This window comes from Citrobacter sp. 172116965 (assembly GCF_013458095.1).
Taxonomy (GTDB): domain Bacteria; phylum Pseudomonadota; class Gammaproteobacteria; order Enterobacterales; family Enterobacteriaceae; genus Citrobacter; species Citrobacter braakii.
On sequence record NZ_CP046673.1, the window covers coordinates 4,535,608 to 4,996,980 of the forward strand.

Annotated in this window: 402 protein-coding genes, 10 tRNA genes, 10 rRNA genes, 7 pseudogenes and 2 riboswitches (2 of these 431 cut by a window edge); of the genes and pseudogenes, 201 read left to right on the top strand and 228 right to left on the bottom strand. The window is 52.6% G+C overall.

Features of this window, described 5'->3' with window-relative positions:
• Positions 1 to 149, top strand: the end of a protein-coding gene (gene garD / locus GPJ68_RS22015) for a galactarate dehydratase (protein ID WP_049042721.1). 1,423 nt of this gene lie to the left of the window's left edge; only the last 149 of its 1,572 coding nucleotides appear in the window; its start codon lies beyond the left edge, outside the window; the stop codon is at positions 147 to 149.
• 59 nt (positions 150 to 208) lie between these two features.
• Here the strand turns inward: garD and GPJ68_RS22020 are convergent, their stop codons facing one another.
• Entirely contained in the window at positions 209 to 1,018 is an 810-nt protein-coding gene (locus GPJ68_RS22020; RefSeq protein WP_016157548.1) for a DeoR family transcriptional regulator, read from the bottom strand.
• A gap of 219 nt (positions 1,019 to 1,237) precedes the next feature.
• On the opposite strand from GPJ68_RS22020, the gene kbaZ reads away from it, so the two are divergent.
• The 13 genes from kbaZ (at position 1,238) to agaD (ending at position 13,828) form a co-directional block, all read left to right on the top strand.
• Entirely contained in the window at positions 1,238 to 2,563 is a 1,326-nt protein-coding gene (gene kbaZ / locus GPJ68_RS22025) for a tagatose-bisphosphate aldolase subunit KbaZ (RefSeq protein WP_180837430.1), read from the top strand.
• Positions 2,564 to 2,582: 19 nt separating this feature from the next.
• A complete protein-coding gene (gene agaV, locus GPJ68_RS22030; protein WP_016157550.1) occupies positions 2,583 to 3,056 on the top strand; it encodes a PTS N-acetylgalactosamine transporter subunit IIB in 474 nt (157 codons plus the stop codon).
• Between the two features lie 10 nt (positions 3,057 to 3,066).
• Positions 3,067 to 3,846, top strand: a complete 780-nt coding sequence (gene agaW / locus GPJ68_RS22035; RefSeq protein ID WP_003839998.1) for a PTS N-acetylgalactosamine transporter subunit IIC — start codon at positions 3,067 to 3,069, stop codon at positions 3,844 to 3,846.
• A complete protein-coding gene (gene agaE / locus GPJ68_RS22040; protein WP_003024929.1) occupies positions 3,836 to 4,714 on the top strand; it encodes a PTS N-acetylgalactosamine transporter subunit IID in 879 nt (292 codons plus the stop codon). Before agaW ends, agaE begins: the two co-directional genes overlap by 11 nt.
• 16 nt (positions 4,715 to 4,730) lie before the next feature.
• Positions 4,731 to 5,165 (top strand): PTS galactosamine/N-acetylgalactosamine transporter subunit IIA, encoded by a 435-nt coding sequence (gene agaF / locus GPJ68_RS22045; protein WP_065554769.1) that lies wholly within the window; start codon positions 4,731 to 4,733, stop codon positions 5,163 to 5,165.
• On the top strand, positions 5,162 to 6,295 hold the full coding sequence (gene nagA, locus GPJ68_RS22050) for an N-acetylglucosamine-6-phosphate deacetylase (protein ID WP_104651713.1): 1,134 nt from the start codon (positions 5,162 to 5,164) through the stop codon (positions 6,293 to 6,295). Before agaF ends, nagA begins: the two co-directional genes overlap by 4 nt.
• Positions 6,296 to 6,596: 301 nt before the next feature.
• Positions 6,597 to 7,751: an AgaS family sugar isomerase gene (locus GPJ68_RS22055; protein WP_180837001.1), complete on the top strand. Its 1,155-nt coding sequence runs from the start codon at positions 6,597 to 6,599 to the stop codon at positions 7,749 to 7,751.
• Positions 7,752 to 7,763: 12 nt separating this feature from the next.
• A complete protein-coding gene (gene kbaY, locus GPJ68_RS22060; protein WP_104651715.1) occupies positions 7,764 to 8,636 on the top strand; it encodes a tagatose-bisphosphate aldolase subunit KbaY in 873 nt (290 codons plus the stop codon).
• A gap of 123 nt (positions 8,637 to 8,759) precedes the next feature.
• Entirely contained in the window at positions 8,760 to 10,331 is a 1,572-nt protein-coding gene (gene malX, locus GPJ68_RS22065; protein WP_047499682.1) for a maltose/glucose-specific PTS transporter subunit IIBC, read from the top strand.
• A gap of 12 nt (positions 10,332 to 10,343) precedes the next feature.
• Complete coding sequence (locus GPJ68_RS22070; RefSeq protein ID WP_104651716.1) at positions 10,344 to 11,516, top strand: MalY/PatB family protein; 1,173 nt, start codon at positions 10,344 to 10,346, stop codon at positions 11,514 to 11,516.
• Between the two features lie 216 nt (positions 11,517 to 11,732).
• Positions 11,733 to 12,209 carry a PTS galactosamine transporter subunit IIB gene (agaB, locus tag GPJ68_RS22075; protein ID WP_075848838.1) on the top strand — a complete coding sequence of 159 codons (477 nt, stop codon included), beginning with the start codon at positions 11,733 to 11,735 and terminating at the stop codon, positions 12,207 to 12,209.
• 52 nt (positions 12,210 to 12,261) lie between these two features.
• Positions 12,262 to 13,062 carry a PTS galactosamine transporter subunit IIC gene (gene agaC, locus GPJ68_RS22080; protein WP_104651717.1) on the top strand — a complete coding sequence of 267 codons (801 nt, stop codon included), beginning with the start codon at positions 12,262 to 12,264 and terminating at the stop codon, positions 13,060 to 13,062.
• Positions 13,052 to 13,828: a PTS galactosamine transporter subunit IID gene (gene agaD, locus GPJ68_RS22085; RefSeq protein WP_180837004.1), complete on the top strand. Its 777-nt coding sequence runs from the start codon at positions 13,052 to 13,054 to the stop codon at positions 13,826 to 13,828. The genes agaC and agaD overlap by 11 nt, the downstream gene beginning before the upstream one ends.
• Here the strand turns inward: agaD and GPJ68_RS22090 are convergent.
• On the bottom strand, positions 13,797 to 15,005 hold the full coding sequence (locus GPJ68_RS22090) for an IS4-like element ISVsa5 family transposase (RefSeq protein ID WP_001339197.1): 1,209 nt from the start codon (positions 15,003 to 15,005) through the stop codon (positions 13,797 to 13,799). The two genes, agaD and GPJ68_RS22090, sit on opposite strands and share 32 nt — an antisense overlap.
• Positions 15,006 to 15,234: 229 nt before the next feature.
• Here GPJ68_RS22090 and GPJ68_RS22095 point away from each other — a divergent pair, with 229 nt between their 5' ends.
• On the top strand, positions 15,235 to 15,954 hold the full coding sequence (locus GPJ68_RS22095; RefSeq protein WP_016157559.1) for a galactosamine-6-phosphate isomerase: 720 nt from the start codon (positions 15,235 to 15,237) through the stop codon (positions 15,952 to 15,954).
• A 149-nt stretch (positions 15,955 to 16,103) separates the two neighbouring features.
• Here the strand turns inward: GPJ68_RS22095 and rsmI are convergent, their stop codons facing one another.
• Positions 16,104 to 16,967, bottom strand: a complete 864-nt coding sequence (gene rsmI, locus GPJ68_RS22100; protein WP_016154652.1) for a 16S rRNA (cytidine(1402)-2'-O)-methyltransferase — start codon at positions 16,965 to 16,967, stop codon at positions 16,104 to 16,106.
• 63 nt (positions 16,968 to 17,030) lie between these two features.
• On the opposite strand from rsmI, the gene GPJ68_RS22105 reads away from it, so the two are divergent.
• The 4 genes from GPJ68_RS22105 to dolP are packed head-to-tail and all read left to right on the top strand — an operon-like array spanning position 17,031 to position 20,645.
• The gene (locus GPJ68_RS22105) at positions 17,031 to 19,082 is read left to right on the top strand and encodes a penicillin-binding protein activator (RefSeq protein WP_104651718.1); all 2,052 of its coding nucleotides are present in this window, start codon (positions 17,031 to 17,033) and stop codon (positions 19,080 to 19,082) included.
• The gene (locus GPJ68_RS22110; protein WP_019077774.1) at positions 19,040 to 19,435 is read left to right on the top strand and encodes a YraN family protein; all 396 of its coding nucleotides are present in this window, start codon (positions 19,040 to 19,042) and stop codon (positions 19,433 to 19,435) included. Before GPJ68_RS22105 ends, GPJ68_RS22110 begins: the two co-directional genes overlap by 43 nt.
• 34 nt (positions 19,436 to 19,469) lie before the next feature.
• Entirely contained in the window at positions 19,470 to 20,060 is a 591-nt protein-coding gene (gene diaA / locus GPJ68_RS22115) for a DnaA initiator-associating protein DiaA (RefSeq protein ID WP_003024948.1), read from the top strand.
• 9 nt (positions 20,061 to 20,069) lie between these two features.
• Positions 20,070 to 20,645 carry a division/outer membrane stress-associated lipid-binding lipoprotein gene (gene dolP, locus GPJ68_RS22120; RefSeq protein ID WP_003024954.1) on the top strand — a complete coding sequence of 192 codons (576 nt, stop codon included), beginning with the start codon at positions 20,070 to 20,072 and terminating at the stop codon, positions 20,643 to 20,645.
• A gap of 49 nt (positions 20,646 to 20,694) precedes the next feature.
• Here the strand turns inward: dolP and GPJ68_RS22125 are convergent, their stop codons facing one another.
• Together GPJ68_RS22125 and GPJ68_RS22130 are read right to left on the bottom strand one after the other, a co-directional pair.
• On the bottom strand, positions 20,695 to 21,330 hold the full coding sequence (locus GPJ68_RS22125) for an NAD(P)H-binding protein (protein WP_104651719.1): 636 nt from the start codon (positions 21,328 to 21,330) through the stop codon (positions 20,695 to 20,697).
• Between the two features lie 37 nt (positions 21,331 to 21,367).
• The gene (locus GPJ68_RS22130) at positions 21,368 to 21,796 is read right to left on the bottom strand and encodes a YhbP family protein (RefSeq protein WP_016157562.1); all 429 of its coding nucleotides are present in this window, start codon (positions 21,794 to 21,796) and stop codon (positions 21,368 to 21,370) included.
• 43 nt (positions 21,797 to 21,839) lie between these two features.
• Between GPJ68_RS22130 and GPJ68_RS22135 the strand changes: the two are divergent.
• Positions 21,840 to 22,149: pseudogene (locus GPJ68_RS22135) on the top strand (GIY-YIG nuclease family protein).
• Here the strand turns inward: GPJ68_RS22135 and GPJ68_RS22140 are convergent.
• Both GPJ68_RS22140 and GPJ68_RS22145 read right to left on the bottom strand, forming a co-directional pair.
• Positions 22,136 to 22,639 (bottom strand): GNAT family N-acetyltransferase, encoded by a 504-nt coding sequence (locus GPJ68_RS22140; RefSeq protein ID WP_016157563.1) that lies wholly within the window; start codon positions 22,637 to 22,639, stop codon positions 22,136 to 22,138. The pseudogene GPJ68_RS22135 and the gene GPJ68_RS22140 overlap by 14 nt on opposite strands.
• On the bottom strand, positions 22,633 to 23,157 hold the full coding sequence (locus GPJ68_RS22145; protein WP_016154660.1) for an SCP2 domain-containing protein: 525 nt from the start codon (positions 23,155 to 23,157) through the stop codon (positions 22,633 to 22,635). The genes GPJ68_RS22140 and GPJ68_RS22145 overlap by 7 nt, the downstream gene beginning before the upstream one ends.
• Before the next feature lie 219 nt (positions 23,158 to 23,376).
• Here GPJ68_RS22145 and GPJ68_RS22150 point away from each other — a divergent pair, with 219 nt between their 5' ends.
• The 3 genes from GPJ68_RS22150 (at position 23,377) to GPJ68_RS22160 (ending at position 26,347) form a co-directional block, all read left to right on the top strand.
• Positions 23,377 to 24,372, top strand: coding sequence for a peptidase U32 family protein (locus GPJ68_RS22150; protein WP_016154661.1), 996 nt, complete (start codon positions 23,377 to 23,379; stop codon positions 24,370 to 24,372).
• An 8-nt stretch (positions 24,373 to 24,380) separates the two neighbouring features.
• A complete protein-coding gene (locus GPJ68_RS22155) occupies positions 24,381 to 25,259 on the top strand; it encodes a U32 family peptidase (RefSeq protein ID WP_049270845.1) in 879 nt (292 codons plus the stop codon).
• Between the two features lie 80 nt (positions 25,260 to 25,339).
• Positions 25,340 to 26,347, top strand: coding sequence for an LLM class flavin-dependent oxidoreductase (locus tag GPJ68_RS22160; protein ID WP_016154663.1), 1,008 nt, complete (start codon positions 25,340 to 25,342; stop codon positions 26,345 to 26,347).
• Between the two features lie 89 nt (positions 26,348 to 26,436).
• On the opposite strand, the gene mtr is transcribed toward GPJ68_RS22160, so the two are convergent.
• The 12 genes from mtr to GPJ68_RS22220 form a co-directional block, all read right to left on the bottom strand.
• Entirely contained in the window at positions 26,437 to 27,681 is a 1,245-nt protein-coding gene (mtr, locus tag GPJ68_RS22165; protein ID WP_016154664.1) for a tryptophan permease, read from the bottom strand.
• Positions 27,682 to 27,834: 153 nt separating this feature from the next.
• Complete coding sequence (locus GPJ68_RS22170; protein ID WP_047413955.1) at positions 27,835 to 29,766, bottom strand: DEAD/DEAH family ATP-dependent RNA helicase; 1,932 nt, start codon at positions 29,764 to 29,766, stop codon at positions 27,835 to 27,837.
• Positions 29,759 to 29,839 (bottom strand): protein YrbN, encoded by an 81-nt coding sequence (gene yrbN / locus GPJ68_RS22175; protein ID WP_010723222.1) that lies wholly within the window; start codon positions 29,837 to 29,839, stop codon positions 29,759 to 29,761. Before yrbN ends, GPJ68_RS22170 begins: the two co-directional genes overlap by 8 nt.
• A 106-nt stretch (positions 29,840 to 29,945) precedes the next feature.
• Positions 29,946 to 30,830, bottom strand: coding sequence for a lipoprotein NlpI (gene nlpI, locus GPJ68_RS22180; RefSeq protein ID WP_003024982.1), 885 nt, complete (start codon positions 30,828 to 30,830; stop codon positions 29,946 to 29,948).
• Positions 30,831 to 30,939: 109 nt separating this feature from the next.
• On the bottom strand, positions 30,940 to 33,072 hold the full coding sequence (gene pnp, locus GPJ68_RS22185; protein WP_008785911.1) for a polyribonucleotide nucleotidyltransferase: 2,133 nt from the start codon (positions 33,070 to 33,072) through the stop codon (positions 30,940 to 30,942).
• A gap of 246 nt (positions 33,073 to 33,318) precedes the next feature.
• Complete coding sequence (gene rpsO / locus GPJ68_RS22190) at positions 33,319 to 33,588, bottom strand: 30S ribosomal protein S15 (RefSeq protein ID WP_000059465.1); 270 nt, start codon at positions 33,586 to 33,588, stop codon at positions 33,319 to 33,321.
• Positions 33,589 to 33,860: 272 nt separating this feature from the next.
• Positions 33,861 to 34,805, bottom strand: a complete 945-nt coding sequence (gene truB, locus GPJ68_RS22195; RefSeq protein ID WP_047358518.1) for a tRNA pseudouridine(55) synthase TruB — start codon at positions 34,803 to 34,805, stop codon at positions 33,861 to 33,863.
• Complete coding sequence (rbfA, locus tag GPJ68_RS22200; RefSeq protein WP_003024988.1) at positions 34,805 to 35,209, bottom strand: 30S ribosome-binding factor RbfA; 405 nt, start codon at positions 35,207 to 35,209, stop codon at positions 34,805 to 34,807. The genes truB and rbfA overlap by 1 nt, the downstream gene beginning before the upstream one ends.
• Positions 35,210 to 35,429: 220 nt before the next feature.
• Entirely contained in the window at positions 35,430 to 38,120 is a 2,691-nt protein-coding gene (infB, locus tag GPJ68_RS22205; protein ID WP_016154667.1) for a translation initiation factor IF-2, read from the bottom strand.
• 24 nt (positions 38,121 to 38,144) lie between these two features.
• Positions 38,145 to 39,632, bottom strand: a complete 1,488-nt coding sequence (gene nusA / locus GPJ68_RS22210; protein WP_003024992.1) for a transcription termination factor NusA — start codon at positions 39,630 to 39,632, stop codon at positions 38,145 to 38,147.
• A 28-nt stretch (positions 39,633 to 39,660) separates the two neighbouring features.
• A complete protein-coding gene (rimP, locus tag GPJ68_RS22215) occupies positions 39,661 to 40,113 on the bottom strand; it encodes a ribosome maturation factor RimP (RefSeq protein ID WP_003024996.1) in 453 nt (150 codons plus the stop codon).
• A 207-nt stretch (positions 40,114 to 40,320) separates the two neighbouring features.
• Positions 40,321 to 40,397 (bottom strand) — tRNA-Met (locus tag GPJ68_RS22220).
• 334 nt (positions 40,398 to 40,731) lie between these two features.
• Between GPJ68_RS22220 and argG the strand changes: the two genes are divergently transcribed.
• Positions 40,732 to 42,075, top strand: a complete 1,344-nt coding sequence (gene argG / locus GPJ68_RS22225; protein WP_003024998.1) for an argininosuccinate synthase — start codon at positions 40,732 to 40,734, stop codon at positions 42,073 to 42,075.
• 204 nt (positions 42,076 to 42,279) lie between these two features.
• Here the strand turns inward: argG and GPJ68_RS22230 are convergent.
• The 3 genes from GPJ68_RS22230 to GPJ68_RS22240 all read right to left on the bottom strand — a co-directional run bounded on the left by GPJ68_RS22230 (position 42,280) and on the right by GPJ68_RS22240 (position 43,769).
• Positions 42,280 to 42,366, bottom strand: a tRNA-Leu gene (locus GPJ68_RS22230).
• A gap of 9 nt (positions 42,367 to 42,375) precedes the next feature.
• Positions 42,376 to 42,708: a preprotein translocase subunit SecG gene (gene secG / locus GPJ68_RS22235; protein ID WP_003025000.1), complete on the bottom strand. Its 333-nt coding sequence runs from the start codon at positions 42,706 to 42,708 to the stop codon at positions 42,376 to 42,378.
• A gap of 167 nt (positions 42,709 to 42,875) precedes the next feature.
• The gene (locus GPJ68_RS22240; protein ID WP_046275528.1) at positions 42,876 to 43,769 is read right to left on the bottom strand and encodes a LysR family transcriptional regulator; all 894 of its coding nucleotides are present in this window, start codon (positions 43,767 to 43,769) and stop codon (positions 42,876 to 42,878) included.
• A gap of 148 nt (positions 43,770 to 43,917) precedes the next feature.
• Between GPJ68_RS22240 and iadA the strand changes: the two genes are divergently transcribed.
• Positions 43,918 to 45,051, top strand: a complete 1,134-nt coding sequence (iadA, locus tag GPJ68_RS22245) for a beta-aspartyl-peptidase (protein ID WP_016154669.1) — start codon at positions 43,918 to 43,920, stop codon at positions 45,049 to 45,051.
• Positions 45,052 to 45,061: 10 nt separating this feature from the next.
• Entirely contained in the window at positions 45,062 to 46,528 is a 1,467-nt protein-coding gene (dcuC, locus tag GPJ68_RS22250; protein ID WP_104651720.1) for a C4-dicarboxylate transporter DcuC, read from the top strand.
• 45 nt (positions 46,529 to 46,573) lie between these two features.
• Here the strand turns inward: dcuC (GPJ68_RS22250) and glmM are convergent, their stop codons facing one another.
• From glmM to rlmE, 4 genes are all read right to left on the bottom strand, one after another.
• Entirely contained in the window at positions 46,574 to 47,911 is a 1,338-nt protein-coding gene (gene glmM, locus GPJ68_RS22255; RefSeq protein ID WP_104651721.1) for a phosphoglucosamine mutase, read from the bottom strand.
• Positions 47,904 to 48,752 carry a dihydropteroate synthase gene (gene folP / locus GPJ68_RS22260; RefSeq protein WP_016157570.1) on the bottom strand — a complete coding sequence of 283 codons (849 nt, stop codon included), beginning with the start codon at positions 48,750 to 48,752 and terminating at the stop codon, positions 47,904 to 47,906. Before folP ends, glmM begins: the two co-directional genes overlap by 8 nt.
• A 98-nt stretch (positions 48,753 to 48,850) precedes the next feature.
• Entirely contained in the window at positions 48,851 to 50,785 is a 1,935-nt protein-coding gene (gene ftsH / locus GPJ68_RS22265; protein WP_019077783.1) for an ATP-dependent zinc metalloprotease FtsH, read from the bottom strand.
• 99 nt (positions 50,786 to 50,884) lie between these two features.
• A complete protein-coding gene (gene rlmE / locus GPJ68_RS22270; RefSeq protein WP_003025015.1) occupies positions 50,885 to 51,514 on the bottom strand; it encodes a 23S rRNA (uridine(2552)-2'-O)-methyltransferase RlmE in 630 nt (209 codons plus the stop codon).
• A 125-nt stretch (positions 51,515 to 51,639) separates the two neighbouring features.
• Between rlmE and yhbY the strand changes: the two genes are divergently transcribed.
• Positions 51,640 to 51,933, top strand: a complete 294-nt coding sequence (gene yhbY, locus GPJ68_RS22275; RefSeq protein WP_003025016.1) for a ribosome assembly RNA-binding protein YhbY — start codon at positions 51,640 to 51,642, stop codon at positions 51,931 to 51,933.
• Positions 51,934 to 52,086: 153 nt separating this feature from the next.
• On the opposite strand, the gene greA is transcribed toward yhbY, so the two are convergent.
• Entirely contained in the window at positions 52,087 to 52,563 is a 477-nt protein-coding gene (greA, locus tag GPJ68_RS22280) for a transcription elongation factor GreA (RefSeq protein ID WP_016154674.1), read from the bottom strand.
• A gap of 248 nt (positions 52,564 to 52,811) precedes the next feature.
• Here greA and dacB point away from each other — a divergent pair, with 248 nt between their 5' ends.
• A complete protein-coding gene (dacB, locus tag GPJ68_RS22285) occupies positions 52,812 to 54,245 on the top strand; it encodes a serine-type D-Ala-D-Ala carboxypeptidase (RefSeq protein WP_046276011.1) in 1,434 nt (477 codons plus the stop codon).
• A gap of 95 nt (positions 54,246 to 54,340) precedes the next feature.
• Here dacB and cgtA read toward each other — a convergent pair whose 3' ends face one another.
• The 4 genes from cgtA to rplU all read right to left on the bottom strand — a co-directional run bounded on the left by cgtA (position 54,341) and on the right by rplU (position 57,210).
• Positions 54,341 to 55,513: an Obg family GTPase CgtA gene (gene cgtA, locus GPJ68_RS22290; RefSeq protein ID WP_016154676.1), complete on the bottom strand. Its 1,173-nt coding sequence runs from the start codon at positions 55,511 to 55,513 to the stop codon at positions 54,341 to 54,343.
• A 15-nt stretch (positions 55,514 to 55,528) separates the two neighbouring features.
• A complete protein-coding gene (locus GPJ68_RS22295) occupies positions 55,529 to 56,494 on the bottom strand; it encodes a DMT family transporter (RefSeq protein ID WP_016154677.1) in 966 nt (321 codons plus the stop codon).
• A gap of 127 nt (positions 56,495 to 56,621) precedes the next feature.
• A complete protein-coding gene (gene rpmA / locus GPJ68_RS22300; RefSeq protein WP_003025030.1) occupies positions 56,622 to 56,879 on the bottom strand; it encodes a 50S ribosomal protein L27 in 258 nt (85 codons plus the stop codon).
• A 19-nt stretch (positions 56,880 to 56,898) separates the two neighbouring features.
• Positions 56,899 to 57,210 carry a 50S ribosomal protein L21 gene (gene rplU / locus GPJ68_RS22305; protein WP_003025032.1) on the bottom strand — a complete coding sequence of 104 codons (312 nt, stop codon included), beginning with the start codon at positions 57,208 to 57,210 and terminating at the stop codon, positions 56,899 to 56,901.
• Between the two features lie 257 nt (positions 57,211 to 57,467).
• Between rplU and ispB the strand changes: the two genes are divergently transcribed.
• The gene (gene ispB / locus GPJ68_RS22310) at positions 57,468 to 58,439 is read left to right on the top strand and encodes an octaprenyl diphosphate synthase (RefSeq protein WP_019077785.1); all 972 of its coding nucleotides are present in this window, start codon (positions 57,468 to 57,470) and stop codon (positions 58,437 to 58,439) included.
• Between the two features lie 222 nt (positions 58,440 to 58,661).
• Entirely contained in the window at positions 58,662 to 58,946 is a 285-nt protein-coding gene (gene sfsB, locus GPJ68_RS22315; RefSeq protein ID WP_016154679.1) for a DNA-binding transcriptional regulator SfsB, read from the top strand.
• A gap of 59 nt (positions 58,947 to 59,005) precedes the next feature.
• Here sfsB and murA read toward each other — a convergent pair whose 3' ends face one another.
• The 7 genes from murA to mlaF form a co-directional block, all read right to left on the bottom strand.
• Positions 59,006 to 60,265, bottom strand: a complete 1,260-nt coding sequence (murA, locus tag GPJ68_RS22320) for a UDP-N-acetylglucosamine 1-carboxyvinyltransferase (RefSeq protein WP_003839949.1) — start codon at positions 60,263 to 60,265, stop codon at positions 59,006 to 59,008.
• Between the two features lie 53 nt (positions 60,266 to 60,318).
• Complete coding sequence (ibaG, locus tag GPJ68_RS22325) at positions 60,319 to 60,573, bottom strand: BolA family iron metabolism protein IbaG (RefSeq protein WP_003025040.1); 255 nt, start codon at positions 60,571 to 60,573, stop codon at positions 60,319 to 60,321.
• Between the two features lie 169 nt (positions 60,574 to 60,742).
• Positions 60,743 to 61,036, bottom strand: a complete 294-nt coding sequence (gene mlaB, locus GPJ68_RS22330; protein ID WP_016154680.1) for a lipid asymmetry maintenance protein MlaB — start codon at positions 61,034 to 61,036, stop codon at positions 60,743 to 60,745.
• The gene (gene mlaC / locus GPJ68_RS22335) at positions 61,036 to 61,671 is read right to left on the bottom strand and encodes a phospholipid-binding protein MlaC (RefSeq protein WP_016154681.1); all 636 of its coding nucleotides are present in this window, start codon (positions 61,669 to 61,671) and stop codon (positions 61,036 to 61,038) included. Before mlaC ends, mlaB begins: the two co-directional genes overlap by 1 nt.
• Positions 61,672 to 61,689: 18 nt before the next feature.
• Positions 61,690 to 62,247 (bottom strand): outer membrane lipid asymmetry maintenance protein MlaD, encoded by a 558-nt coding sequence (gene mlaD / locus GPJ68_RS22340; protein WP_016154682.1) that lies wholly within the window; start codon positions 62,245 to 62,247, stop codon positions 61,690 to 61,692.
• A gap of 4 nt (positions 62,248 to 62,251) precedes the next feature.
• Complete coding sequence (gene mlaE, locus GPJ68_RS22345; protein WP_003025053.1) at positions 62,252 to 63,034, bottom strand: lipid asymmetry maintenance ABC transporter permease subunit MlaE; 783 nt, start codon at positions 63,032 to 63,034, stop codon at positions 62,252 to 62,254.
• A gap of 7 nt (positions 63,035 to 63,041) precedes the next feature.
• Positions 63,042 to 63,854: a phospholipid ABC transporter ATP-binding protein MlaF gene (gene mlaF / locus GPJ68_RS22350; RefSeq protein WP_016154683.1), complete on the bottom strand. Its 813-nt coding sequence runs from the start codon at positions 63,852 to 63,854 to the stop codon at positions 63,042 to 63,044.
• 214 nt (positions 63,855 to 64,068) lie between these two features.
• Here mlaF and GPJ68_RS22355 point away from each other — a divergent pair, with 214 nt between their 5' ends.
• The 11 genes from GPJ68_RS22355 to npr all read left to right on the top strand — a co-directional run bounded on the left by GPJ68_RS22355 (position 64,069) and on the right by npr (position 71,988).
• The gene (locus GPJ68_RS22355) at positions 64,069 to 65,046 is read left to right on the top strand and encodes a calcium/sodium antiporter (protein WP_016154684.1); all 978 of its coding nucleotides are present in this window, start codon (positions 64,069 to 64,071) and stop codon (positions 65,044 to 65,046) included.
• A 13-nt stretch (positions 65,047 to 65,059) separates the two neighbouring features.
• Positions 65,060 to 66,046: an arabinose-5-phosphate isomerase KdsD gene (gene kdsD, locus GPJ68_RS22360; protein ID WP_016154685.1), complete on the top strand. Its 987-nt coding sequence runs from the start codon at positions 65,060 to 65,062 to the stop codon at positions 66,044 to 66,046.
• 20 nt (positions 66,047 to 66,066) lie between these two features.
• Positions 66,067 to 66,633, top strand: a complete 567-nt coding sequence (kdsC, locus tag GPJ68_RS22365) for a 3-deoxy-manno-octulosonate-8-phosphatase KdsC (protein ID WP_046276014.1) — start codon at positions 66,067 to 66,069, stop codon at positions 66,631 to 66,633.
• Positions 66,630 to 67,205 carry an LPS export ABC transporter periplasmic protein LptC gene (gene lptC, locus GPJ68_RS22370; protein ID WP_016154687.1) on the top strand — a complete coding sequence of 192 codons (576 nt, stop codon included), beginning with the start codon at positions 66,630 to 66,632 and terminating at the stop codon, positions 67,203 to 67,205. The genes kdsC and lptC overlap by 4 nt, the downstream gene beginning before the upstream one ends.
• The gene (gene lptA / locus GPJ68_RS22375; protein WP_016154688.1) at positions 67,174 to 67,722 is read left to right on the top strand and encodes a lipopolysaccharide ABC transporter substrate-binding protein LptA; all 549 of its coding nucleotides are present in this window, start codon (positions 67,174 to 67,176) and stop codon (positions 67,720 to 67,722) included. The genes lptC and lptA overlap by 32 nt, the downstream gene beginning before the upstream one ends.
• A 6-nt stretch (positions 67,723 to 67,728) precedes the next feature.
• Positions 67,729 to 68,454 (top strand): LPS export ABC transporter ATP-binding protein, encoded by a 726-nt coding sequence (gene lptB / locus GPJ68_RS22380; RefSeq protein ID WP_003025073.1) that lies wholly within the window; start codon positions 67,729 to 67,731, stop codon positions 68,452 to 68,454.
• 46 nt (positions 68,455 to 68,500) lie between these two features.
• A complete protein-coding gene (rpoN, locus tag GPJ68_RS22385) occupies positions 68,501 to 69,934 on the top strand; it encodes an RNA polymerase factor sigma-54 (RefSeq protein ID WP_016154689.1) in 1,434 nt (477 codons plus the stop codon).
• A gap of 22 nt (positions 69,935 to 69,956) precedes the next feature.
• Complete coding sequence (gene hpf / locus GPJ68_RS22390; protein WP_003025078.1) at positions 69,957 to 70,244, top strand: ribosome hibernation promoting factor; 288 nt, start codon at positions 69,957 to 69,959, stop codon at positions 70,242 to 70,244.
• Between the two features lie 83 nt (positions 70,245 to 70,327).
• Positions 70,328 to 70,819, top strand: a complete 492-nt coding sequence (ptsN, locus tag GPJ68_RS22395) for a PTS IIA-like nitrogen regulatory protein PtsN (RefSeq protein ID WP_016154690.1) — start codon at positions 70,328 to 70,330, stop codon at positions 70,817 to 70,819.
• Positions 70,820 to 70,864: 45 nt separating this feature from the next.
• Positions 70,865 to 71,719: an RNase adapter RapZ gene (gene rapZ, locus GPJ68_RS22400; RefSeq protein WP_003025085.1), complete on the top strand. Its 855-nt coding sequence runs from the start codon at positions 70,865 to 70,867 to the stop codon at positions 71,717 to 71,719.
• On the top strand, positions 71,716 to 71,988 hold the full coding sequence (gene npr / locus GPJ68_RS22405) for a PTS phosphocarrier protein NPr (protein ID WP_003828770.1): 273 nt from the start codon (positions 71,716 to 71,718) through the stop codon (positions 71,986 to 71,988). Before rapZ ends, npr begins: the two co-directional genes overlap by 4 nt.
• A gap of 86 nt (positions 71,989 to 72,074) precedes the next feature.
• Here the strand turns inward: npr and mtgA are convergent, their stop codons facing one another.
• The 4 genes from mtgA to GPJ68_RS22425 form a co-directional block, all read right to left on the bottom strand.
• Positions 72,075 to 72,794 (bottom strand): monofunctional biosynthetic peptidoglycan transglycosylase, encoded by a 720-nt coding sequence (mtgA, locus tag GPJ68_RS22410; protein ID WP_016157575.1) that lies wholly within the window; start codon positions 72,792 to 72,794, stop codon positions 72,075 to 72,077.
• Positions 72,791 to 73,444 carry an isoprenoid biosynthesis glyoxalase ElbB gene (elbB, locus tag GPJ68_RS22415; protein WP_103284283.1) on the bottom strand — a complete coding sequence of 218 codons (654 nt, stop codon included), beginning with the start codon at positions 73,442 to 73,444 and terminating at the stop codon, positions 72,791 to 72,793. Before elbB ends, mtgA begins: the two co-directional genes overlap by 4 nt.
• A 229-nt stretch (positions 73,445 to 73,673) precedes the next feature.
• Positions 73,674 to 76,010, bottom strand: coding sequence for an aerobic respiration two-component sensor histidine kinase ArcB (arcB, locus tag GPJ68_RS22420; protein WP_180837006.1), 2,337 nt, complete (start codon positions 76,008 to 76,010; stop codon positions 73,674 to 73,676).
• Positions 76,011 to 76,177: 167 nt separating this feature from the next.
• On the bottom strand, positions 76,178 to 77,107 hold the full coding sequence (locus tag GPJ68_RS22425; protein ID WP_049040958.1) for a TIGR01212 family radical SAM protein: 930 nt from the start codon (positions 77,105 to 77,107) through the stop codon (positions 76,178 to 76,180).
• A 684-nt stretch (positions 77,108 to 77,791) separates the two neighbouring features.
• Here GPJ68_RS22425 and gltB point away from each other — a divergent pair.
• The 4 genes from gltB (at position 77,792) to GPJ68_RS22445 (ending at position 86,387) form a co-directional block, all read left to right on the top strand.
• Positions 77,792 to 82,252, top strand: a complete 4,461-nt coding sequence (gene gltB / locus GPJ68_RS22430) for a glutamate synthase large subunit (protein WP_049040924.1) — start codon at positions 77,792 to 77,794, stop codon at positions 82,250 to 82,252.
• Between the two features lie 12 nt (positions 82,253 to 82,264).
• Positions 82,265 to 83,683, top strand: a complete 1,419-nt coding sequence (locus GPJ68_RS22435) for a glutamate synthase small subunit (RefSeq protein ID WP_016154696.1) — start codon at positions 82,265 to 82,267, stop codon at positions 83,681 to 83,683.
• Positions 83,684 to 83,866: 183 nt separating this feature from the next.
• On the top strand, positions 83,867 to 85,117 hold the full coding sequence (gene codB, locus GPJ68_RS22440) for a cytosine permease (RefSeq protein ID WP_104651722.1): 1,251 nt from the start codon (positions 83,867 to 83,869) through the stop codon (positions 85,115 to 85,117).
• On the top strand, positions 85,107 to 86,387 hold the full coding sequence (locus tag GPJ68_RS22445; protein ID WP_053389266.1) for a cytosine deaminase: 1,281 nt from the start codon (positions 85,107 to 85,109) through the stop codon (positions 86,385 to 86,387). Before codB ends, GPJ68_RS22445 begins: the two co-directional genes overlap by 11 nt.
• Positions 86,388 to 86,447: 60 nt before the next feature.
• On the opposite strand, the gene nanQ is transcribed toward GPJ68_RS22445, so the two are convergent.
• From nanQ to nanR, 6 genes are all read right to left on the bottom strand, one after another.
• A complete protein-coding gene (nanQ, locus tag GPJ68_RS22450) occupies positions 86,448 to 86,915 on the bottom strand; it encodes an N-acetylneuraminate anomerase (RefSeq protein WP_016157578.1) in 468 nt (155 codons plus the stop codon).
• A 2-nt stretch (positions 86,916 to 86,917) separates the two neighbouring features.
• Entirely contained in the window at positions 86,918 to 87,787 is an 870-nt protein-coding gene (gene nanK / locus GPJ68_RS22455) for an N-acetylmannosamine kinase (RefSeq protein ID WP_104651723.1), read from the bottom strand.
• Positions 87,784 to 88,473: an N-acetylmannosamine-6-phosphate 2-epimerase gene (locus GPJ68_RS22460; protein WP_104651724.1), complete on the bottom strand. Its 690-nt coding sequence runs from the start codon at positions 88,471 to 88,473 to the stop codon at positions 87,784 to 87,786. Before GPJ68_RS22460 ends, nanK begins: the two co-directional genes overlap by 4 nt.
• Positions 88,474 to 88,520: 47 nt before the next feature.
• Entirely contained in the window at positions 88,521 to 90,011 is a 1,491-nt protein-coding gene (gene nanT / locus GPJ68_RS22465) for a sialic acid transporter NanT (protein WP_016154702.1), read from the bottom strand.
• A gap of 116 nt (positions 90,012 to 90,127) precedes the next feature.
• Positions 90,128 to 91,021, bottom strand: coding sequence for an N-acetylneuraminate lyase (gene nanA / locus GPJ68_RS22470; RefSeq protein ID WP_104651725.1), 894 nt, complete (start codon positions 91,019 to 91,021; stop codon positions 90,128 to 90,130).
• A gap of 134 nt (positions 91,022 to 91,155) precedes the next feature.
• A complete protein-coding gene (gene nanR, locus GPJ68_RS22475; protein WP_016154704.1) occupies positions 91,156 to 91,947 on the bottom strand; it encodes a transcriptional regulator NanR in 792 nt (263 codons plus the stop codon).
• Between the two features lie 359 nt (positions 91,948 to 92,306).
• Here nanR and dcuC (GPJ68_RS22480) point away from each other — a divergent pair, with 359 nt between their 5' ends.
• Positions 92,307 to 93,674, top strand: a complete 1,368-nt coding sequence (dcuC, locus tag GPJ68_RS22480) for an anaerobic C4-dicarboxylate transporter DcuC (RefSeq protein ID WP_047413944.1) — start codon at positions 92,307 to 92,309, stop codon at positions 93,672 to 93,674.
• A 44-nt stretch (positions 93,675 to 93,718) separates the two neighbouring features.
• Here the strand turns inward: dcuC (GPJ68_RS22480) and sspB are convergent, their stop codons facing one another.
• From sspB to zapE, 5 genes are all read right to left on the bottom strand, one after another.
• Positions 93,719 to 94,222 (bottom strand): ClpXP protease specificity-enhancing factor, encoded by a 504-nt coding sequence (sspB, locus tag GPJ68_RS22485; protein WP_016154706.1) that lies wholly within the window; start codon positions 94,220 to 94,222, stop codon positions 93,719 to 93,721.
• A gap of 5 nt (positions 94,223 to 94,227) precedes the next feature.
• The gene (sspA, locus tag GPJ68_RS22490) at positions 94,228 to 94,866 is read right to left on the bottom strand and encodes a stringent starvation protein SspA (RefSeq protein WP_003025132.1); all 639 of its coding nucleotides are present in this window, start codon (positions 94,864 to 94,866) and stop codon (positions 94,228 to 94,230) included.
• A gap of 316 nt (positions 94,867 to 95,182) precedes the next feature.
• The gene (rpsI, locus tag GPJ68_RS22495; RefSeq protein WP_003025138.1) at positions 95,183 to 95,575 is read right to left on the bottom strand and encodes a 30S ribosomal protein S9; all 393 of its coding nucleotides are present in this window, start codon (positions 95,573 to 95,575) and stop codon (positions 95,183 to 95,185) included.
• Positions 95,576 to 95,590: 15 nt separating this feature from the next.
• Positions 95,591 to 96,019 (bottom strand): 50S ribosomal protein L13, encoded by a 429-nt coding sequence (gene rplM / locus GPJ68_RS22500; RefSeq protein ID WP_003025141.1) that lies wholly within the window; start codon positions 96,017 to 96,019, stop codon positions 95,591 to 95,593.
• 218 nt (positions 96,020 to 96,237) lie between these two features.
• Complete coding sequence (gene zapE, locus GPJ68_RS22505; RefSeq protein ID WP_104651726.1) at positions 96,238 to 97,365, bottom strand: cell division protein ZapE; 1,128 nt, start codon at positions 97,363 to 97,365, stop codon at positions 96,238 to 96,240.
• A gap of 192 nt (positions 97,366 to 97,557) precedes the next feature.
• On the opposite strand from zapE, the gene zapG reads away from it, so the two are divergent.
• From zapG to degS, 3 genes are all read left to right on the top strand, one after another.
• On the top strand, positions 97,558 to 97,956 hold the full coding sequence (gene zapG / locus GPJ68_RS22510; RefSeq protein WP_003025147.1) for a Z-ring associated protein ZapG: 399 nt from the start codon (positions 97,558 to 97,560) through the stop codon (positions 97,954 to 97,956).
• Positions 97,957 to 98,124: 168 nt separating this feature from the next.
• Positions 98,125 to 99,492, top strand: coding sequence for a serine endoprotease DegQ (gene degQ, locus GPJ68_RS22515; RefSeq protein WP_047413942.1), 1,368 nt, complete (start codon positions 98,125 to 98,127; stop codon positions 99,490 to 99,492).
• Between the two features lie 89 nt (positions 99,493 to 99,581).
• Positions 99,582 to 100,649: an outer membrane-stress sensor serine endopeptidase DegS gene (degS, locus tag GPJ68_RS22520; RefSeq protein WP_003025154.1), complete on the top strand. Its 1,068-nt coding sequence runs from the start codon at positions 99,582 to 99,584 to the stop codon at positions 100,647 to 100,649.
• Positions 100,650 to 100,769: 120 nt separating this feature from the next.
• Here degS and mdh read toward each other — a convergent pair whose 3' ends face one another.
• Positions 100,770 to 101,705, bottom strand: coding sequence for a malate dehydrogenase (gene mdh, locus GPJ68_RS22525; protein WP_104651728.1), 936 nt, complete (start codon positions 101,703 to 101,705; stop codon positions 100,770 to 100,772).
• 436 nt (positions 101,706 to 102,141) lie between these two features.
• Here mdh and argR point away from each other — a divergent pair, with 436 nt between their 5' ends.
• Positions 102,142 to 102,612 carry a transcriptional regulator ArgR gene (gene argR, locus GPJ68_RS22530; RefSeq protein ID WP_003025162.1) on the top strand — a complete coding sequence of 157 codons (471 nt, stop codon included), beginning with the start codon at positions 102,142 to 102,144 and terminating at the stop codon, positions 102,610 to 102,612.
• Between the two features lie 375 nt (positions 102,613 to 102,987).
• On the top strand, positions 102,988 to 103,254 hold the full coding sequence (gene yhcN / locus GPJ68_RS22535) for a peroxide/acid stress response protein YhcN (protein WP_003025165.1): 267 nt from the start codon (positions 102,988 to 102,990) through the stop codon (positions 103,252 to 103,254).
• Positions 103,255 to 103,310: 56 nt separating this feature from the next.
• Here the strand turns inward: yhcN and GPJ68_RS22540 are convergent, their stop codons facing one another.
• The 4 genes from GPJ68_RS22540 to aaeX all read right to left on the bottom strand — a co-directional run bounded on the left by GPJ68_RS22540 (position 103,311) and on the right by aaeX (position 106,825).
• Positions 103,311 to 103,589 (bottom strand): barnase inhibitor, encoded by a 279-nt coding sequence (locus GPJ68_RS22540; RefSeq protein ID WP_016154709.1) that lies wholly within the window; start codon positions 103,587 to 103,589, stop codon positions 103,311 to 103,313.
• A gap of 119 nt (positions 103,590 to 103,708) precedes the next feature.
• On the bottom strand, positions 103,709 to 105,676 hold the full coding sequence (aaeB, locus tag GPJ68_RS22545) for a p-hydroxybenzoic acid efflux pump subunit AaeB (protein WP_016154710.1): 1,968 nt from the start codon (positions 105,674 to 105,676) through the stop codon (positions 103,709 to 103,711).
• Positions 105,677 to 105,681: 5 nt separating this feature from the next.
• On the bottom strand, positions 105,682 to 106,614 hold the full coding sequence (aaeA, locus tag GPJ68_RS22550) for a p-hydroxybenzoic acid efflux pump subunit AaeA (protein ID WP_016154711.1): 933 nt from the start codon (positions 106,612 to 106,614) through the stop codon (positions 105,682 to 105,684).
• A gap of 7 nt (positions 106,615 to 106,621) precedes the next feature.
• On the bottom strand, positions 106,622 to 106,825 hold the full coding sequence (gene aaeX / locus GPJ68_RS22555; RefSeq protein ID WP_003025177.1) for a p-hydroxybenzoic acid efflux pump operon protein AaeX: 204 nt from the start codon (positions 106,823 to 106,825) through the stop codon (positions 106,622 to 106,624).
• Between the two features lie 184 nt (positions 106,826 to 107,009).
• Between aaeX and aaeR the strand changes: the two genes are divergently transcribed.
• Positions 107,010 to 107,939, top strand: coding sequence for an HTH-type transcriptional activator AaeR (gene aaeR, locus GPJ68_RS22560; protein WP_016157586.1), 930 nt, complete (start codon positions 107,010 to 107,012; stop codon positions 107,937 to 107,939).
• A gap of 94 nt (positions 107,940 to 108,033) precedes the next feature.
• Here the strand turns inward: aaeR and tldD are convergent, their stop codons facing one another.
• The 8 genes from tldD to csrD form a co-directional block, all read right to left on the bottom strand.
• Complete coding sequence (gene tldD, locus GPJ68_RS22565; protein WP_019077799.1) at positions 108,034 to 109,479, bottom strand: metalloprotease TldD; 1,446 nt, start codon at positions 109,477 to 109,479, stop codon at positions 108,034 to 108,036.
• Positions 109,480 to 109,627: 148 nt separating this feature from the next.
• Positions 109,628 to 113,428: an AsmA2 domain-containing protein YhdP gene (gene yhdP, locus GPJ68_RS22570; RefSeq protein WP_172860571.1), complete on the bottom strand. Its 3,801-nt coding sequence runs from the start codon at positions 113,426 to 113,428 to the stop codon at positions 109,628 to 109,630.
• Positions 113,429 to 113,542: 114 nt separating this feature from the next.
• On the bottom strand, positions 113,543 to 115,012 hold the full coding sequence (gene rng, locus GPJ68_RS22575) for a ribonuclease G (protein WP_003828822.1): 1,470 nt from the start codon (positions 115,010 to 115,012) through the stop codon (positions 113,543 to 113,545).
• Positions 115,002 to 115,595: a nucleoside triphosphate pyrophosphatase gene (locus GPJ68_RS22580; RefSeq protein WP_016157589.1), complete on the bottom strand. Its 594-nt coding sequence runs from the start codon at positions 115,593 to 115,595 to the stop codon at positions 115,002 to 115,004. Before GPJ68_RS22580 ends, rng begins: the two co-directional genes overlap by 11 nt.
• A 7-nt stretch (positions 115,596 to 115,602) precedes the next feature.
• Positions 115,603 to 116,091, bottom strand: a complete 489-nt coding sequence (mreD, locus tag GPJ68_RS22585; RefSeq protein WP_003025196.1) for a rod shape-determining protein MreD — start codon at positions 116,089 to 116,091, stop codon at positions 115,603 to 115,605.
• Entirely contained in the window at positions 116,092 to 117,114 is a 1,023-nt protein-coding gene (mreC, locus tag GPJ68_RS22590; protein WP_049283194.1) for a rod shape-determining protein MreC, read from the bottom strand. It abuts the gene before it with no gap.
• A gap of 64 nt (positions 117,115 to 117,178) precedes the next feature.
• Positions 117,179 to 118,222, bottom strand: coding sequence for a rod shape-determining protein MreB (gene mreB, locus GPJ68_RS22595; protein WP_000913396.1), 1,044 nt, complete (start codon positions 118,220 to 118,222; stop codon positions 117,179 to 117,181).
• A gap of 306 nt (positions 118,223 to 118,528) precedes the next feature.
• Entirely contained in the window at positions 118,529 to 120,469 is a 1,941-nt protein-coding gene (csrD, locus tag GPJ68_RS22600; RefSeq protein ID WP_016154717.1) for an RNase E specificity factor CsrD, read from the bottom strand.
• A 225-nt stretch (positions 120,470 to 120,694) separates the two neighbouring features.
• Here csrD and GPJ68_RS22605 point away from each other — a divergent pair, with 225 nt between their 5' ends.
• From GPJ68_RS22605 to GPJ68_RS22660, 12 genes are all read left to right on the top strand, one after another.
• The gene (locus tag GPJ68_RS22605; protein WP_075848818.1) at positions 120,695 to 121,669 is read left to right on the top strand and encodes an MDR family oxidoreductase; all 975 of its coding nucleotides are present in this window, start codon (positions 120,695 to 120,697) and stop codon (positions 121,667 to 121,669) included.
• Between the two features lie 119 nt (positions 121,670 to 121,788).
• On the top strand, positions 121,789 to 122,793 hold the full coding sequence (gene msrP / locus GPJ68_RS22610; RefSeq protein WP_046275076.1) for a protein-methionine-sulfoxide reductase catalytic subunit MsrP: 1,005 nt from the start codon (positions 121,789 to 121,791) through the stop codon (positions 122,791 to 122,793).
• Positions 122,794 to 123,393, top strand: coding sequence for a protein-methionine-sulfoxide reductase heme-binding subunit MsrQ (gene msrQ, locus GPJ68_RS22615; RefSeq protein WP_103284294.1), 600 nt, complete (start codon positions 122,794 to 122,796; stop codon positions 123,391 to 123,393). It begins immediately after the preceding gene.
• 392 nt (positions 123,394 to 123,785) lie between these two features.
• Positions 123,786 to 124,256, top strand: coding sequence for an acetyl-CoA carboxylase biotin carboxyl carrier protein (gene accB, locus GPJ68_RS22620; RefSeq protein ID WP_003025210.1), 471 nt, complete (start codon positions 123,786 to 123,788; stop codon positions 124,254 to 124,256).
• Positions 124,257 to 124,266: 10 nt separating this feature from the next.
• Positions 124,267 to 125,616: an acetyl-CoA carboxylase biotin carboxylase subunit gene (gene accC, locus GPJ68_RS22625; RefSeq protein WP_003828838.1), complete on the top strand. Its 1,350-nt coding sequence runs from the start codon at positions 124,267 to 124,269 to the stop codon at positions 125,614 to 125,616.
• 107 nt (positions 125,617 to 125,723) lie between these two features.
• Positions 125,724 to 125,966, top strand: a complete 243-nt coding sequence (locus tag GPJ68_RS22630) for a YhdT family protein (protein ID WP_016154721.1) — start codon at positions 125,724 to 125,726, stop codon at positions 125,964 to 125,966.
• Positions 125,956 to 127,407 (top strand): sodium/pantothenate symporter, encoded by a 1,452-nt coding sequence (gene panF, locus GPJ68_RS22635; protein WP_180837008.1) that lies wholly within the window; start codon positions 125,956 to 125,958, stop codon positions 127,405 to 127,407. The genes GPJ68_RS22630 and panF overlap by 11 nt, the downstream gene beginning before the upstream one ends.
• A gap of 12 nt (positions 127,408 to 127,419) precedes the next feature.
• Entirely contained in the window at positions 127,420 to 128,301 is an 882-nt protein-coding gene (gene prmA, locus GPJ68_RS22640; protein WP_016154723.1) for a 50S ribosomal protein L11 methyltransferase, read from the top strand.
• Between the two features lie 359 nt (positions 128,302 to 128,660).
• On the top strand, positions 128,661 to 129,626 hold the full coding sequence (dusB, locus tag GPJ68_RS22645; RefSeq protein ID WP_003025224.1) for a tRNA dihydrouridine synthase DusB: 966 nt from the start codon (positions 128,661 to 128,663) through the stop codon (positions 129,624 to 129,626).
• 25 nt (positions 129,627 to 129,651) lie between these two features.
• Positions 129,652 to 129,948: a DNA-binding transcriptional regulator Fis gene (fis, locus tag GPJ68_RS22650; protein WP_000462905.1), complete on the top strand. Its 297-nt coding sequence runs from the start codon at positions 129,652 to 129,654 to the stop codon at positions 129,946 to 129,948.
• Positions 129,949 to 130,036: 88 nt separating this feature from the next.
• Positions 130,037 to 130,921: an adenine-specific DNA-methyltransferase gene (gene yhdJ / locus GPJ68_RS22655; protein WP_047499792.1), complete on the top strand. Its 885-nt coding sequence runs from the start codon at positions 130,037 to 130,039 to the stop codon at positions 130,919 to 130,921.
• An 82-nt stretch (positions 130,922 to 131,003) separates the two neighbouring features.
• On the top strand, positions 131,004 to 131,168 hold the full coding sequence (locus GPJ68_RS22660; protein WP_003025279.1) for a DUF2556 family protein: 165 nt from the start codon (positions 131,004 to 131,006) through the stop codon (positions 131,166 to 131,168).
• 46 nt (positions 131,169 to 131,214) lie between these two features.
• On the opposite strand, the gene envR is transcribed toward GPJ68_RS22660, so the two are convergent.
• Positions 131,215 to 131,871 carry an acrEF/envCD operon transcriptional regulator gene (gene envR, locus GPJ68_RS22665; protein WP_047359095.1) on the bottom strand — a complete coding sequence of 219 codons (657 nt, stop codon included), beginning with the start codon at positions 131,869 to 131,871 and terminating at the stop codon, positions 131,215 to 131,217.
• Between the two features lie 413 nt (positions 131,872 to 132,284).
• Between envR and GPJ68_RS22670 the strand changes: the two genes are divergently transcribed.
• The 7 genes from GPJ68_RS22670 (at position 132,285) to GPJ68_RS22700 (ending at position 141,683) form a co-directional block, all read left to right on the top strand.
• Complete coding sequence (locus GPJ68_RS22670; RefSeq protein WP_049041246.1) at positions 132,285 to 133,448, top strand: efflux RND transporter periplasmic adaptor subunit; 1,164 nt, start codon at positions 132,285 to 132,287, stop codon at positions 133,446 to 133,448.
• An 11-nt stretch (positions 133,449 to 133,459) separates the two neighbouring features.
• The gene (locus GPJ68_RS22675) at positions 133,460 to 136,573 is read left to right on the top strand and encodes an efflux RND transporter permease subunit (protein WP_016157598.1); all 3,114 of its coding nucleotides are present in this window, start codon (positions 133,460 to 133,462) and stop codon (positions 136,571 to 136,573) included.
• A gap of 272 nt (positions 136,574 to 136,845) precedes the next feature.
• On the top strand, positions 136,846 to 137,067 hold the full coding sequence (locus tag GPJ68_RS22680; RefSeq protein ID WP_003025292.1) for a lipoprotein: 222 nt from the start codon (positions 136,846 to 136,848) through the stop codon (positions 137,065 to 137,067).
• A 460-nt stretch (positions 137,068 to 137,527) separates the two neighbouring features.
• On the top strand, positions 137,528 to 138,553 hold the full coding sequence (locus GPJ68_RS22685) for an amino acid ABC transporter substrate-binding protein (protein WP_003025295.1): 1,026 nt from the start codon (positions 137,528 to 137,530) through the stop codon (positions 138,551 to 138,553).
• 69 nt (positions 138,554 to 138,622) lie between these two features.
• Positions 138,623 to 139,804 (top strand): amino acid ABC transporter permease, encoded by a 1,182-nt coding sequence (locus GPJ68_RS22690; RefSeq protein WP_049040272.1) that lies wholly within the window; start codon positions 138,623 to 138,625, stop codon positions 139,802 to 139,804.
• Between the two features lie 9 nt (positions 139,805 to 139,813).
• Positions 139,814 to 140,917: an amino acid ABC transporter permease gene (locus GPJ68_RS22695; protein WP_103284305.1), complete on the top strand. Its 1,104-nt coding sequence runs from the start codon at positions 139,814 to 139,816 to the stop codon at positions 140,915 to 140,917.
• A 7-nt stretch (positions 140,918 to 140,924) separates the two neighbouring features.
• Positions 140,925 to 141,683, top strand: a complete 759-nt coding sequence (locus GPJ68_RS22700) for an amino acid ABC transporter ATP-binding protein (protein ID WP_016154732.1) — start codon at positions 140,925 to 140,927, stop codon at positions 141,681 to 141,683.
• Between the two features lie 85 nt (positions 141,684 to 141,768).
• Here the strand turns inward: GPJ68_RS22700 and rrf (GPJ68_RS22705) are convergent.
• The 6 genes from rrf (GPJ68_RS22705) to GPJ68_RS22730 form a co-directional block, all read right to left on the bottom strand.
• A 5S ribosomal RNA gene (rrf, locus tag GPJ68_RS22705) occupies positions 141,769 to 141,884 on the bottom strand.
• 38 nt (positions 141,885 to 141,922) lie between these two features.
• A tRNA-Thr gene (locus GPJ68_RS22710) sits at positions 141,923 to 141,998 on the bottom strand.
• A gap of 14 nt (positions 141,999 to 142,012) precedes the next feature.
• A 5S ribosomal RNA gene (rrf, locus tag GPJ68_RS22715) occupies positions 142,013 to 142,128 on the bottom strand.
• 98 nt (positions 142,129 to 142,226) lie between these two features.
• Positions 142,227 to 145,134: ribosomal RNA gene (locus GPJ68_RS22720) — 23S ribosomal RNA — on the bottom strand.
• Positions 145,135 to 145,354: 220 nt separating this feature from the next.
• Positions 145,355 to 145,430, bottom strand: a tRNA-Glu gene (locus GPJ68_RS22725).
• A gap of 85 nt (positions 145,431 to 145,515) precedes the next feature.
• Positions 145,516 to 147,057: ribosomal RNA gene (locus tag GPJ68_RS22730) — 16S ribosomal RNA — on the bottom strand.
• Together the 16S, 23S and 5S rRNA genes with 2 tRNA genes alongside form the textbook arrangement of a ribosomal RNA operon.
• Positions 147,058 to 147,654: 597 nt before the next feature.
• Between GPJ68_RS22730 and GPJ68_RS22735 the strand changes: the two genes are divergently transcribed.
• From GPJ68_RS22735 to GPJ68_RS22760, 6 genes are all read left to right on the top strand, one after another.
• Positions 147,655 to 149,286 (top strand): sensor histidine kinase, encoded by a 1,632-nt coding sequence (locus tag GPJ68_RS22735; protein ID WP_103284306.1) that lies wholly within the window; start codon positions 147,655 to 147,657, stop codon positions 149,284 to 149,286.
• Positions 149,283 to 150,002 carry a two-component system response regulator DcuR gene (dcuR, locus tag GPJ68_RS22740; protein ID WP_016155419.1) on the top strand — a complete coding sequence of 240 codons (720 nt, stop codon included), beginning with the start codon at positions 149,283 to 149,285 and terminating at the stop codon, positions 150,000 to 150,002. The genes GPJ68_RS22735 and dcuR overlap by 4 nt, the downstream gene beginning before the upstream one ends.
• Before the next feature lie 297 nt (positions 150,003 to 150,299).
• The gene (locus GPJ68_RS22745) at positions 150,300 to 150,602 is read left to right on the top strand and encodes a hypothetical protein (protein ID WP_131341598.1); all 303 of its coding nucleotides are present in this window, start codon (positions 150,300 to 150,302) and stop codon (positions 150,600 to 150,602) included.
• A 118-nt stretch (positions 150,603 to 150,720) separates the two neighbouring features.
• Positions 150,721 to 152,061, top strand: coding sequence for an anaerobic C4-dicarboxylate transporter DcuB (dcuB, locus tag GPJ68_RS22750; protein ID WP_003031873.1), 1,341 nt, complete (start codon positions 150,721 to 150,723; stop codon positions 152,059 to 152,061).
• Positions 152,062 to 152,157: 96 nt separating this feature from the next.
• Positions 152,158 to 153,804, top strand: a complete 1,647-nt coding sequence (gene fumA / locus GPJ68_RS22755) for a class I fumarate hydratase FumA (protein WP_016155418.1) — start codon at positions 152,158 to 152,160, stop codon at positions 153,802 to 153,804.
• 147 nt (positions 153,805 to 153,951) lie between these two features.
• Positions 153,952 to 154,569, top strand: a complete 618-nt coding sequence (locus GPJ68_RS22760) for a DUF2238 domain-containing protein (protein ID WP_016155491.1) — start codon at positions 153,952 to 153,954, stop codon at positions 154,567 to 154,569.
• A gap of 26 nt (positions 154,570 to 154,595) precedes the next feature.
• Here the strand turns inward: GPJ68_RS22760 and GPJ68_RS22765 are convergent, their stop codons facing one another.
• The 3 genes from GPJ68_RS22765 to melA all read right to left on the bottom strand — a co-directional run bounded on the left by GPJ68_RS22765 (position 154,596) and on the right by melA (position 157,731).
• Positions 154,596 to 154,850 (bottom strand): SemiSWEET transporter, encoded by a 255-nt coding sequence (locus GPJ68_RS22765; RefSeq protein WP_016155416.1) that lies wholly within the window; start codon positions 154,848 to 154,850, stop codon positions 154,596 to 154,598.
• A 2-nt stretch (positions 154,851 to 154,852) separates the two neighbouring features.
• Entirely contained in the window at positions 154,853 to 156,283 is a 1,431-nt protein-coding gene (gene melB / locus GPJ68_RS22770; RefSeq protein WP_104652206.1) for a melibiose:sodium transporter MelB, read from the bottom strand.
• A gap of 92 nt (positions 156,284 to 156,375) precedes the next feature.
• On the bottom strand, positions 156,376 to 157,731 hold the full coding sequence (gene melA / locus GPJ68_RS22775) for an alpha-galactosidase (RefSeq protein WP_049259806.1): 1,356 nt from the start codon (positions 157,729 to 157,731) through the stop codon (positions 156,376 to 156,378).
• Positions 157,732 to 158,000: 269 nt separating this feature from the next.
• Here melA and melR point away from each other — a divergent pair, with 269 nt between their 5' ends.
• From melR to pmrB, 7 genes are all read left to right on the top strand, one after another.
• On the top strand, positions 158,001 to 158,933 hold the full coding sequence (gene melR / locus GPJ68_RS22780) for a transcriptional regulator MelR (protein WP_016155413.1): 933 nt from the start codon (positions 158,001 to 158,003) through the stop codon (positions 158,931 to 158,933).
• Positions 158,934 to 159,210: 277 nt separating this feature from the next.
• Entirely contained in the window at positions 159,211 to 161,478 is a 2,268-nt protein-coding gene (adiA, locus tag GPJ68_RS22785) for an arginine decarboxylase (protein WP_016155488.1), read from the top strand.
• A gap of 315 nt (positions 161,479 to 161,793) precedes the next feature.
• Complete coding sequence (locus tag GPJ68_RS22790; protein ID WP_180837010.1) at positions 161,794 to 162,555, top strand: AraC family transcriptional regulator; 762 nt, start codon at positions 161,794 to 161,796, stop codon at positions 162,553 to 162,555.
• A gap of 127 nt (positions 162,556 to 162,682) precedes the next feature.
• Positions 162,683 to 164,020, top strand: a complete 1,338-nt coding sequence (gene adiC / locus GPJ68_RS22795; protein ID WP_016155410.1) for an arginine/agmatine antiporter — start codon at positions 162,683 to 162,685, stop codon at positions 164,018 to 164,020.
• A 145-nt stretch (positions 164,021 to 164,165) separates the two neighbouring features.
• On the top strand, positions 164,166 to 165,803 hold the full coding sequence (gene eptA / locus GPJ68_RS22800) for a phosphoethanolamine transferase EptA (protein ID WP_104652208.1): 1,638 nt from the start codon (positions 164,166 to 164,168) through the stop codon (positions 165,801 to 165,803).
• Between the two features lie 4 nt (positions 165,804 to 165,807).
• Positions 165,808 to 166,476: a two-component system response regulator PmrA gene (pmrA, locus tag GPJ68_RS22805; RefSeq protein WP_047499584.1), complete on the top strand. Its 669-nt coding sequence runs from the start codon at positions 165,808 to 165,810 to the stop codon at positions 166,474 to 166,476.
• Entirely contained in the window at positions 166,477 to 167,559 is a 1,083-nt protein-coding gene (pmrB, locus tag GPJ68_RS22810) for a two-component system sensor histidine kinase PmrB (RefSeq protein ID WP_016155407.1), read from the top strand.
• Here the strand turns inward: pmrB and pmrR are convergent.
• Positions 167,553 to 167,642, bottom strand: coding sequence for an LpxT activity modulator PmrR (pmrR, locus tag GPJ68_RS22815; protein WP_016155406.1), 90 nt, complete (start codon positions 167,640 to 167,642; stop codon positions 167,553 to 167,555). The genes pmrB and pmrR overlap by 7 nt on opposite strands.
• 82 nt (positions 167,643 to 167,724) lie before the next feature.
• Positions 167,725 to 169,227, bottom strand: a complete 1,503-nt coding sequence (proP, locus tag GPJ68_RS22820) for a glycine betaine/L-proline transporter ProP (protein ID WP_016155405.1) — start codon at positions 169,225 to 169,227, stop codon at positions 167,725 to 167,727.
• 699 nt (positions 169,228 to 169,926) lie between these two features.
• Here proP and kdgT (GPJ68_RS22825) point away from each other — a divergent pair.
• Positions 169,927 to 170,925 (top strand): 2-keto-3-deoxygluconate transporter, encoded by a 999-nt coding sequence (kdgT, locus tag GPJ68_RS22825; RefSeq protein ID WP_016155482.1) that lies wholly within the window; start codon positions 169,927 to 169,929, stop codon positions 170,923 to 170,925.
• Positions 170,926 to 170,955: 30 nt separating this feature from the next.
• On the opposite strand, the gene GPJ68_RS22830 is transcribed toward kdgT (GPJ68_RS22825), so the two are convergent.
• Together GPJ68_RS22830 and crfC are read right to left on the bottom strand one after the other, a co-directional pair.
• Positions 170,956 to 171,849 (bottom strand): diguanylate cyclase regulator RdcB family protein, encoded by an 894-nt coding sequence (locus GPJ68_RS22830; RefSeq protein ID WP_104652209.1) that lies wholly within the window; start codon positions 171,847 to 171,849, stop codon positions 170,956 to 170,958.
• A complete protein-coding gene (crfC, locus tag GPJ68_RS22835) occupies positions 171,846 to 174,203 on the bottom strand; it encodes a clamp-binding protein CrfC (protein WP_104652210.1) in 2,358 nt (785 codons plus the stop codon). The genes GPJ68_RS22830 and crfC overlap by 4 nt, the downstream gene beginning before the upstream one ends.
• Positions 174,204 to 174,742: 539 nt before the next feature.
• Here crfC and GPJ68_RS22840 point away from each other — a divergent pair.
• The 16 genes from GPJ68_RS22840 to phnP all read left to right on the top strand — a co-directional run bounded on the left by GPJ68_RS22840 (position 174,743) and on the right by phnP (position 186,687).
• Positions 174,743 to 175,078, top strand: a complete 336-nt coding sequence (locus GPJ68_RS22840; protein ID WP_003031835.1) for a zinc ribbon domain-containing protein YjdM — start codon at positions 174,743 to 174,745, stop codon at positions 175,076 to 175,078.
• A 139-nt stretch (positions 175,079 to 175,217) separates the two neighbouring features.
• A complete protein-coding gene (gene yjdN / locus GPJ68_RS22845) occupies positions 175,218 to 175,664 on the top strand; it encodes a VOC family metalloprotein YjdN (RefSeq protein ID WP_016155401.1) in 447 nt (148 codons plus the stop codon).
• Between the two features lie 132 nt (positions 175,665 to 175,796).
• Entirely contained in the window at positions 175,797 to 176,585 is a 789-nt protein-coding gene (gene phnC, locus GPJ68_RS22850; RefSeq protein WP_016155400.1) for a phosphonate ABC transporter ATP-binding protein, read from the top strand.
• An 80-nt stretch (positions 176,586 to 176,665) separates the two neighbouring features.
• A complete protein-coding gene (gene phnD, locus GPJ68_RS22855; protein WP_016155478.1) occupies positions 176,666 to 177,682 on the top strand; it encodes a phosphonate ABC transporter substrate-binding protein in 1,017 nt (338 codons plus the stop codon).
• A gap of 104 nt (positions 177,683 to 177,786) precedes the next feature.
• Complete coding sequence (gene phnE, locus GPJ68_RS22860; RefSeq protein WP_016155398.1) at positions 177,787 to 178,566, top strand: phosphonate ABC transporter, permease protein PhnE; 780 nt, start codon at positions 177,787 to 177,789, stop codon at positions 178,564 to 178,566.
• Between the two features lie 20 nt (positions 178,567 to 178,586).
• Positions 178,587 to 179,312 (top strand): phosphonate metabolism transcriptional regulator PhnF, encoded by a 726-nt coding sequence (phnF, locus tag GPJ68_RS22865; RefSeq protein ID WP_047499588.1) that lies wholly within the window; start codon positions 178,587 to 178,589, stop codon positions 179,310 to 179,312.
• Positions 179,313 to 179,765 carry a phosphonate C-P lyase system protein PhnG gene (phnG, locus tag GPJ68_RS22870; protein WP_047499589.1) on the top strand — a complete coding sequence of 151 codons (453 nt, stop codon included), beginning with the start codon at positions 179,313 to 179,315 and terminating at the stop codon, positions 179,763 to 179,765.
• Positions 179,762 to 180,346 (top strand): phosphonate C-P lyase system protein PhnH, encoded by a 585-nt coding sequence (gene phnH / locus GPJ68_RS22875; RefSeq protein WP_003031824.1) that lies wholly within the window; start codon positions 179,762 to 179,764, stop codon positions 180,344 to 180,346. Before phnG ends, phnH begins: the two co-directional genes overlap by 4 nt.
• Positions 180,346 to 181,413 carry a carbon-phosphorus lyase complex subunit PhnI gene (locus GPJ68_RS22880; RefSeq protein ID WP_104652211.1) on the top strand — a complete coding sequence of 356 codons (1,068 nt, stop codon included), beginning with the start codon at positions 180,346 to 180,348 and terminating at the stop codon, positions 181,411 to 181,413. The genes phnH and GPJ68_RS22880 overlap by 1 nt, the downstream gene beginning before the upstream one ends.
• 46 nt (positions 181,414 to 181,459) lie before the next feature.
• Entirely contained in the window at positions 181,460 to 182,251 is a 792-nt protein-coding gene (gene phnJ / locus GPJ68_RS22885; protein ID WP_230330250.1) for an alpha-D-ribose 1-methylphosphonate 5-phosphate C-P-lyase PhnJ, read from the top strand.
• The gene (gene phnK / locus GPJ68_RS22890; RefSeq protein WP_003844769.1) at positions 182,248 to 183,006 is read left to right on the top strand and encodes a phosphonate C-P lyase system protein PhnK; all 759 of its coding nucleotides are present in this window, start codon (positions 182,248 to 182,250) and stop codon (positions 183,004 to 183,006) included. Before phnJ ends, phnK begins: the two co-directional genes overlap by 4 nt.
• A 116-nt stretch (positions 183,007 to 183,122) precedes the next feature.
• Complete coding sequence (phnL, locus tag GPJ68_RS22895) at positions 183,123 to 183,809, top strand: phosphonate C-P lyase system protein PhnL (RefSeq protein ID WP_047499592.1); 687 nt, start codon at positions 183,123 to 183,125, stop codon at positions 183,807 to 183,809.
• The gene (phnM, locus tag GPJ68_RS22900) at positions 183,806 to 184,942 is read left to right on the top strand and encodes an alpha-D-ribose 1-methylphosphonate 5-triphosphate diphosphatase (RefSeq protein ID WP_104652213.1); all 1,137 of its coding nucleotides are present in this window, start codon (positions 183,806 to 183,808) and stop codon (positions 184,940 to 184,942) included. The genes phnL and phnM overlap by 4 nt, the downstream gene beginning before the upstream one ends.
• 2 nt (positions 184,943 to 184,944) lie before the next feature.
• On the top strand, positions 184,945 to 185,499 hold the full coding sequence (gene phnN, locus GPJ68_RS22905) for a ribose 1,5-bisphosphokinase (protein ID WP_016155392.1): 555 nt from the start codon (positions 184,945 to 184,947) through the stop codon (positions 185,497 to 185,499).
• A complete protein-coding gene (gene phnO / locus GPJ68_RS22910) occupies positions 185,486 to 185,920 on the top strand; it encodes an aminoalkylphosphonate N-acetyltransferase (protein ID WP_075848886.1) in 435 nt (144 codons plus the stop codon). The genes phnN and phnO overlap by 14 nt, the downstream gene beginning before the upstream one ends.
• A gap of 8 nt (positions 185,921 to 185,928) precedes the next feature.
• A complete protein-coding gene (gene phnP, locus GPJ68_RS22915; protein ID WP_075848884.1) occupies positions 185,929 to 186,687 on the top strand; it encodes a phosphonate metabolism protein PhnP in 759 nt (252 codons plus the stop codon).
• A 69-nt stretch (positions 186,688 to 186,756) separates the two neighbouring features.
• Here phnP and yjdP read toward each other — a convergent pair whose 3' ends face one another.
• Both yjdP and GPJ68_RS22925 read right to left on the bottom strand, forming a co-directional pair.
• Positions 186,757 to 187,086, bottom strand: coding sequence for a DDRRRQL repeat protein YjdP (yjdP, locus tag GPJ68_RS22920; protein ID WP_016155470.1), 330 nt, complete (start codon positions 187,084 to 187,086; stop codon positions 186,757 to 186,759).
• 69 nt (positions 187,087 to 187,155) lie between these two features.
• Positions 187,156 to 189,420 (bottom strand): hybrid sensor histidine kinase/response regulator, encoded by a 2,265-nt coding sequence (locus GPJ68_RS22925; RefSeq protein ID WP_104652214.1) that lies wholly within the window; start codon positions 189,418 to 189,420, stop codon positions 187,156 to 187,158.
• Between the two features lie 114 nt (positions 189,421 to 189,534).
• On the opposite strand from GPJ68_RS22925, the gene GPJ68_RS22930 reads away from it, so the two are divergent.
• From GPJ68_RS22930 to GPJ68_RS22940, 3 genes are read left to right on the top strand one after another with little or no spacing between them, the layout of a single operon-like run.
• A complete protein-coding gene (locus GPJ68_RS22930; protein WP_016155468.1) occupies positions 189,535 to 191,058 on the top strand; it encodes a sugar ABC transporter ATP-binding protein in 1,524 nt (507 codons plus the stop codon).
• Positions 191,051 to 192,046 (top strand): hypothetical protein, encoded by a 996-nt coding sequence (locus GPJ68_RS22935; RefSeq protein ID WP_016155386.1) that lies wholly within the window; start codon positions 191,051 to 191,053, stop codon positions 192,044 to 192,046. The genes GPJ68_RS22930 and GPJ68_RS22935 overlap by 8 nt, the downstream gene beginning before the upstream one ends.
• Positions 192,047 to 192,075: 29 nt before the next feature.
• Complete coding sequence (locus GPJ68_RS22940) at positions 192,076 to 193,017, top strand: ABC transporter substrate-binding protein (RefSeq protein WP_019077849.1); 942 nt, start codon at positions 192,076 to 192,078, stop codon at positions 193,015 to 193,017.
• 73 nt (positions 193,018 to 193,090) lie between these two features.
• On the opposite strand, the gene GPJ68_RS22945 is transcribed toward GPJ68_RS22940, so the two are convergent.
• The 7 genes and pseudogenes from GPJ68_RS22945 to GPJ68_RS22975 form a co-directional block, all read right to left on the bottom strand.
• Positions 193,091 to 194,497 carry a hypothetical protein gene (locus GPJ68_RS22945; RefSeq protein WP_149382595.1) on the bottom strand — a complete coding sequence of 469 codons (1,407 nt, stop codon included), beginning with the start codon at positions 194,495 to 194,497 and terminating at the stop codon, positions 193,091 to 193,093.
• Positions 194,494 to 194,754: a PAAR domain-containing protein gene (locus GPJ68_RS22950; protein WP_016155465.1), complete on the bottom strand. Its 261-nt coding sequence runs from the start codon at positions 194,752 to 194,754 to the stop codon at positions 194,494 to 194,496. Before GPJ68_RS22950 ends, GPJ68_RS22945 begins: the two co-directional genes overlap by 4 nt.
• Position 194,755: 1 nt before the next feature.
• On the bottom strand, positions 194,756 to 195,532 hold the full coding sequence (locus tag GPJ68_RS22955) for a hypothetical protein (protein WP_180837431.1): 777 nt from the start codon (positions 195,530 to 195,532) through the stop codon (positions 194,756 to 194,758).
• Positions 195,533 to 195,578: 46 nt separating this feature from the next.
• The gene (locus tag GPJ68_RS22960; protein WP_180837012.1) at positions 195,579 to 196,349 is read right to left on the bottom strand and encodes a hypothetical protein; all 771 of its coding nucleotides are present in this window, start codon (positions 196,347 to 196,349) and stop codon (positions 195,579 to 195,581) included.
• A gap of 46 nt (positions 196,350 to 196,395) precedes the next feature.
• A complete protein-coding gene (locus GPJ68_RS22965) occupies positions 196,396 to 197,172 on the bottom strand; it encodes a hypothetical protein (protein WP_180837014.1) in 777 nt (258 codons plus the stop codon).
• Between the two features lie 9 nt (positions 197,173 to 197,181).
• Positions 197,182 to 199,278, bottom strand: a pseudogene (locus GPJ68_RS22970) (alpha/beta hydrolase).
• A complete protein-coding gene (locus tag GPJ68_RS22975; protein ID WP_104652426.1) occupies positions 199,271 to 201,811 on the bottom strand; it encodes a type VI secretion system Vgr family protein in 2,541 nt (846 codons plus the stop codon). Before GPJ68_RS22975 ends, GPJ68_RS22970 begins: the two are co-directional and overlap by 8 nt.
• Before the next feature lie 550 nt (positions 201,812 to 202,361).
• On the opposite strand from GPJ68_RS22975, the gene GPJ68_RS22980 reads away from it, so the two are divergent.
• The 3 genes from GPJ68_RS22980 to GPJ68_RS22990 are packed head-to-tail and all read left to right on the top strand — an operon-like array spanning position 202,362 to position 204,921.
• Positions 202,362 to 203,045, top strand: a complete 684-nt coding sequence (locus tag GPJ68_RS22980) for a D-lyxose/D-mannose family sugar isomerase (protein WP_104651966.1) — start codon at positions 202,362 to 202,364, stop codon at positions 203,043 to 203,045.
• A gap of 14 nt (positions 203,046 to 203,059) precedes the next feature.
• Positions 203,060 to 203,920, top strand: a complete 861-nt coding sequence (locus tag GPJ68_RS22985) for a ketose 1,6-bisphosphate aldolase (protein ID WP_016155383.1) — start codon at positions 203,060 to 203,062, stop codon at positions 203,918 to 203,920.
• Positions 203,917 to 204,921 (top strand): carbohydrate kinase family protein, encoded by a 1,005-nt coding sequence (locus tag GPJ68_RS22990; RefSeq protein ID WP_104651965.1) that lies wholly within the window; start codon positions 203,917 to 203,919, stop codon positions 204,919 to 204,921. Before GPJ68_RS22985 ends, GPJ68_RS22990 begins: the two co-directional genes overlap by 4 nt.
• A gap of 14 nt (positions 204,922 to 204,935) precedes the next feature.
• Here the strand turns inward: GPJ68_RS22990 and GPJ68_RS22995 are convergent, their stop codons facing one another.
• Positions 204,936 to 205,667 carry a response regulator gene (locus GPJ68_RS22995; RefSeq protein WP_019077857.1) on the bottom strand — a complete coding sequence of 244 codons (732 nt, stop codon included), beginning with the start codon at positions 205,665 to 205,667 and terminating at the stop codon, positions 204,936 to 204,938.
• Between the two features lie 288 nt (positions 205,668 to 205,955).
• Between GPJ68_RS22995 and fdhF the strand changes: the two genes are divergently transcribed.
• Entirely contained in the window at positions 205,956 to 208,103 is a 2,148-nt protein-coding gene (fdhF, locus tag GPJ68_RS23000) for a formate dehydrogenase subunit alpha (protein WP_082201324.1), read from the top strand.
• 103 nt (positions 208,104 to 208,206) lie between these two features.
• Positions 208,207 to 208,896: a Sel1 family TPR-like repeat protein YjcO gene (gene yjcO / locus GPJ68_RS23005; protein WP_016155379.1), complete on the top strand. Its 690-nt coding sequence runs from the start codon at positions 208,207 to 208,209 to the stop codon at positions 208,894 to 208,896.
• Positions 208,897 to 208,946: 50 nt separating this feature from the next.
• On the opposite strand, the gene gltP is transcribed toward yjcO, so the two are convergent.
• The 9 genes and pseudogenes from gltP to nrfA form a co-directional block, all read right to left on the bottom strand.
• A complete protein-coding gene (gltP, locus tag GPJ68_RS23010; protein ID WP_016155378.1) occupies positions 208,947 to 210,260 on the bottom strand; it encodes a glutamate/aspartate:proton symporter GltP in 1,314 nt (437 codons plus the stop codon).
• Positions 210,261 to 210,603: 343 nt separating this feature from the next.
• On the bottom strand, positions 210,604 to 211,224 hold the full coding sequence (gene nrfG / locus GPJ68_RS23015; RefSeq protein WP_047357723.1) for a heme lyase NrfEFG subunit NrfG: 621 nt from the start codon (positions 211,222 to 211,224) through the stop codon (positions 210,604 to 210,606).
• A pseudogene (gene nrfF / locus GPJ68_RS25295) lies at positions 211,221 to 212,040 on the bottom strand (heme lyase NrfEFG subunit NrfF); the annotation flags it as partial. The pseudogene nrfF and the gene nrfG, both read right to left, overlap by 4 nt.
• A 249-nt stretch (positions 212,041 to 212,289) precedes the next feature.
• Positions 212,290 to 213,294: an IS110-like element IS5075 family transposase gene (locus tag GPJ68_RS23030; protein ID WP_000427614.1), complete on the bottom strand. Its 1,005-nt coding sequence runs from the start codon at positions 213,292 to 213,294 to the stop codon at positions 212,290 to 212,292.
• A 70-nt stretch (positions 213,295 to 213,364) separates the two neighbouring features.
• Positions 213,365 to 214,759 (bottom strand): annotated as a pseudogene (locus GPJ68_RS23035) (heme lyase CcmF/NrfE family subunit); the annotation flags it as partial.
• A gap of 8 nt (positions 214,760 to 214,767) precedes the next feature.
• Positions 214,768 to 215,724, bottom strand: a complete 957-nt coding sequence (nrfD, locus tag GPJ68_RS23040; RefSeq protein ID WP_016155452.1) for a cytochrome c nitrite reductase subunit NrfD — start codon at positions 215,722 to 215,724, stop codon at positions 214,768 to 214,770.
• The gene (gene nrfC / locus GPJ68_RS23045; RefSeq protein WP_016155373.1) at positions 215,721 to 216,392 is read right to left on the bottom strand and encodes a cytochrome c nitrite reductase Fe-S protein; all 672 of its coding nucleotides are present in this window, start codon (positions 216,390 to 216,392) and stop codon (positions 215,721 to 215,723) included. The genes nrfD and nrfC overlap by 4 nt, the downstream gene beginning before the upstream one ends.
• Positions 216,389 to 216,955, bottom strand: a complete 567-nt coding sequence (gene nrfB / locus GPJ68_RS23050; protein WP_005132587.1) for a cytochrome c nitrite reductase pentaheme subunit — start codon at positions 216,953 to 216,955, stop codon at positions 216,389 to 216,391. The genes nrfC and nrfB overlap by 4 nt, the downstream gene beginning before the upstream one ends.
• 44 nt (positions 216,956 to 216,999) lie before the next feature.
• Positions 217,000 to 218,436: an ammonia-forming nitrite reductase cytochrome c552 subunit gene (nrfA, locus tag GPJ68_RS23055; protein ID WP_016155372.1), complete on the bottom strand. Its 1,437-nt coding sequence runs from the start codon at positions 218,434 to 218,436 to the stop codon at positions 217,000 to 217,002.
• Positions 218,437 to 218,870: 434 nt separating this feature from the next.
• On the opposite strand from nrfA, the gene acs reads away from it, so the two are divergent.
• The 3 genes from acs to actP all read left to right on the top strand — a co-directional run bounded on the left by acs (position 218,871) and on the right by actP (position 223,026).
• Entirely contained in the window at positions 218,871 to 220,829 is a 1,959-nt protein-coding gene (gene acs, locus GPJ68_RS23060) for an acetate--CoA ligase (protein ID WP_016155371.1), read from the top strand.
• A 236-nt stretch (positions 220,830 to 221,065) separates the two neighbouring features.
• A complete protein-coding gene (locus GPJ68_RS23065; protein WP_016155370.1) occupies positions 221,066 to 221,380 on the top strand; it encodes a DUF485 domain-containing protein in 315 nt (104 codons plus the stop codon).
• Positions 221,377 to 223,026 carry a cation/acetate symporter ActP gene (actP, locus tag GPJ68_RS23070; RefSeq protein WP_016155369.1) on the top strand — a complete coding sequence of 550 codons (1,650 nt, stop codon included), beginning with the start codon at positions 221,377 to 221,379 and terminating at the stop codon, positions 223,024 to 223,026. The genes GPJ68_RS23065 and actP overlap by 4 nt, the downstream gene beginning before the upstream one ends.
• A 42-nt stretch (positions 223,027 to 223,068) precedes the next feature.
• Here actP and GPJ68_RS23075 read toward each other — a convergent pair whose 3' ends face one another.
• A complete protein-coding gene (locus GPJ68_RS23075) occupies positions 223,069 to 223,758 on the bottom strand; it encodes an LrgB family protein (protein ID WP_016155368.1) in 690 nt (229 codons plus the stop codon).
• The gene (locus GPJ68_RS23080; protein WP_016155367.1) at positions 223,751 to 224,161 is read right to left on the bottom strand and encodes a CidA/LrgA family protein; all 411 of its coding nucleotides are present in this window, start codon (positions 224,159 to 224,161) and stop codon (positions 223,751 to 223,753) included. The genes GPJ68_RS23075 and GPJ68_RS23080 overlap by 8 nt, the downstream gene beginning before the upstream one ends.
• 101 nt (positions 224,162 to 224,262) lie before the next feature.
• On the opposite strand from GPJ68_RS23080, the gene GPJ68_RS23085 reads away from it, so the two are divergent.
• The gene (locus GPJ68_RS23085) at positions 224,263 to 225,153 is read left to right on the top strand and encodes a LysR family transcriptional regulator (protein ID WP_016155366.1); all 891 of its coding nucleotides are present in this window, start codon (positions 224,263 to 224,265) and stop codon (positions 225,151 to 225,153) included.
• 84 nt (positions 225,154 to 225,237) lie between these two features.
• Here GPJ68_RS23085 and GPJ68_RS23090 read toward each other — a convergent pair whose 3' ends face one another.
• The 3 genes from GPJ68_RS23090 to soxR all read right to left on the bottom strand — a co-directional run bounded on the left by GPJ68_RS23090 (position 225,238) and on the right by soxR (position 229,454).
• Positions 225,238 to 226,884, bottom strand: coding sequence for a Na+/H+ antiporter (locus GPJ68_RS23090; RefSeq protein ID WP_016155450.1), 1,647 nt, complete (start codon positions 226,882 to 226,884; stop codon positions 225,238 to 225,240).
• Between the two features lie 157 nt (positions 226,885 to 227,041).
• Positions 227,042 to 228,391: a guanine/hypoxanthine transporter GhxP gene (gene ghxP, locus GPJ68_RS23095; RefSeq protein WP_016155449.1), complete on the bottom strand. Its 1,350-nt coding sequence runs from the start codon at positions 228,389 to 228,391 to the stop codon at positions 227,042 to 227,044.
• A 604-nt stretch (positions 228,392 to 228,995) separates the two neighbouring features.
• Positions 228,996 to 229,454, bottom strand: coding sequence for a redox-sensitive transcriptional activator SoxR (gene soxR / locus GPJ68_RS23100; protein WP_016155363.1), 459 nt, complete (start codon positions 229,452 to 229,454; stop codon positions 228,996 to 228,998).
• 86 nt (positions 229,455 to 229,540) lie between these two features.
• Here soxR and soxS point away from each other — a divergent pair, with 86 nt between their 5' ends.
• Complete coding sequence (gene soxS / locus GPJ68_RS23105; protein ID WP_016155362.1) at positions 229,541 to 229,864, top strand: superoxide response transcriptional regulator SoxS; 324 nt, start codon at positions 229,541 to 229,543, stop codon at positions 229,862 to 229,864.
• A 2-nt stretch (positions 229,865 to 229,866) separates the two neighbouring features.
• Here soxS and GPJ68_RS23110 read toward each other — a convergent pair whose 3' ends face one another.
• Positions 229,867 to 231,453: an EAL domain-containing protein gene (locus tag GPJ68_RS23110; protein ID WP_047415511.1), complete on the bottom strand. Its 1,587-nt coding sequence runs from the start codon at positions 231,451 to 231,453 to the stop codon at positions 229,867 to 229,869.
• 551 nt (positions 231,454 to 232,004) lie between these two features.
• Between GPJ68_RS23110 and GPJ68_RS23115 the strand changes: the two genes are divergently transcribed.
• The gene (locus GPJ68_RS23115; RefSeq protein ID WP_016155360.1) at positions 232,005 to 232,286 is read left to right on the top strand and encodes a YjcB family protein; all 282 of its coding nucleotides are present in this window, start codon (positions 232,005 to 232,007) and stop codon (positions 232,284 to 232,286) included.
• A gap of 66 nt (positions 232,287 to 232,352) precedes the next feature.
• On the opposite strand, the gene ssb1 is transcribed toward GPJ68_RS23115, so the two are convergent.
• Complete coding sequence (gene ssb1 / locus GPJ68_RS23120; RefSeq protein ID WP_016155359.1) at positions 232,353 to 232,880, bottom strand: single-stranded DNA-binding protein SSB1; 528 nt, start codon at positions 232,878 to 232,880, stop codon at positions 232,353 to 232,355.
• A 251-nt stretch (positions 232,881 to 233,131) separates the two neighbouring features.
• Here ssb1 and uvrA point away from each other — a divergent pair, with 251 nt between their 5' ends.
• Complete coding sequence (uvrA, locus tag GPJ68_RS23125; protein ID WP_180837016.1) at positions 233,132 to 235,954, top strand: excinuclease ABC subunit UvrA; 2,823 nt, start codon at positions 233,132 to 233,134, stop codon at positions 235,952 to 235,954.
• Between the two features lie 94 nt (positions 235,955 to 236,048).
• Here the strand turns inward: uvrA and GPJ68_RS23130 are convergent, their stop codons facing one another.
• The 5 genes from GPJ68_RS23130 to dnaB all read right to left on the bottom strand — a co-directional run bounded on the left by GPJ68_RS23130 (position 236,049) and on the right by dnaB (position 241,360).
• The gene (locus GPJ68_RS23130; RefSeq protein WP_016155357.1) at positions 236,049 to 236,405 is read right to left on the bottom strand and encodes an MmcQ/YjbR family DNA-binding protein; all 357 of its coding nucleotides are present in this window, start codon (positions 236,403 to 236,405) and stop codon (positions 236,049 to 236,051) included.
• A gap of 126 nt (positions 236,406 to 236,531) precedes the next feature.
• Positions 236,532 to 237,245, bottom strand: a complete 714-nt coding sequence (aphA, locus tag GPJ68_RS23135; protein WP_003826615.1) for an acid phosphatase AphA — start codon at positions 237,243 to 237,245, stop codon at positions 236,532 to 236,534.
• Positions 237,246 to 237,494: 249 nt separating this feature from the next.
• Entirely contained in the window at positions 237,495 to 238,688 is a 1,194-nt protein-coding gene (tyrB, locus tag GPJ68_RS23140; RefSeq protein ID WP_049268853.1) for an aromatic amino acid transaminase, read from the bottom strand.
• A gap of 129 nt (positions 238,689 to 238,817) precedes the next feature.
• Positions 238,818 to 239,897, bottom strand: coding sequence for an alanine racemase (alr, locus tag GPJ68_RS23145; protein ID WP_049268851.1), 1,080 nt, complete (start codon positions 239,895 to 239,897; stop codon positions 238,818 to 238,820).
• Between the two features lie 47 nt (positions 239,898 to 239,944).
• A complete protein-coding gene (dnaB, locus tag GPJ68_RS23150; protein WP_003826610.1) occupies positions 239,945 to 241,360 on the bottom strand; it encodes a replicative DNA helicase in 1,416 nt (471 codons plus the stop codon).
• Positions 241,361 to 241,424: 64 nt separating this feature from the next.
• On the opposite strand from dnaB, the gene GPJ68_RS23155 reads away from it, so the two are divergent.
• Positions 241,425 to 242,408, top strand: a complete 984-nt coding sequence (locus tag GPJ68_RS23155) for a quinone oxidoreductase (protein ID WP_016155445.1) — start codon at positions 241,425 to 241,427, stop codon at positions 242,406 to 242,408.
• Between the two features lie 232 nt (positions 242,409 to 242,640).
• Here GPJ68_RS23155 and pspG read toward each other — a convergent pair whose 3' ends face one another.
• The 3 genes from pspG to GPJ68_RS23170 all read right to left on the bottom strand — a co-directional run bounded on the left by pspG (position 242,641) and on the right by GPJ68_RS23170 (position 244,611).
• Entirely contained in the window at positions 242,641 to 242,883 is a 243-nt protein-coding gene (gene pspG, locus GPJ68_RS23160; protein WP_016155352.1) for an envelope stress response protein PspG, read from the bottom strand.
• Between the two features lie 133 nt (positions 242,884 to 243,016).
• The gene (dusA, locus tag GPJ68_RS23165; protein ID WP_016155444.1) at positions 243,017 to 244,015 is read right to left on the bottom strand and encodes a tRNA dihydrouridine(20/20a) synthase DusA; all 999 of its coding nucleotides are present in this window, start codon (positions 244,013 to 244,015) and stop codon (positions 243,017 to 243,019) included.
• A 107-nt stretch (positions 244,016 to 244,122) separates the two neighbouring features.
• Positions 244,123 to 244,611, bottom strand: coding sequence for a cupin domain-containing protein (locus tag GPJ68_RS23170; protein WP_104651961.1), 489 nt, complete (start codon positions 244,609 to 244,611; stop codon positions 244,123 to 244,125).
• 115 nt (positions 244,612 to 244,726) lie between these two features.
• Here GPJ68_RS23170 and zur point away from each other — a divergent pair, with 115 nt between their 5' ends.
• On the top strand, positions 244,727 to 245,245 hold the full coding sequence (gene zur / locus GPJ68_RS23175) for a zinc uptake transcriptional repressor Zur (protein WP_046275041.1): 519 nt from the start codon (positions 244,727 to 244,729) through the stop codon (positions 245,243 to 245,245).
• A 48-nt stretch (positions 245,246 to 245,293) separates the two neighbouring features.
• On the opposite strand, the gene GPJ68_RS23180 is transcribed toward zur, so the two are convergent.
• From GPJ68_RS23180 to GPJ68_RS23195, 4 genes are all read right to left on the bottom strand, one after another.
• Positions 245,294 to 245,503 carry a CsbD family protein gene (locus GPJ68_RS23180; RefSeq protein ID WP_019077869.1) on the bottom strand — a complete coding sequence of 70 codons (210 nt, stop codon included), beginning with the start codon at positions 245,501 to 245,503 and terminating at the stop codon, positions 245,294 to 245,296.
• A gap of 135 nt (positions 245,504 to 245,638) precedes the next feature.
• Positions 245,639 to 246,958 carry an MATE family efflux transporter DinF gene (gene dinF / locus GPJ68_RS23185; protein WP_103767231.1) on the bottom strand — a complete coding sequence of 440 codons (1,320 nt, stop codon included), beginning with the start codon at positions 246,956 to 246,958 and terminating at the stop codon, positions 245,639 to 245,641.
• 134 nt (positions 246,959 to 247,092) lie between these two features.
• Positions 247,093 to 247,701, bottom strand: coding sequence for a transcriptional repressor LexA (gene lexA / locus GPJ68_RS23190; protein WP_003826596.1), 609 nt, complete (start codon positions 247,699 to 247,701; stop codon positions 247,093 to 247,095).
• Between the two features lie 109 nt (positions 247,702 to 247,810).
• On the bottom strand, positions 247,811 to 248,179 hold the full coding sequence (locus tag GPJ68_RS23195) for a diacylglycerol kinase (protein ID WP_003826594.1): 369 nt from the start codon (positions 248,177 to 248,179) through the stop codon (positions 247,811 to 247,813).
• A gap of 171 nt (positions 248,180 to 248,350) precedes the next feature.
• On the opposite strand from GPJ68_RS23195, the gene plsB reads away from it, so the two are divergent.
• Positions 248,351 to 250,771, top strand: coding sequence for a glycerol-3-phosphate 1-O-acyltransferase PlsB (gene plsB / locus GPJ68_RS23200; RefSeq protein ID WP_047415519.1), 2,421 nt, complete (start codon positions 248,351 to 248,353; stop codon positions 250,769 to 250,771).
• 60 nt (positions 250,772 to 250,831) lie between these two features.
• On the opposite strand, the gene ubiA is transcribed toward plsB, so the two are convergent.
• From ubiA to malK, 5 genes are all read right to left on the bottom strand, one after another.
• Positions 250,832 to 251,704 (bottom strand): 4-hydroxybenzoate octaprenyltransferase, encoded by an 873-nt coding sequence (gene ubiA / locus GPJ68_RS23205; RefSeq protein WP_016155441.1) that lies wholly within the window; start codon positions 251,702 to 251,704, stop codon positions 250,832 to 250,834.
• 13 nt (positions 251,705 to 251,717) lie between these two features.
• Entirely contained in the window at positions 251,718 to 252,215 is a 498-nt protein-coding gene (gene ubiC, locus GPJ68_RS23210) for a chorismate lyase (RefSeq protein WP_016155346.1), read from the bottom strand.
• Between the two features lie 180 nt (positions 252,216 to 252,395).
• Positions 252,396 to 253,343 carry a maltose operon protein MalM gene (malM, locus tag GPJ68_RS23215; RefSeq protein ID WP_016155345.1) on the bottom strand — a complete coding sequence of 316 codons (948 nt, stop codon included), beginning with the start codon at positions 253,341 to 253,343 and terminating at the stop codon, positions 252,396 to 252,398.
• A gap of 113 nt (positions 253,344 to 253,456) precedes the next feature.
• Positions 253,457 to 254,815, bottom strand: a complete 1,359-nt coding sequence (locus GPJ68_RS23220) for a maltoporin (RefSeq protein WP_016155344.1) — start codon at positions 254,813 to 254,815, stop codon at positions 253,457 to 253,459.
• Positions 254,816 to 254,991: 176 nt separating this feature from the next.
• Positions 254,992 to 256,101 (bottom strand): maltose/maltodextrin ABC transporter ATP-binding protein MalK, encoded by a 1,110-nt coding sequence (gene malK / locus GPJ68_RS23225; RefSeq protein ID WP_016155343.1) that lies wholly within the window; start codon positions 256,099 to 256,101, stop codon positions 254,992 to 254,994.
• Between the two features lie 359 nt (positions 256,102 to 256,460).
• Between malK and malE the strand changes: the two genes are divergently transcribed.
• From malE to GPJ68_RS23245, 4 genes are all read left to right on the top strand, one after another.
• Positions 256,461 to 257,651: a maltose/maltodextrin ABC transporter substrate-binding protein MalE gene (gene malE / locus GPJ68_RS23230; RefSeq protein WP_016155342.1), complete on the top strand. Its 1,191-nt coding sequence runs from the start codon at positions 256,461 to 256,463 to the stop codon at positions 257,649 to 257,651.
• A 187-nt stretch (positions 257,652 to 257,838) separates the two neighbouring features.
• A complete protein-coding gene (gene malF / locus GPJ68_RS23235; protein ID WP_016155440.1) occupies positions 257,839 to 259,383 on the top strand; it encodes a maltose ABC transporter permease MalF in 1,545 nt (514 codons plus the stop codon).
• A gap of 14 nt (positions 259,384 to 259,397) precedes the next feature.
• Positions 259,398 to 260,288, top strand: a complete 891-nt coding sequence (gene malG / locus GPJ68_RS23240) for a maltose ABC transporter permease MalG (RefSeq protein WP_016155340.1) — start codon at positions 259,398 to 259,400, stop codon at positions 260,286 to 260,288.
• A gap of 145 nt (positions 260,289 to 260,433) precedes the next feature.
• Positions 260,434 to 260,625, top strand: a complete 192-nt coding sequence (locus GPJ68_RS23245; protein ID WP_175392775.1) for a hypothetical protein — start codon at positions 260,434 to 260,436, stop codon at positions 260,623 to 260,625.
• A 45-nt stretch (positions 260,626 to 260,670) separates the two neighbouring features.
• On the opposite strand, the gene psiE is transcribed toward GPJ68_RS23245, so the two are convergent.
• Complete coding sequence (gene psiE / locus GPJ68_RS23250; protein ID WP_003031674.1) at positions 260,671 to 261,081, bottom strand: phosphate-starvation-inducible protein PsiE; 411 nt, start codon at positions 261,079 to 261,081, stop codon at positions 260,671 to 260,673.
• 138 nt (positions 261,082 to 261,219) lie between these two features.
• On the opposite strand from psiE, the gene GPJ68_RS23255 reads away from it, so the two are divergent.
• Positions 261,220 to 261,672, top strand: coding sequence for an acyltransferase (locus GPJ68_RS23255; protein WP_104651960.1), 453 nt, complete (start codon positions 261,220 to 261,222; stop codon positions 261,670 to 261,672).
• A 34-nt stretch (positions 261,673 to 261,706) separates the two neighbouring features.
• Here the strand turns inward: GPJ68_RS23255 and GPJ68_RS23260 are convergent, their stop codons facing one another.
• The 5 genes from GPJ68_RS23260 to pgi form a co-directional block, all read right to left on the bottom strand.
• Positions 261,707 to 263,803, bottom strand: coding sequence for a YjbH domain-containing protein (locus GPJ68_RS23260; RefSeq protein WP_019077875.1), 2,097 nt, complete (start codon positions 263,801 to 263,803; stop codon positions 261,707 to 261,709).
• Positions 263,803 to 264,540: a capsule biosynthesis GfcC family protein gene (locus tag GPJ68_RS23265; protein ID WP_104651958.1), complete on the bottom strand. Its 738-nt coding sequence runs from the start codon at positions 264,538 to 264,540 to the stop codon at positions 263,803 to 263,805. The genes GPJ68_RS23260 and GPJ68_RS23265 overlap by 1 nt, the downstream gene beginning before the upstream one ends.
• Positions 264,537 to 265,175, bottom strand: a complete 639-nt coding sequence (locus GPJ68_RS23270; RefSeq protein WP_016155436.1) for a YjbF family lipoprotein — start codon at positions 265,173 to 265,175, stop codon at positions 264,537 to 264,539. The genes GPJ68_RS23265 and GPJ68_RS23270 overlap by 4 nt, the downstream gene beginning before the upstream one ends.
• Before the next feature lie 63 nt (positions 265,176 to 265,238).
• Entirely contained in the window at positions 265,239 to 265,481 is a 243-nt protein-coding gene (yjbE, locus tag GPJ68_RS23275) for an exopolysaccharide production protein YjbE (protein ID WP_003826562.1), read from the bottom strand.
• 470 nt (positions 265,482 to 265,951) lie between these two features.
• On the bottom strand, positions 265,952 to 267,598 hold the full coding sequence (gene pgi / locus GPJ68_RS23280) for a glucose-6-phosphate isomerase (protein WP_016155434.1): 1,647 nt from the start codon (positions 267,596 to 267,598) through the stop codon (positions 265,952 to 265,954).
• Between the two features lie 302 nt (positions 267,599 to 267,900).
• On the opposite strand from pgi, the gene lysC reads away from it, so the two are divergent.
• The 3 genes from lysC (at position 267,901) to GPJ68_RS23295 (ending at position 270,643) form a co-directional block, all read left to right on the top strand.
• Complete coding sequence (gene lysC / locus GPJ68_RS23285) at positions 267,901 to 269,250, top strand: lysine-sensitive aspartokinase 3 (RefSeq protein ID WP_080860367.1); 1,350 nt, start codon at positions 267,901 to 267,903, stop codon at positions 269,248 to 269,250.
• A 92-nt stretch (positions 269,251 to 269,342) separates the two neighbouring features.
• Positions 269,343 to 270,269 (top strand): ketopantoate/pantoate/pantothenate transporter PanS, encoded by a 927-nt coding sequence (gene panS, locus GPJ68_RS23290; protein ID WP_019077880.1) that lies wholly within the window; start codon positions 269,343 to 269,345, stop codon positions 270,267 to 270,269.
• A gap of 101 nt (positions 270,270 to 270,370) precedes the next feature.
• Positions 270,371 to 270,643: a DUF3811 domain-containing protein gene (locus GPJ68_RS23295; protein ID WP_003826541.1), complete on the top strand. Its 273-nt coding sequence runs from the start codon at positions 270,371 to 270,373 to the stop codon at positions 270,641 to 270,643.
• On the opposite strand, the gene rluF is transcribed toward GPJ68_RS23295, so the two are convergent.
• Both rluF and ftrA read right to left on the bottom strand, forming a co-directional pair.
• Positions 270,640 to 271,515 carry a 23S rRNA pseudouridine(2604) synthase RluF gene (gene rluF / locus GPJ68_RS23300; protein ID WP_016155331.1) on the bottom strand — a complete coding sequence of 292 codons (876 nt, stop codon included), beginning with the start codon at positions 271,513 to 271,515 and terminating at the stop codon, positions 270,640 to 270,642. The two genes, GPJ68_RS23295 and rluF, sit on opposite strands and share 4 nt — an antisense overlap.
• 68 nt (positions 271,516 to 271,583) lie before the next feature.
• Positions 271,584 to 272,564 carry a transcriptional regulator FtrA gene (ftrA, locus tag GPJ68_RS23305; RefSeq protein WP_104651957.1) on the bottom strand — a complete coding sequence of 327 codons (981 nt, stop codon included), beginning with the start codon at positions 272,562 to 272,564 and terminating at the stop codon, positions 271,584 to 271,586.
• Between the two features lie 84 nt (positions 272,565 to 272,648).
• Between ftrA and GPJ68_RS23310 the strand changes: the two genes are divergently transcribed.
• Together GPJ68_RS23310 and pepE are read left to right on the top strand one after the other, a co-directional pair.
• Positions 272,649 to 273,068, top strand: coding sequence for a rhodanese-like domain-containing protein (locus GPJ68_RS23310; RefSeq protein ID WP_016155329.1), 420 nt, complete (start codon positions 272,649 to 272,651; stop codon positions 273,066 to 273,068).
• A gap of 157 nt (positions 273,069 to 273,225) precedes the next feature.
• Entirely contained in the window at positions 273,226 to 273,915 is a 690-nt protein-coding gene (pepE, locus tag GPJ68_RS23315) for a dipeptidase PepE (protein WP_016155430.1), read from the top strand.
• A gap of 56 nt (positions 273,916 to 273,971) precedes the next feature.
• On the opposite strand, the gene GPJ68_RS23320 is transcribed toward pepE, so the two are convergent.
• Together GPJ68_RS23320 and metH are read right to left on the bottom strand one after the other, a co-directional pair.
• Complete coding sequence (locus GPJ68_RS23320; RefSeq protein ID WP_016155327.1) at positions 273,972 to 275,603, bottom strand: Na/Pi cotransporter family protein; 1,632 nt, start codon at positions 275,601 to 275,603, stop codon at positions 273,972 to 273,974.
• 213 nt (positions 275,604 to 275,816) lie between these two features.
• Complete coding sequence (gene metH, locus GPJ68_RS23325; protein WP_104651956.1) at positions 275,817 to 279,500, bottom strand: methionine synthase; 3,684 nt, start codon at positions 279,498 to 279,500, stop codon at positions 275,817 to 275,819.
• Positions 279,501 to 279,695: 195 nt separating this feature from the next.
• Between metH and iclR the strand changes: the two genes are divergently transcribed.
• Positions 279,696 to 280,520, top strand: a complete 825-nt coding sequence (gene iclR / locus GPJ68_RS23330; RefSeq protein WP_180837018.1) for a glyoxylate bypass operon transcriptional repressor IclR — start codon at positions 279,696 to 279,698, stop codon at positions 280,518 to 280,520.
• A 17-nt stretch (positions 280,521 to 280,537) separates the two neighbouring features.
• Here the strand turns inward: iclR and aceK are convergent, their stop codons facing one another.
• The 7 genes from aceK to GPJ68_RS23365 all read right to left on the bottom strand — a co-directional run bounded on the left by aceK (position 280,538) and on the right by GPJ68_RS23365 (position 291,742).
• Positions 280,538 to 282,265, bottom strand: coding sequence for a bifunctional isocitrate dehydrogenase kinase/phosphatase (aceK, locus tag GPJ68_RS23335; RefSeq protein ID WP_104651955.1), 1,728 nt, complete (start codon positions 282,263 to 282,265; stop codon positions 280,538 to 280,540).
• Positions 282,266 to 282,367: 102 nt separating this feature from the next.
• Positions 282,368 to 283,672: an isocitrate lyase gene (aceA, locus tag GPJ68_RS23340; protein ID WP_049268477.1), complete on the bottom strand. Its 1,305-nt coding sequence runs from the start codon at positions 283,670 to 283,672 to the stop codon at positions 282,368 to 282,370.
• Between the two features lie 35 nt (positions 283,673 to 283,707).
• Positions 283,708 to 285,309 (bottom strand): malate synthase A, encoded by a 1,602-nt coding sequence (gene aceB / locus GPJ68_RS23345; protein ID WP_053389653.1) that lies wholly within the window; start codon positions 285,307 to 285,309, stop codon positions 283,708 to 283,710.
• 268 nt (positions 285,310 to 285,577) lie between these two features.
• The gene (gene metA / locus GPJ68_RS23350) at positions 285,578 to 286,507 is read right to left on the bottom strand and encodes a homoserine O-succinyltransferase (RefSeq protein ID WP_016155321.1); all 930 of its coding nucleotides are present in this window, start codon (positions 286,505 to 286,507) and stop codon (positions 285,578 to 285,580) included.
• Positions 286,508 to 286,847: 340 nt separating this feature from the next.
• Positions 286,848 to 286,963, bottom strand: a 5S ribosomal RNA gene (gene rrf, locus GPJ68_RS23355).
• A 98-nt stretch (positions 286,964 to 287,061) separates the two neighbouring features.
• Positions 287,062 to 289,966, bottom strand: a 23S ribosomal RNA gene (locus tag GPJ68_RS23360).
• 234 nt (positions 289,967 to 290,200) lie between these two features.
• A 16S ribosomal RNA gene (locus GPJ68_RS23365) occupies positions 290,201 to 291,742 on the bottom strand.
• A gap of 619 nt (positions 291,743 to 292,361) precedes the next feature.
• Here GPJ68_RS23365 and purH point away from each other — a divergent pair.
• Positions 292,362 to 293,951 carry a bifunctional phosphoribosylaminoimidazolecarboxamide formyltransferase/IMP cyclohydrolase gene (gene purH / locus GPJ68_RS23370; RefSeq protein WP_104652259.1) on the top strand — a complete coding sequence of 530 codons (1,590 nt, stop codon included), beginning with the start codon at positions 292,362 to 292,364 and terminating at the stop codon, positions 293,949 to 293,951.
• 15 nt (positions 293,952 to 293,966) lie between these two features.
• A complete protein-coding gene (gene purD, locus GPJ68_RS23375) occupies positions 293,967 to 295,256 on the top strand; it encodes a phosphoribosylamine--glycine ligase (RefSeq protein ID WP_016157951.1) in 1,290 nt (429 codons plus the stop codon).
• On the opposite strand, the gene zraR is transcribed toward purD, so the two are convergent.
• Complete coding sequence (gene zraR, locus GPJ68_RS23380) at positions 295,253 to 296,578, bottom strand: sigma-54-dependent response regulator transcription factor ZraR (RefSeq protein ID WP_049282587.1); 1,326 nt, start codon at positions 296,576 to 296,578, stop codon at positions 295,253 to 295,255. The two genes, purD and zraR, sit on opposite strands and share 4 nt — an antisense overlap.
• Before the next feature lie 5 nt (positions 296,579 to 296,583).
• Positions 296,584 to 297,969: a two-component system sensor histidine kinase ZraS gene (zraS, locus tag GPJ68_RS23385; RefSeq protein ID WP_104652258.1), complete on the bottom strand. Its 1,386-nt coding sequence runs from the start codon at positions 297,967 to 297,969 to the stop codon at positions 296,584 to 296,586.
• Between the two features lie 264 nt (positions 297,970 to 298,233).
• On the opposite strand from zraS, the gene zraP reads away from it, so the two are divergent.
• A complete protein-coding gene (zraP, locus tag GPJ68_RS23390) occupies positions 298,234 to 298,674 on the top strand; it encodes a zinc resistance sensor/chaperone ZraP (protein WP_101701278.1) in 441 nt (146 codons plus the stop codon).
• A 59-nt stretch (positions 298,675 to 298,733) separates the two neighbouring features.
• On the opposite strand, the gene GPJ68_RS23395 is transcribed toward zraP, so the two are convergent.
• The 6 genes from GPJ68_RS23395 to nudC all read right to left on the bottom strand — a co-directional run bounded on the left by GPJ68_RS23395 (position 298,734) and on the right by nudC (position 303,092).
• Positions 298,734 to 299,426 (bottom strand): DUF1481 domain-containing protein, encoded by a 693-nt coding sequence (locus GPJ68_RS23395; RefSeq protein WP_047359007.1) that lies wholly within the window; start codon positions 299,424 to 299,426, stop codon positions 298,734 to 298,736.
• An 11-nt stretch (positions 299,427 to 299,437) separates the two neighbouring features.
• Positions 299,438 to 299,710, bottom strand: coding sequence for a nucleoid-associated protein HU-alpha (hupA, locus tag GPJ68_RS23400; RefSeq protein WP_001044509.1), 273 nt, complete (start codon positions 299,708 to 299,710; stop codon positions 299,438 to 299,440).
• Between the two features lie 186 nt (positions 299,711 to 299,896).
• Positions 299,897 to 300,487 carry a YjaG family protein gene (locus tag GPJ68_RS23405; protein WP_008787112.1) on the bottom strand — a complete coding sequence of 197 codons (591 nt, stop codon included), beginning with the start codon at positions 300,485 to 300,487 and terminating at the stop codon, positions 299,897 to 299,899.
• A 33-nt stretch (positions 300,488 to 300,520) separates the two neighbouring features.
• Positions 300,521 to 301,201: a deoxyribonuclease V gene (gene nfi, locus GPJ68_RS23410; protein ID WP_047359002.1), complete on the bottom strand. Its 681-nt coding sequence runs from the start codon at positions 301,199 to 301,201 to the stop codon at positions 300,521 to 300,523.
• 9 nt (positions 301,202 to 301,210) lie between these two features.
• On the bottom strand, positions 301,211 to 302,275 hold the full coding sequence (gene hemE / locus GPJ68_RS23415; protein ID WP_046276272.1) for a uroporphyrinogen decarboxylase: 1,065 nt from the start codon (positions 302,273 to 302,275) through the stop codon (positions 301,211 to 301,213).
• A gap of 43 nt (positions 302,276 to 302,318) precedes the next feature.
• Entirely contained in the window at positions 302,319 to 303,092 is a 774-nt protein-coding gene (gene nudC, locus GPJ68_RS23420; protein ID WP_016155312.1) for an NAD(+) diphosphatase, read from the bottom strand.
• Between the two features lie 96 nt (positions 303,093 to 303,188).
• Here nudC and GPJ68_RS23425 point away from each other — a divergent pair, with 96 nt between their 5' ends.
• From GPJ68_RS23425 to thiH, 7 genes are all read left to right on the top strand, one after another.
• Positions 303,189 to 303,677 carry an Rsd/AlgQ family anti-sigma factor gene (locus GPJ68_RS23425; protein ID WP_016155311.1) on the top strand — a complete coding sequence of 163 codons (489 nt, stop codon included), beginning with the start codon at positions 303,189 to 303,191 and terminating at the stop codon, positions 303,675 to 303,677.
• Between the two features lie 49 nt (positions 303,678 to 303,726).
• A riboswitch (TPP riboswitch) is annotated at positions 303,727 to 303,849 on the top strand.
• 83 nt (positions 303,850 to 303,932) lie between these two features.
• Positions 303,933 to 305,831, top strand: a complete 1,899-nt coding sequence (thiC, locus tag GPJ68_RS23430) for a phosphomethylpyrimidine synthase ThiC (RefSeq protein WP_104652257.1) — start codon at positions 303,933 to 303,935, stop codon at positions 305,829 to 305,831.
• Positions 305,831 to 306,466, top strand: coding sequence for a thiamine phosphate synthase (gene thiE, locus GPJ68_RS23435; RefSeq protein ID WP_016157945.1), 636 nt, complete (start codon positions 305,831 to 305,833; stop codon positions 306,464 to 306,466). Before thiC ends, thiE begins: the two co-directional genes overlap by 1 nt.
• Positions 306,459 to 307,217, top strand: coding sequence for a HesA/MoeB/ThiF family protein (locus GPJ68_RS23440; RefSeq protein ID WP_180837020.1), 759 nt, complete (start codon positions 306,459 to 306,461; stop codon positions 307,215 to 307,217). The genes thiE and GPJ68_RS23440 overlap by 8 nt, the downstream gene beginning before the upstream one ends.
• Entirely contained in the window at positions 307,198 to 307,398 is a 201-nt protein-coding gene (thiS, locus tag GPJ68_RS23445) for a sulfur carrier protein ThiS (RefSeq protein WP_016155307.1), read from the top strand. The genes GPJ68_RS23440 and thiS overlap by 20 nt, the downstream gene beginning before the upstream one ends.
• Position 307,399: 1 nt before the next feature.
• Positions 307,400 to 308,170 (top strand): thiazole synthase, encoded by a 771-nt coding sequence (thiG, locus tag GPJ68_RS23450; RefSeq protein WP_016157944.1) that lies wholly within the window; start codon positions 307,400 to 307,402, stop codon positions 308,168 to 308,170.
• On the top strand, positions 308,167 to 309,300 hold the full coding sequence (gene thiH, locus GPJ68_RS23455) for a 2-iminoacetate synthase ThiH (protein ID WP_016157943.1): 1,134 nt from the start codon (positions 308,167 to 308,169) through the stop codon (positions 309,298 to 309,300). The genes thiG and thiH overlap by 4 nt, the downstream gene beginning before the upstream one ends.
• 120 nt (positions 309,301 to 309,420) lie before the next feature.
• On the opposite strand, the gene cspA is transcribed toward thiH, so the two are convergent.
• Positions 309,421 to 309,633 carry an RNA chaperone/antiterminator CspA gene (gene cspA / locus GPJ68_RS23460; RefSeq protein WP_016155304.1) on the bottom strand — a complete coding sequence of 71 codons (213 nt, stop codon included), beginning with the start codon at positions 309,631 to 309,633 and terminating at the stop codon, positions 309,421 to 309,423.
• 1,090 nt (positions 309,634 to 310,723) lie between these two features.
• Between cspA and GPJ68_RS23465 the strand changes: the two genes are divergently transcribed.
• Positions 310,724 to 311,029 carry a PTS sugar transporter subunit IIB gene (locus GPJ68_RS23465; protein ID WP_180837022.1) on the top strand — a complete coding sequence of 102 codons (306 nt, stop codon included), beginning with the start codon at positions 310,724 to 310,726 and terminating at the stop codon, positions 311,027 to 311,029.
• Between the two features lie 4 nt (positions 311,030 to 311,033).
• Positions 311,034 to 311,351: a PTS lactose/cellobiose transporter subunit IIA gene (locus GPJ68_RS23470; protein ID WP_016155302.1), complete on the top strand. Its 318-nt coding sequence runs from the start codon at positions 311,034 to 311,036 to the stop codon at positions 311,349 to 311,351.
• 147 nt (positions 311,352 to 311,498) lie between these two features.
• On the opposite strand, the gene rpoC is transcribed toward GPJ68_RS23470, so the two are convergent.
• From rpoC to GPJ68_RS23535, 13 genes are all read right to left on the bottom strand, one after another.
• Positions 311,499 to 315,722, bottom strand: a complete 4,224-nt coding sequence (gene rpoC / locus GPJ68_RS23475) for a DNA-directed RNA polymerase subunit beta' (RefSeq protein ID WP_016155301.1) — start codon at positions 315,720 to 315,722, stop codon at positions 311,499 to 311,501.
• A gap of 76 nt (positions 315,723 to 315,798) precedes the next feature.
• A complete protein-coding gene (gene rpoB, locus GPJ68_RS23480) occupies positions 315,799 to 319,827 on the bottom strand; it encodes a DNA-directed RNA polymerase subunit beta (RefSeq protein WP_003033111.1) in 4,029 nt (1,342 codons plus the stop codon).
• 320 nt (positions 319,828 to 320,147) lie between these two features.
• The gene (gene rplL, locus GPJ68_RS23485; RefSeq protein ID WP_000028882.1) at positions 320,148 to 320,513 is read right to left on the bottom strand and encodes a 50S ribosomal protein L7/L12; all 366 of its coding nucleotides are present in this window, start codon (positions 320,511 to 320,513) and stop codon (positions 320,148 to 320,150) included.
• Positions 320,514 to 320,579: 66 nt separating this feature from the next.
• Positions 320,580 to 321,077, bottom strand: coding sequence for a 50S ribosomal protein L10 (gene rplJ / locus GPJ68_RS23490; RefSeq protein WP_005132895.1), 498 nt, complete (start codon positions 321,075 to 321,077; stop codon positions 320,580 to 320,582).
• A 358-nt stretch (positions 321,078 to 321,435) separates the two neighbouring features.
• Positions 321,436 to 322,143 carry a 50S ribosomal protein L1 gene (gene rplA / locus GPJ68_RS23495; RefSeq protein ID WP_016155300.1) on the bottom strand — a complete coding sequence of 236 codons (708 nt, stop codon included), beginning with the start codon at positions 322,141 to 322,143 and terminating at the stop codon, positions 321,436 to 321,438.
• Between the two features lie 3 nt (positions 322,144 to 322,146).
• Positions 322,147 to 322,575, bottom strand: a complete 429-nt coding sequence (gene rplK, locus GPJ68_RS23500; protein WP_003033122.1) for a 50S ribosomal protein L11 — start codon at positions 322,573 to 322,575, stop codon at positions 322,147 to 322,149.
• 155 nt (positions 322,576 to 322,730) lie between these two features.
• Positions 322,731 to 323,276, bottom strand: coding sequence for a transcription termination/antitermination protein NusG (nusG, locus tag GPJ68_RS23505; protein WP_003033125.1), 546 nt, complete (start codon positions 323,274 to 323,276; stop codon positions 322,731 to 322,733).
• Position 323,277: 1 nt separating this feature from the next.
• Positions 323,278 to 323,661, bottom strand: coding sequence for a preprotein translocase subunit SecE (gene secE, locus GPJ68_RS23510; RefSeq protein WP_003033128.1), 384 nt, complete (start codon positions 323,659 to 323,661; stop codon positions 323,278 to 323,280).
• Positions 323,662 to 323,891: 230 nt separating this feature from the next.
• A complete protein-coding gene (tuf, locus tag GPJ68_RS23515) occupies positions 323,892 to 325,076 on the bottom strand; it encodes an elongation factor Tu (RefSeq protein ID WP_016157942.1) in 1,185 nt (394 codons plus the stop codon).
• A 118-nt stretch (positions 325,077 to 325,194) separates the two neighbouring features.
• A tRNA-Thr gene (locus GPJ68_RS23520) sits at positions 325,195 to 325,270 on the bottom strand.
• 5 nt (positions 325,271 to 325,275) lie between these two features.
• Positions 325,276 to 325,350, bottom strand: a tRNA-Gly gene (locus GPJ68_RS23525).
• Between the two features lie 114 nt (positions 325,351 to 325,464).
• Positions 325,465 to 325,549: transfer RNA gene (locus GPJ68_RS23530), tRNA-Tyr, on the bottom strand.
• Positions 325,550 to 325,557: 8 nt separating this feature from the next.
• Positions 325,558 to 325,633: transfer RNA gene (locus GPJ68_RS23535), tRNA-Thr, on the bottom strand.
• Positions 325,634 to 325,652: 19 nt separating this feature from the next.
• On the opposite strand from GPJ68_RS23535, the pseudogene GPJ68_RS25300 reads away from it, so the two are divergent.
• Positions 325,653 to 325,733 (top strand): annotated as a pseudogene (locus GPJ68_RS25300) (hypothetical protein); the annotation flags it as partial.
• 289 nt (positions 325,734 to 326,022) lie between these two features.
• Positions 326,023 to 326,973, top strand: a complete 951-nt coding sequence (coaA, locus tag GPJ68_RS23540) for a type I pantothenate kinase (protein WP_003031107.1) — start codon at positions 326,023 to 326,025, stop codon at positions 326,971 to 326,973.
• Positions 326,974 to 327,006: 33 nt separating this feature from the next.
• Here coaA and birA read toward each other — a convergent pair whose 3' ends face one another.
• From birA to btuB, 9 genes are all read right to left on the bottom strand, one after another.
• Positions 327,007 to 327,969, bottom strand: a complete 963-nt coding sequence (gene birA / locus GPJ68_RS23545) for a bifunctional biotin--[acetyl-CoA-carboxylase] ligase/biotin operon repressor BirA (RefSeq protein ID WP_047498825.1) — start codon at positions 327,967 to 327,969, stop codon at positions 327,007 to 327,009.
• Positions 327,966 to 328,994: a UDP-N-acetylmuramate dehydrogenase gene (gene murB / locus GPJ68_RS23550; RefSeq protein ID WP_049271936.1), complete on the bottom strand. Its 1,029-nt coding sequence runs from the start codon at positions 328,992 to 328,994 to the stop codon at positions 327,966 to 327,968. Before murB ends, birA begins: the two co-directional genes overlap by 4 nt.
• A 250-nt stretch (positions 328,995 to 329,244) precedes the next feature.
• Positions 329,245 to 329,360 (bottom strand): 5S ribosomal RNA (rrf, locus tag GPJ68_RS23555).
• Between the two features lie 94 nt (positions 329,361 to 329,454).
• Positions 329,455 to 332,359, bottom strand: a 23S ribosomal RNA gene (locus GPJ68_RS23560).
• Between the two features lie 207 nt (positions 332,360 to 332,566).
• Positions 332,567 to 332,642, bottom strand: a tRNA-Ala gene (locus GPJ68_RS23565).
• Between the two features lie 108 nt (positions 332,643 to 332,750).
• Positions 332,751 to 332,827: transfer RNA gene (locus tag GPJ68_RS23570), tRNA-Ile, on the bottom strand.
• Positions 332,828 to 332,898: 71 nt separating this feature from the next.
• Positions 332,899 to 334,440, bottom strand: a 16S ribosomal RNA gene (locus GPJ68_RS23575).
• Between the two features lie 376 nt (positions 334,441 to 334,816).
• On the bottom strand, positions 334,817 to 335,668 hold the full coding sequence (murI, locus tag GPJ68_RS23580) for a glutamate racemase (protein ID WP_016157938.1): 852 nt from the start codon (positions 335,666 to 335,668) through the stop codon (positions 334,817 to 334,819).
• Positions 335,613 to 337,451 (bottom strand): TonB-dependent vitamin B12 receptor BtuB, encoded by a 1,839-nt coding sequence (gene btuB / locus GPJ68_RS23585; RefSeq protein ID WP_180837024.1) that lies wholly within the window; start codon positions 337,449 to 337,451, stop codon positions 335,613 to 335,615. Before btuB ends, murI begins: the two co-directional genes overlap by 56 nt.
• A 64-nt stretch (positions 337,452 to 337,515) precedes the next feature.
• A riboswitch (cobalamin riboswitch) is annotated at positions 337,516 to 337,703 on the bottom strand.
• 115 nt (positions 337,704 to 337,818) lie between these two features.
• Between btuB and trmA the strand changes: the two genes are divergently transcribed.
• On the top strand, positions 337,819 to 338,919 hold the full coding sequence (gene trmA / locus GPJ68_RS23590; RefSeq protein ID WP_180837026.1) for a tRNA (uridine(54)-C5)-methyltransferase TrmA: 1,101 nt from the start codon (positions 337,819 to 337,821) through the stop codon (positions 338,917 to 338,919).
• Positions 338,920 to 338,964: 45 nt separating this feature from the next.
• Here the strand turns inward: trmA and GPJ68_RS23595 are convergent, their stop codons facing one another.
• Both GPJ68_RS23595 and fabR read right to left on the bottom strand, forming a co-directional pair.
• Positions 338,965 to 339,324 (bottom strand): YijD family membrane protein, encoded by a 360-nt coding sequence (locus GPJ68_RS23595; protein ID WP_016155292.1) that lies wholly within the window; start codon positions 339,322 to 339,324, stop codon positions 338,965 to 338,967.
• Between the two features lie 15 nt (positions 339,325 to 339,339).
• Positions 339,340 to 339,975, bottom strand: a complete 636-nt coding sequence (gene fabR / locus GPJ68_RS23600) for an HTH-type transcriptional repressor FabR (protein ID WP_003028862.1) — start codon at positions 339,973 to 339,975, stop codon at positions 339,340 to 339,342.
• 191 nt (positions 339,976 to 340,166) lie between these two features.
• On the opposite strand from fabR, the gene sthA reads away from it, so the two are divergent.
• Positions 340,167 to 341,567: a Si-specific NAD(P)(+) transhydrogenase gene (sthA, locus tag GPJ68_RS23605; RefSeq protein WP_016155291.1), complete on the top strand. Its 1,401-nt coding sequence runs from the start codon at positions 340,167 to 340,169 to the stop codon at positions 341,565 to 341,567.
• On the opposite strand, the gene oxyR is transcribed toward sthA, so the two are convergent.
• The gene (gene oxyR / locus GPJ68_RS23610; protein WP_003028858.1) at positions 341,550 to 342,467 is read right to left on the bottom strand and encodes a DNA-binding transcriptional regulator OxyR; all 918 of its coding nucleotides are present in this window, start codon (positions 342,465 to 342,467) and stop codon (positions 341,550 to 341,552) included. The genes sthA and oxyR overlap by 18 nt on opposite strands.
• A 482-nt stretch (positions 342,468 to 342,949) precedes the next feature.
• Here oxyR and GPJ68_RS23615 point away from each other — a divergent pair, with 482 nt between their 5' ends.
• Positions 342,950 to 345,394 carry a glycosyl hydrolase family 18 protein gene (locus GPJ68_RS23615; RefSeq protein WP_180837028.1) on the top strand — a complete coding sequence of 815 codons (2,445 nt, stop codon included), beginning with the start codon at positions 342,950 to 342,952 and terminating at the stop codon, positions 345,392 to 345,394.
• Positions 345,395 to 345,448: 54 nt separating this feature from the next.
• Here the strand turns inward: GPJ68_RS23615 and argH are convergent, their stop codons facing one another.
• The 3 genes from argH to argC form a co-directional block, all read right to left on the bottom strand.
• Complete coding sequence (gene argH, locus GPJ68_RS23620) at positions 345,449 to 346,822, bottom strand: argininosuccinate lyase (RefSeq protein WP_049040576.1); 1,374 nt, start codon at positions 346,820 to 346,822, stop codon at positions 345,449 to 345,451.
• 116 nt (positions 346,823 to 346,938) lie between these two features.
• The gene (gene argB, locus GPJ68_RS23625; RefSeq protein ID WP_047415553.1) at positions 346,939 to 347,712 is read right to left on the bottom strand and encodes an acetylglutamate kinase; all 774 of its coding nucleotides are present in this window, start codon (positions 347,710 to 347,712) and stop codon (positions 346,939 to 346,941) included.
• A gap of 10 nt (positions 347,713 to 347,722) precedes the next feature.
• On the bottom strand, positions 347,723 to 348,727 hold the full coding sequence (gene argC / locus GPJ68_RS23630) for an N-acetyl-gamma-glutamyl-phosphate reductase (RefSeq protein ID WP_019077896.1): 1,005 nt from the start codon (positions 348,725 to 348,727) through the stop codon (positions 347,723 to 347,725).
• Positions 348,728 to 348,882: 155 nt separating this feature from the next.
• On the opposite strand from argC, the gene argE reads away from it, so the two are divergent.
• The 4 genes from argE to GPJ68_RS23650 all read left to right on the top strand — a co-directional run bounded on the left by argE (position 348,883) and on the right by GPJ68_RS23650 (position 355,919).
• Positions 348,883 to 350,034 (top strand): acetylornithine deacetylase, encoded by a 1,152-nt coding sequence (gene argE, locus GPJ68_RS23635; RefSeq protein ID WP_016155286.1) that lies wholly within the window; start codon positions 348,883 to 348,885, stop codon positions 350,032 to 350,034.
• 343 nt (positions 350,035 to 350,377) lie between these two features.
• Positions 350,378 to 353,029, top strand: coding sequence for a phosphoenolpyruvate carboxylase (gene ppc / locus GPJ68_RS23640; protein WP_101700762.1), 2,652 nt, complete (start codon positions 350,378 to 350,380; stop codon positions 353,027 to 353,029).
• Positions 353,030 to 353,238: 209 nt separating this feature from the next.
• Entirely contained in the window at positions 353,239 to 354,972 is a 1,734-nt protein-coding gene (locus tag GPJ68_RS23645; protein WP_104651878.1) for a phosphoethanolamine transferase CptA, read from the top strand.
• Positions 354,973 to 355,058: 86 nt separating this feature from the next.
• Entirely contained in the window at positions 355,059 to 355,919 is an 861-nt protein-coding gene (locus GPJ68_RS23650; RefSeq protein WP_104651879.1) for a helix-turn-helix transcriptional regulator, read from the top strand.
• Here GPJ68_RS23650 and GPJ68_RS23655 read toward each other — a convergent pair.
• From GPJ68_RS23655 to GPJ68_RS23675, 5 genes are all read right to left on the bottom strand, one after another.
• A complete protein-coding gene (locus GPJ68_RS23655) occupies positions 355,906 to 356,262 on the bottom strand; it encodes a PTS fructose-like transporter subunit IIB (protein WP_104651880.1) in 357 nt (118 codons plus the stop codon). The genes GPJ68_RS23650 and GPJ68_RS23655 overlap by 14 nt on opposite strands.
• A gap of 1 nt (position 356,263) precedes the next feature.
• Positions 356,264 to 357,142 carry a [formate-C-acetyltransferase]-activating enzyme gene (locus GPJ68_RS23660; protein WP_101700765.1) on the bottom strand — a complete coding sequence of 293 codons (879 nt, stop codon included), beginning with the start codon at positions 357,140 to 357,142 and terminating at the stop codon, positions 356,264 to 356,266.
• Positions 357,108 to 359,405 carry a formate C-acetyltransferase gene (locus tag GPJ68_RS23665; RefSeq protein ID WP_075848797.1) on the bottom strand — a complete coding sequence of 766 codons (2,298 nt, stop codon included), beginning with the start codon at positions 359,403 to 359,405 and terminating at the stop codon, positions 357,108 to 357,110. The genes GPJ68_RS23660 and GPJ68_RS23665 overlap by 35 nt, the downstream gene beginning before the upstream one ends.
• A 102-nt stretch (positions 359,406 to 359,507) precedes the next feature.
• Positions 359,508 to 359,828 carry a PTS fructose-like transporter subunit IIB gene (locus GPJ68_RS23670; protein ID WP_016155279.1) on the bottom strand — a complete coding sequence of 107 codons (321 nt, stop codon included), beginning with the start codon at positions 359,826 to 359,828 and terminating at the stop codon, positions 359,508 to 359,510.
• A 14-nt stretch (positions 359,829 to 359,842) separates the two neighbouring features.
• Positions 359,843 to 360,922, bottom strand: coding sequence for a PTS fructose transporter subunit EIIC (locus GPJ68_RS23675; protein WP_180837030.1), 1,080 nt, complete (start codon positions 360,920 to 360,922; stop codon positions 359,843 to 359,845).
• Between the two features lie 308 nt (positions 360,923 to 361,230).
• On the opposite strand from GPJ68_RS23675, the gene ptsP (GPJ68_RS23680) reads away from it, so the two are divergent.
• The 3 genes from ptsP (GPJ68_RS23680) to GPJ68_RS23690 are packed head-to-tail and all read left to right on the top strand — an operon-like array spanning position 361,231 to position 365,526.
• The gene (ptsP, locus tag GPJ68_RS23680) at positions 361,231 to 363,732 is read left to right on the top strand and encodes a phosphoenolpyruvate--protein phosphotransferase (protein ID WP_029139689.1); all 2,502 of its coding nucleotides are present in this window, start codon (positions 361,231 to 361,233) and stop codon (positions 363,730 to 363,732) included.
• Between the two features lie 15 nt (positions 363,733 to 363,747).
• Positions 363,748 to 364,410, top strand: a complete 663-nt coding sequence (fsa, locus tag GPJ68_RS23685; protein ID WP_104651881.1) for a fructose-6-phosphate aldolase — start codon at positions 363,748 to 363,750, stop codon at positions 364,408 to 364,410.
• 12 nt (positions 364,411 to 364,422) lie between these two features.
• Positions 364,423 to 365,526 carry a glycerol dehydrogenase gene (locus tag GPJ68_RS23690; protein ID WP_016155275.1) on the top strand — a complete coding sequence of 368 codons (1,104 nt, stop codon included), beginning with the start codon at positions 364,423 to 364,425 and terminating at the stop codon, positions 365,524 to 365,526.
• 85 nt (positions 365,527 to 365,611) lie between these two features.
• Here the strand turns inward: GPJ68_RS23690 and katG are convergent, their stop codons facing one another.
• From katG to GPJ68_RS23705, 3 genes are all read right to left on the bottom strand, one after another.
• Positions 365,612 to 367,792, bottom strand: coding sequence for a catalase/peroxidase HPI (gene katG, locus GPJ68_RS23695; protein WP_016155274.1), 2,181 nt, complete (start codon positions 367,790 to 367,792; stop codon positions 365,612 to 365,614).
• A 168-nt stretch (positions 367,793 to 367,960) separates the two neighbouring features.
• On the bottom strand, positions 367,961 to 368,848 hold the full coding sequence (metF, locus tag GPJ68_RS23700; protein WP_016155273.1) for a methylenetetrahydrofolate reductase: 888 nt from the start codon (positions 368,846 to 368,848) through the stop codon (positions 367,961 to 367,963).
• Positions 368,849 to 369,005: 157 nt separating this feature from the next.
• Positions 369,006 to 369,914: a LysR family transcriptional regulator gene (locus GPJ68_RS23705; RefSeq protein WP_104651882.1), complete on the bottom strand. Its 909-nt coding sequence runs from the start codon at positions 369,912 to 369,914 to the stop codon at positions 369,006 to 369,008.
• A gap of 88 nt (positions 369,915 to 370,002) precedes the next feature.
• Here GPJ68_RS23705 and GPJ68_RS23710 point away from each other — a divergent pair, with 88 nt between their 5' ends.
• Positions 370,003 to 370,380 (top strand): carboxymuconolactone decarboxylase family protein, encoded by a 378-nt coding sequence (locus tag GPJ68_RS23710; protein WP_016157923.1) that lies wholly within the window; start codon positions 370,003 to 370,005, stop codon positions 370,378 to 370,380.
• Between the two features lie 37 nt (positions 370,381 to 370,417).
• On the opposite strand, the gene GPJ68_RS23715 is transcribed toward GPJ68_RS23710, so the two are convergent.
• Positions 370,418 to 371,974, bottom strand: a complete 1,557-nt coding sequence (locus tag GPJ68_RS23715) for a bifunctional UDP-sugar hydrolase/5'-nucleotidase (protein WP_104651883.1) — start codon at positions 371,972 to 371,974, stop codon at positions 370,418 to 370,420.
• A gap of 133 nt (positions 371,975 to 372,107) precedes the next feature.
• On the opposite strand from GPJ68_RS23715, the gene GPJ68_RS23720 reads away from it, so the two are divergent.
• Positions 372,108 to 373,283 (top strand): cytoplasmic protein, encoded by a 1,176-nt coding sequence (locus tag GPJ68_RS23720; RefSeq protein ID WP_075848792.1) that lies wholly within the window; start codon positions 372,108 to 372,110, stop codon positions 373,281 to 373,283.
• On the opposite strand, the gene metL is transcribed toward GPJ68_RS23720, so the two are convergent.
• Together metL and metB are read right to left on the bottom strand one after the other, a co-directional pair.
• On the bottom strand, positions 373,258 to 375,690 hold the full coding sequence (metL, locus tag GPJ68_RS23725; RefSeq protein ID WP_019077906.1) for a bifunctional aspartate kinase/homoserine dehydrogenase II: 2,433 nt from the start codon (positions 375,688 to 375,690) through the stop codon (positions 373,258 to 373,260). The genes GPJ68_RS23720 and metL overlap by 26 nt on opposite strands.
• Positions 375,691 to 375,692: 2 nt before the next feature.
• The gene (metB, locus tag GPJ68_RS23730; protein WP_003028818.1) at positions 375,693 to 376,853 is read right to left on the bottom strand and encodes a cystathionine gamma-synthase; all 1,161 of its coding nucleotides are present in this window, start codon (positions 376,851 to 376,853) and stop codon (positions 375,693 to 375,695) included.
• Positions 376,854 to 377,118: 265 nt separating this feature from the next.
• On the opposite strand from metB, the gene metJ reads away from it, so the two are divergent.
• Positions 377,119 to 377,436, top strand: coding sequence for a met regulon transcriptional regulator MetJ (metJ, locus tag GPJ68_RS23735; RefSeq protein ID WP_003825168.1), 318 nt, complete (start codon positions 377,119 to 377,121; stop codon positions 377,434 to 377,436).
• 53 nt (positions 377,437 to 377,489) lie between these two features.
• Here metJ and GPJ68_RS23740 read toward each other — a convergent pair whose 3' ends face one another.
• From GPJ68_RS23740 to rpmE, 3 genes are all read right to left on the bottom strand, one after another.
• Positions 377,490 to 378,914: an MFS transporter gene (locus GPJ68_RS23740; RefSeq protein WP_016155266.1), complete on the bottom strand. Its 1,425-nt coding sequence runs from the start codon at positions 378,912 to 378,914 to the stop codon at positions 377,490 to 377,492.
• A gap of 87 nt (positions 378,915 to 379,001) precedes the next feature.
• Entirely contained in the window at positions 379,002 to 379,682 is a 681-nt protein-coding gene (locus GPJ68_RS23745; protein ID WP_016157918.1) for an oligogalacturonate-specific porin KdgM family protein, read from the bottom strand.
• 339 nt (positions 379,683 to 380,021) lie between these two features.
• Positions 380,022 to 380,234: a 50S ribosomal protein L31 gene (gene rpmE / locus GPJ68_RS23750; protein WP_008787040.1), complete on the bottom strand. Its 213-nt coding sequence runs from the start codon at positions 380,232 to 380,234 to the stop codon at positions 380,022 to 380,024.
• 257 nt (positions 380,235 to 380,491) lie between these two features.
• On the opposite strand from rpmE, the gene priA reads away from it, so the two are divergent.
• The 9 genes from priA to GPJ68_RS23790 all read left to right on the top strand — a co-directional run bounded on the left by priA (position 380,492) and on the right by GPJ68_RS23790 (position 389,879).
• Positions 380,492 to 382,690 carry a primosomal protein N' gene (priA, locus tag GPJ68_RS23755; RefSeq protein WP_016155264.1) on the top strand — a complete coding sequence of 733 codons (2,199 nt, stop codon included), beginning with the start codon at positions 380,492 to 380,494 and terminating at the stop codon, positions 382,688 to 382,690.
• Positions 382,691 to 382,846: 156 nt separating this feature from the next.
• On the top strand, positions 382,847 to 383,872 hold the full coding sequence (gene cytR, locus GPJ68_RS23760) for a DNA-binding transcriptional regulator CytR (RefSeq protein WP_016157916.1): 1,026 nt from the start codon (positions 382,847 to 382,849) through the stop codon (positions 383,870 to 383,872).
• A gap of 93 nt (positions 383,873 to 383,965) precedes the next feature.
• On the top strand, positions 383,966 to 384,940 hold the full coding sequence (gene ftsN / locus GPJ68_RS23765; protein ID WP_071600361.1) for a cell division protein FtsN: 975 nt from the start codon (positions 383,966 to 383,968) through the stop codon (positions 384,938 to 384,940).
• Positions 384,941 to 385,031: 91 nt separating this feature from the next.
• Positions 385,032 to 385,562 carry an ATP-dependent protease subunit HslV gene (gene hslV / locus GPJ68_RS23770; RefSeq protein ID WP_003028805.1) on the top strand — a complete coding sequence of 177 codons (531 nt, stop codon included), beginning with the start codon at positions 385,032 to 385,034 and terminating at the stop codon, positions 385,560 to 385,562.
• Positions 385,563 to 385,571: 9 nt separating this feature from the next.
• The gene (gene hslU, locus GPJ68_RS23775; RefSeq protein WP_003028803.1) at positions 385,572 to 386,903 is read left to right on the top strand and encodes an HslU--HslV peptidase ATPase subunit; all 1,332 of its coding nucleotides are present in this window, start codon (positions 385,572 to 385,574) and stop codon (positions 386,901 to 386,903) included.
• 67 nt (positions 386,904 to 386,970) lie between these two features.
• A complete protein-coding gene (gene menA / locus GPJ68_RS23780; RefSeq protein WP_016157915.1) occupies positions 386,971 to 387,900 on the top strand; it encodes a 1,4-dihydroxy-2-naphthoate polyprenyltransferase in 930 nt (309 codons plus the stop codon).
• Between the two features lie 576 nt (positions 387,901 to 388,476).
• On the top strand, positions 388,477 to 389,028 hold the full coding sequence (locus GPJ68_RS23785; protein ID WP_180837434.1) for a type IV secretion protein Rhs: 552 nt from the start codon (positions 388,477 to 388,479) through the stop codon (positions 389,026 to 389,028).
• Positions 389,025 to 389,366: a putative T6SS immunity periplasmic lipoprotein gene (locus GPJ68_RS25430; RefSeq protein WP_336298143.1), complete on the top strand. Its 342-nt coding sequence runs from the start codon at positions 389,025 to 389,027 to the stop codon at positions 389,364 to 389,366. Before GPJ68_RS23785 ends, GPJ68_RS25430 begins: the two co-directional genes overlap by 4 nt.
• A gap of 12 nt (positions 389,367 to 389,378) precedes the next feature.
• The gene (locus GPJ68_RS23790) at positions 389,379 to 389,879 is read left to right on the top strand and encodes a type VI secretion system tube protein TssD (RefSeq protein WP_075848790.1); all 501 of its coding nucleotides are present in this window, start codon (positions 389,379 to 389,381) and stop codon (positions 389,877 to 389,879) included.
• Positions 389,880 to 390,144: 265 nt separating this feature from the next.
• Here the strand turns inward: GPJ68_RS23790 and GPJ68_RS23795 are convergent, their stop codons facing one another.
• The gene (locus GPJ68_RS23795) at positions 390,145 to 390,792 is read right to left on the bottom strand and encodes an Arm DNA-binding domain-containing protein (protein ID WP_016157910.1); all 648 of its coding nucleotides are present in this window, start codon (positions 390,790 to 390,792) and stop codon (positions 390,145 to 390,147) included.
• A gap of 237 nt (positions 390,793 to 391,029) precedes the next feature.
• Here GPJ68_RS23795 and rraA point away from each other — a divergent pair, with 237 nt between their 5' ends.
• A complete protein-coding gene (gene rraA, locus GPJ68_RS23800) occupies positions 391,030 to 391,515 on the top strand; it encodes a ribonuclease E activity regulator RraA (RefSeq protein ID WP_008787034.1) in 486 nt (161 codons plus the stop codon).
• 42 nt (positions 391,516 to 391,557) lie between these two features.
• On the opposite strand, the gene GPJ68_RS23805 is transcribed toward rraA, so the two are convergent.
• From GPJ68_RS23805 to zapB, 3 genes are all read right to left on the bottom strand, one after another.
• Positions 391,558 to 391,947: a hypothetical protein gene (locus GPJ68_RS23805; RefSeq protein WP_104651884.1), complete on the bottom strand. Its 390-nt coding sequence runs from the start codon at positions 391,945 to 391,947 to the stop codon at positions 391,558 to 391,560.
• 43 nt (positions 391,948 to 391,990) lie between these two features.
• Complete coding sequence (locus GPJ68_RS23810) at positions 391,991 to 392,368, bottom strand: hypothetical protein (RefSeq protein ID WP_223307973.1); 378 nt, start codon at positions 392,366 to 392,368, stop codon at positions 391,991 to 391,993.
• Between the two features lie 92 nt (positions 392,369 to 392,460).
• On the bottom strand, positions 392,461 to 392,706 hold the full coding sequence (gene zapB / locus GPJ68_RS23815; RefSeq protein ID WP_019077914.1) for a septal ring assembly protein ZapB: 246 nt from the start codon (positions 392,704 to 392,706) through the stop codon (positions 392,461 to 392,463).
• Between the two features lie 428 nt (positions 392,707 to 393,134).
• Between zapB and GPJ68_RS23820 the strand changes: the two genes are divergently transcribed.
• The 4 genes from GPJ68_RS23820 (at position 393,135) to fpr (ending at position 397,499) form a co-directional block, all read left to right on the top strand.
• On the top strand, positions 393,135 to 393,980 hold the full coding sequence (locus GPJ68_RS23820; protein ID WP_016155255.1) for an MIP/aquaporin family protein: 846 nt from the start codon (positions 393,135 to 393,137) through the stop codon (positions 393,978 to 393,980).
• A gap of 22 nt (positions 393,981 to 394,002) precedes the next feature.
• Entirely contained in the window at positions 394,003 to 395,511 is a 1,509-nt protein-coding gene (glpK, locus tag GPJ68_RS23825; RefSeq protein WP_016155254.1) for a glycerol kinase GlpK, read from the top strand.
• A gap of 135 nt (positions 395,512 to 395,646) precedes the next feature.
• Positions 395,647 to 396,657 (top strand): class II fructose-bisphosphatase, encoded by a 1,011-nt coding sequence (gene glpX, locus GPJ68_RS23830; RefSeq protein WP_016155253.1) that lies wholly within the window; start codon positions 395,647 to 395,649, stop codon positions 396,655 to 396,657.
• Positions 396,658 to 396,752: 95 nt separating this feature from the next.
• Entirely contained in the window at positions 396,753 to 397,499 is a 747-nt protein-coding gene (gene fpr, locus GPJ68_RS23835) for a ferredoxin--NADP(+) reductase (protein WP_049269706.1), read from the top strand.
• A 38-nt stretch (positions 397,500 to 397,537) separates the two neighbouring features.
• On the opposite strand, the gene GPJ68_RS23840 is transcribed toward fpr, so the two are convergent.
• Positions 397,538 to 397,969, bottom strand: a complete 432-nt coding sequence (locus GPJ68_RS23840; RefSeq protein WP_047497573.1) for a DUF805 domain-containing protein — start codon at positions 397,967 to 397,969, stop codon at positions 397,538 to 397,540.
• Between the two features lie 100 nt (positions 397,970 to 398,069).
• Between GPJ68_RS23840 and GPJ68_RS23845 the strand changes: the two genes are divergently transcribed.
• On the top strand, positions 398,070 to 398,666 hold the full coding sequence (locus GPJ68_RS23845) for a YiiQ family protein (protein ID WP_016155250.1): 597 nt from the start codon (positions 398,070 to 398,072) through the stop codon (positions 398,664 to 398,666).
• A gap of 111 nt (positions 398,667 to 398,777) precedes the next feature.
• Positions 398,778 to 399,545, top strand: a complete 768-nt coding sequence (gene tpiA / locus GPJ68_RS23850) for a triose-phosphate isomerase (protein ID WP_003028783.1) — start codon at positions 398,778 to 398,780, stop codon at positions 399,543 to 399,545.
• A gap of 82 nt (positions 399,546 to 399,627) precedes the next feature.
• Here the strand turns inward: tpiA and GPJ68_RS23855 are convergent, their stop codons facing one another.
• The 6 genes from GPJ68_RS23855 to cpxP all read right to left on the bottom strand — a co-directional run bounded on the left by GPJ68_RS23855 (position 399,628) and on the right by cpxP (position 405,755).
• The gene (locus GPJ68_RS23855; RefSeq protein ID WP_049269701.1) at positions 399,628 to 400,932 is read right to left on the bottom strand and encodes an SLC13 family permease; all 1,305 of its coding nucleotides are present in this window, start codon (positions 400,930 to 400,932) and stop codon (positions 399,628 to 399,630) included.
• 73 nt (positions 400,933 to 401,005) lie between these two features.
• Positions 401,006 to 401,755 carry a CDP-diacylglycerol diphosphatase gene (locus GPJ68_RS23860; RefSeq protein ID WP_019077918.1) on the bottom strand — a complete coding sequence of 250 codons (750 nt, stop codon included), beginning with the start codon at positions 401,753 to 401,755 and terminating at the stop codon, positions 401,006 to 401,008.
• A gap of 104 nt (positions 401,756 to 401,859) precedes the next feature.
• Positions 401,860 to 402,849, bottom strand: a complete 990-nt coding sequence (sbp, locus tag GPJ68_RS23865) for a sulfate/thiosulfate ABC transporter substrate-binding protein Sbp (protein WP_016155247.1) — start codon at positions 402,847 to 402,849, stop codon at positions 401,860 to 401,862.
• Positions 402,850 to 403,056: 207 nt separating this feature from the next.
• Positions 403,057 to 404,019 carry a 6-phosphofructokinase gene (gene pfkA / locus GPJ68_RS23870; protein WP_003028778.1) on the bottom strand — a complete coding sequence of 321 codons (963 nt, stop codon included), beginning with the start codon at positions 404,017 to 404,019 and terminating at the stop codon, positions 403,057 to 403,059.
• A gap of 185 nt (positions 404,020 to 404,204) precedes the next feature.
• A complete protein-coding gene (gene fieF, locus GPJ68_RS23875; protein WP_180837032.1) occupies positions 404,205 to 405,107 on the bottom strand; it encodes a CDF family cation-efflux transporter FieF in 903 nt (300 codons plus the stop codon).
• Between the two features lie 147 nt (positions 405,108 to 405,254).
• Positions 405,255 to 405,755: a cell-envelope stress modulator CpxP gene (gene cpxP, locus GPJ68_RS23880; protein ID WP_016155211.1), complete on the bottom strand. Its 501-nt coding sequence runs from the start codon at positions 405,753 to 405,755 to the stop codon at positions 405,255 to 405,257.
• Positions 405,756 to 405,905: 150 nt separating this feature from the next.
• On the opposite strand from cpxP, the gene cpxR reads away from it, so the two are divergent.
• On the top strand, positions 405,906 to 406,604 hold the full coding sequence (gene cpxR, locus GPJ68_RS23885) for an envelope stress response regulator transcription factor CpxR (protein ID WP_006686193.1): 699 nt from the start codon (positions 405,906 to 405,908) through the stop codon (positions 406,602 to 406,604).
• Positions 406,601 to 407,974, top strand: a complete 1,374-nt coding sequence (gene cpxA, locus GPJ68_RS23890) for an envelope stress sensor histidine kinase CpxA (RefSeq protein ID WP_016155210.1) — start codon at positions 406,601 to 406,603, stop codon at positions 407,972 to 407,974. The genes cpxR and cpxA overlap by 4 nt, the downstream gene beginning before the upstream one ends.
• Before the next feature lie 40 nt (positions 407,975 to 408,014).
• Here the strand turns inward: cpxA and GPJ68_RS23895 are convergent, their stop codons facing one another.
• The 4 genes from GPJ68_RS23895 to yiiM all read right to left on the bottom strand — a co-directional run bounded on the left by GPJ68_RS23895 (position 408,015) and on the right by yiiM (position 411,955).
• Complete coding sequence (locus GPJ68_RS23895) at positions 408,015 to 409,265, bottom strand: MFS transporter (protein ID WP_029139693.1); 1,251 nt, start codon at positions 409,263 to 409,265, stop codon at positions 408,015 to 408,017.
• A gap of 118 nt (positions 409,266 to 409,383) precedes the next feature.
• Complete coding sequence (locus GPJ68_RS23900; RefSeq protein ID WP_047497555.1) at positions 409,384 to 410,340, bottom strand: sugar phosphate isomerase/epimerase; 957 nt, start codon at positions 410,338 to 410,340, stop codon at positions 409,384 to 409,386.
• Positions 410,341 to 410,348: 8 nt separating this feature from the next.
• Positions 410,349 to 411,053, bottom strand: a complete 705-nt coding sequence (locus tag GPJ68_RS23905) for a GntR family transcriptional regulator (RefSeq protein WP_019077919.1) — start codon at positions 411,051 to 411,053, stop codon at positions 410,349 to 410,351.
• 227 nt (positions 411,054 to 411,280) lie between these two features.
• The gene (yiiM, locus tag GPJ68_RS23910; protein ID WP_047415589.1) at positions 411,281 to 411,955 is read right to left on the bottom strand and encodes a 6-hydroxyaminopurine reductase; all 675 of its coding nucleotides are present in this window, start codon (positions 411,953 to 411,955) and stop codon (positions 411,281 to 411,283) included.
• A 152-nt stretch (positions 411,956 to 412,107) separates the two neighbouring features.
• Here yiiM and GPJ68_RS23915 point away from each other — a divergent pair, with 152 nt between their 5' ends.
• Positions 412,108 to 413,004 (top strand): dihydrodipicolinate synthase family protein, encoded by an 897-nt coding sequence (locus GPJ68_RS23915; protein WP_016155205.1) that lies wholly within the window; start codon positions 412,108 to 412,110, stop codon positions 413,002 to 413,004.
• A gap of 41 nt (positions 413,005 to 413,045) precedes the next feature.
• Here the strand turns inward: GPJ68_RS23915 and kdgT (GPJ68_RS23920) are convergent, their stop codons facing one another.
• Together kdgT (GPJ68_RS23920) and sodA are read right to left on the bottom strand one after the other, a co-directional pair.
• Complete coding sequence (gene kdgT, locus GPJ68_RS23920) at positions 413,046 to 414,029, bottom strand: 2-keto-3-deoxygluconate transporter (protein ID WP_180837034.1); 984 nt, start codon at positions 414,027 to 414,029, stop codon at positions 413,046 to 413,048.
• A gap of 235 nt (positions 414,030 to 414,264) precedes the next feature.
• A complete protein-coding gene (gene sodA, locus GPJ68_RS23925; RefSeq protein WP_016155203.1) occupies positions 414,265 to 414,885 on the bottom strand; it encodes a superoxide dismutase [Mn] in 621 nt (206 codons plus the stop codon).
• A 255-nt stretch (positions 414,886 to 415,140) separates the two neighbouring features.
• On the opposite strand from sodA, the gene GPJ68_RS23930 reads away from it, so the two are divergent.
• Complete coding sequence (locus GPJ68_RS23930) at positions 415,141 to 416,562, top strand: L-fucose/L-arabinose isomerase family protein (RefSeq protein ID WP_032932209.1); 1,422 nt, start codon at positions 415,141 to 415,143, stop codon at positions 416,560 to 416,562.
• A 201-nt stretch (positions 416,563 to 416,763) separates the two neighbouring features.
• Positions 416,764 to 417,798, top strand: coding sequence for an L-rhamnose/proton symporter RhaT (gene rhaT / locus GPJ68_RS23935; RefSeq protein WP_016157897.1), 1,035 nt, complete (start codon positions 416,764 to 416,766; stop codon positions 417,796 to 417,798).
• 119 nt (positions 417,799 to 417,917) lie between these two features.
• Here rhaT and GPJ68_RS23940 read toward each other — a convergent pair whose 3' ends face one another.
• The 8 genes from GPJ68_RS23940 to rhaS all read right to left on the bottom strand — a co-directional run bounded on the left by GPJ68_RS23940 (position 417,918) and on the right by rhaS (position 428,111).
• Positions 417,918 to 419,096 carry an MFS transporter gene (locus tag GPJ68_RS23940; protein ID WP_180837036.1) on the bottom strand — a complete coding sequence of 393 codons (1,179 nt, stop codon included), beginning with the start codon at positions 419,094 to 419,096 and terminating at the stop codon, positions 417,918 to 417,920.
• A 3-nt stretch (positions 419,097 to 419,099) separates the two neighbouring features.
• Positions 419,100 to 421,589: a phosphoenolpyruvate--protein phosphotransferase gene (gene ptsP / locus GPJ68_RS23945; RefSeq protein WP_104651890.1), complete on the bottom strand. Its 2,490-nt coding sequence runs from the start codon at positions 421,587 to 421,589 to the stop codon at positions 419,100 to 419,102.
• 4 nt (positions 421,590 to 421,593) lie between these two features.
• Positions 421,594 to 424,185 carry a glycoside hydrolase family 38 C-terminal domain-containing protein gene (locus GPJ68_RS23950; protein ID WP_104651891.1) on the bottom strand — a complete coding sequence of 864 codons (2,592 nt, stop codon included), beginning with the start codon at positions 424,183 to 424,185 and terminating at the stop codon, positions 421,594 to 421,596.
• 87 nt (positions 424,186 to 424,272) lie between these two features.
• On the bottom strand, positions 424,273 to 425,388 hold the full coding sequence (locus GPJ68_RS23955; protein WP_104651892.1) for a PTS fructose transporter subunit IIC: 1,116 nt from the start codon (positions 425,386 to 425,388) through the stop codon (positions 424,273 to 424,275).
• Positions 425,381 to 425,695 carry a PTS fructose transporter subunit IIB gene (locus GPJ68_RS23960; RefSeq protein WP_049269670.1) on the bottom strand — a complete coding sequence of 105 codons (315 nt, stop codon included), beginning with the start codon at positions 425,693 to 425,695 and terminating at the stop codon, positions 425,381 to 425,383. Before GPJ68_RS23960 ends, GPJ68_RS23955 begins: the two co-directional genes overlap by 8 nt.
• Positions 425,625 to 426,086, bottom strand: a complete 462-nt coding sequence (locus tag GPJ68_RS23965) for a hypothetical protein (RefSeq protein WP_146086839.1) — start codon at positions 426,084 to 426,086, stop codon at positions 425,625 to 425,627. The genes GPJ68_RS23960 and GPJ68_RS23965 overlap by 71 nt, the downstream gene beginning before the upstream one ends.
• Positions 426,087 to 426,308: 222 nt before the next feature.
• Entirely contained in the window at positions 426,309 to 427,157 is an 849-nt protein-coding gene (rhaR, locus tag GPJ68_RS23970; protein WP_049040553.1) for an HTH-type transcriptional activator RhaR, read from the bottom strand.
• Between the two features lie 105 nt (positions 427,158 to 427,262).
• Complete coding sequence (rhaS, locus tag GPJ68_RS23975) at positions 427,263 to 428,111, bottom strand: HTH-type transcriptional activator RhaS (protein WP_016157890.1); 849 nt, start codon at positions 428,109 to 428,111, stop codon at positions 427,263 to 427,265.
• 300 nt (positions 428,112 to 428,411) lie between these two features.
• Here rhaS and rhaB point away from each other — a divergent pair, with 300 nt between their 5' ends.
• The 5 genes from rhaB to rhaM all read left to right on the top strand — a co-directional run bounded on the left by rhaB (position 428,412) and on the right by rhaM (position 433,693).
• Positions 428,412 to 429,881 (top strand): rhamnulokinase, encoded by a 1,470-nt coding sequence (gene rhaB, locus GPJ68_RS23980; protein WP_016155199.1) that lies wholly within the window; start codon positions 428,412 to 428,414, stop codon positions 429,879 to 429,881.
• On the top strand, positions 429,878 to 431,137 hold the full coding sequence (gene rhaA, locus GPJ68_RS23985) for an L-rhamnose isomerase (RefSeq protein WP_104651894.1): 1,260 nt from the start codon (positions 429,878 to 429,880) through the stop codon (positions 431,135 to 431,137). Before rhaB ends, rhaA begins: the two co-directional genes overlap by 4 nt.
• Before the next feature lie 143 nt (positions 431,138 to 431,280).
• On the top strand, positions 431,281 to 432,108 hold the full coding sequence (rhaD, locus tag GPJ68_RS23990) for a rhamnulose-1-phosphate aldolase (protein WP_016155197.1): 828 nt from the start codon (positions 431,281 to 431,283) through the stop codon (positions 432,106 to 432,108).
• A 125-nt stretch (positions 432,109 to 432,233) separates the two neighbouring features.
• Entirely contained in the window at positions 432,234 to 433,382 is a 1,149-nt protein-coding gene (gene fucO, locus GPJ68_RS23995) for a lactaldehyde reductase (protein ID WP_016157887.1), read from the top strand.
• Positions 433,379 to 433,693 carry an L-rhamnose mutarotase gene (rhaM, locus tag GPJ68_RS24000; protein WP_103767188.1) on the top strand — a complete coding sequence of 105 codons (315 nt, stop codon included), beginning with the start codon at positions 433,379 to 433,381 and terminating at the stop codon, positions 433,691 to 433,693. The genes fucO and rhaM overlap by 4 nt, the downstream gene beginning before the upstream one ends.
• Before the next feature lie 290 nt (positions 433,694 to 433,983).
• Here rhaM and GPJ68_RS24005 read toward each other — a convergent pair whose 3' ends face one another.
• The gene (locus tag GPJ68_RS24005) at positions 433,984 to 435,381 is read right to left on the bottom strand and encodes a carbohydrate porin (RefSeq protein ID WP_016157885.1); all 1,398 of its coding nucleotides are present in this window, start codon (positions 435,379 to 435,381) and stop codon (positions 433,984 to 433,986) included.
• Between the two features lie 166 nt (positions 435,382 to 435,547).
• Between GPJ68_RS24005 and GPJ68_RS24010 the strand changes: the two genes are divergently transcribed.
• The gene (locus GPJ68_RS24010; RefSeq protein ID WP_001339197.1) at positions 435,548 to 436,756 is read left to right on the top strand and encodes an IS4-like element ISVsa5 family transposase; all 1,209 of its coding nucleotides are present in this window, start codon (positions 435,548 to 435,550) and stop codon (positions 436,754 to 436,756) included.
• 299 nt (positions 436,757 to 437,055) lie between these two features.
• On the opposite strand, the gene GPJ68_RS24015 is transcribed toward GPJ68_RS24010, so the two are convergent.
• A complete protein-coding gene (locus tag GPJ68_RS24015) occupies positions 437,056 to 437,604 on the bottom strand; it encodes a helix-turn-helix domain-containing protein (protein WP_016155192.1) in 549 nt (182 codons plus the stop codon).
• Positions 437,605 to 437,705: 101 nt separating this feature from the next.
• Here GPJ68_RS24015 and GPJ68_RS24020 point away from each other — a divergent pair, with 101 nt between their 5' ends.
• The 6 genes from GPJ68_RS24020 (at position 437,706) to GPJ68_RS24045 (ending at position 443,578) form a co-directional block, all read left to right on the top strand.
• Complete coding sequence (locus GPJ68_RS24020) at positions 437,706 to 438,365, top strand: AzlC family ABC transporter permease (protein WP_016155191.1); 660 nt, start codon at positions 437,706 to 437,708, stop codon at positions 438,363 to 438,365.
• Positions 438,365 to 438,688 carry an AzlD domain-containing protein gene (locus tag GPJ68_RS24025; protein ID WP_104651895.1) on the top strand — a complete coding sequence of 108 codons (324 nt, stop codon included), beginning with the start codon at positions 438,365 to 438,367 and terminating at the stop codon, positions 438,686 to 438,688. Before GPJ68_RS24020 ends, GPJ68_RS24025 begins: the two co-directional genes overlap by 1 nt.
• 182 nt (positions 438,689 to 438,870) lie before the next feature.
• Positions 438,871 to 439,317: a PTS fructose transporter subunit IIA gene (locus GPJ68_RS24030; RefSeq protein ID WP_049282350.1), complete on the top strand. Its 447-nt coding sequence runs from the start codon at positions 438,871 to 438,873 to the stop codon at positions 439,315 to 439,317.
• Between the two features lie 10 nt (positions 439,318 to 439,327).
• On the top strand, positions 439,328 to 440,773 hold the full coding sequence (locus GPJ68_RS24035; protein ID WP_094169172.1) for a PTS fructose-like transporter subunit IIBC: 1,446 nt from the start codon (positions 439,328 to 439,330) through the stop codon (positions 440,771 to 440,773).
• Positions 440,763 to 441,833 (top strand): aminopeptidase, encoded by a 1,071-nt coding sequence (locus tag GPJ68_RS24040; protein ID WP_180837038.1) that lies wholly within the window; start codon positions 440,763 to 440,765, stop codon positions 441,831 to 441,833. Before GPJ68_RS24035 ends, GPJ68_RS24040 begins: the two co-directional genes overlap by 11 nt.
• Complete coding sequence (locus GPJ68_RS24045; RefSeq protein ID WP_104651897.1) at positions 441,833 to 443,578, top strand: putative frv operon regulatory protein; 1,746 nt, start codon at positions 441,833 to 441,835, stop codon at positions 443,576 to 443,578. The genes GPJ68_RS24040 and GPJ68_RS24045 overlap by 1 nt, the downstream gene beginning before the upstream one ends.
• 56 nt (positions 443,579 to 443,634) lie before the next feature.
• Here GPJ68_RS24045 and GPJ68_RS24050 read toward each other — a convergent pair whose 3' ends face one another.
• A complete protein-coding gene (locus GPJ68_RS24050; protein WP_003825262.1) occupies positions 443,635 to 443,847 on the bottom strand; it encodes a DUF1471 domain-containing protein in 213 nt (70 codons plus the stop codon).
• 128 nt (positions 443,848 to 443,975) lie between these two features.
• Positions 443,976 to 444,812 carry a formate dehydrogenase accessory sulfurtransferase FdhD gene (gene fdhD, locus GPJ68_RS24055; protein ID WP_071600360.1) on the bottom strand — a complete coding sequence of 279 codons (837 nt, stop codon included), beginning with the start codon at positions 444,810 to 444,812 and terminating at the stop codon, positions 443,976 to 443,978.
• Positions 444,813 to 445,006: 194 nt separating this feature from the next.
• On the opposite strand from fdhD, the gene fdnG reads away from it, so the two are divergent.
• From fdnG to fdhE, 4 genes are read left to right on the top strand one after another with little or no spacing between them, the layout of a single operon-like run.
• Positions 445,007 to 448,057, top strand: coding sequence for a formate dehydrogenase-N subunit alpha (fdnG, locus tag GPJ68_RS24060; RefSeq protein WP_146086840.1), 3,051 nt, complete (start codon positions 445,007 to 445,009; stop codon positions 448,055 to 448,057).
• 12 nt (positions 448,058 to 448,069) lie between these two features.
• Positions 448,070 to 448,972: a formate dehydrogenase O subunit beta gene (fdoH, locus tag GPJ68_RS24065; protein WP_003028691.1), complete on the top strand. Its 903-nt coding sequence runs from the start codon at positions 448,070 to 448,072 to the stop codon at positions 448,970 to 448,972.
• Positions 448,969 to 449,604, top strand: a complete 636-nt coding sequence (gene fdoI, locus GPJ68_RS24070; RefSeq protein WP_003028686.1) for a formate dehydrogenase cytochrome b556 subunit — start codon at positions 448,969 to 448,971, stop codon at positions 449,602 to 449,604. Before fdoH ends, fdoI begins: the two co-directional genes overlap by 4 nt.
• Positions 449,601 to 450,530 (top strand): formate dehydrogenase accessory protein FdhE, encoded by a 930-nt coding sequence (fdhE, locus tag GPJ68_RS24075; protein WP_003028685.1) that lies wholly within the window; start codon positions 449,601 to 449,603, stop codon positions 450,528 to 450,530. Before fdoI ends, fdhE begins: the two co-directional genes overlap by 4 nt.
• Before the next feature lie 36 nt (positions 450,531 to 450,566).
• Here fdhE and GPJ68_RS24080 read toward each other — a convergent pair.
• A pseudogene (locus GPJ68_RS24080) lies at positions 450,567 to 450,941 on the bottom strand (type II toxin-antitoxin system VapC family toxin).
• Entirely contained in the window at positions 450,941 to 451,183 is a 243-nt protein-coding gene (locus tag GPJ68_RS24085; RefSeq protein ID WP_016155181.1) for a CopG family transcriptional regulator, read from the bottom strand. The pseudogene GPJ68_RS24080 and the gene GPJ68_RS24085 overlap by 1 nt, the downstream one beginning before the upstream one ends.
• Positions 451,184 to 451,388: 205 nt before the next feature.
• Here GPJ68_RS24085 and GPJ68_RS24090 point away from each other — a divergent pair, with 205 nt between their 5' ends.
• The 3 genes and pseudogenes from GPJ68_RS24090 (at position 451,389) to GPJ68_RS24100 (ending at position 453,162) form a co-directional block, all read left to right on the top strand.
• Positions 451,389 to 452,318 carry an alpha/beta hydrolase gene (locus GPJ68_RS24090; protein ID WP_104651899.1) on the top strand — a complete coding sequence of 310 codons (930 nt, stop codon included), beginning with the start codon at positions 451,389 to 451,391 and terminating at the stop codon, positions 452,316 to 452,318.
• 84 nt (positions 452,319 to 452,402) lie between these two features.
• Positions 452,403 to 452,713 (top strand): annotated as a pseudogene (locus GPJ68_RS24095) (type II toxin-antitoxin system HigB family toxin).
• Entirely contained in the window at positions 452,710 to 453,162 is a 453-nt protein-coding gene (locus GPJ68_RS24100) for a type II toxin-antitoxin system HigA family antitoxin (RefSeq protein ID WP_104651900.1), read from the top strand. Before GPJ68_RS24095 ends, GPJ68_RS24100 begins: the two are co-directional and overlap by 4 nt.
• 17 nt (positions 453,163 to 453,179) lie before the next feature.
• On the opposite strand, the gene fabY is transcribed toward GPJ68_RS24100, so the two are convergent.
• The 6 genes from fabY to GPJ68_RS24130 form a co-directional block, all read right to left on the bottom strand.
• A complete protein-coding gene (fabY, locus tag GPJ68_RS24105) occupies positions 453,180 to 454,121 on the bottom strand; it encodes a fatty acid biosynthesis protein FabY (RefSeq protein WP_003825286.1) in 942 nt (313 codons plus the stop codon).
• Between the two features lie 44 nt (positions 454,122 to 454,165).
• Positions 454,166 to 454,603, bottom strand: coding sequence for a D-aminoacyl-tRNA deacylase (gene dtd / locus GPJ68_RS24110; protein ID WP_016157874.1), 438 nt, complete (start codon positions 454,601 to 454,603; stop codon positions 454,166 to 454,168).
• Positions 454,600 to 455,472: a virulence factor BrkB family protein gene (locus tag GPJ68_RS24115; RefSeq protein WP_019077938.1), complete on the bottom strand. Its 873-nt coding sequence runs from the start codon at positions 455,470 to 455,472 to the stop codon at positions 454,600 to 454,602. The genes dtd and GPJ68_RS24115 overlap by 4 nt, the downstream gene beginning before the upstream one ends.
• The gene (gene yihX / locus GPJ68_RS24120) at positions 455,466 to 456,065 is read right to left on the bottom strand and encodes a glucose-1-phosphatase (RefSeq protein WP_049282314.1); all 600 of its coding nucleotides are present in this window, start codon (positions 456,063 to 456,065) and stop codon (positions 455,466 to 455,468) included. Before yihX ends, GPJ68_RS24115 begins: the two co-directional genes overlap by 7 nt.
• Positions 456,066 to 456,169: 104 nt before the next feature.
• A complete protein-coding gene (locus GPJ68_RS24125; RefSeq protein ID WP_016155173.1) occupies positions 456,170 to 456,973 on the bottom strand; it encodes a DeoR/GlpR family DNA-binding transcription regulator in 804 nt (267 codons plus the stop codon).
• 33 nt (positions 456,974 to 457,006) lie between these two features.
• Positions 457,007 to 457,903, bottom strand: coding sequence for a sugar kinase (locus GPJ68_RS24130; protein WP_104651901.1), 897 nt, complete (start codon positions 457,901 to 457,903; stop codon positions 457,007 to 457,009).
• 166 nt (positions 457,904 to 458,069) lie between these two features.
• Here GPJ68_RS24130 and yihU point away from each other — a divergent pair, with 166 nt between their 5' ends.
• The 4 genes in view from yihU to GPJ68_RS24150 are tightly spaced (at most 19 nt apart) and all read left to right on the top strand, a layout consistent with a single transcriptional unit that may run on beyond the window.
• Positions 458,070 to 458,960, top strand: a complete 891-nt coding sequence (yihU, locus tag GPJ68_RS24135; RefSeq protein ID WP_019077940.1) for a sulfolactaldehyde 3-reductase — start codon at positions 458,070 to 458,072, stop codon at positions 458,958 to 458,960.
• 19 nt (positions 458,961 to 458,979) lie between these two features.
• On the top strand, positions 458,980 to 459,855 hold the full coding sequence (gene yihT / locus GPJ68_RS24140) for a sulfofructosephosphate aldolase (protein ID WP_104651902.1): 876 nt from the start codon (positions 458,980 to 458,982) through the stop codon (positions 459,853 to 459,855).
• 12 nt (positions 459,856 to 459,867) lie between these two features.
• On the top strand, positions 459,868 to 461,109 hold the full coding sequence (gene yihS / locus GPJ68_RS24145; RefSeq protein ID WP_016155169.1) for a sulfoquinovose isomerase: 1,242 nt from the start codon (positions 459,868 to 459,870) through the stop codon (positions 461,107 to 461,109).
• 18 nt (positions 461,110 to 461,127) lie between these two features.
• Positions 461,128 to 461,373: the 5' end (the start) of an aldose-1-epimerase gene (locus GPJ68_RS24150; protein ID WP_104651903.1), read on the top strand. It continues 630 nt past the right edge of the window; the window shows 246 of its 876 coding nt (coding positions 1-246); the start codon lies at positions 461,128 to 461,130; its stop codon lies beyond the right edge, outside the window.

A 461,373-nucleotide genomic window follows, 5' to 3' on the forward strand; every position in this document is an offset into this window, starting at 1 on the left:
TCGCCACCGGCGAAGAAACCATTGAAGACGTGGGTCTGAAACTGTTCGAGTTTATTCTCGACGTCGCCAGCGGGCGTAAGAAAACCTTCTCGGATCAATGGGGACTGCATAACCAACTGGCGGTGTTTAACCCGGCGCCAGTGACCTGATTCCTGAAAGCTAAATTCGATTACAGGTCGGGGAGTTCGCAAACTTCCCGACTTTTTTATCAGATACTCACCAGAACAACCTCAATCCCATGTTTACGTAAACCTTCCAGACTATCCTCTGGAATACCTTCATCAACAATAATCATATCAATCCGCTGGGTATCAATGATCTTATGCAGGCTGGAGCGGTTAAACTTCGTCGAGTCAGTAACGACAATGATACGCTCAGCCACTTCACACATCCGACGGTTGAGACGCGCTTCATCTTCGTTGTGTGTGCTAACACCACGCTCTAAATCGATGGCATCAACGCCAAGAAACAGCATGTCGAAGTGATAATTTTGTAGCGATTGCTCTGCCTGATCGCCATAAAATGATTGCGACTGACGACGCAAATGGCCGCCGGTCATCAGCAGCTCAACCCCTTCGGCTTCCAGTAACGCATTGGCGACATTCATACCGTTAGTCATAGCAATGACGTTGGTTTGCTGGCGCATCAGGCGGGCAATTTCATACGTCGTGGTACCGGAGTCGAGAATCACGCGGTGCCCCGGTTTGATCAACTCCGCGGCGGCTCTGGCAATACTGCGTTTTACCGCCGTATTGAGTGAGCTCTTATCTTCAACAGAAGGCTCCACAACAAGCGCATTGCTTTCGCAAATCAGTGCTCCACCATAGGCGCGTACCGCAATCCCCTGTTTTTCCAGAAAGGCGAGGTCGTTACGAATAGTGACCGTGGAGACGCCAAAAAATAAAGAAAGATCGTTAACCTGAACGCTTCCCTGCTGCCGTAATCGCTGGATGATCTGCTCACGTCTTTCGCTAGTGCCGATAACGCGCTTGTCTGCAGAGGACTCGGTGTTACTCATATGAAATCCTTTAGTTGAATCTTTCGTTTTATTTCGTTTTGTCTATTAACGCCTTTCTTTTACGTGAATGCAAGCCCCGTAAACGGGTAAGAGCCAGACAGACTTACGCTGAAACCTTTCATTGCGTTTCTTTTGTGAAACAGATCGGAAAACCATTATCTTTCGTTTTATTTTTATACCACCATGATGCAGTATTAAATGAAACAAAACGAAAGAATGATGTCGCAGTTATCTGACCTGGAGAGGAAAGTGAAACATCTAACTAAAATGGTCGAGCAGCATAAATGGGGGAAGGCAAACGGGATTTATGCCGTTTGTTCCGCACATCCAATCGTACTGGAAGCCGCAATACGCTACGCCCATGCCAATCATACACCGCTGTTGATCGAAGCAACCTCTAATCAGGTTGACCAGTTTGGCGGCTATACGGGGATGACTCCAGCCGATTTTCGCAGTTTTGTCTGCCGTTTAGCCGACTCGCTTAATTTTTCTCAGGATATGCTGATTTTCGGCGGGGACCATCTTGGGCCAAACCGTTGGCAAAATCTGCCAGCAGAAGAGGCAATGGCCAACGCTGACGATCTGATCAAGAGTTATGTCGCCGCAGGCTTTAAAAAGATCCACCTCGATTGCAGCATGTCGTGTACTAACGACCCGGTTCCCCTGACTGATGAAATCGTCGCCGAGCGCGCCGCACGCCTGGCAAAAGTAGCCGAAGAAACCTGTATGGCACATTTTGGTGAGTCTGACCTGGTCTATGTGATCGGCACAGAAGTTCCGGTTCCTGGTGGCGCTCACGAAGCGTTAACCGAACTGGCGGTAACAACGCCGGATGCCGCACGTGCAACGTTACAGGCCCATTATCACGCCTTTGAAAAGCGCGGGCTGGAAGGTATCTGGCCGTGTATTATCGCCCTGGTGGTACAACCTGGCGTTGAATTCGACCACACACACATCATTGATTATCAACCGCAGAAAGCCGTGGCACTCAGCAAAATGGTGGAAGACTACGACACGCTGGTTTTTGAAGCGCATTCTACCGATTACCAAACGCCACAGTCCTTGCGCCAACTGGTGATAGATCACTTCGCCATTCTGAAAGTGGGACCCGCGCTGACATTCGCCCTGCGCGAAGCACTGTTTTCGTTAGCCGCTATTGAAGAAGAATTGCTGCCAGCAAAAGCCAGTTCAGGCCTGCGACATGTGCTGGAAAGCGTGATGCTTGATCGACCAGAATACTGGCAGAGCCACTATCACGGCGATGGCAACGCGCGCCGTTTGGCCCGCGGTTATAGCTACTCCGATCGGGTTCGTTACTACTGGCCGGACAACCAGATTGATGAAGCATTCGAACGTCTGGTGCGTAATCTGGCGGATGACCCCATTCCACTGCCGCTAATTAGCCAGTATTTACCCTTGCAGTACGTAAAAGTGCGCGGGGGAAATCTCAGCGCCACACCGCGAGAACTCATCATTAACCATATTCAGGACATACTGCAGCAATATCACTGCGCCTGCCTGGGTGCTCCAGATCGTAACGAATAACAAAAAAGAGAAAAATACCATGCCAAACATTGTATTAAGTCGCATTGATGAACGTCTGATTCACGGTCAGGTTGGTGTGCAATGGGTCGGATTTGCGGGGGCAAATCTGGTGCTGGTCGCTAACGATGAAGTGGCTGAAGACCCAGTACAGCAAAACCTGATGGAAATGGTACTGGCAGAAGGGATCGCCGTACGCTTCTGGTCACTACAAAAAGTGATCGACAATATTCACCGTGCCGCCGATCGCCAGAAAATTCTGCTGGTTTGCAAATCGCCTGCGGATTTCTTCCGTCTGGTTGAAGGCGGTGTTCCTGTTAACCGTATCAACGTTGGCAATATGCACTATGCCAACGGCAAGCAACAAATCGCCAAAACGGTTTCTGTAGACGCTGCCGATATTACGGCGTTCAACGGGCTAAAAGCCGCTGGGGTGGAGTGCTTCGTTCAGGGCGTTCCAACAGAAGCCGCCCAGGACCTCTATAAACTTCTCTGAGGTATTCACAATGGAAATTAGTCTGTTGCAGGCTTTTGCGTTGGGTATTCTCGCCTTTATTGCAGGCCTGGATATGTTCAACGGGTTAACGCACATGCACCGCCCGGTTGTTCTCGGGCCGCTGGTCGGCCTGATTCTGGGCGATCTGCATACCGGTATTTTGACAGGTGGTACGCTGGAACTGGTGTGGATGGGCCTGGCCCCGCTGGCTGGAGCTCAGCCACCAAACGTGATTATCGGCACTATCGTGGGAACCACGTTTGCCATAACGACAGGAGTAAAACCCGAAGTTGCCGTAGGAGTGGCGGTACCGTTCGCCGTAGCGGTACAGATGGGGATTACCTTCCTGTTCTCTGTGATGTCAGGGGTGATGGCTCGGTGCGATCGCATGGCAGCAAATGCCGATACCGCAGGAATTGAGCGGGTCAACTATTTGGCGTTGCTGGCGCTGGGGACCTTCTATTTTTTATGCGCGTTCCTGCCGATTTACTTTGGTGCGGAACATGCCAAAACCGCTATAGATGTTCTGCCGACTCGTCTGATTGACGGCCTCGGCGTGGCAGGCGGCATCATGCCAGCTATCGGCTTCGCCGTACTGCTGAAAATCATGATGAAAAACGTCTATATCCCCTACTTCATCCTGGGTTTTGTAGCCGCAGCCTGGCTCAAACTCCCTGTGCTGGCGATCGCAGCAGCAGCACTGGCAATGGCGCTGATCGATTTTCTGCGTAAATCACCTGAACCTACAGCTCCCGCAGCACAAAAAGAGGAATTCGAAGATGGCATCTAATCAAACGGCTCTGCCGAACGTTTCCGAAACCGAAGAAACGCTGCTGTCCGGCACCAATGAAAACGTCTACGAAGACCAGAATATCGGTGCCGAGCTGACGAAAAAAGATATCAACCGTGTTGCCTGGCGTTCAATGTTATTACAAGCCTCTTTTAACTACGAACGTATGCAGGCATCAGGATGGTTGTACGGCCTGTTACCTGCACTGAAAAAGATCCATACCAACAAGCGCGATCTGGCGCGTTCGATGAAAGGCCATATGGGCTTCTTCAACACGCACCCGTTCCTGGTCACGTTTGTTATCGGGATTATCCTTGCGATGGAACGCTCCAAGCAGGATGTAAACAGTATTCAAAGCACCAAGATTGCCGTAGGCGCTCCACTTGGCGGTATCGGTGATGCCATGTTCTGGTTAACGTTATTGCCTATTTGCGGTGGTATCGGGGCCAGTCTGGCGCTGCAAGGTTCTATTCTTGGCGCAGTTGTCTTTATTGTTATGTTTAACGTGGTTCATCTTGGTCTGCGCTTTGGGCTAGCACACTATGCTTATCGAATGGGCGTTGCTGCCATCCCGCTAATAAAAGCTAACACCAAAAAGGTTGGACATGCTGCATCCATCGTTGGGATGACGGTGATCGGCGCGCTGGTAGCGACCTATGTTCGCCTGAGCACTACGCTGGAAATTACTGCTGGCGACGCGGTTGTGAAACTGCAAACAGACGTTATAGACAAATTGATGCCAGCATTTTTACCGCTGGTCTACACATTGACTATGTTCTGGCTGGTCCGTCGTGGCTGGAGTCCTCTTCGTCTTATCGCCATTACCGTGGTGCTTGGCGTCGTAGGTAAGTTCTGTCACTTCCTGTAAATATAAGGGGTTGTAGATGTTAGGTATTATTTTGACGGGCCATGGCGGGTTTGCCAGCGGAATGGAAAAAGCGATGAAACAGATTTTGGGTGAACAGACTCAGTTCATCGCCATCGACTTTCCGGAAACCTCAACCACAGCCTTACTCACCTCGCAACTTGAACAGGCAGTGAGTGAACTGGATGCTCAGCAAGACATCGTGTTTCTAACAGACCTGTTGGGCGGGACGCCATTTCGCGTAGCTTCTACGCTGGCCATGCAAAGGCAAGGTACTGAAGTGATCACCGGTACCAATCTACAACTGCTACTGGAGATGGTGCTGGAGCGCGACGGCCTGAGCAGCGAAGCGTTTCGTGTGCAGGCGTTGGAGTGCGGACACAGGGGTTTAACCAGTCTGGTGGACGAGCTGGGACGCTGTCGCGAGGAAAAACCCGTTGAGGAAGGGATATGACAAAGCGATTGCGCGCCAGGCGTCTACTAACCGAACAAGGATGGCTGGATGATCATCAGTTATATATTGAAGACGGTATCATTGCAGCAATAGAGCCAATCCCATCCGGAGTTATGAAGCGCGACGCTGAACTGCTTTGTCCAGCTTACATTGATACCCACGTACACGGTGGTGCAGGCGTCGATGTGATGGATGAGGCACCGGATACGCTCGACAAACTGGCGATGCACAAAGCGCGTGAAGGGGTAGCCAACTGGCTACCCACTACCGTCACCGCTCCACTACCGAATATTCACAGTGCGCTGGAGCGTATTGCCCGTCGCTACCATTCCGGCGGGCCTGGCGCACAGGTGCTGGGCAGTTATCTTGAAGGCCCATATTTTACGCCGCAGAACAAAGGGGCGCACCCGCCTGAGCTTTTCAGGGAACTGGAGCTCAGTGAACTGGATGAACTGATTACGGTTTCCCAGCACACATTGCGCGTCGTTGCGCTGGCACCAGAAAAAACTGACGCATTGCAGGCTATCGAATATCTGAAGCGGCGCAACGTCCGAGTGATGCTGGGCCACAGCGCAGCCAACTGGGAACAAACCCGCGCGGCCTTTGATGCAGGTGCTGATGGATTGGTTCACTGCTATAACGGTATGACTGGCTTACATCACCGGGAGCCCGGTATGGTTGGCGCAGGGTTAACCGACCCTCGCGCCTGGCTGGAGCTTATCGCTGACGGACACCATGTCCACCCGGCGGCCATGAAGCTGTGCTGCTGTTGCGCGAAAGAGAGACTGGTGCTGATCACAGATGCCATGCAGGCAGCAGGAATGCCTGACGGGCGCTATTCGCTCTGCGGTGAGCAAGTGGAAATGCGCAGCGGAATTGTGCGTACCACGTCCGGTGGCCTGGCTGGCAGCACGCTCTCGGTTGATGCAGCCGTACGAAATATGATCGAGTTCACAGGAATAACGGCAGAAGAGGCAATACATATGGCCTCTCTCCACCCTGCGCGTCTGTTGGGAATCGATCACCTACTGGGATCGTTAGCGGTGGGTAAACGTGCCGACGCGATCGCGCTTAATAGCGGGCTGCATTTACAACAGATCTGGATTCAGGGTCAGGCTCTCCCCCTTTGACCTTTCATTTTGTCTTGTGTTGGCCTGCGATCCTTGATCGCAAGGCCTTTCTTTTCCTTTCGCTTAAGGAAATACTCAACCACCTTACAACAACTCTTATCTTTATAGATCAATAAGATAATTACATCCCTCGCTCTCACGATCACAATTTTCGTTTTATTTCATTTCATCTTATTGACCTTTCGATTTCTTTTCTATAGATTTTAATTAATAGATTATATGAGCAAGTGAAACGAAACGAAAGATAGCGATATTTTCGCCAGCGTCTTATGTGGATTTTACAAGACTAAGGACTTAAGTTATGCCAGAAACCTATACCCTCGTTACTGCGGTAACGGGCACCTGGACCGAAGAAGAGATCCGTCAACAACCTGCCAGTTGGATCCGTTCTCTCACCAATATCGACAATATTCGATCCGCCATTGATAGCTTTCTTGCGCCATTGTTGCGCAAAAACGATCTGCGGATCGTACTAACCGGGGCCGGGACCTCAGCATTCATTGGCGACATCATCGCCCCGTGGCTGGCAAGCTACACCGGAAAAAACATCACTGCCGTTCCGACCACTGACCTGGTCACCAATCCGATGGATTATCTGAATCCCGCACATCCACTGCTGCTAGTCTCTTTCGCTCGCTCAGGTAACAGCCCAGAAAGCGTTGCTGCAGTAGAACTGGCTAATCAGTTTGTATCTGAGTGTTATCACCTGCCAATCACCTGTAACGAAGCTGGTTGCCTGTATCAAAACGCAGTCGCAAGCGACAATGCCTTTGCTCTGTTAATGCCCGCAGAGACACATGACCGTGGTTTTGCCATGACCAGCAGCATTACCACCATGATGGCCAGTTGCCTGGCAGTATTCGCCCCAGAGAAAATCAATAGTCAGACCTTCCGCGACGTAGCCGATCGGTGCCAGGCGATCCTGACTTCACTGGGCGATTTCAGCGACGGTGTGTTCGGCAATGATCCGTGGAAACGGATCGTCTACCTTGGTAGCGGTGGATTACAGGGAGCTGCGCGTGAATCAGCACTGAAAGTTCTGGAACTGACTGCGGGTAAACTGGCTGCATTTTATGACTCCCCGACCGGCTTTCGTCACGGTCCAAAGTCGCTGGTTGATAACGAAACGCTGGTAGTGGTTTTTGTTTCCAGCCACCCCTATACACGTCAGTACGATCTCGATCTATTGGCAGAGTTACGCCGCGATCGTCAGGCGCTACGAGTTGTCGCAATTGCCGCACAAACCCATGAAGTGATTGAAGCTGGCCCACATATTCTGCTGCCGCCAGCACGCTCTTTCATTGATATGGAATTAGCGTTCTGCTTCCTGATTTACGCCCAGGTCTTTGCTTTGACGCAATCCATTAACATCGGCAATACACCGGATACGCCTTCTGCCAGCGGCACTGTGAACCGCGTTGTACAGGGCGTTATTATTCATCCCTGGAACGCCTAAAAGGATCGTTATATGAGCATTATTTCCACAAAATATCTCCTGCTGGATGCACAAAAAAAAGGCTACGCCGTACCCGCCTTCAACATTCACAACGCCGAGACGATCCAGGCGATCCTTGAAGTATGCAATGAAATGCGATCGCCCGTGATCCTCGCCGGAACCCCAGGTACCTTTAAGCATATTGCACTGGAAGAGATCTATGCACTGTGCAGCGCTTATTCCACCAGCTACGACATGCCGCTGGCGTTACATCTCGATCATCATGAGTCTCTGGACGATATTCGCCGCAAAGTAAATGCAGGAGTACGCAGCGCAATGATCGACGGCAGCCATTTCCCGTTTGAAGAAAACGTGAAGCTGGTGAAATCCGTTGTAGATTTTTGCCATGCCAAAGATTGCAGCGTCGAAGCAGAGTTAGGTCGCCTCGGCGGTGTTGAAGATGACATGAGCGTGGATGCCGAAAGCGCCTTCCTCACCGATCCACAAGAAGCCAAACAGTTTGTTGAGCGTACCGGCGTAGACAGCCTTGCAGTCGCCATTGGTACGGCTCACGGCCTCTACACCAAAACGCCTAAAATCGATTTCCAACGGCTGGGTGAAATTCGTGAAGTAGTCGACGTTCCACTGGTACTACATGGCGCAAGCGATGTCCCTGACGAATACGTCCGCCGCACGATCGAACTTGGTGTGTGCAAAGTTAACGTTGCTACCGAGCTGAAGATTGCTTTTGCCGATGCAGTCAAAGCGTGGTTTGCGGAAAATCCACAAGGTAATGATCCCCGTTATTATATGCGGGTCGGTATGGATGCGATGAAAGAAGTAGTGCGTAGCAAAATTAATGTATGCGGCTCATACGAAAAGTTGCTAACCGTATTGCATTATTAATATATGTTTCTGGGCCATATAAAATAATAAATTAATTACTACTTACCTCTCAATTTATAAAGGTCATGATGAGATATTCATGACCTTCATGACTATACTGATAAAAATTATGGAGTACTCTACATGACACAGGAAAAGTCTTTTAAGTCACGAATATGGGAATTCTTTCAAAGTCTTGGCAAAACATTTATGTTTCCCGTATCACTGTTAGCATTTATGGGATTGTTATTAGGCGTGGGGAGTTCAATTACCAGCCCCTCTACAATTAAAAGCTTTCCATTTCTTGGTGGTGAATTAACGCAATTAACTTTTGGTTTTATTGCCATGGTAGGTGGTTTCGCATTTACCTATTTACCTGTAATGTTTGCCATAGCGATTCCATTAGGTATGGCGAAAAGAAATAAGGCTGTAGGTGCTTATTCTGGCTTCATCGGCTATATGCTGATGAACATGAGTATCAATTATTATCTGACAGTGACCCATCAACTCGCGGATACTGCAACCATGAAGCAGGTTGGGCAATCCGTAGTTTTGGGTATACAGACGCTGGAGATGGGGGTATTGGGCGGCATCGTTGCTGGCGTAATTACTTACTTCCTACATGAACGATTTCAGGATACGGTGTTACATGATGCCTTTGCATTTTTTAGTGGCATCCGCTTTGTGCCTATTATCACCTCCCTAACCCTGTCGCTTGTCGGCCTTGCTATCCCGTTGCTCTGGACCTACGTGGCGATGGGTATCGCCGGTATCGGCCATATCATTCAAAGCACCAGCGTCTTTGGTCCCTTCCTCTACGGCGTCGGTGTACTGCTGCTCAAACCTTTCGGCCTGCACCATATCTTGTTGGCGATGGTTCGCTTCACGCCCGCTGGTGGTACAGAAATCGTGAATGGTCATGAGATTGCAGGCGCACTCAACATCTTTTATGCCGAATTGAAAGCTGGCTTACCATTTAGCCCACACGTTACCGCATTTTTATCTCAAGGCTTCATGCCAACCTTTATTTTTGGTTTACCCGCCGTCGCATTTGCTATTTACCGGACAGCGAAACCAGAAAATCGGCCGATCATTAAAGGGTTGTTGCTTTCTGGAGTATTAGTTTCAGTTATCACAGGGATCTCTGAGCCTATTGAATTTTTATTCCTCTTTATCGCTCCAGCTTTATATGCCTTCCATATTGTGATGTCTGGTTTAGCACTCATGGTGATGGCAATTTTGGGGGTAACAATAGGTAATACTGACGGCGGGATTCTTGATCTTCTTATTTTTGGCGTGATGCAAGGTACATCGACGAAATGGTATCTGCTATTCCCGGTTGGTATCGTTTGGTTTACTATTTATTTCCTGGTTTTCCGTTGGTACATACTCAAACACGATATTAAAACGCCGGGACGTGAAGATTCTACCGACGGCGCAGCGCAATCCGTTGCCTCTAATACTAAAGCACGCGGGAAATCGAAATACGATCATGGCGTAATATTGAATGCGCTTGGCGGTAAGGAAAATATTGAATCGCTGGATAACTGTATTACCCGCCTTCGCCTGGTTGTGAAAGATATGTCAAAAATAGATCAACAGACATTAAAGAGTGCGGGTGCGCTTTCGGTTGTCGTACTGGATGCTCATAGCGTACAGGTGATTATCGGCCCACAGGTACAAAGCGTGAAAACTGGTATTGAAGCCTTAATTTAACAGGGGTCAGACATGTTCGATTTCGACAGTATCATCGAGCGTAAAAGCGATAAGTGCCGTAAGTGGGATCACTCCTTCGTCAGCTCGCGCTTTGGCGCGGTGCCAGAAGATTTTATCCCTTTGTGGATCGCCGATATGGATTTTACCTCACCGCCGGCGGTAATTGACGGATTTCAGCGGATCGTGAGCCACGGAACGTTCGGCTACACCTACTGTTTCGACCAGTTTTACGATGCTGTTGTGGGCTTTCAGCGTGAACGCCACCATGTCAACGTTGAACACGACTGGATAACGCTCACCTACGGCACCGTTTCTACGCTACATTATCTAGTGCAAGCCTTTTGCCAGCCGGGCGACAGCGTCATGATGAATACGCCAGTCTATGATCCTTTCGCCATGGCAACGCAGCGACAGGGGGTTACGGTACTGGCGAATCCGCTCCAGATCACGGATAACCGCTATCAGCTGGATTTTTCGCTGGTTGAATCACAGTTGAAAACTCACAGGCCTAAGCTGTGGTTATTTTGCTCGCCACATAACCCATCGGGAAGAATCTGGACACTGGCTGAAATACGTCAGGTGTCCGAGCTCTGTCAGCGCTACGGCGTTATTCTGGTGGTCGATGAAGTGCACGCCGAGCATCTGCTGGAAGGCAAATTTACCAGTTGCCTGGCTTCGGGTGCAGCGACGCAGGATAACCTGATCCTACTCACCTCACCCAATAAAGCGTTTAACCTCGGCGGACTGAAAACCTCGTATGCCATCATTCCAAACGACACTTTGCGACAACGATTCCGCCAACAATTGGAAAGGAACTCGATCACATCCCCTAATATGTTTGGAGTATGGGGGATTATTCTGGCTTACCAGCATGGGCTACCGTGGCTGGATGCGCTGAATGGCTATTTGCGGAGCAACTCCCACTACCTCGCCGACGCAATTCAAACTCATTTCCCAGACTGGAAAATGATGATGCCCGAATCATCCTATCTGGCATGGATTGACGTTAGCGGCGGTGGCAGCATGGCAACCGAGGTCGTCAACCATTTTGCTCATCACGCGGGCGTGATTATTGAAGATGGAAGCCACTACGTACAGGACGGTGAGCGCTTTATCCGTATCAACTTCGGCACACAGCGATATTGGCTGGAGCAGGCAATCGAAAGGATGCGAAAAGCGCCTTAACTTTCCCGGCAGGTCGATTGCTGACCTGCCGGACAAAACTATGGACTTACGTTATGTCAGAAACATATATGCGCTGATAAAATCAGCCGCACCTGATATTCCTGAGCATATAAAAATTAAGTAAGTCGCCATTAATAAATACACGAATACATTAATTCACAAATAATATATCCAAATTATTTATCTAATTCAAATTATTTATGGTGAGGTTTTTAAATGAGTAGCCCTAATATTTTACTAACACGCATTGATAACCGATTAGTGCATGGCCAGGTTGGCGTAACCTGGACGTCAACAATTGGTGCAAACCTGCTGGTCGTGGTGGATGACGAAGTCGCCAGGGATGATATTCAGCAAAAACTGATGGGGATTACCGCCGAAACCTATGGTTTTGGTATCCGTTTCTTCTCGATAGAAAAAACCATCAACGTTATCAGTAAGGCGGCGCCGCATCAGAAAATTTTTCTGATCTGCCGGACGCCTCATACGGTCAGAAAGCTGCTTGAAGGAGGCGTCACGCTCAACGATGTCAATGTCGGAAATATGCATTTTTCTGAAGGGAAAAAACAGATTAGTAGCAAAGTCTATGTTAATGACCAGGACTTGGCCGACCTGCGATTTATTAAGCAGCAAGGCGTAAATATATTTATTCAGGATGTACCGGGAGATCAAAAAGAACAAATTGCTGACTAAATAGAAAGATCCGTTTTCATACTAAAAGGATTTATATTTTTCGAGGTATAAAATGCATGAGATAACACTTGTACAAGGTATATCCCTGGCTGCATTAGTCTTCGTATTGGGGATCGACTTTTGGCTGGAAGCCCTATTTTTGTTCAGGCCCATTATCGTATGTACGCTAACCGGTGCAATTCTCGGTGATATTCATATTGGCCTCATCACCGGTGGTTTGACCGAGCTGGCATTTGCTGGCCTAACGCCAGCGGGCGGCGTACAGCCACCCAATCCAATAATGGCCGGTTTAATGACCACTGTTATCGCATGGTCTACCGGCGTGGATGCCAAAACAGCCATCGGTCTTGGTTTGCCCTTCAGCCTTCTAATGCAATACGTAATATTGTTCTTTTACTCAGCATTCTCTCTGTTTATGGCAAAAGCCGATAACTGTGCGAGAGAAGCAAACACAAGCGCATTTACGCGTCTGAACTGGCTGACAACACTGATTGTTGCTTCTTCATACGCCATCATCGCCTTCCTGTGTACGTATCTGGCACAGGGCGCTATGCAGTCACTGGTAAAAGCCATGCCCGCCTGGTTAACACATGGATTTGAAGTGGCGGGGGGCATTTTGCCTGCTGTTGGTTTTGGTTTGTTGCTCCGCGTGATGTTTAAAGCACAGTACATACCTTACCTGATTGCTGGCTTCCTCTTCGTCTGCTACATCCAGGTTAACAACCTACTGCCCGTCGCCGTATTGGGCGCAGGCTTCGCCGTATATGAATTTTTCAATGCGAAAGCCAAACAGCAGGCTCAACTTGCCACTAATAAAAACAATGAAGAAGAGGACTATAGCAATGGGATCTGAAATCAGTAAAAAAGACATTACTCGCCTTGGCTTTCGCTCGTCATTTCTTCAGGCCAGCTTTAACTATGAAAGGATGCAGGCAGGTGGTTTTACCTGGGCTATGCTCCCGGTACTAAAAAAAATTTATAAGGATGATAAAGCCGGTCTAAGCGCGGCGATGAAAGACCATTTAGAATTTATCAATACCCATCCTAATCTGGTCGGTTTTCTAATGGGATTATTGATCTCAATGGAAGAAAAGAGGGAAAACCGCGACACAATTAAAGGCTTGAAAGTGGCGCTATTTGGACCTATCGCCGGGATCGGCGATGCCATTTTCTGGTTCACCTTACTGCCTATTATGGCGGGGATCTGTTCATCTTTCGCCAGCCAGGGAAACATACTGGGACCAATTTTGTTTTTCGCCGTTTATTTGATGATCTTTTTCTTGCGCGTCGGCTGGACGCATGTCGGTTACTCGGTAGGTGTTAAAGCTATCGACAAAGTACGAGAAAATTCGCAGATGATCGCCCGCTCAGCAACGATCCTCGGGATCACAGTTATTGGCGGGCTTATCGCATCCTATGTGCACATTAACGTTGTAACTTCTTTTGCAATCGACAGTACCCACAGCGTGGCATTACAGCAGGATTTTTTCGACAAAGTATTCCCGAATATTTTACCGATGGGCTACACGTTACTGATGTACTACCTGTTGCGGGTGAAAAAAGCACATCCAGTACTGAGAGATCCCCTCATAATTTCCCCAAAGCGTAACCATGTGTGAATAAATTTTGAGCTAGTAGGGTTGCAGCCACGAGTAAGTCTTCCCTTGTTATTGTGTAGCCAGAATGCCGCAAAACTTCCATGCCTAAGCGAACTGTTGAGAGTACGTTTCGATTTCTGACTGTGTTAGCCTGGAAGTGCTTGTCCCAACCTTGTTTCTGAGCATGAACGCCCGCAAGCCAACATGTTAGTTGAAGCATCAGGGCGATTAGCAGCATGATATCAAAACGCTCTGAGCTGCTCGTTCGGCTATGGCGTAGGCCTAGTCCGTAGGCAGGACTTTTCAAGTCTCGGAAGGTTTCTTCAATCTGCATTCGCTTCGAATAGATATTAACAAGTTGTTTGGGTGTTCGAATTTCAACAGGTAAGTTAGTTGCTAGAACCCATGGCTCCTTTGCCGACGCTGAGTAGATTTTAGGTGACGGGTGGTGACAATGAGTCCGTGTCGAGCGCTGATTTTTTCGGCCTTTAGAGCGAGATTTATACAATAGAATTTGGCATGAGATTGGATTGCTTTTAGTCAGCCTCTTATAGCCTAAAGTCTTTGAGTGACTAGATGACATATCATGTAAGTTGCTGATAGGTTTCCAGTTTTCCGCTCCTAGGTCTGCATATTGTACTTTTCCTCTTACTCGACTTAACCAGTACCAACCCAGCTTCTCAACGGATTTATACCATGGCACTTTAAAGCCAGCATCACTGACAATGAGCGGTGTGGTGTTACTCGGTAGAATGCTCGCAAGGTCGGCTAGAAATTGGTCATGAGCTTTCTTTGAACATTGCTCTGAAAGCGGGAACGCTTTCTCATAAAGAGTAACAGAACGACCGTGTAGTGCGACTGAAGCTCGCAATACCATAAGTCGTTTTTGCTCACGAATATCAGACCAGTCAACAAGTACAATGGGCATCGTATTGCCCGAACAGATAAAGCTAGCATGCCAACGGTATACAGCGAGTCGCTCTTTGTGGAGGTGACGATTACCTAACAATCGGTCGATTCGTTTGATGTTATGTTTTGTTCTCGCTTTGGTTGGCAGGTTACGGCCAAGTTCGGTAAGAGTGAGAGTTTTACAGTCAAGTAATGCGTGGCAAGCCAACGTTAAGCTGTTGAGTCGTTTTAAGTGTAATTCGGGGCAGAATTGGTAAAGAGAGTCGTGTAAAATATCGAGTTCGCACATCTTGTTGTCTGATTATTGATTTTTCGCGAAACCATTTGATCATATGACAAGATGTGTATCCACCTTAACTTAATGATTTTTACCAAAATCATTAGGGGATTCATCAGCATCCAGTACTGTTAATCGGCGTGACGTTTGTACTGTCAATTATCTCTTCAGCACTCGGCATACTTTAAACGAAATAAGGGTGAAGCAGCCTGCAACACCCTACTTCAAAAGGACTCGAAAAATGCAATATATTCAGTATTGCGACAATTATGACGTATTGAGCGATCGCGCCAGCGAACAGTTAATTACGCTGATACAGAATAAACCTGATGCAACCATCTGTCTGGCAACAGGAGGCACCCCCCTTCTCACATATCGCTACTTTGTCGAGAAAATTAACCAACGTAATATCGATTTTAATCGAGTGGTTTTCGTGAAATTGGATGAGTGGGTCGGTATTCCGTTGAACTCTCCTGCAACGTGTGAATCTTTCCTGCAACAACACATCGCTCAACCGCTGGGTTTACGAGCTGAACAGTTGGTTGGTTTTCAATCTGAAAATGTTAACGAGCAGGAATGCGAGCGCATCACAGAGATTATTGCCAGCCGAGGCGGCCTCGATTTATGTCTGCTCGGAATAGGCAAAAATGGCCATTTGGGATTGAATGAACCCACAGAGCTCCTGGAGCCGTTTTGCCATATCAGCGTACTTGAGGAGAAAACGCGCCATCATGACATGTTAAAAACAGCTGGTAGTCGTGTGACTCACGGCATTACGCTGGGATTGAAAGACATCCTGAATGCAAAAGAGATTTTGTTGCTGATAGCAGGTGAAGGGAAGCACGATGCGGTAGAAAAATACCTAGCCGCCTCCGTTACTACTACTATTCCTGCTTCATTTTTATGGTTGCACCGCAATGTCAGTTGCCTGATTGACGGCTCACAATATCCTGATAAATAAAATTTACAGCAACCGCCACATCCCCCTGACGCAGCAACGCGTTGCAGTTTGCCTTTTAACTGCAACGCTTTCAGCGATTTCTTCCGACATTTCTTCCGACATTTCTTCCGACATTTCTTCCGACAAGCCGGTGATTAATCCAGGCCTTCTTACTCCCCCTGCTGTTCCAGCGCGTACTTATACAGCGCATTCTTCTTCACGCCGTGGATCTCAGCGGCCAGTGCGGCGGCCTTTTTCAGCGGCAGCTCTGCCTGCAATAAGGCCAACGTACGCAGCGCATCAGCCGGAAGGTCGTCTTCTTGCGCTTTGTGTCCTTCGACAATCAGCACCATTTCGCCTTTACGACGGTTTTCATCTTCCTTGACCCACGCCAGCAGTTCGCCGACCGGCGCACCGTGAATGGTTTCCCAGGTTTTGGTCAACTCACGCGCCAACACCACGTAGCGGGATTCGCCCCAGACGGCAACCATGTCTTCCAGGCTATCCAGCAAACGGTGGGTGGATTCATAAAAAATAAGCGTACGCGGTTCAGCCTCAATGGCTTTCATCGCATCACGACGCCCTTTCGATTTGGCAGGCAGAAAACCTTCATAGCAAAAGCGGTCTGAAGGCAGACCTGCAGCGCTCAGGGCAGCAATCGCCGCGCAAGGGCCTGGCAGGGGAACAACGCGGATCCCTGCTTCGCGACAGGTCCGTACCAGATGGTAGCCAGGATCGTTAATCAGCGGCGTTCCGGCATCGGAAACCAGCGCAATGTTTTGCCCTTCTTTAAGCTTCGCCACCAGCGTTTCGGCCTTTTGTTGCTCGTTGTGATCATGTAAAGCGAACAAACGCGCGTTAATCGCGAAGTGTTGTAACAAGAGTCCTGTATGACGAGTGTCTTCAGCGGCAATCAAATCAACGGCTTGTAAAACTTCGAGCGCTCGTTGGGTAATATCAGCCAAATTTCCTATAGGAGTAGGTACAATAAAGAGTTGGCCTTGAGAATTATCCGCCGATTCGTGTTGTTTCATTGTGTCGTCCGTATTGCCGATTTAATATTGAGCATTGAGTAAAAAAATATCACTGGATACAGTATGGTACCCTCAACATTTTCTCGTTTGAAAGCCGCACGCGCGCTACCAGTCATTCTGGCTGCACTGATTTTCGCAGGCTGTGGCACCCAGGCGCCAGACCAGAGTGCAGCCCATATGCAGGGCACTGCGCAGGCTGATTCCGGCTTTTATCTGCAACAAATGCAGCAAAGCTCAGATGATAGCAAGACCAACTGGCAATTACTCGCCATTCGTGCACTGCTGAAAGAAGGCAAGAGCCAGCAGGCTTTCGAGCTGTTCAACCAGCTACCACAGAAGCTAAGCGATACCCAGCGTCGTGAGCAGTCACTGCTGGCCGTCGAAATTAAGCTCGCGCAGAAAGATGTCGCTGGCGCACAGGCCCTGCTGGATAAGCTAACCCCCGCCGATTTTGATCAAAACCAGCAGGCGAGATACTGGCAGGCGCAAATCGACGTCAACCAGGGTCGTCCATCGCTGACGCTACTGCGCGCCCTGATCGCCCAGGAACCGCTGCTGGCCGCGAACGCTAAGCAGAAAAACATGGATGCCACCTGGCAGGCTCTGTCATCCATGACCCAGGAGCAAGCGCAGGCGTTGGTCATCAATGCGGATGAAAACGTGCTGCAAGGCTGGTTAGATCTCCAGCGCGTCTGGTTCGATAACCGTAACGATCCAGACATGATGAAAGCCGGTATTGCTGACTGGCAGAAACGTTATCCACAAAACCCGGGGGCAAAACTGTTGCCAACGCAGTTGGTTAACGTGCAGAGCTTTAAACCCGCTTCCACCAGCAAAATTGCTCTGCTGCTGCCGCTGAACGGTCAGGCCGCTGTATTTGGCCGTACTATTCAGCAAGGCTTTGAAGCTGCGAAAAATATGGGTACTCAACCCGTAGCGGCCCCTGCTGTTGCCGCGCCTGCTGCGGATACAGCGGCTGCGACGACCACGGAACAGCCGCAAACGACTGACGGTGTTGCCAGCCCGGCTCAGGCGTCAGTAAGCGATCTGACCAACGAGACGCCAGCACAGCCAGAAGCTACAGCTCCACAACCAACAGCGCCTGCACAGCCAACAACCGCCAGCGCACCAGCGAATCCGTCCGCGGAGCTGAAAATCTACGACACGTCATCACAGCCGCTGAATCAGATCCTGACTCAGGTTCAGCAGGATGGCGCCAGCATAGTGGTTGGCCCACTGTTGAAGAACAATGTTGAAGAGCTGATGAAAAGCAACACGCCATTAAACGTCCTGGCGCTTAATCAGCCGGAGTCGGTGAAAAACCTGCCGAACGTCTGCTACTTCGCTCTGTCGCCAGAAGATGAAGCGCGCGACGCAGCACGCCACATTCGCGATCAAGGAAAACAGACGCCGCTGTTGTTGATCCCGCGGAGTTCGTTAGGCGATCGCGTTGCCAACGCCTTTGCACAGGAGTGGCAAAAACTGGGTGGCGGCGTGGTGCTGCAGCAGAAGTTCGGCTCCACCGCTGAGCTGAAAATGGGCGTCAACGGCGGCTCGGGGATTTCCCTGACGGGCAGCCCGGTGGCCTCTTCTGTACCCGCGCAGCCTGGCGTGACGATTGGCGGTCTGACCATTCCGGCAGCACCTACCGATGCGCAAATCACCGGCGGCAGCGGTCGTGTTGATGCCGTATATATTCTGGCAACGCCGGAAGAAATTGCATTTATAAAGCCGATGATCGCCATGCGCAACGGTAGCCAGAGCGGTGCCACGCTGTACGCCAGCTCCCGTAGCGCGCAGGGAACTGCCGGCCCGGATTTCCGTCTGGAGATGGAAGGCTTGCAGTACAGCGAAATTCCGATGCTGGCAGGCGCTAACGCCCCTCTCATGCAGCAGGCGCTGGGCGCGGTTCGTAACGACTACTCGCTGGCACGTATGTACGCGATGGGCGTCGATGCCTGGTCGCTTGCCAACCACTTCTCGCAAATGCGTCAGGTGCAGGGTTTCGAAATTAACGGCAACACCGGAGCCTTAACCGCAACGCAGGATTGTGTGATTAACAGGAAGTTATCATGGCTCAAATACCAGCAAGGACAAGTCGTCCCCGCCAGTTAACGAGTAAACAGACCGGTGACGCGTGGGAATCCACCGCGCGTGACTGGCTGCAGAGCAAGGGACTGCATTTTATCGCCGCCAACGTGCATGAGCGTGGCGGCGAAATCGACCTGATAATGCGTGAAGGCAACACCACCGTATTTGTTGAGGTTCGCTATCGGCGCTCAGCCCAGTTTGGCGGTGCAGCGGCGAGTGTGACCCGGAGCAAACAACACAAATTATTACAGACTGCCCGCTTGTGGCTTGCGCGCCACAATGGAAGTTTTGATACTGTGGATTGCCGGTTCGATGTGTTAGCCTTCACCGGAAATGATGTTGAGTGGTTTAAGGACGCGTTCAACGACCGCTCATAGTTGAAGATTCAGAGCCTGGTTCTTAAGGATTAGCGTGTTAGATAGAATTAAAGTCTGCTTTACAGAAAGCATTCAAACTCAGATAGCTGCGGCTGAAGCACTTCCGGATGCGATCTCCCGTGCAGCCATGACGCTGGTTCAGTCCCTGCTCAATGGCAACAAAATTCTCTGTTGTGGTAATGGGACGTCCGCTGCCAACGCACAGCATTTTGCTGCCAGCATGATCAATCGTTTTGAAACAGAGCGCCCAAGTTTACCTGCGATTGCACTAAATACTGATAATGTGGTCTTAACTGCGATTGCCAACGATCGCCTGCACGACGAAGTTTATGCAAAACAAGTCCGTGCGCTGGGACATGCAGGTGATGTTCTACTGGCAATCTCTACGCGTGGTAATAGCCGCGATATCGTAAAAGCCGTTGAAGCCGCCGTGACACGCGACATGACAATTGTCGCACTGACCGGGTATGACGGAGGGGAGCTGGCCGGGTTACTGGGGCCGCAGGATGTTGAAATCCGTATCCCTTCACACCACAGCGCCCGCGTTCAGGAAATGCATATGCTGACGGTCAACTGCCTTTGCGATCTCATCGATAACACGCTTTTCCCTCACCAGGATGATTAAGGAGTACACATGAAGGCATTTTCGCCGCTTGCTGTGATTATCGCTGCCCTGCTACTGCAAGGCTGTGTCGCTGCCGCCGTTGTCGGAACTGCTGCTGTCGGCACCAAAGCCGCGACGGATCCTCGCAGTGTAGGCACCCAGGTAGATGACGGAACCCTGGAATTACGCGTCAATACCGCGTTGTCGAAAGATGCCCAGATCAAGAAAGAGGCGCGTATCAACGTGAGCGCGTATCAGGGTAAAGTGCTGCTGGTCGGTCAGTCGCCAAATAGCGAACTGTCTGCGCGGGCAAAACAGATTGCGATGGGCGTAGAAGGTACTACTGAGGTCTTTAACGAGATCCGTCAGGGTCAGCCAATCGGCCTGGGCGATGCGTCTAACGATACCTGGATAACCACTAAAGTACGTTCCCAGTTGCTGACCAGCGATCAGGTGAAATCCTCTAACGTGAAAGTCACCACCGAAAACGGGGAAGTGTTTCTGTTGGGTCTGGTAACTGAACGTGAAGCGAAGGCTGCGGCAGACATCGCCAGCCGGGTAAGCGGCGTGAAACGCGTCACGACGGCTTTTACGTTTATTAAGTAAGACTGCTACAAATGCCGGATGGCGACGCCAGAGCGTCCTCTCCGGCATTTTATTTGGCTCTTTCGCGCAGTTCGGAAGAGGTCAGGATCGAAACGCCTTCATGTCCAGGCGCCAGTGCCTCCGCCAGCATAGCCCGGGCTACATCACGCGCCTCAATAGACTTCCAGTTCCCCGGCAGCAGCTGAAATAACGGCGCTAAAAACCTCTCATTCGCCCGCTGTTTATCCCGTTCTCCGAGTAACATTGAAGGCCGAACAATCGTCAGCCGCGGCCAATTTTGCGCGATCAGCGCCTGCTCCATTTCCCCTTTCACCCGGTTATAAAAAAACGGTGAATTGGCATTGGCACCCATCGAACTGACCACCAGCATATGCTGAGCGCCCAACCGACGCCCCGTCAGGGCCGTGTCCACCACCAGCGTATAGTCAGCATGGATAAACGCTTCTTTGCTACCCGCTTCACGCCGGGTGGTTCCCAGACAACAAAAGACAATATCTACCGGATCGGTGACCTGCGCCAGCGCATCAGTTAGCTGCGGATCATAGGGATTATAGACGCCAGCCGTATCAGCCAGCGGTCGACGCGTCGGCGCCGTGATGGCATTGACCCGGGGTTCATTGAGCAGCATACGCAGCAAATTTCCGCCTACCAGCCCCGTTGCGCCTGTTATTAACACCTGACTCATCGCTAATCTTCCCCTGACTCTTTAATCACTCTATTAACTATAGATCACGTTGCCAGTGCATTTTTTTGCCAAAGCCCAGCGTGTTGTCCGTGAATTTGACTTCATCCAGTCGAATCTCCCACACGGGCGCAGGCAGCATTCTGGCGACCGGGAAACGGCGGTTGTAGGCGTTACGCGCGGCTTCACTCTCCTGCCCTTCAAGACGCCGGATTTCCCCTTTAAACTGTACGCCACGAATCAGGGCGACCGTTTTGGGCTGACCATTTACCGTGCCGGCAATCGGCGCGCGCGGCCCGGACATCTGCGCATGGCGCGTTTTTTCTTCGGTCAGCACATAGAACACCATCTTCTGCGCATCAAACAGGTAAAACGCATTGGCGCACCATAATTCACCGTCATGATGTACACACCAGGTCACGACGTGCTGCTTTGCCAGCCAGCGGGTCACCGCAGTCAGTGTTTCCATTTCTGTTCTCTTTTATACTGTAGGCCTGAAAATTATCACGTCGATGGTGACAATGACACCCTGGTATCTGTACCTGATCCGTACTGCGGACAACGCCTTATACACCGGAATAACCACCGATGTGCAGCGCCGCTATAAGCAGCATCAAAGTGGGAAAGGCGCGAAGGCGCTGCGCGGAAAGGGGGAACTCACGTTGGCATTTGCGGCTCAGGTCGGCGACCGTTCGCTGGCCCTGCGCTTAGAATATCGCGTCAAACAGCTTACAAAGCGGCAGAAAGAGCGCCTTGTTGAAGGCGAAGGGCTTGAGGCACTACTGAGCAGCCTGCAAACCCCCGGCGCTTAAAAACGATTGAAGTAGTCGTGGTATTCCACAAGGCCCGTCACACCCTCCAGCGCATCGTCCGCCAGGCGATGAACCTGGAACGCGCTTTCGGTACCCGGCCAGCGGCAACGCAGGTCATGATGGGCAGCCAGCTCAAAACCAAAGCGGCTGTACAGCGCCGGATCGCCCAGCGTAACCACCGCGGCGTAACCAAACTCGTTCAGGGAATCGAGTCCTTCATAGACCAGCTGACGCGCCAGGCCCTGCCCACGGTAGTTTTCATCCACCGCGAGCGGTGCCATGCCTACCCATTGCAGGTCTTCGCCCTGGACATCGACAGGGCTGAACGCGACGTAACCCACTACCTGACCTTCGTCATCGGTAGCAACCAGACCCAGCGTTATGAAACCGTCTTCACGCAGGTCGTGCACTAATTTCGCTTCCGCATCGCTCTCAAATGAACGACGCAGCAATGCATCAATACCTGGGGCATCAATGGGAATTTCAACTCGAATCAGCATGGCTCACCTACCGAAGTCTGTTTGGTTTCTGGCGACGTTTTCATTCCCGCCTCAACAAAATCCGCCAACTGCATCAGCATGACGCGCAACGCTTTAGGCATCTGATCCAGTTCGATGGCGTCCATCAGATTTTTAACATACAGCCCTAATTCTGTATCACCTTCAATCACCAGGCGACGCTGGAAGAACAGCGTATCCGGATCCTGCTTACGCGCCGCGATCATCAGGAGATCGCTGGCATCCGCGCTAAAACTCACATCCGCCTCTGCATTCTGGCTGACGATAAGTTTATCGTTCTCAACAGAGGTATACCATTTAAGGCCAATGTCACGCACATGAATGCTCAGCCAGCGACCGTCGAGAAACTCCAGCTCCCCATCGGCCAGCGCCTGACTAAACTGCCAGCTCAGGACCTGCTCCAGAACCTGGCGCTTCAGCGCAAAGGGCGTCAGTTTAACCGGTACACTCATCAGAGAAGGACCAAAATGTACTAAGCGTGAACGCAGTTTATCCAACACGAGCTTTACTCCCTGTTTCAATTATCCTGCTATTTTGCCATATCAAATAAACGACATAGCGGCATAAATCAACAATTCGCTACGAAATTGTTACCTCTTATTGGTATCACCAATACGACTTTAACTGCCTCAAATCAAAAATTGTCTCAGCAAGGTTAACTAAAATCCCTCTTCGTTAACATTTCTGCGCCCTTTACGGCGCAACGTTCAGGATAAATTATGGAGCTGCTCTGCCCTGCCGGAAACCTCCCGGCGCTTAAGGCGGCCATCGAGAACGGCGCTGATGCGGTCTACATCGGGCTGAAAGATGATACCAACGCCCGTCATTTCGCCGGCCTTAATTTTACCGAGAAAAAATTGCAGGAAGCGGTGAGTTTTGTCCATCAGCACCGCCGTAAGCTGCACATCGCGATTAACACCTTTGCGCATCCGGATGGTTACGCGCGCTGGCAACGTGCCGTAGATATGGCGGCGCAACTGGGTGCGGATGCGCTGATCCTCGCCGACCTCGCCATGCTTGAGTATGCCGCAGAGCGCTACCCGCATATTGAGCGTCATGTCTCTGTTCAGGCATCCGCAACCAATGAAGAGGCGATTAATTTCTATCATCGCAACTTTGATGTCGCCCGCGTGGTACTGCCGCGCGTACTGTCTATTCACCAGGTGAAGCAGCTCGCTCGCGTCACGCCAGTTCCCCTGGAAGTGTTCGCCTTTGGCAGTCTGTGCATTATGGCGGAAGGCCGCTGCTATCTTTCATCCTATCTGACGGGCGAGTCTCCTAATACGGTTGGCGCCTGCTCTCCTGCCCGTTTTGTTCGCTGGCAGCAGACCCAACAAGGGCTGGAATCCCGTCTTAATGAAGTGCTGATCGACCGCTATCAGGACGGAGAAAACGCCGGTTATCCGACGCTGTGTAAAGGCCGCTATCTGGTTGATGGCGAGCGCTATCATGCGCTGGAAGAACCCACCAGCCTGAATACGCTGGAGCTGCTGCCAGAACTGCTGGCGGCCAATATTGCCTCGGTGAAAATCGAAGGGCGTCAGCGTAGCCCGGCCTACGTCAGCCAGGTGGCGAAAGTGTGGCGCCAGGCGATCGACCGCTGTATGGCCGACCCGCAAAACTACGCCCCACAGGCCGCGTGGATGGAAACGCTCGGTTCAATGTCCGAAGGCACGCAGACCACGCTTGGCGCGTATCACCGTAAATGGCAGTGAGAGAAGCAATGAAATATTCCTTAGGGCCGGTGCTGTGGTACTGGCCGAAAGAAACGCTGGAAGATTTTTATCAGCAGGCCGCCACCAGCCAGGCCGACGTTATCTATCTTGGCGAAGCGGTGTGCAGTAAACGCCGCGCTACCAAAGTAGGCGACTGGATCGATATGGCGAAATCGCTCGCTGGCAGCGGTAAACAGGTGGTGCTGTCAACGCTGGCGCTGGTGCAGGCCTCCTCTGAGCTGGGAGAACTGAAGCGCTATGTCGAAAACGGCGACTTCCTGCTGGAAGCCAGCGATCTCGGCGTGGTAAACATGTGTGCCGAGCGTAAGCTGCCGTTTGTCGCCGGGCATGCGCTCAACTGCTACAACGCGGTAACCCTGCGTTTGCTGCTCAGGCAGGGCATGGTGCGCTGGTGTATGCCGGTAGAACTGTCCCGTGACTGGCTGGTCAATCTGCTTAACCAGTGTGAAGAGCTGGGTATTCGCAATCAGTTTGAAGTAGAGGTACTGAGCTACGGGCATCTGCCGCTGGCGTACTCTGCCCGCTGCTTTACCGCACGCTCTGAAGACCGTCCAAAAGACGAGTGTGAAACCTGCTGCATCAAATACCCGAATGGGCGCGATGTGCTGTCGCAGGAGAATCAGCAGGTCTTTGTCCTCAACGGCATCCAGACTATGAGCGGCTATGTTTACAACCTCGGCAACGAGTTGACATCGATGCAGGGTCTGGTTGATATTGTGCGTCTGTCCCCTTCAGGCAACGACACGTTCGCCATGCTTGATGCCTTCCGCGCCAATGAAAATGGCACTGCCCCATTGCCGCTTGCTGCCCACAGCGACTGCAACGGCTACTGGAAACGGCTGGCAGGTCTTGAACTACAGCCGTGATTAATAGCTCACTTTGTTAACAACATTCGCTAATCTTTAATGCAGTATTAAAAGATTAACCGGTAACAAAGTGAGCCGTTATGACTGACAAAACTATTCCGTTCTCGGTGCTGGATCTGGCGCCGATCCCTGAAGGATCTTCGGCAAAAGAGGCCTTCACACACTCGCTTGATCTCGCTCGACTGGCCGAAAAGCGCGGCTACCACCGCTACTGGCTGGCAGAACATCACAACATGACCGGCATCGCCAGCGCGGCGACCTCTGTGCTGATTGGCTATCTGGCTGCCAATACCACCACGCTGCATCTTGGTTCTGGCGGCGTTATGCTGCCCAACCATTCGCCGCTGGTGATCGCCGAGCAGTTCGGTACCCTGAATACGCTGTATCCGGGGCGAATCGATCTCGGGCTTGGCCGCGCGCCGGGTAGCGACCAGCCGACCATGCGCGCGTTGCGCCGCCATATGAGTGGTGATATCGATAACTTCCCGCGCGACGTAGCTGAACTGGTGGACTGGTTCGACGCCCGCGATCCAAATCCTCATGTACGCCCGGTTCCCGGCTACGGCGAGCAGATCCCGGTCTGGTTATTAGGCTCCAGCCTGTACAGCGCACAGCTGGCAGCCCAGCTCGGCCTGCCATTTGCCTTCGCCTCGCACTTTGCTCCGGATATGTTGCATCAGGCGCTGCATCTGTATCGCACCCAGTTCAAGCCCTCAGCGCGTCTGGCAAAGCCGTATGCGATGGTGTGCATCAACATCATTGCCGCCGACAGCAACCGCGATGCCGAATTTCTTTTCACCTCAATGCAGCAGGCGTTTGTGAAACTGCGTCGTGGCGAAACCGGCCAGCTACCGCCACCGGTAGAGAATATGCATCAGCTGTGGTCCGCTTCCGAGCAGTACGGCGTACAACAGGCTCTGAGCATGTCGCTGGTTGGTGATAAGGCGAAAGTGCGACACGGTCTCGACGCCATTTTGCGTGAAACCCAGGCCGATGAAATTATGGTTAACGGCCAGATTTTTGATCATCAGGCACGGCTACATTCGTTTGACCTGGCGATGCAGGTGAAAGAAGAGTTGGTGGGGTAATCGTTGTTTTGCCCGGTGGCGCTTCGCTTACCGGGCTTACGAGATCGTATAGGCCGGATAAGGCGCAACCGCCATCCGGCACTAAAAGGTTACTGGTACACAGGCAACAAATTCACGCTCGACAGAATATGGATAACCGCGTTGCCGATGCCGAATACCAGGATCAGCGCAATCATCGGCTTGCCGCCCCAGACACGGAATTTCGGGCTGCCGAAACGCTCGCGGGATTTACGGGCCAGCAGCGCCGGAACAATGGCGGCCCAGATGGTCGCGGCAAGCCCTGCATAGCCAATGGCGTACAGGAAACCGTTCGGCCACAGCAGGCCACCGACAATCGGCGGGACAAACGTCAGCAATGCCGTTTTAAAACGTCCCATTGCCGAGTCATCAAAGCCAAACAGATCCGCCAAATAGTCAAACAGACCGAGCGTGACCCCGAGGAATGAACTCGCCACCGCAAAGTTGGAGAACACCACCAGCAGCAGATCCAGACTGCGGCTGTTCAGCACGCCGCTCAGCGCCTGTACCAGCACATCAATGTTACCGCCCTGCTGCGCAATACCGATAAATTCCGGACGCGGGATGTTACCCATCGTCCCCAGCAACCATACGGTATACAGCACCAGCGCCAGCAGCGTGCCGTACACCAGGCACTTAACGATGGTCTTCGGATCTTTGCCGTAATACTTCATCAGGCTCGGGACGTTGCCGTGATAGCCGAATGAGGCCAGGCAGAACGGTAACGTCATCAGCAGGTACGGCGTATACGAAGCGTTGCTCTGCGCCACGTTAAACAGCGTCGTGGGCGTAACATGCCCCAGCAGACTGCCGAAGGTCAGGAAAAAAGTAATCACCTTCGCGCCCAGCACAATCGCCGTCATGCGGCTAACCGCTTTGGTGCTTAACCACACCACGAACGCCACCAGCAGCGCAAAACCAAGACCCGCCGCACGCGCCGGAACGTTCAGCGACATCTCCGAGAAGGTGTGATGCAGGATCGAACCACTCGCCGAGATATACGCATAGGTAAGGATATAGAGAACGAAAGCAATCGAGATGCCGTTCACAACGTTCCAGCCTTTGCCCAGCAGATCTTTCGTGATGGTGTCAAAGCTGGAACCAATGCGGTAATTGAGGTTAGCTTCAAGGATCATCAGCCCGGAGTGCAGCATGCAAAACCAGGTGAAGATCAGCGCCGCCATTGACCAGAAGAACCACGCCCCGGACATGACCACTGGCAGAGAAAACATCCCCGCGCCAATAATGGTGCCGCCGATGATCACCACGCCGCCAAGCAGCGAAGGTGACGTTTGGGTGGTGGTTAGTGTTGCCATTTAGCCATCTCTCCAGTCATTTATATTGTGACTACATTTCAATGTGCTGCACTGTACCAGTACACGAGTACAAATGAAATAAAAAAAGCCCCGATTATTGAGATCGGGGCTGTATATTTTACTTTACGGTATTAAACCGTAATTTCGCATGGATTACGCATCACCACCGAAACGACGACGACCAGCGGAATCATCACGACGCGGAGCAGAAGAATCGTCACGACGCGGACCGCGGTTGCCTTCACGACGTTCGCCGCTGAAACGACGACCTTCGCTACGACCGCCTTCACGACGCTCGCCGCTGAAACCACGACCTTCGCCACGACCACCTTCACGACGCTCACCGCTGAAACGGCCACCGCCACGACGCTCACCACCGGTGTGCGGAACTGCATCGCCAACCAGCTGCATGTTCATCGGCTTGTTCAGGATGCGAGTACGGGTAAAGTGCTGCAGCACGTCGCCCGGCATACCTTTCGGCAGCTCGATGGTTGAGTGGGAAGCAAACAGCTTGATGTTACCGATGTAACGGCTGCTGATATCGCCTTCGTTAGCAATCGCACCAACGATATGACGGACTTCAACACCGTCATCACGGCCCACTTCAATGCGGTACAGCTGCATATCGCCAACGTCACGACGTTCACGACGCGGACGGTCTTCACCACCACGCTCATTACGGTCACCACGCGGGCCACGATCGTTGCGGTCACGCGGACCACGATCGTCACGGTCGCGGAATTCGCGTTTCGGACGCATCGGCGCATCTGGCGGCAGGATCAGCGGACGTTCGCCCTGAGCCATTTTCAACAGTGCGGCTGCCAGCGTTTCGATATCCAGTTCTTCTTCCGGCTGCATTTTCGCCAGCAGAGCACGGTACTGATCCAGATCGCTGCTTTCCAGCTGCTGCTGTACTTTAGCGGCGAATTTTTCCAGACGGCGTTTGCCCAGCAGGTCTGCGTTCGGCAGTTCTACTTCCGGAATAGTCAGCTTCATGGTGCGTTCGATGTTACGCAGCAGACGACGCTCACGGTTCTCAACGAACAGCAGCGCACGACCCGCACGGCCCGCACGACCGGTACGGCCGATACGGTGAACGTAAGATTCGGAATCCATCGGGATGTCGTAGTTAACAACCAAGCTGATACGCTCAACGTCCAGGCCACGGGCCGCAACGTCGGTAGCAATCAGAATATCCAGACGGCCATCTTTCAGACGCTCCAGAGTCTGCTCACGCAGGGACTGGTTCATGTCGCCGTTCAGTGCAGCGCTGCTATAACCGCTACGCTCCAGCGCTTCTGCCACTTCCAGGGTCGCATTTTTGGTACGAACGAAGATAATCGCCGCATCAAAGTCTTCTGCTTCCAGGAAACGCACCAGCGCTTCATTTTTACGCATGCCCCAGACGGTCCAGTAGCTCTGGCTGATGTCAGGACGGGTAGTTACGCTGGACTGAATGCGTACTTCCTGCGGCTCTTTCATAAAGCGGCGGGTAATACGACGAATCGCTTCCGGCATAGTCGCGGAGAACAGAGCGGTCTGATGACCTTCCGGGATCTGCGCCATGATGGTTTCAACGTCTTCGATGAAGCCCATACGCAGCATTTCATCAGCTTCGTCCAGTACCAGACCGCTCAGTTTGGAGAGGTCCAGAGTACCGCGCTTCAGGTGGTCCAGCAGACGGCCCGGCGTACCGACAACGATCTGTGGTCCCTGACGCAGGGCACGTAATTGCACGTCATAACGTTGGCCACCGTACAGGGCAACCACGTTCACGCCGCGCATGTGTTTAGAAAAATCCGTCATGGCTTCTGCAACCTGAACCGCCAGTTCGCGGGTCGGTGCCAGCACCAGAATCTGAGGTGCCTTCAGCTCAGGATCAAGATTGTTGAGCAGCGGTAAAGAGAACGCTGCAGTTTTGCCGCTACCCGTCTGGGCCATACCCAGAACATCGCGGCCGCCCAGCAGATGCGGAATGCACTCTGCCTGGATTGGAGATGGTTTTTCGTAACCCAGATCGGTAAGGGCTTCAAGGATAGGAGCCTTCAGGCCCAGATCTGCAAAAGTGGTTTCGAATTCAGCCATGTAGTACGTGTGCCTCAAAATTAATGGCGGCCAGTCTACATAACTCATCATGAAATTGATCTGCAATTTTCATTGAAAAGTGTGAACCGGCTCAAAGTAGGTGTATTAACGAACAACAACGCCCTCACCCGTGAAGGTGATGGCAATCAAAAAAGATTACGGGCTGATGTGTACGTCAGCTATTGCTGGTCCGATTCTGCCAGGTCATCTTGGTCCTGGCCCAGGAGCGATAATTCCAACAATGCGTATCGGTGCTCAACAAAGTTATGAACGTTGTTAGCCACCGCCAGTTTGAACAATGCCGTAGCGTTATCCAAATCCCCCAGACTTAGGTAGTACTTACCTAAATAGAAGTTGGTTTCACTGAGATGCTCAGCGAGCGAGGTGTTATCCGTTGCGTCCGCCTTTAGGCGTTCCATCAGCGTTGCTTCGCTAATGTTGCCCAGGTAGAACTCGACAATGTTCCATCCCCATTGCTCTTTATCCGATTTCTCAAAGCGTTGCTTTAACGCTTCTTTAGCCTGCTTCTCATCGAGCTTCTGCTCGGCGAGATAAAGCCACAGACTACGGAAAGGATCATTGGGATCGTCTTGATAAAACGCTAGCAGATCATCTTGCGCTAACTTGTCGCGACCGCCGTAATACAATGCGATACCGCGATTTAAGTGCGCGTAGTTGTAAGTTGGATCAAGCTCAAGTACAGAATCAAACGCTTCATAGGCAGCATCAAAATTGCCTGCCTGCGTTAAATATATACCTAAGTAATTGAATACTTCAGGCATATCTGGTCGGATTGCCAGCGCTTGTGAAAAATCATTTCGCGCCAGTGCCCTCAGACCGAGACTATCATACAACACTCCGCGCTCATATAAAAGCTGTGCGCGTTCGTCATCGGTTAAAGCCCGACTGGCAAGAATTTGTTCCATACGTGCCAGAATCACTTCCTGCTGCAAAGTCGGTTGCAATGGTACTGCGAGGACTTCACTCTTACGCCAGGCGGAATTACTGCATCCAGCCAGCGTGAGTGCTGTCGCAACGAAACACCAGCGCAAAAAAGGCTTCATTTCCCACTCCCGAAGACAACGATTGAATGAACGTCCAGGTTCCCCGGTTGCTAACAAGGCGTCCTGCCGGGTTAAAAGCCCTCCGCTTTCACGGAGGGCAATGGCAACCTTACTCGCCCTGGCTTGCCGGAGCTTCCGGTTCGCCTGCAGGCTGAGACTGCTCAGTTGCTTCTTTAATGCTCAGACGTACACGGCCCTGGCGATCTACTTCCAGAACTTTGACCGGTACTTCCTGGCCCATCTGCAGGTAATCGGTCACTTTCTCAACGCGTTTGTCAGCGATCTGAGAGATGTGTACCAGACCTTCTTTACCGCCACCAATGGCAACGAATGCGCCAAAGTCAACGATACGGGTCACTTTACCATTGTAGATACGGCCTACTTCGATCTCTGCGGTGATCTCTTCGATACGACGGATAGCATATTTCGCTTTCTCGCCGTCGGTCGCAGCAATCTTCACAGTACCATCATCTTCAATTTCAATGGTGGTGCCGGTTTCTTCGGTCAGAGCACGGATAACAGAACCGCCTTTACCGATAACGTCTTTGATCTTGTCCGGGCTGATCTTGATGGTGTGGATACGCGGAGCGAACTGAGAAATGTCACCACGCGGTGCGTTGATCGCTTGTTCCATCACACCCAGGATGTGCAGACGCGCACCTTTAGCCTGGTTCAGAGCAACCTGCATGATCTCTTTGGTGATACCTTCAATTTTGATATCCATCTGCAGTGCAGAGATACCGTCGCGGGAACCCGCCACTTTGAAGTCCATATCGCCCAGGTGGTCTTCGTCGCCCAGGATGTCAGACAGAACAACAAAGTTGTCGCCTTCTTTCACCAGACCCATCGCGATACCCGCAACGGCAGCTTTGATCGGCACGCCTGCGTCCATCAGCGCCAGAGAAGCACCACATACGGAAGCCATGGAAGAAGAACCGTTAGATTCGGTGATTTCAGAAACCACACGTACGGTGTACGGGAATTTATCCAGTTCCGGCATCACTGCCAGTACGCCACGCTTCGCCAGACGACCGTGACCAATCTCACGACGCTTCGGAGAACCGACCATACCGGTTTCACCTACGCAGTACGGAGGGAAGTTGTAGTGGAACAGGAAGTTGTCAGTACGCTCGCCCATCAGCTCGTCAAGGTTCTGCGCATCACGAGTGGTGCCCAGGGTCGCAGTAACCAGCGCCTGAGTTTCGCCACGGGTGAACAGTGCGGAACCGTGGGTACGCGGCAGAACACCAGTACGCACGTCCAGACCACGGATCATGTCTTTTTCACGACCATCGATACGCGGCTCGCCTGCCAGTACGCGGCTGCGAACAACATTTTTCTCGATAGCGTGCAGGATTTCACCCAGTTCGTTAGCGTCCAGGGTTTCGTCTTCAGCCACCAGAGTTGCGATGGTTTCAGATTTGATCACGTCAACCTGAGCGTAACGCTCTTGTTTGTCGGTGATACGGTAAGCATCGCTCAGACGAGCTTCTGCCAGTGCGGCAACGCGTGCGTTCAGCGCTTCGTTGACGGCTTCTGGCTGCCAGTCCCAACGCGGTTTGCCAGCTTCTTTCGCCAGCTCGTTGATAGCCTGAATAACAACCTGCTGCTGTTCGTGGCCGAATACTACAGCGCCCAGCATCTGGTCTTCGCTCAGCAGTTCAGCTTCGGATTCAACCATCAGTACGGCAGCTTCAGTACCAGCAACAACCAGGTCCAGCTTGCTTTCTTTCAGTTCATCCTGAGTCGGGTTCAGTACGTACTGGTCATTGATGTAACCAACACGTGCAGCACCGATCGGGCCGTTGAATGGGATGCCAGACAGAGTCAGCGCAGCAGATGCACCAATCATTGCCACGATATCCGGGTTAACCTGCGGGTTAACGGAAACAACGGTCGCGATAACCTGAACTTCGTTAACGAAGCCTTCCGGGAACAGCGGGCGAACCGGGCGGTCAATCAGACGCGCGATCAGAGTTTCGCCTTCACTCGGACGGCCTTCACGACGGAAGAAGCTCCCCGGGATACGGCCAGCAGCGTAGGTACGCTCCTGATAGTTAACGGTCAGTGGGAAAAAGTCCTGGCCTGGTTTCGCTTTTTTCTGGCCAACAACGGTAACGAATACCGCAGTGTCATCCATGCTAACCATAACAGCGGCAGTCGCCTGACGCGCCATCATGCCGGTTTCCAGCGTAACGGTATGCTGACCGTACTGGAATTTACGAACGATCGGATTAAGCAAATTAATATCCTTTCTCTATTTTTTGACGGCACATTTTTGCGCCATCGTTAATACCCGATCTTCTGCGCATCCTCGCGACTAATGACAACCCTAACCCATAAGCATGAGTAAAGCCTCTCATTAGCCGCGCGAACCTCTGCAACGGAAGATCATTCATAGCAACAATACATTAGTTTCCAGCGAATTGCTGCCATCTGCTGGAAAAAAGGGGCCATGAAGGCCCCCTCTTTCTGAAACTCGAAAGAATTAGCGACGCAGACCCAGACGCTCGATCAGCGCGGTGTAACGTGCAACATCTTTACGTTTCAGGTAGTCGAGCAGTTTACGACGCTGAGAAACCATGCGCAGCAGACCACGACGGCTGTGGTGATCTTTTTTGTGCTCTGCAAAGTGGCCCTGCAGGTGGTTAATCTGTGCAGTCAACAGAGCAACCTGAACATCGGTAGAACCGGTGTCGTTTGCATCACGACCAAACTCAGAAACGATTTTAGCGGTAGCTTCAGTACTTAGAGACATTTTAAAACTCCAAAGTGTTAAGAATGAAAGGATGCCGATCTCTAATTCAGCTATCCCAGTGTATACACGCCTTCTTCAAACTGACCCTGCGCTGGCTGTGTCCGCTCACCTCGGTCACTTACCTGAGTAAGCTCCTGAGGATCCTCAGACCTGCCGCCTTGATGCAGCTCGAATGATTTTGTGTACACGCCACGCAGATTGTTAAACAATTTACGCGACGTTAAGCGGCAGTATTCTACTCGCAGCGCCCTTTTATCGCAAGACAGAGAGCGCTATGCAGGATACTCAACCACCAGGCGACGAGGGGCGACACGACCTTCATCGTCCATCTCCCCCATGCCGATAAACTTGCCGTCATCGCCTTCCGTGACGCGCACCAGCCCTTCCAGCGGCGCACCTGACGTCCGTACCGGGTTACCATTTTTAAAGTAAACCGAGGATGTTAAAGGCAAATTAACAACAGGGTAGTCCGATGCAGGACTGTCCATTGGCATCAGCAAAGGATCAAGCAGCTGCGCCGCCGGAATGTTCTGCTGTTCGGCCTGTTCAACCAGCTCATGCAGATGTTCCAGCGTAACCATACGATCCACCGGATACTTGCTGACCGTCAGACGACGCAGATACGTTACGTGCGCGCCGCAGCCCAGCTTCTCACCGAGATCGTCAACGATGGTGCGAATATAAGTGCCTTTGGAGCAGTGAACTTCCAGCTCCAGCTCGTTACCTTCGTGGCGAATAAACAGCAGCTCATAGACGGTAATCGGGCGCGCTTCACGCGGCACTTCAATGCCCTGACGCGCATATTCGTACAGCTTTTTACCCTGGTACTTCAGCGCCGAATACATTGACGGAATCTGCTCGATATCGCCGCGGAAAGTCTCCAGCGCGCTGGCAAGCTGCTCTGCGCTGAAGGTTACAGGACGCTCCTGCACGATTTGCCCATCGGCATCGGAGGTGTCGGTACGCTGGCCCAGACGGGCAACCACACGATAGCGTTTGTCAGAATCCAGCAAATACTGGGAAAACTTAGTCGCTTCACCGAGGCAGATAGGCAGCATGCCTGTTGCCAGCGGATCCAGCGCGCCGGTATGTCCCGCGCGGTTGGCATTGTAGATGCGCTTTACTTTTTGCAGTACGTCATTGCTGGACATGCCCTGCGGCTTATCCAGCAGTAGAACACCGTGAATGTCGCGACCACGACGACGAGGACGACTCATCAGTCCTCCTTGCTGTCGTCCGCTGGGTTCACACGACGCTCATCGTCATGTTTCACCACGCTGGTCACCAGGTTGGACATGCGCATCCCTTCAACTAACGAATTGTCGTAGAAGAAGGTCAGCTCAGGCACGATACGCAGACGCATTGCTTTACCCAGCAAAGAGCGGATAAAACCAGAGGCTTCCTGCAGTGCCTTAATGCCGTTTTTCACGGCAGCTTCGTCCTGATCGTTGAGGAAAGTCACGAACACTTTAGCGTATGCCAGGTCTCGGGACATCTCAACACCCGATACGGTGGTCATCATACCAACACGCGGGTCTTTGATTTCGCGTTGCAGGATGAGTGCGATTTCTTTCTGCATCTCCTGCGCGACACGCTGTGGGCGACCAAATTCTTTCGCCATAATAAATTCTCCAGAATAAAGACAAAAAAGGGGCCATAAGCCCCTTTTTAAATTTCTTGCCGGGTGGCGCTTCGCTTCCCCAGCCTACACTTAATCATCTTCTAAGGATTTTGGGTTGCAGTAAGGCGGCAAACTCGTAAATCCCCGGGAGCATAGATAACTATGTGACCGGGGTGATCGAGCGCAGCCAACGCAGTTGCGGCCCAAAAGACGACGAAGATTATGCGATGGTACGTTTGATCTCGATAATCTCGAACACTTCGATCATATCGCCAACGCGAACGTCGTTGTAGTTCTTAACGCCGATACCACATTCCATGCCGTTACGGACTTCGTTGACGTCATCTTTGAAGCGGCGCAGGGATTCCAGCTCGCCTTCATAGATAACCACGTTGTCGCGCAGTACGCGGATTGGGTTGTGACGTTTAATCGTGCCTTCGGTAACCATACAGCCTGCGATAGCGCCGAATTTCGGTGATTTGAACACATCACGAACTTCAGCCAGACCAATGATCTGCTGTTTCAGTTCCGGAGACAGCATGCCGCTCATCGCTGCTTTCACTTCGTCGATCAGATGATAGATGACGGAGTAGTAACGCAGATCCAGGCTTTCTGATTCGATAACTTTACGTGCAGAGGCATCAGCACGGACGTTGAAGCCAACCAGAATCGCGTTGGATGCCGCAGCCAGGGTCGCGTCGGTTTCGGTGATACCACCTACGCCAGAACCGATAATCTTCACTTTTACTTCGTCGGTAGACAGTTTCAGTAAAGAGTCGGAAATCGCTTCTACAGAACCCTGAACATCGGCCTTCAGAACGATGTTCACTTCGTGAACTTCGCCTTCGGTCATGTTGGCGAACATGTTCTCCAGTTTAGATTTCTGCTGACGAGCCAGTTTAACTTCACGGAATTTGCCCTGACGGTACAGTGCAACTTCACGGGCTTTCTTCTCGTCACGAACAACGGTAACTTCGTCACCCGCAGCCGGAACACCGGACAGACCCAGGATTTCCACCGGAATGGACGGACCCGCTTCCAGTACTTCCTGACCCAGTTCGTTACGCATCGCGCGAACGCGGCCGTATTCGAAACCACACAGTACGATGTCGCCTTTGTTCAGCGTACCTTCACGTACCAGCACGGTAGCAACCGGACCACGACCTTTATCCAGGAAGGATTCGATAACCGCACCGCTCGCCATACCTTTACGCACAGCTTTCAGTTCCAGTACTTCGGCCTGCAGCAGGATAGCATCCAGCAGTTCGTCGATACCGGTACCCGCTTTCGCAGAAACGTGGACGAACTGGCTCTCGCCGCCCCAATCTTCCGGCATGATGCCGTACTGGGACAGTTCGTTTTTAACGCGATCTGGATCCGCTTCTGGTTTATCGATTTTGTTGACTGCAACCACTACCGGCACACCTGCCGCTTTCGCGTGCTGGATAGCTTCAATAGTCTGCGGCATCACGCCGTCATCTGCTGCAACAACCAGAACAACGATATCCGTTGCCTGAGCACCACGAGCACGCATGGAGGTAAACGCGGCGTGACCCGGGGTATCCAGGAAAGTGATCATACCGTTGTCAGTTTCAACATGGTACGCACCGATGTGCTGAGTAATGCCACCCGCTTCGCCAGAGGCAACTTTCGTGGAGCGAATGTAGTCCAGCAGAGATGTTTTACCGTGGTCAACGTGACCCATGATGGTCACTACCGGTGCGCGCGGTTCTGCCGCAGCGCCGGTGTCACGGTCGCTCATTACTGCTTCTTCCAGCTCGTTTTCACGACGCAGGATAACTTTGTGGCCCATCTCTTCGGCAACCAGCTGTGCGGTTTCCTGGTCGATGACCTGGTTAATGGTCGCCATTGCGCCCAGCTTCATCATCGCTTTGATGACCTGAGAACCTTTGACTGCCATCTTGTTCGCCAGATCGCCAACGGTGATGGTTTCGCCGATCACAACGTCACGGTTAACGGCCTGAGCCGGCTTCTGGAAGCCCTGCTGCAGAGCGGAACCTTTACGCTGCTTACCGCCTTTACCGCCGCGAACCGCTGCACGCGCTTCTTCACGGTCAGCTTTAGATTCAGCGTGTTTGTTACCTTTCTTCGCCGGACGCGCTGCTTTCGTGCTGCGAGTACGACCACGGCCGCCTTCTACTTCACGATCGTTCTCGTCTTCTGCCTGGCGAGCATGCTGAGAGGTGGTGACGTGATAATCGCTGGTATCTTCAACAGGTTCAGCGTTATTCACACCATTCTTCTCGTTTTCTTCCGCCATACGGCGAGCTTCTTCCGCTACGCGGCGCGCTTCTTCTTCAAGCTTGCGACGTGCTTCTTCTTCCGCTTTACGCTTCAGTTCTGCGGCTTCATTTTCACGGCGGGCTTTTTCGGCCTGGGCGGTTTTAGTCATATCGTCGGTCTGTTGATTGCTCACTTTGTCTTTTTCCGCAGCTTCACGTTTCGCTTTATCAGCGGCTTCACGCTTAGCTTGTTCTGCGGCCTCACGTTCGGCTTTTTGTTGCGCCTCGCGTTTGGCAGCTTCTTCTGCCTCACGACGGGCTTGCTCTTCCGCTTCACGCTGCGCCTGCTCTTCCGCGGCAAGGCGTTCAGCCTCTTGCGGATCGCGTTTCACAAAGGTGCGTGTCTTGCGGACTTCGATTTGTACCGATTTGCTTTTTCCACCGGTACCTGGAATATTGAGAGTACTGCGCGTTTTACGCTGCAATGTCAACTTATCGGGCGCTGAGCCGTTTTCACGGTTCAGATGCGCCAGTAAGGTTTGTTTCTCTTGTGCGGACACAGAGTCGTCAGCAGACTTCGGGATACCTGCATCAGCAAATTGCTGTACCAGGCGATCCACGGAGGTCTGTATCTCTGCAGCCAGCGTTTTTACGGTTACATCTGTCATACTGTTCCTTCCTGCTACAGTTTATTACGCTTCGTCGCCGAACCAGCAAATATTACGGGCAGCCATAATCAGCTCACCGGCTTTTTCGTCGGTCAACCCTTCGATATCAGCCAGATCATCAATGCCCTGTTCAGCGAGATCTTCCAGCGTACAAACACCACGGGCAGCCAGTTTGAAAGCCATCTCACGATCCAATCCTTCCAGATTCAGCAGATCGTCAGCCGGTTTGTTATCACCGAGACTTTCTTCCTGGGCCAGTGCCAGAGTGGTCAGTGCGTTTTTAGCACGCTCTCGCAGCGCTTCAACGGTCTGTTCATCCAGGCCGTCAATTTCCAGCAGCTCTTTCATTGGCACGTAGGCCAGTTCTTCCAGCGTCGCAAAACCTTCTTCTACCAGAACCGTCGCGAAATCTTCATCGATATCGAGATATTTGGTGAAGGTATCAATGGCTGCATGTGCTTCAGCCTGATGCTTCGCCTGCAGGTCATCAACGGTCATCACGTTGAGTTCCCAACCGCTCAGTTGTGAAGCCAGGCGGACGTTCTGACCATTACGTCCAATCGCCTGAGCCAGGTTACCGGCTTCAACCGCGATATCCATGGTGTGTTTGTCTTCATCCACCACGATAGAAGCGACGTCTGCTGGCGCCATTGCGTTAATCACGAACTGCGCCGGGTTATCATCCCACAGGACGATATCGATACGCTCGCCGCCCAGTTCAGTAGAAACCGCCTGAACGCGCGCACCGCGCATACCCACACAGGCGCCGACCGGATCAATACGCTTGTCGTTGGTCTTAACGGCGATTTTCGCACGTGAACCCGGATCGCGAGCAGCCGCTTTAATTTCGATCACTTCTTCGCCAATTTCCGGCACTTCAATGCGGAACAGCTCTATCAGCATTTCCGGTTTGGAACGGGTTACGAACAGCTGCGCACCGCGCGCTTCCGGGCGTACAGAGTAAAGAACGCCACGAATACGGTCACCTGGGCGGAAGTTTTCACGCGGCAGCATGTCTTCACGCAGGATCACGGCTTCAGCATTGCTGCCCAGATCCAGAGAAATGTTGTCGCGGTTAACTTTCTTCACCACACCGGTGACGATTTCGCCTTCGTGTTCGCGGAACTGATCGACAACCATTGCGCGTTCGGCTTCACGTACTTTCTGTACGATAACCTGTTTCGCGGTCTGGGTGGTGATACGGTCAAAGGTGACAGATTCAATCTGATCTTCAACATATTCGCCCACGTTCAGGCTTTCGTCTTCGAAGCGTGCCGCTTCCAGCGTAATTTCTTTGGTCGGCTGAGTAACTTCTTCTACGATTACCCAACGACGGAAGGTATCGAAATCACCGCTTTTACGATCGATTTCTACGCGAACGTCGATCTCTTGCTCATATTTTTTCTTTGTTGCTGTAGCCAGCGCACTTTCCAGCGCTTCAAAAATTTTCTCGCGTGGCAGCGCTTTTTCGTTGGATACGGCTTCAACAACAGCCAAAATTTCTTTGTTCATCGCGGGCTTTTCACCTCAATCCAGACTGTTAAAAGTGGGGAACCAGGTTCGCCTTCTGGATATTACTCAGCGCGAACACTTCATCTTTACCTTCGACTGTGACCGTGATCATCTCACCATCCACCGCTTTGATAACGCCCTGCCATTTACGACGGTTTTGTACCGCCATACGAAGAACCAGCGTCACTTCTTCACCCAGGAAACGCACGTAGTGTTCAGCTGTGAACAGAGGACGGTCGAGACCCGGAGAGGAGACTTCCAGGTTGTAGGCAACGGTGATTGGGTCTTCGACATCCATCACGGCGCTTACCTGATGGCTCACATCAGCACAATCATCAACATTGATGCCATCTTCACTATCAATATAGATGCGCAGTGTGGATGTGCGACCACGAATAAATTCGATGCCGACCAACTCGTAGCCCAGGGCTTCAACTGGCGCTGTAATCATCTCTGTTAATTTTTGCTCTAATGTGGACAAGCCCACCCCCAAGACATAAAAAAAGGGCCTAAAGCCCAGTTATTCTGTAGTCAGATAACAAAAAACCCCGATAAATCGGGGCTTTATATAACTGAACCCTATAACCGCACCTGCGGTTCGGAAAACCTTCCGAAAGAATTTTTTTCAAATCCAGCTACGAAGGCCTAAGTCTTCACAGTATATTTGAAAAAGAACTCTAAGGGAAAGTGGTTGCGGGGGCCGGATTTGAACCGACGACCTTCGGGTTATGAGCCCGACGAGCTACCAGGCTGCTCCACCCCGCGCCTGAAACGTGGCAAATTTTACTCGTTTTGGGTAAAAAATGCAAATACTGCTGGGATTTGGTACCGAGGACGGGACGTAAAATCTGCGCACAGTATATTGATTCACTATGCGGTATGTCAACCTTGTTACGACTATGCAAATCAATGAATGCTGCCCAGCGAATATTCGACCAGATAAATGTGTCACCCGCACCGATATTTAACGAAATTATCACTAAACTCTTCCTGTCATCCAGAAAAGATGATTAAATGAAAACTCACTTATTTTGCATAAAAATGCAATTAGTATAATAAGCCGACCTCTTCACCAGTCTATCAAGCAGGGTTTTATTTTATGACGACGATTCTCAAGCATCTCCCGGTAGGTCAACGTATTGGTATCGCTTTTTCCGGCGGCCTGGACACCAGTGCAGCACTGCTGTGGATGCGACAAAAAGGGGCTGTCCCATATGCATATACTGCGAATTTGGGCCAGCCGGATGAGGATGACTATGACGCCATTCCTCGCCGTGCAATGGAATATGGTGCTGAGAATGCTCGCCTGGTAGATTGCCGTAAGCAGCTGGTTGCCGAAGGGATCGCTGCGATTCAGTGCGGTGCATTCCACAACACCACCGGCGGACTGACCTATTTCAATACCACTCCGCTGGGCCGTGCTGTCACTGGCACCATGCTGGTTGCGGCCATGAAAGAAGATGGCGTTAATATCTGGGGTGACGGTAGCACCTATAAAGGTAACGATATTGAACGTTTCTATCGTTACGGTCTGCTGACCAACGCCGAACTGCAGATTTACAAACCATGGCTGGATACCGATTTTATCGATGAACTCGGTGGTCGCCATGAGATGTCCGAATTTATGATTGCCTGTGGTTTCGACTACAAGATGTCCGTTGAGAAAGCGTACTCCACGGACTCCAATATGCTCGGGGCGACCCACGAAGCAAAAGACCTCGAATTTCTGAACTCCAGCGTCAAAATCGTCAACCCGATTATGGGCGTGAAATTCTGGGATGAGAGCGTGAAGATCCCGGCAGAAGAAGTCACCGTGCGTTTTGAGCAGGGTCATCCGGTTGCGCTGAACGGTAAAACCTTCAGCGACGACGTTGAGATGATGCTGGAAGCCAACCGCATCGGCGGTCGTCACGGTCTGGGTATGAGCGATCAGATTGAAAACCGTATCATTGAAGCGAAAAGCCGGGGCATCTACGAAGCTCCGGGGATGGCATTGCTGCACATCGCCTATGAGCGTTTGCTGACCGGGATTCACAACGAAGACACCATCGAGCAGTATCACGCGCACGGTCGCCAGCTTGGTCGTCTGTTGTATCAGGGCCGCTGGTTTGACTCTCAGGCGCTGATGCTGCGTGACGGTCTGCAGCGTTGGGTTGCCAGCCAGATTACGGGTGAAGTGACGCTGGAACTGCGTCGCGGTAATGATTACTCAATCCTCAACACCGTGTCTGACAATCTGACTTACAAACCAGAACGTCTGACGATGGAAAAAGGCGACTCAGTATTCTCTCCGGATGATCGTATCGGTCAGTTGACCATGCGTAATCTGGATATCACTGATACCCGCGAGAAGCTGTTCGGTTATGCGCAGTCTGGCCTGCTGACCGCCTCTTCCACAACCGGCCTGCCGCAGGTTGAGAATCTGGAAAACAAGGCGAAGTAAATATTCATCATCTTCAGGCCGCGAAAGCGGCCTTTTTTATGCGCAGAAAATAGGGATGTTCTGTTACCCTGAGGCCTGATAAGCTTGGCATCATCAGGTATTGTAATAGTCGGATGGCGTCCTAAATGTCTTATCCGACCTACAGAACTACCACAAATAACAGACGAAAAAAAAGACGCTTTGCAGCGTCTTTTTTTTGGAATTTGGTACCGAGGATGGGACTCGAACCCACAAGCCCGTTAGGGCACTACCACCTCAAGGTAGCGTGTCTACCAATTCCACCACCTCGGTACAGAATACTTAGCGTGGGATATCGCTGGTCGGCTGAGCCGGAGCAGCTGGCTGAGTTTGCTCGGTTTTCGCCGGTGCACTCAGATTTTCCCACTCACTTCCTTTATTGGTCTTATTGCTGTTCATGTTACCCAGCACCAGACTGATGATGAAGAACAAGGTTCCCAATACAGCTGTCATGCGGGTCATGAAGTTACCAGAACCACTTGAACCAAACAGAGTACCAGAAGCGCCTGCGCCAAAAGAGGCTCCCATATCAGCGCCTTTGCCTTGCTGCAGCATGATCAAGCCTACCAGGCCAATTGCCACAATAAGGAAAACTACTAAAAGAGCTTCGTGCATAATCAACCTGTTCCTTGCGGAGTTGCCGCGTACAATGCTTCGACCATTAAAGCGGGAATGTTTACTGTTTCCCACTGAAGCGGGTGTGAATACTAACCAAAGCGAATAACCTTCGCAAGGGCAATTTGTTGGCATTGTATCAACTGCGGAAAAAATCGCCATATCAATCAAAAACGCAGCAACTTCTCCCAGCATCTCTGCATGACGGCGCGTTGATCGTCAAGATTCGCCCATACCACAACGGGGATTTCACAAATCAGGTCAGCGTTTTCTGGCCAGCAGTGAATAATTTGCTGGTTCACCAACTCTTCCGCCACCATCGATTCGGGTAACCATGCCATCCCCATATGCCGCAGCACCATTTCTCGTATCGTTTCGCTTAAACCACTCTCAAACACTTTTTTCAGACGTGGGCGGACGCGTTGTTCAGCTGGCTCAATAATGCGTCTGACAAAGGTGTAGTCGCTATAGCATAGCCATGGGATCGGCGCATGCGGATCGTGAAGCGCATTAGCCAACTGCGCAGAAATAACCGGTATAAATCGCTCATACCGCCATAGTGAACGTTTTAACCCTCCGGCAATCTCCAGCCCCGGCTGCGAAGACGGTAAATCGTAGGTCACCAGCAGATCGATTTGCCGATCTATCAAGGCGTTAAAGTGGTTGTCTATCCCCTGAATACTGGCATTAACCGTAAAATTTAACTGCGGTTCGCTCTGTCGCAGATAGTTGATCATATCCGGCAGGATATTCACCGACAGCGTATGCAGGCTAACCATCACCAGCGTATTGTCCGTTGCTGGCGTCATCGCCGATAGCTCGTGGCGCGCCTCTGTTAGTGTACTGAGGACGTGCCGGGCATAGGGTTCAAAGCGTTCACCATAGCGTGTCAGCGTAACGGGGGTCGTGGTCCGGTCAAACAACGGCACCCCTAACACCTCTTCCAGCGCCTTTATACGCCGACTGAGTGCGGGTTGAGTAATATGCCGCTGCGCCGCGGCCTGAGAGTAGTTTCCATGCTGACTCAATGCCAGAAAATCTTCCAGCCACTTACAATCCACGTTGAACTCTCCACCATGCCATAACCGCATCCTCCAATACCAAATCGGTAATAGTCATAGTTATAGTAATGGCTTTATGGTGGGCATCATAACAACAATATTCCTTTTCACCTGCCGACTCTCACCCACGACGTTTGACAGGACCGATATGTTTACTTTATTGACCAATGCCCGTGTTTTTTCTCCCGAGGATTTAGGCCTCTGTTCCCTGCTCATTCATGCCGACCGAATTGTGGCGGTAGAAAAAGATATTTCCCTGTTTGATGGTGTCGACGAGGTCATCGATTGTCATGGCAAATGGGTTATCCCAGGCATAATCGATCAGCATGTCCATCTTACCGGTGGCGGTGGCGAGGCTGGATTTGCCAGCCGAACGCCAGCCGTCAAGCTACGCGATCTGATTCAGGCAGGTATTACCACGGTTGTCGGCGTGTTAGGTACCGATGCCATTTCTCGTTCGCCCAAAGACCTCTACGCCAAAATGCAGTCTCTCAACCTTGAGGGATTACGCGCATTTATGCATACCGGAGCCTACGCGGTACCCAGCCCAACCATTACGCGATCCATCCGCGATGACATGACCTTTATTCCAGCGATTCTTGGCGTCAAAATCGCCCTCGCCGATCACCGTGGTTCTTACCCCTCTTTCCAGGAATTGCTGAGAATAGTAAGCGATATCCGCGTGGCTTCCCTGCTGGCAGGCAAAAAAGGGTTACTGCATGTACATCTGGGGAATCTGCCGGAAGGGATGTCGCAGCTTATTGAGCTGTGTGATGCAGGCATTCCGATTCACCACATTTCACCGACCCATGTTGCGAGAACAGCGCCCTTGTTCGAACAGGCGATTGCGTTCGCTCATCGTGGCGGCCATATCGACGTTACGTCTGGCGGTAGTCGCTTTATGCCTCAGGAGCAGGCAATCCTCCACGCTCTGGAAGCCCAGGTTCCAGCCGATCGCATCACGATCAGCTCTGATGGTAATGGCAGCGTTCCGCGCTTTAACGCCCAGGGTATTGTGGAAGGCTTAAGCGCGGCACCGGTCGCAGGTAACCTTAATCTTCTTCCTCGTCTGATTGATGTGGGGATCCCAGTGCCACAAGCGATCGCGATGTTGACGGCAAACGTTGCGCGCTCGCTGGGTATTTCCGGCGGCGTGCTCTGCGCCGGGGAACGTGCCGATATCTGTGTACTCAATGATGACCTCTCGCTGGCCCATCTGTTCGCTGCGGGTAAGCCGTTGCTGCGGGATGGCGAGTGCCTGGTTACTGGCAACTTCGAGTAAGGGGGCAAGAATGTCATTATTACTGGCGCTAATTGCCATCATTTTTGCTGGACGTCTGATCCTCAAAAAATATCACCCCCAGTCAGTGTTGCTGTTGACCGGGATTGTGCTGCTGCTTATCGCGCATTTTAGCGGGATGACCACGCTCAGTGAGCTGGTGAAAAAAAGCACCGGATTCGGCCCCTTTGATGCCTTCGAGTTTATTCGCGATACCCTGAGCGTGCGCCTCGGCGGCCTTGGGCTGCAAATTATGCTGATTGGTGGTTTCGCTACATATATGTCGGCCATTGGCGCAAGCCAGGTGCTGGTTCGGGTGACATCTCGCCCTTTGCAACGCCTGAACTCACCGTATCTGCTGTTGGGGCTGGCGCTGTTGCTGGGTCAATTCCTGTCGCTGTTTATCAGCAGCGCCACCGGGCTGGGTCTGCTGTTGATGGCGACGCTCTACCCGCTGCTGACCCGTCTTGGCTGTAGCCGCGCTGCCGTTGCCGCCGTTATCGCCAGTACCTGTGCGGTTGAATTTGGTCCAGGTTCCGGCAACTCGGTTCTCGCCGCCAAAACCGCAGGCATCGAGGTGGTGAACTATTTCGTGCAGGATCAGTTGCCGATCGTCGTCCCCGTTATTCTGTTCATCGCCCTGTTACATATTGTTGTGCAACGCTTTTTCGACCATCGGGAAAGCAGTGACGGTGTGGCTCAGCAGATGCAGACATTAACGTCGACCGATGAAACTGAAGCACCGATCGCCTGGCTTTTTCTGCCCATGCTACCTCTGGTGTTGATGCTGGTGTGCAGTGATTTAGTATTCAGTTCGCTCAAAATTACGCTGGATACCGCCGTACTGATAAGCCTCGCCATTACCCTGGTTTGTGAGTATTGCCGTCATCGTAAGGCGCGCGAGGTGATGGCAGGCGTACAAAAAGTCTTCGACAGCATGGGCAGCGTTTTTGCTACCGTCGTCACGCTGATTATCGCCGGTGAAGTCTTTTCAGCCGGACTGAAAGCCATTGGCGCCGTCGATGCGCTGCTGTCGCTTTCCGGTGAATTTGGCCTCAGCGCCGCCTCTATTATCCTGCTGATGACCCTGATCACCTTTGCAATTTCAGCGCTAATGGGCTCAGGAAATGCCGCGTTTTTCTCCTTCGCCCCGATGGTACCGGACATCAGCCGTCATATCGGTAGCGACATCGCAGTCATGATGTTGCCTATCCAGATATCGGCGGGTATTGGTCGTACGTTATCCCCCATTGCCGGCGTCATCATTGCTATCGCGGGAATTGCAGGCGTCTCGCCTGTGGATATTGTTAAACGCACCGCGATTCCGATGCTGGGCGGTTGGTTACTGATGATTGTGCTGACCTTTGCCCGGTCAGGACATTTGCTGGCGGTTCTGCCGTGGCTGGCAGTCCTTGTAATATTAATGATCGGTGGTTACTTCTGGCAGCGCCGACATAAACAGTCGCTTCCCGTACAGTAATAAAAAACCGGAGTCCCAGACTCCGGTTTTCACTGTCTTTAGTGATTACACCGCTTTGACGGCATCGGCAATACGGTGAGCGAATTCAGTCACCTGAGCTTCATCTTCACCTTCAACCATCACGCGAATTAACGGTTCTGTACCTGACTTACGCAGCAGAACACGTCCGCGATTGCCCAGTGCAGCTTCAACTTCAGCCATCACCGCTTTCACGTTTTCATGTTCCAGCGGATCGCCGCTACCTGCGGTGTAACGCACGTTAACCAGCAGTTGCGGGAACATTTTCATGCCGCTGCACAGGTCGTGCAAACTCATATGGTTGCGCACCATCGCCGCCAGTACCTGCAGGCCCGCCACGATACCGTCACCGGTGGTGGTTTTGTCCAGCAAGATCACATGGCCTGAGTTTTCAGCACCGATACGCCAGCCTTTTTCCTGCATTTTTTCCAGTACGTAGCGGTCGCCGACTTTCGCACGGGCAAACGGAATACCCAGCTGTTTCAGCGCCAGCTCGAGGCCCATATTGCTCATCAGCGTACCTACCGCACCACCGCGCAGTTGCCCCTGACGCAGGGCTTCACGGGCAATGATGTACATGATCTGATCGCCATCGACCTTATTGCCTTCGTGGTCAACCATAATGACGCGGTCGCCGTCACCATCCAGCGCAATACCCAGATCGGCTTTTTCCGCCATCACGCGCGCCTGCAGGGCACGGACGTCGGTAGCGCCGACTTCTTCATTGATGTTAACGCCGTTTGGCTCACAGCCAATAGCAATCACGTTTGCGCCCAGCTCACGCAGTACATTTGGCGCAATGTGGTACGTCGCACCATTAGCGCAATCCACCACGATTTTAAGCTCACTCAGGCTCAATTCATTCGGGAAGGTGCCTTTGCAAAACTCGATATAACGACCGGCAGCATCAACGATACGGGTAGCTTTACCCAGTTCAGCCGAGTCCACGCAGGTGATCGCTTTTTCCATTTCGGCTTCGATAGCTTCTTCAACCGCATCCGGCAGTTTAGTCCCATCGATGGAGAAGAATTTAATCCCGTTGTCATAGTACGGGTTGTGCGAAGCAGAGATAACAATCCCGGCTTCAGCACGGAAGGTGCGCGTCAGATATGCAACAGCAGGTGTTGGCATTGGGCCTGTGAAAGAAGCCGACAGTCCGGCGGCAGCCAGACCCGCTTCCAGTGCGGACTCCAGCATATAGCCAGAAATACGCGTATCTTTGCCAATAATAATTTTACGTGAACCATGACGTGCCAGCACTTTTCCTGCAGCCCAACCCAGTTTGAGCACAAAGTCAGGGGTAATTGGGGCGTCGCCTACGCGACCACGGATCCCATCGGTGCCAAAATATTTACGATTACTCATAGCGTTTATTTTCCTTTGCAGACAATGTGGCTTCCACCACACGCATCGCTTCTACGGTTTCTTTGACGTCATGGACACGAACGATATGCGCCCCTTGCATTGCGGCAATGACCGCACACGCAAGGCTACCGCTCAGGCGTTCGGATGGCCCCACATTCAGCAACTGGCCAACCATTGATTTTCGTGACATCCCAGCCAGCAATGGCAGATTAAAATGATGAAACTCAGCCAAACGTGCCAGTAATGTGTAGTTGTGAGTGAGATTTTTACCGAATCCGAACCCGGGGTCGAGCAACAATTTATCTTTTGTGATTCCAGCCCGCTCGCAGCGTGCTATTTGTTCAACAAAGTAACGATTTACATCAGCAAAAACATCCTCGTACTTTGGTGCTTCCTGCATGGTTTTCGGCTGACCCTGCATATGCATCAGACAAACCGGTAATCCGGTTTCTGCTGCGGCTTCCAGCGCCCCAGGCTCCGAGAGTGAGCGAATGTCATTAATGATATGTGCGCCGACTCTGGCGCACTCGCGAATCACTTCTGCTTTTGAAGTATCGACCGAAATCCACACTTCAAAACGCTGAGCAATCGCCTCCACCACCGGGATCACTCGCTGCAACTCTTCTTCCACGCTCACATCGGCCGCGCCTGGACGCGTGGATTCACCACCCACATCAATGATAGTCGCCCCAGCGTTAATCATCAGGTTTGCGTGTTTTACCGCCTCAACCAGAGAGTTGTGCGCACCACCATCGGAAAAGGAATCTGGCGTGACGTTCAATATCCCCATGACGTGTGGATGGCTGAGATCCAGTGAAGACCCCTGAGCAAAGAGTTTCATAGTTTTATCCCTGATAACATCTTGAATATACAAATAAGAAAAACCCCGGGGCAAGCCCCAGGGTTTTAAATTAAAACACGGTCATCATCAACGATAACTTATTTGTCGCCCAGTTGCTCTGACATGGTGCCAGAGTCCGGCGCACGCGGTTCATCAACCGGACGCGGCGCACTTGGCTTGCCGGTGCTGCCAGAGTTGTTGTTAGAAGAACCCGGTTCTTCCCAACCCGCTGGCGGACGTACCTCGCGGCGAGCCATCAGATCATCAATCTGCGGCGCATCGATGGTCTCATATTTCATGAGCGCATCTTTCATCGAGTGCAGAATGTCCATGTTTTCGTTCAGCAGACGACGCGCACGGTCATAGTTACGCTCAATCAGAAGTTTAACTTCCTGATCGATAATACGAGCCGTTTCATCGGACATATGTTTAGCTTTCGCCACAGAACGTCCCAGGAACACTTCGCCTTCTTCTTCAGCGTACAGCAACGGACCGAGTTTCTCGGAGAAGCCCCACTGAGTAACCATGTTACGCGCCAGGTTAGTCGCGACTTTAATGTCGTTCGACGCACCGGTAGAAACATGTTCAACACCGTAGATGATCTCTTCCGCCAGACGACCGCCGTACAGCGTGGAGATCTGACTTTCCAGTTTCTGGCGGCTGGCGCTGATTGCGTCGCCTTCAGGCAGGAAGAAAGTCACACCCAGCGCACGACCGCGCGGGATAATCGTCACTTTGTGCACCGGATCGTGTTCCGGTACCAGGCGACCGATAATCGCGTGGCCTGCTTCGTGATACGCGGTAGATTCTTTCTGCGCTTCCGTCATCACCATGGAGCGACGTTCCGCACCCATCATGATTTTGTCTTTCGCTTTCTCGAATTCAACCATCGATACAACACGCTTGTTGCCACGAGCTGCAAACAGCGCCGCTTCGTTGACCAGGTTCGCGAGATCTGCACCGGAGAAGCCAGGCGTACCACGTGCAATGATTGCCGCATCGATATCCGGAGACAGCGGTACGCGACGCATATGCACTTTCAGGATCTGTTCACGACCGCGGACATCCGGCAGACCAACCACAACCTGACGGTCGAAACGGCCTGGACGCAGCAGCGCAGGGTCAAGAACGTCCGGACGGTTAGTTGCCGCGATAACGATAATGCCTTCGTTACCTTCGAAGCCGTCCATCTCAACCAGCATCTGGTTCAGCGTCTGCTCACGTTCATCGTGACCACCGCCCAGACCTGCACCACGCTGGCGGCCTACGGCGTCGATTTCATCGATGAAGATGATGCACGGTGCCGCTTTCTTGGCTTGTTCGAACATGTCACGCACACGAGATGCACCGACACCCACGAACATTTCCACGAAATCAGAACCGGAAATGGTGAAGAAAGGAACCTTCGCTTCACCTGCGATAGCTTTCGCCAGCAAGGTTTTACCTGTACCCGGAGGACCGACCATCAGGACGCCTTTCGGGATTTTACCACCCAGCTTCTGGAAACGGCTCGGTTCGCGCAGATACTCAACCAGCTCAGCAACTTCTTCTTTTGCTTCGTCGCAACCAGCAACGTCAGCAAAAGTCGTTTTGATCTGATCTTCCGTCAGCATGCGCGCTTTGCTCTTACCGAACGACATGGCACCTTTGCCACCACCGCCCTGCATTTGACGCATGAAGAAGATCCAGACACCAATCAGCAGCAGCATTGGGAACCAGGAAATGAAGATAGAAGCCAGCAGGCTCGGCTCTTCAGGCGGTTCACCAACAACCTTGACGTTTTTGGTCAGCAGGTTATCAAGCAGCTTCGGATCGTTAACCGGAATGTAGGTCGTGTAACGGTTACTATCTTTCTTGGTAACGTTAATCTCACGTCCGTTGATCTTCGCTTCACGAACCTGGTCCTGATTGACCTCTTGCAGGAAGGTAGAGTAATCAACCTTACGGCCATTAGACTCGCTGGGCCCAAAGCTCTGGAATACTGACATCAGCACAACGGCAATGACCAGCCAGAGAATTAGGTTTTTCGCCATGTCACTCAAGGGATTAACCTCATATTACAACTGTGTTAAAAACAGCGTCAGGATACTCTATATCCAGTTTCTTTCAAACTTTCGTTTGAAATCTACCGGTTATGGTTTACGCCCGGTCGCTACAATATACACTTCACGCGAACGGGCGCGAGAAGAGTCCGGCTTACGAACTTTGACCTTCGTAAACAGGGAGCGAATCTCTCTTAGATACTCATCGAAGCCTTCGCCCTGGAACACCTTCACTACAAAACTACCACCTGGCGCTAATACATCACGAGCCATTCCAAGCGCCAGCTCTACCAGATACATGGCCCGGGGAATATCCACCGCCGGTGTTCCACACATATTTGGCGCCATATCAGACATGACAACTTGTACTTTACTGTCACCTACGCGCTCAAGTAACGCTTTCAGGACTAATTCATCACGAAAGTCGCCCTGAAGGAAGTCCACACCAACGATTGGATCCATAGGTAAAAGATCGCAAGCGATAATGCGGCCAGTGTTGCCGATCTGCGTAACCGCATATTGCGACCAGCCACCGGGTGCAGCACCGAGATCAACAATCGTCATCCCCGGTTTAAAAATTTTGTCACTTTGCTGTATTTCATCAAGTTTAAACCAGGCACGGGAACGTAACCCCTTTTTCTGCGCCTGCTGAACATATTTATCGCTAAAGTGTTCCTGAAGCCAGCGACTCGAGCTGGCAGAACGCTTTTTACCTGTCATTTCACATTCCCAAAGGGCAGTTCATCGTAACCAATGGTGTAAATTTCTACACAGCTATTTGGCGATATATGGGAGATGGCGGTAGAATGACCCGTTTTCAATCCCAACGTAAGCAAAAATATACGATGAATCTGAGTACTAAACAAAAACAGCACCTGAAAGGTCTGGCACATCCGCTCAAGCCTGTAGTTATGCTTGGCAACAATGGTTTGACCGAAGGGGTACTGGCCGAGATTGAACAAGCGTTAGAGCACCATGAACTTATCAAGGTGAAAATCGCCTCGGAAGATCGCGATACTAAAACCTTGATCGTGGAAGCTATCGTACGCGAAACCGGCGCCTGCAATGTACAGGTCATCGGTAAAACGCTGGTACTGTATCGCCCGACTAAAGAACGTAAAATCTCGCTGCCACGCTAAGAATATCCCAAAGTTGCACACGAAGTTTGTGTAAAACGCGGGATTTTCCGCTAGCAGGAGAGCAAAATGCCACGCTCTCTTCGTTGATAAAAGGCCGCTATGCGGCCTTTTTCCTTTCTTTACAATGTATCAACATCTTAACCAAGATGCGAATTACAGGTATTCTACCTTCGTTACTTCATATTCAACTTCACCGCCCGGCGTTTTAATAACCACCACGTCATCCTGCTCTTTACCGATCAGGCCACGAGCAATAGGCGAGTTCACCGAAATCAGGTTCTGTTTAAAATCGGCTTCATCATCGCCAACAATACGCCAGGTCTGCTCTTCGTCGTTATCGAGATTCAGCACGGTAACCGTCGCACCGAAAACTACGCGACCATTGTTCGGCATTTTTGTGACGTCGATAACCTGCGCGTTGGACAGTTTAGCTTCGATATCTTTAATGCGCCCTTCGCAGAAACCCTGCTGTTCGCGCGCCGCGTGATACTCTGCATTTTCTTTCAGGTCGCCATGCTCGCGCGCATCTGCGATAGCGGCAATGATTTCAGGACGGCGCACCGATTTCAGAAAATCCAGCTCTTCGCGCAGTTTTTCAGCACCACGTAAGGTCATTGGGATAGCTTGCATTTGTTATACCTCTTGAACATTCCTGTAGGGGGCGGCTGCTCTCACCCCGGCTGCTAAGCCCACTCTGGCATACGCCATGCCAGAGTCAGAAGCAAAAAAATACCGACCCGGGGCTCAGGGTCCCAGGTCAGCTACAATTCTCTATTTGATGATCATTTTACCCTGGAGTTCCCTATGGGTCATCGTTTACTTTTTGGGGCGTTGCGCCGTAGTATGACGGCCTGTTTCCAGGTTGTTAGCGCGAGATTATGCGATTTTCCAGATTTACCATTGGATTGACTGCCAGTATAGCGTTCAGCGTTCAGGCTGCGAACGTCGACGAGTATATCAATCAGCTCCCTGCCGGGGCCAACCTCGCCCTTATGGTACAGAAGGTTGGCGCACCTGCTCCTGCTATTGATTACCATAGCCAGCAGATGGCGCTGCCGGCCAGTACCCAGAAAGTGATCACCGCGCTGGCGGCATTGATTCAGCTCGGGCCTGACTTTCGTTTTACCACCACGCTTGAGACTAAAGGCAACGTGGAAGGCGGCGTTTTGAAAGGTGACTTAGTGGCGCGATTTGGTGCCGATCCGACGCTAAAACGTCAGGATATTCGCAATATGGTGGCAACCCTGAAAAAATCAGGCGTGACGCAAATTGCCGGAAATGTCATGATCGACACCTCCATTTTCGCCAGCCATGATAAGGCTCCTGGTTGGCCCTGGAACGACATGACGCAGTGTTTTAGCGCACCGCCCGCGGCGGCTATTGTCGATCGTAACTGTTTCTCGGTTTCACTCTATAGCGCGCAAAAACCTAACGATCTCGCCTTTATCCGCGTGGCATCTTACTACCCGGTCACCATGTTCAGTCAGGTGCGTACTCTCGCTCGTGGCTCTGCCGAAGCGCAATATTGTGAACTGGACGTGGTTCCAGGCGATCTCAACCGCTTTACGTTGACCGGATGCCTGCCCCAACGAGCCGATCCGCTGCCGCTGGCATTCGCTATTCAGGACGGTGCCAGCTATGCTGGGGCGATTATCAAAGATGAGCTAAAACAAGCCGGTATCACTTACAGCGGGACTCTGTTGCGCCAGACGCTGGTCAACGAGCCGGGGACCGTGGTAGCCAGCAAGCAGTCGGCGCCGCTGCACGACCTGCTTAAGATTATGCTGAAAAAATCGGACAACATGATTGCCGATACCGTTTTCCGTATGATTGGCCATGCACGATTTAACGTGCCAGGTACCTGGCGAGCAGGTTCTGATGCCGTACGCCAGATTCTGCGTCAGCAAGCGGGTATTGATATCGGCAACACCATTATTGCCGACGGTTCTGGTCTCTCGCGCCATAACCTGATTGCCCCAGCGACCATGATGCAGGTGCTGCAATATATCGCTCAGCACGATAACGAGCTGAACTTTATCACCATGCTGCCGCTGGCAGGCCATGACGGCTCTTTGCAATACCGTGCGGGTCTGCATCAGGCTGGCGTAGATGGCAAAGTATCGGCGAAGACAGGCTCACTGCAGGGGGTCTATAACCTGGCAGGCTTCATCACCACGGCAAGCGGTCAGCGCATGGCATTTGTGCAGTATCTGTCTGGTTATGCTGTAGAGCCAGCTGATCAGCGTAATCGCCGTATTCCACTGGTCCGCTTCGAAAGCCGGTTATACAAGGATATTTATCAGAATAACTGAGTATGTTTGCCGGATGGCAGCGCTAACGCACCTAATCCGGCCTTCTGAAACCTGGAAACAAAACCCCGGCAACATGGCCGGGGTTTTTAATGTGATTAACGCTTGTAGATGAACTCAACGCCTTCTTCGTCGTCTTCGTCCCAATCGTCATCCCAGTCATCTTCTGCTTCGTCTTCGACTTCAGCGAGTTGCTGGCGGTGATAATCATCCCACATGAACTCGACTTTCTCTGGCTGTTTCGCTTCTTCAGCCTGAACAATCGGGTTCTCGATGATAAAGGTCATCACATCCCAGCAGAGATCCTTCACGCCCAACTGGCTGGCGGCGGAGATCAGGTAATATTTACCTTCCCAGCCTAACGCTTCGGCGATCGCTTTCGCTTTCTCTTCCGCTTCAGCCTTGTCCAGCAAATCAATTTTGTTGAACACTAACCAACGCGGTTTAGACGCCAGATCCTGGCTGTATTTTTCAAGCTCGCCAATTATGATACGGGCATTTTCAACCGGATCGGAACCGTCAATCGGATCGATATCAATGAGGTGTAGCAGTACGCGGCAGCGTTCCAGGTGTTTCAGGAAGCGGATACCCAAGCCTGCGCCTTCAGCCGCGCCTTCAATCAGACCCGGAATGTCGGCAACCACGAAGCTCTTTTCGTTGTCCATACGTACCACACCCAGGCTCGGAACCAGAGTGGTGAACGGATAGTCAGCGACTTTCGGCTTCGCCGCGGACACCGCACGGATAAACGTCGATTTACCGGCGTTTGGCATGCCCAGCATCCCGACGTCCGCCAGCAGCATCAGCTCCAGCATCAGATCGCGTTTATCGCCCGGTGTACCCATCGTTTTCTGACGCGGAGTACGGTTGACTGAGGATTTGAAACGGGTGTTGCCCAGACCGTGCCAGCCGCCTTTAGCGACCATCAGACGCTGACCGTGTTTGGTCATGTCGCCCATGGTTTCGCCCGTGCCCTGATCGATTACACGCGTACCTACAGGCACTTTAATCGTGACATCTTTACCACGCTTGCCGGTGCAATCACGGCTCGCGCCATTCTGTCCACGTTCCGCGCGGAATGATTTTTCAAAACGGTAATCGATCAGCGTGTTCAGGTTTTCGTCGGCTTCCAGCCAAACGTCACCACCATCACCACCGTCTCCACCGTCCGGACCGCCTTTTGGGATGTACTTTTCGCGGCGGAAGCTGACGCAACCATTACCGCCATCACCTGCAACGACCAGAATCGATGCTTCATCAACAAACTTCATTTTACTCTCCGTAAATCATTCGCCTGAGCGGGGCTGCGAAACCACCGTTTCATGCTTACGTAAACCGCCCCAAATTCGATGACCAATGGCGGAATACATCGCGCCCGCAACCACGATAAACGCACCGAGATAACCTAATAGGTTTAGCATCGGTCTGGCGAAGAAATCGGGCCAGGCCAGTGATAATAAATCTGAAAATAACAACGTAAACAGCGGAGTGAGCGTAATAATGGCGCTCACCTGTGCCGCCTGCCAACGCGCCATCGCTTCCGCGAGAGCACCGTATCCTACCAGCGTATTCAGGCCGCAGAATACAAGGCATGCCAGCTGCCAGTCACTGAGCTGCGTGATGACACCGGGTTTAGCCAACGGCAACAACGCAATCGTACATAAAGTGTACAGTAAAAACAGGATCTGCGGTGATGCCAGGCGGCGCAATAACACCTTTTGCGCGACCCCATAGCTCACCCAGACCATCGCCGCACCAACACCAAAGATAACGCCCCAGGTGTAATCGGTGAGTCGGGTAAAAATTTCGATCAGACTGGTATTAAAAAACAGAACCAGGCCGCTCAGAAGCATAATGGCGCCAATCACCTGCGTACCGCGCATCTTTTCTTTCAGGATAAAGACGCTGGCAATCATCATACCAACCGGTGACAGCTGACCGATAACCTGCGAAGCCGTTGGGCTCAAATATTGCAAGGATGAACTAAACAGAATGAAGTTACCGAACAACCCACCGGTAGCGATAGCCAACAGGATCAGCCAACGCGCTTTGCGAAAAATACGCAACGGAGGGAGCTTTTTTTTAACCGCAAGAATAGCGCCAAGGCCAATGCTTGCCATTAAAAAACGGTAGAACACCACGGTAGGAGGCTCCATCACCTCCAGCACTTGCTTCATCGCTATTGGCAAAGCGCCCCAACATACTGCCGTTGTGAGTGCTAACAGAATACCAATACCTGCCTGCTGCTTCATGCCGTATTCCCTGCAAGGGCTCGTTTCCGGGTTATCACGGCGCGACGAGCGTATTTACCGGCCGTCGAATGTAAAAAGCCCCGCAACGTGTTGCGGGGCTTTTATCCGTTACCGGGACGCGAAAAACTTATTCAGCAACGATGCTGATGAATTTACGGTTTTTCGGGCCTTTCACTTCAAATTTCACTTTACCGTCTGCTTTAGCAAACAGAGTGTGGTCTTTGCCGCAACCAACGTTGGAACCAGCGTGGAATTTAGTACCACGTTGACGAACGATGATGCTACCAGCCAGAACTGTTTCACCGCCGAAGCGTTTTACGCCCAGACGTTTAGCTTCTGAATCGCGACCGTTACGAGTCGAGCCGCCAGCCTTTTTATGTGCCATTTAATCTGCTCCCCTTAACTTAAGCGCTGATGCCAGTGATTTTTACATCAGTGAACCACTGACGATGGCCCTGCTGCTTACGGTAGTGTTTACGACGACGAAACTTAACAATTTTAACTTTCTCGCCACGACCGTGAGCAACAACTTCAGCTTTGATAACGCCGCCATCAACGAAAGGAACGCCGATTTTGACTTCTTCACCGTTTGCGATCATCAGAACTTCTGCGAATTCAACAGATTCGCCAGTTGCGATGTCCAGCTTTTCCAGGCGAACGGTCTGACCTTCGCTTACTCGGTGTTGTTTACCACCACTTTGGAAAACCGCGTACATAAAAAACTCCGCTTCCGCGCACACCTTTTTGATGATTCAGAGTGCGCTATAAATATTCACAATAGGGCGCGAATATTACGCAAAACGCGAGCCTTTGACAAGTGCTACGTCAATACATGAAGAAAAAAAACACAACATGTACGGTAACGTTTATCTATGGCGTTTTTTCAGTACAATCAGCATATATTTATAACCCTAAACCCGACGTTACCTTCCGATACAGTGAGGTAATCGGGGCGAGAAGCCCGGCTTTTGCGATGAATTTAGAAAAAATCAATGAGTTAACCGCGCAAGATATGGCGGGGGTCAATGCGACAATCCTTGAACAGCTCAATTCCGACGTGCAGCTGATCAATCAACTGGGGTACTACATCGTTAGCGGCGGCGGAAAACGCATTCGCCCAATGATCGCCGTACTCGCCGCGCGTGCAGTTGGCTACCAGGAAAATGCGCACGTTACGATTGCAGCCCTCATCGAGTTTATCCACACCGCGACCCTGTTGCACGACGATGTTGTGGATGAGTCCGACATGCGCCGCGGAAAAGCCACGGCGAATGCGGCGTTTGGCAATGCGGCCAGCGTGCTGGTCGGCGATTTTATCTATACCCGCGCTTTTCAGATGATGACCAGCCTCGGTTCGCTGAAAGTGCTGGAAGTCATGTCGAAAGCGGTCAACGTCATCGCCGAAGGTGAAGTCTTGCAGTTGATGAACGTCAACGACCCGGACATCACTGAAGAAAACTATATGCGCGTTATCTACAGTAAGACCGCGCGTTTGTTTGAAGCGGCTGCCCAATGCTCTGGCATTCTGGCTGGTTGCAGCGAAGAACAAGAGAAAGGGTTGCAGGATTATGGCCGTTATCTCGGTACTGCTTTCCAGTTAATTGACGATTTGCTGGATTACAACGCGGATGGTGAGCAACTGGGTAAAAACGTCGGTGATGACCTCAACGAGGGTAAACCAACGCTGCCGCTGCTGCATGCCATGCGCCACGGCACCCCTGAACAAGCACAAATGATCCGCCAGGCTATTGAGCAGGGTAATGGCCGTCACCTTCTGGAGCCTGTTCTGGAAGCGATGAACGCCTGTGGTTCCCTGGAGTGGACTCGCCAACGTGCAGAAGAAGAGGCTGATAAGGCCATCGCTGCGCTGCAGGTACTGCCTGATACGCCGTGGAGAGAAGCGCTGATTGGTCTGGCGCATATCGCCGTACAGCGCGACCGTTAATACCCTGCGGCATCTTTCATCATCCCGTGCCCTGCGCGGGATGCTTTTATAAATTCCAATAAACACTTCCCCCCTCTCCAGCAACCTTCGCATAAATTTGGCATATTCTGAATATACTCACACTTTACATGAACATTTTAGAACATTCGTTCTCCGGGCGTTATAGTGTCTCCACAACCGATCGTGGAACCATAAGTCGATAACCAAAGGAGAGATGAGTTTATGGAAAACAAGCTGATTGACTGGCATCCGGCCGATATCATCGCCGGACTGCGCAAGAAAGGGACCTCAATGGCCGCTGAATCACGTAAAAATGGATTAAGCTCATCAACGCTGGCCAATGCGTTAACACGCCCATGGCCAAAAGGTGAGTTGATTATCGCCCGATCGTTGGGAACCGACCCGTGGGTGATTTGGCCGTCACGCTATCACGATGCAAAAACACATGAATTTATCGACAGAACGCGGATGATGAGGGGACGCAAAGAGAAACAGAATCCTGAATGAACACTGATGAGTAGTAACCCCCGGTTCACAGAACTGGGGGTTACAAGAGACGTAGACGATTACTCGCCTTTCACGCGCTCAATGTTTGCGCCCAGCGCGCGCAGTTTATCTTCGATGCGCTCATAGCCGCGATCGATGTGATAAATACGATCGACTACCGTCGTACCTTCAGCAATACACCCTGCCAGCACGAGGCTTGCAGATGCGCGCAGATCGGTCGCCATAACCTGTGCGCCGGAGAGCGTTTCCACGCCGTGGCAAATCACGGTATTGCTTTCGATTTCTGCGTGAGCGCCCATACGGCTCAGCTCAGGCACGTGCATAAAGCGGTTCTCAAACACGGTTTCCGTGATGAAACCCGTACCTTCTGCCACCAGGTTCAGCAACGTGAACTGGGCCTGCATATCGGTAGGGAACGCCGGGTGCGGCGCTGTGCGCACATTGACCGCTTTCGGACGTTTACCGTGCATGTCCAGGCTGATCCAGTCGTCACCGACTTCGATATCCGCTCCCGCATCACGCAGCTTCGCCAGAACGGCATCCAGCGTGTCAGGTTGTGCATTACGGCAGATAATTTTGCCGCGAGAAATTGCCGCTGCCACCAGGAAAGTACCGGTTTCGATGCGGTCAGGCAGAACGCGATACACACCGCCGCCGAGGCGCTCAACGCCTTCGATGGTAATACGATCGGTACCCTGGCCTGTTATTTTTGCGCCCAGCGCAATCAGGAAGTTCGCGGTATCCACGATCTCCGGTTCACGCGCGGCGTTTTCGATGATGGTAGTGCCTTCGGCAAGCGTTGCTGCGCACATGATAGTGACCGTCGCGCCGACGCTCACTTTGTCCATGACGATATGCGCGCCTTTCAGGCGGCCATCAACGGACGCTTTCACATAGCCTTCTTCAAGCTTAATAGTCGCGCCTAACTGCTCCAGACCAGTAATGTGCAGGTCAACCGGACGCGCGCCGATGGTGCAGCCGCCCGGCAGTGAAACCTGGCCCTGGCCAAAGCGGGCAACCAGTGGCCCAAGCGCCCAGATGGATGCACGCATGGTTTTGACCAAATCGTACGGCGCACAGAAGACGTTCACGTCACGCGCATCAATGTGCACAGAACCATTACGCTCAACTTTCGCCCCCAACTGGCTCAGCAGCTTCATTGAGGTGTCAACATCCTTCAGTTTCGGGACGTTCTGGATCTCTACAGGTTCTTCAGCCAGCAGCGCCGCAAACAGGATCGGCAGCGCGGCGTTTTTAGCGCCTGAAATTGTGACTTCGCCCTGGAGCTTGGTTGGCCCCTGAACACGAAATTTATCCATTATTCTGTTCTCTGTTAAGAATTTATCTTCGCTACCGGCATATCACCCGTAGCTCAAAAACCGTTAAGTTTGCGATCGCGCGCCCATTCCGCTGGAGTAAACGCCTTAATCGACACGGCATGAATGCGGTTGTCCGCAATGTACTCCATCAACGGGCCATAGACCGATTGCTGTTTCTTGACCCGGCTCATGCCTTCAAACATCTCACCCACGGCAATAACCTGAAAGTGACTGCCGTCGCCAGAAACGTGGACTTCCTGGAGGGAGAGTGCATTCATCAGCACGCTCTGAATTTCATTATTTTCCATGGGCTCTTCATTCGTCAGATAGTGAAAACAGCCCAACATCTTAGAGCAAAGTGGCGCTGTCATAAATAAGCAAAAAGCCCCGCTGATAAATCAGACAAGGCTTTAGTGGCAGATCCCCCGCAGAGGAGTTGCCGGATGGCGGCACAAGACCTTATCCGGCTTACAAAAATTAACGCGGAAGAACGTCGTCAGGCAAATTGTAAAGCTGCGCCAGCGTGTACACTTTATCGTTAACGCCAGCGAGCGAAACGCTGTTCCCCTGCTGCTTGCCCTCATTAATCAGGTGCAGCAGTAATGCCAGACCACCGGTATCCACCCGGGAAATCTGGTTCAGGTCGATACAGGATACCCCTTTCATCGCCTCAACTCGCGCATCCCATAATGGGTTTAACACGTCCTGATCCAGCTCTCCCACCAGCACCAGCTTGTCGCCTTCACGCATCCAGGTGAGTGACTGCGTCATTATTTTTTCTCTTCCAGCGTGATTTTCTGCTGAGAAATAGATTTCAGCTGTGCCGTCAGGCCATCAATACCTTTCGTACGCAGCAGGTCGCTCCACTCATTCTGTTTGGTGGTGATCATACTTACGCCTTCAGCAATCATGTCATACGCCTGCCAGTTACCCGTCTGGGAATTTTTACGCCACTGGAAATCCAGACGTACCGGAGGACGACCGTTTGGATCGATGATGGTTACGCGGATAGGCACGATGGTCGCATCACCCAGCGGCTGCTCAGGGGCAATCTGATAGGTCTGGCCGTGGTACATCGCCAGCGCCTGACCGTAAGCCTGCTTCAGATATTCACGGAATGCGGCGAAATAGGCGTCACGCTGAGCCGGGGTCGCATCTTTGTAGTAGCGGCCCAGTACCAGTGCGCCTGCATACTTAACTTGCACGTAAGGCAGCAGTTCCTGATCGACCACCTGACGCAGGTAATCCGGGTTGGAACGGATTTTAGGTTGCTCGTTCTTCAGACGGTCAAACGTCTTCTGCGCCGCCTCATCCATCAGTTTGTACGGGTTCGTCTGGTCCGCTGCGGTTGCCGCGCTAAGTGGAGCAATCACCAGCATAGCCACCATCATCAATCGTTTAAACATACGTCGATTCTCCTGAGATTATTTCGTTGCGCCCGCAGGCGTAGTGGCTTCATTATTGCCTTCAGTTGCGGCTGGCGCATCGCCAGAATTCTTATTGTCATCACCTTTACTGTTGCTGTTGTAAAGGAACTGACCAATCATATCTTCCAGCACCATCGCAGATTTCGTGTCCTGAATCGTACCGCCATCTTTGAGGATAGACGTTCCCAGCTCAGGATCTTCAAAACCTACGTTCAATGCCAGATACTGCTCGCCCAACAGACCGGAAGTACGGATGCTCAGAGAACTGGTGTCAGGAATATGGTTAAAACGCGATTCAATTTCCAGCGTCACGCGCGGCAGGTACGTTTTCTGATCTAACGAGATGTCCGATACGCGTCCTACCACGACCCCGCCAATCCGCACCGGAGAGCGCTCTCTCAGACCGCCGATATTATCAAAGGTCGCATAAATCGTATAAGTCGGTTCAGTACGCATTGAGGTGACGTTCGCCGCCTTCAGGCAGACAAACAGCGCGGCCAGCAGCGCAACCAGCAGGAATAACCCGACCCAAATTTCATTTTTTTTCGTTTGCATGAACTCAATTCCCAAACATCAGTGCGGTCAGCACAAAATCCAGCCCCAGAACGGCAAGAGAGGCGTGCACTACGGTGCGTGTCGTTGCCCGGCTAATCCCGGCAGAGGTCGGGATAGCATCATAACCATTGAACAATGCAATCCAGGTGACCGTAATGGCAAACACCACGCTCTTAATCAGACAGTTGACCAGATCCAGACGCCAGTCGACGGCATTTTGCATAGCCGACCAGAAAAAGCCTGCATCAATACCTTTCCAGCTTACGCCAACCAACGACCCACCCCAGATCCCTACCGCGACAAATATAATCGTCAGCAGCGGCAATGAAATGACACCGGCCCAAAAACGCGGGGAGATCACTCGGCGCAGTGGATCGACGGCCATCATTTCCAGGCTGGAAAGCTGCTCGGTCGCCCGCATCAGGCCAATCTCTGCGGTTAAGGCCGATCCGGCCCGCCCGGCAAACAACAGCGCCGCAACCACCGGCCCCAGCTCACGTAGCAATGACAGCGCCACCAGCATACCGAGGCTGGTTTCCGCACTGTAGGTCGTCAGCACCAGGTATCCCTGCAACCCCAGCACCATGCCGATGAACACGCCAGAAACAATAATGATCAGCATCGATAAGACACCGACATTATAGAGCTGGCGTATCAGCAGCGGCGCATGTTTGCGAAACTCCGGCTTGCCGACAACTGCATTGAACAACATTAATCCGGCTCGCCCGAACGTCCTGAGGGTTTTTATTCCCCGATGTCCGAGTGATGCCAGCGCATTTAACAACATGGGTGGCTTAACTCCCTGTTTTGAGTAAATCGATGTGGTAGTCGCCCGCCGGGTAACGGAACGGAACCGGTCCATCGGCAATGCCATCGAGGAACTGACGCACACGCGGATCGGCATTTTCTTGCAGCGCCTGAGCACTACCGTAGGCCACTATTTTTTTATCCGCCATAATATAGGCGTAATCCGCAATACTCAGCACTTCTGGCACATCATGGGAAACCACCACGCAGGTGACGCCCAGCGCGCTGTTCAGTTCAGAAATCAGCTTCACCAGCACGCCCATGGTGATGGGATCCTGGCCGACGAACGGCTCATCAAACATAATAAGGTCTGGCTCCAGCGCGATAGCACGTGCTAACGCGGCACGACGCGCCATCCCACCGGATAATTCAGAAGGCATTAATTTTGCCGCGCCCCGCAGGCCAACGGCCTCGAGCTTCATCATTACCGTGCTTTTCAGCAGCGGCGCAGGCAGTGTTGTATGCTCGCGCAACGGGTATGCAACGTTGTCAAACACATTCATATCAGTAAACAGCGCACCAGACTGGAATAGCATGCTCATGCGCTTACGCACGGTAAATAAACGCGAACGGGACATGGCCGGGACATTTTCGCCGTCAAACAGGATCTCGCCCTTATCAGGGGAGATTTGTCCGCCGATCAGACGCAACAGCGTCGTTTTGCCGATGCCTGATGGCCCCATGATCGCCGTCACCTTACCACGCGGCACCGTCAGGGAAATATTATCAAAGATGCAGCGGTCGCCTCGGGAAAAGCTGACATCGCGCATATCGATTAGATTCGCCACAGACTGACCCATTGATTCATCCTTTACTATTGCCTCGTTGATCGAAGAGCTTGGCGCTCAATTTAGCCCTGAACCCAGCATATTTACAGATTATTACCTGTCCTGGTTAGCGAAAGCTGGCATTTGTTTTACTTTTTAGCCGCATAAAGTCAAAATTAAGAATTCGTGACGGCTTCCAGAAATCCTTCAAGTGGACCGGCGAGTATACCTGAAGAAAGGACTTTAGATGCTTTTAGCGACGGCGCTGTTAATAATTGGTTTACTTCTGGTGGTCTACGGTGCCGACCGACTGGTATTTGCCGCATCCATTTTATGTCGAAACTTCGGTATTCCCCCCATTATCATCGGGATGACCGTGGTCAGCATTGGTACATCGTTACCCGAGATAATTGTCTCCGTTGCCGCATCGATGAACGGGCAGCTTGATTTAGCCGTCGGTACCGCCATCGGCTCTAACATTACCAACATTCTGCTTATTTTAGGCCTGTCGGCGCTGATTCATCCTTTTACCGTGCATTCTGATGTTCTGCGTCGTGAATTACCGCTAATGTTGCTGGTAAGCATCTTAGCCGCATCGGTCCTGTATGACGGGCAATTGAGTCGCAGCGATGGTTTCTTTCTTCTGCTTCTGGCCGTGCTATGGCTGTTATTCATTGTTAAAATCGCCCGTCTGGCTGAGCGACAAGGTAACGACAGCCTGACCCGCGAGCAGATCGCGGAACTGCCGCGCGAAGGTGGATTACCGGTCGCCTTTTTGTGGTTGGGTATTGCGCTAATTATTATGCCAATGGCAACGCGTATGGTGGTAGATAACGCAACCGTACTGGCGAACTACTTCGCCATGAGCGAACTCACCATCGGGCTGACTGTGGTCGCCATTGGTACCAGCCTGCCGGAGCTGGCAACGGCAATTGCGGGTCTGCGTAAAGGTGAAAACGATATTGCCGTCGGCAACATCATCGGCGCGAACATTTTTAATATTGTTATCGTCCTCGGACTGCCGGCGCTGATTACGCCGGGTGAGGTCAATCCGATGGCCTTCACCCGTGACTATAGCGTCATGCTGCTGGTGAGCGTAATTTTTGCACTACTCTGCTGGCGACGTCCGCGCCAGATTGGTCGCGGCGCGGGTGCGCTGCTGACCGGCGGTTTTATCATATGGCTGGCGATGCTGTATTGGTTATCGCCACTTCTCGTTGGATAACTGGAAACGCATTATGTCGCACTTAGAGTTGCAACCGGGTTTTGACTTTCAGCAAGCAGGCAAGGAAGTCCTGGCAATTGAACGTGAAGGCCTGGCGGAGCTTGATCAGTACATCAACCAAAATTTTACTCTCGCCTGCGAGAAAATATTCAGTTGCCCGGGCAAAGTTGTGGTGATGGGGATGGGGAAATCTGGACATATCGGGCGGAAAATGGCGGCCACATTTGCCAGCACCGGCACCCCCTCATTTTTCGTGCATCCAGGCGAAGCCGCACATGGCGATCTGGGCATGGTCTCGCCGCAGGATGTAGTCATCGCCATCTCTAACTCCGGTGAATCCAATGAGATAGCGGCGTTAATCCCGGTGTTAAAACGTCTTCATGTACCGCTTATCTGCATGACCGGTCGTCCGGAAAGCAGCATGGCGCGTGCGGCAGATGTGCATCTGTGTGTTAAAGTGCCCAAGGAAGCTTGCCCGTTAGGCCTGGCGCCGACCAGCAGCACGACCGCAACGCTGGTGATGGGCGATGCGCTAGCCGTGGCATTATTAAAAGCGCGTGGCTTTACCGCGGAAGATTTTGCGTTATCTCATCCCGGTGGCGCACTAGGCCGTAAGCTTTTACTGCGCGTTAACGATATTATGCATACGGGCGATGAGATCCCGCATGTGACTAAAAGCGCCAGCCTGCGTGACGCCTTACTTGAGATCACGCGTAAAAATCTCGGCATGACCGTCATTTGCGATGATGACATGAAGATTGACGGTATTTTCACCGATGGCGATTTACGTCGCGTCTTCGATATGGGCGTTGATGTTCGCCAGTTAGGCATTGCCGATGTGATGACCCCTGGCGGCATTCGCGTGCGTCCGGGCATTCTTGCCGTCGATGCCCTGAACTTAATGCAGTCCCGCCATATCACCTCGGTTATGGTTGCTGATGGCGACCGGTTACTTGGTGTGTTACATATGCATGATCTGCTGCGTGCAGGTGTAGTGTAAGAAACTCAAGGATAAAGAAAATGAGTAAAGCAGGTGCGTCGCTTGCGACCTGTTATGGACCCGTCAGCACAGACGTTATCACCCGGGCAGAGAACATCCGTTTGCTGATCCTGGATGTGGATGGCGTACTGTCTGATGGTCTGATTTATATGGGCAACAACGGTGAAGAGCTGAAGGCTTTTAACGTCCGCGATGGTTACGGAATTCGCTGTGCGCTCACTTCCGGTATCGAGGTTGCCATTATTACCGGACGAAAGGCTAAACTTGTAGAAGATCGCTGTGCCACATTGGGGATCACGCATTTGTATCAGGGGCAGTCAGACAAACTGGTCGCCTTTAACGATCTCCTTAGCAAACTGGCGATCGCTCCTGAAAATGTTGCGTACGTTGGCGATGATCTGATCGACTGGCCGGTGATGGCACAAGTGGGATTAAGCGTGGCGGTGGCGGATGCTCATCCTTTGCTGATCCCGCGGGCCGATTATGTCACCCGCATCGATGGGGGACGCGGCGCGGTACGCGAAGTCTGCGATTTATTACTCCTGGCGCAGGGCAAACTGGACGAGGCCAAAGGGCAATCGATATGAGCAAAACCAGACGTTGGGTTATCATTCTACTGTCGCTGGCTGTCCTTGTGATGATTGGTATTAATCTGGCAGACAAAGACGACACCGCTGAGGTCGTCGTAAATAACAACGAGCCAACCTATAAGAGCGAACATACTGATACCGTTGTGTATAGTCCCGAAGGCGCACTGAGCTATCACTTGATCGCGCAAAACGTTGAATATTATTCGGAACAAGCGGTTTCGTGGTTTACTCAACCGGTATTAACCACATTTGATAAGGATAAAGTACCGACCTGGACGATCAAGGCTGATAAAGCCAAATTGACCAACGATCGGATGCTATATCTGTACGGCCATGTTGAGGTCAACGCCCTGGTGCCCGACTCTCAACTACGCAGAATTACGACCGATAACGCACAGATTAACCTGGTGACACAAGACGTCACTTCCGATGATCTCGTCACGTTATATGGCACAACATTTAACTCCAGCGGACTGAAGATGCGCGGCAACTTACGCAGCAAGAACGCCGAGCTGATTGAAAAGGTTAGAACCTCATATGAAATCCAAAACAAACAAACTCAGCCTTAATCTTGTGCTTGCCAGCGCACTTCTGGCCGCCAGCATCCCGGCATTCGCCGTCACCGGCGATACCGAGCAGCCGATTCACATTGAGTCGGACCAGCAGTCTCTTGATATGCAAGGCAACGTGGTGACCTTTACTGGCAACGTGATTGTGACTCAGGGCACCATCAAAATTAACGCCGATAAAGTCGTCGTAACCCGCCCTGGCGGTGAAGACGGTAAAGAAGTCATTGATGGCTACGGTAATCCTGCAACCTTTTACCAGATGCAGGACAACGGTAAACCGGTTAAAGGCCACGCCTCACACATGCATTATGAACTGGCGAAAGACTTCGTCGTTCTCACCGGTAAGGCTTACCTGGAACAGCTCGATAGCAACATCACGGGCGATAAGATCACCTATCTGGTGAAAGAGCAGAAAATGCAGGCCTTCAGCGATAAAGGCAAACGCGTCACCACCGTTCTGGTACCGTCGCAGTTGCAGGACAAAAACAAGGCTCCGGCAGAGAAAAAAGGTAACTGATTCGTTATGGCAACATTAACTGCAAAGAACCTTGCAAAAGCCTATAAGGGCCGCCGTGTGGTGGAAGATGTCAGTCTGACCGTCAACTCCGGGGAGATCGTCGGTCTGCTCGGTCCTAACGGTGCGGGCAAGACAACGACCTTTTACATGGTGGTCGGCATTGTTCCGCGTGATGCGGGCAACATTATCATTGATGACGAAGACATCAGCCTGCTGCCTCTGCATGCGCGCGCGCGTCGCGGCATCGGCTACTTGCCGCAGGAAGCGTCTATTTTCCGTCGCCTGAGCGTGTTTGATAACCTGATGGCGGTGCTGCAAATTCGTGACGATCTTACCAGCGAGCAGCGGGAAGATCGCGCCAACGAGCTGATGGAAGAGTTCCACATCGAACACCTGCGTGACAGCATGGGACAGTCGCTCTCCGGTGGTGAACGACGCCGCGTGGAGATCGCCCGCGCACTGGCCGCGAATCCGAAATTTATCCTGCTGGATGAACCGTTTGCCGGTGTTGACCCGATTTCCGTTATTGATATCAAACGGATCATCGAACACCTGCGCGACAGCGGGCTTGGGGTGCTGATTACCGACCATAACGTTCGCGAAACGCTGGCAGTGTGTGAGCGCGCCTACATCGTGAGTCAGGGCCACCTGATCGCGCATGGCACGCCAACAGAAATACTGCAGGATGAGCACGTTAAACGCGTATACCTTGGGGAAGACTTCAGACTCTGATAGGGTAGAAGACTTCACGTCACCGCAGGAGAGAACAACTCTGAACATGAAGCAAGGTTTGCAACTCAGGCTTAGCCAACAACTGGCGATGACGCCTCAGCTACAACAGGCTATCCGTCTGTTGCAGCTGTCCACGCTGGAACTTCAGCAAGAACTTCAGCAAGCGCTGGAAAGTAATCCACTGCTCGAGCAAACCGATCTTCACGACGAAATTGATACCCAGGAAAAACAGGACAGCGAATCCCTCGACACCGCAGATGCTCTCGAACAAAAAGAGATGCCAGAGGAGCTGCCGCTTGACGCCAGTTGGGATGAAATTTACACCGCCGGTACGCCTTCTGGCACCAGCGGGGATTACATCGACGACGAACTGCCTGTGTATCAGGGTGAGACCACGCAATCGCTGCAGGATTACCTGATGTGGCAAGTGGAGCTGACCCCGTTCTCGGATACCGATCGCGCAATTGCGACATCCATTGTTGATGCGGTAGACGAAACCGGTTATCTCACCGTAACCCTGGACGATATTCTCGAAAGCATGGGCGATGACGACGTCGGCATGGACGAAATCGAAGCCGTGCTTAAACGCATTCAGCGTTTTGATCCCGTGGGCGTGGCGGCCAAAGATCTCCGCGACTGCTTATTGATCCAACTTTCCCAGTTTGATAAAGCCACGCCGTGGCTGGAAGAAGCGCGCCTGATCATCAGCGATCACCTCGATCTGTTAGCCAACCATGACTTCCGCACGCTGATGCGCGTAACCCGGCTGAAAGAAGATGTGCTGAAAGAAGCCGTCAATCTTATTCAGTCCCTGGACCCCAGACCTGGGCAGTCTATCCAGACCGGGGAGCCAGAATACGTTATTCCGGATGTACTGGTGCGTAAGCATAACGATCGCTGGGTGGTCGAACTCAACGGCGACAGCATTCCACGGTTGCAGATTAACCAGCACTACGCCGCCATGTGCAACAGCGCGCGCAACGACGCTGACAGCCAGTTTATTCGTAGCAATCTGCAGGATGCAAAGTGGCTGATTAAAAGCCTGGAAAGTCGCAATGATACGCTGCTGCGCGTCAGTCGCTGTATCGTTGAACAGCAGCAAGCCTTCTTTGATCAAGGCGAAGAGTTTATGAAACCGATGGTGCTGGCGGATATCGCCCAGGCCGTCGAGATGCACGAATCGACCATTTCCCGAGTGACCACGCAAAAGTATCTGCACAGTCCGCGCGGCATTTTTGAATTGAAGTATTTCTTTTCCAGTCACGTTAACACTGAAGGCGGAGGCGAAGCCTCATCCACAGCTATCCGTGCACTGGTGAAGAAATTAATTGCTGCGGAAAACCCCGCGAAACCGCTGAGTGACAGCAAGTTAACCTCTATGCTGTCAGAACAGGGTATCATGGTGGCACGCCGCACTGTTGCGAAGTACCGAGAGTCTTTATCCATTCCGCCGTCGAACCAGCGCAAACAGCTGGTCTGACCCAACCGATAAGGAAGACACTATGCAGCTCAACATCACTGGAAACAACGTCGAAATCACTGAAGCCTTACGCGATTTTGTTAATACAAAATTCGCCAAGCTAGAACAATATTTCGACCGGATTAATCAGGTCTATATTGTGTTGAAAGTGGAGAAGGTGACACATATCTCGGATGCAACACTGCATGTGAACGGTGGCGAAATTCATGCCAGCGCGGAAGGTCAGGATATGTACGCCGCCATTGACGGTTTAATTGATAAACTGGCTCGGCAGTTAACAAAACATAAAGATAAACTGAAACAGCACTAACTTGTCCGGGCAGTTAGCGGGTGCAGGACGGCCTGTTGTGTAGCACAACGGGCCATTTGTACAGTTAGCGCTTAGGTGAAATTATGACAAATAACGATACGACTCTACAACTGAGCAATGTTCTTAACCAGGAATGTACACGCGCTGGCGTTCACTGCCAAAGCAAGAAACGCGCGCTGGAAATCATCAGCGAACTGGCGGCAAAACAGCTCAGCTTGCCCTCTCAGGTGGTATTTGAAGCCATTCTGACGCGTGAAAAAATGGGCAGTACCGGCATCGGTAATGGAATTGCTATCCCGCACGGAAAGCTGGAAGAAGACACGATGCGCGCAGTTGGCGTGTTTGTGCAACTTGAAACGCCAATTGCTTTCGACGCCATTGATAATCAACCCGTCGATCTGCTTTTCGCCCTGCTGGTTCCGGCAGACCAAACCAAGACGCATTTGCATACGTTGTCGCTGGTCGCCAAACGTCTGGCCGATAAAACCATCTGCCGCCGCCTGCGCGCAGCACAGAGTGACCAGGAGTTGTATCAAATCATCACGGACACCGAAGGTGGACTGGATGAAGCATAACAACCCAATGGCATCCTTTTTTGTCGTTGTGAGGAGAAACAGTACATGGTACTGATGATCGTCAGCGGTCGTTCGGGGTCAGGAAAATCTGTCGCCCTGCGAGCGCTGGAAGATATGGGTTTTTACTGCGTGGATAACCTTCCCGTAGTGCTGTTGCCCGATCTGGCTCGTACTCTGGCCGATCGCCAGATTTCTGCGGCCGTCAGCATTGATGTGCGCAACATGCCTGAGTCCCCAGAGATTTTCGAGCAGGCAATGAACAATCTGCCTGAAGGCTTCTCACCACAGTTGCTGTTCCTTGACGCCGATCGTAACACCCTGATTCGCCGCTACAGCGACACGCGTCGCCTGCATCCTCTTTCCAGCAAGAACTTATCTCTGGAGAGCGCTATCGATAAGGAAAGCGATTTGCTGGAGCCGCTGCGCTCTCGTGCTGACCTGATCGTGGATACCTCCGAAATGTCCGTGCACGAACTGGCGGAAATGTTGCGTACCCGCCTGCTGGGCAAGCGTGAACGCGAGTTGACGATGGTATTCGAATCCTTTGGTTTCAAACACGGTATCCCAATTGACGCGGATTACGTCTTTGACGTGCGTTTCCTGCCTAACCCGCACTGGGATCCGAAGCTGCGCCCGATGACCGGTCTTGACCGCCCCGTCGCCGCCTTTCTTGACAGGCACACAGAAGTACACAATTTTATCTACCAGACTCGCAGCTATCTTGAGCTATGGTTACCCATGCTGGAGACCAACAACCGCAGCTACCTCACCGTAGCTATTGGCTGTACCGGCGGGAAACACCGTTCGGTGTATATTGCAGAGCAGCTGGCAGACTACTTCCGCTCACGCGGTAAAAACGTACAGTCACGCCATCGTACGCTGGAAAAACGTAAATCATGACCGTGAAGCAAACTGTTGAAATCACGAATAAGCTGGGTATGCATGCTCGCCCAGCCATGAAACTGTTTGAATTGATGCAGGGTTTTGAAGCAGAAGTTTTGCTGCGTAATGATGAAGGAACGGAAGCCGAGGCAAACAGTGTTATCGCTCTGCTGATGCTGGATTCCGCCAAAGGGCGTCAGATAGAAGTTGAAGCCACGGGTCCACAGGAAGTGGAAGCCCTGGCAGCGGTGATTGCCCTGTTTAATTCAGGGTTTGATGAAGATTAGTCGAGTACCTGAAGCGCTGCGCTCATCAGGCCTACACGGCAACGTCACACTCCCGTAGGCCGGATCCGTATCCGGCAATAAACCCGTTAATACAGCTTATTTTCCCGCATAAACGACTCACCGCCTAGCTGGCGCATTTGGCGCATAATCCACGCCTGACGGCTACGTACATAACCAGAAGGCGCATTCGCTTTAAAACGCAAAGGATTGGGTAATACCGCCGCCAGCAAGGCCGCTTCAGACAGACTCAGCCGACTGGCTGGCTTATGGAAATAGCGCTGCGCCGCTGCCTCCACGCCGAAAACCCCATCACCAAACTCAGCAATATTCAGGTAAACGGTCAGAATACGCTTCTTGCTCCAGACGGTTTCCATACCCAGCGTTAGCCCGGCTTCGAGACCTTTACGCACCCAGCTACGTCCATCCCACAGAAAGAGGTTTTTTGCCGTCTGTTGCGATAACGTCGACGCCCCGCGAATACGGTTTTCATTACGTTCGTTGTGCGCCAGCGCTTTCTCTATGGCGGAAACATCGAATCCCCAGTGCTCGGGAAACTTCTGGTCCTCCGCGGCGATCACCGCCAGTCCCATCCACGGTGAGATCTCATCCATGCTCACCCAGTCCGAGTGCGCCACATAACCGAAATCACCGGACAGCCATGCGCTCAGTTGCCGCTCGACCATCACGGCAGAGAAAGGGACTGGCATCACACTGAAAAGGGCGATGCCCCCGCCCCAGAATACGGCGAGGACAACGACCGCCCGCAGAAAGATACGTCGCAGAAAGGCGGTAACTCCTTTTCTCATTCAGCCAGCACCAGCACACGTGATACCAGTTTATCGATACCACTCGCGGCCTGAGCGATGTCCTGCGCCAGCATATAGGCGGGAGTAGTGACGATTTTGTTGTCTTCATCAACGACAATGTCATCAACCGGACAAGGCACATGCTCAGCGCCCATCTCTTCCAGCACCTCTGCCGTATCAATATCAGTACCAATGGTCAGACGCAGCGGAAAGTCAAAAATTTTAGGTAACATGGCAGGCGCAATGCACATAAATCCCAGCGGCTTACCCGCCTGATTCATAGCCACCGCCAGCGCAGCTAAGTCGCTATCAACCCGGCACTCACTGCCCTGGCTGGCAAAATTGCTCAGATTTTTGGCCGCGCCAAACCCGCCTGGCACGATCAACGCATCCAGTTCCGTTGAGACTGCCTGAGCAAGTGGGCGAATATCACCGCGTGTTATACGGGCGGCTTCAATCAGCACATTACGCGTTTCCTGCATCGGCTCGCCGGTCAGATGATTAATCACATCCGCTTGTTGTTTATCCGGTGCGAAACAGACGGCCTGAGCGCCGTTGCGGGCAATCGCCAGAAGCGTGAGAACAGTTTCATGGATCTCTGCGCCGTCATACACGCCGCATCCGCTGAGCACTACACCCACTTTTTTCATCGTGATACTCCTTTCTCAACTGGCTGAAACATATTAGTTATTATGATTTAAATGCTACGCTTCACACATTTAACTGATTCATGTAACAAATTATTTAAGATTTGCTATCTTAACTGCGTGCGGCCTGAAAATTAGGGCTGCGCCCTTGTAAACAATGATAATAATTTACGGCGCAGCCACGATTTCCCTGGTGTTGGCGCAGTATTCGCGCACCCCGGTCAAGCCGGGGTCATTTTTTTTCCACGCTCGCCACCCAGGCCTTCAATACCGCCACGTCGTGCTGCCACTCCTGCTTCATCTCTTCAATCCATTCAGCAACATTATCTTCCCAGGCTGGAAGATCTGGCGACTGGATTTGCTGACCTAACTGTTGCAGATGGCGCAGCCCCACGGAACCTGCCGCGCCTTTAATTTTATGTCCTTCCTCAACAACGCCTTTTTTATCCCGTGCGGTCAGATTAGACTCCAGCACGCTCAAATATCCCGGCATCATCTTCTCAAATACCGCCAGCCCGTCGGTTATTAACTTCGGTCCCACCAGCTCGAGGTATTGTTCCAACATAGGAATATCTAACAGCGCTTGCGATTTACTGCTCTCTTCAGATGTCACAGTGCTCTCCTCTTTGTTTCGGGTATCCCAGTATTTTTTGATCATGGCGGTTAACGCCGGAACCGACAGCGGCTTACTCAGCACGTCGTCCATTCCCGCGTCCAGATACTCTTTTTTATCTTTCAGAACGTTGGCGGTAAGCGCAACCAGCGGCGGCAGGTCCTCACGGGCGTATTTTTGCGTCAGCTCGCGCGAGATATCCAGACCGGTCATATCCGGTAGCTGAATATCCAGCAGCACCAGGTCATACTCGCCCGGCGTGAACATTTCCAGCGCGGCTTTCCCGGTCATGGCGACATCCACGCTGTTGCCCAGTTTTTCCAGCACTGAACGCGCGACAATAACGTTCAGTTCGATATCTTCCACCAGCAGCACATTCAGGGCTGGCAGCGGCATGTCGTCGTCTTCAAAGGCGTCTTCAATCTCTTCCGCTACCGCAGGCGCATGCACGGTCAGCGTAAAGATGGAGCCTTTGCCAGCCTGGCTGGAGACCGTAATATCACCGCCCATGTTTTTCGCCAGACGCTTCGATACGGCCAGTCCAATCCCGGTTCCCGTTGCCGGTTTGCCGCCATTGCTGTCCTTCACCTGATAATACATGGCGAAGATTTTATCTTGCTCATCCTGCGGAATACCGATCCCGGAATCTTCAACTTCGAAATGCAGTATATTCCCCTGGTCATAGCGCGTCCGCACGGTTACCTGCCCCTGCTGGGTAAACTTCACGGCGTTGCTGATCAGATTCCACAGAATCTGGCGCAAACGCGTGCCGTCGGTAATGACCTTATGCGGCAGTGGTAACGTCGGCTCAAGTACAAAACGCAGCCCTTTTTGCTGCGCCTGCAGGCCAGAGAGGTTTTCCAGATCCGCCATAAAGCTGGTGAAATCGATCGGCTGGTTATCGAGCTGAACTTTACGTCGCTCCATTTTATCCATGTCGATAATATCGTTGAAAATATTCCCCAGCGTCACGGCAGAGACGTGGATTGTTTTCAGGTATTTTTCCTGCTCAGCGGTCAGATCCGTATCCAGCAGGATCCGGCTTAAGCCGACAATGCCGTTAAGCGGGGTGCGCAGTTCGTGGCTGATGGTAGAAATGAAGGTGGTCTTATCGCGGCTGGCGCGCTCTAACGCATCCTGATAACGCTTACGCTCGGTAATATCGCGCCCAAAACCCATCAGACCATGCCGCTTACCTACGCGGTCATAGTAAGGTACTTTGCGAATTTCAAAGCAGGCTTTGCGCCCGTCAGGATAGTCCAGCCACTGTTCGTAGGTGAGCGAGACGTTATGACGGAACACCTTCTCGTCGGTTTCAATGACCTTTTCTGCCGCCTCAGGGGAGTAAACATCAGCCGGTTTTAAATTCACCAACTGCTTTTCGCTCTTGCCGGTCAGCAGTTCCATGGCACGGTTACAGCCGGAAAATTCTTTATCTTCATTACGATAAAAAACCAGATCCGGCGAGGCATCAAGGAAAGAGCGTAAAAAGGAAGACTGCTGCTCAAGCTGAATCTGCGCTTCTTCGCGCTCTTTGATTTCAACCTTCAACTGCTCGAACGTATCCTGGCGCTCCGCTTCGGCTTTTTCGCGCTCAACAATTTCCTGATTAAGCTGGGCAATATTATCTTTTAACTGCACATTGAGCTTGAGATCGCGCTCGCGCATCTCTTCCAGCTTTTGTACCAGTCGTGACAAGCGTTGCCGGGACTCTTCCAGTTGCTCCACCACCACTGACAGAAAATAGACGGCCCAGGGGGTAATCAACAGACCAAAAAAGATAGAGCGGATAACATCAATGCTTTCTACCTGGCCATGCAGCACCATGGTGACAGCCATCTGCACCACAATCGCCAACACGACCAGCGCCAGCGCCAATAACAGCGAAAAGCGCACCAGACCCAATTTCATCATCAGGTCGACGTAATATTGCGCCAGCATACGGATTTGCTTCATAGAGGGTTCCTTCACGACAACTTGGCACAATAATACTCAATTCTCAGCGTGACGTTGAAGATTGTGCAAGAAATGCGGAGGTTATCGGTGAAATGACCGAGGAGAGATTCAACGTGGGCCTGATAAGCGTAGCGTCATCAGGCAAGCAGGCGCAGATTGCCGGATGGTTAGCTCCCAGGCTGAATCCACGGAGTGCCAAGCGCAGAGCCTTGAACACCATGAGCATTGAGATAGCGATCCAGTTCGACCATCCCGGTCCAGCGGTTTTCACACCATAGCGGAGCCAACAGCATTGGGCGACGCGCGCTGGCAGAGATTCGATGATAAATCACCTCTGGCGGCGTATGGCGGATCATCTCCCCGGCGGTAACCGTGTAGTCGTCCAGTTCAATTCCGTTCAGCCGTCCGGCTTCCCAGGCCTTTGCCATCGTACTGCCTTTCACAATATGCAGCGGATGCAGCTTAATACCGTCAACGCCCGTCTCCACCACACGTTCCATGGTTTGCAGACAGTCTGCCTGTCCTTCGCCCGGCAGGCCAACAATCAGGTGTGAGCACACTTTCAGCCCGCGCTCGCGCGCCAGCCGCGTAGTGTTCTGATAGCAGGCAAAATCATGGCCGCGGTTAATCCGGTGCAGAGTTTTGTCATGCGCGGTTTGCAGACCGAGCTCCAGCCATACCTCATAGCCGAGGTCTTTATACTCACAAAGCAGATCGAGTACCGCATCCGGCACGCAGTCGGGGCGCGTCCCAACGCATAACCCGACGATGTTGGCCTGGCTGACCGCCTGTTGATACATCGAGCGCAGCACCTGTACTTCCGCAAAGGTGCTGGTATAAGCCTGGAAATAGGCCAGATAGCGTCTGGCGCGATTGACCAACTGCGCCTGATGCTCAAGCTGCTCGGCAATTGAATGGTGCTGCTGTGCTTCATCGGCAAACGAGGCGACATTACAGAAAGTACATCCGCCGCGTCCGATGGTGCCATCACGGTTTGGACAGCTAAATCCGCCGTGCAGCGTGAGTTTATGAACCTTTTGCCCATAACGGCGAGAAAGATCCCCACCAAACATATTGACTAATTTCTGTAACTGCATAATCTGGTAGACCGCGCCTTGAAAAGAGGCCAAAGCCTGCCATTTTTTGCCCCAGTCGGCGATGACCTGGATCAATCGCCCTGGCGAGCCTTTATTTATTGCATAACAAATCAAAATAATCGAAATTCCATTCACTCAAAATATAATTACTTTTCCTTATATCCAGCTGTTTTTTTTATCTTCTTATACTCTCAGCGTAAAAACAGTATCTTTAAGACGCCAAAACTCTAAAAACCAGCATAAAATGCCAAGTATATCGATAAACAAAGGGAGGACGAGAGATATCCGGCCTCTCTTACAGTGAGACAGATCACACTTCCCAGGGCATCCTACTCAGGTTATATCAATGTATAAAACCCTTTTATTTCAATATTTTCATAAAGTTAATTACCCAATAGCACATTTTTGCATAAATAAGATTGCCATTTGACCTGTGTGTGGATTCCCGATAACTTGGAAATCCGCTGGAAGCTTTCTGGATGAGCAGTCTGCTCATCATATTTATGCAGTAATTGAGATTCCCTCTGAAGCAAGTCCTCAAACTTGTTTGACCTGTGCGAAAAGGATAAAGAGGGCGAATGCGAGGTAAGCGTATGACACGCAAACCCCGTCGCCATGCTCTTGGTGTGCCCGTGCGCAACGGTCCAGATGGGAATCCCGCAGAGCCTGGGGAGGTTCACTGATATGTTGTACGATAAATCCCTTGAGAGGGATAACTGTGGTTTCGGCCTGATCGCCCACATAGAAGGCGAACCTAGCCACAAGGTAGTGCGTACCGCCATACACGCACTGGCCCGCATGCAGCACCGTGGCGCAATTCTTGCCGATGGAAAAACCGGCGATGGTTGCGGCCTGCTGTTACAAAAACCTGACCGCTTTTTCCGCATCGTAGCGCAAGAGCGCGGCTGGCGTTTAGCCAAAAACTACGCCGTCGGCATGATCTTTTTAAATAAAGACGCTGAGCTGGCAGCGGCTTCCCGTCGCATTGTAGAAGAAGAATTACAGCAGGAGACCCTGTCGATTGTCGGCTGGCGCGACGTGCCGACTAACGAAGGTGTTCTCGGTGAAATTGCGCTCTCCTCCCTGCCTCGTATCGAGCAAATTTTTGTTAATGCCCCTGCGGGCTGGCGTCCGCGTGATATGGAGCGTCGCCTGTTCATCGCGCGCCGTCGTATCGAAAAACGCCTCCAGGAAGATAAAGACTTCTACGTCTGTAGCTTGTCGAACCTGGTCAATATCTATAAAGGTCTGTGTATGCCGGCGGATCTGCCGCGCTTTTACCTGGACCTGGCGGACCTGCGTCTGGAATCGGCCATCTGCCTGTTCCACCAGCGCTTCTCCACCAACACCGTACCACGCTGGCCGCTGGCGCAACCGTTTCGCTACCTGGCGCACAATGGTGAAATCAACACCATCACCGGCAACCGCCAGTGGGCGCGCGCCCGTACCTATAAATTCCAGACGCCGCTGATCCCTGATCTGCACGACGCCGCACCGTTCGTTAACGAAACCGGCTCCGACTCCAGCTCGATGGATAACATGCTGGAACTGCTGCTGGCTGGCGGGATGGATATCATCCGCGCCATGCGTTTACTGGTGCCGCCGGCCTGGCAGAACAACCCGGATATGGACCCGGAGCTGCGCGCGTTCTTCGACTTTAACTCCATGCACATGGAGCCGTGGGATGGTCCGGCGGGTATCGTTATGTCCGACGGTCGCTTTGCCGCCTGTAACCTTGACCGCAACGGCCTGCGTCCGGCGCGCTACGTCATCACCAAAGACAAGCTGATTACCTGCGCTTCTGAAGTCGGGATCTGGGATTATCAGCCGGATGAAGTGGTTGAGAAAGGTCGCGTCGGCCCTGGGGAGTTGATGGTTATCGATACCCGCAGCGGGCGCATTCTGCATTCGGCTGAAACCGATGACGATCTGAAAAGCCGCCACCCCTACAAAGAGTGGATGGAGAAGAACGTCCGCCGTCTGGTGCCTTTCGAAGACCTGGCTGACGATCAGGTCGGCAGCCGTGAACTGGACGATGACACCCTCGCCAGCTACCAGAAACAGTTTAACTACAGCGCTGAAGAGCTGGATTCCGTTATCCGCGTGCTCGGTGAAAATGGTCAGGAAGCGGTCGGTTCAATGGGTGATGATACCCCGTTTGCCGTGCTCTCCAGCCAGCCGCGCATCATTTATGACTACTTCCGCCAGCAGTTTGCCCAGGTCACCAACCCGCCGATCGACCCGCTGCGTGAAGCGCACGTCATGTCGCTGGCCACCAGCATCGGTCGTGAGATGAACGTCTTCTGCGAAGCCGAAGGTCAGGCGCACCGTCTGAGCTTTAAGTCGCCGATCCTGCTGTACTCCGATTTCACCCAGCTTACCACCATGAAAGAGGAGCATTATCGCGCTGACCGACTGGATATCACCTTCGACGTGACCGAAACCACGCTCGAAGAGACCGTCAAAGCATTGTGCGATAAGGCTGAACAGATGGTGCGTAACGGCACGGTGCTGCTGGTGCTCTCTGACCGTAATATCGCAAAAAACCGCTTGCCGGTTCCGGCACCGATGGCCGTTGGCGCAGTACAAACACGTCTGGTAGAACAAAGCCTGCGTTGCGATGCCAACATCATCGTTGAAACCGCCAGCGCCCGTGACCCGCACCATTTTGCCGTTCTGCTCGGTTTTGGCGCGACGGCCATTTATCCGTATCTGGCGTATGAAACGCTGGGACGTCTGATCGACACTCAGGCGATTGCCAAAGATTACCGGACAGTGATGCTGAACTACCGTAACGGCATCAACAAGGGTCTGTACAAAATCATGTCCAAAATGGGCATCTCGACCATCGCCTCTTACCGCTGCTCGAAGTTGTTTGAAGCCGTTGGTCTGCACGATGATGTTGTGGCTTTATGCTTCCAGGGCGTGGTCAGTCGCATCAGCGGCGCGGGTTTTACCGACTTCCAGCAGGATCTGCTGAACCTCTCCAAACATGCCTGGCTGGCGCGTAAGCCTATCAGCCAGGGCGGTTTGCTGAAGTACGTCCACGGCGGCGAATACCACGCCTACAACCCGGACGTGGTGCGCACGCTGCAACAGGCAGTACAAAGCGGCGAGTACAGCGACTATCAGGAATATGCAAAGCTGGTCAATGAGCGTCCGGCGGCCACGCTGCGCGATCTGCTGGCGATTACACCTGGCGATGAAGCCGTAAGCATTAGCGAAGTAGAACCCGCAACCGAACTGTTTAAACGCTTTGATACCGCAGCGATGTCTATCGGGGCATTAAGCCCGGAAGCACACGAGGCGCTGGCCGAAGCCATGAACAGCATCGGCGGTAACTCGAACTCCGGTGAAGGCGGCGAAGATCCGGCACGCTACGGCACTAACAAGGTGTCGCGCATTAAGCAGGTGGCTTCCGGTCGCTTTGGCGTAACCCCAGCGTACCTGGTCAATGCTGATGTCATTCAGATTAAAGTCGCTCAAGGCGCGAAGCCGGGCGAAGGCGGTCAGTTACCGGGTGATAAAGTCACCCCGTACATCGCCAAACTGCGTTATTCGGTGCCGGGCGTGACGCTGATCTCCCCACCGCCGCACCACGATATCTACTCTATCGAGGACTTAGCGCAGCTGATTTTCGACCTGAAACAGGTCAACCCGAAAGCGATGATCTCGGTGAAGCTGGTTTCCGAACCAGGCGTCGGCACTATTGCGACCGGCGTGGCGAAAGCCTATGCGGATCTGATTACTATTGCCGGCTACGATGGCGGTACCGGTGCAAGTCCGCTCTCATCCGTGAAGTATGCGGGCTGCCCGTGGGAACTCGGTCTGGTGGAAACCCAGCAGGCGCTGGTGGCTAACGGTCTGCGTCACAAGATCCGTCTGCAGGTCGATGGCGGTCTGAAAACCGGCGTCGATATCATTAAAGCGGCAATTTTGGGTGCAGAAAGCTTCGGTTTCGGCACCGGCCCCATGGTCGCGCTGGGCTGTAAATACCTGCGTATTTGCCATCTGAACAACTGCGCAACCGGCGTGGCAACTCAGGATGACAAACTGCGTAAGAACCACTATCACGGCCTGCCGTTCAAAGTGACTAACTACTTTGAATTTATCGCCCGCGAAACCCGCGAGCTGATGGCGCAACTGGGCGTGAAACGTCTGGTGGATCTGATTGGTCGTACCGACCTGCTCAAAGAGCTGGAAGGGTTTACCGCCAAGCAGCAGAAACTGGAGCTGTCTCGTCTGCTGGAAACCGCTGAACCGCATCCAGGTAAAGCGCTGCATTGCACTGAAAACAATCCGCCGTTTGATAACGGCGTGCTGAACGCCCAGCTGTTACAGCAGGCGAAACCGTTTGTCGACGAGCGCCAGAGCAAAACCTTCTGGTTCGATATCCGCAACACCGACCGTTCCGTCGGCGCATCGCTGTCGGGCTATATCGCTCAGACGCATGGCGATCAGGGGCTGGCATCTGACCCGATTAAAGCGCACTTCAGCGGTACCGCAGGCCAGAGCTTCGGCGTGTGGAACGCGGGCGGCGTGGAGCTGTATCTGACCGGCGATGCCAACGACTATGTCGGTAAAGGCATGGCGGGCGGCCTGCTGGCAGTGCGTCCTCCGGTTGGCTCTGCTTTCCGTAGCCATGAGGCGAGCATCATTGGTAACACCTGCCTGTATGGTGCTACCGGTGGCCGCCTGTTTGCTGCGGGTCGTGCGGGTGAGCGTTTTGCGGTGCGTAACTCCGGCGCTATTACCGTGGTTGAAGGTATTGGCGACAACGGCTGTGAATATATGACCGGCGGCATCGTGTGTATTCTCGGCAAAACCGGCGTCAACTTCGGTGCAGGCATGACCGGCGGATTCGCCTACGTGCTCGACGAAGACGGTGAATTCCGCAAACGCGTGAACCCGGAACTGGTAGAAGTACTGAGCGTGGACTCGCTGGCTATTCATGAGGAACACCTGCGCGGTCTGATTACCGAGCATGTACAACATACCGGTTCTTCACACGGCGAAGAGATCCTGGCGAACTGGCCAGCATTCTCGGCGAAATTCGCGCTGGTAAAACCGAAATCCAGTGATGTGAAAGCACTGTTGGGTCACCGTAGTCGTAGCGCAGCAGAGCTGCGTGTGCAGGCGCAGTAAGGGGTAGCAGCAATGAGTCAGAACGTATACCAATTTATCGACCTGCAGCGCGTTGATCCACCGAAGAAACCGCTGAAGATCCGTAAGATCGAATTTATCGAGATCTACGAGCCGTTTTCCGAAGGCCAGGCCAAAGCACAGGCTGATCGCTGTCTTTCCTGCGGCAACCCGTACTGCGAGTGGAAGTGCCCGGTACATAACTACATTCCGAACTGGCTTAAGCTGGCGAATGAGGGACGTATTTTTGAAGCGGCAGAACTGTCGCACCAGACTAACACTCTGCCGGAAGTCTGTGGCCGAGTGTGCCCGCAGGATCGTCTTTGTGAAGGATCCTGCACGCTAAACGATGAGTTCGGTGCGGTAACTATCGGCAACATCGAGCGCTATATCAACGATAAAGCGTTCGAGATGGGCTGGCGTCCGGATATGACTGGCGTTCGCCAGACGGACAAGCGCGTGGCGATCATCGGTGCAGGTCCGGCGGGCCTGGCCTGTGCTGATGTGCTGACCCGCAACGGCGTGAAGGCGGTGGTATTTGACCGCCACCCGGAAATCGGCGGTCTGCTGACCTTCGGGATCCCGGCATTCAAGCTGGAGAAAGAGGTCATGACCCGTCGCCGTGAAATCTTCACTGGTATGGGCATTGAGTTCAAACTAAACGTGGAAGTGGGCCGCGACGTGCAGCTTAACGATCTGCTGAAGGATTACGATGCCGTGTTCCTTGGTGTAGGTACCTATCAGTCGATGCGCGGTGGGCTGGAAAACGAAGACGCTTCCGGCGTATTTGATGCCCTGCCGTTCCTGATCGCCAATACCAAACAGTTGATGGGATTTGGCGAAAGCAGTGACGAGCCGTACATCAGCATGGAAGGCAAACGCGTCGTTGTTCTCGGCGGTGGCGATACCGCGATGGACTGCGTGCGGACCTCGGTTCGCCAGAACGCGGCACACGTAATCTGCGCCTATCGCCGCGACGAAGAGAACATGCCGGGTTCCAAACGCGAGGTGAAAAACGCGCGTGAAGAAGGCGTCGAGTTCCAGTTCAACGTCCAGCCTTTAGGCGTGGAAGTGAATGCCAACGGTAAAGTGTGCGGCGTGAAAATGGCGCGCACCGAAATGGGCGAACCGGATGCGAAGGGTCGTCGCCGCGCGGAGATCGTCGCTGGTTCCGAGCACGTTGTTCCAGCTGATGCGGTGGTACTGGCGTTTGGATTCCGCCCGCACAGTATGGAGTGGCTGAAAGAGCACAGCGTCGAGCTGGATTCTCAGGGCCGTATTATTGCTCCGGAACGCAGCGATAACGCCTTCCAGACCAGCAACCCAAAAATCTTCGCAGGTGGCGATATCGTGCGTGGTTCGGATCTTGTAGTCACCGCGATTGCCGAAGGTCGTAAAGCGGCAGACGGTATCCTGAACTACCTGGAAGTGTAAGTAAGCATCTTCTGGCATCTCATCTTCAAACGCTGATGAGATGCCAGATTCCTCGCAACCCCCCTGCCCCTCCCCTCTATCAACACCGTGAAAGAGAACTAAAAAACATACGGAAACGTTTGCTTTATTCTGAGAACTGTATATTATGCGGCGGATTTTTTGGGCAAAATTCATGGAGGCGTTGTGTCGCAGGACAACAATTATAGCCAGGGCCCCGTCCCTCTGGCGGCGCGGAAGGGCGTGATTCCACTAACGTTTGTCATGTTGGGACTCACATTTTTTTCCGCCAGTATGTGGACCGGTGGCACACTCGGTACCGGTCTTTCCTATAATGATTTCTTCCTGGCAGTTCTCTTCGGTAATCTTCTCCTCGGTATTTACACTGCATTTCTCGGTTTTATCGGCGCAAAAACAGGGCTCTCAACCCACCTTCTGGCACGTTACTCATTTGGTTTGAAAGGTTCATGGCTTCCCTCACTGCTCTTAGGCGGTACACAGGTAGGCTGGTTTGGCGTTGGTGTGGCCATGTTTGCTATCCCGGTTGGCAAAGCGACGGGGATTGACGTCAATATTCTGATTGCGGTTTCCGGTCTGTTGATGACCCTGACTATCTTTTTTGGCATCTCGGCGCTGACCGTTTTATCTATCATCGCCGTACCAGCCATCGTCGTTCTTGGCAGCTACTCCGTCTGGCTGGCGGTGAGCGATGTTGGCGGTTTAGACCATTTAAAAGCGATAGTGCCGCAGACACCGCTGAATTTCTCCACCGCACTGGCGCTGGTGGTCGGCTCATTTATCAGCGCAGGCACGTTAACCGCCGACTTTGTCCGCTTTGGCCGCAACGCCAAAGGTGCGGTACTGATTGCCATGGTGGCATTTTTCCTTGGCAACTCGTTGATGTTTATCTTCGGCGCTGCGGGTGCCGCCGCTGTTGGACAGGCGGACATCTCTGACGTGATGATTGCTCAGGGCCTGCTGCTGCCCGCGATTGTGGTGCTCGGCCTGAATATCTGGACCACCAACGACAATGCGCTCTACGCTTCAGGTTTGGGATTTGCCAATATTACCGGCCTTTCCAGCCGTTCGCTGTCGGTGGCTAACGGTATTATCGGCACACTTTGCGCGCTGTGGCTTTACAATAACTTTGTCGGTTGGCTGACATTTTTGTCGGCAGCGATTCCTCCAATTGGTGGAGTGATTATCGCCGACTATCTGCTGAACCATCGCCGATATGCCGACTTCAGCAAAACACAATTTATTTCCGTAAACTGGATAGCTATCCTGTCCGTTGCACTGGGCATTGCCGCCGGTCACTATATTCCCGGTATCGTGCCCGTCAACGCCGTACTCGGCGGCGTATTCAGCTATATCCTGCTGAATCCACTTTTCAATCGCAGCCTTGCTAAATCACCAGAGGTCAGCCATGCAGAATAATAACATCATCATTCGTCAGGCGCGTTTACAGGGACGCGAAGGATTGTGGCAGCTCACGGTTGAAAACGGGCGCTTCAGCCGAATTGAGGCTCAGGACGCCGCTACGTTGCCGCAGGGGGAAGTGCTTGATGCCGAAGGTGGCCTGGCAATCCCACCGTTCGTAGAGCCACATATCCACCTGGATACCACGCAAACCGCTGGGGAGCCGAGCTGGAACCAGTCTGGTACGTTATTTGAAGGCATTGAGCGCTGGGCCGAACGTAAGGCAATGCTCACTCACGATGACGTGAAAGCGCGCGCCATGCAGACTCTTAAGTGGCAGATGGCCAACGGCATCCAGTATGTCCGCACTCACGTTGACGTTTCCGACCCAACGCTGACCGCGCTGAAAGCCATGCTGGAGGTGAAGCAAGAAGTCGCTCCGTGGGTAGAGCTACAGATTGTCGCGTTCCCGCAAGAGGGCATTCTTTCTTATCCCAACGGTGAAGCGTTATTAGAGGAAGCCGTGCGTTTGGGGGCCGACGTCATTGGCGCTATCCCCCACTTTGAATTTACGCGTGAATATGGCGTGGAGTCGTTGCACAAAATTTTCGCCCTCGCGCAAAAATACGACAGACTTATCGACGTGCACTGTGACGAAATTGACGATGAGCAATCACGCTTTGTTGAAACCGTCGCGGCGCTGGCCCATCGCGACAATATGGGCGAGCGCGTGACCGCCAGCCATACTACGGCAATGCACTCCTATAACGGCGCGTATGCTTCCCGTCTTTTCCGCCTGTTGAAAATGTCCGGCATTAACTTTGTCGCGAATCCACTGGTGAATATTCACCTGCAAGGGCGCTTTGACACGTATCCTAAACGCCGCGGCGTTACACGCGTCAAAGAGATGCTGGAGGCAGAGATCAACGTCTGCTTCGGCCATGATGACGTCTTCGATCCGTGGTATCCGCTGGGCACCGCGAATATGCTGCAGGTACTGCATATGGGGTTACATGTGTGCCAGCTGATGGGATACGGACAAATTAACGATGGCCTGAATCTGATCACCACCCACAGCGCGAAAACCCTGCACCTGCAGGACTACGGTCTGAGCGTGGGGAATTCCGCGAACCTGGTGATTTTACCGGCAGAGAATGGGTTTGACGCGGTTCGTCGCCAGACGCCTGCACGTTATTCCATTCGTCACGGGCGAATCATTGCCGAGACTGTGCCGAGCCAAACGACGCTGCATCTGACGCAGCCGGAAGCGGTGACGTTTAAGCGCTAGGTTGTAATATCCGGTGTCGGATGGCGCAAGCCTTGCCATCCGACACCGTCACTCTCATCGTCAGGTGTGTAATAAACTGGCGCGCACCTTGATCACCACCTTTTTGATGTCCATCGGAGCCTGTACCACGCAGCCCGGCTTATGCGGCTCGCCCGGCATAAAAATCACAAATCTTCCCGGCTTCAGTACCATCGCCTGCTCATCGGCAATCTGGCTACACAGCTGATAATCATCCTCCACGTGCATCTCTTCGCACTGACGAGCAGAATCAGTCATCCCGAACAGAATGCGTTCTTCACCAGATAACAGCACCTGAATATCAATGTACTCCCTGTGCAGTTCCGCTTTCTTTTGCTCCGGGCTCTGCGTTGCAAATTGCATGACATTCATAAAAATATTATCGCCCTGCAACTCGTAGCGCCCTGGCGTTTTCTCCTGCAGATTCGCCGCAACAGCCAGCGTTAACGCCTGCTGCAAAACCGGATGTAATCCGGCAGAAGGCAATGAACGCAACTCAGCTGACATCATAATCAATCTCCCTGGGCCAACAGCGCGGCCCCCAGTAATCCAGCGTCATGACGGTAATGCGCCGCCCGTAATTCTACGTGGTAAGCCGAAGGCTCTTGTGCCAGATAGTTTTCCACCAGCGCCAGATACCCTTCTGCCAGCCCCACGCTGCCGCCAATCACCACAATCTGGCAATCGATCGTGGCCTTCACATCGGCGACAAGCCTTGCCAAAGTACGTGCCGAACGATGGATCAACCGACTGGCCTGCTCATCACCCTGCCCGGCGCGGCTAAAAATGGTTTTGGCGTCGCATCCAGCAAGCGTGCCTTCGGCAGCCGACGCGATCCCACGACCGGAAGCGATCGCCTCGACACAACCCACACGCCCGCAACCGCACACCGGCCCATGCGGATCAGCCAGCGTATGTCCCAGATGCCCGGCCAGACCGCCAATCCCGGTCAGCAGCTTCCCATCACTTACCACCCCGCCGCCTACACCGGTGGAGACGGTGATAAACACCATATCGCGGTACTCGCCGCCAAGCGCATGATACTCAGCCCACGCCGCTGCCTGCGCGTCATTGACTGCCAGCGTCGGCAAAGCGGTGAGATCTTTTAGCGTTTGCACCAGAGGAAAATGCAGCAGCCCGCCGAGGTTGTGCGGGTTCAGCGCCAGTAGAGAACCGTCGCGGATAATCCCCGTTGAGGCGATCGCCACCCGCGTTGCCTGCCCCTGTAGCGGCGCAACCAGTGCTTGTAACGCGGCACGCAGAGCATCCGGTGTTTTGCTGGCGGGCGTCGGCAATTCATGACGCTCTTGAATTTGCAGGCTGCTGTCTACCAGTGCGACAGCCAGTTTGGTGCCGCCAATATCAATCGACAGCGTGGTCATAGCACCGCCTTTTTAAGCGCTGTGTTGTACCACTGGCAAATGTGCTCCAGCCGGGTAATGGCTGAGCCGACTGTCACCGCCCAAGCGCCATGACGCATCGCCTCAGCGGCCTGCGCTGGCGTGTTGTAACGTCCTTCAGCAATCACCCGACAACCCGCGTCGCTTAAAGACTTCACCAGAGCCAGATCCGGTTCTTCGGGCGTTTCTGGCGTGGTATAACCAGAAAGGGTAGTGCCAATGATTTCGGCACCGAGTTTCTGGCAGGCCATGCCATCCGCCATGGACGAACAGTCAGCCATCGCAAGGCGTTGGTGATGATGAATACGTGCCAGTAAGGTTTCTACAGGTACCGGACGTACGCGATCGGTACCGTCGATGGCGATGATGTCAGCGCCTGCCTGCGCTAACGCATCAACATCCTCCAGATATGCGGTGATGCGGACCGGAAAGTCATCAAGGTCACGTTTGAGAATGCCGATAATCGGCACCGAAACTACCGCCCTGGTCGCTTTCAGGTTTTCCACCCCTTCAATGCGTAACGCCACCGCGCCAGCCTGTTCTGCGGCCAGCGCCATCGCCGCAACAATTTCCGGTTTATCTAACGGGCTGTCAGGAACAGGCTGGCAGGAGACAATCAGCCCGCCGTTCGCGGCAATCTTGATATCCAGTTGTTCAAGTAACGACATGCTTATTCCCTTATGACTATTGCCCGGCGCAGGACCGGGCAAACGGATTAACTTTTGGATTTCACCATGGTGCTTTTGTCGCCGCCGAACGGCACGGCCCCGCTAAACGGTTTGCCATCAATGGCATCATGCGTACGCAATGCTTCAGGCCGCAGCCAGCGCTGTACGCGAGACGGCATATCGAGACCAATCAGCAGGATCACCACAAATGTCAGGCCGAAAGAGAGCGATCCCAACGCGGTGCCCAGATCCAGTCGTTGGGCAATCAGCGCACCGATGATCGGTGCCAGCGCCCCGCCCAGTGCACCCACGTTGTAGGTGAAGCCCAGACCCGCCGCACGCTGGTCGGTATCGAAATAGCCGCCAATCAGTTTGGGTAAGATCCCGGAGATCCCCTGACCGAGCATTTGCTGGAAAAACAGCAGTAAACCCAGTACCCAGACGTTTGAGCCGCCAATCGCAAACACTGGAATAATCAGCAACTGCGAAGCCAGCAGACTGCAGACATAGGCCTTACGCGTGCCCAGCCAGTCGCCAAGAAAACCACCGACGCAACAACCGACCGCCGCGCCAAAGCCGCTAAAGAAGAGCACCCTGGCGACAGTGGAAGGGTCATACAGCAATTCGGTTTTCAGATAGGTTGGCAGCAGCGCCTGAATCGGCCACGAGTAAAGGAAGGCAAACAGCACAACCACCATCAGCATGACGCCCGTCGGCCAGCGTTTCCCGCTGCTTTGCACCATAAAACTAATGAAGATAAACGCGCATATCAGGCCAAGGACCGCCACGATAGCCGCATTTTGCAGGTTGCCTGCAAAGCAGAACCACAGCGCGGTTGCGGCGGCGAGAGTCATCACAATATTGATAACCCGATGTTCGCCCCGGTAGAGAATGTCCACCATCGTGCGTACCGGCGCTTTGCCTTCGTGTTTCTCTTTCCAGTCTTCCGCTTCCGGAATATTTTTACGCAGCCAGAGGGCGAAGATAATCGGCAAAATGCCGATGAAGAACAGCGCGCGCCATCCCCAGACCGGGACCACCAGGCTGTAGACCTGGGCGGCGATCACTGCGCCTACAGAGAAGCCGGAAATCAGGAAGCCGCTGGCTTTGTTTCGCAGGTGCCTGGGCCAGCTTTCAATAACATAAGTTGCGCTGGAGCCGTACTCACCAGCCATCCCCATACCGATAACCAGGCGGGCGATAAACATGGTGGTGTAGCCCGGCGCGAAGCCGCAGGCCAGCGTCCCCACAGAGAACAGAATGATACTGGTGACCATCGCCAGGCGGCGTCCATAACGGTCGCCCATCGCTCCCAGCATTAACCCACCAAACCAGCGGGAGATAAAAGCAGCCGAAATCAGACTGGCCGCTTGTACCGTCGTCAGTCCGAATTCGCCTTGTACTTCCGTCAGCACAAGGGCGATTAATACAAAATCAAAACCATCAAGCAAATATCCCAGCCAGGCGGCAGAAAATGCCCGCCATTGTGCCCGATTGAGATGGCGATACCACGGGATGCTCTGGGTAGAAGTACTCATTTTACTCTCCCGACGATCTTTATTTTCGTTGTGGTGCCGGATGGCGGATTCGCCTTATCCGGCCTACGAGTCTTGTTTTTGCAGGCCGGATAAGCATTGTGCTATCCGGCGTCCGATCAGTCGCGTTCCAGCATTAATTGCTGGGCCAGCGCTTTCAGTTCCGGCAGATATTGTTCATCTACCGGGGCAAATGGTTTACGGCACAGCGGAACAGAAACCACGTCCATATAGTGCAATACCGTCTTCAGGCCGCGGAACACGCCAACCTTAATGAGCAGATCGATAACCTTATTGCACTCGGTTTGCAGCTTTTGCGCCGTCCGGATGTCGCCTTCTTTGAGCGCTTTCACAATTCCCAGATAACGCCATCCCATAATGTTGTAAGTGCTACCGATACCGCCATCAGCGCCCGCCAGCAGACCAGAAGCGAAGATCTCGTCATAACCGTTATAAAGCACCAGATCGGGGTGAGCGCGGCGGATCTGTTCCATCTGATAGAGATCGCCTGAGGTTTGCTTCAGCGCGCCAACGCCCGGCAACGTCACCAGCGTGTTGATTTGATCCAGCGTCAGTTTTACGCCGCTCAGCGCCGGGATGTTATAGACCACCATCGGCAAGCCATCAGCGGAATCAATAATTGCGCGGTAGTGATCGCAGTGCTCTTCAAAGCTGAACGGATAGTAAAACGGTGTGACGGCTGAAACCGCATCAAAGCCGTAGCGATGCGCGGCACTCGCCAGCTGTTGGCTCTCTTCGGTACTCACTGTGCCAACGTGAGCGATCAGCGTCACCTTGCCTTTCGCTTCTTCGGCAACAATTTCCAGTACCTGCTCTCTCTCAACGCGGTTTTGGACAAATGCCTCCCCCGTAGACCCACCGACATAGAGCCCGTCGATCCCTTGCCCAATGTTGAAACGCACCAGGCGGCGCAGGCTCTCAATGTCCAGTCGCTGTTGGCTATCGAATGGGGTTAACAACGCTGGCATTACGCCTTTTAAATCTCTTGCCATAGCTACCTCTGATGATGATTAGTGTTGTCTGACTGCATACCTTTATACCTGTTATACCAGATCAAATAAGCAGCAATACAATACAGAACGCTTATAGTGCGATCTGCCTCACTAAACGATCGTCAGGATCGCGATTACTTACGCAATTTTTTACTTTTGCTGAAGGCGTGCCAGGTAGCGGAAACGCTGTTGAGATGTTCTTGCAGTGCGCGGTCAGCTTCCTCAGGGTCGCGCTGACGAATCGCGTCGACAATAGCGATATGCTGCTGATAACTCACGTTATTGTGCTCATATAACTCTTGGTCGGCCACGGTCGGACGGGCGGCAATCAGCCAGTCTAACAGCGCAACATGGATAGCCATAAAGATGGGATTGCCCGGGATCTCCGCCAGTATGCGGTGAAAATCAACGTCCGAGCGAATGAACAGCGTATTGTCATCGAGTGACTGGCTGTTGATCTCCAGTGCTTTCGCCAGTCTGTCGATTTGCTCATCCGTCGCATGTTCTGCGGCGTATCGTACCAGGCTGGATTCAAAGAACAGTCGCAGCTGTTCGAAGTGGGCAATGCCGCCGGGATGCGCGAGGAAATCTTTCGCCATACCGGACAGCTCGCTGATAATGGTATCAGCTGAAGGACGCGAAACGCGGGCGCGCTCGCCATTGTTGATTTGCACCAGACCTTTGCGTTTTAACGCTGCCAGCGCTTCTCGTACAGAAGGACGGCCCACGTTAAAGAAGGCCATCAGCTCCCGCTCAGACGGCAACTGTTCGCCCTCGCCAAATTCCCGACGACGAATCATCTGCTCCAGTTCTTCTTCAACCATTTCAGACAGCTTTTTACGCGCCAGCGGGCGATTGCGTAAGCTACGGCCAATGGTGGATGGAGAGTCTTCAGCTTGCGAATCAAATGCGTTCATAGGGCCCATTCAGCTAAGTCGTGGTGACAAATAACAGCGGGTTTATCCTAACACAGGATCGAAAGCAGGGTGAAATGATGGTCAATCAGACTGTCGGGCTTATTGGCGGTCTAACCCATCCGGATATTTTGTTACGCTAAAACATTCAGCTTATCTTTAATTGAAAACAATCATATTCGCTTCGTGAAATTTATGAATATGAACGTGATAAATTATCATAACCATCTATTTTATAACGATAAATAATTTAAATATCGGATTAAAAATAAGATATTCACTCCATAAAAATCGCCCGAAAAAATATAACATCCGTTTGGACAACAGCGTTATTACCGGATTTATCTTCTTCTCTGGCATGGAGTGAAACAATGTTCGGCATCATTATCTCTGTCATCGTTTTATTAACGATGGGTTACCTGATCCTCAAAAACTACAAACCGCAGGTAGTGCTGGCAGCCGCGGGGATCTTCCTGATGCTCTGCGGCGTCTGGCTAGGCTACGGCGCGCTGGTCGCTGACGACAAGAGCAGCGGATATTTACTGGTCGATATTTACAACGAAATTCTGCGTATGCTTTCCAATCGGGCGGCCGGACTAGGGTTATCAATCATGGCGGTAGGTGGTTATGCCCGTTATATGGACAGGATGGGGGCCAGCAGAGCGATGGTTAGCCTGTTAAGCCGCCCGCTTAAGCTAATCCGCTCACCCTATGTTGTTCTTGCCGCCACCTATGTGATTGGTCAGATCATGGCGCAGTTCATCACCAGCGCTTCCGGGTTAGGCATGCTGCTGATGGTGACGCTGTTCCCGACGCTGGTCAGTCTTGGCGTGAGCCGTTTATCCGCGGTGGCGGTCATTGCCACTTCAATGTCAATTGAATGGGGCATTCTGGAAACCAACTCTATTTTTGCCGCGCAGGTGGCGGGCATGAAAATCGCTACCTACTTCTTTCACTATCAGTTACCCGTCGCATCGTGTGTTATCGTCGCCGTCGCTATTGCACATTTTTTCGTTCAGCGGCAGTTTGATAAAAAAGCATTCCCGGAAAGCAACGGATTCGCTGAACAAAAGACGCTGGAAAACGTGCCACCTCTCTATTACGCCATTCTACCCGTCATGCCGCTGCTTCTGATGTTGGGCTCGCTTGCCCTGGCACATATGGGGTTAATGAAAACAGAGCTGAATCTGGTGGTGGTCATGCTGATGAGCATGACGCTGACGATGTTTGTCGAGTTCCTGCATAAACATAATCTGCGCGAAACGATGGATGACGTGCAGGCCTTCTTTGACGGCATGGGAACCCAGTTTGCCAACGTTGTCACGCTGGTGGTCGCCGGTGAGATCTTTGCGAAAGGGTTGACGACTATCGGGACTGTCGACGCTGTAATAAAAGGTGCAGAGCATTCCGGCCTTGGCGGTATCGGCGTGATGATCATCATGGCCGTGGTCATTGCCGCCTGTGCGATTGTCATGGGGTCAGGTAACGCGCCGTTTATGTCTTTTGCCAGCCTGATTCCAGATATTGCCGCCGGACTACATATTCCTGCGGTAGTGATGATTATGCCGATGCATTTTGCTACTACGCTGGCCCGGGCGGTATCCCCCATTACAGCGGTCATTGTGGTGACATCAGGTATTGCGGGCGTATCGCCCTTTGAGGTGGTAAAACGTACGGCCATTCCGATGGCGGTGGGATTTGTGGTCAATATGATAGCCACCATCACGCTGTTTTACTGATCCCGAAGGCAGAAAACAGAACAGGCCCCAAAGGGCCTGTTTTTTTATTTCACTACGCGTAGCGCTGGACGCCCACCGCGAGGCGGCGGCGGAGTGTCATCCGGATCGTTGTCGTCGCCATTGTCAGGCTTATCGCCATCAATGACCGACATGACCGTTTCACTCTCAAAACCAGGTGCGTCGTTGTCGTCATCATTTAAGCTGGCGACATCTTCGTCGTAGGCGGCTTCCGGCTCAAACATAGTACCGGCGCCATTTTCACGAGCATAAATTGCCAGAACTGCCGCCAGCGGTACAGAAACCTGACGCGGCACACCACCGAAGCGCGCGTTAAAGCGCACTTCATCGTTAGCCAGTTCCAGGTTACCCACCGCACGCGGTGCGATATTCAGAACAATTTGCCCATCACGCGCATATTCCATAGGAACCTGCACGTCCTGAAGCGTCACATCCACCACCAGGTGCGGCGTAAGCTGGTTGTCTAACAACCACTCATAGAATGCGCGCAGCAGATACGGACGGCGTGGTGTTAGCTGTGGCAAATCCATACAGGTTAACCCCGGCCCAGACGCATTTCACGTTCAGGCTCAGTCAGAGAAGCCAGGAAAGAATCACGTTCAAAGACGCGAGTCATGTACCCTTTCAGTTCTTTCGAACCTGCACCGTTGAATTCAATGCCCAGCTGCGGTAAACGCCACAGCAGCGGCGCCAGGTAGCAGTCTACCAGGCTGAACTCATCGCTCAGGAAGTAAGGTTTCTGGCCAAATACTGGTGCAATTGCCAGCAGTTCTTCGCGCAGACGCTTACGCGCGACTTCGGCTTCAGAAGCAGAACCGTTCACGATGACGTTCATCAGCGTGTACCAGTCTTTTTCAATACGCTGCATGTACAGGCGGCTTTCACCACGCGCAACCGGGTAAACCGGCATCAGCGGCGGATGCGGGAAGCGCTCATCCAGGTATTCCATAATGATGCGAGATTCCCACAGGGTCAGCTCACGATCCACCAGTGTCGGTACGCTCTGATTCGGGTTGAGGTCGATCAGATCCTGCGGTGGATTGTCCTTCTCCACATGCTCAATCTCGAAACTAACACCTTTCTCAGCCAGCACAATGCGGACCTGATGGCTATAGATGTCAGTAGGACCAGAAAACAGCGTCATTACCGAACGTTTGTTGGCAGCGACAGCCATGAAAACCTCCAGGTATATTCAGAATTTTTACTGCTACCAGCCACTAAGTGGCCAGCCAGAAGTGATGTCACCCATATTCGGGAAAGCCATTACTGTTCAAAATACAAACAAAAAATGAACGATACCGGACATTTGGGCAGAAAATTGGATGATAGTTTACCAGATTTTGTGACCTTTGTGGTGAGTCGATTCTTGAAATGGGGAAAAAGAGGTGGCAATCAGCGGATTACCGTGGTTATACGGAGAGCAGTAACGATAAAAAAACCCGCCGAAGCGGGTTTTTTCGCAAATTGTTGTCTGCCGAAGCAAAGTACAATTAACGTTTGGAGAACTGAGGACGACGACGTGCTTTACGCAGACCGACTTTCTTACGTTCAACCTGACGAGCATCACGGGTAACGAAGCCAGCTTTACGCAGTTCGCCACGCAGGGATTCGTCGTACTCCATCAGAGCGCGGGTGATACCGTGACGGATCGCACCAGCCTGACCAGAGATACCACCACCTTTAACAGTGATGTACAGATCCAGTTTCTCAACCATGTCGACCAGTTCCAGCGGCTGACGAACTACCATGCGGGCAGTTTCACGACCGAAGTACTGTTCCAGAGAACGTTGGTTGATTACGATTTTACCACTGCCCGGTTTGATGAAAACGCGAGCTGCGGAACTTTTGCGGCGACCAGTGCCGTAGTATTGATTTTCAGCCATTGCCTATAATCCCGATTAGATGTCAAGAACTTGCGGTTGCTGTGCCGCGTGGTTGTGCTCGTTGCCAGCGTAAACTTTCAGTTTACGGAACATAGCACGACCCAGCGGGCCTTTTGGCAGCATGCCTTTAACCGCGATTTCAAGCACACGCTCAGGACGGCGAGCAATCATCTCTTCAAAGGTCGCTTGTTTGATACCGCCGATGTGACCGGTGTGGTGATAGTACACTTTGTCAGTACGCTTGTTGCCAGTTACAGCAACTTTGTCAGCGTTCAGAACGATGATGTAATCACCGGTATCTACGTGCGGAGTATATTCCGCTTTGTGCTTACCGCGCAGGCGCAGAGCCAGTTCGGAAGCCAGACGGCCCAGAGTTTTACCGGTCGCGTCAACAACATACCAGTCGCGTTTTACGGTTTCTGGTTTAGCTGTAAAAGTTTTCATTAAAAGCTTACCCAAATAAATAAGTTACACGTTGGTGAACACCCAAACGTTTTGTCAGTTGAGGTTCACACGACATTGTCCAGCAAACCTACCCCTTCGAATAGCCTATGCCGGCGCATAGAAAGTTTTGGGAAAAAAACTCTCTCGTAACGTGGGGTCGCAAGATTATAGAGAAGTCAGGGTCAAAGATCGACCCCTTTATGTGATTTGCGGCAGGTTTAACCGGCTAAATGTTCCCGCTTCAGATACTCTTCGCTTTGCATCTCCTGCAAACGCGACAAACAACGCTGAAATTCAAACTTCAGACGATCGCCCTGATAAATTTCGTAAAGTGGTGAGGCCGCACTGACCACCAGCTTAACGTGGCGTTCATAGAACTCATCCACCAGTGCGATAAAACGCCGCGCTTCGCTCTCCATCAGCGTCGTCATGACCGGCACATCAGACAACAGCACCGTATGAAAAAGACGCGATAGCGCAATGTAGTCATGCTGACTACGCGCATCGACACAGAGCGTAGTGAACGACACCGCCAGCGTTTGGTTTTCGACGGCCAGCGTCTGCATCGGACGATGATTGATCTCCAACGTCGGCGCATGTTCACTTTTCGTTCCCGCTAATGCCAGCCAGAGCTTGTCCATCTGCTGGCGGGTTTCCTCATTCAGTGGCGACAACCACAAATGCGCCTGCGTTAAGGTGCGCAGACGATAATCGACGCCAGCATCGACATTCATGATGTCACAATGCTGTTTGATGGCATCAATGGCAGGAAGAAAACGCGTACGTTGCAAACCGTTGCGATACAGCTCATCAGGCGGAATATTGGAGGTTGCCACCAGCGTAATACCACGGGCAAACAGCGCCTTCATCAGACCGCCGAGCAGCATGGCATCGGTGATGTCAGAAACAAAAAATTCGTCAAAGCACAGCACGTCCGTTTCGGCCTTAAAGCGGTCGGCAATGATTTCCAGCGGATCGCTCTGCCCCTGCAGGGCCGTAAGCTCTTCATGGACGCGCAGCATAAAACGGTGAAAGTGCAAACGCTGTTTACGCCCGCCCGGCAGGCTATGGAAGAACAGATCCATCAGCCACGTTTTTCCGCGCCCGACTCCGCCCCACATATACAGACCACGCACCGGCGCATTGGTCGATGACTCACGTTTTCCCAGCAATTTGCCAAAACGCGCCATCAGTCCGCTCTCCTGCGGCGCAGGACGTGCTGGCGTCGAAAGCGCCTGGAAAATTGTTTCCAGTCGATTCACTGCTTCTTGTTGTACGTTGTCGGGCTGATGACTGCCGTCTTTGAGGGCTTGCTGGTAACGCGATGTCGGGGAAAGGCTTTGCATGATGTTATTGTTATTCCTTGAGAATCGATGTGCCGTCGCTCACGGTTGACGAAAAAAAGGCCGTTCTACATTACGTGATATAAACACGGGATTCCACTTCTACGGGATTAGCGGTTATAGTGGCATAATCAGGCGCAGGCATGGAGCCTAAAGCCAACACCCTACGGAAACACAAGACAACGGGAGATGTTCATGACCTGGGAATATGCGCTAATTGGGTTAGTCGTCGGTATCATTATTGGTGCTGTAGCCATGCGTTTTGGTAATCGTAAATTACGCCAACAGCAGGCATTGCAGTACGAACTGGAAAAAAATAAAGCTGAGCTGGAAGAGTACCGCGAAGAGCTGGTGAGCCACTTTGCCCGCAGCGCTGAACTGCTGGATAACATGGCGGACGATTATCGTCAGATCTATCAGCATATGGCGAAAAGCTCCAGCAACCTGCTGCCGGGTATGTCACCGGAAAATAATCCGTTCCGTAATCGTCTGGCAGAGTCCGAAGCGGGTAACGATCAGGCGCCGGTTCAGATGCCGCGAGACTATTCTGAAGGCGCATCTGGCCTGCTGCGTAGTGGCGCAAAGCGCGACTAACTGCACATCGTTAAGAAATTTATTGGGCGCAGCAATTGCGCCCTCCGCTTCTCTTCCTGTCCCAGCTATTATTTAGTCGTTAGCCTCATTGTGACCAAACCGAAAATTCAATAACATCAAACTGTTTTGAATCATCTTCCGTTTACTCAAGGTACGAGAGCAGGATCCATGAAAAAACAAACCCAGCTGTTGAGTGCATTAGCGTTAAGTGTCGGGTTAACTCTCTCGGCGCCATTCCCAGCCGTAGCGTCGATTCCCGGCCAGGTTCCCGGTCAGGCTGCGCTCCCCAGCCTCGCACCGATGCTGGAGAAAGTGTTACCTGCCGTGGTGAGCGTAAGGGTCGAAGGCACCGCCGCTCAGGGGCAGAAAGTCCCGGAAGAGTTCAAAAAGTTTTTTGGTGATGAACTTCCCGATCAACCTGCACAACCTTTTGAAGGGCTGGGTTCCGGGGTCATCATTGATGCCGCCAAAGGCTACGTCCTGACCAATAATCACGTCATCAATCAGGCGCAAAAAATCAGCGTTCAGCTTAATGATGGCCGTGAGTTCGACGCTAAGCTTATCGGCAGCGACGACCAGAGCGATATCGCTCTGCTGCAAATTCAACACCCCAGCAACCTGACGCAAATTGCCATTGCCGACTCCGACAAACTCCGCGTCGGTGATTTCGCGGTGGCCGTGGGTAACCCGTTTGGTTTGGGGCAAACGGCCACCTCCGGCATCGTATCGGCTTTGGGTCGCAGCGGGTTGAACCTGGAAGGTCTGGAAAACTTTATTCAGACCGATGCCTCCATCAACCGGGGTAACTCCGGCGGCGCGTTGCTAAACCTCAATGGTGAGCTGATTGGCATTAACACCGCGATTCTGGCCCCCGGCGGCGGTAGCATCGGTATTGGTTTTGCGATCCCGAGCAATATGGCACGCACGCTGGCGCAGCAACTGATGCAGTTTGGTGAAATCAAACGTGGTCTGCTGGGAATTAAAGGCACCGAAATGACCGCCGATATCGCCAAAGCGTTCAAACTGGACGTGCAGCGCGGCGCGTTTGTCAGCGAGGTTCTGCCTAACTCTGGCTCCGCAAAAGCAGGTGTGAAGTCTGGTGACGTCATTACCAGCCTCAACGGCAAACCGCTCAACAGCTTCGCCGAACTGCGTTCACGCATAGCGACAACCGAACCAGGGACTAAAGTCAAACTGGGCCTGCTGCGTAACGGTAAACCGCTGGAGGTTGAAGTAACCCTGGATACCAGTACATCATCGTCCGCCAGCGCGGAGATGATTGCTCCTGCGTTGCAAGGGGCTACGCTCAGTGACGGTCAGCTTAAAGACGGCACCAAAGGCATCAAAATTGATAACGTTGAAAAAAGTAGCCCAGCCGCGCAGGCCGGTCTGCATAAAGATGACGTTATCATTGGCGTTAACCGCGATCGTGTAAATTCGATCGCCGAAATGCGTAAAGTGCTGGAAACGAAACCGTCGATCATTGCTCTGCAGGTAGTGCGCGGTAACGAGAGTATTTACCTGCTCCTGCGTTAACGCATGCAACCGGACATCAGCCCCCCGTGTGATGTCCGGTAAACTCGTGATATGCTGCTGCCGTTCCCTTTATTAATGACGCCGCCATCATGTTTGTGAAGCTTTTACGTTCGGTCGCGATTGGTTTAATCGTCGGCGCTATTCTGCTGGCCGCGATGCCCTCTCTGCGAAAAATAAATACGCTTACCGCGCCACAGTTCGACAGTGCAGATGAAACGCCCGCCAGCTATAACCCGGCGGTTCGCCGTGCAGCGCCTGCCGTCGTTAACGTTTATAACCGTAGTATGAACAGCACAGCACATAACCAGCTTGAGATCCGCACACTCGGCTCAGGCGTTATCATGGATCAGCGCGGCTATATCATTACCAATAAGCACGTCATTAATGATGCCGACCAAATCATCGTCGCGTTGCAGGATGGGCGTGTATTCGAAGCGCTGCTAGTGGGTTCTGATACGTTAACCGATCTTGCGGTGCTGAAAATCAACGCGACTGGCGGACTGCCGACAATCCCAATTAATAACAAACGCGTGCCGCACATCGGCGATGTCGTCCTCGCCATTGGTAACCCGTACAACCTTGGGCAAACCATCACTCAGGGGATTATCAGCGCCACCGGTCGTATTGGCCTGAACCCGACTGGACGGCAAAACTTCCTGCAAACGGATGCCTCCATCAACCACGGCAACTCCGGCGGCGCGTTGGTCAACTCGCTGGGCGAGTTAATGGGTATTAACACGCTGTCATTTGATAAGAGCAACGATGGCGAAACCCCGGAAGGGATCGGCTTTGCTATTCCGTTTCAGTTGGCAACCAAAATCATGGATAAGCTGATTCGTGACGGGCGCGTGATTCGTGGCTACATCGGCATCAGCGGTCGCGAAATTGCGCCACTGCACGCCCAGGGCGGCGGGATGGATCAAATTCAGGGGATAGTGGTTAACGAAGTGGCCCCAGATGGTCCGGCTGCGCAGGCAGGAATTCAGGTTAACGATCTGATTATTTCGGTCAATAACAAACCGGCAGTATCTGCGCTGGAAACCATGGACCAGGTGGCAGAGATTCGCCCAGGTTCGGTTATCTCTGTTGTCGTGATGCGTGATGACAAGCAGTTGACGCTGCAGGTAACGATTCAGGAATACCCGGCTACAAACTAAATCACAAGCGAAATGATGTAAAAAAACCGGAGATAGCTCCGGTTTTTTTATGCGTCAAATTCGCGATATTTGTAGGACGGATAAAGTGCTAAACACCGCCATCCGGCCTACATAAAGGCGTTATTTAACGAACTCTTCACCCAGGGTGATATCTTTCTTCAGCGTATCCAGCATACCTTCCAGCGAGCTCTGCTCAAATGCGCTCAGCTTGCCGATAGACTGGCGTTCTTCTACGCCGTTTTTACCCAACAGCAGCGGCTGAGAGAAGAAGCGAGCATACTGGCCGTCGCCTTCAACGTAAGCACATTCAACCACGTCTTTTTCGCCGCTCAGCGCGCGAACCAGTGACAGGCCGAAACGTGCTGCAGCCTGACCCATAGACAGGGTTGCAGATCCGCCACCGGCTTTAGCTTCCACAACTTCTGTACCCGCATTCTGGATACGTTTGGTCAGGTCAGCCGCTTCTTGCTCAGTGAAGCTCACGCCAGGGATTTGTGACAGCAGCGGGAGAATGGTCACGCCAGAGTGGCCGCCAATAACCGGGACTTCAACGTCACCAGGCTGCTTGCCTTTCAGTTCCGCAACAAAGGTGTTGGAGCGGATGATGTCCAGCGTGGTCACGCCAAACAGTTTGTTCTTATCGTATACGCCTGCTTTTTTCAGCACTTCTGCAGCGATAGCAACGGTCGTGTTCACTGGGTTGGTGATGATACCGATACATGCTTTCGGGCAGGTTTTAGCAACCTGCTGCACCAGGTTCTTCACGATACCGGCGTTAACGTTGAATAGGTCGGAACGATCCATACCCGGTTTACGTGCGACACCCGCAGAGATCAGTACCACATCAGCACCTTCCAGTGCAGGGGTAGCGTCTTCGCCGCTGAAGCCTTTGATTTTCACAGCAGTAGGGATATGGCTCAAATCAACGGCCACGCCAGGCGTTACTGGAGCGATGTCGTACAGGGAGAGTTCTGAACCTGAAGGCAGTTGGGTTTTTAACAGTAATGCTAGCGCCTGACCGATACCACCAGCAGCGCCGAGGACTGCAACTTTCATCCTAAACTCCTTATTATATTGATAAGCAAAGTGTCTATTGCTCCGCGGCGGCGACCTTAATTCACAAATCCAACGAATACAACAACCACGCGTCAAGAATGCGTAGTCACGCAAATTTGGCTTTTATGCATTTAACTTACGTAAAATAAAACCTAAGTTACGTAATTCAAAACCACCCGCACAGTAGAGCAACTTTCCAACAGGTGCTGACAATATACCCTACCCACCTCTCAAAACAACATCAATTTGATAACATTTAATTTACTTTTAACCTTATTTGCGAGCCGTGACACAGGCATGTTTCTTGATAACGAAATTTGATAAAATTCCGCTCTTTCATAACATTATTTCAGCCTTGAACAAGGCAGACTGTTTGCATAAAAATTCATCTGTATGCACAATAATGTTGTTTCTACCGCCATATTACGGGTGACTTATGCGAAGCTCGGCAAAACAAGAAGAATTAGTAAAGGCGTTTAAAGCGCTGCTTAAAGAAGAAAAGTTCAGCTCTCAGGGCGAAATCGTCCTCGCGTTGCAGGATCAGGGCTTTGATAATATCAATCAGTCCAAGGTTTCTCGCATGCTGACCAAGTTCGGCGCCGTGCGTACCCGCAATGCGAAAATGGAAATGGTGTACTGCCTGCCGGCAGAGTTAGGGGTACCTACAACATCCAGTCCACTGAAAAATCTGGTATTGGATATCGATTACAACGATGCAGTTGTGGTTATTCATACCAGCCCTGGCGCTGCTCAGTTGATTGCACGTCTGCTGGACTCATTAGGTAAAGCGGAAGGTATTCTGGGTACAATTGCCGGTGACGATACCATCTTCACCACCCCAGCTAAGGGTTTTACGGTAAAAGATTTGTACGAAGCCATTCTGGAACTGTTTGAACAAGAGCTGTAATACTTCCTCCCCGTCGCCTCGCGGCGGGGAAAAACCTCTGTATCCACCCTCCTCCCTCTATTATCCACTGCCATTGATTTAACAAATGGTGCGTTTAACCGTCAAAAGTCATTCACATAGCGAATATGAAGAGTTAAAAACGCACATTTTGCAAAAATTCATATCTCAATGATTTAATTGAATTTATTATAAAATTGATGCTTAAAACCCTATTTTTAATTCCGTTTTGTTATAAAAAATATTTTTCTTAATACTTAACCCGCATGGAAACAATTAGCGTGGTATTAATTTATCGAGTGATTAGTGTATACTTGATTTTGTGATGAGGGTCACGAAACGCAGACCCCAATAAAAGAATTCGACGAGGTAAATATCATGAAAATCAAAACAACTATTGCAACCTTAAGCCTTCTTTCTGTTCTCTCTTTCGGTGCAAGCGCCGCAGTGACTCAGGTGAACTCACAAGAAGCACAGAACCTGCAATCCATGGGCAGCATCTCCGTATCTCAGATCGGTAGCTCACCAATGGACATGCGTCAGGCTATCGCCGCTAAAGCTGAAAAAGCGGGTGCCAGCAGCTATCGCGTCACCGAACTCCGTGAAGGCGCTCACTGGCACGCGACTGCAGAACTCTACAAATAAACCCTCGTCGTCTAGTCCGACGACTTGCCCCCGCCTGCCGGGGGCTTTTTTATGCCTTACATTGAGTGACGAACGTTAAAGCGCAGCTGTCCTTCCAGCTCTTCTTCCGCTTCATCGAACAGTAAAATCAGCGCGCCGTATCGCCTGCGTAACTTGTCCGGCAAATGAACAAATTCAATCTCCAGCGGCAGCGGTAAAACGTCCCCGATAACCACCTCCCACAGAGAATCTAAATCAACCACCTTTTCCCGGGCGAGACCGAACGCGCGCGTAAACTCACGGTAGAAATCCCCCTGGTCTTCTATCTCGTCAAAATCAAATGTATAGATGTTCATCTATAGCCACCATCCCGACGCCAGTCACTCTACAGACCATCAATATGCAGGAACCTCCTGCATTTTCAGGTAAGTATAGCCATAAAAAAACCGACGCCTTTAGCGTCGGTTTCCAACTCTTAATTACTTGTTAGCGCATGCTGGTATTTGTGCAGCATCCCGCTAAGTCGTTTTACCGGCTCGGTCACCTGCGGCGGCGCTTGCCAGATGATTAATTTCTCCTGATAGATCTCAAGCTCTTCCAGCAGCTGGCTAAAGTAGCGTCGGCGCTTGTCGTCGTTTCCTGCGGAAATCACGTGATCCGCAGTGCGACGAAGCTGGCGATGGAACGCGGATAGATCCTCGTTTACCGGTATCGGCGCATCGCGCAGGCGCTGATGCGCAATGATCATCGTCAGAGCCAGGCGAAACTTCGCCAGGTCGCCGGGAAATTTGTTCATCAGCAAAAATAGCTGCTGATAAAGCGCCGGGAGATGGTTTTCTTTACGACGTACCACGTTGGTGGTCATCGCTGAAACCGCCGCCGAGACAAACTGGTTGAGCAACACGCGACCCGTTCTGTCACGAGAGTTATCGCGCACCAACAGAATGACGATAAATGCCAGCACGCAGCCAACAATTTGCCCCAGCGCACTATCAAGGAACTGGCTAAAGTGGAAGGTCATCGGGTTATCCAGCACGATGATATTAATAGTGCTGGCCAGAGCCCCCATTGATCCCAGTCGTCGTTTCTGTACCTCTATACCCAGAAAGAACCCCAGCACCGCCAGGCTCAGGCACAGTAACAACATGCTTTGTTGCGTATTGGGGATAATCACCAGGAAATAGAGCGCCCCGAGCGGTAACGCCGCCAACGTACCGTAAATAAAGTCTATCGCCACCATGCGCGGGTTGGGCAAACGCATTGCCAGCGAAGTGACAACCGCAATCATCACCATTGCGCCGCTGCCGGAGGTCCATCCGGTCCACAGCCAGAATAAAGTTCCCAGCACACAAGAAAGCGTGGTGCGCCAGAAGTTGACCATCGCATGATGGCGCTCGGCAGACTCCACCTTCACTACTGGCTCACCTTGCAGGATCTCTTCTTCCGTGGCGCTAATTTTGGTATTACTCAGTACACCGCGTTTGAGCAACAGGTAGCGCGTCGCGGCGCCTGCCCAACTATATATCGTGATCGGCGTTTCGCGTTCGCCGGTCCAGGCAATCACCCGCCGCATCCGCTTCAACTGTTTATGAACATCCTGCACCGTTTCAACCGGCATATTGAACAACTCGCGGAAGGTATCAGTGATCAGTTCGGGTCGAGTGTTCTGAATAAGATAGGTTTCGCAGGACTGCGTGATGAGCGTGAGTGACAGCGTGTTCAATGCTTTGAGTCTGCGGTTAGCCCGCCCCCAGCGTGAGGACTCCATATTCAGGTTACTTCGCATGCCTTCCAGTGCCGCCGTACGCCGGACTAAATCGCCCCAGGCTTTGTCCACTTCTTCACTGTCACCATGCTTAATGCACAACTGCATAAGCTGATACTGCGCCACCAGCAGGCTGTCCAGTTCGACATCAATCTCCTGTTTCACCGAACGGGGCGAAAAGAGCAGATCGGCCACAATAGCACAGACAATCCCCATCACTATTTCACTACAACGTTCGAGCGCAAATTGCGGCGTCAGCAGCGGTTCAGCCTGGATGGTAATGACGATGATCAGCGCCGTATAGCCCGAAAGTCCCCAGGCATAGGAGTTTTCGATCTTCACAAGCGACGAGATCCAGGTACAAAAACCGGCCCAGATACAACACACCAGGATCATCAATAACGGGGCGCGGATCATGCTGATGATAATGATCAGTGCAGCAATACAGCCGATAAATGTCCCGACAATACGCAGCATGCCGCGATAGCGTATAGCACCAGAATAGGGCTCTCCGCCAGCGGCAAAGGCCGGGCCAGCCGCCACAATGGCTGCGGTCAGCACCGCCCAGCGCGGGGTCTCAAGTTGGAAGTGAAAGCCAACGAACAGCGCCAGTACAATCGCGCACGCCAGTTTTACCGCAAAGCGGATATGCTGGTTGGCAATAGAGAAAATGCCCATCACGATTAGCCAAACTCGCGCAGGCGGTGCGCCATTTTACGGAAGAAGGATTCCCGGCTTGCATCGCGATCCTGCTTGCCGGTAATGACGACGGTAGCCGTAGTCCCCGCAGGCCACAGGGTTCCCTGCTGCTCATCAAGACGAATTCGCACCGGTACACGCTGCGCCAGACGCACCCATTCAAGATTGGAATCAATGGTCGCCATACCCTTTGCGTCCCGCGTGCTGCTGGCATTCGTTACACCAGCCGCCACGCTATCAACGGTGCCCTTCAGCACATGATTACTGCCCAGCGGGGTGATCTCTGCGCGATACCCAGGGCGGACGCCTTCCAGCTTGGTTTCTTCCATATAGGCCAGCACATAAAAAGAATGCTGTTTGACCAACGCCACCGCCGTAGAGCCGCGAGTAATAAATTCGCCGCTGTAGACGTTCAGGTTAGTCACCCAGCCATCTGCTGGAGCGCGAATGACGGTACGTTCCAGATCTAATTTCGCCAGGTCGCGGGTCGCCTGCGCCTTCGCAAGCTGGTGTAATACGGTTTGCAGGACATTGTTTGACTGGTCAATCTCTTCACGAGACATAGCCTGCACGCCCAGCCGATTACGACGGCTGGCCTCCTGGCGTTTTTCCTGCGATAACACCTGATAGTAGGCGACGTCTGCTTCCGCTTCTTCGAGCGCTTTTTTATAGCGCGGCTGATCGATGGTAAACAGGACCTGGTCTTTCTTCACCAGTTGATTATCATGAACGTTAACGTTAGTGATAAGCCCGGCGACATCCGGGGCTATTGCCACAACGTCGGCGCTGAAGCGCGCATCACGCGTCCACGGCGACTCGGTGTAGAACACCCATGCGCGGAAAATGGCGATGAAGGCCAGAATGACCAGTACGAGAGTCGTGGCCGTACGGGAGAGTTTTCTTGTTAGTGTTTTCACTTCAACCTCAAACGAACAGGCGCGTTATTAAATAGAACAGGCAGCAATACAGCGCGGTGTTAAACAGAGCCGGGTGCCAGACAAAATCATAGATGCCAGTTGGAACCAGTACCCGGCGCACCAGCCAGAAAATCGCCAGTGACAAAAGTAATTCGAAAAAAATCGGTGGGAAGGACAGACCAAACACCACGATAACGGGAAACAGACTCATGTTGACCTTGGTAGCTTAAGAGAGTGCAGGTGATAGATTTTCTAGCGTATGTCACCGCAGAGAAGGGCAAGGATGAGCCAGGCGAGAGCGACATAGCTGTTATTTGAATAATAATATATTAACGTAACTGTTATGCTGTTATCTATATTATGTGATCTAAATCACTTTTAAGTCAGAGTGAACAATGGAACGATTAAAACGTATGTCGGTGTTTGCCAAAGTTGTCGAACTGGGCTCCTTCACCGCCGCCGCAAGACAGTTACAAATGAGCGTTTCATCGATAAGCCAGACGGTCTCTAAACTGGAAGATGAGCTACAGGTCAAGCTGCTAAACCGCAGCACACGCAGCATTGGGCTAACTGAAGCCGGTAAAATTTATTATCAGGGCTGCCGCCGGATGCTGCACGAAGCACAGGATGTTCACGAACAGCTTTATGCCTTTAACAACACGCCCATCGGCACCTTGCGCATTGGTTGTTCTTCAACCATGGCACAAAATGTCCTCGCTGGGTTGACCGCAACGATGCTGAAAGAGTATCCAGGATTGACGGTAAATCTGGTAACAGGCATCCCGGCACCGGATTTAATCGCCGACGGTCTGGACGTGGTTATTCGCGTCGGCGCGTTGCAGGACTCCAGCCTGTTTTCACGTCGCCTGGGAACCATGCCGATGGTGGTCTGCGCCGCTAAAAGCTATCTCGCTCAGTTTGGCGTGCCGGAAAAACCCGCCGATCTCAGCAACCACTCGTGGCTGGAATACAGCGTGCGCCCGGATAATGAATTCGAACTTATCGCTCCGGAGGGGATCTCTACCCGCCTGATCCCAGAAGGGCGCTTCGTGACTAACGATCCGATGACGCTGGTGCGCTGGCTGGCAGCAGGCGCGGGTATTGCCTATGTGCCGCTGATGTGGGTGATCAATGAGATCAATCGTGGCGAAGTGGAGATCCTGCTGCCCCGCTACCAGTCGGATCCACGTCCGGTCTATGCACTGTATACCGAAAAAGACAAACTACCGCTCAAGGTCCAGGTGGTGATTAACTATCTGACGGATTATTTTGTCGATGTGGCGCAGCTGTTTCAGGGGATGTACGGCCGGGGCAAAGAGAAATAAAAAAGCCCGGTAGCGCTTTGCTTACCGGGCCTACATTCAGTGCCAACGCACATTCCAGGCCGGATACGCTGAGCGTTATCCGGCGACCGGGTCGTTACGCGGTGCCACCTACGGTCAAGTTATCCACCTTCAGCGTCGGCTGGCCCACGCCCACCGGCAAGCTCTGTCCTTCTTTACCGCAAACGCCAACCCCGTTATCCAGTTTCAGGTCGTTACCCACCATCGAAATCTGCTGCATCGCTTCGATACCGGAACCAATCAGCGTTGCGCCTTTCACCGGTTTGGTCACTTTACCGTTTTCAATCAGGTACGCTTCGGACGTCGAGAATACAAATTTCCCGGAGGTGATATCCACCTGACCGCCGCCAAAGTTAGGCGCATAAATACCGTATTCAACGGATTCGATGATTTCCTGCGGCGTGGATTTCCCCGGCAGCATATAGGTGTTGGTCATACGCGGCATCGGCAAGTGCGCGTAAGATTCACGGCGACCGTTACCCGTTGGCGCTACGCCCATCAGGCGCGCATTCAGTTTGTCCTGCATGTAGCCTTTCAGAATGCCGTTTTCGATCAGCACGTTGTACTGACCCGGTGTCCCTTCGTCATCGATAGCCACAGAACCACGACGGTCCGCCATTGTGCCATCATCCACAACGGTACACAGTTCTGACGCCACCAGTTCACCCATGTGACCGCTGAATACCGAGGTGCCACGGCGGTTAAAATCACCTTCCAGACCATGACCGACCGCTTCATGCAGCAGAACGCCAGGCCAGCCAGCGCCGAGTACTACCGGCAGCGTACCAGCAGGCGCTGCTACCGCGGACAGATTGACTAACGCCATCCGTACGGCCTCTTTCGCCCACGCGTCGGCACGGACTTCACCATCAAGGTCGCCAAGGAAATAGTCATAGCCAAAACGACCGCCGCCACCGCTGGCGCCGCGCTCACGCTTACCGTCCTCTTCGACCTGTACGCTTACGGACAAACGTACCAGCGGGCGGACGTCAGCGGCCAGCGTACCATCAGTCGCGGCCACCAGGATCAGTTCATAAACACCGGTCAGGCTGGCGGTCACTTCCTGGACGCGTTTGTCGGTGGCACGGGCCACGTTGTCTACGCGGCGCAGGATATCCAGTTTTTCTTCGCGGCTCATGCTCTGCAACGGATCAACCGAGGTGTAAAGCGCCTGATGCTCCACGGCCCCCAGCGTTTTTACTTTGCCGTCACCGTTGTCACGCACGATAGTACGCGCGGCATGAGCGCTTTGTTCCAGCGCCAACAGGCTAATCTGGTCTGCATAGGCAAACCCTGTTTTCTCGCCGCTGATGGCGCGTACGCCAACGCCCTGATCGATATTGTAAGAACCATCTTTAATGATGCGGTCTTCTAAAACCCAGGATTCGTGATAGCTCGACTGAAAATAGAGATCGCCGTAATCAAGACGGCGTTCGGCCAGTTGGCCCAGGATGGCAAACAGATCCTGATGTTTCAGGCCATTTGCCGCTAGCAATTGTTCACTTACCAGGTTCAGACTCATCGTTTTGATTACTCATTTAATTCTGCCGGATAGCGGAAAAAAACGCCTTATCCGGCCTACGTTGTTAGGCTGCTGTAGGCCGGATAAGCGCTGCGCCATCCGGCAATACTATGTACTGAGATTGGGGCAATTACTCGCCCCCGTCAAATCATTGCTGGCTTTCTTTGCGCGGCTGACGCAGAACTTCGTTAATTTGCGGCTTATCGACCGGACCAGTGATGCGATAGCGCAGAATCGAGACTTTGCTCCACAGCGGCCCCAGCACCTTACTGGCGGCAAACACCGCCGCACCAACAATCGGGTTGACGGCAAACGCGGCGGCAACGCCTACGGTGGCAGATATTTCTGGTGCAACAATGGCTTCCATGTCCAGATCCCGGCGTACCAGGTTCACTGAACCTTTCATCGCAATATCGGCTTCCAGACCGTCCACCAGCGTGTCGTCGGTATGCATCACGCCATCTTTGATCCACGCCGTGCTGCGAATCGAGTCGAAATAGAAGCCTTCGCTGAAGGTGTCGCTAAAATCAAAGCGCAGTTTACGCAGTAACGCATCGAAGCTTAGCAGACGTAACAGTTGCCCAGCATGTCCGGTACTGAGTTCGGTAAGTTCGCCTTTGCCCAGCCGGGTACGCAAAATACCATTCAGCGAGGCTACATCAGGATCCCACGGCGGATTACGCCAATGCAGATCATACTCCACGTTGAATGAAGAATTGCGAATCGGCGTTGATACGCCAAAGAAACCGGCTGCGGAGTCAATTTTGTTGCCGCTCAGTTTACCCTTCAGCGACGTTCGCTCCTTGCCCGGCGCATTCACCCACACGCCGTCGGTGGTCAGTCTGGCAAAACCCGTATCCAACAGACCGTTACTCAAGGTCAGCGTGTCGCCTTTAATCGCTACATCGGCGTCAATGCGCCCGTATTTCTGTCCCCACATCCAGCACTCGGCACAGCGCAGCTGAAGGTCCGGCCAGCCACGGAAGCTGACGTTGTCGATGGCTGAGAACGGCGAGGCTGGCGTACTATTTTGTGACGGTTTTGCCGCGCTTGGGTTGTAATAAAGATACTTAATATTGGCCAGCCACGGCGCATTATTGCGCATAGCCAGCGTGGCGTTAATTTCACGGCCCTGCGCCTGCACGGTGGAGCCATTGCTCGCAGGCTCAGAAACGATACTCAAATTATTCCACTGTTGACCGCCCAGGGATAACGATGGCGTACGCATCGTGATGCGCTGCGGGAAGTTAGCGTTGCTGCCCACGTTATCCACAGCACCTTTCTGGAATAACGCCAGCCATTGCGCGCCATCCATAGGGGGAAGATTAAGCTCTATGCCTTGTTGATCGGGTAACGCTGGCACGGTGCGGCTTTCCGACGCCCAGATTGCGCGGTCAAGCGTCAGTTTCTGATTCAGCAGCCAGCGGCTGTTAAAATGATTTTTACTGCCAGCGTTGCCGGTCAGATCAAAGCTGCGCAGATTGCCGTTGGCCTTAACGTTCACCGGCAACGCCTCACCGGCCGCCTTATTCAGCGGAGAAGGTAAGTGACTACTTACATTCTTGAGGTCGCCCTTTAACTCAACGTTGTAGGTCGGCCCGGCATGATACGGAAGATCGATTCCTACCTTGCCATTCCACGCTATGCTGCCATTCAACGCGTCGTTGACCTGCGTCGGTAAAATCCCCATGCGGCTTGGCTGCCAGTCACCTTGCAGATTCACGGCTACCTGATAGGCTTTCGCCCCTTCGGTCGTGGAAAAGTCGACGTTCAGAGGCTGATTAAACCAGTTCGCGGTCATCGGCTCGCTCTTCAGATCGCCGTTGATAAAGCTGAATTTACCATTCAAATTCTTCAGCGTGCTGTCGAGCGGTTTAATAAACAGGCTGTTATTACGCAGGTTGACGTCACCTTTGGCGGTAACCAGCGAGCCGTCTAGCGGAATATCAAGATGTAAGCGAGCATTCACATCGCCGTCAATCTGCAACTGCTCAAGCGTAGCGCCGAGTGAATCCTTCAATGGCGTCTCATCAAAATAAGGTCCAACCGCCTTGCCCGGCCCGTTGATGTCGGCATCAATCAGCAGTTTTTCTTTGGCATAGTCGGGGATGTTAGCCGTCAGATTACTGGCCTTCACACCGCCCAGATTAACGCTATCGGTCTTCATCCACAGACCGTCGTTAATGAAGTTCAGTTCAATATTAAGGTCAGTCAGCGCGGGCCAGTCGGGCTGGAAAGCAAACTTCGCATTGCGAAGCGGCACCAGTACCTGGAACTGCCCTTCATTGTGTAGATACGGGAACAGATGCGGGTCGCCGCCATACACCAACGTGGCGTTATCCGCTTCGCCGCCCTGAATAGCGCCGCTGAGGTAATCAACCAGCTCTTTGCCCATCAGGTTTTCCGGGAAGTAACGCCAGGCCTGAGAGCCATCGTCGGTGCTGATACCTGCCAGAATGCCCAACCATGGCTCATCATTGGCGGGCTGCAGATAGCGAAAACCACCGCGTGCGTGTACCGCTTTCGCTTTAACATCAATGTTGCGCCCATCTAACTGGAAACCTTTATCATTCTTCAGCCAGCTTAGCGTCGCTACGCCATCCTCTATTTCCAGCGGTGCGCGAAAGACGGTTTCATACGGCATTTTAGCTTGCTTCATGGAAGCAGTGAGCGCCCCGTTTTCAACGCTGCCCGCGAGCGTACCGGAGAAATGTTCTGCCCCTGGCAGCAGCTTCCACTGTTTCCAGGCCAGATTGGTCCACGAGGACTGGAAGCGAGTTTTTTCTGTTGCCTGTAACGGGATATCCAGCGCCAGCACATCTATTTTGCCGCTCGGCTGCGTGGCCCGCCAGATATCACCCAGCACAGGCGATAACTTGGCCGCCATCGGACGCAGCCCTTCTAACCCGGCCAGCTCCAGATTGCTGGCGCGGATGCGTAGCTCGTCGCTGCGTTTGTTATTCTCGCCGCCGACTTCCTGTTCAGGGATCCAGGCCAGCGTTAACGCCCCGCTTGGCCAGGGTTTATCATCCATCGTGATACGGGTATCGGGAATGGAGAATTGCCAGCCCGACTGCTCGCGGCTGATGTGCGCCGTCAGGTTATCGACGGAGAGCGTATGCGTACGACTCTCTCCCAGCCAACTTGCCCCACCTTTTTTCAGCCAGACATCGCCGCCGGAAACGACACCTTTTCTGATCGTCATCCATGCTTCCAGGCTAAAACGCGCGGTTTGCAACGCGACATTATCCTGCATCCATTTACCCAGCCACGGCTTGACGTCGATATCGTCGGCCTGCAACCAGACCCGACCGTTATTCAACAGCCCGTTGTCATCACGCAGATCCATTCGCACCTGCATAACACCGTGCTGCCCGGTCAGACTGGAGAGACTGACCTGCCCTTCAGCGCGATGTCGGTTTTTACCGTTAAGCCAGGTAAGCTGCGGGATCGCCAGTTCTGCACGCTGGCCTGAGAGGGTTAAAAAGCTAATCTGGCTGTCGCGTAGATCGAAATGATCAAACTGACGCAGGAAGAGATCGCTCAGGTGGCCGGCTTCAATTCCATCACCGCTTTCGCTGCGCTGGATGGGGGTATTGGTACGCAGTTGCAACTGCCAGAAGGTGAGATCGCGAAACTGCCAGCGCATGTGCAGCAAGCTTTGCCAGACATCCAGCGCTAATGTGACCCGCTTTACCGAAAATTCACCGCCATCTTTAAGCTGCGCATGGATATCGCGCGCTTCAAGAGTAGGACCGAAATTTTGCCAGCTAGCGGAAAGTTGGCTGGCGGAGACGGGCAGACCGGTAGCGGATTCAATCTTGTCAAGGATGGCCGGACGCCAGCTATCAAGATGAGGCAGCGCAAGGCGCAGCCCACTGACCAGCAGCGCTGCGATGACAACGAATGCGGCTCCAGTGAGCAGTAATATCCCCGGCAATCGCCTCACGCGCCTCTCCTTGTCTACCAAAAAATGTGACTCACAAAACCGTCTTGCCGGATGGCGGCGTGAACGCCTTCTCCGGCCTGCAAGGTATCGCCATTGGGCGTTTACCAGGCCAGATTACATCATGACAACGTCGAACTGCTCCTGGTTATACAGCGGTTCGACTTGTACTTTAACCTGTTTGCCGACAAAGATTTCCACTTCCGCCAACGCATGTGACTCTTCCCCCTTCAGGGTTTCAGCCACTGCCGGAGATGCATAAACCAGGAAACGATCGGAGTCATATGCATGGTGTACCCGCACGATTTCGCGCATGATTTCATAGCATACAGTTTCCACGGTTTTCACCGTACCGCGCCCATGACAGGTCGGACACTCGTTGCACAGCACATGTTCCACGCTTTCACGCGTGCGTTTGCGCGTCATCTCCACCAGGCCCAGCTGTGAAAAACCGTTGATGCTGGTTTTTACGCGATCCTTGCTCAGCGCCTGTTCCAGAGAGTGCAGCACCCGTCGACGGTGATCTTCATTATTCATGTCGATAAAATCGATAATGATAATGCCGCCGAGGTTACGCAGACGCAGCTGACGAGCAATGGCCTGCGTTGCTTCAATATTAGTATTAAAGATAGTGTCGTCGAGATTACGATGCCCAACAAACGCTCCGGTATTGATATCGACGGTGGTCATTGCTTCAGTTTGATCGATGATCAGATAGCCGCCGGATTTCAGTTCAACCTTGCGTTCCAGCGCGCGTTGGATTTCATTCTCAACGTCAAAGAGATCAAAAATGGGCTGGCGCCCGCTGTAATGTTCCAGCTTGCTGGTCATCTCGGGGATATATTCCGCTGTGAACTCCAGCAACGCTTCATAAGTAAGACGAGAGTCAACGCGGATCCGGTCAAGCTGGGCATCCGCAAAATCACGCAACACGCGCTGCGCCAGCGCCAGTTCGCCGTACATCTGGTAGCGCGTTTGCGGGCGCTTTTTACGCTCCATGACTTTAGTCCAGACGCGCTTCAGGTAGGCAGCATCCGAGGCTAGATCCTCCTCGCAGACGCCTTCCGCCGCTGTGCGAATGATGAATCCGCCCTGTTCATCGCAGTAATCCGCCACCACTTTTTTCAGGCGTTCGCGTTCGGTTTCGCTTTCGATACGTTGGGAAACGCCAACGTGCGAAGCACCCGGCATAAAGACGAGGTAACGGGAAGGAAGCGTGATGTCCGTCGTCAGGCGTGCGCCCTTAGTTCCCAACGGATCTTTTACTACCTGCACCATCAGATCCTGGCCCTGGCGCACCAGTTCAGAAATGTCGCGCACGGTGAACTGTTTTTGTTCTTCACCCGCCACGCATTCGGTGTGCGGCATGATGTCTGAAGCGTGAAGAAATGCGGCTTTATCCAGTCCAATATCTACAAAAGCCGCCTGCATACCCGGAAGTACACGACTTACACGACCTTTGTAGATATTGCCTACGATTCCGCGTCGCGCCTCACGTTCAATATGAATTTCCTGCAGAATACCGCCATCAATGTAAGCCACCCGAGTTTCCGATGGCGTTACGTTTACCAACAATTCAGCCGTCATGTTTATCCCTTTTCTCACGCAGTGCGTTAAAATTGGTCAGCAACTCATACGTTTCTACCAGCGGTAAGCCGACTACGGCGTGATAGCTGCCATTGATCTTCCTGACAAAACAGCCACCCAACCCTTGAATACCGTATGCACCTGCTTTATCCATTGGTTCACCGCTGGCAACATAGCCCGCGATGTCCTCATCGGTTAGTGCTCTGAACGTCACTTCCGTCACCACCAGACAGTCCAGACTGTGCCGGCGGTCGGCCAATGCCACGGCGGTCATGACCTGATGCGTTTTGCCCGACAGTTTGCGCAGCATTACTGCGGCATGGGCGGCGTCGTGTGGTTTTTCCAGCACTTCGCCATTAAGGATAACAATGGTATCTGCACCCAATACCGGCAAATCACGCTGCGCCAGCGCCACGCCAGCCTGCGCTTTTTCGCGTGCCAGACGCGAAACATACTGCTGCGCGCTCTCCTGCGGGTGTCGCTGTTCTTCAATCCCAGGCACCAGCCGTTCAAAGGTAACACCAAGCTGAGCGAGCAGTTCCTGACGACGTGGAGAACCAGAAGCAAGATACAGAGTATTCATATCAACCTTATTGCACCGCAAACTGCTGACGGACCTTACGCATCAGTAAGAATAGCCATGGCCAAAGCACACCATTCACTACACTACTCCAGAACACTTCGGGTCTGAAAGAGACATTGATCACTAAAAACTCGGCCCAGAAAACAATAATATCCACGACCAGTGATAACAACATGACCACCAGCGCCTGTTGCCAGAGCGCGAGGTTACGGAATAGTTGGAATTTCAGCGCGACCAGATAAGCAATGATACTCATCGACAATGCGCGCACGCCAAGCGTGGAGCCGCTGATGAGATCCAGTATGGCACCCACCACAAACCCCGTGCCCACATTTACGCGATGCGGCAGCGCCAGGATCCAGTACAACAAGATGAGCAGTACCCAGTTTGGCCGGAAAACCAGAATATCGTCCGGCCAGGGCATGACTTGCAGCAACAGTGCAATAAGGAACGAGAGCCAAATCACCCAACGTCCCTGGCTACGATAGCTTGCCACTTACTGTCCTCCCGGCTTACGCGGAGCAGGTTGTGGCGGCGTGGTATCCGCAGACGCTGGAGTCACGCCTGTGGCGGGAGCTGGCACTGGCGCAGGCGGCCCCATGGCATCTGGTGCAGGCAGAACTTGCGGCATCATTTGCATCAGGCGTTCATTGGCAACGCGGTGCACTTCTTCTGGCGTCATCGGATTTGCGCCGTTACGATCGGCGCCCCACAACAGCAGCAGATAACGCAGACGCTGCAGACCCGCGGTCGGGCGTGCCTGAATCACGGTATAAGCGCGCTGAGTGTCCAGCTTAACGGAAGAAACAACACCAACCGGATAGCCTTCAGGGAAACGCCCCCCCAGACCCGAGGTAACCAGCACATCGCCAACGCGAATGTCGGTGTTGGCCGGCAGGTGTTCGAGCTGAAGATCGTCGGTGCAGCCGTTACCGGCAGCGATCACGCGGATATCGTTACGCAGTACCTGAATGGGCAGAGCATGCGTCGCATCGCAAATCAGCAGCACGCGGCTGGTCAGTTTAGCCACCGCTACGACCTGACCCACAACGCCTTTGTCGCTAATAACCGGCTGACCTTCGTAGACACCGTTAACGCTCCCTTTGTCGATCACCACCTGATCGCTGTAAGGGTCATTAACCGTTGAGATGACCTGCGTCACCATCTTTTGTTCGTCCTGACGCAGCGGCGATCCCAGCAGCTCACGCAAACGCGCGTTCTCCTGTTTATATTGCCCCAGCATCAGCAGTTCGCTGTTTTTCAGCAGCAGTTCCTGACGCAACGCCCGATTTTCAAGTTCGAGTTGGTCACGCGAAGCCAGCGTTTGCGAAACGCCGTCGAGTAATTCACGAGGACCATTTGAGATAAAGTAGAAAGGACTGACGGCGGTATCCATGTACGTTCGGATTTGACTAAACGTACCCAGGCGGCTGTCGGCAATAATAACGCCGAGCGCCACCAGCACCGCCAGAATAAGGCGAATCTGTAGCGACGGGCCACGGCTAAAAATTGGCTTCATAGTCTATGCGTATTCTCGTATCAGAGCGGAAGGGCAACCCGCGGGCTACCCTACCTGCATCCGATTACTCTTCGCTGAACAGGTCGCCGCCGTGCATATCGATCATTTCCAGCGCCTTGCCGCCACCGCGCGCCACGCAGGTCAGCGGATCTTCAGCAACAACAACTGGAATACCGGTTTCTTCCATTAACAGACGGTCAAGGTTACGCAGCAGAGCACCGCCACCGGTCAGTACCATGCCGCGTTCGGAGATGTCAGACGCCAGTTCTGGCGGACACTGTTCCAGTGCAACCATCACCGCGCTCACGATACCGGTCAGCGGTTCCTGCAGGGCTTCCAGAATCTCGTTGGAGTTCAGGGTAAAGCCGCGTGGAACACCTTCTGCCAGGTTACGGCCGCGAACTTCGATCTCGCGCACTTCGTCGCCCGGATAAGCGGAACCGATTTCGTGTTTAATACGTTCTGCGGTGGCTTCACCGATCAGAGAACCGTAGTTACGACGAACATAATTAATGATGGCTTCGTCGAAGCGGTCGCCGCCAATACGTACAGAAGAGGAGTAAACCACGCCGTTCAGGGAGATAACGGCAACTTCAGTTGTACCACCACCGATATCCACAACCATAGAACCGGTTGCTTCAGAAACTGGCAGACCCGCCCCGATCGCAGCCGCCATCGGCTCTTCGATCAGGAATACTTCACGGGCACCTGCGCCCTGGGCGGATTCACGGATCGCACGGCGTTCAACCTGAGTTGCTCCAACCGGTACACATACCAGTACGCGCGGGCTTGGGCGCATGAAGCTGTTGCTGTGCACTTGTTTGATAAAGTGCTGGAGCATTTTTTCAGTCACGAAGAAGTCAGCGATAACGCCGTCTTTCATTGGCCGAATGGCAGCGATATTGCCCGGTGTACGACCCAGCATCTGCTTCGCGTCATGGCCCACTGCGGCTACGCTTTTTGGCGAGCCGGCACGATCCTGACGAATGGCCACAACAGAAGGCTCATTCAATACGATGCCTTGTCCTTTTACATAAATAAGGGTATTCGCGGTACCCAGGTCAATGGACAGGTCATTGGAAAACATGCCACGAAATTTTTTCAACATACTAAGGGATAATCCTGAAAGCTGGGGCGGAAAACAAAATCCGCTTACTTTACCAACCACACGCAGCAGCGACAAGGCGCAAAAATCATCTGCTACGGTGAAAATTAGTGCAGTTCGTTTCCTTTGTTACAAAATCGGCCTGAGTCCATCAGGGCTGAATAAATCAGCAGCACTCCTCGCTTTTGTTTGCAACCTGTCAAAGGTCATTCACCTGCATGTTTGCTGTTACAACCTGGCGAGCAGACAAGCACACCCCCAGAAGGCACAGCGCGCATTATTCTACGTGAAAACGAATTAAACGGCAGGTTAAACCGAGTATCTTTGCGAATATTTTTTCACGTTAGTGTCAAGTGGCTGTGATGCGGCAAAAAAATCCCCTTGCCCACCCGCAACTCCGCGTTCCGTCAGCGTATGCCACTCGCTACGCGAACGAACGCCCGTGGCGTAAACCTGCGTTGGTGTTCCAGAACAAGCCTCCACCAGGCTTTGCACCAGGAGCTGGTTTTCGGTTCGCTTATCAATATTCCTCACCAGGCTTGGATGCAGCTTCAATAACTCAACGTTAAGCTCTTTGATCCAACTGGTGCTCACCAGCGTTAAACCCGCCTGCGTAACGGCAATTCGCACACCCAGCGCATTCATCAATCTGATGACGGGCTGTAACCGGCTGATATGTTGACAGACATCTGCCTCAGCAAGTTCAATAATTATGCGTTTGCGTAATGATTTTTCGCACTGCATCAGCGTATCACGTAGCCAGCGCTGAAAACGTGGGCGAATTAGCGATTCAACCGTTGTCTGCATCGCCAGGTTTTCCTGCGGCCAATAGCCCAACAGTAAGATCAGACGGCTGATTTGCAGACGGTCATATTCTTCAGCCAGGCCAAACTGCAGGACCATCGGCATATATTCCGCCGAAATAACCTCTTCGCTGCCATCAAAAATACGGCACATCAGCTCCCGGTGGTGCACCCGTCCTTCACGGGTTACCGCAGGCTTTTGATAAATTCTGGGTCCACCCCGGCTGAGCATCTGTTCGATCAGCGTTCGCCAGCGTACGTTACCCCGACCTTTTTCCGGTAGTGAGTCATCATAGACCGACCAACTGTTCCCACCCTGCAATACCGAGTTCCGCGTGGCGGCTTCGGCGTGATCCATCACTTGTTCCGTCGACTGACCGCTGCGGCAAACACAAATGCCAATATGAACCATATCGGCACGGTCGATCATTTTATTAGCCGGAAGCGCATCTACCGCTTTTAATAATTGCCCGGCAATACTTTCCGCCTCTTTCAGCGTGCGGTGTGGCAACAGGATGGCAAAATCGCTACGGTGGTAGCGCGCCAGCAACGCGCCCGGATAGCGCGTCATAAAAGTCGACAACAAATTGATTAGCGTTGAAATTTGTTCTTCCGCAAGGGTAATTCCCCAGCTATCGCGCAGCAGCGTAAAGTCCGGCAGGCGTACCATCATCACGACGCCATGCGATCCCACTTTTTCCTGATCTTCCAGCAGCGTTGCCAGTTGGTTATCAAAGAACAGGCGGTTGCTTAGCCCGGTTTTTGTATCCTGCGCCACATAGGAACGAATCAGCGTATCCAGTCGGCTACGTTGCTCGCGGGCACTTTGAATTTCGGTCAGCAGCATATCGAGCGCGCTACTGGTACGCGCAGGCCATTCATAGACCGTCCCCCGCACGTTCGGTCCACGTTCGCCGTTAAGAATGCGCGTTGAACGAATCTCCAGCAACTCTTGACCTGAAAGCTGACGCTGAAGCCAGCGCACAGACAAAAAGAGCATCAGTATAATGAAAGCAATCGCCAACGTGAGCGGCGCGGTAGTCATCAGCGAATGGAAATAGTTGCCCATTGGATCCTGATAAACCAGACGCAGCGACATGCCCGGGTGTTTGACCAACGGGACGGTGACATCACGATACAGATTGTTCGTCCCCGCCGGGCGGTAGCTGCTGGTTCTGGAGTGGTCATACACCACGTGTTCGCCCTGAAGCAGTTCGACGCGCACGATATCAACCGAAACCATCAGTTCATCGATTTGCGGGGTTAGCGCAACGACATCGCGGGAGACAAGGTGCGTATCAATCGCCGTCGCCACCGCCTGAACACGGGTGGTGAACTTATATTGAATCGCGTTATAGAAACTCAGCGAGCAGCCGATCAGAGTTACGAAGATCGTTAACCCTGTAAGCAGCGTCACAAAAGCTGAAAATTTCGTCGTTAATCGCATCCTTGTGTTAACTCCGACAGTTATGAAACAGGCATGAAAGTGATAAAGCGGCGCGAAAATGCAAAACTGAACGCAAAATCTGTCCATTTATACAAACAGTGTGGGCATACTACCAAATTAGGTATATCTGGCAATTTATTGCGCGGAATCGGCATCATGTTTTGATTAGCGAGTATAGTCTTCATTAATAATTTTCCAATCCACTATACGAATTGAGGACAGGTTATGCAGGCTTTGATCTTAGAACAGCAGGACGGAAAAACCCTCGCATCCGTTCAACCCCTCGACGAAAATCAGCTACCGGAAGGCGATGTGACGGTGGATGTCCACTGGTCAAGCCTGAACTATAAAGACGCCCTGGCTATCACCGGCAAGGGTAAAATCATTCGCAATTTTCCGATGATTCCTGGTATCGATTTCGCCGGTACCGTGCGCACAAGCGAAGATCCCCGTTTTCATGCCGGTCAGGAAGTTTTACTGACCGGCTGGGGCGTGGGTGAAAATCATTGGGGTGGACTGGCCGAACGCGCACGCGTGAGAGGCGACTGGCTGGTTGCGCTGCCACAAGGGCTGGACGGACGTAAAGCCATGGTCATCGGGACCGCTGGCTTTACCGCCATGCTGTGCGTCATGGCGCTTGAAGATGCAGGTATTCGCCCGCAAGACGGTGAGATTGTCGTCACCGGCGCCAGCGGCGGCGTGGGCAGCACGGCCGTGGCGTTACTGCATAAGCTGGGTTATCAGGTTGCGGCGGTTTCGGGTCGCGAAAGTACTCACGACTACCTGAAGAGCCTGGGCGCTAACCGTATCCTTAGCCGTGATGAATTTGCTGAATCTCGTCCGTTGGAAAAACAGCTGTGGGCTGGTGCGGTTGATACCGTTGGCGACAAAGTTCTGGCAAAAGTCCTGGCACAGATGAACTACGGTGGCTGCGTTGCCGCCTGCGGCCTGGCTGGCGGTTTCGCTCTGCCGACGACGGTGATGCCATTTATTCTGCGTAACGTTCGTTTGCAAGGGGTGGACTCGGTGATGACCCCGCCGGCACGCCGGGCAGAAGCCTGGGCGCGTCTGGTTAAGGAGCTGCCGGACTCTTTCTATGCTCAGGCCGCCACGGAGATTACGCTGGCGGATGCGCCGAAGTTTGCCGATGCCATCATCAATAACCAGGTGCAAGGTCGTACGCTGGTGAAGGTGAAGTAACAAGCTCTGGCGCAAAAATTTACACTTAATTAACGAAATTTCGCGGCATATCTACAGACTCCCTGCCATATTAACTACGCGTCCCCTGTCAGTTATGACGCGTAAGCCGGGAGTCTGTTATGAAGAAATTACGTCCATTTACAGAAGCCGACGTCACTGACGAGTCGGCTTTTTTTATGCAACGCCGCCAGGTACTGAAAGCATTAGGAATCAGCGCCGCCGCGTTGTCTTTCCCCCTCTCTGCGCAGGCTGACCTTCTTAGCTGGTTTAAGGGGAATGACCGCCCGCCCGCGCCCGCGGGTAAGCCGCTTGATTTCAGTAAACCCGCCGCCTGGCAAAATTCGCTTCCTTTAACGCCGGCGGATAAAGTTTCTGGCTACAACAACTTCTATGAGTTCGGTCTCGATAAAGCGGATCCGGCAGCCAATGCTGGCAGTCTGAAAACCGATCCGTGGACGTTAAAAATCAGTGGTGAGGTGGCAAAACCACTCACCCTCGATCACGATGCGCTGACCGCCCGTTTCCCACTGGAAGAACGGATTTACCGGATGCGCTGTGTGGAAGCCTGGTCAATGGTCGTGCCATGGATTGGTTTTCCGTTACATAAACTGCTGGCGCAGGTTGAACCCACCAGCAACGCAAAATATGTCGCCTTCGAAACGATCTACGCACCGGATGAGATGCCTGGACAAAAAGATCGCTTTATTGGCGGCGGGCTGAAGTATCCCTATATTGAAGGACTGCGTCTGGATGAAGCTATGCATCCACTCACTCTGCTTACCGTGGGGGTTTATGGAAAAGCTCTTCCCCCACAAAATGGCGCGCCCATTCGCTTAATTGTGCCGTGGAAATACGGATTTAAAGGCATTAAGTCGATCGTGAGTATTAAACTAACCCGCGAACGCCCCCCGACAACCTGGAACCTGGCCGCCCCCAATGAATATGGATTTTATGCCAACGTGAATCCACATGTCGATCACCCGCGCTGGTCCCAGGCTACTGAACGTTTTATTGGCGCAGGCGGTATTCTGGACGTTCAGCGCCAACCCACGCTGCTGTTTAACGGTTACGCCGACGAGGTCGCTTCGCTGTACCGTGGTCTTAATCTGCAGGAGAATTTTTAAGTGCGCCTGACTGCAAAGCACATTACCGGACTGAAAGTTTGCCTGCATCTTGCCGGCTTTTTACCGTTTGTCTGGCTATTTTGGGCGGTGAATCACGGTGGTCTGAGCGCAGACCCGGTCAAAGATATCCAGCACTTTACCGGTAGGACAGCTCTGAAATTCTTGCTGGCGACCTTGCTGGTCTCTCCCCTCGCGCGCTACGCTAAACAGCCATTATTGATACGCACACGGCGCCTGTTAGGGCTATGGTGTTTCGCCTGGGCAACGTTGCATTTAACCAGCTACGCACTCCTGGAACTGGGCATTCATAATCTGGCGCTGTTAGGACGGGAATTAATCACGCGACCTTATTTGATGCTGGGCATTACCAGTTGGGGCATATTATTCGCCCTCACGTTAACCTCCACCCAGTCGGCTCAGCGAAAACTGGGCAAAAATTGGCAGTATTTGCACAACTTCGTCTATCTTGTGGCGATCCTGGCACCCATACATTATCTGTGGTCGGTAAAAATTATCTCCCCTCAACCGATTATTTATGCAGCACTCGCTGTGGTGTTGTTAGCCTGCCGTTACAAGAAGTTTCGCCAGTGGTGGCGGTAGTTTCACGTTATGTGCAGTGCGTTACAAAATGTGGACGATCCGATTTTCTTTACATGTTAACGGTTGATTATCTTCCCTGATAAGACCAGTATTTAGCTGCCAATTGCTACGAAATAGTTATAATGTGCGACTTTGCTATCCCCGGTAGCGTTTTTAGAGCGCTGAAAGGGTGACATTCGCATGTTGAAGGTATATTTTGTCTTTTACCCGAAAATGGCAGAAGATAGCCGCACAATGACTAACAAGTCTGGCAATCTCACTTAATGGCAACCGCACCCAGTGCAATGCCTGAGATGCGTGGCATCTTGTCACTCACTGTTATAAAAATGCTATACAGACGGCGGTAAAACGCTTGTCACAATCTCACTAAACAAAGAGTACGGAACCCACTCATGGATATTCGTAAGATTAAAAAACTGATCGAGCTGGTTGAAGAATCAGGCATCTCCGAACTGGAAATTTCTGAAGGCGAAGAGTCTGTACGCATCAGCCGTGCGGCGCCAGCTGCAAGTTTTCCAATGATGCAACAGGCTTATGCTGCACCAGTGATGCAGCAGCCAGCTCTGTCTAACGCTGTCGCACAAACTGCCTCTCCAAGTATGGAAGCTCCGGCAGCAGCGGAAATCAGTGGTCACATCGTACGCTCCCCAATGGTTGGTACGTTCTACCGCACCCCGAGCCCAGATGCGAAAGCGTTCATCGAAATCGGCCAGAAAGTGAATGCGGGCGATACCCTGTGCATCGTTGAAGCCATGAAAATGATGAACCAGATCGAAGCCGACAAATCCGGCGTAGTGAAAGCGATTCTGGTAGAAAGCGGTCAACCGGTAGAATTTGACGAGCCGCTGGTCGTCATCGAATAACGAGGCGAACATGTTGGATAAAATTGTTATCGCCAACCGCGGTGAGATCGCCCTGCGTATTCTGCGTGCCTGTAAAGAGCTGGGCATCAAGACTGTCGCTGTGCATTCAAGCGCGGATCGCGATTTAAAACACGTATTGCTGGCGGATGAGACGGTCTGTATTGGCCCGGCTCCGTCCGTAAAAAGCTATCTGAACATCCCGGCTATCATTAGCGCTGCTGAAATCACCGGCGCAGTGGCAATTCACCCGGGCTATGGCTTCCTCTCTGAGAATGCCAACTTTGCTGAACAGGTAGAACGTTCCGGCTTTATCTTCATCGGCCCGAAAGCCGACACCATCCGCCTGATGGGCGACAAAGTGTCCGCAATTACCGCGATGAAGAAAGCTGGCGTACCAACAGTCCCAGGCTCTGACGGCCCGCTGGGCGACGACATGGACGCTAACCGCGCTCATGCGAAGCGCATCGGTTATCCAGTTATTATCAAAGCCTCCGGCGGCGGCGGCGGTCGCGGTATGCGCGTCGTGCGCAGCGATGCCGAACTGGCACAATCCATCTCCATGACCAAAGCGGAAGCGAAAGCGGCTTTCAACAACGACATGGTTTACATGGAGAAGTACCTGGAAAACCCACGCCACATCGAAATTCAGGTGCTGGCGGACGGTCAAGGTAACGCGATTTATCTGGCAGAACGTGACTGCTCCATGCAGCGTCGTCACCAGAAAGTCGTCGAAGAAGCACCAGCACCGGGCATTACTCCGGAACTGCGTCGCTACATCGGCGAGCGTTGCGCCAAAGCGTGCGTTGATATCGGCTATCGCGGGGCAGGTACTTTCGAGTTCCTGTTCGAAAACGGCGAGTTCTACTTCATTGAAATGAACACCCGTATTCAGGTTGAACACCCGGTAACCGAAATGATCACCGGCGTTGACCTGATCAAAGAGCAGCTGCGCATCGCTGCGGGACAACCGCTGTCCATCAAGCAGGATGAAGTTGTGGTTAAAGGCCATGCGGTAGAATGCCGTATCAACGCCGAAGACCCGAACACCTTCCTGCCAAGCCCGGGTAAAATCACACGTTTCCACGCACCGGGTGGCTTTGGTGTGCGCTGGGAGTCTCATATTTACGCAGGCTACACCGTACCTCCGTACTATGACTCAATGATCGGTAAGCTGATCTGCTATGGCGAAAATCGCGACGTAGCAATCGCCCGTATGAAAAACGCGTTGCAGGAACTGATCATCGACGGTATCAAAACCAACGTTGATCTGCAGATCCGCATCATGAATGACGAGCATTTCCAGCACGGTGGAACCAATATCCACTATCTGGAGAAAAAACTCGGACTTCAGGAAAAGTAAGCGTGCGTTAACTGAAAAGGCCGGAAATTCCGGCCTTTTGTTTTTCTCCCCTCCCGCACGTGCCATAAGGTACAATCCCCGCTTTCTTTATCCACAAGGGACAAAAAATGGACGCTCGTTTTGTTCAGGCCCATAAAGAGGCGCGCTGGGCGCTGTGGCTGACCCTTTTATATCTTGCCACATGGTTAGTGGCCGCTTACTTACCAGATTCCACGCTCGGTTTTACCGGCTTACCACACTGGTTCGAAATGGCCTGCCTGCTAACGCCGCTGGTTTTCATCGTGCTGTGCTGGGCGATGGTGAAGTTTATCTATCGCGACATTCCGTTGGAGGATGACGATGCAGCTTGAAGTTATTTTGCCGCTGGTCGCCTATCTGTTGGTGGTCTTCGGTCTTTCCGTTTACGCCATGCGTAAGAGATCGACCGGCACTTTCCTGAATGAATATTTCCTCGGCAGCCGCTCGATGGGCGGGGTCGTATTAGCCATGACGCTAACGGCAACCTACATTAGCGCCAGCTCGTTTATTGGCGGTCCTGGCGCCGCTTACAAATACGGGCTGGGATGGGTGCTGCTGGCGATGATCCAGTTGCCCGCCGTTTGGCTTTCTCTGGGGATTCTTGGTAAGAAATTCGCGATTCTGGCGCGCCGTTATAATGCCGTTACCCTCAACGATATGCTGTTTGCCCGCTACCAGAGTCGCCTGCTTGTGTGGCTGGCAAGCCTTAGCCTGCTGGTCGCGTTTGTCGGAGCAATGACCGTACAGTTTATTGGCGGCGCACGTTTGCTTGAAACCGCTGCAGGTATACCTTACGAAACCGGTTTGCTTATTTTTGGCGTCAGTATCGCATTGTATACGGCGTTCGGCGGTTTTCGCGCCAGCGTACTGAACGACACCATGCAGGGTATGGTGATGCTGATTGGTACTATTGTTCTGCTGGTCGGCGTCGTTCATGCTGCCGGTGGCCTCAGCAATGCGGTGGTAACCCTGCAAACTATCGACCCTAAACTGGTCTCGCCGCAAGGCGCGGATGACATTCTGTCACCCACGTTCATGACCTCATTCTGGGTACTGGTGTGCTTTGGCGTAATTGGGCTGCCGCATACAGCAGTACGCTGCATCTCTTATAAAGACAGCAAAGCTGTACACCGCGGCATTATCATCGGCACCATCGTAGTGGCAATCCTGATGTTTGGTATGCATCTGGCGGGTGCGTTGGGGCGTGCGGTGATCCCTGATCTGACAGTGCCGGATCTGGTTATCCCTACGCTGATGGTCAAAGTGTTGCCGCCGGTAGCTGCTGGGATCTTCCTCGCGGCCCCCATGGCCGCGATCATGTCGACGATCAATGCCCAATTGCTGCAAAGTTCCGCTACGATCATTAAGGATCTTTACCTGAACCTGCGTCCGGAACAGCTGAAAAACGAAACCCGGCTGAAGCTCATGTCGGCAGTAATTACCCTATTGCTCGGCGCGTTACTGCTACTGGCCGCCTGGAAACCGCCAGAGATGATTATCTGGCTTAACCTGCTGGCGTTTGGCGGGCTGGAAGCTGTCTTCCTGTGGCCGCTGGTACTGGGCCTGTACTGGGAGCGGGCAAACGCCGCGGGCGCTTTGAGCGCGATGATTATCGGCGGCGTTCTTTATGCCGTACTCGCTACATTTAACATTCAGTACCTGGGTTTCCACCCGATTGTGCCCTCGTTACTGATAAGCTTGCTGGCTTTCCTGATCGGCAACCGTTTCGGTTCTGCCGTCCCGCAAGCCGCCATATTGACTACTGATAAATAAAAGAGTTTTGCCATGCCATGGATCCAACTGAAACTGAACACGACCGGTGCCAACGCTGAAGAGTTGAGCGATGCGCTGATGGAAGCGGGCTCCGTTTCCATTACTTTCCAGGACACGCATGATACGCCGGTATTTGAGCCTCTGCCGGGCGAGACTCGCCTGTGGGGAGATACCGACGTTATCGGCTTGTTCGATGCAGAAACCGACATGAAAGAAGTGGTTGCCATCCTGGAGCAGCATCCGCTGCTGGGTGCAGGCTTCGCGCATAAAATCGAACAGCTCGAAGACAAAGACTGGGAACGCGAATGGATGGATAACTTCCACCCGATGCGCTTTGGTGAACGTTTGTGGATTTGCCCAAGCTGGCGCGATGTCCCGGATGAGAATGCCGTCAACGTGATGCTGGACCCGGGTCTGGCGTTTGGTACCGGCACTCACCCCACCACCTCCCTATGCCTGCAATGGCTGGACGGTCTCGATCTAAACGGCAAAACCGTCATCGACTTCGGCTGCGGCTCCGGCATTCTTGCCATTGCGGCACTGAAGCTGGGTGCGGCAAAAGCCATCGGCGTAGACATCGATCCGCAAGCAATTCAGGCCAGCCGTGATAACGCCCAGCGTAATGGCGTTTCTGAGCGTCTGGAGCTCTATCTGCCGAAAGACCAGCCAGAGGCGATGAAAGCCGACGTGGTGGTCGCAAACATCCTCGCAGGCCCATTACGTGAACTGGCACCGTTAATCAGCGTACTGCCCGTTGAGGGCGGTTTACTGGGGCTTTCTGGCATTCTTGCCAGCCAGGCGGAAAGCGTCTGTGAGGCCTATGCCGAACTCTTTACGCTCGATCCGGTTATCGAGAAAGAAGAGTGGTGCCGCATTACCGGTCAGAAAAAATAATCCCCTCTCGTTACCGTTGGTAACGCAATAATCGCTCTTTTTTTCGCAAAAGGATTTGCGGAAATGAGAGCGAGATCGCATTACAAAGCCACTATTTGCTCACAAAACAGCTTTTTATCCTGATAACCTGAGGCTGACCGTAATAAAAAAAGAGAAGTTTTCGGAATTTATAAACGGATGAAAAATTAGCACAACCACGTATCAAACTGATTATTAAAGATTTTAATTTGAAACTGTGTACTTAACCAGCAATTCATTGATCCACCTCAGTGGATTGGTCAAAGTTTGGCCTTTCATCTCGTGCGAAAAATGCGTAATATACGCCGCCTTGCAGTCACAGTATGGTCATTTCTTAACTCATGCGCATCGGACAATACCAGCTCAGAAATCGCCTGATCGCAGCACCTATGGCTGGCATCACTGACAGACCATTCAGGACGCTGTGCTATGAGATGGGAGCAGGATTGACGGTATCCGAGATGATGTCTTCTAACCCGCAGGTTTGGGAAAGTGACAAGTCTCGTTTACGGATGGTGCACGTTGATGAGCCAGGAATTCGCACGGTGCAAATTGCCGGTAGCGACCCTGTTGAGATGGCCGATGCCGCACGTATTAACGTGGAAAGCGGCGCCCAGATTATTGATATCAATATGGGGTGTCCGGCTAAAAAAGTGAATCGCAAGCTCGCAGGTTCAGCCCTCTTGCAGTACCCGGATCTAGTGAAATCAATACTAACCGAGGTCGTCAATGCAGTGGACGTTCCTGTCACACTCAAGATTCGCACCGGCTGGGCTCCGGAACACCGTAACTGCGTAGAGATTGCCCAACTGGCTGAAGACTGTGGCATTCAGGCTCTGACCATTCATGGACGCACCCGCGCCTGTTTGTTCAATGGAGATGCTGAGTACGACAGTATTCGGGCAGTTAAGCAGAAAGTTTCCATTCCGATTATCGCGAATGGCGACATTACTGACCCGCATAAAGCCAGAGCTGTACTCGACTATACGGGGGCGGATGCCCTGATGATAGGACGTGCAGCTCAGGGAAGACCCTGGATCTTTCGGGAAATCCAGCATTATCTGGACACTGGGGAGCTGCTGCCCCCGCTGCCTCTGGCAGAGGTGAAGCGCTTGCTTTGTGCGCACGTTCGGGAACTGCACGACTTTTATGGTCAGGCAAAAGGGTACCGAATTGCGCGTAAACACGTATCCTGGTATCTCCAGGAACACGCTCCGGATGACCAGTTTCGGCGCACATTCAACGCCATTGAAGATTCCAGCGAACAGCTGGCGGCGTTGGAGGCATACTTCGAAAATTTTGCGTAAACAGAAATAAAGAGCTGACAGAACTATGTTCGAACAACGCGTAAATTCTGACGTACTGACCGTTTCTACCGTTAACTCTCAGGATCAGGTAACTCAAAAGCCCCTGCGTGACTCGGTTAAACAGGCACTGAAGAACTATTTTGCTCAATTGAATGGTCAGGATGTTAACGATCTCTATGAGCTGGTACTGGCTGAAGTAGAACAGCCCCTGTTGGACATGGTGATGCAATACACCCGCGGTAACCAGACCCGTGCTGCCCTGATGATGGGCATCAACCGTGGTACGCTGCGTAAAAAACTGAAAAAATACGGCATGAACTGATACTAATCAGCGAAATGTTTGTTTTAAAAGGCGCTACTCGGCATGGGGAAGCGCCTTTTTTATTAACGTCACACGGGAGGCTTTGGCGATGAACGCGAGATGTGAACCTGTCTATTTTGGCGATGAATCTAAAAAGATAATCCTGGGTGATGCACTTACCGAACTGAAAAAGCTGCCGTCAGAAAGCGTCGATCTCATTTTCGCCGACCCACCTTATAACATCGGTAAAGACTTTGACGGGATGGTGGAATCCTGGGACGAAGAGGCCTTTTTGGCATGGCTGTTTGAGTGCATTGACGAGTGCCATCGCATTCTCAAATCACACGGCACCATGTACATCATGAACAGTACGGAGAACATGCCGTATATCGATCTCAAATGCCGCCAGCTCTTTACCATCAAGAGCCGTATCGTGTGGTCATACGATAGCTCCGGGGTGCAGGCCAAAAATTACTTTGGTTCGATGTATGAACCGCTTCTGATGATGGTAAAAGATCAGAAAAACTACACGTTTAATCGTGATGATATTTTGGTTGAAGCCAAAACGGGCGCTAAACGTGCACTGATAGACTACAGAAAGAACCCGCCCCAACCTTACAACCAGAAAAAAGTACCAGGCAATGTCTGGGAGTTTCCACGCGTTCGTTATCTGATGGACGAATACGAAAATCACCCGACTCAAAAACCCAAAGCCCTCCTTGAACGCATCATTCTGGCTTCCTCCAGTCCAGATGACAGCGTGCTGGATCCGTTTGCCGGTAGCTTCACTACCGGTGCCACTGCCGTGGAATTAGGTCGCAAGTTTGTCGGGATTGAAATCAATGCCGAGTACGTAAAAATGGGGCTCAGAAGAATGAGCATTGGTTCGCATTTTTCAGAGAATGAACTTGCAAAGGTGAAAAAGCGGAAGACAAAAAATCTGTCTAAAAAGAGTCGATTAACAGCAAAGAGCGGCGATCTTTCAGCAAAGTAAAGGCATTGTAAGTCTGCTTTTCAGCTTGCAGATTTCGTGTATATTCCCTGCACGCTTGGGCATGAATACACAGGGTTTGGTAATGATTCGCAAGTATTGGTGGCTGGTTGTTTTTGCGGTCTTCGTTTTTCTCTTTGATGCGCTGCTCATTCAGTGGATAGAGCTGATGACAACGGAGCACGATAAGTGCCGGAATATGAATTCTGTAAACCCCCTCAAGCTGGTCAACTGCGTCGACCTCGAATAGCACGACGAAAAATACGTCGACAGCCGTCAGGCCCTGGCGGCTAAAACTACCCTGGCTGATTTTCACTCTGCATTAATTGCATTACACAGCCGTCTGGGCTTAACATTTTTAATACGTTATCAACTAATACTGGTGCTTGCCCATACAAATCATAACTCACTGGATTCATTAACCAGTTTTTTATTATTCCGCTAAAGCTACCGTGCAGAATAATGATGATGACATCTAAATCCAGACTGGTAGCAATCAGATTTTCATCCACGCATTTTTGCAGTGAATCACGAATGCTTTGATGACTGAGACCTATTTTATCGCGAATGGTCTGTTCTGATATCATATCGTTATGAAATTCACATTTATGATATAAAATTTGCATTAATGCCTGCTGGCGAGGATTCTGTGCAATATATTGCAATCCCACCACAAACTTTTCACGCAGCCGCTGTAAAGGATTATCCCCCCAACGACCAATAAGCTTATCCTGAATAAGATCGCGTAATGAAGGTTGTTGTAACCATAGCGCATTGAACAATTGCGTCTTATTTTCAAAATGCCAATAGAGCGCCCCCCGGGTCACGCTGGCGGCATCCGCAATGTCGTTTAACGTCGTATTGCTAACACCACGCACGGCAAACTGCATAATCGCTGTTTCTATCAGGTGCTGTCGTGTTTTGAGGGCATCAGCTTTCGTTTTTCTGGCCATGGTTTCGACTGTCTGAGGTAAGGTAGAGAATGATTAACTTTCTTATGTAATATTTGCTAAACGGAACAAATGTATCACTTAGCGTTTATTTAGACGAGTTCTAAAACAGTTAATTATGGATATTGCACACGAATAAACAAAACAAATAACAACCACCAATATATTCACCAACCAAATACTTATTTCAATATGTGTTTATGCGCATCATTGCATTACTATTAAAACCATAATGAAACAACCGAAGATAAATCCTTTTTTGTTTTTACGTGCCGTGTATCGCGCCCATAAATAAGTATTGCTTACATCGCAAGCTAATAATTTGTAGGATAGCCAACCATTATTTTCACTTGTGCGCGTTATCGCCTCTGCGTTACCCGGTTAATAACGAGCGTTCGGTTTTTTAAGGAATAGAAATGACGAAAAATGCCAGGTTTTCACTCCTGCCCTCATTCATCATCATGTCCGCTGTATTACTCGCCGGTTGTAACGATCAGGGAGAAACACAAGCTCACCCCGCAGAGCCGCAGGTGACTGTCCATGTCGTCGAAAAGGCGCCTTTAGCCGTGACGACCGAATTACCTGGGCGCACAACAGCATTTCGTATTGCTGAAGTCCGTCCTCAGGTCAGCGGGATTGTACTTAAACGGAATTTCACCGAGGGAAGCGATGTTGAAGCCGGTCAGTCGCTTTATCAGATCGATCCTGCGACTTACCAGGCCGACTACGACAGCGCCAAAGGCGAACTGGCAAAGAGTGAAGCGGCAGCAGCTATCGCACATTTAACGGTAAAACGTTATGTCCCGCTGGTTGGCACTAAGTACATCAGCCAGCAAGAGTACGATCAGGCCATTGCTGATGCTCGCCAGGCCGATGCCTCCGTTATCGCGGCAAAAGCGGCGGTCGAAAGCGCTCGTATCAACCTGACCTACACCAAAGTGACATCGCCCATTAGCGGACGTATCGGTAAATCTAACGTCACCGAAGGCGCATTAGTCACGAATGGCCAGGCAACTGAACTTGCTACCGTGCAACAACTTGATCCTATTTACGTCGACGTAACACAGTCCAGTAATGACTTTATGCGCCTTAAACAGTCCGTTGAGCAAGGGAGCCTGCATAAAGACAGCGCCAGCAGTACCGTCGAACTGGTGATGGAAAATGGTCAGTCGTACCCGCTGAAAGGTGCGTTGCAGTTCTCTGATGTCACCGTTGATGAAAGTACCGGATCCATCACCCTCAGGGCCGTATTCCCTAACCCACAGCACACGCTGCTGCCGGGCATGTTTGTGCGTGCTCGTATTGATGAAGGCGTCCAGCCGAATGCCATTCTCGTTCCCCAACAAGGGGTAACACGTACGCCACGCGGCGATGCAACGGTGATGGTTGTCAATGACAAGAGTCAGGTCGAGGCTCGCACCGTCGTTGCTACACAGGCGATAGGTGATAAGTGGTTAATCAGCGAGGGCTTACAGCCTGGCGATAAGGTTATCGTCAGCGGATTGCAGAAAGCGCGTCCCGGCGTAAAGGTTAAAGCAACCACCGATACCGAAACTCCAGCCGCAAAAACTGCGCAATAAGGTAACCGGACATGGCTAACTTTTTTATCAATCGCCCTATTTTTGCCTGGGTTCTGGCCATCATTCTGATGATGGCAGGGGCTCTGGCAATCATGCAACTGCCCGTTGCACAGTATCCGACCATTGCACCTCCTGCGGTCGCTATTTCTGCCACCTACCCAGGTGCGGATGCGCAGACAGTACAAGACACGGTTACGCAGGTTATCGAACAGAATATGAACGGTATCGATAACCTGATGTATATGTCCTCCACCAGCGATTCCTCCGGGAGCGTCACCATTACTCTGACTTTCGAGTCGGGTACTGACCCGGATATCGCACAGGTCCAGGTGCAAAACAAATTACAGTTAGCGATGCCCTTACTGCCACAGGAAGTACAGCAGCAGGGGATCAGCGTCGAGAAATCCAGTAGCGGTTTCCTGATGGTGGCGGGTTTTGTCTCCGATAATAACAATCTGACGCAGGATGATATTTCCGACTATGTGGCGTCTAACGTTAAAGACGCAATAAGCCGAACAGCAGGTGTCGGCGATGTCCAGATGTTTGGTGCACAGTACGCAATGCGCATCTGGCTCGACAGCAACGCAATGAACAAATATCAGTTGACTCCGCTGGACGTTATCAATCAACTGAGAACGCAAAATAATCAGATTGCCGCAGGCCAACTGGGAGGCGCGCCATCCGTCCAGGGTCAACAACTTAATGCCTCCATTATCGCTCAGACACGCCTGAAAACGCCGGAAGAGTTTGGTCGCATAACGCTGAAGGTGGGCCAGGATGGCTCAATGGTTCACCTCAGAGATGTAGCCCGCATCGAACTCGGCGGCGAAAACTATAACATGGTGACGAAAATTAATGGTCAGCCTGCAACAGGCCTGGGCATTAAGCTGGCGACCGGTGCAAACGCGCTGGATACTGCCGCAGGCGTCAAAGCAAAGCTGGCTGAGTTACAACCTTTCTTCCCGCAAGGTTTGCAAGTGGTTTACCCCTATGACACTACACCATTTGTAAAAATCTCGATTAACGAGGTGGTGAAAACGCTGTTTGAAGCCATCATCCTCGTCTTCCTGGTGATGTACCTGTTCCTGCAAAATCTGCGCGCCACGCTGATTCCAACTATCGCAGTGCCTGTCGTGCTGTTGGGAACATTCGCGATCCTCGCCGCATTCGGATTCTCCATCAACACGCTAACGATGTTCGGAATGGTGCTGGCCATCGGCCTGCTGGTCGATGACGCCATCGTGGTAGTAGAAAACGTCGAACGCGTCATGGCGGAAGAGAAACTGCCGCCCAAAGAGGCGACGCAGAAATCCATGGTCCAGATCCAGGGCGCACTGGTCGGGATCGCGATGGTGCTCTCGGCGGTATTTATCCCCATGGCGTTCTTTGGCGGCTCGACCGGCGCCATTTACCGCCAGTTCTCTCTGACCATTGTTTCAGCGATGGCGCTTTCTGTTCTGGTCGCCCTCATTCTTACGCCAGCGCTTTGTGCAACGCTGCTAAAACCCGTTTCCGCCGGACATGTTGAAAAGAAAGGCGGTTTTTTCGGATGGTTTAACGCCCTGTTCGATAAAAGCGTCGGGCATTACAGCAATAGTATCAGCGGTATTCTGCGCAAAACCGGACGCTACTTGTTGCTATATGTTCTTATCGTCGGCGGAATGGCTGTTCTGTTTTTACGCCTCCCTACCTCCTTCTTGCCCGAAGAGGATCAGGGGGTCTTTATGACAATGGTGCAACTTCCTGCCGGTGCGACACAGACGCGCACACAGCAGGTGCTGGATCAGATTCAGAATTACTACCTGAACCAGGAAAAAGCGAACGTAAAATCGGTGTTCACCGTTAATGGCTTCAGCTTTAGCGGCCAGGGACAGAACTCCGGTATCGTCTTTATTAGCCTCAAACCATGGGAAGAGCGTTCGGGCGATGAAAACGGCGTGACGGCTATCGTCGAACGTGCGACCAGGGCGTTCAGCCAGATTAAAGATGGACTGGTGTTCCCGTTCAACATGCCTGCCATTCTTGAACTGGGTACCGCGACCGGCTTTGATTTTCAGTTAATTGATCAGGCTAACCTCGGTCATACAGAACTGACGAAAGCCCGGAACCAGTTGCTGGGTATGGTGAGAGAACATCCGGATTTGCTGGTGCGCGTGCGCCCTAACGGTCTGGAAGATACCCCGCAATTTAAGCTGGATATTGATCAGGAAAAAGCCCAGGCGTTAGGCGTAAGTCTGTCGGATATAAACCAAACGATTTCCACGGCCCTTGGCGGCACCTATGTGAACGATTTTATCGATCATGGCCGAGTGAAAAAGGTATACGTTCAGGCTGACGCGCCGTTCCGTATGTTACCCAACGACATCAACAATCTCTACGTACGTAGTGGGAATGGTGAAATGGTGCCATTCTCTGCGTTCAGTTCGTCGCATTGGATTTATGGTTCACCTCGCCTGGAGCGTTACAACGGTATGCCATCAATGGAAATACTGGGAGAGGCCGCGCCGGGTCGAAGCACCGGTGAAGCCATGGCGCTCATGGAAAACCTGGCAGCACAGCTGCCAACCGGTATCGGCTATGACTGGACGGGGATGTCATATCAGGAACGGCTCTCCGGCAATCAGGCACCTGCGTTATACGCTATTTCGTTAATCGTCGTCTTCCTGTGTCTCGCCGCATTGTATGAGAGCTGGTCTATTCCATTTTCAGTCATGTTGGTTGTACCGCTCGGCGTGGTCGGTGCGCTTCTGGCGGCGTCCATACGCGGTCTGAATAACGACGTTTACTTCCAGGTAGGTCTGCTGACTACCATCGGTCTTTCCGCCAAAAACGCTATCCTTATCGTGGAGTTTGCCAAAGACCTGATGGATAAAGAAGGTAAAGGGTTGATTGAAGCCACACTGGAGGCGTCACGCATGCGTCTTCGTCCAATCCTGATGACATCCCTGGCGTTTATTCTGGGGGTTATGCCTCTGGTTATCAGCCACGGAGCAGGTAGCGGGGCGCAGAATGCGGTCGGTACAGGCGTAATGGGAGGCATGCTGACCGCGACATTGTTAGCAATCTTCTTCGTCCCCGTCTTCTTCGTTGTCGTCAGACGGCGTTTTAGTCGGCGCAACGTTTAATTTGTAAAATAAAGGCGTCTTCGGACGCCTTTTTCACCCAAGATGCCCCTCTTTATTTATTAATAAGATAGCCATTTATTTCTAATAAACCCTTCCTGAAAAACTCGCCAGTCACCTTTCTTTTTATCCATTATTTTTACAATCCACATGAATTGAGATTATTCCTCATGTCAGTATTTTTTTAAGAAGTGGTAAAATAATCGCCGAGTTCGCAGATGGCTTAGCGTTTGTCTTTGCTCAATTAGCGAAACGCTTATTTTTGAGGTAACACCATGAAAAGATTAATATCCGTTGCATTGCTTACCGCATTCCTGGCCGGCTGTGCACACGATTCTCCTTGCGTACCTGTATACGACGATCAGGGGCGCCTGGTTCATACCAATACCTGTATGAAAGGCACCACGCAGGATAACTGGGAAACAGCCGGTGCCATCGCCGGTGGCGCAGCAGCCGTTGCCGGGCTGACGCTTGGGATAGTCGCCCTGACCAAATAAATCTTCTTAAAAGCGCGGTGGGTACCGCGCTTTTTGCAATAAGAATTAAATCTTTATATAAGACAAAACGTTGGTATATAGCACTCAACGTATAATAAAATTATTATAGATTTGCCTCACATATCCACGATTTGAAATTAGCATTTTTTCAGTTCTTCGTAACAGCGCGCTTTCTTTTCATTATTCTCACGTCATCAATATTAACGTACGAAATCGTTATCACGCGTCCGGTTTGATTTTTAAATTTTTTGCGCCGAAATGTGGCTTACGTTTCAATTTTGCACCACTTCAGGGCGCTGCATTTATTTTTTCCTGTCTACACTCTGGATATTGCGTCGAATAATCGTGCGCAAAAACCTGGCACTACCTTTGCTTAAAAGAGTATGGCCATAGCCACAGACAGGTAAAAGACGTTTTCAGAACGTTTCCATAACAATAATTCCTCCACACAGGATGCTCTATGAAAAAGATGATAATAGCCAGCCTGGCTGCGGCCGGCGTGCTGCTTGCGGTTGCAAATCAGGCACATGCCGGCGCAACACTTGATGCCGTAAAGAAAAAAGGTTTTGTGCAGTGTGGGATCAGTGACGGATTGCCTGGCTTTTCTTATGCCGATGCAAGCGGTAAGTTCTCAGGTATTGATGTCGACGTATGTCGTGGCGTTGCCTCCGCCGTATTTGGCGATGATAGCAAAGTAAAATATACCCCGCTCACCGCCAAGGAACGCTTTACCGCACTACAATCAGGTGAAGTCGACATGCTCTCTCGTAATACCACCTGGACCTCCTCTCGTGACGCAGGAATGGGAATGTCTTTCACTGGCGTAACGTATTACGACGGCATTGGTTTTCTTACCCACAATAAAGCGGGTCTCAAGAGTGCTAAAGAGCTGGATGGCGCAACGGTTTGTATCCAGGCAGGAACAGATACCGAACTGAACGTGGCTGACTACTTTAAAGCCAACAACATGAAGTACACCCCTGTCACTTTTGACCGCTCGGATGAATCAGCTAAAGCTCTGGAATCTGGACGCTGCGACACGCTGGCTTCCGACCAGTCTCAATTGTACGCCCTGCGAATCAAGCTGAGTAATCCTGCGGAATGGATTGTCCTGCCAGAAGTTATTTCTAAAGAACCGTTGGGACCTGTTGTACGTCGTGGAGACGATGAGTGGTTCTCCATTGTTCGCTGGACGCTGTTCGCCATGCTGAATGCGGAAGAAATGGGCGTTAACTCGAAAAACGTCGATGAAAAAGCGGCTAATCCTGCAACGCCGGATATGGCACACCTGTTAGGCAAAGAAGGGGATTATGGTAAGGATCTGAAGCTTGATAACAAATGGGCTTACAACATTATCAAGCAGGTAGGTAACTACTCGGAGATCTTTGAGCGTAACGTGGGATCGGAAAGCCCACTGAAGATCAAACGTGGACAGAACAACCTCTGGAATAACGGTGGCATTCAATATGCGCCACCGGTGCGCTAATACGTAGTGATGTAACGGGCGCCGCGACTGCGGCGCTCAGTCCAGAGTCATAGTTACCGAGGTTTTCTTATGTTCCATCGCCGCTCAATCGTAAAAGGATCGTTATCCTTTTCTAACCCTGCGGTCCGCGCCTGGTTATTTCAAATACTTGCCGTCATTGCAGTCATCAGCATTGCGGTCTATCTCATCCATAACACGATAAATAACCTGAATAATAGCGGTATTACCTCGGGATTCTCTTTTCTCGATCGCAGCGCCGGATTTGGTATTGTCCAGCATCTGATCGATTACGAGCAAGGCGATACGTATGGCCGTGTTTTTATCGTTGGCCTGCTCAATACGCTATTGGTTTCTGCACTGTGCATTGTTTTTGCATCAATTCTCGGTTTCTTTCTCGGACTGGCACGCCTGTCAGATAACTGGTTATTACGAAAGCTCTCGACGATCTACATCGAAACGTTCCGCAATATACCGCCGCTGCTGCAGATCTTCTTTTGGTATTTCGCCGTATTACGTAACCTGCCCGGCCCACGTCAGGCCGTTAACGCGCTGGACTTGATGTTTCTGAGTAACCGTGGACTCTATATTCCGGCACCGCAAATGGGAGAAGGATTTTTTGCCTTTTGCGGCGCTGTAATTATCACTATCGTCGTCACTATCGGGCTATTTCGCTACAACAGAATGCACCAGACTAAAACCGGTCAGCTACGCCGGACCTGGCCCACAGCTCTGGCGCTGATCGTGCTTTTACCGATGATCTCACAGTGGCTGTTTGGCGCAGCGCTTCACTGGGATATCCCCGCCCTTCGCGGTTTTAACTTCCGTGGCGGTATGGTGCTTATTCCCGAACTGGCTGCCCTGACGCTGGCGCTTTCAGTGTATACCTCGGCGTTTATTGCAGAAATTATTCGAGCGGGAATCCAGGCCGTTCCTTATGGCCAACATGAAGCAGCACGCTCGCTGGGCCTCCCAAATCCGGTGACACTGCGCCAGGTGATCATCCCACAGGCGCTGCGCGTCATCATTCCCCCATTAACCAGCCAGTATCTGAATATCGTCAAAAACTCCTCTCTTGCGGCCGCCATTGGCTACCCGGATATGGTTTCACTGTTTGCCGGCACGGTACTCAATCAAACAGGGCAAGCCATTGAAACCATTGCTATCACGATGTCGGTGTACCTGATCATCAGCCTGAGCATTTCTCTGCTGATGAATATTTATAACCGCCGTATTGCACTGATTGAGCGCTAAGGAGCCATGATGACAAAAGCACTGCTGTCTCACCCCTCGCGTCAGAACAGTAAACCGGCAAGCCGCAGTCTACTCTGGGTGCGTAAAAACCTGTTCTCCAGTTGGTCAAATAGCCTGCTCACGCTGCTGTGCGTTTGGCTGATTTGGTCATTTCTTCCGCCACTGATGAACTGGGTATTCTTTCAGGCCAATTGGGTCGGTTCAACCCGCGCAGACTGCACCAAAGCAGGGGCTTGCTGGGTGTTCATTCATGAACGATTTGGGCAATTCATGTATGGACTTTATCCCCACGATCAGCGCTGGCGCGTAAATCTGGCCCTGATCATTGGCCTGGCCTCTATCGTCCCTATGTTCTGGAAATCTATTCCTCACCGTGGCCGCTATATCGCCGTCTGGGCCGTCGTTTATCCAGTGGTGGTCTGGTGGTTGATGTACGGTGGTTTTTTCGGACTTGAGCGCGTAGAAACCCGACAATGGGGCGGATTAACACTGACGCTTATCATTGCATCCGTGGGGATTGCGGGCGCGCTTCCGTGGGGTATTTTACTGGCGCTTGGACGTCGGTCTCATATGCCAGTCGTGCGGATTTTATCCGTCATTTTCATTGAGTTCTGGCGCGGTGTGCCGTTGATTACCGTCCTTTTTATGTCCTCGGTCATGCTTCCTCTGTTTATGTCCGAAGGGACCAGTATCGACAAACTTATCCGGGCGCTGGTCGGCGTGATTCTTTTCCAGTCGGCCTATGTCGCAGAAGTGGTTCGCGGAGGGTTACAGGCCCTACCAAAAGGTCAGTATGAAGCCGCTGAATCACTGGCGTTAGGGTACTGGAAAACGCAAGGGCTGGTCATTCTTCCGCAAGCCCTCAAGCTGGTTATTCCGGGTCTGGTTAACACGATTATCGCCCTGTTTAAGGATACCAGTCTGGTCATCATCATCGGCCTGTTTGATCTCTTCAGTAGCGTGCAGCAGGCAACTGTGGACCCTGCATGGTTGGGTATGTCGACGGAAGGATATGTTTTCGCTGCACTGATTTACTGGATCTTCTGTTTTAGCATGTCGCGTTACAGCCAACATCTGGAAAAACGTTTTAACACCGGGCGTACACCGCACTGAGGAATTTATGAGCCAATTATTAATGCCGTCTACCGACGCGATGATTACGCTGGAAAACGTCAACAAATGGTACGGACAGTTTCACGTCCTGAAAAACATCAACCTGAAGGTAAAGCAGGGAGAACGCATCGTATTATGCGGACCTTCCGGTTCGGGTAAATCGACAACTATCCGCTGTATCAACCATCTGGAAGAGCATCAGCAAGGACGTATTGTAGTGGATGGGATCGAACTCAATGAAGATATCCGCAATATTGAGCGTGTCAGACAAGAAGTTGGCATGGTTTTTCAGCACTTTAATCTCTTTCCTCATTTGACGGTCCTGCAAAACTGCACGCTGGCACCAATCTGGGTACAAAAGATGCCGAAAAAAGAGGCTGAAGCTCTGGCAATGCACTACCTTGAGCGAGTTCGCATTGCTGAACATGCGCATAAATATCCTGGGCAAATCTCTGGTGGGCAGCAACAGCGCGTGGCCATTGCACGCTCGCTGTGCATGAAACCTAAAATTATGTTATTCGATGAACCCACATCAGCGTTGGATCCTGAAATGGTAAAAGAAGTGCTTGATACCATGATAGGTCTGGCACAATCAGGCATGACCATGCTGTGTGTTACCCATGAAATGGGCTTTGCCCGCACAGTGGCCGACCGGGTGATCTTTATGGATCTTGGCGAGATTGTTGAACAGGCAGCACCGGATGAGTTTTTTGCTCACCCCAAATCTGAACGCACGCGTGCGTTTTTGTCGCAGGTTATCCATTAAAGCCATGCGCCGGATACAGCACTGCCGTTTAACAGATAAAACAAAAGGCCCGGTCTTTCGACTGGGCCTTTTGTTTTTATTTGATGTCTGGCAGTTCCCTACTCTCGCATGGGGAGACCCCACACTACCATCGGCGCTACGGCGTTTCACTTCTGAGTTCGGCATGGGGTCAGGTGGGACCACCGCGCTACAGCCGCCAGACAAATTCTTTTCTAAGTGCCAAACTTTAACCGAAAAACTGGTGCTGATACCCAGAGTCGAACTGGGGACCTCACCCTTACCAAGGGTGCGCTCTACCAACTGAGCCATATCAGCACACTAAATTTGATGCCTGGCAGTTCCCTACTCTCGCATGGGGAGACCCCACACTACCATCGGCGCTACGGCGTTTCACTTCTGAGTTCGGCATGGGGTCAGGTGGGACCACCGCGCTACAGCCGCCAAGCAAATTCTGTTTATCAACACACCTCTCGGGTCTGTCGATGTAATCTGTAATCAAGCTGAATTTCGATGTCTCATCCGCCAAAACATCTTCGGCGTTGTAAGGTTAAGCCTCACGGTTCATTAGTATCGGTTAGCTCAACGTATCGCTACGCTTACACACCCGACCTATCAACGTCGTCGTCTTCAACGTTCCTTCAGGACCCTTAAAGGGTCAGGGAGAACTCATCTCGGGGCAAGTTTCGTGCTTAGATGCTTTCAGCACTTATCTCTTCCGCATTTAGCTACCGGGCAATGCCATTGGCATGACAACCCGAACACACAGTGATGCGTCCACTCCGGTCCTCTCGTACTAGGAGCAGCCCCCCTCAATTCTCCAGCGCCCACGGCAGATAGGGACCGAACTGTCTCACGACGTTCTAAACCCAGCTCGCGTACCACTTTAAATGGCGAACAGCCATACCCTTGGGACCTACTTCAGCCCCAGGATGTGATGAGCCGACATCGAGGTGCCAAACACCGCCGTCGATATGAACTCTTGGGCGGTATCAGCCTGTTATCCCCGGAGTACCTTTTATCCGTTGAGCGATGGCCCTTCCATTCAGAACCACCGGATCACTAAGACCTGCTTTCGCACCTGCTCGAGCCGTCACTCTCGCAGTCAAGCTAGCTTATGCCTTTGCACTAACCTCCTGATGTCCGACCAGGATTAGCTAACCTTCGTGCTCCTCCGTTACTCTTTAGGAGGAGACCGCCCCAGTCAAACTACCCACCAGACACTGTCCGCAACCCGGATCACGGGTCTACGTTAGAACACCAGCCATTAAAGGGTGGTATTTCAAGGTTGGCTCCATGCAGACTGGCGTCCACACTTCAAAGCCTCCCACCTATCCTACACATCAAGGACCAGTGTTCAGTGTCAAGCTATAGTAAAGGTTCACGGGGTCTTTCCGTCTTGCCGCGGGTACACTGCATCTTCACAGCGAGTTCAATTTCACTGAGTCTCGGGTGGAGACAGCCTGGCCATCATTACGCCATTCGTGCAGGTCGGAACTTACCCGACAAGGAATTTCGCTACCTTAGGACCGTTATAGTTACGGCCGCCGTTTACCGGGGCTTCGATCAAGAGCTTCTCCTTACGGATAACCCCATCAATTAACCTTCCGGCACCGGGCAGGCGTCACACCGTATACGTCCACTTTCGTGTTTGCACAGTGCTGTGTTTTTAATAAACAGTTGCAGCCAGCTGGTATCTTCGACTGATTTCAGCTCCATGAGTAAATCACTTCACCTACATATCAGCGTGCCTTCTCCCGAAGTTACGGCACCATTTTGCCTAGTTCCTTCACCCGAGTTCTCTCAAGCGCCTTGGTATTCTCTACCTGACCACCTGTGTCGGTTTGGGGTACGATTTTGTGTTACCTGATGCTTAGAGGCTTTTCCTGGAAGCAGGGCATTTGTTACTTCAGCACCGTAGTGCCTCGTCATCACACCTCAGCGTTAGCAAGACTCCGGATTTACCTGGAATCTCCGCCTACATGCTTAAACCGGGACAACCGTCGCCCGGCTAACATAGCCTTCTCCGTCCCCCCTTCGCAGTAACACCAAGTACAGGAATATTAACCTGTTTCCCATCGACTACGCCTTTCGGCCTCGCCTTAGGGGTCGACTCACCCTGCCCCGATTAACGTTGGACAGGAACCCTTGGTCTTCCGGCGTGCGGGTTTTTCACCCGCATTATCGTTACTTATGTCAGCATTCGCACTTCTGATACCTCCAGCATGCCTCACAGCACACCTTCAACGGCTTACAGAACGCTCCCCTACCCAACAACACATAGTGTCGCTGCCGCAGCTTCGGTGCATGGTTTAGCCCCGTTACATCTTCCGCGCAGGCCGACTCGACCAGTGAGCTATTACGCTTTCTTTAAATGATGGCTGCTTCTAAGCCAACATCCTGGCTGTCTGTGCCTTCCCACATCGTTTCCCACTTAACCATGACTTTGGGACCTTAGCTGGCGGTCTGGGTTGTTTCCCTCTTCACGACGGACGTTAGCACCCGCCGTGTGTCTCCCGTGATAACATTCTTCGGTATTCGCAGTTTGCATCGGGTTGGTAAGTCGGGATGACCCCCTAGCCGAAACAGTGCTCTACCCCCGAAGATGAGTTCACGAGGCGCTACCTAAATAGCTTTCGGGGAGAACCAGCTATCTCCCGGTTTGATTGGCCTTTCACCCCCAGCCACAAGTCATCCGCTAATTTTTCAACATTAGTCGGTTCGGTCCTCCAGTTAGTGTTACCCAACCTTCAACCTGCCCATGGCTAGATCACCGGGTTTCGGGTCTATACCCTGCAACTTAACGCCCAGTTAAGACTCGGTTTCCCTTCGGCTCCCCTATTCGGTTAACCTTGCTACAGAATATAAGTCGCTGACCCATTATACAAAAGGTACGCAGTCACCCCATAAAGAGGCTCCCACTGCTTGTACGTACACGGTTTCAGGTTCTTTTTCACTCCCCTCGCCGGGGTTCTTTTCGCCTTTCCCTCACGGTACTGGTTCACTATCGGTCAGTCAGGAGTATTTAGCCTTGGAGGATGGTCCCCCCATATTCAGACAGGATACCACGTGTCCCGCCCTACTCTTCGAGTTCACAACACATGCACTTTTGTGTACGGGACTATCACCCTGTACCGTCGGACTTTCCAGACCGTTCCACTACCACACATGCTGATTCAGACTCTGGGCTGCTCCCCGTTCGCTCGCCGCTACTGGGGGAATCTCGGTTGATTTCTTTTCCTCGGGGTACTTAGATGTTTCAGTTCCCCCGGTTCGCTTCATTACGCTATGTATTCACGCAATGATAGTGTGACGAATCACACTGGGTTTCCCCATTCGGAAATCGCCGGTTATAACGGTTCATATCACCTTACCGACGCTTATCGCAGATTAGCACGTCCTTCATCGCCTCTGACTGCCAGGGCATCCACCGTGTACGCTTAGTCGCTTAACCTCACAACCCGAAGATGTTTCGTAAAACACTTCAGTGTTGCGAAAATTTGAGAGACTCGAACACACCGCTTTTCATTTCTTGTTTACGGAGAAATGAAACAGTGTGTCGTTTCAATTTTCAGCTTGATCCAGATTTTTAAAGAGCAAATATCTCAAACGAGACTCGAAAGTCTGTTTTGAGATACTTCGGTCGGCGACTTTCACTCACACATACCAGCAAGTGGCGTCCCCTAGGGGATTCGAACCCCTGTTACCGCCGTGAAAGGGCGGTGTCCTGGGCCTCTAGACGAAGGGGACACTGAAGTCTCAATCGCAAGACGCCTTGCTATTTACTTTTCATCAGACAATCTGTGTGAGCACTACAAAGAACGTTTCTTTAAGGTAAGGAGGTGATCCAACCGCAGGTTCCCCTACGGTTACCTTGTTACGACTTCACCCCAGTCATGAATCACAAAGTGGTAAGCGCCCTCCCGAAGGTTAAGCTACCTACTTCTTTTGCAACCCACTCCCATGGTGTGACGGGCGGTGTGTACAAGGCCCGGGAACGTATTCACCGTGGCATTCTGATCCACGATTACTAGCGATTCCGACTTCATGGAGTCGAGTTGCAGACTCCAATCCGGACTACGACATACTTTATGAGGTCCGCTTGCTCTCGCGAGGTCGCTTCTCTTTGTATATGCCATTGTAGCACGTGTGTAGCCCTACTCGTAAGGGCCATGATGACTTGACGTCATCCCCACCTTCCTCCAGTTTATCACTGGCAGTCTCCTTTGAGTTCCCGGCCGAACCGCTGGCAACAAAGGATAAGGGTTGCGCTCGTTGCGGGACTTAACCCAACATTTCACAACACGAGCTGACGACAGCCATGCAGCACCTGTCTCAGAGTTCCCGAAGGCACCAAAGCATCTCTGCTAAGTTCTCTGGATGTCAAGAGTAGGTAAGGTTCTTCGCGTTGCATCGAATTAAACCACATGCTCCACCGCTTGTGCGGGCCCCCGTCAATTCATTTGAGTTTTAACCTTGCGGCCGTACTCCCCAGGCGGTCGACTTAACGCGTTAGCTCCGGAAGCCACGCCTCAAGGGCACAACCTCCAAGTCGACATCGTTTACGGCGTGGACTACCAGGGTATCTAATCCTGTTTGCTCCCCACGCTTTCGCACCTGAGCGTCAGTCTTTGTCCAGGGGGCCGCCTTCGCCACCGGTATTCCTCCAGATCTCTACGCATTTCACCGCTACACCTGGAATTCTACCCCCCTCTACAAGACTCTAGCCTGCCAGTTTCGGATGCAGTTCCCAGGTTGAGCCCGGGGATTTCACATCCGACTTGACAGACCGCCTGCGTGCGCTTTACGCCCAGTAATTCCGATTAACGCTTGCACCCTCCGTATTACCGCGGCTGCTGGCACGGAGTTAGCCGGTGCTTCTTCTGCGAGTAACGTCAATTGCTGCGGTTATTAACCACAACACCTTCCTCCTCGCTGAAAGTACTTTACAACCCGAAGGCCTTCTTCATACACGCGGCATGGCTGCATCAGGCTTGCGCCCATTGTGCAATATTCCCCACTGCTGCCTCCCGTAGGAGTCTGGACCGTGTCTCAGTTCCAGTGTGGCTGGTCATCCTCTCAGACCAGCTAGGGATCGTCGCCTAGGTGAGCCGTTACCCCACCTACTAGCTAATCCCATCTGGGCACATCCGATGGCAAGAGGCCCGAAGGTCCCCCTCTTTGGTCTTGCGACGTTATGCGGTATTAGCTACCGTTTCCAGTAGTTATCCCCCTCCATCGGGCAGTTTCCCAGACATTACTCACCCGTCCGCCACTCGTCACCCAAGGAGCAAGCTCCTCTGTGCTACCGTTCGACTTGCATGTGTTAGGCCTGCCGCCAGCGTTCAATCTGAGCCATGATCAAACTCTTCAATTTAAGTTTGATGCTCGTGAATTAAACTTCGTAATGAATTACGTGTTCACTCAGAGACTTGGTATTCATTTTTCGTCTTGCGACGTTAAGAATCCGTATCTTCGAGTGCCCACACAGATTGTCTGATAAATTGTTAAAGAGCAGTTGCGACGCGCTTTAGCGCTCTGTCGCGAGGTGGCGTATATTACGCTTTCCTCTTTCAGAGTCAACCCTCATTTTCAGGTTTTTCTCTTCAACCGAACCGGCTGTTTGTGTGAAGTGATTCACATCCGCCGTGTCGATGGAGGCGCATTATAGGGAGTTTCCCGCGGCCCGCAACCCTTAAATTGCAGAAAAATGACTGACCGCTGCATTCCACAGCAAAACCCCGCCTTATACCCATTTACACACAGAGTTATCCACAATCGTAAGCAAAATAGTGGTCAGCCTCCCTGAAAGAAGTGAAAGCAGATAAGGAAATCTCTATATAAAAAGAGACTCGCTCCACGTTATATATAGAAGAAAAGCCCAGGCAGCCCATGCCCCATCATCCCTACCACCTTTGAATTACGCATCCCATCAGGCGATAATACCCATACAAACCGTGATTCCAGGACCGTGATGAGACACTCTCTGCAACGTACTGCTATACGCAAACGCCCAATGAAGCTCGGCACTACCGTGATCCTCATGGTCAGTGCGGTACTCTTCTCCGTACTGCTTGTCGTTCATCTGATTTATTTCTCGCAAATCAGCAACATGACGCGCGATGCATTAGCAGGTAAAGCGCTTGCGGTCGCACGAACGCTGGCAAACTCCCCGGAGATCCGCCAGGGGCTAATGAAAAAGCCCGAGGAAAGCGGTATTCAGGCGATTGCCCAGGCGGTGAATAAGAGCAACGATTTTTTGTTCATCGTCGTCACCGATATGCAAAGCATTCGTTACTCCCATCCCGAAGCGCAGCGAATCGGTCAGCCGTTTAAAGGCGATGACATTTTGCTGGCCCTGCAAGGGAAAGAGAATGTCGCCATTAATCGCGGATTTCTGGCGCAAGCCCTGCGCGTATTTACCCCTATTTATGACAAGCATCACCGGCAGATAGGCGTCGTGTCGATCGGCCTTGAGCTAAGCAGGGTGACTGAGCAGATCAATAACAGCCGTGGCAGCATCTTTTGGTCCATCTTATTTGGCGTGCTGGTTGGGTTGCTTGGCACATGGGTATTTGTCAAAGTCCTCAAGCGTATTCTGTTTGGTCTGGAGCCTTATGAAATCTCCAATCTGTTCGAACAACGCCAGGCGATGCTGCACTCTATAAAGGAAGGCGTCATTGCCGTTGACGAGTGCGGTGAAGTGACGCTGATAAACCAGGCGGCACAAGAGCTGCTGGATTACCACAAATCGCAAGACGATGCCCAGCTCTCCACGCTCAGCCACGCATGGTCAAAAGTGGTCGATTTTTCACAGGTACTGCATGACGGAACGCCGCGTCGCGATGAAGAGATCATGGTGAAGGATCGGCTACTCTTAATTAACACGGTTCCGGTACTCAGCAACGGTAAAATCATCGGGGCCATTTCAACATTCAGAGATAAGACTGAAGTCCGAAAATTAATGCAACGACTGGACGGCATGGTCAACTATGCCGACGCACTTCGTGAACGATCCCACGAATTCATGAATAAATTGCACGTGATTCTGGGATTATTGCATCTGAAAAGTTATAAGCAGCTTGAAAATTACATCCTGAAGACCGCAAACAGTTATCAGGAAGAGATTGGCTCACTGTTAGGAAAAATAAAATCCCCGGTGATCGCAGGATTTTTACTCAGTAAGATTAATCGCACATCTGATTTAGGCCATAGCCTGGTGATCAGCAATGAAAGCCAGTTGCCGGAAAACAGCAACGAAGATCAGGTGGCTGTGCTGATTACCGTTCTGGGGAATTTAATTGAAAACGCCCTGGAGGCGCTAGGTCAAGAACCTGGTGGCGAGATCAGCGTATCCTTGCATTATCGACACGGCTGGTTGCATTGCGAAGTGAATGACGATGGTCCGGGGATTGCTCCCGAACACATTGAGCACATCTTTGAGAAAGGCGTTTCGTCAAAAGGAACCGAACGGGGCGTTGGTTTAGCGCTTGTTAAACAACAGGTTGAAAACGTTGGCGGCAATATTTCCGTCGAGTCAGAACCTGGGATCTTCACCCAATTTTTTGTACAGTTACCGTGGAATGGTGAGAGGGCCAGCAGATGATCAATGTCTTAATTGTCGATGACGATGCAATGGTAGCGGAATTAAACCGCCGTTATGTCGCGCAACTCTCCGGTTTTCATTGCTGCGGCACAGCCTCCACGCTGGAGAAAGCAAAAGAGATAATCTTTCATAGCGGAAATCATATCGATTTGATTTTGCTTGATATTTATATGCAAAAAGAAAACGGTCTGGATCTGTTGCCTGTATTGCACAGCGAAGGTTGCAAGTGTGATGTTATTGTCATCTCTTCCGCCGCTGACGCGACCACCATCAAAGACTCTCTCCACTATGGTGTCGTTGACTACCTGATCAAACCGTTCCAGGCGTCCCGTTTTGAAGAGGCGCTGACCGGCTGGCTACAGAAGAAAACCGAGATGGAAAAGCATCAGTACTATGAACAGTCTGAGCTTGACCAGTTGATTCACGGCAGCTCCTCCAATGAACAGGAAGCGCGGCGCTTACCTAAAGGATTAACGCCACAAACGTTACGCACGCTGTGCCAGTGGATTGATGAGCATCAGGATCAGGAATTCTCCACCGATGAACTGGCCAACGAGGTCAATATCTCGCGAGTTTCTTGCCGTAAATATCTTATCTGGCTCGTCAATTGTCACATCCTATTTACCAGCATCCATTATGGCGTAACCGGTAGACCGGTTTATCGTTACCGCGTTCAGGCTGAACATTACTCATTACTAAAACAATATTGCCAATAAAAACAATTTGGGATTATTTGTTATTTGAAAGTAACAATTATTAAAATAATGAAAAATCCCTACTTTTCTGAATCATGCTGCAGAATTATAAATTTGCGTTAGATCAAATATATTTGTATCCAGCATGTTAAATGTATTATTTTAATATTGATTAACGTCACACTGTTTTTAATTTCAAAATCGCTAACAAAAGTTAATTAAGTATTATCTAGCTCGCAGAGTGTGTATTTTTACCCATAAAGGATTAGTCTGAAATTAACCAGACATACAAAATCTAGACTGGTAGCAATGGAGACCATGCTACGTACCATGGACACCGTACATTTTTGTGAGCAAATAAAAGTATCCGCACGCCAACCTCATCACATTATGAAATGGCGTGAGCGTGATCACACAAATAACCTACTCACCCATTCTGTCGGTGGTTCACGAAATAGCGGAAAACGCAAAACAGATAAATTACAGCGTCAACCGCAGCTCTCCATGTCCAGCTCTGCTTCCCATCGCCTGAGGATTCTCTCCTCTGATCAAAGCCACAGAAAAAAGCTAAATATCGCCATAACGTTAAAAAAACATTCTAGCAAGACATTTGAACATTAATCGCAAATACGGACATATCGAATACTGACCATTTTTTGATGCCTATTCCGGCAAAAAAGAATGTGGCACAGATCCATTTTTCAAAAAATTGACTGGTTTTTTCGCGAGGGTAAATAAAATGTTATTTAGTATACAACTTCTTATAATATTAATATGTTTGTTTTATGGTGCCAGAAAGGGCGGTATCGCGCTGGGTTTATTAGGCGGTATCGGCCTGGTCATTCTGGTTTTCGTTTTCCATCTCCAGCCGGGTAAACCACCTGTAGATGTAATGCTGGTTATTATTGCCGTGGTGGCCGCATCGGCAACCTTGCAAGCCTCCGGCGGCCTTGACGTTATGCTGCAAATCGCTGAAAAGCTGCTGCGCCGTAACCCAAAATACGTTTCCATCGTCGCCCCGTTCGTTACCTGCACCCTGACGATTCTCTGCGGTACAGGCCACGTGGTATACACCATCCTGCCAATCATTTATGACGTTGCCATTAAGAACAATATTCGCCCGGAACGTCCGATGGCGGCGAGTTCAATCGGTGCGCAGATGGGGATTATCGCCAGCCCGGTGTCCGTGGCCGTTGTATCACTGGTCGCAATGCTGGGTAACGTAACGTTTGAAGGCAAGCATCTTGAATTCCTCGACCTGCTCAGCATCACTATCCCGTCTACCCTGTTGGGTATCCTGGCGATCGGTATCTTCAGTTGGTTCCGCGGTAAAGATCTGGATAAAGATGAAGAATTCCAGAAGTTTATTTCCGTCCCTGAAAACCACAACTACGTTTATGGCGATACCGCCACACTGTTAGACAAAAAGCTGCCGAAAAGCAACTGGCTGGCCATGTGGATCTTCCTTGCCGCTATCGCCGTTGTTGCCGTGCTCGGCGCGTTCTCTGAGCTGCGCCCTACCTTCAGCGGCAAACCGCTGTCAATGGTACTGGTTATCCAGATGTTCATGCTGCTGACCGGTGCGCTGATTATTATCCTGACGAAGACCAATCCCGCTTCAATATCTAAAAACGAAGTCTTCCGTTCCGGTATGATCGCGATTGTGGCGGTGTACGGTATTGCCTGGATGGCCGAAACAATGTTCGGCGCGCACATGACGGAAATCGAAGGTGTGCTGGGCAATATGGTGAAAGAGTATCCGTGGGCCTATGCAATTGTTCTGCTGTTGGTTTCCAAATTTGTAAACTCCCAGGCTGCGGCGCTGGCGGCGATTGTTCCGGTCGCACTGGCAATTGGGGTTGATCCAGCGTACATCGTTGCTTCCGCTCCGGCATGTTACGGTTACTACATTCTGCCGACTTACCCGAGCGATCTGGCGGCTATTCAGTTTGACCGTTCCGGCACCACCCACATTGGCCGTTTCGTTATCAACCACAGCTTCATTCTACCTGGGTTGATCGGCGTGAGCGTATCCTGTGTCTTTGGTTGGATCTTCGCCGCAATGTACGGTTTCCTGTAATTACAGTGCGCGTGCTGTCCGCTTTGGTACGGCACGCCACCGTCAAGACACAGAGAATTTTAAAATTCCTGAGAAAAATGAAAAGGCTGGAAGCAAATGTCAAAAGTTGAATTCACTTATCAGGCGGCTTTCCCACTGGGGGAAGACAAAACTGAGTACTACCTGCTGACCTCCGATCACGTCAGCGTCGGCGAGTTTGAAGGCGAAACAATCCTGAAAGTAGCCCCTGAAGCACTTACGCTACTGGCCCAACAAGCCTTCCACGATGCCTCCTTCATGCTCCGCCCTGAACACCAACAGCAAGTCGCCTCAATTCTCCATGATCCCGAAGCCAGCGAAAACGATAAATACGTAGCGCTGCAGTTCCTGAGAAACTCCGAAATCGCGGCTAAAGGCGTATTGCCAACCTGCCAGGACACCGGTACGGCAATTATCATGGGTAAAAAAGGTCAGCGCGTCTGGACCGGTGGCGGCGACGAAGCGGCACTCTCCAAGGGCGTATTTAATACCTATATTGAAGATAACCTGCGCTACTCGCAAAACGCGGCGCTGGATATGTACAAAGAAGTGAATACCGGCACCAACCTGCCCGCACAAATCGACCTGTACAGCGTGGACGGTGACGAATACAAATTCCTGTGCGTGGCCAAAGGCGGCGGTTCAGCGAACAAAACCTATCTGTATCAGGAAACCAAAGCGCTGCTGACGCCCGGCAAACTGAAAAACTTCCTGGTAGAGAAAATGCGCACGCTGGGTACCGCAGCATGCCCGCCGTACCACATTGCATTCGTCATTGGCGGCACGTCAGCGGAAAGCACCCTGAAAACGGTGAAGCTGGCCAGCACACACTACTATGACGCACTGCCGACTGAAGGTAATGCGCACGGCCAGGCGTTCCGCGATCTGCAACTGGAACAGGAACTACTGGAAGAAGCGCAGAAACTCGGCCTCGGCGCCCAGTTTGGCGGAAAATACTTCGCGCACGATATCCGCGTGATCCGCCTGCCTCGCCACGGCGCATCCTGCCCGGTTGGTATGGGTGTGTCTTGCTCCGCAGACCGTAACATCAAGGCCAAGATTAACCGCGAAGGGATCTGGATCGAAAAACTGGAACATAACCCAGCCCAGTACATTCCGGAGTCGCTTCGCCAGGCAGGCGAGGGTGAAGTGGTTAAAGTTGACCTTAACCGCCCAATGAAAGAGATCCTCGCTCAGCTTTCTCAGTATCCGGTTTCTACCCGTCTGTCGCTGAGCGGCACCATCATTGTCGGCCGCGATATTGCCCACGCGAAGCTAAAAGAACGTATTGAGTCCGGCGAAGGTCTGCCGCAGTACGTGAAAGATCACCCTATCTACTACGCGGGCCCGGCCAAAACACCTGCGGGTTATCCGTCCGGCTCTTTAGGACCAACCACTGCGGGTCGTATGGACTCCTATGTTGACCTGCTACAGTCTCACGGCGGCAGCATGATCATGCTGGCAAAAGGTAACCGTAGCCAGCAGGTGACAGATGCCTGCCATAAACATGGCGGCTTCTATTTAGGTAGCATTGGTGGCCCGGCTGCGGTACTTGCGCAGCAGAGTATTAAACATCTGGAATGCGTGGAATACCCGGAGCTGGGTATGGAAGCTATCTGGAAAATCGAAGTCGAAGATTTCCCGGCTTTCATTCTGGTCGATGACAAAGGCAACGATTTCTTCCAGCAAATCGTCAGCAAACAATGCGCTAACTGCGCGAAGTAACCCATTCGGCCCGGCACTGGACTGACAACAGATTTTTGGCGTCAGTCCAGTGATCCCCCCGGGCCAACTTTATCCCCCCATTTACTGGCGTTGAATTTTTGCCGCTCACAGGGAATAGTAACCTTTTCCATTACTTGTGAATTCGCCATGCTCCGCACACTGAACTCCACAATCTTGCACTCTGGCGCGCTGCTCCTGGCGCTAATACTTATCTACACCGGTGTCTCTGCCACGGAGAAAATCACCTGGCTGATGGAAGTTACTCCGGTCATTATTGTCGTCCCACTGTTGCTGGCGACCGTGAAGCGCTACCCGCTGACGCCATTGCTCTACACGCTCATTTTCTTGCACGCCATCATTCTGATGGTCGGCGGTATGTATACCTACGCTAAAGTCCCTGTCGGTTTTCAGGTTCAGGAGTGGCTGGATCTCAGTCGTAACCCCTATGACAAGCTGGGTCACTTCTTCCAGGGTCTGGTGCCCGCCCTGACGGCAAGAGAGATTTTAGTGCGCGGTAATATAGTTCGTGGCCGCAAAATGCTGGCATTTTTGGTCTGCTGCGTGGCGCTGGCGATTAGCGCGATGTATGAGCTGATCGAATGGTGGGCGGCGCTGGCGATGGGTCAGGGAGCGGATGATTTTCTCGGGACGCAGGGCGACCCGTGGGATACCCAGTCGGATATGTTCTGCGCCCTGCTCGGTGCGCTAACCACGGTGCTCGTGTTGGCGGGCTGGCATAACAGACAGTTAAAAACTGCCGGATAGCGCTGACGCTTATCCGGCAATCTGCCCTACCCATTGCGAGACTTGATAACCAGAATCGGCAAGGCGAACAGGAGTGTCAGAAAGTTCGCCATGCTGACAGCAGTATCTTCAATCAATAATCCATAAATCAGCCACAACACCAGCCCACACACAAACATTACATACATTAAACCGGAGATACCCTGCGTGTTGCGGGTGGTAATGACCTTAATCGCTTGCGGTAAGAATGAGAGCGTCGTCAGGCTAGCCGCCAAATACCCAATCCACGAATGCCATTCCATAGCTACGCCTTCACATCACCTGGGGTGACTATCGCAATAGCCGGGATATCCGGTTGTTCATGCTGCTGCGGCATCTTACGGTACTTATCCAACAAATGAATCTGGACCCTGCGCAGCGTGTCGCCGTTCAGTCGGTAAAAGCGGAAGTAAAGGACTAAGGTCACCACAAAAAAGAGTGCAGGTAGCGCGATCATAATGAATTGCATACCAACAATGGTTTCTGCAGACTGCGCGACATTCGGCGCGTAATTAATCACCCCAAGTATCACTGCGATAAAGAAAGCGGCAAATGCAGACCCTCCTTTTACCACCATCGTCTGCACTGAATAAGCGATACTTTCACAACGTACATTCAGTTTGTATTCGCCGTAATCAACGGTATCCGCCACCATAATGACCTGCAACACCCAGAAAAGCGCTGAACCAATATTCAGTAAAATACCAGCAATAACAATGAGTAAGATGTTATGAAAACCGGCTAACGCCATCACCAGCAGCACGATACAGCTGAGCACCGGCAGCACGGATGCCCCAGCCCACAAGATTCGTCGTGACAACGCTTTTACCAATCGAGGAAAGAAAATCAGCGTCAGCAGGTTTGCCGCTCCTGCGTAAGACATGTAGTACGGGAAGAGGCTTGCATCGCCAATCACATAAGTAAAATAGTAAATGGCAAAGCCAGCAATGATATTGGCGGCAATATTGTAAGCCAGCGCCATGCCTAGCAGGCATGATAACTGGTCGTTTTTATAGATGAGCCCAACGATCGCTTTCAGCCCAAGACGACTGCTGTCCGCCGTTGCCTCACTATCTGACGAATAAACCTCATGCACATTACGCAGCGTAACAACGGTAGAAACGATAAAGAATGCAATCAGCACCAGCGTAAACATCTGGAAACCAAAGCCGCGATCGGCCCCGCCAACATAGCTCACAAAGGGCAGCGTTACCCCCGCGGTGACAAACCCAGCCAGGCTTGCGAAGAAACGAGGGAACGGCACCAGTTGTTCACGCTCGCGTTTATCCAGCGTAATAGTTGGCACCAGCGACCAGAATGGAATATCCATAATGGTGTAGGTCATTCCCCATAATATATACGTCACGCAGACAAATACGACTTGCGCAGTACCCTCAAACAGATGTGCGCTAAAAAGCAAAAACAGCACCAATGAGTTCGCCAGCGTACCGAGTAAGATCCAGGGTTTAAATTTTCCCCACCGCGACCGGGTGGCGTTCACAATCCAGCCCATGATGGGATCGTTTACCGCATCCCAGACCCTTGCCGCCAGGAACAACGTTCCGACCAGCCCCACCGATAATCCCACCACGTCGGTGTAGTAATACATCAGGTACATGTACACAATACCGATGGCGAAATCCTTACCAAACGCTCCAAATCCGTAACTGAGTTTTGTTTTCAGAGAGATGCTCATAGGGTATCGGGTCGCCGTTACCAGCGCCCGCCTTCTGTTAGAGGAAACGTCAGAGGTTAAACGCCGGATGCTCTGCCCGGCGTAATGGTGTGTTAACGGTGTAACCAGGCCGGCAGCCAGTCGCCATGAGACGCGATCAGGTCGTCCACCAGCGCATAAATCTCCTCAATCCCCAATACCGCGGCGGTATGCGGATCCATCATCGCCGCGTGATAAACGCGATCGCGATTTTCCGTCAGTATGGCTTCCGTTAGCAGGGTCTGAACATTGATATTGGTTTGCATCATGGCCGCCAAATGTGACGGGAGAGTACCCACCTTCGTTGGCTGGATACCATTCGCATCGACCAGGCAAGCCACCTCCACGCAACAGCCTTGCGGCAGGTTATCGATCAGATGGTCATTGCGAACGTTGCCATACACCACGCTCGGTTCACCGGTCCAGATAGCGTTCATGATAGTGCTGGCATATTCACGTGACGGTTTAATCTCGATCCGCGCCGCCGTTTTGTACTCTTCCAGCTCTTTGTTCCAGTTCGCCAGCTGTTCCACACAGCGTTTTGGATACTCATCCAGTGGAACCTTATAGCGCTCAATCAGATCCTCACGCCCTGGTTTGATAAACCACGGCGTATATTCCGCGAAATGCTCCGACGACTCAGTGACGAAATAGCCCAGCTTTTTGAACATTTCATAGCGCACAATGTTCTGACAACGGGTATTACCGTGAAGATTCGGTTTCGGCGCCTGACCAGATTCATAGGCCGCCAGCAGCTCCGGATAGAGATTCACATAAGCACCGTCAGCCGTTTTACGCTCAAGTTCCAGATAAAACGCCATATGGTTGATCCCGGCGCAGCGATAGCGCAAAGAGGCCGGGTCGATGTTCAAATCGCGGGCCAGCTCCTCCGCTGTCCCTTGCACCGAGTGACACAATCCAACCTGCTTAATATGCGGATAGCGCGCATACATTGCCCAGGTGTTCATCGCCATCGGGTTAACGTAGTTAAGCATGGTGGCCTGCGGGCAGACTTCGGTCATATCCTCACAAATCTGCCATAAATGCGGGATAGTGCGCAGCGCGCGCATAATGCCGCCTGGCCCCAGCGTATCGGCAATCGTCTGCTCCAGACCATGACGTTTACACACCGCAAAATCGGTGACGGTACAGGGTTCATAACCACCAATCTGGAAAGCGACCACCACAAAATCAGCATCCTGTAATGCCGCTTTTTGATCGGTATAGCAGGTGATACGCCCGGACGCGCCCGCTGAGTCCATCAACTTACGCACCACAATGTGTGACTCTTCCAGCCGAGTAGGATTGACGTCCATCAAGGCGATATGCGCAGATTTCAGCGCATCACGATGAAAGACGTCCCCGAGGATATTTTTGACGAAAATCGTGGAACCGGCGCCGATAAAGGTAATTTTGGGTGCAGACATCATGACTCTCCAGAACATTAGTGAACACAGTCATGGTGGCACAGCGCATAGATGAAAACTTCCGACTTCCCTGGCGAGCATTCCCATAAACTCAGATCGCCTCTTTGCCCCATACTGGATCTGAGTTTATGGGACAAAATTGCACAAAAAGCAGAGTATGCGGCCCCAAAATCTCGCTATGCTCAATGATATCGGTCCGATTTGTGTCCTGATTCTCAGCCTTAATGCGCAGCAAATGACATGATTCTGATAATTCAGGAAATGGAGCAACCATGAGTACATTACCGACATCGCCTCTTCCCCCCGATCCGCACATGTGCAGCAGCGATGAAGAGCAAACCCGCAGCCCATTGTCGCTGTACTCAGAATATCAACGGATGGATATTGAGCTGCGCTCACCGCATGCTATGCCTGCCAGCCACTGGCATGGGCAGGTGGAGATTAATGTGCCGTTTGATGGCGACGTTGAGTACCTTATCAACAACGAAGTGGTGCAGATAAAACAGGGACACATTACGCTTTTCTGGGCCTGTACGCCGCATCAGCTCACGCGTCCGGGCAGTTGCCAAAGCATGGCTATCTTCAATTTACCGATGCACCTTTTCCTTTCCTGGCCGCTGGATCGCGAACTGATCAACCACGTTACCCATGGCATGGTCATCAAATCGCTGGCGTCGCAGCAGCTAAGCACCTTTGAAGTTCAACGCTGGCAACAGGAGCTGAGCAACCCGAACGAGCAAATTCGCCAGCTCGCCATTGATGAAATTGGTCTGATGCTCAAGCGGTTTAGCCTTTCCGGCTGGCAGCCAATCCTGGTCAATAAAACTTCGCGGACGCACAAAAACAGCGTTTCGCGGCACGCCCAGTTTTACGTAAGCCAGATGCTGAGTTTTATTGCCGATAACTACGATCAGGTGCTCACTATCAACGACGTCGCGGAACACGTGAAGCTCAACGCCAACTACGCGATGGGGATTTTCCAGCGCGTGATGCAACTCACCATGAAGCAGTACATCACCGCAATGCGGATCAATCACGTCCGCGCATTGCTTAGCGATACCGATAAAACCATTCTTGACGTCGCGTTGACCGCCGGATTCCGATCCAGCAGCCGTTTTTATGACACCTTCAGCAAGTTTGTCGGCATGTCGCCGCAGCAGTACCGCAAACTGAGCCAGCAGCGCCGGCAAACAATGGCTGGCTGAGCAGCCAGAAACCACCGGCGTTACTCCAGCCTACGATCCCTATCGTTCGCCGATATCAGTATCAGCCAAAAAAATATTCCCCCTGTCGATAAACAGCGGTGAAAAATCGCCAATAAGCAAACATAACTATTTGTTTAAAAACAAATTAAACACAAATCAGACTATTTATCACCCGCTTTACAGCCCATTTTGTCAGGATAATACTTGCCTGCGTCACATTCATACGGTGTGTCTGCAATCCATAAATTGCAACCTTTCCACAACCGGGTAAAAGATGATGAAAGTATTAATTGTTGAAAGTGAGTTTCTGCATCAGGACACCTGGGTCGGTAGCGCTGTCGAACGTCTGGCTGACGCGTTAAACCGCCAAAATGTTACCGTCATTAAGTCCACCTCATTCGACGATGGTTACGCAATCCTCGCCGCTAATGAAGCCATTGATTGCCTGATGTTCAGCTATCAAATGGAACAACAAGACGAGCACCTGAACGTCAGGCAATTGATCGGCAAGCTCCACGAGCGCCAGCAAAACGTTCCCGTTTTCCTGCTGGGCGATCGCGAAAAAGCCACCGCATCGCTGGATCGCGACCTGCTGGAGCTTGTCGATGAATTCGCCTGGATTATGGAAGATACCGCAGACTTTATCGCCGGACGTGCCGTTGCGGCGATGACCCGTTACCGCCAGCAGCTTCTGCCGCCACTGTTCAGCGCGCTGATGAAGTACGGCGACATCCATGAATACTCCTGGGCGGCGCCTGGTCACCAGGGCGGTGTCGGATTTACCAAAACGCCGGCGGGTCGTTTTTACCATGATTACTACGGTGAAAACTTATTCCGTAGCGACATGGGTATTGAACGCGCATCGCTCGGCTCACTGCTGGATCATACCGGCGCATTTGGCGAGAGCGAAAAATATGCCGCCCGCGTGTTTGGCGCTGACCGCTCCTGGTCCGTAGTGGTCGGGACTTCCGGCTCTAACCGCACCATCATGCAGGCTTGTATGACCGACAACGACGTCGTGGTGCTGGATCGTAACTGCCACAAATCTATCGAGCAGGGGTTGATCCTCACCGGCGCAAAACCGGTGTACATGGTGCCAAGTCGCAACCGGTACGGCATTATCGGCCCTATCTACCCGCAAGAAATGCAACCTGAAACATTGCAGAAAAAAATCAGCGAAAGCCCGCTGACCAAGGGCAAGGCCGGGCAAAAACCGTCTTACAGCGTTGTGACCAACTGTACTTATGACGGTGTTTGCTACAACGCCAAAGAGGCCCAGGACCTGCTCGCGCAAACCAGCGATCGCATCCACTTCGATGAGGCCTGGTACGGCTATGCCCGCTTTAACCCAATTTATGCCGATCACTACGCTATGCGTGGCGCGCCGGGCGATCATAACGGTCCTACCGTTTTTGCGACCCACTCGACCCACAAACTGCTGAACGCGCTCTCTCAGGCGTCTTACATTCACGTCCGTGAAGGTCGTGGGGCCGTGAACTTCTCCCGCTTTAACCAGGCGTACATGATGCACGCCACCACCTCCCCGCTGTATGCCATCTGCGCATCAAACGACGTGGCGGTCTCCATGATGGACGGCAACAGCGGTCTGTCGCTCACTCAGGAAGTGATCGACGAAGCGGTCGATTTCCGTCAGGCCATGGCGCGTTTGTACAAAGAATTTTCCGCCGAAGGCGACTGGTTCTTCAAACCGTGGAACAAAGAAGTGGTAACTGACCCGCAAACCGGCAAAACCTATGACTTTGCCGATGCGCCAACCCAACTCCTGACCACTGACCAGAACTGCTGGGTGATGCGTCCGGGTGAATCCTGGCACGGGTTTAAAGACCTGCCGGATAACTGGAGCATGCTGGACCCAATCAAAGTCAGTATTCTGGCGCCGGGGATGGGCGATGATGGCGAACTGGAAGAGAGCGGCGTACCGGCAGCGCTGGTCACCGCCTGGCTTGGCCGCCACGGTATCGTACCGACCCGTACCACCGATTTCCAGATTATGTTCCTGTTCTCAATGGGGATTACCCGTGGGAAATGGGGCACGCTGATCAATACCCTGTGCTCATTCAAACACCATTACGATGCCAATACACCGCTGGCGCAGGTGATGCCAGAACTGGTTGAGGAACATCCTGACACTTACGCCAACATGGGCATTCACGATCTGGGCGACACCATGTTTGCCTGGCTGAAAGAGAACAACCCTGGCAGCCGACTCAACGCGGCCTACTCCGGCCTGCCTGTTGCTGAAATCACCCCGCGTGAAGCCTATAACGCGATAGTCAGCGATAACGTTGAGATGGTGGCCATTGAAAATCTGCCGGGTCGTATAGCTGCGAATTCCGTAATTCCTTACCCACCGGGAATTCCAATGCTGCTGTCCGGGGAAAACTTTGGCGACGCCAATAGCCCGCAGATTAGTTATCTACGTTCGTTGCAGTCCTGGGACCACCACTTCCCTGGATTTGAACATGAAACCGAAGGAACGGAAATTATTGACGGTGTATATCACGTCATGTGCGTGAAAGCATAATGTCACTTTATAGATAGTCCGATTTTTAAGGTAGACATGTCATGCTTGAGTAATTCCTGAGTATTGCTGCAAAACAATAACATTGTCATACCTTTTTGCGCGGGACCACCCCGCGCTTTTTTTATACGCAATTATCACGTTTCCACTTGCGTAAAAAAAAGTGTACATAAGAAAAATCCCACCAAACATTGTAATTAATTTCAGACACGTTATTTTAATGCGGTCCTGGATTCATCATACAATTTCAATTTAGCCGATACGGTTCATCTGATGGTGAGCTACGGTGTTTTATGTTCATATTCCTGGAGTTTGGGTATGAGGGTTTGCAGCAGAGCAGCTTGTGTTGTTGTATTAACGGAGAAGGATGTTTGGTTAAGGATTAACGGTAAAGAAGCCATCAGCTTAAAAGCTAATCATATGGCGCTGGTAGCATGCGATAATAATATTATCGATTTCTCATCACTTAATAACGCACTGGTCGTACATATCAGCCGTGATATCATTAAAGACTATCTACGTTTTTTAAATAAAGACCTTTCACAGATCCCACTCTGGCAACGCAGTGCCAACCCAGTAATGACCGCCGTCTGTCTGACGCCGGATGTCTTCCGGGTGGCTGCCCAATATAGCGTAATGGACACAATGGACGAAGGTGAAAGTGTGCGCACGCGCTCGCTACTGTTCACGGTGTTATCACGCTTTCTCGGCAGCAAAAAGTTTATTTCTCTGCTCATGCATATACTACGCAGTCGTATCAGCGACAGCGTTAATCACATTATTGAGAGCGATATACATAAAGACTGGAATTTAAGCATGGTTGCCAGTTGCTTATGCCTGAGCCCCAGTTTGTTAAAGAAAAAGCTCAAAAGTGAAAATACAAGTTACAGCCAAATAATTACCACGTGTCGCATGCGTTATGCCGTCAATCAATTATTGATGGATGGCAAAAACATTTCCCAGGTCTCTCAACTGTGCGGATATAACAGTACCTCGTACTTTATTTCCGTATTCAAAGAGTTCTATGGGATGACGCCTCTGCATTATGTCAGTCAACATAGGGAGCCATCCGCTGCCTGATTTTTAATCAGTTAGCGATAAGCCATAATAATATCAGCATTAGCGATACCCCCAGTCCGCCATCATAAAATAGTCTTCTGAAGAGGTATGATAAGACGTCATTTATCCTTATCAGGAGTTACTAAATATGTCGACGGATGCTGATGCTCACAAAGTGGGCTTAATCCCCGTCACCCTTATGGTGTCGGGGAATATTATGGGTTCCGGTGTATTCCTGCTACCCGCAAACCTTGCGTCAACTGGCGGGATTGCAATCTACGGATGGTTGGTCACTATTATCGGTGCTTTGGCGCTGTCGATGGTGTACGCGAAAATGTCGTCCTTAGACTCCAGTCCCGGTGGTTCTTACGCTTATGCCCGCCGCTGTTTCGGTCCTTTTTTGGGCTACCAGACCAACGTCCTGTACTGGCTGGCTTGCTGGATTGGTAACATTGCCATGGTGGTTATTGGCGTCGGTTACCTGAGCTACTTCTTCCCCATCTTAAAAGATCCGCTGGTCCTGACGCTGACCTGCGTCGTGGTGCTGTGGATCTTCGTGTTGCTGAACATTGTCGGACCGAAAATGATCACCCGTGTACAGGCCGTCGCAACGGTACTGGCGCTGGTGCCAATTGTCGGTATTGCCGTCTTCGGCTGGTTCTGGTTCCGGGGTGAAACCTATATGGCGGCATGGAACGTCAGCGGCATGAACACCTTCGGTGCGATTCAAAGCACTCTGAACGTAACTTTGTGGTCATTTATCGGCGTGGAAAGCGCCTCCGTCGCGGCAGGTGTGGTTAAAAATCCCAAACGTAACGTGCCTATCGCCACCATGGGCGGCGTGCTGATTGCCGCCGTTTGCTATGTGCTCTCCACCACGGCGATTATGGGTATGATCCCTAACGCGGCGCTGCGTGTTTCAGCCTCCCCGTTCGGTGATGCCGCACGCATGGCGCTGGGTGACACCGCAGGGGCGATTGTCTCCTTCTGTGCCGCGGCCGGGTGCCTGGGTTCCTTGGGCGGCTGGACGCTGCTTGCCGGGCAAACCGCCAAAGCGGCAGCCGATGACGGCCTGTTCCCACCGATTTTTGCCCGCGTTAACAAAGCCGGTACGCCGGTAGCCGGGTTAATTATCGTCGGCGTTCTGATGACCATCTTCCAGTTCAGCAGCATGTCGCCAAACGCTGCGAAAGAGTTTGGTCTGGTCTCTTCGGTCTCCGTTATCTTCACGCTGGTGCCGTATCTGTACACCTGCGCCGCGCTGCTGCTGCTCGGCCATGGTCACTTTGGTAAAGCGCGTCCGATGTACTTACTGGTGACCTTTATCGCTTTTGTTTACTGCATTTGGGCGGTTGTCGGTTCCGGTGCCAAAGAGGTGATGTGGTCATTCGTCACGCTGATGATCATCACCGCGCTGTATGCACTGAACTACAATCGGATCCATAAAAACCCATATCCATTGGATGCTCCGGTAAACAATAACTAACGCAAACAGTCGTCGTTGCCCGATGGTGTAAGGCCATCGGGCCAACGCCGCCCCCCGTGATTCCTGAAATCAACATTAAGAACTTAAGGTTGGCTTAATTTTACTTTGAGAGGATTTGTACCACTTAGTCGATGGAACCCCCTTAATGTTAAAGCACCTGTTTAAAAGACCCACTCTCGGGCTAATCAGCTGGCTTCTCCTGATCTCATTTTATCTTGCGACTTTCCTGAACATTGCGTTCTATAAACAAGTGCTGCAAGAACTGCCCCTGGATTCCGTGCGCAACCTGCTGGTGTTTTTGTCGATGCCGGTCGTCGCTTTCAGCGTCATGAACATTGTGCTGACGCTGGCCTCATTCCTGTGGCTTAATCGCCTGGTGGCCTGCGTTTTCATTCTGGTTGGCGCATCGGCCCAATATTTCATCATGACCTACGGCATCATCATTGACCGCTCGATGATCGCCAATATGATGGACACCACACCCGCCGAAACCTTTGCTTTGCTGACGCCGCAAATGCTCATCACGCTCGGAGTGAGCGGCATTCTCGCCGCGCTCATTGCCTGCTGGATAAGAATCAAACCGATCGCCCCGGCCATGCGCAGCGTACTGTTCCGTGGCGCGAATATTCTGATCTCCGCGCTGCTGATCGTGCTGGTCGCCGCGTTCTTCTACAAAGATTACGCCTCACTGTTTCGCAACAATAAAGAACTGGTGAAATCCCTCAGCCCATCCAACAGCATTGTGGCGACCTCTTCCTGGTATTCACACCAGAGGCTGGCCCACCTGCCGCTGGTACGCATTGGCGAAGACGCCCATCGCAATCCGTTGATGGTGAAAGAAAAGCGTAAGAACCTGACGATTGTGGTGCTCGGCGAGACCTCACGCGGCGATAACTTCTCGCTGTCAGGCTATTCGCGCCAGACCAACCCGTTGCTGGAAAAAGATGATGTGGTCTATTTCCCCCGCACCACATCCTGCGGAACGGCAACGGCAGTATCTGTCCCCTGCATGTTCTCGGGAATGCCACGCGCGCACTACGATGAAGAACTGGCGCAGCATCAGGAAGGCGTACTCGACATTATTCAGCGGGCGGGAATTAACGTTCTGTGGAACGATAACGACGGCGGCTGCAAAGGGGCATGCGACCGGGTACCGCACCAGAATATGACTAAGCTGAACCTGCCAGGGCAGTGTATTGACGGGGAATGCTACGATGACGTGCTGTTCCACGGGCTGGAAGAGTACATTAATAACCTGCAAGGCGACGGCGTGATTGTGCTGCACACCATCGGCAGCCACGGTCCGACCTATTACAACCGCTATCCTGCGCAGTTCAAGAAATTTACGCCAACCTGTGACACCAACGAAATCCAGACTTGTTCACAGCAACAGTTGGTCAATACCTATGACAACACCATTCTTTACGTCGACTATATTGTTGATAAAGCAATCAATATACTGAAAGAGCATCAGGATAATTTCACCACCAGCCTGGTCTACCTTTCCGATCACGGTGAATCCTTAGGGGAAAATGGCATCTATTTACACGGCCTGCCGTATTCGATTGCGCCAGATACGCAAAAACATGTGCCGATGCTGCTGTGGCTCTCAGAAGATTATCAGCAACGCTATCAAGTCTCTCAGACATGTTTGCAAAAACGGGCAGGCTCAGAGGACTTCTCACAGGATAATTTCTTCTCAACCCTGCTGGGATTAACAGGCGTGCAAACACAGAAATATCAGGCGGCAGATGATATTCTGCAACCCTGCCGGGGAGGCTAAACGAATGAAAATTCTGATTGTTGAAGACGATACGTTGTTATTACAGGGACTGATACTCGCCGCGCAAACAGAAGGCTATGCCTGCGACGGCGTATCAACGGCCCGTGCCGCGGAGCAGTGTCTGGAGACCGGGCATTACAGTCTGGTGGTTCTGGACCTGGGCTTACCGGATGAAGACGGCCTGCACTTCCTGAACCGCATCAGACAGAAAAAATACACCGTGCCAGTGCTTATCCTCACCGCCCGCGATACGGTGAAAGACCGGGTCAGCGGGCTAGACGTTGGCGCCGATGACTATCTGGTCAAACCGTTCGCACTGGAAGAACTGCATGCCCGCATCCGGGCGCTGCTGCGTCGTCATAACAATCAGGGTGAAAGTGAACTCATTGTCAGTAACCTGACGCTGAATATCGGTCGTCGCCAGGTGTGGATGGATGGACAAGAAGTTATCTTAACGCCGAAAGAATACGCACTCCTGTCGCGCCTGATGCTTAAGGCGGGCAGCCCGGTACACCGGGAGATCCTGTATAACGACATCTACAGCTGGGATAACGAACCGTCGACCAATACGCTGGAAGTGCACATTCACAACCTGCGGGACAAAGTGGGTAAAGCACGTATCCGCACAGTCAGGGGATTTGGCTATATGCTGGTTGCCACTGAGGAAAGCTAAGTGAAGCTACTGCAATATCTAAAAAAACCGCTCCCGCTGCGTCATCGCCTGATGCTGACCATCGGTCTTATTCTGCTGGTCTTCCAGTTGATTAGCACCTTCTGGTTGTGGCACGAAAGCACCGAACAAATACAGCTATTCGAACAGGCGTTACGCGAAAATCGTAACAACGATCGCCACATCCTGCATGAAATCCGCGAGGCCATCGCCAGTCTGATCGTCCCCGGTATTTTTATGGTCAGCCTGACGCTGCTGATTTGCTACCAGGCAGTGCGGCGTATTACTCGCCCGCTGGCGGATCTGCAAAAAGAGTTAGAAACGCGGGCAGCCGATAACCTTGCTCCGATTGAAGTTCATAGTTCAACCGTTGAGATCCAGGCGGTCGTCTCAGCGCTCAACGAGCTGGTGACGCGGCTGACGAGCACCATTGAAAACGAACGCTTATTTACCGCCGATGTCGCCCACGAACTGCGCACCCCGTTGTCAGGCGTTCGCCTGCATCTGGAATTACTGTCCAAAACCCATAAGGTCGACGTTTCACCGTTAATTGCCCGCCTTGACCAAATGATGGACAGCGTGTCGCAACTGCTGCAACTCGCCCGCGTTGGACAGTCGTTCTCGGCCGGGAGCTACCAGCACGTCAAACTGCTGGAGGACGTGATTTTGCCCTCCTACGATGAACTCAGCACCATGCTGGACCAGCGTCAGCAGACGCTGCTCCTACCGCAAAGCACGGCGGACGTTGTCGTACGTGGCGATGCGACGCTATTACGAATGCTGCTGCGAAATCTGGTGGAGAACGCGCATCGTTACAGCCCGGAAGGCACCCATATTACGATTAGCCTGAATACAGAGCATGATGCCGTTATCGCCGTCGAAGATGAAGGCCCAGGCATTGATGAGAGTAAATGCGGGGAGCTGAGTAAAGCGTTTGTGCGTATGGACAGCCGTTTTGGCGGGATTGGGCTGGGGCTGAGCATTGTCAGTCGTATCACCCAGTTACATCACGGGCATTTCTATTTGCAAAATCGTCAGGGAACCACCGGCACTCGCGCTTGGGTGGAATTAGCGAAAGGTCAGTAAGAACTCACCCAAACGTACAAAAAGCTGCTGACGATCAGCACGCTGCACACGGTGGTCAAACTTTCATAAATGCGGTTTTTCATGACACTCTCCTCCGATACTCTGGAGGAGAGTTTGCCTGACACAGATTAAGCCAACCTTAAGTGGATATGATAAATCACATGATTACTCATCAATCCGCGGATGCTGCTGCACCAGGCGCGTACGCTTAAGCTGCAGCTCAGCAATTTCCTGATCGATATCTTCGATTTTATGCTCAATATTATCGTAGTGCTCGCCGAGGAGCTCTTTCGCTTCATGAATATCCGAAGCGGCAGGCGTAGCCCCCTTCAGCGGCTGATTAGCCGTCTCTTTCATGGTCACGCCGGTAATTAAACCTATCACCGCAATCACCATCAGATAATAAGCAGGCATCATCAGATTCTGCGAGCTTTCCACCAGCCATGCGGCCAACGTCGGTGTCAGACCAGCGACCAATACCGAGATATTAAACGCTGCGGCCAGGGCACTGTAGCGAATATGCGTCGGGAACATCGCTGGTAACGTTGACGCCATCACCCCGGTAAAGCAGTTGAGGATCACCGCCAGCATCAGCAACCCAGCGAAAATCAGGCCGATGACGTTACTGTTAATCAGAATAAATGCCGGAATAGCCAGCACAAACAGCGCAATACTGCCCATAATCACAAACGGACGGCGCCCGAAGCGGTCGCTGAGCAGACCCATCACCGGCTGCACAAACAGCATACCAATCATGATGGCGATAATAATCAGCACGCCGTGGTCTTCAGAGTAATGCAGGTTATGCGACAGGTAGCTCGGCATATAGGTGAGCAGCATGTAGTAGGTGACGTTGGTGGCAATCACCAGACCAATACATGCCAGCAGGCTGCGCCAGTGCCTGGTCGCAATCTCTTTAAACGACACCTTCGGACCGTCCTGCAGTCCCTGACGATCGCCCTGCTCCAGTTTATCCACGTGCTGCTGGAACGCCGGAGTCTCTTCCAGTGCATGACGCAGGTACAGACCAATAAGCCCTAACGGTAGCGCCAGGAAGAACGGAATACGCCAGCCCCACTCAAGGAAGTTTTCTTCGCCGACAATAGTTGAGATCAGGACTACCACGCCCGCACCCAGCACAAACCCGGCAATCGAGCCGAAGTCCAGCCAGCTGCCCATAAATCCGCGCTTACGGTCTGGCGAGTACTCTGCGACAAAAATCGACGCCCCGGTATACTCTCCGCCGACCGAGAACCCCTGCGCCATTTTACACAGCAACAGCAGAATCGGCGCCCAGATACCAATCGAGGCATACGAGGGAATGAGACCGATACAGAAGGTACTTATCGACATAATCACAATGGTGATAGCGAGGATCTTCTGACGACCGTATTTATCGCCAAGCATACCGAAGAACAATCCGCCAAGCGGTCGAATCAGAAAGGGAACAGAGAAGGTGGCAAGTGCAGCAACCATCTGTACGCTGGGGTCAGCCCCCGGGAAGAACACTTTACCTAATGCGTAAGCAACAAACCCATAAACACCAAAATCAAACCACTCCATCGCATTACCTAACGACGCCGCGGTAATGGCTTTTCGCAGTTTACCGTCATCAATGATGGTAACGTCGCGCAGCGTAATTGGTTTTATTTTTTTCCTTTTTAGCATACTCGTCCTCATAGACTTAGCCCTGTCACGCTACAGATCGAGTCCCTCAACGCCCCTGCGTCAAGGTCATCACCGAGCGGGGAATGCACAGACGCATTCCCTGTAACAAGCGTAGCAGGTTTACTTACACTGACGAGAAACGAGCAGTACAACCGAACCTGTTGACGCCTGATTGGGCGGTTAATGACCTCTTTACCCTAACAGTGTTTAAATTTGTGATCAACTTCACATATAGATTTCCATTTCGTCAACATGCGTAAATCAGGTCATTCTTAGTCAACTTTTTTACATGTAATGCTTGCGATTTTCTGGCAATTAAATACAAGAATAAATCGCTTTGTTGCACCAACAATCACAACAGTCACTATTATTCTGCTAGCCAAAAACCCACCCAATCTCTTCACAAAAAGATCACAGCTTTTTTAATAATCAGAGCACTCAGGAACTTTTGCTCGGAATATGTGATGAAGATAACTAAAACATCGTTTTATTTTGATTGAATCAATGTTCCCATGAATGCAAACTAATTCCAGACGCAATATCCCTGGGAGCAGCAACACGCTCAACGTATGCCGCGTTAGATTTTATAAAACAAAGAGATAGCTGTTTTCTTTGTTAAGAAATACCAGTAACCATTTGAATTTATTAATTTTTATTTTCTTTCGCGTGTATTACCTGCGACAAGAGATGAGGACGCTTATGAAAATTAAAGCCACGATTGAACGCATCCCTGGCGGAATGATGTTGATTCCTCTGTTATTAGGCGCAGTGTTAAATACGTTAGCTCCGGATACCGGCGCGTATTTCGGTTCGTTTACCAAAGGAATGATCAGCGGAACGGTGCCGATTCTGGCAGTGTGGTTTTTTTGTATCGGTGCATCTATTGATTTACGAGCAACCGGCACGGTATTACGCAAATCCGGCACACTGGTATTAACTAAAATAGCCGTGGCATGGGTAGTGGCAATGATTGCTGCTTCATTTATTCCTGATACCGGTATTCAAACCGGGTTCTTTGCCGGTCTTTCGGTACTGGCAATTGTTTCAGCGATGGACATGACCAACGGCGGTTTGTACGCCAGCCTGATGAACCAGTACGGAACCAAAGAAGAGTCTGGCGCATTTGTGTTGATGTCTCTGGAATCCGGTCCGTTAATGACCATGGTGATCCTTGGCTCCGCGGGTCTGGCTTCCTTCGAACCACACCATTTTGTCGGCGCGGTATTACCGTTCCTGATTGGTTTTGCGTTGGGTAACCTGGATCACGATCTGCGTTCCTTCTTCAGCAAAGCCACGCCGGTGCTGATCCCGTTCTTCGGCTTCGCGCTGGGCAACACGATTAACCTGAGCGTCATCGTTGATACGGGTCTGCTGGGCATCCTGCTGGGCGTCGCGGTTATCGTCATCACCGGTATTCCGCTGATTATTGCTGACCGCGTTATTGGTGGCGGGAACGGTACGGCAGGCGTAGCAGCCTCTTCTGCAGCAGGCGCTGCAGTGGCAAACCCGGTGATTATCGCCCAGATTAACCCGGCATTTGAACCGGTTGCCGCATCCGCTACGGCGCTGGTTGCCGCCAGCGTGATAGTCACCGCGATTCTGGTGCCGATTATCACCGCGCTGTATGCCAAACGTTTTAATAAAAACCCGGTCGTCAATGAGACGGCGGCTACCCCGGCAGACTCCCTGCACCACTAAACCTGCCTTTATCCCACTCACCGTTCCTGCTCAATTGATGAGCGGGGACGGTGCAAAAATCTCCTCAACCATCGCATCAACCAGCCGCTTCGCCGAACACAATCTCGGCATGCCCAACGCCACATTTTGCCAACGCTGCGTCACCGACCAGCTCACCGGATGACGCTGCGCATCGCACCAGTCTCCGAGCCAGCTCAACATATCGTTGTGCTCACCCGAGCCGCCAACAACCGGCGTGCTGAGCCAATGATGATAGTAATGACGCGTGGCGGGGGCCGCATTCACGCTGTCTGCCAGCGCCTGAGCAGCCATCGTTCGCAGGTTGTCTTTTAGCATTGACACCACATCGGCATTTGCTAACCGGCAGGCGTCACCAAAGGCTCCCCAACGCAGCTCCTCTAACGCCACAAAACAGCGTCCAGGTAACGACCAGCCGTCATACGCGCCAGCCCGCCAGCGGGTAAAAATTTGCTCGCTATGTTCGCCCGCTTGCACCGTCAGGCCGCGTTGCGTCACCGCCTTCTCTTTATAAGCGCCGCGCTGGGTAAACCAGTCAGCGAGTGAATTTATCTGCTGCTGAAGACCAGGCGTGGAGAGTCCACGCGGGTGTTCGGTTTGTTGTAAAAACATCAACCCTTCGGCGATCCGTACCAGCGCCAGATGGCCCGGATCGATCATGCCCGCCAGTTTTTCCACCAGTTTTAGACGCATCACCAGATGCTCGCTGGACACGCCTGCCAACACCCATGCTCGCAGTTGCGTCTGGGATAGCACCTCCTGCGTCAGACGCGCACGCAGCCGCTGCTGCTGTTGCAGAAAACCGCCGGAACGTTTGGTTTCATCTCCCTGAACCAGATCGACCATAAACTTCGGGTAGACACACTCCAGCGTCCGCCCGGGGCCTTCCAGTAACACGTTAGTCATGTGTGCTCGGTTGCAAAAAGGGTATTGATATCGTCGCGCAGCAAGCGGGAATCTTCATAAAGCCATGCCGCAGTCGTAATGCGATGCTGCAGTTGTTCGTTCAAGGCATTCACCGCAGATTCATTTTGCTGGCGCAGGGTCAAACTCTCACGCAGGCTCGCCTGTAATTGCGTCAAACACAGTGAAAAATCAGCAAAAAACGTGGCCATGCCTGCCGTAACGGAAATATCGACCTGCGCAGCTAAAGCTTTACGAATTTGTTGGCAAAACTGGGTGACATAGTGCACAAGGTTCTTATGCAGTGCACCCATATCAATGAGATAACGCGTTTTTGTTTCGACGTACTCATTCCATCCCCAGTTGGGCTGATTCAACCAGCGAGAGAAGGTATCACGCACCACACCGCCAGTTGACGGCGCATTTTCCGCCGGAATATCCTGCTCAATGGCCTCGTTAAACAACTGGCGGGTGTTGAAGTTAAACATCGCCGCATTAAACGCCGGAAAACGGATCCGCGCACGAAAACCAGCGTGGTTCAGCTCCTCTTTCACCCGCTGCTCAATGGGGCGCATGGCGTCATTTAGCGCCCGGGACAGCGTCGACTCAAGCTGTTCAAAGCGCAGAGCTAAATCCCGGCTGATGCTTTCCTGCGCTGCCAGCAAGACAACTTCACAGGACGAGCGCATTTTATCCAGCACGATTTTCGCCTGACCTTCATCGTGCAACACCAGCATTTCTCCGGCCATTTCTGCCGAGGAAACGCCAGCCCCCTGGCCATGTTGTGACATCATCAGGACATTTTCTTTGATAAAGAACGTGTTGATGCCGCACAGAATCTCAGTCTGTTGCTCATTGAGATAGGCCGCGGCAGCCTCCAGCGCCAGCTCGACCTCATGACTGACTTCATCACTCACCCGCCCCTGACTCACTTCTAACTGCTGCATATCCTCTTCAATATGCGTGATGTTCAGCCGCAGTTTTTCATAGGCAACCGTTAACCCATGGGCGCGAAACTCCAGATATTCGTGCGCGCTTTGCGCATAGTTCAATAACTTATGCGACGCTGAGCGTAGCGCATACAGCGAAGCATTGGCATAAGCGGCATGAATCACTTTCTGGATCGGCTGCTCAAACAGCGAATCCTCCCACAACAGATCGGCTGCATGGCGAATGTGCTCCGTATCCTCAAGATCGTTGGTGCACCAGCGTCGGCCAAGCGCCGCTTCGGCAAAATCCTGTACCCAACGTTGCACCTGGTGATCCGGCAGCCGCCCGCGAGCCATCAGCTCATGACGCGCCCTGTTCGCCAGATACCCCCACATCGAAGAAACCGGATAGATTCGCTCCGGGGCAATCCCACCTTGCATCAGCGTGCCGGAAATTAATGCCCGCACCTGCTCTTCATCGTCACTGTTGCGGTCTTTCTGATCGAATTTGTTCACCAGCGCATACAGCGGCACTGACTTGCCGACCGCCATGACAGCGTGGCGCACTTCTTCATCGGAAATCGATTTCAGTTGGGTGTAATCCATCACCACCAGTACCGCAGAAGCCCGCGCCAGCTGTTCATTCAGCATCTTTTGTAGATGCGGTTGCCCGGCCTCATTCGGCCCCGGCGTATCCAGCAGGGTTAATTGCCCAGGATAGCTCGCCTGACCGGCCAAATGGACAAATTCGACCTCGATAACCGGAATATGCTCAATCGCGGCATAGGCGGCAAAAGGAAAATCCACCTCCAGTGCTTTTGACAAACGCACCAGGTCATTCAGACTTTTAAGGCAATGGAAAATAGGCTGTGCGCCAAGGTAATACCGCTCAAATGCCACGCCGTTTTCAATATGCTGCAGCAGGACATTCATATCCTTATCAATTTCCAGGGTCTGCGTAAGACGCTGGCGATCGCACTCGCGCACGCGCTGCTGTAAAACCTTCATTAAGGCATCGATAGGCGTGACATGTGAAAAATGCAACACCGGCTCTTTCTGCCCCGGCGTATGGCGAATTAACGTTGGTAGCGCCGTCATGGGACGATTACGATTAGGTAAAACTTCGGTCCCTACAATCGCGTTAATCGTCGTCGATTTTCCCGCTTTCATGGTACCGACAATCGCCAGCACCATTTCCAGACGCGTAATCTTACGCAGTTCATTATTGAGCGTTGCCTGCTGGACATCCATGCCACGCGCGCTGAAATGCAGAGGCTGAACCACCTGTCTGCTATGCTCTCCTTGTTTTAGCGCGACATCATCCAACGACGTCATAGGCAATTTTTGCAATTGCCTGAGATGTTCAAGCGAGAGCATCAGCAAGCGTTCCGCTTCCTGACTTAATTCATATATTGTCTGTGTGTGCATGGAAAATTCTTCCTTAACGCAAATGGCATTACTTTTATTTAGCCCAATCGTTTTATTTATAGATTTTTTGGCTTTTATAATTACGTGTAGAAATAATTAAAATCAAAACAACCAACTGATATTATTAAAATAAATTTGGCGTATAACCGCTGGCCGGATGCCTCTCACTTATGTAATAAGTAAGAAAGATAAACAGCGTAGTTCAGTTTTAAAAAATACCCGCGTAATCCCCCTACTAAAATTAAGGGGGTCAATGATATTCAATCACAATGGCTTAGGCATCCGTAAGCAACGTTACCTATGAATATCAGATATTTCGCCTCACCTTATCTTAAATACCTAAGCGTAGCAATTTCCCTTAAAAAATATTCCGCCATACTTTCATTGAGGTAAAAGCAAAGGGTCTTTACAGCAGATCATTTTGCATAATCGCGCAGTAGTCCCGACAAAAGCAGGGATTTTATGTATAATTGCGGCCTTTTTCGGCAATCTGCCATTTTTGGGCGCATTTGCCCCTGCTGACTTTTGAGGAAATCCACATGTCATTACCACACTGCCCACAATGCAACTCCGAATACACTTACGAAGATAACGGCATGTTCATCTGCCCGGAATGCGCTCACGAATGGAACGATGCTGAACCGGCTCAGGACAGCGACGAACTGATCGTTAAAGATGCCAACGGCAACCTGCTGGCTGACGGCGACAGCGTTACCGTAGTGAAAGACCTGAAGGTAAAAGGTAGCTCTTCCATGTTGAAGATCGGGACCAAAGTGAAGAACATCCGTCTGGTTGAAGGCGACCACAACATCGATTGCAAAATCGATGGCTTTGGCCCAATGAAGCTGAAATCTGAGTTTGTGAAAAAGAACTGATGCAAATTGCCTGATGACGCTACGTCAATCAGGCCGATGCCAGCTCATCTGCCAGGCGGGAAGCTCATACTTCCCGCCTGGCTTATTTTTGCAGACGATAACTACACTTAACTGGTTTCTTTTACCTGAGGTAAAGATTATGCCGTTAAGTCCCTATATCTCCTTCGCAGGCAACTGCGCTGATGCTATCGCCTACTACCAAAAAACATTAGGCGCTGAGCTACTCTACAAAATCAACTTCGGTGAAATGCCCAAACCGGCGCAGAACAGCGAAGAGGGTTGCCCTTCAGGCATGAAATTCCCCGATACCGCCATTGCCCACGCCAACCTGCGCGTTGCGGGCAGCGACATCATGATGAGCGATAGCGCCCCCGACGGAAATGCCCACTACTCTGGCTTTACGCTGGTACTCGACACGCAAAACGTCGACGAAGGCAAACGCTGGTTTGATAACCTGGCAGCAAACGGAAAAATCGAAATGGACTGGCAGGAAACCTTCTGGGCTCATGGTTTCGGTAAAGTGAGCGATCGGTATGGCGTACCGTGGATGATCAACGTCGTCAAACAGCAGCAACCTACAGAGTAATCCAACGGGAGGCCAGCCCTCCCGTACTGTCATCAAAAATCGCTCAACTCTTCATCACCAAGTAACCATCCCTTAACGAAAACGTCACATTGATCCGCCACGATGGGGCCACTTTTTAAGGGAGGCCGCATCATACAAACGATTATTCGCGTCGAAAAACTCTCCAAGTCCTTCAATCAACATCAGGCGCTCAATGCGGTTGATCTGAACATCTGTTCCGGTGAGATGGTGGCTCTGCTTGGGCCATCTGGCTCTGGCAAATCCACCCTTTTACGTCATTTAAGCGGTTTGATCGTCGGTGATAAATCCCCGGGTAGCCACGTCGAACTGCTGGGTCGCACCGTTCAACATGAAGGCCGCCTGGCGCGCGATATCCGCAAAAGCCGCGCCCACACCGGCTACATCTTCCAGCAGTTCAATCTGGTTAACCGCCTGACGGTACTGGAAAACGTCCTGATTGGCGCACTCGGCAGCACGCCGTTTTGGCGCACCTGTTTTAGCTGGTTTAGCCAGGAACAGAAACAGCGTGCATTACAGGCGCTGACCCGCGTTGGCATGGCGCACTTTGCATACCAGCGCGTTTCCACGCTTTCGGGCGGGCAACAGCAGCGCGTGGCGATTGCCCGCGCGCTGATGCAGCAAGCCAAAGTGATCCTTGCCGACGAGCCGATAGCCTCGCTGGACCCGGAATCTGCACGCATCGTGATGGACACCCTACGCGACATTAACCAGACCGACGGCATCACCGTGGTCGTCACGCTGCATCAGGTGGATTACGCCCTGCGCTACTGCGAACGCATTGTCGCGCTTCGTCAGGGCAACGTCTTCTTTGATGGCAGCAGCCAGCATTTTGATAACGATCGTTTTGACCATCTCTACCGCAGCATGAACCGCGTCGAACAGAACGCGCAGGCTGCATAGTTCTAAAAAACCAGGCGTTATTGGCGCAGCCAGGCTGGCAAGTGAAATAGCCTGGAACAAAGACTAATTAAGGAAACAACATGAGCTATAAGACCGTTGCCGCGCTGGCCTTTACCAGCATGTTCAGCATCAGCACCTTGTTCAGCCCGGCGCAGGCCGAAGAGCAAGAAAAAGCGCTGAACTTTGGCATTATTTCGACCGAATCACAGCAAAACCTGAAGCCACAGTGGGAACCATTCCTGAAGGACATGGAAAAATCGTTGGGCGTGAAAGTGAACGCCTTCTTCGCCCCGGACTACGCCGGGATCATTCAGGGAATGCGTTTTAACAAAGTTGATATCGCCTGGTACGGCAACCTCTCGGCAATGGAAGCGGTAGATCGCGCTAATGGACAAGTGTTTGCCCAAACCGTCGCTGCCGACGGCTCCCCGGGATACTGGAGCGTGTTGATCGTTAACAAAGACAGTCCGATCAACAACCTGAACGATCTGATCGCCAAACGTAAGGATCTGACATTCGGCAACGGCGATCCCAACTCAACGTCAGGCTTCCTCGTCCCCGGTTACTACGTCTTCGCCAAAAACAACATCTCCGCCAGCGACTTCAAACGCACCGTTAACGCCGGACACGAAACCAACGCGCTGGCCGTCGCCAACAAACAGGTCGATGTCGCCACCAACAACACCGAAAACCTCGACAAGCTGAAAACCTCCGCGCCGGAAAAATTGAAAGAGCTGAAGGTTATCTGGAAGTCACCGCTGATCCCGGGCGATCCGATCGTCTGGCGCAAAAACCTCTCCGAAACCACCAAGGACAAGGTGTACGACTTCTTTATGAATTACGGCAAAACGCCGGAACAGAAAACCGTCCTGGAACGCCTGGGATGGGCACCGTTCCGTGCCTCCAGCGACCTACAACTGGTACCGATTCGCCAACTGGCGCTGTTTAAAGAGATGCAGGGCGTGAAGGGCAACAAAGGGTTGAACGAGGAAGAGAAAAGCAGCAAAACCTCGGCGCTGAAAGCGCAGCTCGACGACCTTGACCGTTTGACCGCCGCCCTGGGCGCCATGACCAGCGTGACTAAAGCGGTGCAGTAAACCTAATGCCCGGTGGCGTTTCGCTTACCGGGCAGACGATGTTCTGTAGGCCGGATAAGGCGCAAGCGCTGCCATCCGGCGATAACCTACGCACGGAGCTAAACATGCAAACCATCACCGTCGCCCCGCCCAAACGTAGCTGGTTCTCACTGCTGAGCTGGGCCATTCTTCTCGCCGTGCTGGTGGTCTCGTGGAAAGGTGCCGAAATGGCTCCGCTCACGCTGATCCAGGATTCCGGCAATATGGCGACCTTCGCCGCCGACTTCTTTCCGCCAGACTTCAGTCAGTGGCAGGACTATCTCGGTGAAATGGCCGTCACCCTGCAAATTGCCGTCTGGGGTACCGCCCTCGCCGTTGTGCTGTCGATTCCCTTTGGCCTGATGTGCGCCGATAACCTCGTACCGTGGTGGATTTACCAGCCGATGCGTCGCCTGATGGACGCCTGCCGCGCCATCAATGAAATGGTCTTCGCCATGCTGTTCGTGGTCGCCGTGGGTTTAGGTCCGTTCGCCGGGGTAATGGCACTGTTTATCCACACCACCGGGGTGCTCTCCAAGCTGCTTTCGGAAGCGGTAGAAGCCATTGAGCCAGGTCCAGTAGAAGGCATTCGCGCCACTGGGGCCAACAAAATTGAAGAGATTCTGTACGGCGTTCTGCCACAGGTCATGCCGCTGCTTATCTCCTACTCGCTATATCGCTTTGAATCCAACGTCCGCTCGGCCACGGTGGTCGGAATGGTGGGTGCGGGCGGTATTGGCGTGACTTTATGGGAGGCGATTCGCGGCTTTCAGTTCCAGCAAACCTGCGCCCTGATGGTGTTAATCATCGTCACCGTCAGCCTGCTGGATTTCCTTTCCCAGCGTTTGCGTAAGCACTTTATCTGATTAGCGAGGCATTGATTGCTATGCACTTGTCTACACATCCGACCAGTTATCCAACGCGTTATCAGGAAATTGCCGCGAGACTTGAGCAGGAGCTTCGTCATCATTATCGCTGCGGTGACTATCTGCCCGCCGAGCATCAGCTTGCCGCGCGCTACGAGGTAAACCGCCACACCCTGCGCCGCGCTATTGACCAGTTGGTTGAGCGTGGTTGGGTCCAGCGTCGCCAGGGCGTTGGTGTACTGGTGCTGATGCGCCCATTCGATTACCCGCTTAATGCCCAGGCGCGCTTTAGCCAGAACCTGCTGGACCAGGGCAGCCATCCCACCAGCGAAAAACTGCTGGCGGTGCTGCGCCCGGCCTCCAGCCACATTGCCGATGCGCTCAGCATTAACGAGGGCGATAACGTGATTCATCTGCGCACCCTGCGCCGGGTAAACGGTATCGCACTGTGCCAGATCGACCACTATTTTTCCGACCTCAGTCTATGGCCGCTGCTGCAGGGCTTTAACAACGGCTCACTGCACGACTACCTGCGCGAACAGTCCGGTCTGACGCTCCTGCGCACACAAACGCGCATCAGCGCCCGCCGCGCACAGGCTAAAGAGAGCAAAGTGCTGGAAATCCCCAATATGGCGCCGCTGCTGTGCGTGCGCACCCTGAACCACCGTGAAGGCGAAGAACACGCGGCGGAATACTCCGTCAGCCTGACCCGCGCCGACATGATCGAATTCACTATGGAGCACTGAATGCATTTCGATACCGCGACCCGCCAGCGCTGGATGCGCGCGCTGGCTTACAGCAATGCCGATGCCCTGAACGCCCGCATCCACGCGCTCAAACTGACGCCAGACTATGAACTTATCCGCGCACCGGAATGCGGACTGATGCAGCTCCAGGCTCGCATGGGCGGCACCGGCAACCGCTTCTTTGCCGGTGATACCACGCTTACCCGCGCAGTGGTACGCCTGAAGAGCGGCACGCTGGGCTACAGCTACCTGCTGGGCCGCAACAAACAACACGCCGAGCAGTGCGCGGTCATTGACGCGCTGCTGCAGGAACAAACGCATTTCCAGAGCCTAATGGAAACCTTAATTGCCCCGCTGGAAGCGGAACGCGATGCGCTGATTAGCGCACGCCGTGCCGAAGTCAACGCCAGCCGGGTCGACTTCTTCACGCTGGTACGCGGAGATAACGCATGACCTTACAAACCGCTTTTAATTTACCCGTTCAGGATGCTCAGCAGAGCTTTCGTCGCCTGCTGAAGGCCATGAGTGAGCCGGGCGTGATCGTCGCCCTGCATCAACTGAAACACGGCTGGCAGCCACTGGGCCTGGCAACCACCAGCGTGCTACTGACCCTGGTCGATGGCGACACGCCGGTCTGGCTTGCGCCGTCGATGGATAACGATATCGCCCGGCAGAATCTGCGTTTTCACACCAACGCGCCGCTGGTGGATCAGCCGCAGTTGGCGGCCTTTGCCGTCGCCGACGAACGCATCAGTAGCGAACAGCTTAACGCCCTCTCCGCCGGTTCCGCCGTCGCGCCAGAAACCAGCGCCACGCTGATTGTGCAGGTCTCTGGCTTAAGCGGTGGACGCATGCTGCGTCTGACCGGCGCCGGTATCGCTGAAGAGCGCATGATCGCGCCACAGCTACCGGAATGCCTGATTCACGAACTCACCGAACGCCCGCATCCGTTCCCGCTGGGGGTCGACCTGATCCTCACCTGCGGCGAACGCTTGCTGGCTATTCCGCGAACTACCCATGTGGAGGTGTGCTGATGTACGTCGCCGTCAAAGGGGGCGAAAAGGCGATAGCCAACGCCCACGCCCTGCAGGAAAACCGACGCCGGGGCAATGAGACCATTGCTGAACTGAGCGTGGCGCAAATCGAACAACAGATGAACCTGGCCGTCGACCGGGTGATGACCGAAGGCGGCATCGCCGACCGCGAACTGGCCGCGCTGGCGCTGAAGCAGGCCAGCGGCGATAACGTCGAAGCCATCTTTTTGCTCCGCGCCTACCGCACTACGCTGGCAAAGGTGGCGGTCAGCGAGCCGGTTAACAGTGCAGAAATGCGCCTTGAGCGCCGAATCTCTGCGGTCTACAAGGATATTCCCGGCGGGCAGTTGTTAGGTCCCACTTATGACTACACCCATCGCCTGCTGGATTTTACCCTGCTGGCCAATGGCGAAACGCCACCCCTGCGCAGCGCAGACGACGCGCAGGACGCCTCTCCGCACGTCTTTTCCCTGCTGGCCAACCAGGGACTGGCAAAGCGTGAAGAGGATAATGGCGCTCAGCCGGATGATATTACCCGTACGCCACCGGTTTACCCCTGTTCACGAGCCTCACGTCTGCAACAGCTGATGCGCGGCGATGAGGGATATCTGCTGGCGCTGGCCTACTCCACCCAACGCGGCTACGGGCGTAATCACCCGTTTGCCGCCGAAATCCGCAGCGGCTATGTGGCACTGGAAACCGTACCGGAAGAGCTGGGATTTGCGGTGAACGTCGGTGAATTGCTGATGACCGAATGTGAAATGGTCAACGGTTTTGTCGCGCCAGAAAACGAATCCCCCCGTTTTACCCGCGGCTACGGGCTGGTGTTCGGCATGAGCGAACGTAAAGCGATGGCGATGGCGCTGGTGGACCGCGCCCTACAGGCAGCCGAATACGATGAATCGGTCACGGGACCGGCGCAGGACGAAGAGTTCGTGCTGGCGCATGCGGATAACGTCGAGGCGGCGGGTTTTGTTTCGCACCTCAAACTTCCCCATTACGTCGATTTCCAGGCCGAGCTGGAACTGCTCAAACGCCTGCAACAGGAGGCCACCCGTGACCACTAACCTCTCCGGCTACAACTTTGCGTATCTTGATGAGCAGACCAAACGCATGATTCGCCGCGCGATTCTGAAAGCGGTGGCGATCCCCGGTTACCAGGTGCCGTTTGGCGGACGTGAAATGCCGATGCCCTACGGTTGGGGAACCGGCGGTATTCAGCTCACCGCCAGCGTGATTGGCGAGCCGGACGTGCTGAAGGTAATTGACCAGGGCGCAGATGACACCACTAACGCCGTGTCGATTCGCAACTTCTTTAAACGCGTGACCGGGGTGAACACCACCGAGCGCACGGAAGACGCGACGCTGATCCAGACCCGCCACCGCATCCCGGAAACACCGCTGGTGGAAGACCAGATCATTATCTTCCAGGTCCCGATCCCCGAGCCGTTGCGCTTTATCGAGCCGCGCGAAACGGAAACCCGCACCATGCACGCGCTGGAAGAGTACGGCATCATGCAGGTGAAACTGTATGAAGATATCGCCCGCTTCGGCCATATCGCCACCACTTACGCCTATCCGGTGAAGGTTAACGACCGCTACGTCATGGACCCGTCGCCAATTCCAAAATTCGACAATCCGAAGATGGACATGATGCCGGCCCTGCAACTGTTTGGCGCAGGCCGCGAAAAACGCATCTATGCCGTTCCACCTTACACCCGCGTGGAAAGCCTCGATTTCGACGATCACCCGTTTACCGTGCAGAGCTGGGATGAGCCTTGCGCCATCTGTGGCTCAACCCACAGCTATCTCGATGAAGTGGTGCTCGATGACACCGGCAAACGCATGTTTGGCTGCTCCGACACCGACTACTGCCGCCAACAGAGTGAGGCCCTCAGCAAATGACGCAACCGCTGCTTTCAGTCAACAACCTGACCCATCTATACGCGCCGGGCAAGGGCTTCAGCGATGTCTCTTTTGACCTGTGGCCTGGCGAAGTGCTGGGTATCGTCGGCGAGTCCGGTTCCGGCAAAACCACGCTGCTGAAATCGATCTCTTCACGGCTGACGCCGCAGAGCGGTGAGATTTTGTATCAGAACCGTTCGCTGTACGGCATGAACGAGGCCGACCGTCGCCGTCTGCTGCGCACCGAATGGGGCGTGGTGCATCAGCATCCGCTGGATGGCCTGCGCCGTCAGGTCTCCGCTGGCGGCAATATCGGCGAACGCCTGATGGCCACCGGGGCGCGCCACTACGGCGATATTCGTGCCACCGCGCAGCGTTGGCTGGAGGAAGTGGAGATCCCGGCCTCGCGTATCGACGACCTGCCAACCACCTTTTCCGGCGGCATGCAGCAGCGACTGCAGATCGCCCGCAACCTCGTCACCCATCCCAAACTGGTGTTTATGGACGAGCCCACCGGCGGTCTGGACGTTTCCGTACAGGCCAAACTGCTGGACCTGCTGCGCGGTCTTGTGGTGGAACTGGATCTGGCAGTGGTTATTGTCACCCACGATCTGGGCGTAGCGCGCCTGCTGGCCGACCGTTTGCTGGTGATGAAGCAGGGTCAGGTGGTGGAAAGTGGGTTAACCGACCGCGTACTCGACGACCCGCATCATCCGTATACCCAGTTGCTGGTGTCATCTGTTTTGCAAAACTGATTTTGTCTTGCCGGGTGGCGCTTCGCGACCCGGCCTACGGATCGGCATCGGTTGTAGGCCTGATAAGCGAAGCGCCATCAGGCAATCGAACGCAAAAATGCTTAAAGAGGCTAAAAATGAACGCGATCCGCGTTGAAAACGTCAGTAAAACCTTTGTACTGCATCAGCAAAACGGCGTGCGTCTGCCAGTGCTGCAAGACGCCACGCTGGAAGTTAAAAACGGCGAATGCGTGGTGCTGCACGGTCACTCTGGCAGCGGCAAATCCACGTTGCTGCGTTCGCTGTACGCCAACTACCTGCCGGATGAAGGACACATCCACATCCGCCACAGCGGCGAATGGGTCGATCTGGTGCAGGCTCCGGCGCGTAAAGTGCTGGAAGTTCGCCGTTCAACCATCGGCTGGGTCAGCCAGTTCCTGCGCGTGATCCCAAGGATTTCTGCGCTGGATGTGGTGATGCAGCCGCTGCTGGATCTCGGCGTGTCGCGCGAGGAGTGCGCAGCCAAAGCGGCTAACCTGCTTACCCGCCTGAACGTGCCGGAGCGGCTGTGGCATCTGGCGCCGTCGACGTTTTCCGGGGGCGAACAGCAGCGCGTCAATATCGCCCGAGGGTTTATCGTCGATTACCCGATTCTACTCCTCGATGAGCCCACCGCCTCGCTGGACGCCAAAAACAGCGCCGCCGTCGTCGCATTGATTGAAGAAGCGAAAGCCCGCGGCGCGGCAATTGTCGGCATTTTTCACGATCAAACCGTGCGCGACCGCGTCGCGGATCGCCTGCACCTGATGGGAACAACAGCATGATTATCAATAATGTAAAGCTGGTGCTGGAAGATGAAGTGGTGCAAGGATCGCTGGAAATTGAGGGCGGAACGATCCGCGCCTTTGCCGAAAGTCAGAGCCAACTGGCCCAAGCGATGGACGGAGAAGGCGGCTGGCTGCTGCCAGGGCTTATCGAGCTGCATACCGACAATCTCGACAAGTTTTTCACCCCGCGCCCGAAGGTAGACTGGCCCGCCCACTCGGCGATGAGCAGCCACGACGCGCTGATGGTCGCCAGCGGCATTACCACCGTGCTGGACGCGGTGGCGATTGGCGATGTGCGCGACGGTGGCGACCGTCTGGAAAATCTGGAGAAGATGATCAACGCGGTGGAAGAGACGCAAAAGCGCGGGGTCAATCGCGCCGAGCACCGCCTGCATTTGCGCTGCGAGCTGCCGCATCACACCACCCTACCGCTGTTTGAAAAACTGGTCAGTCGTGAGCCGGTGACGCTGGTATCGCTGATGGACCACTCCCCCGGCCAGCGTCAGTTCGCCAATCGCGAGAAGTACCGCGAGTACTATCAGGGCAAGTATTCACTTACCGACGAGCAAATGGCCCGCTACGAAGAAGAACAGTTAGCTCTGGCTGCACGTTGGTCGCAACCCAACCGCACGGCGATTGCTCAGATGTGTCGTGAGCGCCAGATAGCGCTGGCGAGCCATGACGATGCCACCTGCGATCATGTGCTGGAATCGCATCAACTTGGCAGCGTGATCGCCGAATTTCCTACTACCTTTGCCGCCGCAGAGGCCTCGCGCCAGCATGGTATGAACGTACTGATGGGCGCGCCCAACATCGTGCGCGGCGGTTCTCACTCCGGCAACGTGGCGGCGCATAAGCTGGCTGAGCTGGGGCTGCTGGATATTCTCTCCTCCGACTACTACCCCGCCAGCCTGCTCGATGCGGCATTCCGCGTGGCGGACGATGACGCCAACTGCTTTACGCTGCCGCAGGCCATTCGTCTGGTGACCCGCAATCCGGCGCGGGCATTAAATCTCGACGATCGTGGCGTTGTAGCCGAAGGTAAACGCGCGGATCTGGTGCTGGCGCATCGCAAAGGCGATCACATCCATATAGACCACGTCTGGCGTCAGGGCAAAAGGGTATTCTGACTATGGGGAAACTGATCTGGCTGATGGGGCCGTCCGGCTCCGGTAAGGACAGTCTACTGGCAGAACTTCGCCAGCAGGAACCTGCGCAACTGCTGGTGGCGCACCGTTACATCACCCGCGCCGCCAACGCAGGGAATGAAAACCATATTGCCCTCAGCGAACCAGAGTTTTTTACCCGCGCCGGGCAGAACCTGCTGGCGCTGAGCTGGCACGCCAACGGCTTCTATTACGGCGTCGGCGTAGAGATTGACCTCTGGCTGCACGCCGGTTTTGATGTGGTGGTCAACGGCTCGCGCGCGCATCTGCCCCAGGCGCAGGCCCGTTACGGCGCTTCTTTACTTCCCATTTGCTTACAGGTTTCCCCGGCCATTTTACGCCAGCGCCTGCAGGCACGTGGGCGGGAGAGCGAAACGGAAATCGCTGCCCGCCTTGAACGCGCGGCACGCTACACGCCGTATGACTGCCACGTCCTGAACAATGATGGAAGTTTGCTACAGTCTGTCGATACACTGCTCACCCTGATGGGACGCAAGGAGAAGAAACATGTCTGTCTGTGAATTACGCCGCGCCACGCTATACGATACCGATGCGGTTTACGCGCTTATCTGTGAGTTGAAACAGGGCCAATTCGACCTGCAGGCCTTTAGCGCCGGCTACGCCGCAAATCTGCAAGATCCCAATATGCGCTACCAACTGGCGCTGCTCGACGGACAGGTCGTCGGCTTGCTCGGTCTGCACCTGCAGTTTCATCTGCACCACGCCAACTGGATTGGCGAGATCCAGGAACTGGTGGTGATGCCACAGGCACGAGGACTAAAAGTGGGTAGTCAGTTACTGACCTGGGCCGAAGCCACCGCGCGCGAAGCGGGCGCAGAAATAACCGAGCTTTCGACAAGTACCCAACGCCTTGACGCGCACCGCTTTTACCAGCGCGAAGGCTATACCATGAGCCATTTTCGCTTCACCAAACCGTTGTAGGGGGAGCCATGAGTCTGACCATTACGCTGACGGGAACCGGCGGCGCGCAACTGGTGCCGGCATTTGGCTGTGACTGTGCGGCCTGCCAACGAGCACGCTTACAGGCGCAATACCGTCGACGCCCTTGTAGCGGGGTGGTCAAATTTAACAATGCGGTGACGCTGCTGGACGCGGGGATCCCGCATCTGATGGACGACTGGCCAGCAGGCAGCTTCCAGCAGTTTCTGCTCACCCACTACCATATGGATCACGTGCAGGGGCTGTTTCCGCTGCGCTGGGGCGTGGGGGCGACTATCCCGGTGTACGGTCCGCCGGATGAACAGGGATGCGACGATCTGTTTAAGCACCCTGGCGTCCTCGATTTTAGCCATACCGTCGCGCCATTCGTGGTGTTTAACCTGCAAGGGTTGCAGGTGACGCCACTCCCGCTCAACCATTCAAAGCTGACGTTTGGCTATCTGCTGGAGACCGCGCACAGCCGCGTGGCGTGGCTCTCCGATACCGCCGGACTTCCCGACAAGACGCTGAAGTTTCTCCACAATAACCAGCCTCAGGTGATTATCATCGACTGCAGCCACGCCCCGCGCGCCGAGCCGCCGCGCAATCACAGCGATGTAAATACCGTTATCGCCTTGAACGCGGTTATCCGCTGCCCACGGGTGATCCTGACGCATATCAGTCATCAGTTTGATTTGTGGATGATGGAGAATCCGCTACCGACAGGGCTCGAAGCCGGGTATGACGGAATGGAGATTGTGCTGAGGTAGGTTTACATCGCACTAAAACACTTGTTAACAGGTCTCTGCTCCCTATAACCTTGCCAGCGAAAAATTGCGCTAACGATCATAATCTTCTTCCATTCTGCGCTCTTCGTCTTCTAACTGACGCCGTTCCTGATCGAGCTGGCGCTGGCGGTCATCCAGTTGGCGGCGGCGGTCTTCAAACTGGCGGCGGCGATTATCATACTGCCTGCGACGATCGTCACTCATCTGTCGCTGCCAGCTTTCATCACGAGAGTCGTCATAATCCCGCCCGCTGTCCGGTTTGTAGGCATCGTTAATCGCCTGCTGAATATTGCCGATGGCGTCATCGATAATATCGGCCTGCGCCGATACGGTGGTCATCATCAGCAGAGTGAAAAGTAAGAATGTCGCGGAGCGTTGCATAAAACCAGCCTCATCAAGAAACTCGCCCCACGGTAATCAAAGCGTATTTGCGCGGGTAGCGGAGGAATCTCAATTACGCGAATGCCGCAGCGCCTGCGCCAGTTCTCCCCGGGTGAAGGGCTTACGCAATAACGCCACATCCGGCAGCGCCGGGTTATGCGCCGGACGTAAATCCTGGCCGCTAATCAGCAGGATGTTCAGTTGTGGATAATGTGCCAACGCATGATTAACCACATCCACACCGCTTAAACCGCCGGGCAGCATTAAGTCGCTGATAAAAATATCAATCTCGGATGAAGCCGCCAGCATATGCATAGCCTGTTCGCCGTTGGCGGCCTCTAACGTCAGGTAGCCCAGCAGGTGTAATTGCTCACATAACGTCTGGCGCACATCGGCTTCATCTTCGAGAACCAGCACCAGTTTTTCACCGCGAGTCGGAGTGTGCTGTGCGATTGTCTCCACCGGTGTCTGCACCGGCACAACCGCGCGAGGAAGCTGCAATCTGACCGTCGTTCCCTGCCCAGGAGCGCTTTCAATCTCCACGCGGCCACCGGACTGGCGCACAAAACCGTAGACCATAGACAGCCCCAGCCCGCTGCCGCTGCCGGTCTGTTTGGTGGTGAAAAACGGCTCGAAGACCTGAGCTTTCACCTCCTGCGACATCCCGCCTCCCTGGTCGGCAACTTCCAGCATCACCATATCCTGCTTACGCCCATCGCTGCGCGTGACCCGCTGATTCCAGGTACGGATTTTAATCGTGCCCGCCTGCCCGTCCATGGCGTCACGGGCATTCATCACCAGATTGATAATGGCGTTCTCCAGTTGGCTGACATCAATCCACGCGGGCCAGGCGGGAGACTGGGCTTCAATCTCCAGCGTCAACGTAGCCGGAAGAGAGTGGCGCATCAGTTCGCCCAAATTTTCCAGCAGCGTTTTCAGCTCCACCGCATGGGGATGCAACGACTGTTTGCGCGAAAAGGCCAGCAGCCGCTGGGTAAGGAGCGCCCCGCGCTCGGCGGCTTTTAGCGCCCGATTGACCCGTGGCGCGTCAGGAGAGTCTGGGTTCACCAGATCCAGGCTGCCAATAATGACTGCCAGCAGGTTATTGAAATCATGCGCTAATCCGCCCGTCAGTTGCCCTACCGCCTTCAGTTTCTGACTGTGCAACAGCGCTTCCTCCAGCCCCTGGCGCTCGGTGCGGTCGATTTCCATCTGGCTGGTTTTTTCTTTTAGCAGTCGGGTGGTGTGCTCCAGCGATGCCGTATTACGGGCGAAGACGCTAAAGGCGCGGGCCAGCTCGCCCAGCTCATCGCGCCGCTGCAAGGCCGGGACGCTAACGTCCGATTCACCGTGCGCCAGCCGGGTCATCGCCCGCGAAATGGCCGTCAGGTTAGAACCGAGGTTACGGTAGATATACCAGCCGGCAAAACCGGTGATCACCACCGCCAACAGCGCAAATACCAAAATAAACAACGCGCCAGATTGCAGTTCCTGATGGCTTTGCGCTACCCGCTGTTCGGAGATCAGCGCCACCTGCGAAGCATACCGGTTGATATCGCTGTTGAGGATCGCCACCAGCGCTTTGATATGAAACATATACCAGTTGATCGCCAAATCGCTCTGCTCAAGCGCAGAAGAGAGCGGCTCCAGCTTATGCAACTCCTGGTTGAAGTCGGTGAGGATGTTGGTAATCAGCGGACTGCTATTTTGCACAGGCAGCGCGGGCATCACGCCGTCCAGTTGTTTCACCACCGAACGCGGCGTGGGTGTTTCAATGGCGGCAACAATTAAGCGGTCTATCTGCCCCAGCAGCACGTAATCCTGCGCGCCGGTCAGCTTTTGCAGATGACGTAAATAACTTTGATTCTGATACAGCGAACTGAGCAAGGCGTTACGTTCCAGATGTCGCCGTTGCCCGCGCTGCAGCATACCTTCCACGCTGCTTTGTAGCTCCTGGCTGCGCTGAATAATACGCTCGACCAGCGCCGGCTCCTGCTGCGCCAACGGCGCGGTGGCCAACTGTTCCAGCGAATGCTTCAGCGCCCGTTGCGTCTCCTGCAGCCGCTCCGCTTCACCTTTGTATTCCAGCGCGCCGACCACCTGCGACAGCCGTACCGCCGCCGTCGCCACGTTCGCCGTATCCCGGGCCAGGTTCATGCTGCCGGTCATGTCGTCAACGGTTTGCTGCTGCACCTGTTCCTGGATTTGACTGGCATGCTGAAACCCCAGCACCGCCACACCGCTTACCATCAGCGTGACCGTCACCACCAGCAGATTGAAGAACAGCAATCGTCCGCGCGCACTGGCGAAAAAGTGACGTCCTGGTTGCGGCATATCACGCTCCGTGAAGAAAAATCGCAATATGACAAATATGAACGGCTTCTGACATTTTGCATTTACATTCCTGTGATGGACTGCTGATATCGGCCACCCCACAGGAGATCCGCTATGAGCAGGACACCGGTTCTGGAGATGCGCAACATTGCCAAAGCGTTTGGTAAATTTTACGCGCTGAAAGGGGTCGATTTAACGGTCTGGCCGGGTGAGATTCATGCCCTGATGGGTGAGAACGGCGCGGGGAAAAGCACCCTGATGAAGATCCTCGCGGGCGCGTATACCGCCACCAGCGGTGAGATCCTGATCGACGGTCAGCCGTTTCACATTCGCGGACCAAAAGACGCGCTCAGCGCAGGCATCACGCTGATTTACCAGGAGATGCAGCTCGCGCCGAACCTGACGGTGGCGGAAAATATCTTTCTAGGCAGCGAGCTGTCGCGCGGCGGTCTGGTCCAGCGTAAAGAGATGGTGATGCAGTCGCAGAAAGTCATCGACCGGCTCGGCGCCCAGTTTAAGGCCAGCGATCGCGTGATGACGTTGACCATCGCCGAACAGCAGCAGGTGGAAATCGCCCGCGCCCTGCACCGTAACAGCCGCATTCTGGTGATGGATGAACCCACTGCCGCCCTCTCCTCACGTGAAACCCACCGCTTGTTTGAACTGATCATGCGCCTGCGCGATGAGGGGATGGCGATTATCTACATTAGCCACCGCATGGCGGAGGTGTATGAACTCTCGGACCGCGTCAGCGTCCTGCGCGACGGGCAATATGTAGGCAGCCTGACCCGCGACAAACTCAACGCCTCTGAGCTGGTGCGCATGATGGTGGGCCGACCGTTAAGCGATTTATTCAACAAAGAGCGCGATATTCCCTTAGGTAAAGCGCGCCTCAACGTCCACCACCTGACCGACGGCCATAAAGTCCAGCCGTGCAGTTTGCTGGTGCGCTCCGGGGAGATCGTCGGCCTTGCCGGGTTAGTCGGCGCCGGGCGTTCTGAACTGGCTCAACTGATTTTTGGCGTGCGTAAAGCCATCGGCGGCATGATTGAAGTAGACGGTGAACCGGTGGTGATCCACTCCCCTCGCGAGGCGATTGACCACGGCATTGGCTTTCTGACGGAAAACCGCAAAGAGCAGGGATTGTTTTTAGAGCTGGCGGCAGCAGAGAACATCACCATGGCGACGCTGGAACGTGACGCCAACTGGGGCATGCTCGATCGCAAAAAGGCGCAGGCTATTTCCGATGACGCCATCCAATTGCTCAACATCCGCGTTCCGCACGCCCAGGTACGCGCGGGCGGGCTGTCCGGCGGTAATCAGCAAAAGCTGCTGATTTCACGCTGGGTCGCGATCGGCCCACGCATTTTGATCCTCGATGAACCCACGCGCGGCGTGGACGTTGGCGCCAAAAGCGAGATCTACCGGATCATGAACGACATGGCGCGCAAAGGCGTGGCGATCCTGATGATCTCCAGCGAATTGCCGGAAGTCGTCGGTATGAGCGATCGCGTGTACGTCATGCGGGAAGGCAGCATTGCCGGTGAGCTGAACGGGCAAAGTATTACCCAGGAAAATATTATGACGCTGGCAACCGGCGTGAACGACTCCCATCATCAGGCGGTGTCCCATGAATAATCCAACCACTCCCCAGCAGGTGGCGAAATCCGCCTCCGCGAAAAAATTGCTGATGAGCGATCTGATGCAAACGGTCGGCATCTTGCCGATTCTCATCCTGATAGTGGCGGTGTTTGGCTTTATCGCGCCAAACTTTTTTACCGAAAGCAACCTGTTGAATATAACCCGCCAGGCGTCGATCAACATCGTGCTGGCGGCAGGCATGACCTTCATTATTTTGACCGGCGGGATCGACCTCTCGGTTGGCTCGATTCTCGGCACCACTGCCGTCGCGGCTATGGTCGTTTCGCTGATCCCTGAATTTGCCATGCTGTCGATTCCGGCGGCGCTGATGCTCGGTCTGGTGCTGGGGTTGTTTAACGGCGCGCTGGTTGCTTTTGCCGGACTACCACCGTTTATCGTCACGCTTGGAACGTATACGGCGCTGCGCGGCGCGGCCTATCTGCTGGCCGACGGCACGACGGTGATCAATTCCAATATCAGCTTTGAGTGGATCGGTAACAACTATCTTGGTCCGGTTCCGTGGCTAGTGGTCATTGCACTGGCGGTGGTGGTGATGTGCTGGTTCATTCTTAGGCGCACCACACTCGGCGTTCATATTTATGCGGTCGGCGGCAATATGCAGGCCGCTCGTTTAACCGGTATCAAAGTGTGGCTGGTGCTGCTGTTCGTCTACGGCATGAGCGGTGTGCTCTCAGGTCTTGGCGGGGTGATGAGCGCCTCGCGGCTATACAGCGCCAACGGCAACTTAGGCATGGGTTACGAGCTGGACGCCATCGCGGCGGTGATCCTCGGCGGTACCAGCTTTGTTGGGGGGATCGGTACCATCACCGGCACGCTGGTAGGGGCGTTGATTATCGCCACGCTCAATAACGGCATGACGCTGATGGGCGTCTCCTATTTCTGGCAACTGGTGATCAAAGGGGCGGTGATCATCATAGCGGTACTGATCGACAAATACCGTACCCGACACCATCAAAGTGCATAACAACAACATCTTACTTCGAGGAATACAGCATGAGATTGAAGCCCTTAGTCACCGCGCTCTGTGCTGGCGCACTGCTTGCTGCAGCTCCGTTTGTGCAGGCAAAAGAACTGAAATCGATCGGCGTTACGGTGGGCGATCTGGCCAACCCGTTCTTCGTGCAGATCACCAAAGGCGCGGAGCTGGAAGCACGCAAACTGGCGGGTGATAGCGTTAAAGTGACGCTGGTTTCCAGCGGCTACGATCTGGGACAACAGGTGTCGCAAATCGACAACTTTATTGCCGCTAAGGTCGACATGATTATCCTTAACGCCGCCGACTCCAAAGGCATCGGCCCAGCGGTAAAACGCGCGAAAGACGCAGGGATTGTGGTGGTTGCCGTTGACGTAGCGGCGGAGGGCGCAGATGCGACCATTACCTCCGATAACACCCAGGCGGGTGAAATGGCCTGTAAATACATTACCGACCGTCTGAAAGGGAAAGGCAACGTCGTCATTATCAACGGGCCGCCGGTTTCCGCCGTCCAGAACCGCGTCGAAGGCTGCCAGACCGAGTTTAAACGCCACCCGGATATCAAGGTGCTGTCGTATAACCAAAACGCCAAAGGCAGTCGCGAAGGCGGACTGGAGATCATGACCGCGCTGCTGGCGGCGAATCCGAAGATCGACGGCGTATTCGCCATTAACGATCCTACGGCGATCGGTGCCGATCTGGCGGCAAAACAGGCACAACGTAGCGAATTCTTTATTGTCGGCGTAGACGGATCGCCAGACGCTGAAGAAGCGTTGAAGCGGGAAAACTCACTATTTGTGGCGACGCCTGCACAAGATCCGCAGGTGATGGCTGCCAAAGCGGTCGAAATCGGCTATGACATATTGCAGGGGAAACCCGCCCCGAAAGAGCCCGTACTGATCCCGGTGACGATGATCGATAAAAACAACGTCGGCAGCTATAAGGGTTGGACGGTGAAATAACCCCTTAACCGACTGATGCTCTCCTGCCGCAAAGAGAGTAAAAGAAGTATGAGCGCCCGTCAGGGCGCTTACCTCATAAAAACTGAGAGTAATAAATATCCATTTCCCGCTCTATATTTTGACTCACTATCAAAGAATAAATCATAATTGCCGTATAAATAACCAGAATGCCGATAACTAAAGGAGTAAACGTATACCAGGGATGATTATTGAACATTTCCGTTGGCACGAGACTTACAAACCCTATACCCCATAAAATAATTGCGCAAACAATTATGATTTTCCAATAATTCCCGAAATCGAGCTTACCAAGTGCAGGCCAACATCCTGGATATTTAGCAGCTATTATTCCGGTTTGAATCGTGCCTGCGGATGCACTGGCGAATAACTGATGTCCTTGACCATATTTTGCAGCATCCGCAGCCAACGCCAATACAACCCAACGCTGAACCTCTGTGCTTTGCCCAGTAACGGCTTCCAGTTCATATCGACTATCGGCCAAAATGTTCACTTTTGCGTTTTCCACCCCACTAAACATTACGAATTTTGACTGTTTATCCAGTGAGTTGAACCACATCTTTTTAATTTTACTCACATCCACTTGTTGAGCAGATAAATATGCACTTACGATTTCATCAAGATAATATGGAGTACTGTCCATCATACGCAATAAATATAAAGGTGTGTCTTTATCTTCAAGCAATTTTGCATTGGTAAAAATAAAGGCATTAGCACTTTCGAAAAAATCAGAATTATTTTTATTGTGCAATTCAACTGTAATAACCAGGTTGTTTTCAGAAATATTTAGGCCAACCCAATCATTGATTAAAGAATAATCCGGACAATCATGAAGAATATTAACGTCTCCGACCTTATTGCTGGAGATGCCCAGACTTGCGAGTACCGCCCTGAAACTATTGCCGATAGTGTCATCCGCACCCTTAACATACAACCAGGTATTAAACGGACGATACTCTTTGACAAGAGAATTCTTGAGTGGTTCGATCAACCGTCTTAGCACTTTATCAACTCTGGCATCATCCATTGAATCAACTTCGATATCAATTCGTAACGGCGTTGCAGAACCTGCTGGCGCTTCCCCTTCTAGTTTCTGAATTTTTAATGCCAGTTCAGGCACCGGGAGAATTGATGAATAGTCTAAAAGAGGCAATGCCTGTATTGCCCAGTTTTTCCACTTATACATACCATACTGCTCAAGGTAACCCGCATAATAAAAAGGAAAAGATATTATACCGTGAATGATTATCACCACACACCAGATTACTAACACTATTAGAGAAGGGATTACTATTGCATTCCATGTCAAATCATCAGCAACTTTCTTTTCCTGAAGCCAGTTTAATATATGGTACATCATACATAACAAGAATATAGCACAACTAATGACCAGCATAATATTTAGCGGGAATTTCCCTGGGTCTTGATAGGGATTCTTGTTTGGTATCTTCCATTTACTCATTTGCTTGTCCCCGCCATTGGCAGTGTGGTTTTTATTGCACAACCGCATGCAGCCCTACACCCATCCACAACAACGCCTCTACCGTCCATTGTCCAGGTTGGTTCAAAATCAAGTATGGGAAAGGTCCCTTTATGCGCAACACAAAGAACAGTATCCCCCATTAAAGCGACAGGAATTCCCATAAACTTGCTACCAGAAGCTTTGTTCACATACCCACCGTTTTCCAGCGGGTCATTTAGCCTGATTACACCTTTCATATTATTTTCCCGCATCCAGGTCACAGCGCATCCGGGTCCATCCCTTATAGCCCACCACCTCTGGTTCTTTGTCGGGCAGGTTTTGATAATTTGCCTTATAACCCTCCGTTAAATGAGCTAAAGCAGTTTTCATAAAAACGACTGTCCCCCAGGCTCGTCCAGGAAATTCAGGACTGGTATGACCGTCCACATACTCGCCATTGGATTTATGTTTGCCTGGTTTATAAAGATAATACGTGTCATCAAAGTATTTATAATCTATACCCGGCCCACCGGGTTTTAGACGCGGATCCTCAAAAGGGTATGAACTCATATACAAATGATTCTGCGAAGTGGTAATAAATGCCTGATTATTAACCACCACCACTCTTTTTATTTCTTTTCCTTCCGGTCTGTCGACCATATTCCCCTCTGAATTTCTCTCTTGCCCCTGAAATGGAGACATATAAGATGCCACCTCCCATGTTTGCCCATAGTCTTTGGATATTGTGTATGCCCCCGGCTCCCACTCAGGAATAAATATATATTTATCGGAAGGATGAATATATTCACCTGTAAAAATTCTGAAGGAAGCAAATATGCCATCATAGATCTCTTTATGTATACTTCTTTTATTGTCATGATACCAAAGTGCCCCATCACAATTGAATCCTTTCAATTCCAGATAGCGGTTATCATCATAGCGATAAATAACCTGTGTGGGTGATTTTGTACAGGCAGAGACGGCGCATAGCGAGATTGCTCCGATTATTATTTTTAACATACTTCTCAGTGTCATCATTTATCCTTAAACGTTAAGCGACTCAGGCATATCCCATTGCAGATTATTTTCCCGCATCCAGGTCACAGCGCATCCGGGTCCATCCCTTATAGCCCACCACCTCCGGTTCTTTGTCGGGCAGGTTTTGATAATTTGCCTTATAACCCTCCGTTAAATGGGCTAAAGCAGCTTTCATAAAAACGACCGTCCCCCAGGCCGCACCTGGAGATTCAGGTCTCATATGAGCGTCTACATACTTACCCTTGGATTTATGTTTACCTGGCCTGTAGAGATAATACGTGTCATCAAAGAATTTATAATCAATACCCGGTCCGCCGGGTTTTAGACGCGGATCGTCAAAAGGATATGAACTCATATACAAATGATTCTGCGAAGTGGTAATAAATGCCTGATTATTAACCACCACCACTCTTTTGATTTCTTTTCCCTCCGGTCTGTCGACCATATTCCCCTCTGAATTTCTCTCTTGCCCCTGAAATGGGGACATATAAGATGCCACCTGCCATGTTTGCCCATAGTCTTTGGATATTTTATATGCCCCAGGTTCCCATTCAGGCACCAGAATATACTGTTCTGAAGGATGAATATATTCTCCCGTAAATACCATGTATATTGGGTTGCTATAAATTGACTTATGAATATTTCTTTTTATATCATGATAAACAACATATCCTTCACAATCATATCCGATCAGTTCCAGATAACGATTATCATCAAATCGATAAATAATCTGTGAGGGTGATTTTGTACAGGCAGAGACGGCGCATAGCGAGATTGCTCCGATTATTATTTTTAACATACTTCTCATTTTCATTATTTATCCTTAAACGTTAAGCGACTCAGGCATATCCCATTGCAGATTATTTTCCCGCATCCAGGTCACAGCGCATCCGGGTCCATCCCTTATAGCCCACCACCTCTGGTTCTTTGTCGGGCAGGTTTTGATAATTTGCCTTATAACCCTCCGTTAAATGGGCTAAAGCAGCTTTCATAAAAACGACCGTCCCCCAGGCCGCACCTGGAGATTCAGGTCTCATATGAGCGTCTACATACTTACCCTTGGATTTATGTTTACCTGGCCTGTAGAGATAATATGTGTCATCAAAGTATTTATAATCTATACCCGGCCCGCCGGGTTTTAGACGCGGATCGTCAAAAGGGTATGAACTCATATACAAATGATTCTGCGAAGTGGTAATAAATGCCTGATTATTAACCACCACCACTCTTTTGATTTCTTTTCCCTCCGGTCTGTCGACCATATTCCCCTCTGAATTTCTCTCTTGCCCCTGAAATGGAGACATATAAGATGCCACCTCCCATGTTTGCCCATAGTCTTTGGATATTGTGTATGCACCCGGCTCCCACTCAGGAATAAATATATATTTATCGGAAGGATGAATATATTCACCTGTAAAAATTCTGAAGGAAGTAAATATGCCATCATAGATCTCTTTATGTATGCTTCTTTTATTGTCATGATACCAAAGTGCGCCATCACAATTGAAGCCTTTCAATTCCAGATAGCGGTTATCATCATAGCGATAAATAATCTGCGAGGGTGATTTTGTACAGGCAGAGACGGCGCATAGCAAGAACGCACCAATTATTATCTTTAAAACAATCTCCAATTTCATAAATTATCCTTATACGTTAATTGGCTTAGGCATATCCCATTGCAGATTAGAAATCTCCGTATTGTATATTTCATTATGCCTTGCCGGTTTAACTATTGTTGAATGACAGTATTCATTCACTACACCAAATGCCCCCTTGGGTAGTATCTCATCAGGTTTATTCATATATATTTTTGTCTTCCTATTATTTAGCACTCCTGATTTATAATATTCAACAGTATCAGAAAAACCATTTTTCTTCATACGCTAGTCCCCACGGCGAAGTAGTTTTACCCAGAACTCACCATTTTCGTAATCAAATGCCCTGCATATCCCCACCGCTAGATCGAAGGCCATTGCTTTCGCTGGGGCATCTTTTGACATAACAATAGAGGAATGCTGGCTGTAACCAACAGGGTCTGAGTGCATCCATTCTTTTTTCAGTTCATCCGCCGTTTTTTCATAAATCAGCTGTACGGTTTTATTGTATCCCCCTCCAAGGACAGCGCCTTTGGTATAACGCTTACCATATTTATTGCTGAACATTGTGAGTTCTGCTGGTGTTAATTCCCGACCTGGCTGTAAAAAATCGAAACCTGCGCCGCTGAGACTTTTAATATCTGTCTCAGTACGGGAAATAGTAGTGGCTTTTGCAGAAAATGAGATGACCTGATCGGGGGAATCAGGCTCTAACGAATATTGATACTTGCTCTCACCCCCCTGTAGTTGATGCTTAAAAGTAACGGGAAGTTGTTCACCATTAATCACAACATCGGAAAACGTATATTGTTTAGTAAAACCCGTATCCTGATTAAAACTTCCCTTTTTTAACGTCGGCATTTCAAAAGGCACGCTTTGGGGGCTACAACCTATATCGGGGCCATTTTCGCAGAAAACACGCTGGCGCAAATTCTCTATGCCACTCGCAATGTCGTGAGGTATGCCTCGCCAGCCAAAACCCTGCACGTTAAGTAATGAGACAACACTGTCATTGGGGCAAAAATAGTTATACACCTTGCCGAAGTTATTGCGGGTATAGAGCTTATTCTTGCGCCATTGAGAATGGGTTTTACTCAGACATGTTGCGCCTTCTATATCATCAATTTCCGCTCCGGTGTGGTATTCTCCTTTGCCATATTTATCGTTTGTCGCCATCAAATGACAGAAATTTTTAAACGTCTGCTGACGGGCGCGATCCGTCTGGTGATGTCCGGGGGTCGCACTCTCGGCAAACGTATTTTCAAGCGCATAGGGGGAGTGATTAAGAATAACGCAATCAACGGGGTCCGCCCCTGCCGATTTAACCAGCATATTGGCAAGCATGGTAATGATCGTTCCCTGGGAGTGCGCAACAATATTGATAGGATCGAATTGGGTTGCCGGTTCTCTTCGAATCATCAGGATTAAATCGGCCAGCCGCTGCGCGGCAAAAAACTGATAAATACGGTGAGGGTTATCATAAATAGGATGCGTAAAATCCCCACCATTCATATGAAATGAAGCAAATCCTGCAGCGCCATTCGTCAGGCCGCCGGAGCCCGGGCCTAACATATCCGGAATAGTGGTTGTCGCATTCGCAAAGGTGCCACCGCCTTTGGCATACACATCGTCGAGAACATTACCGAAATTATCATTCTGATATTTCAACGTGGTTTGAGGAATGTGTCCTAACTTTGCCAGCTTCGTGGCGTCATCTTCCTGGTAGGCATTGTAAGGCAGCTTTGCGGCGCTGCCTGATTTAGCCAGCTCATCACGATAACGCCGCTGGTCCTCGATATACGTTGCATGATCAACAGGTTTATATCCCCAGTAAAATGGGATAACCGGACTGCGCCCAGGCATTTTCACCTGCTGCTGTTCGCCATCGCCCATATCCATTTTGAACTGGTGCCATTCATGCGGATACATATCCGTACGGCCCATACGTTCATTCAGGCCGGCAATGATCCCCTGCTCCTGATTTTGATACGCCTCGCCCACATCGTTAACACCATGAACAAGGATCACAATACAGGGCATAGGGTTTTTAACCGCCACTTCGCAGACTGCCATTTTTCCGCCGGTGGATTTAGGCACGCCTTGTACCCCCGTCGCCACGACTTGCGGATTAAAGGGACTGTTACTCATTTGGCAAAATCTCCATTTTCATTTCATCCATTTCCGTCATATCCAGTAACGGCGTCATGCCTTCATCGTCGGTAACACCTTCAATGATTTCACCGGAGGCCTTAGTCAGTCTGAATTTTGTCTTTTTCAGAACATCGTCCGTATTCCCATAACCATGTAATTTAATGCGGCGGTGAAACTGGTCTTCCTGAAAAACGGGGGATTTATCTTTAACGGATTCCGGCCCACTCCAGTCAAGAGTGGTGCCTTTCAACTGCACTTTAGCGGGAGAGAATATTTTTACTGAGCCATCTTCATTTATTCGGATACCGCCCCCCCCGCACAGCAACTGAATATTCTTTTTGGCGCTGATGGTCACATTGCCGTTCATACTTTGAATATGAAAATGCTGATCGGAAAGCAGGCCCATTTCACCACGCTGCGCCTGGACGGAAATATCATCTTTTGCGGCAATAATTTTGATCCCGATCGCTCTGCTGAAAAGCGATAAACCCTGTCCGACAGCCATGGAGAGTTTTTTAAAAACATTAAAACTGCCGTTATTGGCCGCATTCAGCGACAGATCTTTGTTTGCCGACAGCGCCATGGTTTCTGGTGTGAGCAGAGCCATACCTTGATCGGCATAGGCCACCAGCCCCGGCTGAGTCAACTGTTCAAGTGCGGCGTTAAGCTGCTGCTGTTGCCCCATTTCGACGTTTAACGCTTGCGCCGTCAGGGCGCTCTGCTGAAGAGAGGTTGCCAGTACAAGCGCAGCCTGTAGCTGTTGAACAACTGCGTTCATGTCGAGCTGCTTGCCCTGGGCTTTTGGCTGCGCCTCTGTCGTCAGCAATATTCCCTTTGCGGCTCTCAACACCCCCCGCTCATCGGTGCGCAGTTCTGCGCCTTCACCGCGCGGCTTACCACCAGCATCAACAAGGTGGCCCATGTTCAGCTGGGTTTTAGCGTATTCGGTACTTAACTTGACGTGTTCCTGTCCGCGTCGGTCCTCCATCCGCAGCTTATTGTGGCCCGCAGTACGGATTACGTTGCGGGTATTGTTACGGCTGGTGACGAGGTCAGGCTTTGGAGCATGATGCAGCGCATGGGCAATGAAAGGCCTTTCCGGATCACCACCTTCAAACGCAATGGCAACTTCCGCCCCCTGAATGAGCGGGAAGTGATGACCATAAGTATCACCGGCATAAATCCGTGCCAGACGGACGGGCATACTTTCATAGCCTTGCTTATGTTGGTCGAGGTCAAAATCAAACTTCACCCAATAGCGCCCCTGCACATCGATATGGGCATATTTGTCATTGTCTATTCGGGAGGAAACAATTGCGGGAACCGTACCCACGATACGTGGTCGGGGTAGTGGCTGCGGCCGAAAGCAAACGCGCTCACTGTAAGGAATACCGATCACTTGGGATTGAAGGGCGGCATCACGCCTCCCCGTCACCCGCATTGCCGTTACCACAAATCCTGAAGTAAACGCTTGCGGAATAGTACCGTCGATTTCAAGCACCATACCTGGCGCGATCGACGGGCTGGTGGTCACCCCGCTTAAAACAGATTGATTATTAAGAATAATTTCGTGATGCAGTTTGGCGTAGAACCAGCTGGATTCGCCCGGTTGTTCCTCTGCAAATTTCGATCCCGGCTGGTGGTGAATATCCGCATAACGATAATCCACTCCATACGTCGTCGATGTTTGTTCAGCCCCATCGGCATCAGCATTGAGTATTAGCGAGTTGGCAAGCCGGTAGTCAAAGTTCTTTGCTTTAACGGCTGCGGAGACAAGGTTGTGCTTTGATACCAGCTTATCGATCGCGTAATCATTTGCTGTCAGACCCGCGTGAGATGCATGCATAATCTTTTGATCGAAGATGTACCGGCTTTGGGAATCACTAAAGATAAGCACCATAATGTGCGAAACCGCATGATGATTTTCAATCCTGAACCAGATCCCAACTTCTGACAGGATGCGGCTGACAAACGCTAAATCTGATTCCTCCCACTGTACGATCATTTCCCGGTCAGGATAGGTAGAAAGAAGCTTATCAAAGTCGATTTCATAATCAGCAAAAAAATGCTCTTTGAGGATCTGCGTTACCAGTTTCGGAACGTTAATATTCAGGTAAATAGCCGATCGCCTGCGTCGTGAGAGTAATGCAAGCTTATGCTCCAGCCTGATTTCGTACAGTGATTCATCCGCTGAAGTGCTAATAAGTGAACATGATGTAATAACCCCTTCTATTTGCCGCTCATTGATCCACATTGCAGAACCCTGAACATATTTACTCCATTTATTATTAGGGGCTCTAATTTGTAGCATAGCTTCAATATTAAGAAGAGATTCTGGAGGGATATCTTTACATTTTGAAGTGAATGTTATTTTATAACTATATGGTTTACTTAGACTTTCCTTTCCATCAATTGATTCAACATCAAGTACACCTAAATTTACCGACCCTCTGATGGTTAATAAGTATTTATTTATACTATCATCTGAAATCATACCTTCAAGATTATAGAAGCCAGAACCTTTTTTCATTATCGCATCCCTTGCAGAAAGACAGTAATACATAAAGAATAAAGTTTAATCAGCATACCAACAAGACTACTAAGAAGGTTATTTTTTACTAAAAAAATATTTTAAAACTAAACAAATAGTTATTAGCAAAGTACGTAGTACACTTATGATATATAAACAATCGGTTAACTAACGACATTTTATATTCAATAGCAGCAGATTTTAATAAGATTATTTATATTATGTATTATTCATTTTTAATCGCGAGGCAACACGCCAGCGCTCACATCCCAATGACTGCAGAAAACTGAGATTCGACTAAAAAAACAAACATATTAAGATAATGATTTATAATAACATTTGTGAAAATGCTCTTTTTATTTATCATTTTATTGAATGAATCACATCACCACATAGAAAAACACAATAAAATATAACTATTCCCTATTCTGCTGTGAGGGAGAGGTAACCGGATTGTGTCCATTTTATCCATGGGAAAGCTTTTGATTTTCTCCCTCTTCTTTGAGAAGAGGGCCGCATAAAGGTCATCTTATCAGCCACAGGAGAATCAATGAAACGCTCAGCAATAAACGAAATCCTTGGCCACACGCGCCAGTTTTTCTCTCAGCACGACGTGCATCTCCCCCCTTTCGCCAGTTTCCCGCCGACCCAATGGCGCAAGCTTGATCCCGCCGCCTGGAGAGAAGTTTTCGACCTTAAGCTCGGTTGGGATGTCACCGCGTTTGGCGGCAACAATTTCGCCGCGCAAGGGTTAACGCTGTTTACCCTGCGTAATGGCTCGCCGAAAGGAATGCCTTACGAGAAATGCTACGCCGAGAAAATCATGCATGTTCGCGATGCTCAGGTCACGCCGATGCATTTTCACTGGCGCAAACGCGAAGACATTATCAATCGCGGCGGCGGTAATTTAATTGTGGAACTGTGGAATGCGGGGATCCAAGAACAACAGGAGGACAGCGACGTGAGCGTGGTGATTGACGGCTGTCGGCAAACCCATGCGGCAGGCAGTCAACTGCGCCTGACGCCGGGTGAAAGCATCTGCCTGCCACCGGGCCTGTATCACAGCTTCTGGGCGGAAGAAGGTTTTGGCGACGTGCTGGTCGGCGAGGTTTCTTCTGTTAATGACGACGACCACGATAACCATTTTCTGCAACCGATCGCCCGCTATAACGACATTGAAGAAGACGAACCGGCGCAGCTGGTGCTGTGTAATGAGTATCGCCTGTTCCGCTAACCAAGGAGCGCATTATGCCGTTGATATCTCTCGCCGATGGCCTTGCCCATGCCCGCGAGCACCGCTATGCCTTAGGGGCGTTTAACGTTCTGGACTCACACTTCCTGCGCGCGCTGTTTGCCGCGGCAAAGCAGGAACGTTCGCCGTTTATCATCAACATCGCCGAGGTGCATTTTAAATATATCTCGTTGGATTCTCTGGTCGAAGCGGTCAAGTTCGAAGCCGCGCGGCATGACATTCCGGTAGTGCTGAACCTTGACCACGGCCTGCACTTTGAGTCGGTGGTTCGGGCACTGCGCTTAGGTTTCAGTTCAGTGATGTTTGATGGCTCCACGCTGGAGTATGAAGAAAATATTCGTCAAACCCGCGAAGTGGTGAAGATGTGTCACGCCGTCGGCGTATCGGTGGAAGCCGAACTGGGCGCGGTGGGAGGCGATGAGGGCGGCGCGTTGTATGGTCATGCCGACGAGTCGCTATTTACCGACCCGATGATGGCGCGTGATTTCGTCGACAGAACCGGGATTGACGCGCTGGCGGTCGCCATTGGTAATGCACACGGCAAATATAAAGGCGAACCGGTGCTCGACTTTCCGCGTCTGGACGCCCTTCGCCAGCAGGCGGCGATCCCGCTGGTACTGCACGGCGGTTCCGGCATTAGCAACGACGATTTCAAGCGCGCAATTGAACTCGGCATTCACAAAATCAACTTCTATACCGGCATGTCGCAGGCGGCGCTGTCGGCAGTAGAGACAAGAATAGCGAATCGTCAGCCCCTGTACGACGAATTTGCCGAACTGCTGCTCGCCATTGAAGAGGCCATTACCGATACCGTTTCAGAACAGATGCGTATTTTTGGCAGCGCGGGACGGGTCTGATGGAACGCAGAGGCGTTATCGCCGCAGGCAACATGCTGGTCGATCATGTGCATCAAATTGTGCAGTGGCCGGAACGCGGCTGGCTGGCGGAAATCATCCGTAGCGAACGCGCGACGGGCGGTGCGCCTCTGAACGTACTGCTGACGCTGGCGAAAATGCACACCGGACTGCCGCTGCAGGCAGTGGGGTTAATCGGTCAGGATAGCGACGGCGACTACATCATGGCGATGCTGGAGCAGTATCATGTTAATCGCCAACATGTGCAGCGCACGACTTTCGCCCCCACGTCGATGTCACAGGTGATGACCGATCCCAGCGGTCAGCGCACCTTTTTCCACTCGCCCGGCGCCAACCGGCTGCTGGATCTGCTCGCTTTTGAGCAACTGGATACCTCGATGAAAATCTTCCATCTTGGCTATCTGCTGCTGCTCGACAGTCTGGACATGCCGGATGAGGAGTACGGCACGCGTAGCGCACGGCTGCTGGCGCAAATGCGCGACAACGGCTTTGAAACATCATTGGATCTGGTTTCACGCAAGGGCGACCCGCGCTATCAGCAGCTGGTGATGCCAGCCCTGCGTCATCTCGACTATCTGGTAATTAACGAGCTGGAAGCCGGGGAATTCAGCGGGCTGGAGATCCGCCTGCCCAACGGGGAGCTGCATATTGCGCACATCGCCACCGCTGCGCGCGAACTGCTGAATGCGGGCGTACGCCAGCGGGTGGTTATCCACTGTCCGGAAGGCGCCTGGGGTGAAGCGCCGGATCTGCCGGGCGTCTGGATCCCGTCACAGTATCTGGCGCCGGAGGAGATCGTTGGCAGCGTCGGGGCGGGAGATGCGTTTTGCGCCGGATTTTTGTATGGCTGTCATGAACGCTGGTCGCTGACGGACAGCGTCAGGCTGGCACACGCCTGCGCACGGGCCAGTTTGCTGTGCGCCAACGCGATAGACGGCGCGAAAACGTTGGCAGAGTTAAAAGCCGATATAGCGTCCTTGTAAGCCGGATAAGACGTTTACGCCGCCTTATCATGATGCTGAACGTCGGCGGCAAACACATAGCCCAGCCCGCGCAGGGTTTTGATCAGCATCGGCTGATGCGGGTTGTTCTCTATTTTTCGCCGTAACCGCATGATTAGCACGTCAATGGTGCGGTCAAACACCTCAACGCTGTCGCTGCGCGTCAGTTCCAGCAGCTGTTCTCGGCTAAGTACCCGGCGGGCGTTTTGGGCCAGCGCCAGCAGCAGGCTGTATTCCCCCTGCGTCAACTCCACCTTCAGTTGCTGAGGATTATGTAACTGGCAACCGGCGGTATCGAGATGCCAACCGTTAAAAGAAAGCCCCGTGGTTTGCGGGCTGCCGCTTTCTGCCGTTAACACGCCGACGCGTCTGAGTACCGCCTTTACCCGCGCCACCAGCACCCGCGCATTGAACGGTTTACCGATGTAGTCGTCAGCGCCCATTTCCAACCCGACAACCACATCCGACTCGCTGCCAAGCCCAGTCAGCATCACCACCGGTAGTCCGGGTCTCATCTTTTGCACCTGCTGCAGCACCATCAGACCGTTAATATCAGGCAACATCATGTCCAGCAATACCAGAGCGATTTCCGGCTGAGTCTCAATGCAGCGCAGCGCCTCCTGCCCGGTGTGACATGCGGTCACTGCAAAGACGTGTTCGCTCAGCACATCCTGTAAAAGCGTGCAGACAGCGATGTCATCATCCACAACCAGTATGGCTGGCTTCATTGTTTTTCCCCATTTCTGGCCAACTTAAATGAGTGTGATTGATTCTGCACAGAGTGACAGCGATAAGGCACAAGGATGTGTGGGAAACATAACCTCGGTCACACTGCCGGGCCGTCACGTATTGGAGATTCGTCACGTCAAATATGACGACAGCCTGTTTTTCGTCAGGGTTTTGCGCAAAATTCGCCCGTAATATCGACTAATGCCCCTGATAAAAACATGGCATAAAAGATGCATAACTCAAGCGACAAGCGCGTATGCGTGATTTGATTAACTGGAGCGAGACCGATGAAAAAAGTCGTCACGGTTTGCCCATATTGCGCATCAGGTTGCAAAATCAACCTGGTGGTCGATAACGGCAAAATCGTCCGGGCTGAAGCGGCGCAGGGGAAAACCAACCAGGGTACCTTGTGTCTGAAGGGCTACTATGGCTGGGATTTTATCAATGATACCCAGATCCTGACCCCTCGTCTGAAAACCCCAATGATCCGTCGCCAGCGTGGCGGCAAACTGGAATCCGTTTCCTGGGATGAAGCGCTTGATTACGTCGCCACTCGTCTGAGCGCCATCAAAGCGAAGTATGGCCCGGACGCTATTCAGACGACCGGTTCATCTCGCGGTACGGGTAACGAAACCAACTATGTAATGCAAAAATTCGCGCGCGCCGTTATTGGTACCAATAACGTTGACTGCTGCGCTCGCGTCTGACACGGCCCTTCGGTTGCAGGTCTGCACCAATCGGTCGGTAACGGCGCAATGAGTAATGCTATCAATGAAATTGATAACACAGATTTAGTGTTCATCTTCGGGTACAACCCGGCGGATTCCCACCCGATCGTGGCGAATCACGTGATTAACGCTAAACGTAACGGGGCGAAAATTATCGTCTGCGATCCGCGCAAAATTGAAACCGCGCGTATTGCCGATATGCACATCGCGTTGAAAAACGGCTCGAACATCGCGCTGCTCAACGCTATGGGTCATGTCATCATCGAAGAAAAACTGTACGACCAGGCGTTCGTCGCCTCCCGTACCGAAGGATTCGAAGAGTACAGCAAGATTGTCGAAGGCTACACGCCGGAGTCCGTCGAAGATGTCACTGGCGTTAGCGCACAGGATATTCGTCAGGCTGCCCGTATGTACGCCACGGCAAAAAGCGCGGCCATCCTGTGGGGCATGGGTGTTACCCAGTTCTATCAGGGTGTGGAAACCGTGCGTTCACTGACCAGCCTCGCAATGCTGACCGGCAACCTCGGTAAGCCAAGCGTGGGCGTTAACCCGGTTCGTGGCCAGAACAACGTTCAGGGCGCATGCGACATGGGCGCGCTACCGGATACCTATCCGGGCTATCAGTATGTGAAAGATCCGGCTAACCGCGAGAAGTTCGCTAAAGCCTGGGGCGTGGAAAGTCTGCCTGCACATACCGGCTATCGCATCAGTGAACTGCCGCACCGTGCGGCGCATGGCGAAGTCCGCGCGGCGTACATTATGGGTGAAGATCCATTACAGACCGACGCTGAACTCTCCGCAGTGCGCAAAGGCTTTGAGGATCTGGAACTGGTCATCGTGCAGGATATCTTCATGACCAAAACTGCCGCTGCCGCAGACGTTATTTTACCGTCTACGTCATGGGGCGAGCATGAAGGCGTCTTCTCCGCGGCTGACCGTGGCTTCCAGCGCTTCTTTAAAGCCGTTGAGCCGAAGTGGGATTTGAAAACGGACTGGCAGATTATCAGTGAAATCGCCACCCGTATGGGCTACCCGATGCACTACAACAACACCCAGGAAATCTGGGATGAGTTGCGTCATCTGTGCCCGGATTTCTACGGTGCCACTTACGAGAAAATGGGCGAACTGGGCTATATCCAGTGGCCTTGCCGCGACACCTCAGAAGCCGACCAGGGTACGTCTTATCTCTTCAAAGAGAAGTTCGATACCCCGAACGGCCTGGCGCAGTTCTTTACCTGCGACTGGGTAGCGCCAATCGACAAACTCACTGAGGAGTACCCGATGGTGCTGTCCACGGTGCGTGAAGTCGGCCACTACTCTTGCCGTTCGATGACCGGTAACTGTGCGGCGCTGGCCGCGCTGGCGGATGAACCGGGCTATGCCCAGATCAACACCGCCGACGCAGCACGCCTGGGCATCCAGGATGAAGAGCTGGTATGGGTTAACTCGCGTAAAGGCCGGGTCATTACCCGTGCAGCAGTCAGCGATCGTCCAAACAAAGGCGCGATTTACATGACCTACCAGTGGTGGATTGGCGCATGTAATGAGCTGGTAACCGAGAACTTAAGCCCGATTACCAAAACGCCGGAGTACAAGTACTGTGCCGTTAACGTTGAACGCATTGCCGATCAGCGCGCTGCCGAGCAGTATGTCATTGATGAGTACACCAAGCTGAAAGCCAGCCTGCGCGAAAGCGCGATGGGTTAGTCCGTTTACGTAACTGTTCTGCAACAGCCTCCGCCCGGAGGCTGTTTTTTTATCCATACGATCTCTTTATACTGTTCATTCCGTACCCTAAATAAAACTCAAAATGAAACAACTCATTGCATTGATGTTCTTTATGACATTCTTTGCCCATGCCAGTGATACTGAGCCAGGAAGCCAGTACTTACAGGCCGCTGAGGCAGGGGACCGTCGCGCACAGTACTTTCTTGCCGATACCTGGTTCAGTTCGGGCGATTTGAGCAAAGCCGAGTATTGGGCGCAAAAAGCCGCCGACAACGGCGATGCCGACGCCTGCGCGCTACTGGCGCAAATCAAAATTACGAATCCGGTCAGTCTGGATTACCCCCAGGCTAAAACGCTGGCGGAAAAAGCAGCCAAAGCAGGCAGTAAAGCGGGAGAACTTACCCTGGCGCGGATTCTGGTCAACACCCAGGCTGGACGTACCGATTACCCTAAAGCCATTACCTTGCTGCAAAACGCCTCCGAAGACCTGGAAAATGACTCCGCCGTCGACGCGCAAATGCTGCTCGGCCTGATTTACGCCAACGGCGTGGGCATTCCCGCTGACGATGAGAAAGCGACGTGGTATTTCAAACGAAGCTCAGCCATTTCCCGCACCGGTTATTCCGAATACTGGGCAGGGATGATGTTCTTAAACGGTGAACAGGGTTTTATCGTGAAGAATAAACAGAAGGCGCTGCACTGGCTGAATCTGAGCTGTATGGAAGGATTCGATACCGGCTGCGAAGAGTTTGATAAGTTAACAAACGGGTAATGATTTGCATTGCCGGATAGCGCTACGCTTATCCGGCAAGCTGTCATGAATTACTGATTAGCGGTCTTATCAAATCTACCCAGCACGTCGCGCTCATAGGCCAGCGCTTTCTTGCGGTCAAATTTGTGTTCCCACTTGGCGATAACCAGTACCGCCAGCGCATTACCCACCACGTTCAGCGCGGTACGCGCCATGTCGAGGATACGGTCAACACCGGCGATAAACGCCAGGCCTTCCAGTGGGATCCCCACGCTGCCCAGCGTAGCCAGCAGCACCACGAATGATACGCCCGGCACACCCGCAATCCCTTTCGAGGTCACCATCAGCGTCAACACCAGCACGATTTCCTGCCACAGCGACAGGTCGATACCGTACAGCTGCGCGATAAAGATAGCGGCGATACTCTGGTACAGAGTTGAACCATCAAGGTTGAATGAGTAGCCGGTCGGCACCACAAAGCTGGTGATTGAAGCGGGCGCGCCATAGGCTTCCATCTTCTCAATAATGCGCGGCAGCACGCTCTCGGAGCTGGCTGTAGAGTAAGCCAGAATCAGCTCGTCTTTCAGAATGCGGATCAGGATCCAGATGCTCAAACCGCAGATGCGCGCCACGATCCCCAGCACCACCAGCGCGAAGAACAGAATGGCGAAATGCACCAACAGCACCAGCTTCGCCAGCGGCCACAAGGAGGCAAAACCGAAGTTCGCGACGGTAACGGCAATCAGCGCGAAAACACCGACTGGCGCGTAGCGCATAACCATGTGAGTGACTTTAAACATGGTTTCGGAAATAGAGCGGAATACGGTAACCAACGGCTCGCGGTGAGTTGCCGGCAGGGAAGACAGACCTAAACCGAACAGCACCGAGAAGAAGATAATCGGCAGCATATCGCCTTTTGCCATCGATGCGACGATGTTGGTTGGCACCAGTGACAAAATTGTCCCCATCAGGCCATGCGCGTGGCTCTGTACTTCTGCGGTCGTGCTTTGATATTTCGAAATATCCACGGTCGCCAGTTGCGACATATCCACCCCGGTGCCTGGCTGGAACACATTCGCCAGCGTGATACCCAGGATAATCGCCACGGTGGTGATTACTTCGAAATAGATAATAGTTTTGGCGCCAATACGGCCCAGCTGTTTTGCATCGCCGACCCCGGCGATACCGACAACCAGCGTAGAGATAACAATGGGCACCACAATCATTTTGATCAGATGGATAAAGATATCGCCCGCCGGTGACAGCAGGTTTACAACCAGCCATTCACGGCTGTCACTATGGTAATGCAGGTAACTCCCCAGCAGAATGCCCAGCACCATAGCGATCAGAATCTGCCATGCCAGGCTGACTTTCAAATTTTTCATAACAACGGACTTCCTCGATGGAGCGCTATTCCACATGCGGTGTGTGGTAATAGTACATACTGAAAGGGTATGAATTGTGTTGCGTTCGTTTATGGAGTTTTTTAACGCTTATTATCATTATCATTTGCGTACTGTCTCGCGCAACCCTCCAGGAACAGAGCCTTCAGCTGAATTTATGCATAAAAATGCAATTTTATCGGGGTATTGATGAATAAGTTTTTGTTATAAAAGAATTTTAATATGTTCAAAAATGAAGAAGTCATGGCGTGAGTTTTTTTGCTCATTTGTTCGTTCGCCTGTTTTTTAAACAGGCCAAATGATACAAATCACAAAAGAAACAAATTTATTTTTGCCGATTCTGCAACAACTTCGCCATATTAATAGAGTCAATGAGCTGTGCCCGGTTCACCCTCGGCGAGTTTAAATCCATAACTTTTTGCCACACTGAAATGGCCTGGGCGTAATCTGCCTGCATAAACGCATCTGAGGCTAACAGCATCAGCGCAGTGACCTCTGTCGGGTCCAGCGCCAGAGCCTTATCAATCATCTCGCGAGTGGGCGGTGTCATATGCTGCCCGGCCTGGTAATACAATACCGTTGCCAGCGCTGAATAGATCTCAGCATTTTCACCCCCTACACGCAGCGCCTGCTCGTAGGCCAGCAGCGCATTATGATACGCGTTTTGCCAAAGATAGTACTCACCGAGTTGTGCCCATTTCACACCGTCCTGTGGATTAGCACGAATTTGCGATTGCAGCAAAAGCAGCTGTTTTTCCTGAACATTTTCATCAGTGAACGCATGTAATGGGTCCGCCAGCCGCGTCTGTTCCTGACGCACCGCCTGCCATTTTGGCGTCAACAGATAACCTCCGATGCAGGCCACAACCATCAGCACCGTCGCAGCGGTCAGCCACTTCACAGGGAGTGGGCGTAACGGCGCAGGGGAATGGGTGGACTGGCTCATTGCACATCCTCCTCTACGCGCTGACGCCTTCTCACCCGCCAGACCACCACGCCCACCAGCAATAACAACAGGCACGGCAACGCCCACAGCAGCAGCGTTTGCTCATTCAACGGCGGGTTGTAGCGCACAAAATCACCGTAGCGATCGGTCATCCACGTCGTTATCTCGGCTTCACTTTTCCCTTCCGCCACCATGCTATAAACCTGGTGGCGCATACTGACCGCTACCGGCGCATTGGATTCCAGCAAGTTTTGGTTTTGACACTGTGGACAGCGCAGTTGGCTGGCAATAGACAATGCTTTTTCCTGTTGTTGCGGGTTGGCAAAAGTCCATGTGTCCACAACCTGGGCATGTGTCGCGAAGGCGATGAAAAACAAAATGATAGCTAACAGTAAACATGTTCTGCCGGATGGCGCTGCGCTTATCCGACCAACAGTTTTCACACCCCGTTCGCCGCCATCCGGCAACACGTTGATTAGTTTATGCATCGCGCTTTCTCCCTCGCCATCCGCTCAGCAGCGCACCACAGACCATTAACAGTCCCCCGCCCCAAATCCAGCGCACGCCGGTCTGTACGTACAAGCGCATGGCATAACGGTCCGGTCCGGTTTTTTCGCCGATTACCGCATACCAGTCATGCATCAGATTCCAGCGGATCCCCGGCTCCATCATCTGTTGACGGCGCGCAGCATAAAAGCGTCTTTCGGACTGCAGGCTGCCAATGCGTTTCTCATTTTGCCACAGCGTGATTTGCGCTTTTTCACTGGTGTAGTTACCTTTTGCTTCCAGGTCGAGACGCTCAAAACGGAATCTATGGTCACTCCCGTTTTTGCAACACCGATTTTGACGACAAGTTGGCTTGCTTGAATCTATCCGGCGTCTGAATGGGATTTTATTCCCGCGCCTCGATGAGTTCCGCGCCTGATGAACCTCCAGAAAATATACGGCTTCAATGAGCCTTTCCGTTTTACAGGTTCCTCAACAGGCCGGTGGGCCGTTAGTATCATCAATATCAGTATTCGCAAAACCAGATGAATGATTGTTTAAACTGGTGTATTTCTGCCTTTATGCTTCGTAAGTTTGCTGTCGCGCCGTCAGTGCCCAGGCTATTCTGGCCAGCTTGTTTGCCAGAGCACAGGTGACGACAAAGTTGCTTTTCCGACACAACAACTCCCTGACCCAGTCGGCCAACTTGCCAGACTGGTGTTCCAGTTTTTGTATGAATACCCTGGCACACTGAACCAACAAAGTTCGGATCTTTTTGTTGCCCCGCTTGCTAATCCCTAACAATGTCGTCCGACCTCCCGTGCTGTACTGTCGGGGTACCAGCCCTGTTGCCGCCGCAAAGTCACGGCTGCTGGCGTACTGCTTCCCGTCGCCAATCTCAGTTGAAATAGTACTGGCAGTCAGCGTTCCAACGCAGGGAATACTCAGCAAGCGCTGTCCAACCTCATCTTCGTCCAACTTTCGTTTCAACTGAGATTCCAGATCTTTAATCTGCTCAACAAGATAGTGATAATGCTGTTGTAATTTCAGCAGTAACTGGCTGAGATAAAGAGGCAAACTACTGTCCTCAAGAAGGGTACTCAGTCGACTAATAACGGCAGCACCTCGCGGAACGCTGATACCAAATTCCAGCAGAAAAGCATGCATCTGATTAGTTGTTTTCACCTTATCCTGAACCAGGGATTCACGGACACGATGCAGAGCTCGCATTGCCTGCTGAGATTCGGTTCTGGGCTGCACGAAACGCATAGATGGACGTGATGCTGCTTCACAGATAGCTTCAGCATCAACGAAGTCATTTTTGTTGCTTTTAACGAATGGGCGGACAAATTGCGGTGATATCAGCTTTGGAAAATGCCCTAACTCTGCCAGCTTGCGTGCCATAAAGTGAGAACCGCCACAGGCTTCCATCGCGATGGTTGTTGCCGGGCATGTCGCCAGAAATTCGATTAGCTTTGGTCGGGTGAATTTTTTACGGTAAACGGCCTTCCCACGATGATCCTGACAATGAATATGGAAAGAGTTCTTACCCAGATCGATACCAATAAGCGCAATGTTTTCCATGATGGTTCTCCGAATGAAAGCCTGTCCTCAGCATAGTACTGGGAAGGAGGGAGTGACCATCTCATTAAATATAATCCGCCAGTTCCACCTGCTGCCCGGGGCTGAGATTCAGGCTTATCTCCTGACGACTACCGCTGGAAAAGACGATCCCAGCCGCAAACACCAGCACCCCGGCATGCGCCAGCAGTGCCGGAAGCTGGCAACGCACAGGCACTTTGCGGCTTCTGATCGTCGCCAGCACGATAACCAGCAGCATCAGCAGGCCAAAGGGCAGCGTAGCACGGTTAAAGTACGGTGCGCCCACGGAGAGCCGCCCCCAGCCGAACAACCCGTAAATCATCGGGTAAAGGGTGCCAATCAGCACAATCAGCAGCACCGCGTAAAAAAGTAATAGCGCGACCAGAATCAGCATCTCGCGCGACCAGCCGCCAAAACGCGCATTCTGGCGGACTTGCTGTCCCCGCCAGGCATACAGCCCGAGCGATGCCAGGCTCAATACGGTAAACAGCGCAAACAGCGGCGTGGCGCGGACGTTATCCAGCGCAAAAGCGTGCACGGAAACGAGAATGCCGGAACGCACAATCAGCGTCCCCAGCAGCGATAAAATCAGCGTGACGATCGCCAGCAGCAGCGACCAGTGGCGGAAGATCCCACGTTGGCGCGTGATGAACAGACTATGCAGCAGCGCACTGGCGGAAAGCCAGGGTAATAAGGAGGCATTTTCTACCGGGTCCCAGAACCACCAGCCCCCCCAGCCCAGCTCACAGTAGGCCCACCAGGAGCCGAGGATAATCCCCAGCGTCAGCGCACACCAGCCAGGCAGCGCCCAGCGCCAGCACACCCCGGCGCTCTGCGCATTAAAGTCACCGCGCAGCAGTGAGGCCAGCGCCACGCCTGCCGCCACCATCAAGCCACCGTAACCCAGGTACAGCAGCGGCGGATGGAGGATTAACCCGAGATGTTGCAGCATCGGGTTAAGGTCGCGCCCTTCAATGGCTGGCGGGAAGATACGCACGAACGGATCGGACCATACCACCACAAACAGCAGCAGCAGGGCCGTTATCAGTGCGAGGACGCTGAGCGTTAACGGAAACAGCAGGTCGGAATCACGCCGATAGCGCAAGGCGAACAGCGCGCTCCAGCCGGAAAGAAACAGCACCCACAGCAGCAGCGATCCTTCATGCCCGCCCCACACCGCCGCCAGTTTTAATCCCCACGGCAGCAGGCTGTAGCTATGCTGAGCAACGTAGACCACCGAAAAGTCGCTGGTCAGAAAGCAGAATATCAGAATGGCAAAGGCCAGCAGCAGCAGCGAAAACTGCGTCCACATGCCCACGCTGGCCAGGCGCATTACGCCTTGCCAGCGCTGGCGGACACCCACCAACACGGCAAGCGGGGTCAACACGTTGACCCCGAGGCTTAACAACAGTGCCAGAAAACCGGCTTCAGGAAGGAGAACGTCCAGATATCACCTTACGCAACGGTTAGCTGACCCGCATAGAGAATAAAAAAGCGCAGCAGCAGTACGCCGGTCAGGCTGGCGCCGCACACTGCCAGCACGCCATGAAACGTCGAACTGCGGTTGGCCCAAGGTTTTAGCAGCATCGGCAGTATCAGCCCAAGCCCGGCCACGCCCAGCCAGAACCACCAGGTCCAGAATCCACCGCCCAGTGCCGCCGCCAGCGCGCGCATTTTGCCGTCATCGCCCAGCGCCAGACCGACGAAAAACGCCGCCAGCAGGAAGATCTCCAGCCATACCACCGGGACTTCCATGCGATGCACAAAGTGCGCTTCGGTACTGTGCGGATTGCTACGATGACGTAACGCCATGGCGATCAGCGCCACCGCCGCGCCGGAGGAGATCCCGGAGAACAGAAACAGCACCGGCAGGATCGGGTTATTCAGGAACGGGTAGGATTTCAGCGCCGACAGCAGAAAACCGGTGTACGCCCCGAGCAGGACCGCCAGCACCAGCATTAACGTCTCCAGCGCGCGATGAAACGGCGCAATCAACGTCAGCATTTTCTGTACGATCCCTAATCGCGGCAGCCAGCGCTGTTGCAGAGCAATCACCTCTTTTTCAAAGATTTTTGCCAGCCACAGCACCAGCACCACCATGTACAACTGGAACAACATGACCCCCATCGACATCACCGAAGTGAAGCTGTAGTGGAACATCAGTTTCCAGAAGGTCCATGGACGCGTCAGGTGGAACACCAGAATCAGCAGACCGAAGATAATCGCCCCCGGCCCTAACACCAGCGTAGTGCGTAGCAGCGTGCTGTCAGAACCGCCCGCCTCCGGATGGAAACGACGCAGCAGAATCGCCAGCGTGACCAGTCCGGCGGAGATGCCAATCAGGAACAGATAGATGGCAATGGGCCAGTCCCACACCAGTGATTCAAAATGAAATGCAGAAGCGGATGTCATTGGCTCACCTCCCCAAATTTAAAGGGAACGCGGTAGACCTTCGGTTTTGTGCCCAACGCCAGCTTGTAACGGTAGGTGGTTTTCTGCAGCAACAAGCGGGAGATATCGCTGTTGGGATCGTCCAGATTACCAAACGTCAGCGCCTTCGTCGGACACGACTCAACGCAGGCGGGCTGCTTGCCCGCTTTCAGATTGGTTTTCCGACAGAAATCGCATTTATCCGCCGTTTTGCTAACCGGATGGATAAAGCGCACGCGATAAGGACACGCGGCGATACAGTACTGGCAGCCAACGCAAAGGTCCGGGTTCACATCCACAATACCGCTGGCGGCATCGCGATACGATGCCCCCGTCGGGCAGACGTCAACGCAGGGGGCATGGTCGCAATGCTGGCACGAATGACGGAAGAAGCGATACTTCACATCAGGAAACGTCCCCTGCGGCTCGCTGCGAATAATCGTCAGACGCGATACCCCTTCCGGCACGTTGTTTACTTCCCGACAAGCATCCATGCAAGCCGTACAGCCGATGCATAGTGACTCATCATGTACCATACCGTAACGTACGCCGTTGATGTTCAGCGTCTTCGCCACAACGCGTCCCGCCGTCCCGCTCACTGCCACCAGCGCGCCGACGCGGGTGATAAACTGGCGACGAGAGCAACTCATGGATGCTCCTTAAGCAACGGAACCGACGCCGGGTTAAAGTTCGGATTGTTACGCTGATCGCTGTGGCAATCGACGCAAATCTTGATCCGTCCTTTATCACTTAGCGTCTGCATCGTGTCTTGCTTCGGATGCAGTGAGTGACAGCTGGCACACGCCACTTTGGTTACGTGGACATCGTGTGGCCAGAACGCTTTTTGTAGCTGCTCAGGCAGGTGGCAGGACATACAGACGCTGTTCTGCTGTTCAACGTTGTACATCGGCTCATTAAAGCGCATCACATCCTTCACCCCTTCACGGTGGTTCGGTGACGGCTGGCCGTGACAGTTGGTGCAGGTGACCGGCAGTTTGTTATTCGGGTTGATGACTTCTGCATGCTTACCATGCATACCTTCGGTATCTGGCTTGTGACAATCCAGACAGGCGGCATCCGGATTACGCTGTTGGGTAACCGTCCAGCGTTGATCCGACTCCTGCGGCGTTGGCGTGGCAGTGATTCCACTCAGGCTCCAGAACAAGCCTGACGCCAGCACCCCAGCAGTTAATAACGAACGTAATACGCTCATATTCACTCCGTTGAGTTATCCGCCCCTGACGGGGCGAAATGGGGTTATTGGCTTAACAGACCGTTTTTACGCGCCTGATCTTCCCACTGCGGAATCACCGTTTTGATGAAGTCCTGCTTCTCAGCATTGATTTGCTGCATGTTCAGACCAATCGCCGCCTGGGCTTTCTCTTTGGTAGAGATATCCGGTAACGGGATTTCATGGGTGATGCCTTTAGTCGCCAGCAGACGGACCAGTTTGGTACGCGCATCGGCGGCTTTATCCATGGCGCTACCCAGCATCCGCAGACCCTCTTCCGGAGCGTGCATGTGAATACCGTGTGAGGCGATAGACAGGTCCCAGCGCCATTGTGCGTGACGGATATCTTCCAGAATCGGCTTCATTTCCGCTTCAGTCGCACCCGCATCCCATGCAGCTTTCGCTTCGAAGTGCGCATGAACCAGCTGATCTTCGACCTTGATTTTCAGGTCATGAATAGCCTGTTTACGCTCGGCGACCACTTTTTGCAGGGACGCTTTATCCTGGGTGTGACAGTTCGCACAGGTCTGAGCAAAGTTATCGAACGGGTTACCAATCTTATGGTCGGTGTAGATCTTGCCTTCCGCGTTTTGCACTTTCGGCATGTGACAGTCGATACAGGTCACGTTGTTCTTGCCGTGAATGCCCGCGCTCCAGGTTTCATATTCCGGGTGCTGCGCTTTCAGCATCGGCGTTTTCGACAGGGAGTTGGTCCAGTCAGAGAAGGCGATGGTGTCGTAGTATTTCTCCATGTTCTCGACTTTCATGCCCTCGTCCCACGGGAACTTAACGGCTTTGTTTTTACCGTCGAAGTAGTATTCCACGTGGCACTGACCGCAGACCATGGATTGCTGATCAAAGCGACCGGCTTTCTCAAACGGTTTGCCGATTGCTTCCATCGCGCGTTCTGCATAAGGACGCGACAGCGTCAGCTCTGGCTTGCCTTTGGCGAAGTCTGGTGACGCAGTGTTATGGCAATCTGCACAGCCGAGATTGTTAACAATTTCTGGACCGCCGCGCGCCCATTTACCATGGAAGTAGCCATCTTCACCGTCTTTCTGGATCAGACGTGCTACGTCCGGGCTTTTACAGCTCCAGCAGGCCATCGGCAGCGGGCCGTCTTCAGCCGTTTTTGGTGCGCCGGTACGTAAGGTTTCACGTACATCGGTCACGGCATAGGCGTGTCCACGCGGTTTGTTGTAATCGCGCGAGAATGGATATCCCGCCCACAGGATCACCAGACGCGGATCTTCTGCCAGCGCATCTTCACGGGCTGATTGCTCAGACGTGGCTTTCCAGGAGAGATATTGATCGGGATGCTGAGGAGCGAAGGTTTCATTCTTCGCTTCAACGGTGACGGTTTTTGCGGGTACAGGAGTTTGTTCAGCGTGAACAGCAGAAATAAATAATAAAGGTAATAACAGGCTGAAGAAACGGCGTACGCGTGATTTTATCCTTGCCATAGGGGTCTCATCCAGATGACGCCATTATCTGCAATGGCGGTTCTTTTATTGTTTTCCATAACAGCAACCACACGAATACTGTCATGACATTGCTCCACCCTATTTGTAACAAGAAACCACACTGAAAATGTTGTCTTTAATCAATTGTAAGTGTATGTAAAATACCACTTTAGAGTTATAAACCCCCTCTAACTCCTCACTCTTTTGTCTAATTCAGAGACAGATCACCTTTTCAATAATCCTTTAGATAACTACATGTTATCGCGAGATTTAATCAATTTTTGCTAGTTCCCTTCAAAATTAAGTTTGCCGCTAATTTGCACAATTCGTTTATTGCGTGATCTGCCGCGCAAATACTAAACAAAACTCTCAAAGCCCCTACATTTAACGTTTATGAGACATATTATTAACATCCTACAAGGAGAACAAAAGCCATGAGCCAAATACATAAACACGCTATTCCCGCAAACATTGCGGATCGTTGCCTGATAAACCCGGAGCAGTACGAAGAGAAATACCAGCAATCCGTTAACGAACCCGACACATTTTGGGGCGAGCAGGGAAAGATACTTGATTGGATCAAGCCGTACAGCCAGGTGAAGAACACCTCCTTCGCACCAGGCAACGTGTCGATTAAATGGTACGAAGACGGCACCCTGAACCTGGCCGCAAACTGCCTTGACCGTCATTTACAGGCAAATGGCGATCGCACCGCCATCATTTGGGAAGGCGATGACGCCACCCAAAGCAAAAACATTACTTATCGCGAACTGCATCGCGATGTTTGCCGTTTCGCCAATACACTACTGGATTTAGGCATTAAAAAAGGCGACGTGGTGGCCATTTATATGCCGATGGTGCCGGAAGCGGCGGTTGCTATGCTGGCTTGCGCCCGCATTGGCGCGGTGCATTCGGTCATCTTCGGTGGTTTCTCACCAGAGGCCGTCGCCGGACGTATCATCGACTCCAATTCACGTCTGGTGATCACCGCCGACGAAGGCGTGCGCGCCGGCCGCGCTATCCCGCTGAAAAAGAACGTCGATGATGCGCTGAAAAACCCGAACGTGAAAACAGTGGAACATGTGGTCGTCCTCAAACGTACCGGTGGAAAAACGGAATGGCAGGAAGGCCGTGACCTGTGGTGGTCCGATCTTATCGAGAAAGCCAGCCCGGAACATCAGCCAGAAGAAATGAACGCGGAAGATCCGCTGTTTATCCTCTATACCTCCGGTTCAACCGGCAAGCCGAAAGGCGTGCTGCATACCACCGGCGGATATCTGGTCTACGCCGCAACCACCTTTAAGTACGTGTTTGACTACCATCAGGGCGATATTTATTGGTGTACTGCTGACGTGGGTTGGGTAACCGGGCACAGCTACCTGCTGTACGGTCCGCTGGCCTGCGGCGCAACCACGCTGATGTTCGAAGGCGTGCCAAACTGGCCAACCCCGGCGCGTATGTCGCAGGTTGTGGACAAGCACCAGGTCAATATTCTGTATACCGCGCCGACCGCCATCCGCGCCCTGATGGCAGAAGGTGATAAAGCGATTGAAGGCACTGACCGCTCCTCGCTGCGTATCCTGGGTTCCGTTGGCGAGCCAATTAACCCGGAAGCATGGGAGTGGTACTGGAAGAAGATCGGCAACGAAAAATGCCCGGTCGTCGATACCTGGTGGCAGACCGAAACCGGTGGATTCATGATCACCCCGCTGCCGGGCGCCACCGAGCTGAAAGCGGGTTCCGCAACCCGTCCGTTCTTTGGCGTACAGCCTGCGATTGTCGATAACGAGGGTAATCCGCTGGAAGGCGCGACCGAAGGCAACCTGGTGATTACCGACTCGTGGCCGGGCCAGGCGAGAACGCTGTTTGGCGATCACGAACGCTTTGAGCAGACCTACTTTTCTACCTTCAAGAATATGTACTTCAGCGGCGACGGCGCGCGTCGTGACGAAGATGGCTATTACTGGATCACCGGTCGTGTGGACGATGTGCTGAACGTCTCTGGCCACCGTCTGGGAACGGCAGAAATCGAATCGGCACTGGTGTCGCATCCGAAGATCGCCGAGGCCGCGGTGGTGGGTATTCCGCATAATATTAAAGGCCAGGCGATCTACGCCTACGTCACGCTGAATCACGGCGAAGAGCCGTCACCTGAGCTGTACGCCGAGGTGCGCAACTGGGTACGTAAAGAAATTGGTCCGCTGGCAACGCCAGACGTGCTGCACTGGACCGACTCACTGCCGAAAACCCGCTCCGGCAAAATCATGCGCCGTATTCTGCGTAAAATCGCGGCGGGCGATACCAGCAATCTGGGCGATACCTCGACCCTCGCCGATCCTGGCGTGGTAGAGAAACTGCTCGAAGAGAAGCAGGCCATCGCGATGCCATCATAACCACAACCGTGAAATGCCCGATGGTGTACGGCTTATCGGGCCTACAAATCCTACCCCTACCCCTCCCCTGACCGGGAGGGAAAATATAATAACCCACCCCAAAGGATTTCGCGTTGCAGGAAGGCGGCAAGCGAGCGCATCCCCAGGAGCATAGTTCACTATGTGACTGAGGTGGGCGAGTGCGGCCAACACACTTGCAACGTGAAAGACGAAGAGGGCCTCTGGAGAACTCTGTGATGAATGACTCTATTTATCAGCGGATAGAAGACAGTGCGCGTTTCAGGGAGTTAGTTGAAAAAAGGCAACGGTTTGCCACCATTCTGTCCATCATCATGCTGGCAGTTTACATCAGCTTTATTTTACTGATTGCCTTTGCGCCTGGCTGGCTGGGTACGCCGCTACACGCGGGAACCAGCGTCACCCGGGGTATTCCGATTGGGGTCGGTGTGATCCTCATCTCCTTCATCCTGACCGGGATCTATATCTGGCGGGCAAACGGTGAATTCGACCGCCTGAACAATGCGGTTCTGCACGAGGTTAAAGCATCATGAAGAGAGTCCTGACGGCGCTTGCCGCCACGCTGCCCTTCGCCGCAAACGCGGCGGATGCTATTAGCGGTGCAGTCCAACGCCAGCCAACCAACTGGCAGGCGATTGTCATGTTCCTGATTTTCGTCATCTTTACGCTCGGTATTACTTACTGGGCGTCTAAGCGCGTACGTTCGCGTAATGACTACTACACCGCCGGCGGTAACATCACTGGTTTCCAGAACGGGCTGGCGATTGCGGGCGACTATATGTCGGCGGCATCGTTTCTCGGGATTTCCGCGCTGGTGTTTACCTCCGGTTATGACGGGCTGATCTATTCACTCGGCTTCCTGGTCGGCTGGCCAATTATCCTGTTCCTGATTGCTGAGCGTCTGCGTAACCTGGGTCGTTACACCTTTGCAGATGTTGCTTCTTATCGTCTGAAGCAAGGACCAATCCGTATTCTGTCGGCCTGTGGTTCTCTGGTGGTGGTCGCGCTGTATCTGATCGCCCAGATGGTCGGCGCAGGTAAGCTGATTGAGCTGCTGTTTGGTCTAAACTATCACATCGCCGTCGTACTGGTTGGCGTGCTGATGATGATGTACGTCCTGTTTGGCGGCATGCTGGCGACCACCTGGGTACAGATCATCAAAGCCGTTCTGCTGCTGTTCGGCGCCAGCTTTATGGCCTTTATGGTGATGAAGCACGTCGGCTTTAGCTTCAACAACCTGTTCACCGAAGCAATGGCGGTACACCCGAAAGGTTCAGCCATTATGAGCCCGGGCGGACTGGTAAAAGATCCGATCTCCGCCCTGTCGTTAGGTCTCGGCCTGATGTTTGGTACGGCAGGCTTGCCGCACATCCTGATGCGCTTCTTCACTGTCAGCGATGCCCGCGAAGCGCGTAAGAGCGTGTTCTATGCCACCGGTTTTATGGGTTATTTCTACATTCTGACCTTTATCATCGGCTTTGGCGCGATCATGCTGGTAGGCGCTAACCCGGCGTATAAAGACGCTGCTGGCGCGCTGATCGGCGGTAACAACATGGCGGCGGTTCACCTGGCGAATGCAGTGGGCGGCAACCTGTTCCTGGGCTTCATCTCAGCCGTGGCGTTTGCCACCATCCTGGCGGTGGTTGCAGGCCTGACGCTGGCGGGCGCATCGGCCGTTTCTCACGACCTGTATGCCAACGTGTTCCGTAAAGGCGCAACCGAACGTGAAGAACTGAAGGTGTCGAAAATCACCGTACTGGTGCTGGGCGTGATTGCCATCCTGCTCGGCGTGCTGTTTGAGAACCAGAATATCGCCTTCATGGTAGGTCTGGCGTTTGCTATCGCAGCCAGCTGCAACTTCCCGATCATTCTGCTCTCCATGTACTGGTCAAGACTGACCACGCGTGGCGCAATGTTGGGCGGCTGGTTAGGTCTGCTGACGGCGGTGGTGCTGATGGTGCTTGGCCCGACGATTTGGGTCCAGATCCTTGGTCACGAAAAAGCCATTTTCCCGTATGAATATCCGGCGCTGTTCTCCATCAGCGTAGCGTTCCTCGGGATCTGGTTCTTCTCTGCTACCGATAACTCAGAAGAAGGTAATCGCGAACGCGAGCAGTTCCGTGCCCAGTTCATCCGTTCCCAGACCGGGTACGGCGTAGAACAAGGTCGCGCGCACTAACCACTCCTCCTCATCCCCGGTCTGAAAGACCGGGGCATTTTTTCAGAACATCACCATCGCGACCAGCGGTGCCACCAGCACCATCACCACGCCGGAAAGCATCATCACCAAGCTGGCGACCACGCCCTCCTGCTGGCCGAGCTCATAAGAGCGCGCCGTGCCCGCACCATGCGAGGCTGCGCCAAATCCTGCGCCTTTCGCCATCCCTTCCCGAATAGAAAGCCGTAAAAACAGTACATCGCCAACCGCCATACCAAATACACCGGTCACTACCACGAACAATGCCACCAGGTCTGGTTGCCCACCCAACGGCTCTGCTGCTGCCAGCGCAAACGGCGTGGTGACGGAGCGCACCGCCAGGCTACGCTGGATTTCATCAGGCAACATAAACAGACGCGCCAGCCACACGGAACTGGTAACGGCCACCAGCGTTGCCGTCACCACGCCCGCCGTCAGTGACATCCAGTGCCGCTTAATCACGGCAAGGTTGTCATAAACCGGAACGGCAAAAGCGATGGTCGCAGGGCCTAACAGCCACAGCAACCAGTGCGATTCACCAATATAGTTTTGCCAGGAGATATGCCCGAAGACCAGCATCAGGACCAGCAGCGCCGGAGTGAACACTAACGGCATCAGCGGTAATTTACGAAAACGGCGATACAGGCGCTTGTTGGCAAAATAGATGCCCAGCGTAATCACCAGACACAGCACGCTTAGCTGGAAATTACTCACGGTTTAGCCTGCTCATTTCATAGCGATACACTTTATCCACGACCCACGCCGTTGCGCCAAGCACCATCAACGTACTTAGCGCAATGACAGCAAATATGCGCCAACCATCGACCAACAACAGCTGCGTATAGTTGACGACAGCCACCACCGCCGGAACAAAAAACAGCAGCATTTCAGCCAGTAACCAGCGAGCGCCTGCGCGAATCCAGTTCAACGGGATAACCCGGCAGACAATCAGCGCCAACATCAGCACCATCCCAACCAGGTTGGCAGGAAGCGGCAGATGCAACCAGGAGACAAGATATTGAGCAAATACAAATAGACCTGCGTACAACAGAACCTGAACGGGGATCTGGAGTCGATGAATAACGGCAGGCGTCACGCGGCTTATCGCCACAGCCATGAGGGTATGTCCTTAAAAAATAGAGAGCGCCAGTATAGAGAGCCCCCGTCCAGGACTGAAATGAATTAAACTCATTGCAGGCATAGTCTTAAGGAATAATCATGGATATCAGAACGCTGCGCTATTTTGTTGAGGTGGTTCGTCAGCAGAGCTTTACCCGCGCAGCGGAGAAGCTTTTTGTCACCCAGCCCACCATCAGCAAGATGTTGAAGAACCTTGAAGACGAGCTTAACTGCACGCTGTTAATCCGCGACGGTCGGCGACTGCTGTTAACCGACACTGGACAGGTTGTTTTCGAACGCGGCCTGGCGATCCTCGCCGAGTTTCGCCAGCTCGAAGCAGAACTCAGCGACATTAATCACCTCAACAAGGGAGTGCTGCGCCTCGGCATCCCCCCCATGGTCGGTATGTTGATGGCCGGGCCTATCAGCCTGTTTCGCCAGCGCTATCCCGGCGTTGAACTGAAGGTGTCTGAATTTGGAGGCTTAACCGTCCAGCAGGCGGTGATGAATGGCGATCTGGATGTCGCGATGACCGCGCTGCCGGTTGAAGAAGAGAGCGGCCTGGCGACCTTACCGCTTTTTAGCCATCCGCTCTGCGTGCTGGTCCCCCGCTCCGGTCAGTGGACAACGTGTGAATCCATTTCCCCCGAGGCGTTAGCGGAGCATCCCCTGCTTATCTATAACGAAGATTTCGCGTTGAGCCGTCAGTTGCTTGAGCTGTTTAACCAGCACAACGTCAAACCCCGCATCGCGGTACGCAGTGGGCAGTGGGATTTTCTGGCGGCGATGGTGCAAGCCGGAGTCGGGATCGCCATTTTACCGGAGCCGATTTGCCAGCGATTGGATAAGCAGACGCTGCGCTGGATCCCTTTGGAGAGTGATTTACGCTGGCAGTTGGGCATGATTTGGCGCGAAGGTGTGTATCTGTCGCACAGCGCCCAGGCGTGGCTCAAATGCTGTGAAGGGTTCTGGCTAACGCAAGAGTCGTAAAATGCCGGGTGCGGCTTAACGCTTATCAGACCTACAATTGGATTCCGTAGGCCTGATAAGCGTAGCGCCATCAGGCACAACCGTTTATTCGTTCTCGATCAACAGCGCTTCCAGCAAATCCAGATCGTGCAGCAGTTTTTGCAACGTTTCATTGCTAATTTCCCGCGTGGCGCGCAGGTGATAAAGTTCCGCGCGCTCGGAACGCAGGGCCGCCAGACGGAAACGCCGCTCGAGGTTTTCTTCCTGCATCGAGCTTTCCACGTCGTTGCGTCCGTCGGCGCGTCGACGCAGGTTACCGATGACGCGTGAACTCACCTCGGTGAGCAACTGATTGTCGATGTTCTCTTCGGTATCTGCGGCCAGACGCTCCTCCATTTTCTGGATGGCGACAATCGCCACTTCGGCCGTGGCAGCGCGGGCAATTCGTTCCTCTTTCTGCTGCTGCGAGTGGTCTGCCACTTCCAGGTGTTGCAGCAGAAGCGGCAGCATCACCACGCCAACAAACAGCGAGAACAGAATCACGCCCGCGGCAAGGAAGATCAGCTCATATCGCGCCGGGAAGCCGCTACCATCCGGTAACAGCAACGGAATAGAGAGCACACCGGCGAGAGTAATGGCCCCACGCACGCCCGCAAAGGAGGCGATCATAATTTCACGCGTCGTCCAGGAACCAAACTCCATCGGCTTTTTCTTCAGGAAGCGCAGGCTAAACTTCTTCATCGTCCACAGCCAGCCAAAACGTACCAGCATCAGCGCCACGTAAATCAGCACGATATCGGTAAACAGCATCCAGATTTCAACATTCGGATCGGCTTCTGCCGCCGCCAAAGAAGACTCCAGAATCCCCGGCAACTGCAGTCCTAACAGCAAGAAAACCATGCCGTTAAACACAAACTCCAGCATCGCCCAGGTGCTGTTAGCACGTAAACGCATCGCCAGCGGCGCCCGGCGCATTACCCCGGAACGGGTGATCGTCATCCCGGCTGCGACCGCCGCGAGGATGCCGGAAACACCGATGTGTTCCGCAATCAGGTAAGACGCAAACGGCAGCAGGAACAGCAGAACGATTTGCGTTGCCGGTTCATCACCACCCCAGCGGCTGAGAAAACGCAGGGAGCGCCCGTACAGCCAACTGACGACAAAACCGGCCAGGATACCGCCAATCGCTACCTTGAAGAATTCAAGCGTTGCGCCACCAACCGTAAACACCATCGTGCCCATCGCCACGGCGACGGCAAATTTCAGTGATACCAGACCGGAGGCGTCGTTCATCAACGCTTCGCCCTGCAGGATACCCATGATTTTCTTCGGTATGCGTCCCTCCCCCACTATGCCGGAAAGGGCCACGGCATCGGTTGGCGACAGGACAGCGGCCAGCGCAAAGGCCGGGATGAGAGGGATCCCCGGCACCAGCCAGTAAATCATAAAGCCAATCCCGACCACCGTGACCAGAACCAGCGCCAGCGCAAGGCCGAAGATCTCTCGCCCGTGCTCCAGAAACTCACGGGTTGGCGTCTTCCAGCCATCGGCGAAAAGCAGCGGCGGGATGAACAGAACCAGAAAAAGCTCAGGATCGAATTCCACATGCAAACCAAACGTCGGCCACGCCAGCAAGGCGCCGATGGCGATCTGCATAAGGGGTAAAGGGAGTTGGAATGGCAATACGCGAGTAAAAACCCCCGACAGCGAGACCACAAGGGTCATGATGAGTATGGTGAAAAAGATTTCCATGCGTTCCCTGTTTGCGATGTTTCTTATGATCAGTGATGAGAGGCGTCGTACCTCAATTCTATCTACTTGAGAGTAACGCAAAAGACAACGAGAGTGTTGTGAAAATAAAAACGGGCGGCCAAAGCCACCCGTTTTCAGAATCTTCATCAAATGAGGATTAGATAGCCCAACCACCAGCGTAGAAGGCCACCAGCGCGATGGCGATGACCACTGTGCCGATGTTCAGTTTGCGCCATTCGCCAGAGACGATACGGCCAATCACCAGGGTAGCAAAGCCAATCATAATGCCGGTCACGATGTTACAGGTCAGCACGATAAATACGGCCGTTACCAGCCCCGCCATAGCGTCGACAAAGTCAGCAAAGTCGATTTTCGCTACGTTGCTCAACATCAGCAGGCCCACATACATCAGCGCAGGTGCCGTTGCATATACTGGTACAAGATAAGAGAGCGGAGAGAGGAACAGGATCAGCAGGAACAGTACGCCAACGGTGATCGCCGTCAGGCCAGTTTTGCCGCCTGCCGCCGTACCCGCTGCGGATTCAATATAAACCGCCGCCGGTGCAGCGCCCACCAGGCCAGAGAACACGCTGCTCAGGGAGTCGGTGGTCAGCGCTTTGCCGCCGTCAATAATCTGTCCGTCTTTATCCAGCAGATTCGCCTGTCCGGCTACCGCACGGATGGTTCCGGTCGCATCGAAGACAGCGGTCATGACCAGCGCCAGCACGCTCGGCAGTACGATTGGGTTTAGTGCGCCCATAATATCCAGGCTACCGATCAGCGAGTTACCGTTTTCGTCGCTCAGAGACGGCATGGCAAAAATACCGGAGAAATGTACGGCCGGGTCGAAAATCAGACCCACTACGGAAATACCGATAATAGTCAGCAGGATGCCGCCCGGTACTTTCAGTTTTTCGAGGCCAATAATCACCGCCAGACCTACCAGCGACATAATCACCGGGAAGGTATCGAAATCGCCCAGCGCAACCGGCAGGCCGTCCAGCGGGTTTTTAATAACCAGACCCACGCCGTTTGCCGCAATCAGCAGCAGGAACAGGCCGATACCAATCCCCGTACCGTGCGCAACACCCTGCGGTAGATTGCGCAGGATCCAGCTACGAATACCGGTCGCGGAAATGATGGTAAACAGGACACCCATCAGGAACACCGCACCCAGCGCAACAGGCACGCTGATATGTTGTCCCAGTACCAGGCTGAACGCGGTAAACGCCGTCAAAGAAATGGCGCAGCCAATCGCCAGCGGCAGGTTTGCCCACAGGCCCATCACAATAGAACCGACGCCCGCGACCAGACAGGTTGCCACAAATACAGCGGCAGGCGGGAATCCGGCTTTACCCAGCATCCCCGGAACCACGATAACGGAGTAGACCATGGCCAGGAACGTCGTTAATCCGGCAACGACTTCCTGACGAACGGTACTGCCGCGGAGCGAAATTTTAAACCAGGCGTCGAGTGAACCGCCGGTACGCGCTGAAGGCGTAGACATAGAAAACATCCCCTGAGAGTTTATTTTTTCGTCATTATGCGTGCTGGACAATCCACTGCCTGCTAAACGTTTTCTCCATGTGCCAGGTTTGCGTCAATAGGGGTGTCGCAAAAAAGCAAACGTTTAGCTCCGCGCATAAAAAACGGGTGGTAAAAAAAAGCAAACGATTATCCAGCGATCATACGCTGGTTTTCAACTGAACTTTGCCGCTTTTTACTCATTTCTTCTTATAACGCGCAATAAATAATCAGTCGATGCGCAAACGTTATCGTCAATACGCAGTCTGGCAACAAAATTTGCGGAGTTATTACAACATCGGTGTGCCTTTTTCACGCAAACTTGCGCAAGAAAACCGGTGAAGATGCGGAAAATTTTTTGGCTAAAAAATCACCATTTCACTGGTAAATGGAGAGAGGTGGCTTACAATTACATTATCAACACAGACCGGAACCTCACCTAATGTGCTCGACTGAGGGGTGTTGATGTCGGGGGAAACCCTCCCGTGAACCAGCGGGATAGAGTGAAAGACAAAGACCGGAACCAAACTAAAGCGCCCTCTGTGGCGCTTTAGTTTTATATCCGTCAATCCATCAGATATTTCACATCAATCATCTTCCAGCAGACGTGCCCCGGTCCCCTTCTCGCCAAGCTGATCGCCTGGGTTACGCAACGGGCAATCGCTGCGCGACAAACAACCGCAACCAATACACCCATCCAGTTCATCGCGTAGCGCCACTAAAGTATGAATGCGTCGATCCAGCTCTTCACGCCATTGCGAAGAGAGCTGCTTCCACTCTTTAGCACTGAGCGAATGTCCTTCAGGTAATACGCCGAGCGCGTCACCGATCGTTGCCAACGGGATCCCGATGCGTTGAGCAATCTTGATAATCGCCACATAACGCAACACATCACGTCTGTATCGGCGCTGATTGCCGCTGTTGCGCATACTGCTGATTAACCCTTTGCTTTCATAGAAATGCAGGGTTGATACCGCTACGCCGCTACGCTTTGCGACTTCACCAGGCGTGAGCAGCGCTTTTATTCGGGGTAATTTCTTTTCCATAAATCGCTTTACCTCAAGTTAACTTGAGGAATTATACTCGCCCACAGACAAAACGACGAATCGAATACTGAAAAAGAGGCAGCCCTATGTCCCATCAGCAGATTATTCAGACCCTTATTGAATGGATTGACGACCATATCGATCAGCCGCTGAACATTGAGGCGGTGGCGAAAAAATCAGGTTACTCGAAGTGGTATTTACAGAGAATGTTCCGCACGGTGATGCGCCAGACGTTGGGTGATTATATCCGCCAGCGTCGACTCCTGCTGGCTGCTGTTGAACTGCGGACGACCGAGCGACCTATTTTCGATATCGCGATGGATCTTGGTTATGTATCACAACAAACCTTCTCACGCGTGTTTCGCCGCGAGTTTGATCGTACCCCCAGCGATTACCGCCACCGCCTGTAAGATTATTGCCCGCTCTGCGTCAGTATGGCGGGCGACCGTTGTATCCAGTGCATGAACTCCTGTGGCGGCAGCGCCTTCGCAAAATACCAGCCCTGACAATACTGTACGCCACGTTCGCGCAGCCACTCGATTTGCTCAACCGTCTCTACCCCTTCCGCAATCATCTTCAGGTGTAAGCTTTGCGCCATTTCGATGATATGTTCGGCAATCAGGTGACTGGTGCTGTTGGTGGACAACGTACTAATAAATGATTTGTCGATCTTCAGGATATCGATATTCAACGCGGATAAATTGTGTAGATTGGAATATCCCGTCCCAAAATCATCAAACGCCACTTCATAACCCGCCTGACGAAACGCCTGGATTACCGCGGTCATTTTATCTACATCAATAAAACCGCGTTCCGTCACCTCGACTTTAATTTGCTGGGCCGCCACAGAGTACTCACGGTTTTTGTCGGTAATCAGGGCAATAAGTCGGGATGAATGAAAGTCAGAAGCAGAGAGGTTTATCGAGATATAAAGCTGAGGATGCGCCGAAAGAAAATATCCTAAATCGTTGAATACCTCTTCAATCACGTAATCCGTGATCCGCTCAATCATTCCCTCTTTTTCAGCCAGCGGAATAAACTCGGTTGGGCTCATTACTTCACCATCACAGCCCGGCCAGCGCAGCAGAGCCTCAGCCCCTACGCACTGGCCGTTTTCGATATCAATGATCGGCTGGTAGTGCAGACACAGTTGACGTTTTTTGATTGCGCGTTTTAACAAGCGGCGGGGAGATAAGTATTCCTGACGCGTGCGCCACCACATTAACAGCATCAGGATGCTGCAGATAATCCCGAAAGGAATCGTTAACGCAGCCTCATGATAGAAAATCGAATGTATGCGTTTATCCGAGGTCGACACAATAATCGCAATCGGGCGTTTTTCTGAATGCACTTTGGTGTAGAAGCGCTCGTCCAACTGGAAGGTTGAGGCTTCACCGTGCACCAACGGCAATAACTGCGCAATAGGCGCCCCTTCGCTGGCAGAGAAAAAAGTACCCGTTACCGTGTCATACACGCCCCAGGACAGATCCGGGTCATCTGACATAACTTCGCTGTAAGATAATGGGTTGATGACGACAACGTAGTTTCCACGTTGCATATACGTCATTCTGTAGCCAGCGAAAAAGGGGGTATCGCGATAGTAATAGATGGAGATGTCCGGCGTACGTTTATAGTCGGCGGTCGGCATAATATAGGCGACTGGCGGCGCCATCGACGTAGAGCACAAAAAATGATCGCCCTGCGCATAAATTAGCTCGCTGATATATAAACGACCACGAATAATATCTAGCATATTTTTCTGATGTGCCGGGGTACACATCTTACCTTGATACAACAGGGCCATATCTCGCGCTAAATCGGCTTGTTGGATCACCAATTCAGTTTTATTTAACACCAGTTGCGCAAAAGAGCGAAGTTGATTACGGGTTTCGGACATTGCCCGGATTTGAGCAAACCATAACGCCAGCACCACGGGGAGCAATACCACCATGAATGTTCCGAGGAACTTCAGTATCTTGCGTCGCGCACTGTGATTCATGTCAGCCCTGTTTCCCTGTTTCGTATATGCCAGAACCCATTAAGGCAAGATGCTATAAACACCGACTGATTAAGTTGCATGAATCTATCAGTATTAGCAACAGACTTCTCTATGTAAAAGTCTGATAATAGTTGATGATGATATTATTTTTCCGTAAGGCAAACTTAAAGTTATGCTTATTTCATAACGTTATTATCCCCAAGGAGTAATTTTTTATAAGCACTATCCTGGCTTTATTTAAGAAATTCATTAGATTTTTTTAACGATGAATTTAGGATAAATAAAACAGGTAACAAAAATACATCTTTAAGATTGATTATTTAGTATCATTGCTTCCTTAAATATAACCACATATTTAACATGGTTATCATCCTGCAAAAAATACGCCCAACACTGGTGAACAAACGAGCATATGTGATATAGTTCACAAAAATCATGTAACAGAAACGATGTTTCATTCATGTTATTGCCCGTCGATAGCCAGAGTACTACACCCTCGGTGAACACCCCCGCGCTGTCCTGGGCATCCAGACTTTCTGAGGACGTTTTTCATGGCAACGATAACAACTGGCGTGGTTCTTCTGCGGTGGCAATTACTCAGTGCAGTGCTGATGTTTTTAGCCAGTACGCTCAATATCCGTTTTCGTAAATCAGATTATATTGGCCTGGCCGTCATTAGCAGCGGTTTAGGGCTGGTATTTGCCTGCTGGTTTGCGACCGGATTACTCGGCATAACCCTGGTGGATATGTCCGCAATCTGGAAGAACATTGAAACCGTAATGGTTGAAGTGATGAGTCATACACCGCCAGACTGGCCGATGGTGTTGAACTGATAACAGAATTGCATATGGCTACCCCAGTTCTGAGGTAGCCATAATTTTCAGCGAAAAGCAGAAGGATTAGAACGGAATATCGTCGTCGAAATCCATCGGCGGCTCATTAGACGGCGCTGCCGGAGCCGACTGCTGCTGCGGGCGAGACTGCGCGCCGCCGCTGAACTGATTGCCACCTTGCGGCTGCTGAGGCTGACCCCAACCCCCCTGCTGCTGGCCGCCACCTGCCGGAGCCCCACCACCCTGACGACCGCCCAACATTTGCATGGTGCCGCCAACGTTAACCACAACTTCAGTGGTGTACTTTTCTACGCCGGATTGATCGGTCCATTTGCGGGTACGCAGCTGACCTTCGATATAGACCTGGGAACCTTTACGCAGATATTCGCTGGCAACTTCCGCCAGTTTGCCGAACAGCACCACACGGTGCCATTCAGTCTGCTCTTTCATTTCGCCGGTCGCTTTATCACGCCAGGATTCGGAAGTAGCCAGCGTAATGTTGGCAACTGCGCCACCATTCGGCATATAGCGTACTTCCGGGTCCTGGCCCAGATTACCGACGAGAATCACCTTGTTTACGCCTCTGCTGGCCATGATCGTGTCTCCTGAAAAACGTTACTGAATAAGTGTAAGCGCGGGATTGTAGCATTTCCAATAGCGCTTTTACTACGTTGCGAGATCGATTCCAGTAAACAACCCCAGACAGACATTGTTGCACAGGCATCTGCGTTTTGCATTCCAATACTGTATATCCATTCAGGTCAGGTTGTGTCATAATTAACCGTTTGTGATCGCCGGTAGCACCATGCAGCCAGGCAAAAAAGCGTTTAATCCGGGAAAGATGAATGGATAAGATCGAAGTTCGGGGCGCCCGCACCCATAATCTCAAAAACATCAACCTCGTCATCCCGCGCGACAAGCTGATTGTCGTCACCGGGCTTTCGGGCTCAGGCAAATCTTCGCTCGCTTTCGACACCTTGTATGCCGAAGGGCAGCGTCGTTACGTTGAATCCCTTTCCGCGTACGCGCGTCAGTTTCTGTCGCTGATGGAAAAGCCGGATGTCGACCACATTGAGGGGCTGTCTCCCGCCATCTCAATTGAACAAAAATCGACATCCCACAACCCGCGATCCACGGTAGGTACGATTACCGAAATTCACGACTATCTGCGTCTGCTGTTTGCCCGCGTTGGCGAACCGCGCTGCCCGGATCACGATGTTCCCCTGGCGGCCCAGACCGTTAGCCAGATGGTGGACAACGTTCTGTCGCAGCCGGAAGGCAAACGTCTGATGCTGCTGGTGCCGGTGATTAAAGAGCGTAAAGGCGAGCATATTAAAACGCTGGAAAACCTGGCAGGCCAGGGCTATATCCGCGCCCGTATCGACGGTGAAGTGTGCGACCTTTCCGATCCGCCCAAGCTTGAACTGCAAAAGAAACACACTATTGAAGTGGTGATTGACCGCTTTAAAGTACGCGACGATCTCACCCAGCGACTGGCTGAATCCTTTGAAACCGCGCTGGAACTGTCCGGTGGTACGGCGGTGGTCGCCGATATGGACGATCCGAAAGCGGAAGAGTTGCTGTTCTCCGCCAACTTCGCCTGTCCGATCTGCGGCTACAGCATGCGCGAGCTGGAACCACGTCTGTTCTCGTTCAATAACCCAGCGGGTGCATGCCCGACCTGTGACGGTCTCGGCGTGCAGCAGTATTTCGATCCTGACCGGGTGATCCAAAATCCGGAACTGTCGCTGGCCGGTGGTGCTATCCGCGGCTGGGATCGCCGTAACTTCTATTACTTCCAGATGATTAAGTCACTGGCGGAACACTATAAATTCGACGTCGAAGCCCCATGGGCCAGCCTGAACCCTGCCGTGCATAAAGTGGTGCTGTACGGTTCCGGCAAAGAGAATATCGAATTTAAATACATGAACGATCGCGGCGATACGTCCGTACGCCGCCATCCGTTCGAAGGCGTATTGCACAATATGGAGCGCCGTTATAAAGAGACGGAATCCAGCGCGGTACGTGAAGAATTAGCCAAGTTCATTAGCAACCGACCGTGCGCCAGCTGTGAGGGGACGCGTTTACGCCGGGAAGCCCGCCACGTATTTGTCGAAAATACGCCGCTGCCCGCGATTTCCGACATGAGCATCGGTCACGCCATGGATTTCTTCAACAACTTGAAGCTTGCGGGTCAGCGAGCGAAGATTGCAGAGAAAATTCTCAAAGAGATTGGCGATCGTCTGAAGTTCCTGGTCAACGTCGGCCTCAACTATCTGACGCTGTCGCGTTCAGCAGAAACGCTCTCCGGCGGCGAAGCCCAGCGTATTCGTCTGGCAAGCCAGATCGGCGCAGGTCTGGTCGGCGTAATGTACGTGCTGGATGAACCGTCTATCGGTCTGCATCAGCGCGATAACGAGCGTCTGTTGGGTACGCTTATCCACCTGCGTAATCTGGGCAATACCGTCATTGTGGTTGAGCACGATGAAGACGCGATTCGCGCCGCTGACCACGTCATCGACATCGGCCCCGGCGCGGGCGTTCACGGCGGCCAGGTGGTTGCCGAAGGTACGCTAAAAGATATCATGGCCGTGCCTGAGTCGCTGACCGGCCAGTACATGAGCGGTAAGCGCAAGATTGAAGTGCCGAAACAGCGCGTGGCGGCAGACCCGGAAAAAGTGTTGAAGCTGACCGGCGCGCGCGGTAACAACCTGAAAGATGTCACGCTGACGCTGCCGGTTGGTTTATTTACCTGCATTACCGGTGTTTCCGGTTCGGGTAAATCGACGCTAATTAACGACACGCTGTTCCCGATTGCGCAGACGGCGCTGAACGGCGCCACGCTGGCTGAACCCGCGCCATATCGTGATGTTCAGGGCTTGGAACATTTCGACAAAGTGATCGACATTGACCAAAGCCCGATTGGCCGTACGCCGCGCTCTAACCCGGCAACCTACACCGGCGTGTTTACGCCAGTGCGCGAACTGTTTGCCGGCGTGCCGGAGTCGCGTGCGCGCGGTTATACTCCGGGTCGTTTCAGCTTTAACGTCCGCGGCGGACGCTGTGAAGCTTGTCAGGGCGACGGCGTGATCAAAGTCGAAATGCACTTCTTACCGGATATCTACGTGCCGTGCGATCAGTGTAAAGGCAAACGCTATAACCGCGAAACACTGGAGATTAAGTACAAGGGCAAGACTATCCACGAAGTGCTGGATATGACGATTGAAGAGGCGCGTGAGTTCTTCGATGCCGTTCCGGCGCTGGCGCGTAAGCTGCAAACGCTGATGGACGTGGGTCTGACGTACATCCGACTGGGTCAGTCCGCCACCACGCTCTCGGGCGGTGAAGCGCAGCGCGTGAAGCTGGCGCGTGAACTGTCCAAACGCGGTACCGGGCAAACGCTGTATATTCTCGATGAACCGACCACCGGTCTGCATTTTGCGGATATTCAGCAACTGCTGGACGTGCTGCATCAGCTCCGGGATCAGGGCAACACCATCGTAGTGATTGAGCACAATCTGGACGTGATAAAAACCGCTGACTGGATTGTCGATCTCGGTCCGGAAGGCGGCAGCGGCGGCGGGGAAATTCTGGTTTCAGGCACACCAGAAACGGTCGCTGAGTGTGAAGCCTCACACACGGCTCGTTTCCTCAAACCACTGTTGTAATCATGCCGATGGCGCTACGCTTATCAGGCCTACAAAATATGCATAATTGCTTGTAGGCCGGATAAGGCGCTGGCGCCTCATTTCGGAAAACAGATCAGGACTGCGCCAGTATCCGGCGTTTATCTTCCGGCAGCGTGTTTACGGCCTGCTGATAAGAGGCGTCTACCAGGTAGTAGATTTGCGAATCCGGCAGCGAGCCGTCCAGATACACCGTACTCCAGTGCGCCTTATTGAGATGCCGGCTTGGCCGTACATCGCTATGCTGCTGACGTAACAACTCTGCCAGTTCCGGGCTGGTTTTCAGTGACACCGCCGGGCGTTCTTCCACCTCTTTTACCATGGCAAAAAGCACATCTTCGACTTTGATTTGTGTGGCCTTCCAGTCACTGTGTACGCTCTGCTCGGCGCCCATTTTTGCCATGCAGTATTGCAGCAACTCCGAATTTGTCATCTTAATTCCCCTTACCAGCATATTGCCTAATGAGAACATCTTTTATTCAGTGTGCAGCAAGTCCGCAAAAGGTAAAAGCAGGTAACGCAAATTTGTTTAAAAAAACAACAACCGCAAGCAACATCCTCAATACTCCGAGTTGACGATCACCTCTTCACCAAACGCGCCGGCCTGTGGTAACGGTTTATAAGTGGAGTTAGAAGCGCGTAAAATACGAATACCGCGAATACCCACATCTCGGGCGGCGGTAATGTCATTATCAGAGTCGCCGTAGAACATGCGGATATTTTTATCCTGCAGCCACTGCGTTTTCGTATTCTGGCCCGGCTTATCACCGGCAAAAATGACCGGGTTCATATTGCCGGCCGGGATGTGAAAGTTATCGGACAGCGTTTTCGACACCGTTTCGGTCTTCGTCTGGCTACGCCCGGTTACGAAAAAGATGCTGTCGCCGCGACGCACATGCATATCAATCAACTGACGCGCCACTTCTTTCGGAATGCTGAATTCGTCCCAGCCATTGTTCATTTTTTCCCAGAAGGCCGGATTTTTCAGGTAATCCTCACTGTCCGGAGAATACGTTTTTTTTCCGCGCCAGAAGCCTGGGCTGGAAAAGAGGACGGTGTCATCGATATCAAACCCGACGGCCATCGGCGGGCGTCCGGTCAGGCTGTTTTCAATTTGTGCCACGGAGACCCAGTGAATGGGTGCCTGCTCAGCGAGTTTTGCAACGTTGGTGCCTGGATTAAGCTGAGAGGGAGAGGAAACTAACGCCTGGGCCGGCTGATTTAGCGTGAACAATAAACAAACGGCACTCAGTGCCAACGTAAACTTGCGCATATTTTTCCCTAAGTAGTCAGTTAGTTATCATTTTTTTATTAACAACTGGTCAAAAAACTATCTGACCTTACCCCTTAGGGGGAGGGAAAGGAAGGATTTTCTCTGGTTTTGTCCTGGAAAAAGAGCATGATCACATTGGAAAACAGACCAATAGCACGGTGAAAGAAAGTAGGCCGGATAAGGTGATTACACCGCCATCCGGCAATACAATGCCTGATGGCGCGACGCTTATCAGGCCTAAAAACCCGGTTACATGACGGCGGCAAATGCCTTCGCCACGCGTTGCACGTTACCGTGATTCAACCCAGCCACGCACATACGACCGCTGGCTATCAGGTACACACCGAACTCATCGCGCAGGCGATCGACCTGAGCAGCGCTGAGCCCGGTATAGCTGAACATCCCGCGCTGTTGCAGCAGGTAATCAAAGTTACGACCAGGGATCTCCGCATTCAATACGTTAACCAGCGCCTGGCGCATCGCCAGAATACGGGTACGCATCTCTTCGACTTCCGCCAGCCAGCTGGCTTTCAGCGCGTCATCACCCAACACTGCGGCCACAACCTGCGCACCAAAGTTTGGCGGGCTGGAATAGTTACGACGCACCGTCGCTTTTAGCTGCCCCAGAACGCGGCTGGCGGCATCAGCGTCTTCACAGACCACTGAAAGTCCGCCGACACGCTCGCCGTACAAAGAGAAAATCTTCGAGAATGAGTTGCTGACCAGTGCAGGCAATCCGGCGCTGGCAATGGCGCGGATCGCATAAGCATCGTCTTCCATTCCACCGCCGAAACCCTGGTAAGCAATATCCAGGAACGGGATCAGATCGCGAGCTTTCAGGATCTCAATGACACCATCCCATTGCGCGGGGGTTAAATCCGCACCCGTCGGGTTATGGCAGCACGGATGCAGCAGTACGATGCTGCGCGCCGGTAAGGTGTTCAGCGTGGCCAGCAGGTCGTTGACACGCACGCCATTGGTGGTGTCGTCATACCAGGGGTAAGTACTTACTTCGAATCCAGCACCTTCAAAAATCGCGATGTGGTTTTCCCAGGTCGGATCGCTGACCCACACGCCAGAATCAGGGAAATAGCGTTTCAGGAAGTCTGCGCCAACCTTTAGCGCACCGGAGCCGCCCAGCGTCTGAATCGTTGCGACGCGCTGCTGCTGGAGAACCGGATGCTCTGCGCCAAACAGCAGCGGCGCAATAGTATGGCGATAAGTGTTCAGACCTTCCATCGGCAGATACAGCGAAGCGCCATGCGGTTTGGCATTCAGTCGGGCTTCCGCTTCTGCCACCGCTTTAAGCTGAGGAATAATGCCGTCTTCGTTGTAGTACAGACCGATGCTGAGGTTCACTTTGTCGCTACGTGAATCTTCTTTGAAACGCTCCATGAGCGATAAAATCGGGTCGCCGGCGTAGGCGTCAACTTTTTGAAACACGTGTGGTTCTCCAGGTTTACAGGCAGGGGTTAAGAACACAATAAACCGGAAGCGGGAGAAGATCGAGAGGATGTTGAGAGGAATATTGCCGGATGGCGGCGTAACCGCCTTATCCGGCACATCATGAACTTAATCGATATACTTCATTGCCACCCTTGAGGTCAGGCGCGTGATAAGTTCGTAAGCACTTACTTTCGTCATTTGAGCAATGCGTTCAACGGGCAGGCCTTCACCCCACAGGATAACCGAATCGCCGGCTTTATCCTGCGCCTCGGGACCTAAATCGACGCAAATCATATCCATCGCGACGCGACCGACGATCGGCACTTCACGGCCATTGACCAGTACCGGTGTCCCAGACGGCGCTGCGCGCGGATAACCATCGCCATAGCCCATCGCCACTACGCCAAGACGCGTGTCGCGCTCGCTCAGCCAGGTTCCACCATAGCCAACCGGCTCGCCCGCTTTGTGTTCACGCACCGCAATCAGGCTGGAAGTCAGCGACATCACCGGCTGGCAGCCAAAATCGGCACCGATAGAGTGGTTTTCCAACGGCGATACGCCATACAGAATCAGCCCCGGACGCGCCCAGTCGAAGTGAGACTGCGGCCACAGCAGAATACCTCCCGACGCGGCGATCGAACGCTGGCCCGGTTTACCTGCGCAAAAGCTATTGAAGATATCGAGCTGCTTTTCGGTCGCACCGCACTCTGGCTCGTCCGCGCGCGCAAAGTGGCTGACGATATTGACCGGCTGGCGCACGTTTTCGCATTGCGTCAAGCGCTGATAAAACGCCTCGGCCTGCTCAGGACGCACGCCCAGGCGGTGCATTCCCGTGTCGAGCTTCATCCAGACGGTGACCGGTTCAGCCAGTACCGCGGCTTCCAGAGCTTCAAGCTGCTCTTGGTTGTGGACGGCAGTATGCAGACGCTGCGCGGAGATAGTCGGCAGATCGGAAGCATCAAAAAATCCTTCCAGCAGCAGGATGGGCTGCGTGATCCCTCCCGCTCGCAACCGCAGGGCTTCTTCAAGACGAGCGACACCAAAAGCGTCCGCATCGGGGAGCGTTCGCGCGGTCTCTAACAGACCATGGCCGTAAGCGTTCGCTTTCACGACCGCAACCAGTTTACTGGCTGGAGCCAGTTCACGCAGACGTTGCAGGTTGTGTCGCAGAGCGCGGCGGTTAATGACTACAGTTGCCGCTTGCATTTGTATTCCTTGATAAGTATTTGCTTGAGTAACCTGATTCAGTGTTGTTATTCGTCGTCGTACTGCGGGCCAGCATAGTTATCGAAGCGCGACCACTGACCGTTAAACGTCAGGCGCACCGTACCGATCGGACCATTACGCTGTTTACCGATAATGATCTCGGCGATGCCTTTCAAGTCGCTGTTTTCGTGATAAACCTCATCACGATAGATAAACATGATTAAGTCGGCATCCTGCTCGATGGAGCCGGACTCACGCAGATCCGAGTTGACCGGACGCTTATCGGCGCGTTGTTCCAGAGAGCGGTTAAGCTGCGACAGCGCCACCACCGGCACATGCAGTTCTTTCGCTAACGCTTTCAGCGAGCGGGAAATTTCAGCAATTTCCAGCGTACGGTTGTCGGAGAGCGACGGCACGCGCATCAGCTGCAGGTAGTCGATCATGATAAGTCCGATACCACCGTGTTCGCGGGCGATACGACGGGCACGCGAGCGCACTTCCGTTGGCGTCAGGCCGGAGGAGTCATCAATATAGATGTTTCGTTTCTCCAGCAAAATACCCATTGTTCCGGAAATTCGCGCCCAGTCTTCATCATCCAGTTGACCGGTACGGATTTTGGTTTGGTCTACACGTGAGAGTGAGGCCAGGGAACGCATCATGATCTGTTCTGAGGGCATTTCAAGACTAAAGATAAGAACCGGCTTATCTTGCAGCATCGCCGCATTTTCGACGAGGTTCATTGCAAATGTCGTTTTACCCATCGACGGACGCGCGGCGACGATAATTAAGTCTGACGGCTGCAAACCAGCAGTCTTTTTATTAAGGTCGTCATAACCGGTGTTGACCCCGGTGACACCATCGTGTGGCTGCTGGAACAGCTGTTCGATACGCGCGACGGTAGCGTCGAGCACATCGGTAATATTTTTCGGACCTTCGTCTTTATTGGCGCGACTTTCAGCAATTTTAAAGACGCGGGATTCCGCGAGGTCCAGCAGATCTTCACTGGAACGGCCTTGCGGATCAAACCCGGCTTCTGCGATCTCGTTCGCCACCGAAATCATGTCACGAACAACGGCACGTTCGCGGACAATATCCGCATAAGCACTAATGTTCGCTGCACTTGGCGTATTTTTAGATAACTCAGCCAGGTAAGCAAAACCGCCGACGCTGTCCAGTTGCCCCTGAACTTCCAGCGATTCTGCAAGCGTGATCAGATCGATGGGTTTTCCCATCTCCTGCAGGCGATGCATTTCGGTGAAGATGTGCCGGTGCGGTCGGGTATAAAAATCTTCCGCCACCACACGCTCAGCCACATCGTCCCAGCGCTCGTTATCCAGCATTAAACCGCCCAACACCGACTGTTCCGCTTCAATCGAGTGCGGCGGTACTTTCAGCCCGGCGACCTGGGGATCGCGCTCACGAGCATCAGTCTGTTGTTTGTTGAAGGGTTTATTTCCTGCCATAGTGAATGGAGTTACCGAGATAATGATTGGGTCGAAAGATTACCACATTTCTTTTGGAGGAAGCATGGCAACACGTATTGAATTTCACAAGCATGGTGGCCCTGATGTACTCAAGGCTGTGGAGTTTACGCCTGTAGACCCGGCGGAAAATGAAATCCAGGTCGAGAACAAAGCGATTGGGATCAACTATATCGACACCTATATCCGCAGTGGTCTTTATCCACCGCCTTCTCTGCCCAGCGGTCTGGGTACCGAAGCCGCAGGCGTGGTCAGTAAAGTCGGTAGCAAAGTGACGCACATTAAAGCCGGCGATCGCGTGGTTTACGCTCAGTCTCCCCTGGGCGCCTACAGCTCAGTGCATAACGTCCCGGCTGATAAAACCGCTATTTTGCCCAACGCTATCTCGTTTGAACAAGCTGCAGCCTCATTTCTTAAAGGGCTCACCGTTTTTTATCTGTTGCGTAAGACCTATGAAATTCAGCCCGATGAACCATTTTTATTCCATGCGGCAGCAGGCGGCGTCGGTATGATTGCCTGCCAGTGGGCAAAAGCATTGGGTGCGAAGCTGATTGGCACTGTCGGTAATGCGCAAAAAGCGCAAATTGCGCTGCAGGCCGGCGCATGGCAGGTCATTAACTATCGTGAAGAGAGCATTGTAGAACGAGTAAAAGAGATCACTGGCGGTAAAAAAGTACGGGTGGTGTATGACTCGGTGGGGAAAGATACCTGGGAAGCCTCACTGGATTGCCTGCAGCGCCGGGGGCTCATGGTCAGCTTTGGTAATGCTTCCGGACCGGTGACTGGCGTTAACTTAGGCATTCTGAATCAGAAAGGTTCGCTGTACGTGACTCGCCCTTCACTCCAGGGTTATATCACCAACCACCATGAATTAACCGAAGCCAGCAATGAGCTTTTCTCGCTGATTGCCAGCGGAGTGATCAAAGTGGATGTCGCACCGGGCCAAACGTTCGCACTGCACGACGCGCAGCGTGCTCATGAAGTGCTGGAAAGCCGGGCCACACAGGGGTCGAGTTTGCTGATCCCGTAACGCCCTCATTTCCGCTAAATAATTCAAGCCGCCAACAAACCTGCGGTTTGAATTATGAAGGGGGAAGAAAGAATTAGGGCTTCCCATAGGAAGCCCTTTCTTTTTTTAGTTCGGCTGTATGTAGGGTACAGCTCGATGAATTCGTTAACCTGGCAATAGTGACAGATTTGATAATCAATTCCTATTTGCTTCTAAAGGCAATGTTGCAGGTTGTGACACACCGCTCAATACCTTAGTAAAATCGGCGGTTATTGCGCTGATACTGTGGGACTTTTGGCGCTTTTATCGCCTTGATAACCCACACCACGGCAACGGCCAATAACAGCCAGGGCAACAGTTTAATCATCAACGCAAATAATCCGCCCAAAAACATCACCACAGTGGCTACCACCAATGCGGCCAGCACTCCCAGCAAAGATACGCCGGTGACCATCAGCATGATAAAAAATCCAATCACAAAAAGTAGTTCCAGCATGGCTCTCTCCCGAAATGAAATATTCTCCACAGCTTTACAAGAAACATGCCAAAATTAATATATTGATTTATAAAGCAAACGCCCCGCGACGAAGCGCAGGGCGTGGTGAAATTCACTAACTTTTGGCGAAAACTTAACGTTTGTCTGCCACCAGCTTCAGCGCATGTTCCAGAACCTCAATATCTGCCCCGGCTTTATGCGCATTTTCGCTCAGATAGCGACGCCACTGCCGTGCCCCAGGAATCCCCTGAAACAGTCCCAGCATATGGCGCGTGACATGCCCCAAATAGGTTCCTTTACTCAGTTCACGCTCAATATACGGATACATCGCACGCACTACGGCGACCGGATCGGCATCTTCGCTGGTGACAGCAAAAATCTCGCGGTCAACGGACGCCAGAATGCCTGGGTTTTGATAAGCTTCGCGCCCCACCATCACGCCATCCATATGTTGCAGATGGATTTTCGCTTCTTCCAGCGATTTTATGCCACCGTTGATCGACATTGTCAGATGCGGAAAATCGCGCTTTAGCTGATAAACACGGTCATAATCCAGCGGTGGGATTTCGCGGTTTTCTTTCGGGCTTAGCCCGGACAGCCAGGCCTTGCGGGCGTGGATGATAAACATCTCACATTCACCGTTACCGGAGACCGTGTTGATGAAATCGCACAGGAATTCGTAGCTGTCCTGGTCATCAATACCGATACGGGTTTTCACCGTTACCGGAATCGATACCACATCGCGCATCGCTTTGACGCAATCAGCGACCAGTTGCGCATTTCCCATCAGACAGGCACCAAACATTCCATTCTGTACACGATCGGAAGGGCAACCCACGTTGAGGTTAATTTCGTCATAGCCCCGTTGTTCAGCAAGCTTTGCGCACTGCGCCAGCGCAGCCGGATCGCTCCCGCCCAGTTGCAAAGCGACCGGATGTTCTTCTTCGCTATACGCCAGATAATCGCCTTTACCATGAATGATCGCGCCGGTGGTTACCATCTCCGTGTAGAGCAGCGTCTGGCTGGACAGTAAGCGCAAAAAGTAGCGGCAATGTCTGTCCGTCCAGTCGAGCATCGGCGCGATAGAAAAACGATGAGCGGGAAAAGCGGTAGACTGAGATTCAGGCAGCATGGCGAATATTCAAGCATCCGGTTAAAAAAGGGGCGCTACTATAGCATAGACCGTTACGATAGTGAGCCACATCCTCGCGGTTCCCCCTCCCTGCTCCCCGACAAGCGCTATTTACGCCCCGGTTTTCCGTCGTGAGATCCAAAAAACTGCGGCGGATGGTCGACCCAACGATCCTCACGCGTGGCGGCATAAACCGGATTAAGCGGATAATAAATACGATTGTATTTTTTGTTCGCCTCACCCACGACCAGCAGACGTACCTCTTCACTGGTGTTATTGATAAAGGTGTGACACACGCCGGTGCCCGCCGGGAAACCGACGCTGTCGCCCGGTTTCAGCTTCCATAAATAACCGTTAATCCAGGCTTCAGGATATCCTTCCAGCACATAGATAAACTCTTCCTCATCGCTTTCAGCGTGCGGATACGAGGTGCGTCGGCCCGGCGGCAGGCGCTCATGATGAATGCCGAGTCGCCCTAACCCCAGCTTGCGGGCAAGCGGCGCACCTATGGAAAACAGCTCATCGCTGTCGGGATAGGTGGAGTCATCAGCCCCCTCAACTTCACGCCAGTGACGAATACAATCGGGTCTTTTCATGATTATTTTCCAGTATTGCGATGGGTCAGGTATAGCACACCGTGGTGGATCTCGGTGTTTTAAACAGAACATGTTAAAGTAAGGGATTAACCTTGTACGCAAATCGAGGCGCCAAATGGACAAAACCACCACGCAGGAGTTATTGACTCAAGCTGAAAAACTCTGTGCGCAACGCAACGTACGGCTTACGCCACAACGCCTCGAAGTGCTGCGCCTGATGAGCCTGCAGGAAGGCGCAATCAGCGCTTACGACCTACTTGACCTGTTGCGGGAAACCGAGCCGCAGGCCAAGCCACCGACCGTGTATCGTGCGCTCGATTTTCTGCTGGAACAAGGGTTTGTGCACAAGGTGGAATCCACCAACAGCTATGTGCTTTGCCATCTGTTCGATCAGCCAACCCACAGTTCCGCAATGTTCATTTGCGACCGCTGTGGTGTGGTAAAAGAAGAGTGCGCGGAAGGCGTGGAAGACATCATGCATACGCTGGCAGCAAAAATGGGCTTTGCCCTGCGACATAACGTTATTGAAGCCCATGGACTGTGCCCGGCCTGTGTGGAGGTTGAGTCATGTCGTCACCCTGGCGAATGCCAGCATGACCATACGATTCAGGTGAAGAAGAAAGTTGGGCGTTAAGCGGGTGGGAGAGCGTACATCCTTGTACTCTCAGGAGGGAAGGGTTAATTACCAGCGGTAATCATTACGTTTTTCCCAATCGGTCACTTCTTTCTCCGCCTGATCTTTCGCGTAACCGTAACGCTCCTGGACTTTACCGACCAGTTGGTCACGTTTACCTTCAATGACCGTCATATCATCATCGGTCAGTTTGCCCCATTGCTCTTTCACTTTACCTTTAAACTGCTTCCAGTTACCGCCGACTTCGTCTTTATTCATCATCAAGTCCTCATCGTTAGGTTGTGAATAGCGAGAGTGCCATGTCCAGACACATGCTGTTTTTGCTGGACGTGAGAATAAGTGTAGTCAGGGATTCTGGGTTTTATTTACTATTCGGAATTTTTAACCATCCGCTCAGGCAAACCAGGTTCCATTACGCCAGTGACGCCGCCAGATAAAGGCCAGGGACAGCCCACGCAGCGCGAGAAAAACGGTTAACGCCAGCCACAAACCATGATTTCCCAGCAACGGTAAAGCCAGTAGCGTTAATGCGAACCCTGCTGCGGCAACGGCCATACTGTTGCGCATTTCTGCAGCTCGTGTCGCGCCAATAAACATACCGTCGAGCAGATAACACCACACCCCCACCAGCGGCAAAACCACCTGCCAGAAAAGATAGCGATCGGCCAACTGTTGGATTTGCGGCAGCGAGGTCAGCAGCGCAACAATCTGCTCGCCAAACAGGGCATAAACCAGCGAAAACAGAATAGCCACAATACCGGACTGTCGACAGGCCGCCCGCCAGACATCAAGCAACTGGCTGCCATCCCTCGCCCCATAGGCCTGACCCGAATGCGCTTCCACGGCATAGGCAAATCCATCCAGCGCGTAGGCGGTAAACGTCAGCAGAGTCATCAGAACGGCGTTAACCGCGATGATGTCGCCTCCCAAACGCGCGCCAAGAACCGTAATGGCCCCAAAGCAGAGCTGTAGCAACAGAGAACGCAGCATGATATCGCGGTTGAGCGCCAGCAAACGACGGAAGTTGCCACGCCACGCCAGCTTCAACATTGCCAGCGAAATTCCACGCATATGCAGGACTTTGCGTACCATCATCAGGCCAATCAGCAGCGTGGCATATTCGGCAATCACCGTCGCTAACGCCGCTCCCTGCACGTTCATATGCAGGCCCATTACCAGCCATAAATCGAGCACAATGTTGAGAATATTGCCGACAATCAACAGGATAACTGGCGCGCGCGCATACTGAACGCCAAGCAACCAGCCGAGCAGCACCAGATTCGCCAGCGATGCGGGTGCGCTTAACCAGCGGATTTCCAGGAAACGTCGGGCCTGCTCCAGTACCGCCTCACTTCCGCCGACAATGTGCAGAGCCAGATCGATAATCGGCGTACGAAACAGTGCGATAAGCAGCCCAGCCCCCAGCGCCAGCAATAGCGGCTGCACCAACGCGCGCGCCAGCGCCTGCGGATTTTTCGCGCCAAATGCCTGCGCGGTAAGGCCGGTGGTACTCATGCGCAAAAAAAGCAGCAGCATAAAGAGAAAGCTGGTCGCCGTGGCGCCAACAGCAACGCCGCCAAGATAGACCGGACTATCCAGATGACCAATCACCGCGGTATCCACCAGTCCCAACAGGGGAACGGTGATATTGGAGAAGATCATCGGCAAGGCGAGGTGCCAGAGTGCTTTATCAGAAGAGGTAAAGAAAGGCATACAGGAGAGCCTGAGAAGAAGTTAGATGTACTGAAAAAAGATGCTGTGTAGGCCCGGTAAGCGTAGCGCCACCGGGCAAGTTGCCGGATAGCGACGTAAACGTCTTATCCGGCCTACAGGGAATCAACAGAAAATTACAGCCATTCACCGTTACGAATGACGCCTACCGCCAACCCTTCAATAGTGAAGTTTTGCTCGCGCAGGTCGACAACAATAGGTTTAAATTCGCTGTTTTCTGGCAGGAGTTCAACTTTGTTGCCCTGCTTTTTCAGGCGCTTAACGGTGACTTCGTCGTCGATACGGGCAACAACGACCTGACCGTTACGCACATCCTGAGTTTTATGCACAGCCAGTAAATCACCGTCCATAATACCGATGTCTTTCATCGACATACCGCTAACGCGCAGCAGAAAATCGGCGTTCGGTTTGAACAGTGAAGGATCGACCTGATAATGGCCTTCGATGTGCTGCTGCGCCAGCAGTGGCTCGCCTGCCGCTACGCGTCCGACAAGCGGTAACCCTTCTTCTTCTTCCTGCAGCAGTCGAATACCGCGCGATGCGCCGGATACAATTTCAAGGACGCCTTTACGCGCAAGCGCTTTCAGGTGTTCTTCAGCGGCGTTTGGGGAACGGAACCCCAAACGCTGCGCGATCTCCGCACGCGTCGGTGGCATACCTGTCTGGCTGATGTGATCCCTAATGAGATCAAACACCTCTTGCTGCCTGGCCGTTAACGCTTTCATTCCGCCCCCTGGGTGTATATACAGTTATGCTGTGAGTATATACAGCTAAAGGTGATTTTGGAACCGCAAACTGCACAAAAAACAGGAGATTTATGCAGTTGTGGAATCTTTATCGCAAATGCGACCACAACAGGATGCCCCAGGTGATCAGAGCGACAAAAATAGACAGCAATACCGCTGCCGAGCCCATATCTTTCGCCCGACCGGAAAGTTCGTGGTACTCAGAGCCAATACGGTCAACCACCGCCTCAATCGCACTGTTGAGGATTTCAACGATCATCACCAGCATCACGGAACCAATCAACAGCACGCGGGTAATGGCGTCAACGTCCAGCCAGCAGGCGATAGCTACGCCCAACAGTACGGCAACGCTTTCCTGGCGGAATGCCGCCTCATTGATCCATGCGGCGCGAAAACCTTTCCAGGAATAGCCTGCAGCTTTGATAATTCGGGTGAATCCAGTGGTATTATTGGCCATCAAAAAGAACCTTTTTACATTATTAGCGTCAATGTCATTGTAACGTTACCCCGTTTGTTTCAGGGTGTGGCAAAGCAGCGCGAAGTATGACCGGATACACCAGAAATTCACTAAACTTTCTGATATCCTTGCAGCGCATTTGCATTATTAACCAGAGGCTTTACATCGTTTATGTCCGGCTGGCCACGAATTTACTACAAATTACTGAATTTACCATTAAGCGTCCTGGTAAAAAGCAAGTCTATTCCGGCAGAACCTGCCCCGGAATTGGGGCTCGATACTTCGCGTCCCATTATGTACGTCCTACCGTACAATTCAAAAGCAGACTTGCTGACGCTGCGTGCCCAATGTCTGGTGCACGATCTCCCGGATCCCCTGGAACCGCTGGAGATAGACGGAACTCTGCTGCCGCGCTACGTGTTTATTCACGGCGGCCCGCGCGTGTTCACCTATTACACGCCGAAAGAAGAGTCCATTAAGCTGTTCCATAACTATCTCGACTTGCATCGCAGCAATCCAGACCTGGATGTGCAAATGGTGCCGGTTTCGGTGATGTTTGGCCGCGCGCCTGGGCGTGAAAAAGGCGAGGTCAATCCGCCGCTGCGCATGCTGAACGGCGTACAGAAATTCTTTGCTGTGTCCTGGCTGGGTCGCGACAGTTTTGTCCGCTTCTCACCGTCGGTCTCCCTGCGTCGCATGGCGGACGAACACGGTACGGATAAAATCATCGCTCAGAAACTGGCTCGCGTGGCGCGCATGCACTTTGCTCGTCAGCGTCTGGCCGCAGTCGGCCCGCGCCTCCCTGCCCGCCAGGACCTGTTTAATAAACTGCTGGCCTCAAAAGCTATCGCTCGCGCGGTAGAAGATGAAGCGCGCAGTAAAAAAATCTCCCATGAAAAAGCGCAGCAAAATGCCATTGCGCTGATGGAAGAGATTGCCGCTAACTTCTCATACGAGATGATTCGTCTGACAGACCGTATTCTGGGCTTTACCTGGAACCGTCTGTATCAGGGGATTAACGTTCACAATGCGGAGCGTGTACGTCAGTTGGCGCACGATGGGCACGAAATCGTCTATGTTCCGTGCCACCGCAGCCATATGGACTATATGCTGCTGTCGTACGTTCTGTACCACCAGGGGCTGGTTCCGCCGCACATCGCTGCCGGTATCAACCTGAACTTCTGGCCAGCAGGTCCGATTTTCCGCCGTCTGGGCGCGTTCTTTATTCGTCGTACCTTCAAGGGCAACAAGCTCTATTCCACCGTTTTCCGCGAATACCTGGGCGAGTTGTTCAGCCGCGGCTACTCGGTTGAATACTTTGTCGAAGGAGGCCGTTCACGTACCGGGCGTCTGCTCGACCCGAAAACCGGCACGCTGTCGATGACCATTCAGGCGATGCTGCGCGGCGGTACGCGTCCGATTACCCTCGTCCCCATCTACATCGGCTACGAGCACGTAATGGAAGTGGGCACGTACGCGAAAGAGCTGCGTGGCGCGACGAAAGAGAAAGAGAGTCTGCCGCAAATGCTGCGTGGCTTGAGCAAGCTGCGTAATCTGGGTCAGGGGTATGTCAACTTTGGCGAACCGATGCCATTGATGACTTACCTCAACCAGCATGTACCGGAGTGGCGTGAATCGATCGATCCTATCGAGTCCATCCGCCCAGCCTGGCTGACGCCGACGGTGAATAACATTGCCGCCGATCTGATGGTACGCATTAACAATGCAGGCGCGGCCAATGCCATGAACCTGTGCTGTACCGCGCTGTTGGCCTCCCGCCAGCGCTCTCTGACCCGTGAGCAACTGACTGAACAGCTCGACTGCTATCTGAGTCTGCTGCGCAACGTGCCGTACGCGGCGGATTGTACGGTTCCTGCGCAGAGCGCCAGTGAATTGATCGACCACGCCTTACAGATGAATAAGTTTGAGGTCGAGAAAGACACCATCGGTGACATCATCATTCTGCCGCGCGAGCAGGCGGTATTGATGACGTATTACCGCAACAACATTGCGCATATGCTGGTTCTGCCTTCGTTAATGGCAGCCATTGTGACTCAGCATCGTCGTATTTCACGCGCCGCGCTACAGCAGCATATTGATGCGCTGTATCCGATGCTGAAAGCAGAGCTGTTCTTACGTTGGGAGCGTGATGAACTCACCGGAGTGATTGACGAACTGGCCAGCGAAATGCAGCGCCAGGGACTGATCACCCTGAACGATGACGAACTGCATATCAATCCGGCCCGCTCCCGTACGCTACAGCTGTTGGCGGCGGGTGCTCGCGAGACGTTGCAACGCTACGCCATTACCTTCTGGCTGCTGAGCGCGAACCCGTCTATCAACCGTGGCACGCTGGAGAAAGAGAGCCGCACCGTAGCGCAACGCCTCTCCGTACTGCACGGCATTAACGCGCCGGAATTCTTCGATAAAGCCGTGTTCAGCTCTCTGGTGCTGACGCTGCGTGACGAGGGATTCATCAGCGATACCGGAGATGCCGAACCGGAAGAGACGATGAAGATCTATCAGATGTTGGCCGAACTGGTCACGTCAGATGTACGTCTGACCATCGAGAGCGCCACACAGGGCGAGTAAGCATAAAAAAACCGGTCGAAATGAAATGACCGGTTTTTTATTTTGCAGGCTAAGCCAAACTCAAAAATGCCAGTAGCTCATCGCCAGCCCTAAGAACAGCACCAGACCGACGTAGTTATTGTTCATAAACGCTTTAAAACAGGCATCACGCTCGCGATTGACGATCAGTTTCTGCTGATATACAAACAGCGCGCCAGCCACCAGCAGAGACCAGTAATAACCCAGTCCCAGCCCGTTTAGCCAACCCACCAGCGCCATCAGCACCAGTACGCCCACCTGCAGGATACCAATAATCAGCTTGTCGTTTTGACCGAACAGAATCGCGGTCGATTTAATGCCGATCTTCAGGTCATCATCGCGGTCAACCATCGCATACTGCGTGTCGTAGGCCACCGCCCAGAGAATATTGGCGAGGAACATCAGCCAGCAGCTCAGCGGTACGGACTCGCTCACGGCGGCGAACGCCATCGGGATCGACCAGCCAAACGCCGCCCCCAGCACCACCTGCGGCAGGTGCGTATAGCGCTTCATGAACGGGTAAACCCACGCCAGCGCTAACGCCGCAACGGACAACAAAATGGTCATCGTGTTGAGCGTCAAAACCAGCAGGAAGGCCAGCAGTACCAATACGACGAACAGCGTTCGGGCCTCTTTTTCAGTGACGGCCCCGCTTGGCAGCGGTCGATTTGCGGTGCGTTTAACGTGTCCGTCAAATTTCCTGTCGGCATAATCATTCACCACGCAGCCGGCGGCGCGCATTAACCAAACGCCAGCGACAAAAACCGCCAGGATCCACATTTGCGGCATGCCTGGGGTTGCCACCCACAATGCCCACAGCGTAGGCCAGAGCAGCAGTAAGGCACCGATTGGCTTATCCGTACGCATCAAGCGGTGAAATGCCAGCAGCTTATTCTGCGTCAGACTCCACTCCATCTTTATCTTCCTCTCAGTACAACGGCGATGCAGGTAGAAAAAGCTCGGTAAGCATCAGCGGCTTACCGCTCAGCCGCAGGCGGGAACGGCGCCCCCACAGCGCTGCATCGCGGCCAATCTCAATAAAATCTCGGGTCAATGTCGATGATGTAAACAGGTAACGTCCGAGCGGGGTTTTCCCCAGATTTTGTAAGGCCAGCTCAGGGCCGCACAAGGTTGATTCAGGCACCACGGTCCGCCCGGCAAGCCAGGGTTCACCATCCGCGCATAACAGGATCTCACGTAACCAATAACGGGACTCTTTAGGCAGCAGCGGCAGCTCTTCAGGCACCTCATTTTGCCCAACGAATGCTTCGCGAATCAACGTTACGGTGACCTGTTTTCCCTGCTGCTCAAAACGTTTAGTCATGGAATCTTCCAGTAACAACCAGTCGAGCAGTTGGGCGTCCAGCGCCGGGATCGCATCAAAATAACGCAGCGCACGCAGTTGCGTTAACGCAGGGTGTGGCATGCCTTACTCTCCGATTTATAACTTGAAGGCATTGTATCGCAGAAAATGCATTACGGGGTGAGCAAACACAATTAAGTGATCGCCAGAGCAACATAAGTGTAACAATTAGCACCGAAGGATAAAAAAAGGTGCGCCAGGAGACGCACCAGTTGTTGCAAAATCAACAATGCGGGGCGATGTTTACCCCTTGCCTTTTACACTGCTGATAAAGGTGGATCGGGCAGATTTGGATCCCAGACGCTCAGCTTCATCAAGCAGCTTCAGCGCTTTATCGACATCGCCTTTCGCAACAGCATCCTTAATGCCCTGGTTAAAATAACTTTCCGTGTCGTTCAGCATCGGCTCACTTTTCTTCACCGGTTGTGGCGCTGGAGCAGCAACGGCTGCTGCCGGAGCCGCATAGGTCACCGCAGGCGCGGCGGTATTGCCCACCGTGACAGGACCAGGGCCGGATGAACCAAACAGCGGCCCGACCAGAACACTGGAGGAGGAGCTGGTTTTGACTTTCAGTTTCAGTAAACCGTCGGTGGTATGACGGGCGATCGGGTCTGGAATATCCGGAATAGCGTTACCTACGCCCTTGGCATAGGCTTTTGCCGGGTCAAGCAGGGTTGTGGTCTGCTGGAGATCTTTATCAGTGGTAAAGACCAAAACATAGAGTTTTTGCTGACCCAGCGCTGGCGTCAGACGCATTACCCCTTCCAGACGATCGGCACTCATCACACCGGGCTCCTGGTAGGTAAAATAGCTGCTGGGGAAGAACGCAGATGGCGTCATGTTTTGGTCAAGAATTAATACGTTTGGCGCAAATACGCTGGTTTGTTTATTCACTTCACTGGACAGCGTCAGGGTGAGCTCGCCAATATTCGCCGGGACGCTATACGCAGCGACCGGGCCAGTAATACCGGCGACATCCAGACGCTGACCCGCTGTCGCAAGCGGCGAAGACTGGGTTTTGGATTGATCAACAGGCGTCCAGGTTAACTGCTGCAGCGCCGCAGTGGGAATAGATGGGGCCGCGGTGGTGTTCTGCGGAACAATATTCACATCGGCCAGGCTGATGCCAGGTGCGCTGGCAAATAACCCTGCAGATAAACAAAGGGCAACGAGACTTTTCTTCATTTTCATTGTTATCACCTCAGATAGCATGGGTTCAGCGGTGGCCAGGCAATAGCGCGCTAAACCGTAATCAAGAGGGGCTTGCGCCCCTCTTTCGGTCTTTACGTCAGGTTAGTGCTGAATTACCACCAGATTTCCATCTGGGCACCGAAGGACCACTCATCGTTGTCGCCACGGCTGGTTGTGCTGAGACCAGAGTTCGTTGCAGCTGCGAATTTGGTTACGTCGTTACCATTTTTGATGTAACCCCACTCTTCATCCCATTTTGCATAGGTTGCGAAGACGCGGATTGCCGGACGAGACCAGATGCTGTCACCCGCCTGCCATTGTTGGGCCAGGGTGATTTTGTACTGGCTGTTGCGATCGCTGGTCTGCTGAGATTTGACGTTGTCGTAACCGACTTCCAGCAGGGTGCTCATGATTGGCGTCCATTTATACATCGGGCGAATACCGACGGTGTACCATTCGGTTCCCAGGTCGTTATCCATGTCGAGGTTCTGGTACATACCGACGTACATCAGGTCCCACTTGTCGCCCAGGGAGATTGCACCGTGGTCCAGCACGCGGAACAGGCTACCGTTGTTATTCACAACATTGTTGGCATAGTTGGTTTTAACGCCAGTAACGGGATCTTCAATGGTCGTAGTGGAAGAACCATAAGAACCCTGGTTCAGGCCTTTGCCCTGGGTGGTCATGGAATCTGTGGCGTACTGAACGACAAACTTGTTGTAGCCCTTCAGCATGCTCTGGGTATGTTCAGCGGTGAACATCCAACCATCTTTAGATGCGCCGTCCGCCAGCCTGTAATCGTCGGTGGTATTCGCGCGACCATAGTCAACGCCCAGTTCCAACATCCCATCCGGGTTAGTTGCCAACTGCGCTAAACGAACGTCAAATACATCGTTCGCGGTGTCTTTGGTACGATCATAGATATTCTGGCTGCTGAAAGCGTATGAACCACCCGCTTCCTGTGAACGGCTCGCTGCCAAAGACAGTTTACCGAAGCCCAGATCGATGTTTTCAATACCGGCGCCAGGACCTGAAATATCCCAGTAGTAGAAGTCGATCATGTGTACGTCATGACGCTGGTAGAAGCGCTTACCGGCCCAGATAGTGGAGCCTGGCAGCCATTCGATCAGGTTTTTACCCTGCACGTTTGCTTCACGGAATGCCGGGTCTGTGCCTTCCCAGTCATTCTGCTGTGCGACGGAGTAAGCAACGTTGGTGTCGAAGTAGAAGCTCTTATCGCCTTCTTTCCACACTTCCTGACCTAATTTGATTTCCGCATAGGTTTCACATTCGTTACCGAGACGGTATTTACTTTGTGCACCGGTTGCCTGGAAACACTGTTGTTCACCGCCACTCCCTGTCCAGCCAATACCGGAACGAGCGTAACCGTGGAAATCTACAGCCATTGCCTGAACAGACATAATGCCTGCTGCTACAGCAACCGCCAGAGGGAGTTTGCGCAGAGTAATCATCGTTCTATCTCCTGAGATCATTGCTTTTCTTTAAACGCGTCCCCCTTCGGGCTGCCTCTTTGTTGGCTGCGTTCTTTCACCCCAGTCGCGTACTCTTTGTACACTCCCGGGGATTCATTTACTTGCCGCCTCGATGTAGCTTCGAATGGCTTTGCGTTTCGTTTTTTATGGGGACCTTAAACGCCCGGCTCTTGATGCAACCGACGACATGCAGTGCCATCCTCACGGAACAGATGGCAACGCTCTGGCGGCAGGCCGATAGCGAATGTGGCACCCTCTTCTACCAACACCACGTCGTTCTGGCGGTAAACCAGGTTTTGACGGATGGCGGGGATCTGGATATGAATTTGAGTTTCGTGACCAAGCTGCTCGACCACCTGCACTTCACCTTCGAGGGTGACATCGGCGATATCGCTGGGCAGCAGATGTTCCGGGCGGATACCTAAAGACATGTTGGCACCAACCTGTACCGCATGGCTGTCCACTGGTAGCCATATTTGCTGGCGGTTGGGCAGTTCAACCTGCACCTGATCGATGGCCGTCCCGGTGACTTTCACCGGCAGGAAGTTCATCTTCGGCGAGCCAATAAAGCCCGCCACAAAGCGGTCAGCCGGATAGTGGTATAGCTCCAGCGGTTTGCCGACCTGCGCCACGCGACCGGCATCCAGCACCACAATTTTGTCGGCCAGCGTCATCGCTTCGACCTGATCGTGGGTGACGTAAATCATCGTGCGGCCCAGACGTTTATGCAGGCGGGAGATTTCAATACGCATTTGCACACGCAGAGCGGCGTCGAGGTTCGACAACGGTTCATCCAGCAGGAATACGCGCGGCTCGGCAACCAGCGTTCGGCCAATCGCCACACGCTGACGTTGTCCGCCGGAAAGCGCTTTCGGTTTACGCTCCAGCAGGTGCGCCAGTTGCAGAACTTCCGCGACCTGATTCACGCGCTGATTCATCACCTCTTTTTTTGCGCCAGCCAGTTTGAGACCAAACGACATGTTTTCTGCGACGGATAAATGGGGATACAACGCGTAGGACTGAAAGACCATGCCCACGCCGCGTTCGGCGGGGGGAATGTCGTTCATCCGGGTCTCCCCGATAAACAGGTCGCCACTGGTGATGGTTTCAAGTCCGGCGATCATACGCAGCAAGGTCGACTTACCGCAGCCTGACGGTCCGACAAACACCACGAATTCCCCTTCGTGAATGTCGAGATTGATATCTTTCGATACCACCACGTCACCCCAGGCTTTCGTTACATTTCGCAGCTGTACGCTCGCCATGCCCTTCTCCCTTCGTTACAACCTGTCATCGACAGCAACATTCATGATGGGCTGACTATGCGTGATCCCTTGACTGCGTGAATCCTCCACCCCCGGCTTTTTTATGGGGGAGGAGGCGGGAGGATGAGAGAACAGCGTCTGAGACCCGGGCCGTACGCCGCGGAGGAATTTCGTGATGCAGCCTGCAAAAATCAGTGGGTTTTTATGTGCGCCAGTACGCAATACTCACATTTATGTAACACAGATCACATAAAGAGCGGGTGGGGCGTAGGGGTAAGGAGGATGGAAAGAGGTTGTCGTATAAAGAAACTAGTAACCGTTAAGCCACCTCTGCAAAATCACCAAACAGGATGGGAACTATGAAAATCAAAACTGGCGCACGCATCCTCGCATTGTCTGCATTAACGACGATGATGTTTTCCGCCTCGGCTCTCGCCAAGATTGAAGAAGGTAAGCTGGTTATCTGGATTAACGGCGACAAAGGCTATAACGGCCTCGCTGAAGTGGGCAAAAAATTCGAGAAAGACACCGGTATCAAAGTCACCATTGAGCACCCGGACAAACTGGAAGAGAAGTTCCCACAGGTTGCCGCGACTGGCGATGGCCCTGACATCATCTTCTGGGCACATGACCGTTTTGGCGGCTATGCTCAGTCTGGCCTGCTGGCTGAAATCACCCCAGATAAAGCGTTCCAGGACAAACTCTATCCGTTCACCTGGGATGCCGTACGCTATAACGGCAAACTGATTGCCTACCCGATCGCGGTTGAAGCGCTGTCGTTGATTTACAACAAAGACCTCGTTCCGAACCCGCCAAAAACCTGGGAAGAAATTCCTGCGCTGGATAAAGAGCTGAAGGCGAAAGGGAAATCCGCGCTGATGTTCAACCTGCAAGAACCGTACTTCACCTGGCCGTTGATTGCCGCCGACGGCGGTTACGCGTTCAAGTTTGAAAATGGCAAGTACGACGTGAAAGACGTGGGCGTGGACAACGCGGGCGCAAAAGCAGGTCTGACCTTCCTGGTTGATCTGATCAAGAACAAACACATGAACGCGGATACCGATTACTCCATCGCCGAAGCGGCCTTTAACAAAGGTGACACCGCGATGACCATCAACGGTCCGTGGGCGTGGTCCAACATCGATAAGAGCAAGGTGAATTACGGCGTTGCCCTGCTGCCAACCTTCAAGGGTAAACCGTCCAAACCGTTCGTGGGCGTTCTGAGCGCAGGTATCAACGCTGCCAGCCCGAACAAAGAACTGGCAAAAGAGTTCCTCGAAAACTACCTGCTGACCGATCAGGGTCTGGATGAAGTGAATAAGGACAAACCGCTGGGCGCGGTTGCGCTGAAATCCTTCCAGGATCAGTTAGCGAAAGACCCGCGTATCGCGGCCACCATGGATAACGCCCAGAAAGGCGAGATCATGCCGAACATCCCGCAGATGTCTGCATTCTGGTATGCCGTTCGTACCGCAGTGATCAACGCTGCCAGCGGCCGTCAGACCGTCGATGCCGCGCTGAAAGATGCACAAGGTCGTATCACCAAGTAATACGGTTTCCCTTATTTCTTAGGGAATCAGGTTTATTGAATACGTTGTTACGCGAAATCATTCGCGCTACATCGAGGCGGCAAGGAGGCAAATCCCCAGGAGCTTACATAAGTAAGTGACTGGGGTGAGCTTCCGCAGCCAACAAAGAGGTAGTGCGAAGGATAAAGCGTAAAGAGGATTGATCCCCATGGATGTCATTAAAAAGAAACACTGGTGGCAAAGCGACCGGCTGAAATGGTCAGTGATGGGTCTGCTTGGGCTGCTGGTCGGTTACCTTGTTGTTTTGATGTATGCTCAGGGGGAGTACCTGTTTGCCATCATGACGCTGATTTTAAGCTCTGCTGGCCTGTATATTTTTGCTAACCGTAAAGCCTACGCCTGGCGCTATGTTTACCCAGGCGTTGCAGGGATGGGGCTGTTTGTCCTGTTTCCGCTAATTTGTACTATCGCAATTGCCTTTACCAACTACAGCAGCACCAACCAACTGACCTTTGAACGTGCTCAGGAAGTCTTGATGGACCGTTCTTATCAGGCGGGGAAAACCTACAACTTCGGCCTGTATCCGGCGGGTACGGAGTGGCAACTGGCCCTCACCGACGGTGAAACTGGCAAGAATTATCTCTCCGACGCCTTTAAATTTGGCGGCGAACAGAAACTGCAGTTGAAAGAAGCCGAGGCGCTGCCAGCGGGCGAACGTGCGACGCTGCGTATCATCACGCAAAATCGCCAGGCGTTAACCCAACTCACCGCCATCCTGCCAGATGAAAGCAAAGTGATTATGAGTTCACTGCGCCAGTTTTCCGGCACGCAGCCACTCTATACGCTCGCTGATGACGGCACGCTCACCAACAGCCAAAGCGGCGTAAAATATCGCGCCAACAACGATATTGGTTATTATCAGGCAATTAACGCTGACGGTAGCTGGGGTAACGAAAAACTCAGCCCAGGCTATACCGTTGCCATCGGTTGGGACAACTTCGCCCGCGTATTTACCGACGAAGGCATTCAGAAACCGTTCTTCGCCATCTTTGTCTGGACGGTGGTCTTCTCCGTTCTGACCGTGATCCTCACCGTGGCCGTGGGGATGGTACTGGCCTGTCTCGTACAGTGGGAGTCTCTCAAAGGCAAAGCGATTTACCGTGTCCTGCTGATTCTGCCGTATGCCGTACCGTCGTTTATTTCGATTCTGATTTTCAAAGGGCTGTTCAACCAGAGCTTCGGTGAAATCAACATGATGCTGAGCGCACTGTTTGGCATCAAACCGGCCTGGTTCAGCGACCCAACCACCGCGCGTTCGATGATTATTATCGTCAACACCTGGCTTGGTTACCCGTACATGATGATCCTGTGCATGGGTCTGCTTAAAGCGATCCCTGACGACCTGTATGAAGCGTCGGCGATGGATGGTGCAGGTCCGTTCCAGAACTTCTTTAAGATTACGTTGCCACTGCTGATTAAGCCGCTGACGCCGCTGATGATCGCCAGCTTCGCCTTTAACTTTAACAACTTCGTGCTGATTCAACTGTTGACCAACGGTGGTCCAGACCGTCTTGGTACCACCACGCCAGCAGGCTATACCGACCTGCTCGTGAGCTACACCTACCGTATCGCCTTCGAAGGCGGCGGTGGTCAGGACTTCGGTCTGGCGGCGGCGATTGCCACGCTGATCTTCCTGCTGGTCGGTGCGCTGGCCATCGTGAACCTGAAAGCCACGCGTATGAAGTTTGATTAAGGGAGACAACGAACATGGCTATGGTACAACCCAAATCTCAGAAACTGCGTCTCTTAACAACGCACTTGCTGCTGCTGATTTTCATTGCAGCGATCATGTTCCCGCTGCTGATGGTTATCGCTATCTCGCTGCGTGAAGGTAACTTTGCCACCGGCAGCCTGATCCCGGAAAACATCTCCTGGGAACACTGGAAACTGGCGTTGGGCTTTAGCGTTGAGCATGCGGATGGCCGCGTGACGCCGCCGCCGTTCCCGGTGCTGTTATGGCTGTGGAACTCGGTGAAAGTAGCCACCATTACCGCGATCGGTATCGTGACGCTTTCCACCACCTGCGCTTACGCCTTTGCCCGTATGCGCTTCCCGGGCAAAGCAACCCTGCTGAAAGGGATGCTGATATTCCAGATGTTCCCGGCGGTGCTGTCTCTGGTCGCGTTGTATGCTTTGTTTGACCGCCTGGGCCAGTACATTCCGTTTATTGGTCTGAACACTCACGGTGGCGTGATCTTCGCCTATCTCGGCGGTATTGCGCTGCATGTGTGGACGATTAAGGGCTATTTCGAAACCATCGACGGTTCGCTGGAAGAAGCGGCCGCGCTGGATGGCGCAACGCCATGGCAGGCATTCCGCCTGGTGTTGCTGCCGCTTTCCGTTCCGATTCTGGCGGTCGTGTTTATTCTGTCTTTCATTGCCGCGATTACCGAAGTACCGGTCGCATCACTGCTGCTGCGTGATGTGAACAGCTATACCCTTGCGGTAGGTATGCAGCAGTACCTCAATCCACAGAACTATTTGTGGGGCGACTTTGCCGCCGCAGCTGTACTTTCAGCCATTCCTATCACTCTGGTGTTCCTGCTGGCACAGCGCTGGTTGGTCAACGGACTGACGGCGGGTGGTGTGAAAGGTTAAGTTTTACCGAAGTAACTGCCCGGCAACGGGCAATGCCACTGCAACCCTCAACTTATGTTATCCCAACCTGTGACTGTTATTCGGCGCTCTACGGAGCGCCCTTTTTTTATGTTATTTTGCATTACGCTTACGATTATTTCCTTTCGTGCCCCCATCACTGCAATTCAATTTTTCACCTGAAACTCGACAAATTAAACAGAATGAGTTTGGCGCAGGCGTTATCGTCATCGGCGTGATCAACCTTAGCTTTACCGTATTGGCGATCATGACGGTGGATAAATTTGAAGAACTGTGGGAACCCGCGGCGGAGAAAACCCAGCCGGCCTCTGCGCAGTAATTTTTACCCAAAACACGCCGCAGCCCAATTGCGGCGTGTTGTCTTTTACTCTCGCTTCAGCCGTTTGGAATTACACAGCCACAGGGTGATCACCAGCAGCAGGATCGCCGCAGAATAGATCAGCACATCCATCGGCGCTTTATGATCGACAATGATCAGCCGCACAATCGCAGTGATCCCGATATAGACAAAGTAGCGCAGCGGAAAGTGAAAACCTGACTGAAAGTACTTCACAATCAACGCGATAAATTCAAAGTAGAGAAAGTAAACCACCAGCCCTTCCACCAGTTCATACTTGCTGGTTTGTTCCGGCGCGAACAGCACATCCGCCAGATGCAGCGTTTCTTTCCCGAGGAATACGACCAGGATCAGGCCCAGACTCAGCAACCCCAGATTCAACACGGTCTGTAAAATAGTGGAGATAAACTCCACGCGCGGACGAGATAGCGACGTCATAACAGCACCTCTTACTCAGTGGCAAGGTTCCTGTATAACGCAAAAATGTGACAGAGATCTACATTTTTTGTTTATATTTTGTGCAAGAAAGGTCAGCAGGGAATGATGAGTGTCACGACACATTTCACAGGATGAATTATGCAGCTCAGACAATCCGCTGTTCGCAACGTTACCTGCGGTGAGAACGTGGTGATCTATGAACCCGCAAATCTCTACGACTGCACATTAGGGGACAACGTTTTTGTCGGACCATTTGTTGAAATCCAGGGTAATACGCAGATTGGCGCAGACAGCAAAATTCAGTCGCACGCCTTCATCTGCGAATATGTCACCCTTGGCGCCCGTTGTTTTATCGGTCACGGCGTGATGTTCGCCAACGATATGTTTCGCGAAGGAAAACCCAATGCCGACCGCAATAGTTGGGGACGTATTACGATTGGCGACGATGTCTCGATCGGCAGCGGAGCGACCATTCTGGCGGTCACTATCTGCGATGGCGCGGTCGTCGGCGCGGGAAGCGTGGTGACCAAATCGATCACCGAGAAAGGCGTGTATGCGGGAAATCCGGCAAAATTATTACGTCGTTTATAGAGCCGGATAAGCGCAGGTCCCATCCGGCCATCTATCAGCGGAAGTTTTCACTCCTGTCGCTGGTCATGTCGTACAGACCAAACTTACGTCCAAGCTGCTGGCCGCCATCGCGTGTTAACGGCGTCCAGCCAATCGCCGCACGACTGCGGGTTGGGCCTGACGAGAACAGATCCAGCGGCACAGAAACGTACACCCCTTTGGTAAAATCACCCTCTCCGTACTCATCCGGCGAGGCGTCGGTGATGGTCGCATAGCCCCCCACCACTACGCCGCTGTCAAAGCGTTTCGCCACTTCCAGCGTTCCGCCCTTATCCCCCGCCAGATACTGCCCCACGCTGGCTTTCACCAGTACATCCTGGGCGAACGAAGGATTCCAGTAAGCCGTCAAATGCCCGGTCTTCACGCTGTAGTCGGTGAACTTCATCATGTCCTGCGCGCTGCGCCAGTCACGCTGTTTCACGTAGTTGGCATCAACACCAAACGCCCAGTTGCTGTCCAGCGGGCGATACAGCACTTCTGCCCCCGCTCCGCCGTACATAGTTTCCAGGTAGCCACCGTAAACCTGTCCGTAGAACCCATTTCCGAGTGACTGGAAGTAGTTGGCCTGCAGGTTATTCACGTAGACATCGTTTTGCACATACTCACGCACATGGGTACGCACGCGTGGTAAATGCGAATCCTGCGGCGGGTTGGTGTAGTTAAACTTGTCATAGTTATTGGCGAGGTTGGCGAACAAACTCCCGGTGGTCAGCAGATGATCGGTAACCCACAAATCCGCCGTTCCCATCACGCCCAACTGATACATATAGAAGTTTTCCGGGCCGCCCACCGACTGATTTAGCACCGGATCGATGTGGAAATTGAAGCGCGACTTATCAATATACCAGCCCTGCTCGGTCGTTTTCGGTACCACGGGCTCGACGCGTTTTTGTGCCAGTTGAGTTTCATGGCCCAACGGCTCGCCTTCCAGATGGCGCTTGAGGCTGGAAACCTCCGTTTCGGTCGTCACCTGCGGTAAGTTAAGGCGGTTTTCCGTAATGCGGATCGTGCGGATCCCATCGGGAAGATCGTTCATCACGATCCGGTTAGCACGCTCGATCCCTTCGCGCGAATCACGGTATTTCACCTGTTCACCCGTTACATACAGCGTATCGCCCTGCACCTGAATTTTAGGATCCGCCAGCCCGGCGTTATATTTCAGCAGCGTTAACTGATTCGCCACCACCGAATGTTGCAGGATGGCATCCTGCGGCTGTGGTTGATATTTCGGGCGGGTATTGTCGTTATAGTTTGGTCGCAGATCGTTAAAGTTAGTCCGCAGCGTGACCCCAAACATCAAGGTGTTCCCGCGCTCATAGCTGAGGTTAACGTCGGCCCAATCGGTGACGCGATAAATAGCGCCGACGTTAAACTTGCTCTTCTGATCCAACTTGCCGGCAAAATCCTGCTGGTAATTATTACCTTCATACTCCAGTTTCAGGCGCAGCGGCTGCCAGGGAGTCTGATATTCTACGCCGCCAAACAGCGACGCCGGGCCGTGGAACATCTGGCTACCGTCAATAGAACCGGCCTGCTTGTAGCTGTTATCGCGATGGCAGAATTTATCACTGTATGAGCAAAACGGATTGCTAACGTTGCCGCTGGTCCCGAGATATCCCCAGCCAAGGCCGAGAGAGAAATCAAACGGGCCCCAGGCTTTGTTCGCCACCACATACTCCGCATCAAACAGGCCGGTACCACCGATATCCCGCGCGCCAACCGCCACCTGCGGCATCCAGTAGCTCTCTTCCCACAGGCGAAGTTTGAGATCAAAAGCCTTATCTTTATAAGTCTGATCGCCAGAAAACGACTCCACGCCGCTGTATTTTTTGGTACGCACATCGGTATAGCGCAGGGTGGTTTCCAGCCAGGGGAAGAGTTGTACCGACGCAGAGTAGTAACGGTATTGATCGTTATCGCGGTAGTTAAGGCTCATTTCGCCTTCACGCGCCATGCGTGCGGTTGGGGTTTGCAGCAGTCCCACGCCGCCAAAATCGGACTGGGAAGGTCCAATGGGCGCGGGCCAGGTTTCACCATGGCAGGCAACGCTTACGCCCAGCGCCAGTAAGCTGAGCAGATAAGTTTTTCTCATTATTGGGGTATCCGCTGGGTCAGGGTGCGAAGAATGTCGGCATTGATTTCATCCGGGGTGCTGCGCCAGACAGCATCAGAGAGCCCGACAAAAATGATGCTGCCGGGCATCGGCTCAACGTGACGTTTGTTCCAGTAGGCGACCGGGACTTTTTGCGTGCGTCCGTCGGGATAGATGACCCAGGCATAGCTACGATCTGCGCCGCTGAGCCGACGTTGCCCATCGAGATAGCTGGCGATATCGCGCCCGGGCATAAACGGTTGTTTACCCGGATGACTTAGCAGGCCAAACAGCGTTATATCCGTTGGCTGCGGTCCGACCCACAGCGTGTAATTGCCCTGCAACGGCGGGTTGCCTCGCTCACTGACGCGCACAACATCCGGGTCGAGATTAATCTTCTGTCTGCCGGTCACCTTCAGCGCCTGAATTTGCTGGCGCAATGCGTTGATAGCCGCGGCATCGTCACCGCTTTCTTCAGCGCTGAGCATCGCCAGACGAGCCAGTAATGCCTGCTGCTGACGCTCTGCTTCCGTCGTTGCCCGCTCTTCGCTGATAACCGCTCCTGGCCACCAGCTATTACTCAATCGCGGCTGCCCAACCAGGTCGAGCAGATGTTCGGCCCCGGTCAACGTTTTTGGCTCTTCGCTGGCGGAGGTAAAGACCTTAATGCTACCCGCAGCAAAAACAGACGCTGCGCTCAGGCTCAATAGCAGCGCCACAACGGCTCGTTTCATCATGATTTTGCCGCCTTAATCAGCGTGGTTTTCACCGGGAAGTAACGTGCGCCAAGATACTGTTCCGATTGGCGAATCTGCCCTTCACTGTCGATCCAGTAGCGGTTATGCCAGCGCGTTTGATCGGTGGTGACTTCTTCGTCAAGGATTCGTACTGGCGTATCTTCGTTACCAACCTTAATGGTGTCAGTGCCATCCCATTCGAAAACCGAGCGGGCGGTGGCATAGCGCACCTGCTGATGTTCGGTCCAGCCCATCGTGCGGGTCCACGTTGCCCCATCGACTATCTGGTTTGGTTTGATGAGCGGATCTGCCGCGAGATTATTCACCTCGATCAGGTTATCCCCGCCGAGATGCGTTTTCACCATGCGCCCAGACTGCGTGACGAGAATGGCCCGATCCTGAGTCACCCATTTCTGCTGTCCGTTTTCCGCGAACGCGAGTACCACAAACAGTTGTGGGCCGCCGTTGAGCTGCATGTACTGGCTGGCGTAGGGCATGTTTTTGATTTCATCGTCCGTCATCTGTACGCCGGGAGTACCAAACACGCTATCCCATAGCGAATGACCCAGCCCTTCGGTGGTGGCTGAGCACGCCTGTAATAACAGGCAAACCATTATCAGCGCTGGTCGCTTCACGACATTTCTCCGCAGCGGCAAAATAACCACACCGAAGTGTGGTTAGAATTAAACGTACCGGTATTACTGGGTACTGGTAGTTGTGGTGGTTGTGGTTCCGGTGTTAGAACCATCGCCGCCACCGGTTGCCGCAAGGGCAACCCCCACCGCAGAACTTACGGTGCTCACGCTGGTTGCGGAGGAACTTCCTGCCGAAACCGACGCGGCAGCCGACCCTGCAGCCTCACCCACCTGAACGGGGGCAGCATAGACAGAAGTCGCCGCAAGCGCAGATATAGCCCAAAGGCCATACAGAACTTTTTTCATCACAAATTCCCTTCATTGTATGAATGGAGATTTACCCAAAAGAATTTCGGGCGAGATCGAGTATACACAAGCCAAAGTGTGCAAATTACGCCAAGCGGGAATTTAGGATAATTAGATAGCAAGAAATAAAATGATTAACGATAGATAATTAAATCAATACAATCAAAAAGTTAAAATATAAAAACAAAAACACAACATCCGGTAATTCTGAAAAAACCAGAAACACGATCACGTTGAATGAATTATTTTAGGATTAAGCTCAATAAAGGTGTAAAGCAAAAACGTAGATATTCGGGAGCCAGATTATAAAAAAAGCCGATATTAATATCGGCTTTTTTTATAAGTAATCTGCAAATTTATTCGAATTGCAACAAGGCGGCAAGATCGTTAATCCCCGGGAGCATAGATAGCTATGTGACCGGGGTTAACGAACGCAGCCAACACCGCTGCGGCTCGAAGGAAGAAGCAGATTAACGCCAGGACTTATAACGGTTAATCAAACCGTTAGTTGAGCAATCATGGCTGGTGATTTCTTTATCATCATTCAGCTCTGGCAGAATGCGATTCGCCAGCTGTTTGCCCAGCTCAACGCCCCACTGGTCAAAGGTGAAGATATTCAGGATCGCGCCCTGAGTGAAGATTTTGTGCTCGTACAGCGCAATCAGCGCACCCAGGCTGAACGGTGTGATTTCGCGCAGCAGGATGGAGTTAGTTGGACGGTTACCTTCGAACACTTTGAACGGCACAACGTGGTCAAGCGTTGCCGGATCTTTACCCTGGTCGCGGTATTCCTGCTCAACCACTTCACGAGATTTACCAAAAGCCAGCGCTTCGGTCTGAGCGAAGAAGTTAGACAGCAGTTTCGGATGGTGATCCGACAGCGGGTTGTGGGTGATTGCCGGAGCGATGAAATCGCACGGTACCATTTTGGTACCCTGATGAATCAGCTGGTAGAACGCATGCTGACCGTTAGTACCCGGCTCACCCCAGATGATTGGGCCTGTCTGGTAATCCACCGCATTGCCGTTACGGTCAACGTATTTACCGTTGGATTCCATATTGCCCTGCTGGAAGTAGGCCGCGAAACGGTGCATATACTGGTCGTACGGCAGAATCGCTTCGGTTTCAGCACCGAAGAAATTGTTGTACCAGATACCGATCAGCGCCAGCAGCACCGGCAGGTTTTTCTCCGCCGGAGTAGTGGAGAAGTGTTTGTCCATGGCGTGCGCGCCAGAGAGCAGCTCAACAAAGTTGTCGAAGCCCACAGAAAGGATGATGGACAGACCGATTGCAGACCACAGGGAGTAACGACCGCCAACCCAGTCCCAGAACTCGAACATATTGGCGGTATCAATACCGAACTCGCCAACCGCTTTACCGTTAGTGGAGAGCGCTGCGAAGTGTTTGGCAACGTGCTTGTTGTCGCCAGCGGTCGCCAGGAACCAGTCGCGCGCGCTGTGGGCGTTAGTCATGGTTTCCTGAGTGGTGAAGGTTTTGGAAGCGACCAGGAACAGCGTAGTCTCCGGATTCACTTTCTTCAGCACTTCGGCAATGTGCGTACCATCGACGTTAGACACAAAATGCATGTTCAGGTGATTTTTGTACGGGCGCAGCGCTTCGGTCACCATGAACGGGCCGAGGTCTGAACCGCCGATACCGATGTTCACGACATCAGTAATGGCTTTACCGGTATAGCCTTTCCAGCTTCCGGAGATAATCGCTTCAGAGAAGGATTTCATCTTCTCCAGTACCGCGTTCACTTCCGGCATCACATCTTTGCCGTCAACGATGATTGGAGTGTTGCTACGGTTGCGCAGCGCCACGTGCAGCACGGCACGATCTTCAGTGCGGTTAATTTTCTCACCGGAGAACATGGACTTGATGGCGCCTGCCAAATCGGTCTCTTTCGCCAGATCCTGCAGTTTAGCCAGCGTCTCTTCAGTGATGCGGTTTTTGGAGAAATCCACCAGCATCAGATCGTCAAACGTAGCGGAAAATTTAGCGAAACGATCACTATCTTTCGCGAACAGATCCGCGATAGTAACGTCTTTCATCTCTTCAAAGTGTTTTTGTAGTGCCTGCCAGGCTGAGGTCTGCGTTGGATTGATGTTTTTCATTAGCAATACTCTTCTGATTTTGAGAATTGTGACTGAGATCGATTGTAACGCCAGTCACAGAAAAGTGTGATTGTTTTAATGCCATCGCCCTTGTATCCATCGAACCAGGGTAAAAAGTATAGATGTTATAAGCGCTGTTACTGAACGGAAACGCAGCATGAAAAATCCGCATAATCCCAGCGTTGACAGTGCAAGCTACACATTTTATTTATAAATACGGTATTTGCATTTGCGCCTGCACCGGTTTTCGTTCTGCCTTATGTGCCATGGTCGCTCTATTCATTCCCTGACACGAGGTAGTTATGACTGATGTAGTTGTCTCCAAGTTTGGCGGTACCAGCGTGGCGGATTTTGATGCCATGAATCGCAGCGCTGATGTGGTACTTTCTGATGCTAACGTCCGTGTAGTGGTACTTTCCGCTTCCGCTGGAATTACCAACCTGCTGGTCGCACTGGCTGAAGGGCTGGAGCCAACCGAGCGCTTCGAAAAACTCGACGCCATTCGTCAAATTCAGTTCAATATTCTGGAACGCCTGCGTTATCCGAACGTAATTCGTGAAGAGATTGAACGTCTGCTGGAAAACATCACCACGCTGGCAGAAGCGGCGTCACTGGCGACCTCAACCGCCCTGACCGACGAACTGGTCAGCCACGGTGAACTGATGTCTACCCTGTTGTTCGTCGAAATCCTGCGTGAACGCAGCGTGCAAGCGCAGTGGTTTGACGTGCGTAAAGTGATGCGCACCAACGATCGTTTTGGTCGCGCAGAACCCGACGTCGCGGCGCTGGCTGAACTGGCAACGCTTCAGTTGGCCCCGCGTCTGAGCGAAGGTCTGGTAATCACTCAGGGTTTTATCGGCAGCGAAGGCAAAGGCCGCACCACCACGTTGGGGCGCGGCGGTAGCGATTATACAGCCGCCCTGCTGGCCGAAGCGCTGCACGCAACGCGCGTCGATATCTGGACCGATGTTCCAGGCATTTACACTACCGATCCGCGCGTTGTTCCTGCAGCGCAGCGTATTGATGAAATCGCCTTTGAAGAGGCCGCAGAAATGGCGACCTTTGGCGCGAAAGTGCTGCACCCGGCAACCCTGTTGCCGGCCGTACGTAGCGATATCCCGGTATTTGTTGGCTCCAGCAAGGATCCAAAAGCAGGCGGTACGCTGGTCTGCAATAAAACCGCGAATCCACCGCTGTTCCGTGCGCTGGCGCTACGCCGTAAGCAGACGCTGCTGACGCTGCATAGCCTGAATATGCTGCACTCTCGCGGCTTTTTAGCAGAAGTGTTCGGCATCCTTGCACGCCACAATATCTCGGTAGATTTAATTACCACATCTGAAGTCAGCGTAGCGCTGACGCTGGATACCACCGGTTCAACCTCCACCGGCGATACGCTGTTAACGCAGTCTCTGCTGATGGAACTGTCTGCCCTGTGCCGGGTTGAAGTCGAAGAAGGACTGGCGCTGGTGGCGTTGATTGGCAACGACCTGTCCAAAGCCTGCGGCGTGGGTAAAGAGGTGTTTGGTGTACTGGAGCCGTTCAACATCCGCATGATTTGCTACGGCGCGTCCAGCCATAACTTGTGCTTCCTGGTGCCCGGTAGCGAAGCCGAACAGGTGGTACAGAAGCTGCATCATAATTTGTTTGAATAATATTTCATCACGCGATAAACAATAACTATAGCCGGGCTCGAACCCGGCTTTTTTATAACAACACAACACATTTCAATCGCAAGGAAGATAACATGCTCGCTACTCTCACGCGGCTGTTCCCGTTATGGGCGCTGCTGCTCTCTGTTATTGCGTATTACACGCCCTCCACCTTTACGCCTGTCGGGCCATTCGTACCGTCGTTGCTGATGCTGATCATGTTCGGCATGGGCGTTCACCTGAAGGTGGACGACTTTAAACGCGTACTTTCACGCCCCGCACCTGTCGCGGCGGGTATTTTCCTGCACTATCTGGTGATGCCGCTCGCCGCATGGATTTTGGCGCTGGCATTTAATATGCCGCCGGAACTGTCGGCAGGGATGGTGCTGGTCGGTAGCGTCGCCAGCGGAACCGCATCGAACGTCATGATCTATCTGGCAAAAGGTGATGTGGCGCTCTCCGTGACTATTTCATCGGTTTCAACGCTGGTCGGCGTTGTCGCCACGCCGCTGCTGACACGGCTGTATGTCGACGCGCATATCCAGGTGGATGTGATGGGTATGCTGCTGAGTATTCTGCAGATCGTGGTCATTCCGATTGCTTTGGGACTGGTCATTCACCATCTGTTCCCACGCGTCGTAAAAGCCGTGGAACCGTATCTGCCGGCGTTTTCTATGGTGTGCATCCTGGCGATCATCAGCGCCGTCGTGGCGGGTTCCGCCTCGCACATTGCGTCCGTCGGCTTTGTGGTGATTATCGCCGTGATCCTGCATAACACCATTGGCTTGCTCGGCGGCTACTGGGGCGGAAAACTGTTTGGTTTCGACGAGTCAACCTGTCGTACGTTGGCTATTGAAGTGGGCATGCAGAATTCAGGGCTTGCCGCTGCGCTGGGCAAAATATACTTTGGCCCGCTTGCGGCGCTGCCCGGCGCATTGTTCTCGGTCTGGCATAACCTTTCCGGTTCGCTGCTGGCAGGTTACTGGTCCGGTAAACCGATTGAAGAAAAAGAACGCCGCTAATTGGCGGCGGCAGGCCGGATAGCAGCTAACACCTTATCCGGCCTACCCAGCCTCTGCACTTTGCCGTACACTGCGGATATCGGCTAACAGAGGGCACCCTTATGGCACTCCCCCGCATTACCCAAAAAGAGATGACCGAGCGCGAACAGCGTGAACTGAAAACGCTGCTCGACCGCGCGCGCATTGCGCATGGTCGACTGCTGACCAACGCTGAGACCAACAGCATCAAGAAAGAGTACATCGATAAACTGATGGCCTTGCGCGAAGCAGAAGCTAAAAAAGCCCGCCAGTTGAAGAAAAAGCAGGCTTATAAACCGGATGCGGAAGCATCATTTTCCTGGTCAGCGAATACGCCAACGCGCGGCAGACGTTAACGCCCTTTCTTCTTACGCCCCGGCGAGGTAAAACGCTTCCCGTTTGCCGCCGGGCGCGATTTCTCTTTCTCAGCCGATTTTTCGATTTTCACCACCGGGCGCTTAATGCCTGCGGTTTTTGGCTTCGCTTTCGCCTTCGGTTTGGCTTCTGAGGACGAGTTCTCAATCAGCTTGAACAGGTCGATCAGTTCGTCATCCGTCAGGTCGCGCCATTCACCCAGCGGCAGGCCGGACAGACCAACGTTCATGATACGTGTACGCTCAAGCTTAGTAACTTCATAGCCAAAGTGCTCGCACATACGACGGATCTGGCGGTTCAGCCCCTGAATCAGCGTGATGCGAAACACAAACGGCGCTTCTTTCTTGACCTTACATTTCTTGGTAACGGTGCCAAGGATTGGCACACCGGCACTCATCCCACGGATAAAGTCATCAGTGACCGGCTTATCTACCGTCACCAGATACTCTTTTTCGTGATCGTTACCGGCACGCAGGATTTTATTCACCAGGTCGCCGTGGTTGGTCAGAAAGATAAGCCCCTGGGAATCTTTGTCCAGACGACCGATTGGGAACACGCGCTTGCTGTGGTTAACGAAATCAACAATGTTGTCGCGTTCGCTGTCTTCAGTGGTGCTGACAATCCCTACCGGCTTGTTCAACGCGATAAAAACCAGATCTTCCGCTTCACGCGGCTCAATCAACCGACCATTCACTTTTACGACGTCGCCAGGCATCACCTGATCGCCAATGGTGGCGCGTTTACCATTCAGGAAGACATTCCCTTGTTCGATAAAGCGATCCGCCTCGCGGCGCGAGCAGATTCCGCTTTCACTGATGTATTTATTTAATCGGATGGATGAGTCGGGCAGCATAATTTCTCCTTTGACAGCGAAATATACCCTACCTTGCGGGGGATAAAAAAGCAGAGTGTGAAAATGTGCTATCGCATCTGATTACGTAATGCCTGCGGGCTGATACCAAATCGTTTTTGAAAGTGGTAACGCAAAGAGTTTGCGCTGCCGAACCCGGTTTGCTGCGCGATCTGCTCAATACTGATATGGGATGTATTGAGCGCCTGCTGCGCACGGTTTAGCCGTTCATTCATCAGCCAACGTGCGGGAGTAAGCCCCGTTGACTCCTGAAATCGCCGCATCAACGTTCGGGGACTCATACCGACCTGGCTGGCCAGAGCGTCAAGGGTATGCTTCTGCGCGATATTGTTATGTAACCAGTCAAGCAAAAGACCAAAACGCTGGCTTTCCCGACTGCGGGCAACAGGACGCAGGTGTTGCTGAGTCTGGCTGCCATCCCTGTGGGGCTGCAGCACCAGGCGACGGGCCACGTTATTGGCAACCTCAAGTCCAAAATCAGTGCGTACCACATGCAAACATAAATCAATCCCTGCCGCACTACCTGCCGAAGTGAGCACGTCGTGGCCACCGACATACAGGACATCTTCCACAACGTTGATGGCGGGAAAGCGTCGCTGGAGTTCACTGACGTAACGCCAGTGCGTCGTCGCCTTACGGTCATCCAGCAAACCTGCCGCAGCCAGAACAAATACACCAGAACAGATAGAGATGACTCGACAACCGCGTTGATGTGCTTCACGAAGCGCATCGCATAATGCTTCCGGGACCGGTGAGCTCACGTCACGCCAGCCAGGAATGACAATAGTGTCTGCTTCTTGCAGCAATTCATATCCACCGTCCACAACGATACGAACCCCGCCAGTTGCCCTTAATTCACCTTGATCAACCGAAGCCACGGCAAAACGATACCAGCCCTCTCCCAGCTCAGGTCGCGGAAGCCCAAAAACTTCCACTGCGACGCCAAACTCGAAAGTACATAGCCCGTCATAAGCGAGTGCAACGACCAACGGGCGAGAAGATGTTGTCATGATCCTGGCGGAATCTGTCATGGTCAGAGGGTGTTTCGAGGTTAATTTTTTGATGAGATAAGAGGTAACACAACAGCTGATTTCACCACAAGAGAAAACAACAATATGAGTACCGTAACTGATATTCCAGCCGCTTCATCTGCACAAGCTATCGCCCATTTCCAGCAACGTCTGAATATGGAGACGGATTGTTCTGACGTTCATTCCGCGATGGCTGCTGACGACAAAGATTTTGTGCTTTTACATGTGGTGGGGAGTGCAGAGAGTTTTTCCCGTTGTCATATCCCTGGCGCGATTCATCTTCCCCATCGACAGATAAATACGGAATCCTTGAAAAAATGGCCACAGGACACACTGTTTGTCGTCTATTGCGCTGGCCCACACTGTAACGGGGCCGATCGCGCGGCGCTGAAGTTGGCGCAGCTAGGTCGACCGGTGAAAATAATGATTGGTGGTATTAAGGGCTGGGAGGACGAAGGCCTGGCGTTTGCCACTACGCAAAAGGACGCTGTTTCAATAGATTGATCGTTGTTAAGTCCGAACGGGCTTTTCCAACAGGAGGTTGTGGTTAACCCGTTCGGCTTTTCCCCCCTTCCAACATCGTGAGCCATATCAGTAAGGCGTTACGCTGATAATGGTAGCATTAGCGCGGTTTGTAATTTTCTGATTACATGGAGAAATGATGGAACTGCTTTTATTGAGTAACTCGACGCTGCCGGGCAAAGGCTGGATGGAACATGCGCTACCGCTGATTGCTGAGCAGCTGAATGGTCGCCGTACGGCGGTGTTTATTCCGTTCGCTGGCGTGACGCAAACCTGGGATGAATACACGGCGAAAACGGCAGCCATCTTTGCGCCAATGGGCGTCAACGTTACTGGCATTCATACCGTTGCCGATCCGATCGCTGCCATTGAAAACGCAGAACTGGTGATTGTCGGCGGGGGTAACACCTTCCAGTTACTGAAAGAGAGCCGCGAGCGCGGACTGCTGGCGCCGATAGTGGATGTCGTCAAACGCGGTGCGCTGTACATCGGCTGGAGCGCAGGTTCTAACCTCGCCTGCCAGACCATCCGCACCACCAACGACATGCCGATTGTCGATCCAAAAGGTTTTGATGCCCTGGGTCTGTTCCCGCTGCAGATTAACCCACATTTCACCAATGCGCTTCCGGAAGGCCACAAAGGCGAAACGCGTGAACAGCGTATTCGCGAGCTGCTGGTTGTGGCACCAGAGCTGACGGTGATTGGTTTGCCGGAAGGAAACTGGATTAAGGTGAGTAACGGCCAGGCGGTTCTTGGCGGTCCGAACACCACTTACGTCTTTAAAGCGGGTGAAGACGCGGTTGCCCTCGAAGCAGGTCACTGCTTCTAACCGACGTTGCCGGATAACGGCATAAATGCCTTATCCGGCCAACCGGTCCACCTCACTCAATAATCGTCGCGCTCATCGTCCTCATCCGGCTGTTCCAGCACGCTATAGGCCACGGAACAAAACAGCGAGTTCAGACGCTGCATATCGCCCAGCAGCGCCAGGTGCAAGGAGCTGGTCTCGATGCTCTGCACGTTCTGCTGATGCAGACGGTCAACGTGCGCATGCGAATAACGACGGTTGAGAATACGGAAACGATGCTTGCTACGGCGCAGACGTCGGGCGCTGGTCACGTCACCAGAGAAGAACACCGACATCGCCAGCTGCAGATTGCTGAGCAGCTGATCGAAGAGCGCATCCAGCTCTTTCAATCCTTCCACGGAGAATGCGCGACGGGCAGCCAGCGACTTATCCGCTATCTCACTGCCCATACGTTCGACAATATCGGAAGCCTGCTCGAGGTTAAGCGACATTTCGATAATCTCCGCCCAACGGCGTGATTCCTCTTCCGCCAGTTCATCCTTTGGCATCCGCGCCAGATAAAGCTTGATTGCCGTGTATAGCACGTTAATGTCGTCCGCCATCCTGCGCAGCTCTTTCTCTTCACGCGGCTCGCCGTGCATCACCTTCTTCAGCCCGTCCATCATCTGCTCCATCGCGTCGCCGATGCGCAGAGCTTCACGAGCGGCATTGGCCAGGGCCAGCGTCGGCGTATCCAGCGCACTGACGTCCAGATGCTTGGGCTTCAAATGCGCATCCAGCTCCGGCTCATCGCGGATGATGCGCTTACAAAAACGCGCCATCGGTTCTGCAAACGGCACCATCGCCACGCAGCGCACCAGGTTGTAGAAGACATGGAAGTAAATAACCAGTTCAGATTTCGGCAGCGGCAGTTCATCCATCAGATTTGCCAACGGATGAACAAACGGCAGGATAATCAGGCTTCCCACCAGCTTAAACAGCAGGCTACCAAGCGCCACACGGCGGGCAGCGGCGTTAGCGGCGCTGTTATTAAGCATCGCCAGCAGGCCAGAGCCGAGGTTGGCGCCAATCACCAGACACAACGCCACCGGGAACGAGATAATGCCTGCCGCGGTCAGCGTTGCCGTCAGCAGCACCGCCGCAAGGCTGGAGTAACTGATAATCGCGAACATGGCGCCAATCAGCGCATCCAGCATGATATCGCCGGTGAGCGAGGCGAAAATAACCTGTACGCCGTTAGCCTGGGTGATCGGTGTTACTGCCTGCACAATCAGTTCCAGCGCCAGTAAAATCAACCCCAGTCCAATACCAACCCGCCCCAGTTGCCCCACACGGGACTGCTTACGTCCGAGAAAGAAGATCACGCCGATAAAAATCAGCAGTGGCGACAGCCAGGAGAGATCGAAGGTCAGGATACGCGCCATCAGCGCGGTCCCGACGTCAGCGCCGAGTACAATCACCAGCGCAGGGGTGAGCGCGACGAGGTCCTGCGCGACAAACGAGGTCACCAGCATGGTGGTGGCGTTGCTGCTTTGTACCAGCGCCGTCACGCCGATACCCGCACAAAAGGCGAGCGGCTTCTTTTCAACACTACGGCTGAGTACGGTACGCAAACGGGCGCCGAAGACGCGCATCACGCCGGTGCGCACAATATGAGTACCCCAAACCAGCATAGAGACAGCAGAAAGCAGGTGTAACAGAGTTAGCACGGAATCAGGTTCTCCTTATCGTTATATGTTCCTGAGGTTCATAGCGATGACATAACACCTGATGACGCCACGCTTATCAGGCCGACAAAAATGTGCCATCCGGCAAGCACTACCGATGAACGTTCTTTCAGTATAAGGGTTTAAACGTAATAAAGAGACAAGGCACTCATTGAGTGCCCTGTTTGTTGTAAATAAAGATGACAGTTTTGTGAATCAGTCAGCGTCATAGCCCAGATTAGGCGCTAACCAACGTTCGACTTCCGCCACGCTCATGCCTTTACGGAAGGCGTAATCTTCAACCTGATCGCGCTGGATTTGCGCCACGGCGTAGTACTTGCTGTCTGGATGACTGAAATACCAGCCGGAAACCGACGCACCTGGCCACATCGCGAAGGATTCGGTGAGCTTCATCCCGGTGTGCGCTTCTACATCCAGCAGTTCCCAGATGGTGGCCTTTTCGGTGTGTTCCGGGCAAGCCGGATAGCCCGGAGCCGGGCGAATTCCCTGGTAGTTTTCGCGGATCAGCTCCTCGTTACTGAGGTTCTCATTCGCCGCATAGCCCCAGTAGACTTTACGCACGCGCTCGTGCAGATATTCCGCGAACGCTTCCGCCAGGCGGTCGGCGATCGCTTTCACCATGATCTTGTTGTAGTCGTCATGCTGGGCTTCGAAGGCGTCCGCCAGTGCATCTTCCTCCAGACCGCCGGTAACTGCGAAAGCACCGATGTAATCCGCTTTGCCGCTCAGTTTCGGCGCAACAAAGTCAGACAGGCAGTAGTTGGCGAAACCGACTTTTTCCGTCTGCTGGCGCAGGTGATGACTGACGTTGATGACGTGCGTACGCGTCTCGTCACGGTAAATCTCGATGTCGTCTCCCACGCGGTTAGCCGGGAACAAGCCCACCACGCCGCGCGGATTCAGGGTCTTCTCAGCGCTGAGTTTATCCAGCATGTCATTGGCGTCTTTGAACAGACGTTTCGCCTCTTCTCCCACCACATCATCTTCGAGGATACGCGGGTATTTCCCGGCCAGCGACCAGGTCATAAAGAACGGCGTCCAGTCGATGTAGTTGCGCAGCGTTTCGATGCTGGCTTCAACACTCTGTACGCCGAGGCGGTGCGCCACCGGCGGCGTATAGTTTTCCCAGTCGAAGGCCAGATCGTTGTCGCGGGCAGCCTGTAACGTTACTGGTGGGGTCCGCGGTTTCTTACGCGCATGCTGGATACGCACGGTTTCGTACTCTTTACGCGTACGGGCGACAAAGTCATCGCGCTGAGTGTCAGAGAGGAGTGCGGCGACTACGCCAACGGTACGCGAGGCGTTCTGCACATAAACCGTCGGGCCACTGTAGTTCTGCTCGATTTTCACCGCCGTGTGCGCTTTTGAGGTGGTCGCGCCGCCAATCAGCAATGGAATAGTGAACCCCTGACGCTCCATCTCTTTCGCCACGTTGACCATTTCGTCCAGCGACGGGGTAATCAGCCCGGAAAGACCAATCAGATCGGCATTCACTTCACGTGCCGTTCTGAGGATTTTCTCCGCTGGCACCATCACGCCAAGATCGACGATTTCGTAGTTGTTACATTGCAGCACCACACCAACGATGTTTTTGCCGATATCGTGCACATCGCCTTTCACGGTAGCAATGACCATCTTGCCGTTGCTGGAGCCTTTCTCTTTGCTGGCCTCAATGTACGGTTCGAGGTAGGCCACCGCCTGCTTCATCACGCGGGCGGATTTCACCACCTGCGGCAGGAACATTTTGCCCTCGCCAAACAGATCGCCAACCACGTTCATCCCGTCCATCAGCGGCCCTTCAATCACCTCGATCGGACGCGCGGCCTGCTGGCGAGCTTCTTCAGTATCCTGCTCAATAAATTCGGTAATGCCTTTCACCAGCGAATATTCGAGGCGCTTTTTCACGTCCCAACTGCGCCATTCCGCCATCTGGGCATTGGCAGTGTCATCAGTTTTGCTACCGCGATATTTCTCAGCCAGCTCCAGCAGACGCTCGGTGCCATCGTCACGACGGTTGAGGATCACATCTTCAACCGCATCGCGCAGCTCGGCGGGCAGGTCGTCGTAGATCGCCAGTTGTCCGGCGTTGACGATCCCCATGTCCATGCCGTTGCGAATGGCGTAGTAAAGGAATACCGCGTGAATGGCTTCACGAACCGGGTCGTTACCACGGAAGGAGAACGACACGTTGGAGACGCCGCCGGAGATCAGCGCGTGCGGTAGTTCGCGTTTGATGTCTTCACAGGCACCGATAAAGTCCTGGGCGTAGTTGTTGTGCTCATCAATCCCGGTCGCGACCGCAAAGATGTTCGGGTCGAAGATAATGTCTTCCGGCGGGAAGCCTACCTCTTCGGTAAGAATGTTGTACGCCCGTCGGCAAATCTCAATTTTACGCGCTCGGGTGTCGGCCTGCCCCTGCTCGTCAAAGGCCATCACCACCACTGCGGCACCGTAGCGTCGCAGCAACTTCGCGTGGTGGATAAAGGTCTCAACCCCCTCTTTCATCGAGATGGAGTTAACGATGCCTTTACCCTGAATGCACTTCAGCCCTTTTTCGATGACGTCCCATTTTGAGGAGTCGATCATAATCGGCACGCGGGCGATATCCGGCTCACCGGCGATAAGGTTGAGAAAACGCACCATCGCCGCTTCGGCGTCGAGCATCCCCTCATCCATGTTGATATCGATAATCTGTGCGCCGCTTTCCACCTGCTGACGGGCGACATCCAGCGCTTCGTTGTATTTCTCTTCTTTGATCAGTCGCTTAAATTTCGCCGAACCGGTGACGTTGGTACGCTCGCCGACGTTCACAAACAGGCTATCGTCGCCAATATTCAACGGTTCAAGGCCAGACAGACGGCAGGCTACCGGGATTTCCGGCAAGCGGCGCGGCGGCAAACCTTCCACTGCGCGGCTCATCGCGGCGATGTGTTCCGGCGTGGTGCCGCAGCAGCCGCCGACCACGTTGAGGAAGCCCGCTTGCGCCCACTCGCGTATTTGCGCCGCCATAGTGTCTGCATCAAGATCGTATTCGCCAAAGGCGTTCGGCAACCCGGCGTTCGGGTGCGCGGTAACGTAGCATTCGGCAATGCGCGACAGCTCCTGCACGTACTGGCGCAACTCGTCCGGGCCTAAGGCGCAGTTCAGACCGAAGGTCAGCGCATCGGCGTGGCGCAGTGAGTTATAGAACGCTTCGGTTGTCTGACCGGAGAGCGTACGCCCGGAAGCATCGGTGATGGTGCCGGAGAGCATAATCGGCAACTCAACGCCCAGCGCTTCGAACTCGGTTTTAACCGCGAAAATAGCGGCTTTGGCGTTCAGGGTATCGAAGACGGTTTCAATCAGGATCAGGTCGCTGCCACCTTCCACCAGCGCTTTGGTGGATTCACGGTAGGCGGCCACCAGCTGATCAAAGGTAATATTGCGGTAAGCCGGGTCGTTGACGTCAGGCGAGATAGACGCCGTACGGTTGGTTGGGCCAAGCACGCCCGCGACATAGCGCGGTTTTTCCGGTGTGCGTGCCGTCCATTCGTCTGCCGCCGCGCGCGCCAGTTTGGCTGCCGCAAAGTTGATTTCCGCCGACAGGGATTCCATCTGGTAATCCGCCATGGCGATAGTCGTGGAGTTAAAGGTGTTGGTTTCGATGATATCCGCGCCCGCCTCAAAATAGGCGTTATGGATGGCGGCGATCACCTCAGGTTTGCTGAGCACCAACAGGTCGTTGTTGCCTTTCAGATCGCACGGCCAGTCGGCAAAGCGTTCGCCGCGGAAATCCTCTTCACTCAGACGATATCCCTGGATCATGGTGCCCATACCGCCGTCCAGCACCAGAATACGTTCATTTAACTGCTGACGTAATTGTTCAACTTTGCTGCTCACACTCGCTCCCGACAACGCTCAACCAGACCGAAAAAAACTCAACAGACCATACTGGCACAAACCTGAGAGGTGGAAAAGAGAACAACGGCCAACATGAGACATGTTCAGCTTCACTCATCCGATCAGTACAGGAATTCTTGCATTATAATTGAATAAAACGAAAATGATTTCCACGATACAGAAAAGGAGTCCGCCATGGTTGCCACAATCCCCGCGAAACGCGGTAGAAAACCCGCCGCTGCTACCACGCCTGCAACCGGGCAGGTTCAGTCTCTGACCCGCGGCCTGAAGCTACTGGAGTGGATTGCAGAATCCAACGGCAGCGTGGCGCTAACCGAGCTGGCACAGCAGGCCGGCTTGCCAAACTCCACGACTCACCGTTTGTTGACCACCATGCAGCAGCAAGGATTTGTCCGTCAGGTGGGTGAATTAGGCCACTGGGCCGTGGGTACGCATGCGTTTATCGTCGGCAGCAGCTTTTTGCAAAGCCGTAATTTGCTGGCGATTGTCCACCCGATCCTGCGCAAGCTGATGGAAGACTCCGGTGAGACGGTAAACCTGGCCGTGTTAGATCAAAGCGACCATCAGGCCATTATTATCGACCAGGTGCAGTGTACCCAACTGATGCGCATGTCCGCGCCTATCGGCGGCAAACTGCCGATGCACGCCTCCGGTGCGGGTAAGGCGTTTTTATCCCAACTGAGTGAAGAACAGGTGACTGGCCTGCTGCACCGTAAAGGGCTGCACGCATACACCCACGCCACGCTGGTGTCGCCGGTGCATCTGAAAGAGGATTTAGCCCAGACGCGCAAGCGCGGCTACTCCTTTGATGATGAGGAGCATGCGCTGGGTCTGCGCTGCGTGGCGTCGTGCATTTATGATGAACACCGCGAACCGTTTGCCGCTATTTCCATCTCCGGACCCATTTCGCGCATTACCGACGATCGAGTGACCGAGTTTGGCGCCATGGCGATCAAAGCGGCGAAAGAAGTCACGCTGGCATACGGCGGATTTCGTTAAGAAAGGGTTGCCGGGCGTCAAGCCGAAAATCTGATGCAAAACCGCTGTTTGCGCCGGTAGGCGTAAACATCTTCCACGTGTCCTTCACGGATCCGCGTTTGCAGACCTCTCCAGTAGTCGGCACTGAACAGGTCAGCATGCATCTCTTCAAATAGCGGCCCGATACGCGGGTCAGCGCATAGCCAGTGACGAAACTCTTCCGGGAAGACATCCCCCGGCGATACGCTATACCACGGTTCAGCGCTCATCTCATCTTCCGGGTAACGCGGCGGCGGGATATGACGGAAATTCACCTCCGTCATGTAGCAAATTTCATCGTAGTCGTAGAACACCACGCGCCCGTGGCGAGTCACGCCGAAGTTCTTAAACAGCATATCGCCGGGGAAAATATTGGCGGCGGCCAGCTGACGAATGGCATTGCCGTACTCTTCAATAGCATCGCGCAGTTGCTGGCCTTCGACCTGCTCCAGCCAGATATTCAGCGGCACCATCCGTCGTTCGATATACAAATGGCGAATGACAATCTGCTCGCCGAGATCGGTAATTTTTTCCGGGGCTTCCTGTAGCAACAGCGCCATCAGCGACGGATCGATTTGCCGTTTATCCAGCACAAAGTTCTCGAACTCCTGAGTATCAGCCATCCGCCCGACACGATCGTGCTCCTTGACCAGTTGATAACAGGCGCGGACGTGGGCGGCCGACATCTCTTTTTGCGGCGCAAATTTGTCTTTGATGACTTTAAAGACGCGGTCGAAGCCTGGCAGGGTAAATACCAGCATCACCATGCCGCGGATCCCCGGCGCTTCGATAAATTGCTCATCGCAATGGGCAAGATAGAGCAGATATTCGCGGTAACTTTCGGTCTTCGCGTGTTTCTGACAGCCGATCGCCATATACAATTCAGCGGTGGTTTTACCGGGCAGGATCTCGCGCAGCCACTCCACTAACGCGGCGGGCAGCGGGGCGTAAACCATAAAATACGAGCGGGCGAAGCCAAACACGATACTGGCTTCCGCCGTCGTGGTCAGGCAGGTATCGACAAACAGTTCGCCCTCGTCAGTACGGTGAATTGGCAGTAAAAACGGCAGCGTCCCGGAAGGGGTAATCAACTTACCGACCAGCCAGGCGGCCTTGTTGCGATAAAACAGTTCGTTCGCCACCTGCAAATGACTGCGCTGCAACAGATCCGCCCCCAGCGTTTCGGTCAGGTGTTCGATGATGTAGTGGATATCCCGATGTCTGTTCTGCCATGGCAGACGCAAGGGCAGATCGCTGAGGACGCGCGTAAGCAGCCACTCCCAGCCGGTATCGGGAAAAAAGTCTTTCGCCAACGGGCGTGGGATCGTGCGAAAACGGCGCTCTGGCTGAGAGCTGAAAATAAACAGTCGCTCGGGAGTCAGCGAGCGGTGGTCAAATAACCGGCAATAGACGGAGTTAAAGAAACTCTCCGCAATCTCGAAGCGTGGGTAATCTGGCAATAGCCGGGTGTAATGCTCTTTCACGCGAAGTAAAAAATCCGCGTCGGTACTTTTGCCATCAGTAATGCAGCGCAGTTGCTCCACCACCAGACCCACATGATGATCGTAAAGGTGGATACGGCTTTTCATCGCCTGCTGAACCGCGTGCCAGCCGGCATGTTCAAAACGCTGCTGCGCGCCGGAGGTCACTTCCAGAAAACGCCCGTACTGGGCGTCGAAACCTTGCAAAATCGTCTGAGCAATCAGTAATTCCAGGCCACGCGTCATCAATTTCTCCCATCCGGCACAATGTCATGCCGGATGGCGCGTTCGCTTATCCGGCCTACATCCTTTCGTAGGCCCGGTAAGCGCAGCGCCACCGGGCATTGATCAAAACTGCGATTCTTCAGTCGAGCCGGTCAGCGCGGTCACTGAAGAAGTGCCGCCCTGAATGATGGTGGTTACTTTGTCGAAGTAGCCTGTCCCTACTTCCTGCTGATGGGACACGAAGGTGTAACCATCTTTAGCCGCCGCAAATTCCGGCTGCTGAACCTTCTCAACGTAGTGGCGCATGCCTTCACCCTGCGCATAGGAATGCGCGAGGTCGAACATGTTGAACCACATGCTGTGAATACCCGCCAGCGTAATGAACTGGTATTTGTAACCCATATCGGACAGCTGTTGCTGGAAGCTGGCAATGGTTTTGTCATCCAGGTTTTTCTGCCAGTTAAACGATGGCGAACAGTTGTAGGCCAGCAGTTTGCCTGGGAATTTCGCATGAATAGCATCGGCAAAGCGCTTCGCCAGTTCGAGGTCCGGCGTGGAGGTTTCACACCACACCAGATCCGCATACGGTGCGTAGGCCAGGCCACGGCTGATCGCCTGCTCAATGCCCGCATGCGTACGGTAGAACCCTTCGCTGGTACGTTCGCCAGTGATGAACTCGCTATCGTATGGGTCGCAATCAGACGTAATCAGATCGGCTGCGTCAGCATCGGTACGCGCAATCACCAGCGTCGGAACGCCCATAACGTCTGCAGCCAGACGGGCTGCCACCAGTTTCTGGATAGCTTCCTGAGTCGGCACCAGGACTTTGCCGCCCATGTGACCACATTTTTTCACCGATGCGAGCTGATCTTCGAAGTGAACGGCCGCTGCACCAGCCTCAATCATCGATTTCATCAGTTCAAACGCGTTCAGTACCCCGCCAAAACCCGCTTCCGCATCGGCAACGATCGGCAGGAAGTAATCCACATAGCGCGGATCGTTCGGCTCAATACCGGTTGACCATTGGATCTGATCGGCACGACGGAATGTGTTGTTGATCCTGTCCACCACCGCCGGAACGGAGTTCGCTGGATACAACGATTGATCCGGATACATGCTGGACGCCAGGTTGGCATCTGCCGCCACCTGCCAGCCTGAAAGGTAGACCGCTTCAATACCAGCTTTCGCTTGCTGCAGCGCCTGACCACCAGTCAGCGCACCGAGGCTGTTGATATAACCTTTCTTCGATTCGCCGTGTAGCAGACGCCACATTTTCGCCGCGCCAAGCTGCGCCAGCGTGCATTCCGGGTTGACCGAGCCACGTAATTTCACCACTTCCTCCGCGCTATAGGGACGGGTGATGCCTTCCCAACGCGGTTGAGTCCATTCTTGCTGTAATTCTTCGATTTGTTGAGTACGGGTTTTCATGTGCAGATGCTCCATTAGGATAAATTGTGGGTAAATTAGGCCAACAGGCGGTAGCCCGGTAACGTCAGGAAGTCAATTAACTCGTCGGAAGTGGTGATTTGCTCCATCAGGCGCGCGGCATCGTCAAAACGCCCACTGCTGTAGCGGTGTTCTCCCAGTTCGTCCTGAATCACCAACATCTCTTCGGCCAGCATCTGGCGGAACAACGGTTTGGTAACCGGTTTGCCGTTGCTGAGCGTTTTCTGGTGGTGGATCCACTGCCAGATGGAAGTACGAGAGATTTCGGCGGTGGCCGCATCTTCCATCAGACCATAAATCGGTACGCAGCCATTACCGGAGATCCACGCTTCGATGTACTGCACCGCGACACGAATGTTGGCACGCATGCCTTCTTCAGTACGCTCACCTTCACAGGGTGCCAGCAATTGTTCTGCGGTAATCGGCGCATCTTCTTCACGGGTCACGAACAGCTGATTTTTGTTTTCACCGAGTACGTCGTTGAACACCGCCATTGCGGTATCTGCCAGTCCTGGATGGGCAATCCATGTGCCGTCATGACCGTTATTGGCTTCCAGCGCTTTGTCCGCTTTTACCTTGGTCAGAACCTGGTTGTTACGTTCCGCATCTTTGCTGGGAATGAACGCGGCCATGCCGCCCATCGCGAACGCGCCGCGTTTATGACAGGTTTTAATCAGCAGACGCGAATACGCACTGAGGAATGGCTTATCCATCGTCACCACCTGACGATCCGGCAACACGCGATCCGGGTGGTTCTTCAGTGTTTTGATATAGCTGAAAATGTAGTCCCAGCGACCGCAGTTCAGGCCCACAATGTGATCACGCAGCGCGTGCAAAATTTCGTCCATCTGGAAAACGGCTGGCAGCGTTTCAATCAGCAGGGTCGCTTTAATTGTGCCGCGCGGCAGATTAAAGCGATCCTCTGCATAGCTGAACACTTCGCTCCACCATGCCGCTTCTTGCCAGGCCTGCGTTTTGGGTAGATAGAAATAAGGGCCACTGCCTTTTGCTAGCAACGTTTTGTGGTTGTGGAAGAAATAGAGGGCGAAGTCGAACAGGCTGCCCGGGATCGATTCGCCACGCCAGGTGACGTGTTTTTCCGGCAGATGCAGACCGCGAACGCGGCACACTAACAGGGCCGGATTGGGTTTGAGTTGATAAATTTTACCGGCTTCGTTGGTGTAGCTAATGGTGCCATTGACTGCATCGCGCAAGTTGATCTGCCCGTCGATAACTTTGCTCCACTCAGGAGCCAGCGAATCTTCAAAATCAGCCATAAAGACTTTGACGTTCGCGTTCAGCGCGTTGATAACCATCTTGCGCTCAACCGGTCCGGTAATCTCTACACGGCGATCCAGTAAATCATCAGGAATACCGCGAACTTTCCAGTTACCTTCACGAATGGAAGCTGTTTCCGAAATAAAGTCAGGCAACTTACCGTCATCAATATCCTGCTGCTGCTGGATACGTGCAGCCAGAAGTTTATTCCGCTTTGGCGTAAATCTTGTCACCAGCTCGGTCAGAAACTCCACCGCTTCAGCGGTCAGAATCTGCTGTTCCTGTTCGCCACGCGGCCTGGTGAAGATCAGTTCATCGGTTGTCGTTGCCTGTTGATTCATTGCGTAGTTCCTCGTCATTGATCCAAACACATCCCCAATGCGAACGAAGGATCGTTGTGCGGTTTTCGTTCAGCACAACTAAGACTACTCATTTAAATTTCAAAATCAAAAACAATTTCCATTTTTAATTTAATTATCAATTAACCTATTGATAACAATATAAATAAAATTTAATTACACAGTGAGGTGCGTTTCGGAAATAAAAAAGGCACCCGAAGGTGCCTGATTCAACATGCTGAAACGCTTAAGGATCGTCTGTTACAGAAGATTAATCCAGCGTTGGATTCATGTGACGTAGATCATATGGCGTGATCTGGTAAACGTAATAGTTGAGCCAGTTGGTAAACAACAGATTGCCGTGGCTACGCCAGGTTGCCCGCGGTTTATTTTGCGGGTCATCTTTTGGGAAGTAGTTATAGGGCACTTCCGGCGTTAAGCCCGCTTCGACGTCACGAAAATATTCACTGCCGAGTGTATGGGCGTCATATTCAGGATGGCCCGTTACGAAGGCGATACGTTTATCTTTGCTGGCAAACAGGTAGGCATCTCCCTCTTCTGTTTCGGCAAAAATCTCGAGATCGGTGTAGTCCCTGATAAGGGCAGCAGGAAAATCGGCATAGCGCGAATGCGGGGCCAGGAACGCATCATCAAATCCACGCGTCAGCAGCGCATGAGGATGAAGAATATGGTGCTCATAGACGCCTGAGAGTTTATCCGTACGGGTTTGCTTGGGAATTCCGTACAAGATATTTAATGCAGCTTGCACCGCCCAACAGACAAAGAGCGTCGATGTAACATGATCTTTCGCCCATTCAAGCACTTGTTTAATCTGCGGCCAGTAAGCCACGTCATTAAATTCAACCAGACCCAACGGCGCGCCGGTCACGATTAGCCCATCAAAGTTCTGATCGCAGATATCCTCGAAATTACAGTAAAAGTTATTCAGATGCTCCGTAGGGGTGTTGCGTGACTCGCGGGCATCAATGCGCAATAGCTGAACATCTACCTGCAGCGGTGAGTTAGAGAGTAAACGCAGGAACTGGTTTTCCGTTTCAATCTTCTTGGGCATCAGGTTGAGGATGAGCACCTTCAGTGGACGAATTTCCTGACCAGAAGCGCGAGATGACGTCATCACAAAGACGTTTTCCTCACGCAAGAAATTGACGGCGGGTAGCTCGTCCTGCACGCGAATTGGCATAACCTGATAACCTCACTACATACGTTTAAACGTTTAGACATCCAGATAGCTGAAGATACCCAGGAATCATGCGAATGTCGAGCCTGCATCCTCAAGTTGAGAAAGTTTCACGGCTCCTTGCTGTAGATTAGTGCAGTAAAGAAAAAAGGAGAATGCTATTCGTCGTTCGCGCAACAGGCAATGTGCTGCCGGGAGAGCCTGGTGTGCTGCGCTTCTCAGGCCTGAACACCGGTTACAACATGATGGGCTGGATAAAATGGTACGCTGCATCCGGCAGTTATCACTCCCTGCAGACGCAAAAAAGCCCATCCGGCAGGATGGGCTTCTTCACTTGTTTGATGCCTGGCAGTTCCCTACTCTCGCATGGGGAGACCCCACACTACCATCGGCGCTACGGCGTTTCACTTCTGAGTTCGGCATGGGGTCAGGTGGGACCACCGCGCTACAGCCGCCAGGCAAATTCTGTTTATCAACACACCTCTCGGGTCTGTCGATGTAATCTGTAATCAAGCTGAATTTCGATGTCTCTTTCGCCAAAACATCTTCGGCGTTGTAAGGTTAAGCCTCACGGTTCATTAGTATCGGTTAGCTCAACGTATCGCTACGCTTACACACCCGACCTATCAACGTCGTCGTCTTCAACGTTCCTTCAGGACCCTTAAAGGGTCAGGGAGAACTCATCTCGGGGCAAGTTTCGTGCTTAGATGCTTTCAGCACTTATCTCTTCCGCATTTAGCTACCGGGCAATGCCATTGGCATGACAACCCGAACACCAGTGATGCGTCCACTCCGGTCCTCTCGTACTAGGAGCAGCCCCCCTCAATTCTCCAGCGCCCACGGCAGATAGGGACCGAACTGTCTCACGACGTTCTAAACCCAGCTCGCGTACCACTTTAAATGGCGAACAGCCATACCCTTGGGACCTACTTCAGCCCCAGGATGTGATGAGCCGACATCGAGGTGCCAAACACCGCCGTCGATATGAACTCTTGGGCGGTATCAGCCTGTTATCCCCGGAGTACCTTTTATCCGTTGAGCGATGGCCCTTCCATTCAGAACCACCGGATCACTAAGACCTGCTTTCGCACCTGCTCGAGCCGTCACTCTCGCAGTCAAGCTAGCTTATGCCTTTGCACTAACCTCCTGATGTCCGACCAGGATTAGCTAACCTTCGTGCTCCTCCGTTACTCTTTAGGAGGAGACCGCCCCAGTCAAACTACCCACCAGACACTGTCCGCAACCCGGATCACGGGTCTACGTTAGAACACCAGCCATTAAAGGGTGGTATTTCAAGGTTGGCTCCATGCAGACTGGCGTCCACACTTCAAAGCCTCCCACCTATCCTACACATCAAGGACCAGTGTTCAGTGTCAAGCTATAGTAAAGGTTCACGGGGTCTTTCCGTCTTGCCGCGGGTACACTGCATCTTCACAGCGAGTTCAATTTCACTGAGTCTCGGGTGGAGACAGCCTGGCCATCATTACGCCATTCGTGCAGGTCGGAACTTACCCGACAAGGAATTTCGCTACCTTAGGACCGTTATAGTTACGGCCGCCGTTTACCGGGGCTTCGATCAAGAGCTTCTCCTTACGGATAACCCCATCAATTAACCTTCCGGCACCGGGCAGGCGTCACACCGTATACGTCCACTTTCGTGTTTGCACAGTGCTGTGTTTTTAATAAACAGTTGCAGCCAGCTGGTATCTTCGACTGATTTCAGCTCCATGAGTAAATCACTTCACCTACATATCAGCGTGCCTTCTCCCGAAGTTACGGCACCATTTTGCCTAGTTCCTTCACCCGAGTTCTCTCAAGCGCCTTGGTATTCTCTACCTGACCACCTGTGTCGGTTTGGGGTACGATTTTGTGTTACCTGATGCTTAGAGGCTTTTCCTGGAAGCAGGGCATTTGTTACTTCAGCACCGTAGTGCCTCGTCATCACACCTCAGCGTTAGCAAGACTCCGGATTTACCTGGAATCTCCGCCTACATGCTTAAACCGGGACAACCGTCGCCCGGCTAACATAGCCTTCTCCGTCCCCCCTTCGCAGTAACACCAAGTACAGGAATATTAACCTGTTTCCCATCGACTACGCCTTTCGGCCTCGCCTTAGGGGTCGACTCACCCTGCCCCGATTAACGTTGGACAGGAACCCTTGGTCTTCCGGCGTGCGGGTTTTTCACCCGCATTATCGTTACTTATGTCAGCATTCGCACTTCTGATACCTCCAGCAACCTCACAGCCACCTTCAACGGCTTACAGAACGCTCCCCTACCCAACAACACATAGTGTCGCTGCCGCAGCTTCGGTGCATGGTTTAGCCCCGTTACATCTTCCGCGCAGGCCGACTCGACCAGTGAGCTATTACGCTTTCTTTAAATGATGGCTGCTTCTAAGCCAACATCCTGGCTGTCTGTGCCTTCCCACATCGTTTCCCACTTAACCATGACTTTGGGACCTTAGCTGGCGGTCTGGGTTGTTTCCCTCTTCACGACGGACGTTAGCACCCGCCGTGTGTCTCCCGTGATAACATTCTTCGGTATTCGCAGTTTGCATCGGGTTGGTAAGTCGGGATGACCCCCTAGCCGAAACAGTGCTCTACCCCCGAAGATGAGTTCACGAGGCGCTACCTAAATAGCTTTCGGGGAGAACCAGCTATCTCCCGGTTTGATTGGCCTTTCACCCCCAGCCACAAGTCATCCGCTAATTTTTCAACATTAGTCGGTTCGGTCCTCCAGTTAGTGTTACCCAACCTTCAACCTGCCCATGGCTAGATCACCGGGTTTCGGGTCTATACCCTGCAACTTAACGCCCAGTTAAGACTCGGTTTCCCTTCGGCTCCCCTATTCGGTTAACCTTGCTACAGAATATAAGTCGCTGACCCATTATACAAAAGGTACGCAGTCACCCCATAAAGAGGCTCCCACTGCTTGTACGTACACGGTTTCAGGTTCTTTTTCACTCCCCTCGCCGGGGTTCTTTTCGCCTTTCCCTCACGGTACTGGTTCACTATCGGTCAGTCAGGAGTATTTAGCCTTGGAGGATGGTCCCCCCATATTCAGACAGGATACCACGTGTCCCGCCCTACTCTTCGAGTTCACAACACATGCACTTTTGTGTACGGGACTATCACCCTGTACCGTCGGACTTTCCAGACCGTTCCACTACCACACATGCTGATTCAGACTCTGGGCTGCTCCCCGTTCGCTCGCCGCTACTGGGGGAATCTCGGTTGATTTCTTTTCCTCGGGGTACTTAGATGTTTCAGTTCCCCCGGTTCGCTTCATTACGCTATGTATTCACGCAATGATAGTGTGACGAATCACACTGGGTTTCCCCATTCGGAAATCGCCGGTTATAACGGTTCATATCACCTTACCGACGCTTATCGCAGATTAGCACGTCCTTCATCGCCTCTGACTGCCAGGGCATCCACCGTGTACGCTTAGTCGCTTAACCTCACAACCCGAAGATGTTTCGTAAAACACTTCAGTGTTGCGAAAATTTGAGAGACTCGAACACACCGCTTTTCATTTCTTGTTTACGGAGAAATGAAACAGTGTGTCGTTTCAATTTTCAGCTTGATCCAGATTTTTAAAGAGCAAAACTTCTTAATGCACTCGAAAGTACATTCAGAAGTTCATCATTCATCAGACAATCTGTGTGAGCACTACAAAGAACGTTTCTTTAAGGTAAGGAGGTGATCCAACCGCAGGTTCCCCTACGGTTACCTTGTTACGACTTCACCCCAGTCATGAATCACAAAGTGGTAAGCGCCCTCCCGAAGGTTAAGCTACCTACTTCTTTTGCAACCCACTCCCATGGTGTGACGGGCGGTGTGTACAAGGCCCGGGAACGTATTCACCGTGGCATTCTGATCCACGATTACTAGCGATTCCGACTTCATGGAGTCGAGTTGCAGACTCCAATCCGGACTACGACATACTTTATGAGGTCCGCTTGCTCTCGCGAGGTCGCTTCTCTTTGTATATGCCATTGTAGCACGTGTGTAGCCCTACTCGTAAGGGCCATGATGACTTGACGTCATCCCCACCTTCCTCCAGTTTATCACTGGCAGTCTCCTTTGAGTTCCCGGCCGGACCGCTGGCAACAAAGGATAAGGGTTGCGCTCGTTGCGGGACTTAACCCAACATTTCACAACACGAGCTGACGACAGCCATGCAGCACCTGTCTCAGAGTTCCCGAAGGCACCAAAGCATCTCTGCTAAGTTCTCTGGATGTCAAGAGTAGGTAAGGTTCTTCGCGTTGCATCGAATTAAACCACATGCTCCACCGCTTGTGCGGGCCCCCGTCAATTCATTTGAGTTTTAACCTTGCGGCCGTACTCCCCAGGCGGTCGACTTAACGCGTTAGCTCCGGAAGCCACGCCTCAAGGGCACAACCTCCAAGTCGACATCGTTTACGGCGTGGACTACCAGGGTATCTAATCCTGTTTGCTCCCCACGCTTTCGCACCTGAGCGTCAGTCTTTGTCCAGGGGGCCGCCTTCGCCACCGGTATTCCTCCAGATCTCTACGCATTTCACCGCTACACCTGGAATTCTACCCCCCTCTACAAGACTCTAGCCTGCCAGTTTCGGATGCAGTTCCCAGGTTGAGCCCGGGGATTTCACATCCGACTTGACAGACCGCCTGCGTGCGCTTTACGCCCAGTAATTCCGATTAACGCTTGCACCCTCCGTATTACCGCGGCTGCTGGCACGGAGTTAGCCGGTGCTTCTTCTGCGAGTAACGTCAATCACTGCGGTTATTAACCACAATGCCTTCCTCCTCGCTGAAAGTACTTTACAACCCGAAGGCCTTCTTCATACACGCGGCATGGCTGCATCAGGCTTGCGCCCATTGTGCAATATTCCCCACTGCTGCCTCCCGTAGGAGTCTGGACCGTGTCTCAGTTCCAGTGTGGCTGGTCATCCTCTCAGACCAGCTAGGGATCGTCGCCTAGGTGAGCCGTTACCCCACCTACTAGCTAATCCCATCTGGGCACATCCGATGGCAAGAGGCCCGAAGGTCCCCCTCTTTGGTCTTGCGACGTTATGCGGTATTAGCTACCGTTTCCAGTAGTTATCCCCCTCCATCGGGCAGTTTCCCAGACATTACTCACCCGTCCGCCACTCGTCACCCAAGGAGCAAGCTCCTCTGTGCTACCGTTCGACTTGCATGTGTTAGGCCTGCCGCCAGCGTTCAATCTGAGCCATGATCAAACTCTTCAATTTAAGTTTGATGCTCGTGAATTAAACTTCGTAATGAATTACGTGTTCACTCAGAGACTTGGTATTCATTTTTCGTCTTGCGACGTTAAGAATCCGTATCTTCGAGTGCCCACACAGATTGTCTGATAAATTGTTAAAGAGCAGTTGCGACGCGCTTTAGCGCTCTGTCGCGAGGTGGCGTATATTACGCTTTCCTCTTTCAGAGTCAACCCTCATTTTCAGGTTTTTCTCTTCAACCGAACCGGCTGTTTGTGTGAAGTGATTCACATCCGCCGTGTCGATGGAGGCGCATTATAGGGAGTTTCCTGCGGCCCGCAACCCTTAAATTGCAGAAAAATGACTGACCGCTGCATTCCACAGCAAAACCCCGCCTTATACCCATTTACACACAGAGTTATCCACAAACCACGCGATCGTTTGTGCACTTCTCTGTTTATATGAGCATCCTTCAACGGAAAAAGAAGAGGTCAAAATCGAAAATTAAAAATTCGCGAGCGTTGCGCAAACGTTTTCGTTACAATGCCCCCGCACAACAAGGATGCCCCGTAAGGGGCGTTAGCTGAGTTTTTAGCCAAGAATTCACCTAACGCTCTCTGTAATAGTCAAATCCAGGGGATTTACCATGCAACAACGTCGTCCAGTCCGCCGCGCTCTGCTCAGTGTTTCTGACAAGGCCGGTATCATCGAATTCGCTCAGGCACTTTCCGCACGCGGTGTGGAGCTGCTGTCTACAGGTGGCACTGCGCGCCTGTTAGCTGAGAAAGGTCTGCCAGTGACCGAAGTTTCCGATTACACCGGCTTCCCGGAAATGATGGATGGACGCGTAAAGACCCTGCATCCGAAAGTCCACGGCGGCATTCTTGGTCGTCGCGGTCAGGACGACGGGATTATGGAACAGCACGGCATCACACCTATCGACATGGTGGTTGTTAACCTGTACCCGTTCGCCGAGACCGTTGCCCGTGAAGGCTGCTCGCTGGAAGATGCGGTAGAAAACATTGATATCGGCGGCCCGACGATGGTGCGTTCCGCTGCCAAGAACCATAAAGATGTGGCTATCGTTGTGAAGAGCAGCGACTACGTCGCCATTATTAAAGAGATGGATGCCAACGACGGTTCTCTAACCCTCGACACGCGTTTCGATCTCGCGATTAAAGCCTTTGAACACACCGCCGCTTACGACAGCATGATTGCCAACTACTTCGGTAGCATGGTTCCGGCCTACCACGGCGAAAGCAAAGAAGCCGCCGGTCGCTTTCCACGTACACTGAACCTGAACTTCATTAAGAAGCAGGATATGCGCTACGGCGAGAACAGCCACCAACAGGCTGCCTTCTATATAGAAGAGAATGTTAAAGAAGCGTCCGTTGCCACCGCGCAGCAGGTACAGGGCAAAGCACTTTCCTACAACAACATCGCCGATACCGATGCGGCGCTGGAGTGCGTAAAAGAATTCAACGAGCCAGCCTGTGTGATCGTCAAACACGCTAACCCGTGCGGCGTGGCAGTCAGTACCTCTATTCTCGATGCTTACGACCGCGCCTATAAAACCGACCCGACCTCTGCGTTCGGCGGCATCATCGCCTTCAACCGCGAACTGGATGCCGAAACTGCTCAAGCCATCATTTCCCGTCAGTTCGTGGAAGTGATCATCGCGCCATCCGCAACCGAAGACGCACTGAAAATCACCGCCGCCAAACAGAACGTCCGCGTGCTGACCTGCGGTCAGTGGGCACAACGTGTGCCGGGCCTGGACTTCAAACGCGTTAACGGCGGTCTGCTGGTTCAGGATCGTGACCTGGGTATGGTGAGCGAAGGTGAACTGCGCGTAGTTTCCAAACGTCAGCCGACCGAACAGGAACTGCGCGATGCGCTGTTCTGCTGGAAAGTGGCTAAATTTGTAAAATCCAACGCCATTGTTTACGCCAAAGAGAACATGACTATCGGTATAGGCGCAGGCCAGATGAGCCGCGTATATTCCGCAAAAATCGCCGGGATTAAAGCCGCCGACGAAGGTCTGGAAGTTCAAGGTTCCTCTATGGCATCCGACGCTTTCTTCCCGTTCCGCGATGGGATTGATGCCGCCGCCGCCGCTGGTGTGACCTGCGTGATCCAGCCGGGCGGTTCTATCCGTGATGATGAAGTCATTGCTGCCGCCGACGAGCACGGCATAGCGATGGTGTTCACCGACATGCGCCACTTCCGCCATTAATCCACGGAGCAGACGATGAAAGTATTAGTGATTGGCAACGGGGGGCGCGAACACGCGCTGGCCTGGAAAGCGGCGCAGTCGCCAAAAGTCGAAACGGTATTTGTCGCACCAGGCAACGCGGGCACCGCGCTGGAACCTGCGCTGCAAAACGTGGCAATCGGCGTGACCGATATTCCGGCGCTGCTGAGCTTTGCCCAGAATGAGAAGATCGATCTGACCATCGTTGGCCCAGAAGCGCCTCTGGTAATTGGCGTGGTCGATGCGTTTCGCGCCGCCGGTCTGAAAATCTTCGGCCCAACCGAAGGTGCAGCGCAGTTGGAAGGCTCCAAAGCCTTCACCAAAGATTTCCTTGCCCGTCATAACATTCCAACGGCGGAGTATCAGAACTTCACCGAGATTGAGCCTGCGCTGGCCTATCTGCGTGAGAAAGGCGCGCCGATCGTTATCAAGGCCGACGGCCTGGCCGCCGGTAAAGGCGTTATCGTCGCGATGACGCTGGAGGAAGCCGAAGCCGCCGTTCATGACATGCTGGCAGGTAACGCTTTTGGCGATGCGGGCCACCGTATCGTGATCGAAGAGTTCCTCGACGGTGAAGAAGCGAGCTTTATCGTGATGGTTGACGGCGAGCACGTGCTGCCAATGGCCACCAGCCAGGACCACAAACGCGTGGGCAACGGCGATACCGGTCCGAACACCGGCGGTATGGGCGCTTACTCACCTGCACCGGTGGTGACTGACGACGTTCATCAGCGCACCATGGAACGCATCATCTGGCCAACCGTAAAAGGCATGGCGGCGGAAGGGAACACTTACACCGGTTTCCTGTACGCAGGTCTGATGATCGACAAACAGGGCAACCCGAAGGTTATCGAGTTCAACTGCCGCTTCGGCGATCCGGAAACCCAGCCGATCATGCTGCGTATGAAATCGGATCTGGTCGAACTGTGCCTTGCCGCCTGTGACGGCAAGCTGGATGAGAAAACCTCTGAGTGGGACGAACGCGCCTCTTTGGGCGTAGTGATTGCCGCGGGCGGTTATCCGGGCAACTACAATACTGGCGATGAGATCCACGGCCTGCCGCTGGAAGAAGTCGCTGACGGTAAAGTGTTCCACGCGGGCACCAAACTGTCTGCTGACGATCGCGTGCTGACCAACGGCGGTCGCGTCCTGTGCGCCACCGCGCTGGGCAACACCGTTGCCGAGGCGCAGCAGCGTGCCTACGCTCTGATGACCGACATCCGTTGGGACGGCAGCTTCAGCCGTAACGACATCGGCTGGCGCGCCATCGAACGTGAGCAAAACTAACGGCTGAGCTTAGCCAGCAGCGTTTTGCGCGTAATACCTAACTGACGGGCGGCTTCGGTTTTATTGCCGCCCGTTTTTTCCAGCGCCGCCAGAATCACTTCTTTTTCGACATCCACCAGCGGTTGGATCTCGCCACTGTATTCCGTTTTTATCGGTGTCGCGGCAATCGCCATCGGCAGTTCGCGTTCGGAAATATATTCCCCCGTTAGCAGCACCACCGAACGCTCAATCGCATTTTCCAGCTCACGGATATTACCCGGCCAGTCATAGTGGATCAGCAGATCCATCGCCTGCGGAGTAAAGCCTTTCACCGCTTTTCGATTACGTGTGGCAAAACGCTGGAGAAAATGTTCGGCCAGCAGCGGAATATCTTCCCGACGCTGGCACAGCGCTGGCATTTCAATAGTGATGACGTTCAGGCGATAGTAGAGATCCTGACGAAAGTGCCCGGCGTTAACTTCCTCCGCCAGATCGCGATGTGTGGCGGCGATCAGCCGGACATCAACCGCAATAGTCTGGTTGCTGCCAACCCGTTGCACTTCCCGCTCCTGGATTGCCCGCAGCAGACGCACCTGCATTAGCGGTGAGATATCACCAATTTCATCAAGAAATAACGTGCCGCCTTCGGCTTCCACAAAGCGCCCTTCCCGCCGCTTATCCGCGCCGGTAAACGCGCCTTTCTCGTGACCAAAAAGTTCGGACTCCAGCAGCGACTCATTAAGCGACGCACAGTTCAGCGTCACCAGCGGTTTATCACAGCGGGCACTGCTGGCATGCAGCGCCCGGGCCACCAGCTCTTTCCCCGTACCGGAGTCTCCGTGAATGAGCACCGTTGCATCCGAGGGCGCAACCATCGCGATTTCATTGATCAACTGCTGCATCGCCGGACTGCTGCCAATCATGCCAAACTGCGCAGCCGACCCTGACGGCAGTTCAGCGCCCGTTTCCCGCGTATGCGCCAGCGCCTTTTCCAGCGTCTCCTGCAGGCGATCAAAATCCAGCGGCTTGATTAAGTAGTCCAGCGCCCCGGTTTTCAGCGCCTCAACGGCGGTCTCCACGCTGGAGAACGCCGTCATGATCAATACCGGAATCGCCGAATTCAACGCTTTAATCTCTTTCAGCGTTGCGATGCCGTCCATCTCCGCCATACGCACATCGCACAGCACTAAATCAAATACGCGTTCACGCACCTGTTCCAGTGCCGCTTGCCCGCTATAGGCCAGCGCGACCTCATAACCCCAGCCGCGCAGCAGCGCCTGTAAAATGGTGCAGTGGCTGATATCGTCATCTACCACCAGAATATTGATTTTTCCGCGCGTCATCCTTGTTAATCCTGTTGTTTCGCGTTGGTTGGCAGCCAGAGGGTAAAGGTTGCGCCTTTGCCCTCAACGCTTGCCACATGAATGGTACCACCGTGCTGTTCAATTATGTTCTGCACTACCGCCAGCCCAAGGCCGGTTCCATCCGCTTTAGTCGTGAAGTAAGGCGTAAAAATGGCCTCCAGCTGTTCCGCGGCAATCCCTTTCCCGCTATCAGTAACCACGATTTTAACGCGATCGCCGCTGCTTTCACCCGCTTCAACCGTAATCGTGCCCTGACGACCAATCGCATGAATGGCGTTCAGATACAGATTCAACAGAACCTGAGTAAGTCGGTCGGGATCGGCCTGAATAGCGGGCAGCGTGGAACTGGCCGAAAAACGTAGCTGGATTTCCCGACTTGCCGCATCCTGACTAACCAGGTTTAATGAGTGGGTGATGACCTCATTGAGATCCACCTGTTGCAGCGTCAGATGCGCAGGTTTCACCAGCTCCAGCAGCTCGCTCACCACCCGATTTAAACGGTCCGCCTCTTTCGCCATCACCTGCGCCAGCTCATGCGACTCACCACCAGCCGGAGTTCGTTCGGCAAAATACTTCGCTAAACCTTTGATCGATGAAAGCGGGTTTCGAATCTCATGCGCGACCCCGGCCGCCAGATGCCCGAGCGCCATCAGTTTTTCTTTACGCTTCATCGCATCCTGCAGTTCTTTGTACGAGCGCTGATAGCGTTGATACCAGAAGAACGTCAGCACAGTGGCCAGCAGCACGGCCGCCAGCGCAGACAGGACGATCAGGGTGTTACGCCACTCTCTTGCCTGAGTCGCAGCCAGATCGCTGGCATCAAAAGCGATAAATATGGTTTGTGCGGGGGGGATAAGCTGTCCGTCATTGCTGGCACAGCGCGCCATGCCATGACGTCCTGGACCATACATCGGCTGAAACTGACGATAAATTTCCAGGACCGGTGTTTTTTCACCGTCCCCCGTAGGCATGTCAATATTCCGCCAGCTTTCTTGTTCCCCGGGGCTTAGTTGCCGCAGGACATCCGGTGAATAGAGCGTTTTACCGACCATCGCGGAATTGCTGTGAGTAATAATGACGCCATGATCGTCAACGACGGCAAACCATAGCACGCCTGGTTGTACGGCCATTTCCTCCAGCAGCGTCTGCTGTTGAGCATGATGCATGCGCATCCCCATACCTACGCGCGTACCAGACTCCAGAGCGCGGATGAGCACGCTGCCTTTTTCCAGTAGCGTTTGCCGCGCGGCGCCGCTTTCCCGCCCATAGTCCCGAATGGTCATAATCGAAAACCAACCGACCAAAATCAGGATTGCCGCCAGCAAGAGTCGGCTCAACCACTTGGCCGCCGTGTCCTTATAAAGACGCATACGCTCTCCCTTTATCCCACCTGTTCCTTTCATCGTTGCAGGTATACAGCAGAAATCATGCCATTTTTTCTCCGTGATAACCCTGCCCTCAGACACAAACCGCTGAAAGTAGCGGGTAAAAATGACCCGCCGGCGCGTTCTGGCGAGTCATTTTTACTCGTCGCCCTGTAAAGGCCACGACTACAACGCCCGCGGGACCGGGATTGCCGCTTTGGCACGGAAGATGCAATAGGAAATGTAATCTAACCAACAGGAGAACGACCCATGAAACGGAACAACAAACTGGCGCTGATTGCACTCTCTCTTATCGCGTTGGGCTCTACCCCGGCGCTGGCGCAGAATCACTGGGGATATGGTGATGGAATGCAGCAACGAGGCGGTACGCCAATGACCACTGAGCAGCAGGCTACCGCGCAGAAAATCTATGATGATTACTACTCGCAGACCAGCGCTTTGCGCCAACAGCTGACCTCTAAACGTTATGAGTACAACGCGTTGCTAACAGCCAGCTCGCCAGACACAGCAAAAATTAATGCCGTGGCAAAAGAGATGGAGGCGTTGAATCAGTCACTGGATGAGCAGCGCGTTAAACGCGATGTCGCAATGGCCCAGGCAGGCGTACCTCGCGGAGCGGGAATGGGCTACGGCGGGTGCGGCGGTGGCGGCAACCATCGCGGCGGCCATATGGGAATGGGCCACTGGTAAACGTTTTTTGCCGGATGGCGGCCTCACCTTATCTGGCCCGATGTCCTGGCATCAGGTTTTCAGAAGGTTTTGGCAGTAGGCTGCCAGTGACAAAAATCTTCATTAGCAACCAGCAGTAGCTGCGACCCTTCGGGCGCTTCCAGCCATGCCACACTCACTTCTACAGATGAATGGCTCTGGCGGCGCTCAATGTGGTTTATCGCCCACGATTCCAGATCGGGCTTCAGTGTTTCACCTTCACAGGTCGTGACTGTGTTATTCGCATGCCAGCGTCCCTGACGCAATATCACCCGTCCCTGACGCAACGCATCGCTGGTCTGGCGGATTTGATCGGCACGATAGCGGTAAAGAGCAATTTGATCGCTGGAAAGCTGCTGCTTTTGCCCATCGACTTCACGCTGCATGAAACTCAGTTCGCCCCGGTCATCGAAGCGTATACGGACATGTTCCGGTGGTTTACTGTAAGTGTTGAGTTCTATCAGCGAGAGCGAATCACCCTGCCAGCGGTATTCACTGGTGGTGGTATCGCCTTTACGCCACGGACTAAATACCGAGAGCAAGTGAACATCGTCGCTGGAATCTTTACGCCAAATGCGTACCGCCCCCTGATCGCCAACATAGCCGCTGGCCGTGAACGGAGGAAGCTCAGAGTGGCGACTACAGGCAGACAGTAACAGCACACCTGAAAGCCAAAGCGAATGACGCCAGATGGACAAAAGGGGCGAAACCGCCCCTTCGATAAAACTGTTCACTGCCACGCGAATTACTTAACCGCGTCTTTCAGTGCTTTACCAGAAACAAATGCCGGTACGTTAGCTGCGGCAATTTTGATTTCTTTACCGGTCTGCGGGTTGCGGCCAGTGCGCTCAGCACGGTGGTTCACTTTGAAGGTACCGAAACCAACCAGTTGTACAGCATCGCCTTCTTTCAGAGACTCAGTAATAGCAGCCAGAGTGGATTCCAGAGCAGCTTTAGCCTGTGTTTTAGACAGTTCTGCTTTGTCTGCAATTACATCAATCAGTTGAGTCTTGTTCATAAGTTATCCTTACAATGTGTTTATCGCTTGCTAAGCATCGAGTGCGACGGAAATGCCAGAAAAGCACTCTCCTGCATACACGCACCGATAGCCACTTTTTTTCGCCCCCCAAATGTAGACCAGACCGGGGGCGGATGGGAAGCCTTCAGGCACGACAAATCAGGCGTTAAATCACGTTTTATGGTGTCATTGCTGAAAATTTATACCAATATTGCTCTCGCCAGCCTCGCGCAGGTCTGCACGAAGCCCTTTTATCAGCTCAATATCGCGTTCTTCACAGTCGGCTAAAAGTCGGAAAATTTCCCACTGAATATCCCATTCTTGCTCAACGGCCGGGTTATCTTTGAGCTCTTCATCGGTCATTTCGCGACCAGCCTGGGTCATTTCCAGCATCGCAACCGTCGTAATCGAAGCCTTACTAACCTCAATTGCATGTTCCAGCGTTTCACCGCTAAGACGCGAATGCATCAGTTCGCTTAATGCCACACAGGCATCAATCGCCGGATAAACGCCGTACAGATCGTAATCGTCTGCTGAAGGAATAGCCTCTTCAAATTTTTCCAACTGGCTATCGAAATTGATTTTCGCGTCTTTAACCGTCAGCGCTTCCCAAATCAAATCCAGAATTCGGCGGTAAATTTGTCCATCGCCAAATTCGGTTTGCTTACAGAACATGGCGTAGTTGGGGTACATGCGTTCGCACAGACAGGCCATAAACGTGACGTGCTGCCAGCTTTCCAGCTTCTCCAGACGCAGATGAATCGGATTTTGTAACATGATGAGTTCTCAAATACGGAAATTAGCGGCAGTTTACCCGATATGGGGCGTTTTTGCTGCAAGCCGCGTAAAAGCAGGGCGTTCGGATGCCACCGCATCTGCCCAGCGTGTTGGTTCCGGCAGACGATAGCCGTTCATACAGCGTTGTACCCACGCTAACGCGCTGTCCTGGTTCACGCGATGACCCGTAGAGATAAACAGCGGGTTACAGCGTGCTTTGCTGCGCCAAACCCATGCCAGCTGTTCGCCTTTATCCAACAACGGCGCTAACGCTCCAGGTTCGGCGGCGAGCGGCTCAAACTTGCCGCACAACCGTTTTTTCGCCACGCCAATCGTCGGGACATCCACCAGCAGGCCAAAATGGCTGGCCACGCCCAGACGGCGAGGGTGAGAGATCCCGTGACCGTCAACGAACAGCAGATCAGGCTTGTGCGAAAGCTGCTGCCAGGCGGCCATCAGCGCGGGTGTTTCGCGAAAGGAGAGAAAGCCAGGAATGTAGGGCATGGTGGTGGCGATTCGCGCCACCGTGTATTCAACCAGTTCCAGCGAGGGGTACTTCAGTAAGACCATCGCGGCTCGCGTCACTTCGCCCCCCTGCTCGAACCCAACGTCCGCCCCGCCGATCAGATCCGGTGGATCGTTCCTCAGGCGATCCTCGCGGATCACTGAAGAGGCCAGTTCAAGCTGCTGCGCGCGTAATGACGCAAGATCCATAATGACTCCTTAGCGGTGGTACTGTTCAGACAACCGATGTACCGCCTCCACAAAGACACCCGCATGCTCTGGCGGGACATCCTGATGAATGCCGTGGCCCAGGTTAAAGACATGGCCTTCACCCTGACCAAAACCGGCCAGAATCGTCGCCACCTCTTCTTCGATGCGGGCTGGCGGCGCATACAGCATGGACGGATCCATATTGCCCTGCAGTGCCACTTTATGACCTACACGACGACGCGCATCGGCAATGTCAGTGGTCCAGTCCAGACCTAACGCATCACAGCCGGTTTCCGCCATCGCTTCCAGCCACTGACCACCGCCTTTAGTGAACAGCGTCACCGGTACGCGACGACCTTCGTTCTCGCGCATCAGGCCGTCGACGATTTTGTGCATGTAATACAGGGAGAACTGCTGATAGTCGCGACCGGTCAGCACACCGCCCCAGGTGTCGAAAATCATTACCGACTGCGCGCCCGCTTTGATCTGCGCGTTCAGGTACAGAGTGACGCTCTTCGCCAGCTTATCAAGCAGCAGATGCAGCGCCTTTGGATCGGCGTACATCATCTTTTTAATCACGGTGAAGGCCTTACTACTGCCGCCTTCGACCATATAGGTCGCCAGTGTCCACGGGCTACCGGAGAAGCCGATCAGCGGCACTTCGCCTTTCAGTTCACGGCGGATAGTGCGCACCGCATTCATCACATACCCCAGCTCATCTTCCGGGTCCGGGATCGGCAGTTTGTCGACGTCAGCCTTGCTGGCGATCGGTGAGGTAAAGCGTGGGCCCTCTCCGGCTTCAAAATACAGCCCAAGTCCCATCGCATCGGGAATCGTCAGGATATCCGAAAAGAGGATCGCCGCATCAAGCTTATAGCGACGCAGCGGCTGCAGCGTGACTTCGCAGGCCAGCTCGGCATTTTTGCACAGCGCCATAAAATCGCCCGCTTCGGCACGCGTGGCTTTATATTCCGGTAGATAGCGGCCCGCCTGGCGCATCATCCATACCGGAGTGACATCAACGGGCTGGCGCAGCAGCGCACGCAGATAACGATCGTTCTTCAGTTCGGTCATTTTTCCATTCCTTGAGCTATTTCACGCCAGTGTAACATGTGTGTCACTCATACTCTGCCCGACAGAGGGCGACAGTATCTTCAATCAATCGACGCGCGACGGTGCCCGGCGGGGGCAGGAGCGGTAAATCGTCGTAGCGATACCAGTTCGCTTCCAGCAGTTCTTTCGGGTCAATAACAATTTCGCCGCTATCATACTCTGCCATAAATGCGGTCATCAAAGACTGTGGGAACGGCCACGGCTGAGAAGTGACGTAGCGCAGGTTTTTCACCTTAATGCCGCTCTCTTCCATGACTTCGCGTGCCACCGCCTGCTCGAGGGTCTCGCCCACTTCGACAAAACCCGCCAGCACGGTATGCACGCCGTTACGATGGCGAACATGTTGAGCAAGCAGAATAGCGTCGTCACGGCGAATAGCGACGATAATGCAGGGGGCAATTTGCGGGTAGTAGCGTTCTCGACAGTGGCTACACAGCATCGCCCATTCCGTTTTACTCGGGTGCATGGGATGACCGCAGTAACCGCAGAATTTATGTGAGCGGTAGAACTCGGCCAGTTGTACGCCGCGTCCGGCCAGTTGAAACAGGCCAACATCCTGGTCAATGACCTGGCGCACAGACCCCATATCGTGCCGACGCTGCTGCTGCACCAGCCAGACCGTCTCCCCTTCCCATTCGCCTATAGGAAGTGCACGCTGCCCGGTCAGATCAAAACTTGCTGCGTCGCCGTAAGGCAGTTCGCCATGAGGCAACCATAACTTTTGCTCATGACTGACAATCCACCAGCCGCTATCTAATTTTTCAATTATACGATCCATATCTCTTGCGCAACCTTTGCTTCACAGGCATGTTGTTTACATTATTTTTACATTTACGGGTGAGCCGTTCCTAAACACCATCTTGCGGAGTCAATCATGCTAAACCAGCTGGAAAGCCTGACGGAGCACGTCGGAGGAAGTAACAAACTGGTTGATCGCTGGCTACATGTACGTAAGCACCTGCTCGTGGCTTACTACAATCTGGTTGGCATTAAGCCAGGCAAAGAATCGTACATGCGGCTCAATGAAAAGGCGCTGGATGATTTTTGCCAGAGCCTGGTCGATTACCTTTCCACCGGACACTTCAGTATTTATGAACGTATTCTCCATAAATTGGAAGGGAACGGGCAGCTTTTAAAAGCCACAAAAATTTGGCCGCTCCTGGAAGCCAATACGCAACTGATCATGGACTACTATGATTCCAGTCTGGAGACCGCCATTGATCACGATAACTTCCTTGAATTTCAACAGGCCTTATCGGATATCGGCGAGGCGCTGGAAGCCCGGTTCGTGCTGGAAGATAAGCTGATCATGCTGGTTTTTGATGCGATGCACGAGAGTGGCATGATCAAACGTCCTGCTTGAGATTTGCGACATTAACGCGTAATTTACATTCATTACCTCTTTTTGAGGTTACTTCTTGTCGGAGTGCTTATTTTCCACAGCAGCATGAGTGGAAAAGGCTGAGACCGTTAATTCGGGATCCGCGGAACCTGATCAGGTTAAAACCTGCGAAGGGAACAAGAGTCAATCTACAACCGTATCGCCCTTTGGCGTTCGTCTCTCTTGCTTCATCCGTCGTCTGACAAGCCATATCCTTACTTTTATTTGGAATGAGCTATGTCTGCCACTACTAAACCATCACGCCGCGAACAGCGCGCCCAAGCCCAACACTTTATCGACACGCTGGAAGGTACCGCCTTTCCTAACTCAAAACGTATCTACATCACCGGTTCGCAGGCGGATATTCGCATCCCGATGCGCGAAATCCAGCTAAGTCCTACGCTGATTGGTGGTACGAAAGACAACCCGCAGTTTGAAGAGAACGAAGCCGTGCCGGTGTACGACACCTCCGGGCCGTACGGCGATCCTGATGTGGCGATTAACGTTCAGCAGGGTCTGGCGAAACTGCGCCAGCCGTGGATTGCGGCGCGTAATGATAGCGAAGAATTAGACGACCGTAGCTCCGCTTATACCAAAGAACGTCTGGCCGACGATGGCCTGGACGAGCTGCGTTTCAGCGGCCTGCTGACGCCAAAACGCGCCAAAGCCGGCAAGCGCGTTACCCAGTTGCACTATGCCCGTCAGGGGATGGTTACCCCGGAGATGGAATTTATCGCCATCCGTGAAAACATGGGCCGCGAGCGCATTCGTAGTGAAGTGCTGCGCCATCAGCATCCAGGGATGAACTTTGGCGCTCGCCTGCCGGAAAACATCACCCCGGAATTCGTGCGTGATGAAGTCGCTGCGGGCCGCGCGATTATTCCTGCCAACATCAACCACCCGGAATCCGAGCCGATGATCATCGGCCGCAACTTCCTGGTGAAGGTGAACGCCAACATCGGTAACTCGGCGGTGACCTCCTCCATTGAAGAAGAGGTGGAGAAGCTGGTGTGGTCGACCCGCTGGGGCGCAGATACGGTGATGGACCTCTCCACCGGCCGCTATATTCACGAAACCCGCGAGTGGATCCTGCGTAACAGCCCGGTGCCGATCGGTACCGTACCGATCTACCAGGCGCTGGAGAAGGTTAACGGGATCGCCGAAGATCTCACCTGGGAAGCCTTCCGCGACACGCTGCTCGAACAAGCCGAACAGGGCGTCGACTACTTCACCATTCACGCGGGCGTACTGCTACGCTACGTGCCGATGACCGCCAAACGCCTGACAGGAATTGTCTCGCGCGGCGGTTCGATCATGGCGAAATGGTGTCTCTCTCATCACAAAGAGAACTTCCTGTTTGAACATTTCCGCGAGATTTGCGAAATCTGTGCCGCCTATGACGTTTCGCTCTCTCTCGGCGACGGCCTGCGTCCAGGCTCGATTCAGGATGCCAACGACGAGGCGCAGTTCTCCGAGCTGCATACGCTGGGCGAACTGACCAAAATCGCCTGGGAATACGACGTGCAGGTGATGATTGAAGGCCCGGGTCATGTGCCGATGCATATGATCCAGCGCAATATGACCGAAGAGCTGGAGCACTGCCATGAAGCGCCGTTCTACACCTTAGGGCCGTTGACGACAGATATCGCGCCGGGCTATGACCACTTCACCTCCGGCATTGGTGCGGCGATGATCGGCTGGTTTGGCTGTGCGATGCTGTGCTACGTCACGCCAAAAGAGCACCTTGGCCTGCCGAACAAAGAAGACGTGAAGCAAGGGCTGATTACCTACAAGATTGCCGCCCACGCCGCTGATTTAGCCAAAGGCCATCCGGGTGCGCAGATCCGCGATAACGCCATGTCGAAAGCGCGCTTCGAATTCCGCTGGGAAGACCAGTTTAACCTCGCACTCGACCCATTCACCGCCCGCGCCTATCACGATGAAACCCTGCCCCAGGAGTCCGGCAAGGTTGCCCACTTCTGCTCCATGTGCGGGCCGAAGTTCTGCTCGATGAAAATCAGCCATGAGGTCCGCGACTACGCCGCCGCACAAACCATTGAAATCGGAATGGCGGATATGTCGGAGAACTTCCGCGCCAAAGGCGGCGAAATCTACCTCAAAAAAGAGGAGGCGTGATGTACCAGCCTGATTTCCCGACCGTGCCGTTCCGCCTCGGGCTTTACCCGGTGGTAGACAGCGTTGAATGGATTGAACGCTTGCTGCAGGCAGGTGTGCGCACGATCCAACTGCGCATTAAAGATAAACGTGATGAAGAGGTCGAAGCCGACGTCATTGCCGCCATAGAGTTGGGGCGTCGCTATGACGCTCGCCTGTTTATCAACGATTACTGGAGTCTGGCAATTAAGCACAACGCGTACGGCGTGCATTTGGGCCAGGAAGACCTCGAAACCACCGACCTGAAGGCGATTCAGGCGGCGGGGCTACGCCTGGGTGTTTCCACTCACGATGATATGGAGATAGACGTAGCGCTGGCTGCTAAGCCTTCTTATATCGCGCTGGGTCATGTCTTCCCGACGCAAACCAAGCAGATGCCGTCGGCCCCGCAGGGTCTCACGCAGCTGGCAAGCCATAGTAAACGACTGGCGGATTACCCCACTGTCGCTATCGGCGGCATCAGCCTTGAGCGCGCCCCAGCGGTGCTGGCGACCGGCGTTGGCAGTATTGCCGTGGTCAGCGCCATAACCCACGCCGCAGACTGGCAGGCAGCCACGGCGCAGCTACTGGACATTGCGGGAGCCGGCGATGAATGACCGCGATTTTATGCGCTACAGCCGCCAGATCCTGCTCGCCGACATTGCCATTGAGGGCCAACAAAAGCTGCTCGATAGCCATGTGCTGATCGTCGGTTTAGGTGGGCTCGGCTCGCCTGCGGCACTGTATCTGGCGGGAGCGGGCGTCGGCACGCTGACGTTGGCGGACGATGATGACGTTCATCTGAGCAACCTGCAGCGGCAAATATTGTTCACCACCGATGATATCGCCCGCCCGAAAGCACAGGCGGCAAAGCGACATCTGGCACGCCTTAATCCGGACAGCGAGCTGGTCGTCCTTGAGCAGCGGCTGACCGGTGAGGCGCTCCGGCATGCGGTAGCGCGTGCCGACGTGGTGCTCGACTGTACCGACAACATGGCGACGCGCCAGGAAATTAACGCCGCCTGCGTGATGCTCAACACTCCGCTCATCACCGCCAGCGCTGTGGGCTTTGGCGGCCAGCTAATGTTACTGACGCCACCGTGGGAACAAGGCTGTTACCGTTGCCTGTGGCCGGATGATGTAGAGCCGGAACGCAACTGCCGCACCGCCGGCATCGTCGGCCCGGTTGTGGGCGTGATGGGCACCTTGCAGGCGCTGGAGGCGATTAAATTACTCAGCGGCATTGAAACTCCCAATGGAGAGCTACGCCTGTTCGACGGTAAAACCAGCCAGTGGCGCAGCCTCGCGCTGCGTCGTGCCAGCGGCTGCCCGGTCTGCGGAGGACAACATGCAGATTCAGTTCAATGATGAGCCGATGCAGTGCGCCGAGGGACAAACCGTCAGCGGGCTGCTCACTGCGCTAAATCAACTTAAACCGGGAGCGGCGCTGGCGCTCAATCAGCAGATCCTGCCGCGCGAGCAGTGGGAGCAGCAAATCGTGCAGGAAGGCGACCAGATCCTGCTTTTTCAGGTTATTGCAGGGGGTTGATATGTTACGTATTGCCGACAAAACGTTTGATTCACATCTGTTCACCGGCACCGGAAAATTTGCTTCGTCGCAGCTGATGGTCGAGGCGATTCGCGCCTCCGGCAGCCAACTGGTGACGCTGGCAATGAAGCGCGTGGATTTGCGCCAGCACAACGATGCCATTCTAGCCCCACTTATCGACGCGGGGGTGACGCTACTGCCTAACACCTCTGGGGCGAAAACCGCGGAAGAGGCTATTTTCGCCGCCCAGCTGGCACGTGAAGCGCTGGGCACAAACTGGCTAAAATTAGAAATCCACCCGGACGCCCGTTGGCTATTGCCGGATCCGATTGAAACGTTAAAAGCCGCGGAAGCATTGGTGAAACAGGGCTTTGTGGTGCTGCCCTACTGCGGCGCGGATCCGGTGCTGTGTAAGCGGCTGGAAGAGGTCGGCTGCGCGGCGGTAATGCCGCTCGGCGCGCCCATCGGTTCTAATCAGGGACTGGAAACGAAAGCGATGCTGGAGATTATTATCCAACAGGCAACCGTACCGGTGGTGGTTGATGCGGGTATTGGCGTCCCCAGCCACGCCACACAGGCGCTGGAAATGGGTGCCGACGCAGTGCTGGTCAACACGGCAATCGCCGTGGCCGACTGCCCGGTCACGATGGCTACCGCCTTCCGTCTGGCGGTTGAAGCGGGCCTTCTGGCGCGCCAGGCGGTACCAGGAAGCAAAAGTTCGCAGGCAAGCGCCACCAGCCCGTTAACCGGATTCCTGGAGGCCTTCGTATGAAAACGTTCAGCGACCGCTGGCGCCAGCTTGACTGGGATGACATCCGCCTGCGTATCAACGGTAAAACCGCCGCTGACGTGGAGCACGCCCTCAACGCTTCACAGCTTAGTCGCGACGATCTGATGGCGTTGCTCTCCCCTGCCGCCGCCGACTTTCTGGAGCCGTTGGCACAGCGAGCGCAGCGCCTGACCCGGCAGCGCTTCGGCAACACGGTCAGCTTTTATGTTCCGCTGTATCTCTCGAATCTTTGCGCCAACGACTGCACCTACTGCGGCTTTTCCATGAGCAACCGTATCAAACGCAAAACGCTGGACGAAGATGAGATAAAACGAGAGTGTACCGCTATCCGTGAGCTGGGTTTTGAGCATCTGTTGTTGGTCACCGGTGAACATCAGGCAAAAGTCGGAATGGATTACTTTCGTCGCCATTTGCCCACCATTCGCCGCCAGTTTGCCTCATTGCAGATGGAAGTTCAGCCGCTGTCAGAGGCTGAATATGCGGAGCTGAAGACGCTGGGACTGGATGGCGTGATGGTGTATCAGGAGAGCTATCATGAGGCGATTTACGCTCGCCACCATCTGAAGGGGAAAAAGCAGGATTTCTTCTGGCGACTGGAAACGCCAGACAGGCTGGGCCGCGCAGGGATCGACAAAATCGGTCTTGGCGCGTTGATTGGTTTGTCCGACAGCTGGCGGGTCGATTGCTATATGGTGGCTGAACATCTGCTGTGGATGCAGCAGCATTACTGGCAGAGCCGCTACTCCATCTCCTTCCCTCGCCTGCGCCCATGCACCGGTGGCGTTGAACCCGCATCGATCATGGACGAGCGACAGTTGGTCCAAACCATTTGCGCGTTTCGTTTACTGGCGCCAGAAATTGAGCTGTCGCTCTCCACCCGCGAATCGCCATGGTTCCGTGATCATGTGATCCCGCTGGCGATCAACAACGTCAGCGCCTTCTCAAAAACACAGCCCGGCGGTTATGCCGATAACCATCCTGAACTGGAACAGTTCTCCCCACACGACGCCCGTCGCCCAGAAGCCGTTGCTGAAGCACTAATGGCGCAGGGGTTACAGCCCGTGTGGAAGGACTGGGACAGCTATCTGGGACGCGCTTCGCAGATGCCGTAAGTCCGGAGCAATCGCATAAAACGAAAAAACCCGCTTTCGCGGGTTTTTTCTTCACTGTCACTTAACTGCTCAGGCTCTGGCCTTCATCGCTATCGTAAGCATTAGTGAAATTATCGGCGATTACAGCGCGACAACATTAACAGCAGACGGGCCTTTAGCGCCATTCTCCACAGAGAACTCCACTTTTTGACCTTCGTCTAATGTTTTAAAATCGTTACTCTGGATAGCAGAGAAATGCACAAACACGTCCTTGCTACCGTCCTGAGGAGTGATAAAGCCGAAGCCTTTCTCAGAGTTAAACCATTTTACTAAACCAGTCATTTTGTTAGACATAGATACTTCCTTTCATATTTTTGAGCCGCTTAAGCAGCGAAGATGGCCTGTTTTGCAGAAATTAACTTATGGGGCACTTAGGGAGGAGGCTCATGAAGAAGAGTATCTGAGGATAACGCTTGAACTGAGAACTGCTTTACTAAAACTGCTTTCATAAGGTCTGTGTATCAAACCGATGTCGCTATAGTAGACTTACTTCTAATCAATAAGCAAGCATTAATTTATTTAATAATCGATTAGCGCCGAAATGTTACACCATCGCGGTTGAGCATTTCAGGTAACAACGTGATCTAAAATGAACAAAAGCCCTGACCATTGCAGTCAGGGCTTTAAGTTACTACACACTTCAAATTTAACATTAATAAACTTAACGATTTAATACTGCTGATGGTACTACTTTAAAATGTACACGTTTACTACAGATAATATTGGATATTGATACTAACTAAAACCGTCCTCTATTTACCGTTAAACACATTCCACCCGCTTGATAATAGAACTCAAGGCTGGTGACCTAAACAAGTACACTTCCCCTCGCGACATATACTCTTTGATGCGTTGCCTTATTTCCCTTGCGATAACCAGAAAACAGAAACCGCAAACATTTACTATTAAATCATGGCGTTACATCGTCGCGTTTTACTAACTATTTGCGATTAGATATATCAACTACGTGGCCTGAAAGCATTGTCGAGGTGAATAAATAGCGTTTTCAGCATCGACTATCCCATACAAAAATACTTCGTGGCCTTTATCGCAACCCCCAATCAAGCTCTACTAACACTTACTACGTTAACAGCAAACTACAATTTCTCCGCTGTTAAGTATTAACATACGGGTTTAAAAAACGCTGTCAATACTGTTTTTTATAACATGTCTTTATTAACAGTGATTATATATTCCTGCATATGATAAATGGGTCAACAATCGCCAACTCAGGGCCAGATCGTAGGGTTGAGCCTCTTTTTGTAACCGGTTTCAGAAAAAGTGACTTTCTTTGTGATGCTTTGCACACAATCGTTGCAAAGCAGTTGTTGCTGCGGCTGGCTCGCGATAATTATCAACCCACACATGTTGATCGAGACTGCTTATGAAAAACATCGTTTTATGCTGTGCCGCCGGAATGTCCACCAGCATGCTGGTGCAAAAGATGAAAGATGCCGTCCAGAAAAAAGGAGTCGACGTCACTATCAAAGCGGTCCCGGTGGCTGAGTTTGAAGAGAATATCGCCACTGCGGATATCGTATTGCTCGGCCCACAGGTTAAGTATGAACAGGCCAAGCTGCAGGCGCTCGCCGACCCGCTAGGAAAAAAAGTCGCCGTTATCGATATGATGGATTACGGCATGATGAAAGGCGATGCGGTACTGGACAAAGCGCTGAAACTACTGGAGTGATGGCATGGAAGAGTTAGAAACGATCATCATGGAATTATTGGTAAACGCCGGAGCTGCGCGCAGTCAAGCCCTGACGGCGTTGCAACTGGCGCGTAAAGGTGATTTCGCCGGGGCAGAACACGCGATGATGGAATCTCGCGAGTATGTTAAACAAGCGCATAAAATCCAGACCCAACTGATCGGAATTGACGAAGGTACCGGCAAACTACCGGTTAATCTCATCACCGTCCATTCCCAGGACCACCTGATGAATGCCATGGTGATTCAGGATCTGGCAGGCGATATGATTGAACTGTATCGACGCTTGCCACCAGTAAACTGATCGGATGGCGTAAGCCGTAGGCCTCATAAGCCTGGCGTCATCATGCCGGATGGCAGCTGATGCCTTATCCGGCCAACATAATACATCTTAAATCCATCGACATAAAAAAACCCGCCGAAGCGGGTTTTTTATTAGCGTCAGCAACGATTAATCGTTGTCAGAACCACCCAGGCCTGCGTTCAGCAGTTCTGCCAGGCTGGCAGACGCATCTTCAGCAGTCACCTGCGGAGCAGCTGGCAGTTCGCCCGCTGCGCGGCGGCGCATACGATCCTGGTGGTACGCATAACCGGTACCCGCCGGGATCAGACGACCCACGATAACGTTCTCTTTCAGACCGCGCAGTTCATCACGTTTACCTGCAACAGCGGCTTCGGTCAGGACACGCGTGGTTTCCTGGAACGATGCTGCAGAGATGAAGGACTCGGTTGCCAGAGACGCTTTGGTGATACCCAGCAGATCGCGGGAGAATGTTGCACCCACTTTGCCGTTCGCTTCCAGATCGCGGTTAGCAATCTTGACGCGGGAGTATTCAACCTGCTCGCCTTCCAGGAAGTCGGAGCTACCAGCGCTTTCGATGGTGGCTTTACGCAGCATCTGACGAACGATAACTTCGATGTGCTTATCGTTAATCTTAACGCCCTGCAGACGGTATACGTCCTGAACTTCGTTAACGATATAACGAGTTACAGCATGCACACCACGCAGACGCAGGATGTCGTGCGGCGCTTCCGGACCGTCGGAAACAACGTCACCACGTTCTACACGTTCACCTTCGAACACGTTGAGCTGACGCCATTTCGGAATCATCTCTTCGTACGGCTCGCTACCGTCTACCGGGGTGATAACCAGACGACGTTTACCTTTGGTTTCTTTACCGAAGGAAATGATGCCGCTGATTTCAGCCAGGATTGCCGGCTCTTTCGGACGACGTGCTTCGAACAGGTCTGCAACGCGCGGCAGACCACCGGTGATATCCTTGGTACCGCCGGATTCCTGCGGAACACGCGCCAGGGTGTCACCAGAACTGATCTGTACGCCATCTTCCAGCTGAACAATCGCTTTACCCGGCAGGAAGTACTGAGCAGGCATATCGGTGCCAGGGATCAGAACGTCGTTGCCCTGAGCATCAACAATTTTCAGTGCCGGACGCAGGTCTTTACCACCCGCAGTACGTTCTGCAGAATCCAGAACCACCAGAGAAGACAGACCGGTCAGCTCGTCGGTCTGACGAGTAATGGTCTGGCCGTCGATCATGTCAGTGAAGCGGACGAAACCACTCACTTCGGTGATAACCGGCATGGTGTGCGGATCCCAGTTCGCTACGGTTTCGCCGCCAGCAACCTGTTCGCCATCACCTTTCGCCATAACGGAGCCGTAAGGCACTTTATAGCTTTCTTTGGTACGGCCGAATTCGTCGATCAGTTTCAGTTCGGTGTTACGTGAAGTGATAACCAGTTTACCGCTGGAGTTAACAACCGACTTCGCATTGCTCAGACGGATGCTACCTTTATTTTTCACCTGGATGCTGGATTCAGCAGCCGCACGAGATGCCGCACCACCGATGTGGAACGTACGCATCGTCAGCTGTGTACCCGGTTCACCGATGGACTGTGCCGCGATAACGCCGATTGCTTCACCTTTATTGATGATGTGGCCACGCGCCAGGTCACGACCATAGCAGTGCGCACATACACCAAAGTCGGTGTCACAGGATACAACGGAACGGACTTTGACGGAGTCAACGGAGTTCTCTTCCAGCAGGTCACACCACTGTTCGTGCAGCAGCGTGTTGCGTGGAACCAGAATATCCGCCGTACCCGGCTTCAGAACGTCTTCAGCAGTCACACGACCCAGAACGCGATCGCGCAGCGGTTCTTTAACGTCACCACCCTCGATAACCGGGGTCATGGTGATGCCTTCCAGCGTGCCGCAATCGTCTTCAGTAACAACCAAGTCCTGCGCAACGTCAACCAGACGACGAGTCAGATAACCGGAGTTCGCTGTTTTCAGTGCGGTATCCGCCAGACCTTTACGAGCACCGTGAGTAGAGATGAAGTACTGGAGTACGTTCAGACCTTCACGGAAGTTCGCGGTGATTGGCGTTTCGATGATGGAGCCATCTGGCTTAGCCATCAGACCACGCATACCAGCCAGCTGACGAATCTGTGCTGCAGAACCACGCGCACCGGAGTCGGCCATCATGTAGATGCTGTTGAAGGAAACCTGCTGCTCTTCTACGCCGTCACGGTTAATCACGGTTTCGGTTTGCAGGTTATCCATCATCGCTTTGGATACACGATCGTTCGCCGCAGCCCAGATATCGATAACTTTGTTATAGCGTTCGCCCGCGGTTACCAGACCAGACTGGAACTGCTCCTGGATCTCAGCAACTTCAGCTTCCGCTTCAGAGATGATCTCGTGTTTCTTCTCTGGGATGACCATGTCATCAATACCAACAGATGCACCTGAACGCGCTGCATAAGCAAAGCCGGTGTACATTGTCTGGTCAGCGAAGATAACGGTCGGCTTCAGGCCCAGAATGCGGTAACAGGTGTTCAGCATTTTGGAGATTGCTTTCTTGCCCAGCGCCTGGTTGACGATGGAGAAAGGCAGACCTTTCGGTACGATCATCCACAGAATGGCGCGACCAACGGTCGTGTCTTTCAGGCTGGTGTGCGCAACGAATTCGCCGTTTTCATCTTTTTCGTATTCAGTGATACGCACTTTAACGCGCGCATGCAGAGAGGCCAGACCTGCGCGATAGATACGCTCAGCTTCTTTCGGGCCAGTCAGCACCATGCCTTCGCCTTTGGCGTTAACACAGTCACGGGTCATGTAGTACAGACCCAATACAACGTCCTGAGACGGAACGATGATAGGTTCGCCGTTCGCCGGAGACAGGATGTTGTTGGTAGACATCATCAGCGCACGCGCTTCGAGCTGGGCTTCCAGCGTCAGCGGTACGTGAACAGCCATCTGGTCACCATCGAAGTCGGCGTTATATGCCGCACAAACCAGCGGGTGCAGCTGGATAGCTTTACCTTCGATCAGTACCGGTTCAAATGCCTGGATACCCAGACGGTGCAGGGTTGGTGCACGGTTCAGCAGTACCGGGTGTTCGCGGATAACTTCGTCCAGGATATCCCAAACGACAGCTTCTTCACGCTCAACCATTTTCTTAGCGGCTTTGATGGTGGTGGCCAGGCCACGCAGTTCCAGCTTGCCGTAAATAAACGGTTTGAACAGTTCCAGTGCCATTTTCTTCGGCAGACCGCACTGATGCAGACGCAGGTATGGACCTACGGTGATTACAGAACGACCGGAGTAGTCAACACGCTTACCGAGCAGGTTCTGACGGAAACGACCCTGTTTACCTTTGATCATATCGGCCAAAGATTTCAGAGGACGTTTGTTAGAACCGGTGATCGCACGACCACGACGACCGTTATCCAGCAGGGCGTCAACCGCTTCCTGCAGCATACGTTTTTCGTTACGTACGATGATGTCCGGCGCAGCCAGATCCAGCAGACGTTTCAGACGGTTGTTACGGTTGATCACGCGACGGTACAGATCGTTCAGATCTGATGTTGCGAAACGACCACCATCCAGCGGAACCAGCGGACGCAGATCTGGCGGCAGAACCGGCAGAACGGTCAGGATCATCCACTCTGGCTTGTTGCCAGACTGTACGAATGCTTCCAGCAGTTTGATACGTTTGGTCAGCTTCTTACGCTTGGTTTCGGAGTTGGTTTCGTTCAGCTCTTCGCGCAGAGTTTCGCACTCTTGCTCCAGATCCATGCTCTTCAGCAAGGCCTGGATTGCTTCCGCACCCATCTTCGCGTCGAATTCGTCACCGAACTCTTCCAGCGCGTCCAGATACTGCTCTTCAGTCAGGATCTGTTGACGTTCCAGGTTAGTCATACCGCCTTCGATAACCACATAAGATTCGAAGTACAGTACGCGTTCGATATCGCGCAGCGGCATATCGAGCAGCAGACCGATACGGGACGGCAGAGATTTCAGGAACCAGATGTGAGCGGTCGGAGACGCCAGCTCGATGTGGCCCATACGCTCACGGCGTACTTTAGTCTGGGTCACTTCAACGCCGCACTTCTCACAGATCACACCGCGGTGTTTCAGGCGCTTGTACTTACCGCACAGGCACTCATAGTCTTTTACCGGCCCAAAGATACGGGCGCAGAAAAGGCCGTCACGTTCAGGTTTGAACGTACGGTAGTTGATGGTTTCCGGCTTCTTAACTTCACCGAAAGACCATGAACGGATCATGTCTGGCGAGGCCAGAGCAATTTTGATCGCATCAAACTCTTCGGTTTTAGTCTGCGCTTTCAGAAACTTTAATAAATCTTTCACGGATTTGCTCCCGTCGGAGTTAGCACAATCTGGCGCTGGCTGTTACGCCAGCACCAGTGACCTGTTTGATCGAGAGTTACTCGTCTTCCAGCTCGATGTTGATACCCAGCGAACGAATCTCTTTCAACAGTACGTTGAAGGATTCCGGCATGCCTGGTTCCATCTGATGGTTGCCGTCCACGATGTTTTTATACATCTTAGTACGACCGTTCACGTCATCAGACTTAACGGTGAGCATTTCCTGCAGGGTGTATGCCGCGCCGTATGCTTCAAGCGCCCACACTTCCATCTCCCCGAAGCGCTGACCACCGAACTGAGCCTTACCACCCAGCGGCTGCTGAGTAACCAGGCTGTAAGAACCGGTAGAACGCGCATGCATCTTGTCATCAACCAGGTGGTTCAGTTTCAGCATGTACATGTAGCCAACGGTAACCTGGCGCTCGAACTGCTCACCGGTACGACCGTCGAACAGTGTGATCTGACCGGAAGTCGGCAGGCCACCCAGCTGTAACAGTTCCTTGATTTCAGACTCTTTCGCACCGTCGAACACCGGCGTTGCGATCGGCATACCTTTTTTCAGGTTTTCAGCCAGACGCAGAACTTCTTCATCGCTGAAGGTATTCAGGTCAACTTTCTGACGAACATCTGAACCCAGATCGTAAGCACGCTGGATGAATTCGCGCAGTTTCGCGACTTCCTGCTGCTGTTTCAGCATGGCGTTGATCTTATCGCCGATACCTTTCGCAGCCATACCCAGGTGGGTTTCAAGGATCTGACCGATGTTCATACGCGATGGTACGCCCAGCGGGTTCAGCACGATATCTACCGGCGTACCGTTAGCATCGTGTGGCATATCTTCGATCGGGTTGATCTTAGAGATTACACCCTTGTTACCGTGACGACCTGCCATCTTATCACCAGGCTGGATCCGACGTTTAACCGCCAGATAAACCTTAACAATCTTCAGCACGCCCGGTGCCAGATCGTCGCCCTGAGTGATTTTACGGCGTTTCGCTTCGAGTTTTTTCTCGAACTCGTGTTTCAGTTCGTCGTACTGCTCAGCCAGTTGTTCCAGCTGATTTTGTTTCTCTTCGTCGGTCAGGCCGAGTTCTAACCAGCGATCGCGCGGCAGTTTGTCGAGCTTCTCAGCTTCAACACCACCGGAAACCAGCACAGCGTAGATACGGCTGAACAGGCCAGCTTCGAGGATTTGCAGTTCTTCAGACAGGTCTTTTTTCGCCTGCTTCAGCTGCATCTCTTCGATTTCCAGCGCACGTTTGTCTTTTTCTACGCCATCGCGAGTAAAGACCTGAACGTCGATAATCGTACCGGAAACACCGTTTGGCACGCGCAGAGAAGAGTCTTTAACGTCAGACGCTTTCTCACCGAAGATCGCACGCAGCAGCTTCTCTTCTGGCGTCAGCTGGGTTTCACCTTTCGGCGTTACCTTACCAACCAGAATGTCGCCACCGGTTACTTCCGCGCCGATATAAACGATACCGGATTCATCCAGTTTGGAGAGCGCAGCTTCACCCACGTTCGGGATGTCAGCGGTGATCTCTTCCGGCCCCAGCTTGGTGTCACGGGACACACATGCCAGTTCCTGAATGTGGATGGTGGTGAAACGGTCTTCCTGGACAACACGCTCAGATACGAGGATGGAGTCTTCGAAGTTGTAACCATTCCATGGCATGAATGCCACGCGCATGTTCTGACCGAGAGCCAGTTCACCGAGGTCGGTGGACGGACCGTCTGCCAGCACATCACCACGTTCAACCGGTTCGCCCAGAGATACGCAAGGCATCTGGTTGATACAGGTGTTCTGGTTAGAACGGGTGTATTTGGTCAGGTTATAAATGTCGATACCTGCTTCGCCCGGGTACATCTCGTCTTCGTTAACTTTGATAACGATACGGGAAGCATCCACGTACTGGACGGTACCGCCACGTTTAGCAACTGCGGTAACACCGGAGTCGACGGCAACAGCACGTTCCATACCGGTACCAACCAGCGGCTTATCAGCACGCAGAGTCGGAACCGCCTGACGTTGCATGTTCGCACCCATCAATGCACGGTTGGCGTCATCGTGTTCCAGGAACGGGATCAGGGACGCACCGACGGATACCACCTGCTGAGTGGATACGTCCATGTAGTCAACCTGGTCACGGCTGAACAAGCTGGATTCGCCTTTGCTACGGCAGGTAACCAGATCTTCTACAAAGTGGCCTTCGTCATCCAGGTTGGAGTTCGCCTGAGCGATAACGTAGTTGCCTTCTTCGATAGCTGACAGGTAATGAATTTCGTCAGTTACAACACCGTCGGTCACTTTACGGTACGGAGTCTCGAGGAAGCCGTATTCGTTAGTCTGTGCGTACACAGACAAGGAGTTGATCAGACCGATGTTCGGACCTTCAGGCGTTTCGATTGGACATACGCGACCGTAGTGAGTCGGGTGTACGTCTCGAACTTCGAAGCCTGCGCGTTCACGAGTCAAACCGCCTGGGCCGAGTGCAGAGATACGACGTTTGTGCGTAATCTCAGACAGCGGGTTGTTCTGGTCCATAAACTGAGACAGCTGGCTGGAACCAAAGAACTCTTTCACTGCTGCAGAAATCGGCTTAGCGTTGATCATATCCTGAGGCATCAGGGTATCCAGATCGCCCAGAGACAGACGCTCTTTCACCGCACGCTCAACACGTACCAGGCCAACGCGGAACTGGTTTTCCGCCATTTCGCCTACGGAACGGATACGACGGTTACCGAGGTGGTCGATATCATCGACTTCGCCTTTACCGTTACGGATATCGATGAGCTTCTTCATCACTTCGATGATGTCGTCTTTGCTCAGGATACCGGAACCTTCGATTTCGTCGCGCAGCAGAGAACGGTTGAACTTCATACGACCAACCGCAGACAGGTCATAGCGGTCTTCGGAGAAGAACAGGTTCTCGAACAGGCTTTCAGCAGCTTCACGCGTCGGCGGCTCACCAGGGCGCATCATGCGGTAGATTTCTACCAGCGCGCTCAGACGATCGTTGGTTGGGTCGACACGTACAGTTTCAGAAATGTACGGACCGTGGTCCAGATCGTTGGTGAACAGCGTTTCGATACGCTTGTGGCCAGACTGGCTCAGCTTAGCCAGCAGATCCAGACTCAGCTCCATGTTAGCTGCGCAGATCAGCTCGCCAGTAGATTCGTCAACGTAGTCTTTAGCCGCAACTTTACCAGCAATGTATTCAACCGGAACTTCGATATGTTTGATATCGTCTTTTTCCAGTTGGCGAATGTGGCGCGCAGTGATGCGACGGCCTTTTTCGACGTAGACTTTGCCGTTAGCTTCGATGTCAAAGGAGGCGGTTTCACCACGCAGGCGTTCCGGCACCAGTTCCATCTGCAGCTTGTTGTCACGAATTTCGAAAACAACTTTCTCAAAGAACAGGTCAAGGATCTGCTCAGTGGTGTAGTTCAGTGCACGCAGAATAATGGTCGCAGGCAGTTTACGGCGACGGTCAATACGTACGAACAGGTTGTCCTTCGGATCGAATTCGAAGTCCAGCCAGGAACCACGGTAAGGGATAATACGCGCGTTATACAGCACTTTACCCGAAGAGTGGGTTTTACCTTTGTCGGAGTCAAAAAAGACGCCAGGACTACGGTGCAGCTGAGAAACGATAACACGCTCAGTACCGTTGATAACAAAGGTACCGTTGTCTGTCATGAGCGGAATTTCGCCCATGTAGACTTCTTGTTCTTTAATGTCTTTTACGGTGCCTTCCGGCGCTTCGCGCTCGTAGATCACCAGGCGCAGTTTTACGCGCAGCGGTGCGGAATAGGTCACGCCACGGATCTGACATTCCTGAACGTCAAACACCGGTTCGCCAAGGCGGTAGCTGACGTATTGCAGCTCGGAATTACCGCTGTAGCTCTGAATCGGGAAAACGGAACGGAAAGCTGCTTCCAGACCATACTGCCCTTCAGGATCTTGCTCGATGAACTTCTGAAACGAGTCAAGCTGGATAGAAAGGAGATAAGGTATGTCCAACACTTGCGGACGTTTACCAAAATCCTTACGAATACGTTTTTTCTCGGTATAGGAGTAAACCATTAGGGTTCCTCAGCTCGCTGACAAGTCGACCCATCTGTCCGACGAAGGGACAGTTTGTGCAACACTATTTTGTTGACCGGAAAATCGAATACTTTCCGCAATGCCTGTTGCTATCACGCTTAAACCATTTCATTGCGATTTACACAGAACTGACGTTCTGTCGCAGTATATTAAGACGTCGATAGAAACAAGCATTGAAAGGCACAGCAGTAGTCAAACAGTGTGAAATGCTACTGGCGCCTTACAGCGCAAAAAGGCTGGTGACTAAAAAGTCACCAGCCATCAGCCTAATTTCTTAGGCTGCAACCAGAAAAGTTGGCTTATTTAACTTCAACTTCAGCGCCAGCTTCTTCCAGAGATTTTTTCAGTGCTTCTGCGTCGTCTTTGCTCACGCCTTCTTTCAGCGCAGCCGGTGCAGATTCTACCAGGTCTTTAGCTTCTTTCAGACCCAGGCCAGTTGCGCCACGTACTGCTTTGATAACAGCAACTTTGTTAGCGCCAGCAGCTTTCAGAATTACGTCGAATTCAGTTTTTTCTTCAGCAGCTTCAGCCGGGCCAGCAGCTACAGCTACAGCAGCAGCAGCAGAAACACCGAATTTTTCTTCCATTGCAGAAATCAGTTCTACAACGTCCATTACGGACATAGCGGATACTGCTTCAATGATTTGATCTTTAGTGATAGACATTTAAATTGTTCCTGAAAATCAGAATAAGTTTATACGTAAGCAGATGCTTTACAAAGATAACTGCGATTAAGCAGCTTCTTTCGCATCGCGTACAGCAGCCAGAGTACGAACCAGTTTGCCAGCCGAAGCTTCTTTCATGGTTGCCATCAGGCGTGCAATTGCTTCTTCGTAGGTCGGCAGAGTTGCCAGGCGATCGATATTCGATGCCGTAATCAACTCACCTTCAAAGGCTGCGGCTTTGACCTCAAATTTTGCATTCGCTTTCGCGAACTCTTTGAACAGACGAGCAGCAGCGCCCGGGTGTTCCATAGAGTATGCAATCAGGGTCGGACCAACAAACGTGTCTTTCAGGCACTCGAACTGAGTACCTTCAACGACGCGGCGCAGCAGGGTGTTACGAACAACACGCATGTATACGCCAGCTTCACGACCTGCTTTACGCAGTTCAGTCATTTTATCTACAGTTACGCCACGGGAATCCGCAACTACTGCAGACAGCGCGCCTTTGGCTACTTCGCTGACTTCAGCAACAATCGCTTGTTTGTCTTGAAGATTTAAAGCCATTAGCTTTGCTCCTGGATGTTTGCCGGAACTCATGTTCCGGAACTCACTTCACTCCCCCCAACGGAGAGAGCGTCTAAATACGGTGAGCAGAAACAAGCCAGAGTATCAGAAATAATCTTAGCGTTCTGTCACCGTCTACGCAGGGCATTAAGTTTCTTACGAAACACCTGCGGTCTTCGACGGAGGCCTGGATTAGGCCAGGCTCCAACGAACAAATCTTTTCTATCTGTCGTTATTCAATCTGTAGCGGCGTTGACTGCCTTGCCACAGCCTGAATATCTCGGATATACGTCTGCAATTAGCAGAATACGTGGGGGTAAGATTGTAGACAAAATCACCGCCCACGTAAAGGCGAATATTAGTTCGCCACAGTCGCAGTCAGACCGGACTGATCAACGGCAACGCCAGCACCCATGGTGGTGGAGATGCTAACTTTCTTGATGTACACGCCTTTTGCCTGAGTCGGTTTTGCTTTTTTCAGCGCAACCAGCAGAGCTTCCAGGTTTTCTTTCAGTTTGTCAGCGTCAAAATCCACTTTACCGATGGTGGTGTGAATGATGCCGTTTTTGTCGTTACGGTAACGAACCTGACCAGCTTTAGCATTCTTAACAGCTTCAGCAACGTTAGGAGTTACAGTACCAACTTTCGGGTTTGGCATCAGGCCGCGCGGACCCAGAACCTGACCCAGCTGGCCAACAACGCGCATTGCATCCGGGGAAGCAATAACAACGTCAAAGTTCATTTCGCCTTTCTTGATCTGTTCAGCCAGATCTTCCATACCTACCAGCTCAGCGCCTGCAGCTTTAGCAGCTTCAGCGTTTGCACCCTGGGTAAATACGGCTACGCGAACGGAACGGCCAGTACCGTGCGGCAGTACAGTTGCACCACGTACGTTCTGGTCAGATTTACGAGCATCGATGCCGAGGTTAACAGCAACGTCCACGCTTTCTACGAATTTAGCAGTGGCCAGCTCTTTCAGCAGAGCGATAGCTTCGTTGATGTCATACTGCTTAGTAGCATCAACTTTGTCACGGATCACGGACATGCGCTTGGTCAGTTTAGCCATTTCTTAGTCCTCCACTACCAGGCCCATGGAACGTGCAGTACCTTCAATGGAGCGAGTCATCGCTTCAATGTCGGAACCAGTCATGTCGGCAGCTTTGGTCTGCGCGATTTCCTGCAGCTGAGCGCGGGAAATTTTACCCACTTTGTCTTTGTTCGGCTTGCCGGAACCAGACTTGATACCAGCCGCTTTCTTCAGCAGAACTGCTGCCGGAGGCGTTTTGGTAACGAAAGTGAAAGAACGGTCAGCGTAAACGGTGATAACAACCGGGATTGGCAGACCTTTTTCCATGGAATCAGTTTTAGCATTGAACGCTTTGCAGAATTCCATGATGTTCACGCCTTGTTGACCCAGTGCAGGACCTACCGGCGGACTCGGGTTAGCCATACCAGCTGCAACCTGCAGCTTGACATAGGCTTGGACTTTCTTAGCCATTCTAAATTCCTCTAGTTGGGTTATAACGCCTCAAGGAGGCTCCCCGTGATTAAATTCGTTTTACGGATAGGATCCATAAAAACAAAAGGCGCGAAATTGTATTCCAATCTCGCGCCTTGTGCAACGATTAAATCGTCGCTTTTTTGATCGGGGTGTTAGGCTTTTTCAACCTGAGCGAAGTCCAGTTCAACCGGAGTCGCACGACCGAAGATAGATACGGAAACTTTCAGACGAGACTTCTCGTAGTCCACTTCTTCAACCACGCCGTTAAAGTCAGCGAACGGACCGTCGCTAACGCGAACCATTTCACCAGGCTCAAACATCGTTTTCGGACGCGGCTTGTCGCCAACCTGCTGCAGACGGTTCATGATCGCATCAACTTCTTTGTCGCTGATCGGCGCCGGACGGTCAGATGTACCGCCGATAAAGCCCATCACACGCGGCACGCTGCGCACCAGGTGCCAGCTTGCGTCATTCATCACCATCTGGACCAATACATAGCCCGGGAAGAATTTACGTTCGCTCTTGCGACGCTGACCGCCACGGATTTCGACCACTTCTTCGGTCGGCACCATGACTTCGCCAAACAGCTCTTCCATATTTTGTAACTTGATATATTCGCGCAGCGATGTAGCTACGCGGCCTTCAAAACCGGAAAACGCCTGAACGACGTACCAGCGCTTTTTAGGGGCTTCAGACATCTTAGAACCTCAGGCCAGTGATAAAGGATACCAGGCGAACCAGAATACCATCCAGTCCCCACAGGATCAGTGACATTACTGCGGTAACCGCAGCCACAATTAATGTGGTGTGCAATGTTTCCTGGCGAGTTGGCCAAATGACCTTACGGACTTCGGTTCTCGCTTCACGGGCAAAAGCAACGGTCGCTTTACCTTTTGTTGTCAACAGCGCGACACCACCCGCTGCGGCAATCAGAATCACTACGGCCAGCGCACGCAGCGGCAGCATCATGTCACGATAGAGGTAGTTGCCAACGATAGCTACAAGCAGCAATACAGCGACAACAACCCACTTCATCGCTTCCAGGCCGCGCCCGCTTCCTTGAGCTTCGGTATTCGCACTCATAAACCAACCTGTCAGAAGTATTCTACAAACATTTTCACCCCGCGTAAGCGAGGCGATCCAAACCGAAATGCTCTGGTGCGTTTCGGACTAAACGCCCTCTTCAGAGCCTGTCTCAGCAATGATTATGACAAATAAAATCACTGATGAGCCAGGTTCTGGTGTGAAAGCGTGCAAAAAGGGCATCAAATGATGCCCTTTTATTGCGCATTGCGTCAAATGTTATTCGGCAATTAGCTCATTACTTTGGCAACAACGCCCGCACCAACAGTACGGCCGCCTTCACGGATTGCGAAACGCAGACCGTCGTCCATCGCGATTGGGTGGATCAGGGTAACAACCATTTTGATGTTGTCGCCCGGCATTACCATCTCAACGCCTTCCGGCAGTTCGATGGTACCAGTCACGTCAGTAGTACGGAAGTAGAACTGCGGACGGTAGCCTTTGAAGAACGGAGTGTGACGGCCGCCTTCGTCTTTGGACAGAATGTACACTTCAGATTCGAACTTGGTGTGCGGCTTGATAGAGCCCGGCTTAGCCAGTACCTGACCACGTTCGATTTCTTCACGTTTGATACCACGCAGCAGAACACCAACGTTCTCACCAGCACGGCCTTCGTCCAGCAGTTTGCGGAACATTTCAACGCCAGTACAGGTAGACTTAGCAGTATCCTTGATACCAACGATTTCAACTTCTTCACCAACTTTGATGATACCGCGCTCTACACGACCGGTAACAACGGTACCACGACCGGAGATGGAGAATACGTCTTCGATAGGCAGCAGGAACGGCTTGTCAATCGCACGCTCTGGTTCTGGGATGTAAGAATCCAGGAAGCCAGCCAGTTCGATGATTTTCGCTTCCCACTCTGCTTCGCCTTCCAGCGCTTTCAGAGCAGAACCACGAACGATCGGAGTGTCGTCGCCCGGGAAATCGTACTGAGACAGAAGTTCACGAACTTCCATTTCTACCAGTTCCAGCAGCTCTTCGTCATCAACCATGTCGCATTTGTTCAGGAACACGATGATGTACGGAACGCCTACCTGACGACCCAGCAGGATGTGCTCACGAGTCTGCGGCATCGGGCCGTCAGTCGCAGCAACAACCAGGATCGCGCCGTCCATCTGCGCAGCACCGGTGATCATGTTTTTAACATAGTCGGCGTGGCCCGGGCAGTCTACGTGTGCATAGTGGCGAGTCGGGGTGTCATATTCAACGTGAGAAGTGTTGATGGTGATACCACGAGCTTTTTCTTCCGGCGCGTTATCGATCTGGTCGAATGCACGAGCAGCACCGCCGTAGGTTTTAGCCAGTACGGTAGTGATTGCAGCGGTCAGCGTTGTTTTACCATGGTCAACGTGGCCGATAGTACCGACGTTAACGTGCGGTTTTGTACGTTCAAATTTTTCTTTAGACATCGATTGTCCCTCTAAGACACGGATAAATCGGTGATATCACCACATCAACCAGGCCATATGCCTGAGCTGTTGAATGCTTTTAAAAGTAAACAGAGAGAAACGGGAAGGAGAAGTGAAGTGGTGCTGATACCCAGAGTCGAACTGGGGACCTCACCCTTACCAAGGGTGCGCTCTACCAACTGAGCCATATCAGCACGTCTGGAGCGGGCAGCGGGAATCGAACCCGCATCATCAGCTTGGAAGGCTGAGGTAATAGCCATTATACGATGCCCGCATCCTGAAACTCGGCTACCCAGTTCTTTCTGTAATAAAAAAGAGATTTCTCTCTTTTTTATTCGAGCTGATTAATTTTTTAACCAACTCAGGCGGCGATAACGCTGCCAGAAAGTGGTGGTGGGGGAAGGATTCGAACCTTCGAAGTCTGTGACGGCAGATTTACAGTCTGCTCCCTTTGGCCGCTCGGGAACCCCACCGGACTTGATGGTGCCGACTACCGGAATCGAACTGGTGACCTACTGATTACAAGTCAGTTGCTCTACCTACTGAGCTAAGTCGGCATCAAGTAGCGCGCATTTTATGGAGACATGCGCACTCATGCAACTAAAAAATTGCATAAAATGTTCTATCGATCACATTTTGCGCTATACGACCGATAAATAATCTATTTCTTCTTCGAATTGAACAAATTTCCAACGTCAGCCGCGCTCCCAGAAGGCATTTTGCTCCAGCATGCCGTTATCAATAGAGAGAAAGTGCATCTTTATACATCTGGAATAGCCATCACATTGCGTTTCAGGGGACGATTTTTTCTTATTATTCCCTCCCATCTGGTGTTACCCTCCTGCCCATTGTCCAAATTAACTGAAATGTGCGTGCCATTGCGTACCGGGGATGATTTCGTTTTTTACCGCAGACCTGATATAGCAATGACAGCCAGACCATGCGTATGAGTATAAAAGAGCAAGCGTTAACGTCGCCTTACCTACAGTTTGATCGCAACCAGTGGGCTGCGCTTCGTGATTCCGTGCCGATGACTCTGACCGAGGAAGAGATTGCTCGTCTGAAAGGCATTAACGAAGACTTATCGCTGGAAGAAGTTGCTGAGATTTATTTGCCATTATCGCGTTTGCTAAATTTTTACATCAGTTCGAACCTGCGGCGTCAGGCTGTGCTGGAGCAATTTTTAGGCACCAACGGCGAGCGTATTCCTTATATTATTAGCATTGCTGGCAGCGTCGCCGTCGGCAAAAGTACGACTGCACGTGTGTTGCAAGCGTTGCTGAGTCGCTGGCCCGAGCATCGTAAGGTTGAGCTGATCACTACTGACGGTTTTCTTCATCCTAACCAGGTGTTGAAAGATCGTGGGCTCATGAAGAAGAAAGGCTTTCCTCAGTCCTATGATATGCACCGTCTGGTTAAATTCGTTTCCGATCTAAAGTCTGGCGTCCCCAACGTTACGGCACCGGTCTATTCTCATCTGATTTATGATGTGATCCCTGATGGCGACAAAACCGTTGCCCAGCCTGACATATTAATCCTCGAAGGGCTCAATGTATTACAAAGCGGGATGGACTATCCTCACGATCCACATCATGTATTTGTTTCTGACTTTGTCGACTTTTCTATTTATGTGGATGCGCCAGAAGAATTACTCCAGACGTGGTATATCAACCGCTTCCTGAAATTCCGCGAAGGGGCATTTACCAACCCAGACTCTTATTTCCATAACTATGCGAAATTGTCGGAAGACGAGGCAATCAACACGGCCACATCGCTGTGGAAAGAAATCAACTGGTTGAATTTAAAACAGAATATTTTACCAACGCGTGAGCGAGCCAGCTTAATCATGACGAAAAGCGCTAATCATGCCGTTGAGCAAGTCAGATTACGAAAATAAAAAAATAAAGGGGAGCCATAGCTCCCCTTCTTATTATTCAGCGCTTCTAAGCGATATTTCCCCACCCATCCAGGGTTTTATCACGCCATTTTGTTCGAGTAGCAATGCACCTTGCGCATCTATTCCACGAGATACGCCAAATATTTCTTTATCACCAATAATGAGTTTAACAGGGCGGTCGATAAAGTTATCCAGCGCCCTCCAGCGGGACAAATACGGCGCCAGGCCCTCATGCTCAAACAGTACCAGGGCAGCGCGCAGCTCGCGGATCAGTCGGGCAGCCAGAGTATTGCGGTCAATGGTAATACCCGCTTCCTGCAGATTAATCCAGCCTTGATTAACCACATTCTCCTCAACCCGACGCATGGACATGTTTATACCCGCCCCAATAACAATCTGTGCGGCATCGCCCGTTTTTCCGGTGAGTTCAACCAGGATCCCTGCCAGTTTACGGTCGAGCAAATAGAGGTCGTTGGGCCATTTAACACGCACTTTATCCGCGCCCAGATCGCGTAAAACCTCAGCCATGACAATACCAATCACCAAGCTCAGGCCAATCGCGGCTGCCGGTCCTTGTTCCAGTCGCCAGAACATTGAAAGGTACAGATTGGCGCCAAAGGGAGAGAACCATTTACGTCCACGACGACCACGACCGGCCTGCTGATACTCAGCTACGCAGGCATCCCCTGACTCCAGTTGACCAATTCGATCCATAAGGTACTGATTGGTTGAGTCGATAACCGGCAGGACCGTTATATTCCCGCCATCCAGCTGAGAATAAATAAGTGATGAATCTAATAGCTGGATAGGTTCAGGTAAGCTGTATCCTTTACCAGGGACAGTAAATACATCAACACCCCAGTCACGTAGCGTCTGGACATGTTTATTGATTGCCGCACGGCTCATTCCCAGCTTTTCACCGAGTTGCTCACCAGAGTGAAATTCGCCATCGGCTAATAATGAAATAAGCGTCAGGGGGACGGTATTATCCTTCATGCAACGATCTCCACGGCATTCACTTCACCCAGTGGGCCAATAAACCGGACTTCCGGTTCAAGCCAGACATTGAATTTCTCACCGACTTTTTGGCGTACGTGATGCGCCAGTTGCACCACATCCTGACTCGTAGCATGGCCTGCATTGATCAGCACCAGTGCCTGCTGCTGATGTACCGCTGCGCCGCCAATGCGCATGCCTTTTAGCTGACATTGATCGATAAGCCAGCCAGCAGCCAGTTTCACAGAGCCATCAGCCTGCGGGTAATGAGGTGCAGTCGGGAATTTCGCCAGGAGCTCCTGCGCAATATCCGCGGTGACAACCGGGTTTTTAAAGAAACTCCCCGCATTCCCGTTTACTTTTGGATCGGGCAGTTTTGTGGTGCGCATATGGCAAACAGAATCAAAAACCTGCCGAGGCGTTACCGTGGCAGGATCAAGACGCGTCAGGTCACCGTATGTGAGAACGGGTTGCCACTGTTTAGGTAAGCGCAGACCAACAGCTACAATCGCAAAACGATCCTGATACTCATGTTTGAAGATACTGTCACGGTAACCAAATCGGCATTCTGCGGCGCTAACGCGCAGATGTTTGCCGGTCGAAAGCTCTACGCAGTCCACGTATTCACAGACGCGCCGCAGTTCTACGCCATAGGCACCAATATTCTGGATCGGCGATGAACCCACGCAGCCGGGGATCAGCGCCAGATTTTCCAGTCCGGGCATGCTTTGCTGCAGCGTATGCTCTACCAGATGATGCCAGTTTTCACCAGCGCCTACGTGCAAATGCCACGCATCAGGTTGTTCTGTAATCGCTATTCCCTTGATACGGTTGACGATCACCGTTCCATGGAAGGCATCAAGAAACAGGACGTTACTCCCTTCGCCCAGGATTAGCACTGGATGATGTGATGCATTGGCTGATTGCCAGGCATTTAGTAGTTGTTGCTCATTTTCGGCACAGACAAGCACATTAGCTTGTTGATCGATACCGAAGGTGTTCCAGGCTTTAAGGGAGTGATTCATAGACGCTTTCCTGATGCAAAATCGCGCTTAGTTTACCGTATATGCTGCAGGATGGCTTGTGTTATGGAAGCTTAGGATGTTGCTTTGCAACCGATGAGGCTGCAATCACAGTAAGAATAAGGTTTACAGGCGCTGTATCCGGTAATAACAGACGCTGGCCGGATAAGGCGGGAGGTCACATCCGGCGATTTTCATCCCTGCAGACGCAAAAAAGCCCATCCGGCAGGATGGGCTTCTTCACTTGTTTGATGCCTGGCAGTTCCCTACTCTCGCATGGGGAGACCCCACACTACCATCGGCGCTACGGCGTTTCACTTCTGAGTTCGGCATGGGGTCAGGTGGGACCACCGCGCTACAGCCGCCAGGCAAATTCTGTTTATCAACACACTTTTCGCATGTCGATGTAATCTGTATCAAACTGAAAATGATGTCTCTTTCGCCAAAACATCTTCGGCGTTGTAAGGTTAAGCCTCACGGTTCATTAGTATCGGTTAGCTCAACGTATCGCTACGCTTACACACCCGACCTATCAACGTCGTCGTCTTCAACGTTCCTTCAGGACCCTTAAAGGGTCAGGGAGAACTCATCTCGGGGCAAGTTTCGTGCTTAGATGCTTTCAGCACTTATCTCTTCCGCATTTAGCTACCGGGCAATGCCATTGGCATGACAACCCGAACACCAGTGATGCGTCCACTCCGGTCCTCTCGTACTAGGAGCAGCCCCCCTCAATTCTCCAGCGCCCACGGCAGATAGGGACCGAACTGTCTCACGACGTTCTAAACCCAGCTCGCGTACCACTTTAAATGGCGAACAGCCATACCCTTGGGACCTACTTCAGCCCCAGGATGTGATGAGCCGACATCGAGGTGCCAAACACCGCCGTCGATATGAACTCTTGGGCGGTATCAGCCTGTTATCCCCGGAGTACCTTTTATCCGTTGAGCGATGGCCCTTCCATTCAGAACCACCGGATCACTAAGACCTGCTTTCGCACCTGCTCGAGCCGTCACTCTCGCAGTCAAGCTAGCTTATGCCTTTGCACTAACCTCCTGATGTCCGACCAGGATTAGCTAACCTTCGTGCTCCTCCGTTACTCTTTAGGAGGAGACCGCCCCAGTCAAACTACCCACCAGACACTGTCCGCAACCCGGATCACGGGTCTACGTTAGAACACCAGCCATTAAAGGGTGGTATTTCAAGGTTGGCTCCATGCAGACTGGCGTCCACACTTCAAAGCCTCCCACCTATCCTACACATCAAGGACCAGTGTTCAGTGTCAAGCTATAGTAAAGGTTCACGGGGTCTTTCCGTCTTGCCGCGGGTACACTGCATCTTCACAGCGAGTTCAATTTCACTGAGTCTCGGGTGGAGACAGCCTGGCCATCATTACGCCATTCGTGCAGGTCGGAACTTACCCGACAAGGAATTTCGCTACCTTAGGACCGTTATAGTTACGGCCGCCGTTTACCGGGGCTTCGATCAAGAGCTTCTCCTTACGGATAACCCCATCAATTAACCTTCCGGCACCGGGCAGGCGTCACACCGTATACGTCCACTTTCGTGTTTGCACAGTGCTGTGTTTTTAATAAACAGTTGCAGCCAGCTGGTATCTTCGACTGATTTCAGCTCCATGAGTAAATCACTTCACCTACATATCAGCGTGCCTTCTCCCGAAGTTACGGCACCATTTTGCCTAGTTCCTTCACCCGAGTTCTCTCAAGCGCCTTGGTATTCTCTACCTGACCACCTGTGTCGGTTTGGGGTACGATTTTGTGTTACCTGATGCTTAGAGGCTTTTCCTGGAAGCAGGGCATTTGTTACTTCAGCACCGTAGTGCCTCGTCATCACACCTCAGCGTTAGCAAGACTCCGGATTTACCTGGAATCTCCGCCTACATGCTTAAACCGGGACAACCGTCGCCCGGCTAACATAGCCTTCTCCGTCCCCCCTTCGCAGTAACACCAAGTACAGGAATATTAACCTGTTTCCCATCGACTACGCCTTTCGGCCTCGCCTTAGGGGTCGACTCACCCTGCCCCGATTAACGTTGGACAGGAACCCTTGGTCTTCCGGCGTGCGGGTTTTTCACCCGCATTATCGTTACTTATGTCAGCATTCGCATTCTGATACCTCCAGCATGCCTCACAGCCACCTTCAACGGCTTACAGAACGCTCCCCTACCCAACAACACATAGTGTCGCTGCCGCAGCTTCGGTGCATGGTTTAGCCCCGTTACATCTTCCGCGCAGGCCGACTCGACCAGTGAGCTATTACGCTTTCTTTAAATGATGGCTGCTTCTAAGCCAACATCCTGGCTGTCTGTGCCTTCCCACATCGTTTCCCACTTAACCATGACTTTGGGACCTTAGCTGGCGGTCTGGGTTGTTTCCCTCTTCACGACGGACGTTAGCACCCGCCGTGTGTCTCCCGTGATAACATTCTTCGGTATTCGCAGTTTGCATCGGGTTGGTAAGTCGGGATGACCCCCTAGCCGAAACAGTGCTCTACCCCCGAAGATGAGTTCACGAGGCGCTACCTAAATAGCTTTCGGGGAGAACCAGCTATCTCCCGGTTTGATTGGCCTTTCACCCCCAGCCACAAGTCATCCGCTAATTTTTCAACATTAGTCGGTTCGGTCCTCCAGTTAGTGTTACCCAACCTTCAACCTGCCCATGGCTAGATCACCGGGTTTCGGGTCTATACCCTGCAACTTAACGCCCAGTTAAGACTCGGTTTCCCTTCGGCTCCCCTATTCGGTTAACCTTGCTACAGAATATAAGTCGCTGACCCATTATACAAAAGGTACGCAGTCACCCCATAAAGAGGCTCCCACTGCTTGTACGTACACGGTTTCAGGTTCTTTTTCACTCCCCTCGCCGGGGTTCTTTTCGCCTTTCCCTCACGGTACTGGTTCACTATCGGTCAGTCAGGAGTATTTAGCCTTGGAGGATGGTCCCCCCATATTCAGACAGGATACCACGTGTCCCGCCCTACTCTTCGAGTTCACAACACATGCACTTTTGTGTACGGGACTATCACCCTGTACCGTCGGACTTTCCAGACCGTTCCACTACCACACATGCTGATTCAGACTCTGGGCTGCTCCCCGTTCGCTCGCCGCTACTGGGGGAATCTCGGTTGATTTCTTTTCCTCGGGGTACTTAGATGTTTCAGTTCCCCCGGTTCGCTTCATTACGCTATGTATTCACGCAATGATAGTGTGACGAATCACACTGGGTTTCCCCATTCGGAAATCGCCGGTTATAACGGTTCATATCACCTTACCGACGCTTATCGCAGATTAGCACGTCCTTCATCGCCTCTGACTGCCAGGGCATCCACCGTGTACGCTTAGTCGCTTAACCTCACAACCCGAAGATGTTTCGTAAAACACTTCAGTGTTGCGAAAATTTGAGAGACTCGAACACACCGCTTTTCATTTCTTGTTTACGGAGAAATGAAACAGTGTGTCGTTTCAATTTTCAGCTTGATCCAGATTTTTAAAGAGCAAAACTTCGCAGTGAACCTTTTCAGGTACACTCTGAAGTTTTCTTGTGTTTTTGCAGTAAAGATGGTGGAGCTATGCGGGATCGAACCGCAGACCTCCTGCGTGCAAAGCAGGCGCTCTCCCAGCTGAGCTATAGCCCCATCGTAGTTAAATCTCGTTTAACCTTAATTTCTGTTGAGGCAAGGCGTGGTGACGCGAAGCATACTGAAGTATGTGAGCGTCGCCGCAACGCAGCATCAGCAGAAATTTGGTAGGCCTGAGTGGACTTGAACCACCGACCTCACCCTTATCAGGGGTGCGCTCTAACCACCTGAGCTACAAGCCTGCAGAGATTTTCTTACTGCTAATTTTCATCAGACAATCTGTGTGAGCACTACAAAGAACGTTTCTTTAAGGTAAGGAGGTGATCCAACCGCAGGTTCCCCTACGGTTACCTTGTTACGACTTCACCCCAGTCATGAATCACAAAGTGGTAAGCGCCCTCCCGAAGGTTAAGCTACCTACTTCTTTTGCAACCCACTCCCATGGTGTGACGGGCGGTGTGTACAAGGCCCGGGAACGTATTCACCGTGGCATTCTGATCCACGATTACTAGCGATTCCGACTTCATGGAGTCGAGTTGCAGACTCCAATCCGGACTACGACATACTTTATGAGGTCCGCTTGCTCTCGCGAGGTCGCTTCTCTTTGTATATGCCATTGTAGCACGTGTGTAGCCCTACTCGTAAGGGCCATGATGACTTGACGTCATCCCCACCTTCCTCCAGTTTATCACTGGCAGTCTCCTTTGAGTTCCCGGCCGAACCGCTGGCAACAAAGGATAAGGGTTGCGCTCGTTGCGGGACTTAACCCAACATTTCACAACACGAGCTGACGACAGCCATGCAGCACCTGTCTCAGAGTTCCCGAAGGCACCAAAGCATCTCTGCTAAGTTCTCTGGATGTCAAGAGTAGGTAAGGTTCTTCGCGTTGCATCGAATTAAACCACATGCTCCACCGCTTGTGCGGGCCCCCGTCAATTCATTTGAGTTTTAACCTTGCGGCCGTACTCCCCAGGCGGTCGACTTAACGCGTTAGCTCCGGAAGCCACGCCTCAAGGGCACAACCTCCAAGTCGACATCGTTTACGGCGTGGACTACCAGGGTATCTAATCCTGTTTGCTCCCCACGCTTTCGCACCTGAGCGTCAGTCTTTGTCCAGGGGGCCGCCTTCGCCACCGGTATTCCTCCAGATCTCTACGCATTTCACCGCTACACCTGGAATTCTACCCCCCTCTACAAGACTCTAGCCTGCCAGTTTCGGATGCAGTTCCCAGGTTGAGCCCGGGGATTTCACATCCGACTTGACAGACCGCCTGCGTGCGCTTTACGCCCAGTAATTCCGATTAACGCTTGCACCCTCCGTATTACCGCGGCTGCTGGCACGGAGTTAGCCGGTGCTTCTTCTGCGAGTAACGTCAATTGCTGCGGTTATTAACCACAACACCTTCCTCCTCGCTGAAAGTACTTTACAACCCGAAGGCCTTCTTCATACACGCGGCATGGCTGCATCAGGCTTGCGCCCATTGTGCAATATTCCCCACTGCTGCCTCCCGTAGGAGTCTGGACCGTGTCTCAGTTCCAGTGTGGCTGGTCATCCTCTCAGACCAGCTAGGGATCGTCGCCTAGGTGAGCCGTTACCCCACCTACTAGCTAATCCCATCTGGGCACATCCGATGGCAAGAGGCCCGAAGGTCCCCCTCTTTGGTCTTGCGACGTTATGCGGTATTAGCTACCGTTTCCAGTAGTTATCCCCCTCCATCGGGCAGTTTCCCAGACATTACTCACCCGTCCGCCACTCGTCACCCAAGGAGCAAGCTCCTCTGTGCTACCGTTCGACTTGCATGTGTTAGGCCTGCCGCCAGCGTTCAATCTGAGCCATGATCAAACTCTTCAATTTAAGTTTGATGCTCGTGAATTAAACTTCGTAATGAATTACGTGTTCACTCAGAGACTTGGTATTCATTTTTCGTCTTGCGACGTTAAGAATCCGTATCTTCGAGTGCCCACACAGATTGTCTGATAAATTGTTAAAGAGCAGTTTGCGACGCGCTTTAGCGCTCTGTCGCGAGGTCCCGTATATTACGTTTTCCTCATTCAGAGTCAAGCATTTATTTTTGCTTTTCTCTGCGAGATTCTCAGTGGAACCCCGCTGACCCGGCGGTTTGTAATCCGTTGTTCCGTGTCAGTGGAGGCGCATTATAGGGAGTTATTTCAGGCTGACAAGGGGAAATTTAAAATAATCTTCCGAGTGCCTATTTTTCCACCAAAACAGCCTAAACAGCCAGTTTTTCGAGCGTCTTAAAGCCATAACGCTGCAGCACGGGCAATAATTGTTCGGCTTCTGCCGTCATTGCCATGCAGAATGCGACATTCTCATCAGTTGATTTCGCGTCTGGCGCTTCATGTTCTAATAACCAGGCCGTACGACGCGCAATCGCGGCACCAGAATCCACCAGCCGCGTCCCCTCGGGCAGGACCTGTAAAAGTTCTTCCCGTAATAGAGGGAAATGGGTGCATCCGAGCACCACCGTGTCAGGTGGTTCCGACATCCGCAGCCAAGGGCGCAGGACACGACGCAGTTCTTCCAGAGAAACGGTTTCACCGTGCAGCTTCGCTTCCGCCAGTTCCACCAGTTCAGCGGAACCCAGCATCGCTATCTGACATTCGTTAGCAAACCGTGCAATCAACTCATGGGTATATGAACGCTTCACCGTTGCACGCGTAGCCAGCAGTCCCACCACACCATTCGCCGTGAGTCGCGCCGCCGGTTTAATAGCAGGCACCACGCCCACAACCGGAAAGGCAAATTTCTCACGTAATGCAGGGAGCGATACCGTGCTTGCTGTATTACACGCGATGACCGCAAGAGAGAGGGGATAGCGCTGCTGGACCGCAGTCACAATCTCAACAACACGTTCGACGATAAACTCCTCGCTCTTCTCTCCATAAGGAAAGGCGACGTTGTCGAAAGCGTATATATAGTGGAGATCCGGCAAAAGACGCCGGATCTCGTCATAGACCGACAACCCACCGACGCCGGAATCAAACACCAGCACGGTGGGACGCGGATCAGAAAGTGTAGCTGCCAGACAAGGTGTATTCCCGTCCTGCAGTTGCGTAGCCATAAACTGTCTCGTAATCTTTATCGAACAGGTTGGCGATTTTACCACGAACTGTCAGCTGTGAGGTGATTGGATATGACACGCCAAGATCCCACAGGCTAACCCCACCCATTTTTACCGGCTGGTAGGTTACGTAGTCAGTGTCATAACGCGTTCCCAGGTAATGATACGTCAGGCCCCAGTCAAAATCATAAACCTGCCAGTCGAGCTGGTACTTCACCTGGTTTTTAGAACGCCGTGCGAGCGGCTTGTCCGTAATCGCATTGCGCGAATCGACATAATCGTAGCTCAGCGTATGTGCCAACGGCCCGGTATCAAAGTTTGCGGTCGCTTCCACACCTTTAATACGAACTTTACCTTCGTTAAAGTATTTCTCGGTATGCGGGTCGTAATCGATCATGTCGTCAATATCATTACGATATCCGGATACACGCCAGTTCACGCCCGCCGTTAAGCCTTCAAACGCCCCTTCCCATTGCTTACTTTCTTCAGGATCCAGGTTCGAATTGCCGTAATAACCATGCAACTGTCCGAGATTAGGCGCTTTGTAAGATGTACCGTAGGACGCAATAAAGCGATAGCCTTCAATAAACTCCCATCCGGCGCTGGTCTGCCATGTGCCATGACGGCCAAACTCGGAGTTATCATCACTGCGCGCCGCACCTTCAAAGGTAAAGTCGCCCAGTTGCTGCAACCCGGTCAGGTAGAGACCCGTATTACGCTGATCGTAACCGTCCGTGACATACCCGGTGCCAGGCGTCGTGGTTTGCTTTTGCCAGTCAACGCCTGCGCCTACGTTACCGTGACCAAGCACCATACTGTTGGACCACTGAACATTATATTGCTTCATATCATCCAGTGTGGCCGAGGAGTCATAGCGGCCATAATCCGGATCATAGTTGTAATCTTTACTATGGCTATAGCTGGAAACCAGTTGTGACTGGATAAGCTCGCCATTAAAGCGCAGCCCAGCATCCCAGCTTTGGCTATAGAGCTGACGGGTATCCACTAACGGCGTCCCAGGATAATAATACGCGTCATAATCTGTTCGGTTATCATAGCCGTAGCCGCGAACAAACCCGCTCCATGTATCGGAAAAGTTATGTTCCAGCGCGCCATACAGCGTCTTACTTAAGAAACCGTCTTTGTCGGGCTGAGCCTGAGAGCCAGTGCTACCGTATGCGACAACATCAAAACCTTTGGTATAGGCATAATCGCCCATTAATGTGACGCGCGTATTTTCGCCAAGCTGTTGTTGGGTTGAGACATCATAATTCTGATACCCATTGCTCCCCACACCGGCAGTGAGTTCCGTCCCCGGCTTTTCACGCGTGGTAATGATATTCACCACACCGCCAATCGCATCAGAACCATAAACCGCCGAACGCGGCCCACGAATGTATTCGATACGTTGCACTAACGAGACTGGGAACTGGCTAAGATCGGCTGCGCCGCTAACCCCTGCCAGGTTCAGACGCACGCCGTCAATCAACACCAGCACATGGCTGGCGTTGGTGCCGCGAATAGAAATAGACGAATTTTGTCCCATACCACCGTATTGGGCGATATCCACGCCCGGCAGGCGACGAAGCACATCATTGACGGAAGTGGATTGCCAGCGATCGATATCCTGACGTGTAACAACGGTGATAGGGGCAAGTACAGCGCTACGAGGCTGCTGAAAACGGTTGGCAGTGACGACGAGAGTATCTGGGCTAGTGTCCTGCGCCCAACCCGAAAATGCTGTGACGGACAGCGCCGTGCACAGCAACGATTTTTTAATCATTGTAAAGCATCCACAATATAAGAAGGATGCCGCAGGTCCCACCGATAGTACGCGATGATGAAAGCCAGATGCGACGTTAGCCGGCAGGTCTTCGGGCTTGGAGGCAACTTAAAGAGATGATGACTTCCCACGGCAAGCCGCAGTGTCTGCACCAGGTGCGCTCATCTCCTACCTTCCTTACCGCTGCGCGTCAGCTCCAGATTCACACTGGATTCCCTTTTAACTCACAGGACCGGAAAACGGATGCTACAGTTTGTTACAACCTGGTGTCCAGACCGCGCATCACAATATCGGAAATCATCAATGACTGGACATCTGTTGAGCAATCCCTACAATCCCCGCGTACTTTTATTTTTCAGGACGCATCATGCCCCCCGAACACCTTCCGACAGAACAGTACGACGCCCAGTTAGCTGAAAAAGTAGTGCGTCTGCAGAGCTTAATGACGCCATTTTATGCACAGGCTCCGGAAGTGTTTCGCTCGCCGGTCAGCCACTACCGTATGCGCGCGGAATTTCGTCTGTGGCATGACGGGGATGATCTGTACCACATCATGTTCGACAGCCAGACCAAAAGCCGAATCCGCGTCGACAGTTTCCCGGCGGCCAGCGAGCTTATCAACACGCTGATGACGGCAATGATCGACGGCGTTCGCAACAACCACGTCCTGCGCCACAAACTGTTCCAGATTGATTACCTCACTACCCTGAGCGATCAGGCGGTGGTATCGATGCTGTACCATAAAAAGCTGGATGATGAATGGCGTCAGGAAGCTGAAGCGCTGCGGGATGCGTTACGGGCGCAAAACCTGAACGTGCATCTGATTGGCCGGGCAACCAAAACCAAAATCGAGCTGGACCAGGATTACATTGACGAACGCTTGCCGGTTGCGGGTAAAGAGATTATCTACCGCCAGGTTGAGAACAGCTTCACCCAGCCGAATGCCGCCATGAATATTCAGATGCTGGAATGGGCGATTGATGTCACCAGGGGATCAAAAGGCGACCTGCTTGAGCTGTACTGCGGCAATGGCAATTTCTCGTTAGCCCTCGCACAAAACTTCAACCGCGTGCTGGCCACTGAAATCGCTAAACCGTCCGTGGCTGCTGCGCAATACAACATTGCGGCTAACCATATTGATAACGTACAAATTATCCGCATGGCGGCCGAAGAGTTTACTCAGGCGATGAACGGGGTTCGTGAGTTCAACCGTTTGCAGGGAATCGATCTGAAGAGTTACCAGTGTGAAACCATTTTCGTTGACCCACCGCGCAGCGGTCTGGACAGCGAAACAGAGAAAATGGTGCAGGCGTACCCGCGAATTCTGTACATCTCCTGTAACCCGGAGACATTGTGTAAGAACCTGGAAACGTTAAGCCAGACGCACAATGTTTCACGCCTGGCTCTGTTCGATCAGTTCCCGTATACGCACCATATGGAGTGCGGAGTATTACTGACCGCCAAGTAAATGATGTCCTGGCCGGGGGCGCTTCGCTTGCCCGGCCTACAAATATTACTCCACGATTTCCTGTCTACGGTTCCGCACTTTAAAGCCGATCCAGAACACCAGAATCACTGACAGAACCGCCGGGAAGAAGTTAGAGCCAATATCCGGATATTCAGCGCGTACCACAGTGCTGTACAACAGAACGCCGAGAATAAAACAGGCGGCGGCCAGGCCCGGTAATCCCACAGGCATGGTGCGGTTTTGATAGCGTTGATGCAGACAATAAACCGTCAGCACCAGCGAAATAATTGGGAATACTGAGAATGGCACAATGGAGCTAAACAGCGCCGCAAATGTGCCATTGATCGATAAGCCAGCAACCAGCGCCAGCAGCAGCGTACCTTTATCTTGACCTGACTGTTTCATTGCTCGTCCTTCTCGTTACTCGGAGTGATGCGTCATCTTCTCTTGTTCACGGCGGTACCAATAAAATGCGCCCTTCGCGATCATGCGCAGTTGCAATACCAGCCGTTCTTCCAGTTGTCGACGCTGCTCGGCGCCAACATCCAGTGCTTCTGCCCCGGCGCTGAACACAATGGTGACCATGGCTTCGGCCTGCGCTTCAGTAAACGCACGAGGCATATGGTTTTCGAGTTCGAGATAGTCCGCAAGTTCCGCAATGAAGTGCTGAATTTCACGAGCGACCGCTGCGCGAAACGCTGCGGAGGTTCCCGAACGCTCGCGCAATAATAAACGGAAGGCGTTGGGATTGTTGCCGATGAACTCCATAAATGTTGAGACCGAGGTGCGGATCACACTCCCGCCCTTCGCGATACGCTGACGCGCCTGACGCATCAACTGACGCAGCATCAAACCACTCTCATCCACCATCGTCAGGCCGAGTTCATCCACATCGCGGAAATGGCGATAAAACGAGGTTGGCGCAATGCCCGCTTCACGAGCGACTTCGCGTAAACTGAGGCTGGCAAAACTACGCTCAGCGCTGAGTTGACTAAATGCGGCTTCTACCAGCGAACGCCGGGTTTTTTCTTTTTGTTGCGCTCTAACGCCCATCACGATGTCTGAATCCTTCCACATACCTTGCTGGCACTATACCAGAGATTAGGCGGTTGGCATGGCTTTGTGAATGATTGTTTACGCGCAGTTTGTGCTTCGAGTTCGCAAAAAAGCACAACGATAATTGGGTTATCCCGACAACGATGTTACTATTCTGTTGCTTTTATGTATAAGAACAGGTAAGCCTGACCATGTCACATTCCTACGATTACGATGCAATAGTAATAGGTTCCGGTCCCGGCGGCGAAGGCGCTGCAATGGGTCTGGTTAAGCAAGGAGCGCGCGTCGCGGTGATTGAGCGCTATCATAACGTCGGCGGAGGCTGTACCCACTGGGGGACCATCCCGTCGAAAGCCCTCCGCCACGCCGTCAGCCGTATTATTGAATTCAATCAGAACCCACTTTACAGCGACCACTCCCGACTCCTTCGTTCTTCTTTCGCCGATATTCTCAACCACGCTGATAACGTTATTAATCAGCAAACGCGTATGCGGCAAGGATTTTACGAGCGCAACCACTGTGAAATTTTGCAGGGAAATGCCCGTTTTGTTGATGAACACACACTCGCCCTTGAATGCCACGACGGCACGGTGGAAACGCTGACCGCGGATAAGTTCATCATCGCCTGTGGTTCACGCCCCTATCATCCGGTGGATGTCGACTTTTCCCATCCCCGGGTTTATGACAGCGACTCTATCCTGAGCCTGCACCATGAACCCCGCCATGTTTTGATTTATGGTGCGGGAGTAATTGGCTGCGAATATGCGTCGATCTTCCGTGGAATGGACGTCAAAGTCGATTTAATCAACACCCGCGATCGTCTGCTTGCGTTCCTCGATCAAGAGATGTCCGACTCGCTCTCTTACCACTTCTGGAACAGCGGAGTGGTCATTCGCCACAACGAAGAGTACGAGAAGATTGAAGGTTGCGATGACGGCGTCATCATGCATCTGAAATCCGGTAAGAAACTGAAAGCCGACTGCCTGTTGTACGCCAATGGCCGTACCGGTAATACCGATTCGCTGGCGCTGGAAAATATTGGGCTAAAAACCGACAGCCGCGGACAGTTGAAGGTCAACAGCATGTACCAGACGGCGCTGCCGCACGTGTATGCCGTAGGAGATGTGATCGGCTATCCGAGTCTGGCATCGGCGGCCTACGATCAGGGACGCATTGCCGCCCAGGCATTGGTAAAAGGCGAAGCTACCGCGCATCTGATCGAAGATATCCCGACCGGGATTTATACCATTCCGGAAATCAGCTCCGTCGGTAAAACCGAGCAGCAGCTCACGGCCATGAAAGTTCCATACGAGGTTGGCCGCGCCCAGTTTAAACATCTGGCACGTGCGCAAATCGTGGGTATGAGTGTCGGAACGCTGAAGATCCTGTTCCATCGCGAAACAAAAGAGATTCTGGGGATCCACTGCTTTGGGGAACGCGCGGCCGAAATTATTCACATCGGTCAGGCGATAATGGAGCAAAAAGGTGGTGGTAACACCATCGAATACTTCGTTAACACCACCTTTAACTACCCAACCATGGCGGAAGCCTATCGGGTAGCAGCGCTAAATGGCTTAAACCGCCTGTTTTAACGCACTGTCGAAATGGCCATCCATTGACCCACGGATGGCCTCTGCCAGCTGTTCATAACGGCTGCGCAGCGGCGAACCTGGACGATACACCAGGCCAATCGTACGGCGCGGTTCTGGCTTGATGCAGGGCAAATAGACAACGCCATCACGCTTACGCTCCGGCGGCACGGCCAGCGCGGGCAGTAAGGTAATACCGCTACCTGCCGCCACCATGTTACGCAGCGTTTCCAGACTGGTCGCCCGGAAATGGGTATCCTCATCAGCACCCGCTTCAAAGCAGAAGCCCATCGCCTGATCGCGCAGGCAGTGGCCATCCTCTAGCATCAGCAGTTTCTCACCCGCCAGATCGGACATCGGCACACAGTCGCGGTTTGCCCATGGGTGATCTTCATAGATCGCCAGCAGCATAGGCTCATCAAATAACGGTACTTCGATGAACGCCTCACTCTCTTTCACCAGCGCCAGAATGACGCAGTCGAGCTTACCGCTATCCAGTTGCGCCAACAGCTGATGCGTCTGCGCCTCATGGAGATACATTTCCAGTTTTGGGAAGGTCTGGTGCAACATAGGAATAATATGCGGCAGCAGGTATGGCCCCACCGTTGGGATCAAACCAATATGCAGCGGTCCAGACATTGTCTCGCCTTGTTGGCTTGCCATCTCCTTGAGCACTTTGACCTCGCGCAGCACGGTGCGCGCCTGATCCACCAGCAGTAAACCTGCCTGAGTGAACAGTACTTTGCGACTCGTACGCTCCAGCAGCATGACGCCAAGCTCATCTTCCAGCTTGCGGATCTGCCCGCTCAGCGTTGGCTGACTAACGTGACAGGAGTCTGCCGCTCGTCGGAAGTGACGATGTTCGGCTAGCGCCACCAGGTATTCAAGATCACGAATATTCATTATTCATCCTCCATCGCCACGATAGTTCGTAGCGATAGGTAGAATAGCAACGAACGATTATCCCTATCAAGCTTTCTGTTTAATAATGCACCACAGAAACGGAACGGTACCCCTTTAACCCTTGAAGCTACTGTCCGTTTTGAGAGTTTCTCTCATACTCGAAATAACTAAAGCCAACGTGAACTTTTGCGGACCTTGAGTCCGCATTTTTTTTGCGCCCGGCGCGAATACATTCAAAAAAATATATACAAAATATAAATTACATATTCTCATCCGATTATTTAAATTAAAACCATATTAAATTAAAATAATCAAAAACATTTTGTATCATTTATATATTTGACGCCCTGTCAGGTTCATAAATAATAACCGCGCGATATTCAATATATGGCAAATCGCAAGAACACTCGTTTCTTCGCCACTCTAATTATTTAGAGTACATTCACCCATATTTTTCTAATATTTATCGAATGGAATCTTTTATGAAACTCAATACTATTTCGCGATATTTTCTCGCGGCAGGCCTGATGTCGTGCGCCGCAAACGCATTCGCTCTGGAAGCCTGGAGCGGTCAGGCAGGTGGAAACACCATTGAAGTTATTTTTGACAGTAAAGTTTATAGTAACCGCTGGTATGTAAATGCCGATAATTGCCCACAGGGCGCGTCAGCTGAAAACTGGGATAATCCGTGGAGTTATGTGCGCGATGCCACAAAAGCGGAAATCGATCAATATGGCAACCCAACCACTTGTGAATCCGGGAGCGCCACGCCTGTTGCCCACGACGCATTCAGCGCCGAAAAAGATTATGCCAAAGATGATATTGTCGCTTATCAGGATGTGACATATGAAGCGTCCAGGCCCATTCCGGCTTATTCCTTCACCCCAGGTGCCGACAATCCGTGGAAACTCTATACGCCAGTACCCGACTGGCGTTCCAGCCAGGTTTACAACAAAGGGGACGAGGTCAAAGTTGACGGCCAGTCTTATGAAGCACTGTACTATACCGTTGGCGAAAACCCTTCTATTGCAGGTAACCAGAACCCGACCGGCACCAATGGCCGTCCGTGGAAACCGTTAGGCCCAACGGTCGAATTCACCCAGGAACAATTTAAGAATGCCCCACAGATCAATTCCATTGCGTTTTACGAACCCGGCAAACTGGCGGTGTACAAAGGAACGCCTTATGTCGCCCAGACGAAAGTCAAAGGCGTTATGCCGTATGATAAAAACCCATGGGCAATTTATACCAACTGGACTGACACCAAAGAGCGCGTAGGGACGCCGAAGAATCCGTGGCCTGCCCACGTTTATGCACCATACGTCGACTTTAGCCTGAACAGCATTCCGGATCTGGCGAAACTGGCGAAAGAGCAAAACATTACCCACTTCACCATGGCGTTTGTCGTCGCGAAAAGTGGCGAGCAGTGCATCCCAACCTGGGGTACGGCCTATAATCTGCAGGATTACTCACAGTACAGCAAAATAAAAGCGCTGCGTGAAGCCGGTGGCGATGTGATGGTTTCCATTGGCGGTGCAAATAACTCCCCGCTGGCGGCTGCCTGTAAGAATGTGAAAGATCTGCAAAAACTCTACTACGACATTGTTGATAACCTGAACCTGAACGTGCTGGATTTTGACATCGAAGGCACATGGGTGGCCGATCAGGATTCCATCGATCGCCGCAACCAGGCAGTAAAAGAGGTTCAGGCTCAGTGGAAAGAGGAAGGTCGCAAAGTCGGTATCTGGTACACCCTGCCGATTCTGCCGACCGGTCTGACGGCTGAAGGTCTGTATGTGCTGGAAAATGCGCGCCATGTCGGCGTTGAGCTGGCTGGTATTAACGTAATGACCATGGACTACGGTAATGCCGTCTGCCAGTCAGACGGTACCGAAGGGCAGAACATCCACGGTAAATGCGCCACGTCCGCCATCGACAACATGTTCACCCAGTTGAAGAAAATCTGGCCAGAGAAATCTGACAAAGAGATCAACGCCATGATGGGCACCACCCCGATGATCGGTTACAACGATGTACAGGGCGAAGTGTTCTATCTGTCCGATGCGAAACTGGTGATGGACGACGCGAAAAAACGCAACCTCGGCATGATTGGCGCGTGGTCGATGACGCGCGATCAGCCGGGCGTGGCGAAGCAGGTCAGCCCGGAGCACAGCGGCATGACCGCACAGCAGGCACCGATGTACGCATACAGCCAGGTATTTGCGCCGTTTACGCATGACAATTCCGCAGATGAAGCGTCTACCGATCTTGCCGGTGATGTGAAAGCGGTTTATATCGATGTTTTTGATGGTCAGCAGCGCATCAATGTAAATTTCGATACCAGCAAGCTGAGCGGCAGTAACAGTTACTCGGTAGATGTGGATGGTAAATATGCCTTCTCTACCTCCGGCAACAGTGTCTACTACAGCTACCGTTCTAACTACGGTACGCAAAGCACGGTACGGACCGGTGGCATGTCCTACATGTTAGCGCCAGGAAAAGTGATCACCGTTAAACGTACCAATCCGAATCCTGAAATCCTGGCACAGCTCACTGTGACGAGGGATATGCAGGAAGGTAACAATCCGGTCAAGGATGCCGGTGAAGTGAAATCGTTGACGGTTAAAAAAATCAACGGCGTACCGAATGTGATTGTTGATTTTGACGCCAAAGCGCTGGGCTGGAAAGCAGCGAACGGTTCTGCGTGGGTCGTGAAAGTGATGGGTGACGCGAAAAACGGTAACTACATCTTCAGTTGTGACAACGGTAACTGCTATTACAGCTCTGTCAAAACAGCGGGAGATATCACCACGGTAACGTCTGGTGAAAGAGACATCTCCGAAGGTGAAACCATTGTCGTTGAACGTGTTACACCGAATCCGGCAACCGTCGCCAAACTGGTTGTTACGAAAGATATGCTGAAATAATCCTTTTCGCATAAAGTCAGAACCCCGTCTGCTCACAGCGACGGGGTTCTTTTTTTACACCAGCCGCGCCTTCGCGTAGTCGATCGCCTGCGCCACCTGCTGTGGCGACACGCCGCCTTTCGCCGCACGTTTATCCAGGCACGATTGCAACGAGAGGATCGGATAAACGTCATCGCCAATCACCTGACTGAACTTTTGTAAGTCGGCAAGCGACAGCGCTTCCAGCGGTTTGCCCTGACGAATCGCCTCGACCACCGTCTCACCCACAATATGGTGTGCTTCGCGGAACGGGACGCCTTTTGCTACCAGATAATCCGCCAACTCGGTGGCGTTAGCATAACCCTGCTGCGCCGCTTCCTGACAACGCGGACGTTTCACCTGAATGCCATCCAGTACCAGCGCAGCCATATGCAGACAGTCCAGCCAGGTGTCGAGCGCATCGAACAGCCCTTCTTTGTCTTCCTGCATATCTTTGTTGTACGCCAACGGGAGACCTTTTAAGGTCATCATCATGCCGGTCAGCGCACCCTGCACGCGACCGCATTTGCCACGGATCAGCTCCAGCGCATCCGGGTTTTTCTTCTGCGGCATCAGAGATGAACCCGAAGTTACACGATCGGACAGCTCGACAAAGCCCGCTTCGCCGGTATTAAAGAAAATCAGGTCTTCAGCAAAACGCGACAGGTGCACCATGCCGATAGAAGCGTTGGAGAGTAACTCCAACACGTGGTCACGGTCAGAAACACTGTCCAGACTGTTACGCGTCGCCGAGGCAAAGCCCAGCCAACCGGCCAACTGCTCGCGATCGATTTCATACGCCGTACCCGCCAGCGCGCCGCAGCCCAGTGGACTGACGTCCAGGCGCTTGAGCGAATCCTGCAGACGGCTCTCGTCACGCGCCAACATTTCGACATAGGCCAGACACCAATGAGCAAACGTCACCGGCTGCGCACGTTGCAGGTGGGTGTAACCCGGCATAACGGCGTCTTGGTTATTCTCTGCCGTCACCACCAGCGCACTTTGCAGCTGACGGTTGGCCGACAGTAATTCAATAACCGTGTCTTTACACCACAGTTTAAGATCGGTCGCGACCTGGTCATTACGGCTACGTCCGGTATGCAGTTTTTTACCAAGCTGGCCGACTTTATCAATCAGCTTACCTTCCACCCAGCTATGAATATCTTCGGCATCGCTTTGCAGGATCTGCTGCGGATTAACGCGAACCTCTTCCAACAGAGTGTTCAGCGCCTCTTCCAATTGCAGCTGTTCATCGGCGGTCAGTACGCCGACCGTTACCAGCGCTTTAGACCAGGCCACAGAGCCGACAATATCCTGTTCTGCCAGGCGGTAGTCAAAACGCAACGAGTCGTTGAACTGTTTGAACCGCTGATCTGCTGCCTGTGTAAAACGCCCACCCCAAAGTGCCATAACTTGCTTCCTTAATATCTTGAATTTCAACGCCGGATGGCGCTTAGCTTATCCGGCGTACAGGTTCGGTTCACGTAGGCCCGATAAGGCGTAACCGCCATCGGGTACAAAATAGTTTACGCTAAAATCCGCGTGCCAATTGGCATGCCGTTAAACAGCGCCGGAAGTTGCTCGGCATGACGCCAGGAGGCAATATCCACAGGGCGACCCAGCGTGCGCGCGGCATCCAGCGCCGCATTGACCTTCACGATCATGCCGTCAGTAATAATACCTTGTTCAATCAGTTGTTCCGCTTTCGCGGCGGTCATTTCGGCAATACGCTGGCCTTTACCATCCAGAATACCGCTTACGTCAGAGAGCAGGATCAGATCCGCACCCAGCGTTGCCGCCAGCGCCGTTGCCGCCTGATCGGCATTAACGTTCATCAGCAGTCCGTCTTCAGTAACGCCAATGGAGCTAACTACCGGCAGAAAACCGCCTTCCAGCAGTGTGTTAATCAGCTTAGGCGAACCCGGCTGCGCCAGTCCAACATGACCCAGCGCTTTATCGAGCGGCGTCACTTTTACGCTATCGCCATCACCAAGATACAGACCCACGGATGCGATGTGGTGCTTTTTCGCCCAGGACAGTAAGGTTTTATTCGCTGTTCCCGCCAGGGCACCGGTAATAATGTCAATTTGATCGGCTGGCGTGACGCGCAGACCATTTTTCTTTTTCACCGGCAGGTTCAGCTGCTTCATCAGATCGTCAACCACGCAGCCGCCACCGTGCACAATGACCAGCGGTCGCTGGTGCGACTCACGATAATTCACCAGTGCGGTAAACAGACGCTCCAACGCCTCTTCGCTATCCAGTAAAACGCCGCCCAGCTTGATAATTAATGGATTCATCGTTGCACCCTTAAATAAGAGACTGCGTTTCAGCAAAGCCAAAACGAATATTTGCGCACTGCATCGCCTGTGCCGCCGCGCCTTTCAATAAGTTGTCTTCAGTTGCCACCACGATCAGGTGCTCACCCTGTACGGCAAACCCGATATCACAGAACGGTAAGCCAACCACGTTCTTCAGCGCCGGAACGCCTTTGTCATACAGACGCACCAGTGGCTTATCGCCATACGCCTGTTGCAACGTTTGAGCCACTTGCGCATGGGTTACGCCCGCTTGCAAACGGCAGGTGATGGTTTCCAGAATTCCGCGCGGGAAGTTGCCCAGATGCGGGGTGAAGATCACCTCCGCACCAAGGTGAGTAGCGATTTCCGGCTGATGGCGATGGGTAAACACGCCATACGGCTGCAGGCTCACCTCACAAAAGCTGTTGGAAATAGACGCCTTACGTCCCGCGCCGCTCACGCCGCTGGTGGCGTTAATTACCGGCCACTGGCTGAGATCCAGCAGCCCGGCATCAATCAGTGGTTTCAGCGACAGCTGCGCCGCCGTCGGGTAGCAACCCGGCACGGCAATCAGATTCGCGTCTTTCAGTTGGTCTGCGCTCCACTCCGCCAGTCCATAAACCGCCTGCTCCAGCAGGTCGGGATGCTGATGGGTAAAGCCGTAATATTTTTCATAGAACGCGCCGTCGTTTACGCGAAACGCGCCCGAGAGGTCAAACACCACGCATCCGGCCTGCAAAAACTGCGGAGCCAGGTCATGGCTCACCTCATGCGCCGTTGCGAGGAACACAACGTCCACCCCTGCGCTAAACTCGCTGATATCTGACATTGGCTGTAACGGTAAATCGACAATGCCTTTCAACTGCGGATGCAAATCGGAGATTAATTTTCCTGCATCATTGCTTTGCGCTGAGACGGTCAAAGCGGTTATGGTCATATCAGGATGGCGATTTACATAGGTCACAAGCTCTGCGCCGGCATAGCCACTGGCGCCCACAATCAGCGTATTCAACATCGGGGCTGCTCACCTTCTTAGATTCTGTTGCCAGATATAAGCCTTTATCACCTCACCTTACACTTGGTGGGTTTTATTACGCTCAACGTTAATGTATTTTTATTCACAAATACTGCATGAATATTGATACTATCATGACCCGAGGTGTGTCAACAATGAAAAACAATTTACCGCCATTTATCGAGATATACCGCGCTCTGATTGCCATGCCGTCGATTAGCGCCACCGAAGAAGCGCTCGACCAAAGTAATGCAGGTTTAATCACTCTGCTGGCGGGCTGGTTCAAAGATTTAGGCTTCAATGTGGAGGTCCAGCCGGTTCCCGACACGCGCAATAAATTCAATATGCTGGCAAGCATTGGACAGGGAGCCGGTGGTTTGTTGTTGGCGGGCCATACCGATACCGTCCCCTTTGACGACGGACGCTGGACGCGCGATCCGTTCACCCTGACCGAGCATGACAATAAGCTCTACGGTTTGGGTACGGCAGATATGAAAGGCTTCTTCGCCTTTATCCTCGACGCGCTGCGTGACGTCGACGTCACTCAACTGAAAAAGCCCCTGTACATTCTGGCCACTGCCGATGAAGAGACCAGCATGGCGGGAGCGCGTTATTTCTCTGAAACCACCGCTTTACGCCCGGACTGCGCGATCATTGGCGAACCCACTTCTTTGCAACCTGTCCGTGCGCACAAAGGTCATATCTCTAATGCGATTCGCATTTTGGGACAATCGGGTCACTCGAGCGATCCGGCTCGTGGCGTGAATGCCATTGAATTGATGCATGATGCCATCGGCCATATCATGAATCTGCGCGATGATCTGAAAGAGCGCTATCACCATGATGCTTTTACCGTCCCGTATCCGACGTTAAATTTGGGTCACATCCACGGCGGCGACGCTGCTAACCGAATCTGCGCCTGCTGCGAGCTGCATATGGATATTCGCCCACTGCCCGGCATGACGCTTAACGATCTCAATGGCTTACTTAACGACGCGCTGGCCCCGGTCAGCGAGCGCTGGCCGGGTCGCCTGACGGTGTCGGAGCTGCACCCGCCAATTCCAGGCTATGAGTGCCCACCGGATCATCAACTGGTACAAGTGGTTGAGAAACTGCTGGGCGCACAGACTGAGGTGGTGAACTACTGCACCGAAGCGCCGTTTATCCAGACGCTTTGCCCGACGCTGGTGTTGGGGCCTGGCTCCATTAATCAGGCGCATCAGCCGGATGAGTATCTGGAAACTCGTTTTATTAAGCCAACCCGCGAATTGATCACCCAGGTTGTGCATCATTTCTGCTGGCATTAACCGCTTATCGCCTCGCTAACCCTTTAGTGGTAAGCGAGGTAATTTATTAACATTTCCATAAGCAAAGCTTATTTGATTCGATGTGAATTAAATAACGTAAATTCCCGTCATTTTTTCGTTTGCTGAACCGATTTCGCAGCAATTGACGTCACGACTTTTACGTGGCTTTATAAAAGACGGCTAACAAACAAAGTCCGAGAGATTTCGTGTCACAGCAAGGCGGCAAGCGAGCTCATACCAGGAGCTTACATAAGTAAGTGACCGGGTGGGCAAGCGCAGCCAACGCCGATGTCGCGCGAAAGATACAGGACGCATAAATTAAAGATGGGGTGTCTGGGTTAATATGAACGAACAATATTCCGCGTTGCGTAGTAATGTCAGTATGCTCGGCAAAGTGCTGGGGGAGACCATCAAGGATGCGCTGGGAGAGAACATTCTTGACCGCGTAGAAACAATCCGTAAGTTGTCCAAATCATCCCGCGCCGGCAATGAAGTCAATCGCCAGGAGCTGCTCACTACGCTGCAAAACCTGTCTAACGACGAGCTGCTGCCGGTTGCCCGCGCGTTTAGCCAGTTTCTGAACCTGGCCAACACCGCCGAGCAGTACCACAGCATTTCGCCAAAAGGCGAAGCAGCCAGCAACCCGGAAGTGATTGCTCGCACTCTGCGTAAACTGAAAGAGCAGCCCAACCTCGATGAAGCCACCATCAAAAAAGCCGTCGAATCTCTCTCCCTGGAGCTGGTTCTCACCGCCCACCCGACCGAGATCACCCGCCGTACGCTGATCCATAAAATGGGTGAAGTGAACGCCTGTCTCAAGCAACTTGATAACAAAGACCTCGTCGATTACGAGCGCCATCAGCTGATGCGCCGTCTGCGCCAGTTGATTGCCCAGTCCTGGCATACGGATGAAATCCGCAAGCTGCGCCCAAGCCCGGTTGATGAAGCCAAATGGGGCTTCGCGGTGGTTGAAAATAGCCTGTGGGAAGGCGTACCAAATTATCTGCGCGAGCTGAACGAACAACTGGAAGAGCATCTGGGCTATAAGCTGCCCGTTGATTTTGTCCCGGTTCGCTTTACCTCCTGGATGGGCGGCGACCGCGATGGCAACCCGAACGTAACGGCGGATATCACCCGTCACGTGCTGCTACTCAGCCGCTGGAAAGCGACCGATCTGTTCCTGAAAGACATTCAGTTTCTGATTTCTGAGCTGTCGATGGTGGATGCCACACCGGAACTGTTGGCGCTGGTGGGCGAAGAAGGCGCAGCAGAACCTTACCGTTATCTGATGAAAACCCTGCGTTCACGTCTGATGGCAACCCAGGCCTGGCTGGAAGCCCGTCTGAAAGGCGAGAAATTGCCGAAACCTGCGGGACTTCTCACCCAAAATGAACAGCTCTGGGACCCGCTATATGCGTGCTATCAGTCTCTGCAGGCCTGTGGCATGGGCATTATCGCCAATGGCGAATTGCTCGACACCCTACGCCGCGTGAAATGTTTCGGCGTACCGCTGGTACGTATTGATATTCGTCAGGAAAGCACCCGTCACACTGAAGCCCTTGGCGAACTGACCCGTTATCTGGGCATTGGCGACTACGAAAACTGGTCGGAAGCGGATAAACAGGCTTTCCTGATCCGCGAGCTGAACTCCAAGCGTCCGCTGCTCCCACGTAACTGGGAGCCGAGCAACGACACCCGCGAAGTGCTCGACACCTGCCGGGTCATTGCCGAAGCCCCGTATGGCTCCATTGCCGCCTATGTTATCTCAATGGCGAAAACGCCATCGGATGTACTGGCCGTACATCTGCTACTGAAAGAAGCCGGTATCGGTTTTGCTATGCCGGTTGCCCCGCTGTTTGAAACGCTGGACGACCTCAACAACGCCGATGACGTCATGTCCCAACTCCTGAACATTGACTGGTACCGTGGCTTTATTCAGGGCAAACAGATGGTCATGATTGGCTACTCTGACTCCGCAAAAGATGCAGGCGTGATGGCGGCCTCCTGGGCGCAATATCAGGCGCAGGACGCGTTGATCAAAACCTGCGAAAAAGCCGGTATCGAACTGACGCTGTTCCACGGTCGCGGTGGCTCCATTGGTCGCGGTGGCGCGCCTGCGCATGCGGCGCTGCTTTCTCAACCACCAGGCAGCCTGAAAGGCGGTCTGCGCGTGACAGAACAAGGGGAGATGATCCGCTTTAAGTACGGCCTGCCGGAAGTGACCATCAGCAGCCTGTCGCTGTATACCGCAGCAATTCTGGAGGCCAACCTGTTACCGCCGCCAGAGCCGGAAGATAACTGGCGTCACATTATGGATGAGCTTTCCGATATTTCCTGTGAGCTCTATCGTGGATATGTACGTGAAAACAAAGACTTCGTCCCCTACTTCCGCTCCGCAACGCCAGAGCAGGAACTGGGTAAATTACCGCTCGGCTCACGTCCGGCAAAACGTCGCCCAACCGGCGGGGTAGAGTCTCTGCGCGCCATTCCGTGGATTTTTGCCTGGACGCAGAACCGCCTGATGCTCCCGGCATGGCTGGGTGCAGGCACCGCACTGCAAAAAGTGGTTGAAGACGGTAAGCAAAGCGAACTCGAAGCAATGTGCCGCGACTGGCCATTCTTCTCCACACGTCTTGGCATGTTGGAAATGGTTTTCGCCAAAGCAGACCTGTGGCTGGCAGAATACTACGATCAGCGCCTGGTCAAAAAAGAACTGTGGCCGCTGGGTGAAGAGCTGCGTCAGCGCCTGGAAGCCGATATCGATGTCGTGCTGGCGATTGCCAACGACTCACATTTGATGGCCGACCTGCCGTGGATTGCCGAGTCCATTCAGTTAAGAAATATTTATACTGACCCGCTGAATGTCTTACAGGCTGAGCTGTTACACCGCTCACGCCTGGCGGAAGAGCAAGGCAATGCACCGGATCCGCGCGTTGAACAAGCGCTGATGGTGACAATCGCTGGTGTCGCAGCCGGCATGCGTAATACAGGCTAACGTCCCCCCTCGTCGCCTTCGTGCTATTGTACGAAGGCGACAACAAAAACTGCTGTCATAACCGCTTCTTTTTCAATATATTCCCGCCTGAATATATTCACGCTGTGAATATATCAACAGCAAAACACGATCCTAAGATCGTGATGCTTAAGTTCCTCTTAATATTAAGTCGCTACTCTTGGCGCTACGATTAAAGACAGGCTCACATTATGCAATCCTTACAACTCCAGTCTAAACCTAAATTTAGCTGGAAAGCCCTGGGTTGGGCGCTCCTCTATTTTTGGTTTTTTTCCACTTTACTCCAGGTCGTTATTTGTTTAACCGGATATAGCGGAACTAATGGATTACGCGACTCCTTGCTATTCAGTTCGCTGTGGTTAATCCCGGTATTTTTATTTCCAAACCGTATCCGTATTATTGCTGCCGTCATTGGCATGGTGCTATGGGCGGCCTCGCTGGCTGCTCTGAGCTATTACGTCATCTACGGACAAGAGTTCTCGCAAAGCGTTCTGTACGTGATGTTTGAAACCAATGCGAACGAAGCCAGCGAATATCTCAGCCAGTATTTCAGCCTAAAAATTGTTCTTATCGCCCTGGCCTATACGGCTATCGCTATTCTGCTGTGGACGCGTCTGCGCCCTGTTCATATTCCATCGCCCTGGCGCTATCTGGTGTCGTTTGCGTTGTTATACGGTTTGATTCTGCATCCGATAGCCGTTAACACTTTCATCAAACACAAGCCGTTTGAAAAAACGGTAAATGGTCTCGCCTCACGTATGGAGCCCGCCGCACCGTGGCAATTCATCTCCGGGTATTATCAGTACCGTCAGCAGTTGACCTCACTCAATAGCCTGCTGAATGAGAACAATGCCCTGCCGCCACTGGCTAACTTCAAAGATAACTCCGGCGATGCTCCACGTACGCTGGTGCTGGTCATTGGCGAGTCAACGCAGCGTGGTCGCATGAGCCTGTATGGTTACCCGCGCGAAACGACGCCAGAACTGGATGCCTTGCATAAATCCGATCCTAACTTCACCGTATTCAATAATGTCGTGACCTCACGTCCGTACACCATTGAAATCCTGCAGCAGGCGCTGACCTTCGCCAACGAGAAGAATCCGGACCTGTACCTGACTCAACCGTCTCTGATGAATATGATGAAACAGGCAGGTTATAAAACCTTCTGGATCACCAATCAGCAGACGATGACGGCTCGCAACACCATGCTGACCGTGTTCTCTAAGCAGACGGATAAGCAGTTCTATATGAATCAGCAGCGTACGCAAAGTGCGCGCGAATATGACAGCAATGTGCTGGCGCCATTTAAAGAAGTACTGGCCGACCCGGCACCGAAAAAGTTCATCATCGTGCACCTGCTGGGTACGCATATTAAGTACAAATTCCGCTATCCGGATGGTCAGGGTAAATTCGATAACAATGTCGACAACGTTCCCCCCGGCCTGGATGATGATGAGCTGGAAGCATACAACGATTACGACAGCGCGAATGTCTACAATGACCATATCATTGCCACTCTGATCAAAGACTATAAAGCGACAGATCCGAACGGTTTCCTGCTCTACTTCTCCGATCACGGGGAGGAGGTATACGATACGCCACCGCATAAAACGCAGGGTCGTAATGAAGACAACCCGACGCGCCATATGTATACGGTACCGTTCCTGCTGTGGACCTCTGAAAAATGGCAGGCTGCACACCCGCGTGACTTCTCACAGGATGTGAATCGTAAATACAGCAGCTCAGAGCTTATCCACACCTGGTCTGATTTAGCGGGATTCACCTACGACGGTTTCGATCCGACCCGATCCATTACCAGCCCGCAGTTCAAAGAGACGACCCGCTGGATTGGCAATCCGTACAAAAAGAATGCCCTGATTGATTACGATAGCCTGCCGTACGGCGATCAAATCGGTAATCAGTAATACTCGTATCGGCCACTCTTAAAGAGTGGCCTTTTTTTATGATGGCGGTTACTGTTTCCCCTGTCTGCTGCCTGCAAGGGATTAACATGTATCACGACGTCAGCCATCTTCTCTCCCGCCTGATTAACGGCCCCACGCCGCTGCGCCAGGTTTATTTTGCCAGCGCCAGTAGCTCAACGCCGGAGCTGGCGTATCAGGTCGATTTTCCCCGGCTGGAAATTGTGCTGGAAGGTGAGTTCACCGATAACGGAGTTACTGGCGCATCCGCGACGTTACTGCCTTGCGATGTGCTATTCGTTCCGGCTGGCAGCTGGAACTTTCCGCAGTGGCTCACACCGGTCACCACGCTCAGCATTCTGTTCGGCAAACAGCAACTGGGGTTCAGCATCGTCCAGTGGGACGGCAAGCAATATCAAAATCTTACCCGCCAGCACGTCGCGCGGCGTGGGCCACGAATTGGCTCTTTCTTGCTGCAAACGCTCAATGAAATGCAGATGCAACCGCAGGAGCAACAAACCGCCAGGCTAATCGTTGCGAGCTTACTGAGCCACTGCCGCGATCTGCTGGGCAGCCAGATCCAGACCGCATCACGCAGTCAGGCGCTTTTCGAAGCCATTCGCGACTATATTGATGAACGCTACGCTTCGCCGCTCACCCGAGAATCCGTCGCGCAAGCGTTTTACATCTCACCCAATTACCTCTCCCACCTGTTTCAAAAAACGGGCGCTATCGGGTTTAACGAATACCTGAATCACACGCGACTGGAACACGCGAAAACGCTGCTGAAGGGTTATGAGCTGAAGATCAAAGAAGTGGCGCACACCTGTGGGTTTGTTGACAGCAACTATTTCTGCCGCCTGTTTCGCAAAAATACCGAACGTTCGCCGTCAGAATATCGTCGGCAATACCACAGCCAGCTGACGGAGATAAAAGCTAATCCAAAGTAAGATGTGTGTGCTGTGGTGCAGAAAGCAGCTTTCGCACGGCGCTCATCACCCGCTGCGGCTCACGCAGAAATGCGCTAATGCCCGACTGGACGTATCGGCTCTGCGTAAATCGCTCTGCTCCTGCCAGTTCAATATCGGTAATGAGCAACACCGCATCAGCGCGGTTAATATCCTCTTCCGTCAGGCGATTTTCGGTACCCAACGCGCCCTGAGTTTCAATCTTGATGCTCCATTTCTCCTTCTGGCAGAGTTTCTCCAGTCGTTCAGCGGCCATATAAGTATGGGCCACGCCGCTTACGCACGCGGTGACAGCAACCAGATATCGTACAGGTGCGATGGCCATACTATCCTCCTACTGTTACCTGAAATCCGGCGCATTCAGCCATCTTACGTATAAAACCTATCTCTTGCGCCGACGGGACGGGCACTTCTTTCATCGACCAGGGTAATCCGAGCAGGTTGTATTTCGGTTCGCCATATTGATGAAACGGTAGCAGGTGTACCTGCTTTATGCCTAATGATGACAACAGCGTCAACGCCTGCTGCGTGTTCTCTACATTCATCGTAAAGCCCGGAATCAGCGGCAGGCGAGGAATGACATTAACCCCTTCAGCGACCATTAGTCGTAAATTCGCCAGCACGCGCGGCAGGTTCATATTAATGGTCTCACGCGCCAAATGGACATCCATAATTTTGAGGTCAAACAGCACCTCATCGCACTCTCTTGCCAGCGATAACAAACGACTGGCTGGCGCATCGCCAGCCGTTTCAATCGCACAGCGAACATCCCAGCGCCGCAGACGTTGCAGGAATCGTACGGCAAAGGGCGCTTGCATCAGCACTTCACCACCGGAAAGCGTCACCCCCCCGCCAGAGGTGCGAAAGAAAATATCATCTTTCATCACTTCACGTTCCAGCTCGTCCAGCGAGATATCACGACCGATACGTTCAAACGCCCCGGAGGGACACTCATCAGCATCACGTAGACAGGGTGTACAGTGCAGGCATTTACTCTCCCGCCGTACTGTTTCAATACGTGGGGAGAGAGATTCAGGGTTGGCGCACCACGGGCAGGTATGCGGACAACCTTTAAAAAAGACTACCGTACGAATACCCCGTCCATCATTCAGTGAGTAACGCTGAATATTAAATATACGCGCGACGTCCTCGCCACGTGGGTCAATAACCTCACAGCTGATGCGCGGTGCGGCGAATGATGTCATCCTGGATCTCCTTCGACAGCTCGACAAAGAAGGCGCTGTAACCCGCCACGCGCACCACCAGCCCGGCGAAATCTTGTGGGCGCTGCTGCGCTTCTCGCAATGTGTCGGCATTCACCACGTTAAACTGGATGTGCTGGAGCTTGAGCTGGGTAAATGCCCGCAGAAAATCCGCCAGCTTGCGTAAACCAGCCTCACCTTCCAGTGTGGCTGGCGTAAACTTCACGTTCAGCAAAGTCCCATTGGAAAGCAATGTGTTATCCAGCTTGCTGACCGATTTCAATACCGCCGTCGGCCCTTGCATATCCTGCCCCAGCATCGGCGACAGCCCCCCGTCCGCCAACTGTTCCCCGGCGAAGCGACCATCCGGTGTCGCTCCAACGACCGAACCCAGCGGCACGTGCGCAGAGACAGTATATGAACCCGGCGTAAATTGCCCGCCGCGTGGATTCTGGTATTTCTCTACCTCTTTGCAGTAATGACGCAGCAGTTCGGCGCTGATGTTATCTACATCATCAATATCGTTGCCGTATTTTTCGAAGCGGTTAATCAGCCTGGCGCGAATTTTCTCGCCTTCCGGGGTAGCAAAGTTGTCTTTTAGCACCGACAAAAGTTCGTCAAAAGTTAAGCGCTGTTGTTCAAATACCAGTCCATTGAGCGCATGCAGCGAATCGCTCAGGTTCGCAATGCCGATTCCCTGTACGCCTGAGAAGTTATAACGCGCGCCGCCGTCGGTAATATCACACCCTTTATCCAGGCAATCGCTAATAAACGAGGAGAGCAGCGGCACCGGCGCCCAGTCGCGATGACCGATATCGCAGATATTACTGCCTTCGACCATCAACGTAATGTAGTGGCTGATTTTGGCACGAATATGCTTCAACAGGTCTTCGTACGTCAGCGCGCGATTGCCTTCGTTCTCATGCAGGCAGATTTCCATTACTTTCAGCAGATTAAACATGGCGATGTCGTGCAAACCGTATGTTCTGCCAGGAATAGACAGCTCGACACAGCCGACTACCGCGTAATCTCGCGCATCTTCCAGCGAGACGCCACGGTTAAGAAATGCGGGCACCACCACTTCATCATTAAAGATTTGCGGGATGCCGGTCCCGAGGCGAATTGTCTGTGCCGTTTTCATCAGGAACGGCGTATCGATCAACGCGTTCGTGCGCACACCGAGATTTGGTTGCGGCAGTTGTACGCTCTGATAAGCATCAAGGCAGAGAAACGACAGTACGTTTACCGCACTACGACCATTCTCCGTTAATCCCCCAAGCAGTGCGGTGTAACCCGTTGGGAAGCCAGCGAAATAGCGCGCGCTGCTGGTGGATCGCAGCAGTACAATGTCATTGCATTTCACCCATAGCGATTCGAGTATTTCTTTTAAGAATGCAGGATCTTCCCCCTGCGTCAGCGAGGTCTGATAAAACGGCAGCATATACTGGTCGAAGCGTCCGAGTGAGAGCGAACTGGCGTTGGACTCATATTGCAAAATAATGTTCATGTACCAGAACAGCTGACATGCTTGCCAGAAGGTTTGTGGCTTATGCTGGGCGTTATGCCGGGAGTTTTCCGCAATCGTCAGCAATTCCTGACGTCGCTGCGCATCCGGGCAGTTTTCCGCCATTTGTTCTGCCAGCAGGGCGTAACGCAGAATGTGGCTTTGCGAAGCCTCAAGCAGCAGCAGCGCAGCCTGATAAAAGTGGTTATCCGGCTGCTGCAGACAATGCGCCCGCATCTGCGCTACCAGTTCGCCAAGCCCGAGATTCAACAGGCGTGGATAATCAATAATGATATGCCCCTGACCTTTATCCGTCTGGTTAACGCTAAAAATCTGCGTACGGACAGCGGCTTTTACCTCATCGGTCATCTGACCGTTGATGAAATCTTTCATCGACCGCTTTTCCCAGTACGGATACAGCACATCGCGATAGAGATGTTTATCCTCTTCGCTGATGTCAAAACGGTCCTGCGGACGGGTTGGAAACTGCTCCAGCTCGTTGAGCAGCCAGTAAGGATCCATTTCCGGTGACATTATGCCCGCCCGCGGTTTAACGGTACGGTTCCCGGCTATCAGTTCCTCATCACGAATCGATATTTCAACGTGCTCAAGAATATATGCGGTGGCTTTCGCCCGCCGCAGAATAACCGGCTCTCCCTCCGTCTGCTGGTGGCTGGCGGTATATAGCAGCGCACGCTCAAGCGAAATTTCGCGGTTATTCTGAAACAGAGCGTTTTTTAAACGTTGGATACGGTTAGTCATGAGGAACTCCTGTAGAAAAACTGATGCCAGATGGCGCTGTGGTTATCTGGCCTACGTATCAGTAGGCCGGATAAGTCGCCCCCCCCTCCGGCAAACAAACCGTTATGCGGTTTGCGCAAGGTGTGCGCCAATCTTGTTCATGATGGCGTCGGCACGTTTCACTGCATCGCTGATGTTGACACGAACGATAGTTTTGCCCGCAAAACGCTCTTCAAACTTAATACCAATGTCTTTGGTCAGAATCACCATGTCGGCTTCTGCCACATCCGCCGCGGTCAGTTCGTTTTCCAGACCGATCGACCCCTGAGTCTCAACCTTTACTTCCCACCCCTTGGCTTTAGCGGCGCTTTCCAGCGCTTCGGCGGCCATATAGGTGTGGGCAACGCCAGAAGGACATGCAGTTACTGCGATAATCTTGGTCATGACTCATTCCTCGCTTAATTCATTTCAAAATCTAAATCCAGGTCGTCTTCTTTCTGGTCGACCTGAGACACTTTTTTCCGCGCCAGACTTTTCAGTACATTAACGCACACTGCGGTCACTACAGCCCCCACGGCAACCGCCGCGATATAACCCAATTTTCCTTCAACGACCGGCAGAACAATCAGCCCGCCCCAGCCGGCATAACACTGCGCACCAAACAGCGCGGCGGTTACCGTGCCGCAGGCCGAACCCACCATAATGGATGGGATAACGCGCAGCGGATCGGCGGCAGCAAAAGGAATTGCGCCTTCCGTTACGCCAACGCAGCCCATCACCAGCGCGGCTTTACCGGCTTCACGTTCTTCAGAAGAGAAATTCTTACGACCAATCAGCGTCGCCAAACCTAAGCCCAGCGGCGGCACGCAGATCCCTACCGCGGCGATTGCCACCACGGTATAAACACCCTGCGCCACGCAAATCAGCATGAAGGCGTAGGCAACTTTGTTAATCGGCCCACCCATATCGAAGGCCAACATCAGTCCCATAATTACCGCCAGCAGCACGATGCTGCCCTGCTGCATACCCTGCAGCCACTCGGTCAGGCTAGTGGTTAACGCGCCAACGGGTTCTCCCAGGCCCCACATCATGATGCCTGCGGTGATAAAGGTGCCGACAATAGGAATAACGAAGATAGGCATTACCGATCGCAACACCTTATGTACGGGGATCTTCTTCAGATAATGGACGACGATACCGCCAATAATCCCGGCAATTAGCGCGCCGAAAAAACCTGCGCCGAAGCTGTTTCCCACCCATGCGCCAATCGCACAAGGGACGAGAGCAGAACGTTCAGCAATGGAATAACCAATGTAAGCGGCAAGGAATGGCACCATCAACGTCAGCCCTGCGACGCCAATATCAAACAGTTTCTTGAGATTAGGATCGGTCGCCGCATCCGGTACCGCGCCCTTGCCATACAACATGACGGAGACCGCCAGCAAAATTCCACCCGCGACTACGAAGGGGATCATATGCGAAACACCTGTCATCAGGTGCTGACGGGTATTTTTCAGGATTTGTACCAACTCTTTCATAAGTCGCTCCCAGGCTGCCTAAAGCCCATATCCATAAACTTGTTGCGGAAAACAATAGGCAATCCGACGCGGCGCAAACAGTGGATAAAAAGGCCATTTGCTGGACTTTTGTAATGTCAGCGCAAAAATGCGATCCGCCTCATAACTTGTAGTTTCTCGGAATTTATAGAGGACATGCTGACTTGTGAGGGATATCTCACTTTGATGGTTACATTACATTTATCCAGTTTTTGGCAGATTTGTCAGATGGCAGGTTCAGGCGTTGCCCTTTTATCCTGTAGCGAGAAATCGTTATGGGAGATGAGGCTATGGCCCTGATTGTGGAATTTACCTGTGAGCTGCCCAATGGCGTACATGCGCGCCCGGCAAGTCACATAGAAACGCAGTGCAACACCTTTACTTCGCACATTGAGTGGCACAACCTGCGTACCGAACGTAGGGGTAACGCCAAGAGCGCATTGGCACTGATTGGCACCGATACTCTGGCGGGTGATAGCTGCCAGTTGCTGATTTCCGGTGCAGATGAACAGGCAGCCCACCAGCATTTAACCCAATGGTTACGTAATGAATTTCCACACTGCGATGCACCGCTAGCGGAAGCCAAAAGCAACGAGCTGGAGCCACTTCCTGCATCCCTCACCAATCTAAACCCACAGCTTTTTCGCGCTCGCACCGTCTGCAGCGGCAGTGCGGGAGGCGTACTGAGTCTGCTCTCTTCGCTGGATCTCAACGCCCTTAACAATCTCCCATCCGCTAAAGATATTGAAACCGAGCAGGCGGCACTGGATAACGGCTTAACGCTGCTGATGAAGAATATTGCGTTTCGGTTACTCGACAGCGACGGCGCAACCAGTGCGATTCTGGAAGCACACCGCTCGCTGGCAAGCGACCTCTCACTGCGTCAGCACTTGCTCGCTGGAGTATCTCGCGGGTTAAGCTGCGCCCAGGCGATTGTCGAAAGTGCCGGACATTTTTGTGATGAATTCGCCCGCTCCAGCAGCAGTTATTTACAGGAACGTGCGCTGGATGTGCGCGATGTCTGCTTCCAGCTTCTGCAGCAAATTTATGGAGAGCAGCGTTTTCCTGCGCCGGGAAAACTAACCCAGCCTACGGTCTGTATGGCGGACGAGCTCACACCGAGCCAGTTCCTCGAACTGGACAAAACATTGCTGAAAGGCTTGCTGTTAAAAAGCGGCGGTACCACTTCACACACGGTGATTCTCGCCCGGTCATTCAACATTCCTACGCTGGTTGGCGTGGATATTGAATCCTTGATGCCATGGCTGCAGCAAACGGTTTATATCGATGGTAACGCAGGAGCGGTCATTGTTGCCCCTGATGAATCCGTCGTACGTTACTACCAGCAGGAAGCCCGTATCCAGGATGCCATTCGAGAACAACAACGTATCTGGCTGACCCAGGAGGCGCGCACGGGTGATGGCATCCGCATGGAAGTCGCCGCCAACATCGCCCATTCCGTGGAAGCGCAAGCAGCCTTTGGCAACGGTGCGGAAGCGGTTGGCCTGTTTCGCACGGAAATGCTGTATATGGACCGTACCTGCGCCCCGGATGAGAACGAGCTATACAACATTTTCTGCCAGGCGCTGGAGCCCGCGCAGGGACGCAGCATCATTGTGCGCACCATGGATATCGGTGGTGATAAACCCGTTGATTACCTGAATATTCCTGCCGAAGCCAACCCGTTCCTTGGTTATCGCGCGGTGCGTATCTATGAAGAATACGCCGCTTTGTTTACCACACAACTGCGATCGATCCTGCGCGCATCAGCGCACGGTAGCCTGAAAATCATGATCCCAATGATCTCCTCTATGGAAGAGATCCTGTGGGTCAAAGAGAAGCTGGCCGAAGCCAAACAGCAACTGCGCACTGAACACATCCCGTTTGATGAGAAGATCCCGCTCGGTATCATGCTGGAGGTTCCGTCAGTGATGTTCATCATCGATCAATGCTGCGAAGAAATTGATTTCTTTAGTATTGGCAGTAATGACCTGACGCAATATCTGCTGGCGGTCGACCGCGACAACGCCAAAGTTACCCGCCATTACAACAGCCTGAATCCAGCCTTCTTGCGCGCACTGGATTACGCCGTACAGGCGGTACATCGGCAGGGGAAATGGATTGGCCTGTGCGGCGAACTTGGCGCTAAAGGTTCAGTGCTACCGCTGCTTGTGGGACTGGGTCTGGACGAGATCAGCATGAGCGCTCCCTCCATTCCCGCCGCCAAAGCGCGGATGGCGCAACTTGACAGCCGCGCCTGCCGTCAGTTGCTGAATCAAGCAATGGCGTGTCGAACGTCGCTGGAGGTCGAACATCTGCTGGCTCAGTTCCGTATGACCCAACAGGATACCCCTCTGGTTACCGCCGAGTGCATCACGCTGGATAGCGACTGGCGTAGTAAAGAGGAGGTCATCAAAGGGATGACCGACAACCTCCTGCTGGCAGGTCGTTGCCGCTATCCGCGTAAACTGGAAGCCGATCTGTGGGCGCGCGAAGCGGTCTTCTCTACCGGATTAGGTTTTAGCTTCGCCATTCCACACAGCAAATCAGAACATATTGAGCAGTCCACTATCAGCGTAGCGCGCCTGCAAGCGCCGGTACGTTGGGGTGATGATGATGCGCAGTTCATTATTATGCTGACGCTCAACAAACACGCCGCGGGCGACCAGCATATGCGTATTTTCTCGCGTCTGGCACGGCGCATTATGCATGAAGAATTCCGTAACGCGCTGGTTAACGCCGCCTCTGCCGACGCTATCGCCAGCCTGCTGCAACATGAACTTGAACTTTAAAGAGGGTGTTTTTGTATGGAACTTTACCTTGATACCGCCAACGTCGCGGAAGTCGAACGTCTGGCACGCATCTTCCCTATCGCGGGTGTCACCACCAACCCAAGCATTGTGGCAGCAAGCAAAGAATCCATCTGGGATGTGCTGCCGCGCCTGCAAAACGCCATTGGCGAAGAGGGCATTCTGTTTGCCCAAACCATGAGCCGAGACGCACAAGGCATGGTGGACGAAGCCAAACGTCTGAGCAACGCGGTCCCCGGTCTGGTGGTAAAAATCCCGGTGACATCCGAAGGTCTGGCCGCGATCAAGATGCTGAAAAAAGAGGGCATCACCACGCTGGGAACCGCCGTGTACAGTGCCTCTCAGGGGCTGCTGGCAGCGCTGGCGGGGGCGAAATATATCGCGCCTTACGTTAACCGTATTGACGCGCAGGGCGGCGACGGAATTCGCACGGTACAAGAACTGCAAACGTTACTGGAACTGCATGCGCCAAACAGCATGGTACTGGCAGCCAGCTTTAAAACCCCTCGTCAGGCGCTGGATTGCTTACTGGCAGGATGCGAAGCAATCACCCTGCCATTAGACGTAGCGCAACAAATGCTCAATACCCCTGCGGTAGAGTCAGCAATAGAGAAGTTTGAACATGACTGGAACAATACATTTGGTCACATCAACCTGTGAGGGAAATAAAGTATGGATCGCATTATTCAATCACCTGGTAAGTACATCCAGGGTGCCGATGTTATTACCCGTCTTGGCAACTACCTCAAACCACTGGCAGAGCGCTGGCTGGTCGTTGGGGACAAGTTTGTCTTAGGCTTTGCCCAGGGCGCACTGGAAAAAAGCTTCCAGGATGCCGGACTGGCGCTGGAGATTGCACCGTTTGGCGGCGAGTGTTCACAAAACGAAATCGACCGTCTGCGCGGCGTGGCAGAAAAAGCGCAATGTGGCGCAGTACTTGGTATTGGCGGCGGTAAAACGCTGGATACCGCCAAAGCGCTGGCGCACTTTATGGGCGTGCCTGTCGCCATTGCGCCAACCATCGCCTCTACCGATGCACCGTGCAGCGCGCTGTCCGTTATTTACACCGATGCCGGTGAATTCGATCGCTATTTGCTGCTGCCCAATAACCCGGACAGGGTGATTGTTGATACCAAAATTGTCGCGGGCGCACCGGCGCGTCTGTTAGCCGCGGGCATCGGCGATGCGTTGGCGACCTGGTTCGAAGCGCGCGCCTGTTCACGCAGCGGCGCAACCACCATGGCGGGCGGTCAGTGCACTCAGGCGGCGCTGGCGCTGGCTGAGCTGTGCTTTAATACGCTGATAGAAGAAGGTGAAAAAGCGATGCTGGCTGCCGAGCAGCACGTGGTAACGCCTGCGCTGGAGCGCGTTATTGAAGCCAACACCTATCTGAGCGGCGTCGGTTTTGAAAGCGGCGGTCTGGCGGCGGCGCACGCCATCCATAACGGTCTGACGGCAATCCCGGATGCGCATCACTATTACCACGGCGAGAAAGTGGCTTTCGGCACGCTGACGCAACTGGTACTGGAAAACGCGCCGGTCGATGAAATTGAAACCGTTGCGGCGCTGTGTCATTCCGTTGGCCTGCCGATTACCTTGGCGCAACTGGACATCAAACAGGATATTCCGGCGAAAATGCGCATTGTGGCTGAAGCTGCCTGTGCCGAAGGCGAAACCATCCACAACATGCCTGGCGGCGCAACGCCGGACCAGGTGTATGCCGCCCTGCTGGTGGCTGACCAGTACGGTCAACGTTACCTGCAAGAGTGGGAATAACCGACCAATAAAAATCCCCGCAATTGCGGGGATTTTTTTGTTCATACTATGCCGGACCCGCACAAGCGATATCCGGCATGGTCTGTTACAGCAGATCGAAACGATCCAGGTTCATCACTTTCACCCATGCGGCAACGAAATCTCTCACGAACTTCTCGTGAGCATCGCTGCAGGCATAAACTTCAGCCACTGCGCGCAGTACAGAGTTAGAACCAAACACCAGATCGGCGCGTGTTGCGGTGTATTTTACTTCGCCGCTCGAACGGTCACGACCTTCAAACAGCTCTTGTGACTCATCAACCGCCTTCCACTCATGACGCATATCCAGCAAATTGACGAAGAAGTCAGTGCTGAGTACGCCAGGGCGATCGGTAAAGACGCCGTGCTGGCTACCATCAAAGTTGGTGCCCAGTACGCGCATACCGCCCACCAGCACGGTCATTTCCGGTGCGGTTAGCGTCAACTGCTGCGCTTTGTCGATCAGCAGCGACTCGGTGGTCGACACGTCAGGACGAGCGCGGTAGTTACGGAAACCATCGGCAATCGGCTCAAGCAGTTCAAACATCTCAATATCCGTTTGATCCTGACGCGCATCCACACGACCCGGCGCAAAAGGTACCTTGATGCTGACACCCGCAGCGCTAGCCGCCTGCTCGATACCGACAACACCGGCCAGCACGATAATATCGGCCAACGAGGCAGTATGGGCAGACTTATAAATACCTTCCAGCACAGGCAGAACGCGTGCCGCAGTGGCATTCACATCCCAGCCACGTTGTGGGTCCAGCGCCAGACGCGCACCGTTAGCGCCGCCACGTTTATCCCCGCCACGGAAAGTCGATGCCGAAGCCCACGCTACCGATACCAGTTCGCCCACGGACAGTCCGGAAGCAGCGATGGTCGCCTTCAGCTTCAGGATATCTTCTTCGCTTGGGTTGAAGAACGCATGCGGCAGCGGATCTTGCCAGATCAGATCTTCTTTTGGCACTTCCGGGCCAATGTAACGCGATTTTGGCCCCATATCGCGGTGCGTCAGTTTAAACCACGCACGGGCAAACGCTTCGTTGAATGCTTGCGGATCGTTCAGGAAACGGCGAGAGATCTTTTCAAACTCAGGATCGAAACGCAGCGTCAGGTCGGTAACCAGCATCGTCGGCTTGCGTTTTTTCGACGGATCAAACGGATCGGGAATAATTTCTGGCGCGTCAACCGCTTCAAACTGAATCGCGCCTGCCGGACTGCGAGTCTGCACCCACTCATATTTGAACAGGTTCTCGAAGAAATAGTTGCTCCATTGGGTAGGCGTCTGCGTCCACACCACTTCCAGACCAGAAGTAATTGCATCCGCGCCCGCGCCACTACCGTAGCTGCTGGCCCAGCCCAGGCCCTGCGCTTCAATCGGTGCGGATTCTGGATCGGCGCCAACGTGCGATGCCGCTGCTGCGCCGTGGGTTTTGCCCAACGTATGACCGCCGCCAATCAGCGCCACGGTTTCTTCGTCGTTCATCCCCATGTTACCGAAGGTCGCGCGAATAGCCGCTGCCGCAGAAAGCGGTTCGCCGCTATGGTCCGGCCCTTCCGGGTTCACATAAATAAGGCCCATTTCGGTGGCGCCCAGCGGCGCTTTTGCCAGCTCTTCCGGGTGACGGTGAGTCAGCCAGGCTTTTTCATCACCCCAGTTTACGTCGAGATCCGGTTCCCAGACATCTTCACGACCGGCACCAAAGCCAAAGGTACGGAAACCTGAGTTTTCCAGCGCCACGTTACCCGCGAGGATAAACAGGTCGGCCCAGGAAATTTTCTGACCATATTTCTGCTTGATTGGCCACAGCAGACGACGCGCTTTATCAAGGCTGACGTTGTCCGGCCAGGAGTTCAGTGGTGCAAAACGCTGCTGTCCGCGACCCGCTCCACCGCGTCCATCGATAGAGCGATAGGTTCCCGCGCCGTGCCATGCCATGCGGATAAACAATCCGGCATAGGTTCCCCAGTCAGCGGGCCACCACGGTTGAGATTCGGACAGAAGGGCTCTGAGATCCCCTTTCAGGGCAGAATAGTCGAGTTTACTAAACTCTTTGCGGTAGTCGAAGTCCTCACCCAGCGGGTTCGAACGGTTGGAATGTTGGTTTAAAAGATCAACGCGGAGTTGATTTGGCCACCAGTCGCGGTTATTCGTTCCTGCTCCCGCGCTCTGATCGTGACCGCCTTGATGAAAAGGACACTTACCGGCAGTTGATGCGTTTTGGCTATCGTCGGACATGCTCATCTATATGCTCCCTTTACAGTGTTCTGACTACGATATACACCACCAGAGATAAGATATAGTCGAAATAACCCACAGATTCGATAGCTAATTCCTTTTATATTTTAAGTTACAGAGATGTAGATCAAAATGATCAACAAAAAGCCCTCCGTAGAGGGCTGGGGCATCTGTTTAGTTAGGTCTTACACCCAGTGTGTGACAAATAGCGTAGCTCATCTCGGCACGGTTGAGGGTATAGAAGTGAAAATCCTTCACCCCTTCGCGACTGAGAATTTTCACCATATCCATGGCGATATTTGCGCCCACCAGCTTGCGGGTTTCCGCGTCATCATCAAGACCATCAAACATGGTCGACATCCACGCAGGAATGCGGACGTTGGTCATGTCAGCAAATTTTTTCGCCTGCTTAAAGTTAGATACCGGCAGGATGCCCGGAATAATTTCCACATCGATTCCCGCAGACACGCAGCGATCGCGAAAGCGCAGATAGCTTTCTACATCGAAGAAAAACTGGGTAATCGCGCGGTTTGCACCGGCATCAACCTTACGCTTCAGATTCAGTAAATCAGCCTGAGCGCTTTTCGCTTCCGGGTGCACTTCCGGGTAAGCCGCAACGGAGATATCGAAGTCTGCAACGTCTTTCAGCAGAGTCACCAGGTCGGAAGCATACATATCCGGTTTACCGCTTCCCGGCGGCAGATCACCGCGCAGGGCAACAATATGACGAATACCGTTATGCCAGTAGTCCTGAGCAATGGTACGCAGCTCATCACGGGTCGCATCAATGCATGTCAGGTGCGGGACCGCTTCAAGACCTGTGCGATCCTTAATGCCTTTAATAATGCTGTGCGTACGGTCGCGCTCACCAGAGTTTGCACCGTAAGTAACTGAAACAAACTTCGGCTTCAGGCTGCTCAGGCGATCGATGGAGTTCCACAGGGTTTGCTCCATTTCACTGGTGCGCGGCGGGAAAAACTCAAACGAAACGTTAATCTGACCCTGCACTTCTGCCAGGCTCTGATTCAGGGCTTCCCGCTGGTTGGCGTGAAAAAAGCTCATACCTTACCTCATCAATCTTTTGTCGTTATATGTTGTGTTGTGAACTGCTATACGTTTAGACGTCTAGATGTAAAAATGACGGAAAAGCATGCTGGCGTCAACACAAAAATCATCGTTAAAGGTGAGGAATACTCAGCCAACGTGAAAAAAATTCACATCAGCTTGAAATGGTGAGGGATTGCGTCACGACCGTCTGTAGCCACTCTACTTTTGTTACGTTCTCAGGCAACGTCGCTAACCCCATGCTAAGCCGCAATTCTGTATCAGTAAGCGGAAGGAAGATCACGCCCTGACGCTGGATAGCGGAAAAGGAGGCCGGAACCAGGCTCAGACCGTCACCCTGCGCGATCCGTGCCAGCAGCACGTCATGTTCCATCGGCTCCTCAATAAGGGCAGGAGAGTAACCGGCACGACGAAAAATGTGTCGAGTGTAATCAAAAAAAGCAGGGTTACGTTCACGTTTGAACCAGAACAGCGGTCGGTGGTTCAGCGACGTTAACGAGAGCGAAGGCAGAGCCGCCTCTGGCCAGAGCGCGGGTAAGGCGGCAATCATCGATTCTTGCCAGCCGAGCGGCGTGACGCTAAGACCCGAATTCTCAAGCGGTAGCGCCACCAGCGCTGCATCCAGTTTTCCCCGACGCACCTGACGCGCCAGTTCAGGCGAACCATGACGGACAATATGTAGCTTCTGTACACGCGTAGCAAGCTGCGACTCAAACGCCGCAAAAACGCCCTGCTCAAACGCCGTACTTAGCCCTAAGCGCAGAGTTTGTTCTCCCGTCTTCGCTATCTGACTCAACGCCGTCCAGGTTTTATCCTGTAACGCCAATAGCGGGCGCACGATTTCAAGGACGCGCTGGCCGTCCTCCGTCAGCGTAAGTCCACGGGTATGACGGACAAAAAGCGTCACCCCCAGGCGATCTTCAAGCTGGCGAATGTGGCGACTCAGCGGCGGCTGCGACATAAATAAACGCTGCGCCGCTCGACTCATGTTGTTCTCTTCCGCCACCACGGAAAAATAGCGTAGAAGGCGGATATCCAGAGAGTGCAAAGGCGATGTTGTCATACCGAAAAGGTATCACGGAAACGGTATTACCCCAATCATTCCGCACGCTCTATCCTCATGCCGTACACGAACTCACGAGGTGATTATCATGGATTCAGAACGCTATTTAACCGGTCAGAGAATGCTGCAACAGGTTGATGGAAAAGGCGGAGATGCGGTAGTCGAAAGTCTGCAGGATATTGCGCCAGACTTCGCCCAATACCTGATTGAATTTCCTTTTGGCGACATCTATTCAAGGCCGGGGCTGGATTTACGCAGTAGAGAAATTGCCACCGTCGCCGCGCTCACCGCCATGGGTAACGCCGCACCGCAGCTTAAGGTACACATCGCCGCCGCGCTGCACGTTGGCTTGACGCAGGAAGAGATTATTGAAGTGATGATGCAGATGGCTGTTTATGCGGGATTCCCGGCAGCACTAAACGGCCTGTTCGCCGCAAAAGAGGTGTTTGCCTCCCACAGAGGTTAAAACAAAGGCCAGCGGAATATCTGCTGGCCTGACCTCACTACGGTTTCACATCTTCCACACGCATGCCTTTGAGTTGTTCATCCGTCAGCGTATTTCCCGCTTTGAAATAATCAACGACCGCATTAGAGACATAGTAACCGCCGGATGTGTTACGCGCTTTACCTTCAGTAAATGTCGTGAAACCATCACCGCCGTCCGCCAGGAAGCTATTGGTGGCAATGTGATAAACCGTGGCATCCTCAATGGGTTTGCCGTTTAACGTCAATACGCTAACCCGCTGACCAACCGGTTTACTGCTGTCATACTTCATCTCCAGTCCTTTGGACACCTGCAATACACCGTTGCTTAAACCCGCGCCGTGCTCCATCAGGCTACGTAACTGCTTCCCGGTGAGATCCATGGTTGCCAGCTCATTCGGGAACGGGAAGGTGCTAATGACTGCGCCCATGGTGATGACTCCAGCAGGGATTTCATTCCGGATGCCGCCCGAGTTAGTGAGCGCTAACTTGGTATCTTTACCCGCCGCAACCAGCAACGCATCTGCCGCCAGATTTCCCAGCGAAGAAGATTCACCGTAAGCACGCGTCAGCTCAACCGGCGCGTTGGCAACCGTCTGCTGCACCACTTTATCGAGCTTTTTATTCCAGCCATCAATGACCTGTTTCGTCTGCGGGTCTGGCTGCCACTCATCAGCAAAAATGGTTTTCAGCTCGAAGTTCTTCACGGTAAATTGATGCGGTTTTTGCTGGTAATCCAGCACCAGTTTACCCACATCAATGCCGCCGCTGTCGGTAGACAGAATCAGGGTGTTACCTACTTTAATCGGCTCCGGCGTGCCCACATGCGCATGACCGGTGATCAGGATGTCCAACCCCTGCACCTGGCCTGCGGTCTGGATGTCTTTATCCAGCGCACGGCGTACATCGGTGCCCCCCAGACTGGACTGACGCGCTGGCGTGCCTTCATGGATCAGCGCCACGGTGAGATCGACTTTGCCTTTCAGCTCATCGATATAGCGTTGCAACCACTTCACTTCATCCCGCGCCTCGATCCCGACACGTGTCGCAGCGGAAACCGTATCATCAAAAGCAAACACGCCGTGCAGGCCAATCACGCCTATCTTTACGCCATCTTTTTCAATAATGGTGTAAGGCTTATCCCAGAACATTTTGCTGCTGTTTTGGTAAAAGATGTTGCCCTGCACGATCGGAAACTTTGCCTGGCTCAGTTGCAGCAGCGTATTGTCCCAACCGTGATCGAATTCATGATTACCCATGGTGACAGCGTCAAAATTCATGGTGTTCATGATATCGATAATCGCCTTCCCCTTGGTCAGGCTGCTGATATATGGCCCGGTGAAATAATCGCCAGCATCCAAAAACCAGGTGGCGCTATTTTTCGCTTTCTCCTGCTTCACCATCGCCGAGATATTGGCCCAACCGCCAATATCTCGTGTGCCATTGGCAATCCATGGCACTTTATAAGGTTCGACATGGGCATGGAGATCGTTGGTATAAATAATCGTGACATCTTTGGCACTCGCCCAGAGCGGTAAAGATACCAGAACACCGACAGCAAGCATTTTTAGCTTCATAACCAATCCCTTTCAGTCATATAAAGATTCGCTACGTTACGTTCTGAAAGGTTTTTTTATGTGAGAAAACTCACATCCATCGGTGATAGTTGCAGGCCAAAATCAACGACCATTAAAAATCGTTGGTAACAGGATGACGTCACTGTTCACTATCAATTGCTGCAAATCCTTTGGCTGCAAAAATCTGGGGCTGGCGAGTTCAGCTGATTACAGCTGGCCAGAATATCGGCTGGGTTATGCCGCACTGCATTGTCGGGCATGCGGCAGCCTTCCACCGCTGTTTGATGAGGAACAGTTCCGTTGCTGGTTGTCGGCATATTTAGCGGATTTCGCCGCTAATCGTGGTCAGTTTTGCCCATGTTGCTACCAACGAGAAATCATCCGCTATGGGCATAATCCCCAGGGCAGCCAGCGCGTCCAGTGCCGAAACTGCAAAAAAGTGTGGACACCAAAGCAGGCGCCTCCCACCGGCATCGTTTTGCCAGAACAAATAGCGACGATTCCCTTGCTCGTCCCTTTTCAGGGCGTTAGTGCAGGCCAGCAACTCTATGTATTACTCTCTTTTGACGCTATTCGCGGCAATGTTCTGCATATTTCCAGCAACTTCACGCCGCACACTGCCGGCATATCATTGCTTTACCGCTGGCGTGGCACTGCTGAGCCAACAGTCATTCACGACGATATCATTGAGCGAGTGAGTCAGCGGGAAACCCAGTTTTTACGCCGCAGCCAGTTTGATGAAATCCAGTACGGCAGCGCCATACTCAAACGGAACGCCAGCGGCGCGATTTTACGCCCGGTCATTACTGCCCATGGGCATTTCCGCCTGCTGAGCCATCTGTGGCCAGAGGTAAAAACCCATATTATTGCCCACGAATGCTTCCTGCGCGGCGCAGCGATAACCGCATGGGCGGAACAGTTTCGCCATCATCGCGCCTCGCTGTGGTTTATTGATGAAGAAATGAATAGCGATAAGCGCACGCTGCCCTGGCAATTGCTGGGTAAAACGTATCAGGGATGGTGGCGAAATCAGTGGCAAATCTGGCAACGAGGCGATATGCGTAAAATGGTGTGTTTGTTAACGCAGGGGCGGGTTGAAGAAAGCGCGTCAATAACCCTGGCGGCAAGCCATCGTTTTCTCGCCTGGTTGCGGCAACAGACGGAATTTGAGCAAAGTACCCGTTACTCTGCCCATTCGGTGTTTCAGGCGATAAGATCGCTGGCAGATAAATACAACGCCCTCATTGAGGGCGATGTTTACACATGTTATCCGGCAACAAAAACTACAGCAGTTGCGCCAAACGGTTGATGTCTGACTGAATCGCCCCGGCGGTCACATCGCGGCCCGCCCCCGGTCCGCGAATGACCAGCGGGTTATCACGATACCAACGGCTTTCAATGGCGAACACGTTATCGCACGGCAGTAGTGCCGCCAGCGGGTGCTCAGGGCGTACCGCTTCAACGCCAACGCGTGCCTTACCGTTAGCGTCAAAACGCGCCACATAGCGTAGCACCAGTCCCATTTCACGTGCCGCTTCCAGGCGTTGCACCATCTGCTCGTTCAGCTCATCGCCATTTTCAAAGAAATGGTCAATAGAACCTGCTTCACAGTGCGCAGGCACCAGAGATTCTACGCGTACCTGGTCCGGTTCGATGTCGTAACCCGCTTCACGCGCCAGAATCACCAGCTTGCGCATCACATCTTTGCCGGAAAGATCCACGCGCGGATCAGGTTCAGTCAGACCCTGCTGCCACGCCTGATCCACCAGATCGGTGAACGGGACCGTGCCATCAAATTGCAGGAACAACCACGACAACGTGCCGGAGAAGATCCCACTGATCGACAGAATAGTATCTCCGCTATCAATCAGATCGCGCACGGTATGGTTGATCGGCAAGCCTGCGCCGACGGTGGCGTTATACAGCCAGTGGCGACCGGTTTTTTCAAAGGCGTCATGAATCTGGCGGTAATTATTACTGCTGCTCGCCCCCGCCAGCTTGTTGGCGCTGATAACGTGGAAGCCATGACTGGCGAAATCCAGATACTGCTCCGCCAACTGCTCGCTGGCAGTGACGTCCAGCACCACTAAATCATCATACGGGTGGGCACGCATCCACAGGAACAATGACTCTTCATCCTGTTCTACCGCCTCGTCATCGAAGAAGGCCAACGCGCGGCTGGCATCCAGCCCTTCGTAATTCAGCAGACTACGGCGACTATCAACCACTCCTGCCAGCACGAACTCTAATCCGGTACGCGCCGAGAGCGTGCTCTGCTCGCGGGCAAACAGCTCCAGCCAGCGCGACCCAATGTTACCTTTGCCGAACAGCACCAGACCAATGCGTTTTTCCGCGCGGAAGATTGACTGGTGCAGACCCTGAATCAGGCTCTCCGTTGGCCCGGTACGCAAGACGGCGACCAGGCTAATGCCCTCTTCCGACTGCCAGGTGAATTCGACCGGCTGACCTTTCAGCTGTTGCCAAAAGCGATGGCAGTGCAGCGGGTTACGGGTGACGCCCGCCCCAACCATCGCCACCAGCGCCAGCCCCTGGCGCAGACGCAGTTCGCCCGGCAGGCCAGCTTCATCCAGAATTTTCAGTGCGCCATCAGCGACTTCGGAGGTATAGCAAAATTGCAGCAACTGGCGGTCAGGATGCACACCCACTGCCAGCGGACGCACCTGGGTGCGTTTTAAAATCTGATCAATCTCTTTATAGGCCAGTTTAAAGTCCTGGCCAGTGGGAACCTGAAACTCAATCAGGCAAACGTCGTCATGGCTGGTCACAATACGTGCCCCGGTACCGGAAGCCAGCACGCGTTCAATACGCGTCGATCCCTGCTCCGGCGTATAGCTACAACGCAACTGGAGATCGATATCGCTGCCGGAAACCGGCTGGAGGGTGCGGGCATGGAGAACCGGAGCCGCCAGACGCGCCAGCTCGCTGGCTTCATCCAGACGCAGCAGCGGCAGCAGACAGGCATCTTTTACTTTACGCGGATCCGCGCTGTAAACCCCGGCCACATCGCTCCAGATGGTTACGCGGGAAACCCCCGCCAACGCGCCAACCTGCGTCGCCGAGTAGTCGGAGCCGTTACGCCCCAGCAGTACCGTCTCACCGGCGTTGCTGCGGCTAATGAAACCGGTAACGACCAGGCGTTTGCCCGGATGCTGCGCCAGCAGTTGTTGCAGCAATGGGTAAGAAAGACCTTCATCCACCTGCGGCTGAGCGCCGCGCTCGGCACGTAAAAAATCGCGCGCATCCAGCCAGGCTGACTCCAGCCCCTGTTGGTTAAGGACGGCAGACATCAAACGCGCCGACCACACCTCGCCATGCCCGACGACTTCAGCATAGACGGCATCATTCACGCCGCTGTCGAGTAATCCGGCCAGGCGCTCCAGATCGTGAATAAACGCGCCGATCAGCCCATCCGCCACATCAGGAGGTAACAAACCGCTGATAAGCTCACTCTGATAGCGACGTAACGCCTGTTGAACCTGATGCGCAGACAGACGATCGGTCTGGCTTAATTTTAGCCAGCTAATCAACTGGTTAGTGGTACTGCCTGCGGCTGAAACAACCATCATGTCATCAGGCTGCGAGTACTCCGCCATAATGCCTGCGACACGCAGATAACATTTCACATCAGCCAGACTACTACCACCAAATTTGTGCAGTTGACGACCCTTCGTCCCTGCCTGCGCAATCACACTCATGTTTACCCCTTGTTTGCAGCCCGGAAGCCATTTTCCAGGTCGGCAATTAAATCTTCGCCATCTTCAATACCGGTGGAGATACGCAACAGCGTTTCCGAAATTCCGGCAGCAGCACGCGCTTCTGGCGCCATTCCCGCGTGTGTCATGGTTGCGGCATGGGAGATCAGACTTTCAACGCCCCCTAACGATTCCGCCAGCGTAAACAATGACAACCCGCCGAGGAAGCGACGCAGCGTTTGCTCATCGCCATCCAGCTCAAAACTCAACATCGCGCCAAACCCTTTTTGCTGACGCGCGGCAATCTCATGGCCCTGATTATCCGGCAATGACGGGTGATACAATTTTTTCACCAGCGGCTGAGTTTGCAGATAATCCACAATCGCCTGAGCATTACGTTGCGCCACCTCCATACGAGGTGACAGAGTACGCAGGCCGCGCAACAGCAGATAACTATCAAACGCGCCGCCGGTCACACCAATATTATTCGCCCACCATGCCAGTTCAGTGACCGTTTCCGGATCTTTTGCTATCACCACACCAGCCACTACGTCGGAGTGACCGTTTAAATATTTCGTGCATGAATGCAACACCAGATCGGCGCCTAATGCCAGTGGATTTTGCAGTGCCGGGCTTAAAAAAGTGTTGTCCACCACGCTGACCGCACCAGCCTCGCGCGCCAGCTGGCAGATTTTCGCGATATCCACCACGCGCAACAGCGGGTTGCTTGGGCTTTCTACCAGCACCAGCTTCGGTTTTTCCGCCAGTGCCGCCTGCAACGCCTGCTCATCTCCTTGATCGACAAACAGTACGCGATAACAGCCACGCTTTGCCAGGCTGTCAAACAGACGATAGCTCCCGCCGTAGCAGTCGTGCGGTGCGACCAGCAGATCGCCAGGCTTGAGGAATACCGTAGTCACCAGATGAATCGCCGACATGCCGGTATTGGTCAGTACTGCCCCCGCCCCACCTTCCAGTTCCGCCAGCGCACGCTGAACGACATCACGCGTTGGGTTACCGCGACGCGAATAGTCATGGGCGCGAGGCTCATTAAAACCGGTAAAGTTATAGGTGCTGGAGAGGTGGATCGGCGGGACAACGCAACCGTACTGTTCGTCGTCATTTAACCCGCTACGCACTGCGATGGTGGCCTGTTTACGCGTCATATTGAGGAGATCCTGGCTGAGTCGGTGAAAAGTCAGACACCAGAGTAATCATAGTTAGGATAGCCGTCAATACATCTGGACATCTAAACTTCTTTGCGTATAGATTGAGCAAACCGGAAATAGCCGTTAAAATTATATGCATTAGCGTACATCTGCGTCGGCTTACTTCGTGTCAGGGCCACGCCACTACGATAAACTACGCGCAATTATGGTCCGGGCTCAGGTTCTGGCCTCAATATTAATGACAAAGAGGATTAGGTATCTCATGGCTGAATGGAGCGGCGAATATATCAGCCCATACGCTGAGCACGGTAAGAAGAGTGAGCAAGTCAAAAAAATTACGGTTTCCATTCCTCTGAAGGTGTTAAAAATCCTTACCGATGAACGCACGCGTCGTCAGGTTAACAACCTGCGTCACGCCACCAACAGCGAACTGCTGTGTGAAGCGTTTCTGCATGCTTTTACCGGGCAACCATTACCCAACGATGACGACCTGCGTAAAGAGCGCAGCGATGAAATCCCGGAAGAAGCAAAGGTAATTATGCGTGAACTGGGTATCAACCCGGAAACGTGGGAATACTGATTTTTCAAGACAGATGAGAAAAGGCGGGATTACTCCCGCCGCTTCTCACTACGTTACTTACTGATACCATTAATCTTATTCAATGTTTCTTCCATTTTGAGCGTCTCTTTACGGTTCAATGGATAGAAATAAATCAGAATGACCGCTGCCAAAAACAGGCATAAAGCCGGTAACAGATTTGCCATCGTATAGATGTTTTCCTGCACAATGCTGGTTTGCACAGCGCCGCCCGTTGACGAAGATTGATAACCAATGATGGCCAGCATAAAGCCGCCAATAGCCCCAGCGCACGCCTGGCCAACCTTGCGGGCGAAGAAGTTCACGCCATAGACGGTCCCATCTTCACGATCGCCGGTGACATACTGGTGATAATCACACACATCGGTCATAAACGCCCAAATCATCAGGTTGAATAACCCAGCCCCCAGCGTCGCCAGGAACAGGAAAACCAAATAAACCTTCGCGTCGGTAATGTGGGTGAAGTACATAATCACATACATGGCTACCGCAAAGAGCAGCGCGCCTACGCTGGCTTCTTTCTTACCAAAGCGCTTCGTGAGCCAGGATGCTGAGGGTGCCAGCAAAACCAGAGAGCCAAAGGTGAAGAGCAATGCAACGGACATGGCCTCTTTGTTATGGAAATAGTCATTAAACAGGTAAGTCATGTTGGTACCAGACAACCCCTGATTAATCACAATCAGCAGATCCACAACCACTAAAACAATTAGCGCTTTATTGCGTATCAGCCCCTTTAGCAGCACAGAAACCGGCATGCTCTCTTTTCTTTCCACCCGCACGCGTTCCGTCGTTAACTGACAGGTCAACGTTAAAAAGATAAACCCCAGCACAGAACAACCAATGGCAATCCAGAAGAAATGCTGCCCAGAGATCACCTGGCTTCCGTCCACCAGAGTGGTGTACATCAGGATCGGAATAAAAAAGCCGGTTGTCCCGCCACCGATGGCGGACCCTACGCTGCGCCAGGTTGACAGCGATACGCGATCTTCCGGATTCGAGCTAATCGCCGCAGACATGGCGCCATACGGAATACTCACTGTCGATAACAGCGAACCGTAAATAAAATAGGAACAGCAGATGTAGATAATTTTCGCCGTATAAGAAAAATCATGCACAAACGGCAGGAACAGAACGACCGCAATGATGCAAAACGGGTACTTCATGCGGCGCACCCAGGGGTTAAATCGCCCATGTACCGTCAGTTTAGAGGTATCACATAAGCGCCCTACGCCAACGTCGACAAACGCATCAAAGAGTTTGGTCACAAAATAGAGTGAACCAACAATAACACCGGAAATACCGAGTACGTTGGTGTAATAAATCATTAAAAAACTATTTACCAGTCCAAGAATAAAACAGGTTCCGAGGTCACCACATAAATAACCGAATTTATCTCTTAATCCGAAAGGCCTGACGGCAATATTTTGATTGCTTCCGATCATTGTTCCATCATTAGACATGATGTTAACTCCTTAGACACATTATTCACGCAAACTATGCGTATACCGATGCTCAGCGTAATAATTCGATACGAAGTGTATTAACGGTCAGAAGTTATAACCGAGACCAACGCGATAGCGGGTCTGACGATCGTCTGTGGTTGTGGTGTTATACCCCGAGGAAACGTTACCTACCTCAACAAATGGAACCCATGAGCCTATTTTATACGCCACACGGAAGTTATATTCGTAATCGTCTTTTCGGTTGTTATATAAATCTTCGCTATCGGCAATTTTATAAATACCGTTCAGCTCAAACATCCAGTCATTGATGTTATAACCGAGCCATGCTTCCGGACGATAGACCATGCGGTCATCCTTGCCGTCAGTGTTTCTGCGCATGTACTCCTGACGATAGCGGAACGCGGTCCACCAATGGTCATTGATGTTATACTGCACGCGGATATAAGGCTTATAAATCGCGATGTTATCGCCCGTTTCGATCGCAATACCCGGCTGCCAGACAAGGTCCTTCCAGGTGAACTGGTAGCTCGCCGTATACTCGTTGCCATTACTTTCCATATTATTCCACGCATCATTAGATTGCGTATTTTCGGAACGTGAAATGGCCTCGACTGCGACACCAAACCCCGTAGCAAAACGATGCGACATATAAACACGGTCGTAATTACGACCATCATCATAATATTCATGTCGATAATCAACATAACCCGCTTGCGCGGCCGCAGAGAATAATGAAATCAGTAATAACGCGGATTTAAATTTCATGACCATCCCTCTTCACACTAAATCTAGGAAATTGCCCATCTCGCTCCGTCCATAAATGAAGAAACGATGAAGGAATAAGAATAATTTTATATTTCCACGAAAGTGTATTTTAGAAAGAAGGAAGAAACCTTTGGTATTTTGCCAAAGATTGGCATAAGTGGCAAAAACAAGAAGATAAAAAGGACGCAGATCACCAGTTGAAACATTTTATCGTAAAAATAAAAACGCTGTTTTATTTATTAAATAAAAGACATTATTCAATACATCAATACGAATTTCAGTCTGCAGGCGCAGATACAAAAAAAGCGCCATAAGGCGCTTTTTTGTGACAGCTGAAACTTACTTGCTGCCTGGGATGCTGAAACGCTTGTTGAAGCGATCAACACGGCCACCGGTAGCAACATCACGCTGCTTGCCAGTATAGAACGGGTGGCACTGACCGCACACGTCCAGGTTCAGATCGTGACCGACGGTAGAGCGGATTTTCATGACGTTACCGCAAGAGCAGTTTGCAGTAATTTCTTCGTATTTCGGGTGAATATCTTTTTTCATGGGAAAACCTCGGTTTAAGGCCGCGTCGCTCTTCCAGCCCTAACGCCAGACACCACGCGATGTTAATTATTCCCCGTCACCTTTCACGCTGCATCAACAGCCTGAAACTCTCGGGTAATGGTCATTGTTTGACGCAATCAATTTGCATCAAAGGCGGCGAATCATACAGAAATTAACCTGCTCATGCAAACTGATCCGCATTCTACCCTTCACTAATGTGTATACTAACCCGCCAGATTTCAAGTCAGGATGATTCAATGCCCGTTGCGCACGTTGCCTTACCCGTTCCGCTACCTCGCACCTTTGACTACCTTCTGCCAGAAGGCATGAGCGCCAAAGCTGGGTGTCGTGTACGCGTGCCCTTTGGCAAGCAACAGGAGCGCGTGGGCATCGTTCTATCCGTCAGCGAGCACAGCGAACTGCCGCTGAGCGAATTGAAAGCCGTTCTCGAAGTGCTGGACAGCGAGCCGGTTTATTCGACCTCCGTCTGGCGTCTGCTGTTGTGGGCGGCTGACTATTACCATCACCCTATCGGCGACGTACTGTTTCATGCCCTGCCGATCCTGCTGCGCCAGGGACGCCCGGCGACAAACGCGCCCATATGGTACTGGTTTGCCACTGAAGAAGGTCAGGTTATTGATCTCAACAGCCTCAAGCGCTCTCCCAAGCAACAGCAGGCGCTGGCTGCGCTACGCCAGGGAAAAATCTGGCGCGACCAGGTGGCTGAGCTCGAATTTAATGACGCCGCATTACAGGCGCTGCGGAAAAAAGGGCTGTGCGATCTGGCGAGTGAAACGCCTGGTTTTAGCGACTGGCGTACCCACTACGCGGTTTCCGGTGAGCGTCTTCGACTGAACACCGAGCAAGCCACCGCCGTCGGAGCAATTCACAGCGCCGCGGACAGTTTTAGCGCCTGGCTATTAGCGGGCGTGACGGGCTCAGGCAAAACAGAGGTCTATCTAAGCGTACTGGAAAATGTCCTAGCCCAGGGCAAGCAGGCGCTGGTAATGGTGCCGGAGATTGGCCTGACGCCGCAAACTATTGCCCGTTTTCGCGAACGCTTCAATGCGCCAGTCGAAGTCCTGCACTCCGGTTTGAACGACAGCGAACGTCTTTCGGCCTGGTTGAAAGCAAAAAATGGCGAAGCGGCGATTGTTATCGGCACGCGCTCGTCGCTGTTTACACCATTTAAAAATCTCGGCGTGATTGTCATCGACGAAGAGCACGACAGCTCTTATAAACAGCAGGAAGGTTGGCGCTATCATGCGCGCGATCTCGCGGTTTATCGCGCCCACAGCGAGCAGATCCCGATTATTCTCGGCTCAGCCACTCCGGCTCTGGAAACGCTGTGCAACGTGCGACAGAAAAAATATCGCATGCTGCGCCTGACGCGCCGTGCCGGAAATGCGCGCCCCGCCACTCAGCACGTGCTGGATCTCAAAGGTCAGCAGGTGCAGGCCGGACTTGCCCCTGCGCTTATCACCCGTATGCGTCAGCACCTGCAGGCGGATAACCAGGTGATTCTGTTTTTGAACCGCCGGGGCTTTGCTCCTGCGCTGCTGTGCCATGACTGCGGCTGGATTGCCGAATGTCCGCGCTGCGATCACTACTACACGCTGCATCAGGCACAGCACCATTTACGCTGCCACCACTGCGACAGCCAGCGCCCAATACCACGTCAGTGCCCTTCCTGCGGCTCAACGCATATGGTTCCGGTTGGACTCGGCACCGAACAGCTTGAGCAGGCTCTGGCCCCTTTTTTCCCCGGCGTGCCAATCTCACGCATCGATCGCGACACCACCAGCCGTAAAGGATCGCTGGAGCAGCATCTGGCGGAAGTACATCGCGGTGGCGCACGAATTCTGATCGGCACGCAAATGCTGGCCAAAGGCCACCACTTCCCGGACGTCACCCTGGTGGCGCTTCTGGACGTTGACGGCGCGCTGTTCTCTGCAGATTTCCGGTCAGCAGAACGCTTCGCCCAGCTTTACACGCAGGTCTCCGGGCGAGCAGGACGCGCCGGGAAACAGGGCGAAGTGGTGCTACAAACGCACCATCCTGAGCATCCGCTGCTGCAAACTTTGCTGTACAAAGGTTATGACGCGTTTGCCGAGCAGGCGCTAGCCGAGCGACAAACGCTCCAGCTTCCACCGTGGACCAGCCATGTGATCGTGCGGGCAGAAGATCATAACAACCAGCATGCGCCTATGTTCTTACAACAGTTGCGAAATCTGATCCAGGCCAGTCCGCTTGCCGATGACAAACTGTGGGTGCTCGGCCCGGTTCCCGCTCTGGCCCCCAAGCGCGGCGGTCGCTATCGCTGGCAAATTTTGTTGCAACATCCGTCGCGAATTCGCCTGCAGCATATCGTCAGCGGCACGCTGGCGCTGATCAATACGTTACCCGATGCACGTAAGGTTAAATGGGTGCTGGATGTCGATCCCATCGAGGGATAATCCCTCACGATGCGAGGCGGATCGTAAAATTAAAGATCCATCACACTTTTTATGAAAATTCTGTAACCGCTTCCATTAACTATCTGATAAAAATGTTTCAGATGAAGGCTATTCAAGGACGAGTCTGTGCCAGCAGCTCTCTGGCGAGGAGAAAGAGTGAAACCGAATAAGCAGGTTGCCGCCGCTACGATGAAAGATGTTGCTCTGAAGGCGAAAGTCTCAACGGCAACCGTATCCCGCGCATTAATGAACCCGGACAAAGTCTCGCAGTCAACCCGTAACAAGGTTGAACAGGCTGCGCTGGAAGTGGGATATTTACCCCAATCAATGGGACGCAACGTTAAGCGTAATGAATCACGTACCATTCTGGTGATTGTGCCGGATATCTGCGATCCGTTTTTTAGCGAAGTGATTCGCGGCATAGAAGTGACCGCCGCTGAGCAGGGATATCTGGTGCTTATCGGCGACTGCGCCCACCAGAATCAGCAGGAAAAGACCTTCCTCAACCTCATTATCACCAAGCAGATCGATGGCATGGTGCTGCTCAGTTCGCGACTGCCGTTTGATGCCAGCGTGGAAGAGCAGCGCAACTTGCCGCCGATGGTCATGTCCAACGAGTTCGCGCCAGAGCTGGAACTCCCCACCGTGCACATTGATAATCTCACCGCCGCCTTCAACGCGATGAACTATCTGCTGGAACTGGGGCATAAACGCATTGGCTGTATCGCCGGACCAGAGGATATGCCGCTGTGCCATTACCGTCTGCAAGGTTACGTTCAGGCATTGCGTCGCAGTGGAATTACGGTCGATCCGCATTTCATCGCGCGTGGTGACTTTACCTATGAAGCGGGAGCCAATGCGCTTAAGCAACTCCTTGAGCTTCCACAGCCACCTACTGCGGTCTTTTGCCACAGCGATGTCATGGCGCTGGGGGCACTCTCTTACGCCAAACGTCAGGGTCTGAAGGTACCTGACGATTTATCCATCATTGGCTTTGATAATATTTCGCTCACGGAATTTTGTGATCCACCCCTGACAACCGTCGCACAGCCGCGTTTCGATATCGGACGTGAAGCTATGCTGTTACTGCTCGATCAATTACAAGGTCAGAACGTCAGCAGTGGCTCACGTTTACTGGACTGCGAGCTTATTATTCGGGGCACTACCCGGGCACTGACGTAAAGTAAAGTGCTTTCGGACTCCCCTGTCTGGTCAAAGGCCCGCCGCTTAAGTAACATGGCGGGCTGACGAACGAATAAATACAGCGAAACGATAGTGGCACAACGAGATTATGTACGTCGCGGCCAACCGGCACCTTCGCGGCGCAAGAAGAGCACATCACGGAAAAAACAACGCAATACGCCTGCGGTATCGCCCGCTATGGTTGCTATTGCTGCAGCCGTACTCGTGACCTTTATCGGTGGTCTGTACTTCATTACGCATCACAAGAAAGAAGAGTCCGAAACGCTGCAAAACCAGAAAGTCACCGGTAATGGCATCCCGCCAAAACCGGAAGAGCGCTGGCGATACATCAAAGAGCTGGAAAGCCGTCAGCCTGGCGTACGTGCGCCTACCGAACCGTCTGCAGGCGGCGAGGTACTGAACGCCGATCAGCTTACCAATGAGCAGCGCCAGTTGTTGGCGCAAATGCAGGCCGATATGCGCCAACAGCCAACGCAGCTCAACGAAGTACCATGGAACGAACAAACTGCGGAACAACGCCAGCAAACGCTGCAGCGTCAGCGTCAGGTGCAACAGCAGCAGTGGAATAACACCCAACAGCAGGCTCAACAGCCGCGCCAACGGGTAACGGAACAGCCGTACCAGCAGCAGCAAACGCGTACTGCGCAAACCGCACCGGTACAGCAGCCGAAGGCGCAGCCAAAACCTGCGGCCCAACAGCCGTATCAGGATCTACTGCAAACACCTGCGCATACCACCGCCGCTCAGCCGAAAACGCAGCCGGCCGCGCCGATAACAAATGAAACGCAGCCGCCAAAACAGACGGCGGAGAAAAAAGATGAACGCCGCTGGATGGTACAGTGCGGCTCATTTAAAGGCGCTGAGCAGGCAGAAACCGTGCGCGCGCAGTTGGCCTTTGAAGGCTTCAACTCACGTATTACCACCAATAACGGCTGGAATCGCGTGGTCATTGGTCCGGTCAAAGGCAAAGAGAATGCCGACAACACCATCAGCCGCCTGAAAGTTGCTGGTCACACAAACTGCATTCGACTCGCCACTGGGGGTTGAAACCCCCAAAATCCCCCCCATCTATACTTGCATTACGCCCCGCATACTGCGCGGGGCCTGTGTTTTGCATTTGTAACCAAGGGGTCTGCTCGTGACAACAATAGTAAGCGTACGCCGTAACGGCCATGTGGTAATCGCCGGTGATGGTCAGGCCACACTGGGTAACACCGTAATGAAAGGCAACGTGAAGAAAGTCCGCCGTCTGTACAACGACAAAGTCATCGCGGGCTTTGCGGGCGGTACTGCGGATGCATTCACGCTGTTTGAACTGTTTGAACGCAAGCTGGAAATGCACCAGGGTCACCTGGTGAAAGCTGCCGTTGAACTGGCAAAAGACTGGCGTACCGACCGTATGCTGCGCAAACTCGAAGCGCTGCTGGCCGTTGCGGATGAAACTGCATCACTCATCATCACCGGTAACGGCGACGTCATCCAGCCAGAAAACGATCTGATTGCCATCGGCTCCGGCGGTCCCTACGCCCAGGCTGCTGCACGCGCTCTGCTGGAAAACACCGAGCTTGGCGCACGCGAGATTGCTGAGAAAGCGTTGGATATTGCAGGGGATATCTGCATTTATACCAACCACTTCCATACCATCGAAGAATTGAACTCCAAAGCGTAAGGATCCCCCATGTCTGAAATGACCCCACGCGAAATTGTCAGCGAACTGAACAAACACATCATCGGCCAGGATAACGCTAAGCGTTCCGTGGCGATTGCCCTGCGTAACCGCTGGCGCCGCATGCAGCTCAACGAAGAGCTGCGCCATGAAGTTACGCCGAAAAACATTCTAATGATTGGCCCAACCGGCGTCGGTAAAACCGAAATCGCCCGTCGTCTGGCAAAACTGGCCAACGCGCCGTTCATCAAAGTTGAAGCAACGAAATTCACCGAAGTCGGCTATGTTGGTAAAGAAGTTGACTCTATCATCCGCGATCTGACCGATGCTGCCATCAAAATGGTCCGCGTTCAGGCCATCGAGAAAAACCGCTTCCGTGCCGAAGAGATGGCGGAAGAGCGCATTCTCGACGTGCTGATCCCACCAGCTAAAAATAACTGGGGACAGTCAGAGCAGCCGCAGGAACCTTCTGCAGCGCGTCAGGCGTTCCGTAAAAAACTGCGTGAAGGCCAGTTGGATGATAAAGAGATCGAAATCGATCTCGCGGCCGCACCGATGGGCGTTGAAATCATGGCACCTCCGGGAATGGAAGAGATGACCAGCCAGCTACAGTCCATGTTCCAGAACCTGGGCGGTCAGAAGCAAAAACCGCGTAAGCTGAAAATCAAAGACGCGATGAAGCTGCTGATTGAAGAAGAAGCGGCCAAACTGGTGAATCCGGAAGAGCTGAAACAGGAAGCTATCGACGCCGTTGAGCAACACGGAATCGTGTTTATCGACGAAATCGACAAAATCTGTAAGCGCGGCGAATCCTCCGGCCCGGACGTGTCCCGTGAAGGCGTACAGCGCGACCTGCTGCCGCTGGTTGAAGGCTGCACGGTCTCCACTAAACACGGTATGGTGAAAACAGACCACATTCTGTTTATCGCCTCTGGCGCATTCCAGGTAGCGAAACCATCTGACCTGATCCCGGAACTGCAGGGTCGTCTGCCGATTCGGGTCGAGCTGCAGGCGCTGACCACCAGCGATTTTGAGCGTATCCTTACCGAACCGAATGCCTCCATCACCGTCCAGTACAAAGCGCTGATGGCGACCGAAGGTGTGGACATCAACTTCACCGAATCGGGCATTAAACGCATTGCCGAAGCGGCCTGGCAGGTCAATGAAACCACCGAAAACATCGGTGCACGTCGTCTGCATACCGTTCTCGAGCGTCTGATGGAAGATATTTCCTATGATGCGAGCGATTTAAACGGCCAAAGCATCACAATTGATGCCGAATATGTGAGCAAACATCTGGATGCGCTGGTCGCAGATGAAGATCTGAGCCGTTTTATCCTATAATCGCGTTCAATGCATTTTCATCACTGTTGATGGGGCTGATAAAGCCCCATTTTTATTGGCGCTAAATATGACTGAACAACAAAAAATTAGCCGCTCACAAGCCTGGCTGGAAAGTTTACGACCTAAGACCTTACCGCTCGCCTTCGCGGCGATCATCGTCGGTACGGCATTAGCATGGTGGCAAGGATACTTCGATCCGCTGGTTGCTCTGTTGGCATTGATTACGGCAGGACTGCTGCAAATTCTGTCCAACCTCGCTAACGACTATGGCGATGCCGTCAAAGGCAGCGACAAGCCCGACCGCATTGGACCACTGCGCGGTATGCAAAAAGGGGTTATCACCCAACAGCAGATGAAGCGTGCGCTGATCGTTACCGTGGTGTTGATCTGTCTGTCGGGTCTGGCCCTGGTTGCTGTGGCCTGTCACACGCTGGCGGATTTTGTCGGTTTCCTGGTACTTGGTGGCCTGTCGATTATCGCGGCGATCACCTACACCGTGGGTAATCGCCCTTACGGATATATCGGTCTGGGCGATATTTCCGTGCTGGTATTCTTTGGCTGGCTGAGCGTGATGGGAAGCTGGTATCTGCAGGCGCATACGCTGATTCCGGCGCTGATTCTGCCTGCCACCGCCTGTGGCCTGCTGGCAACTGCCGTGCTCAACGTCAACAACCTGCGCGATATCAACAGCGACAGAGAGAACGGCAAGAACACACTGGTAGTACGTTTAGGTGCCGTCAATGCCCGCCGCTACCATGCCTGCCTGCTGATGGGTACGCTGGTCTGCCTGGCGCTGTTTAACCTGTTTTCGCTACAAAGTCTGTGGGGATGGCTGTTTATCCTTGCCGCTCCGCTGCTTTTCAAACAGGCGCGTTACGTGATGCGCGAAATGGATCCTGCGGCAATGCGTCCGATGCTGGAACGCACCGTAAAAGCGGCGCTATTAACTAACTTGCTGTTTGTCGTTGGAATTTTCTTAAGTCAGTGGTCTCTTTAACTGACAAATATCAATTAACAATTTCAATTTTTAGAATCGCATAACGCCTCGCAACCCTTACAAATAGAGGGGCGTGAGGTTTTTCCATGTTTTTTATATTTTCCGGGGATACCTCGGGGATACCAACGAACGGTAAACACCGTAATCTATAAGTACTAAAATCAGCGTTTCCCAGCTTACTTAACCGATCACGGGGTCTGAAGCCCAACCGTACGAGAGCTTACGCTAAGTGCATTTTTTAATGCAGGTTGGGCGAGTAAAGAAAATGAGGGTTTTATTTACTTTTGCCATTAATGCCAGTATCCGTGCGGTTTCCGGCATTAACGGTCTTAATAAACCCAGTAATCAAATCAACGTAAACCTGACCGACAACGCCACGAATTTGTAGATTTAAATTCATAAGGTTACGTTTTTAGCGTCCGATCTCGTACGGTTGCCCCCCAAACCAGGGGGCTTAACGCTAGAAGCGGCGTAGCCGCAGTTTTTGACAATTTCGGATATTCCCCGCATTTTTTAACAGGAAAAAATTTACTTTAAGGCGTATTAAGGTGTTTTTACCAATGGATGATGTCTTCAATGATAAGGGAAATGAACGATATAGACCGGGGCAGGTTACGGCTGTTAACGCTTGGTGAGATTAACCTGGCCCGTACCCTCTACGCTTTCACCATCCGCTATAACGAAGTCTGGATCCACCGCAGCAGCTATCTACCTTTCAACCTCCAAAAGAACAACTACGCCATGACGCCCAACGGCGAGTTGTACTTTCAGGAAGGTACTTATGAGCCTGACTTTTCACAGCCGCATGTTAATAACGATCGCGTTAGTGGGCAGCATCTTTTTTTACATGAAATGATGCACGTCTGGCAGCATCAGCGCGGGATGATGGTAAGGATGCGGGGCCTGTTCTCTTGGGCAGTTGATTACTATTACACGTTGGATAAGGCCATACTCTTGGATTACGGCTTAGAGCAGCAGGCTGCAATGGTGGCTGATTATTGGCTGCTTAAAACGTATGGATTCGGCAACCGCTCTGATTTGTATCTCCTCAAGGATTACGATCCATCTGAACCTGTCCTTAGCCTCATATCCCGCTATGAGAAAGTGTTAGGGAGGTTTCCGCATTGAAACACTACTTTCTCATTCCTGCCTTTTTTGCGCTGACTGGGTGTGGCGCTGGCGATAGCGTTCCCCCATGGCGTAGTTTCCCCATTATAAATAATTCGCTTTGCTTCTCTGTCAATAAATCTGACGTTCTGAGCCGATACGGCGTTTATTCTGAGCAGGGGAATGAATACAAGACATTGGCGGAAAATTCGCATGTAGCTCTCTCCTATCCTGAAACGTGCTTAAAAATACCGATAACGCCGGGCTATATCTATGCGGCTTCATACACGTTGAACGGAAAGAATTACCGTTACAACTTTTTCATCGACAGAAACGGGCAAATATTAAGCACAAAATAAGGAAATCTATAAATGTCATTACCAGCTTATATGTATATTTATGATGAAAATGGACAGCTGATCAAAGGCAGTTGCATGGCGCAGGGCCGTGAGGGTGCAATTGAAATCATGAACAGCAGTTACGGTGTGTACCAAAACACATGCCGCAACACTGGTAAGCTGATGGGTTCGCGCGAACACAACGCTTTTACCCTGCACAAAGAGATTGATAAGACCTCGCCATATTTTGCGGTTGCAGTCTGCCAAAGTAAGCGGCTGCAAAAGGCAGTAATCCACTATTACGACATCAACGAGGCGGGTGTCGAATACGAGATTTACCGAATTACGCTTAACAACATCGTAATCATGTCCGTCAATGCTGCTCATGCTTATATGCCGGGTTCCCACACTCCGGGCATGATGGAAAATATAGCCATCACCTACTCAGGCATTGAGTGGTTTTATATCGAAGGGAATATCAAATACGACGATGACTGGAGCCGCCCGGTTGGTTACAACCAGCAGCAGAGGTAAATCGAATTGGCAGGCAGATCTGCTGAAAATAAAGAACACTTAGCAGACAACCTGCAATACACGTCGCTATTCCCGAACACGCTTACTTGCAATACGAGCGTACTTGGTCATCAATTCAACGTAAATCAAACCAATAATGCAACAACTTTATAGCCTGCTATAGCCCATTGTCTTACGGTATCAAGGGCCTTGAGCCAGCGGCCTAAATCATTATTTCTGATTTTAGTTGTTCTCCGTGTATTTCCATTCCAAAGCATTTTTGTACTTAAAATGGTTGTGGGCGGATCCGGTAACAATCTCCCGCCATCTTTATCACGGTAGCTATCATATGCATAGCGATAGACAGCACGCAGAACACGTGCCCATAAATCAGCCTGGGCTTTACTGCCTTTTTCTTCACGCCTGAACGGGCCACCAAACCATATGCCATGCCCGGTAATGATCTAGTGTCTCGTTTCCACCATTTCACACGTGATAGATGAAAGTTGAAGAACCATCCAGTCACCAGAATAATTATTGATGGTGTCTTCATATTTTTCGCTGGTCGTTTTTTTATACGCCCGGTAGCCAACCGGGATTTGATGTACTCATCCAAAGCATCAGACAGCGTTACCGCCCATTTTTTCTCTTCACGCCGCCGTTCGTTCGGGTTACGCCGTGTGATAGCTACTTCACTTAAGGCGTTATATACCCGCTCTCTGGCCTGCTCAATAGTCATATCCGGGAACTTGCCCAACGTCACACGGTAAAATTTTACGTCGCGCTTTCGGGACACACAAAAACTTTTGCTGCCACTAGACGTAACGCGCAGCCGCAACTCATTAACGACACTATCAGCATATTCAAGGCGTTTGCCGGCATCAGGAACGGGGAGTTCCTGATGCACGGCTTTGGTGAATCTGATCGTTCTCATAGGGCTTTCTTTTATGCTCCAGCAATCTTCCGGAGATACCTCGGGGATACTTTACAGAGGGAAATACGGGTAATTTCAGGTCATTATCGGCTGTTTTCAAAATCAGTAATCACCTGTTTTTCAATGAAAAATACGAATAGTTATTGATCTGGACACTAATTAACAATTGATGATTTTGCCAACAGTACACATAGCGCGATATACTGAAAATTCTCGCAGCAACTGAACGTTAAGCCTATGAAATACGATACATCCGAGCTTTGTGACATCTATCAGGAAGATGTCAACGTCGTGGAACCGCTGTTCTCTAACTTTGGAGGACGGTCGTCGTTTGGCGGACAAATCATCACGGTAAAATGTTTCGAGGACAACGGGTTGCTGTACGATCTGCTCGAACAAAATGGCCGTGGTCGCATTCTGCTGGTCGATGGTGGCGGTTCTGTCCGTCGTGCGCTGGTCGATGCCGAACTGGCACGACTGGCCGTACAGAATGAATGGGAAGGTCTGGTCATCTACGGCTCAGTCCGCCAGGTAGACGATCTGGAAGAACTGGATATCGGCATTCAGGCGATTGCCGCAATTCCGGTAGGTGCTTCAGGAGAAGGTATTGGGGAAAGCGATGTGCGCGTCAACTTTGGCGGCGTGACATTCTTCTCCGGCGACCACCTGTACGCCGACAACACCGGGATAATCCTCTCCGAAGACCCGCTCGATATCGAGTAAGTGAAAAAGGCCATCAGTAAGTTTGATGGCCTTTTATTTTCTTCATTCATCCAATTTATAGTGAATGACCCTAACATCATAATTCCCAGCTCTTGCTTCAACAACGACACTCATCATCTCGCGACTTGCAGGATAAGATTCAACGTATGCGTTTAATTTTTCTTCTGCTCTGTGAATATCATTCTTAGGTATCCCCGTAAAAACTATTTCACTGCGTTGAAGATGGCTAATCTCATCTGTATGGCTTACAAAAAACCAGTCGCTGGATACCCTTGGAACCTGTTTAATCAATTTCGGCGTTAATAATTGATAAATTAATAAATCATGCTGCGTATAGCATTTTTTTGTAAAGACACTCACCATGAAATAACAATAAAGCAGCGCAAAAAAAAGCATAGATACAATAATAACACCTAATCGTCGAAACGTCATATACGGCGTTCCCGAACATAATTTGGATTCACAACTGGTTTTATTACATCCATAAATAAGTGTAAGGCCAAAAATCCTGTAAGGATTCGAAACGATGTGACGTACTCAAGAATATAGACAAAGCAATACCTTGCAGAATTCGCTCCTGCAATCCTCGTCGCACCATGAATCTACGATATATACCAGTATTAATATTTAGACCGTGAATGCTTTTAGACATACTTTGATGGTAATTTACTTCATAAAATTCACTATCACCACCACGAGGTCTTGTCATTTCAAACCATAATTTTTCAGCGCCTGCCGGATTAGCGTGGCCTAAATCAATCCACCCTAGATTATCTGTATAGATAAGACCATATCTAATATCTCTGGTGATAAATCGATCCGAATTATCAATAATATCGTTTCTTTTTGTCATATCGTATTCTTTGAAATTTGAGAATTACGATATCCTAAAGTCTACATAGTAAAAAGGCATCCATTATGGATGCCTTTTTAAAGAAATCAGAATTAGACTTCTTCCATACGCCCCAACAGGGCATGCAGACGATCCTGCCAGCCGTTCTGCTGTTCTTTCAGGTTGTTGTTCTCACGCTCCAGCTCTTCACGCTGCTGCTGTGCAGACTGAACTTCCTGCGACAGTGAGTTGTTCTTTTCTTTCAGCTCTTCGATTTCCATCTGCAACAGCGTGATGGTATCAATCGCCTGCTGTACTTTTGCTTCCAGTTTCTCAAACACTTCTAATGACATCGTCATACCTCTCCTGAATTGCAAGGCGTTGATGGATAAAAATCCTCGTCCCGATAACCGGCGACGCCTTAATAAAAACGAGCGCACTCTACTTAACACCGATTGTATGAAGCCGCGTCATCCCTGTCCAGCGGCATCCCGCGCAGATTGCGGTTTGCAACACTTTTCGTCTTTCTCCTGGTGACATTACTATCATAACTCTTAAGTGTTAACGAATTGATCATTGAAATGATTCAGCTCACACTATTTTTGTATAACAAATACCGCGAAATGGCGCGATAACGCTCATTTTGTTGATGGAGTACACACATTTCAATTTCGATATTTCTCGTTTTTGAGCGTTAACGATAAATTAACAGTGTGCCTACCGGCTCCGGGGATGTCAGTGACCTTCTCGCATACAATAAACATTAAACTCTCTTCAGGATCCGATTATGAGTCAAACATCAACCTTAAAAGGCCAGTGCATTGCTGAATTCCTCGGTACCGGGTTGTTGATTTTCTTCGGTGTGGGATGTGTCGCTGCACTCAAAGTTGCTGGGGCTACTTTTGGTCAGTGGGAAATCAGTATCATCTGGGGTCTGGGGGTAGCGATGGCTATCTATCTGACTGCAGGCGTTTCTGGTGCACACCTGAATCCAGCGGTAACCATCGCACTCTGGCTGTTCGCCTGTTTTGATAAACGCAAAGTTGCTCCTTTTATTATTTCGCAAATTGCCGGCGCCTTTTGCGCAGCGGCACTGGTTTACGGGCTTTATTACAATCTTTTCATCGATTTCGAACAAACTAACCATATCGTGCGCGGCAGTACCGAGAGCCTGGGTCTGGCAGGTACTTTCTCGACCTATCCGAACCCGCATATCAATTTTGTGCAGGCCTTCGCGGTTGAAATGGTCATTACCGCTATTCTAATGGGGCTGATTCTGGCTCTGACCGACGATGGTAACGGTGTACCTCGTGGTCCGCTGGCACCACTGCTGATCGGCTTGTTGATCGCCGTTATTGGTGCTTCCATGGGTCCGCTGACAGGTTTTGCGATGAACCCGGCACGTGACTTCGGACCGAAACTCTTCGCCTGGATGGCCGGATGGGGTGAGATTGCCTTCACGGGTGGTCGTGATATCCCTTACTTCCTGGTCCCGGTGTTTGGCCCGATTACCGGCGCGATTTTAGGCGCATGGGCATATCGCAAACTGATTGGTCGCCATTTACCGTGCGATGTCTGCGCGATTGAAGAGAAAGACGTTGCGACCAACACTCAACAAAAAGCTTCGCAGTAATGTGACTACGGGACAAATAATCATGACTGAAAAAAAATATATCGTTGCGCTCGACCAGGGCACCACCAGCTCCCGCGCGGTCGTAATGGACCACGATGCGAATATCGTTAGCGTTTCACAGCGCGAATTCGAGCAAATCTACCCGAAAGCAGGTTGGGTAGAACATGACCCAATGGAAATTTGGGCGACCCAAAGCTCCACGCTGGTAGAAGTTCTGGCGAAAGCCGATATCAGTTCCGATGAAATTGCAGCGATCGGTATTACCAACCAGCGTGAAACCACCATCGTCTGGGAACGTGAGACCGGTAAACCTATCTATAACGCAATTGTGTGGCAGTGTCGTCGTACCGCGGATATCTGCGAAAAGCTCAAGCGCGACGGTATGGAAGAGTACATCCGTAATAACACGGGTCTGGTAATTGACCCGTACTTTTCCGGCACTAAAGTGAAGTGGATCCTCGACCACGTGGAAGGCTCACGTGAGCGCGCTCGTCGCGGCGAACTGCTGTTCGGTACGGTAGACACCTGGCTTATCTGGAAAATGACGCAGGGACGTGTACACGTAACGGATTACACCAACGCCTCTCGTACCATGCTGTTCAACATCCACTCCCTGGACTGGGATGACACGATGCTGGATGCGCTGGATATTCCGCGTGCAATGCTGCCAGAAGTGCGTCGTTCTTCTGAAGTGTACGGCCAGACCAACATCGGTGGTAAAGGCGGCATTCGTATTCCTATCTCCGGTATTGCCGGTGACCAGCAGGCCGCTCTGTTTGGCCAGCTGTGCGTGAAGGAAGGGATGGCGAAAAACACTTACGGTACCGGCTGCTTCATGCTGATGAACACTGGCGAGAAAGCCGTTAAGTCCGAAAATGGACTACTGACCACCATCGCCTGTGGACCGACCGGGGAAGTGAACTACGCGCTGGAAGGTGCGGTATTTATGGCTGGCGCATCCATCCAGTGGCTGCGCGATGAAATGAAACTCATCAGCGATGCATTCGACTCTGAATATTTCGCCACCAAAGTGAAAGATACCAACGGCGTGTACGTCGTTCCGGCATTTACAGGCCTTGGCGCACCGTACTGGGACCCGTATGCACGCGGAGCCATCTTCGGCCTGACCCGTGGCGTAAACTCCAACCACATCATCCGCGCAACGCTTGAGTCTATCGCTTACCAGACCCGTGACGTACTGGAAGCGATGCAGGCTGATTCCGGTATTCGCCTGCACGCCCTGCGCGTCGATGGCGGTGCGGTCGCCAACAACTTCCTGATGCAGTTCCAGTCCGATATTCTCGGCACGCGCGTTGAGCGCCCGGAAGTCCGCGAAGTCACCGCATTGGGTGCGGCTTACCTTGCCGGTCTGGCAGTAGGTTTCTGGCAGAATCTGGATGAACTGCAGGAGAAAGCGGTCATCGAGCGTGAATTCCGCCCTGGCATCGAAACCACCGAGCGTAATTTCCGTTACAGCGGCTGGAAAAAAGCAGTCAAACGCGCCATGGCGTGGGAAGATCACGACGAGTAATTCGTCATTGCCGGATGGCGACGTTACTTTGTCCGGCAATATCTTCGTGCGGGGGCAACCCCGCACACACATCAATAATCTAGTCCCCTCCCCTGTGCTACACTTCGCGCCATTCCTTTCAGCTACGAGTTTGCAATGAGACGAGAACTTGCCATTGAATTTTCACGCGTGACCGAAGCGGCCGCGCTGGCTGGCTATAAATGGCTGGGCCGCGGCGATAAAAATACCGCTGATGGCGCGGCGGTGAACGCCATGCGTATTATGCTCAACCAGGTCAACATCGACGGCACCATCGTGATTGGCGAGGGTGAGATTGATGAAGCGCCGATGCTGTTTATCGGCGAGAAAGTCGGAACCGGCCACGGTGATGCGGTCGACATCGCCGTCGATCCTATCGAAGGCACGCGTATGACGGCAATGGGCCAGGCGAATGCGCTGGCGGTGCTGGCTGTAGGCGATAAAGGCTGTTTCCTGAACGCGCCAGACATGTACATGGAAAAGCTGATTGTCGGTCCTGGCGCAAAAGGGTCCATCGACCTGAATCTGTCGCTGGAAACCAACCTGCGAAACATTGCAGCCGCGCTGAACAAACCACTGAGTGACCTGACCGTCACCATCCTGGCAAAACCACGCCATGACGAGGTTATTGCAGAGATGGCGAAACTGGGCGTGCGCGTCTTCGCCATTCCTGACGGCGACGTTGCGGCCTCGATTCTGACCTGTATGCCTGACAGCGAAGTTGACGTGCTGTACGGTATTGGCGGCGCACCGGAAGGCGTGGTTTCCGCGGCCGTCATCCGCGCGCTGGACGGCGACATGCAGGGCCGCCTGCTGGCGCGCCATGACGTCAAAGGCGACAGCGAAGAGAACCGTCGTATTGGCGAACAGGAACTGGCCCGCTGCACCGCGATGGGCATTGAAGCGGGCAAAGCGCTGCGTCTGGATGAAATGGCGCGCAGCGACAACGTCATTTTCTCCGCTACCGGCATCACCAAAGGCGATCTGCTGGAAGGGATCAGCCGTAAAGGCAATATCGCAACCACCGAAACGCTGTTGATCCGCGGCAAGTCACGCACGATCCGCCGCATTCAGTCGATTCACTACCTCGATCGCAAAGATCCCGATGTGCAGGCGCACATCCTGTAATTGATTTGATCAATAGAGCCTTCCAGCCCATCCGGGCTGGAAATCTTTCGTCCAACGAACGAAGATAAGGCAATCAAAGCAGACAGGAGAAAACCATGGCAGATTGGGTAACAGGCAAAGTCACAAAGGTGCAGAACTGGACCGATGCCCTGTTTAGTTTGACCGTGCGAGCTCCGGTTCTTCCTTTCACTGCTGGTCAGTTCACCAAGCTTGGCCTTGAGATCGACGGTGAGCGCGTCCAGCGCGCCTATTCCTACGTGAATGCGCCCGATAACCCCGACTTAGAATTTTATCTGGTGACGGTTCCCGACGGCAAACTCAGCCCTCGACTGGCGGCGCTAAAGCCTGGCGATGAAGTTCAGGTGGTGAGTGAGGCCGCTGGTTTCTTCGTGCTGGATGAAGTCCCTGATTGCGAAACGCTATGGATGCTGGCAACCGGCACGGCTATCGGCCCGTATTTGTCGATTCTTCAATTAGGCAAAGACCTGGATCGCTTTAAAAATCTGGTGCTGGTCCACGCCGCACGCTATGCCGCCGATTTGAGCTACCTGCCATTGATGCAGGCGCTGGAAAAGCGCTACGAAGGTAAATTACGCATCCAGACGGTTGTTAGCCGTGAGACAGCCGTAGATTCGCTGACCGGGCGTGTACCGGCGCTGATTGAAAGCGGTGAACTGGAAAAGGCGGTAGGGCTGCCAATGGATAAAGAAACCAGCCATGTGATGCTGTGCGGAAATCCACAAATGGTACGCGACACGCAGCAACTGCTGAAAGAGACCCGGCAGATGACCAAACACCTGCGCCGTCGACCGGGCCATATGACTGCTGAGCACTACTGGTGAGGGTTGCCGGGAGGCGCTTGCGCTTCTCCGGTCGACAACTACTGGCGCTCGGCTTTGTACTTTACGTCCTGCGTATCCTTACCATATTTATTTTCGTCCTGGGTGCCAATGAACGCGCCCAGATCGATGAGCATGCCGACCAGAATGAGCGTCGGAACAAAGCGACCCACCGCCCATTGCCAGACGCCGGGTAACATCGTCCAATTTCCGGCCAGCAGCATCCACGCCAAAATCATCAGCAGCGCCCACGCTCCAGAACGACCCCGATCGTGCAGGCGTTTTACCGTCACTGCCGCCGTCGGCCATAGCAGACAAACCAGACAAAATGCCGCAGTCTGAATATCGAGTAATTGCTTGCTCGCCAGCGAGAACAGAACCAGCATTCCGACGATCCACAGACCTATCCAAATCCAGAAATCACGGCGCCCGATGCGCCCTTTAAATGAGAATAACCACTGCTGTATGGTCATGTAAGTTCCTTTATTATTACCTTCCAGAACAGTTTACCCTTTTGACAAGCCCGACAGTTACCGTTTTAATCGTGAGCAGTCATAACGAAAGGTACGATTGATGAAGCAAGGATTTACACTGTTTTTATTATTGTTTTCAGCCTTCACCGCGAGCGTTGCGGCACGGGCGGAAGAGCCATCGACGGCAACCACGGCCCCCTATTTACTGGCGGGTGCGCCGACCTTTGACCTGTCGATTAGCCAGTTTCGCGAAAACTTTAATACGCAGAATCCGAAGCTTATCCTGAATGAGTTCCGCGCCATCGACAGCAGCCGCGATCGGGCAAACCTCACCCGCGCGGCCAGTAAAATCAATGAAAACCTGTATGCGTCCTCCGCCCTTGAGCGCGGCACGCTAAAAATCAAAAGTATGCAGATAACCTGGTTGCCGATTCAGGGACCAGAACAAAAGGCGGCCAAAGCGAAAGCGCTGGAATACATGACCGCCGTCATTCGTACCGTCGCGCCGCTACTGACGAAAGAGCAGAGCCAGAAAAAGCTGCAAAAACTGCTCGCTGCCGGCAAAGGTAAACACTATTACGCCGAAACAGAAGGCGCAATTCGCTATGTTGTGGCAGATAACGGTGAAAAAGGGCTGACCTTCGCTGTTGAACCGATTAAGCTGGCACTATCAGAAAGTCTTGAGAAGGCGAATTGATGACAAAAAGCAAAGCCTTTCCGCAGACGAATCTCTATACTGTTTCACAGACCATGCTGCCCTGACGGGCGGCCATATTCCTTAATTCGCTGACAAGCGTGGAGAAATGAAATGCGACATCCTTTAGTGATGGGTAACTGGAAACTGAACGGCAGCCGCCACATGGTAAACGAACTGGTTGCTAATCTGCGTAAAGAACTGGCTGGCGTTGCTGGCTGTGCAGTAGCAATCGCTCCGCCGGAAATGTATATCGACCTGGCGAAACACGCCGCTGCCGGTAGCCACATTATCCTGGGCGCGCAGAACGTTGACCTGAACCTGTCTGGCGCATTTACCGGTGAAACAAGCGCTGAAATGCTGAAAGATATCGGCGCGCAGTACATCATTATCGGTCACTCTGAACGTCGTACTTACCACAAAGAGTCTGACGAGCTGATCGCTAAAAAATTCGCCGTGCTGAAAGAACAAGGTCTGACTCCGGTTCTGTGCATCGGTGAAACCGAAGCAGAAAACGAAGCGGGCAAAACTGAAGAAGTCTGTGCACGTCAGATCGACGCCGTTCTGAAAACTCAGGGCGCGGCAGCATTCGAAGGCGTCGTTATCGCTTACGAACCAGTATGGGCTATCGGTACCGGTAAATCTGCAACTCCTGCTCAGGCTCAGGCTGTTCACAAATTCATTCGTGACCACATTGCTAAAGCTGACGCGAAAATCGCTGAACAAGTTATCATCCAGTACGGCGGTTCCGTAAACGCAGCTAACGCAGCAGAACTGTTCGCTCAGCCGGATATCGATGGCGCGCTGGTTGGCGGTGCTTCTCTGAAAGCAGATGCCTTCGCGGTCATCGTTAAAGCAGCAGAAGCGGCTAAACAGGCGTAATGCTGTTGAGGCGGGTAGCGCTTCGCTGACCCGTCCTCCAAGACTGTAGGCCCGGTAAGCGTTAGCGCTACCGGGCTTTTTTTTACAACTTACCCAACACGCTAAACCACAGATAATCCAGCGGCAGAAGAAGCAGATATGTTGCCGTCGCCAGCGCGATACACAGCAGCATCCCCGCCCTCGCAGGCACTTTCCCAAGCGCCATCGCCACCACAATCGGCGAAGCCTGATACGGCAGTAGCGGTGTGGAATACCCCAATACCTGAATCATAATCACCGACAGCAGCGGGAACCCAGTCGCATCGGCAAAACTTTGCGCCAGAGTGGTATACAGCGCCGGAACGCCGTTCGCCGTCATAATAAAATTGAGTGCGGTGGTAATGCCGGTCAGCGCGAGAAAGCTGGTAAATGGTTTTTCCGCATCCAGCGGCATCACCTGTAACAGCGCCTCGCCCACTGCATTGCCAATGCCGGTCTGGGTAACGGTAATTGCCAACCCCAGAATCCCCGCCACGTAAATGCAGGTCCTGATATTTACCCCGGAGGAAAACTCGTCGCCATTGATAAAACCCACCCGTGGTAGCAGCGTGATAACCGCCGCCGCCAGCCCGGTCCACGCAGGCCCTATACCGTGCCAGCTTTCACTTACCCACAGCAGCAGCACCACTGCTAACATCCAGGCCAGACGTTTTTCATCCCGGCTCATTGGTTCCGCTGGCATGAGATCGCGCGGTGCGTGGGGCTTGCCAGGGAACAGCCAGCAGATAAGCATGATGAGCACCGCGCCTTTAAGCCAGCCCAGAACCGGCGTATGCAGCAGCAAATAGGGAAGATAATTGAGGTGGATGCCGTAAGAGCCTTCCGCCGCGCCGCTCATTACCAGATTTGGCACGTTAGCGGGTAAAATCGTCGCGGAAAGCTGGAACGTCCCAAACCCGACGGCCAGCGCCAGACCATACCAGGCGCGCGTACCCTCGTTAATTCCGGCACGCTTCGCCATTGCAGCAACAATCGGCATCAGCAGCGCAATACGCCCCATATTGGACGGCATCACAAACGCCAGCGCGTAACTGAGCAGCACCACGCTCGCCACCATTAACGGCCAGGAATCGGTCAATCGCGATGACAGCGCTCTCGCCGCCCTGTCCGCCAGCCCCGTTTTGCGAATCGCGATACCCAGCACAAAACCACTAAAGACCAGCCAGAATGCCGAAGACGCAAATCCGCCAAAGATCACATCCGCAGGTGCGATTTTGGCAACCATTGCCACGGCAAAGAACAGCAGCGCCGTTATAAACTCCGGCAGTAGCGACGTCGCCCAGAGCAGGATAGTAATGCCAACCACCAGAGAGGGGATAAACAGAGGGTGTGTAAGCCAGAGCGACATGCCTGTCTCCTGTTGTTTTTTTCAACAAGAATACGGGGACAGACATGCGGAGTAAATGCCAGATTAGGTGGGGTTAACGCAGAATATCACATTGATGATCCTGAATTTCCTCAGCGGAGGCGAGATTGAGCGACAACAGATTGCGCTGGGTCGCCAGCAGGACAAAGGACTCATCGCTCTGACGCACCATCGCCAGCGCATAGCTGCCCATGTGCTCACGCGCATCCGGCACCTCTTCTGCCAGCATCATAAACGGGCTGCGTTGCGCCAGTTCATTTTCCGTGACGCGACGCGCCAGATATTCATGACCGCGCAGCCCGCCCGGTAATGGCAGCCAACGGGTGCTGATTTTCGCCAGATTGTCATCCAGCTGTTTTCTGACATCGGTTCGCAGGCAGGAGATATGAATATGCAGATGATTTTGCGTACGCCCGCTACGCGAGTTAATGGTCAGCGATACCGCTTTGTCAGGGATTTCCTGACCGTATTTTTGGCTCATAAAGCTGCGCGCCTGCCAGGCCAGCCAGAAAAAGTTCGGCGTACCTGATTTCAGCAGCAGCGGGCTTTCCGTTCCGTTGATGCGCCAGGTCGGCATCAACAGGTATTGCAGTGGGCCGTTACGATCCTTGAACACCACATATCCAGCATCCGGCTTCACTTCGGCGCACGGCGTGGGATCCTGCTGCTGCAACTGGTGCGGCAGGCATTGCTGAAGAACAATCTGGCGTAATGCGTCCGGGTTACCGGTGAATTTCCAGTACCCGATACCTGCAGCAGCGGCGACTACAATCACCGCCAGTAAAAGATAGCCTGCTTTTTTCATTACGCGTTCCCTGTATCTCATTGAAGGGCAAGAGTAACGCAAAACCATGACAAATAAAAAACCCGGTCGCGTTATGCCACCGGGTCGGTAAATCACAGACTTATTTAGCGCTTGCTGATCTGGTCAAACGTACCACCGTTAGAGAAGTGCTCTTTCTGCGCTTTCGTCCAGCCGCCAAACTCTTCGTCGATGGTGAACAGTTTCAGCTTCGGAAATGCATTTTCGTATTTCTTCGCAACGTCTGCATCACGCGGACGATAGTAGTTTTTCGCTGCAATTTCCTGACCTTCCGGAGAGTAGAGATATTTCAGGTAGGCTTCCGCCACCGTTTTGGTGTCTTTCTTTTCCACGACTTTATCGACCACAGAAACGGTCGGTTCCGCGAGGATAGATTCACTCGGCGTCACTATCTCGAATTTGTCTTTGCCCAGCTCGTTTGTCGCCAGCAGGGCTTCATTTTCCCAGGCGATCAGCACATCACCGATACCGCGTTCAACGAAGGTATTGGTTGAGCCACGCGCACCGGAGTCCAGCACTTCAACATTCTTATACAGGGCCTTCACGAAGTCTTGTGCCTTGGCCTGATCGTTGTTGTTGTGGTGCAAGGCGTAGCCCCATGCCGCCAGATAGTTCCAGCGTGCGCCGCCTGAGCTTTTCGGGTTTGGTGTAATGACCGACACGCCTGGTTTGATCAGATCGTTCCAGTCATGAATTTGTTTGGGGTTGCCTTTGCGGACCAGGAAAACGATGGTGGAGGTGTATGGCGCGGAGTTATCCGGCAGACGCTTAATCCAGTTTTTATCGATACGACCACGTTCAGCAATGGCATCCACGTCGTAAGCCAGTGCCAGCGTCACGACATCGGCTTCAATGCCGTTAATGACGGAGGTCGCTTGTTTACCCGAACCGCCATGCGACTGGCGGATCACGACGTTGTCGCCCGTTTCCTGCTTCCAGTGCGCGCTAAAGGCCTTATTGTACTGCTCGTACAGTTCACGCGTTGGATCGTACGATACGTTAAGTAACTGAATATCCTTTGCCAGAACGCTGGTCGATGCCAGCAATAATGTTAACCCTACGCCCCATTTGTTCATCGCCCAGCTCTCTTATGTGGTGTTGTGATGAGCAAAGCGTGCCAGAAAGGTATCCAAACATTAAAGAATAAAAAAAGATTTGCTATAACTTGGGGGAATAAATGCGGGGAATTGTGCCGAATGGTGGTTAGCGGCTCATCAGGCCTACAAGTCTTTGCAACCTGTAGGCCTGATGCGCTTAGCGCCATCAGGCGCGTAAAAAAACAATCAGTACAGTTTTTTCGCGCAGTCCAGCCAGTCACCTTTGAACGGACGCTTCATGTTTTCAATCGCGTCGATGATGTCGTGGTGAACCAGTTGTTCGTTCTGAATACCTACACAGCGACCGCCGTGACCGGCCAACAGCAGTTCAATGGCATATGCGCCCATACGGGACGCCAGGATACGGTCGTAAGGCACCGGAGAACCACCACGCTGGATGTGACCCAGTACGGTTGAGCGCGTTTCACGACCCGTTTCTTTCTCGATGTAATGCGCCAGTTCGTCAACGTCACACATGTGCTCAGTGATCGCCACAATCGCGTGTTTTTTACCTTTCGCGATGCCTGCTTTGATTTCAGCAACCAGATCGTCACGGCTGAATTCCACTTCCGGAACCACCACGAACTCACAGCCGCCAGCAATGGCAGCCGCCAGGGTCAGATCGCCACAGTAGCGGCCCATCACTTCAACGATGGAAATACGCTGGTGAGAAGAAGAGGTATCACGCAGACGGTCAATCGCTTCGACTACGGTACCCAGAGCGGTGAAATAACCGATGGTGTAGTCGGTGCCTTTGATATCGTTGTCGATAGTGCCTGGCAGACCGATGCATGGGAAGCCCATTTCAGTCAGGCGTTTTGCCCCCATGTATGAACCATCACCACCGATAACAACCAGTGCGTCAATGCCACGCTTTTTCAGGTTTTCGATAGCCACGGCACGCACGTTTTCGTCGCGGAATTCCGGGAAGCGGGCAGAACCGAGGAATGTACCGCCACGGTTGATCATGTCGGACACGCTGTAGCGGTCAAGTTGAACCATACGGTCTTCATACAAACCCAGGTAGCCATCATGGATCCCCATGACTTCCAGCCCTTCCGTCAACGCTGCACGTACAACACCACGGATTGCTGCGTTCATGCCCGGCGCATCACCGCCGCTTGTCAACACACCGATTTTCTTAATCATGACTACCTCTGAACTTTGGAATGCAAAATGAAATCTGCTGCCGGAAGTCGATTCCGCATATCGAAACGATCCAACGAATATGCAGATAGTATAACAATCACTTCCTGCTGAATTGATTCAGGTCAGGCCAAATGGTGGTAATTTATACACAAAATGCTGGCCCGGTTCACTTTTTTTACAACGAATTATAAAAGCTCAAACATCTTGCCTTCCTTGGGTACGACCGAACAGGGATCCTGATGAATGATGACATCCGATCCCGGGAAACGCCGTAAAATTGCCTGCTCTACCTGTTCAGCCACTAAATGCGCCTGAACGAGCGGCAGATTATCTTCCATTTCCAAATGAATCTGAATAAAGCGGGTCGGCCCTGACTGCCGCGTGCGAAGATCGTGAGCGCCGCTGACTCCAGGCCATGACGTCACAATATCAATAATTTCCTGACGTTCTTCATCGGGTAAAGCGCGATCCAGCAAAGACTGTACCGCCTCATAACCCATGCGTAATGCACTATATAAAATATAGATGCCAATCCCGAGCGCAAACAAGGCATCTGCGCGATGCCAGCCGTACCATGCCAGCCCAAGCGCCACGAGAATTGCACCGTTCATCATAACATCAGACTGATAATGAAGCATATCCGCCCTAACGGCCTGACTTTGCGTGCGCTTCACCACCCAGCGCTGAAACGAGACCAGAATGATTGTACACACTAACGCAATGATGGTGACAACCACCCCGACGCCAGGATCTTTCATTGGCGTGGGTTGGATGAGATGCTGAATCCCGGTCAGGAATAAAAACAGCGCCGAACCGGAAATAAACATGCTTTGCGCCAGCGCCGCCAGCGATTCCGCTTTTCCGTGTCCGAACGTATGTTCATCATCGGCCGGTTGCAAAGAATAGCGCACCACCAACAGGTTGGTTAACGACGCGGCGATGTCCACCAAAGAATCCACCAGCGCAGCCAGAATACTGACCGATCCGGTGTACCACCACGCAAAAATCTTGATCAAAAGTAACAGCGATGCCATTACGGTCGCCGCGATTGCCGCCCGGCTAACCAGCCACCCATAGGTTTGATTCATAAACACTCCTGCCAGGATATGCCGCTAGTATAACGGATGAAGTAAAACAGTCAGGCAATAACCGAGTGACAAATTTTGGGCAAAAAAAACCCCCACATCATGTGGGGGAAGACAGGGATGGTGTCTATGGCAAGGAAAACAGGGTTACTACTGGGAACGTGAGTTGCTACTACTCAATAAATTCAACGATGAGCTTTTTTTCCAGTGCGCTACGTCGCGCAGTTGCTCCATTCGTTGTTCATGTCTCTCATTTAAAACCGCTTGCTGCTCGGGCGTTAACAGGCGATACATCTGGTTGCGAACCTTGGCTATTTCAACCTGGCGGGCAACCTGTTCTTGCGCCATTCTTTCTGCCTGAGCGCGCACAGCGCGTTCATCAAATTTCTCTGCGGTGACAAGGCGATGCATTGTCTCCATTTCGCTAACATTAACAGGAGGCTGTTCGTGTCTTGCCTGCTGCATTAAATCTCGCATCTGTTGACGTTGATGTTCGGTTAAACTGATACCGTCGAACATGTGGCTCTGAACGCTGCGTTGCGCGGAGCCTTCACCCAGGTGCCAGTGATCGCCTGTGACGACTTCAGCTGCATGGCTTAAAGTACTCAGTGCCAGCGTTGAGGCCATGACGGCAGCGGTAACTTTGCCCATCACTTGCTCCCAAAATCTTTTCTGTCGCGATTCAACGAGAGACAGTTTACGATTCGGGCTGCAAACATGCGTCAGGGGGTGTAAAACAACGTAAAGTCATAGATTAGCGACGCCTGATGACGTAATTTCTGCCTCGGAGGTACGTAAACAATGAATAAAATCCTGTTAGTTGATGATGACCGAGAGCTGACTTCCCTGTTAAAGGAGTTGCTCGAAATGGAAGGTTTCGATGTGCTGGTTGCCTATGATGGGGAACAGGCGCTTGAGCTTCTGGATGACAGCATCGATTTACTTTTGCTCGACGTCATGATGCCGAAGAAAAATGGCATTGATACGCTGAAAGCACTTCGTCAGACACACCAGACACCCGTAATCATGCTGACCGCTCGCGGCAGCGAATTGGATCGCGTACTTGGCCTTGAGCTGGGCGCGGACGACTATTTACCCAAACCGTTTAACGACCGTGAACTGGTCGCGCGCATCCGCGCTATTTTGCGTCGCTCACACTGGAGCGAACAGCAGCAGAACAGCGACAACGGTTCGCCGACTCTGGAAGTGGATGCGTTAAGCCTTAATCCGGGTCGCCAGGAAGCCAGCTTTGACGGGCAAACCCTGGAATTAACTGGCACCGAATTCACCCTGCTCTATTTGCTGGCACAGCATCTCGGTCAGGTGGTTTCGCGTGAACACCTGAGCCAGGAAGTGCTGGGCAAACGCCTGACACCTTTCGATCGCGCGATCGACATGCATATCTCGAACCTGCGTCGTAAGCTGCCAGAACGTAAAGACGGACACCCGTGGTTTAAAACCCTGCGCGGTCGCGGCTACCTGATGGTCTCCGCTTCATGATAGGGAGCTTAACCGCACGCATCTTTGCCATCTTCTGGTTGACGCTGGCACTGGTGTTGATGTTGGTACTGATGTTACCCAAGCTTGATTCACGCCAGATGACCGAGCTACTGGACAGCGAGCAGCGCCAGGGGTTGATGATTGAGCAACACGTTGAAGCTGAACTGGCGAACGATCCACCCAACGATTTAATGTGGTGGCGTCGCTTGTTTCGGGCGATAGACAAGTGGGCGCCGCCAGGACAGCGGTTATTGCTTGTTACGACGGAAGGACGCGTGATCGGCGCAGAACGCAACGAAATGCAGATCATTCGTAACTTTATTGGTCAGGCCGATAACGCCGACCATCCGCAAAAGAAAAAATACGGTCGCGTTGAGATGGTCGGGCCTTTCTCCGTCAGAGACGGCGAAGATAACTACCAGCTGTATCTCATTCGACCTGCCAGCAGCTCACAATCTGACTTTATCAATCTGTTGTTCGACCGACCGCTGTTGTTGCTGATTGTCACCATGTTAGTCAGCTCTCCACTACTGCTCTGGCTTGCCTGGAGTCTGGCGAAACCGGCGCGTAAGTTGAAAAACGCGGCGGATGAGGTGGCCCAGGGCAACCTGCGCCAGCATCCGGAACTGGAAGCCGGTCCGCAGGAGTTTCTGGCGGCAGGCGCCAGCTTTAACCAGATGGTGACGGCGCTGGAGCGAATGATGACCTCGCAGCAACGCCTGCTGTCGGACATCTCCCACGAGTTGAGAACGCCGTTGACGCGTCTGCAGTTGGGCACCGCGCTGCTGCGCCGTCGTAGCGGTGAAAGCAAAGAGCTGGAGCGTATTGAAACAGAAGCACATCGGCTGGACAGCATGATCAACGACCTGCTGGTGATGTCACGCAATCAGCAGAAAAACGCGCTGGTCAGTGAAACGGTGAAAGCCAATCAGCTGTGGGGCGAAGTGCTGGATAACGCCGCCTTTGAAGCCGAGCAGATGGGTAAATCACTCACGGTGAATTTCCCGCCGGGCCCGTGGCCGCTGTACGGCAACCCAAATGCGCTGGAAAGCGCGCTGGAAAACATTGTGCGCAACGCCCTGCGTTATTCACACACGCAGATTGAAGTTGGCTTCGCGGTGGATATCGATGGGATTACCATCACTGTCGACGACGATGGCCCGGGCGTTAGCCCTGAAGACCGAGAACAGATTTTCCGTCCGTTCTATCGTACCGATGAGGCGCGCGATCGCGAGTCTGGCGGAACAGGTCTGGGTCTGGCGATTGTTGAAACCGCAATCCAACAGCATCGTGGCTGGGTGAAGGCCGAAGACAGCCCGCTGGGTGGTTTGCGGCTGGTAATTTGGTTGCCGCTGTATAAACGCGCTTAACAGGCTTCCCCGGTAACGTCGTACCGGGGAAGTTCTCACATTATGCTGCCACAGTCGCAGCCGCTAGCTTTTGCTTTTTAATCCGCTTCACCAGAATGGTCGAACAGATAAAGCCCATTAAGCTGAACGCAATCATCACGCTAAAGACATAGTTATAGCCCGTGATGCCGCTATTGGTATCCAGTAAATAGCCGTATAACGTATACGCAAACATGGCGGGCATATAACCGATAATACAGCCAAATGCCATCGCCGAACCGGCATATTCACGCGGGGTACCAATCTCATCCATTGGTGCAAAGAAAATGGCGCGCTGTGAGAAAATAATCGCCCCAAATCCTAGCGTCGCCGCCATACCGATATACACATTCATCGTTTGATGTGGCAACAGCATAAAAACAACCATAGCAGCAGCAGAGATCAGAAACGTCCACTTCAGGTAAACCGTAGGTGATTTAGCAACCTTATCCGCCAGCAGCCCACCAATCGGCCCTCCCACCATTTTCAATGCATACTGGTTGATGATGCCGTACGCGCCGACGAGCGCTACCGGCAGCATGTAGATATCTTTTAAGAATGGGATGAAGTAAGTCAGGCCACAGTACGCGGCGTAAACGAAGAAAATCCCTAAAGAAGCCAGCCAGACGTTAGGGCAGGACAACACATGTTTGATACCCTTTAAGACTTCCATGTTGGCACTGGTTTTCTCGCCGCCTTTCACTTTGTCATCATCGACAATAAAGTAAGTGAGAACGCCCGCAGCCAGCGTAATTAGCGTATAAAACAGCAGTCCAGCCTGCATCCCCGCTTTACCTTCACCAAACTGGACGAAAACAAACAGAGCGCCAGAAGCGACGATAACATCCACCACGCCGCGTCCGGCTTCTAAAAAGCCAAACATGCGCCCTTGTTCTTCTTGCGTACCTAGCAGACGCACAGCTTTCAGTAACACCGGCCAATAAACCACATCGGCAAAGAACGCCATTGCGGCAAAGCAAATAAGATAACCGGTAAATGACGGTAGCGTCGCCAAATATAAACCGCATAACCCAACGCCGATCAGACCAAATGGTAATAATATTTTCTTGGAATAACGGTCTGCGATATAGAGCGACAGAAAAAGTCCGGTTGTCTGAACAATCGTATAAACAGTAAAACTTAAACCAATTTGCGTATTGGTTAAACCCCAGTCACTTTGCATTGGCACATAGAAAACATCTTTCATACTTGAAAGTTTGAATATTGTGCCGCCGCCTAAAATTAAAAAACAGAGCCTTGCCCATTTATTCATGAACATAGTTAAACCCTCATTACTTGTTGAGAGAAATATTTAATTTAAATCATATAACTAATAAATTAAGAGAGTTATTTTCATAACCCTTTTCGTATTTAATAATATTTAAAGAAGTTTATTTATTACTTGTAAACTTGTCGCATAAATCACGGATATACTTTATTTGAGCAAGAGCATGTTCTTTTTCCTGCGCCAGTCGCGCATCAATCATGTCACTGTCGGGCAGCGGCGTATAGCTTGCATCGCGCCATGGGATCCAGGGATTATCACCTTCATCATCGAAACGAAATGCCGGAGCATAATATTCAACTTCCTCTTCCAGACCAAAAGCATTTACTTGCGGTTTATCCTCACCTAAAAGTAATAATGCCTTAAGCATCTCTTCCATTGGTAAATCACCGTATCCTGAACGACAAGCCTCATGCCCCCAGCCTTTACCTTCTTTAATAATTTTTGCGTCTTTGATATGCACCTGAGTGATTAGAGGGGACATGACCTCTAACGCAGAAAGCGGCTGCTCATTGGCGTTAATCATGTTGCCAAAATCAAACAGAATAGAGAGATTCTTCATTCCACTATTATTAACCAGCGTCACCAGTTCATGGCCTTGCAGATCTTCATGCTGTTCGATAGTAAAGCTTAGTCCGCAATCGTCATACTGAGACAACCACGCAATATCATTGGCAATCTTTGCCATGACATCGTTGAGATGTCCTTCATAGCGCGGGTAGAAACGTACTGAAGTTGCGCCAGTTGCCACAGCAATACGGATCGCATCCGTCAATGTCGCCTTGTCCGATGCGCTCGTTTCAATATGTACATCGAGGTTATATTTTTTTGCCTTTTCTTTAAAATCGTGCAACTGCCGATCGTTTAGTTTCTGCAGCGATTGGGACTCACCATCCTCAACATGTATTTTCACTCCCTTTAATTGTTGCTGATGCGCAATATCCAGAAGATCGCCCGGAAGGACTCTCTCATAGCGCATATTCAGATGAAAGGCATAAGCATGTAGGTACAGTGGTATATTTCTCGCACGTTCAGCGAGAAGTTCTTGGTTGCATTTTCCCATTATTTTTCTCATTCATCACGAATAACAAGTTCCACAGATTCAAGTCGCCAGTATTCAAAATCAACCTGAACCACTTTTTTATCTCGGGTAGCCCGATGTTTTTCTACTAAAATTCCATAAGTATTAGGCGCAACGCCCAACTCTTTGCAGGCCACTTCTGGCATATTAACCGGTTTAAAAATCATTTCTTTGATATTTAAAGCATGACCAAACGCATCTTCCCAGACGCTGGCAAAAGACTGATTGCCCAATTTGTTAATGAATCCTGGCGCAACATCAGCATCAATATAGGACTCATGGTAAAACACTTTATGCGAATCAAGACCACACCAACCGGTAACTAAATAGCGATCACCGGAGGAGAGAAAAACATCATCAACATGGTGCGGAACCGTCGCAATCGTTTCTTTGGTTAAATACCCCCAAAAAGGCTTGCGCCCCTGAGCACAGGCTTCAGCATTAAAGCTGGAAAGTGATTTGGGATTATAAATAAATCGCTTCGATGAAATAAACCAACCACTGCGGTTCTTTCGGAAGATACGCGCATCGATCTCAAGCTCAATCAGAACCTGACGTAAGGTCATGCGCTTCGCATCCAGCAACTCACATAACTCTCTCTCCGAAGGCAATTTAGAGCCCGCTGGCAAATTATTCTCGTTTAACCAGCTTTCAAAGCGCTCTCTAAGCACATCAACATTGTTTTTCTTTTTCATCTTGCTCATCTGGTTTAAACCAATTTGAAGCTAAGATATTTGAGTGCAGGAAATACTCAAGTTTTTTTTCAACGCAGAGTTTCTTTTTGTGGGCCAGGTATCAAGAATGGACTGAAAACATGGCGTGACAGGCAGGTTTTTTACCCGCTTTAGTATGCAGAGATAAGAACCACGAGAGAGGCAAATCAGGTGTTACCACCTGATTTAATTGCATGGCCAGAATGGCTTTATTTTCCCCACAAACGGCGGGAATTGTCTTCGATCTTGCCGCTTAAACGACGCTTTTGCATCGTTCGGGTCCAGCTTTTCGATAACCCGGCAGCCGAGAGTAAACGGTGATATTGTGAGTCATCAAACGGCATATGCCAGGCAATGGCAATCGCCTCCCGCACGCTGACGTCGCTGACGCGTGAAGCCAGGATCAACGGCGCGTCCGCCGATACCTGGCCTGGAGCGATGACGCTGCACAACCAGCCCGTCTTGCCTGCATCCTGCATCTGGCTAGCCATATCGCTGATGCCAAAATGGAAATTCAGCTTAAAGCACGGCGAGCGCGGCTGCGTGACCTGAATCAGCGCATCTCCCCACTGGAAAATGTCGCCAATAAATACATTCTCTTCCGTTAGCCCCTGAGTAGAGAGATTCTCGCCAAACGCGGGCGCGACAAAGCGCTCTGCCTGCTCCGGAAACTCTTGTCTCCAGTGCTGATAGTGTTCACGCGGATAGTGGCACAGCGCGCGATCCGGCCCACCGTGAATTTTCGTTTCCGCCTGTTCATCACCCGTCAGCCCCAGTTCGGTCAGCATCAGCTCGCCGTCAACCTGGACCTTAGCAATCGCGCTGGGACGGCTTCCCATGTAGTCCCGAACCTTGCCTGTAAAAACATCGACCGGATATCGCATCTGTTCCCTCTCCCGATAAATTTCTCCCATTACACCACATTTATTTTACCCCAGTCGCTCAAAATGAGAGCACGGTTCACATGAAACTTAGGGACACATGCTATCAATGTAATCTGGTTTTGAAACATCATTTCAAATAAGGAGTCAACAACGTGACTGGTCAATCGCAATTTGCTGGCGTCTGGTGTCCTTCCATTACGCCAATGGATAATGACGGCAAGATCGATCTTAACGGTCTGAGCCAGCATCTCAAACGCCTTACCGAGGCCAAAATCGACGTGATTTTGCTGATGGGTAGCATCGGGGAATTTGCCTCCTTTACGCTCGAAGAAAAGCTGTTACTGATCCGCGAGGCCCGCGCTATGAGCTCGCTGAAGATGGTCGCCAACGTCTCATCCACCTGCCAGAATGATGTGCTGTTGATGGCGCAGGAAGCGTATCGCGCCGATTACGACGCCGTGATGATCCTGCCGCCTTACTACTATGGGCAAACGGCAAAACAGCTGCTGAGCTACTTCCGTCAGTTGGGGCAGAAGCTCAGCGGTAAATGGTTTGCCTATAACTTTCCGGCGCGCACTGGCTGCGATTTAACGCCCGAACTGGTTGCCACCCTCGCCGCCGAGTTCCCCAACTTCGCAGGCATTAAAGATACCGTCGACTGCCAGTCCCATACTCGCAGTATGATCCAGACCACCCGCGCCGTACGGGAGGATTTTGCCGTGTTGTCCGGCTATGACGAATACTACATTCCTAACCTGCTGGCAGGCGGCGCGGGGGTGATTTCAGGATTAAACAACGTCATGCCTGAACTGTTTGTCAGCGCACGGGAAGCATTTAAACAGGGCGACCTGACAGCACTTCGCGACATTCAGGACCAGATTGGCACCTACATGTCCATCTACGCCATCGGCGAAGATTTCGTCACCACCATCAAAACCGTGGTATCGCGTAAGTTTGGCTATTGCACCGGCGTGTCACGAAATGCCGGCGGAGAGTTGAACGAGGGTGAGTGTCGGACCATCGATGAGGTATTTGTCGTCAAAGCGTAAATCGTTAAGCCGGATGGAACAGACCATCCGGCAAAAGAGGCTTACTTCACGGCGCTACGAATATCAATTTCCGCCGCCCTGGATTTTACTCTTTTCGACCAGATGGAAGTGATAATCGGCACCAGAATGGAGGTTACAATCACCGACGTGGCGACAAGGGAAGTTGCTGCCGGCGCCATCGGTTTAAATGCCGGAACCATTTCAGCAATCAGCACTGGCGTAGCGACCGCCGCACCAGCTGAGCTGGAGGCCGCAATCCCCGCTGTGCCATCGCCGCCGCCAATCAGTTTATCGGCGATAATCAATGGAATACCGGTAATAATAATTACCGCCACGCCCAGCAAAATACCCAGTACACCGGTCTGCGCAATCACGCTCAAATCAATGGTGTTACCAAGCGCGAAGGCAAAGAAAGGAATCAACGTCTGCACCGCTTTGCTGAAGAATTCCCGCAGCTCAGGGTCCAGATTCCCCAGCGCAAAGCCAATCAGGAACGGTAATACGGCCCCCACAAACACGTGTGGTTCAAACGAAGCGATCCCGGCGGTTCCCAGAATCACCATAGTCATCAGCGGGCCAGACTCCAGCGACATCAGGACAAACGCCCCGGCCTCTTCTTTGGTGCCGTACTGCTGCATAATCGAGGCATACAGCCCGCCGTTGGTCATATCCATGGCGGCCACCAGCGCCAGCGTAGACAACCCGGCGAAGAAACCAACTTCTACACTATGTTCCGGCAGAATACGTGAAGCAATCGCCGCGACCACCCACGCTACCAGAATCTTGGTTATGACCAGCGTGCCTGATTTACGCAGCACGGTACCGGTGGCGCTTAGCTTGATCGACGCCCCCATACAAAAGAACCAGACCGCCAGAATAGGCACCGTACCGGTGATCATACCGTTGGTAAAGGAGCCGAAGTATTTCCCGGCGCCGGGAGAAAAGGTGTGACACAACGCGCCCAGAAAAAGCGGCACCAGCATCATGCCGCCTGGGATTTTCTCTATCGTTTGTTTGATCTGCATTTCCATCACCTGTAGACATAAAAATGGGGCAATTTTTATGGGCGATTGCATCTTGCTTATGAGATGCGCCCGTCTTGATGAAACGAAGATAGACATTCATAGAGACTATAAAAGTGATCCCACCCGCATAATAAAACCTTGTTTCAATTTAAGTGGATTATTGTTTTTATATTGATTTTGATCACAAAAAAACCCCCACAAGCATCGCTTGCAGGGGCTTACTAAAGCGTAGAACTTATTTTTTCGCTGCGAAACGCGCGGCAGCTTCGTCCCAGTTCACCACGTTCCAGAACTCTTTGATGTAGTCCGGGCGACGGTTCTGGAATTTCAGGTAGTAAGCGTGTTCCCAAACGTCCAGGCCCACGATCGGGAAGCCGGAAGCGCCAGAGATAGCTTCACCCATCAGCGGGGAATCCTGGTTAGCAGTGGAAACAACAGCCAGTTTGTCACCTTTCAGAACCAGCCACGCCCAGCCGGAACCAAAACGGGTTGCTGCAGCTTTTTCAAATTCAGCTTTGAAGTTGTCCACGGAGCCGAAGTCACGTTCGATAGCCGCTTTCAGGTCGCCCTGCAGCGTAGTACCGGTTTTCAGACCTTTCCAGAACAGGCTGTGGTTAGCGTGGCCGCCCGCGTTGTTACGCAGTACGGTTTTCTTGTCTGCTGGCAGTTGATCCAGTTTGGTGATCAGCTCTTCAACAGGCAGGCTCGCGAATTCAGGTAAGCTTTCCAGCGCAGCGTTAGCGTTGTTTACGTAAGCCTGGTGGTGTTTGGTATGGTGGATTTCCATCGTCTGCTTATCAAAGTGCGGTTCAAGGGCATCATAAGCGTACGGCAGGGATGGCAGTGTATAACTCATAATCATCTCCAGTATTGTCGGGCGGCCAGTGTTAACGCCGCGTAAGCAGTTGGGTCATTATAGTTAATTAAATGATATTGAAAATGATTATCAATGCCGTACTTTTTACATGGCTATTATGAGGTAAAAGTGTGAGCATCACTGGGAAAATCAGGCTGATTTTGCCAGTCTGAGTAGAAAATAGGCAGCGACATGAAGGACATGGGAGATAAAGCACGACATAGTCTGAAAATTATCTCACAAGGAAATATTGCTATGTCTGTCAACATCGCCCTTTTTGGTATCGGCCTCGACACATACTGGCCCCAGTTTACAGGCCTGGAGTCACGTCTTCAGGGCTATCTGCAATCAATTGATGAGCGCCTGACGGCGCAACAAGCCAGCGTGATTAATGGCGGCCTGATTGATAACGTCGATAAAGCCGATGCCCTTATCAGACGGTTGCAGCAACAGCCGGTCGATGCTGTCTGTCTTTACATCAGCACCTACGCGCTCAGCTCAACGGTGCTACCGCTTGTGCAGAGTATCAATAAACCGGTCATTATTCTGGCCCTACAGCCAGAGCCAGGGCTGCCTTATTCAACAATCCGTCAAATTCCCGATCGGGGAGGTCGTACTGGAGAGTGGCTGGCGCACTGTCAGGCCTGCAGCGCCCCCGAACTGGCAAACGTGTTTAACCGTGCGAATATCCGCTTTCAGTTGATTGTTGGCGCATTACAGGGCGATGAGTATGTCTGGCAACAAACGGCGCAGTGGCTACAGGCACTTAACGCTCGTCAAATGCTGGCAAATTGTCAGGTCGGCGTCCTCGGGCACTATTATGACGGCATGGTAGACGTTTACAGCAATATGACGAACTTGTCCGCCAAAATGGGCGTACGCTTTAAGCCACTGGAAATGTGTGAGTTGGCGGAATATCGCGAGCAGGTCAGCGAGGCAGACCTCAACGCCAAACGACAGGAAATGCACCGTGTACTTCAGTTGGATGTGGCATGCGAACCTGCAGAGCTCAACCGCGCACTCACCACTGCCTGCGCCATGGATAAACTAATTGCCCAGAATAAACTCGGTGCACTAGCCTATTACTATGAAGGTCGTAACGGCAACGCTTACGAGAACATCATCACCTCAATCATTCTCGGCAACACGCTGCTTACCCACCGTGGTATTCCCGTAGCGGGAGAATATGAAATCAAAAATGTGCTGGCGATGAAAATTCAGCAACTTCTGGGGGCTGGCGGTTCATTCTCAGAACCATATGGCATTGAATTTAATGATGATGCTGTTTTGTGGGGACATGACGGTCCGGCACACCCGCTGATGGCGGATGGTCCGGTGAGTCTGGTGCCGCTGCCGGTTTATCATGGTAAACCCGGTAAAGGTGTATCTATCCAGATGACCGTAAAATCAGGTCCGGTGACCTTTCTTTCGGTAATTGAAGATGCCGAAAACGGGGTGCGTTTACAGTATGCCGAGGGTGAAGCTGTACCAGGTGAAGTCCTGGATATTGGCAACACTAATAGCCGCTATCGCTTCCCGTTATCAGCTCGCGAGTTCACCACACAATGGTGTATGGGCGGCCCAGCTCATCATTGCAGCATTGGCCTGGGACACCATGGCGAGGCACTGGAAAAACTCGCCTGGCTACTGGGTATTCAGGCAGTAAGAATTTGCTAATCCTCTATATTTCCGCCCTTCTCAAAAAAGAGGGGCGGAGCCGCATTTGTGATCAATATCCCTTTCATCCCCTGAATTTTGCCAGCATTACTGATCACACGGCAGCATGCTGAAGGTTAATCTATTGCTCACTCTTTAGACTTTTGAACATCAACACGGGTGTTTTCATCCTGCCAAATCGATAATTCAAAAGGAAACAGAATGGGTAACGCAATTACGATGGGGATAATATGGCATCTAATCGGTGCCGCTAGTGCCGCTTGTTTCTATGCCCCTTTTAAAAAGGTACAACACTGGTCCTGGGAAACCATGTGGTCTATAGGTGGTTTTGTTTCATGGCTGATCCTTCCCTGGCTCGTCAGCGCGATCCTTCTGCCGGACTTCTGGGCCTATTACAGTTCATTCAGTGCGTCCACCCTGCTGCCGGTATTTTTATTCGGTGCCATGTGGGGGATTGGTAATATCAACTATGGCCTGACTATGCGCTATCTCGGTATGTCGATGGGGATCGGGATCGCTATCGGCATTACGCTAATTGTTGGTACCTTAATGACGCCAATCATTGCCGGTAAATTTGACGTGCTCATTGGCACACCAGGCGGGCGTATGACCCTGCTCGGCGTGCTGGTCGCCCTGATCGGAGTGGCGATTGTCACCCGCGCCGGACAGTTAAAAGAGCGCAAGATGGGCATCAAGGCCGAAGAGTTCAATCTGAAAAAAGGTCTGATACTGGCGGTGATGTGCGGCTTTTTCTCCGCAGGGATGTCCTTTGCCATGGATGCGGCTAAACCAATGCACGAAGCCGCTGCAACACTCGGTATCGATCCGCTGTATGTCGCCCTGCCAAGCTACGTAGTCATCATGGGCGGTGGTGCGGTGATCAATCTGGGATACTGCTTCATTCGTCTGGCAAAAATGAAAAACCTGTCAGTAAAGGCCGACTTCTCTTTAGCAAAACCGCTGATTATCAGCAATATCCTGTTTTCTGCGCTTGCTGGCCTGATGTGGTATCTCCAGTTCTTCTTTTACGCCTGGGGCCATGCCAAAATTCCAGCACAGTATGACTACATGAGCTGGATGCTACACATGAGCTTCTACGTCCTGTGCGGCGGTATCGTGGGCCTGATCATGAAAGAGTGGAGCAATGCAGGGAGACGTCCGGTCAGCGTGCTAAGTCTTGGCTGCGTAGTGATCATTGTCGCGGCAAACATTGTTGGTCTGGGAATGGCCAGCTAACGACACAACTCCCGACGACGATGACGCCACTGCGCTGGCGTCATCCCAATTTTACGGTTAAATACCACCGAAAATCAGTTTTCGTTGTACTACCTTAAATTAACCAAATAATGATGGCGTTACTCACAAAATACCTCCGTTCGAGCGTATAGCTTAAATCCGTTCAGCAATAAAAACAGATACCCGATAACCGGCACCCAAAAGCTCAAACGCAGGCCAAAAGCATCAATAACCATCCCCTGGATAAAGGGCAGCACCCCGCCGCCAATGCCCGCCATAATCAAGCAAGCAGAAATAGATGCCGCATAGCGATCAAGGCCGGAGAGCGTGCGAGAGAAAATAATGGGATACATCACCGAGTTCATGAGCCCCGTAGCCAGCAGGCAATAGCCGCCAAAACGGTTAGCGAAAACTATCGCGGCAACGGTTAGTAGTACCGCTCCCGAAGAACACAGGCAAAACAACAACTGAGGTCGGCAACAGTGAGCCAGCAAGCCATACAAAAACCGACCCGCCAATGCACCGCCCCAGTACAATGCGATAAAGGAGGTCGCTTGTGCAAGCGAAAACCCGCCCAAAGATGGGTCGTGAAGATAGCTGAGAGCCGTAGTACCAATGCTGACTTCAACGCCAACGTACACAAGAATGCCACTCACCCCAGTACTAAACTGCGCATAGCGCCTGAGCGCACGAATCGCAGAAAAAATATTCTCGTGCGCGTCACGAAAATCAGCAATTGAAAAACGGTATAACGCAACCAGCAGTATGCCTCCCACCAGCATCAAACCGAGATACATCCCTGGAACTGAAATGACAGAGCCAGCCAGAACAACCGCCAGGACGACAGGCGCCAGCGCCGCCCCGAGGGAGTTGATGGACGACGCCAGACTGAGGCGTCCAGCCGCACTTTGCGCCTCGCCAAGCCGATTAACATAAGGGTTTGCGACCACCTGCATCGCCGCAACCCCCATCGCCACAATGAAAATCCCCACCAGGCAACCGGCAAATGACACCAGCCAGAGCGATACGGCAATCACCACCGAACCACTTGCGGCAAGTATCAACGCCAGTAAGAGTGCGCTGCGATACCCTAAACGCGCCATCCAGCCTGAACACGGTAAACAAATCACAAACGGTGCGAGATAAAACGCCACATTTACCAACATCGAGTCTCGCCATGAAAGCGAAAAAACTTGCCGGAAAAAGGGAATCGTGGCGCTATTAATTGCCGTCAGGACGCCCCAGTAAAAAAAGACAGACGACAGCATAATGAACGCCCGGCGAGGATTCTGTACCATGATTTATCCCGCCATTTCCTGTGCCAGATGCACGGCGACATCCTGCGGCGACATGCTGCCAAGCAACTGCTCACGGAACTCCACATGCATCAACTTACGCGCCAGACGGGAGAAGATTTTCATATGATCGCCCTTCTCCTGCTCACTCACCGTCAGCATGATAACCAGCGAGACATCCACCTCGTCGCTCCACGCCAGCGGCTCACTCAAACGCATCACCGACACGCTACTGTGCGCGACCGCCGCCGATTTGCAGTGCGGAAGCGCAATTGCAAATCCTAATGCGGTAGAGAAAATCGCTTCACGCTGCCAAATAGCCTCTTCAACGGCTGAGCCGGAAAAGACCCGCTGTTCGACCTCCAGATTATCGGTGAGCACCTTAATCGCTTCCGCTTTACGGGTAATCGCCTGATCGAGCAGGATCAGGGCGGGATCAAACACGGGTTTTGCTTGCGCCGCCACCTGTTGCGAAAGTAGTACCGCCACGTCCTGACCACTTTCACAGGCTAATGCCCGTTCCAGCGTCTGCTCGCTGTGCGCGAGGGTTAAGGTCATTAAGCGCGCCTTTGCTGGCGCAATACGGCTTGAGGACATGCTGATCTGTCGTAAACCAACGCCCAACAGTAGCGCCAGCGCCGACGGGTCGCCGCCCATCTCGCCGCACAGGCTGATCTCAATACCGGCCCGCTGCGCGCGCGCCGTCATCTCCTTCAGTAACTGTAAAAACGCGGGGTCAAAATAATTGTAGAGATGTCGAACCTGCGCGTTGCCCCGGTCGCAGGCCAGGAAGTATTGCGTCAGGTCGTTGCTGCCAATCGAAACAAAGTCGATATACGCGGCGGCTTTCTCCAGCAGATAAAGCACTGATGGCACTTCCGCCATAATACCCAGCGACCACTGCCCAACCGCCGCCCCCTCGGCCAGCAGTTGCGCCGCTGTTTGCTGGAACTGTTCACGCAGCCACTTCACCTCAGCAAGCGTAGTCACCATCGGCGCCATAATGTGCAACGGTCCGGCGGCGCTGGCACGCAGTAGCGCACGTATCTGAGGACGGAAAATCGACATAAATTCGGGATACAGGCGGATGCCGCGCCAGCCAAGAAACGGGTTTTCCTCCGGCGGCATCGCCAGATAGTCACAGGGTTTATCACCACCAATATCCAGCGTACGGATCACCACTTTACGCCCCCGCGCCTGTTCCAGCACGTGACGATAGGCCTGGTACTGCTCCTCCTCGTCAGGCGGCGCGGCTCGTTCGCAGAACAGCATTTCAGTGCGGAACAGACCAATCCCCTCCGCCCCGGCGGCAAATGCCGTTTCCACTTCCGCCGCCAGCGCGATATTCGCCAGCACCGTCACCCGTTCGCCCTCTTGCGTCGCCCCAGGGCGTTGAATAAGCGGCTGTAAACGCGCCTCAAGGCGCTGACGTTTGTCCTCTTCCAGTTGATACCACCGCAGAGCCTGCTCATCCGGTGACACCACCACCACCCCGTGGCGAGTGTCGAGCAGCAGCGCTTCACCACCGCGAATACGCCCCGCTTCCGCCGCCTCTACGCTCAGCAGCGGAACCCCAAACGATCGCGCCAGAATGACGGTATGTGATGTTTCCCCGCCCGCGCCCATCACCACACCTTTCAGATGCGGACCGCGCAGCGCCAGAAACTGGCCTGGCGTTATGGGAACCGGACTGATAACGATGGTGTCTTGCGACAATGCCGTTTGCGGCATCAGCGGCTGCGCGGTGAGATGCGCCGCCAGACGCAGGCCCAAATCCTGTAAATCCAGCACCCGCTGTTGTAGGTAAACGCTGCGACTTTCGCGCAGCGGCGCGCTCAGTTCATCCAGCGCCAGCGCCAATGCTGCCAGCGCATTGCGCGCTGTACGGTCGGTAAGTAGCGAGGTTTCGAAGAGCGCATCGTCCAGCAGTTTGACATGAGCCTGTAGCACCGACGCGGCTTCTCCCTGTGTATGCGGTAATGCGTCGTGAAGCTCGCGGCGTACTTGCTCAAGTGCCGCCGTCAGCGCGGCTCGCTGTACAGCCGGCGCCGCCACCGCCTCTTGTTCTGCCAATTGATACAGATCCGGCACGCCCAGATGCATTGCCACCCCTTGCGCCAGCCCAGCGCTCACGCCGTTACCGCGCACCCACTCCGCACGGGTCTGCGCCAGAAAAACCGGCAGAGGTTGCTCCACCCGTTCCGGCGTCTGGGCAACGGGTTCGTCACACGCGGCAAACTCTTGCCTCACAAACTGAGTCAGCGCCTGATGCGCGGCAGATTCATCCTCGCCCTCAATCACCAGTTCACACGGGTCCTGATACAAAATATCGGTCCCAATCATCGCCAACACGCTACGGACATCGGCCTGACGCTGGTTACGCAGATTGCCTATTTGAACGCGAGCCTGAAATGCGCTGACGCGCTGCTCTAACGCACTGGCGGGGCGGGCATGTAGGCCATTTGGCAACGGGCAGGTAAAACGAATGTTTAACACAATATTATCCTCTGGCTGCAGGCGTAATACGCCATGAGATCGGCGTGCAGGCCGGTATCGTTTCATGCGATGAGTTCAGCGATTTTTCCGCCAGCGTAACTTCGCACACTGTCGCATCAGCGACCGGCGTTGAGCTGATCTGCGGCTGCGAGCCGGGGTTCCAGCCGCGTAAAATCAGCGCATCTTCACGTTGCGCTTTTTTCAAGGTGCTGAAATGGAGTGGTGTCTCCCAGTGCAGCAGGCTGTAGGCTGTCGGGAATGTCAGCGCGTGTGGATTAGTTTTAAAACGCGCCCAGCCGGAATCCAGCCAGCCAACTGGCGGTGTGCGCCAGGCTTCGACTTCACGCCAGAAGTTCGGGCTTTCACCATCGCACAACGGGATGAGCGCGAAGCGGGCGCTAAATTCGCCTGGGATCTGTGAGTCTGGGGAAGGCAACGCCATACCGGATGCGCGTCCCGGACGCCACGGCATACCGGCACGTCCCAGCCAACCCACGCTACGCAGTAGCGTAATGGCGATAACCGATGGGCGTTCTGCGGGAATTTCATATTCTCGCAGCCCCTCCGTCACCACACTGATGCCCTGCTTGCCATCATGCATCATTACCAGACTTTGCATTGGCCACAGCGATGCCGGGGCTTCACCCCAATTTTCCTGCTGCCAGACATCCAGCGTGGCCGGTCGGTTGGCGCGACGAATGAGACCAAACGGTTGATCGGCAAAATGGACATCGGTAAAGACATCAGCAGGAATTTCCACCTGTAAACGATGATCGTGCAAGGTGTTGTTGACGCTAACCTGGAGGTCCAGCGTCGGGCGCTGGTGATCCAGCATGACCACCATGCTGACATCCAGTCGTGCATTACAACGGTGCTCCTGCCTGTCGGCCAGCGTGTGCGGTGCTGCGATAGACCAGCTTAGCGACAACGTGTCCACCAGCGCGCCGCGCTGCCAGTCGGCGTGAAGCAGCGCCCCTGCGCCGGTAACGCGCCAGTCATCCTCTGGTGGAGAATAGTTATAGGTGTCACCGGCATCGCCGCCGTCCACCAGTTGAATAAGGTTCTCCCAGCGCTTACCGCTGCGCTTATCGACCAGAACAACCTGTTCGCCTTCCAGCGTCAGGCGTAACCACGGGTTCTCCAGCGCCTCTTCTGTCGAGGACGGCACAGCAAATCCGGGGGCGCACTCATCTTGCAGATACAGGGTGGTATAGCCGCAGGCGGGGAGCGATGCGACCTCCAGTAAAATATCGCACCGCCGATAGAAGACGGGATCGGGGCTATTGGACAGTTCCTGAACAATGACGGACATATCTTGCGATGTCTCACGCATAATCTGCCAGCGACAGGGTTGTCCCTGCTCGTCAACAATGCGGAACGCCTCACCGGGTAGGTAGAGCGTCAGCGCCACCAGGCCATCGCGCACCGACGGCAGCGCGTTAAAGACGATGATTTTTTTACCCTGTTGCTGCGCCGTAATGCCGTTTGCCAACATCTGCATATTCAGCTCGTACAGGCGCTCGGCTTTTTCCTGACCCGAGAGCAAACGCGCCTTAACCATTGCATTCACGCGATCGGCGTTACACCCACCGATACTATCGTGAGCGTGGGATTTCATCGCCTCGCGCCATATTGTCTCAATGGCACGCTGCGGATAGGGCAACCCCAGCGTCCAGGCCATACTCAGCAACGGTTCTAGCTGACGGCTGACGAAGTTCTCCAGCCGGACGTTGGCCTGTTTAATATCCATGCGGGTAGAAAAAATACCGCGATGGATACGCATATATTTCGGGCTTAGCAGTTCGCCCTCAAAGATCGCCAGCGGCGTATCCGCCAGCGCGGCAAAGTAACGGCTAAAGTCGCTGCGAATAAAGCGGTACGCCGTTTGTTCCTGGTTCAGCGTGTCGAGCATTGCCGGAACGCCGTACTCAAACGGTGACTGATCGTTACCGTTCGGCAGTAGTAGCTGCGTACTGCGGCTAAATGCCGCCTGCTTTTCCATAACCGCAGAGAGGCGCGGCCAGGCCTGGTTGGTATCCGTCGGCAACCACTTCGCGCACCCATAACCCTGCGGTAATACCGCCGTCGTCACCACGCTGCCCCCCTGGCTTCGCCAGCGGAACTCGGTAAACGGCGTGTCGTACTCGCTCCAGCCGCGCCAGATAACCGCGTGGTCGATGGCAAACTGATTAAGGAACATGGGCAACTGTGCGCTCTGGCCAAACGAGTCCGGCACATAACCGACCGCCATTCTCGGCCCTATCTCGTCACAGTCAGCCTGCCCCAGCAGCAGATTGCGGGTGATGGACTCAGCGCCAACCACCAAAAAATCGGTCTGTGTATACCAGGGACCGATTAACAAACGTCCGGCTTTCACCAGCGCCTGCACGCGTTCGCGGTTTTCTGGTGCCAGTTGGAAATAATCCTCCAGCACCACCGTTTGGCCATCAAGCATAAATGGACCTAATGATTCATCCGCTTCAAGATGTTGGATAAGATCTGCCATAAAATAATAAAGCAGAGCCTGGGAATCATTCTCCGTAAAATACCATTCACGATCCCAGTGCGTATGCTGAATTAAATGAACCGTTTTCATTTCGTTTATTCCTGTTTTAAGGCGTAGGTAACCCGCACGGATATTTACCCGCGCTAAACATAGGGAAATATTAATTCAGTAGTACGTCTAACGGCTGGCTTTAAATTTCGGCGCCACCGTCTCTTTTCTCACCTCAGGCGTGGCTGTCGGGCCACGGAATATCAACAGTGAGCCGCAGGCGATAATCGCCGAGCCGCAGACAATTGAGAGCACATAAATCGGCCATTTTTCTACCGCCAGCCAGCCGTAAAAACCGGAGATCGGCGCATGGTTTACCGCCCCTAATCCTACCGCCATCGCCGCCCCCACCGCCGAGCCAATCACGTTGACGACAATAATTCTTGGATTTGACAGCGCAAACGGAATGGCGCCTTCAGAAACACCAATCAGCCCCATCAACGTAGAGGCTTTACCCGCCTCACGCAGGGATTCCGGGAAGCGTGACGACCACAGCAGCGTAGCGACACCCAGACCAATTGGCGGCACGATAATCGCCACCTGCGCGGCGGTGTTTGGGTCATAAATACCGGAGGCCAGTAACGCCATTGCCGTCGTCACCGCCGCCTTGTTAATCGGGCCGCCGAGATCAAACCCAACCATGCCGCCAATGACCGCCGCCAGCAGCACTTTGTTCGTGCCGGACATGGATAACAGCCAGCTTTCCATGCCGTGATTCAACGCCGCCAGCGGCGAACCGATAATAAATGCCATCACCACGCAGGTCAGCAGCGTACCGCCGACTGGCAGAATGAAAATAGGCACAGCAGAGGAGAGCGCCTTCGGCAATTTGATGTAGCGGTTCAGGGCGCGAACGATATAGCCCGCGACAAAACCGGCCGCCAGCGCGCCGAGAAAACCCGTTCCCAGGTTACTCGCCAGCAGTCCGCCAATCATCCCCGGCGCAAGACCCGGTTTGTTCGCCAGCGCAAAGCTGATATAGCCGGCCACCACCGGCAACATCAGGGACAGCGCCAGCCCGCCGAAACCATCAAATTTGTGCAGCAACTGCACCACCATGCCGGCCTGCTCGTAGCTGGCATCCCAGATGTTATCAATACCGTAGAGAGAAGCGCCGATACGGGCGATCCCCATTAGCACCGCTCCAGCAATGACAAACGGCAGCATCCATGAAACGCCGGTCATAATGGCGTTCTTGACCTCTATCCCGGTAGACGGTTTGTCTCCCCCCTGAAACTTAGCCATTTGCAACCTCCTGCTCAACTGCTTCAAACACCGCATCGCCAAATTTGATGGGATCAGAGACGCTGCATTCGAGCTTCACCATGCCATCGAAACGCTCTTTCCCGCTAATCGCAACGTCGGCAGCAATGATGACCGCGTCAGCGCGCGCCAGATCCTCTGGCGTAATTTCATTCTCAGCGCCAATGCTCCCCTGCGTTTCCACTTTAACTTCATGCCCACGGCTTTTTCCCGTGATTTCAAGCGATTCCGCAGCCATGTAGGTATGAGCAACGCCGGTCGGACAAGCTGCAACACAAACAATGTACATAATGATTCCTCATAGATTCAGGCAATAAAAAAAGCACAATGGCGAAAGTGCGCATTGTGCTTTGTGTAGGACTAACAAATTGATAAACCTGGCTTTCACCGTCAGCGCCGCTGGCATGGCGGCAAACTAACAGTTGGTGCAGGCTGGAGATACGGAAACTGAAGGCCAGCTCATCACGTTTGCGACGGCACAGCAGCGCCTGCGGGAAATGCAGGCCAAAACGGGCAGGACGATGACAGCGTTGACGTACGCTCGCGCCGATAGCTTCGCTGGCGCAGTCCCACAGGCTGGACCATTCGCGCGCCATTTGCGTATCCATACACTCCTGCTCGGCGATATCATTTTCAGCCAGATCGTTAACGGAATTAAACCAGCAAAAATAATCAAGCATACGTTTAATTTTGCGATCGCAAGATAGCAAAATTAAAAGCAGACTTTTGATGATTATTGAGTTGGTCAACACAAACGTTACTCCGATAAATAAGTTTGCTGAGAATAAAACAAAAATAAAAGAGCAACTGTGATTTATTGCACAGAGCATTCACTCATTATGTCTGATTTAGTCTGAATATGTATCAAAACGCCACTGCAATATATAAACCACATTTATATATTATGGTGTCACCCGACTACGATGGCGCCATTGCCCTGGCGTCATCCCGACTTCGCGGTTAAATACCACCGAAAAATAGTTACTGTCTTCAAAACCGCACTGCATAGCAACTTCACCAATCAGCTTTTCAGTATGCGATAACAGATACTGAGCATGGCAAATGCGCAGTTGCCGCAGGTAATGGTTGATAGTCATCCCGGTCTGGCTGCGAAACTGCTGGCGCAAAACGCGTTCGCTGCACCGTTCACGCTCGCAAAACGTATCCAGTTCGAACGCATGCTCATGGCTACCGGCTAACGCGGTGATCAGTTTATCCAGCAGCGTTTCACTTGACGTCGCCGGGAGCGTATCCGTGGCATAACGATGACGTTTAAGGTGAGTTACCAGTTGACCAAACAGCAGCTCAGCCATGGTAAAGGCCTGCGCATCGCGCTGATTACTTTCATGCTCAAGCTGGCTTATCACCTGTCTGGCCTGGGTCATGCCAACGCTGCCAAGTCGCCAGTGCGGCTGCCTCGGCGTACCGTCAAATCCGGGGATCGCCCCTTGCCAGTCAACATTCAGCGTTAACCGCTCCGGGCAGTAGATAATATTTTGCAACACAAGGTCGTTAACGGAGGTGTAGGAGTGTTTATCTTCGGCGCGAATGTAAAACAGATCGCCACGGGTTATCCGGTACGGACGATCGTTAAGGACATGCAGTCCATTGCCGCGCCAGACCAGAACCAGCTCGCAAAACTCGTGGGTATGCTCAGCAAAGACATCCTGCGGATAACGATCGGCCACGGCGACAGCCTGCTGCTCATGCGCAAAAAAGTCTGATTTCAAAAGAACCAGATGATTCGCCATCACATCACCTCAACCTGTACGCTTGCCGGATGCGCTGCGCTTATCCGGCATGAAAGGGTATGATTATCAGCAAACGGACGGTAAAAAACGTTGATAGCTTTCGCGTTACTGAAGGCTGCTTCCCGCTATAAGGTCACGCCCCTGACGAATATCGCGTGGCGACCACTCGAACTCACGGCGAAAAAGCGTCGAAAAGTGGTTACTGTCACCGAAACCGCAGAGATAAGCGATATCAGTCACGCTGTCATCACTGTGGCGGAGCAGATGTCTGGCTTTAATCAGTCGCAGACGGTTAAGGTAGCGCTGCGGCGTCAATCCTGTTTGCTGTTTAAGCTGGCGATGCAGAGTGCGTAAAGAGAGCGAAAACTTCTCGGCCAGCGCCTCCCAACACACCTCTTCGGCAAAGTTATCCTCCAGCCATGCCATCAAAAGGTTAAGCCGCGCATCGTTATCGGTCGCCGCTTCCATCAGGCTGCTTTTACGTAGCAGTACCAGCAACTGCATAAACAAGATCTCGCGATTTGCCGCCGTGGGCGTATCCATCTCCTCGCCGAGCGTCTCCATCTGCCCCACCAGGTGACGAACCTGCTGCAGTACGCCCTGGTTTACGCGCCAGTGGGAGGGATACTGCCCATTTTGTTCCTGAGGCAAAAGCTGATTCAGCCCGGCCAGAAATTGAAACGCATCCGGAGAGCGATACAACACATTAGTCAGACACAGATTGTCAGTATGTTCATATAAATGCCTGTCATGATCGCGGACGAAACACACCGTACCACCGCTGATGGTGTAAGGCTGTCCGTTGAACACATGGATCCCCGTTCCATGTTCGACCACCACAATTTCATGAAAATCATGATGATGTTCAGGAAACGCGGGCTGAGGAAGCCGCGGTTCAATAGCCACAGGCGCTTTACCTGTCGGAAAAAAATCCACGCAATGCAGTACGGTCATGACGGCTCCCCCTGATTAACGAATATGGCTGAATAGTAATTAAGGGTTCCTACCCTCACCTTAATTTTTTGACGCCAAAGTGCGTAAACACGGTTAATTCTTCAAGAAATGGCGGGAAAGATCGGGAAATGCGGAAGGCGTCACATCCGCCAAAATCCGCGCTATTAGTGGAAACTGTGAACAACATCACGTTCACCTTTGCCATGTTGCCAGCCGCTAATTGGGGCTGTCACTGTCAAGAAGGTACGCTTTATTCGGGGTTCTTAGACTGAGTGCAATAAAACTCAGAAGGACCTCGCCATGACTTTTCGCCATTGTGTCGCTGTCGATCTCGGCGCATCCAGTGGGCGCGTAATGCTCGCACGTTACGACAGTAAACACCGCACCCTGACGCTGCGTGAAATCCACCGCTTCGTTAACTGTCTGCAAAAAACGGACGGTTTTGACACCTGGGACATCGACAGCCTGGAAAACGATATTCGCCTTGGCCTGAAAAAAGTCTGTGATGAAGGCATTCGGATAGACAGCATTGGCATTGATACCTGGGGCGTGGATTACGTATTGATCGATAACGCCGGACAACGTGTTGGTCTGCCGGTCTCTTACCGTGACAGCCGCACGACCGGCATTATGTCACAGGCGATGGCGCAGCCAGGTAAAGGTGAAATCTACCGCCGTAGCGGCATTCAGTTTCTGCCGTTTAACACCTTGTATCAGCTACGTGCGCTGGTTGAACAGCAGCCAGAACTGCTTGCGCAGGTGGCACATGCTCTGCTGATCCCCGACTACTTCAGCTTTCGCCTGACCGGCAAATTGAACTGGGAATACACCAACGCCACCACCACCCAGTTAGTCAATATCAACACCGACGACTGGGATGACACGCTGCTGGCGTGGACCGGGGCAGACAAAGCCTGGTTTGGTCGCCCGACGCATCCGGGGAACGTCATTGGCCACTGGATTTGCCCGCAGAAAAACCAAATTCCGGTTGTGGCCGTCGCCAGTCACGACACCGCCAGCGCGGTCATCGCTTCACCGCTGGCCGATAAAAATAGTGCGTATCTCTCTTCCGGTACCTGGTCGCTGATGGGCTTTGAGAGCAGAACGCCGTATACCAACGATGCGGCGCTGGCGGCGAACATCACCAACGAAGGGGGCGCGGAAGGGCGCTACCGCGTCCTGAAAAACATCATGGGACTGTGGCTGCTCCAGCGCGTTTTAAAAGAGCGCCAGATTACCGACCTGCCAACGCTTATTGCCCAAACGCAAGCGCTGCCGGCCTGCCAATTCCTGATAAACCCGAACGACGATCGCTTTATCAACCCCGACGATATGAGCGCGGAAATTCAGGCGGCCTGCCGTGAATCGGGTCAACCCGTTCCCCAGCAAAACGCCGAACTGGCGCGCTGTATCTTCGACAGCCTGGCATTGCTATACGCTGACATTCTGCAAGAGCTGGCACAACTGCGTGGTGCAGCATTTAGCCAACTGCACATCGTTGGCGGCGGCTGCCAGAACGCCCTACTGAACCAGCTATGCGCGGATGCCTGCGGTATTCGCGTGATGTCCGGGCCGATTGAGGCCTCCACGCTCGGCAATATTGGCATCCAGTTGATGACGCTGGACGAGCTTAACAACGTCGATGATTTCCGTCAGGTGGTGCGTGCCAACTACGACCTGACCACCTTCATTCCAAATCCTGAAAGTGAAATTGCCCGCTACCAGGCGCAGTTTCCATCACTACGACAGACAAAGGAGCTTTGCGCATGACCACTCAACTTGAACAAGCCTGGGAACTGGCAAAACTGCGTTTCGCCGCGGTAGGCATTGATGTCGAGGCGGCCTTACGCCAGCTCGATCGTCTGCCGGTCTCCATGCACTGCTGGCAGGGCGATGATGTCGCCGGTTTCGAGAATCCGGAAGGCTCGCTCACAGGCGGTATTCAGGCTACCGGCAACTATCCGGGCAAAGCGCGTAACGCCACCGAACTGCGCGCCGATCTGGAGCAGGCGCTGAGCCTGATCCCAGGTCCAAAACGTCTGAATTTGCACGCGATCTATCTGGAGTCCGATACGCCGGTTTCCCGCGACCAAATCAAACCTGAACACTTTAAAAACTGGGTCGAGTGGGCGAAAGCAAACCAGTTAGGGCTGGATTTCAACCCATCCTGCTTCTCTCACCCGCTGAGCGCCGACGGCTTCACGCTGGCCCACGCCGATGACACCATTCGCCAGTTTTGGATTGACCACTGCAAAGCCAGCCGTCGCGTCTCAGCGTATTTTGGCGAGCAGTTGGGTACGCCATCGGTGATGAATATCTGGATCCCGGATGGCATGAAAGACATTACCGTTGACCGGTTAGCACCGCGCCAACGTCTGCTTGAAGCACTGGATGAAGTGATCAGCGAAAAACTCGACCCGGCGCACCATATCGACGCCGTCGAGAGCAAGCTGTTTGGCATCGGCGCCGAAAGCTACACCGTGGGCTCCAACGAGTTCTATATGGGTTACGCCACCAGCCGTCAGACCGCGCTGTGCCTGGATGCGGGTCACTTCCATCCGACTGAAATGATTTCCGACAAAATCTCCGCCGCCATGCTGTACGTACCGCGTCTGCTGCTGCACGTCAGCCGTCCGGTGCGCTGGGACAGCGATCACGTGGTGCTGCTGGATGACGAAACGCAGGCGATTGCCAGCGAGATCGTCCGCCACAACCTGTTTGACCGCGTACACATCGGCCTCGACTTCTTCGACGCCTCTATTAACCGCATCGCCGCGTGGGTTATCGGCACTCGCAATATGAAAAAAGCCCTGCTGCGCGCGCTGTTAGAACCGACCGAACAACTGCGTCAGCTTGAAGCCAGCGGCGACTACACCGCACGTCTGGCCTTGCTGGAAGAGCAAAAATCGCTGCCGTGGCAGGCCGTCTGGGAGATGTACTGCCAGCGTCACGACACGCCAGCAGGAAGTCAGTGGCTGGACAGCGTGCGCGCCTATGAGAAAGAGATTTTGAGCAAACGTAGCTAACCGTGACACCAGGCTTACAGGCCGGATAAGACGCCCCACGTCGCTATCCGGCAATGAATGAAAGACGATTGCCGGATGGATCTTCACTTATCCGGCCTACGTAAGACCCGATAACGATCGGGCAATCAACAGGATCACCGAATATGCAAAACATGACTAATTCCTGGTTCGTCCAGGGGATGATCAAAGCCACTTCCGACGCGTGGCTGAAAGGCTGGGACGAACGTAACGGCGGCAACCTGACGCTGCGTCTGGATGAGGCTGACATTGCGCCATTTAGCGCCGATTTCCACGAAAAACCGCGCTATATCGCGCTAAGTCAGCCAATGCCTTTGCTGGCAAACACGCCGTTTATCGTCACCGGTTCCGGTAAATTTTTCCGTAACGTTCAGCTCGATCCCGCGGCAAATTTGGGCGTGGTGAAAGTAGACAGCGACGGCGCGGGCTACCACATCCTTTGGGGCCTGACCCACGAAGCGGTGCCAACCTCCGAGTTGCCGGCTCACTTCCTCTCCCATTGCGAGCGTATTAAAGCGACGAACGGCAAAGACCGCGTGATCATGCACTGCCATGCTACCAACCTGATCGCCCTGACCTACGTGCTGGAAAACAACACCCCGCTGATTACCCGCAAACTGTGGGAAGGCAGCACCGAGTGTCTGGTGGTGTTCCCGGATGGCGTCGGCATTCTGCCGTGGATGGTGCCGGGTACGGATGAAATCGGCCAGGCAACCGCCGAGGAAATGCAGAAACACTCGCTGGTACTGTGGCCGTTCCACGGCGTGTTCGGCAGCGGTCCCTCCCTCGACGAAGCATTTGGCTTGATAGATACCGCAGAAAAATCCGCCGAAGTTTTAGTCAAAATCTATTCGATGGGCGGTATGAAGCAGACCATCACACGTGAAGAGCTGGTAGCACTGGCTAAACGCTTTGGCGTGACCCCGCTGGCCAGCGCCGTAGAGCTGTACTGATACCTGCCAACTCAACGCCGGATGCGGCTTCGCTTTATCCGGCCTACATGACGATGCACGTTTCACCGTCGGCCCGATAAGCGTAATGCCATCGGGCACCAGGGATTTTTTTAAGGAGAATAGTGATGAGCTTTATGTTGGCACTGCCAAAAATTAGCCTGCATGGCGCCGGCGCGATTGCCGATATGGTGAATCTCGTGGCGAATAAACAATGGGGCAAAGCGCTGATCGTCACCGATGGTCAACTGGTGAAGCTGGGCCTGCTGGATAGCCTCTTTGCCGCACTGGATGAACATCAAATGTCTTACCACCTGTTTGATGAGGTGTTCCCGAATCCGACAGAAGAGCTGGTACAGAAAGGTTTTACGGCATATCAGGGGGCAGAATGTGATTACATTATCGCCTTCGGCGGCGGCAGCCCGATCGATACCGCCAAAGCGGTGAAGATCCTGACCGCCAACCCTGGCCCTTCTACCGCTTACTCCGGCGTGGGCAAAGTGAAAAATGCGGGCGTGCCGCTGGTTGCCATCAATACCACTGCTGGTACAGCAGCAGAGATGACCAGCAACGCGGTCATTATCGACTCTGTCCGCAAGGTCAAAGAAGTGATCATCGACCCGAACATCATCCCAGATATCGCCGTGGATGACGCCAGCGTGATGCTGGAAATCCCAGCCTCCGTTACCGCCGCAACCGGTATGGATGCCCTGACTCACGCGGTGGAAGCCTATGTTTCCGTTGGCGCGCATCCGCTCACCGACGCCAACGCCCTGGAAGCAATTCGCCTGATCAACCTGTGGCTACCGAAAGCGGTCGACGATGGTCATAACCTCGAGGCCCGTGAGCAAATGGCGTTTGGTCAGTATCTGGCGGGTATGGCATTCAACAGCGCAGGTCTGGGTCTGGTGCATGCGCTGGCACACCAGCCAGGCGCGACCCATAATCTGCCGCACGGCGTCTGCAACGCCATCCTGCTGCCGATCATCGAAAACTTTAACCGCCCGAACGCCGTGGCGCGTTTTGCCCGAGTGGCGCAGGCGATGGGAGTGGACACCCGCGGGATGAGCGACGAAGCGGCAAGCATGGAGGCCATCACCGCGATTCGTGCCCTGAGCAAGCGTGTAGGTATTCCGGCTGGTTTTAGTTCCCTTGGCGTGACGAAAGAGGATATTGAAGGCTGGCTGGATAAAGCGTTGGCCGATCCATGTGCGCCGTGTAACCCACGCACCGCCAGCCGCGACGAGGTCCGCGAGCTGTATCTGGAGGCGTTATGATCCGCAAGGCCTTTGTGATGCAGGTGAATGCCGACGCGCACGTTGAGTATCAACGTCGGCACAATCCCATCTGGCCAGAACTGGAAGCGGTGCTGAAAGAGCACGGTGCCCATCACTACGCGATTTATCTCGACCAGGAACGCAACCTGCTGTTCGCCACCGTCGAGATTGAGTCAGAAGAGCGCTGGAACGCCGTTGCCAACACCGATGTTTGCCAGCGTTGGTGGAAACATATGCGTGACGTTATGCCCGCCAATCCGGACAACAGCCCGGTCAGCGCTGAGCTAAAAGAAGTGTTTTATCTGCCTTAACCGCTCTGTTTCCTCCCCTGACGGGGGAGGAAACTTTTTTCTCCCGTCAGCAGCATTGCGTTCGTTTTGTCATCCACGCCATTTCCCCACGACCCGGCACCTGCTCAGGCTTGCCGATGCTGAAAGTCTCCGGCGTCACCAAACTGGAAGATGGGACGGCATTTAACTACTCGTGTAGCTACAACCGCGCCGACAAGTTCAAAATCAAAAATAACTGGGTGGGAAAATAAAAGCCTGATGACCAGGCTCTAAGAAAAAGCGCCTGAATCCAGGCGCCTGAGAACGGAAAATCAGAAGAAGTATTTGAAACGGAGACGCGCGCCGTAACGGTCGTCGTCGTCGGTATAATTCTCCGGATTGCTGTTATCGCTGTTAATCATCGAATAATAAGCGCCGAGATAAATATTAAAGTTCTGCATATCCATCACGTTCGGAATTAAATAAGACGCGTGAATGGTATGAATATCGTAAGTGCCCTCATTGTAGAACCAGTCATTATCATCGTGATCGATCAGACCGTTAAATTCGTCGATCTTGTTATGAGCATAGATATAGCCCAGTTCAAAGCGCTTCCACAGAGCGTTGGCCGCCGCCGTAAAATCTTTTTCGTTATCCGCATCGAGATAAGCGGTGTTCAGGTTAAACACCAGGCCATTTTCCGGATCGGCTTTCAGACCGTTCCAGGTCATCGTCATACCGTAACCGGTACGATCGGACTGATCGACAAAGTTGCCCTGAGCATCGGTATATCCATAGGCGTTATTGATAACGTTCGATTCCATGGCCGCAGAAATCGTCAGCGCATCCACCGGCGTCCAGGCGACGACCGGGCGCAGATAAGCCACGTTTTTCTCCTGCGACATTTCACGACCATGATAGCGGCTATCCTGATAAAGCGAGGTACCATCTTCCAGCAGGGTATTTAACTCGAAATACCAGTTATCGAGCTGTTTGCTCATCAGGAAGCTGCCGCCGGAATCAGAACGGCCACGACCTTCTTTCATCATGTAGATATAGCCGCTACCGTCATCATACAAATCGTTGGCGGTATGCCCTGAATGCTCAACAAAGGTATCCTGATTCAGCGGGAACATATCGTAAGCTTCGAAACGACCGACTTTTACTTTCCAGTCATTTTCCTGACCGAAGAAGAAAGCGGCGTCATCAAGATTGACCGAACCCGTCATGTCAGCCAGCGGTTGCGCTGAAAAACCGGCGAAATAGCCGTTATCCAGCTTACGCATACCGTCAAAGCCCAGCAGGATGCGTCCGTTCAGATCCCAGCGTTCATTGGTTGGGTCGCCCACATTCGAATTGGTTGCCGCCAGCACGCCTTTGTTGCTTTCCGCATCCATGTTGAATTCCACGTCGCCGTAGATTTTCAGATCGCCATAGCCGGAGAGCACCAGGTTAGGGGTGGTGGCGTTCTTTTTGGTCTCTTGTGCGGGCGTAGTGCCGTTGACTGGCGTATTTCCCTGAGCAACTTTAATTTCCTGGATCTCCGCAGCCTGCTGTACCTGCAATTGCTGCACCTGATTTTCCGCTTTTGCCGCGCGGTTTTCCGCAGCTTCCAGCCGAGCCTCCAGTTGTTCGAGCCGCTGTTCCAGAGTCATTTTTTGCGTTTTAGCAAAGCCATTATTTGCCACTAATAATAGACCTATTGCTAAAGCTAATGTCGATTTCTTCATTATTTGCTTTCCTTGAAATAAAGATCGTCCAACGTCTTCCGACCGGAAGACGCGCAACACTGATGAATCCCCTAATGATTTTGGTAAAAATCATTAAGTTAAGGTGGATACACATCTTGTCATATGATCAAATGGTTTCGCGAAAAATCAATAATCAGACAACAAGATGTGCGAACTCGATATTTTACACGACTCTCTTTACCAATTCTGCCCCGAATTACACTTAAAACGACTCAACAGCTTAACGTTGGCTTGCCACGCATTACTTGACTGTAAAACTCTCACTCTTACCGAACTTGGCCGTAACCTGCCAACCAAAGCGAGAACAAAACATAACATCAAACGAATCGACCGATTGTTAGGTAATCGTCACCTCCACAAAGAGCGACTCGCTGTATACCGTTGGCATGCTAGCTTTATCTGTTCGGGCAATACGATGCCCATTGTACTTGTTGACTGGTCTGATATTCGTGAGCAAAAACGACTTATGGTATTGCGAGCTTCAGTCGCACTACACGGTCGTTCTGTTACTCTTTATGAGAAAGCGTTCCCGCTTTCAGAGCAATGTTCAAAGAAAGCTCATGACCAATTTCTAGCCGACCTTGCGAGCATTCTACCGAGTAACACCACACCGCTCATTGTCAGTGATGCTGGCTTTAAAGTGCCATGGTATAAATCCGTTGAGAAGCTGGGTTGGTACTGGTTAAGTCGAGTAAGAGGAAAAGTACAATATGCAGACCTAGGAGCGGAAAACTGGAAACCTATCAGCAACTTACATGATATGTCATCTAGTCACTCAAAGACTTTAGGCTATAAGAGGCTGACTAAAAGCAATCCAATCTCATGCCAAATTCTATTGTATAAATCTCGCTCTAAAGGCCGAAAAAATCAGCGCTCGACACGGACTCATTGTCACCACCCGTCACCTAAAATCTACTCAGCGTCGGCAAAGGAGCCATGGGTTCTAGCAACTAACTTACCTGTTGAAATTCGAACACCCAAACAACTTGTTAATATCTATTCGAAGCGAATGCAGATTGAAGAAACCTTCCGAGACTTGAAAAGTCCTGCCTACGGACTAGGCCTACGCCATAGCCGAACGAGCAGCTCAGAGCGTTTTGATATCATGCTGCTAATCGCCCTGATGCTTCAACTAACATGTTGGCTTGCGGGCGTTCATGCTCAGAAACAAGGTTGGGACAAGCACTTCCAGGCTAACACAGTCAGAAATCGAAACGTACTCTCAACAGTTCGCTTAGGCATGGAAGTTTTGCGGCATTCTGGCTACACAATAACAAGGGAAGACTTACTCGTGGCTGCAACCCTACTAGCTCAAAATTTATTCACACATGGTTACGCTTTGGGGAAATTATGAGGGGATCTCTCAGCGCGCAACATGCAAATCCAAAAAATATTTTTATAGGTAATACGATACCGATGACTGAAATAAAATCAGAACATTAAAACGTGGCACCAGTGCAGGCTAATATTTATTATCATACTGATTTTTTTATGTGTAACGTAGATATAATTAAGAATGTGAGGGATATAACAATAGTGCTGAAATTAACGAAAAATAATAAAAACAATTTTATATGAATAACAATAAAATATAATTAAAAATAATAAAAGCGCGAACGATAATCGCCGCGCCTTTATTTAATAAGCGTTCAATTAACTCTGCTCAGAAACCAGAATCGCCTGAGTGTCAGGCTCCAGTGCTTTAAAGATATGCGCTTGATCGGCGGGGTAACAAATATAATCGCCCTCACCTAACTCCTCCGGCGCTTCCGTCAATCCCACCATCGCCTTACCCTGCGTTACGATAATATGTTCAACCGATCCCGGTGGATGCGGTTGTGAAATACGATCCGCGCCCGGCTGCGTCAGCAGCAGATAGATATCCCGCCGCGCACCCGGTGGGCAGGCGGCCAGTAAAATGGCCTGATAGTGGGCCTGCTCAGCCACGACTTTTGTCCCTTCGCCGCGGCGAATCACCTGCGTTTTTTGCTCCTGCGGTTCCAGCAGGCGCGCAAAGGGAATATCTAACGCCACACACAGCGACCAGAGCGTTTCCAGGCTAGGATTTCCATTGCCCGCTTCCAACTGCGAGAGTGTCGATTTTGCAATCCCCGCGCGACGGGCAATCTCCGCCAGCGACAAACCGGTGCGCTGACGTTCACGCACCAGACTTTTCGCGATCATACTGATGGGCTGGGTCATTCACGACTCCATGTTTTTTATATCGAACGAATTGTTCGACTTGTAAAGCCAATTGGTCGCGTTCATTATAATGGAAACTCGTTCGATATGGCTAAAACGGTATGAAACATTATTTTTCCAGTCTCAAAGGCGACACGATAAAAGCAATATTTTTAGTCTGTCTGGCCGTCGGTGTAGTCGGCATGTCATACGGCTCGCTGGCGATGGCCTACGGCTTCCCGCTGTGGGTACCGTTTGTACTCTCTATTACTGTGCTGGCGGGCGCGTCCGAGTTTATGTTTATCGGCATTATCGCCAGCGGTGGTAATCCACTGGCGGCTGCGGCTGCCGGTTTACTGGTTAACGCCCGACACGTGCCGTTCGGCGTCACCGTGCGCGATCTGGTGGGCACCCGAGCTGCCAGTTTCCTCGGCTGTCATATTATGAACGACGAAAGCGTGGTGTTCGGTCTGTCGCAAAAAACGCCAGAGCAGCGTAAAGCCGCCTACTGGCTGTGCGGTCTGGGCGTCGCAATTTTCTGGCCTGTTGGCACCCTGATCGGCGCAGGCGTCGGCAAACTGCTCCCTGCCCCGGAAACCATCGGTCTGGATGCCGTCTTCCCTGCCATTCTGCTGGCTCTGGTCGTCCCGGCATTCAAAAACCGCACTACGCTGATTCGTGCCTGTAGCGGCGCCACGTTGTCGCTTGCCGCCATTCCCTTTGCGCCGGTCGGTTTACCGGTTTTGCTCTCACTCTTTGGCTTACTGACGAGGAAAAAATAATGGGCAACATGACGCTGTTTATCGTCGGTATCGCCATGTTATCTCTGGGAACGTATTTAATGCGTTTAGGGGGAGCCAAGCTTGGAAGCCGTTTAGCGTTCTCAGAACGCTCGCAGGCGCTGCTTTCCGACGCCGCAACGGTATTACTGTTCTCCGTTGCGCTGGCGACCACCTTTTACGAGGGCGAACACTTTGCCGGAATGGCGCGCGTACTCGGCGTGGTTTTTGCGGTATTTCTCGCCTGGCGCAAGATGCCGCTGATCGTGGTGATCGTTGCCGCCGCGGTGGTAACCGCGCTGTTACGAATGCTGGGTATACACTAACCATATAATTACCCTGGCGAAATATTCATCAGGGTAATCACCTGTAGCGTTATGTGTTTTACCCCACAAAACCAGGCGCTAACTCTGCCTCAAATTGTCACTTCCCGCTGACATATTGCTGCTCATCTCTTCACCATCTCACCGTTAAAATCAAATCAAACAGTTTTTAACGGAGTCCCACCATGACAGCCCTTACAGCTAACTGCATTGACCTGAATATTCAGGGGAATAGCGTTTATGCCATCCTCAAGCAACTGGCGAATATGGCGCTTCAAAATGGCTACGTCTCTGACCGCAGCGCCTTCCTACAAACGTTGCTGATACGCGAAAAGCTGCATTCCACCGGCTTTGGTTCGGGCATTGCCGTCCCACACGGTAAAAGCGCCTGTATCACACGCCCCTTCGTCTTGTTCGCGCGCAAATCAGAAAAAGTGGACTGGAAAGCCAGCGACGGCGAGGACGTTAACTGCTGGATCTGCCTCGGCGTGCCACAAACGGGCGAGGACGATCAGGTCAAAATTATCGGCACCCTGTGCCGCAAAATTATCCATCAAGATTTCATCAACCAACTGAAGCAAGGCGACACCGACCAGGTGCTCGCCCTGCTCAATCAGACCTTAACCTCATAAGGAAGCGGCTATGGAGTCATCCTTGCGTTTAGTGGCGATTACCAACTGTCCGGCGGGTATCGCCCACACTTATATGGTGGCAGAAGCGCTGGAGCAAAAAGCGCGCTCGCTCGGCCATACGATTAAAGTCGAAACCCAGGGCTCAAGCGGCGTCGAAAACCGACTGACCAGTGAAGAAATTGCCGCTGCCGATTACGTTATTCTGGCTACAGGTCGCGGCCTGAGCGGCGAAGACCGGGCGCGTTTCGCCGGGAAAAAAGTCTATGAAATAGCCATTTCCCAGGCGCTGAAAAATATCGACCTGATTTTTACGCAGTTACCGACTCATTCACAACTTTTTGCCACTGATAGCAGTGTGAAGCTGGGAAAACAGGAGGTCCAGCACGGTAGCGTGATGAGCCACCTGATGGCTGGCGTTTCCGCCGCGCTGCCGTTTGTTATTGGCGGCGGTATTCTGGTTGCCATCGCTAATATGCTGGTGCAGTTCGGTTTGCCCTATGCCGATATGTCGAAAGGTGCGCCGTCGTTCACCTGGGTTGTTGAATCCATCGGCTATCTGGGCTTCACCTTTATGATCCCCATTATGGGGGCATACATCGCGTGGTCGATTGCCGATAAGCCCGCTTTTGCCCCGGCGTTTCTGGTGTGTTACCTGGCGAACGATAAAGGTCTTCTCGGCACCCAGTCCGGCGCGGGGTTTCTCGGCGCGGTCGTACTCGGGCTGGCAATTGGCTACTTTGTGCTTTGGTTTCGCAAGGTTCGGCTCGGCAAAGCGTTGCAGCCGCTGCTCGGCTCCATGCTGATCCCGTTTGTCACTTTGCTGGTGTTTGGCGTACTGACTTATTACGTCATCGGCCCGGTGATGTCCGACATCATGGGGGGGCTGCTGCACTTCCTGAACACCATTCCACCATCAATGAAAATGGGCGCAGCCTTCCTCGTTGGCGCAATGCTGGCATTTGATATGGGCGGGCCAATCAATAAAACGGCCTGGTTCTTCTGCTTCTCACTGCTGGAAAAACATATCTATGACTGGTACGCCATCGTCGGCGTGGTGGCGCTGATGCCGCCCGTCGCGGCAGGTATCGCTACCTATTTAGCGCCAAAACTGTTTACCCAGCAGGAGAAGGCCGCCGCCAGCAGTGCGATTGTGGTGGGTGCCACCGTCGCCACCGAACCGGCAATCCCCTATGCGCTGGCCGCGCCGCTGCCGATGATTACCGCCAATACGCTCTCCGGTGGTATTACCGGCATGCTGGTCATCGCCTTTGGAATCAAACGTCTCGCGCCGGGTTTAGGTATCTTTGATCCGCTGATTGGCCTGATGTCTCCGGTGGGGGCATTTTACCTGGTGCTGGCTATCGGTCTGGCGCTGAACATTTCGTTAATTATCATCCTGAAAGGATTGTGGCTGAAACGTAAAGCCGCACAGCAGGAGCTTGCCCATGAACATTGAGTTACTTCAGCAGTTATGCGAAGCCAGCGCCGTCAGCGGTGATGAGCACGAAGTTCGCACTCTTCTCATTAATGCGCTGGATTCCAGCGTCGATGAAATCACTTTTGACGGCCTCGGCAGCTTTGTCGCACGCAAGGGCAACCGTGGGCCGAAGGTTGCCATCGTCGGTCACATGGATGAAGTGGGCTTTATGGTCACGCATATCGACGAAAGCGGCTTTTTGCGCTTCACCACCATTGGCGGTTGGTGGAGCCAGTCGATGCTGAACCACCGGATCGCCATCCGCACCCGCAAGGGCGTTAAAATCCCTGGCATAATCGGCTCCGTGGCACCGCACGCCTTAACGGAAAAGCAGAAACAGCAACCTCTGACATTTGACGAAATGTTCATCGATATTGGTGCCAACAGCCGCGAAGAAGTAGAAAACCGCGGAATTGCGATCGGTGATTTCGTTAGCCCGGAAGCCAATTTCGCTCGCTGGGGCGAAGATAAGATCGTCGGCAAAGCGCTGGATAATCGTGTCGGCTGCGCCCTGATGGCCGAGCTTTTACAAACCGTGGATAACCCTGAAATTACCCTGTACGGCGTGGGCAGCGTGGAAGAAGAAGTGGGTCTACGCGGGGCGCAAACCTCAGCGGAGCATATCAAGCCCGATGTGGTGATCGTGCTGGATACTGCGGTTGCGGGCGATGTGCCCGGAATCGACAGCATTAAATACCCACTCAAGCTTGGCGAGGGCCCAGGGCTGATGCTGTTCGATAAGCGCTATTTCCCTAATCAGCAGTTGGTTGCCACATTAAAAGCGTGTGCAGAAAGCAGCGGTGCGTCATTGCAGTTTTGCACCATGAAAACCGGGGCGACGGACGGTGGACGCTATAACGTTATGGGCGGCGGTCGTCCGGTGGCGGCGCTATGCCTGCCGACTCGCTATCTCCACGCCAACAGCGGCATGATTTCCGCATCGGATTACGACGCGCTGTTTACGCTGGTGCACGAACTGCTCACCTCGCTGTCGACCGAAAAGGTCCGCGCGTTTACTGACTTTCGCCGGGAGAGTTAATGCTTTCGGAACGCCAGTTAAAATTGGTGGATCTTCTTGAACAGCAGCCGTGTTTGCTGGGCGACCTGGCGCGGCAAACTGGCGTTTCAGGCAGAACCATCCTGCGCGATATTGATTACCTCAATTTTACCCTCAGCGGTAAGGCCCGCATTCAGCCCGGTGGCAGTGCGGGCTATCAGTTGGAAATTGTCGACAGACGCGGTTATTTTCAGCTTCTGCAACGCCATGATAATGATGACCGGTTGCTGGCCTTTCTTCTGCTCAATACCTTTACACCGCGTGTACAGCTGGCTTCGGCGCTCAATTTACCTGAAACCTGGGTGGCCGATCGTCTCCCACGGTTGAAGCAGCGCTATGAGCGCGCCTTTTGTCTTGCCAGTCGCCCGGGCGTCGGTCATTTCATTGATGAACCGGAAGAAAAGCGCATTATCCTGTTGGCGAATCTGCTTAAAAAAGATCCCCTCTTAATTCCACTGCCGGGTATTACCCGGGACAACATCGACAGGCTCAATGCAGCATGTGAAAAACTTAATGAATTCCCGCTCATCTCGGGAGAGTACCTGGCAAGTCTGGTGCTGGCCGTCTATGCCCTGCGTAACCAGCTCTCCGGATCATGGCCGGAGTGTCGGTATGTTTCACTGAAAAATGCGGTGGAACAAGGAGGAGTCTACTTGGGCGAGAACGCCTTCAGAACACTGATCGGCCTTCTGGAAATCAGACAACGGCAGGCAATGACAATCTCTGCCGATGCGGTGACCTTGTTGTTAAAAAGCGTTCCCGGCATCGCTGCGTTGAACGTTATCGATACCCAACTGGTTGATAATATTACCGGCCACCTGCTGAGATGCGTCTCTGCCCCGGTTTGGGTACCAGAACATCGCCAGAGCAGTATGCACAACCTGAAGTCGACCTGGCCTGCCGCCTTCGATTTGAGTCTGCGTTTTATTGCCCTGTTGCGTGAAAAACTGGATATCCCACTGTTCGATAGCGACCTCATCGGGCTTTACTTCGCCTGCGCCCTGGAGCGCCATCAAAACGAGCGCCAGCCGGTCATTTTGTTATCCGACCAGAATGCTATCGCCACCATCAACCAACAGGCCATTGAGCGAGATGTTCTGAATTGTCGGGTGATCATTGCGCGGAATACGAGTGAAGTCAGCGCCATCAGTGAAGAAATCACCCCACTGTTAATCATCAACAATAGTCACTATTTACTTGATGAATCTATAAAAAATACCTTAACCATCAAGAACATCATCACCGCTGCGGGTACCGAGCAGATTAAACACTTCCTCGCGACGGCCTTTATCCGCCAGCAGCCCGAACGTTTCTTTTTACAGCCGGGCAGCTTCCATTACGCCAATATGAAGGCCGAAAGCTGGCAGAGTATCATCGGCCGGATCTGCGGCCAGCTTGTGGCACAGAGCCATATCACCGAGGACGAAGCGCTGCGCATTTGCGCCCGGGAGCATGAAGGTGAAAACCTGATCGTGAATCGCCTGGCGATTCCTCATTGCTGGAGCGAACAGGAGCGTCGCTTTCGTGGTTTCTTTATTACCCTCGCACACCCTATTCTGGTGAATAACGAACCGGTCAGCCATGTCCTGATCGCCTGTGCCGCCGCCGAGGCGCGGCATGAGCTAAAAATCTTCAGTTATTTATCCAGCGTGCTGAGCAGCCATCCGGCAGAAACTATTGCGGGATTGAAAGACTATAACGCGTTTATCGCATTGCTCAGGCAGTGAATGCCGGAAATGAAAAAAGCGCCTCAAGGGCGCTCTTTCGACAGTACTGAGGTATTTTATTTCAGCAGTTCAGCGGTCATGTGCACGCGGTTGCCGGTGTATGCCTGAGTGATTTTATAATCGCTGGCACCTGCACGTTCAGCCTGAGCGGCAATTTTTGCTTCAGCGCTTTCCAGTGTAGAACCGGTTGCGGTAACTGTCTGAGCAGCGAAAGAACCGAAAGAAGTAGCCAGAGCGATAACTGCGACAAAAGTTTTGATGCTTTTCATGATATAAACCCTTTAACTTAGTTGTTTGATTAAGGCACCGTGCCTTGATGTGATAAATAATAGCCATCTCATCGCACAACTAAAAGCGGAAGGATTTGCCAGTCTTATTCAAATTAATTGAACACTGGTTACTCAGTTATCAGACGCTCGGGATGTGTATAAATCGTCGCCCTACCCGGTTTGCAAAAACCCACCAGCGTCAGGTTACAGCGTTCGGCAACTTCCACAGCGAGCGTTGTCGCCGCAGAAACAGCAAACAGGATTTCCACGCCGCACATTGCCGACTTCTGCACCATCTCGTAGCTGGCGCGGCTGGAGACTAATACCGCGCCCTGCTGCCAGGTTTCCCCTTCGATCGCACGTCGTCCCAGCAGTTTATCCAGCGCAACATGACGTCCAACATCTTCATGCCCACCCGCCAGATGACCTGACGGCTGTACCCAGGCAGCCGCGTGCGTGCAGCCTGTCAGTTGCCCAACAGGCTGGAAATCAGGGAGATGCCTTAAGGCGTTATCGAGATGCGCCAGATTGAATGTCTGGGTAAACGGCAGCGGCTGAACCGGTTTGCCAATATCATTAAGTTGCTCCACGCCACAAACACCGCAGCCAGTCCGACCGGCCAGTGCGCGACGACGCTCTTTCAGCCCCATAAAGCGTCGGCTGGACAGCTCAACCTGCACTTCTAATCCGCTGCAGGAAGGCACCACGTCCATCCCGTAAATATCTTGCGAGGACTCAATAATGCCTTCAGAAAGTGAAAAACCCATCGCGAAGTGCTCAAGATCTTTCGGTGATGCCATCATCACCACGTGTGAAATCCCGTTGTATACCAGTGCCACAGGCACTTCCTCAGCTACCTCATCTGGCTGAGGATGTTGCAAGTCCTCGCGCTTCCAGAGGGTCAACTGACGAGATCCTGTCGGAGATGTCACATTCTTGATGTTTTCTTGAATAATCTTATTCACTTTCTTTTAACCGTATTGGAACACGCATACCAACATTGTGGTATTCTTTACAAACCCCTCCTGGACGGAGGGAAATTCACCCAATTCTGGACCTTTGCGGTCCCGTCCGCAAAGAAAAATAACAACCACTTCCCTCGCGTTCGCGTTATAGGAAAACGAAGGGAACGTGACAATGTCGAAACAAGGAGCGAACCATGCAGGTCAGCAGAAGGCAGTTCTTTAAGATCTGCGCTGGCGGTATGGCAGGCACCACGGCAGCGGCACTGGGCTTTGCACCCGGCGTAGCGCTAGCGGAAACACGGCAATATAAATTGCTGCGCACCCGCGAAACCCGTAACACCTGCACTTACTGTTCCGTTGGCTGTGGACTGTTAATGTACAGTCTCGGTGACGGAGCAAAAAACGCCAAAGCATCCATCTTCCATATCGAAGGGGACCCGGATCACCCGGTGAACCGTGGCGCACTGTGCCCGAAAGGGGCAGGACTTGTGGACTTCATCCACTCTGAAAGCCGCCTGAAATTCCCGGAATACCGCGCACCTGGCTCTGATAAGTGGCAACAGATTAGCTGGGATGAGGCATTTGACCGCATCGCTAAGCTGATGAAAGAAGATCGCGACGCTAACTACGTTGCACAAAACGCCGAAGGCGTAACCGTTAACCGCTGGCTTTCCACCGGGATGCTGTGTGCTTCCGCTTCCAGTAACGAAACCGGCTATTTAACACAAAAATTCTCCCGCGCGCTTGGTATGCTCGCGGTCGACAACCAGGCACGCGTCTGACACGGACCAACGGTAGCAAGTCTTGCTCCAACATTTGGTCGCGGTGCGATGACCAACCACTGGGTCGACATTAAAAACGCCAACCTCGTTGTGGTAATGGGCGGTAACGCCGCTGAAGCTCACCCGGTCGGGTTCCGCTGGGCGATGGAAGCCAAAATTCACAACGGCGCGAAGCTGATTGTTATCGATCCGCGCTTTACGCGAACCGCGGCGGTGGCTGATTTCTATGCTCCGATTCGTTCCGGTACTGACATTGCTTTCCTGTCAGGCGTTTTGCTGTACCTGCTGAACAACGAAAAATTCAACCGCGAATACACTGAAGCCTATACCAACGCCAGCCTGATCGTGCGTGAGGATTACGGTTTCGAAGATGGCCTGTTTACCGGCTACGACGCGGACAAACGCAAGTATGACAAAACCAGTTGGAACTACGAACTGGATGAAAAAGGCTTCGCCAAACGCGATGTCACCCTGCAACATCCGCGCTGCGTATGGAACCTGCTGAAACAGCACGTCTCCCGCTACACGCCGGACGTCGTAGAAAATATCTGCGGTACGCCAAAGGCCGACTTCCTGAAGGTCTGTGAGTACATCGCAGAAACAAGCCGCCCAGATAAAACCGCGTCGTTCCTGTACGCACTGGGCTGGACGCAACACTCCGTTGGTGCGCAGAACATCCGTACCATGGCGATGATCCAGTTGCTGCTGGGCAATATGGGGATGGCAGGCGGCGGCGTTAACGCCCTGCGCGGACACTCTAACATTCAGGGTCTGACCGACTTAGGTCTGCTGTCACAAAGCCTGCCGGGCTATATGACGCTGCCAAGCGAGAAACAAACTGACCTGCAAACTTACCTTGCCGCCAACACGCCAAAACCGTTGCTGGAAGGCCAGGTGAACTACTGGGGCAACTACCCGAAATTCTTCGTTTCGATGATGAAAGCCTTCTTTGGCGATAAAGCGACAGCGGAAAACAGCTGGGGCTTCGACTGGCTGCCGAAGTGGGATAAAGGGTACGACGTCCTGCAGTACTTCGAGATGATGAACCAGGGTAAAGTGAATGGCTATATCTGCCAGGGCTTTAACCCGGTCGCATCATTCCCGAATAAAAACAAGGTTGTGGCTTCACTGTCCAAACTGAAGTTCCTGGTCACCATCGACCCGCTCAACACAGAGACCTCCACCTTCTGGCAGAACCACGGTGAGTCGAACGATGTTGACCCGTCGAAAATCCAGACTGAAGTATTCCGTCTGCCGTCCACCTGCTTCGCCGAAGAGAACGGTTCTATCGTCAACTCCGGTCGCTGGCTGCAGTGGCACTGGAAAGGTGCGGATGCCCCGGGGATTGCCGTTACCGATGGTGAAATCCTCGCCGGTATCTTCCTGCGTCTGCGCAAGATGTATGCCGAGCAGGGTGGCGCGAACCCGGAACAGGTACTGAGCATGACCTGGAACTACTCCACCCCACACGAACCGGCTTCGGAAGAAGTGGCGATGGAGAGCAACGGTAAAGCCCTGGCCGACATTACCGACCCGGCCACCGGTGCCGTTATCGTCAAGAAAGGCCAACAGCTTAGCTCGTTCGCCCAACTGCGTGACGACGGTACCACCTCCAGCGGCTGCTGGATTTTTGCCGGTAGCTGGACGCAGGAAGGCAACCAGATGGCACGTCGCGATAACGCCGATCCGTCAGGCCTTGGCAATACGCTGGGCTGGGCATGGGCGTGGCCGCTCAACCGCCGCATTCTGTATAACCGCGCCTCCGCTGACCCGCAGGGGAATCCGTGGGATCCAAAACGTCAGATTCTGAAATGGGACGGGGCGAAATGGAGCGGGATGGATATTCCTGACTACAGTGCCGCCGCGCCGGGCAGCAACGTTGGGCCGTTCATCATGCAGCCGGAAGGGATGGGACGCCTGTTTGCTATCGATAAGATGGCAGAAGGTCCGTTCCCGGAACACTACGAGCCGTTTGAAACGCCGCTGGGGACTAACCCGCTGCACCCGAACGTTATCTCTAACCCTGCCGCACGTATCTTTAAAGGTGACGCGGAAGCACTGGGTAAAGCGGATAAGTTCCCGTACGTCGGTACGACCTACCGTCTGACCGAGCACTTCCACTACTGGACTAAGCATGCGCTGCTTAACGCTATCGCCCAGCCGGAGCAGTTTGTGGAAATTGGCGAGAAGCTGGCGAATAAGCTCGGTATCTCTCATGGCGATACCGTCAAAGTCTCCTCTAACCGTGGCTACATTAAAGCCAAAGCGGTGGTGACCAAACGTATTCGCACGTTGAAGGCCAACGGTCAGGATATCGACACTATCGGTATTCCGATTCACTGGGGCTACGAAGGTGTGGCGAAAAAAGGCTTTATCGCTAACACGTTAACGCCATTCGTCGGTGATGCGAACACGCAGACGCCGGAATTTAAGTCCTTCCTCGTGAACGTGGAAAAGGTGTAACGGAGACGACCTATGGCTTATCAATCGCAAGACATCATTCGTCGTTCCGCCACTAACGGTTTCACCCCCGCGCCTCAGGCGCGGGACCATCAGGAAGAGGTGGCGAAGCTTATCGACGTCACCACCTGTATCGGCTGTAAAGCGTGTCAGGTGGCGTGTTCAGAATGGAACGACATCCGTGATGAAGTGGGCAACAACGTTGGGGTGTACGACAACCCGGCTGATTTGACCGCTAAATCCTGGACGGTAATGCGCTTCTCGGAAGTGGAACAAAACGACAAACTGGAGTGGCTTATCCGCAAGGATGGCTGTATGCACTGCGCCGATCCGGGCTGCCTGAAGGCGTGTCCGGCCGAAGGAGCAATCATTCAGTATGCCAACGGTATCGTCGACTTCCAGTCCGAGCAGTGCATCGGCTGTGGCTACTGTATCGCGGGCTGCCCGTTCGACGTGCCGCGCCTCAACCCGGAAGACAACCGCGTTTACAAATGTACGCTGTGCGTTGACCGTGTAGTGGTCGGACAAGAACCAGCCTGCGTGAAAACGTGTCCAACCGGCGCTATTCATTTCGGCACTAAAGAGTCGATGAAAACGCTGGCCGGTGAGCGCGTGGCGGAGCTGAAAACGCGTGGTTACGAAAACGCGGGTCTGTACGATCCGGCAGGCGTTGGCGGTACGCACGTGATGTACGTATTGCACCATGCGGACAAGCCGAATCTGTACCACGGTCTGCCGGAGAACCCTGAAATCAGCGCCACCGTGAAGTTCTGGAAAGGCATCTGGAAACCTCTCGCAGCCGTCGGCTTTGCAGCGACATTTGCGGCCAGTATCTTCCACTACGTCGGCGTAGGCCCGAACCGTGCGGAAGAGGAAGAAGACAATCTGCATGAAGAAAAAGACGAGGTGCGCAAATGAAACGACGTGACACCATCGTGCGCTACACGGCGCCGGAACGCATCAACCACTGGATCACCGCCTTCTGCTTCATTCTGGCGGCAGTGAGCGGGATGGGTTTTCTCTTCCCGTCGTTTAACTGGCTGATGCACATCATGGGCACGCCGCAACTGGCGCGAATTGTGCACCCGTTTGTCGGCGTGATCATGTTTGCCTCGTTTATCATCATGTTTTTCCGTTACTGGCACCACAATCTAATCAATCGGGATGATATCTTTTGGGCGAAGAATATTCGTAAGATTGTCGTCAACGAGGAAGTAGGTGACACTGGACGTTATAACTTCGGCCAGAAATGCGTATTCTGGGCGGCGATTATCTTCCTGGTCCTGTTGCTGGTGAGCGGAGTGGTCATCTGGCGTCCGTATTTTGCGCCTGCTTTCTCAATCCCGGTGATCCGATTCGCGTTAATGCTGCATTCATTTGCCGCAGTAGCGTTAATTGTGGTTATCATGGTGCACATTTACGCCGCCCTTTGGGTGAAAGGCACCATTACCGCGATGGTGGAAGGATGGGTTACCAGCTCATGGGCGAAGAAACATCACCCGCGCTGGTACCGTGAAGTCCGCCAGAAACAGGAAAAGTCATCTGAATGAGTATTCGCATAATCCCGCAAGATGAGCTGGAGAAGAGCGAGAAACGCACGGCGGATATGATTCCGCCGTTATTATTCCCCAGACTCAAAAATTTGTATAACCGCCGCGCTGAACGTCTGCGCGAGCTGGCCGAGAACAACCCACTGGGTGATTACCTGCGTTTTGCCGCGCTGATCGCTCACGCGCAGGAAGTGGTGTTGTACGACCATCCGCTGCAGATGGATCTGACCGCTCGCATCAAAGAAGCGAACGATCAGGGCAAACCGCCACTGGATATCCACGTTCTGCCACGCGACAAGCACTGGCAAAAACTGCTGCAATCGCTAATTGCTGAGCTGAAGCCGGAAATGAGCGGCCCTGCGCTGGCCGTGATCGAGAATCTGGAAAAAGCCTCGGAGCAGGAGCTGGAACTGATGGCCAGCGCGCTGTTTGCCTCCGATTTCGCCTCCGTCAGCAGCGACAAAGCACCGTTCATTTGGGCTGCCCTGTCGCTCTACTGGGCGCAGATGGCGAGCCTGATCCCCGGCAAAGCCCGTGCGGAATACGGCGAACAGCGTCAGTACTGCCCGGTGTGTGGTTCAATGCCGGTCTCCAGCATGGTGCAAATCGGTACCACTCAGGGGCTGCGCTATTTGCACTGCAACCTGTGCGAAACCGAGTGGCACGTGGTGCGCGTGAAGTGCAGCAACTGCGAGCAGAGCCGTGATTTGAACTACTGGTCGCTGGATAACGAACAGGCGGCAATTAAAGCTGAAAGCTGCGGCGATTGCGGGACTTACCTGAAGATTCTCTATCAGGAAAAAGACCCGAAAGTCGAGGCCGTAGCCGACGATCTCGCTTCACTGATGCTGGACGCACACATGGAGCAAGAGGGCTTTGCCCGCAGCTCCATCAACCCGTTCCTGTTCCCGGGTGAAGGGGAGTAAGTTCTTCGCACTACCGGGCGGCGCAGGTCGCCCGGGTTATAACGTATACGGTGTGACCACGCCGGATATGCCTGCAAAATCCCTGGTATTACGCGTAACCAGTGTAAGACGATGAATCTGCGCAGTGGCCAAAATGATGGCATCCGGCAATTTCATCCCATATTCCTGCCTGATACTCACGCTTCGTTCAGCAATATCCTGTGAAACACCGATCACATTAAAAGCGCCTAGCGCAACGCGTGTGCGAGATTCCTGATGATATTTTTTTGCTCCCACCATCAACTCCATCCATGTAATGAGGCTGATTGCGTTCTGCGGCGGCCATGTTTCTATCGCTAGTTTTGCTTCACTTCACCCGCTAAACAGGTCGATCAGGATGTTGGTATCAAAAAGCGCAGATCCTGTGACCATTACCATTCCTCGCGGAGTTTACGCTGATAATCAACGCCATCTTCCTCACAACCTTGCCATAGCCCAAGAGCACGTGAAATTGTCGTTTCAGCTTGATCCTGCCTCTCAAGATACTGTTCAACAGCCTCCCGCAAAAGCTCAGCCCGCGGCAGATTACGCTGCACCTTGAGATCATCAAGACGTTTGATCACTTCGTCTGATAAATCGAGTAAAATTCTGCCCATATCCATCCCAGCCATCATACTCACATATACCTCCAGTATATCATTGGCGATTAATTTCCACACAACATACACCCGAGAAAAGCGAGAAAATAGCCTTCACGCGAACGATTTTTACTTTTGCGAGCCGCTTTCCAGAATCGTACACCCCGTCACTTTTCCCATTCTCATTCGTGGCTATCCAGGTTATAAACCTGTATATCCATACAGATAAGGAAAATAATAAATGGCACTGGAAAGCGGGATTGCACAGCTGGTTGAGACATTTATCGCGGCGGGACGCCCTTCTTCGTGCGAGCAAAATATTGATGACCGGAGAGCAGGCTACATTGCCAGCACGGTACTGGCAGGAGAAACTGAAACCCGCGTACAGGTTGAAAATATTGAACTCGATGCAATGACATTTCGCGTTGTTTCGCCGCGGGACGCCACGGGAAATCTACCCTGCGTTATCTATTATCACGGCGGCTGCTTTGTCAGTGGTGGATTCGCGACGCATGATAACCAGCTAAGGCAGCTCGCCTGGTACAGCGGCTGTCGGGTCATTGCGGTGCAGTATCGCCTCGCACCAGAGCATACTTTCCCGGCTGCACATAACGACGCTGAAACGGGAGCCAATATTATCTGGAAGTATGCCCAGAAACTGGGTGTCGACCGCGGCAGGATTACGCTTGCTGGCGACAGCGCGGGCGGGCATCTGGCGCTGGTCACCGCACTGCGCCTGAAAGCTGCCAATCAATGGCAACCTGCGCAGCTAATGCTGATTTACCCGATGCTGGACGCAACCGCCAGGTTTGAGAGCTACGATCGAAATGGGCAGGATTACATTATCACGCGTGACACGTTGCTTTCGGGCTACGAGATGTATTTGCCGCAAACCGACCTGCGGCATCCTGAAGCCAGCCCTGTCTGGCGTGAAGACTTCAACGGTCTGCCGCCCACGCACATCATTACAGCCGAATTCGACCCACTGCGCGATGAGGGTGAGGCCCTGTACCAACGGTTCCAGGAGCAGGGCGTGGAGTGTACCTGCCACCGCTATCTTGGCGTTATCCACGGATTTTTCCAGTTGGCAGGAGTGAGCCAGGCGGCACGAAATGTTATGCGAGATGTGGCCTGGCGCGTCGTAAATCCTGTATCAGGAAGACATGCTTGATTAATATTTTGTTTTCATCTTGAAAACTTAATTACCTTGCGTTATTTTGTTTTCAGGTTGAAAACCTTGTAATGGAACTACACCATGCATGTTATCAGCCGAAAACCTTTCAACGAGGCAATACTCCGTTTTCCAAACCACATGGCAGCACTCGTTGATTTGCTGAATATTTTAGAGAAAAAATGTTCCACACTCCTGAAGAGATGAAGCAGTACATACCTTCACTGGATAATTTTAAATACAGAAATAAATGGTGGGTGATTAATGTTTCAGGTAACTGCTTGAGACTTATTGCCTATATTGATTTCAAACTACAAAAGGTATTTGTGAAGCATATCGTTCACCATGCCGAGTATGACAGACTAACCACATACTATCGGGGTCACAAAGAATGAGAACGCATGAAAGCCATCAGATAGACACAGCCAGTGTAAAATTGATGATCGATACCTTTACCGATGCAGTGAAAAAAATCCCCCTGTTAGGCAAAGAACAAAATGAGACAGAGTACCGAAAAGCACTCGCTTTGGTGGAGTTTCTGGTTGATCGTGACGACCTGGAAAACCCGTTGTTTGAGCTGCTTTCAGCTCGGATCCGCGACTACGAAAAACATGCGCCTGAGTTCAGTGCCCTCAACCAACAACTGGAACATACTCCTCATGGCGTTACGTTACTGCGTACGCTCATGGATCAATATGGTCTCAAAGCAGCAGATCTTGCCAACGAACTTGGTTCAAAATCCAATGTCAGCAACATCTTGAATGGTCGCAGAGCACTGACTGTAAGTCATATTAAAATGCTCGCAGAACGCTTTAACCTTCCGGCAGACGCATTCATCGAGTAAAGAGGATCCCCTCTGACCTACTCTTCCTCATTCCCGCCCTCTTCATATGCGCCAAACGGTTTCGCGGGTAGCACAATGTAGGTACCTTCAAACACGACGCCCGGCGTGTCATCGCCAAACACCCCGACCTGCATCTGAACGCGCGCCTTGCGGCCTCTTGCCAGACGGTCCAGGTCACCGCTCAGCGAGCCCAGATCGGCAATAGCGGTAGGTTTCCCGGTAATTGGCCTGCTGTATCGGATATGCGCGTCGGCGAGGATTATCGTCCCCCCCAGATGACGCTCGCGCAGCATCAGCCAGATAAGCCCCCAGCCCGTTAACGTCGCCAGTGAAAACAGGCTTCCGGCAAACAGCGTATGGTGCGGGTTCTGATTGCCTGTCTCTGGCATCGTCGTAATAAATTTCTGCCCGGTGTACTGCTGAATGCGCACGCCCATTTTCTCACTCAATGGAATATGTTCGTACCAGGCTTGCTGTAGCTGTCCGCACCAGTCCCCGCGATGGAGAATGTCATCCAGCGTTGCGATGGGTTTAATCATCAAAAAATGGCGCACCGGCGTAGTTTGCGGCGTGGTAATTTCGCCCTGGCTCACAAACCCCAGTTTGGCGAAAAATTCGACCGCATCTTCACGGGCGCTACAGGTTACGCGCTTTACCCCTTCCTGACGCGCCACAGACTCCAGGGTCATCGCCATCAGCGTGCCCAACCCTTTCTCCTGCACAGAGGGGTCAACGGCCATAAAGCGTATGGAGGCTTCGTTATCCGCATTGATATACAGACGCCCAACCGCGACCAGATTTCCCTCTTCGTCCACCACCATCTGGTGATGCGCCATCGCGTCCCAGGCATCCCGTTCGGAGCCTTTGGGCTGGTGCAACGGTTTACGCAACATCTCCCAGCGAAACTGGTAGTAACGCTCCAACTCTTCTTCTGTTTGCGGTACTCGAAGGTGATACATAGTCGTATTCTCTCTTGTTGCCCGCGGCCACACCGGTAGCTGGTTCATACTTGTAACCAGAACGTCACGGGGCCATCATTAACCAGTGAAACCTGCATATCCGCAGCGAATCGACCGGTTTGCGTATTCATTTCCTGTTGGCGGCAACGCTCAACAAAGTATTCATACAGCGCTTCTGCCCGCTCGGGCGAAGCGCCTTTCGAAAACCCCGGGCGCATGCCACGTTCGGTATCTGCCGCCAGCGTGAACTGTGAAACCACCAGCACACTGCCACCTGATTGCTGCACGTTGAGGTTCATTTTTCCTTCGGCATCGCTAAAGATTCGATAGCCGAGTACGCGCTCGCACAGACGGTTCGCTTTCTGTTCGTCATCATCCCTTTCGACACCTAACAGGACCAAAAGTCCTGGGCCAATTTCACCCGTCACCTCGCCCTCCACGGTGACGCTGGCACGGGTTACGCGCTGAATTAATGCAATCATGGTTGATCTGCTTCTTCTTGTTCTGCGGCTTGTTTAAGTTTGCGGTATTCCCCGAGAGTGACAGTTATTTCTGCACCAAGCAAGACGATACACCACGTCCAGTATACCCAGACAAATAAAATGGGGATCACCGCCAGGACACCGTAAATGAGCTGATACGACGGGAACATCGTGATGTAGAGTGCAAATCCTTTCTTTCCGGCCTCGAACAACACGGCGGCCACAAAGGCGCCAATAACAGCATCACGATTGGGCACACGCGTAGTTGGCACAATGCTGTAAAGCAGCCAGAACGAGAGCCAGGAAAGCACCAGAGGGAAAATACGCAAGACGTCATCAATCACCGAGTTGAGATCGCTGGCCCAGCGCAATGACAACAAATAAGAGCTGATCGCCAGACTGGCCCCCGCCAGCAGCGGCCCCAGCGTTAAAATCATCCAGTAAACGGCGAAAGAGTAAACTTTGGGACGAGTGCGCTTACTGCGCCAGATAGTATTCAGAGCATTATCAATGGCATACATCAGCAATAACGCCGTGACAATCAGCCCACATGCCCCAACGGCCGTCATTTTGTTCGAGTTGGCGACAAACTGTTCGATATAACGCTGGATGACGTCTCCCGTCGCCGGGATAAAGTTTGCGAAAATAAAATGACGTAGCTGGGCACTGACGTCGGAAAACATCGGAAATGCGGCGAAAAGAGCAAACACAACGGCGATAAGCGGCACTAATGAGAGCAGTGAAACGTAGGCAAGATTCCCTGCCAGCGTCGTCATGTTGTCCTCATCAATCCGCTGCCATAGTAGCTTCAGCCAGGCCCGTACAGGACGCGTATGGTGCCTGGCTTGTTGCTGAACATTTTTTAGCATAACAACTTCGCGAAATAGTCAGGAATGGTCGTTTTATCGACGACCAGGATACTGGTAATCCCTAACCGGTTAGCTCCTTCAATATTATCGGCGTTGTCGTCAAAAAAGACCGCATCGTCCGCAGAAAAACCTTCAGACTGCAGGACATGCTGGTAAATCCGCGCTTCCGGCTTTCGCATGCCCAGATCCTGGGAAAGATAAATATGGTCAGCAGCCTGACGAATTTCAGGATATTCATCCGGCCAAAATGTTGTGTGCAGACGGTTAGTATTCGACAAGACGACCACCCGATGCCCCTGCTCACGCAGCTTATGCATGATGTCGATGACTTCAGGGCGCAATGCCACAAAAACGGCCTGCCAGCCGTGAGAGAACTGCTCGTAACTTAGCGGCAGCGCCATGTCATGACATAGTGCCTCGGCAAAGGCTTCATCCGTTATTTCACCTCGCTCGTGCTGGTGAAAAGCCTCCCCCATGGTGAAACTTTGCTTCAGCGAGGCCAGCGGTACACGGCTCAGATCGCTCCATGTGCCCAACACGCGGTTGAAGTCGATATCGACAATCACATTACCTAAATCAAAGATATAGAGCATGCCCTTCTCCTTATTCGCCGTGGATGAATAACTGTAGCGGGAAAGGAGAAGTTTGACTATGTGAGAGTGATGGCTTCGAACTTATCGAGCCATCATCTGAGGAATTACACGGCCAGAGCATCATCTTGTGAAGGACTCACCTGCACAATTTCAACCTGTTGTGACTGGAGTAAATTATGCAATGCGGGACCTGGGTATTCATCGGTAAACAGCGCGGTCACCTGAGAGACGTTACCAATTTCTACCGCGGCAGAAGCCGTATATTTCGTATGATCCGCTGCCAGCAGAATGTGTCTTGAGTGCGACATCATCGTTTTCACCACGCTGGCTTCATTGACATCAAACTCCAGCAGCGCGCCATCACTTTCGATCGCGCCAACGCTGGTTACCAGGTAGTCGGCCCGAAAATCAGCGACAAATGCCGAGGCAGAAGGACCAATGATGCCACTGTTGTGCGGGCGTAACGTTCCCCCCGGCACCATGACTTCAAAACGTGGATTGTTATAAAGAATGTGCGCCACGCGCAGACTGTTGGTGATAATGCGCAAATGATTATGGTTTAACAGCGAGCGGGCCACCTGCTCAACGGTGGTGCCAATGGTAATAAACACCGTTGACCCATCGGGAATGTAGTCCGCCACCGCTTCCGCGATGGCTTTTTTCTCCTCCGTCCAGGAGACTTCACGCTGCTCAAACGCCGTATTCACCACGCTGGAGGCTCTGCCCGCGCCACCATGATGACGCGTAATTAATCCCTGCTCGCTGAGTTTACGAATATCACGACGCACGGTCTGCGTGGACACGTCCAGCAGGCTGGCCAGCTCGTCGATATTCATATAACCGCGCTCGCTAATCAGCATAAGCAGTTGATCGTGTCGCGGGTTACCGGTCAGTTCGGTAAGACTCATGAAATTTCCTCGAAAAACCATTGCCCTGGCATTTTATACAAAAAGTGACAGAAAAGATCGGGTTTGATCACAGTCAGGGATTCCGGCCCTTCCTCCCGGACGCGTACATTTTAGCGCAGCAACCCCGCTGGCGAACCTGACGGCCTCTTCCGGGAGGTCGCCGCCGGCCAGGCTAAACGCGAGCGCACCATGGAAAACATCCCCCGCCCCCGTTGTGTCAACAACGTCGACTTTAAATCCAGATTGATGCTGCAACGTATTATTTTTTATCCAGTCGCAGCCTGCACTGCCCCGCGTTACATACACGTGACCATTTGTGAGCGTTTGTGCTTGTTTCAGTCCGGCTTCAGGATCGTTTATCCCGGTTAAACGCGCCAGACCGGGTTCAGAAAACGCAGCATGATCGCTTAACGCCACCAGCTCGCGGATATCTTGTGGCGTTACGTCACCATCCAGTACCGTCATCACTCCCGCCCGACGTGCCAATGTGAACGCCTGCCTGGCCCCTTCGTGCCAGCGAACATCCGCCAACACCACATCCCACTGGGTAAAATCGATCTCATTGAGCCAGTCAGCATCATGCAGTAAATCCGGGCTGGGATAGTTAACGATAATCCGTTCCCCTTGCGCATCAACCATAATTGCCGATTGTGAAGACTTCGCCCCCGCGTAGCGCCGGGAATAGCGGGTATTTACCCCCAGGGACTCCAGCTCCGCCAGCAAGCTATTTCCGGTGTCGTCATCGCCCACACGGCCAATAAAGTCCACCTGCGCGCCCAGCTTCGCTGCAGCCACTGCGGCCGTTGCAGCAGGCCCGCCGCCCACTTCCGTATAACGCTTCGCCACATACTTACCTCCTTCAGTCGGTAAACCTTCCACGTAATAGATGCGATCCATCACGGCAATACCTACACAAGCAATACGAATCATGGTCGTTCCTTAGGCGTTTCAAGATGGGATCATTTTAATTTCACAAAATGTTTAAAAAGTGACGGCTGTCAATTTTTTGACCATAAATTACAAATACGATCAAAAACAGACAGAAACAAACGACCTTAAATGACAAAAAATGACATCCACGTCTCAGGAGAACGTTATGGCAGTTATAGCATTTATCGGATTAGGTCAGATGGGTTCACCCATGGCGAGCAACTTGCTGAAGCAGGGTCATCAACTCAGCGTCTTTGACGTTAACCCGGATGCCGTTCAGCGCCTGGTGGAAAAAGGAGCACAGCCTGCCAGTAGCCCGGCTCAGGCAGCAAAAGGTGCAGAATTTGTCATCACCATGCTGCCAAACGGCGATCTGGTGCGCAGCGTATTGTTCGGCGAGCAGGGTATTTGCGAAAGCCTCTCACAGCAGGCGTTAGTAATTGATATGTCGACTATTCACCCACTGCAAACCGATAAACTCATCGCCGATATGCGTGCCAAAGGCTTCGATATGATGGATTGCCCGGTTGGACGCACCTCCGATCACGCCATAGCGGGAACGCTGTTGCTGCTGGCAGGTGGAACGGCAGAGCAGGTAGAACGCGCCACACCGTTTCTGATGGCGATGGGTAATGAATTGATCAATGCAGGTGGTCCCGGCATGGGGATCCGCGTGAAGCTCATCAACAACTACATGAGTATCGCGCTAAACGCCCTCTCTGCCGAAGCCGCCGTGTTGTGCGAGGCACTTGGTCTCTCCTTCGATGTGGCTTTGCAAGTCATGAGCGGCACCCCCGCCGGAAAAGGCCACTTTACTACCTCCTGGCCGAACAAAGTGCTGAAAGGCGATCTTTCCCCGGCTTTCATGATCGATTTAGCTCACAAGGATCTTGGCATCGCCCTGGACGTTGCCAACCAATTGCACGTGCCGATGCCGCTCGGCGCCGCTTCCCGCGAAGTCTATAACCAGGCACGCGCCGCTGGCCGTGGCCGGGAAGACTGGACCGCAATACTCGAGCAGGTTCGGGCATCTGCCGGACTGAATTCCCAACTTTGATAAGTAAAAGGACTGAACAATGACCAAGTACACCCTGAAAGATATCACCCGAGCTTCCGGCGGGTTTGCCATGCTGGCGGTCGATCAGCGCGAAGCCATGCGCTTAATGTTTGCCGCCGCGGGTGCAAAATCCCCGGTCAATGACAGCGTGCTGACCGATTTCAAAGTCAATGCGGCGAAGATCCTTTCCCCCTATGCCTCCGCCATTCTGGTCGATCAGCAGTTCTGCTACCGCCAGGTTGTAGAGCAAAACGCGGTCGCCAAAAACTGCGCCATGATTGTGGCCGCTGATGAGTTCATTCCGGGTAACGGTATTCCGGTCGATAGCGTGGTGATTGATAAAAAAATCAACCCGCAGACCGTGAAGCAAGATGGTGCCAAGGCCCTCAAACTACTGGTGCTGTGGCGTAGCGATGAAGATGCCCAACAACGTCTTGATATGGTGGGAGAATTCAATGAACTGTGCCATTCCAATGGCCTGCTGAGCATCATCGAGCCGGTTGTTCGCCCACCACGTCGTGGCGATAAGTTCGATCGTGAACAGGCCATTATCGATGCCGCGAAAGAACTGGGTGATAGCGGTGCCGATCTCTACAAGGTCGAAATGCCTCTGTACGGCAAAGGAACCCAACAAGAGCTGCTTAGCGCCTCTCAGCGCCTGAATGAAAACATCAACATGCCGTGGGTCATTCTCTCCTCCGGTGTGGATGAAAAACTGTTCCCACGCGCGGTCAGCGTAGCAATGACCGCTGGCGCATCCGGCTTCCTGGCCGGACGTGCGGTCTGGTCATCCGTGGTTGGCCTGCCGGATACCGAACTGATGCTGCGTGATGTTTCCGCACCTAAGTTGCAGCGTCTGGGCGATATCGTCGATGAAATGATGGCCCGGCGCTAAGAGGATCTCAGAATGAAATGGTTTAACACCCTAAGCCACAACCGCTGGCTGGAGCAGGAAACAGACCGCATCTTTAACTTTGGTAAGAACGCTGCGGTACCTACCGGATTTGGCTGGCTGGGAAACAGTGGTCAGGTCAGAGCAGATATGGGGACACATCTGTGGATCACCGCCCGCATGCTGCACGTCTACTCCGTTGCCGCGTCAATGGGTAGGCCTGGCGCATACCAACTCGTCGATCACGGCATTAAAGCGCTGAACGGTGCGCTACGCGACACACGCTACGGCGGTTGGTACGCCTGCGTAAATGACGAAGGCGTGATGGACGCCTCCAAGCAGGGTTATCAGCATTTCTTCGTCTTGCTCGGCGCGGCAAGCGCGGTCACTACCGGTCATCCACAGGCCAGACAATTGCTGGATGACGCCATCGAGGTGATTGAAAAGTACTTCTGGAGCGAAGACGAGCAGATGTGCCTGGAGTCCTGGGACGAAGCCTTCAGCCAGACGGAAGATTACCGTGGCGGTAACGCCAACATGCACGCGGTCGAGGCTTTCCTGATCGTTTATGACGTTACCCATGACCGTAAATGGCTCGATCGCGCACTGCGAATTGCTTCGGTGATTATTCACGACGTGGCCCGCAGCGGGGAGTATCGCGTCAACGAGCACTTCGATTCACAGTGGAACCCAATCCGCGATTACAACAAGGATAACCCTGCTCACCGTTTCCGCGCATACGGCGGCACGCCGGGCCACTGGATCGAATGGGGCCGTCTGATGCTGCATCTGCATGCCGCGTTGGAAGCCCGCTTCGAAACGCCTCCCGCCTGGCTGCTGGAAGATGCCAAAGGCTTGTTCCACGCCACCATCCGTGATGCCTGGGCACCGGACGGTGCGGATGGTTTTGTCTATTCGGTGGACTGGGACGGTAAACCAATCGTTCGCGAAAGAGTGCGTTGGCCGATAGTCGAAGCCATGGGTACCGCCTATGCCTTGTATACCCTCACCGGCGACAGTCAGTACGAAGCCTGGTACCAGAAGTGGTGGGATTACTGCATCACCTACCTGATGGACTACGAGACCGGTTCATGGTGGCAGGAGTTGGATACCGATAACAAAGTGACCACCAAAGTCTGGGACGGTAAGCAGGACATTTATCACCTGCTGCACTGCCTGGTAATCCCGCGTCTACCGCTGGCTCCGGGCCTTGCTCCGGCGGTTGCTGCCGGTCTTCTGGATATCAACGCCAAATAAGTCACAAGGATAGCAGCCATGCATAGTGGTGGAAAAACCATTCATCTTCAGGCCGGACACTACGAGGCGAAAATCGTCACGGTTGGCGCTGGGCTGGCAGAATTGATGCATCGTGGGCGTCACATCGTTATTCCACATAAGCCGGAAGAGATGCCGCAGGCGCATTTAGGAAAAGTGTTAGTCCCATGGCCAAACCGCGTTGCAGACGGCAGCTATCAACATAACGGCAAGACCTTCCAGCTTGCCGTTAACGACCCTATTTCG

What these genes read in the sequence shown, in the direction of transcription:
- GPJ68_RS22020 (WP_016157548.1), bottom strand. Translation starts at nt 1,018, where the DNA reads ATGAGTAACACCGAGTCCTCTGCAGACAAGCGCGTTATCGGCACTAGC.
- kbaZ (WP_180837430.1), top strand. Translation starts at nt 1,238, where the DNA reads ATGTCGCAGTTATCTGACCTGGAGAGGAAAGTGAAACATCTAACTAAA.
- agaV (WP_016157550.1), top strand. Translation starts at nt 2,583, where the DNA reads ATGCCAAACATTGTATTAAGTCGCATTGATGAACGTCTGATTCACGGT.
- agaW (WP_003839998.1), top strand. Translation starts at nt 3,067, where the DNA reads ATGGAAATTAGTCTGTTGCAGGCTTTTGCGTTGGGTATTCTCGCCTTT.
- agaE (WP_003024929.1), top strand. Translation starts at nt 3,836, where the DNA reads ATGGCATCTAATCAAACGGCTCTGCCGAACGTTTCCGAAACCGAAGAA.
- agaF (WP_065554769.1), top strand. Translation starts at nt 4,731, where the DNA reads ATGTTAGGTATTATTTTGACGGGCCATGGCGGGTTTGCCAGCGGAATG.
- nagA (WP_104651713.1), top strand. Translation starts at nt 5,162, where the DNA reads ATGACAAAGCGATTGCGCGCCAGGCGTCTACTAACCGAACAAGGATGG.
- GPJ68_RS22055 (WP_180837001.1), top strand. Translation starts at nt 6,597, where the DNA reads ATGCCAGAAACCTATACCCTCGTTACTGCGGTAACGGGCACCTGGACC.
- kbaY (WP_104651715.1), top strand. Translation starts at nt 7,764, where the DNA reads ATGAGCATTATTTCCACAAAATATCTCCTGCTGGATGCACAAAAAAAA.
- malX (WP_047499682.1), top strand. Translation starts at nt 8,760, where the DNA reads ATGACACAGGAAAAGTCTTTTAAGTCACGAATATGGGAATTCTTTCAA.
- GPJ68_RS22070 (WP_104651716.1), top strand. Translation starts at nt 10,344, where the DNA reads ATGTTCGATTTCGACAGTATCATCGAGCGTAAAAGCGATAAGTGCCGT.
- agaB (WP_075848838.1), top strand. Translation starts at nt 11,733, where the DNA reads ATGAGTAGCCCTAATATTTTACTAACACGCATTGATAACCGATTAGTG.
- agaC (WP_104651717.1), top strand. Translation starts at nt 12,262, where the DNA reads ATGCATGAGATAACACTTGTACAAGGTATATCCCTGGCTGCATTAGTC.
- agaD (WP_180837004.1), top strand. Translation starts at nt 13,052, where the DNA reads ATGGGATCTGAAATCAGTAAAAAAGACATTACTCGCCTTGGCTTTCGC.
- GPJ68_RS22090 (WP_001339197.1), bottom strand. Translation starts at nt 15,005, where the DNA reads ATGTGCGAACTCGATATTTTACACGACTCTCTTTACCAATTCTGCCCC.
- GPJ68_RS22095 (WP_016157559.1), top strand. Translation starts at nt 15,235, where the DNA reads ATGCAATATATTCAGTATTGCGACAATTATGACGTATTGAGCGATCGC.
- rsmI (WP_016154652.1), bottom strand. Translation starts at nt 16,967, where the DNA reads ATGAAACAACACGAATCGGCGGATAATTCTCAAGGCCAACTCTTTATT.
- GPJ68_RS22105 (WP_104651718.1), top strand. Translation starts at nt 17,031, where the DNA reads ATGGTACCCTCAACATTTTCTCGTTTGAAAGCCGCACGCGCGCTACCA.
- GPJ68_RS22110 (WP_019077774.1), top strand. Translation starts at nt 19,040, where the DNA reads ATGGCTCAAATACCAGCAAGGACAAGTCGTCCCCGCCAGTTAACGAGT.
- dolP (WP_003024954.1), top strand. Translation starts at nt 20,070, where the DNA reads ATGAAGGCATTTTCGCCGCTTGCTGTGATTATCGCTGCCCTGCTACTG.
- GPJ68_RS22125 (WP_104651719.1), bottom strand. Translation starts at nt 21,330, where the DNA reads ATGAGTCAGGTGTTAATAACAGGCGCAACGGGGCTGGTAGGCGGAAAT.
- GPJ68_RS22130 (WP_016157562.1), bottom strand. Translation starts at nt 21,796, where the DNA reads ATGGAAACACTGACTGCGGTGACCCGCTGGCTGGCAAAGCAGCACGTC.
- GPJ68_RS22140 (WP_016157563.1), bottom strand. Translation starts at nt 22,639, where the DNA reads ATGCTGATTCGAGTTGAAATTCCCATTGATGCCCCAGGTATTGATGCA.
- GPJ68_RS22150 (WP_016154661.1), top strand. Translation starts at nt 23,377, where the DNA reads ATGGAGCTGCTCTGCCCTGCCGGAAACCTCCCGGCGCTTAAGGCGGCC.
- GPJ68_RS22155 (WP_049270845.1), top strand. Translation starts at nt 24,381, where the DNA reads ATGAAATATTCCTTAGGGCCGGTGCTGTGGTACTGGCCGAAAGAAACG.
- GPJ68_RS22160 (WP_016154663.1), top strand. Translation starts at nt 25,340, where the DNA reads ATGACTGACAAAACTATTCCGTTCTCGGTGCTGGATCTGGCGCCGATC.
- mtr (WP_016154664.1), bottom strand. Translation starts at nt 27,681, where the DNA reads ATGGCAACACTAACCACCACCCAAACGTCACCTTCGCTGCTTGGCGGC.
- GPJ68_RS22170 (WP_047413955.1), bottom strand. Translation starts at nt 29,766, where the DNA reads ATGGCTGAATTCGAAACCACTTTTGCAGATCTGGGCCTGAAGGCTCCT.
- yrbN (WP_010723222.1), bottom strand. Translation starts at nt 29,839, where the DNA reads ATGAAAATTGCAGATCAATTTCATGATGAGTTATGTAGACTGGCCGCC.
- nlpI (WP_003024982.1), bottom strand. Translation starts at nt 30,830, where the DNA reads ATGAAGCCTTTTTTGCGCTGGTGTTTCGTTGCGACAGCACTCACGCTG.
- rpsO (WP_000059465.1), bottom strand. Translation starts at nt 33,588, where the DNA reads ATGTCTCTAAGTACTGAAGCTACCGCTAAAATCGTTTCTGAGTTTGGT.
- truB (WP_047358518.1), bottom strand. Translation starts at nt 34,805, where the DNA reads ATGAGTCGTCCTCGTCGTCGTGGTCGCGACATTCACGGTGTTCTACTG.
- rbfA (WP_003024988.1), bottom strand. Translation starts at nt 35,209, where the DNA reads ATGGCGAAAGAATTTGGTCGCCCACAGCGTGTCGCGCAGGAGATGCAG.
- infB (WP_016154667.1), bottom strand. Translation starts at nt 38,120, where the DNA reads ATGACAGATGTAACCGTAAAAACGCTGGCTGCAGAGATACAGACCTCC.
- nusA (WP_003024992.1), bottom strand. Translation starts at nt 39,632, where the DNA reads ATGAACAAAGAAATTTTGGCTGTTGTTGAAGCCGTATCCAACGAAAAA.
- argG (WP_003024998.1), top strand. Translation starts at nt 40,732, where the DNA reads ATGACGACGATTCTCAAGCATCTCCCGGTAGGTCAACGTATTGGTATC.
- secG (WP_003025000.1), bottom strand. Translation starts at nt 42,708, where the DNA reads ATGCACGAAGCTCTTTTAGTAGTTTTCCTTATTGTGGCAATTGGCCTG.
- iadA (WP_016154669.1), top strand. Translation starts at nt 43,918, where the DNA reads ATGTTTACTTTATTGACCAATGCCCGTGTTTTTTCTCCCGAGGATTTA.
- dcuC (WP_104651720.1), top strand. Translation starts at nt 45,062, where the DNA reads ATGTCATTATTACTGGCGCTAATTGCCATCATTTTTGCTGGACGTCTG.
- glmM (WP_104651721.1), bottom strand. Translation starts at nt 47,911, where the DNA reads ATGAGTAATCGTAAATATTTTGGCACCGATGGGATCCGTGGTCGCGTA.
- folP (WP_016157570.1), bottom strand. Translation starts at nt 48,752, where the DNA reads ATGAAACTCTTTGCTCAGGGGTCTTCACTGGATCTCAGCCATCCACAC.
- ftsH (WP_019077783.1), bottom strand. Translation starts at nt 50,785, where the DNA reads ATGGCGAAAAACCTAATTCTCTGGCTGGTCATTGCCGTTGTGCTGATG.
- rlmE (WP_003025015.1), bottom strand. Translation starts at nt 51,514, where the DNA reads ATGACAGGTAAAAAGCGTTCTGCCAGCTCGAGTCGCTGGCTTCAGGAA.
- yhbY (WP_003025016.1), top strand. Translation starts at nt 51,640, where the DNA reads ATGAATCTGAGTACTAAACAAAAACAGCACCTGAAAGGTCTGGCACAT.
- greA (WP_016154674.1), bottom strand. Translation starts at nt 52,563, where the DNA reads ATGCAAGCTATCCCAATGACCTTACGTGGTGCTGAAAAACTGCGCGAA.
- dacB (WP_046276011.1), top strand. Translation starts at nt 52,812, where the DNA reads ATGCGATTTTCCAGATTTACCATTGGATTGACTGCCAGTATAGCGTTC.
- cgtA (WP_016154676.1), bottom strand. Translation starts at nt 55,513, where the DNA reads ATGAAGTTTGTTGATGAAGCATCGATTCTGGTCGTTGCAGGTGATGGC.
- GPJ68_RS22295 (WP_016154677.1), bottom strand. Translation starts at nt 56,494, where the DNA reads ATGAAGCAGCAGGCAGGTATTGGTATTCTGTTAGCACTCACAACGGCA.
- rpmA (WP_003025030.1), bottom strand. Translation starts at nt 56,879, where the DNA reads ATGGCACATAAAAAGGCTGGCGGCTCGACTCGTAACGGTCGCGATTCA.
- rplU (WP_003025032.1), bottom strand. Translation starts at nt 57,210, where the DNA reads ATGTACGCGGTTTTCCAAAGTGGTGGTAAACAACACCGAGTAAGCGAA.
- ispB (WP_019077785.1), top strand. Translation starts at nt 57,468, where the DNA reads ATGAATTTAGAAAAAATCAATGAGTTAACCGCGCAAGATATGGCGGGG.
- sfsB (WP_016154679.1), top strand. Translation starts at nt 58,662, where the DNA reads ATGGAAAACAAGCTGATTGACTGGCATCCGGCCGATATCATCGCCGGA.
- murA (WP_003839949.1), bottom strand. Translation starts at nt 60,265, where the DNA reads ATGGATAAATTTCGTGTTCAGGGGCCAACCAAGCTCCAGGGCGAAGTC.
- ibaG (WP_003025040.1), bottom strand. Translation starts at nt 60,573, where the DNA reads ATGGAAAATAATGAAATTCAGAGCGTGCTGATGAATGCACTCTCCCTC.
- mlaB (WP_016154680.1), bottom strand. Translation starts at nt 61,036, where the DNA reads ATGACGCAGTCACTCACCTGGATGCGTGAAGGCGACAAGCTGGTGCTG.
- mlaC (WP_016154681.1), bottom strand. Translation starts at nt 61,671, where the DNA reads ATGTTTAAACGATTGATGATGGTGGCTATGCTGGTGATTGCTCCACTT.
- mlaD (WP_016154682.1), bottom strand. Translation starts at nt 62,247, where the DNA reads ATGCAAACGAAAAAAAATGAAATTTGGGTCGGGTTATTCCTGCTGGTT.
- mlaE (WP_003025053.1), bottom strand. Translation starts at nt 63,034, where the DNA reads ATGTTGTTAAATGCGCTGGCATCACTCGGACATCGGGGAATAAAAACC.
- mlaF (WP_016154683.1), bottom strand. Translation starts at nt 63,854, where the DNA reads ATGGGTCAGTCTGTGGCGAATCTAATCGATATGCGCGATGTCAGCTTT.
- GPJ68_RS22355 (WP_016154684.1), top strand. Translation starts at nt 64,069, where the DNA reads ATGCTTTTAGCGACGGCGCTGTTAATAATTGGTTTACTTCTGGTGGTC.
- kdsD (WP_016154685.1), top strand. Translation starts at nt 65,060, where the DNA reads ATGTCGCACTTAGAGTTGCAACCGGGTTTTGACTTTCAGCAAGCAGGC.
- kdsC (WP_046276014.1), top strand. Translation starts at nt 66,067, where the DNA reads ATGAGTAAAGCAGGTGCGTCGCTTGCGACCTGTTATGGACCCGTCAGC.
- lptC (WP_016154687.1), top strand. Translation starts at nt 66,630, where the DNA reads ATGAGCAAAACCAGACGTTGGGTTATCATTCTACTGTCGCTGGCTGTC.
- lptA (WP_016154688.1), top strand. Translation starts at nt 67,174, where the DNA reads ATGAAATCCAAAACAAACAAACTCAGCCTTAATCTTGTGCTTGCCAGC.
- lptB (WP_003025073.1), top strand. Translation starts at nt 67,729, where the DNA reads ATGGCAACATTAACTGCAAAGAACCTTGCAAAAGCCTATAAGGGCCGC.
- rpoN (WP_016154689.1), top strand. Translation starts at nt 68,501, where the DNA reads ATGAAGCAAGGTTTGCAACTCAGGCTTAGCCAACAACTGGCGATGACG.
- hpf (WP_003025078.1), top strand. Translation starts at nt 69,957, where the DNA reads ATGCAGCTCAACATCACTGGAAACAACGTCGAAATCACTGAAGCCTTA.
- ptsN (WP_016154690.1), top strand. Translation starts at nt 70,328, where the DNA reads ATGACAAATAACGATACGACTCTACAACTGAGCAATGTTCTTAACCAG.
- rapZ (WP_003025085.1), top strand. Translation starts at nt 70,865, where the DNA reads ATGGTACTGATGATCGTCAGCGGTCGTTCGGGGTCAGGAAAATCTGTC.
- npr (WP_003828770.1), top strand. Translation starts at nt 71,716, where the DNA reads ATGACCGTGAAGCAAACTGTTGAAATCACGAATAAGCTGGGTATGCAT.
- mtgA (WP_016157575.1), bottom strand. Translation starts at nt 72,794, where the DNA reads ATGAGAAAAGGAGTTACCGCCTTTCTGCGACGTATCTTTCTGCGGGCG.
- elbB (WP_103284283.1), bottom strand. Translation starts at nt 73,444, where the DNA reads ATGAAAAAAGTGGGTGTAGTGCTCAGCGGATGCGGCGTGTATGACGGC.
- arcB (WP_180837006.1), bottom strand. Translation starts at nt 76,010, where the DNA reads ATGAAGCAAATCCGTATGCTGGCGCAATATTACGTCGACCTGATGATG.
- GPJ68_RS22425 (WP_049040958.1), bottom strand. Translation starts at nt 77,107, where the DNA reads ATGCAGTTACAGAAATTAGTCAATATGTTTGGTGGGGATCTTTCTCGC.
- gltB (WP_049040924.1), top strand. Translation starts at nt 77,792, where the DNA reads ATGTTGTACGATAAATCCCTTGAGAGGGATAACTGTGGTTTCGGCCTG.
- GPJ68_RS22435 (WP_016154696.1), top strand. Translation starts at nt 82,265, where the DNA reads ATGAGTCAGAACGTATACCAATTTATCGACCTGCAGCGCGTTGATCCA.
- GPJ68_RS22445 (WP_053389266.1), top strand. Translation starts at nt 85,107, where the DNA reads ATGCAGAATAATAACATCATCATTCGTCAGGCGCGTTTACAGGGACGC.
- nanQ (WP_016157578.1), bottom strand. Translation starts at nt 86,915, where the DNA reads ATGATGTCAGCTGAGTTGCGTTCATTGCCTTCTGCCGGATTACATCCG.
- nanK (WP_104651723.1), bottom strand. Translation starts at nt 87,787, where the DNA reads ATGACCACGCTGTCGATTGATATTGGCGGCACCAAACTGGCTGTCGCA.
- GPJ68_RS22460 (WP_104651724.1), bottom strand. Translation starts at nt 88,473, where the DNA reads ATGTCGTTACTTGAACAACTGGATATCAAGATTGCCGCGAACGGCGGG.
- nanT (WP_016154702.1), bottom strand. Translation starts at nt 90,011, where the DNA reads ATGAGTACTTCTACCCAGAGCATCCCGTGGTATCGCCATCTCAATCGG.
- nanA (WP_104651725.1), bottom strand. Translation starts at nt 91,021, where the DNA reads ATGGCAAGAGATTTAAAAGGCGTAATGCCAGCGTTGTTAACCCCATTC.
- nanR (WP_016154704.1), bottom strand. Translation starts at nt 91,947, where the DNA reads ATGGGCCCTATGAACGCATTTGATTCGCAAGCTGAAGACTCTCCATCC.
- dcuC (WP_047413944.1), top strand. Translation starts at nt 92,307, where the DNA reads ATGTTCGGCATCATTATCTCTGTCATCGTTTTATTAACGATGGGTTAC.
- sspB (WP_016154706.1), bottom strand. Translation starts at nt 94,222, where the DNA reads ATGGATTTGCCACAGCTAACACCACGCCGTCCGTATCTGCTGCGCGCA.
- sspA (WP_003025132.1), bottom strand. Translation starts at nt 94,866, where the DNA reads ATGGCTGTCGCTGCCAACAAACGTTCGGTAATGACGCTGTTTTCTGGT.
- rpsI (WP_003025138.1), bottom strand. Translation starts at nt 95,575, where the DNA reads ATGGCTGAAAATCAATACTACGGCACTGGTCGCCGCAAAAGTTCCGCA.
- rplM (WP_003025141.1), bottom strand. Translation starts at nt 96,019, where the DNA reads ATGAAAACTTTTACAGCTAAACCAGAAACCGTAAAACGCGACTGGTAT.
- zapE (WP_104651726.1), bottom strand. Translation starts at nt 97,365, where the DNA reads ATGCAAAGCCTTTCCCCGACATCGCGTTACCAGCAAGCCCTCAAAGAC.
- zapG (WP_003025147.1), top strand. Translation starts at nt 97,558, where the DNA reads ATGACCTGGGAATATGCGCTAATTGGGTTAGTCGTCGGTATCATTATT.
- degQ (WP_047413942.1), top strand. Translation starts at nt 98,125, where the DNA reads ATGAAAAAACAAACCCAGCTGTTGAGTGCATTAGCGTTAAGTGTCGGG.
- degS (WP_003025154.1), top strand. Translation starts at nt 99,582, where the DNA reads ATGTTTGTGAAGCTTTTACGTTCGGTCGCGATTGGTTTAATCGTCGGC.
- mdh (WP_104651728.1), bottom strand. Translation starts at nt 101,705, where the DNA reads ATGAAAGTTGCAGTCCTCGGCGCTGCTGGTGGTATCGGTCAGGCGCTA.
- argR (WP_003025162.1), top strand. Translation starts at nt 102,142, where the DNA reads ATGCGAAGCTCGGCAAAACAAGAAGAATTAGTAAAGGCGTTTAAAGCG.
- yhcN (WP_003025165.1), top strand. Translation starts at nt 102,988, where the DNA reads ATGAAAATCAAAACAACTATTGCAACCTTAAGCCTTCTTTCTGTTCTC.
- GPJ68_RS22540 (WP_016154709.1), bottom strand. Translation starts at nt 103,589, where the DNA reads ATGAACATCTATACATTTGATTTTGACGAGATAGAAGACCAGGGGGAT.
- aaeB (WP_016154710.1), bottom strand. Translation starts at nt 105,676, where the DNA reads ATGGGCATTTTCTCTATTGCCAACCAGCATATCCGCTTTGCGGTAAAA.
- aaeX (WP_003025177.1), bottom strand. Translation starts at nt 106,825, where the DNA reads ATGAGTCTGTTTCCCGTTATCGTGGTGTTTGGTCTGTCCTTCCCACCG.
- aaeR (WP_016157586.1), top strand. Translation starts at nt 107,010, where the DNA reads ATGGAACGATTAAAACGTATGTCGGTGTTTGCCAAAGTTGTCGAACTG.
- tldD (WP_019077799.1), bottom strand. Translation starts at nt 109,479, where the DNA reads ATGAGTCTGAACCTGGTAAGTGAACAATTGCTAGCGGCAAATGGCCTG.
- rng (WP_003828822.1), bottom strand. Translation starts at nt 115,012, where the DNA reads ATGACGGCTGAATTGTTGGTAAACGTAACGCCATCGGAAACTCGGGTG.
- GPJ68_RS22580 (WP_016157589.1), bottom strand. Translation starts at nt 115,595, where the DNA reads ATGAATACTCTGTATCTTGCTTCTGGTTCTCCACGTCGTCAGGAACTG.
- mreC (WP_049283194.1), bottom strand. Translation starts at nt 117,114, where the DNA reads ATGAAGCCAATTTTTAGCCGTGGCCCGTCGCTACAGATTCGCCTTATT.
- mreB (WP_000913396.1), bottom strand. Translation starts at nt 118,222, where the DNA reads ATGTTGAAAAAATTTCGTGGCATGTTTTCCAATGACCTGTCCATTGAC.
- csrD (WP_016154717.1), bottom strand. Translation starts at nt 120,469, where the DNA reads ATGCGATTAACGACGAAATTTTCAGCTTTTGTGACGCTGCTTACAGGG.
- GPJ68_RS22605 (WP_075848818.1), top strand. Translation starts at nt 120,695, where the DNA reads ATGCAGGCTTTGATCTTAGAACAGCAGGACGGAAAAACCCTCGCATCC.
- msrP (WP_046275076.1), top strand. Translation starts at nt 121,789, where the DNA reads ATGAAGAAATTACGTCCATTTACAGAAGCCGACGTCACTGACGAGTCG.
- accB (WP_003025210.1), top strand. Translation starts at nt 123,786, where the DNA reads ATGGATATTCGTAAGATTAAAAAACTGATCGAGCTGGTTGAAGAATCA.
- accC (WP_003828838.1), top strand. Translation starts at nt 124,267, where the DNA reads ATGTTGGATAAAATTGTTATCGCCAACCGCGGTGAGATCGCCCTGCGT.
- GPJ68_RS22630 (WP_016154721.1), top strand. Translation starts at nt 125,724, where the DNA reads ATGGACGCTCGTTTTGTTCAGGCCCATAAAGAGGCGCGCTGGGCGCTG.
- panF (WP_180837008.1), top strand. Translation starts at nt 125,956, where the DNA reads ATGCAGCTTGAAGTTATTTTGCCGCTGGTCGCCTATCTGTTGGTGGTC.
- prmA (WP_016154723.1), top strand. Translation starts at nt 127,420, where the DNA reads ATGCCATGGATCCAACTGAAACTGAACACGACCGGTGCCAACGCTGAA.
- dusB (WP_003025224.1), top strand. Translation starts at nt 128,661, where the DNA reads ATGCGCATCGGACAATACCAGCTCAGAAATCGCCTGATCGCAGCACCT.
- fis (WP_000462905.1), top strand. Translation starts at nt 129,652, where the DNA reads ATGTTCGAACAACGCGTAAATTCTGACGTACTGACCGTTTCTACCGTT.
- yhdJ (WP_047499792.1), top strand. Translation starts at nt 130,037, where the DNA reads ATGAACGCGAGATGTGAACCTGTCTATTTTGGCGATGAATCTAAAAAG.
- GPJ68_RS22660 (WP_003025279.1), top strand. Translation starts at nt 131,004, where the DNA reads ATGATTCGCAAGTATTGGTGGCTGGTTGTTTTTGCGGTCTTCGTTTTT.
- envR (WP_047359095.1), bottom strand. Translation starts at nt 131,871, where the DNA reads ATGGCCAGAAAAACGAAAGCTGATGCCCTCAAAACACGACAGCACCTG.
- GPJ68_RS22670 (WP_049041246.1), top strand. Translation starts at nt 132,285, where the DNA reads ATGACGAAAAATGCCAGGTTTTCACTCCTGCCCTCATTCATCATCATG.
- GPJ68_RS22675 (WP_016157598.1), top strand. Translation starts at nt 133,460, where the DNA reads ATGGCTAACTTTTTTATCAATCGCCCTATTTTTGCCTGGGTTCTGGCC.
- GPJ68_RS22680 (WP_003025292.1), top strand. Translation starts at nt 136,846, where the DNA reads ATGAAAAGATTAATATCCGTTGCATTGCTTACCGCATTCCTGGCCGGC.
- GPJ68_RS22685 (WP_003025295.1), top strand. Translation starts at nt 137,528, where the DNA reads ATGAAAAAGATGATAATAGCCAGCCTGGCTGCGGCCGGCGTGCTGCTT.
- GPJ68_RS22690 (WP_049040272.1), top strand. Translation starts at nt 138,623, where the DNA reads ATGTTCCATCGCCGCTCAATCGTAAAAGGATCGTTATCCTTTTCTAAC.
- GPJ68_RS22695 (WP_103284305.1), top strand. Translation starts at nt 139,814, where the DNA reads ATGACAAAAGCACTGCTGTCTCACCCCTCGCGTCAGAACAGTAAACCG.
- GPJ68_RS22700 (WP_016154732.1), top strand. Translation starts at nt 140,925, where the DNA reads ATGAGCCAATTATTAATGCCGTCTACCGACGCGATGATTACGCTGGAA.
- GPJ68_RS22735 (WP_103284306.1), top strand. Translation starts at nt 147,655, where the DNA reads ATGAGACACTCTCTGCAACGTACTGCTATACGCAAACGCCCAATGAAG.
- dcuR (WP_016155419.1), top strand. Translation starts at nt 149,283, where the DNA reads ATGATCAATGTCTTAATTGTCGATGACGATGCAATGGTAGCGGAATTA.
- GPJ68_RS22745 (WP_131341598.1), top strand. Translation starts at nt 150,300, where the DNA reads ATGCTACGTACCATGGACACCGTACATTTTTGTGAGCAAATAAAAGTA.
- dcuB (WP_003031873.1), top strand. Translation starts at nt 150,721, where the DNA reads ATGTTATTTAGTATACAACTTCTTATAATATTAATATGTTTGTTTTAT.
- fumA (WP_016155418.1), top strand. Translation starts at nt 152,158, where the DNA reads ATGTCAAAAGTTGAATTCACTTATCAGGCGGCTTTCCCACTGGGGGAA.
- GPJ68_RS22760 (WP_016155491.1), top strand. Translation starts at nt 153,952, where the DNA reads ATGCTCCGCACACTGAACTCCACAATCTTGCACTCTGGCGCGCTGCTC.
- GPJ68_RS22765 (WP_016155416.1), bottom strand. Translation starts at nt 154,850, where the DNA reads ATGGAATGGCATTCGTGGATTGGGTATTTGGCGGCTAGCCTGACGACG.
- melB (WP_104652206.1), bottom strand. Translation starts at nt 156,283, where the DNA reads ATGAGCATCTCTCTGAAAACAAAACTCAGTTACGGATTTGGAGCGTTT.
- melA (WP_049259806.1), bottom strand. Translation starts at nt 157,731, where the DNA reads ATGATGTCTGCACCCAAAATTACCTTTATCGGCGCCGGTTCCACGATT.
- melR (WP_016155413.1), top strand. Translation starts at nt 158,001, where the DNA reads ATGAGTACATTACCGACATCGCCTCTTCCCCCCGATCCGCACATGTGC.
- adiA (WP_016155488.1), top strand. Translation starts at nt 159,211, where the DNA reads ATGAAAGTATTAATTGTTGAAAGTGAGTTTCTGCATCAGGACACCTGG.
- GPJ68_RS22790 (WP_180837010.1), top strand. Translation starts at nt 161,794, where the DNA reads ATGAGGGTTTGCAGCAGAGCAGCTTGTGTTGTTGTATTAACGGAGAAG.
- adiC (WP_016155410.1), top strand. Translation starts at nt 162,683, where the DNA reads ATGTCGACGGATGCTGATGCTCACAAAGTGGGCTTAATCCCCGTCACC.
- eptA (WP_104652208.1), top strand. Translation starts at nt 164,166, where the DNA reads ATGTTAAAGCACCTGTTTAAAAGACCCACTCTCGGGCTAATCAGCTGG.
- pmrA (WP_047499584.1), top strand. Translation starts at nt 165,808, where the DNA reads ATGAAAATTCTGATTGTTGAAGACGATACGTTGTTATTACAGGGACTG.
- pmrR (WP_016155406.1), bottom strand. Translation starts at nt 167,642, where the DNA reads ATGAAAAACCGCATTTATGAAAGTTTGACCACCGTGTGCAGCGTGCTG.
- proP (WP_016155405.1), bottom strand. Translation starts at nt 169,227, where the DNA reads ATGCTAAAAAGGAAAAAAATAAAACCAATTACGCTGCGCGACGTTACC.
- kdgT (WP_016155482.1), top strand. Translation starts at nt 169,927, where the DNA reads ATGAAAATTAAAGCCACGATTGAACGCATCCCTGGCGGAATGATGTTG.
- GPJ68_RS22830 (WP_104652209.1), bottom strand. Translation starts at nt 171,849, where the DNA reads ATGACTAACGTGTTACTGGAAGGCCCCGGGCGGACGCTGGAGTGTGTC.
- crfC (WP_104652210.1), bottom strand. Translation starts at nt 174,203, where the DNA reads ATGCACACACAGACAATATATGAATTAAGTCAGGAAGCGGAACGCTTG.
- GPJ68_RS22840 (WP_003031835.1), top strand. Translation starts at nt 174,743, where the DNA reads ATGTCATTACCACACTGCCCACAATGCAACTCCGAATACACTTACGAA.
- yjdN (WP_016155401.1), top strand. Translation starts at nt 175,218, where the DNA reads ATGCCGTTAAGTCCCTATATCTCCTTCGCAGGCAACTGCGCTGATGCT.
- phnD (WP_016155478.1), top strand. Translation starts at nt 176,666, where the DNA reads ATGAGCTATAAGACCGTTGCCGCGCTGGCCTTTACCAGCATGTTCAGC.
- phnE (WP_016155398.1), top strand. Translation starts at nt 177,787, where the DNA reads ATGCAAACCATCACCGTCGCCCCGCCCAAACGTAGCTGGTTCTCACTG.
- phnF (WP_047499588.1), top strand. Translation starts at nt 178,587, where the DNA reads ATGCACTTGTCTACACATCCGACCAGTTATCCAACGCGTTATCAGGAA.
- phnG (WP_047499589.1), top strand. Translation starts at nt 179,313, where the DNA reads ATGCATTTCGATACCGCGACCCGCCAGCGCTGGATGCGCGCGCTGGCT.
- phnH (WP_003031824.1), top strand. Translation starts at nt 179,762, where the DNA reads ATGACCTTACAAACCGCTTTTAATTTACCCGTTCAGGATGCTCAGCAG.
- GPJ68_RS22880 (WP_104652211.1), top strand. Translation starts at nt 180,346, where the DNA reads ATGTACGTCGCCGTCAAAGGGGGCGAAAAGGCGATAGCCAACGCCCAC.
- phnJ (WP_230330250.1), top strand. Translation starts at nt 181,460, where the DNA reads ATGATTCGCCGCGCGATTCTGAAAGCGGTGGCGATCCCCGGTTACCAG.
- phnK (WP_003844769.1), top strand. Translation starts at nt 182,248, where the DNA reads ATGACGCAACCGCTGCTTTCAGTCAACAACCTGACCCATCTATACGCG.
- phnL (WP_047499592.1), top strand. Translation starts at nt 183,123, where the DNA reads ATGAACGCGATCCGCGTTGAAAACGTCAGTAAAACCTTTGTACTGCAT.
- phnM (WP_104652213.1), top strand. Translation starts at nt 183,806, where the DNA reads ATGATTATCAATAATGTAAAGCTGGTGCTGGAAGATGAAGTGGTGCAA.
- phnN (WP_016155392.1), top strand. Translation starts at nt 184,945, where the DNA reads ATGGGGAAACTGATCTGGCTGATGGGGCCGTCCGGCTCCGGTAAGGAC.
- phnO (WP_075848886.1), top strand. Translation starts at nt 185,486, where the DNA reads ATGTCTGTCTGTGAATTACGCCGCGCCACGCTATACGATACCGATGCG.
- phnP (WP_075848884.1), top strand. Translation starts at nt 185,929, where the DNA reads ATGAGTCTGACCATTACGCTGACGGGAACCGGCGGCGCGCAACTGGTG.
- yjdP (WP_016155470.1), bottom strand. Translation starts at nt 187,086, where the DNA reads ATGCAACGCTCCGCGACATTCTTACTTTTCACTCTGCTGATGATGACC.
- GPJ68_RS22925 (WP_104652214.1), bottom strand. Translation starts at nt 189,420, where the DNA reads ATGCCGCAACCAGGACGTCACTTTTTCGCCAGTGCGCGCGGACGATTG.
- GPJ68_RS22930 (WP_016155468.1), top strand. Translation starts at nt 189,535, where the DNA reads ATGAGCAGGACACCGGTTCTGGAGATGCGCAACATTGCCAAAGCGTTT.
- GPJ68_RS22935 (WP_016155386.1), top strand. Translation starts at nt 191,051, where the DNA reads ATGAATAATCCAACCACTCCCCAGCAGGTGGCGAAATCCGCCTCCGCG.
- GPJ68_RS22940 (WP_019077849.1), top strand. Translation starts at nt 192,076, where the DNA reads ATGAGATTGAAGCCCTTAGTCACCGCGCTCTGTGCTGGCGCACTGCTT.
- GPJ68_RS22945 (WP_149382595.1), bottom strand. Translation starts at nt 194,497, where the DNA reads ATGAGTAAATGGAAGATACCAAACAAGAATCCCTATCAAGACCCAGGG.
- GPJ68_RS22950 (WP_016155465.1), bottom strand. Translation starts at nt 194,754, where the DNA reads ATGAAAGGTGTAATCAGGCTAAATGACCCGCTGGAAAACGGTGGGTAT.
- GPJ68_RS22955 (WP_180837431.1), bottom strand. Translation starts at nt 195,532, where the DNA reads ATGACACTGAGAAGTATGTTAAAAATAATAATCGGAGCAATCTCGCTA.
- GPJ68_RS22960 (WP_180837012.1), bottom strand. Translation starts at nt 196,349, where the DNA reads ATGAAAATGAGAAGTATGTTAAAAATAATAATCGGAGCAATCTCGCTA.
- GPJ68_RS22965 (WP_180837014.1), bottom strand. Translation starts at nt 197,172, where the DNA reads ATGAAATTGGAGATTGTTTTAAAGATAATAATTGGTGCGTTCTTGCTA.
- GPJ68_RS22975 (WP_104652426.1), bottom strand. Translation starts at nt 201,811, where the DNA reads ATGAAAAAAGGTTCTGGCTTCTATAATCTTGAAGGTATGATTTCAGAT.
- GPJ68_RS22980 (WP_104651966.1), top strand. Translation starts at nt 202,362, where the DNA reads ATGAAACGCTCAGCAATAAACGAAATCCTTGGCCACACGCGCCAGTTT.
- GPJ68_RS22985 (WP_016155383.1), top strand. Translation starts at nt 203,060, where the DNA reads ATGCCGTTGATATCTCTCGCCGATGGCCTTGCCCATGCCCGCGAGCAC.
- GPJ68_RS22995 (WP_019077857.1), bottom strand. Translation starts at nt 205,667, where the DNA reads ATGAAGCCAGCCATACTGGTTGTGGATGATGACATCGCTGTCTGCACG.
- yjcO (WP_016155379.1), top strand. Translation starts at nt 208,207, where the DNA reads ATGAAACAACTCATTGCATTGATGTTCTTTATGACATTCTTTGCCCAT.
- gltP (WP_016155378.1), bottom strand. Translation starts at nt 210,260, where the DNA reads ATGAAAAATTTGAAAGTCAGCCTGGCATGGCAGATTCTGATCGCTATG.
- nrfG (WP_047357723.1), bottom strand. Translation starts at nt 211,224, where the DNA reads ATGAGCCAGTCCACCCATTCCCCTGCGCCGTTACGCCCACTCCCTGTG.
- GPJ68_RS23030 (WP_000427614.1), bottom strand. Translation starts at nt 213,294, where the DNA reads ATGGAAAACATTGCGCTTATTGGTATCGATCTGGGTAAGAACTCTTTC.
- nrfD (WP_016155452.1), bottom strand. Translation starts at nt 215,724, where the DNA reads ATGACATCCGCTTCTGCATTTCATTTTGAATCACTGGTGTGGGACTGG.
- nrfC (WP_016155373.1), bottom strand. Translation starts at nt 216,392, where the DNA reads ATGAGTTGCTCTCGTCGCCAGTTTATCACCCGCGTCGGCGCGCTGGTG.
- nrfB (WP_005132587.1), bottom strand. Translation starts at nt 216,955, where the DNA reads ATGAGCGTATTACGTTCGTTATTAACTGCTGGGGTGCTGGCGTCAGGC.
- nrfA (WP_016155372.1), bottom strand. Translation starts at nt 218,436, where the DNA reads ATGGCAAGGATAAAATCACGCGTACGCCGTTTCTTCAGCCTGTTATTA.
- acs (WP_016155371.1), top strand. Translation starts at nt 218,871, where the DNA reads ATGAGCCAAATACATAAACACGCTATTCCCGCAAACATTGCGGATCGT.
- GPJ68_RS23065 (WP_016155370.1), top strand. Translation starts at nt 221,066, where the DNA reads ATGAATGACTCTATTTATCAGCGGATAGAAGACAGTGCGCGTTTCAGG.
- actP (WP_016155369.1), top strand. Translation starts at nt 221,377, where the DNA reads ATGAAGAGAGTCCTGACGGCGCTTGCCGCCACGCTGCCCTTCGCCGCA.
- GPJ68_RS23080 (WP_016155367.1), bottom strand. Translation starts at nt 224,161, where the DNA reads ATGGCTGTGGCGATAAGCCGCGTGACGCCTGCCGTTATTCATCGACTC.
- GPJ68_RS23085 (WP_016155366.1), top strand. Translation starts at nt 224,263, where the DNA reads ATGGATATCAGAACGCTGCGCTATTTTGTTGAGGTGGTTCGTCAGCAG.
- GPJ68_RS23090 (WP_016155450.1), bottom strand. Translation starts at nt 226,884, where the DNA reads ATGGAAATCTTTTTCACCATACTCATCATGACCCTTGTGGTCTCGCTG.
- ghxP (WP_016155449.1), bottom strand. Translation starts at nt 228,391, where the DNA reads ATGTCTACGCCTTCAGCGCGTACCGGCGGTTCACTCGACGCCTGGTTT.
- soxR (WP_016155363.1), bottom strand. Translation starts at nt 229,454, where the DNA reads ATGGAAAAGAAATTACCCCGAATAAAAGCGCTGCTCACGCCTGGTGAA.
- soxS (WP_016155362.1), top strand. Translation starts at nt 229,541, where the DNA reads ATGTCCCATCAGCAGATTATTCAGACCCTTATTGAATGGATTGACGAC.
- GPJ68_RS23110 (WP_047415511.1), bottom strand. Translation starts at nt 231,453, where the DNA reads ATGAATCACAGTGCGCGACGCAAGATACTGAAGTTCCTCGGAACATTC.
- GPJ68_RS23115 (WP_016155360.1), top strand. Translation starts at nt 232,005, where the DNA reads ATGGCAACGATAACAACTGGCGTGGTTCTTCTGCGGTGGCAATTACTC.
- ssb1 (WP_016155359.1), bottom strand. Translation starts at nt 232,880, where the DNA reads ATGGCCAGCAGAGGCGTAAACAAGGTGATTCTCGTCGGTAATCTGGGC.
- uvrA (WP_180837016.1), top strand. Translation starts at nt 233,132, where the DNA reads ATGGATAAGATCGAAGTTCGGGGCGCCCGCACCCATAATCTCAAAAAC.
- GPJ68_RS23130 (WP_016155357.1), bottom strand. Translation starts at nt 236,405, where the DNA reads ATGACAAATTCGGAGTTGCTGCAATACTGCATGGCAAAAATGGGCGCC.
- aphA (WP_003826615.1), bottom strand. Translation starts at nt 237,245, where the DNA reads ATGCGCAAGTTTACGTTGGCACTGAGTGCCGTTTGTTTATTGTTCACG.
- alr (WP_049268851.1), bottom strand. Translation starts at nt 239,897, where the DNA reads ATGCAAGCGGCAACTGTAGTCATTAACCGCCGCGCTCTGCGACACAAC.
- dnaB (WP_003826610.1), bottom strand. Translation starts at nt 241,360, where the DNA reads ATGGCAGGAAATAAACCCTTCAACAAACAACAGACTGATGCTCGTGAG.
- GPJ68_RS23155 (WP_016155445.1), top strand. Translation starts at nt 241,425, where the DNA reads ATGGCAACACGTATTGAATTTCACAAGCATGGTGGCCCTGATGTACTC.
- pspG (WP_016155352.1), bottom strand. Translation starts at nt 242,883, where the DNA reads ATGCTGGAACTACTTTTTGTGATTGGATTTTTTATCATGCTGATGGTC.
- dusA (WP_016155444.1), bottom strand. Translation starts at nt 244,015, where the DNA reads ATGCTGCCTGAATCTCAGTCTACCGCTTTTCCCGCTCATCGTTTTTCT.
- GPJ68_RS23170 (WP_104651961.1), bottom strand. Translation starts at nt 244,611, where the DNA reads ATGAAAAGACCCGATTGTATTCGTCACTGGCGTGAAGTTGAGGGGGCT.
- zur (WP_046275041.1), top strand. Translation starts at nt 244,727, where the DNA reads ATGGACAAAACCACCACGCAGGAGTTATTGACTCAAGCTGAAAAACTC.
- GPJ68_RS23180 (WP_019077869.1), bottom strand. Translation starts at nt 245,503, where the DNA reads ATGAATAAAGACGAAGTCGGCGGTAACTGGAAGCAGTTTAAAGGTAAA.
- dinF (WP_103767231.1), bottom strand. Translation starts at nt 246,958, where the DNA reads ATGCCTTTCTTTACCTCTTCTGATAAAGCACTCTGGCACCTCGCCTTG.
- lexA (WP_003826596.1), bottom strand. Translation starts at nt 247,701, where the DNA reads ATGAAAGCGTTAACGGCCAGGCAGCAAGAGGTGTTTGATCTCATTAGG.
- GPJ68_RS23195 (WP_003826594.1), bottom strand. Translation starts at nt 248,179, where the DNA reads ATGGCCAATAATACCACTGGATTCACCCGAATTATCAAAGCTGCAGGC.
- plsB (WP_047415519.1), top strand. Translation starts at nt 248,351, where the DNA reads ATGTCCGGCTGGCCACGAATTTACTACAAATTACTGAATTTACCATTA.
- ubiA (WP_016155441.1), bottom strand. Translation starts at nt 251,704, where the DNA reads ATGGAGTGGAGTCTGACGCAGAATAAGCTGCTGGCATTTCACCGCTTG.
- ubiC (WP_016155346.1), bottom strand. Translation starts at nt 252,215, where the DNA reads ATGCCACACCCTGCGTTAACGCAACTGCGTGCGCTGCGTTATTTTGAT.
- malM (WP_016155345.1), bottom strand. Translation starts at nt 253,343, where the DNA reads ATGAAAATGAAGAAAAGTCTCGTTGCCCTTTGTTTATCTGCAGGGTTA.
- GPJ68_RS23220 (WP_016155344.1), bottom strand. Translation starts at nt 254,815, where the DNA reads ATGATTACTCTGCGCAAACTCCCTCTGGCGGTTGCTGTAGCAGCAGGC.
- malK (WP_016155343.1), bottom strand. Translation starts at nt 256,101, where the DNA reads ATGGCGAGCGTACAGCTGCGAAATGTAACGAAAGCCTGGGGTGACGTG.
- malE (WP_016155342.1), top strand. Translation starts at nt 256,461, where the DNA reads ATGAAAATCAAAACTGGCGCACGCATCCTCGCATTGTCTGCATTAACG.
- malF (WP_016155440.1), top strand. Translation starts at nt 257,839, where the DNA reads ATGGATGTCATTAAAAAGAAACACTGGTGGCAAAGCGACCGGCTGAAA.
- malG (WP_016155340.1), top strand. Translation starts at nt 259,398, where the DNA reads ATGGCTATGGTACAACCCAAATCTCAGAAACTGCGTCTCTTAACAACG.
- psiE (WP_003031674.1), bottom strand. Translation starts at nt 261,081, where the DNA reads ATGACGTCGCTATCTCGTCCGCGCGTGGAGTTTATCTCCACTATTTTA.
- GPJ68_RS23255 (WP_104651960.1), top strand. Translation starts at nt 261,220, where the DNA reads ATGCAGCTCAGACAATCCGCTGTTCGCAACGTTACCTGCGGTGAGAAC.
- GPJ68_RS23260 (WP_019077875.1), bottom strand. Translation starts at nt 263,803, where the DNA reads ATGAGAAAAACTTATCTGCTCAGCTTACTGGCGCTGGGCGTAAGCGTT.
- GPJ68_RS23265 (WP_104651958.1), bottom strand. Translation starts at nt 264,540, where the DNA reads ATGATGAAACGAGCCGTTGTGGCGCTGCTATTGAGCCTGAGCGCAGCG.
- yjbE (WP_003826562.1), bottom strand. Translation starts at nt 265,481, where the DNA reads ATGAAAAAAGTTCTGTATGGCCTTTGGGCTATATCTGCGCTTGCGGCG.
- pgi (WP_016155434.1), bottom strand. Translation starts at nt 267,598, where the DNA reads ATGAAAAACATCAATCCAACGCAGACCTCAGCCTGGCAGGCACTACAA.
- lysC (WP_080860367.1), top strand. Translation starts at nt 267,901, where the DNA reads ATGACTGATGTAGTTGTCTCCAAGTTTGGCGGTACCAGCGTGGCGGAT.
- panS (WP_019077880.1), top strand. Translation starts at nt 269,343, where the DNA reads ATGCTCGCTACTCTCACGCGGCTGTTCCCGTTATGGGCGCTGCTGCTC.
- GPJ68_RS23295 (WP_003826541.1), top strand. Translation starts at nt 270,371, where the DNA reads ATGGCACTCCCCCGCATTACCCAAAAAGAGATGACCGAGCGCGAACAG.
- rluF (WP_016155331.1), bottom strand. Translation starts at nt 271,515, where the DNA reads ATGCTGCCCGACTCATCCATCCGATTAAATAAATACATCAGTGAAAGC.
- ftrA (WP_104651957.1), bottom strand. Translation starts at nt 272,564, where the DNA reads ATGACAGATTCCGCCAGGATCATGACAACATCTTCTCGCCCGTTGGTC.
- GPJ68_RS23310 (WP_016155329.1), top strand. Translation starts at nt 272,649, where the DNA reads ATGAGTACCGTAACTGATATTCCAGCCGCTTCATCTGCACAAGCTATC.
- pepE (WP_016155430.1), top strand. Translation starts at nt 273,226, where the DNA reads ATGGAACTGCTTTTATTGAGTAACTCGACGCTGCCGGGCAAAGGCTGG.
- iclR (WP_180837018.1), top strand. Translation starts at nt 279,696, where the DNA reads ATGGTTGCCACAATCCCCGCGAAACGCGGTAGAAAACCCGCCGCTGCT.
- aceK (WP_104651955.1), bottom strand. Translation starts at nt 282,265, where the DNA reads ATGACGCGTGGCCTGGAATTACTGATTGCTCAGACGATTTTGCAAGGT.
- aceA (WP_049268477.1), bottom strand. Translation starts at nt 283,672, where the DNA reads ATGAAAACCCGTACTCAACAAATCGAAGAATTACAGCAAGAATGGACT.
- aceB (WP_053389653.1), bottom strand. Translation starts at nt 285,309, where the DNA reads ATGAATCAACAGGCAACGACAACCGATGAACTGATCTTCACCAGGCCG.
- metA (WP_016155321.1), bottom strand. Translation starts at nt 286,507, where the DNA reads ATGCCAATTCGCGTGCAGGACGAGCTACCCGCCGTCAATTTCTTGCGT.
- purH (WP_104652259.1), top strand. Translation starts at nt 292,362, where the DNA reads ATGCAACAACGTCGTCCAGTCCGCCGCGCTCTGCTCAGTGTTTCTGAC.
- purD (WP_016157951.1), top strand. Translation starts at nt 293,967, where the DNA reads ATGAAAGTATTAGTGATTGGCAACGGGGGGCGCGAACACGCGCTGGCC.
- zraR (WP_049282587.1), bottom strand. Translation starts at nt 296,578, where the DNA reads ATGACGCGCGGAAAAATCAATATTCTGGTGGTAGATGACGATATCAGC.
- zraS (WP_104652258.1), bottom strand. Translation starts at nt 297,969, where the DNA reads ATGCGTCTTTATAAGGACACGGCGGCCAAGTGGTTGAGCCGACTCTTG.
- zraP (WP_101701278.1), top strand. Translation starts at nt 298,234, where the DNA reads ATGAAACGGAACAACAAACTGGCGCTGATTGCACTCTCTCTTATCGCG.
- hupA (WP_001044509.1), bottom strand. Translation starts at nt 299,710, where the DNA reads ATGAACAAGACTCAACTGATTGATGTAATTGCAGACAAAGCAGAACTG.
- GPJ68_RS23405 (WP_008787112.1), bottom strand. Translation starts at nt 300,487, where the DNA reads ATGTTACAAAATCCGATTCATCTGCGTCTGGAGAAGCTGGAAAGCTGG.
- nfi (WP_047359002.1), bottom strand. Translation starts at nt 301,201, where the DNA reads ATGGATCTTGCGTCATTACGCGCGCAGCAGCTTGAACTGGCCTCTTCA.
- hemE (WP_046276272.1), bottom strand. Translation starts at nt 302,275, where the DNA reads ATGACCGAACTGAAGAACGATCGTTATCTGCGTGCGCTGCTGCGCCAG.
- nudC (WP_016155312.1), bottom strand. Translation starts at nt 303,092, where the DNA reads ATGGATCGTATAATTGAAAAATTAGATAGCGGCTGGTGGATTGTCAGT.
- GPJ68_RS23425 (WP_016155311.1), top strand. Translation starts at nt 303,189, where the DNA reads ATGCTAAACCAGCTGGAAAGCCTGACGGAGCACGTCGGAGGAAGTAAC.
- thiC (WP_104652257.1), top strand. Translation starts at nt 303,933, where the DNA reads ATGTCTGCCACTACTAAACCATCACGCCGCGAACAGCGCGCCCAAGCC.
- thiE (WP_016157945.1), top strand. Translation starts at nt 305,831, where the DNA reads ATGTACCAGCCTGATTTCCCGACCGTGCCGTTCCGCCTCGGGCTTTAC.
- GPJ68_RS23440 (WP_180837020.1), top strand. Translation starts at nt 306,459, where the DNA reads ATGAATGACCGCGATTTTATGCGCTACAGCCGCCAGATCCTGCTCGCC.
- thiS (WP_016155307.1), top strand. Translation starts at nt 307,198, where the DNA reads ATGCAGATTCAGTTCAATGATGAGCCGATGCAGTGCGCCGAGGGACAA.
- thiG (WP_016157944.1), top strand. Translation starts at nt 307,400, where the DNA reads ATGTTACGTATTGCCGACAAAACGTTTGATTCACATCTGTTCACCGGC.
- thiH (WP_016157943.1), top strand. Translation starts at nt 308,167, where the DNA reads ATGAAAACGTTCAGCGACCGCTGGCGCCAGCTTGACTGGGATGACATC.
- cspA (WP_016155304.1), bottom strand. Translation starts at nt 309,633, where the DNA reads ATGTCTAACAAAATGACTGGTTTAGTAAAATGGTTTAACTCTGAGAAA.
- GPJ68_RS23465 (WP_180837022.1), top strand. Translation starts at nt 310,724, where the DNA reads ATGAAAAACATCGTTTTATGCTGTGCCGCCGGAATGTCCACCAGCATG.
- GPJ68_RS23470 (WP_016155302.1), top strand. Translation starts at nt 311,034, where the DNA reads ATGGAAGAGTTAGAAACGATCATCATGGAATTATTGGTAAACGCCGGA.
- rpoB (WP_003033111.1), bottom strand. Translation starts at nt 319,827, where the DNA reads ATGGTTTACTCCTATACCGAGAAAAAACGTATTCGTAAGGATTTTGGT.
- rplL (WP_000028882.1), bottom strand. Translation starts at nt 320,513, where the DNA reads ATGTCTATCACTAAAGATCAAATCATTGAAGCAGTATCCGCTATGTCC.
- rplJ (WP_005132895.1), bottom strand. Translation starts at nt 321,077, where the DNA reads ATGGCTTTAAATCTTCAAGACAAACAAGCGATTGTTGCTGAAGTCAGC.
- rplA (WP_016155300.1), bottom strand. Translation starts at nt 322,143, where the DNA reads ATGGCTAAACTGACCAAGCGCATGTCCGTGATCCGTGACAAAGTTGAT.
- rplK (WP_003033122.1), bottom strand. Translation starts at nt 322,575, where the DNA reads ATGGCTAAGAAAGTCCAAGCCTATGTCAAGCTGCAGGTTGCAGCTGGT.
- nusG (WP_003033125.1), bottom strand. Translation starts at nt 323,276, where the DNA reads ATGTCTGAAGCCCCTAAAAAGCGCTGGTACGTCGTTCAGGCGTTTTCC.
- secE (WP_003033128.1), bottom strand. Translation starts at nt 323,661, where the DNA reads ATGAGTGCGAATACCGAAGCTCAAGGAAGCGGGCGCGGCCTGGAAGCG.
- tuf (WP_016157942.1), bottom strand. Translation starts at nt 325,076, where the DNA reads ATGTCTAAAGAAAAATTTGAACGTACAAAACCGCACGTTAACGTCGGT.
- coaA (WP_003031107.1), top strand. Translation starts at nt 326,023, where the DNA reads ATGAGTATAAAAGAGCAAGCGTTAACGTCGCCTTACCTACAGTTTGAT.
- birA (WP_047498825.1), bottom strand. Translation starts at nt 327,969, where the DNA reads ATGAAGGATAATACCGTCCCCCTGACGCTTATTTCATTATTAGCCGAT.
- murB (WP_049271936.1), bottom strand. Translation starts at nt 328,994, where the DNA reads ATGAATCACTCCCTTAAAGCCTGGAACACCTTCGGTATCGATCAACAA.
- murI (WP_016157938.1), bottom strand. Translation starts at nt 335,668, where the DNA reads ATGGCTACGCAACTGCAGGACGGGAATACACCTTGTCTGGCAGCTACA.
- btuB (WP_180837024.1), bottom strand. Translation starts at nt 337,451, where the DNA reads ATGATTAAAAAATCGTTGCTGTGCACGGCGCTGTCCGTCACAGCATTT.
- trmA (WP_180837026.1), top strand. Translation starts at nt 337,819, where the DNA reads ATGCCCCCCGAACACCTTCCGACAGAACAGTACGACGCCCAGTTAGCT.
- GPJ68_RS23595 (WP_016155292.1), bottom strand. Translation starts at nt 339,324, where the DNA reads ATGAAACAGTCAGGTCAAGATAAAGGTACGCTGCTGCTGGCGCTGGTT.
- sthA (WP_016155291.1), top strand. Translation starts at nt 340,167, where the DNA reads ATGTCACATTCCTACGATTACGATGCAATAGTAATAGGTTCCGGTCCC.
- oxyR (WP_003028858.1), bottom strand. Translation starts at nt 342,467, where the DNA reads ATGAATATTCGTGATCTTGAATACCTGGTGGCGCTAGCCGAACATCGT.
- GPJ68_RS23615 (WP_180837028.1), top strand. Translation starts at nt 342,950, where the DNA reads ATGAAACTCAATACTATTTCGCGATATTTTCTCGCGGCAGGCCTGATG.
- argH (WP_049040576.1), bottom strand. Translation starts at nt 346,822, where the DNA reads ATGGCACTTTGGGGTGGGCGTTTTACACAGGCAGCAGATCAGCGGTTC.
- argB (WP_047415553.1), bottom strand. Translation starts at nt 347,712, where the DNA reads ATGAATCCATTAATTATCAAGCTGGGCGGCGTTTTACTGGATAGCGAA.
- argC (WP_019077896.1), bottom strand. Translation starts at nt 348,727, where the DNA reads ATGTTGAATACGCTGATTGTGGGCGCCAGTGGCTATGCCGGCGCAGAG.
- argE (WP_016155286.1), top strand. Translation starts at nt 348,883, where the DNA reads ATGAAAAACAATTTACCGCCATTTATCGAGATATACCGCGCTCTGATT.
- ppc (WP_101700762.1), top strand. Translation starts at nt 350,378, where the DNA reads ATGAACGAACAATATTCCGCGTTGCGTAGTAATGTCAGTATGCTCGGC.
- GPJ68_RS23645 (WP_104651878.1), top strand. Translation starts at nt 353,239, where the DNA reads ATGCAATCCTTACAACTCCAGTCTAAACCTAAATTTAGCTGGAAAGCC.
- GPJ68_RS23650 (WP_104651879.1), top strand. Translation starts at nt 355,059, where the DNA reads ATGTATCACGACGTCAGCCATCTTCTCTCCCGCCTGATTAACGGCCCC.
- GPJ68_RS23655 (WP_104651880.1), bottom strand. Translation starts at nt 356,262, where the DNA reads ATGGCCATCGCACCTGTACGATATCTGGTTGCTGTCACCGCGTGCGTA.
- GPJ68_RS23660 (WP_101700765.1), bottom strand. Translation starts at nt 357,142, where the DNA reads ATGACATCATTCGCCGCACCGCGCATCAGCTGTGAGGTTATTGACCCA.
- GPJ68_RS23665 (WP_075848797.1), bottom strand. Translation starts at nt 359,405, where the DNA reads ATGACTAACCGTATCCAACGTTTAAAAAACGCTCTGTTTCAGAATAAC.
- GPJ68_RS23670 (WP_016155279.1), bottom strand. Translation starts at nt 359,828, where the DNA reads ATGACCAAGATTATCGCAGTAACTGCATGTCCTTCTGGCGTTGCCCAC.
- GPJ68_RS23675 (WP_180837030.1), bottom strand. Translation starts at nt 360,922, where the DNA reads ATGAAAGAGTTGGTACAAATCCTGAAAAATACCCGTCAGCACCTGATG.
- ptsP (WP_029139689.1), top strand. Translation starts at nt 361,231, where the DNA reads ATGGCCCTGATTGTGGAATTTACCTGTGAGCTGCCCAATGGCGTACAT.
- fsa (WP_104651881.1), top strand. Translation starts at nt 363,748, where the DNA reads ATGGAACTTTACCTTGATACCGCCAACGTCGCGGAAGTCGAACGTCTG.
- GPJ68_RS23690 (WP_016155275.1), top strand. Translation starts at nt 364,423, where the DNA reads ATGGATCGCATTATTCAATCACCTGGTAAGTACATCCAGGGTGCCGAT.
- katG (WP_016155274.1), bottom strand. Translation starts at nt 367,792, where the DNA reads ATGAGCATGTCCGACGATAGCCAAAACGCATCAACTGCCGGTAAGTGT.
- metF (WP_016155273.1), bottom strand. Translation starts at nt 368,848, where the DNA reads ATGAGCTTTTTTCACGCCAACCAGCGGGAAGCCCTGAATCAGAGCCTG.
- GPJ68_RS23705 (WP_104651882.1), bottom strand. Translation starts at nt 369,914, where the DNA reads ATGACAACATCGCCTTTGCACTCTCTGGATATCCGCCTTCTACGCTAT.
- GPJ68_RS23710 (WP_016157923.1), top strand. Translation starts at nt 370,003, where the DNA reads ATGGATTCAGAACGCTATTTAACCGGTCAGAGAATGCTGCAACAGGTT.
- GPJ68_RS23715 (WP_104651883.1), bottom strand. Translation starts at nt 371,974, where the DNA reads ATGAAGCTAAAAATGCTTGCTGTCGGTGTTCTGGTATCTTTACCGCTC.
- GPJ68_RS23720 (WP_075848792.1), top strand. Translation starts at nt 372,108, where the DNA reads ATGACGTCACTGTTCACTATCAATTGCTGCAAATCCTTTGGCTGCAAA.
- metL (WP_019077906.1), bottom strand. Translation starts at nt 375,690, where the DNA reads ATGAGTGTGATTGCGCAGGCAGGGACGAAGGGTCGTCAACTGCACAAA.
- metB (WP_003028818.1), bottom strand. Translation starts at nt 376,853, where the DNA reads ATGACGCGTAAACAGGCCACCATCGCAGTGCGTAGCGGGTTAAATGAC.
- metJ (WP_003825168.1), top strand. Translation starts at nt 377,119, where the DNA reads ATGGCTGAATGGAGCGGCGAATATATCAGCCCATACGCTGAGCACGGT.
- GPJ68_RS23740 (WP_016155266.1), bottom strand. Translation starts at nt 378,914, where the DNA reads ATGTCTAATGATGGAACAATGATCGGAAGCAATCAAAATATTGCCGTC.
- GPJ68_RS23745 (WP_016157918.1), bottom strand. Translation starts at nt 379,682, where the DNA reads ATGAAATTTAAATCCGCGTTATTACTGATTTCATTATTCTCTGCGGCC.
- rpmE (WP_008787040.1), bottom strand. Translation starts at nt 380,234, where the DNA reads ATGAAAAAAGATATTCACCCGAAATACGAAGAAATTACTGCAAACTGC.
- priA (WP_016155264.1), top strand. Translation starts at nt 380,492, where the DNA reads ATGCCCGTTGCGCACGTTGCCTTACCCGTTCCGCTACCTCGCACCTTT.
- hslU (WP_003028803.1), top strand. Translation starts at nt 385,572, where the DNA reads ATGTCTGAAATGACCCCACGCGAAATTGTCAGCGAACTGAACAAACAC.
- menA (WP_016157915.1), top strand. Translation starts at nt 386,971, where the DNA reads ATGACTGAACAACAAAAAATTAGCCGCTCACAAGCCTGGCTGGAAAGT.
- GPJ68_RS23785 (WP_180837434.1), top strand. Translation starts at nt 388,477, where the DNA reads ATGATAAGGGAAATGAACGATATAGACCGGGGCAGGTTACGGCTGTTA.
- GPJ68_RS23790 (WP_075848790.1), top strand. Translation starts at nt 389,379, where the DNA reads ATGTCATTACCAGCTTATATGTATATTTATGATGAAAATGGACAGCTG.
- GPJ68_RS23795 (WP_016157910.1), bottom strand. Translation starts at nt 390,792, where the DNA reads ATGAGAACGATCAGATTCACCAAAGCCGTGCATCAGGAACTCCCCGTT.
- rraA (WP_008787034.1), top strand. Translation starts at nt 391,030, where the DNA reads ATGAAATACGATACATCCGAGCTTTGTGACATCTATCAGGAAGATGTC.
- GPJ68_RS23805 (WP_104651884.1), bottom strand. Translation starts at nt 391,947, where the DNA reads ATGACGTTTCGACGATTAGGTGTTATTATTGTATCTATGCTTTTTTTT.
- GPJ68_RS23810 (WP_223307973.1), bottom strand. Translation starts at nt 392,368, where the DNA reads ATGACAAAAAGAAACGATATTATTGATAATTCGGATCGATTTATCACC.
- zapB (WP_019077914.1), bottom strand. Translation starts at nt 392,706, where the DNA reads ATGACGATGTCATTAGAAGTGTTTGAGAAACTGGAAGCAAAAGTACAG.
- GPJ68_RS23820 (WP_016155255.1), top strand. Translation starts at nt 393,135, where the DNA reads ATGAGTCAAACATCAACCTTAAAAGGCCAGTGCATTGCTGAATTCCTC.
- glpK (WP_016155254.1), top strand. Translation starts at nt 394,003, where the DNA reads ATGACTGAAAAAAAATATATCGTTGCGCTCGACCAGGGCACCACCAGC.
- glpX (WP_016155253.1), top strand. Translation starts at nt 395,647, where the DNA reads ATGAGACGAGAACTTGCCATTGAATTTTCACGCGTGACCGAAGCGGCC.
- fpr (WP_049269706.1), top strand. Translation starts at nt 396,753, where the DNA reads ATGGCAGATTGGGTAACAGGCAAAGTCACAAAGGTGCAGAACTGGACC.
- GPJ68_RS23840 (WP_047497573.1), bottom strand. Translation starts at nt 397,969, where the DNA reads ATGACCATACAGCAGTGGTTATTCTCATTTAAAGGGCGCATCGGGCGC.
- GPJ68_RS23845 (WP_016155250.1), top strand. Translation starts at nt 398,070, where the DNA reads ATGAAGCAAGGATTTACACTGTTTTTATTATTGTTTTCAGCCTTCACC.
- tpiA (WP_003028783.1), top strand. Translation starts at nt 398,778, where the DNA reads ATGCGACATCCTTTAGTGATGGGTAACTGGAAACTGAACGGCAGCCGC.
- GPJ68_RS23855 (WP_049269701.1), bottom strand. Translation starts at nt 400,932, where the DNA reads ATGTCGCTCTGGCTTACACACCCTCTGTTTATCCCCTCTCTGGTGGTT.
- GPJ68_RS23860 (WP_019077918.1), bottom strand. Translation starts at nt 401,755, where the DNA reads ATGAAAAAAGCAGGCTATCTTTTACTGGCGGTGATTGTAGTCGCCGCT.
- sbp (WP_016155247.1), bottom strand. Translation starts at nt 402,849, where the DNA reads ATGAACAAATGGGGCGTAGGGTTAACATTATTGCTGGCATCGACCAGC.
- pfkA (WP_003028778.1), bottom strand. Translation starts at nt 404,019, where the DNA reads ATGATTAAGAAAATCGGTGTGTTGACAAGCGGCGGTGATGCGCCGGGC.
- fieF (WP_180837032.1), bottom strand. Translation starts at nt 405,107, where the DNA reads ATGAATCAAACCTATGGGTGGCTGGTTAGCCGGGCGGCAATCGCGGCG.
- cpxP (WP_016155211.1), bottom strand. Translation starts at nt 405,755, where the DNA reads ATGGGCAAAGTTACCGCTGCCGTCATGGCCTCAACGCTGGCACTGAGT.
- cpxR (WP_006686193.1), top strand. Translation starts at nt 405,906, where the DNA reads ATGAATAAAATCCTGTTAGTTGATGATGACCGAGAGCTGACTTCCCTG.
- cpxA (WP_016155210.1), top strand. Translation starts at nt 406,601, where the DNA reads ATGATAGGGAGCTTAACCGCACGCATCTTTGCCATCTTCTGGTTGACG.
- GPJ68_RS23895 (WP_029139693.1), bottom strand. Translation starts at nt 409,265, where the DNA reads ATGAATAAATGGGCAAGGCTCTGTTTTTTAATTTTAGGCGGCGGCACA.
- GPJ68_RS23900 (WP_047497555.1), bottom strand. Translation starts at nt 410,340, where the DNA reads ATGGGAAAATGCAACCAAGAACTTCTCGCTGAACGTGCGAGAAATATA.
- GPJ68_RS23905 (WP_019077919.1), bottom strand. Translation starts at nt 411,053, where the DNA reads ATGAAAAAGAAAAACAATGTTGATGTGCTTAGAGAGCGCTTTGAAAGC.
- yiiM (WP_047415589.1), bottom strand. Translation starts at nt 411,955, where the DNA reads ATGCGATATCCGGTCGATGTTTTTACAGGCAAGGTTCGGGACTACATG.
- kdgT (WP_180837034.1), bottom strand. Translation starts at nt 414,029, where the DNA reads ATGCAGATCAAACAAACGATAGAGAAAATCCCAGGCGGCATGATGCTG.
- sodA (WP_016155203.1), bottom strand. Translation starts at nt 414,885, where the DNA reads ATGAGTTATACACTGCCATCCCTGCCGTACGCTTATGATGCCCTTGAA.
- GPJ68_RS23930 (WP_032932209.1), top strand. Translation starts at nt 415,141, where the DNA reads ATGTCTGTCAACATCGCCCTTTTTGGTATCGGCCTCGACACATACTGG.
- rhaT (WP_016157897.1), top strand. Translation starts at nt 416,764, where the DNA reads ATGGGTAACGCAATTACGATGGGGATAATATGGCATCTAATCGGTGCC.
- GPJ68_RS23940 (WP_180837036.1), bottom strand. Translation starts at nt 419,096, where the DNA reads ATGGTACAGAATCCTCGCCGGGCGTTCATTATGCTGTCGTCTGTCTTT.
- GPJ68_RS23950 (WP_104651891.1), bottom strand. Translation starts at nt 424,185, where the DNA reads ATGAAAACGGTTCATTTAATTCAGCATACGCACTGGGATCGTGAATGG.
- GPJ68_RS23955 (WP_104651892.1), bottom strand. Translation starts at nt 425,388, where the DNA reads ATGGCTAAGTTTCAGGGGGGAGACAAACCGTCTACCGGGATAGAGGTC.
- GPJ68_RS23960 (WP_049269670.1), bottom strand. Translation starts at nt 425,695, where the DNA reads ATGTACATTGTTTGTGTTGCAGCTTGTCCGACCGGCGTTGCTCATACC.
- GPJ68_RS23965 (WP_146086839.1), bottom strand. Translation starts at nt 426,086, where the DNA reads ATGCTTGATTATTTTTGCTGGTTTAATTCCGTTAACGATCTGGCTGAA.
- rhaR (WP_049040553.1), bottom strand. Translation starts at nt 427,157, where the DNA reads ATGGCGAATCATCTGGTTCTTTTGAAATCAGACTTTTTTGCGCATGAG.
- rhaS (WP_016157890.1), bottom strand. Translation starts at nt 428,111, where the DNA reads ATGACCGTACTGCATTGCGTGGATTTTTTTCCGACAGGTAAAGCGCCT.
- rhaB (WP_016155199.1), top strand. Translation starts at nt 428,412, where the DNA reads ATGACTTTTCGCCATTGTGTCGCTGTCGATCTCGGCGCATCCAGTGGG.
- rhaA (WP_104651894.1), top strand. Translation starts at nt 429,878, where the DNA reads ATGACCACTCAACTTGAACAAGCCTGGGAACTGGCAAAACTGCGTTTC.
- rhaD (WP_016155197.1), top strand. Translation starts at nt 431,281, where the DNA reads ATGCAAAACATGACTAATTCCTGGTTCGTCCAGGGGATGATCAAAGCC.
- fucO (WP_016157887.1), top strand. Translation starts at nt 432,234, where the DNA reads ATGAGCTTTATGTTGGCACTGCCAAAAATTAGCCTGCATGGCGCCGGC.
- rhaM (WP_103767188.1), top strand. Translation starts at nt 433,379, where the DNA reads ATGATCCGCAAGGCCTTTGTGATGCAGGTGAATGCCGACGCGCACGTT.
- GPJ68_RS24005 (WP_016157885.1), bottom strand. Translation starts at nt 435,381, where the DNA reads ATGAAGAAATCGACATTAGCTTTAGCAATAGGTCTATTATTAGTGGCA.
- GPJ68_RS24010 (WP_001339197.1), top strand. Translation starts at nt 435,548, where the DNA reads ATGTGCGAACTCGATATTTTACACGACTCTCTTTACCAATTCTGCCCC.
- GPJ68_RS24015 (WP_016155192.1), bottom strand. Translation starts at nt 437,604, where the DNA reads ATGACCCAGCCCATCAGTATGATCGCGAAAAGTCTGGTGCGTGAACGT.
- GPJ68_RS24020 (WP_016155191.1), top strand. Translation starts at nt 437,706, where the DNA reads ATGAAACATTATTTTTCCAGTCTCAAAGGCGACACGATAAAAGCAATA.
- GPJ68_RS24025 (WP_104651895.1), top strand. Translation starts at nt 438,365, where the DNA reads ATGGGCAACATGACGCTGTTTATCGTCGGTATCGCCATGTTATCTCTG.
- GPJ68_RS24030 (WP_049282350.1), top strand. Translation starts at nt 438,871, where the DNA reads ATGACAGCCCTTACAGCTAACTGCATTGACCTGAATATTCAGGGGAAT.
- GPJ68_RS24035 (WP_094169172.1), top strand. Translation starts at nt 439,328, where the DNA reads ATGGAGTCATCCTTGCGTTTAGTGGCGATTACCAACTGTCCGGCGGGT.
- GPJ68_RS24040 (WP_180837038.1), top strand. Translation starts at nt 440,763, where the DNA reads ATGAACATTGAGTTACTTCAGCAGTTATGCGAAGCCAGCGCCGTCAGC.
- GPJ68_RS24045 (WP_104651897.1), top strand. Translation starts at nt 441,833, where the DNA reads ATGCTTTCGGAACGCCAGTTAAAATTGGTGGATCTTCTTGAACAGCAG.
- GPJ68_RS24050 (WP_003825262.1), bottom strand. Translation starts at nt 443,847, where the DNA reads ATGAAAAGCATCAAAACTTTTGTCGCAGTTATCGCTCTGGCTACTTCT.
- fdoH (WP_003028691.1), top strand. Translation starts at nt 448,070, where the DNA reads ATGGCTTATCAATCGCAAGACATCATTCGTCGTTCCGCCACTAACGGT.
- fdoI (WP_003028686.1), top strand. Translation starts at nt 448,969, where the DNA reads ATGAAACGACGTGACACCATCGTGCGCTACACGGCGCCGGAACGCATC.
- fdhE (WP_003028685.1), top strand. Translation starts at nt 449,601, where the DNA reads ATGAGTATTCGCATAATCCCGCAAGATGAGCTGGAGAAGAGCGAGAAA.
- GPJ68_RS24085 (WP_016155181.1), bottom strand. Translation starts at nt 451,183, where the DNA reads ATGATGGCTGGGATGGATATGGGCAGAATTTTACTCGATTTATCAGAC.
- GPJ68_RS24090 (WP_104651899.1), top strand. Translation starts at nt 451,389, where the DNA reads ATGGCACTGGAAAGCGGGATTGCACAGCTGGTTGAGACATTTATCGCG.
- GPJ68_RS24100 (WP_104651900.1), top strand. Translation starts at nt 452,710, where the DNA reads ATGAGAACGCATGAAAGCCATCAGATAGACACAGCCAGTGTAAAATTG.
- fabY (WP_003825286.1), bottom strand. Translation starts at nt 454,121, where the DNA reads ATGTATCACCTTCGAGTACCGCAAACAGAAGAAGAGTTGGAGCGTTAC.
- dtd (WP_016157874.1), bottom strand. Translation starts at nt 454,603, where the DNA reads ATGATTGCATTAATTCAGCGCGTAACCCGTGCCAGCGTCACCGTGGAG.
- GPJ68_RS24115 (WP_019077938.1), bottom strand. Translation starts at nt 455,472, where the DNA reads ATGCTAAAAAATGTTCAGCAACAAGCCAGGCACCATACGCGTCCTGTA.
- yihX (WP_049282314.1), bottom strand. Translation starts at nt 456,065, where the DNA reads ATGCTCTATATCTTTGATTTAGGTAATGTGATTGTCGATATCGACTTC.
- GPJ68_RS24125 (WP_016155173.1), bottom strand. Translation starts at nt 456,973, where the DNA reads ATGAGTCTTACCGAACTGACCGGTAACCCGCGACACGATCAACTGCTT.
- GPJ68_RS24130 (WP_104651901.1), bottom strand. Translation starts at nt 457,903, where the DNA reads ATGATTCGTATTGCTTGTGTAGGTATTGCCGTGATGGATCGCATCTAT.
- yihU (WP_019077940.1), top strand. Translation starts at nt 458,070, where the DNA reads ATGGCAGTTATAGCATTTATCGGATTAGGTCAGATGGGTTCACCCATG.
- yihT (WP_104651902.1), top strand. Translation starts at nt 458,980, where the DNA reads ATGACCAAGTACACCCTGAAAGATATCACCCGAGCTTCCGGCGGGTTT.
- yihS (WP_016155169.1), top strand. Translation starts at nt 459,868, where the DNA reads ATGAAATGGTTTAACACCCTAAGCCACAACCGCTGGCTGGAGCAGGAA.